At 66.9% G+C, this 461,373-nt stretch carries 372 protein-coding genes, 7 tRNA genes and 1 pseudogene (1 of these 380 only partly in view); 186 read left to right on the forward strand and 194 right to left on the reverse strand.

Translation table 11 applies throughout. From position 1 onward, the window contains the following. Window positions 1–71 precede the first annotated feature (71 nt). The 3 genes from ACWYRN_RS19050 to ACWYRN_RS19060 are packed head-to-tail and all read right to left on the reverse strand — an operon-like array spanning window position 72 to window position 2,004. The gene (locus ACWYRN_RS19050; RefSeq protein ID WP_488689185.1) at window positions 72–836 is read right to left on the reverse strand and encodes a UDP-2,3-diacylglucosamine diphosphatase; all 765 of its coding nucleotides are present in this window, start codon (window positions 834–836) and stop codon (window positions 72–74) included. A gap of 47 nt (window positions 837–883) precedes the next feature. Next, window positions 884–1,378, reverse strand: coding sequence for a peptidylprolyl isomerase (locus ACWYRN_RS19055; RefSeq protein ID WP_229435185.1), 495 nt, complete (start codon window positions 1,376–1,378; stop codon window positions 884–886). A 50-nt stretch (window positions 1,379–1,428) separates the two neighbouring features. Then, on the reverse strand, window positions 1,429–2,004 hold the full coding sequence (locus tag ACWYRN_RS19060; RefSeq protein WP_488692846.1) for a peptidylprolyl isomerase: 576 nt from the start codon (window positions 2,002–2,004) through the stop codon (window positions 1,429–1,431). A 294-nt stretch (window positions 2,005–2,298) separates the two neighbouring features. Between ACWYRN_RS19060 and cysS the strand changes: the two genes are divergently transcribed. From cysS to ACWYRN_RS19090, 6 genes are all read left to right on the forward strand, one after another. After that, on the forward strand, window positions 2,299–3,699 hold the full coding sequence (cysS, locus tag ACWYRN_RS19065; RefSeq protein ID WP_488689187.1) for a cysteine--tRNA ligase: 1,401 nt from the start codon (window positions 2,299–2,301) through the stop codon (window positions 3,697–3,699). After that, window positions 3,699–4,385, forward strand: coding sequence for a DNA-3-methyladenine glycosylase family protein (locus ACWYRN_RS19070; protein ID WP_488689189.1), 687 nt, complete (start codon window positions 3,699–3,701; stop codon window positions 4,383–4,385). The genes cysS and ACWYRN_RS19070 overlap by 1 nt, the downstream gene beginning before the upstream one ends. Window positions 4,386–4,460: 75 nt before the next feature. After that, complete coding sequence (locus ACWYRN_RS19075) at window positions 4,461–5,438, forward strand: acetyl-CoA carboxylase carboxyltransferase subunit alpha (RefSeq protein WP_229435192.1); 978 nt, start codon at window positions 4,461–4,463, stop codon at window positions 5,436–5,438. 25 nt (window positions 5,439–5,463) lie between these two features. Further along, window positions 5,464–6,879, forward strand: coding sequence for a tRNA lysidine(34) synthetase TilS (tilS, locus tag ACWYRN_RS19080; protein WP_488689190.1), 1,416 nt, complete (start codon window positions 5,464–5,466; stop codon window positions 6,877–6,879). A 128-nt stretch (window positions 6,880–7,007) separates the two neighbouring features. Next, a complete protein-coding gene (locus ACWYRN_RS19085; protein ID WP_488689191.1) occupies window positions 7,008–8,255 on the forward strand; it encodes an aspartate kinase in 1,248 nt (415 codons plus the stop codon). A 100-nt stretch (window positions 8,256–8,355) separates the two neighbouring features. Next, window positions 8,356–8,448 (forward strand) — tRNA-Ser (locus tag ACWYRN_RS19090). A 277-nt stretch (window positions 8,449–8,725) separates the two neighbouring features. Here the strand turns inward: ACWYRN_RS19090 and ACWYRN_RS19095 are convergent. After that, window positions 8,726–10,114: a tetratricopeptide repeat protein gene (locus ACWYRN_RS19095; protein ID WP_488689192.1), complete on the reverse strand. Its 1,389-nt coding sequence runs from the start codon at window positions 10,112–10,114 to the stop codon at window positions 8,726–8,728. A gap of 427 nt (window positions 10,115–10,541) precedes the next feature. On the opposite strand from ACWYRN_RS19095, the gene tssF reads away from it, so the two are divergent. Then, window positions 10,542–12,389 carry a type VI secretion system baseplate subunit TssF gene (gene tssF, locus ACWYRN_RS19100; protein WP_488689194.1) on the forward strand — a complete coding sequence of 616 codons (1,848 nt, stop codon included), beginning with the start codon at window positions 10,542–10,544 and terminating at the stop codon, window positions 12,387–12,389. Continuing rightward, complete coding sequence (tssG, locus tag ACWYRN_RS19105) at window positions 12,359–13,435, forward strand: type VI secretion system baseplate subunit TssG (RefSeq protein WP_488689195.1); 1,077 nt, start codon at window positions 12,359–12,361, stop codon at window positions 13,433–13,435. The genes tssF and tssG overlap by 31 nt, the downstream gene beginning before the upstream one ends. Before the next feature lie 38 nt (window positions 13,436–13,473). Here tssG and ACWYRN_RS19110 read toward each other — a convergent pair whose 3' ends face one another. Continuing rightward, window positions 13,474–14,982, reverse strand: a complete 1,509-nt coding sequence (locus ACWYRN_RS19110) for an aryl-sulfate sulfotransferase (protein ID WP_488689196.1) — start codon at window positions 14,980–14,982, stop codon at window positions 13,474–13,476. Window positions 14,983–15,164: 182 nt separating this feature from the next. Here ACWYRN_RS19110 and ACWYRN_RS19115 point away from each other — a divergent pair, with 182 nt between their 5' ends. After that, window positions 15,165–17,660 carry a heavy metal translocating P-type ATPase gene (locus tag ACWYRN_RS19115; protein ID WP_488689197.1) on the forward strand — a complete coding sequence of 832 codons (2,496 nt, stop codon included), beginning with the start codon at window positions 15,165–15,167 and terminating at the stop codon, window positions 17,658–17,660. Window positions 17,661–17,689: 29 nt separating this feature from the next. On the opposite strand, the gene ACWYRN_RS19120 is transcribed toward ACWYRN_RS19115, so the two are convergent. The 5 genes from ACWYRN_RS19120 to ACWYRN_RS19140 form a co-directional block, all read right to left on the reverse strand. Beyond that, entirely contained in the window at window positions 17,690–18,532 is an 843-nt protein-coding gene (locus ACWYRN_RS19120; RefSeq protein ID WP_488689198.1) for a hypothetical protein, read from the reverse strand. Between the two features lie 89 nt (window positions 18,533–18,621). Next, window positions 18,622–20,013 carry a multicopper oxidase family protein gene (locus ACWYRN_RS19125; RefSeq protein WP_488689199.1) on the reverse strand — a complete coding sequence of 464 codons (1,392 nt, stop codon included), beginning with the start codon at window positions 20,011–20,013 and terminating at the stop codon, window positions 18,622–18,624. Further along, on the reverse strand, window positions 20,010–21,398 hold the full coding sequence (locus tag ACWYRN_RS19130; protein WP_488689200.1) for a TolC family protein: 1,389 nt from the start codon (window positions 21,396–21,398) through the stop codon (window positions 20,010–20,012). The genes ACWYRN_RS19125 and ACWYRN_RS19130 overlap by 4 nt, the downstream gene beginning before the upstream one ends. After that, window positions 21,398–21,940: a hypothetical protein gene (locus ACWYRN_RS19135; protein ID WP_488689201.1), complete on the reverse strand. Its 543-nt coding sequence runs from the start codon at window positions 21,938–21,940 to the stop codon at window positions 21,398–21,400. Before ACWYRN_RS19135 ends, ACWYRN_RS19130 begins: the two co-directional genes overlap by 1 nt. Before the next feature lie 60 nt (window positions 21,941–22,000). Beyond that, window positions 22,001–22,426 carry a DUF2946 family protein gene (locus tag ACWYRN_RS19140; RefSeq protein ID WP_488689202.1) on the reverse strand — a complete coding sequence of 142 codons (426 nt, stop codon included), beginning with the start codon at window positions 22,424–22,426 and terminating at the stop codon, window positions 22,001–22,003. 154 nt (window positions 22,427–22,580) lie between these two features. Between ACWYRN_RS19140 and ACWYRN_RS19145 the strand changes: the two genes are divergently transcribed. Beyond that, entirely contained in the window at window positions 22,581–22,985 is a 405-nt protein-coding gene (locus tag ACWYRN_RS19145) for a hypothetical protein (protein WP_488689203.1), read from the forward strand. Here ACWYRN_RS19145 and ACWYRN_RS19150 read toward each other — a convergent pair. Further along, window positions 22,946–23,890: a cation diffusion facilitator family transporter gene (locus ACWYRN_RS19150; protein ID WP_488689204.1), complete on the reverse strand. Its 945-nt coding sequence runs from the start codon at window positions 23,888–23,890 to the stop codon at window positions 22,946–22,948. The genes ACWYRN_RS19145 and ACWYRN_RS19150 overlap by 40 nt on opposite strands. Window positions 23,891–23,986: 96 nt before the next feature. Here ACWYRN_RS19150 and ACWYRN_RS19155 point away from each other — a divergent pair, with 96 nt between their 5' ends. Then, the gene (locus ACWYRN_RS19155) at window positions 23,987–26,665 is read left to right on the forward strand and encodes a bifunctional acetate--CoA ligase family protein/GNAT family N-acetyltransferase (protein WP_488689205.1); all 2,679 of its coding nucleotides are present in this window, start codon (window positions 23,987–23,989) and stop codon (window positions 26,663–26,665) included. A gap of 73 nt (window positions 26,666–26,738) precedes the next feature. Here ACWYRN_RS19155 and rhlE1 read toward each other — a convergent pair whose 3' ends face one another. The 3 genes from rhlE1 to ACWYRN_RS19170 form a co-directional block, all read right to left on the reverse strand. Beyond that, on the reverse strand, window positions 26,739–27,995 hold the full coding sequence (gene rhlE1 / locus ACWYRN_RS19160) for an RNA helicase RhlE1 (RefSeq protein WP_488689206.1): 1,257 nt from the start codon (window positions 27,993–27,995) through the stop codon (window positions 26,739–26,741). Window positions 27,996–28,073: 78 nt separating this feature from the next. Continuing rightward, complete coding sequence (locus ACWYRN_RS19165) at window positions 28,074–28,211, reverse strand: hypothetical protein (RefSeq protein WP_488689207.1); 138 nt, start codon at window positions 28,209–28,211, stop codon at window positions 28,074–28,076. Between the two features lie 60 nt (window positions 28,212–28,271). Next, entirely contained in the window at window positions 28,272–28,943 is a 672-nt protein-coding gene (locus ACWYRN_RS19170; protein ID WP_488689208.1) for a hypothetical protein, read from the reverse strand. Between the two features lie 174 nt (window positions 28,944–29,117). Between ACWYRN_RS19170 and ACWYRN_RS19175 the strand changes: the two genes are divergently transcribed. Then, window positions 29,118–29,600, forward strand: coding sequence for a hypothetical protein (locus tag ACWYRN_RS19175; RefSeq protein ID WP_488689209.1), 483 nt, complete (start codon window positions 29,118–29,120; stop codon window positions 29,598–29,600). Between the two features lie 112 nt (window positions 29,601–29,712). After that, window positions 29,713–31,017, forward strand: coding sequence for an NAD(P)/FAD-dependent oxidoreductase (locus ACWYRN_RS19180; protein ID WP_488689210.1), 1,305 nt, complete (start codon window positions 29,713–29,715; stop codon window positions 31,015–31,017). Between the two features lie 68 nt (window positions 31,018–31,085). On the opposite strand, the gene ACWYRN_RS19185 is transcribed toward ACWYRN_RS19180, so the two are convergent. Continuing rightward, window positions 31,086–31,808 (reverse strand): sensor histidine kinase, encoded by a 723-nt coding sequence (locus tag ACWYRN_RS19185; protein WP_488689211.1) that lies wholly within the window; start codon window positions 31,806–31,808, stop codon window positions 31,086–31,088. Window positions 31,809–31,978: 170 nt separating this feature from the next. Between ACWYRN_RS19185 and ACWYRN_RS19190 the strand changes: the two genes are divergently transcribed. Continuing rightward, complete coding sequence (locus ACWYRN_RS19190; protein ID WP_488689212.1) at window positions 31,979–32,467, forward strand: hemerythrin domain-containing protein; 489 nt, start codon at window positions 31,979–31,981, stop codon at window positions 32,465–32,467. A 221-nt stretch (window positions 32,468–32,688) separates the two neighbouring features. Here ACWYRN_RS19190 and ACWYRN_RS19195 read toward each other — a convergent pair whose 3' ends face one another. Continuing rightward, the gene (locus tag ACWYRN_RS19195) at window positions 32,689–34,314 is read right to left on the reverse strand and encodes a response regulator (protein WP_488689214.1); all 1,626 of its coding nucleotides are present in this window, start codon (window positions 34,312–34,314) and stop codon (window positions 32,689–32,691) included. Window positions 34,315–34,612: 298 nt separating this feature from the next. Here ACWYRN_RS19195 and ACWYRN_RS19200 point away from each other — a divergent pair, with 298 nt between their 5' ends. Beyond that, window positions 34,613–35,056 carry a hypothetical protein gene (locus ACWYRN_RS19200; RefSeq protein WP_488689215.1) on the forward strand — a complete coding sequence of 148 codons (444 nt, stop codon included), beginning with the start codon at window positions 34,613–34,615 and terminating at the stop codon, window positions 35,054–35,056. A gap of 450 nt (window positions 35,057–35,506) precedes the next feature. On the opposite strand, the gene ACWYRN_RS19205 is transcribed toward ACWYRN_RS19200, so the two are convergent. The 3 genes from ACWYRN_RS19205 to ACWYRN_RS19215 form a co-directional block, all read right to left on the reverse strand. Next, window positions 35,507–36,499 (reverse strand): GGDEF domain-containing response regulator, encoded by a 993-nt coding sequence (locus ACWYRN_RS19205; protein WP_229435234.1) that lies wholly within the window; start codon window positions 36,497–36,499, stop codon window positions 35,507–35,509. Between the two features lie 130 nt (window positions 36,500–36,629). Next, entirely contained in the window at window positions 36,630–39,641 is a 3,012-nt protein-coding gene (locus ACWYRN_RS19210) for an ATP-binding protein (protein WP_488689216.1), read from the reverse strand. Window positions 39,642–39,810: 169 nt separating this feature from the next. Then, window positions 39,811–40,641: a response regulator gene (locus ACWYRN_RS19215; protein WP_488689217.1), complete on the reverse strand. Its 831-nt coding sequence runs from the start codon at window positions 40,639–40,641 to the stop codon at window positions 39,811–39,813. Window positions 40,642–41,057: 416 nt separating this feature from the next. Between ACWYRN_RS19215 and ACWYRN_RS19220 the strand changes: the two genes are divergently transcribed. From ACWYRN_RS19220 to ACWYRN_RS19230, 3 genes are read left to right on the forward strand one after another with little or no spacing between them, the layout of a single operon-like run. Next, on the forward strand, window positions 41,058–42,914 hold the full coding sequence (locus ACWYRN_RS19220) for a TOL_0244 family TonB-dependent receptor (protein ID WP_488689218.1): 1,857 nt from the start codon (window positions 41,058–41,060) through the stop codon (window positions 42,912–42,914). Window positions 42,915–42,966: 52 nt separating this feature from the next. Further along, complete coding sequence (locus tag ACWYRN_RS19225; RefSeq protein WP_488689219.1) at window positions 42,967–43,599, forward strand: TOL_0243 family YfiR-like periplasmic protein; 633 nt, start codon at window positions 42,967–42,969, stop codon at window positions 43,597–43,599. Further along, window positions 43,599–45,491 (forward strand): sensor histidine kinase, YfiR-like protein-associated, encoded by a 1,893-nt coding sequence (locus ACWYRN_RS19230; RefSeq protein ID WP_229435239.1) that lies wholly within the window; start codon window positions 43,599–43,601, stop codon window positions 45,489–45,491. Before ACWYRN_RS19225 ends, ACWYRN_RS19230 begins: the two co-directional genes overlap by 1 nt. 87 nt (window positions 45,492–45,578) lie before the next feature. Here ACWYRN_RS19230 and ACWYRN_RS19235 read toward each other — a convergent pair whose 3' ends face one another. The 4 genes from ACWYRN_RS19235 to ACWYRN_RS19250 all read right to left on the reverse strand — a co-directional run bounded on the left by ACWYRN_RS19235 (window position 45,579) and on the right by ACWYRN_RS19250 (window position 47,394). Further along, window positions 45,579–46,136 (reverse strand): FxDxF family PEP-CTERM protein, encoded by a 558-nt coding sequence (locus ACWYRN_RS19235; RefSeq protein ID WP_488689221.1) that lies wholly within the window; start codon window positions 46,134–46,136, stop codon window positions 45,579–45,581. Between the two features lie 419 nt (window positions 46,137–46,555). Further along, window positions 46,556–46,632: transfer RNA gene (locus ACWYRN_RS19240), tRNA-Arg, on the reverse strand. Between the two features lie 177 nt (window positions 46,633–46,809). Further along, a complete protein-coding gene (locus ACWYRN_RS19245; protein WP_488689223.1) occupies window positions 46,810–47,121 on the reverse strand; it encodes an antibiotic biosynthesis monooxygenase family protein in 312 nt (103 codons plus the stop codon). Between the two features lie 196 nt (window positions 47,122–47,317). Further along, a tRNA-Arg gene (locus ACWYRN_RS19250) sits at window positions 47,318–47,394 on the reverse strand. Window positions 47,395–47,656: 262 nt separating this feature from the next. On the opposite strand from ACWYRN_RS19250, the gene ACWYRN_RS19255 reads away from it, so the two are divergent. Continuing rightward, window positions 47,657–48,190, forward strand: coding sequence for a hypothetical protein (locus ACWYRN_RS19255; RefSeq protein ID WP_488689225.1), 534 nt, complete (start codon window positions 47,657–47,659; stop codon window positions 48,188–48,190). 64 nt (window positions 48,191–48,254) lie between these two features. Here the strand turns inward: ACWYRN_RS19255 and ACWYRN_RS19260 are convergent. Together ACWYRN_RS19260 and ACWYRN_RS19265 are read right to left on the reverse strand one after the other, a co-directional pair. Then, window positions 48,255–48,331: transfer RNA gene (locus ACWYRN_RS19260), tRNA-Arg, on the reverse strand. 161 nt (window positions 48,332–48,492) lie between these two features. Continuing rightward, window positions 48,493–48,569: transfer RNA gene (locus tag ACWYRN_RS19265), tRNA-Arg, on the reverse strand. A gap of 110 nt (window positions 48,570–48,679) precedes the next feature. Here ACWYRN_RS19265 and ACWYRN_RS19270 point away from each other — a divergent pair. Together ACWYRN_RS19270 and ACWYRN_RS19275 are read left to right on the forward strand one after the other, a co-directional pair. Next, window positions 48,680–52,651, forward strand: a complete 3,972-nt coding sequence (locus ACWYRN_RS19270; RefSeq protein WP_488689226.1) for a sensor histidine kinase — start codon at window positions 48,680–48,682, stop codon at window positions 52,649–52,651. Then, window positions 52,648–53,793, forward strand: a complete 1,146-nt coding sequence (locus ACWYRN_RS19275; RefSeq protein ID WP_488689227.1) for an alpha-hydroxy acid oxidase — start codon at window positions 52,648–52,650, stop codon at window positions 53,791–53,793. Before ACWYRN_RS19270 ends, ACWYRN_RS19275 begins: the two co-directional genes overlap by 4 nt. Before the next feature lie 47 nt (window positions 53,794–53,840). Here ACWYRN_RS19275 and ACWYRN_RS19280 read toward each other — a convergent pair whose 3' ends face one another. Beyond that, window positions 53,841–54,785: a D-2-hydroxyacid dehydrogenase gene (locus ACWYRN_RS19280; RefSeq protein ID WP_488689228.1), complete on the reverse strand. Its 945-nt coding sequence runs from the start codon at window positions 54,783–54,785 to the stop codon at window positions 53,841–53,843. A gap of 140 nt (window positions 54,786–54,925) precedes the next feature. Further along, window positions 54,926–55,261: a hypothetical protein gene (locus ACWYRN_RS19285; RefSeq protein WP_229435245.1), complete on the reverse strand. Its 336-nt coding sequence runs from the start codon at window positions 55,259–55,261 to the stop codon at window positions 54,926–54,928. Window positions 55,262–55,473: 212 nt separating this feature from the next. Between ACWYRN_RS19285 and ligD the strand changes: the two genes are divergently transcribed. Both ligD and ACWYRN_RS19295 read left to right on the forward strand, forming a co-directional pair. Beyond that, window positions 55,474–58,239 carry a DNA ligase D gene (gene ligD, locus ACWYRN_RS19290; RefSeq protein ID WP_488689229.1) on the forward strand — a complete coding sequence of 922 codons (2,766 nt, stop codon included), beginning with the start codon at window positions 55,474–55,476 and terminating at the stop codon, window positions 58,237–58,239. A gap of 108 nt (window positions 58,240–58,347) precedes the next feature. Next, on the forward strand, window positions 58,348–59,895 hold the full coding sequence (locus tag ACWYRN_RS19295; protein ID WP_488689230.1) for a catalase: 1,548 nt from the start codon (window positions 58,348–58,350) through the stop codon (window positions 59,893–59,895). A gap of 116 nt (window positions 59,896–60,011) precedes the next feature. Here ACWYRN_RS19295 and ACWYRN_RS19300 read toward each other — a convergent pair whose 3' ends face one another. Next, window positions 60,012–60,617, reverse strand: coding sequence for a DUF1294 domain-containing protein (locus tag ACWYRN_RS19300; RefSeq protein WP_488689231.1), 606 nt, complete (start codon window positions 60,615–60,617; stop codon window positions 60,012–60,014). A 260-nt stretch (window positions 60,618–60,877) separates the two neighbouring features. On the opposite strand from ACWYRN_RS19300, the gene ACWYRN_RS19305 reads away from it, so the two are divergent. Beyond that, window positions 60,878–61,300, forward strand: a complete 423-nt coding sequence (locus ACWYRN_RS19305) for a hypothetical protein (protein WP_488689233.1) — start codon at window positions 60,878–60,880, stop codon at window positions 61,298–61,300. Between the two features lie 55 nt (window positions 61,301–61,355). Here the strand turns inward: ACWYRN_RS19305 and ACWYRN_RS19310 are convergent, their stop codons facing one another. The 5 genes from ACWYRN_RS19310 to ACWYRN_RS19330 form a co-directional block, all read right to left on the reverse strand. Further along, entirely contained in the window at window positions 61,356–62,819 is a 1,464-nt protein-coding gene (locus ACWYRN_RS19310; protein ID WP_488689234.1) for a catalase, read from the reverse strand. A gap of 131 nt (window positions 62,820–62,950) precedes the next feature. After that, window positions 62,951–64,162 carry a tetratricopeptide repeat protein gene (locus ACWYRN_RS19315; protein ID WP_488689235.1) on the reverse strand — a complete coding sequence of 404 codons (1,212 nt, stop codon included), beginning with the start codon at window positions 64,160–64,162 and terminating at the stop codon, window positions 62,951–62,953. Window positions 64,163–64,405: 243 nt separating this feature from the next. Next, window positions 64,406–64,687, reverse strand: a complete 282-nt coding sequence (locus ACWYRN_RS19320; protein ID WP_488689236.1) for a hypothetical protein — start codon at window positions 64,685–64,687, stop codon at window positions 64,406–64,408. Between the two features lie 6 nt (window positions 64,688–64,693). Next, a complete protein-coding gene (gene ku, locus ACWYRN_RS19325; protein ID WP_488689237.1) occupies window positions 64,694–65,767 on the reverse strand; it encodes a non-homologous end joining protein Ku in 1,074 nt (357 codons plus the stop codon). Window positions 65,768–65,779: 12 nt separating this feature from the next. Next, complete coding sequence (locus ACWYRN_RS19330; protein ID WP_488689239.1) at window positions 65,780–66,745, reverse strand: SDR family oxidoreductase; 966 nt, start codon at window positions 66,743–66,745, stop codon at window positions 65,780–65,782. 175 nt (window positions 66,746–66,920) lie between these two features. Here ACWYRN_RS19330 and ACWYRN_RS19335 point away from each other — a divergent pair, with 175 nt between their 5' ends. The 4 genes from ACWYRN_RS19335 to ACWYRN_RS19350 all read left to right on the forward strand — a co-directional run bounded on the left by ACWYRN_RS19335 (window position 66,921) and on the right by ACWYRN_RS19350 (window position 72,945). Beyond that, window positions 66,921–68,399, forward strand: coding sequence for a diguanylate cyclase (locus ACWYRN_RS19335; RefSeq protein WP_488689240.1), 1,479 nt, complete (start codon window positions 66,921–66,923; stop codon window positions 68,397–68,399). A 233-nt stretch (window positions 68,400–68,632) separates the two neighbouring features. Next, entirely contained in the window at window positions 68,633–70,264 is a 1,632-nt protein-coding gene (locus tag ACWYRN_RS19340; RefSeq protein WP_488689241.1) for a SulP family inorganic anion transporter, read from the forward strand. A 268-nt stretch (window positions 70,265–70,532) separates the two neighbouring features. Next, window positions 70,533–72,287 (forward strand): DUF1302 domain-containing protein, encoded by a 1,755-nt coding sequence (locus ACWYRN_RS19345; RefSeq protein WP_488689242.1) that lies wholly within the window; start codon window positions 70,533–70,535, stop codon window positions 72,285–72,287. A 109-nt stretch (window positions 72,288–72,396) separates the two neighbouring features. Further along, on the forward strand, window positions 72,397–72,945 hold the full coding sequence (locus ACWYRN_RS19350; RefSeq protein ID WP_488689243.1) for a GNAT family N-acetyltransferase: 549 nt from the start codon (window positions 72,397–72,399) through the stop codon (window positions 72,943–72,945). A gap of 28 nt (window positions 72,946–72,973) precedes the next feature. Here ACWYRN_RS19350 and ACWYRN_RS19355 read toward each other — a convergent pair whose 3' ends face one another. Next, a complete protein-coding gene (locus ACWYRN_RS19355; RefSeq protein WP_488689244.1) occupies window positions 72,974–73,603 on the reverse strand; it encodes a 1-acyl-sn-glycerol-3-phosphate acyltransferase in 630 nt (209 codons plus the stop codon). A gap of 235 nt (window positions 73,604–73,838) precedes the next feature. On the opposite strand from ACWYRN_RS19355, the gene arsC reads away from it, so the two are divergent. Next, window positions 73,839–74,186, forward strand: a complete 348-nt coding sequence (gene arsC, locus ACWYRN_RS19360; RefSeq protein ID WP_488689246.1) for an arsenate reductase (glutaredoxin) — start codon at window positions 73,839–73,841, stop codon at window positions 74,184–74,186. Window positions 74,187–74,224: 38 nt separating this feature from the next. Here the strand turns inward: arsC and ACWYRN_RS19365 are convergent, their stop codons facing one another. From ACWYRN_RS19365 to ACWYRN_RS19380, 4 genes are all read right to left on the reverse strand, one after another. After that, window positions 74,225–74,866 carry a head GIN domain-containing protein gene (locus ACWYRN_RS19365; RefSeq protein WP_488689248.1) on the reverse strand — a complete coding sequence of 214 codons (642 nt, stop codon included), beginning with the start codon at window positions 74,864–74,866 and terminating at the stop codon, window positions 74,225–74,227. A gap of 119 nt (window positions 74,867–74,985) precedes the next feature. Then, the gene (locus ACWYRN_RS19370; RefSeq protein ID WP_488689250.1) at window positions 74,986–76,179 is read right to left on the reverse strand and encodes a DUF1565 domain-containing protein; all 1,194 of its coding nucleotides are present in this window, start codon (window positions 76,177–76,179) and stop codon (window positions 74,986–74,988) included. A gap of 122 nt (window positions 76,180–76,301) precedes the next feature. Next, window positions 76,302–76,748: an acyl-CoA thioesterase gene (locus ACWYRN_RS19375; protein ID WP_488689251.1), complete on the reverse strand. Its 447-nt coding sequence runs from the start codon at window positions 76,746–76,748 to the stop codon at window positions 76,302–76,304. A gap of 94 nt (window positions 76,749–76,842) precedes the next feature. Beyond that, the gene (locus tag ACWYRN_RS19380; RefSeq protein ID WP_488689252.1) at window positions 76,843–77,697 is read right to left on the reverse strand and encodes an endonuclease/exonuclease/phosphatase family protein; all 855 of its coding nucleotides are present in this window, start codon (window positions 77,695–77,697) and stop codon (window positions 76,843–76,845) included. A gap of 107 nt (window positions 77,698–77,804) precedes the next feature. Here ACWYRN_RS19380 and ACWYRN_RS19385 point away from each other — a divergent pair, with 107 nt between their 5' ends. Then, window positions 77,805–78,134, forward strand: coding sequence for a hypothetical protein (locus ACWYRN_RS19385; protein WP_488689254.1), 330 nt, complete (start codon window positions 77,805–77,807; stop codon window positions 78,132–78,134). Window positions 78,135–78,162: 28 nt separating this feature from the next. Here the strand turns inward: ACWYRN_RS19385 and ACWYRN_RS19390 are convergent, their stop codons facing one another. From ACWYRN_RS19390 to ACWYRN_RS19405, 4 genes are all read right to left on the reverse strand, one after another. After that, on the reverse strand, window positions 78,163–78,873 hold the full coding sequence (locus ACWYRN_RS19390) for a hypothetical protein (protein ID WP_488689255.1): 711 nt from the start codon (window positions 78,871–78,873) through the stop codon (window positions 78,163–78,165). Window positions 78,874–78,879: 6 nt separating this feature from the next. Next, window positions 78,880–79,545, reverse strand: coding sequence for a hypothetical protein (locus ACWYRN_RS19395; protein ID WP_488689256.1), 666 nt, complete (start codon window positions 79,543–79,545; stop codon window positions 78,880–78,882). A 6-nt stretch (window positions 79,546–79,551) separates the two neighbouring features. Next, entirely contained in the window at window positions 79,552–82,197 is a 2,646-nt protein-coding gene (pepN, locus tag ACWYRN_RS19400) for an aminopeptidase N (protein WP_488689258.1), read from the reverse strand. 229 nt (window positions 82,198–82,426) lie between these two features. Continuing rightward, complete coding sequence (locus tag ACWYRN_RS19405; RefSeq protein ID WP_488689260.1) at window positions 82,427–83,485, reverse strand: alkene reductase; 1,059 nt, start codon at window positions 83,483–83,485, stop codon at window positions 82,427–82,429. Window positions 83,486–83,614: 129 nt separating this feature from the next. On the opposite strand from ACWYRN_RS19405, the gene sugE reads away from it, so the two are divergent. Next, window positions 83,615–83,935, forward strand: coding sequence for a quaternary ammonium compound efflux SMR transporter SugE (sugE, locus tag ACWYRN_RS19410; RefSeq protein WP_290425226.1), 321 nt, complete (start codon window positions 83,615–83,617; stop codon window positions 83,933–83,935). A gap of 340 nt (window positions 83,936–84,275) precedes the next feature. Here the strand turns inward: sugE and ACWYRN_RS19415 are convergent, their stop codons facing one another. Together ACWYRN_RS19415 and ACWYRN_RS19420 are read right to left on the reverse strand one after the other, a co-directional pair. Beyond that, window positions 84,276–84,524, reverse strand: coding sequence for a DUF3297 family protein (locus ACWYRN_RS19415; RefSeq protein WP_229435270.1), 249 nt, complete (start codon window positions 84,522–84,524; stop codon window positions 84,276–84,278). 82 nt (window positions 84,525–84,606) lie between these two features. Then, complete coding sequence (locus tag ACWYRN_RS19420) at window positions 84,607–87,792, reverse strand: hybrid sensor histidine kinase/response regulator (RefSeq protein WP_488689262.1); 3,186 nt, start codon at window positions 87,790–87,792, stop codon at window positions 84,607–84,609. A gap of 210 nt (window positions 87,793–88,002) precedes the next feature. Here ACWYRN_RS19420 and ACWYRN_RS19425 point away from each other — a divergent pair, with 210 nt between their 5' ends. The 7 genes from ACWYRN_RS19425 to ACWYRN_RS19455 all read left to right on the forward strand — a co-directional run bounded on the left by ACWYRN_RS19425 (window position 88,003) and on the right by ACWYRN_RS19455 (window position 99,278). Beyond that, complete coding sequence (locus ACWYRN_RS19425) at window positions 88,003–88,758, forward strand: helix-turn-helix transcriptional regulator (protein ID WP_488689264.1); 756 nt, start codon at window positions 88,003–88,005, stop codon at window positions 88,756–88,758. Window positions 88,759–89,067: 309 nt separating this feature from the next. Continuing rightward, window positions 89,068–94,314, forward strand: a complete 5,247-nt coding sequence (locus tag ACWYRN_RS19430) for a phospholipase effector Tle1 domain-containing protein (RefSeq protein WP_488689266.1) — start codon at window positions 89,068–89,070, stop codon at window positions 94,312–94,314. Window positions 94,315–94,333: 19 nt separating this feature from the next. Further along, window positions 94,334–94,879: a hypothetical protein gene (locus tag ACWYRN_RS19435; RefSeq protein WP_488689268.1), complete on the forward strand. Its 546-nt coding sequence runs from the start codon at window positions 94,334–94,336 to the stop codon at window positions 94,877–94,879. 73 nt (window positions 94,880–94,952) lie between these two features. Next, window positions 94,953–95,498: a hypothetical protein gene (locus tag ACWYRN_RS19440; RefSeq protein ID WP_488689270.1), complete on the forward strand. Its 546-nt coding sequence runs from the start codon at window positions 94,953–94,955 to the stop codon at window positions 95,496–95,498. 276 nt (window positions 95,499–95,774) lie between these two features. Further along, on the forward strand, window positions 95,775–97,700 hold the full coding sequence (locus ACWYRN_RS19445; RefSeq protein WP_488689272.1) for a PAS domain-containing hybrid sensor histidine kinase/response regulator: 1,926 nt from the start codon (window positions 95,775–95,777) through the stop codon (window positions 97,698–97,700). A gap of 91 nt (window positions 97,701–97,791) precedes the next feature. After that, complete coding sequence (locus ACWYRN_RS19450) at window positions 97,792–98,745, forward strand: DMT family transporter (RefSeq protein WP_488689274.1); 954 nt, start codon at window positions 97,792–97,794, stop codon at window positions 98,743–98,745. Window positions 98,746–98,798: 53 nt separating this feature from the next. After that, a complete protein-coding gene (locus ACWYRN_RS19455) occupies window positions 98,799–99,278 on the forward strand; it encodes a VOC family protein (protein ID WP_488689276.1) in 480 nt (159 codons plus the stop codon). A 346-nt stretch (window positions 99,279–99,624) separates the two neighbouring features. On the opposite strand, the gene yghU is transcribed toward ACWYRN_RS19455, so the two are convergent. Then, window positions 99,625–100,476 carry a glutathione-dependent disulfide-bond oxidoreductase gene (gene yghU / locus ACWYRN_RS19460; protein WP_488689277.1) on the reverse strand — a complete coding sequence of 284 codons (852 nt, stop codon included), beginning with the start codon at window positions 100,474–100,476 and terminating at the stop codon, window positions 99,625–99,627. Window positions 100,477–100,581: 105 nt separating this feature from the next. Next, window positions 100,582–101,553 carry a succinylglutamate desuccinylase/aspartoacylase family protein gene (locus tag ACWYRN_RS19465; RefSeq protein ID WP_488689278.1) on the reverse strand — a complete coding sequence of 324 codons (972 nt, stop codon included), beginning with the start codon at window positions 101,551–101,553 and terminating at the stop codon, window positions 100,582–100,584. A 107-nt stretch (window positions 101,554–101,660) separates the two neighbouring features. Between ACWYRN_RS19465 and ACWYRN_RS19470 the strand changes: the two genes are divergently transcribed. Next, complete coding sequence (locus ACWYRN_RS19470) at window positions 101,661–102,815, forward strand: acyltransferase family protein (RefSeq protein WP_488689280.1); 1,155 nt, start codon at window positions 101,661–101,663, stop codon at window positions 102,813–102,815. Here the strand turns inward: ACWYRN_RS19470 and ACWYRN_RS19475 are convergent. From ACWYRN_RS19475 to ACWYRN_RS19485, 3 genes are all read right to left on the reverse strand, one after another. Continuing rightward, the gene (locus ACWYRN_RS19475; protein ID WP_488689282.1) at window positions 102,796–103,269 is read right to left on the reverse strand and encodes a hypothetical protein; all 474 of its coding nucleotides are present in this window, start codon (window positions 103,267–103,269) and stop codon (window positions 102,796–102,798) included. The genes ACWYRN_RS19470 and ACWYRN_RS19475 overlap by 20 nt on opposite strands. Before the next feature lie 190 nt (window positions 103,270–103,459). Further along, window positions 103,460–104,332: a pirin family protein gene (locus ACWYRN_RS19480; protein WP_488689284.1), complete on the reverse strand. Its 873-nt coding sequence runs from the start codon at window positions 104,330–104,332 to the stop codon at window positions 103,460–103,462. 40 nt (window positions 104,333–104,372) lie between these two features. Further along, complete coding sequence (locus tag ACWYRN_RS19485) at window positions 104,373–104,969, reverse strand: FMN-dependent NADH-azoreductase (RefSeq protein ID WP_488689286.1); 597 nt, start codon at window positions 104,967–104,969, stop codon at window positions 104,373–104,375. A 114-nt stretch (window positions 104,970–105,083) separates the two neighbouring features. On the opposite strand from ACWYRN_RS19485, the gene ACWYRN_RS19490 reads away from it, so the two are divergent. The 4 genes from ACWYRN_RS19490 to map all read left to right on the forward strand — a co-directional run bounded on the left by ACWYRN_RS19490 (window position 105,084) and on the right by map (window position 107,781). After that, window positions 105,084–105,989 (forward strand): LysR family transcriptional regulator, encoded by a 906-nt coding sequence (locus tag ACWYRN_RS19490; RefSeq protein ID WP_488689287.1) that lies wholly within the window; start codon window positions 105,084–105,086, stop codon window positions 105,987–105,989. 59 nt (window positions 105,990–106,048) lie between these two features. Continuing rightward, on the forward strand, window positions 106,049–106,738 hold the full coding sequence (locus ACWYRN_RS19495; protein WP_488689289.1) for a YjjG family noncanonical pyrimidine nucleotidase: 690 nt from the start codon (window positions 106,049–106,051) through the stop codon (window positions 106,736–106,738). A 66-nt stretch (window positions 106,739–106,804) separates the two neighbouring features. After that, the gene (locus ACWYRN_RS19500; protein WP_229435286.1) at window positions 106,805–107,017 is read left to right on the forward strand and encodes a ParD-like family protein; all 213 of its coding nucleotides are present in this window, start codon (window positions 106,805–106,807) and stop codon (window positions 107,015–107,017) included. Next, window positions 107,014–107,781, forward strand: coding sequence for a type I methionyl aminopeptidase (gene map / locus ACWYRN_RS19505; protein WP_488689290.1), 768 nt, complete (start codon window positions 107,014–107,016; stop codon window positions 107,779–107,781). Before ACWYRN_RS19500 ends, map begins: the two co-directional genes overlap by 4 nt. A 16-nt stretch (window positions 107,782–107,797) precedes the next feature. Here the strand turns inward: map and ACWYRN_RS19510 are convergent, their stop codons facing one another. Genes ACWYRN_RS19510 through ACWYRN_RS19520 form a run of 3 tightly spaced genes read right to left on the reverse strand, consistent with a single transcriptional unit; the run spans window position 107,798 to window position 110,386 of the window. Continuing rightward, entirely contained in the window at window positions 107,798–108,910 is a 1,113-nt protein-coding gene (locus tag ACWYRN_RS19510) for a flavin monoamine oxidase family protein (RefSeq protein WP_488689292.1), read from the reverse strand. Continuing rightward, a complete protein-coding gene (locus ACWYRN_RS19515; protein ID WP_488689294.1) occupies window positions 108,907–109,578 on the reverse strand; it encodes a cupin domain-containing protein in 672 nt (223 codons plus the stop codon). Before ACWYRN_RS19515 ends, ACWYRN_RS19510 begins: the two co-directional genes overlap by 4 nt. A 34-nt stretch (window positions 109,579–109,612) precedes the next feature. Beyond that, window positions 109,613–110,386, reverse strand: a complete 774-nt coding sequence (locus ACWYRN_RS19520) for an SDR family NAD(P)-dependent oxidoreductase (RefSeq protein ID WP_488689295.1) — start codon at window positions 110,384–110,386, stop codon at window positions 109,613–109,615. A gap of 126 nt (window positions 110,387–110,512) precedes the next feature. Between ACWYRN_RS19520 and gcvA the strand changes: the two genes are divergently transcribed. Beyond that, complete coding sequence (gene gcvA, locus ACWYRN_RS19525; protein WP_488689297.1) at window positions 110,513–111,442, forward strand: transcriptional regulator GcvA; 930 nt, start codon at window positions 110,513–110,515, stop codon at window positions 111,440–111,442. 30 nt (window positions 111,443–111,472) lie between these two features. Here gcvA and ACWYRN_RS19530 read toward each other — a convergent pair whose 3' ends face one another. Continuing rightward, window positions 111,473–112,453 carry a zinc ribbon domain-containing protein gene (locus tag ACWYRN_RS19530; RefSeq protein ID WP_488689299.1) on the reverse strand — a complete coding sequence of 327 codons (981 nt, stop codon included), beginning with the start codon at window positions 112,451–112,453 and terminating at the stop codon, window positions 111,473–111,475. A gap of 197 nt (window positions 112,454–112,650) precedes the next feature. On the opposite strand from ACWYRN_RS19530, the gene ACWYRN_RS19535 reads away from it, so the two are divergent. Continuing rightward, a complete protein-coding gene (locus ACWYRN_RS19535) occupies window positions 112,651–113,043 on the forward strand; it encodes a VOC family protein (RefSeq protein WP_488689300.1) in 393 nt (130 codons plus the stop codon). A gap of 12 nt (window positions 113,044–113,055) precedes the next feature. Continuing rightward, window positions 113,056–113,679, forward strand: a complete 624-nt coding sequence (locus ACWYRN_RS19540; protein ID WP_488689302.1) for an exopolysaccharide biosynthesis protein — start codon at window positions 113,056–113,058, stop codon at window positions 113,677–113,679. A 51-nt stretch (window positions 113,680–113,730) separates the two neighbouring features. On the opposite strand, the gene asd is transcribed toward ACWYRN_RS19540, so the two are convergent. After that, entirely contained in the window at window positions 113,731–114,582 is an 852-nt protein-coding gene (gene asd, locus ACWYRN_RS19545; protein ID WP_488689303.1) for an archaetidylserine decarboxylase, read from the reverse strand. 273 nt (window positions 114,583–114,855) lie between these two features. Here asd and ACWYRN_RS19550 point away from each other — a divergent pair, with 273 nt between their 5' ends. The 3 genes from ACWYRN_RS19550 to ACWYRN_RS19560 all read left to right on the forward strand — a co-directional run bounded on the left by ACWYRN_RS19550 (window position 114,856) and on the right by ACWYRN_RS19560 (window position 120,143). Continuing rightward, a complete protein-coding gene (locus ACWYRN_RS19550; protein WP_488689305.1) occupies window positions 114,856–117,030 on the forward strand; it encodes a TonB-dependent receptor plug domain-containing protein in 2,175 nt (724 codons plus the stop codon). A gap of 69 nt (window positions 117,031–117,099) precedes the next feature. Then, the gene (locus tag ACWYRN_RS19555; RefSeq protein ID WP_488689307.1) at window positions 117,100–118,659 is read left to right on the forward strand and encodes an AAA family ATPase; all 1,560 of its coding nucleotides are present in this window, start codon (window positions 117,100–117,102) and stop codon (window positions 118,657–118,659) included. Continuing rightward, window positions 118,650–120,143, forward strand: coding sequence for a VWA domain-containing protein (locus ACWYRN_RS19560; RefSeq protein ID WP_488689309.1), 1,494 nt, complete (start codon window positions 118,650–118,652; stop codon window positions 120,141–120,143). The genes ACWYRN_RS19555 and ACWYRN_RS19560 overlap by 10 nt, the downstream gene beginning before the upstream one ends. Before the next feature lie 21 nt (window positions 120,144–120,164). Here the strand turns inward: ACWYRN_RS19560 and ACWYRN_RS19565 are convergent, their stop codons facing one another. From ACWYRN_RS19565 to ACWYRN_RS19585, 5 genes are all read right to left on the reverse strand, one after another. Beyond that, on the reverse strand, window positions 120,165–121,022 hold the full coding sequence (locus ACWYRN_RS19565; protein WP_488689311.1) for an EamA family transporter: 858 nt from the start codon (window positions 121,020–121,022) through the stop codon (window positions 120,165–120,167). A 10-nt stretch (window positions 121,023–121,032) separates the two neighbouring features. After that, on the reverse strand, window positions 121,033–122,268 hold the full coding sequence (locus ACWYRN_RS19570; RefSeq protein ID WP_488689313.1) for a TCR/Tet family MFS transporter: 1,236 nt from the start codon (window positions 122,266–122,268) through the stop codon (window positions 121,033–121,035). Between the two features lie 73 nt (window positions 122,269–122,341). After that, the gene (locus tag ACWYRN_RS19575; RefSeq protein ID WP_488689315.1) at window positions 122,342–124,639 is read right to left on the reverse strand and encodes a DOMON domain-containing protein; all 2,298 of its coding nucleotides are present in this window, start codon (window positions 124,637–124,639) and stop codon (window positions 122,342–122,344) included. A gap of 60 nt (window positions 124,640–124,699) precedes the next feature. Next, window positions 124,700–125,392, reverse strand: a complete 693-nt coding sequence (locus ACWYRN_RS19580; protein WP_488689317.1) for an HD domain-containing protein — start codon at window positions 125,390–125,392, stop codon at window positions 124,700–124,702. Continuing rightward, a complete protein-coding gene (locus ACWYRN_RS19585; RefSeq protein ID WP_488689318.1) occupies window positions 125,389–126,105 on the reverse strand; it encodes a ribonuclease HI family protein in 717 nt (238 codons plus the stop codon). Before ACWYRN_RS19585 ends, ACWYRN_RS19580 begins: the two co-directional genes overlap by 4 nt. 165 nt (window positions 126,106–126,270) lie before the next feature. Here ACWYRN_RS19585 and ACWYRN_RS19590 point away from each other — a divergent pair, with 165 nt between their 5' ends. The 4 genes from ACWYRN_RS19590 to ACWYRN_RS19605 are packed head-to-tail and all read left to right on the forward strand — an operon-like array spanning window position 126,271 to window position 129,716. Then, window positions 126,271–126,453: a MerR family DNA-binding transcriptional regulator gene (locus tag ACWYRN_RS19590; protein ID WP_488692847.1), complete on the forward strand. Its 183-nt coding sequence runs from the start codon at window positions 126,271–126,273 to the stop codon at window positions 126,451–126,453. Beyond that, the gene (locus ACWYRN_RS19595; protein WP_488689320.1) at window positions 126,425–127,270 is read left to right on the forward strand and encodes an RNA-guided endonuclease InsQ/TnpB family protein; all 846 of its coding nucleotides are present in this window, start codon (window positions 126,425–126,427) and stop codon (window positions 127,268–127,270) included. Before ACWYRN_RS19590 ends, ACWYRN_RS19595 begins: the two co-directional genes overlap by 29 nt. After that, the gene (locus ACWYRN_RS19600) at window positions 127,230–127,775 is read left to right on the forward strand and encodes an RNA-guided endonuclease InsQ/TnpB family protein (RefSeq protein WP_488689321.1); all 546 of its coding nucleotides are present in this window, start codon (window positions 127,230–127,232) and stop codon (window positions 127,773–127,775) included. The genes ACWYRN_RS19595 and ACWYRN_RS19600 overlap by 41 nt, the downstream gene beginning before the upstream one ends. A gap of 9 nt (window positions 127,776–127,784) precedes the next feature. After that, window positions 127,785–129,716, forward strand: a complete 1,932-nt coding sequence (locus ACWYRN_RS19605; protein WP_488689322.1) for a S9 family peptidase — start codon at window positions 127,785–127,787, stop codon at window positions 129,714–129,716. 184 nt (window positions 129,717–129,900) lie between these two features. Here ACWYRN_RS19605 and ACWYRN_RS19610 read toward each other — a convergent pair whose 3' ends face one another. Both ACWYRN_RS19610 and ACWYRN_RS19615 read right to left on the reverse strand, forming a co-directional pair. After that, window positions 129,901–130,470, reverse strand: coding sequence for a YXWGXW repeat-containing protein (locus tag ACWYRN_RS19610; RefSeq protein WP_488689323.1), 570 nt, complete (start codon window positions 130,468–130,470; stop codon window positions 129,901–129,903). A gap of 218 nt (window positions 130,471–130,688) precedes the next feature. Further along, a complete protein-coding gene (locus ACWYRN_RS19615; protein WP_488689324.1) occupies window positions 130,689–130,928 on the reverse strand; it encodes a hypothetical protein in 240 nt (79 codons plus the stop codon). A 216-nt stretch (window positions 130,929–131,144) separates the two neighbouring features. Between ACWYRN_RS19615 and ACWYRN_RS19620 the strand changes: the two genes are divergently transcribed. The 7 genes from ACWYRN_RS19620 (at window position 131,145) to ACWYRN_RS19650 (ending at window position 143,037) form a co-directional block, all read left to right on the forward strand. Next, window positions 131,145–134,330, forward strand: coding sequence for a penicillin-binding transpeptidase domain-containing protein (locus ACWYRN_RS19620; RefSeq protein WP_488689325.1), 3,186 nt, complete (start codon window positions 131,145–131,147; stop codon window positions 134,328–134,330). 150 nt (window positions 134,331–134,480) lie between these two features. After that, window positions 134,481–135,713: a hypothetical protein gene (locus ACWYRN_RS19625; RefSeq protein WP_488689326.1), complete on the forward strand. Its 1,233-nt coding sequence runs from the start codon at window positions 134,481–134,483 to the stop codon at window positions 135,711–135,713. 4 nt (window positions 135,714–135,717) lie between these two features. After that, window positions 135,718–136,278 carry a hypothetical protein gene (locus ACWYRN_RS19630; RefSeq protein WP_488689327.1) on the forward strand — a complete coding sequence of 187 codons (561 nt, stop codon included), beginning with the start codon at window positions 135,718–135,720 and terminating at the stop codon, window positions 136,276–136,278. A 1-nt stretch (window position 136,279) separates the two neighbouring features. Continuing rightward, complete coding sequence (locus ACWYRN_RS19635; RefSeq protein ID WP_488689328.1) at window positions 136,280–137,401, forward strand: hypothetical protein; 1,122 nt, start codon at window positions 136,280–136,282, stop codon at window positions 137,399–137,401. Then, on the forward strand, window positions 137,398–138,417 hold the full coding sequence (locus ACWYRN_RS19640) for a hypothetical protein (protein ID WP_488689329.1): 1,020 nt from the start codon (window positions 137,398–137,400) through the stop codon (window positions 138,415–138,417). Before ACWYRN_RS19635 ends, ACWYRN_RS19640 begins: the two co-directional genes overlap by 4 nt. Before the next feature lie 93 nt (window positions 138,418–138,510). Beyond that, the gene (locus tag ACWYRN_RS19645; protein WP_488689330.1) at window positions 138,511–140,685 is read left to right on the forward strand and encodes a hypothetical protein; all 2,175 of its coding nucleotides are present in this window, start codon (window positions 138,511–138,513) and stop codon (window positions 140,683–140,685) included. Window positions 140,686–140,691: 6 nt separating this feature from the next. Beyond that, complete coding sequence (locus ACWYRN_RS19650) at window positions 140,692–143,037, forward strand: SUMF1/EgtB/PvdO family nonheme iron enzyme (RefSeq protein WP_488689331.1); 2,346 nt, start codon at window positions 140,692–140,694, stop codon at window positions 143,035–143,037. Window positions 143,038–143,472: 435 nt separating this feature from the next. Here the strand turns inward: ACWYRN_RS19650 and ACWYRN_RS19655 are convergent, their stop codons facing one another. Both ACWYRN_RS19655 and ACWYRN_RS19660 read right to left on the reverse strand, forming a co-directional pair. Then, window positions 143,473–144,969, reverse strand: a complete 1,497-nt coding sequence (locus ACWYRN_RS19655; RefSeq protein ID WP_488689333.1) for an FHA domain-containing protein — start codon at window positions 144,967–144,969, stop codon at window positions 143,473–143,475. 106 nt (window positions 144,970–145,075) lie between these two features. Continuing rightward, window positions 145,076–146,095, reverse strand: coding sequence for a PP2C family protein-serine/threonine phosphatase (locus tag ACWYRN_RS19660; protein ID WP_488689334.1), 1,020 nt, complete (start codon window positions 146,093–146,095; stop codon window positions 145,076–145,078). 41 nt (window positions 146,096–146,136) lie between these two features. On the opposite strand from ACWYRN_RS19660, the gene ACWYRN_RS19665 reads away from it, so the two are divergent. Further along, the gene (locus ACWYRN_RS19665) at window positions 146,137–146,595 is read left to right on the forward strand and encodes a GNAT family N-acetyltransferase (protein ID WP_488689335.1); all 459 of its coding nucleotides are present in this window, start codon (window positions 146,137–146,139) and stop codon (window positions 146,593–146,595) included. Window positions 146,596–146,617: 22 nt separating this feature from the next. Here ACWYRN_RS19665 and ACWYRN_RS19670 read toward each other — a convergent pair whose 3' ends face one another. The 5 genes from ACWYRN_RS19670 to ACWYRN_RS19690 all read right to left on the reverse strand — a co-directional run bounded on the left by ACWYRN_RS19670 (window position 146,618) and on the right by ACWYRN_RS19690 (window position 152,639). Beyond that, on the reverse strand, window positions 146,618–147,094 hold the full coding sequence (locus ACWYRN_RS19670) for an SH3 domain-containing protein (protein ID WP_488689336.1): 477 nt from the start codon (window positions 147,092–147,094) through the stop codon (window positions 146,618–146,620). A 3-nt stretch (window positions 147,095–147,097) separates the two neighbouring features. Further along, a complete protein-coding gene (locus ACWYRN_RS19675) occupies window positions 147,098–148,720 on the reverse strand; it encodes a hypothetical protein (RefSeq protein WP_488689337.1) in 1,623 nt (540 codons plus the stop codon). After that, window positions 148,681–151,077 (reverse strand): FtsW/RodA/SpoVE family cell cycle protein, encoded by a 2,397-nt coding sequence (locus ACWYRN_RS19680; RefSeq protein ID WP_488689338.1) that lies wholly within the window; start codon window positions 151,075–151,077, stop codon window positions 148,681–148,683. Before ACWYRN_RS19680 ends, ACWYRN_RS19675 begins: the two co-directional genes overlap by 40 nt. After that, window positions 151,074–152,048: a protein kinase domain-containing protein gene (locus tag ACWYRN_RS19685; RefSeq protein WP_488689339.1), complete on the reverse strand. Its 975-nt coding sequence runs from the start codon at window positions 152,046–152,048 to the stop codon at window positions 151,074–151,076. Before ACWYRN_RS19685 ends, ACWYRN_RS19680 begins: the two co-directional genes overlap by 4 nt. A gap of 123 nt (window positions 152,049–152,171) precedes the next feature. Beyond that, window positions 152,172–152,639 carry a glycine zipper domain-containing protein gene (locus ACWYRN_RS19690; RefSeq protein ID WP_488689341.1) on the reverse strand — a complete coding sequence of 156 codons (468 nt, stop codon included), beginning with the start codon at window positions 152,637–152,639 and terminating at the stop codon, window positions 152,172–152,174. Between the two features lie 217 nt (window positions 152,640–152,856). On the opposite strand from ACWYRN_RS19690, the gene ACWYRN_RS19695 reads away from it, so the two are divergent. From ACWYRN_RS19695 to ACWYRN_RS19705, 3 genes are all read left to right on the forward strand, one after another. After that, complete coding sequence (locus tag ACWYRN_RS19695; protein WP_488689343.1) at window positions 152,857–153,993, forward strand: metallophosphoesterase; 1,137 nt, start codon at window positions 152,857–152,859, stop codon at window positions 153,991–153,993. 97 nt (window positions 153,994–154,090) lie between these two features. After that, window positions 154,091–155,536: a M20/M25/M40 family metallo-hydrolase gene (locus ACWYRN_RS19700; protein WP_488689344.1), complete on the forward strand. Its 1,446-nt coding sequence runs from the start codon at window positions 154,091–154,093 to the stop codon at window positions 155,534–155,536. A 147-nt stretch (window positions 155,537–155,683) separates the two neighbouring features. Next, a complete protein-coding gene (locus ACWYRN_RS19705) occupies window positions 155,684–156,439 on the forward strand; it encodes a type 1 glutamine amidotransferase domain-containing protein (RefSeq protein ID WP_488689345.1) in 756 nt (251 codons plus the stop codon). A 266-nt stretch (window positions 156,440–156,705) separates the two neighbouring features. Here the strand turns inward: ACWYRN_RS19705 and ACWYRN_RS19710 are convergent, their stop codons facing one another. Further along, on the reverse strand, window positions 156,706–157,065 hold the full coding sequence (locus ACWYRN_RS19710) for an Lcl C-terminal domain-containing protein (protein ID WP_488689346.1): 360 nt from the start codon (window positions 157,063–157,065) through the stop codon (window positions 156,706–156,708). Between the two features lie 260 nt (window positions 157,066–157,325). Between ACWYRN_RS19710 and ACWYRN_RS19715 the strand changes: the two genes are divergently transcribed. From ACWYRN_RS19715 to ACWYRN_RS19730, 4 genes are all read left to right on the forward strand, one after another. After that, on the forward strand, window positions 157,326–158,537 hold the full coding sequence (locus tag ACWYRN_RS19715) for a right-handed parallel beta-helix repeat-containing protein (RefSeq protein WP_488689349.1): 1,212 nt from the start codon (window positions 157,326–157,328) through the stop codon (window positions 158,535–158,537). 329 nt (window positions 158,538–158,866) lie between these two features. Next, window positions 158,867–160,105, forward strand: a complete 1,239-nt coding sequence (locus ACWYRN_RS19720) for a right-handed parallel beta-helix repeat-containing protein (RefSeq protein WP_488689350.1) — start codon at window positions 158,867–158,869, stop codon at window positions 160,103–160,105. 280 nt (window positions 160,106–160,385) lie between these two features. Continuing rightward, window positions 160,386–161,597: a right-handed parallel beta-helix repeat-containing protein gene (locus tag ACWYRN_RS19725; RefSeq protein WP_488689351.1), complete on the forward strand. Its 1,212-nt coding sequence runs from the start codon at window positions 160,386–160,388 to the stop codon at window positions 161,595–161,597. A 508-nt stretch (window positions 161,598–162,105) separates the two neighbouring features. Beyond that, window positions 162,106–162,264, forward strand: a complete 159-nt coding sequence (locus ACWYRN_RS19730; RefSeq protein WP_488689352.1) for a hypothetical protein — start codon at window positions 162,106–162,108, stop codon at window positions 162,262–162,264. 12 nt (window positions 162,265–162,276) lie between these two features. On the opposite strand, the gene ACWYRN_RS19735 is transcribed toward ACWYRN_RS19730, so the two are convergent. Further along, window positions 162,277–162,966, reverse strand: a complete 690-nt coding sequence (locus ACWYRN_RS19735) for an SOS response-associated peptidase (protein WP_488689353.1) — start codon at window positions 162,964–162,966, stop codon at window positions 162,277–162,279. A 93-nt stretch (window positions 162,967–163,059) separates the two neighbouring features. On the opposite strand from ACWYRN_RS19735, the gene ACWYRN_RS19740 reads away from it, so the two are divergent. Next, window positions 163,060–163,464, forward strand: a complete 405-nt coding sequence (locus ACWYRN_RS19740) for a hypothetical protein (protein WP_488689354.1) — start codon at window positions 163,060–163,062, stop codon at window positions 163,462–163,464. Window positions 163,465–163,477: 13 nt separating this feature from the next. Beyond that, entirely contained in the window at window positions 163,478–163,678 is a 201-nt protein-coding gene (locus ACWYRN_RS19745; RefSeq protein WP_488689355.1) for a hypothetical protein, read from the forward strand. Window positions 163,679–163,691: 13 nt separating this feature from the next. Here ACWYRN_RS19745 and ACWYRN_RS19750 read toward each other — a convergent pair whose 3' ends face one another. Further along, a complete protein-coding gene (locus ACWYRN_RS19750) occupies window positions 163,692–164,621 on the reverse strand; it encodes a GNAT family N-acetyltransferase (protein ID WP_488689356.1) in 930 nt (309 codons plus the stop codon). A gap of 331 nt (window positions 164,622–164,952) precedes the next feature. Here ACWYRN_RS19750 and ACWYRN_RS19755 point away from each other — a divergent pair, with 331 nt between their 5' ends. Further along, on the forward strand, window positions 164,953–165,765 hold the full coding sequence (locus tag ACWYRN_RS19755; protein ID WP_488689357.1) for a TorF family putative porin: 813 nt from the start codon (window positions 164,953–164,955) through the stop codon (window positions 165,763–165,765). A gap of 200 nt (window positions 165,766–165,965) precedes the next feature. On the opposite strand, the gene ACWYRN_RS19760 is transcribed toward ACWYRN_RS19755, so the two are convergent. Further along, entirely contained in the window at window positions 165,966–166,517 is a 552-nt protein-coding gene (locus ACWYRN_RS19760; protein ID WP_488689358.1) for a hypothetical protein, read from the reverse strand. A 167-nt stretch (window positions 166,518–166,684) separates the two neighbouring features. On the opposite strand from ACWYRN_RS19760, the gene ACWYRN_RS19765 reads away from it, so the two are divergent. The 7 genes from ACWYRN_RS19765 (at window position 166,685) to ACWYRN_RS19795 (ending at window position 172,566) form a co-directional block, all read left to right on the forward strand. Next, window positions 166,685–166,769, forward strand: a tRNA-Leu gene (locus ACWYRN_RS19765). 111 nt (window positions 166,770–166,880) lie between these two features. Then, window positions 166,881–167,669: a hypothetical protein gene (locus tag ACWYRN_RS19770; protein WP_488689359.1), complete on the forward strand. Its 789-nt coding sequence runs from the start codon at window positions 166,881–166,883 to the stop codon at window positions 167,667–167,669. A gap of 61 nt (window positions 167,670–167,730) precedes the next feature. Next, window positions 167,731–169,983, forward strand: a complete 2,253-nt coding sequence (locus ACWYRN_RS19775) for a penicillin acylase family protein (protein ID WP_488689361.1) — start codon at window positions 167,731–167,733, stop codon at window positions 169,981–169,983. Window positions 169,984–169,992: 9 nt separating this feature from the next. Next, on the forward strand, window positions 169,993–170,550 hold the full coding sequence (locus ACWYRN_RS19780; RefSeq protein ID WP_488689362.1) for a sugar O-acetyltransferase: 558 nt from the start codon (window positions 169,993–169,995) through the stop codon (window positions 170,548–170,550). Window positions 170,551–170,704: 154 nt separating this feature from the next. Further along, a complete protein-coding gene (locus ACWYRN_RS19785) occupies window positions 170,705–171,328 on the forward strand; it encodes a PEP-CTERM sorting domain-containing protein (RefSeq protein ID WP_488689363.1) in 624 nt (207 codons plus the stop codon). 138 nt (window positions 171,329–171,466) lie between these two features. After that, window positions 171,467–171,988: a thymidine kinase gene (locus ACWYRN_RS19790; protein WP_488692848.1), complete on the forward strand. Its 522-nt coding sequence runs from the start codon at window positions 171,467–171,469 to the stop codon at window positions 171,986–171,988. A 17-nt stretch (window positions 171,989–172,005) separates the two neighbouring features. Continuing rightward, the gene (locus ACWYRN_RS19795; protein WP_488689364.1) at window positions 172,006–172,566 is read left to right on the forward strand and encodes a hypothetical protein; all 561 of its coding nucleotides are present in this window, start codon (window positions 172,006–172,008) and stop codon (window positions 172,564–172,566) included. Here ACWYRN_RS19795 and ACWYRN_RS19800 read toward each other — a convergent pair. Further along, complete coding sequence (locus ACWYRN_RS19800; RefSeq protein ID WP_488689365.1) at window positions 172,563–173,123, reverse strand: cysteine hydrolase family protein; 561 nt, start codon at window positions 173,121–173,123, stop codon at window positions 172,563–172,565. The two genes, ACWYRN_RS19795 and ACWYRN_RS19800, sit on opposite strands and share 4 nt — an antisense overlap. A 297-nt stretch (window positions 173,124–173,420) precedes the next feature. Here ACWYRN_RS19800 and ACWYRN_RS19805 point away from each other — a divergent pair, with 297 nt between their 5' ends. The 6 genes and pseudogenes from ACWYRN_RS19805 to ACWYRN_RS19830 all read left to right on the forward strand — a co-directional run bounded on the left by ACWYRN_RS19805 (window position 173,421) and on the right by ACWYRN_RS19830 (window position 179,884). Beyond that, window positions 173,421–175,658: a carboxy terminal-processing peptidase gene (locus ACWYRN_RS19805; RefSeq protein ID WP_488689367.1), complete on the forward strand. Its 2,238-nt coding sequence runs from the start codon at window positions 173,421–173,423 to the stop codon at window positions 175,656–175,658. A gap of 162 nt (window positions 175,659–175,820) precedes the next feature. Continuing rightward, window positions 175,821–176,198 (forward strand): annotated as a pseudogene (locus ACWYRN_RS19810) (transposase); the annotation flags it as partial. Window positions 176,199–176,544: 346 nt separating this feature from the next. Then, window positions 176,545–176,895 (forward strand): PEP-CTERM sorting domain-containing protein, encoded by a 351-nt coding sequence (locus ACWYRN_RS19815; protein ID WP_488689368.1) that lies wholly within the window; start codon window positions 176,545–176,547, stop codon window positions 176,893–176,895. Between the two features lie 140 nt (window positions 176,896–177,035). Further along, window positions 177,036–178,238 (forward strand): acyl-CoA dehydrogenase family protein, encoded by a 1,203-nt coding sequence (locus ACWYRN_RS19820; RefSeq protein ID WP_488689369.1) that lies wholly within the window; start codon window positions 177,036–177,038, stop codon window positions 178,236–178,238. Between the two features lie 12 nt (window positions 178,239–178,250). Then, window positions 178,251–179,420 carry an acyl-CoA dehydrogenase family protein gene (locus tag ACWYRN_RS19825; RefSeq protein WP_488689370.1) on the forward strand — a complete coding sequence of 390 codons (1,170 nt, stop codon included), beginning with the start codon at window positions 178,251–178,253 and terminating at the stop codon, window positions 179,418–179,420. Beyond that, window positions 179,417–179,884, forward strand: a complete 468-nt coding sequence (locus tag ACWYRN_RS19830) for a MaoC family dehydratase (protein ID WP_488689371.1) — start codon at window positions 179,417–179,419, stop codon at window positions 179,882–179,884. The genes ACWYRN_RS19825 and ACWYRN_RS19830 overlap by 4 nt, the downstream gene beginning before the upstream one ends. A 312-nt stretch (window positions 179,885–180,196) precedes the next feature. Here the strand turns inward: ACWYRN_RS19830 and ACWYRN_RS19835 are convergent, their stop codons facing one another. From ACWYRN_RS19835 to ACWYRN_RS19855, 5 genes are all read right to left on the reverse strand, one after another. Continuing rightward, complete coding sequence (locus ACWYRN_RS19835; protein WP_488689373.1) at window positions 180,197–181,120, reverse strand: diguanylate cyclase; 924 nt, start codon at window positions 181,118–181,120, stop codon at window positions 180,197–180,199. Then, window positions 181,117–185,670: a PAS domain-containing protein gene (locus ACWYRN_RS19840; protein ID WP_488689374.1), complete on the reverse strand. Its 4,554-nt coding sequence runs from the start codon at window positions 185,668–185,670 to the stop codon at window positions 181,117–181,119. Before ACWYRN_RS19840 ends, ACWYRN_RS19835 begins: the two co-directional genes overlap by 4 nt. 143 nt (window positions 185,671–185,813) lie before the next feature. Then, complete coding sequence (locus tag ACWYRN_RS19845; RefSeq protein ID WP_488689376.1) at window positions 185,814–187,031, reverse strand: acyl-CoA dehydrogenase family protein; 1,218 nt, start codon at window positions 187,029–187,031, stop codon at window positions 185,814–185,816. A gap of 9 nt (window positions 187,032–187,040) precedes the next feature. After that, window positions 187,041–188,099, reverse strand: coding sequence for a phosphotransferase (locus tag ACWYRN_RS19850; protein ID WP_488692850.1), 1,059 nt, complete (start codon window positions 188,097–188,099; stop codon window positions 187,041–187,043). 121 nt (window positions 188,100–188,220) lie between these two features. Continuing rightward, a complete protein-coding gene (locus ACWYRN_RS19855; protein ID WP_488689377.1) occupies window positions 188,221–188,925 on the reverse strand; it encodes a histidine phosphatase family protein in 705 nt (234 codons plus the stop codon). A 394-nt stretch (window positions 188,926–189,319) separates the two neighbouring features. Between ACWYRN_RS19855 and ACWYRN_RS19860 the strand changes: the two genes are divergently transcribed. The 16 genes from ACWYRN_RS19860 to ACWYRN_RS19935 all read left to right on the forward strand — a co-directional run bounded on the left by ACWYRN_RS19860 (window position 189,320) and on the right by ACWYRN_RS19935 (window position 205,930). Then, window positions 189,320–191,023 carry a GspE/PulE family protein gene (locus tag ACWYRN_RS19860; protein ID WP_488689378.1) on the forward strand — a complete coding sequence of 568 codons (1,704 nt, stop codon included), beginning with the start codon at window positions 189,320–189,322 and terminating at the stop codon, window positions 191,021–191,023. A 1-nt stretch (window position 191,024) separates the two neighbouring features. Next, window positions 191,025–192,266, forward strand: coding sequence for a type II secretion system F family protein (locus tag ACWYRN_RS19865; protein WP_488689379.1), 1,242 nt, complete (start codon window positions 191,025–191,027; stop codon window positions 192,264–192,266). After that, window positions 192,263–192,832 carry a type II secretion system protein gene (locus ACWYRN_RS19870; protein ID WP_488689381.1) on the forward strand — a complete coding sequence of 190 codons (570 nt, stop codon included), beginning with the start codon at window positions 192,263–192,265 and terminating at the stop codon, window positions 192,830–192,832. The genes ACWYRN_RS19865 and ACWYRN_RS19870 overlap by 4 nt, the downstream gene beginning before the upstream one ends. A gap of 52 nt (window positions 192,833–192,884) precedes the next feature. Beyond that, a complete protein-coding gene (locus ACWYRN_RS19875) occupies window positions 192,885–193,427 on the forward strand; it encodes a type IV pilin protein (protein ID WP_488689382.1) in 543 nt (180 codons plus the stop codon). Window positions 193,428–193,463: 36 nt separating this feature from the next. Continuing rightward, window positions 193,464–194,027 carry a pilus assembly FimT family protein gene (locus ACWYRN_RS19880; RefSeq protein ID WP_488689383.1) on the forward strand — a complete coding sequence of 188 codons (564 nt, stop codon included), beginning with the start codon at window positions 193,464–193,466 and terminating at the stop codon, window positions 194,025–194,027. Beyond that, window positions 194,017–194,619: a type IV pilus modification PilV family protein gene (locus ACWYRN_RS19885; RefSeq protein WP_488689384.1), complete on the forward strand. Its 603-nt coding sequence runs from the start codon at window positions 194,017–194,019 to the stop codon at window positions 194,617–194,619. Before ACWYRN_RS19880 ends, ACWYRN_RS19885 begins: the two co-directional genes overlap by 11 nt. Beyond that, window positions 194,619–195,491 carry a prepilin-type N-terminal cleavage/methylation domain-containing protein gene (locus ACWYRN_RS19890; RefSeq protein WP_488689385.1) on the forward strand — a complete coding sequence of 291 codons (873 nt, stop codon included), beginning with the start codon at window positions 194,619–194,621 and terminating at the stop codon, window positions 195,489–195,491. The genes ACWYRN_RS19885 and ACWYRN_RS19890 overlap by 1 nt, the downstream gene beginning before the upstream one ends. Beyond that, a complete protein-coding gene (locus ACWYRN_RS19895) occupies window positions 195,488–195,967 on the forward strand; it encodes an agglutinin biogenesis protein MshP (RefSeq protein ID WP_488689386.1) in 480 nt (159 codons plus the stop codon). The genes ACWYRN_RS19890 and ACWYRN_RS19895 overlap by 4 nt, the downstream gene beginning before the upstream one ends. Beyond that, window positions 195,964–199,110, forward strand: coding sequence for a hypothetical protein (locus ACWYRN_RS19900; protein WP_488689388.1), 3,147 nt, complete (start codon window positions 195,964–195,966; stop codon window positions 199,108–199,110). Before ACWYRN_RS19895 ends, ACWYRN_RS19900 begins: the two co-directional genes overlap by 4 nt. A gap of 309 nt (window positions 199,111–199,419) precedes the next feature. Then, window positions 199,420–200,361, forward strand: coding sequence for a type IV pilus biogenesis protein PilM (gene pilM, locus ACWYRN_RS19905; RefSeq protein WP_488689389.1), 942 nt, complete (start codon window positions 199,420–199,422; stop codon window positions 200,359–200,361). Beyond that, window positions 200,358–201,020 carry a PilN domain-containing protein gene (locus ACWYRN_RS19910; protein WP_488689390.1) on the forward strand — a complete coding sequence of 221 codons (663 nt, stop codon included), beginning with the start codon at window positions 200,358–200,360 and terminating at the stop codon, window positions 201,018–201,020. The genes pilM and ACWYRN_RS19910 overlap by 4 nt, the downstream gene beginning before the upstream one ends. Beyond that, window positions 201,017–201,727, forward strand: a complete 711-nt coding sequence (locus tag ACWYRN_RS19915; RefSeq protein WP_488689391.1) for a hypothetical protein — start codon at window positions 201,017–201,019, stop codon at window positions 201,725–201,727. Before ACWYRN_RS19910 ends, ACWYRN_RS19915 begins: the two co-directional genes overlap by 4 nt. Continuing rightward, on the forward strand, window positions 201,712–202,107 hold the full coding sequence (locus tag ACWYRN_RS19920) for a hypothetical protein (protein WP_488689392.1): 396 nt from the start codon (window positions 201,712–201,714) through the stop codon (window positions 202,105–202,107). The genes ACWYRN_RS19915 and ACWYRN_RS19920 overlap by 16 nt, the downstream gene beginning before the upstream one ends. Before the next feature lie 12 nt (window positions 202,108–202,119). Further along, window positions 202,120–203,916 carry a pilus (MSHA type) biogenesis protein MshL gene (gene mshL / locus ACWYRN_RS19925; protein WP_488689393.1) on the forward strand — a complete coding sequence of 599 codons (1,797 nt, stop codon included), beginning with the start codon at window positions 202,120–202,122 and terminating at the stop codon, window positions 203,914–203,916. Beyond that, window positions 203,916–204,806, forward strand: a complete 891-nt coding sequence (locus ACWYRN_RS19930; RefSeq protein WP_488689394.1) for an ExeA family protein — start codon at window positions 203,916–203,918, stop codon at window positions 204,804–204,806. Before mshL ends, ACWYRN_RS19930 begins: the two co-directional genes overlap by 1 nt. After that, complete coding sequence (locus ACWYRN_RS19935; RefSeq protein WP_488689395.1) at window positions 204,803–205,930, forward strand: tetratricopeptide repeat protein; 1,128 nt, start codon at window positions 204,803–204,805, stop codon at window positions 205,928–205,930. Before ACWYRN_RS19930 ends, ACWYRN_RS19935 begins: the two co-directional genes overlap by 4 nt. On the opposite strand, the gene ACWYRN_RS19940 is transcribed toward ACWYRN_RS19935, so the two are convergent. Next, window positions 205,927–206,808, reverse strand: coding sequence for a LysR substrate-binding domain-containing protein (locus tag ACWYRN_RS19940; RefSeq protein ID WP_488692851.1), 882 nt, complete (start codon window positions 206,806–206,808; stop codon window positions 205,927–205,929). The two genes, ACWYRN_RS19935 and ACWYRN_RS19940, sit on opposite strands and share 4 nt — an antisense overlap. 88 nt (window positions 206,809–206,896) lie before the next feature. Between ACWYRN_RS19940 and ACWYRN_RS19945 the strand changes: the two genes are divergently transcribed. Then, window positions 206,897–207,664 (forward strand): sulfite exporter TauE/SafE family protein, encoded by a 768-nt coding sequence (locus ACWYRN_RS19945; protein WP_488689396.1) that lies wholly within the window; start codon window positions 206,897–206,899, stop codon window positions 207,662–207,664. 116 nt (window positions 207,665–207,780) lie between these two features. Here ACWYRN_RS19945 and ACWYRN_RS19950 read toward each other — a convergent pair whose 3' ends face one another. The 4 genes from ACWYRN_RS19950 to ACWYRN_RS19965 form a co-directional block, all read right to left on the reverse strand. Further along, window positions 207,781–209,445: an OmpA family protein gene (locus ACWYRN_RS19950; RefSeq protein WP_488689397.1), complete on the reverse strand. Its 1,665-nt coding sequence runs from the start codon at window positions 209,443–209,445 to the stop codon at window positions 207,781–207,783. A 114-nt stretch (window positions 209,446–209,559) separates the two neighbouring features. Further along, a complete protein-coding gene (locus ACWYRN_RS19955; protein WP_488689398.1) occupies window positions 209,560–210,138 on the reverse strand; it encodes an alpha/beta hydrolase in 579 nt (192 codons plus the stop codon). A gap of 172 nt (window positions 210,139–210,310) precedes the next feature. Next, window positions 210,311–211,468, reverse strand: coding sequence for a pyridoxal phosphate-dependent aminotransferase (locus tag ACWYRN_RS19960; protein WP_488689399.1), 1,158 nt, complete (start codon window positions 211,466–211,468; stop codon window positions 210,311–210,313). A 39-nt stretch (window positions 211,469–211,507) separates the two neighbouring features. Next, entirely contained in the window at window positions 211,508–211,963 is a 456-nt protein-coding gene (locus ACWYRN_RS19965) for a putative toxin-antitoxin system toxin component, PIN family (RefSeq protein ID WP_488689400.1), read from the reverse strand. Window positions 211,964–212,007: 44 nt separating this feature from the next. Here ACWYRN_RS19965 and yaaA point away from each other — a divergent pair, with 44 nt between their 5' ends. Beyond that, window positions 212,008–212,778: a peroxide stress protein YaaA gene (yaaA, locus tag ACWYRN_RS19970; RefSeq protein WP_488689401.1), complete on the forward strand. Its 771-nt coding sequence runs from the start codon at window positions 212,008–212,010 to the stop codon at window positions 212,776–212,778. Window positions 212,779–212,905: 127 nt separating this feature from the next. On the opposite strand, the gene ACWYRN_RS19975 is transcribed toward yaaA, so the two are convergent. After that, complete coding sequence (locus ACWYRN_RS19975; protein ID WP_488689402.1) at window positions 212,906–213,748, reverse strand: outer membrane protein assembly factor BamD; 843 nt, start codon at window positions 213,746–213,748, stop codon at window positions 212,906–212,908. A gap of 64 nt (window positions 213,749–213,812) precedes the next feature. On the opposite strand from ACWYRN_RS19975, the gene ACWYRN_RS19980 reads away from it, so the two are divergent. After that, on the forward strand, window positions 213,813–214,847 hold the full coding sequence (locus ACWYRN_RS19980) for an RluA family pseudouridine synthase (protein WP_488689403.1): 1,035 nt from the start codon (window positions 213,813–213,815) through the stop codon (window positions 214,845–214,847). Beyond that, the gene (pgeF, locus tag ACWYRN_RS19985; protein WP_488689404.1) at window positions 214,847–215,623 is read left to right on the forward strand and encodes a peptidoglycan editing factor PgeF; all 777 of its coding nucleotides are present in this window, start codon (window positions 214,847–214,849) and stop codon (window positions 215,621–215,623) included. The genes ACWYRN_RS19980 and pgeF overlap by 1 nt, the downstream gene beginning before the upstream one ends. 26 nt (window positions 215,624–215,649) lie before the next feature. On the opposite strand, the gene ACWYRN_RS19990 is transcribed toward pgeF, so the two are convergent. Then, window positions 215,650–216,003 (reverse strand): hypothetical protein, encoded by a 354-nt coding sequence (locus tag ACWYRN_RS19990; protein ID WP_488689405.1) that lies wholly within the window; start codon window positions 216,001–216,003, stop codon window positions 215,650–215,652. A gap of 44 nt (window positions 216,004–216,047) precedes the next feature. Between ACWYRN_RS19990 and phaC the strand changes: the two genes are divergently transcribed. The 5 genes from phaC (at window position 216,048) to ACWYRN_RS20015 (ending at window position 226,719) form a co-directional block, all read left to right on the forward strand. Continuing rightward, window positions 216,048–217,814 carry a class I poly(R)-hydroxyalkanoic acid synthase gene (gene phaC / locus ACWYRN_RS19995; protein ID WP_488689406.1) on the forward strand — a complete coding sequence of 589 codons (1,767 nt, stop codon included), beginning with the start codon at window positions 216,048–216,050 and terminating at the stop codon, window positions 217,812–217,814. Between the two features lie 211 nt (window positions 217,815–218,025). Further along, window positions 218,026–218,586 (forward strand): polyhydroxyalkanoate synthesis repressor PhaR, encoded by a 561-nt coding sequence (phaR, locus tag ACWYRN_RS20000; protein ID WP_229435373.1) that lies wholly within the window; start codon window positions 218,026–218,028, stop codon window positions 218,584–218,586. A 48-nt stretch (window positions 218,587–218,634) separates the two neighbouring features. Then, the gene (locus tag ACWYRN_RS20005) at window positions 218,635–223,884 is read left to right on the forward strand and encodes a RecQ family ATP-dependent DNA helicase (protein ID WP_488689407.1); all 5,250 of its coding nucleotides are present in this window, start codon (window positions 218,635–218,637) and stop codon (window positions 223,882–223,884) included. A gap of 109 nt (window positions 223,885–223,993) precedes the next feature. After that, window positions 223,994–225,403, forward strand: a complete 1,410-nt coding sequence (gene rimO / locus ACWYRN_RS20010; RefSeq protein WP_488689408.1) for a 30S ribosomal protein S12 methylthiotransferase RimO — start codon at window positions 223,994–223,996, stop codon at window positions 225,401–225,403. A gap of 152 nt (window positions 225,404–225,555) precedes the next feature. Further along, on the forward strand, window positions 225,556–226,719 hold the full coding sequence (locus ACWYRN_RS20015; RefSeq protein WP_488689409.1) for a cystathionine beta-lyase: 1,164 nt from the start codon (window positions 225,556–225,558) through the stop codon (window positions 226,717–226,719). 161 nt (window positions 226,720–226,880) lie between these two features. Here ACWYRN_RS20015 and ACWYRN_RS20020 read toward each other — a convergent pair whose 3' ends face one another. From ACWYRN_RS20020 to trxC, 3 genes are all read right to left on the reverse strand, one after another. Further along, on the reverse strand, window positions 226,881–227,840 hold the full coding sequence (locus ACWYRN_RS20020; protein ID WP_488689411.1) for a chemotaxis protein: 960 nt from the start codon (window positions 227,838–227,840) through the stop codon (window positions 226,881–226,883). Between the two features lie 85 nt (window positions 227,841–227,925). Next, window positions 227,926–228,285: a DUF4870 family protein gene (locus tag ACWYRN_RS20025; protein WP_488689412.1), complete on the reverse strand. Its 360-nt coding sequence runs from the start codon at window positions 228,283–228,285 to the stop codon at window positions 227,926–227,928. Window positions 228,286–228,494: 209 nt separating this feature from the next. Continuing rightward, window positions 228,495–228,929: a thioredoxin TrxC gene (trxC, locus tag ACWYRN_RS20030; RefSeq protein WP_488689413.1), complete on the reverse strand. Its 435-nt coding sequence runs from the start codon at window positions 228,927–228,929 to the stop codon at window positions 228,495–228,497. Window positions 228,930–229,101: 172 nt separating this feature from the next. Here trxC and ACWYRN_RS20035 point away from each other — a divergent pair, with 172 nt between their 5' ends. The 3 genes from ACWYRN_RS20035 to ACWYRN_RS20045 are packed head-to-tail and all read left to right on the forward strand — an operon-like array spanning window position 229,102 to window position 231,200. After that, window positions 229,102–229,863, forward strand: coding sequence for a DUF72 domain-containing protein (locus ACWYRN_RS20035; protein ID WP_488689414.1), 762 nt, complete (start codon window positions 229,102–229,104; stop codon window positions 229,861–229,863). 18 nt (window positions 229,864–229,881) lie between these two features. Then, window positions 229,882–230,790 carry a Mut7-C RNAse domain-containing protein gene (locus tag ACWYRN_RS20040; protein WP_488689416.1) on the forward strand — a complete coding sequence of 303 codons (909 nt, stop codon included), beginning with the start codon at window positions 229,882–229,884 and terminating at the stop codon, window positions 230,788–230,790. Beyond that, window positions 230,787–231,200 carry a hypothetical protein gene (locus ACWYRN_RS20045; RefSeq protein ID WP_488689417.1) on the forward strand — a complete coding sequence of 138 codons (414 nt, stop codon included), beginning with the start codon at window positions 230,787–230,789 and terminating at the stop codon, window positions 231,198–231,200. The genes ACWYRN_RS20040 and ACWYRN_RS20045 overlap by 4 nt, the downstream gene beginning before the upstream one ends. A gap of 3 nt (window positions 231,201–231,203) precedes the next feature. Here ACWYRN_RS20045 and udk read toward each other — a convergent pair whose 3' ends face one another. The 12 genes from udk to ACWYRN_RS20105 all read right to left on the reverse strand — a co-directional run bounded on the left by udk (window position 231,204) and on the right by ACWYRN_RS20105 (window position 246,234). Then, complete coding sequence (udk, locus tag ACWYRN_RS20050) at window positions 231,204–231,845, reverse strand: uridine kinase (protein WP_488689419.1); 642 nt, start codon at window positions 231,843–231,845, stop codon at window positions 231,204–231,206. 86 nt (window positions 231,846–231,931) lie between these two features. Next, complete coding sequence (locus ACWYRN_RS20055; protein ID WP_488689420.1) at window positions 231,932–232,252, reverse strand: hypothetical protein; 321 nt, start codon at window positions 232,250–232,252, stop codon at window positions 231,932–231,934. A 28-nt stretch (window positions 232,253–232,280) separates the two neighbouring features. Continuing rightward, window positions 232,281–233,219 carry an EamA family transporter gene (locus ACWYRN_RS20060; protein ID WP_488689422.1) on the reverse strand — a complete coding sequence of 313 codons (939 nt, stop codon included), beginning with the start codon at window positions 233,217–233,219 and terminating at the stop codon, window positions 232,281–232,283. Window positions 233,220–233,297: 78 nt separating this feature from the next. Then, complete coding sequence (locus ACWYRN_RS20065; protein WP_488689423.1) at window positions 233,298–234,026, reverse strand: ABC transporter ATP-binding protein; 729 nt, start codon at window positions 234,024–234,026, stop codon at window positions 233,298–233,300. A gap of 12 nt (window positions 234,027–234,038) precedes the next feature. Continuing rightward, a complete protein-coding gene (locus ACWYRN_RS20070) occupies window positions 234,039–236,009 on the reverse strand; it encodes a branched-chain amino acid ABC transporter ATP-binding protein/permease (protein ID WP_488689424.1) in 1,971 nt (656 codons plus the stop codon). A 2-nt stretch (window positions 236,010–236,011) separates the two neighbouring features. After that, window positions 236,012–236,902: a branched-chain amino acid ABC transporter permease gene (locus tag ACWYRN_RS20075; RefSeq protein ID WP_229435387.1), complete on the reverse strand. Its 891-nt coding sequence runs from the start codon at window positions 236,900–236,902 to the stop codon at window positions 236,012–236,014. A 279-nt stretch (window positions 236,903–237,181) separates the two neighbouring features. Then, a complete protein-coding gene (locus tag ACWYRN_RS20080; protein ID WP_488689425.1) occupies window positions 237,182–238,339 on the reverse strand; it encodes an ABC transporter substrate-binding protein in 1,158 nt (385 codons plus the stop codon). A gap of 281 nt (window positions 238,340–238,620) precedes the next feature. After that, on the reverse strand, window positions 238,621–239,055 hold the full coding sequence (locus ACWYRN_RS20085; RefSeq protein ID WP_488689427.1) for a hypothetical protein: 435 nt from the start codon (window positions 239,053–239,055) through the stop codon (window positions 238,621–238,623). Between the two features lie 178 nt (window positions 239,056–239,233). Further along, window positions 239,234–240,544: an SGNH/GDSL hydrolase family protein gene (locus tag ACWYRN_RS20090; protein WP_488689428.1), complete on the reverse strand. Its 1,311-nt coding sequence runs from the start codon at window positions 240,542–240,544 to the stop codon at window positions 239,234–239,236. A 350-nt stretch (window positions 240,545–240,894) separates the two neighbouring features. Beyond that, window positions 240,895–241,737 carry a phosphoserine phosphatase SerB gene (gene serB / locus ACWYRN_RS20095; protein ID WP_488692852.1) on the reverse strand — a complete coding sequence of 281 codons (843 nt, stop codon included), beginning with the start codon at window positions 241,735–241,737 and terminating at the stop codon, window positions 240,895–240,897. A gap of 11 nt (window positions 241,738–241,748) precedes the next feature. Next, window positions 241,749–245,195, reverse strand: a complete 3,447-nt coding sequence (gene mfd / locus ACWYRN_RS20100; RefSeq protein WP_488689429.1) for a transcription-repair coupling factor — start codon at window positions 245,193–245,195, stop codon at window positions 241,749–241,751. Window positions 245,196–245,298: 103 nt separating this feature from the next. Beyond that, window positions 245,299–246,234: a DMT family transporter gene (locus ACWYRN_RS20105; protein ID WP_488689430.1), complete on the reverse strand. Its 936-nt coding sequence runs from the start codon at window positions 246,232–246,234 to the stop codon at window positions 245,299–245,301. Between the two features lie 232 nt (window positions 246,235–246,466). Here ACWYRN_RS20105 and ACWYRN_RS20110 point away from each other — a divergent pair, with 232 nt between their 5' ends. Continuing rightward, window positions 246,467–246,934 (forward strand): Lrp/AsnC family transcriptional regulator, encoded by a 468-nt coding sequence (locus ACWYRN_RS20110; protein ID WP_229435394.1) that lies wholly within the window; start codon window positions 246,467–246,469, stop codon window positions 246,932–246,934. Window positions 246,935–247,178: 244 nt separating this feature from the next. Here the strand turns inward: ACWYRN_RS20110 and ACWYRN_RS20115 are convergent, their stop codons facing one another. The 8 genes from ACWYRN_RS20115 to ACWYRN_RS20150 form a co-directional block, all read right to left on the reverse strand. Then, window positions 247,179–248,264 carry an endonuclease/exonuclease/phosphatase family protein gene (locus ACWYRN_RS20115; RefSeq protein WP_488689431.1) on the reverse strand — a complete coding sequence of 362 codons (1,086 nt, stop codon included), beginning with the start codon at window positions 248,262–248,264 and terminating at the stop codon, window positions 247,179–247,181. Window positions 248,265–248,354: 90 nt separating this feature from the next. After that, window positions 248,355–249,329 carry a 5'-nucleotidase gene (locus ACWYRN_RS20120; protein WP_488689432.1) on the reverse strand — a complete coding sequence of 325 codons (975 nt, stop codon included), beginning with the start codon at window positions 249,327–249,329 and terminating at the stop codon, window positions 248,355–248,357. Then, window positions 249,330–250,403 (reverse strand): HDOD domain-containing protein, encoded by a 1,074-nt coding sequence (locus ACWYRN_RS20125; protein ID WP_488689434.1) that lies wholly within the window; start codon window positions 250,401–250,403, stop codon window positions 249,330–249,332. Between the two features lie 141 nt (window positions 250,404–250,544). Then, on the reverse strand, window positions 250,545–250,808 hold the full coding sequence (locus tag ACWYRN_RS20130; RefSeq protein WP_488689435.1) for a hypothetical protein: 264 nt from the start codon (window positions 250,806–250,808) through the stop codon (window positions 250,545–250,547). 192 nt (window positions 250,809–251,000) lie between these two features. After that, complete coding sequence (locus ACWYRN_RS20135) at window positions 251,001–251,291, reverse strand: hypothetical protein (protein WP_488689437.1); 291 nt, start codon at window positions 251,289–251,291, stop codon at window positions 251,001–251,003. A 126-nt stretch (window positions 251,292–251,417) separates the two neighbouring features. After that, a complete protein-coding gene (locus ACWYRN_RS20140; protein WP_488689439.1) occupies window positions 251,418–253,250 on the reverse strand; it encodes a putative bifunctional diguanylate cyclase/phosphodiesterase in 1,833 nt (610 codons plus the stop codon). Beyond that, window positions 253,213–254,589, reverse strand: coding sequence for a sensor domain-containing diguanylate cyclase (locus ACWYRN_RS20145; RefSeq protein ID WP_488689441.1), 1,377 nt, complete (start codon window positions 254,587–254,589; stop codon window positions 253,213–253,215). The genes ACWYRN_RS20140 and ACWYRN_RS20145 overlap by 38 nt, the downstream gene beginning before the upstream one ends. Further along, window positions 254,589–254,975, reverse strand: coding sequence for a PAS domain-containing protein (locus ACWYRN_RS20150; protein WP_488689443.1), 387 nt, complete (start codon window positions 254,973–254,975; stop codon window positions 254,589–254,591). Before ACWYRN_RS20150 ends, ACWYRN_RS20145 begins: the two co-directional genes overlap by 1 nt. Window positions 254,976–255,161: 186 nt before the next feature. Here ACWYRN_RS20150 and ACWYRN_RS20155 point away from each other — a divergent pair, with 186 nt between their 5' ends. The 3 genes from ACWYRN_RS20155 (at window position 255,162) to ACWYRN_RS20165 (ending at window position 258,244) form a co-directional block, all read left to right on the forward strand. Next, the gene (locus ACWYRN_RS20155; protein ID WP_488689445.1) at window positions 255,162–256,394 is read left to right on the forward strand and encodes an AMP-binding protein; all 1,233 of its coding nucleotides are present in this window, start codon (window positions 255,162–255,164) and stop codon (window positions 256,392–256,394) included. Between the two features lie 100 nt (window positions 256,395–256,494). Beyond that, a complete protein-coding gene (locus ACWYRN_RS20160) occupies window positions 256,495–256,689 on the forward strand; it encodes a PEP-CTERM sorting domain-containing protein (protein WP_488689447.1) in 195 nt (64 codons plus the stop codon). A gap of 607 nt (window positions 256,690–257,296) precedes the next feature. Then, window positions 257,297–258,244: a hypothetical protein gene (locus ACWYRN_RS20165; protein ID WP_488689449.1), complete on the forward strand. Its 948-nt coding sequence runs from the start codon at window positions 257,297–257,299 to the stop codon at window positions 258,242–258,244. Between the two features lie 204 nt (window positions 258,245–258,448). Here ACWYRN_RS20165 and ACWYRN_RS20170 read toward each other — a convergent pair whose 3' ends face one another. After that, the gene (locus ACWYRN_RS20170) at window positions 258,449–259,048 is read right to left on the reverse strand and encodes a serine O-acetyltransferase (protein WP_488689450.1); all 600 of its coding nucleotides are present in this window, start codon (window positions 259,046–259,048) and stop codon (window positions 258,449–258,451) included. A 427-nt stretch (window positions 259,049–259,475) separates the two neighbouring features. Here ACWYRN_RS20170 and ACWYRN_RS20175 point away from each other — a divergent pair, with 427 nt between their 5' ends. Further along, window positions 259,476–260,771 carry a cellulase family glycosylhydrolase gene (locus ACWYRN_RS20175; protein ID WP_488689451.1) on the forward strand — a complete coding sequence of 432 codons (1,296 nt, stop codon included), beginning with the start codon at window positions 259,476–259,478 and terminating at the stop codon, window positions 260,769–260,771. A 263-nt stretch (window positions 260,772–261,034) separates the two neighbouring features. Here ACWYRN_RS20175 and ACWYRN_RS20180 read toward each other — a convergent pair whose 3' ends face one another. The 12 genes from ACWYRN_RS20180 to epsL all read right to left on the reverse strand — a co-directional run bounded on the left by ACWYRN_RS20180 (window position 261,035) and on the right by epsL (window position 275,282). Next, window positions 261,035–262,360 (reverse strand): acyltransferase family protein, encoded by a 1,326-nt coding sequence (locus tag ACWYRN_RS20180; RefSeq protein ID WP_488689452.1) that lies wholly within the window; start codon window positions 262,358–262,360, stop codon window positions 261,035–261,037. Between the two features lie 103 nt (window positions 262,361–262,463). Beyond that, window positions 262,464–264,536 (reverse strand): acyltransferase family protein, encoded by a 2,073-nt coding sequence (locus ACWYRN_RS20185; RefSeq protein WP_488689453.1) that lies wholly within the window; start codon window positions 264,534–264,536, stop codon window positions 262,464–262,466. 114 nt (window positions 264,537–264,650) lie between these two features. Then, window positions 264,651–265,949 carry an O-antigen ligase family protein gene (locus tag ACWYRN_RS20190; protein WP_488689454.1) on the reverse strand — a complete coding sequence of 433 codons (1,299 nt, stop codon included), beginning with the start codon at window positions 265,947–265,949 and terminating at the stop codon, window positions 264,651–264,653. Further along, on the reverse strand, window positions 265,946–266,905 hold the full coding sequence (locus ACWYRN_RS20195; protein ID WP_488689455.1) for a glycosyltransferase family 2 protein: 960 nt from the start codon (window positions 266,903–266,905) through the stop codon (window positions 265,946–265,948). Before ACWYRN_RS20195 ends, ACWYRN_RS20190 begins: the two co-directional genes overlap by 4 nt. 98 nt (window positions 266,906–267,003) lie before the next feature. After that, on the reverse strand, window positions 267,004–268,302 hold the full coding sequence (locus ACWYRN_RS20200; protein WP_488689456.1) for a hypothetical protein: 1,299 nt from the start codon (window positions 268,300–268,302) through the stop codon (window positions 267,004–267,006). Window positions 268,303–268,305: 3 nt separating this feature from the next. Continuing rightward, entirely contained in the window at window positions 268,306–269,010 is a 705-nt protein-coding gene (gene epsI / locus ACWYRN_RS20205) for an exosortase-associated protein EpsI, B-type (RefSeq protein WP_488689457.1), read from the reverse strand. Next, on the reverse strand, window positions 269,003–269,908 hold the full coding sequence (xrtB, locus tag ACWYRN_RS20210) for an exosortase B (RefSeq protein WP_488689458.1): 906 nt from the start codon (window positions 269,906–269,908) through the stop codon (window positions 269,003–269,005). Before xrtB ends, epsI begins: the two co-directional genes overlap by 8 nt. Then, on the reverse strand, window positions 269,908–270,780 hold the full coding sequence (locus ACWYRN_RS20215) for a CpsD/CapB family tyrosine-protein kinase (protein ID WP_488689459.1): 873 nt from the start codon (window positions 270,778–270,780) through the stop codon (window positions 269,908–269,910). The genes xrtB and ACWYRN_RS20215 overlap by 1 nt, the downstream gene beginning before the upstream one ends. Before the next feature lie 11 nt (window positions 270,781–270,791). Beyond that, complete coding sequence (gene epsF / locus ACWYRN_RS20220) at window positions 270,792–272,192, reverse strand: chain length determinant protein EpsF (protein ID WP_488689460.1); 1,401 nt, start codon at window positions 272,190–272,192, stop codon at window positions 270,792–270,794. Window positions 272,193–272,253: 61 nt separating this feature from the next. After that, window positions 272,254–273,033, reverse strand: a complete 780-nt coding sequence (gene epsE / locus ACWYRN_RS20225; RefSeq protein ID WP_488689461.1) for a polysaccharide export protein EpsE — start codon at window positions 273,031–273,033, stop codon at window positions 272,254–272,256. A gap of 30 nt (window positions 273,034–273,063) precedes the next feature. Further along, on the reverse strand, window positions 273,064–274,023 hold the full coding sequence (locus tag ACWYRN_RS20230) for an EpsD family peptidyl-prolyl cis-trans isomerase (RefSeq protein WP_488689462.1): 960 nt from the start codon (window positions 274,021–274,023) through the stop codon (window positions 273,064–273,066). 38 nt (window positions 274,024–274,061) lie between these two features. Beyond that, a complete protein-coding gene (gene epsL, locus ACWYRN_RS20235) occupies window positions 274,062–275,282 on the reverse strand; it encodes an XrtB/PEP-CTERM-associated polysaccharide biosynthesis outer membrane protein EpsL (protein WP_488689463.1) in 1,221 nt (406 codons plus the stop codon). Between epsL and ACWYRN_RS20240 the strand changes: the two genes are divergently transcribed. Further along, window positions 275,281–275,418 (forward strand): hypothetical protein, encoded by a 138-nt coding sequence (locus ACWYRN_RS20240; RefSeq protein ID WP_488689464.1) that lies wholly within the window; start codon window positions 275,281–275,283, stop codon window positions 275,416–275,418. The two genes, epsL and ACWYRN_RS20240, sit on opposite strands and share 2 nt — an antisense overlap. A 63-nt stretch (window positions 275,419–275,481) precedes the next feature. Here the strand turns inward: ACWYRN_RS20240 and ACWYRN_RS20245 are convergent, their stop codons facing one another. The 4 genes from ACWYRN_RS20245 to ACWYRN_RS20260 form a co-directional block, all read right to left on the reverse strand. After that, window positions 275,482–276,990 carry an undecaprenyl-phosphate glucose phosphotransferase gene (locus tag ACWYRN_RS20245; RefSeq protein ID WP_488689465.1) on the reverse strand — a complete coding sequence of 503 codons (1,509 nt, stop codon included), beginning with the start codon at window positions 276,988–276,990 and terminating at the stop codon, window positions 275,482–275,484. A gap of 187 nt (window positions 276,991–277,177) precedes the next feature. Continuing rightward, the gene (locus tag ACWYRN_RS20250) at window positions 277,178–277,723 is read right to left on the reverse strand and encodes an FxDxF family PEP-CTERM protein (RefSeq protein WP_488689466.1); all 546 of its coding nucleotides are present in this window, start codon (window positions 277,721–277,723) and stop codon (window positions 277,178–277,180) included. A 187-nt stretch (window positions 277,724–277,910) separates the two neighbouring features. Beyond that, window positions 277,911–279,047: a nucleotidyltransferase family protein gene (locus ACWYRN_RS20255; RefSeq protein ID WP_488689467.1), complete on the reverse strand. Its 1,137-nt coding sequence runs from the start codon at window positions 279,045–279,047 to the stop codon at window positions 277,911–277,913. Between the two features lie 36 nt (window positions 279,048–279,083). Beyond that, window positions 279,084–280,259 carry a glycosyltransferase family 4 protein gene (locus ACWYRN_RS20260; RefSeq protein WP_488689468.1) on the reverse strand — a complete coding sequence of 392 codons (1,176 nt, stop codon included), beginning with the start codon at window positions 280,257–280,259 and terminating at the stop codon, window positions 279,084–279,086. A gap of 482 nt (window positions 280,260–280,741) precedes the next feature. Between ACWYRN_RS20260 and ACWYRN_RS20265 the strand changes: the two genes are divergently transcribed. Continuing rightward, on the forward strand, window positions 280,742–281,953 hold the full coding sequence (locus tag ACWYRN_RS20265; RefSeq protein ID WP_488689469.1) for a glycosyltransferase family 4 protein: 1,212 nt from the start codon (window positions 280,742–280,744) through the stop codon (window positions 281,951–281,953). Between the two features lie 485 nt (window positions 281,954–282,438). Here the strand turns inward: ACWYRN_RS20265 and ACWYRN_RS20270 are convergent, their stop codons facing one another. Next, the gene (locus ACWYRN_RS20270; RefSeq protein WP_488689470.1) at window positions 282,439–284,859 is read right to left on the reverse strand and encodes a penicillin-binding protein 1A; all 2,421 of its coding nucleotides are present in this window, start codon (window positions 284,857–284,859) and stop codon (window positions 282,439–282,441) included. A gap of 160 nt (window positions 284,860–285,019) precedes the next feature. Between ACWYRN_RS20270 and ACWYRN_RS20275 the strand changes: the two genes are divergently transcribed. Then, window positions 285,020–287,281 carry an OPT family oligopeptide transporter gene (locus ACWYRN_RS20275; protein ID WP_488689471.1) on the forward strand — a complete coding sequence of 754 codons (2,262 nt, stop codon included), beginning with the start codon at window positions 285,020–285,022 and terminating at the stop codon, window positions 287,279–287,281. 160 nt (window positions 287,282–287,441) lie between these two features. Here the strand turns inward: ACWYRN_RS20275 and ACWYRN_RS20280 are convergent, their stop codons facing one another. Next, entirely contained in the window at window positions 287,442–288,365 is a 924-nt protein-coding gene (locus ACWYRN_RS20280) for an NAD-dependent epimerase/dehydratase family protein (protein ID WP_488689472.1), read from the reverse strand. 105 nt (window positions 288,366–288,470) lie between these two features. Between ACWYRN_RS20280 and ACWYRN_RS20285 the strand changes: the two genes are divergently transcribed. After that, a complete protein-coding gene (locus ACWYRN_RS20285; protein ID WP_488689473.1) occupies window positions 288,471–289,370 on the forward strand; it encodes a LysR substrate-binding domain-containing protein in 900 nt (299 codons plus the stop codon). A gap of 167 nt (window positions 289,371–289,537) precedes the next feature. Here the strand turns inward: ACWYRN_RS20285 and ACWYRN_RS20290 are convergent, their stop codons facing one another. Beyond that, a complete protein-coding gene (locus ACWYRN_RS20290) occupies window positions 289,538–291,043 on the reverse strand; it encodes a peptide MFS transporter (protein WP_488689474.1) in 1,506 nt (501 codons plus the stop codon). Between the two features lie 254 nt (window positions 291,044–291,297). On the opposite strand from ACWYRN_RS20290, the gene ppnN reads away from it, so the two are divergent. Then, the gene (ppnN, locus tag ACWYRN_RS20295; protein WP_488689475.1) at window positions 291,298–292,668 is read left to right on the forward strand and encodes a nucleotide 5'-monophosphate nucleosidase PpnN; all 1,371 of its coding nucleotides are present in this window, start codon (window positions 291,298–291,300) and stop codon (window positions 292,666–292,668) included. A 350-nt stretch (window positions 292,669–293,018) separates the two neighbouring features. On the opposite strand, the gene lysS is transcribed toward ppnN, so the two are convergent. The 3 genes from lysS to prfB form a co-directional block, all read right to left on the reverse strand. Then, window positions 293,019–294,563: a lysine--tRNA ligase gene (lysS, locus tag ACWYRN_RS20300; protein WP_488689477.1), complete on the reverse strand. Its 1,545-nt coding sequence runs from the start codon at window positions 294,561–294,563 to the stop codon at window positions 293,019–293,021. 37 nt (window positions 294,564–294,600) lie between these two features. Beyond that, complete coding sequence (locus ACWYRN_RS20305; RefSeq protein WP_488689478.1) at window positions 294,601–295,263, reverse strand: HAD family hydrolase; 663 nt, start codon at window positions 295,261–295,263, stop codon at window positions 294,601–294,603. Beyond that, window positions 295,260–296,370 (reverse strand): peptide chain release factor 2 gene (prfB, locus tag ACWYRN_RS20310; RefSeq protein ID WP_290425067.1). Its coding sequence is split into 2 segments (ribosomal slippage): window positions 295,260–296,288 and window positions 296,290–296,370, totalling 1,110 coding nucleotides; the frame shifts between segments, so codons are not numbered across the junction. The genes ACWYRN_RS20305 and prfB overlap by 4 nt, the downstream gene beginning before the upstream one ends. Before the next feature lie 153 nt (window positions 296,371–296,523). Here prfB and ACWYRN_RS20315 point away from each other — a divergent pair. Together ACWYRN_RS20315 and ACWYRN_RS20320 are read left to right on the forward strand one after the other, a co-directional pair. Further along, on the forward strand, window positions 296,524–298,536 hold the full coding sequence (locus ACWYRN_RS20315) for a bifunctional 2',3'-cyclic-nucleotide 2'-phosphodiesterase/3'-nucleotidase (protein ID WP_488689479.1): 2,013 nt from the start codon (window positions 296,524–296,526) through the stop codon (window positions 298,534–298,536). Window positions 298,537–298,565: 29 nt separating this feature from the next. Then, on the forward strand, window positions 298,566–299,000 hold the full coding sequence (locus ACWYRN_RS20320) for a tetratricopeptide repeat protein (RefSeq protein WP_488689481.1): 435 nt from the start codon (window positions 298,566–298,568) through the stop codon (window positions 298,998–299,000). A gap of 194 nt (window positions 299,001–299,194) precedes the next feature. Here ACWYRN_RS20320 and ACWYRN_RS20325 read toward each other — a convergent pair whose 3' ends face one another. Beyond that, window positions 299,195–299,944 carry a GAF domain-containing protein gene (locus tag ACWYRN_RS20325; RefSeq protein ID WP_488689482.1) on the reverse strand — a complete coding sequence of 250 codons (750 nt, stop codon included), beginning with the start codon at window positions 299,942–299,944 and terminating at the stop codon, window positions 299,195–299,197. A 195-nt stretch (window positions 299,945–300,139) separates the two neighbouring features. Here ACWYRN_RS20325 and ACWYRN_RS20330 point away from each other — a divergent pair, with 195 nt between their 5' ends. Further along, complete coding sequence (locus tag ACWYRN_RS20330) at window positions 300,140–301,753, forward strand: methyl-accepting chemotaxis protein (protein WP_488689483.1); 1,614 nt, start codon at window positions 300,140–300,142, stop codon at window positions 301,751–301,753. 53 nt (window positions 301,754–301,806) lie between these two features. Here ACWYRN_RS20330 and ACWYRN_RS20335 read toward each other — a convergent pair whose 3' ends face one another. From ACWYRN_RS20335 to ACWYRN_RS20350, 4 genes are all read right to left on the reverse strand, one after another. Beyond that, window positions 301,807–303,390 carry a methyl-accepting chemotaxis protein gene (locus tag ACWYRN_RS20335; RefSeq protein ID WP_488689484.1) on the reverse strand — a complete coding sequence of 528 codons (1,584 nt, stop codon included), beginning with the start codon at window positions 303,388–303,390 and terminating at the stop codon, window positions 301,807–301,809. A 225-nt stretch (window positions 303,391–303,615) separates the two neighbouring features. Continuing rightward, complete coding sequence (locus ACWYRN_RS20340) at window positions 303,616–303,936, reverse strand: DUF2288 domain-containing protein (protein ID WP_488689485.1); 321 nt, start codon at window positions 303,934–303,936, stop codon at window positions 303,616–303,618. A gap of 3 nt (window positions 303,937–303,939) precedes the next feature. After that, window positions 303,940–304,623 (reverse strand): RES family NAD+ phosphorylase, encoded by a 684-nt coding sequence (locus tag ACWYRN_RS20345; protein WP_374041309.1) that lies wholly within the window; start codon window positions 304,621–304,623, stop codon window positions 303,940–303,942. Window positions 304,624–304,625: 2 nt separating this feature from the next. Continuing rightward, window positions 304,626–305,063, reverse strand: a complete 438-nt coding sequence (locus tag ACWYRN_RS20350; protein WP_229435423.1) for an MbcA/ParS/Xre antitoxin family protein — start codon at window positions 305,061–305,063, stop codon at window positions 304,626–304,628. Window positions 305,064–305,185: 122 nt separating this feature from the next. On the opposite strand from ACWYRN_RS20350, the gene ACWYRN_RS20355 reads away from it, so the two are divergent. Continuing rightward, window positions 305,186–305,662, forward strand: a complete 477-nt coding sequence (locus tag ACWYRN_RS20355) for a YybH family protein (RefSeq protein WP_488689487.1) — start codon at window positions 305,186–305,188, stop codon at window positions 305,660–305,662. Between the two features lie 203 nt (window positions 305,663–305,865). Here ACWYRN_RS20355 and recJ read toward each other — a convergent pair whose 3' ends face one another. Both recJ and ACWYRN_RS20365 read right to left on the reverse strand, forming a co-directional pair. Next, complete coding sequence (gene recJ / locus ACWYRN_RS20360; RefSeq protein WP_488689489.1) at window positions 305,866–307,563, reverse strand: single-stranded-DNA-specific exonuclease RecJ; 1,698 nt, start codon at window positions 307,561–307,563, stop codon at window positions 305,866–305,868. Beyond that, window positions 307,560–308,591, reverse strand: a complete 1,032-nt coding sequence (locus ACWYRN_RS20365) for a hypothetical protein (RefSeq protein WP_488689491.1) — start codon at window positions 308,589–308,591, stop codon at window positions 307,560–307,562. The genes recJ and ACWYRN_RS20365 overlap by 4 nt, the downstream gene beginning before the upstream one ends. A 184-nt stretch (window positions 308,592–308,775) precedes the next feature. Between ACWYRN_RS20365 and ACWYRN_RS20370 the strand changes: the two genes are divergently transcribed. The 10 genes from ACWYRN_RS20370 (at window position 308,776) to ACWYRN_RS20415 (ending at window position 323,831) form a co-directional block, all read left to right on the forward strand. Then, window positions 308,776–310,047 carry a lipoprotein-releasing ABC transporter permease subunit gene (locus tag ACWYRN_RS20370; protein ID WP_488689493.1) on the forward strand — a complete coding sequence of 424 codons (1,272 nt, stop codon included), beginning with the start codon at window positions 308,776–308,778 and terminating at the stop codon, window positions 310,045–310,047. Window positions 310,048–310,068: 21 nt separating this feature from the next. Further along, entirely contained in the window at window positions 310,069–311,337 is a 1,269-nt protein-coding gene (locus ACWYRN_RS20375) for a lipoprotein-releasing ABC transporter permease subunit (protein WP_488689495.1), read from the forward strand. Between the two features lies 1 nt (window position 311,338). Then, the gene (gene lolD, locus ACWYRN_RS20380) at window positions 311,339–312,040 is read left to right on the forward strand and encodes a lipoprotein-releasing ABC transporter ATP-binding protein LolD (RefSeq protein WP_374041310.1); all 702 of its coding nucleotides are present in this window, start codon (window positions 311,339–311,341) and stop codon (window positions 312,038–312,040) included. 4 nt (window positions 312,041–312,044) lie between these two features. Next, window positions 312,045–312,848, forward strand: coding sequence for a TatD family hydrolase (locus ACWYRN_RS20385; RefSeq protein WP_488689498.1), 804 nt, complete (start codon window positions 312,045–312,047; stop codon window positions 312,846–312,848). Between the two features lie 20 nt (window positions 312,849–312,868). Then, window positions 312,869–313,825 carry an alpha/beta hydrolase gene (locus ACWYRN_RS20390; RefSeq protein WP_488689500.1) on the forward strand — a complete coding sequence of 319 codons (957 nt, stop codon included), beginning with the start codon at window positions 312,869–312,871 and terminating at the stop codon, window positions 313,823–313,825. 152 nt (window positions 313,826–313,977) lie between these two features. Continuing rightward, window positions 313,978–316,782, forward strand: coding sequence for a type VI secretion system Vgr family protein (locus ACWYRN_RS20395; protein WP_488689502.1), 2,805 nt, complete (start codon window positions 313,978–313,980; stop codon window positions 316,780–316,782). Window positions 316,783–316,914: 132 nt separating this feature from the next. Next, complete coding sequence (locus ACWYRN_RS20400; RefSeq protein WP_488689504.1) at window positions 316,915–318,537, forward strand: esterase/lipase family protein; 1,623 nt, start codon at window positions 316,915–316,917, stop codon at window positions 318,535–318,537. A gap of 110 nt (window positions 318,538–318,647) precedes the next feature. Beyond that, the gene (locus ACWYRN_RS20405; protein ID WP_488689506.1) at window positions 318,648–320,243 is read left to right on the forward strand and encodes a T6SS immunity protein Tli4 family protein; all 1,596 of its coding nucleotides are present in this window, start codon (window positions 318,648–318,650) and stop codon (window positions 320,241–320,243) included. Between the two features lie 44 nt (window positions 320,244–320,287). Further along, on the forward strand, window positions 320,288–321,451 hold the full coding sequence (locus tag ACWYRN_RS20410; protein ID WP_488689508.1) for a T6SS immunity protein Tli4 family protein: 1,164 nt from the start codon (window positions 320,288–320,290) through the stop codon (window positions 321,449–321,451). Window positions 321,452–321,473: 22 nt separating this feature from the next. Continuing rightward, entirely contained in the window at window positions 321,474–323,831 is a 2,358-nt protein-coding gene (locus ACWYRN_RS20415; protein ID WP_488689510.1) for a DNA internalization-related competence protein ComEC/Rec2, read from the forward strand. A 4-nt stretch (window positions 323,832–323,835) separates the two neighbouring features. Here the strand turns inward: ACWYRN_RS20415 and ACWYRN_RS20420 are convergent, their stop codons facing one another. Both ACWYRN_RS20420 and ACWYRN_RS20425 read right to left on the reverse strand, forming a co-directional pair. Beyond that, window positions 323,836–325,347 (reverse strand): sensor histidine kinase, encoded by a 1,512-nt coding sequence (locus tag ACWYRN_RS20420; RefSeq protein ID WP_488689512.1) that lies wholly within the window; start codon window positions 325,345–325,347, stop codon window positions 323,836–323,838. Window positions 325,348–325,360: 13 nt separating this feature from the next. Then, the gene (locus ACWYRN_RS20425; RefSeq protein ID WP_488689514.1) at window positions 325,361–326,050 is read right to left on the reverse strand and encodes a response regulator; all 690 of its coding nucleotides are present in this window, start codon (window positions 326,048–326,050) and stop codon (window positions 325,361–325,363) included. Window positions 326,051–326,216: 166 nt separating this feature from the next. Between ACWYRN_RS20425 and ACWYRN_RS20430 the strand changes: the two genes are divergently transcribed. The 4 genes from ACWYRN_RS20430 to dcd all read left to right on the forward strand — a co-directional run bounded on the left by ACWYRN_RS20430 (window position 326,217) and on the right by dcd (window position 329,141). Next, window positions 326,217–326,714: a Spy/CpxP family protein refolding chaperone gene (locus ACWYRN_RS20430; protein WP_488689516.1), complete on the forward strand. Its 498-nt coding sequence runs from the start codon at window positions 326,217–326,219 to the stop codon at window positions 326,712–326,714. Between the two features lie 10 nt (window positions 326,715–326,724). Further along, a complete protein-coding gene (locus tag ACWYRN_RS20435; RefSeq protein WP_488689518.1) occupies window positions 326,725–327,624 on the forward strand; it encodes a dioxygenase family protein in 900 nt (299 codons plus the stop codon). 68 nt (window positions 327,625–327,692) lie between these two features. Beyond that, window positions 327,693–328,538, forward strand: coding sequence for an alpha/beta fold hydrolase (locus tag ACWYRN_RS20440; RefSeq protein ID WP_488689520.1), 846 nt, complete (start codon window positions 327,693–327,695; stop codon window positions 328,536–328,538). Between the two features lie 36 nt (window positions 328,539–328,574). After that, window positions 328,575–329,141, forward strand: a complete 567-nt coding sequence (gene dcd, locus ACWYRN_RS20445) for a dCTP deaminase (RefSeq protein ID WP_488689521.1) — start codon at window positions 328,575–328,577, stop codon at window positions 329,139–329,141. A gap of 320 nt (window positions 329,142–329,461) precedes the next feature. Here the strand turns inward: dcd and ACWYRN_RS20450 are convergent, their stop codons facing one another. The 14 genes from ACWYRN_RS20450 to wrbA all read right to left on the reverse strand — a co-directional run bounded on the left by ACWYRN_RS20450 (window position 329,462) and on the right by wrbA (window position 346,553). After that, window positions 329,462–331,717, reverse strand: coding sequence for an Orn/Lys/Arg family decarboxylase (locus tag ACWYRN_RS20450; RefSeq protein WP_488689522.1), 2,256 nt, complete (start codon window positions 331,715–331,717; stop codon window positions 329,462–329,464). A gap of 212 nt (window positions 331,718–331,929) precedes the next feature. After that, window positions 331,930–332,562: a DUF4337 domain-containing protein gene (locus ACWYRN_RS20455; RefSeq protein WP_488689524.1), complete on the reverse strand. Its 633-nt coding sequence runs from the start codon at window positions 332,560–332,562 to the stop codon at window positions 331,930–331,932. 2 nt (window positions 332,563–332,564) lie between these two features. Next, on the reverse strand, window positions 332,565–333,056 hold the full coding sequence (locus ACWYRN_RS20460) for a dihydrofolate reductase (RefSeq protein WP_488689525.1): 492 nt from the start codon (window positions 333,054–333,056) through the stop codon (window positions 332,565–332,567). A gap of 124 nt (window positions 333,057–333,180) precedes the next feature. Next, window positions 333,181–333,828 carry an MOSC domain-containing protein gene (locus ACWYRN_RS20465; protein ID WP_488689526.1) on the reverse strand — a complete coding sequence of 216 codons (648 nt, stop codon included), beginning with the start codon at window positions 333,826–333,828 and terminating at the stop codon, window positions 333,181–333,183. Between the two features lie 40 nt (window positions 333,829–333,868). After that, window positions 333,869–334,663 (reverse strand): thymidylate synthase, encoded by a 795-nt coding sequence (thyA, locus tag ACWYRN_RS20470; RefSeq protein WP_488689527.1) that lies wholly within the window; start codon window positions 334,661–334,663, stop codon window positions 333,869–333,871. Between the two features lie 34 nt (window positions 334,664–334,697). Next, window positions 334,698–335,789 carry a threonine aldolase family protein gene (locus ACWYRN_RS20475; protein ID WP_488689529.1) on the reverse strand — a complete coding sequence of 364 codons (1,092 nt, stop codon included), beginning with the start codon at window positions 335,787–335,789 and terminating at the stop codon, window positions 334,698–334,700. A gap of 237 nt (window positions 335,790–336,026) precedes the next feature. Then, on the reverse strand, window positions 336,027–338,054 hold the full coding sequence (locus ACWYRN_RS20480; RefSeq protein WP_488689530.1) for a methyl-accepting chemotaxis protein: 2,028 nt from the start codon (window positions 338,052–338,054) through the stop codon (window positions 336,027–336,029). Window positions 338,055–338,172: 118 nt separating this feature from the next. Beyond that, window positions 338,173–340,053 (reverse strand): ABC transporter transmembrane domain-containing protein, encoded by a 1,881-nt coding sequence (locus ACWYRN_RS20485; RefSeq protein WP_488689531.1) that lies wholly within the window; start codon window positions 340,051–340,053, stop codon window positions 338,173–338,175. Window positions 340,054–340,056: 3 nt separating this feature from the next. After that, a complete protein-coding gene (locus ACWYRN_RS20490) occupies window positions 340,057–341,121 on the reverse strand; it encodes a lipocalin-like domain-containing protein (RefSeq protein WP_488689532.1) in 1,065 nt (354 codons plus the stop codon). Then, window positions 341,121–343,682 carry an FtsX-like permease family protein gene (locus ACWYRN_RS20495; RefSeq protein WP_488689533.1) on the reverse strand — a complete coding sequence of 854 codons (2,562 nt, stop codon included), beginning with the start codon at window positions 343,680–343,682 and terminating at the stop codon, window positions 341,121–341,123. The genes ACWYRN_RS20490 and ACWYRN_RS20495 overlap by 1 nt, the downstream gene beginning before the upstream one ends. Continuing rightward, on the reverse strand, window positions 343,670–344,101 hold the full coding sequence (locus ACWYRN_RS20500; protein ID WP_488689534.1) for a DUF4124 domain-containing protein: 432 nt from the start codon (window positions 344,099–344,101) through the stop codon (window positions 343,670–343,672). Before ACWYRN_RS20500 ends, ACWYRN_RS20495 begins: the two co-directional genes overlap by 13 nt. Window positions 344,102–344,117: 16 nt before the next feature. Next, window positions 344,118–345,527 (reverse strand): FAD-binding oxidoreductase, encoded by a 1,410-nt coding sequence (locus ACWYRN_RS20505; RefSeq protein ID WP_488689535.1) that lies wholly within the window; start codon window positions 345,525–345,527, stop codon window positions 344,118–344,120. Next, entirely contained in the window at window positions 345,520–345,918 is a 399-nt protein-coding gene (locus ACWYRN_RS20510; RefSeq protein ID WP_488689537.1) for a DUF2069 domain-containing protein, read from the reverse strand. Before ACWYRN_RS20510 ends, ACWYRN_RS20505 begins: the two co-directional genes overlap by 8 nt. Further along, the gene (gene wrbA, locus ACWYRN_RS20515) at window positions 345,918–346,553 is read right to left on the reverse strand and encodes an NAD(P)H:quinone oxidoreductase (protein ID WP_488689538.1); all 636 of its coding nucleotides are present in this window, start codon (window positions 346,551–346,553) and stop codon (window positions 345,918–345,920) included. Before wrbA ends, ACWYRN_RS20510 begins: the two co-directional genes overlap by 1 nt. A gap of 62 nt (window positions 346,554–346,615) precedes the next feature. Between wrbA and ACWYRN_RS20520 the strand changes: the two genes are divergently transcribed. After that, on the forward strand, window positions 346,616–347,986 hold the full coding sequence (locus ACWYRN_RS20520; RefSeq protein WP_488689539.1) for a YihY family inner membrane protein: 1,371 nt from the start codon (window positions 346,616–346,618) through the stop codon (window positions 347,984–347,986). A gap of 248 nt (window positions 347,987–348,234) precedes the next feature. Here the strand turns inward: ACWYRN_RS20520 and ACWYRN_RS20525 are convergent, their stop codons facing one another. The 3 genes from ACWYRN_RS20525 to ACWYRN_RS20535 are packed head-to-tail and all read right to left on the reverse strand — an operon-like array spanning window position 348,235 to window position 350,677. Continuing rightward, complete coding sequence (locus tag ACWYRN_RS20525; protein WP_488689540.1) at window positions 348,235–348,540, reverse strand: Mpo1-like protein; 306 nt, start codon at window positions 348,538–348,540, stop codon at window positions 348,235–348,237. Then, window positions 348,537–349,364 carry an alpha/beta fold hydrolase gene (locus ACWYRN_RS20530; RefSeq protein WP_488689541.1) on the reverse strand — a complete coding sequence of 276 codons (828 nt, stop codon included), beginning with the start codon at window positions 349,362–349,364 and terminating at the stop codon, window positions 348,537–348,539. The genes ACWYRN_RS20525 and ACWYRN_RS20530 overlap by 4 nt, the downstream gene beginning before the upstream one ends. A 2-nt stretch (window positions 349,365–349,366) precedes the next feature. Further along, window positions 349,367–350,677 (reverse strand): O-acetylhomoserine aminocarboxypropyltransferase, encoded by a 1,311-nt coding sequence (locus ACWYRN_RS20535; RefSeq protein ID WP_488689542.1) that lies wholly within the window; start codon window positions 350,675–350,677, stop codon window positions 349,367–349,369. Between the two features lie 198 nt (window positions 350,678–350,875). On the opposite strand from ACWYRN_RS20535, the gene ACWYRN_RS20540 reads away from it, so the two are divergent. Further along, window positions 350,876–351,328 carry a CBS domain-containing protein gene (locus ACWYRN_RS20540; RefSeq protein ID WP_229435461.1) on the forward strand — a complete coding sequence of 151 codons (453 nt, stop codon included), beginning with the start codon at window positions 350,876–350,878 and terminating at the stop codon, window positions 351,326–351,328. A 317-nt stretch (window positions 351,329–351,645) separates the two neighbouring features. On the opposite strand, the gene ACWYRN_RS20545 is transcribed toward ACWYRN_RS20540, so the two are convergent. Continuing rightward, window positions 351,646–353,913, reverse strand: coding sequence for an EAL domain-containing response regulator (locus ACWYRN_RS20545; protein WP_488689544.1), 2,268 nt, complete (start codon window positions 353,911–353,913; stop codon window positions 351,646–351,648). A gap of 218 nt (window positions 353,914–354,131) precedes the next feature. Between ACWYRN_RS20545 and aroC the strand changes: the two genes are divergently transcribed. Beyond that, window positions 354,132–355,223, forward strand: coding sequence for a chorismate synthase (gene aroC / locus ACWYRN_RS20550; protein ID WP_488689546.1), 1,092 nt, complete (start codon window positions 354,132–354,134; stop codon window positions 355,221–355,223). A 365-nt stretch (window positions 355,224–355,588) separates the two neighbouring features. Here the strand turns inward: aroC and ACWYRN_RS20555 are convergent, their stop codons facing one another. Both ACWYRN_RS20555 and ACWYRN_RS20560 read right to left on the reverse strand, forming a co-directional pair. Then, window positions 355,589–357,103, reverse strand: a complete 1,515-nt coding sequence (locus ACWYRN_RS20555; RefSeq protein WP_488689548.1) for an HDOD domain-containing protein — start codon at window positions 357,101–357,103, stop codon at window positions 355,589–355,591. Beyond that, the gene (locus ACWYRN_RS20560; protein ID WP_488689550.1) at window positions 357,100–358,872 is read right to left on the reverse strand and encodes a putative bifunctional diguanylate cyclase/phosphodiesterase; all 1,773 of its coding nucleotides are present in this window, start codon (window positions 358,870–358,872) and stop codon (window positions 357,100–357,102) included. Before ACWYRN_RS20560 ends, ACWYRN_RS20555 begins: the two co-directional genes overlap by 4 nt. 334 nt (window positions 358,873–359,206) lie before the next feature. On the opposite strand from ACWYRN_RS20560, the gene ACWYRN_RS20565 reads away from it, so the two are divergent. From ACWYRN_RS20565 to ACWYRN_RS20580, 4 genes are all read left to right on the forward strand, one after another. Then, on the forward strand, window positions 359,207–360,883 hold the full coding sequence (locus tag ACWYRN_RS20565; protein WP_488689552.1) for an isovaleryl-CoA dehydrogenase: 1,677 nt from the start codon (window positions 359,207–359,209) through the stop codon (window positions 360,881–360,883). A 126-nt stretch (window positions 360,884–361,009) separates the two neighbouring features. Next, complete coding sequence (gene upp / locus ACWYRN_RS20570; RefSeq protein WP_229435467.1) at window positions 361,010–361,660, forward strand: uracil phosphoribosyltransferase; 651 nt, start codon at window positions 361,010–361,012, stop codon at window positions 361,658–361,660. 8 nt (window positions 361,661–361,668) lie between these two features. Then, the gene (locus ACWYRN_RS20575) at window positions 361,669–362,049 is read left to right on the forward strand and encodes an Hpt domain-containing protein (RefSeq protein WP_488689555.1); all 381 of its coding nucleotides are present in this window, start codon (window positions 361,669–361,671) and stop codon (window positions 362,047–362,049) included. 290 nt (window positions 362,050–362,339) lie between these two features. After that, entirely contained in the window at window positions 362,340–362,543 is a 204-nt protein-coding gene (locus tag ACWYRN_RS20580) for a cold-shock protein (protein ID WP_036166698.1), read from the forward strand. A 110-nt stretch (window positions 362,544–362,653) separates the two neighbouring features. Here ACWYRN_RS20580 and ACWYRN_RS20585 read toward each other — a convergent pair whose 3' ends face one another. Continuing rightward, window positions 362,654–363,556, reverse strand: a complete 903-nt coding sequence (locus ACWYRN_RS20585; RefSeq protein WP_488689556.1) for a LysR family transcriptional regulator — start codon at window positions 363,554–363,556, stop codon at window positions 362,654–362,656. A gap of 171 nt (window positions 363,557–363,727) precedes the next feature. On the opposite strand from ACWYRN_RS20585, the gene aceB reads away from it, so the two are divergent. Beyond that, complete coding sequence (gene aceB / locus ACWYRN_RS20590; RefSeq protein ID WP_488689557.1) at window positions 363,728–365,317, forward strand: malate synthase A; 1,590 nt, start codon at window positions 363,728–363,730, stop codon at window positions 365,315–365,317. Between the two features lie 64 nt (window positions 365,318–365,381). On the opposite strand, the gene gloB is transcribed toward aceB, so the two are convergent. Further along, window positions 365,382–366,206 (reverse strand): hydroxyacylglutathione hydrolase, encoded by an 825-nt coding sequence (gene gloB / locus ACWYRN_RS20595; protein ID WP_488689558.1) that lies wholly within the window; start codon window positions 366,204–366,206, stop codon window positions 365,382–365,384. Between the two features lie 20 nt (window positions 366,207–366,226). Here gloB and ACWYRN_RS20600 point away from each other — a divergent pair, with 20 nt between their 5' ends. From ACWYRN_RS20600 to ACWYRN_RS20655, 12 genes are all read left to right on the forward strand, one after another. Beyond that, on the forward strand, window positions 366,227–367,000 hold the full coding sequence (locus ACWYRN_RS20600) for a class I SAM-dependent methyltransferase (protein WP_229435472.1): 774 nt from the start codon (window positions 366,227–366,229) through the stop codon (window positions 366,998–367,000). Between the two features lie 55 nt (window positions 367,001–367,055). Next, complete coding sequence (gene rnhA, locus ACWYRN_RS20605; RefSeq protein WP_229435473.1) at window positions 367,056–367,493, forward strand: ribonuclease HI; 438 nt, start codon at window positions 367,056–367,058, stop codon at window positions 367,491–367,493. A gap of 55 nt (window positions 367,494–367,548) precedes the next feature. Continuing rightward, window positions 367,549–368,256 carry a DNA polymerase III subunit epsilon gene (gene dnaQ / locus ACWYRN_RS20610; protein ID WP_488689559.1) on the forward strand — a complete coding sequence of 236 codons (708 nt, stop codon included), beginning with the start codon at window positions 367,549–367,551 and terminating at the stop codon, window positions 368,254–368,256. 39 nt (window positions 368,257–368,295) lie between these two features. Further along, window positions 368,296–368,370 (forward strand) — tRNA-Val (locus ACWYRN_RS20615). A 455-nt stretch (window positions 368,371–368,825) separates the two neighbouring features. Further along, window positions 368,826–370,745, forward strand: a complete 1,920-nt coding sequence (locus ACWYRN_RS20620; protein WP_488689560.1) for a PAS domain-containing sensor histidine kinase — start codon at window positions 368,826–368,828, stop codon at window positions 370,743–370,745. A gap of 199 nt (window positions 370,746–370,944) precedes the next feature. Next, entirely contained in the window at window positions 370,945–371,604 is a 660-nt protein-coding gene (locus ACWYRN_RS20625) for a thermostable hemolysin (RefSeq protein WP_488689561.1), read from the forward strand. After that, window positions 371,549–373,021, forward strand: a complete 1,473-nt coding sequence (locus ACWYRN_RS20630; RefSeq protein ID WP_488689563.1) for an AMP-binding protein — start codon at window positions 371,549–371,551, stop codon at window positions 373,019–373,021. The genes ACWYRN_RS20625 and ACWYRN_RS20630 overlap by 56 nt, the downstream gene beginning before the upstream one ends. After that, the gene (locus ACWYRN_RS20635; RefSeq protein ID WP_488689565.1) at window positions 373,018–373,692 is read left to right on the forward strand and encodes an iron-containing redox enzyme family protein; all 675 of its coding nucleotides are present in this window, start codon (window positions 373,018–373,020) and stop codon (window positions 373,690–373,692) included. The genes ACWYRN_RS20630 and ACWYRN_RS20635 overlap by 4 nt, the downstream gene beginning before the upstream one ends. 1 nt (window position 373,693) lies before the next feature. After that, window positions 373,694–374,494, forward strand: a complete 801-nt coding sequence (locus tag ACWYRN_RS20640; protein ID WP_488689566.1) for an SDR family oxidoreductase — start codon at window positions 373,694–373,696, stop codon at window positions 374,492–374,494. A gap of 36 nt (window positions 374,495–374,530) precedes the next feature. Continuing rightward, window positions 374,531–375,175: a tetratricopeptide repeat protein gene (locus ACWYRN_RS20645; RefSeq protein ID WP_488689567.1), complete on the forward strand. Its 645-nt coding sequence runs from the start codon at window positions 374,531–374,533 to the stop codon at window positions 375,173–375,175. Window positions 375,176–375,200: 25 nt separating this feature from the next. Continuing rightward, complete coding sequence (locus tag ACWYRN_RS20650; RefSeq protein ID WP_488689568.1) at window positions 375,201–375,866, forward strand: response regulator transcription factor; 666 nt, start codon at window positions 375,201–375,203, stop codon at window positions 375,864–375,866. Continuing rightward, window positions 375,863–377,302 (forward strand): sensor histidine kinase, encoded by a 1,440-nt coding sequence (locus ACWYRN_RS20655; protein ID WP_488689569.1) that lies wholly within the window; start codon window positions 375,863–375,865, stop codon window positions 377,300–377,302. The genes ACWYRN_RS20650 and ACWYRN_RS20655 overlap by 4 nt, the downstream gene beginning before the upstream one ends. Here the strand turns inward: ACWYRN_RS20655 and ACWYRN_RS20660 are convergent. The 5 genes from ACWYRN_RS20660 to ACWYRN_RS20680 form a co-directional block, all read right to left on the reverse strand. Beyond that, the gene (locus tag ACWYRN_RS20660) at window positions 377,286–377,717 is read right to left on the reverse strand and encodes a universal stress protein (RefSeq protein ID WP_488689570.1); all 432 of its coding nucleotides are present in this window, start codon (window positions 377,715–377,717) and stop codon (window positions 377,286–377,288) included. The genes ACWYRN_RS20655 and ACWYRN_RS20660 overlap by 17 nt on opposite strands. 94 nt (window positions 377,718–377,811) lie before the next feature. Continuing rightward, complete coding sequence (gene chrA / locus ACWYRN_RS20665; protein WP_488689571.1) at window positions 377,812–379,023, reverse strand: chromate efflux transporter; 1,212 nt, start codon at window positions 379,021–379,023, stop codon at window positions 377,812–377,814. Between the two features lie 63 nt (window positions 379,024–379,086). Continuing rightward, the gene (locus ACWYRN_RS20670) at window positions 379,087–379,389 is read right to left on the reverse strand and encodes a DUF1540 domain-containing protein (protein ID WP_488689572.1); all 303 of its coding nucleotides are present in this window, start codon (window positions 379,387–379,389) and stop codon (window positions 379,087–379,089) included. 100 nt (window positions 379,390–379,489) lie between these two features. Beyond that, the gene (ppsA, locus tag ACWYRN_RS20675) at window positions 379,490–381,922 is read right to left on the reverse strand and encodes a phosphoenolpyruvate synthase (protein ID WP_488689573.1); all 2,433 of its coding nucleotides are present in this window, start codon (window positions 381,920–381,922) and stop codon (window positions 379,490–379,492) included. Window positions 381,923–381,965: 43 nt separating this feature from the next. Next, window positions 381,966–383,600, reverse strand: a complete 1,635-nt coding sequence (locus ACWYRN_RS20680; protein WP_488689574.1) for a L,D-transpeptidase family protein — start codon at window positions 383,598–383,600, stop codon at window positions 381,966–381,968. Window positions 383,601–383,722: 122 nt separating this feature from the next. On the opposite strand from ACWYRN_RS20680, the gene ACWYRN_RS20685 reads away from it, so the two are divergent. Continuing rightward, entirely contained in the window at window positions 383,723–384,982 is a 1,260-nt protein-coding gene (locus tag ACWYRN_RS20685) for a family 1 glycosylhydrolase (RefSeq protein WP_488689575.1), read from the forward strand. Between the two features lie 14 nt (window positions 384,983–384,996). On the opposite strand, the gene ACWYRN_RS20690 is transcribed toward ACWYRN_RS20685, so the two are convergent. Beyond that, the gene (locus ACWYRN_RS20690) at window positions 384,997–386,136 is read right to left on the reverse strand and encodes a GGDEF domain-containing protein (RefSeq protein WP_488689576.1); all 1,140 of its coding nucleotides are present in this window, start codon (window positions 386,134–386,136) and stop codon (window positions 384,997–384,999) included. 195 nt (window positions 386,137–386,331) lie between these two features. Here ACWYRN_RS20690 and ACWYRN_RS20695 point away from each other — a divergent pair, with 195 nt between their 5' ends. The 3 genes from ACWYRN_RS20695 to ACWYRN_RS20705 are packed head-to-tail and all read left to right on the forward strand — an operon-like array spanning window position 386,332 to window position 391,408. Next, window positions 386,332–387,402 carry an HlyD family secretion protein gene (locus ACWYRN_RS20695; RefSeq protein WP_488689577.1) on the forward strand — a complete coding sequence of 357 codons (1,071 nt, stop codon included), beginning with the start codon at window positions 386,332–386,334 and terminating at the stop codon, window positions 387,400–387,402. Beyond that, on the forward strand, window positions 387,399–390,278 hold the full coding sequence (gene rbbA, locus ACWYRN_RS20700) for a ribosome-associated ATPase/putative transporter RbbA (protein ID WP_488689579.1): 2,880 nt from the start codon (window positions 387,399–387,401) through the stop codon (window positions 390,276–390,278). Before ACWYRN_RS20695 ends, rbbA begins: the two co-directional genes overlap by 4 nt. Window positions 390,279–390,280: 2 nt before the next feature. Then, a complete protein-coding gene (locus tag ACWYRN_RS20705) occupies window positions 390,281–391,408 on the forward strand; it encodes an ABC transporter permease (RefSeq protein WP_488689580.1) in 1,128 nt (375 codons plus the stop codon). 13 nt (window positions 391,409–391,421) lie between these two features. Here the strand turns inward: ACWYRN_RS20705 and ACWYRN_RS20710 are convergent, their stop codons facing one another. Next, a complete protein-coding gene (locus ACWYRN_RS20710) occupies window positions 391,422–391,814 on the reverse strand; it encodes a hypothetical protein (protein WP_488689582.1) in 393 nt (130 codons plus the stop codon). Between the two features lie 172 nt (window positions 391,815–391,986). Here ACWYRN_RS20710 and ACWYRN_RS20715 point away from each other — a divergent pair, with 172 nt between their 5' ends. From ACWYRN_RS20715 to ACWYRN_RS20725, 3 genes are all read left to right on the forward strand, one after another. After that, complete coding sequence (locus ACWYRN_RS20715; protein WP_488689583.1) at window positions 391,987–394,113, forward strand: putative bifunctional diguanylate cyclase/phosphodiesterase; 2,127 nt, start codon at window positions 391,987–391,989, stop codon at window positions 394,111–394,113. 169 nt (window positions 394,114–394,282) lie between these two features. Continuing rightward, entirely contained in the window at window positions 394,283–394,729 is a 447-nt protein-coding gene (locus ACWYRN_RS20720; protein WP_488689584.1) for an Hsp20/alpha crystallin family protein, read from the forward strand. A gap of 64 nt (window positions 394,730–394,793) precedes the next feature. Further along, on the forward strand, window positions 394,794–395,801 hold the full coding sequence (locus tag ACWYRN_RS20725; protein WP_488692853.1) for a zinc-binding alcohol dehydrogenase family protein: 1,008 nt from the start codon (window positions 394,794–394,796) through the stop codon (window positions 395,799–395,801). Here ACWYRN_RS20725 and mgtA read toward each other — a convergent pair. Then, window positions 395,786–398,506, reverse strand: a complete 2,721-nt coding sequence (mgtA, locus tag ACWYRN_RS20730) for a magnesium-translocating P-type ATPase (RefSeq protein ID WP_488689586.1) — start codon at window positions 398,504–398,506, stop codon at window positions 395,786–395,788. The two genes, ACWYRN_RS20725 and mgtA, sit on opposite strands and share 16 nt — an antisense overlap. Before the next feature lie 170 nt (window positions 398,507–398,676). On the opposite strand from mgtA, the gene ACWYRN_RS20735 reads away from it, so the two are divergent. Both ACWYRN_RS20735 and ACWYRN_RS20740 read left to right on the forward strand, forming a co-directional pair. Continuing rightward, a complete protein-coding gene (locus tag ACWYRN_RS20735) occupies window positions 398,677–401,373 on the forward strand; it encodes a bifunctional acetate--CoA ligase family protein/GNAT family N-acetyltransferase (RefSeq protein ID WP_488689587.1) in 2,697 nt (898 codons plus the stop codon). Continuing rightward, window positions 401,370–401,957, forward strand: a complete 588-nt coding sequence (locus ACWYRN_RS20740) for an NAD(P)H-dependent oxidoreductase (RefSeq protein WP_488689588.1) — start codon at window positions 401,370–401,372, stop codon at window positions 401,955–401,957. Before ACWYRN_RS20735 ends, ACWYRN_RS20740 begins: the two co-directional genes overlap by 4 nt. A 27-nt stretch (window positions 401,958–401,984) precedes the next feature. Here ACWYRN_RS20740 and ACWYRN_RS20745 read toward each other — a convergent pair whose 3' ends face one another. The 9 genes from ACWYRN_RS20745 to ACWYRN_RS20785 form a co-directional block, all read right to left on the reverse strand. Further along, window positions 401,985–403,877: a PHA/PHB synthase family protein gene (locus ACWYRN_RS20745; protein ID WP_488689590.1), complete on the reverse strand. Its 1,893-nt coding sequence runs from the start codon at window positions 403,875–403,877 to the stop codon at window positions 401,985–401,987. An 8-nt stretch (window positions 403,878–403,885) separates the two neighbouring features. Then, the gene (locus tag ACWYRN_RS20750; RefSeq protein ID WP_488689591.1) at window positions 403,886–404,710 is read right to left on the reverse strand and encodes a universal stress protein; all 825 of its coding nucleotides are present in this window, start codon (window positions 404,708–404,710) and stop codon (window positions 403,886–403,888) included. 53 nt (window positions 404,711–404,763) lie between these two features. Then, window positions 404,764–405,819, reverse strand: a complete 1,056-nt coding sequence (locus ACWYRN_RS20755) for an NAD(P)-dependent alcohol dehydrogenase (RefSeq protein WP_488689592.1) — start codon at window positions 405,817–405,819, stop codon at window positions 404,764–404,766. A gap of 52 nt (window positions 405,820–405,871) precedes the next feature. Next, the gene (locus ACWYRN_RS20760; protein WP_488689593.1) at window positions 405,872–406,717 is read right to left on the reverse strand and encodes a universal stress protein; all 846 of its coding nucleotides are present in this window, start codon (window positions 406,715–406,717) and stop codon (window positions 405,872–405,874) included. Window positions 406,718–406,724: 7 nt separating this feature from the next. Next, a complete protein-coding gene (locus tag ACWYRN_RS20765) occupies window positions 406,725–407,165 on the reverse strand; it encodes a universal stress protein (RefSeq protein WP_488689594.1) in 441 nt (146 codons plus the stop codon). 162 nt (window positions 407,166–407,327) lie between these two features. Next, window positions 407,328–408,149, reverse strand: coding sequence for a universal stress protein (locus tag ACWYRN_RS20770; protein ID WP_488689595.1), 822 nt, complete (start codon window positions 408,147–408,149; stop codon window positions 407,328–407,330). 20 nt (window positions 408,150–408,169) lie between these two features. Continuing rightward, window positions 408,170–410,767, reverse strand: coding sequence for a cation-translocating P-type ATPase (locus tag ACWYRN_RS20775; protein ID WP_488689596.1), 2,598 nt, complete (start codon window positions 410,765–410,767; stop codon window positions 408,170–408,172). Between the two features lie 74 nt (window positions 410,768–410,841). Further along, complete coding sequence (locus tag ACWYRN_RS20780) at window positions 410,842–411,342, reverse strand: universal stress protein (RefSeq protein ID WP_488689597.1); 501 nt, start codon at window positions 411,340–411,342, stop codon at window positions 410,842–410,844. Window positions 411,343–411,486: 144 nt separating this feature from the next. After that, window positions 411,487–412,476 (reverse strand): PEP-CTERM sorting domain-containing protein, encoded by a 990-nt coding sequence (locus tag ACWYRN_RS20785; protein ID WP_488689599.1) that lies wholly within the window; start codon window positions 412,474–412,476, stop codon window positions 411,487–411,489. A 266-nt stretch (window positions 412,477–412,742) separates the two neighbouring features. On the opposite strand from ACWYRN_RS20785, the gene ACWYRN_RS20790 reads away from it, so the two are divergent. After that, window positions 412,743–415,454: a bifunctional diguanylate cyclase/phosphodiesterase gene (locus ACWYRN_RS20790; protein WP_488689600.1), complete on the forward strand. Its 2,712-nt coding sequence runs from the start codon at window positions 412,743–412,745 to the stop codon at window positions 415,452–415,454. 3 nt (window positions 415,455–415,457) lie between these two features. On the opposite strand, the gene ACWYRN_RS20795 is transcribed toward ACWYRN_RS20790, so the two are convergent. Next, window positions 415,458–415,634 (reverse strand): hypothetical protein, encoded by a 177-nt coding sequence (locus ACWYRN_RS20795; RefSeq protein WP_488689602.1) that lies wholly within the window; start codon window positions 415,632–415,634, stop codon window positions 415,458–415,460. Window positions 415,635–415,978: 344 nt separating this feature from the next. On the opposite strand from ACWYRN_RS20795, the gene ACWYRN_RS20800 reads away from it, so the two are divergent. After that, window positions 415,979–418,198: an NADP-dependent malic enzyme gene (locus tag ACWYRN_RS20800; RefSeq protein ID WP_488689603.1), complete on the forward strand. Its 2,220-nt coding sequence runs from the start codon at window positions 415,979–415,981 to the stop codon at window positions 418,196–418,198. 129 nt (window positions 418,199–418,327) lie between these two features. On the opposite strand, the gene ACWYRN_RS20805 is transcribed toward ACWYRN_RS20800, so the two are convergent. After that, window positions 418,328–422,884 (reverse strand): AAA domain-containing protein, encoded by a 4,557-nt coding sequence (locus tag ACWYRN_RS20805; protein ID WP_488689604.1) that lies wholly within the window; start codon window positions 422,882–422,884, stop codon window positions 418,328–418,330. A 342-nt stretch (window positions 422,885–423,226) separates the two neighbouring features. Then, on the reverse strand, window positions 423,227–423,811 hold the full coding sequence (locus tag ACWYRN_RS20810) for a YceI family protein (protein ID WP_488689605.1): 585 nt from the start codon (window positions 423,809–423,811) through the stop codon (window positions 423,227–423,229). A gap of 434 nt (window positions 423,812–424,245) precedes the next feature. Here ACWYRN_RS20810 and ACWYRN_RS20815 point away from each other — a divergent pair, with 434 nt between their 5' ends. Further along, window positions 424,246–425,205 (forward strand): 2-hydroxyacid dehydrogenase, encoded by a 960-nt coding sequence (locus ACWYRN_RS20815; protein WP_488689606.1) that lies wholly within the window; start codon window positions 424,246–424,248, stop codon window positions 425,203–425,205. Here the strand turns inward: ACWYRN_RS20815 and ACWYRN_RS20820 are convergent. Both ACWYRN_RS20820 and ACWYRN_RS20825 read right to left on the reverse strand, forming a co-directional pair. Continuing rightward, on the reverse strand, window positions 425,202–426,020 hold the full coding sequence (locus ACWYRN_RS20820; RefSeq protein WP_488689607.1) for a universal stress protein: 819 nt from the start codon (window positions 426,018–426,020) through the stop codon (window positions 425,202–425,204). The genes ACWYRN_RS20815 and ACWYRN_RS20820 overlap by 4 nt on opposite strands. Before the next feature lie 33 nt (window positions 426,021–426,053). Continuing rightward, window positions 426,054–426,536 (reverse strand): hypothetical protein, encoded by a 483-nt coding sequence (locus ACWYRN_RS20825; RefSeq protein WP_488689608.1) that lies wholly within the window; start codon window positions 426,534–426,536, stop codon window positions 426,054–426,056. Window positions 426,537–426,908: 372 nt separating this feature from the next. Between ACWYRN_RS20825 and ggpS the strand changes: the two genes are divergently transcribed. From ggpS to ACWYRN_RS20840, 3 genes are all read left to right on the forward strand, one after another. Further along, window positions 426,909–429,242, forward strand: coding sequence for a glucosylglycerol-phosphate synthase (ggpS, locus tag ACWYRN_RS20830; RefSeq protein WP_488689609.1), 2,334 nt, complete (start codon window positions 426,909–426,911; stop codon window positions 429,240–429,242). A 12-nt stretch (window positions 429,243–429,254) separates the two neighbouring features. Next, window positions 429,255–430,346, forward strand: a complete 1,092-nt coding sequence (locus tag ACWYRN_RS20835; protein WP_488689610.1) for a mechanosensitive ion channel family protein — start codon at window positions 429,255–429,257, stop codon at window positions 430,344–430,346. Between the two features lie 82 nt (window positions 430,347–430,428). Beyond that, window positions 430,429–432,801: a DNA polymerase II gene (locus tag ACWYRN_RS20840; protein WP_488692855.1), complete on the forward strand. Its 2,373-nt coding sequence runs from the start codon at window positions 430,429–430,431 to the stop codon at window positions 432,799–432,801. Between the two features lie 152 nt (window positions 432,802–432,953). Here ACWYRN_RS20840 and ACWYRN_RS20845 read toward each other — a convergent pair whose 3' ends face one another. Further along, window positions 432,954–435,473, reverse strand: a complete 2,520-nt coding sequence (locus ACWYRN_RS20845; protein ID WP_488689612.1) for a hybrid sensor histidine kinase/response regulator — start codon at window positions 435,471–435,473, stop codon at window positions 432,954–432,956. A gap of 185 nt (window positions 435,474–435,658) precedes the next feature. Between ACWYRN_RS20845 and ACWYRN_RS20850 the strand changes: the two genes are divergently transcribed. Next, window positions 435,659–437,218, forward strand: a complete 1,560-nt coding sequence (locus tag ACWYRN_RS20850; protein ID WP_488689615.1) for a TerC family protein — start codon at window positions 435,659–435,661, stop codon at window positions 437,216–437,218. Window positions 437,219–437,245: 27 nt separating this feature from the next. Here the strand turns inward: ACWYRN_RS20850 and ACWYRN_RS20855 are convergent, their stop codons facing one another. Together ACWYRN_RS20855 and ACWYRN_RS20860 are read right to left on the reverse strand one after the other, a co-directional pair. Then, window positions 437,246–437,443, reverse strand: a complete 198-nt coding sequence (locus tag ACWYRN_RS20855) for a hypothetical protein (protein ID WP_488689617.1) — start codon at window positions 437,441–437,443, stop codon at window positions 437,246–437,248. A gap of 146 nt (window positions 437,444–437,589) precedes the next feature. Beyond that, window positions 437,590–437,868, reverse strand: a complete 279-nt coding sequence (locus ACWYRN_RS20860) for a hypothetical protein (protein WP_488689619.1) — start codon at window positions 437,866–437,868, stop codon at window positions 437,590–437,592. Between the two features lie 238 nt (window positions 437,869–438,106). Between ACWYRN_RS20860 and ACWYRN_RS20865 the strand changes: the two genes are divergently transcribed. After that, on the forward strand, window positions 438,107–439,327 hold the full coding sequence (locus tag ACWYRN_RS20865; RefSeq protein WP_488689621.1) for a zinc-dependent alcohol dehydrogenase: 1,221 nt from the start codon (window positions 438,107–438,109) through the stop codon (window positions 439,325–439,327). A gap of 39 nt (window positions 439,328–439,366) precedes the next feature. Here the strand turns inward: ACWYRN_RS20865 and ACWYRN_RS20870 are convergent, their stop codons facing one another. Then, entirely contained in the window at window positions 439,367–440,917 is a 1,551-nt protein-coding gene (locus tag ACWYRN_RS20870) for an FAD-dependent monooxygenase (RefSeq protein WP_488689623.1), read from the reverse strand. Between the two features lie 160 nt (window positions 440,918–441,077). Between ACWYRN_RS20870 and ACWYRN_RS20875 the strand changes: the two genes are divergently transcribed. The 3 genes from ACWYRN_RS20875 (at window position 441,078) to cphA (ACWYRN_RS20885) (ending at window position 446,585) form a co-directional block, all read left to right on the forward strand. After that, window positions 441,078–442,217, forward strand: a complete 1,140-nt coding sequence (locus tag ACWYRN_RS20875; RefSeq protein ID WP_488689625.1) for a 6-phosphofructokinase — start codon at window positions 441,078–441,080, stop codon at window positions 442,215–442,217. Window positions 442,218–442,369: 152 nt separating this feature from the next. Next, a complete protein-coding gene (locus ACWYRN_RS20880) occupies window positions 442,370–443,833 on the forward strand; it encodes an iron-containing redox enzyme family protein (protein WP_488689626.1) in 1,464 nt (487 codons plus the stop codon). A gap of 118 nt (window positions 443,834–443,951) precedes the next feature. Further along, window positions 443,952–446,585, forward strand: coding sequence for a cyanophycin synthetase (cphA, locus tag ACWYRN_RS20885; RefSeq protein ID WP_488689627.1), 2,634 nt, complete (start codon window positions 443,952–443,954; stop codon window positions 446,583–446,585). A 322-nt stretch (window positions 446,586–446,907) separates the two neighbouring features. Here the strand turns inward: cphA (ACWYRN_RS20885) and cphA (ACWYRN_RS20890) are convergent, their stop codons facing one another. From cphA (ACWYRN_RS20890) to ACWYRN_RS20905, 4 genes are all read right to left on the reverse strand, one after another. After that, a complete protein-coding gene (gene cphA / locus ACWYRN_RS20890; protein WP_488689628.1) occupies window positions 446,908–449,511 on the reverse strand; it encodes a cyanophycin synthetase in 2,604 nt (867 codons plus the stop codon). Then, window positions 449,508–450,389: a cyanophycinase gene (locus ACWYRN_RS20895; protein ID WP_488689629.1), complete on the reverse strand. Its 882-nt coding sequence runs from the start codon at window positions 450,387–450,389 to the stop codon at window positions 449,508–449,510. The genes cphA (ACWYRN_RS20890) and ACWYRN_RS20895 overlap by 4 nt, the downstream gene beginning before the upstream one ends. Beyond that, on the reverse strand, window positions 450,390–451,298 hold the full coding sequence (locus ACWYRN_RS20900) for an isoaspartyl peptidase/L-asparaginase (RefSeq protein ID WP_488689631.1): 909 nt from the start codon (window positions 451,296–451,298) through the stop codon (window positions 450,390–450,392). It lies immediately after the preceding gene. A gap of 160 nt (window positions 451,299–451,458) precedes the next feature. After that, a complete protein-coding gene (locus ACWYRN_RS20905; RefSeq protein WP_488689633.1) occupies window positions 451,459–451,914 on the reverse strand; it encodes a DUF2244 domain-containing protein in 456 nt (151 codons plus the stop codon). 191 nt (window positions 451,915–452,105) lie between these two features. Between ACWYRN_RS20905 and ACWYRN_RS20910 the strand changes: the two genes are divergently transcribed. From ACWYRN_RS20910 to ACWYRN_RS20925, 4 genes are all read left to right on the forward strand, one after another. Next, the gene (locus tag ACWYRN_RS20910) at window positions 452,106–453,374 is read left to right on the forward strand and encodes an Hsp70 family protein (protein ID WP_488689634.1); all 1,269 of its coding nucleotides are present in this window, start codon (window positions 452,106–452,108) and stop codon (window positions 453,372–453,374) included. Window positions 453,375–453,395: 21 nt separating this feature from the next. Then, window positions 453,396–454,043 (forward strand): 3'-5' exonuclease, encoded by a 648-nt coding sequence (locus tag ACWYRN_RS20915; protein WP_488689635.1) that lies wholly within the window; start codon window positions 453,396–453,398, stop codon window positions 454,041–454,043. 244 nt (window positions 454,044–454,287) lie between these two features. Beyond that, complete coding sequence (locus ACWYRN_RS20920; RefSeq protein WP_488689636.1) at window positions 454,288–455,676, forward strand: tetratricopeptide repeat protein; 1,389 nt, start codon at window positions 454,288–454,290, stop codon at window positions 455,674–455,676. Window positions 455,677–455,856: 180 nt separating this feature from the next. Further along, window positions 455,857–457,047: a hypothetical protein gene (locus ACWYRN_RS20925; RefSeq protein WP_488689637.1), complete on the forward strand. Its 1,191-nt coding sequence runs from the start codon at window positions 455,857–455,859 to the stop codon at window positions 457,045–457,047. 24 nt (window positions 457,048–457,071) lie between these two features. On the opposite strand, the gene budC is transcribed toward ACWYRN_RS20925, so the two are convergent. Beyond that, the gene (gene budC, locus ACWYRN_RS20930; RefSeq protein ID WP_488689638.1) at window positions 457,072–457,833 is read right to left on the reverse strand and encodes a meso-2,3-butanediol dehydrogenase; all 762 of its coding nucleotides are present in this window, start codon (window positions 457,831–457,833) and stop codon (window positions 457,072–457,074) included. A gap of 255 nt (window positions 457,834–458,088) precedes the next feature. On the opposite strand from budC, the gene ACWYRN_RS20935 reads away from it, so the two are divergent. Next, on the forward strand, window positions 458,089–460,218 hold the full coding sequence (locus ACWYRN_RS20935) for a prolyl oligopeptidase family serine peptidase (RefSeq protein ID WP_488689640.1): 2,130 nt from the start codon (window positions 458,089–458,091) through the stop codon (window positions 460,216–460,218). A 273-nt stretch (window positions 460,219–460,491) separates the two neighbouring features. Here the strand turns inward: ACWYRN_RS20935 and ACWYRN_RS20940 are convergent, their stop codons facing one another. Then, a complete protein-coding gene (locus ACWYRN_RS20940) occupies window positions 460,492–461,070 on the reverse strand; it encodes a helix-turn-helix domain-containing protein (RefSeq protein ID WP_488689642.1) in 579 nt (192 codons plus the stop codon). A 194-nt stretch (window positions 461,071–461,264) separates the two neighbouring features. On the opposite strand from ACWYRN_RS20940, the gene kbl reads away from it, so the two are divergent. After that, window positions 461,265–461,373 carry the 5' portion of a glycine C-acetyltransferase gene (gene kbl, locus ACWYRN_RS20945; RefSeq protein WP_488689644.1) on the forward strand. It continues 1,106 nt past the right edge of the window, so 109 of the gene's 1,215 nt are visible here — the first part of the coding sequence; its start codon is at window positions 461,265–461,267; the stop codon falls past the right edge of the window.

Consider the following 461,373-nt stretch of genomic DNA (forward strand, 5'->3'; position numbering starts at 1 on the left):
GGAACCAGCGCGCAATGATAGAGGATTTGTTTGTGAAAAAACTAACCAATTATTGCCGGCGGCAAATTAATTCAGGCTGGGAGTGGCTGGCCGTCGAGTCCGGTGCGCACGATCTTGCCGGTGTCGTCGACGGCGATCCAGCCGCCGCGCGGCGGCCCGGCGTCGAGCTCCCAATCCGGCAGCACGTAGCGCAGGCGTTCGCCGTGCCGGTGCAGGGCGGGACGGTGGGTATGGCCATGGATCAGCACCCTGGCGCCGGTGGCCTCGAATACGGCCTCGACGGCGCCAGGCGTGACGTCCATGATCTCGTAGGATTTCGTCGTGTGCGCTTCGCGGCTGCCTTCGCGCAGGCCGGCGATGATGGCCTTGCGTTGCGCGAGCGGCATGGCCAGGAACTGCGCCTGCCAGGCCGGCTGGCGCACCATCGCGCGAAATTCCATGTACTTGGTGTCGAGCGTGCATTCGGCGTCGCCGTGCACCAGGGCGATGCGCTGGCCGCCTATCTCGACCACATGCGGCTCCTGCAGCAGCGTCAGCCCTGCCGCATCGGCAAAGCCCTGTCCGACCAAAAAGTCGCGGTTGCCGGCCATCCAGAACAGCTCGACGCCGCCGTCAGCGAGCGTACGCAGGGCGGCAACGATGCGGGCGTGGAAGGGCGTATCGAGATCGTCGTCGCCGGCCCAGTATTCGAAGATGTCGCCGAGCAGGTAGAGCTGACGGGTATGGCGCGCGTGTTCTTCCAGGAAGCGGAAGAAGGCATCGAGGGTGCGCGGGTGGGATTCCTGCAGGTGCAGGTCGGAAATGAAAAGCGCGAGCGTGCGCGCGGGAGTGGACATGGTGGTGCTGGTGTTCTCGTTCCCGCGCGCCTTTCTACTGAAGCAGATTACTGGACGACTTCGATCTTCTCGATGATGACCGGCTCGGCAGGCACGTCGGAGTGCATGCCCGAACGCGAGGTGGCGACGGTGTTGATGGCGTCCACGACTTCGGTGCCCTGGGTGACCTTGCCGAACACGGCGTAGCCCCAGCCATCCTGGCCCGGGTAGTTCAGGAAGTCGTTGTTCTTGGTGTTGATGAAGAACTGGGCCGATGCCGAGTGCGGCGCCGAGGTGCGGGCCATGGCGATGGTGTACTTGTCGTTCTTCAGGCCGTTCTTGCCTTCGTTCTCGACGGTGGCGTCGGTGGCTTTTTGTTTCATGCCCGGCTCGAAACCGCCGCCCTGGATCATGAAGTCCTTGATCACGCGGTGGAAGATCGTGTTGGTGAAGTGACCCTGTTCGACGTATGCCAGGAAGTTGGCAACGGTCTTCGGCGCCTTTTCAGCGTCCAGCTCGACGGTGATGTTGCCCTTGTTGGTGGTCATGAGTACGGAGGTCATGTGAGTTCCTTTTTGTTGAAATTCGTGTACGAATGCGAAATGTGCAAGCGTTATTTTACAAGCTTATCGCCGGACAGGATGGTCGCGTTCTGAATCACGACCGGCGTGACCGGCACGTTCTGCATGCCGCGCACGTCGTCGACCATCACGTTCTTGATCTTGTCGACCGTTTCCTGGCCCTTCACCACGCGGCCGAAAACGGCATAGCCGTGGCCATCCATGCCCGGATAATCGAGGCCGGCATTGTCGTTGGTGTTGATGAAGAATTGCGAGGTGGCCGAGTTGGGGTCGCCGGTGCGCGCCATCGCCACCGTATAGGGTTTATTCGACAGCCCGTTCTGGGCTTCGCTCGGAATCGGTTTGCGCACGCCCGGCTTGTCGATCAGTTTCTCGGTGTAGCCGCCGGCCTGGATCATGAAGTCGCTGATCACGCGGTGGAACACCGTGCCTTTATAAAAGCCGGCCTTGACGTATTGCAGGAAATTCGCCGTGCTTTTCGGCGCCTTTTCCTGGTCCAGCTCGATGACGATCTCGCCCATCGTGGTCTTCAGGGAGACCTGCGGATTCTCGAAGGCGAGGGCGGCGCCGGAGACCAGCAGGGCGGCGCCGGCGGCGGCCAGGCGCATCATCAGGCGGCGGGTTGGGTATGCGGTGGTGTGCTTCAAGGGCTCTCCTCGGTGGACGTGGCGCAAAGCCGTGTCAAGTCTTTTACAGAAAAATAAACCTGAGCCGTAGGCGGCCAGTCGGGATTTTATCAATGCTATACTTTGCGCAGAACGTCCCATTCTATCAAGAAGAACAACAACGAGGGTCTCGACGATCTCGACGCAAAGCATCATCTCCCGGCGCGCGCCCGTTTTGGCGCCGTGCCCGGCATTCGCTTGCTCGGGCGTCCCGTCCCCTCAGTTTCATCATCACCAATGAGCCAATTAAAGATCTACAACACGCTGGCGCGCGAAAAGCAGGTATTTGTCCCGATGGAGGCCGGCAAGGTCGGCATGTACGTATGCGGCATGACCGTCTACGACTACTGCCACGTCGGCCACGCGCGCATGATGATGGCCTTCGACGTCATCTACCGCTGGCTCATGGCGTCGGGCTACGAAGTCAAGTACGTCCGCAACATCACCGACATCGAAGACAAGATCATCAAGCGTGCCGCCGAAAACGGTGAAACCATGTCCTCGCTGGTGAACCGCTTCACCAGATACATGGACGAAGACACCGAGGCGCTGGGCATCCTGCCGCCGAACTTCGTGCCGCGCGCCACCGAACACGTGCCGGGCATGCTGTCGATCATTGACATGCTCGAAGCGAAAGGCCTGGCCTACCGCAGCGACGACGGCGACGTGAATTTCGCCGTGCGCGATTTCGAAGGCTACGGCAAGCTGTCGGGCAAGTCGCTCGACGATCTGCGCGCCGGCGAGCGCGTCGACATCAACACCGGCAAGCGCGACCCGCTCGACTTCGTGCTCTGGAAAGCCGCCAAGGAATCCGAGCCCGACGAAGCGAAATGGGACTCGAAATGGGGCCGCGGCCGCCCGGGCTGGCACATCGAGTGCTCGGCCATGTCGTGCGCGCTGCTGGGCGAACACTTCGACATCCACGGCGGCGGCCAGGATTTGCAGTTCCCGCACCACGAGAACGAGATCGCCCAGAGCGAAGGCGCGTTTGGTGGCCCGATGGTGAACTACTGGATCCACAACGGTTTCGTGCGCGTCGATAACGAAAAGATGTCCAAGTCCTTGGGCAACTTCTTCACCATCCGCGACGTGCTCAAGAAGTACGACGCCGAAGTCGTGCGCTTCTTCATCCTGCGCTCGCACTACCGCAGCCCGCTGAATTACTCGGACGTGCACATCGACGATGCCAAGGCGGCCCTGACGCGCCTGTACACGGCGCTCGCCGACGTCGACCTGGGCAACGAAGCGCCTGAGGTCGACTGGAACGAGGAACACGCGGTGCGCTTCCGCGAAGCGATGGACGACGATTTCAACACGCCGCTGGCCGTGGCCGAGCTGTTCGACCTGGCGAGCGAAGTCAACCGCACCAAGTCAATCGACACCGCGCGCCGGCTGAAAGCCCTGGCCGGCGTGCTCGGCCTGCTCGAACGCGCGCCGCAGGACTTCCTGCAAGCCGGCGTGGGCGCAGGCGAGGGCGGCCTCGACGAAACGCAGATCGCCTCGCTGATCGAGCAACGCGCCGCCGCCAAGAAGGCACGCAATTTTGCGGAGGCCGACCGCATCCGCACCGAACTGACTGCCGCCGGGATCATCCTCGAAGACAAGCCGGACGGCACGACGAATTGGCGCCGCGCATAATGGCAGCCGAACAGGACAAGGCCGGCCCAGGGACGGCGGCGCCGGAACTCGACGTTCCCGCCTACTGGGCCGAGGCCAAGGCGGAGCTGATGCGGCGCGACCGCATCATGAAGCGCCTGATTCCGCAGATCGGCGACATGCACCTGAAGGGCCACCCGGACCCGTTCACGACGCTGGCCCGTTCCATCGTCGGCCAGCAGGTCACGCCGAAAGCCGCCGACGCCGCCTGGACCAAGCTCGGACTGGCCTGTCCGAAACTGACCCCGGCGCAAGTGATCAAGCTCGGCGGCGAGGGGTTGGCCGCCTGCGGCCTGTCGAAGCGCAAGACCGAATACATCCTCGACCTGGCCGACCACTTCAAGGCCAAGCGCGTGCACGCGAACCTGTGGTCGCAGATGGACGACGAGGCCGTGATTGCCGAGCTGGTCCGGATCCGCGGCATCAGCCGCTGGACAGCCGAGATGTTTTTGATATTTAATCTGCTGCGGCCGAACGTCCTGCCCCTGGACGACGCCGGCCTGATCCAGGGCATCAGCCAGAATTATTTTTCCGGCGAGCCGGTGTCGCGCAGCGATGCGCGCGAAGTCGCGGCGAACTGGGAACCCTGGCGCACCGTCGCCACCTGGTATTTGTGGCGCAGTCTCGACCCTGTAAATGGGTCTGATGGCGCGTCCGATACGGTCTAGGCTGCGGTAGAATAGCGCCGAATCAGGTCCGCCGGCCCCGCGCCGGTGCGGCCACAGAACAACCCCGGAGGTACAATGACTAAAACAACTTTCCTCAGCTTCGAGCAGCCGATTGCCGAGCTCGATTCGAAAATCGAAGAGCTCCGCTTCGTCCAGGACGATTCGGCTGTCGATATTTCGGAAGAAATCGACCGCCTGGCCAAGAAGAGCCAGCAGCTGACCAAGGATATCTACGCCAAGCTCACCCCATGGCAAGTGTCGCAGATCGCGCGCCACCCGCAGCGTCCCTACACCATGGACTACGTGAACGCGATCTTCACCGACTTCCACGAGCTGCACGGCGACCGTACCTTCGCCGACGACCAGTCGATCATCGGCGGCCTGGCCCGCTTCAATGGCCAGGCCTGCATGGTCATCGGCCACCAGAAGGGCCGCGATACCAAAGAGCGCGCGATGCGCAACTTCGGCATGCCGAAGCCCGAAGGCTACCGCAAGGCCATGCGTCTGATGAAGCTGGCGGAAAAGTTCAACCTGCCGATCTTCACCTTCGTCGATACGCCAGGCGCCTTCCCCGGCATCGACGCCGAAGAGCGCGGCCAGTCGGAAGCGATCGGCCATAACCTGTATGTCATGGCCGAGCTGAAAGTGCCGCTGATCGCCACCATCATCGGCGAAGGCGGCTCCGGCGGCGCGCTGGCGATCGCCGTCGGCGACGCGGTGCTGATGCTGCAATACGCGACCTACTCGGTGATCTCGCCGGAAGGCTGCGCCTCGATCCTGTGGAAGACCTCGGAGCGCGCCTCGGACGCGGCCGACGCCCTGGGCCTGACCGCGCACCGCCTGAAGGCGATGGGCGTGATCGACAAGATCATTACCGAACCGCTGGGCGGCGCCCACCGCGATCCGAAAGGCATGGCGCAGATGCTGAAACGCGCGCTGGCCGATACCCTGCGCCAGTTCCAGGGCATGAAGACCAAGGACCTGCTCGAAGCCCGTCACCAGAAGCTGATGGCCTACGGCAAGTTCAAGGAAACCCTGCCGACCGAAGAGTAAGTTCTTCCTTCATTCGAGATGTTCAGTGAGTAGTTCTTCAGCCGGGCAAGTCCCGGCCATTTTCGCGCGCGCCCTCGCGGCGCTGCGCGAGCAAGTCTCTTCTTCCTCCCTTGCCATTGCCTGTAGCGGCGGCCTCGATTCGATGGTCCTGCTGCACCTGGCGTCCAACTGGTGCCGCCAGCATGGCGTGTCCTTGTTTGCTTTCCACGTCCATCACGGCCTGAGTCCGAACGCCGATGCCTGGCTGGCGCACGTCGAGGCGGCAGCCGCCGCGCTCGGCGCCACTGTCGACCATCGCCGGGTAGCGGTGGAGCAGGGCGGTGCCGGCATCGAGGCGGCGGCGCGCAAACTCCGTTACCGCGCGCTCGGCGAGCTGTGCCGCGAACACGGCGCCGGCCTGCTGCTGACCGCCCACCACCTCGACGACCAGGCCGAGACCGTGCTGCTGCAATTGCTGCGCGGCTCGGGACCGGCCGGCTTGTCGGGCATGGATGCAGCCAACAGCGCCCCCGAACTGCTGGGCAACCCCAGCCTGGTGATGGCGCGCCCGCTGCTGCCGCTGGCGCGCGCCGAACTCGAAGCCTATGCCGACGAACACGGTCTGGCCTGGGTCGAGGACGAATCGAACCACGATCCGCGCTATGCCCGGAATGCCTTGCGCCACACGGTGATGCCGGCGCTGGCCCAGGCCTTTCCCGGCTTCCAGCAGCGCTTCGCGCGTAGCGCCGCGCATGCGCAATCGGCCCAGCGCCTGCTCGACGAGCTGGCGGCGCAGGACCTGGCGGCCAGCCTGGTCGACGGCGCCGTGGATGTCGCACGCGTGCGCGCCATGTCGCTCGACCGCGCCTACAACATGTTGCGCCACTGGTTCCGCCAGCAAGGCCTGGCGATGCCGTCTACGGCGTGGCTGGTGGAAATGGTGGCGCAGCTGGTCGAGGCCCGCCACGACGCCCAGTTGCTGGTGACGCACCCGGCCTGCCACATCCGGCGCCACCGCGACCGCCTGTACATCACGCCGAAGCTGGCCGATCTGGCCGGCATGCGCGACCCGGACGACGAAGGCGTGATCGAGAAGCTGGGCGAAGGTTTTAGCTGGAAGGGTGAAGCCGCGCTGGTCTTTCCGGCCTACGGCGGCGTGCTGCATTTCGAGGCGGCCGAGGTCGGCTTCGATGCAGCCTGGCTGCGCGGGCAGCCGCTGGTAATCGACTTCCGCAAGGGCGGCGAGCGCCTGAAGCTGGCGCCGAACCGTCCGACGCGCGGCCTGAAGGCGCACTACCAGGCGGCCGACGTGCCGGCCTGGGAGCGCGCGCGCCTGCCCATCGTCAGCAGCGGTGCGGATCTGCTGTACGCGGCCGGGCTGGGCATGGATTGCCACCACTTCAGTCAGGACGCCGGCGAGCGCATCGCCCTGCGTTGGGAGTCCCGGACGGAAAGGTTGTAAGACGTAAAACGTATTACTTTATTTTGATTCCGTATAGCTTTTCGGACTTCCCTCTCTTGTGATTTTGCGATGCAGCATGCTAGAGTGATTATCCCCTTTTATCATTTTCAAGCTGGGAAGCTCCTTTTATGGCTTTAATTGTCCACAAATACGGTGGTACGTCGATGGGTTCGACGGACCGTATCAAGAACGTTGCGGCCCGCGTCGCCAAGTGGCATGACGCGGGGCACCAGATCGTCGTGGTGCCGTCGGCAATGTCGGGCGAAACCAACCGCCTGATCGGCCTGGCCAAGGCCATCATGGACCAGCCGGACCCGCGCGAACTGGACATGATCGCCTCGACCGGCGAGCAGGTATCGGTCGGCCTGCTGGCGATGGCGCTGCTGGCCATCGGCAAGGATGCCGTCTCCTACACCGGCTGGCAGGTCGGCATCCGCACCGATTCCTCGTTCACCAAGGCGCGCATCCAGTCGATCGGCGACTCGCGCGTGCGCGGCGACCTCGAGGCAGGTAAGATCGTCATCATCACCGGCTTCCAGGGCGTGGACGAGCAGGGCAACATCTCGACCCTGGGCCGCGGCGGTTCCGACACCTCGGCCGTGGCGATTGCCGCCGCGCTGAAGGCCGACGAATGCCTGATCTACACCGACGTCGACGGCGTCTACACGACCGACCCGCGCGTGGTCGACGAGGCGCGGCGCCTGGAAAAGATCACGTTTGAAGAAATGCTGGAGCTGGCTTCGCTCGGATCGAAAGTGCTGCAGACGCGCTCGGTCGAGTTCGCCGGTAACTACCAGGTCCCGACGCGTGTGCTGTCGTCGCTGACCGACCCCCTGATGCCATTGGCCGAGGAAGCCAATTCGGGCACCCTGATTTCGTTTGAGGAAGAAACCAACATGGAACAAGCCGTCATCTCCGGTATCGCTTTTCACCGTGATGAAGCCAAGATCACCGTCCTCGGCGTGCCGGACAAGCCCGGCGTCGCCTTCCACATCCTGGGCCCGGTGTCGGACGCGAACATCGAAGTGGACATGATCATCCAGAACCAATCGGTGGACGGCAAGACCGACTTCACCTTCACCGTCTCGCGCGGCGACTACCAGCGCGCCCTGGCGGTCCTGGAAAGCCAGAAGGAGCAGCTCGGCTACACCCGCATCGTCGGCGACGCCAAGGTCTCGAAGGTCTCGGCGGTGGGCGTGGGCATGCGCAGCCACGTCGGCGTTGCATCGCAGATGTTCCGCACCCTGGCCGACGAGAACATCAACATCATGATGATCTCGACATCCGAGATCAAGATTTCGGTGCTGATCGACGAAAAATACATGGAGCTGGCCGTTCGTGCCCTGCATAAAGCTTTTGATCTGGAGAAAGCTTAACTTTTTTCATATTTTTGGCCGTGCTTCCTTGACCAAACGGGGCGTGGCCATTAATATGCCTGCACTCAGCGACAACGAGCAACATTGTTAAGAGCTGATTGGAGACGTGGCCGAGTGGCCGAAGGCACATCCCTGCTAAGGATGCATACGGCTTATACCCGTATCGTGGGTTCGAATCCCACCGTCTCCGCCAGAGTTTCAAAGAAAAAAGCCACCGCAAGGTGGCTTTTTTCTTTCCCGCAGCAGCGCAGACGAGCAAGGCGCCTGCGCGCCTTGCGGGTAGGATTCGAAGCCGCGCGCGTACTCGCGCGCGGGCGGCCTGCAACATGTAGGCGAATCCCACCGTCTCCGCCAAAGTTTCAAAGAAAAAAGCCACCGCAAGGTGGCTTTTTTCTTTTCCCGCTTCCTGTTCCTACTCCTATTCCTGTTCGTCTTTCTCTTCGATTCCTGCTTTCGCTTTCGGCCCCGTGTTATTCCTCATGACGGTGTCCGCATCCGCAACCGTGCGTGTGCTGATGAAGATGTGGTGCGAGTGTGACCGTACGGACCTTTTCGCCGGCAGGACCCAGGGCAAGGATGTAATGCTGTTGCGCTACCGCGAGTAGCGGCGTTGCCCCGCGCTTGAATATTGCGTGGATATTGCGCGCCGCCTCAGGGGCAAGACGCAGGCAGCCCGATTTTCCGGTTCGTCCCTGCGCGATGCCGGCCAACTCTTCCGTCTCGTCGTCCCCGGTGTCCGGACCGTTCAACGCATGAATCCGCCAAGCATGGGCACGGCCGCTCTCCAGTTCGGGCACGCAAATGGTCCGCGCCAGCGGCTCTTTCAAGGACGGCCCATCTTCGGCGTTGCGCGCAAACGTCTCCAGGTACTCCAGGCGCGCGGCGGCGTCAAAGGCGTCGCGCTGCTCGTCGGGATGGAGCCGCATCAGCGCGTCCAGTGCCTGCTTGACCCTGCTCCGGTCGGTCGTGTCGCGGGCCGCCGCTTCCCAATACGCGGTCAGCCAGGACGACGCGCGCGTACTGCCAGCGGCGACGGCCTTTTCGTACCATTCCCGGGCCTGCTCCTGGCTCGCCGGCACGCCTTCGCCGGCCGCGTACAGGGCGCCCAGCTGTTCGCTGGACTTCGCATACCCCCCGCCGGCGCCGCGCTCCAGCCATGCGAGCATGGCCGGGTTGTCGCCGACCATGGCTGCCAGGCGCGCCCGTGCGTGTGTGGCAGACAGGCTGCCTGCGCTTGCGCCGCGTTCCGAGAGGGCGATTGCATCGGCGCAGGCGTTTGGGGGCGGCAGTTCGAACTGTCCCGACGCGCCACGGCTGGGGCGCGCGGCATGTTCGCAGTTGGCTGCCAGGGCATCGAGCGCTTTGGCGAGCGCATCGTCGGCGCGGGTACGTTCCCATTCGGCCTGGTAAGCCTGGGCCGCATGCGTGCACGCGCCGGGGTTACGTTCCTCGGTGCATGACATCCAGCGTGCGATATCGAGATCGGTGCTGGCCAGGTCGGCGCCGCCCATCTTTATCGCGCGCTGGAACAGCGCTGCCGCCTGGCCGGGTTGTTCGGCCTCGTGCAGGACGAGGCGCCCAAGCTGATTCATGGCCCGCGCGTGGCCATTCCTTGCGGCCTTTTCGTACAGTTCGAGGGCGCGTCCTGCGTCCTCGTCCACGCCCTTGCCGCCATGGTAGGCCTGGGCCAGGTAGAACTGCGCTTCGGCGTCGCCGGTTGCAGCAAGGCGCTCGGCCATCGGTACAAATTCTTCGTAGCGTGCCTTCTCAAATAAATCCTTCAGCGCGGCGCCAGGCGGATCGGCGGCGACGGACGAGCTGGTCCAGGCCAACAGTACCAGAATACCCAGGTATTTCATTGCAAGACTCCTTGGTGAAGGGCGACGGCAGCGAAGCCGGCCCGATGATGAAGAGGTAGATGCGCTGACGAGCTGGACGAGGTCGGGGCGCGAACTGCGCCATCCCGAGAGGCATCCCGTATCGCAGTCCCGGCGCTTCCAGGTCGGGACATGTCGCCATCCGGGCCGCCACGCTGCACCTGCCCGGCTGCAGAAGAAGCCTACCCAGGCTGCGCATCGGCATGGTGTGCGGGCGTAAAGGTTGCACCAAGGAAACCATGTGCTTTGTGCCTGCTCAGCGTTTTCGGCAAGGATGGAAAAAAACGGCAGCGTTTGCGCCGGGCCGATGTGCGACACCTGCCGTCCGACACCTGAGCGCCGTCAATGCCGGCCCACCGCCCCGATGGGAGCATGCATCTTGGTCTTCAGCAATTTTTGCGGAGAGCACATGGATGAGCTTCTGCGGTATTTCGAGGAAGAGCTGGGCCTGTTCGGGGAATTCGCGCGCGAGTTTGCGCGGCGCTATCCGAATCCCGCCGGCGCCCTGCACCTGGCCGGCGACAGTATCGAAGACCCCGGTGTCGCGCGCCTGATCCAGTCGGTGGCGCTGCTCAGCGCGCGCATCCACAAGCGGCTCGACGACGACTACCCGAAGTTCACCGAGTCGCTGCTCGAAAGCCTGTATCCGCACTACCTGCGGCCCTTGCCCTCGTATTCGGTCGCCCGCCTGGCCCAGGACGGTGCCGGCGACAGCGGCGAGTTCGCCGAGCTGGCGCGCGGCACGGCCCTGCGCAGCGTGCCGGTCGAAGGCACGATCTGCCACTTCCGCACCGTCTACCCGGTCCTGGCCGGGCCGCTGCGGGTCCTGCGCGCTTCCTTTGCGGCGCCGTTCGCCGCCGCGCGGCCGCCGGGTGCGGTGCGCCTGCCGCGCGGGGTGGGCGCCTGCATCGCGATCGAGTTCGGCGTGCGCGGTTCGCTCGGTGCGCTGTGCGCGCGCGGGATCGGACGCGTGCGCCTGTTCGTCGACGCCGACGCCTCGCTGCGCGCAGCCCTGCTCGACGCCCTGTTCATCCACGCGGCAGGGGCCTGGATCCAGGCCGCGGACGGCGCCTGGCAGGCGCTCGGGCGGGTGCCGCTGCAGCTGGCCGGCCTGGCGCCGGAGGACGCCATCCTGCCCGACAGCGGCCGCTCGCATCCGGCCTTTCGCCTGCTCACCGAGTACTTCAGCTATCCGGAAAAATTCGCCTTCGTCGAGGTCGACCTCGCGGCCATGGCGCGCGTGCTGCCGGCCGGCTGCGTGCGCTTCACGCTGCACCTGCCGCTGCACGCGCCGGCCGCCGACACACCCGAGGCACGCCTGCTGGCGCCGCTGTCGCCCCAGCACCTGCTGCCCGGCTGCACGCCGGTGGTGAACCTGTTCCGCAAGGGCGGCGATCCGATCCAGCTGTCCCACACCCGGGCCGACTATCCGCTGGCAGCCGATTCGGCGCACGCGGCCTCCTACGAAATCCACAGCATCGACCGGGTGCGCCTGGTGCGCGAAGCGCGCGCGGGAAGTGGAGCCAGCAGCATCACCGAGTTCGCGCCGCTGTACGCCGTGGGCCACGATGCGCCGGGAAGCGGCGGCGCGCACTTCTGGGTCGCGCGGCGCGACGAGACGCTGGCCCAGGTCAGTCCCGGGCACGAGGTCCGGCTGGCGCTGGTCGACGCCGATTTCCGGCCCAGCGAGGCGGCCGGGGCGACGGTGTCGACCGAACTCACCTGCAGCAACCGCGACCTGCCGGCGCAGTTGGGGGCGGGCGGCCCGGGCGCCGTCCTGATCGCCGAGTCGGCGTCGAACAGCGCGCCCTGGCGCCTGCTGCGCACGCCAACGCCGAGCCGCCGCTTCGACGGCAAGGGCGCGCACTGGCGCCTGATCGCCCATCTCTCGCTGAACCATGCCGGATTGACCGAGGCCGGGCTGGGCGACCTGCAGAAGATGCTGACCCTGTACGACTTGCCGAAGTCGGCCGGCGCGCGGCGCCAGATCGGCGGCATCGTGAAGCTGGAACACGGCAGCATGCGCGCCTGGATCCGCACCCGGCCGGTATCGACCCTGATGCCCGGCATCGGCATCCGCATGACGCTTGACGAAGACGCCTTTGCCGGCGCCAGCCTGTACGTGTTCGCCCAGGTGATGGACCGCTACTTTGCCCTGAACAGCCAGATCAACTGCTTCACCCGGCTCGAGATCGTCTCTGCCCGCAGCGGCCAGGAAATCCTCGCATGCGCCCCACACAGCGCCGAAGCGACGTGAGCGTGGGCCGCCTGGGCGTGGTCGAACGCCTGCTGGCGGCGCCGCAGGCCTTCGAGTTCGCCCAGGCGGTGACGATCCTGCTGCGCTGGCTGGAAGAGCAGGGCGTGCCGCGCGAGCAGGCCTGGCGCGCGCACTTACGCTTCGCGAACAGCCTGCGCCTGGGTTTCCCGGCGGGCGAGATCGAGGACCTGCGCGCGCTCGACACGGACGCGCCGCAGGCGCCGCAGTTCCTGCTCACGCCAGGCTTCATGGGCCTGCTTGGCGTCCATGGCGCGCTGCCCCTGCACGACACCGAGCGCATCCAGCAATGGCAATCGGCGCACGGGGACGAGGCGCCGCGCGCCTTTCTCGACATCCTGTCCGGGCGCATGCTGGCCCTGTACTACGGGGCCTGGAGCAAGCACCGCGTCGAACACGACCTGGCATACGGGGCTGACCGCTTCATGCCGCGCCTGCTGGCCCTGGCCGGAGCCGCCGGCAGTGGCGCGGCAACCGAAGCGGCAACCCGCGTGCCGGCGGCGTCGCTGGCCTACTTCGCGGGTTTACTGCACCAGCGCCCGCGCTCGGCGGCCGTGCTGCGCAGCCTGCTGGCGGGCTACTTCGGCGTGCCGGTAACGCTGCAGGAAACGGTGGGGCACTGGAGCCGCCTCGCCGTACATGAACAGAGCGCGCTCGGCGCCGCCCGCCTCGGCGACAACACGGTGCTCGGTGCGCGCAGCTGGCGTCCCGACCTGCGGGTGCGCCTGCGCATCGGGCCACTCGACCGGTCGCGCTTCGGCCGTTTCCTGCCCAGCGGCGACATGGCGGCCGCCCTGCACCAGCTGCTGGCCCAGTTCGCGGTGCCAGGCATCGAGTTCGAAGTGCAACTCATCCTGCGTGCAGCCGATGTCGGGCCGAGCCGGCTTGCCGGTGCGCAGTCGCTGCCGCCGCGGCTGGGCCGCGACAGCTTCGTGGTGACGGCGGCGGTCAGCGCGGACCGGGCGGACATGCGCTACCTGGTCCGCCCGATGGCGCCGCTGCCACCTTCGCCCGTCCCGCGCCGCTAGCGCTGCCGGCTCCGTGGCTGCGGCCTTGCGCCCGCGCCTTATTTCAGCACAATGCCCGTGAACGCGATGGGCTGGGCAATGAACACCGTTGCACAGTTCAAGGTCGGGTACTCGTAGTCGAAGGCGATTTGGCCGCTGCCGCTGATTGCGCGCAGCTTGCTGCGCGTGCGGCCTGCCGTCGCCGCGTACCCGATCAGGTAGTTGCCGGGCGTGGTTTCATAGGTGCTGGAACAGATGTCCGAATAGATCGGCGGTTCGGGAGCGTAGGTCCAGACCTCGGCAGCGGTGCGCTTCTTCTCGTCGATCGCGTAGCGCGAGGGTGTGCTGAAGTCGCGCGTGACCCCGGGTGCGGTGCCCGCCGGCTGGTTCAGGCTGCCCAGGCCGTTATTGAAGAGCAGCAGTTCGCCGTTCGGGGTGACCGAGAGCGTATGCTGGCCGATCGGCGCCTTGCCCGAGGTGAGTTCGAGCGCCAGTGCGCGCAGTGACGGATAATCGACATACCAGTGCTTGGTGGTGTCGCCGAACAGCCACTTGATCTTGCCGGTCTGGTAGTCGAGCTTAACGACGAAGTTTTCGCGGCTGGAGATCAGCAGCGAATCGTCGGCCGGCACGTAGATGGCGGAATTCATGTGGAACCAGTCGGTACCGTCGCGCACGAAGTTCGACGGATCGTCGCCACCGGCTTGCATGGCGGCGCGGAAGATCGGCCCGAGGTCCCATTCTTTCAGGATGGCGCCGTCGGTGCCGATTTCGACCAGGATGGATTCGATCTTCGGCACCCCGCCATCGTTCGCATCGAGCTCGGCGAGCAAGCCCTTCTTGCCGGCCGACAGGTCGTGGTGGAAGTTGGTATAGCGCGTAGAGGCGAGCGGAACGTTGGTAAAGGCGCCGGTCAGGTCGAAGCGGCGCAGTTCCGGCGCGACGGCGTTGCCGACATAAAAGGCGTCGCCGCTGAACCAGGTCGAGGGCGAGGAGTAGGGTTCGGCGCCCAGCCAGCGGAAATTGCCGTCGGTGTCGAGCACGACCGGCGCGTGGTTGCTGCTCTTGATGAGCATGTAGTCGAACCCCGGCGCCGCCGTGGCGCTGCGCGCGGTCCTGACGTCGGGCGTGTTGTAGACTGCGGCCTGCCCTGTATAGGCCGGCGTGGACACGCTCACCTGCTCGTCGTCGGTCGACTTGTCCTCGAATGCCGCGCTGACCGTGACGCCGTTGGCATACCCTGCATACAGCCCGAACACCGGAATGACGAGGCGCCGGTCGGCCGCGCGCCAGGCGCCGGTGCGCTCGATCCAGGCGCGGGTGTAGGTAGCGCTCATCGGCTTCGAAAAGGTGCCGGGCCGGGCGGCGATGGTGTACGACACGCTCGACAGGTGGGTAAAGTCGTCGAGCGAGAGTGTCAGGTTGGCGACGAAGGGCGTGGGGCCCGGCGCCTGGCCGACCACCTGCACGCGCGCCTCTTCGGCCTGGGAGTCGTCGTCGGAATGGCTGCAGGCTGCCAGCAGCAGGCAGGGTGAAACGAGCAATACGGTACGCAATGCGGTCTTCATGCATCCTCCAGGAAGTGGGATACTGACGAGTTACAGCTTCGACGCCGCCTCTGCCGTAAAGTTCTGGCAGGACGGCGATGCCACCGACCGGCTCAATCGTCTTCGCCATGCTGCCCGGCAGCGGCGCTTGACCTTCCCACGATGGGAAGCAATATGCTGTGGGTATCGGAAGGAGATGAACCATGAACAACAGCCTCGAACAGCATGCCAAGCCCGGCGCGGCAAGCTTTGATATTTCCGGGATGACATGCGCATCCTGCGTGGCGCGTGTGGAGAAGGCGCTACGCGCGGTGCCCGGGGTCGAGGACGCGAGCGTCAACCTGGCCCTCGAGCGCGCCAGCGTGCGCGGCGCGGCGGACAGCGCCGCCATCGTCGACGCCGTGCGCAGGGCCGGCTACGAGGCCGCCGCGATCGAGGCCGCGCCGCTGCGCGCCTCCGCGCCGGCGCGCGCCCTGCCGGCCTGGTGGCCGGTGGCCGCCGCCGCGCTGCTGAGCGCGCCGCTGATGCTGCCGATGCTCGGCCAGCTGGCCGGCGCCGGCTGGACGCTGCCGGGCTGGCTGCAATGGCTGCTGGCCACCCCGGTGCAGTTCTGGCTCGGCGCGCGCTTCTACCGCGCCGGCTGGAAGGCGCTGCGCGCCGGCGCCGGCAACATGGACCTGCTGGTCGCGCTCGGCACCAGCGCGGCCTACGGCCTGTCGGTCTACCTGCTGCTGGCCGGCGGGCACGGCGCCGCCCACCTGTATTTCGAATCCTCGGCGGTCGTCATCACCCTGGTCCTGCTCGGCAAGTGGCTGGAAGCGCGCGCCCGGCGCCAGACCCTGGAAGCGATCGGCGCGCTGGAATCGCTGCGCGCCACCGAGGCCCTGGTGCGGCGCGGCGGCCAGGACCGCTTGATCGACGCCGGCGCGCTACGCATTGGCGACCTGCTGCTGGTGCGGCCGGGCGAGCGCGTCGCCGCCGACGGCGTGGTGGAAGAGGGCCGCAGCCACCTCGACGAATCGCTGCTCACCGGCGAGAGCCTGCCGCTGGCCAAGGGGCCGGGCGAGCGCGTCACCGGGGGCGCCGTGAACGGCGAAGGCCTGCTGCTGGTACGCGTGACGGCGGTCGGCGCGGCGACCCTGCTGTCGCAGATCATCCGCCAGGTGGAAGACGCGCAGGCGGTCAAGGCGCCGGTCCAGCGCCTGGTCGACCGTGTCAGCGCGGTGTTCGTGCCGGCCGTGCTGGTGATTTCCGCGATCACCTTTGTCGGCTGGTGGCTGGCCACCGGCGACTGGCAGGGCGCGCTGCTGAACGCGGTGGCGGTGCAGGTGATCGCCTGCCCCTGCGCGCTGGGCCTGGCGACGCCGACCGCGATCATGGTCGGCACCGGCGTGGCGGCGCGTCACGGCATCCTGATCCGCGACGCCGAGGCGCTGGAAACCGCGCATGCGGTCGATACCGTGGTGTTCGACAAGACCGGCACCCTGACCGAGGGCCGGCCGGTCGTTGCCGCGATCGAGAGCGGGCAGCCCGAACTGGCGCTGGCGCTGGCGGCCGCCGTGCAGCGGGCCAGCAGCCATCCGCTGGCGCACGCCGTGGGCGAGCTGGCCCGGCAGCGCGGCCTGGTCCTGCAGCCGGCCGGCGCGGCCCAGGCCCTGCCGGGGCGCGGCGTGCAGGCGGTCGTGGACGGCGCGCGCGTCTGGCTCGGCAACGCGCGCCTGGCCGCGGAACTCGGCGCCGCGCTTGGGCCGTGGCAGGAGGTGGCCGCGCGCCACGAAGCCGAAGGCCGGACCGTGTCCTGGCTGCTGCGCGAGCAGGGCGGCCAGCCTGAGGTGCTGGGCCTGCTCGCCTTTGGCGACCGCGTGCGCGCCACGGCGCCGGCCGCGGTGGCGCGCCTGCAGGCGATGGGTGTGCGCACCAGCATGCTGACCGGCGATAACCAGGGCGCGGCGCGCGCGGTGGCGGCGGCGGTCGGCATCGAGGATTTCGCCGCCGGGGTCCTGCCTGGCGAAAAGGCCGAGCACGTGCAGCGTGCGCTCGCGGCCGGGCGCAAGGTGGCGATGGTCGGTGACGGCATCAACGATGCGCCGGCCCTGGCCGCGGCGGGCGTCGGCATCGCCATGGCCGGCGGCACCGACGTCGCCATGCATACCGCCGGCATCACGCTGATGCGCGCCGATCCAACCCTGGTGGCGGACGCCATCGCGGTGTCGCAGCGCACCTACCGCAAGATCCGCCAGAACCTGGGCTGGGCCTTTGCCTACAATGTCGTCGGCATTCCGCTGGCCGCCTTTGGCCTGCTGAACCCGATGCTGGCCGGCGCCGCCATGGCGCTCAGCTCAGTGAGCGTGGTCAGCAACGCGCTGCTGCTGCGGCGCTGGCGGCCGGCCGCGCCGCATCGGGCGGCGCCCGCACCATCGGGCATGCATGCGGCAAGCATGCCATCATCAACGGGCGGGACCAGCCTGCCCCCATCGAAAGGAGAACACACCATGTACGAACTGACTGTCGAAGGCATGAGCTGCGGCCATTGCGTGGGCCGCGTGACGAAAACTGTGCAGGGCATCGACGCCGCCGCCAAAGTCGAGATCGACCTGCCGACGGGGAAGGTGAAGATCGACAGCAGCGCCGACCTGGACCGGATCGCGGCGGCGATCGACGACGCCGGCTATCCGGTGACGGCGCGCGCGGCGGCCTGACGCGCCAAGGGACGATTCCGGCGGCGATCTCAGGCCGCAATCTCGGGCAGCGACGTCAGTCCACGCCCGATCTTTTCGCAATCCTCGGCCGTCGGCTTGCGGTCCTGGCTGATGCCGAGGCTGCCGACGGTCCAGGCTTGCAGCCGTTGCTGCTCGTCGCGCACCACTGCGCTGGCGGCAGCGGCATCGCTGCGGCTGGAACGCGCCATCATCACCACGGCCGCCTGGTCGAGCGCCGGCTTGTGCGTCGCCTGCCAGGCGCCGTAGGCATCCTGCACGCCCGGTCCGGCGGCGGGGAAGGTACGTGCGCAGAACGTCACGATCCCGCCCAGCAGGTCCTTGCGCGCCATGAGCCGCGTCAGGCGTTCTTCTTCGGCGGAGAGCGGCGCAGCAGGGGTCGCCGGCGCTGTGGGCACGGCGGCCTGTAGGTCGCGGTAGAAATCCTTCGGGTCTTTCGGGTTGGCCTGGATCTGCGCCACCTTGGCGAGGAAATCGCTGCTGTCCTCGAGCCTGCCGCCGACGGTCCCGATCGCCGTGCCGCGCCGGAATACCATCTGCTCGGGCAGGCCGATCGGCTTGGGGAGCTTGCCGAAATCCGGGAACCTGTGCCACACCGGCCACTGCACGCGCACGTACCTGACCCTGGCATCGCGCGCCGGCGCGACGGCCTTGTCGAAGGCCCTGTCGGCGCCGATGCAGTAGCGGCACTTGGGGTCGGGCGAGGTGAACTGCACCACGACGGTGTCGTTCCTGGCCAGGAAGGCGGGCAGGTCCTGCATGCGCACTTCCTGCACGCGGGCAGCATGGGCGGGGAGGGCGGCAGCGCCGGCCAGGACAGCGGCAAGAATGCATCCGGTACGAGAGAGGGTCATGGAAAGAAAGGCTGGAAGTCGACAGTTAGATTGTCGATTATTCAAGCCTTTCCTTCAATGCGGCCTGCATGGGTGCGCCAAAAAACGCCTCAATGCCGGTGTTGCTGCGGCTTGCGCGCCGATGCCGCGCCTTCTGCTGGAGCGGGCGCCGTGCCCGGTGCCTGTGCGGCCGGCGGCAGGTCGCCATGCCACTCGCGCGCCACCGTGCCGGCCGGGTGCCGGTACCAGCCCGGGTCGCGGTAGTCGCCGCGCGCCAGCCCCTCGCGCACCTTCAGCACCGTGAACATCCCGCCCATTTCCAGGTTGCCAAAGGGGCCGCGCCCGGTCATCATCGGCAGGGTGTTTTCCGGCAGCGGCATTCGCATGTCGCCCATCGAGCCACCCTTGTCGCCCATCACCATGTAGCCGGGGATCAGGTCGTTGATCTTCTCGGCCACGCCGCGGTGGTCGACGCCGATCAGGTTCGGCACCTCGTGGCCCATCGCGTTCATGGTGTGGTGCGACTTGTGGCAGTGGAAGGCCCAGTCGCCGGGATTGTCGGCCACGAACTCGATGGCGCGCATCTGGCCCACGGCGACGTCGACGCTCACTTCCGGCCAGCGTGCTTCCGGCCGCACCCAGCCGCCGTCGGTGCCGGCCACCTCGAAGCGGTGCCCGTGCAGGTGGATCGGGTGGTTCGTCATGGTGAGGTTGCCGACGCGGATGCGTACCCGGTCGCCCAGGCGCGCCACCATCGGATCGACGCCGGGGAAGACGCGGCTGTTCATGGTCCACAAATTAAAGTCGAGCATGGTGTTGGTGCGCGGCGTGTAGCTGCCCGGCTCGATGTCGAAGGCGCCGAGCAGCATCACGTAGTCGCGCTCGACCGCATGCTGGCGCGGGTCCTTCGGATGGGTGACCCAGGAGCCCATCATCCCCATCGCCATCTGCTGCATCTCGTCGGCGTGCGGGTGGTACATGAAGGTGCCGGCATGGCGCGCCACGAATTCGTAGACGAAGGTCTTGCCCGGGGCGATGCCGGGCTGGGTCAGGCCGGTCACGCCATCCATCCCGCAAGGCAGGATCTGGCCGTGCCAGTGGATGCTGGTGTGCTCGGGCAGCTTGTTGGTGACGAAAATGCGCACCCGGTCGCCCTCGACCACCTCGATGGTCGGGCCCGGGCTCTGGCCGTTGTAGCCCCACAGGTTGGCCTGCATGCCGGGGGCGAGCTCGCGTACCACGGGCTCGGCCACCAGGTGGAATTCCTTGACGCCGTCCTTCATGCGCCAGGGCAGGGACCAGCCATTCAGGGTGACGACCGGGTGGTAGGGGCGGCCGTTGGGCGGGGCCAGCGGGGCGGCGGTGGCGCCCGGCGACGCCGCAGCGGCTTGGGTGTGCGCTGCGTACGGCGCTTCCGGCAGGCCGGCCGCGGCGGCGCGGCTGACCGCCGCGGCGCCGACCAGGGTGCCGGCGCCGCCGAGGAATGCTCTGCGGGTGGTCATGGTGCATGTTCCTTGTGTTCGTTGGTGGCGGCCTGCGGCGCGGGGCCGCCCAGGGCCAGCTGCAATGCCGCTTCCTGTATCCAGAATTCCTTCAGGGCCTCGATGGCGGCGTTCACGGCGCCGGCCTGTTCGCGCGCATCGAGCAGCAGCTCGAAGGTGCTGGCCAGCATGCCGTTGTAGCGCAACAGGACTTCGGCGGAGATCTTCTTGCGCAGCGGGAGGACTTCGTCGCGGTAGTGGCGCGCCAGGTCCCAGCCGCCGCGGTAGGCCAGGTAGCGTTCGCGCGCCTCGCTGCGCGCATTGACCGCGGTTTCGGCCACGCGCCGCAGCGACTGCATGTAGAGCGCCTCGGCGCGCGCGCTGCGGGCGCCGCCCCAGTCGAACAGCGGCAGTTCCAGCGACACTTCGTAGCCGCGCGCGCGCGGTTCGCCGGTCTCGCTCTTGCGCTCCAGGCCGAGCTCGAACACGTTGACGAAGCGCGTGGCGCGGGTCAGGCCGAGATTCGCCGCCGTGCTGGCCGCCTGCTGGCGCGCGGCCTGGACGTCGGCGCGGCGCTCCAGCGCAAGACGCTCGGTCGCGCCGGGCTCCAGTGGCGCGGCGGGCAGGTCGGGCAGGCGCTCCGGCAGCGTGAAGGCGGTTTGTTCGCCCCACAGGCCGAGCAGGCGCGCCAGGCGTTCGCGGCTGGCCACCAGCGCCTGCTCGGCACGCATGACGCCGGCGGCGGCTTCGGCATGGAACAGCTGTTCGCGCGCGCCGTCGAGGGCGCTGGCGTTGCCGGAGCGGGTCATGCGGCCGGTCAGCGCGGCGCTGGCTTCGGCGGCGGCGTTCACGCGCCGCGCGTAGTCCAGGCCCTGGCGCGCGGCCACCGCCTCGGCCCAGGCGCGCCGGGTCTCGAAGGCGTGGCGCTCGATGGCGGCGCCCACGTCCAGGATCGCCTGGTCGAAGCGCGCCTGTTCCAGCCGCCGCGACAGGGGCAGGGTCAGCGCCTGCACCAGGTTGACGGTGAGCGAGCGTTCGATCTCGACCGACCCGCCGCCGGCGCTGCGCTTGAAGCCGAAGCCCGGGTTCTGCAGGCGCGCGGCCTGGGCCAGGTCGGCCTGGGCGATGCCGGCGTCCCAGTAGCTGGCTTGCAGGCCCGGGTGGTTCAGCAGGGCGATGCGCACCGCGTCTTCACGGCCCAGCGGCTGCGCCAGCAGGGTGCGCACGGTGTCGGCGACCGCGCGTTCGTCGGCCTCGGTGCGCACCAGCTTCGCTTCGGCGCCGGTGCGCGCACGGGCCGCGTCGGCGACGGCGGCAAACCCGCCATCCGGCGCCACGCCGACGCAGCCCGCCAGCAGTGCGGCGGCGCCGGCCAGGGCGCCGCGTGTCACGAGGGCGGCTGGCATCAGTGCTGCCCCTGGTGCTGGTGCGCCGGCGCGGCTGGGCGGTGGCCGGCGTGCGGGTCGGCAGGTGCTGCAGCAGGCATGGCGTGACCGGCATGCGGATCGGCCGGGGCAGCAGGCATGGCGTGCCCGGCGTGCGGATCGGCCGGTGCTGGAGCCGGCATGGCGTGACCGGCGTGTGGATCGGCTGGTGAAGAAGCAGGCATGGCGTGCCCGGCATGCGGATCGGCCGGTGCCGCAGCAGGCATGGCGTGCCCGGCGTGCGGATCGGCGCCGTGCATCGCGTGGCCGTGGCCCGGCGTGGCCGCGACGATGCGGTTCTGTTCCTTCCAGGCCTGGTCGGGCGTGGCCGGTTCGGCCGGGCGCGGCTGGTAGGCGGCGCCGGTCTGGTAGCGCGTCGGCGGCACCGGCGCGTTCGGGTCGGCGGCGGGCACGCTGGCGGCGTGGGCGGCATGGAAGCTGGCGGCCAGCAGGCCGGCGCTCAGGAAAGCTGAAGACGCGCGGGATGGCGCAATGCGCGCAATGCGCAAGATGGCGGATGGCATGGAATCCTCTCTGGTTGCATACGACAGGGCCGCGCGGCAAGCGGCGCGGCAAGCGGCAAATCAGGCGAGGACGAAGCGGGGAGGTCGTTCGGGCAGGTCGAGGTCGACCGAGGGCAGGAGCCCGGCCGAGAACGGAGCCGCCAGGCGCGGCGGCGCATGCACCGGCAGGGCGAGGACGGGCGCCGGCACGATGGCCGCACCGATCGAGCAGGCCGAGCAGGCGCCGCACTTGGCGTTGCCGTGGTGCTGGGGCGAATGATGGCCGTCGTCCGCATCCGCGCCCGCAGCCGGCATGGCGTGGTGCTGGCCGCCATGCGTGCCGTGATGCGCATGCTCCGCGCCCATGTCCGCCGCGGCGGACGAAGCCGGCGCCGGATGCCCCATGTTGCCCACCCCGCAGCCGAGCATGGCCGCCGCGGCGACTCCCTGGAAGGGAACCGCCAGCAGGACCAGCCACAGGGTCAGGGTGCGCAAGAGGGTATTCACGCGGCCATTCTAGCACGCTGCCCCGGCGATATGGCGGCGGGGGGCCTGCAGCCATCCTCTCTGCCGGCTCCCGCAATTCTTGATTGCCAGCATAAATACCTGCTGATAAAATGTTGCTCGTTAGTCAATCAGTGTTGAACAGAGGACCACACAGATGGCCTGGATCGCCCAGCTCCTGGTTCCGCGCCGCCGCAAGAACCGGCGCGAACTCGCCGACCGCGCCGCCGAGGTGGTCAGGCAGGTCCTGTTCGACATCGGCGTCGAGCGTTTCCTGAGCGGGACCATGCTGGTCGACCGCCAGTACCGGGTGCGCTTCGTGAGCGGCAAGCTGCCCGGCGGCGGCGCCCTTGCCGCGGTGCCGGTGACGGCGCTGGCGCGCGCCCATGCGCTGCAGGCGAGCGTGCCGCAACTGCCGGCCCTGGCTGCCTTCCACCAGCACGACCTGGCCCTGCTGGTCGACGAACTGATGGCCGCGCTGCTGGCGCAATCGGCCCTGCTGCGGGCCTTGCCCGAACAGCGCTACCGGCTGGCCGAGCGCAGCGCCGCCGCCTCGAAATAAACGCGCCGGATCGCCGGATCGAATTCCCTCACCGCGGCTTCCAGGCGGGCGATCGCCAGGTCGACTTCATCGATGCGCATGCCGCGCCGGAAGCGCACGGCGGCGGTCAGCAGCACGTCGTCGGGACCGAGCTGCATGGTCATCAGCTGGCCCACGGTTTCCAGTGCGGGGTCGGCGCGGAAGATGTCCTTCAGCTGGCCGGTCTGTTCCACGCCCACGCTCTCTCCCACCAGCAGGCCGCCGGTCTCCCGCGCCAGGGTCCAGGCCGCGCCCACCAGCAGCAGCCCGATCGCGATCGAGGCGGCCGGGTCGATGTAGGGATTGTCCAGCAGGTGCCCGAGCCAGATGCCGCCGGCCGCGACCAGGATGCCGAGCAGGGCCGCGCTGTCCTCGATGAAGACGGTGAACACCGAGGCATCCTTGCTGGCCTTGACGGTCTGCCAGAGCGTGGCGCCGGGCAGGCGGTTGCTGTTCAGTGCGCGCCGCGAAACGTTCCAGCTGTATCCTTCGAACAGGAAGGCAACGCCCAGCACCACGTAGTTCCAGAACGGGTCTTCGAGCGGCGCCGGTTCCTGCAGGCTGTGGATGCCGTGGTAGATCGACAGCCCGCCGCCCAGCGTGAACACGGACAAGGCCACGATCAGGGCCCAGAAATACACGGCCTTGCCGTAGCCGAAGGGGTGGCGCGCGTCGGGCTTGCGGCCTGCGATTTTCTCGCCGACCAGCAGCAGGAGTTCGTTGCCGGTGTCGACCGCCGAGTGGATGCCTTCGGCCAGCATGGCGGCGCTGCCGGTGACGGCGGCCACCGAGAACTTGGCGGCGGCGATGCCGAGGTTGGCGACGATGGCGGCGTAGATGACCTTGCGGCTGTCGGTAACGGGTTTTGTGTTCTTGTTGTTGGACATAAAAGGGGAGATATTCTTAGTGAAGCCGAGCTTGAAGCCCAGTCTAGCCAATTCGCCGGTTTCGCCGGGCACGCTTGCCGTGCGGGCTGTCGCCGCATGAGCACCCGCAACCTGGCAAGCCTGTTCGCACCGCGCTCGGTGGCCCTGGTCGGCGCCTCGGAGCGGCCCGGCAGCCTGGGCGCAACCCTGCTGGCCAACCTGGCGGCGGGCGGTTTCAAGGGCCCGGTGTATCCGGTCAATCCGAAGTACACCGAGCTGCTCGGCCAGCCGGTCTACGCCAGCGTGGCCGAACTGCCGGCCGCGCCCGACCTGGCCATCATCTGCACCCCGGCCGCCACCATCCCGGCCATCATCCGCCAGCTCGGCGAAAAGGGCACGCGCGCCGCCATCGTGCTGAGCGCCGGCCTGGCCGGCGCGCGCGACGAGCGCGGGCGCCCCGTCAAGCAGGCCATGCTCGACGCCGCCCACCCCTACCTGCTGCGCATCCTCGGCGCCAACAGCGCCGGGCTACTGTCGCCGGCGCTGGGCCTGAATGCGAGCGTCGCGCACAGCGGCGCGCTGCCGGGGCGGATCGCCTTTGTCTCGCAGTCCGGCGCTTTAATGACGGGCGTGCTGGACCGGGCGCGCTCGCGCGGCATCGGTTTTTCGCACTTCATCGCGCTGGGCGACGCGAGCGACGTCGACCTCGGCGACGTGCTCGACTACCTGGCCAGCGACGGCGCCACCGGCTCGATCCTGCTGTACGTGGAAAACCTGCGCTATGCGCGCAAGTTCATGTCGGCGGCGCGCGCGGCGGCGCGCAGCAAGCCGACCCTGGTGCTGAAGGCTGGCCGGGTCGGCAACGGCGTGCGTGCGGCGGCCAGCGAGACCGGGCTGCTGGCGGCCCCGGACGACGTGTTCGACGCCGCCATCCGCCGTGCCGGCATGCTGCGCGTGGACACCACCGAAGAGCTGTTCGCGGCGGTCGAGACCCTGGCCCACGCCAGGCCGCTGTACGGCGAGCGCCTCCTGATCCTGTCGAACGGCGCCGGCCCCGGCGTGCTGGCGCTCGACGCCCTGCTATGCGGCGGCGGCACCGCGGCCGCTTTGTCGCCCGACTCGCTGGCGCGCCTGGCGGCGCTGCTGCCGGCCAGCCCGCCGCAGGCGAACCCGGTCAACCTGCTGGGCGACGCCGAACCCGAACGCTACCGCCAGGCGCTGGAGATCGCCTTGCAGGACAAGGGCGCGGACGCGGTGCTGGTCGTGCATTCGCCTACGGCCACGGTCGACCCGGCCGATATCGCGCGGGCGATCGCGCCGCTGGCGCGCGCCGCCTCGCGCAACGTGCTGGCCTGCTGGCTGGGCGGCGATTCGGTGGCCGCGGCGCGCGAGATCGCCTCCAGCGCCGGCATGCCGACCTTCGACACGCCCGAGGACGCGGTGGCCGGCTTCCTGCAGATCGTGCACTACCGCCAGAACCAGAACCTGCTGATGCAGGTGCCGCCCTCGATTTCCGGCACGCTGGCCTCGGGCCGCGCCACCGCGCGCGCCCTGGTGCGCGAGGCGCTGGCGGCCGGGCGTTACCTGCTGTCCGACCCCGAGACCAAGGCCATCCTGCGCGCCTACGGCATGGCCCTGGTCGAGACGCGCCAGGCGGCGGACGCCGAGGAAGCGGTGGCGGCGGCACGAAGCATCGGCTTTCCGGTAGCCGTGAAGATCCTCTCGCCCGACGTGATGCACAAGTCGGACGTCGGCGGCGTGGCGCTCGACCTCGATTCCGAGCAGGCGGTGCGGGCGGCGGCCGGGCGCGTGCGGCGCCAATTGGCCGAGCTACGCCCCGACGCCCGTTTCGAGGGCTATTCGGTACAGGCCATGGCGCGCCGGCCCGAGGGCCATGAGCTAATTTTAGGCGCGGCCACCGATCCGGTGTTCGGGCCGGTGATCCTGTTCGGCCAGGGCGGCATCGCGGTCGAGGTGACCGACGACCACGCGGTGGCGCTGCCGCCGCTGAACGCGGTGCTGGCGCGCGAACTGGTCGACCGCACCCGCGTGGCGCGCCTGCTGGCCGGCTACCGCAACCGCCCGGCGGCCGACATGAACGCCATCCTCGCCGCCGTGGTGCAGGTGGCGCGCCTGGTGGCGGATATCCCGGAGATCGTCGAACTCGACATCAACCCGCTGATTGCCGATGCCTCCGGCGCCGTGGTGCTCGACGCGCGCATGCGCCTGGCGCTGGCCGACCGCTCGGCCAGCACGCTCGACCGGCTGGCGATCCGGCCCTATCCGCGCGAGCTGGAGCAGACCATCCCCTGGCAGGGCGGCTCGCTGCTGCTGCGCCCCGTGCGTCCGGAAGACGGGCCGGCGCACCTGAGATTCTTCGACGCCCTCACGCCCGACGACATCCGCTACCGCATGTTCGTGCGCCTGCGCGAGCTGCAGCCCTCGCAGCTGGCGCGCTTCACGCAGATCGACTACGACCGCGAGATGGCGTTCATTGCCACCCGCCCGGGGGCGGACGGCCAGCCCGAGACGCTGGCGGTGGGGCGGGTGGTGGCCGATCCCGACAACACCTCGGCCGAATTCGCGGTAACGGTGCGCTCGGACCTGAAGGGCATGGGGCTGGGCCGCATCCTGATGGAAAAGCTGATCGCGTATTGCCGCGCGCGCGGCACGCGCGAGATCGTCGGCGAGGTGCTGCCGCAGAACAGCCGCATGATCGGCCTGGTGAAGAAACTCGGCTTCCAGGTCACGCCGGGCGAGGAAGGGGTGCGCAAGCTGCGGCTGGTGTTACAGTAAATTCAAGCGGTGAAATAAAATTTCGTCAAGCAATTGCCTGTGAAATTTTATTTCACGCGTAAAGCGGCGGCTTTCAGCGCCGGAAGCGCACGTCCTCGGTCACCACGCGCTGTTCGCCGCGTGCCTCCTTGGGCTTCTTCGGTTTCTTCGGCTTCTTGACGATCTGTCCGCCCGCATTCGTTTGCGGCACCCGGTGGTCCGGCTCGAAGCCGCTTTCCTCGACCCGCTTCAGGGTCTGTTTGGTGAGCATCTCGATGGCCGCCAGCTGCTGCACCTCGTCGGCGCAGACCAGCGACACCGCTTCGCCCGAGGCGCCGGCGCGGCCGGTGCGGCCGGTGCGGTGCACGTAGTCCTCGGCCACGATCGGCAGGTCGACGTTCACCACCACCGGCAGATCGTCGATGTCGAGGCCGCGCGCGGCAACGTCGGTGGCCACCAGCACTTTCACCTCACCGGCCTTGAAACGCTCGAGCGCGCGCAGGCGCGCCGGCTGCGGCTTGTCGCCGTGGATGGCATCGACGGCGATGCGTTTCGCTTCCAGCAGCGCAACGAGCTCGTCGACGCCCTTGCGTGTCTTGGCAAAGGCCAGCACCTGGCCCCAGCCGTGCTTCTTCAGCAAATGCAGGAACAGCTCCGGCTTGCGCTTTTTATCGACCGGCACCGCCCACTGCCGGATCGCCTTGACGGTGGTGTTGCGCGGCGCGGTTTCGATGCTGAGCGGATCGACCAGCAACTTGGCGGCCAGGGCGCGGATCGGGTCCGAGAAGGTGGCCGAGAACAGCAGGGTCTGGCGTTTTTTCGGCAAGGCCGCCAATACCTGGTCGAGCTCGCGCGAAAAGCCGAGGTCGAGCATGCGGTCGGCTTCGTCGAGCACCAGCATCTGTGTCGCGTTGAACTTCAGCGCGTTCTGGCGGTGCAAGTCGAGCAGGCGGCCCGGCGTGGCCACCAGCAGATCGACACCCTTGCGCAGGCGCATCATCTGCGGATTGATGCTGACGCCGCCGTAGGCGACCATGGTGCGCAGCGGCAGGCCGGCGCCATAGGTCTGGAAACTCGTGTGCACCTGCTCGGCCAGCTCGCGCGTGGGCACCAGCACCAGCGCGCGTGCCGTGTTGCTGGCCAGCGGCGTGCCTTCCATCACCAGGCGCTGCAGCAGGGGCAGGGCGAAGCCGGCGGTCTTGCCGGTGCCGGTCTGGGCGGCGGCCATGACGTCGCGCCCGGCCAGCACGGCGGGAATCGCCTGGGCCTGGACCGGCGTCGGGTTCTTGTATTCGAGCGTTTCGAGGGTGCGGGCGATCGGGTCGATCAGGCCGAGCGAGGCAAACGACATGGAAACCTTGGGCAAAAATGAACAGCCGACAGTTTACCGTGCCGCGCGCCGGCGGGCGCAAAAACCGTACACCGGTTCTCAGGTATCAAGGAAACGGTCGATGACGGCAGGCGCGCCTGGGGCGGTCGGCTTGACCGGCTCATGGCGGTCCTTGCAGGCGCTGGCGAGCAGGCAGGCAAGGGTGAGGGCGGACCAGCGCAGGACATGGTTTTTCATGGCGATCTCCTTGGTGCCGATGATACCGGAGTTCCTGCGCCGGCCGCGCGCACGCGTGCGTCAAAAGCGATACGACAGGCTGGCGCGCAGCACCGGATAGACCTTGTAGTCCGAGGCTTCGTCGGCCAGGCGCGCTTCTTCCACCGCCACGTCGCTCGCGAGCTGGTTGCACAGGGCCGACTGCACGGTACAGTTGACGCTGCGCAGGCTGACACGCGCCTTGCCCTGGTAAAAGGCGCCGAGGTCGCCGCCGAAACTCCAGCCGCGCTCGCTGCTGAGCGCATTGCCCCAGCCGATGCCGATGTAGGGCGCGGCCTTGCGGAAGTCGACCTTGCCGACCAGTACCCCGACGTCGGCCGCGTTGTACAGGCGCTCGTTGAGGCGGAAGGTGCCGTTCAGGTCGGGCGTGGCGAGGGCGTCGAAGCGGGTGTCGTTGTAGAACACGCCGCCGGTGATGCGGAAGCTGCTGCCGGCGCGCGGATACCAGTCGAGCAGGGCGTCGACGGTCTGCAGCTTGCCGTCGAGGTCGTACTCCAGGCGGCCGGAGCGCTTGGTGAAGTCGTGCTTGAAGTAATTGACGCCGAGACGGCCGTTGAGGCTGGGGCTGAAGCCGAACACGAGGTGGGCGCCGACGCCGGTGGTGCCGAGGTCGGCCGACACGCCGGTCTGGGCCGAGGCCGCCCCCGTGGCGAGCAGGCAGGCGAGAGCAAGGGAAAGACGCGGGTAAGACATGACTCCTCCATGCTGGATGCGTTGGGCCGATTGTAGCGAGCCTGGCGTCGCATCCTTACCACAGCGCGAATTTCGCGCAGCATTTGTAAATGTGTGTTGCAGCGTACGGGAACGTAACGTTTCAGCTGATAAAGTTCACATCAACGAAAACAACATGACAAGAGGACCTGTCCCATGACTTCTCCGTTCAAGCTCCTGCTCGCCGGCCTGGCCCTGGCCGCTTCCGCGCTCCCGGCCGTGGCCGCCACCAACGTCAGTATCAACATCGGCCAGCCCGGCTTCTATGGCCGCCTCGACATCGCCGACTACGGCCGTCCGCCGGTCATCTACGAACGCCCGGTGATCGTGCGCGAAGTGCGCCACGTGCGCGCCGCCCCGATCTACCTGCGCGTGCCGGCCGGCCACCGCAGCAACTGGAAACGCTACTGCGGCCGCTACGACGCCTGCGGCCGTCCGGTGATGTTCGTGCGCGACGACTGGTACACCAACACCTATGCGCCGCGCTGGCGCGAGCGTCACCATCGCCCGGCGCACCACCACGGCCGTCCGGACCACCACGACCGCCGCGACCATCACGATCGCCACGACCGCCGCGACCACCATGGCCGCGACCGCGACCACCACGACCGTGGCCACGGTCACGGCCACGGCCGATAAGCAGCGCCAGCCCCGCGCATCCCTTGCCGTTTTCGGGGTGCGCGCCACGCGATTTCCCCTGCCGGTGTAGACTTGCTCCTGTAACAAGGTACATACGAAATGGAGGTAAGTTTTGCAAAGTGAAATCGTGATCGTGGGTGGCGGGGCAGGCGGGCTGGAGCTCGCCTGCAAACTGGGGCGCAAGCTGGGGCCGGCAAAGGTGATGCTGGTCGATACCCGGCTGTACCATATCTGGAAACCCTCGCTGCACGAGGTGGCGGCCGGCACCCTGGACATCCACCAGGAAGGCCTGTCCTACCAGATGCTGGCCCACGACAACGGCTTCACTTTCGTCTACGGCCCGATGACCGCGCTTGACACGAACGCGCGCCGCATCACGGTCGGCGCAGTCAAGACGGCCGACGACGAAGACGTGCTGCACGAGCGCCGCATCGAGTACGGATCGCTGGTGATGTCGGTCGGCAGCACCTCGAACTACTTCGGCGTGCCGGGCGCGCGCAAACACACGATTTCCCTGAACGCCACCGAGGATGCCGAGCGCTTCCGCCTGCGCCTCTTGCGCCTGATGGCGGTGGCCGAACAGGCGCGCGAGGAGCGCCCGGACGCGGTGGCCGCGCTCGACGTGGTGATCATCGGCGGCGGCGCCACCGGTGTCGAGCTGGCGGCCGAGCTGCGCGAAGCCTCGGGCGTGTATGCCACCTATGGTTTCTCGCGCCTGCAGGTCAAGCGCGACGTGCGCATCACCCTGCTCGAAGGCGCGCCGCGCATCCTGGCGCCGCTGCCCGAGCGGGTCTCGGCCTCGGCCCTGAAACTGCTGGGCGAGCGTGGCATCCAGGTGGTGACCGATTGCCGCGTCACCCAGATCGACCCGGACAAGGTGCTCGACAACGCCGGCAACGTGTATCCGGCCAACCTGGTGGTGTGGGCAGCCGGTATTCGGGCGCCGGAATTCTTGTCCACGCTGGGCCTGCCCACCAACAAGGGCGGCCAGATCGAGGTCGACGCGCAGCTGCGGGTGAAGGGCGTACCCGGCGTGTACGCGCTGGGCGATTGCGCCGCCTGCATCGACGAATCCGGCAAGCCGGTGCCGCCGCGCGCCCAGGCCGCGCACCAGCAGGCCGATTACCTGCTGAAGCAGTTCCTGCGCATCGCCGCCGGCAAGGCCTTCGACGAAAAGCCCTACCGCTACCGCGACTACGGTTCCCTGGTATCGCTCGGCAAGACGACCAGCGTTGGCAACCTGATGGGTTCGCTGCGCGGGACCAGCTGGTTTGTCGAAGGGATGATCGCGCGCTTCATGTACACCAGCCTGCACCTGATGCACCACCAGGCCGTGCTCGGCTCGATGCGCACCGGCGTGCTGGCGATCGCGCGCTTCCTGATCCGCCGCACCACGCCGCTGGTGAAGCTGCATTGATACTGCATCGCAGGTAACAAAAAGGCCGGCAATGCCGGCCTTTTTTACGTCTGCTGCTTACCTACTATTTATGCGCCCGGCACCTGCCGCGGCAGCACCATGGTCAACGCCGTGCCGCCCTCGGGCCCCGGCCCCAGCGTCAGCGTCCCGCCCAGCGCCCGCGCACGCTCGCGCAGCAGGCGCAGGCCGTGGCAATTCAGCGATTCCGACGGCGCCGCCCCGTCCGGCAGGCCGACGCCGTCGTCGCGCACGGTCAGCATCAACTGCTCGCCGTCGTCGTCCAGGATCACCTCGACCTTGCCGGCCTGGGCGTGGTGCAGCACGTTGCGCAAGCCTTCCTCGGCGCAGCGCAGCAGGGCCACGCCCTGGGCGCGCGCATAGCCGTCGTCGTCGTCGGGCAGGCTGGCGCTGGTCTTGACGCCGTGTTCCTGGCCGAATTCGGTCACCAGTTCGGCCAGCGCGGCCTTGATGCCCAGGAACTCGAGCTTGTCGTTCCACAGGCCCAGCTGCACCTTGCGGTTGGTCTCGATGATGTTGTTGAGCAGGCTCTTCATCTGGCTGGCGCGGTCCTTGGCCTTGTCTTCGCTCAGGTTCTTTGCCAGCAGGCCCAGGTGCATGGTGAGGGCCGTCATCGACGAGCCGAGGCTGTCGTGCAGCTTGCGCGCCAGCAGGCGGCGCTCTTCGTCCCAGCAGCTCATCAGGTGACCAACCAGTTCGGTCAGTTCGGCAGTACGTTCGGCCACCTTGCGATCCAGTTCCGGGTCAGGGTGGTGCGGGTCCGGTGCAGTCATCGTCGGCTCGGTTAAATGTTTCCCAAATCATACAACAGAGTCGGCCGGGAAGCGCGCACTGACCTCACGTTGACGTCCAGCGTGCGCTTCCGAACAGTAGCCATGCGCATTTAGGCTCAGGCTGGAGGGGTAGTCAAAATTATTATATTCATAACCATCAAGGAGCTCACATGGCAACCAACAAGACCACCAGCGCGACCACCGGCATCGACGCCGTCGAGCTGCTGACCAGGCAACACCGCGAGGTCGAGGATCTGTTCGAGCAATTCGAGAAACTCGGCGACGACGCCAAGGACAAGAAGAAAAAGCTGGCCGAGGAAATCTGCAACGCCCTGACCATGCACACCATGATCGAGGAAGAGATCTTCTACCCGGCCACCCGCGCGGCGGGCGGCGAAGAGGAAGAAACCGAGGACATGGTCGACGAAGCCATCGTCGAGCACGCGTCGGCCAAGGACCTGATCGCCCAGATCCAGGAAATGAGCCCCGAGGACGATTTGTACGATGCCAAGGTCAAGGTGCTGTCGGAAATGATCGACCACCACGTCGAGGAAGAAGAGAAGGAAATGTTCCCGAAAACGCGCAAGCTGAAACTGGACCTGGGCGTGCTGGGGGAAGAGATGAAGAAGCGCCAGGAAGAGATCGAAGCGTCGATGTAAACAGCCATGCGGCCGGCATGGTGACGGCCGTATCGGAGCGACGTAGGGTGGGCCGGGCCGCGCTAGGCACCCCGTGCCCACGCGGAAGCTTGCATGGTGATTGCCGCGCCAAAAGCAGGCCGATAACGTATCTGGAGGGTCACATCCTGGCCGAAGCCGCGTCGCCGATGTTCAATCGATGACACCGCGTGGGCACAAGTGCCCACCCTACGCCCCCCGGTTCAGCCCGCCGCCGTGCGCAGCGGCGCCGGTTCTCCCAACGCCCCCAGCAACTGCGCAATATCCACCGGCTTCACCAGGTGCATGTCGAAGCCCGCCTCCAGCACGCGGCGCTGGTCTTCGGCCAATCCATACCCGGTCAGCGCGATCAGCCGCATCGCCTGCGTGCCGGGATTCGCGCGCAGCCTGCGCGCCACCTCGTAGCCGTCGATGCCCGGCAGCCCGATGTCGACCAGCGCCACGCTCGGCAGCCGCGACAGGGCCTGCTGCACGCCATCGAGCCCGTCGGCCGACTGCAGCACCGGGTAGCCGTACACGTCGAGCATGGTCGCCATCATCTCGCGCCCATCTTCGTTGTCTTCGATCAGCAGCACCGCCGGCTTGGCGCAGTTTGGTTCCGGCGCGGCGGCGACCGGTGCGCTGGCCTCGGCCGGCTCGGCGCGCGGCAGGCGGATGGTAAAGGCGCTGCCGGCGCCGCCGCCGGCGCTGGTGGCCGACACGCTGCCGCCGTGCAGCTCGACCAAACGCCGCACCAGCGACAGGCCGATGCCCAGCCCGCCCTGGGCGCGGTCGAGGCTGATGCTGCCCTGCACGAACACGTCGAATACGTGCGGCAGCAGATCGGGCGCGATGCCGACGCCGGTGTCGCTCACCGTCAGCAGCACGTCCTCGTCCTCGGCGCCGATGCGAATCGCAATGCTGCCGCCGGCCGGGGTGTATTTCAGGGCATTGTCGATCAGGTTGGTGGCGATCTGCTCGAGCCGGGTCGGGTCGCCGTCGACCCAGTTCGGCGCCAGGTCGACGTCGATGCGGTAGCCGGCCGTGCGGCCGGTGGCGCGGAAGGTGTCGAGGCAGGCGCCGACCAGGCTGGCCATGTCCACCGGGCGGCGCGCCAGCAGGATCTTGCCGGACATCGCGCGCGACAGGTCGAGCAGGTCGTCGACGATGCGCGACAGATGCTGGCTCTGGCGCCCGATGATCTGGCGCGCGCGGCTGGCCGTATCGAGGCCGGCGCCGGGCATGTCGATCAGGGCGGCGGCGCTGCTGATCGCCGACAGCGGGTTGCGCAGCTCGTGGCCGAGCATGGCCAGGAACTCGTCCTTCGCGTGGCTGGTGCGCTCGGCGGCCTGGCGCTCCTCGATCTCGCGCATCAGGCGCTCGTTGGTCGCGGTCAGTTCGAGGGTGCGCTGCGACAGGTCCTCGGTCTGGCGCCGCAGTTGCTCGTTCTTGTTGGCCAGGGCCACGAACACCGACACCTTGGCGTGCAGGATCTGCGGAATCACCGGCGTGAACAAGAAGTCGGCGGCGCCGCGCTGGTAGGCCTTCAGGCGGTCGATCTCGTCGGCCAGGAAGGCGGTCACGAAAATGATCGGGATGTCGGCCGAGCGCGCGCGCTGGTGGATCGCCTCGGCGGTCTCGAAGCCGTCCATGCCGGGCATGTTGACGTCGAGGATGATGACGGCGAAGTCGTGCAACAGCACCTGGCGCAGCGCATCCTGTCCGGAGCGCGCCGAGAGCACCGTGTAGCCGGTTTCGTCGGCCCATTGGTCGAGCAGGCTGGTCAGGGCCAGCAGGCTGGCCGCGTCGTCATTGACGACCAAGATCTTCGGTTTGGCGGTGGTGAGCACGTCGTTCCTGCTGCGTTTGTCGGGGCGAGGGGCCTGGCCTCTGCCGGTTAAAACAAGGATAGCAGAGTAGCTGCTTTCCAATGCGCTTTCCTATGGTAAAGACACGGCTGAGCGGCGTCGAATGATATCACGGCAATTTGCAATGTTAAGGGGCAATCGTGCGCCTACTTGCACAGGGCTTGCGCGCTTCGTGTACGGCACCGCACATACGGTTTTGCGAGGCCATGCGATAGTGGAAGCGTGTCCAGTTCAACCGTGTCAATGGAGGACAGGCGCGCTCACTTGAAAGGACAAAAACATGAATATCAATACCATCGTCAACGAACAGTTCCACGGCAAATCGTTCAAGGAACTGGTGGATTGCCCGCTGACCGCGCTGTGCGGCATCGGTCCGAATCAGGCCAAGGCCCTGGAAGACGCATTCGGCGTCACGACCATCGGCCAGCTGGCCGGCTTGAAGGTGGTCGCCCATGCCGTCGCCATCGAAATGATGGCCGGCGTGGAAACCCAGCCGCAGGGTGACGCGGCCAAGGAAACCCTGCTCGACGAGGCTGTCGAGATGACCTTCCCGGCCAGCGACCCGATCTCGGTCGACGCCGGCATCACCCGCATCGAAGTCGCCCCGGACAAGGTCGACGCCAGCCGCGACCACCAGGGCGCGGTTGCAATGGCGGCGCACAACGAGCAGGCCGTCGGGGAATCGTGCATCGGTACGAAGGACAAGGAGCCGGGCAGCGCCTGATCGTTCGGTAACACCGTTCCAGGCCACGGCGCCTTGGGGCCCGCATCGCGCGGACCCCAAGGCGCCGTTGTTGTTTGTTCGGTGGACCCGTTCCCGTCCACGCGTTCCACGTACGCGAAGGTGGCACGACAATTGTAGGGTGGACGGGTTTCCCGTCCACGCGTTCGACGCACGGTAACGTGGCACCACAATTGTAGGGTGGACGGGTTTCCCGTCCACGCGTTCCACGCACGGTAACGTGGCGCGACAGTCGTAGGGTGGACGGGTTTCCCGTCCACGCGTTCGACGCACGGTGACACGGCGCGACAGTCCGCAGGATGGTTGAACGCGTGGACGGCGCAGCCGTCCACCCTACCGCTTCGTGGTATCGCAGGGCAAATAAAAACGGCGCCGGGCTGGTGGGCCGGCGCCGTGGAAGGCGGGTGTCCGCTCGGGGCGGCTGGCGGGGCTTCAGCGGTGCTGAGCCAGCTCAGCCACCTGCTTTGGGGGCGATTTCGCGGCCACCTGGCGCGCTCCTCCGGCCGTCGAGCAGAAACGGTTCTTGCCGGCGCGCTTGGCTTCGTACAGCGCATAGTCGGCAATGCTGATCAGGGCGTCCACCGATTCGGCGTCGTCCGGGTAGATGCTGATGCCGATCGAGGTCGACAGGCGCAGCGTCAGGTCGTTGATGAAGTAGGGCTCGGACAGCGCCTCGACCAGCTTGGCCGCCGGCCCTTGCGCGTCGGCCAGGCTGTGGATGTCGCCCAGCACCACCATGAATTCGTCGCCGCCCAGGCGCGCCACCGTGTCTTCCTTGCGCGAGGTGGACAGCAGGCGCTGCGACACCATCTTCAGGATGTCGTCGCCGTAGGCATGGCCGTAGGTGTCGTTGATCGCCTTGAAGCCGTCCAGGTCCAGGTACATGATCGCCGCCTTGGCGTGGCTGCGGTTGGCATGCTGGAGCGCGGTTTCGATGCGGTCTTCGAGCAGGCGCCGGTTCGGCAGGCCGGTGAGGGCGTCGTGCAGGGCCAGTTCCTGCTGGGCCTTGGAATACTGGGCCAGCTCTTTATAGAGCAGGCGCACTTCGAGCATGTTGTGGATGCGCTTGTGCACTTCCAGCAAATCGAAGGGCTTGCTGATGAAGTCGCGGGCGCCCGCTTCCAGGGCCGCGATCTTGAAACTCGGCTGCGCCGTGAGGGCCAGTACCGGTAGGTAGCCGCCTTTTTCGATTTCCTTCAGGCTTTTCATGACCTGGAAACCGTTCAGGCCGGGCATCTGCAGGTCCAGCAGGATCAGGTCGTAGTTATGCTCGCGATGCAGCGGGCACACCTGTTCAGGCTCCATGGTCGAGCTGACATCGGTGTAGCCCTCTTCGGACAATATCTCTTCCATCAGCTCGATATTGTCGGGCGAATCGTCTACGACCAAAATCTTGGCGTTCAAAATGTCTTGTCTGCTCGGCATGCTTCTCTCGTCGAAATAGGTACTGGAAGGACACAAATTTCACTAAGGAATCCGACTTTCCCATCCAGGCTAGTCTAGCAAAAGCACCAAAATTTCTTGTAGGACAGCGCCGCGTGCGCGGGTAGGATCATCACAATTTTGATTTGCCCGGCGCCGGACGCACCAATGATGCCACGGCAGCGATCAGTTCGCTTGGTTCCACGGGTTTGGAAATGTGCGAATTGAACCCGGCTTCGAGCGCGCGCAGGCGGTCCTCGGAGCGGGCAAAGGCGGTCAGGGCCACCGCCGGCAGCAGGCCGCCGCGGTCGCGCCCCAGGCTGCGCACCCAGGACAGCAGCTCGAAGCCATCCACTTCGGGCATGCCGAGGTCGCTGATCAACAAATCGGGTAAGTCCGCGCGCAGGGCGTCGAAGGCTTCGCGCGCGCTGGCGGCGATGCGCACCCGGGCGTGGCAATCGGTGAGGATGCGCGCGATCAGTTCGCGCGCGTCGCGGTCGTCGTCGACCACCAGCACCGACACGCCGCCCAGGTCGCGCAGGGTGAGTTCCGGCGTGGCCGGACTCGGCGCGCCGACCAGGCCGGCGCGCGAACGCCGGGTGGGCGGTGCGGCCTTGGACAGCGGCAGCTCGATCGAGAAGCTCGATCCCAGGCCTTCGCCGGCGCTTTCGGCGCGCACCGTGCCGCCGTGCTGCTCGATCAGGTGCTTGACGATGGACAGGCCCAGGCCCAGCCCGCCGTGGCGGCGCGTCATCGAGGCGTCGGCCTGGCGGAAGCGCTCGAACACGTGCGTGATGAACTCCGGCTTGATGCCGGCGCCGGTGTCGCGCACCGTGATCACCACCGAATCGCCGCGCCGTGCCAGTTCCACCGTCACCTGGCCGTCGCGCGGGGTGAACTTGATGGCGTTCGACAGCAGGTTCCACACCACCTGCTGCAGGCGCGCCGGGTCGCCGGCGATGGTGCCGGGGTCGGCATCGTAGTGCTTTTCCAGGCGGATGTTCTTGGCGTCGGCCGCCGGGCGCACGGTTTCGATGGCGGCGTCGAGGAAGCCGGCCGGGGACAGGTTCTGGATGTCGAGCAGCACCTTGCCCGAGGTGATGCGGCTCATGTCGAGCAGGTCTTCGATCAGCTGGGCCTGCGCACGCGCGTTGCGTTCGATGGTCTGCAAACCGCGCTGGCGGTCGGCCTCGTCCTTGCCGCCGCGGCGCAGCACCTGGGCCCAGCCGAGGATGGCCGAGAGCGGGGTGCGCAGCTCGTGCGACAGGGTGGCCAGGAATTCGTCCTTCATCTGGCTCGACCGCTCGGCCTCGGCGCGCGCCTCGCGTTCGCTCTCCAGCAGCACCTTGCGTTCCTCGGCGGCCTGCTGGGCCGCTTCGTACAGGCGGGTATTGTCGAGCGCCACCGCGGCCTGGGCGGCAATGCCGCGCACGATGCGCTCGGTGCGTTCGGTGAACACGCCTGGTTCCGGGTGGCCGAAGAACATGGTGCCGATCGCTTCGCCGCTGGCGGCCGTGACCGGCACCGACAGGTAGCTTTTCACGACCGGCTGGCCGGACAGCATGCCGAACTGCGGCAGCGCCGGACCATCGCGCCCATCGCTGCCGATGTCGGTCGAGCGCACCAGGCCGGCGCCGCGGAAACCGGCGCCGAACAGGGCGGTCGCATGCGGCTCGCCGAAGCTCTGGAATTCGTTGGCGCTGCCGCCCGAGACGGTGTACAACGAGAACTTCGGTCCTTCGCCTTCCTTGCCATGGTAGAAGAAAGCGGCGAAGCGGGCGCCGGCGATGCCGCTGGCGGCGTCGGTGGCCACCTGCAGCAGCGAGCGCAAGTCGCGCGTCGAGGCCAGGGCGCTGCCGGTGCTGTTGAGCAGTTCCAGCACCTTCGATTCCTCGCGCAGGGCCTGCTCGGCGCGCTTGACCTGGTCGACGTCGGTATTCGTGCCGAACCAGCGCACCACCTTGCCGCGCCGGTCGCGCACCGCGTTCACGCGCGTCAGGAACCAGCGGTACTGGCCGTCGGCGCCGCGGATCGGGTATTCCATCTCGAAGGGTTCGCCGGTGCGCAGCGAGCTGGCCCAGTGTTCCTGCATGGCCGGCAGCACGTCCGGGTCGACCGTGCCTTGCCAGCCCCAGCCGGCCGCGCCCTCGGGCGTGGTGCCGGTGTACTCGTACCAGCGCTCGTTGAACCAGACGATGGCGCCGTCGGGCTCGGCCATCCATGCCAGTTGCGGAATGGTATTGGCCAGTGCGCGCAGCACTTCCTCGCTCTGGCGCAGGCTGTCCTCGGCAATCTTGCGCGACGACACGTCCTGGACCACGCCGGTCATGCCGATCACGCTGTCGCGCAGGGCCGGGTTGGCGTAGTCGGCGCGCCCGACCAGGGCGATCCAGCGCGACTGCCCGCCGTCGGGCAGCAGCCGGCATTCGATGTTCAGGTCGGTATGGGTGGCAAACGCGTGCAGGACCGCGCGGCGCACGCCCTCGCGGTCGGCCGCCTCCAGGCGCGCGCGCAGGTGCGGCCAGGCCAGCGGCACTTCCGCTTCCAGGCCAAGGATGGTGGCGGCGCGCTCGCCCAGCAGCACGCGGTCGCTGGCGGCGTCCCAGCGCCAGTCGCCCAGGCGCCCGGCGGCCAGGGCCACCTGCAGGCGGCTGTTGCCGTCGATCAGGGCCTGCTGGTCGATGCGGCGCTGGGTGATGTCCTGGAAGTACAGGGTCAGGCCGTCGGGCGAGGGATACATGCGCGCCTCGACCCAGATCGCCAGGCGCTGGTAGAAGAATTCGCGCGTGCCCATCTGGCGCGATTCCATGGCCTGGCGCAGGTTGCTGGCCAGGTTGGTGCCCTGCAGTTCGTCGAACTCGTCCCATAGGCTCTTGCCGAGCAGGCCCGCGCGGGTCTTGTTCAGCGGCGCCAGCATGTCGAGCGCACGGCCGTTGATGTAGGTGATGCGCCAGTCGAAGTCGACCGCGCAGAAGGCATCGGTCAGGCTCTCGAGCATGTTTTCCATGCGCTCGTTGGCCTGGCGCAGGGCTTCCTTGGCGGCCATCAGTTCGGCCTCGGCGCGCTGGCGCGCGGCCAGCGCATTGCCGGCATTGCGCAGGGCGGCCGAGCGCATCGTTTCGAGATCGTCGTGCTTATCGCTCACGCGCGGCTCCCCGTGCCGGAGGCGGGCGGCTGCATGGTCCTGCCAACGAACAGGCTGGAAATCGGGGTGGGCATCGGGATGGAGATCATGGTCAGCAGCGCGCGCAGCGAAACTCGGCCTGCAACCATTCTAGCCCAGCCGCTCGCGCGGGACGCACACGCTTGGGCACTCAGGCGCCCGCCCGCAACTGGTTGCCGACCTGGTTCAGCGCGTTCTGCAGCTGGTCGAGTTCGTACGGCTTTTGCAGCGACTGGTAAGGGAAGTCGAGATGCTTGAGCAGCATGTCGCCGTAGCCCGAGGCGAAGATCACCTTCAGGTGCGGATACAGGCGCATCGCTTCGCGCGCCAGGTCGACGCCGGACATGCCGGGCAGGCTGACGTCGGTAAACAGCACGTGGTAGCGCCCGGCCGCCAGGCGCGCCAGGGCATCGTCCGGATGGGCCACGCCGTCGGCTTCGTAGCCGAAGGCCTTGAGCATCTCGCAGACCAGGTATTGCGAATCGAGGTTGTCCTCGACCACCAGCACGTTCAAGGGGCCGGTCTCCTCGGCGGCAGTAGCCGATGCTTCGGCCGCGGTGGCGGGCGCCAGCATGCACAGCACGCCAGCCACCGCGCCGTCCTGCTGCAGCGGGGTGAAATGCAGGTCGTACTGGCCGGCGCTGGCGTTGCCGAAATTCACCGTCACGCCGGCGACCTGCACCGCTTCACCGCGCCAGGCGCGGGCCGCGCCTTCCTGTGCAGCCTGCAGCGGCGGCGGCATGATGGCGGGCACCGAGCCGCCGGGCACGCGGCCATAGCCGGGGCCGGCAAGTGCGCCATATGCCTCGTTGCACAGGAGGACCGATTGCGGCCCCCATTGCAGCAGCATCGGCAGCGGGGTGTTGAACATCAGCCCGGCGGCGACGCGCAGCGGCTGCGGCCAGGCGGACGGGTCGCCGACCGTGCTGGTGCTCCAATCGTAGGTGGAAACGGAGGGTGCGGACTTACCGGGAGCGGACATGGACGACGACCTGTTGTGTATTCGAAAACATGGCCGAATCCTACACTAAACGGCGCGTCTCTGTCGGCGCGCAAGTGTGTGCGGGGAAAGGCAGCGCGTGCGCGGATGCCAAAAAAAAGCCCGCTCGGTGAGGAGCGGGCTGAATCTATTTCCTTGCGGGGAATAGAGGAGACAGGTGCAATTATGCTGCTCCGCAACAAAAGTTTCCAATTTAGATTTGTAATGACAGATATAGTGTCCCTATATGGCTGTAACAGCCTGGTAACAGTTGAGCAGCTTGCAGTAGCTCTCCCTATGCGACCGGCATCCCCGCGCACGGCAGACGCACACGCTTGGTGCACGTCAGAAAATGTTTTACCATGGCAAATATGTTAAAACGATGTCTGCCGACTTGCGCCTTTGCGGGGCTACTCACGGTGTTCCCCGACGTTCAGGCCCAGGAGGGCGGGTCGCTGGCCGACTATTCGCTCGAACAATTGGCCGATGTGGTCGTGACCTCGGTAGCGCGCCAGGAAACGCGCCTGTCCGAAGCGCCGGCCTCGGTATTCGTGATCAGCGGCACCGATATCCGTCGCTCCGGCGCAACAAGCCTGCCGGAAGCGCTGCGCCTGGCGCCGAACCTGCAGGTGGCGCGCGCCGATGCCCACGACTACGCCATCAGCGCGCGCGGCTTCGGCTCGACGCTGGCCAACAAGCTGCTGGTGCTGATCGACGGCCGCAGCGTGTATTCGCCATTGTTCTCCGGGGTGTTCTGGGATACCCACGACGTGGTGATGAGCGACGTCGAGCGCATCGAGGTCATCAGCGGTCCTGGCGCCACCATCTGGGGCGCCAACGCCGTGAACGGTGTCATCAACATCATCACCAAATCGGCGCGCGACACCCAGGGCAAGCAGCTGGTGGTGCGCGGCGGCGCCGAGGGCGCCAGCGCGTCGCTGCGCCACGGCGGCGCAACCGCGAACGGCGGCCACTACCGCGCCTATGCCAAGCTGATCCGCCATGACGACATCGGCCGCGAGGACGGCAGCGTGAGCGGCACCGGCTGGCGCCGCCAGCAGGCGGGCTTTCGCGCCGACTGGGACGGCGAGGGCCGCAGCACCACCCTCAGCGGCGACGTGTACGAAGGCAAGCTCGACGAGCTCGGCGAACAGGACACCCGGCTCGCTGGCGCCAACCTGGTGGCGCGCTCGCTGCGCACCCTGGCCGACGGCTCGACCCTGCGCCTGCAGGCTTACCTCGACCACACGCGGCGCGAGCAGACCCTCGGCGCCCAGCGCCTGGAAACGCTCGACCTCGAAGCCCAGCACAACCTGCGCGCCGGCGAGCGCCACAGCCTGGCCTGGGGCGGCGGCTACCGCATCAGCCGCGACCGCATCCGCAGCAGCCCCTGGCTGAGCATGCTGGACGAAAACAAGACCCTGCGCTGGGCCAACCTGTTCGTGCAGGACGAGATCGCCCTGAGCGGCACCCTGCGCGCCACCGCCGGCATCAAGGCCGAGCACAATGTGTATACCGGCGTCGAGTGGCTGCCGAGCGCGCGCCTGGCCTGGAACGCGGGGCCGCACGCGCTGGCCTGGGCGGCGCTGTCGCGCACGGTGCGCGCGCCGTCGCGCATCGAGCGCGACCTGCGCCTGGCCGCCGGCATCGCGCCCGGCGGCGTGCCGCGCTACGTCGTCGAGGGCGGGCCGGGCTTCGAATCCGAGACCGCGCGCGTGATCGAGCTCGGCTACCGCGCCCAGCCGGTGCCGGCGGTCTCGTATTCGGCCACCCTGTTCCACAGCGAGTACGACCGCCTGCGCACGCTGGAACTGCGGCCGCGCATGCCGGCGCAGTTCGAGAACCAGGCCAGGGGACGCGTCAGCGGCCTGGAGACCTGGGCCAGCTGGCAGGTGCTGCGCGGCTGGCGCCTGTCGGGCGGCGCCGTGTTCCAGGACGTGCGCCTCCGCACCGACGAGGCCAGCCGCGATTTGTCGCGCCTGCTGGGCCTGGCTAGCAACGACCCGAAACACTACTGGAGCCTGCGTTCGGCGCACGAGCTGGGCGCCGATTTGCAACTCGATGTCGCGCTGCGGCACGTCGGCAGGCTGACGCGCCCCGCCGTACCGGGCTATCATGAGCTCGACGCGCGTATTGCCTGGCAGGCCAGGCCGAACCTCGAGTTCGCCCTGGTCGGGCGCAACCTGCTGCACGACCGGCATGCCGAATTCGGCGAGCCGGGCCTGCGCCAGACCTTCGAGCGCAACGTGGGCTTCAGCGCGATCCTGCAATTTTAAGCGGCCAATGATTCGACACCGATCCTTATTTTCTTCCACGCCGCCCGCCGGGATGCCCGGCGCCGCAGCGCGGCCGCTTGCCGTTCCGCTGGCGTGTCCGCCCGGGCGTTCGTGGTGGCGTCCGGCGGGCTGGGCCCTGGCCTGCGCCGCGGCGCTGTTCACGGCCGCGGCGGTCGATCCATCGCCGGTGCTGGCCCAGAACGGCATCGCCAGCCAGGCCCTCGAGCGCCGCGTCAAGGCGGCCTTTATCTACAAATTCCTGGGCTATGCCGAATTCCCGGCCGGCGCCTTTGCCGACCCCGGCGCACCGGTCACGATCGGCGTGGTCGGTTCCGACGAAATGGCCGCCGAGCTGGCGCGGGTGGTGGCCGGGCGCAACGTGGGCGGGCGCCCGGTCGTGGTGCGCCAGCTGCGCGAAGGCGAGGGCGGCAATGCCGTGCACCTGCTGTTCGTGGCCGGCAGCGACAGCGCGCGCGCCGGCCGCATCCTGAAAAGCGGCCCACCGGCGCTGCTGCCGGTCACCGAGTGCGAATCCGGCCTGCAGCAGGGCAGTGTCATCAATTTCCGGATCGTCGACGAGCGCGTGCGCTTCGACGTATCCCTCGATTCAGCAGAGAGAAATAACGTGAAACTCAGTTCGCGACTGCTCACCGTCGCCAACCGCGTCGTGAAGGGGAATTCCTGATGAACGCGCACGATACCGGTTCCGTCCGCAGCAAACTGATCAAGATGGCGGTGTTCACCACGCTGGCGGCCCTGCTGTCGGCCTCGATCGCCATGCTGGTGCTCGACTTGCGCACCTTCCAGCGCCTGTGGATCGACGACCTGACCACCCAGGCCGACATCATGGCCAGCGTCACCGCGCCGGCCCTGGCGTTTTCCGACGCCAAGACCGCCCAGCAGCAGCTGGCGGTGCTGCGCGCGCGCCCGCAGATCCTGTCCGGCGCCGTCTTCACCGCCTCGGGTTCGCGCTTCGCCAGTTACGTGAAAGCCGGCAGCGACCAGGTGCTGCCCACGCGTCCGCGCGCGGCCGGCTACCTGATCGAGCGCGGCGGACTCGAGGTCTGGCACAACATCGTCGAGAACGGCGAACTGGTCGGCACGGTCTACCTGCGCTCGCGCTACGGCCTGGTCGACCGCCTGCTGAACTACGGGGCGATTCTCGGCGGCGTGATGCTCGGCGCCCTCGTCATTGCCGGCCTGGTGGCCTCGCGCCTGCAGGCGGCCATTACCCGCCCGCTGGAAGCGGTGACGAACGTGGCGCGCCAGGTAATGCAGCAGCGCGACTTCACGCTGCGCGTGCCGGGCAATAACAGCGGCGAGATCGGGGTGCTGGTCGACGCCTTCAACGACATGCTGGCGGAAATCGGGCGCCGCGCCGACGCCCTGCAGGCCGCCAACCGCACCCTGGAACACGAGATGGACGTGCGCCAGAAGGCCGAAGACGCGCTGATCGTGGCCGACCGTCGCAAGGACGAATTCCTCGCGACCCTGGCGCACGAGCTGCGCAACCCGCTGGCGCCGATCCGCACCGGGCTGGATATCCTGCGCATCCGCAGCGGCGACGCCCAGGCCACCCAGCGCGCCACCGACATCATGGAACGTCAGCTGCGCCAGATGGTGCGCCTGGTCGACGACCTGCTCGACGTCTCGCGCATCAATACCGGCAAGTTCGCCATCAAGATGGGCCGGGTGGAACTGAAAGCAGTGGTCAACGACGCGCTCGAAGTGGTGCGTTCCTACATCGAGCTGCACGGCCACGAGCTGGTGCTGGACTTGCCGGACCGCCCGGTCTTCCTGCACGGCGACGCCACGCGCCTGGCGCAGATCCTGTCGAATTTGCTGAACAACGCCGCCAAGTACACCAACCGCGGCGGGCGCGTCACGCTGTCCGGCCATGTCGAGGACAAGACCCTGGTGCTGGAAGTAACGGACACCGGCATCGGCCTGGCGCCCGAGATGCTCGATTCGGTGTTCGAGATGTTCGTGCAGGTGGACTCGACCCTGGAGCGCACCAATGCCGGCCTGGGCGTGGGCCTGTCGCTGGCGCGCAAACTCGTCGAGCTGCACGGCGGCACGATCACCGCGCGCAGCGAGGGCCTGGGCCGCGGCTCCTGCTTCTCGGTGCGCCTGCCGATCGTGGTCGAGCCGGAACCGCTGAGCAAGCCGACGCCGGCCGCCTTCATCAGCACCGAGACCTACCGCATCCTGTTGGCCGACGACAACGTCGACTTCGTCAACAGCATCGGCGCGCTGCTCACCGCCATGGGGCACAGCGTGGTCATCACCCACAACGGGCCCGATGCGCTGGCGGCCGCCGCGCGCTTCTGCCCGGACTACGCCTTCCTCGACATCGGCCTGCCGCAGATGTCGGGCTACGACCTGGCGCGCGGCATCCGCAAGCTGTCGTGCGGCGCCATGACGGCCCTGATCGCGGTGACCGGCTGGGGCCAGGAAAAGGACCGCCAGCTAGCCTTCGAGGCCGGCTTCGACCACCATATGGTGAAGCCGGTACGCTTCGAGCAGATTGAGGAAATCCTGGGCAACCGCAGCATCATCAAGAAGCTCAGGACCTGAAGCGGGAGCCGGCTTGCTGGCGGATGAAAAAACGGAGACGCATGCGTCTCCGTTTTTTTCGCCTGGGCGGCGAACCCGGCCGTGGAATCAGCCGCGTTTGGCCTGGCGGCGCCGCGCCAGGAAGCCCAGGATACCCAGGCCGCCCAGCATCATGCCGTAGGTTTCGGGCTCCGGCACCGGCGCCAGCATGATCGCGCCGCCGAAGGAGGCGCCTTCGCCCGAGACGACGTTGCCGTCGACCCGCAGGTAGTAGTCGCCGACGGCCAGGCCGTCGCCGGCCACCGTCCACACGTCCACCGCGCCCGACTGCAGCGAGGTCCCGGTGCTGACCAGGGTGTCGTTTCCGTCGTAGATCCAGAGCCCGGTGATGTCCAGCCCGACGCCGGCCGAGCGGCTGACCGAGCCGACGATGGCGTCGACATTCACCCCCAGCGCCTCGTCGACCGTGAAAGTGAAGCGGTCGGCGAAGGTGGCGCCGCTGTTGCCCGCTTCCAGGCTGTCGCCGAAGAAGGCGGAGTCGTCCACCAGGTCGAGTGCCTGCGGCGAATTCCCGATGACCTGTGCCTGCGCCGCCGTCGAGCCCAGCGACGCGCCTGCCAGCACGACCGCAGCGAGTAAAGCGCTTCCTAAAGTGGGTTTTCTCATAGCATCCTCACGCGTAAGTCGGCCGCAGTTGCGGCCGGATTGTGGCAATCGGGGATGTTTATGCTAGCAAGCGGCGAAGCGCTACGGGAAACCGATGCTGAGGTGTGACGTTTCAGGGACAGCAGTGCTCAGCGGAACATGATTCCATGAGGCGAGGAATTACAGGGCCTGCTAGAGGGAGAGCGGATGATCTCGTTTTGTTGAGAAAAAGATCATGAGCATTGCTGGGATGACGTCAGTGCGATCCTACAAAAAGAGAAATGTCTCTCCTGTGCAGAGCTTAGGGCTATTTAAGCGAATCGCTTGACCGTACGATGAAAAGAAGCGGGGAGGGTAGTGCAATACCAACCTGGAGGCAAAACCGGAGGCGGAAAGAAAAATGGCTCAGAATTTCTTCTGAGCCATTTCCTTGAAAAAGTTGGTGCGGCTGGCAGGAATCGAACCCACGACCCCTTGGTTCGTAGCCAAGTACTCTATCCAGCTGAGCTACAGCCGCCCGAGGCACGCATTATAGCGGCACATCCGAAAAATGGGAAGGCTTGCATCCATCGCGATTTGGCGCCGGCATGTCGTCTTCGAATACGGCCACTTTCCCGATGCCTGGGCCATGTGCGTCCGCTATCGGCCCAGGCGGTCAGCTGCTCACCGTGATTGCGCGCGCCAGCCTGCTCGCTCAGTCGGGAGCCGACGATACCAGGCGGTCGGCAACGACGTCGCCTCGAACCGGGCCTTCTACCAGCTCGGCACATTCACGCATCCGATGCCGCAGTTCGGCCATGCGTGCAGTCGGCTCGGGCTGTGTTGCCGACGCACGTTCCGAGGGCCATTGGGCGTACGCAAAATAATGGCCATCGGCGCACCGATGCAAACGCGACCCCAGGCCGCCTCGCTCATCGCGTATCAGTTCGGTCAATTCCAGCCAGGCTTGCTCGAAGTCCGGCTCACGGCCAGGAGCGACTTTCCATCTGAAGTAAATTGCGTGCATACGATATGGTCGGGTTGGCCGATCCCGGCTTTGCAGCGGGATAGAATTGCCCAGTGTACGAGTTTGTTGCTATCGGTACAAACAAAGGTGCCGATGCGGCAGGAGAGGGGAATGGCCGATGCTTCCGATGGCGCCGGCATCGATACGGCGCCCAAAACGAAAAAGGCCAGATCTCGCGATCTGGCCTTGCAATTCGTGGTGCGGCTGGCAGGAATCGAACCCACGACCCCTTGGTTCGTAGCCAAGTACTCTATCCAGCTGAGCTACAGCCGCCCGAGCACGCATTATAGCGGGGCGGCTTCGAAAAGGGAAGCGAGCGGATGAAGCGCAGGCTCGTGGCCATTGGCGAGCAAATCGGCGTGCCCGCTGGCGATGCCCTGCGGGATCGTCAGCCTTGGGGCTTGGTTGGATTGAATCATGTCGCTTAGCGCATTTCTCCTCGGCCGGTAACTCGCAGTGTGCATAGGTATTCCAGATACCCTGAATTAACTGATGACCTTAAAATAATGACAATTTTATATATTGGAGCGCAGTAATGGCGAATCGCGTTTATCTGTTGGGCGTGGACCAGGACTTTTTCGCAAGCGATGAGCCTGGGCTGCATCAGTTGCTGGAGGCCGAATATTGCCTGCCCCTGTTGTGGCTGTCGTTGTACCGGAAGGGAGATATACGCCTGTACCAGCAGGTTCCGCTGTTGCTGGCCTCGCGCGAGCAGGCCCTGGCCAATTTCGATGCGCGCCGTGCCGCGCTGGCAGCGTTCCTGGGCGGGTCGTCCGCCACCTTGCTCGACCAGTTCCGCCAGTTTATCGAGCAGAACGCATTTGCCAACTACATGGTCAACACCTATGAGCTCGACATGATGGAAGACGACGGCGTCTTCCATGAGCAGCTGCAGGGCTACATGGATGAGCTTGAAGCCATTGCCGAAGGCAGCTTTGAATCGAGAGAATTGCCAGTGCTCGTGCAGGCGGACGACGGGCTTGCCGAGTATCCCTACGTTGGCAACGCCCTGCCATTGTGCGGGTTCAGCTACGACCTTCCTCTGCCATGGGAGGACAGGGCGGCTTGAGCCTCGCGCGCAAGGCGCCCGAAACGAAAAAAGGCCAGATCTTGCGATCTGGCCTTCATATTCGTGGTGCGGCTGGCAGGAATCGAACCCACGACCCCTTGGTTCGTAGCCAAGTACTCTATCCAGCTGAGCTACAGCCGCCCGAGGCACGCATTATAGCGACACTTATTGTTTTATGGAAGCATCAATTGCGAGGATAACCACGCAGGGCAGGGCTGCAGCATCTTCCCACCCGCCATGATGAAAAACCGGTTCGGAAAACGAAAAAGGCCAGATCTTGCGATCTGGCCTTCCGTATTTCTTGGTGCGGCTGGCAGGAATCGAACCCACGACCCCTTGGTTCGTAGCCAAGTACTCTATCCAGCTGAGCTACAGCCGCCCGATGCACGCATTATAGCAGTGTCATCCCCATCGGGGAAGTCTTAATTTATTACAACTCTTTGGCGGCATCTGGTAGATTGATCGCATCTGTTTCGGATACTGATACTTATGCTGGGGTTCACCACATGGCGTGGCGCCTTGCGCGCAGTCGCCTGCCTGCTGCTGGCGAGCATTTTCGCGAATGCCGCCCACGCCACCGCGCCGCGCAACCTGCGTTTCGAACGCCTGTCCATCGAGCATGGCCTGACCCAGGAATCCGTGCTCACCATCCTGCAGGACCGCCAGGGCTTCATGTGGTTCGGCACCCAGGCTGGCCTGAACCGCTACGACGGCTACCGCATCACCGCTTACCGCAACGACCCGCGCGACCAGGCGTCGCTGCCCGACGGCTACGTCAATGCCTCGCTCGAAGACGCCGAAGGGCGGCTCTGGTTCGGCACGAAGGGCGGGCTGGCGCGCCTCGATCCGGCCAGCGGCAAGTTCGTGCGCTATACCCTGCTCGACGCCGGCGCCGGCGAACGCGCCAACCGCAGCGTCAACGCGATCGCCGCCGACCGCCACGGCATGCTCTGGCTCGGCACCAGCGACGGCCTGAAGCGCTTCGATCCGCGCACGGGCAGCTTCACCACCATCCGCCAGCCCGGTAGCCGCCTCGGTACCACGGGCGACCACATCGTGAACGCGCTGGCCTTCGATGCCCAGGGCGCGCTCTGGGTCGGGACCCTGGAAGGCGTCGCGCGCCTGGCGCCGGGTGCGGACCGGCTGGTCTACTTCGCTCCCCTGAACGGCGACCCGCGCCGGGCACGCGTGATGGCGCTGGCCATGGGGCCGCGCGACACCCTGTGGGTCGGCACCGACGCCGGCATCGAGGAGTGGCGCCCCGGCGCCGGCGCGGGCGAGCCGCAGCGGCGCGCGGTCGGTCCGGACGAAGGCATGGGCGACCTGCGGGTGCTGACGCTGTACATCGATGCCGGCGGCACGCTCTGGGTCGGCACCGAGTTCGACGGCCTGAAGTGGCGCGAGCCGGCCAGCGGCCGCTTCGTGTCCTACCGCAACCGCGCGCTCGACCAGCACAGCCTGTCCGACAACCAGGTGGCGGCAGTGCGCATCGACCGCACCGGCACGCTCTGGGTCGGCACCCGCTTCGGCGGCGTCAGCCGCACCGACCTGGCCAGCGGCGGCTTCTCGCACTTCAGCTACGAACCCGAAAGCGGCTACCAGAACGGCTACAAGAAGGTGCGCGACATCGCCGTGCGCACCAACGGCGAGCTGTGGGTCGGCACCTCGGGCGGCGGCCTGCTGCTGTCCGACCCGGGCAGCGGCCGTACCCGCGCGCTGCGCCACGAAGCCGGCAATCCGCGTTCGCTGCCGAGCGACGCCGTGCACAGCCTGTCGATCGTCGATGGCCGCCTGTGGGCCGGAACGCCGGCCGGCCTGGCCTGGTGCCCGGAAGCCGGCGGCGACTTCCACCGGGTCGACCTGGGCCCGGACGGGAATGCCGCGCTGGTGCAGGCGGTGATGAAAACCCGCGACGGCGCCACCTGGGTGGTGTCGCGCGCCGGCCTGTATCTGCTCGGCCCCGACCTGGCAGTGCGCCGCTCGTGGCGCCACGATCCGGCCGACCCGGCCAGCCTGGGCGACAACCGCATCTTCGCCATGGCCGAGGACAAGGACGGCATCCTGTGGGTCGGCACCGACAATGGCCTCGACCGCTTCGACCGCGCCACGAACCGCTTCACCCATTACCGCCACGACGACGCCGACCCCGACAGCCTGCGCCACGACCGCATCCACGACGTGATGGTGAGTAGCAAAGGCGAGCTGTGGCTGGGCACGGCCGGCGGCCTGCACCGCATGGAGCGCGGCCCCGGCGGCAAGCCGCTGTTCCGCCACTTCACGATCACCGACAGCGGCCAGGCGGTGCCGATCGGCGCCGTGCTCGAAGACGGCGCCGGGCGCCTGTGGGCCAGCACCACGGTCGGCCTGTCGCGCGTCGATCCCGCCACCGGCGAGTACAAGCACTACACCGCCAAGGATGGCCTGATCGACGGCACGTATTTCGTCGGCTCGGCGGCGCGCGGGCCGGACGGGCAGCTGCATTTCGGCGGCGTTGCCGGCATGAATTCCTTCCAGCCCGATGCGATCCGCGACAACCCGTATCCGCCGGTGGTGCGCATCACCGGCTTCACGGTGTTCAACAAGCCGCGCGCGCTGCCCCAGGGAACGGTGACGCTGCCGTCGCGCGAGTCGGTGTTCGCGCTCGAATTCGCGGCCCTGCACTACGCGGCGCCGGGCAGCAACCGCTATGCCTACCGGCTGGAAGGCTTCGACGAGGCCTGGGTCGAGACCGATGCCGGTAAGCGCTTTGCCAGCTACACCAACCTGGACGCCGGCGACTATGTGTTCCGGGTGCGCGCCAGTAACAAGGACGGCGTCTGGAGCGAGGCGCCGGCGTCGCTGGCGATCACCATCACGCCGCCCTGGTGGAAGACCTGGTGGTTCCGCCTGCTGGCGGTGGCGCTGCTGGGCGCGGCGGGGCTGGCCGCCTACCGCTACCGCATCCGCGCGCTGGTCCAGCAAAAGGGCTGGCTCGAGCGCCAGGTGAATGCGCGCACCGCCGAGCTGCTGCTGCAAAAGGACGCGGCCGAGCGGCGCAAGCGCGAGGCCGAGCAGCAGAAGGACGCCGCCGACCAGGCGCGCCGCAACATCGCCCTGCTGTCCGACATCGGCCGGCGCCTCACCGCCAACCTCGACATCGAGGCCATCATGGACACCCTGCACGAGCACGTGCAGGTGCTGATGGATGCGCCGGTGTTCGCGGTGGTGGTGGCGCGCGGTGAGAACGCAGGCGAGGGCGCGCTCGACATTCCGTATGCGGTGGTCGATGGCCGCCGCTGCGGCCCTTCGCTGCGCGAGCGGCGCGACCCGGCTTCGCTGGCCGCCTGGAGCATCGAGCACGGGCGCGAAGTCTTCGTCAACGACCTGGAGCGGGAATCGGGGCGCTACCTGCCCGGCGCCACGCCACAGGCGGTGGCGGAGAGCGCCTTGCCTTGCGCGGACGGCGACCTGCCACCGCGCGCGCTGCCGCGCTCCCTCCTGCTCCTGCCGGTGGCGGTGGGCCAGCGCGTGCTCGGGGCGCTGTCGGTGCAGAGCTATGCGCGCGGCGCCTACCAGCGCGTGCACCTGGACATGCTGCGCACGCTCGCCGCCTACGTCGGCGTGGCACTGGACAATGCCCAGGCTTACCGCCAACTGAAGGATGCCCAGACCCTGCTGGCGGCCCAGGAAAAGCTGGCCTCGCTCGGCTCGCTGGTGGCCGGCGTGGCGCACGAACTGAATACGCCGATCGGCAACAGCCTGCTGATGGCCAGCACCCTGCACGACAAGACGGCCGCCATCCACGCTGCGCTCGACGGTTCTGCCCTGCGCCGCTCGGAGCTGTCGGCCTATATTGGCGCCACGCGCGAGGCTTCGGAGCTGATCATGCGCAGCCTGCACCAGGCGGCGGAACTGGTGAACAGCTTCCGCCAGGTGTCGGTCGACCAGGCCAGCGCCCAGCGGCGCCGTTTCGACCTGGCGCGCGCCTGCCAGGAAATCCTGGCCACCATGATGAACACGGTGCGCATGGCCGGCCACACCCTGGTCCTCGAGGTGCCGGACGGGATCGTGATGGACAGCTATCCGGGCCCCTTCGGCCAGGTGATCATCAACTTCGTCAACAACGCGCTGCTGCATGCTTTCGAGCGTCCCGGCGGGCAGATGCGCCTGTCGGCGCGCCAGCTCGACGCTGCCTGGGTCGAGCTGCGCTTCGCCGACGACGGCCGCGGCATCGCGCCCGCGCACCTGGCGCGCGTGTTCGACCCCTTCTTCACCACGCGCATGGGCCAGGGCGGCACCGGCCTGGGCCTGAATATCGCGCACACCATCGTGACTTCGCTGCTGGGCGGCGCGATCCGGGTCGAGAGCACGCCGGGCGAGGGCGCCGTCTTCATCCTCGCGCTGCCCCTGGCGCCGGCCGAGGCGCGCCCCCTGACACCACCTGCTTCCCATTCCACCGACGAGAGGAAACTGCACGCATGAGTATCATCACGACCATCGAAGACCTGCGCGTCCTGGCCAAGCGGCGCGTGCCGCGCATGTTCTACGACTACGCGGACGCCGGCTCCTGGACCGAGTCGACCTACCGCGCCAACGAGACGGACTTCGCCGCCATCAAGTTCCGCCAGCGAGTGGCCGTCAACCTGGTCGACCGCAGCCTGAAAAGCACGATGGTGGGCCAGGAAGTGGCGATGCCGGTGGCCCTGGCCCCGACCGGGCTGACCGGCATGCAGCATGCCGACGGCGAGATCCTGGCGGCGCGCGCGGCCGAGAAGATCGGCGTGCCCTTTACGCTCTCGACCATGAGCATCTGCTCGATCGAGGACGTGGCGGCGCGCACCACCAAACCGTTCTGGTTCCAGTTGTACGTGATGAAGGACCGCGATTTCATCAACCGCCTGATCGACCGCGCGAAAGCGGCCAAGTGCTCGGCGCTGGTGCTGACGCTGGACTTGCAGGTACTGGGCCAGCGTCACAAGGACATCCGCAACGGCATGACCGCGCCGCCCAAGCTCACGATTCCGAACATGATGAACCTGGCGACCAAGCCGCGCTGGTGCCTGAACATGCTGCGCACCCCGCGCCGCCACTTCGGCAACATCGTCGGCCATGCGAAGAGCGTGTCGGACATGAGTTCACTCTCGTCCTGGACCTCGCAGCAGTTCGATCCGGCGCTGAGCTGGCGCGACGTGGAATGGATCAAGAACCGCTGGGGCGGCAAGCTGATCATCAAGGGCATCATGGACAACGAGGATGCGCGCCTGTGCGTGGAGAGCGGGGCCGACGCCCTGATCGTCTCGAACCACGGCGGGCGCCAGCTCGACGGCGCGCAGTCGAGCATCGGGGCCTTGCCGGGCATCGTGGATGCGGTCGGCAAGCAGATCGAGGTGCACATGGACGGCGGCATCCGCTCGGGACAGGACGTGATCCGCGCGCTGGCGCTGGGGGCCAAGGGGGTGTATATCGGCCGGCCCTTCCTGTACGGGCTGGGGGCGATGGGGGAGGCGGGCGTGGCGCGCTGCCTGGAGATCATCCGCAACGAGCTGGATTTGACGATGGCGTTTTGCGGGCTGCGCGATGTGACGCACGTGGACAGGAATATCCTGTTGCCGGGGACGTATTGAAGCGTTTCGATGGGCCCACGCGGCCTCATCGGCTGATCATCGGCGAATCAAACCATATTCGTCGGCGTCCCCGCCTCCCACGCCTCGATATTCCCCACCAACATATCGGCCAGGGTCTGCATCGCCCCGCCACTCGCCCACGCCACGTGCGGTGTGAGGATAAAGTTGGGCAGCCGCAGCCCCAGCAGCGGATTATCCTGCCCCGGCGGCTCCTTGCTCAACACGTCGAAGCCGGCCCCGCCGATGGTGCGCCGCATCAGCGCCTCGGCCAACGCCGCCTCGTCCACCAGCCCGCCGCGCGCGGTATTGATCAGGAGTCCAGTCGGCTTCATCAGGCCCAGCTCGCGCGCCCCGATCATGTGGCGCGTCTGCTCGTTCAGCGGCAGGTGCAGGCTGATCACGTCGCAGGAGGCGAGCAACTCATCCAGCGGCATCTGCGTCACGTCCGCGTCCTCTACCGGCGAGCGCGAGGTGATGCAGACTTCCATCCCGAAGGCGCGCCCGATCTGCGCCACGCGCCGCCCCAGCGCGCCATAACCGACGATGCCGAGCCGGCTGCCGGACAAGTCGCCGATCGGATGGTCCAGCAGGCAGAAGCGGCTCGAATGCTCCCAGCGCCCGGCCTCGACGTCGGCGACATAGGCGCGCAGGTTGCGGCGCAGGGCCAGCATCAGGGTGAAGCAGTGCTCGGGCACCGACACCACCGAGTAATCGCGGATATTGCTTACCACAATGCCGCGCGCGCGGCAGGCGGCCAGGTCGACGTTGTCGGTGCCGGTGGCGGCCACCGCCACCATCTTCAGGTCCGGCAGCCGGGCGAGGGCGTCGGCGCGCAGCGGCACCTTGTTGGTAATAGCGATGCTGGCGCCGCGCAGGCGCTCGACCACCTGGTCGGGCGCGGTGGCCGGGTGATCCTGCCAGTCGTGGGGAAAGGCGGGCCGGCGTACCTGGGCGATCAGGCTGTCGCGGTCGAGGAAGACGATCTTGTGCATGGCGCTCTCGGTGGGGAGGGGTCAAGCAATTGTAGAGCATACGGCAGGCTATGCGGCATGCATGGAAAAGACAGGGACGAAAAAAAGACAGGGCGTACCCTGTCTTTTTTGGCGGTATATGGAGGGGGGCTCGAGCGGCCTTATTTGGTGGAGGCGGTGGTGCTGGCCTTGTGGTCGGCCGCATCGGCCTTGGCTTCGGCCTTGTCTTCCGCAGCGTCGGCCTTGGCCTCGGCTTTTTCCTTGGTGGCTTTTTTCTCGGCCTTGGCTTTCTTCTTGGCGGCGTCGGCCTTGGCTTCGGCGACATCCGACTTGGCCTCGGCCTTGGCCTTTTCTACCTTGGCATCGGCCTTCGCGACATCCTTGGCTTCCTTGGCCTCGGCCTTGGTGGCCGGGGTAGTTGCCTGGGTGGCGGTGCTCTGGGCGAAAGCCGAGGTAGCGAACAGGCCAGCGATCAGGGTAGCGACGATTTTGCTCATGGTGTGCTTTCCTTTAGTAGTGGAAAAGTGTGGTCGTTCCACCGGTGTTTTCCGGTGTTACTGAGCCCTTAACGCGGGCCGCTCCGGCAACGTTGACGCTTATTACATCCCGTTACAAACGGCCAGGCCACAGGTGCACGGTTAGCTGCCGTACAGTCGCGCCGGGCCGCCGCGCCTAGACTGGCTGCACCGCCGTATTGCAGGAGAGGGCCATGCCAGACTCGCTGAAAGCCTATAAATCCAAGCGCGATTTTTCCATCACCTCGGAGCCCGCCGAAGGCGGCCGGCCAGGGAAGGACGCGCTCACCTTCGTCATCCAGAAGCACTGGGCCAGCCGGCTGCACTACGATTTCCGGCTCGAGCTCGACGGGGTCATGAAAAGCTGGGCCGTGCCGAAAGGCCCGAGCTACGACACCCACGACAAGCGCATGGCCGTGCACGTCGAGGACCACCCGATTTCGTATTCCGACTTCGAAGGCACGATCCCCGAAAAGCAGTACGGCGCCGGCAAGGTCATCATCTGGGACAAGGGCACCTGGGAACCGGAAGGCGACCCGCATGCGGGCTACCGCAGCGGCAACATCAAGTTCCAGCTGCACGGGCACAAGATGCATGGCCGCTGGGTGCTGGTGCGCATGAAGGGGCGCGGCGACGAGAAGCAGGAACCCTGGCTCCTGATCAAGGAAAAGGACGATTACGCCTGCCCCGCCGAGGCGTTTTCCGTGATCGACGAGATGCCCGACAGCGTCAAGGACCTGCCGATGCCGGACAGTTCGGCCAGGGTGCCGGAGAAGGCCAGGGCGACGAAGAACGGCCGCGCCGTCAAGGCCAGGGCCGACGCCGCCGCCGAGGAAGCCGTGGAAGAAATCGACGCGGAGCCGGCTGCAAAAAGCAGCGGCAAGCGTGCCACGAAAGCGCCGGCAAAAGCCGCCACGAAAACGGCCACAAAAACGACGAAAAAGGGCGGCACCGTGTCCGAATCAGCGGGCGACGCCAGCCTGCCCGCAGGCGCCGTCGAAGCGAAGCTGCCGAAGGAATTCGCCCCTGAACTCGCCACCCTGGTCGACGGTGCGCCGCCCGACCCGGAAAACTGGGTATTCGAGGTCAAGTTCGACGGCTACCGCATGCTCACCCGCATCGAGAACGGCGAGGTGCGCCTCATCACCCGCAACAACAATGACTGGACCGACAAGCTGGCCCCGCTGCAAAAGGAAATCGCGCGCATGGGCCTGCCCGACGGCTGGTACGACGGCGAGATCGTCGTCCACGACGCCAACGGCCGCCCCAACTTCGGCATGCTGCAGCTTGCCTTCGACGGCAGCAACAAGGCCGACATCCTGTACTTCCTGTTCGACGCGCCCTACCTGGGCGGCTACGACCTGCGCGAAGTGGACCTGGTCGACCGCCGCGCCCTGCTCGAAGGCGCGCTGATCCAGGCGCAGGCCTCGGACAAGGTACGGTTTTCTAGCGAGTTCGGCAACGACCCGGAAGGCCTGGTGGTCGCGGCCTGCAAGATCGGCCTGGAAGGCGTGATCGGCAAGCGGCGCGATTCGAAGTACGTGTCGCGCCGCTCACCCGAGTGGATCAAGCTGAAATGCGGCCAGCGCCAGGAATTCGTGATCGGCGGCTACACCGATCCCAAGGGATCGCGCACCGGCGTCGGCTCGCTGCTGCTGGGCACCTACGACAAGGACGGCGTGCTGCGCTATGCCGGGAACGTCGGCAGCGGCTTCAATGCCGAGAGCCTGCGCGACGTCACCGCCAGGCTGAAGGCGCTCGATACCGACAAGAGCCCCTTCCCGCCGCGCTCGGTGGCGGGCCGCAAGCACCATTGGGTGAAGCCCGAGCTGATCGCCGAGGTCAGCTTCTCGGAGTGGACCAGTGCCGGCGCGGTGCGCCACCCGGTGTTCCAGGGCCTGCGCAGCGACAAGCCGGCCGAGGGTATCACGCGCGAGGTCGCCAGGCCGATCGACGAAGTGGCATCGAGCGTGGCGCCCGAGGCCGCGTCCGAGCCGGCAGGCAAACCGGCGCGCAAGCGCACGGGCAAGCGCGCATCCGCAGCGGACCAGGAACCGGTGGCCCCGGCCGGCAAGCTGCCGGCCACGCTGAAGGTGACCCACGGCGAGCGCGTGATGGATGCGAAGAGCGGCATCACCAAGCTGGAGCTGGTGCGCTACTACGCGCTGGTGGGCGAGCTGATGATGGAACACCTGAAGGACCGCCCGGTCTCGCTGGTGCGCGCGCCGGCCGGCGTAGGCGGCGAGCTGTTCTTCCAGAAGCATGCCGATACCCGGAAGATGCCCGGCGTCGAAAACATGAACCCGGCGCTCGACCCGGATCACCCGCCGATGCTGACCATTGCCAGCGTCGAGGGCCTTCTGTCGGCGGCTCAGTTCAACGTGGTCGAGATCCACACCCAGAACGCCACCGCCAGGGCCTACGACAAGCCCGACCGCATGGTGTTCGACCTCGACCCGGGGGAGGGTGTGGCGTGGCACACGATGCAGGAAGCGGCCCAGCTGATGCACGCCTTCCTGGATGAACTCGGCCTGCCGAACTTCCTGAAGACCAGCGGCGGCAAGGGCCTGCACGTGGTGGTGCCGATCAAGGGCGGCAAGGACTGGGACACGGTAAAGGGCTTTTCGCAAGCCATCGTCAAGCACCTGGCAATGACCTTGCCGGACCGCTTCGCCTTCAAGAGCGGCGCCAAGAACCGGGTCGGCAAGGTCTTTATCGATTACCTGCGCAACGGGCAGGGTGCGACCACGGTCTGCGCCTGGGCTGCGCGCACGCGTCCGGGGCTGGGCATCTCGGTACCGCTGGCCTGGGACGAGCTGGCCGGCCTGAAGTCCGGCGACCAGTGGACCGTGGCCAACGCGCACACGCGCCTGGACCGCGGCAACGAACCCTGGGCCGGTTACGCCAAGGCAGCGAAGACGTTAACGGCGGCCATGAAACAGATGGGCTATAAAGGATGAGCTGATACTCGGCTTTACCTATCGGAAGCATAGGGATAATCAATTTCTGCTATTCCAGCATTGTGGTTAGGATAACTATCCCAAACGTAATGTTGATAGGTAGTAGCTATGAAAATGACTTCCCCGTCCCTTGGCCGGATCGCGTTGTGCGCGCTGACGCTGGCATCCGGCGTCATCGCCCTCACGCAGGGCGCGCATGCCCAGACCCTGACCAAGGACAATGGCGCCCCGGTCGGCGACAACCAGAACAGCCAGACCGCCGGCCCGAATGGCCCGACCCTGCTGCAAGACGTGCACTTGGTGCAAAAGCTGCAGCGCTTCGACCGCGAGCGCATTCCGGAGCGCGTGGTGCACGCGACCGGTACCGGCGCCCATGGTGAGTTCATTACCACCGACGATCTGTCTGACCTGAGCAAGGCAAAGCTGTTCGCCAAGAACACCAAGACGCCGGTGTTCGTGCGCTTTTCGACCGTGATCCCGGGCCGTTCCGGCGCCGAGACCACGCGCGACCCGCGCGGCTTCGCCACCAAGTTCTATACGCAAGAGGGCAACTGGGACCTGGTCGGCAACAACCTGCCGATCTTCTTCATCCGCGACGCCATCAAGTTCCCCGACATGATCCACGCGCTGAAGCCGTCGCCGGTTTCGAACGTGCAGGAGCCGGAACGCGTGTTCGACTTCTTCTCGCACGTGCCGGAAGCGACCGCCATGCTGACCCGCGTGTATTCGAACTACGGCACGCCGGCGACCTACCGCGAAATGAACGGCAGCAGCGTGCACGCGCTCAAGCTGGTGAATGCGCGCGGCGACTACGTGTACGCCAAGTTCGCCTGGAAGTCGAAGCAGGGCGAGCGCAACCTGCGACCGCAAGAGATTCCCGTGGTGCAGGGCAAGAGCACCAGCCACGCCACGGTCGATCTGTATGGCGCCATCAACGCCGGCAAGTTCCCGTCGTGGGACCTGACCGTGCAGGTGCTCAAACCCGACGAGCTCGCCAAGTTCGACTTCGACCCGCTGGACGCCACCAAGATCTGGCCGGGCGTGCCCGAGCGCAAGGTCGGCACCATGGTGCTGAACCGCGTGCCGGACAATGTCTTCGAGTCGACCGAGCAGGTGGCCATGGCCCCGGGTAACCTGGTGCCGGGTATCGAGGCTTCGGAAGACCGCATGCTGCAGGGTCGCCTGTTCTCGTACATCGACACCCAGCACCACCGCCTGGGCGCCAACTTCCAGTCGCTGCCGATCAACAAGCCGCTGGTGGCCGTGAACAACAACCACATCGACGGCGCCGCCAGCACCAGCAACCGCAAGGGCATCGTCAACTACGAGCCGAGCCGCCTGGCGCCGCTGAAGGAAGACGCGAACGCCCGCAGCAGCGCGCTGCCCCTGAGCGGCAGCACCCAGCAGGCGCGCATCGCCAGGACGCTGAACTTCCGCCAGGCGGGTGAGTTCTACCGTTCGCTGAGCAGCCAGGACCGCGACGACCTGATCGCCAACCTGTCGGGCGACCTCAAGATGGTGAAGAACGCCGACAGCCTGAACACCATGCTGTCGCACTTCTGGAAGGCCGACGCCGACTATGGCAAGCGCCTGGTCAAGGCCGTCGGCGCCGATGCCGGCAAGATCGCCGCGCTGGCTGCGGCCCTGAAGGAATAAGCACGCCCGCCATGCGGGTGATGGAAAGCCGGGCATGCGTGCCCGGCTTTTTTCTTGGGCGCTGTCTACGCATGGCCCGAACGGTGTGGGCACATGCGGCCTGCATGCGGGGCTGCTCAGGCCATCCCGCCCGTGCTCATGAACCAGCCGAGCGCCAGGCAGTTGACGAAGACGGTAAACCACAGGCTGGGCTGGAAGCTTGGCTTCGACGATTTGTGCCGGAGCAGGTGCTGGGCCAGCAGGGCGCCGGGCCAGCCGCCGGCCAGGCCGAGCATATGCAGGTCGCGCTCGCTGGTTCGCCGTTGAGCCCTGCGCGCTGCGGTCTTGTCACGTGCGTAGGCGAGGAAAGTCAGCACGCTGATGCCCGCATAGGCGCCCAGTGCCCAGGCAGGCAAGCGGCCAACTGCCACGAACAGGGCAAGCGCGGCGAAAAAGCCGCAGGCCAGCAGCGCCCGGGCCGGTCTGCCCGCAGGGGCCTGGCGGCGCGCGGCCCCTGCGCGGTAGAACGCGACCTTGCCGGCGCGCGGTTGTCCGCGTTCGTTGGCCGTCAGCTCATAGGTCACGATCTCGTTGCCGGCCGGGCGGCCGCGCTGGCCGTCGAACGCGCTGATGTGGACAAAGACGGTCGGCCCGCCGCCGTTCGGCGTGATGAAGCCGAAGCCTTGTTCGTCTTTCCAGGTCGTGATTCGTCCGGCGTAACGGATCGGTTTGGCGGCGCGCATCGTGCAGGTCACTCGTCGGTAAAACGGCAAGTGTAGCTGCGGGTTTGCATTCAGGCAATGCGCTGAGGGTGCGGCGGGCATGGCAGCGCCTGCCGTCCTTATGCCGCATCGATCCGAACGCGCGCCGATCGAGATTGTTTGGTGATGCCGCGACCGGCCGCGCTTGCCATCGTGTATCGCGGTCCTAGACTGAATCGGCCGCGTGGCGTAGCCGCGCAATCCCGCGCGGGCAAGCACAGCCGGCTGGAGGGAGAATCATCATGCGAATTTCACTGTTCATGGCAAGTGCATCCCTGCTCGCGGCGGCGGCAGGCGCCCATGCGCAAACGCCCGGCGCTGCGCCAGGTCCAAGCGACGCGATCTCGTCGGTGCAGGTGAGGGCGCCGGTCTCGGCGCTGCGTATCCGCGACGACCAGGCCCGGCAGATCACCGGGGCCTACGGTTTGTCGAACGGCAGCTACCTGAAGGTGCATACCGAACCGCGCTACATTGTCGCCACCATCGACCACGATACGACGCTGCGGCTGTATGCCGTCAAGCCCTACCACTTCGTGTCGGCCGACAACAAGGTGACGATGGAATTCAACCGCGGTCCCGCCGGCGAAGACATGCTGATGAGCTATGTGCCGGAAACGGGCCTGGCCCGGATTACCTTGACGTCGGCGCCGCTGGCAGGGCGCTGAACGAAACGAAAAGAGGCGCCGCAAAGGGCGCCTCCATCCTGCCGGCCGCTGTCGATCAGTCGACGTTGCGGCCGCGCGCCTTCAGCGCCGCGCGCACGCCACGGCCGTAAGCCGGGTCGGCCTTGTCGAACAGGGCCAGCTGGCGCGCCAGGACTGCGTCGGTGACCTGGCTCAGCGGACCGGCCAGGTTGTCGAACAGGTTCTGCTGCTCCTCGGCGCTCATCAGGCGGAACAGGTTGCCGGGCTGGGTGTAGTCGTCTTCCTGGCCGCGGAAGTCGAAGCGGCCGGCGTTGCCTTGCAGCGGCAGCTCCTGCTCGCCATGGCCCATGCCGAGCGCACCTTTACCGACCGCGTTCACCGGATCGTAGATCGGGGCGGCGCCGACGTCGGCGATCGCCATCGCGCCGTCGCGCTGCTGGTTGTGGAAGGGGCAGCGCGGAGCGTTCACCGGCAGGTGCTGGTGGTTGGTGCCGACGCGGTAGAGCTGGGCGTCGTGGTAGGCGAACAGGCGGCCTTGCAGCATCTTGTCCGGCGAGTAGCCCATGCCCGGCGGCACGTTGGCCGGCGAGAAGGCGGCCTGCTCGACTTCCATGTGGTAGTTGCGCGGGTTGCGGTTCAGTTCCAGCACGCCGACCTGCAGCAGCGGGAAGTCGCCATGCGGCCACACCTTGGTCAGGTCGAACGGGTTCCAGCCGGTGCGCGCTTCCCAGTCGTCGAGCTGCTGCTGGGTTGCCAGCTGCACCTTCACGTCCCACTGCGGGTAGTCGCCGGCGGCGATCGCCTCGAACAGGTCGCGCCCGGCGTGGTCCGGGTCGGCGCCGCCAAGGCGCACGGCTTCGGCGTTGCTCAGGTTCTTGATGCCCTGGCGCGTCTTGAAGTGCCACTTCACATAGGTGCGTTCGCCGTTCTCGTTGATCAGGCTATAGGTGTGGCTGCCGAAACCGTCCATGTGGCGGTAGCCGTGCGGGGTGCCACGGCTGGAGAACAGGATCGTCACCTGGTGCAGGCTTTCCGGCGCCTGGCTCCAGAAGTCGAACATCATGTTGGCCGACTTCAAATTGCTGTCGGGCTGGCGCTTCTGGGTGTGGATGAAGTCCGGGAACTTGATCGGGTCTTTCAGGAAGAACACCGGCGTGTTGTTGCCCACCAGGTCCCAGTTGCCTTCCTCGGTGTAGAAGCGCAGGGCGAAGCCGCGCGGATCGCGCTCGGTGTCGGCGCTGCCTTTCTCGCCGCCGACGGTCGAGAAGCGCAGGAAGGTCTCGGTCTGCTTGCCGACTTCGGCGAACAGCTTGGCCTTGGTGAAGGCGGTGATGTCATGCGTGACCGTGAAGGTGCCGTAGGCGCCCGAACCCTTGGCGTGCACCACGCGCTCGGGAATGCGCTCGCGGTTGAAGTGCTGCAGCTTTTCGATCAGGTGGAAGTCCTGCAGCAGCAGCGGGCCGTTGCGGCCGGCGCTCAGCGAATTCTGGTTGTCGGCAACGGGAATACCGGAAGCGGTAGTGAGGCGTGGGCGGTTCATGCGATCTCCTGGTCAAAGTGCGTAATTTGATGAAGGAGATTCTAGTTGCTGCTGAGCGAAAGATAAATTTGATTGATTTGATGCAATCAATAGGTTTTAACTAATCATGGTGGTGTCTCGATAGCTTCGCTTCATGGCTGGACGCCGTAGCGGTCGATAAAGGCGCGCACACCGCCGGGGTTGGCGGCGATCCATTCTTCGAGCGCCGGGCGATACGATTGGCGGAACATCAGGATCAGGATCGCAGGCTTGAGCTGCCCATCCCTGGCCATGGCCTGGATCTGGCGCAGGGCCGGATCGCGCAAGGATATGTCTGCTGAATCGCCTGCTGAATTGGCTTGTGGCCTGGCCGCCGCCGCGCCGGACTCGTCGAACACGCGGATCGCCGTTTCCCACGCGCCCAGGGCCTGCTCGAAAGGCGGCGCCCGGTCCGCGCCGGTGCGCTTGCCCGCCTCGATCTCGGCCAGGCCCAGCATGAGCAAGAAGCCGAAATCGCCGCCGGCGTCCGGCGCGAGCAGCTTCTCGTCGACGGCCGCTTGCGTCTTGCCGTCGGCCCCGAGCGTGACCTTGACGGCACGTTGCAGCCGCAAGGGCCGCAGCGGGATGCCGGCGCCGCGGCGCATCAGCGCCAGCTTGGCCCAGCTGGTGCGCTGCCCGGGATCGGCGGCGATGGCCGCAATGATAGCGTCCTCGGCGGCGTTGGCCTTGCCCTGGGCGAGCAGGGCGTCGGACAGGTAGCGCCAGGCCTGGGCGTTGCGCGGCTCGATCTCGGCCGCGCGGCGGAACAGTGCTGCGGCCTCCGCCCATTCGCCCTGCAGGTAATGGCAATCGCCCGCGCCCAGCCAGGCATACGAAGCGCCGGGATCGAGCAGCATGGCTTCCTGGTATTTTTTCAGCGCGGCGGGCAGGCTGCGCTCGGCGAACAGGCGTTCGGCCTCGTGCAGCACCCTGACGGCGGCCGGATTCGGCTCGCGCAGCGGCGAGGGGCCGTCGTCGTCGAGCAGGCGCAAGGCTTCCAGCGCGATCGGGTCCTCGGGATCGCGCTGCAGCGCCTGCCGGGCCGCGGCGTTGGCGCGCCCGCGGCTGTTGCCGGGGTCGGGCGATGGCGCCAGCTTCGACACCCTTTGCAGCATCGCGGCCATGAAGGCCAGCGGCTGCGAGGCCGTGGGCGCCGCCTTGTGCGCAGCCTCGAAGGCGTCGAGGGCCTGCTCGTACTCGCCTTTCACCTCGTGCGCATGGGCCTGCTCGATGAACCCGATGCACTTGTCGCCGCACGCGGTGGCGGCGTGGACGGCCGGAAGCGCAACGGTCAGCAGCGCGGCGGCGAGCAGGCGAGGCAACATATATTGTCCGATAAGCAAAAAGCCCATCCTAGCAGAGCGGATGGGCTGGATTTCTATCGGATTGTCACCCGCGCTTGCGGGCTGCGCCGGGAGTCAATAGCGGCGCACGGGCGCGCTGCCCTGGCGGTTCATACGGGTCTGGATTTTTTTCCAGATAAAACCGGCAATCGCCATCATGATCATCTTGCGCATCGTATTTCTCCTTGAGTAAGCGGCCATCGCCGCGTGAAAAATGCCTCGGGTTCAGCCCGGCGATTTGCCGGCGCCGGCCTGCAGGCGGTTATCGGTCGTACCTTTGTCGTTTTTCCAGATACCGCGGATGTTCATGCCCATCAGCGCCACCTGCAGCGCGATCAGGGCCCAGGCGCCGTCGTGCACGCCCCAGACGATCCACAGGATATTGCTGAGGATGAACATCCAGAAGCCGAACACCCGCTTCCCGGCGCGTTGCGAGCCGATCAGGAAGGCGGCGTACAGGCTCACCGCCATCGCGGGCCACTGGAGGAAGTCGATGAATGCATCCATGTGTGCCTACGCCGCCTTCCTGCGGCGTGCCGGGGCGGCTGCCGTGCTGGTCTTCTTGGCGGCCACGGCTTTCTTCGCCGGGGCCTTTTTTGCGGCCGGCTTTGCAGCCGCGGCGCGCTTCGGCTTGTCGGCGCTGGCGGCCACGTGCTCGCGCGAACTGGCGGCCGTCTTGCGGCGCGGCGGCGGCGCGTCGTCCTCGTCGTCGTCTTCGGACGGCTTGCGCGCGCGCTTCGGCGGTGGCGGTTCGTCGTCGTCATCGTCGCCCAGGGCGGCCGCCTTGCCCGGTTTCTTGCCCAGGCTGGCCTGCAGCAGCGACACCAGGTCGATGACGTTGGTGGTCTTCGCCGGCTTCTCGTCCGGGTCGGGCATGGTGATGGTCTTGGTCTGCTTGGCCTTGATCTTCTTCTGCACCAGGGCCAGCACGTCCTCGCGGTAGGTGTCGTGGTACTGGTTCGGTTTCCAGTCCTCGCTCATGCCCTCGACCAGGGCCATCGCCATCTTGAGTTCCTTGGCGCTGATCGTGGCGGCTTTCGCCTTCGGCGACGGAATCTTCAGGTCGTCGGTCTCGCGGATCTCGTCCGGGTAGCGCAGGGTGTTCAGGACGATGGTGTCGCCGATGCACACCAGCGCCGCCAGATGCTGCTTGACGCGGATGACGACGTTCGCGATGCCGATCTTGCCGACTTCCTTCAGGGTTTCGCGCAGCAGCGCATACACCTTGTCGCCGCCCTTGCCGGGCGCCAGGTAATAGGGGTGGTCGTAGTAGAGCAGCGGCACGTCCTCGGCATCGACAAAGGCGAGGATGTCGATGGTCTGGGTCGCTTCGGGGTTCGCGCGGCGCAGGTCTTCGTCGGACAGCACCACGTATTCGCCGGATTCGTACTCGTAGCCCTTGACGATGTCGTCCCAGGAAACTTCCTTGCCGGTGTTCTTGTTGTAGCGCTTGAATCCGATCGGGGCGAAATCGCGGCGGTCGAGCATGGAAAGGTCGAGCGAATTGCTGCTCACCGCGGGATACATTTCGACCGGGATGTGGACCAGACCGAAGCTGATCGCACCCTTCCACATGCTGCGTGCCATGGCGGTCTCCTTTTACTCGCCAACGCTGCCGGTCACCGGCAGCACGATGCCCGTGATGTAGCTCGAGCACGCGTTCGAGGCCAGGAACACATAGGCCGGCGACAGTTCCTCGGGCTGGGCCGCGCGGCCGTAGGTGGTGCTCTCGCCGAAGTGGACGATCTTGTCCGGCGACTGGTCGGCCGGATTGAGCGGCGTCCATACCGGGCCCGGCGCCACGCAGTTCACGCGGATGCCTTTATCGAGCAGGTTCGCCGCCAGCGACATGGTAAAGGCATGGATCGCGCCCTTGGTCGAGGAATAGTCGAGCAGCAGCTTCGAGCCCTTCAGGCCGGTGACCGAGCCGGTATTCACGATGGCGGCGCCGCGCTTCATGTAGGGCAGGGCGGCTTTCGCCATGTGGAAGTAGCCGTAGATATTGGTGCGCATGGTTTCGTCGAAGCGCTCCTCGGTGATGTCGAGCAGGCTGCTGGCGTGTTCCTGGAAGGCGGCGTTGTTGACCAGGACATCCAGGCGGCCCCATTCGGCCACCACGGCGTCCACGGCCTGCTGGCAGAATTCCATGTCCTTGACGTCGCCGGCGATGGTGACGCAGCGGCGGCCTTCGGCCTCGATGCAGCGCTGGGTCTCGGCGGCGTCTTCGTGTTCGTTCAGGTAGAGCACGGCAACGTCGGCGCCTTCGCGCGCGAACAGTACGGCCACCGCGCGGCCGATGCCGGAGTCGCCGCCGGTGACGATCGCCACCTGGCCCTCGAGCTTGCCGCTGCCCTTGTAGTGTTCTGCCATGAAGCGCGGCTTGACGGCCATCTGTGCTTCCAGGCCGGGCTTGGCCAGGTGCTGCTCGGGCATCGGCGGCACCGGCTGTTCGGCGCCGATCTGGACCGGCTTGCCGCTTTCTTCTTCCTTCTGGCTGGCGTCGAGCTGGTCCTGGCGGTTCTGGATTGCTTTCTGGTGGTTTGCTACATCGTCCTGGTTGGCCATTGCGCTTCCTTTGAAAACGGGTTCTTGACCGGGCCAGTATCGGCCGCGGGCGGGCAGCGCGACGGTGCGGTTCCACACACAAGGGCGAACGTCCTGTTCGATGGTATGCGAATATGTCAAAATTCACGGCGTAGAGTTGCATGGCGTAACGAATATGCATGACAAGGAGAAAAACATGCCTCAGCAGGCCGAGCCGCAAGGCCAACGTACTGGGTTGTTCGTCAACCCGGCCGCACCGCGGCGCGCGCAGTTCCAGGCCGAGGCCGGCAGCCGCTTCGCCAGCCTGGCGCAGGCCGACGGCGCCGAGGCCGCGCTCGAATTGCTGGGGCGCGGGCCGGTCGACCTGCTGGTCATCGACCTCGAACGCTTCGATCCCGAACTCGACCTGGCCGGCCTGGCCCAGCTGGTCGCGTTCCGCGCCGGCGCCCCGATCCTGGTCCTGTGCCCGTTCTCGAACGCGCGCTGGCTGCCGGCGCTGATGGCGCACGGCCCGCTCGCCTACGCCATCACGCCGCTGGCGCAGGACGCCCTGGAGGCGGCGCTGGACGAGGCGCTGGCCGCCGGCCCCGGGCAGGCGCCGATGCCGCGCGAAACCGAACTCCTGGAACTGGCCGCGCTGCGCGCCCGCGTGCAGGCCGCCCTGGGCGAAGGCGAAGACCTGGCCGCGCTGTCCGAGCGTTTGTGCGAGGCGCTATGCAGCTGGCCGGGCGTGGTGCACGCGTCCCTGTTCTGCCTGCAGCCGGGCGGCGATTTGCAATTGCAGGCCCAGCACGGTGTGCACCGCGAACTGAATCGCGAACTGAATTTGGCGCGGGTGCTGGGCCGCGGCGAGCGCCTGCTGCAGTCGCCGTTGCGGCATGCCTTCCCGGGCCTGCTGGCGGCTGCCACGAACAGCCTGGCCCTGCTCGACGCGCCGGAAAAGTCGGGCGAGCCGGAACTGAGCGCGGCGCTGCGCGCGCATGGCGTGGAGATGGTGCTGGGCTTGCCGATCCCGGCCGGCGGGCCGGGCGGCGCGCGCGGGTCGCTGTGCCTGCTGTTCGACGCCAGCCGCCGCTTTAGCCCGGACGCGCTGGCGGCGCTCGAAGGCCTGGCGGCGCTGGCGGCGGTCGGCCTGCGCCTGGCCGACATGGGGCGCGAAAGCGAGGAACTGCTGGCGCGCCTGACCCATATCTCGACGATCGACGCCCTGACCGGCGTGGCCAACCGGCGCCACGGCGAAACCCTGCTGGAAGGCGAAATCAAGCGCGCCCGGCGCTACCGCCTGCCGCTGGCGCTGATCGCCTTCGACATCGACCGCTTCAAGGAAGTCAACGACCGCTACGGCCACCCGGTGGGCGACATCGCCCTGCGCACGGTAGCCGAAGCGGCGCAGAAGCTGGTGCGCTCGAGCGACATCGTGGTGCGCTCGGGCGGCGAGGATTTCCAGGTGATCGCGCCGCACACCAGCGCCATCGACGGCTTGAAGATGGCCGAGAAGCTGCGCGTGGCGATCGCCTCGACCCTGATCCCCGGCTGCGACCAGGTCACCGTCAGCCTCGGCGTGGCCCAGCTCGGCGACCAGGAAAGCGCGGACTCGCTGACCGTGCGCGTGAACGCCGCGCTGGCCAGGGCCAAGCGGGCAGGGCGCAATTGCGTCGAGCTGGCGATGCAATGACTGCGTGACCATCGCGGGCTGGTTTTCGTAGGGTGGGCACTTGTGCCCACGCGGTACCCCTGCGATATGTCGAAATGCGTCTTTCTCGGACGCGGGTGCATGGCGGGTGCGATGCGGTTCGCGTAGGTACGACCGCGTGGGCACAAGTGCCTAGCGCGGCCCGGCCCACCCTACGATCAGCGCCTCTACCCCGACCCACCCAACCACAACACGATTTTAAAAACGGAAACACAATGCTGCACTGGTTGAAGCACTACCAGCGCGCCATGCTGCCGGGCGACATCAGCGCCGGGATCGTGGTAGCGATGATGATGATCCCGCAGGGCATGGCCTATGCGCTGGTGGCCGGCCTGCCGCCGGTGGTTGGCATCTACGCCAGCATCGTGCCGCCGGCCCTGTACGCGCTGTTCGGCACCAGCAGCACGCAGTCGGTCGGGCCGATGGCGATCATCTCGCTGATGACGGCCTCGAGCCTGGCGCCGCTGGCCACGGCCGGCAGCGCCCTGTACGGGGTGCTGGCCGCCCAGCTGGCCTTGATGTCCGGCGCGGTGCTGCTGCTGTGCGGGCTGCTGCGCATCGGCTTCATCGCCAACTTCTTCTCGCGCCCGGTGATGAGCGGCTTCACCATCGGCTCCTCGGTGGTCATCGCGCTCGGCCAGCTGCCGGTCCTGCTCGGCGCCAGGCTGCCGGCCATCCACCTGCCCAGCGCGCTGCTCGGCGTCGGTTCCCTGGTCCTGCTGCTGCTTGCGCGCAGCCACCTGGCGCCGCTGCTGCGCCGGTGCGGGCTGGCGCCGGCCTGGGCCGACATCGGCGCCAAGCTCGCGCCGATGGTGGTGGTGCTCGGCGCCACGGCGCTGGTGCCGCTTCTCGATCTGCAGGCGCGCGGCGTGCACACCACCGGCACGGTGCCGGCCGGCCTGCCCCTGCTGACGTTCGGTGTCTCGCACGCGCACTGGCAGGCGCTGCTGCAGCCGGCTCTGCTGATCGGCTTCATGGTCTTCCTGATCAGCATGTCCGGGGCCCAGGCCCTGGCCCTGAAGCGTGCCGAAAAGCTGCATAGCGACCGCGAACTGATCGGCCTCGGCGCCGCCAACCTGGGCAGCGCGCTGACCGGCGGCTTTCCCGTCACCGGCAGCATCTCGCGCTCGGCGGTGAACTTCACGGCCGGCGCCAACACCCAGCTGGCCAGCCTGATCACGGCGGCGCTGCTGGCCCTGGCGCTGGTGGCGCCGACCGGCTGGCTGGCCCTGATGCCGCTGCCGACCCTGGCCGCGACCATCATCGTGGCCGTGCTCGGCATGCTCGATACCACCACGCTGCGCACCGCCTGGCGCTTCGACCGCGCCGACGCGGCGGCCCTGGTCGCCACCGCCGGCGGCGTGCTCGCGCTGGGCGTCGAGGCCGGCGTGGTGATCGGCGTGGCGCTCTCGATGGGCGCGCTGATCTGGCGCGCCAGCCGCCCGCACATCGCGGTGCTGGGACGGATTCCCGGCACCGAGCACTTCCGCAACATCGCCCGTTACGCCGCCGACACGGCGCCCGGCCTGCTGATGCTGCGCGTGGATGCCGGCCTGTTCTTCGGCAACGTCGAGGCGGTGAATGCGCGCATCGAGGACGAGCTGGCGGCGCGCCCGGCCACGCGCGACCTGGTACTGGTGCTGTCGGCGGTGAACGAGGTCGATACCTCGGCCCTGTTCGCGCTGACCGGGCTGAACGCGATGCTCAAGACGCGCGGGGTGGCACTGCACCTGGCCGAGGTCAAGGGGCCGGTAATGGACCGCCTGAAACACAGCGAATTCTTGCCTGCGTTAAATGGCCGCGTCTTCCTGAGCACGGCCATGGCCTGGGACGCACTGGCCTATTAGAAACCTATCATAATTGATATTGATATTGCTCAAACCTCATGGCAGCATTTACAGCAAACAAGAATGATGGAGGCTGCCATGACCTGTCTCTTCACCCCTGGCTGTGCGCGCGCGGCGGCGCGTTTCCGACAAGCCGGCGGGCATTCCACGGCGACGGCGCGCCAGCATGGTTGAGCCGGGCAACGCCATGGCAACGCAGACAACGACCCGGCACCCGTCCGGGCAGCCCCCCCGCCCCTTAGCGATCAGCCTGGACCGCTCCCGAACCTTGCCCGGCCTGGCAGTCCTTGGCCTGGCGCTGGGCAGCCCATGTGCGCAGGCCATCGACGCCAAGCTCAGTGGCCGTGTGATGCTGGGCGCGGTGGCCCGCAGCGAGGCGCGCGACCCGCAGCTCCTGACCGGTGTGAACGCCGCGGCGATCGGCCTGGCGGGCTTCGGCAGCGGCGGCAACGGCGACGACGGCAACATGAACTTCGGACGCGGCGACCTGGCCTCGCTGGCCTGGAAAGCCACCCTCGATCTCGACCTGCGCCAGGGCCCCTGGTCGGCGCTGGTGCGCGTCAAGGCCTGGCGCGACGAAGCGCTGGAACGGCGCAAGCGTCCCTGGGGCAATTCCATCAACGGCTATGCGCCGAATGCGCCGCTGGACGATGCCGGCGCCGCACGGCTGGCGCGCTTTTCGGGCGTGGCCCTGGGCGACGCCTGGCTCCAGTATGCGGGCCAGGCCGGCGCCATGCGCTACAGCGCGCGCCTCGGGCGCCAGTCCCTGAACTGGGGCGAACGCTCGATCACCCCGGGCGGGCTGGAAGCCCTGAACCCCAGGGATTTGCCGGCCACGCGCAGGGCCGGCGCGATTCCCCAGGAAATGCGGGCGCCGGCGCCGATGCTGCTCGGGCGCGTCGAGCTGACGCCGGCCCTCGGCCTCGAAGCCTATTACCAGACCCGGCACCAGCCGACGGCGCTCGATTTGTGCGGCAGCCTGTGGTCGGTGAGCGATTACCTGGCGCCCGGCTGCGACCTGGTGATGTCGGGGCAGCCCGCCGTGAGCGACCGCGCCCGCATCCCGCTCGGCGCCTACCAGAAACGCCTGCCCACGCCGGCGGTGAACGGCCCGGAATACGGCGTCGCGCTCAGCTGGAAATCGGCGGCGTTGGCCACCGACTTCGGCCTGTATCACGCCCGCTACAATGCGCGCAGCGCCTTGCCCAGCCTGCGCCGCAGCACCCGGCCCGCCGGACCGGCCCTGATCCCGGGCGACCCTGACGGGCGCAACATGGCCTATTTTTCCGAGTACCCGCAAGACCTGGCGATCACCGCGCTGACGTTCCTGCACAAGCGCGGCAAGGCCAGCCTGTACGGCGAAGCTTCGTACCGGCCGCGCCAGCCCTTCATGCTGGCCCCGGGCGACGTGCTGCCGCCTTTCCTGAACGCCACGGTGCCGGCCCTGCTGCGCGCCGATGCCGACGCCGTGCCGCCGGGCGGCGTGTACCACGGCTACGACCTGCATCCGATGTCGCAACTGCAGCTGGGCGTGCAGCGCGAATGGCAGGCCGGGCCGGTGGCGCTGGTGGCCACGGCCGAGGTGGTCGGCAAGCATGCCGCCGGCTTGCCGGACCCGGCCGTGCGCCGCTATGGCCGCGCCGACATCTTCGGAGTGGGGCCGGTGAACGGCGCCTGCAACGTTACCACCGGGAACGCGGCGCGCCAGTGCAGCCTGCGCGGCTATGCCAGTACGAACGCCTGGGGCTACCGCCTGCGCGTGGACGCGCGTATGCCGGCGGTGCTGCTCACCTTGCTGCCTGGCCTGGCCTGCAACGCCAGCCTGGTGCTGGCGCACGACGTCAAGGGCTGGTCGGGCGACTTCCTGCTGAACGAGGGCCGCAAGACCGCCACCGCGGCGCTGCGCTTCGAATACCGCCAGCGTTACCTGCTGGAACTTGCCTGGGCGCCGAGCTGGGGCGGTGACTACAACCCGGTGGCCGACCGCGATGTCGTTGCGCTCGCCGCCGGGGTCCGTTTTTAGTGCATGCGCCGGCCAATTGCACCAGCATGGGGCGCGCACCCCTGACCGGCGCCCTCGACAAGCAGGCACGAATCCTGCACGCTCTTCCATTCGACAGAGGAGGGTGGAAATGATGCAGATTCGAATGCTCGACGCCGCCGGCGCGGCAGCGCATGCGGCGCCATTGCGCGCGCTCTTGCTCGACGCTGTCGCGCACGGCGCATCGGTCGGTTTCATGGCCTCGATCGACGAGGCGGCGGCCGACGCCTACTGGGCCGGCGTGCGCGAGGCCGTGGCCGCGGGAACGCGGGTACTGCTGGTGGCCTGGCGCGACCATGTACTGGTCGGCACGGTCCAGCTCGACCTGTGCCAGAAGCCGAACGGCCTGAACCGGGCGGAGGTGCAGAAGCTGCTGGTGCATAGCGGCGCGCGCCGCGGCGGGGCGGCGACGGCCCTGATGGAGGCGGCCGAGGTGCAGGCGCTGGCGCTCAAGCGCGGCCTGCTGTTCCTCGATACCGAGGCGGGGTCGAACGCCGAGGCGCTGTACGCGCGGCTCGGCTACACGAAGATTGGCGAATTGCCGGAATACTGCGCCACGCCGGATGGCGCCTGGCGCGCCACGGCGATCTACTACAAGACGCTGTTCGTGCGCGAACGCAAGGGCGCGCTCGCCAATTGAGGGCCCAGGGCGGGGCCCAGGGCAGCGCTCAGGCGCTTTTCCTGCGGTCCGGGCCATTGTGCGGCGGCGCCAGCTTGATCGGCGCGGCCAGTTCCGGGTGCAGCGCCTGCTTGCCTTCGTACACGGCGGCAATGGCCGCCATGTCGGCATCCTGGTCGCCGCTCAGGCGCACGGTGTCGACCACGCTCAGGACCTTGGTGCGGTAGTCCATGTAGACCAGCAGCAGCGGCACGTTCGCGGCGGCGGCCAGGTGATAGAAGCCGCTCTTCCAGTGCGGGCGGTAGCCGCGCGTGCCTTCCGGCGTGATGGCGACCCAGCACCATGTCTCGCGCAGCATGCTCTGCGCCAGCGAGCGGGTGGCGCCCATCGGCGCGCGGCGGTCGACGGCAATGCCGCCCCAGTAGCGCATGAGTGGACCCATCAACCCCTTGAACAGGGAATCCTTGGCCAGCCAGCGGAAATCCAGGTCCAGCGCCCACTTGCCGAGCAGGCCGATGGGGAAGTCCCAGTTCGATGTGTGCGGGTAGACGACGACGATGCCGTGCGGGCCGGGCAGGGGCTTGTGGCGCAGCTTCCAGCCGAACATGTTCAGCATGCGCAGCGCAGTGCGTTGGCGCCAGGTTGGCAGGTCTGCGGGGCGCAGCAGGTGGTCGATCATGTTTTCTCCGTCGTGCCGTGCGCGAGCCGGCCGTTTTTTGATAGCTGTTCCCGCAAGAATTACTTCCCTCCCGGAAAACCGAGGGTGGATTCTATATGGCGAGAACAGGGGTGACAAGAAAAAAGGAATGTGCTGTTGCAAGGCGTACGCGGTATGATGCGGCCGCCCGTGGCGGCACTTCCGCTACCATTTCATGCGACTACTTCACGCTGCCGGACTGGCAAGCCTTCACGATATGGATATCACGATTTACCACAATCCGCGCTGCGGCACCTCGCGCAATACCCTGGCCGCCATCCGCGACGCCGGCCACGAACCGCGCATCGTCGAATACCTGGCCACGCCGCCCACGCGCACCGAACTGCAGGGCATGCTGGCGGCGGCCGGCCTGTCGCCGCGCCAGGCCCTGCGCAGCAAGGAAAGCCTGGCCGCCGAATTGCGACTGGATGCGCCGGGCGTGTCCGACGAGGCGCTGCTGGACGCCATGCTGGCGCACCCGGTCCTGATCGAACGCCCGTTCGTGGTCACGCCCAAGGGCGTACGGCTGTGCCGGCCCTTCGACAAGGTGCGGGAAATCCTGTAAGCGGGCGGGGCCCGCTGCCGGGTGTCGCTGGCGCTGGCTCAGTTGCCGGCGTCAACGCTGCCCAGCCCTGAAGCGGACTTGTTCACGACCGGCGGCTTGCCGTAATAGGTGAGGCTGCCGATGCCCTGGACTTTCGCGTCGAGCCGCTTGCGGGCATGGACGCGGACGTCGCCCACGCCGCGGAAGGTGACGTCGACGTTGTCGGCGAGCAGGGCCTTGGCATCGACCTCGCCCACGCCCTCGGCCTTCATGCTGAAGGTCTTGACCTCGCCGCTCGCGCGCAGGCTGCCGGCGCCACGGTAGTTGATGTCGAAGCGCTCGCCGCGCACGTCGTTCAGGCGGATTTCGCCGGCGCCCTCGGCGGCAAAGGCGCGCAGCGCCGGCATGCCGACGATCACGCGCTCGTCGCCGCGGCTGGTGGTCTTCATGCGGTCGTCGCGCATGCTCAGGCGCAGTTCGCCGCCCACGACTTCGCTGACCAGGTTGTTGAGGAATTTCTCGTCGCCGCGCACGGTGAGGGTCTGGGCCGCGTTGCGGTCGACGGTGACGTTGATCGCCCCTTTGACGTAGATCGAGGTAAAGGCCGGCGCGCTGCGCTGCTGGTCCCCGGCATGCGCAATGGAAGGGAATGCGAAGGAGGCGAGCGAGGAGAGGGTGGCGGCAAGGATGAGTCGGCGCATGGCGGTGTGTCCCGGTTTGTTTGAATGCAGCCATTCTAGATACGGCATTTTTCAAAAACCAAGTTTTTGAGACGGAATGCGCTATTTGCCGGACAAGCTGCCGGAAACCACCATGTTTGCTAGTGCTGGTAGGCCCCGATATCGAAGCCGGTCTCCTTGTTGCGCGGCTTGCCCTGGAAGTCCTGTTCCGGCTTGTCGCCGCCCACGCCCTTGCCGATGGCCGGCGAGCGGGGACTGAGGCGGAAGTCGGGCGTGCCGGTGCGGCTGTACTCGACAAAGGCCGGTTCGGCGGCAATCGTGCCGACGTGGCGCCGTCCCTCAGGCAATTTCCAATCGGCCACTGCGTTCTGGAACACCAGGTTGTTCACGTAGATATTGTTCTCACCCGTGTCGCCCTGTTCGATGACGCCGTGCCTGTTGTCGAACACGATGTTGTTGGCTACCTGGGTGAAGTCGTTCGGCCCCTTCGAGTGGTAGTAGTCGCCGCCGCCGACCACGATCCCGGTGCCCGAGGTGGAGATGGTGTTGCCGGTGACGTCGACCCGGTTGGCGTCGTGCCACAGGTGGATGCCGGCGCCGGCCACGCGGTAGATCAGGTTGTTGCGCACCCGGCCTTCGGTGCTGATGTAGATGCCGTGGTGGAAGCGGCAATCGAGCGGGCCGATGTCGTGCACGTTGTTGCCGATGACCTCGGATTTCGTGCCGCGGTAGTAGCTGTCGACGCCGATGCCGGCGCCGCCCGCGCTTTCGCAGGGCACGTCGAGGCCGACGTGGTGCACGTGGTTGTGGCGGATGCTGTTGTAGGAGCCGCCGTTATAGATGCCGCTCAGCCACTTGCTGCCGCTCTGGTACTGGGTGCCGTCGATCTCGAAGCCGACGATGTCGACGTGGCTGCCGCGGTTGTCCCAGGCGCTGGTGGTGCGCGAGTCGAGCGGCGGGACGATCTTCGCGCCCCAGCGCTCGCTCGACTGGAAGATGATGCGCGCCTCGGCGCTGCCGTTGACGTTGGTGCGGAAGCCCCCGGTGTACTGGCCCGGCCCGACATACACCGTGGTGCCGGGCGTGACCACCTGGGCCGCGCGCCCGATGGTGCGGAAGGGCTCGGCCTCGGTGCCGGGGTTCGCGTCCGAGCCGCCGGGGGCCACGTACAGGTTGGTGCGCACGACCTCGGGTATCACCAGCTGCTCGGATGCGCCTTCGCGCCAGCGGCAGCCATCGAGCACGAGCAGCAGCGCGCAGCAGAGCACCGCGACGAAGGGATTGGCGGGGCGGTTCGCGGGGCGGCGGGCGCCGAAGGAAAAAGGGGCAGACATGGCGTTCCTTGTCGAGGCAGACACCCGCAAAGTGTCGCCCGTCACTCCCGCCGCCCGGCGCGGATTGCTCAAGTTTGCCTTTGAGCGCGCGCAAGGTAGATGGCGCGCGCTCGTGCATTGCCTTAACTGCCGCCGCTGGCGCCGACCACCTGCGGCATGTAGGCCTCCAGGAAGGCCGGCGGCATGCGCCGCGGGCGGCCGCCGCTGATGTCGATGCACACCAGTTCCCAGCGTCCGCGCAGCACGGTGGCGCCGTCGCTGTTCCTGACCAGCTGGAAGCGGCGTTCCATCGACAGCTTGCCGTCACCGCCGACCAGCCAGGTGGCCAGGGTCAGCTCCTCGCCCAGCAGGGTCGGCAGGATGTACTCGTATTCGCCGCGCCGGATCGCCATCGCGCGGTCGAGGCGCCGGTAGTCGTCGAGCGAGAGGCCGAGCGACTCGGAGTGGACCCAGCCGACCTGTTCGCACCAGCGCACGTAGACGGCGTTGTTGGTGTGGTTCAGCCCGTCGATGTCCTCGACGCGCGGCACGAGGGGTAAGGTAAAGGGGTGCGGATAATCCCAGTTCAAGTGATGTCCTTGCAAAGCGCACGGCAAACGCCCGGGTCCGCCGCCAAAAGGAACATTCTAACCGCGGGCGCGGCTCGGTGCAGCCCAGCTCGGGTCAACCCAGCTCCAGCAGCAGCGCCTGGTGGTCCGACCCGGTTTCCGCCGCGTCCACGCGCATGCGCCCGACCCGCTCGGCCAGGGCGGCGCTGACGAAAGCGAAATCGAAGGCGAAGGGCGCGTTGGCGTCGGGATGGTCGTCGTGCAGGCCGACCGTGGGCGCGTGGCGCCGGCCCGGCTGCGACAGGCGCCAGGCGTCGCGCAGCGGCGGCGTGCCATCGGGGAAGGGCGCCAGCAGGCGCGCATACTCGGGCGAATCGGGCAGCATGTTGAAGCCGCCCAGCAACACCGCACTGGCGGCGCGTGGCAGGGCCTCGAAGGCGCCGTGCTCCGGCCCGCCCGGACGCAGCACGCGCGCCTGCAGCACGGCTTCGCGGTGCAGCTCGCGCAGCCGCTCGACCTGGGCCATGCGCTGGAGCAGCGAAAAATCCTCCAGGTGCACCGACAGCACGCGCAGCAGCCCGGCCGGCGTTTGCAGCGTGACTTCCAGCGCGCTGCGCGGCATGCTCATCACCTCGGGGTCGGCCGGCCAGGGCAGCGAGTGGCGCAAGACCTGCAGTATCCGGTAGCGGGAAAAAATCATGGTGCCGAGCCGGCGCCGGCTGCCGTCGGGCGCGAGCGTGTCGAGCGCGGTGCAGCAGGCCAGGTTGTAGCCCGGCAGGCGCAGGGCTAGGCCGGCGAACTGGTCGCCAAGCGGGGTGCCGTTGCGCGATTCATACCCGCAAGCTACTTCTTGCAGGCACAGCACGTCGAAATGGGAAAAGCGGGTGAGCGTGGACACGACGCGGTCCAGGTCGGCGCCGCCTTGCGGCGTGCGGGCCGCTTGGATGTTCCAGGTGATAAGCTTGGGCATGGCTGTCCTTTGCATCGAGAGCGCACAGCCTAAGCCGACTGCGTTGAAGCGGACTGATCCAGTTCAAGCGTGCGAACCGAACCCGGCAGACAGCTGCGGAGGCCAACATGTTCACGATCGTCTTGCTGCTCTACCTGCAGCAGCACCTGGAAGTGACGCTCGAAGGCAGCAGCCTGCGTGGCGTCTATGAAACGAAACAGGAATGCGAGCGGGCGGCCGTGCGCCTGCGCGGGCCGGTGCCCAGGCCGCCCGGGGTGACGGCGGCCTGGCACGATGCGCTCTGCCTGCCGATCAACCGCGGCGTGCGCGTCAACGAGATGGCGCCGCTGGACTTGCGCGAGCTGCTCGACCGGCAACCACCGCCCGGCTGCGGCGGCAGCGGCGACTGGCGCCGCGTGGCCGAGCTGTGCCGGCCGTCCAGCAATCCCGCACCTTGAGGACCACGGCGCGCGCCTGGATGCCGGCCTACATGCGCTCCCAGCTCACGCCCTTCGGGCAAGCCACGTCACCGGCCGCGCTGCCGCCGCCGGCGGCGCCGGGACCGAATACCACGGAGCCGGTCATGCGGCAGGTCTGCTTGCCATTCTGGGTCGTGCGGTAGATGACGACGCCGTCCGGCGACTCGTATTTTTCCATGCGCATGCTGAGCGAACGGTCGATGTGGGCGGCGGCCACCGTGCTGCGAAAGCGCGACCACGGGGTATCGGCCTCCAGGGGCACGCCGCTCTTGCCCTTGCGCGTCTCGCGGTCGAAGGCGGCGGCGCTGCGCTTGCCTGCGGCAAGCAGGTCTTCTCCGGCAAGCGTGACGGGGGCGTCGCCCGCAGGCTGTTCTGACGGCTGGGGCATGTCCGCGGTGTCGGGTTGCACGGCGGGCGCCGTATCGGCGGGAACGGGCGGCGCGCTTGCTGGCGGCGGCGCGGGAACGGTGTTGCGCGGCGCCGGCAAGGGTGTCGGCGGTGGAGCTGAGTTGGACGGCGCGGGCGGCGCAACCGAGGCAGGCGGCGCCGGCACCGGGCGCATGGGCAGCAGTTCGATCAGCCGCTCGGGCAGTGCCGGAAGCGGCACTGTTTGCGCCTGCCAGCGCCAGGCCAGCACCAGCAGCAGGTGAAAGCCGAGGGTGAGTGCGAGCGGCGTCCAGTTCGGCCGTGCGGCAGGGTGCCGGTCTCCGAATTGCATATGTCCTCAGAGCCGCGTCCAGCGGACGCCGGTCGGGCAGGGGATGTTGCCGGCCGTCTGGCCATCGGAGGGATTGATGCCGCCGACGCTGCCGCTGCGGTAGCAGCGCACCCGGCTGCCGACGGTCTTGCGGTAGACGATGACGCCGTCGGCAGACACGTGGCTGTCCAGGGTGCCGGCCATGCTGCCGGTCTTGCGCGCATCGGCAACCTGCGTGCCGAAGCGCTCCCACTTGCCCGCAGGTTCGGCCGTCATCGCGCTGTCGCCCGGAGGCAGTTCGCGGCTGATGCGCCCTGCCAGGGCGCGCGACCTGGCGAGCAGCTCTCCAACGGAAGCGATGGGAGCGGCAACCTCGGCCTGGACTGGCTCACGCTGTGGAGACTCGGCATCCGTCACCACGGCTGCAGGCGGTTCGGATGCAGGCAGGACGCGCGCCACTGGCCGTTGCGCGGGTTTGCGTACGGGTTCGCGTAGCGCGCGCGGTGCGGCAGGGATGGCCCCTGCCGGGGGCTTGACCATCACCAGCAGCGTGGCGCGTTCGGCGGAGGGTTGCGGCCCTGGCTGCACGCCGGGCCGCAGCAGCCAGGCCAGCACCAGCAGCAGGTGCAGGCCCAGCGTGAGGACGAGCGGCGTCCACGACACGCTGGAAGATGCCGGAACGCCGATCCGCATGGCGGCTTACTTCACCGTCATGGCTTGCTCCATGCGCACGCAGCGCCCGTCTTCCTGCAGCGTATCGAGCAGGGCGCGGCGGGTGCCGGCCGACAGCTCGGTGTACTTGCCTGCCGCCGCTTCCAGGCGCTCCACGCTGGCCGGGGTGCAGGTGGCCGGAATCAGGGAGCCTGCATACGAGCGCATGTAGACCGGGCCGGCCTCCTTGTCGATGGCCGGCAGTTTGGCCAGGCGCGCCGCGGCGGTCTGCTCTGACAGCGCGCCCTGCTCGGCCGGGTACAGGCTGCCCATCGCGGTGCGGATCTTCGAGAACGGCTGCTTCGTCTGCAGGTCTTCGACGGTGGCCAGCCACTGCGATTTGACCTGCGCGTCCGGACGCACGACGGTGGCGGCAATCGCCGCGGCCTGGCCGGTATCCGACTTGTCGCGCGCGGCTTCGCTTTCCACCAGCGCGCTAGCGCCGGCCACGTTGTAGCGGTTCAGGCGGCGGATGATGGACCAGCGCAGGTCCTGGCTCACGTTCAGGCCTTCGACCGTGGTGCTGCCGGCCAGGATGCCTTGCAGGCGTTCGAGTGCCGCCGGGCTGGAGGCCAGGTTCAGCCAGGTGCCGAACCAGGCGCGCTGGAAGTTCTCGTTGCCCTTGTTCGCCTGCACGCCGTTCCAGGCCATGTCTTCCAGCTGGACGCGGGTTTGCTTGGCCCAGGTCGAATCCAGGTTCATCGCGTCCAGGTACTGGCTAGACGCGGCCACCTTGCCGAGCACGTCGTTCAGCAGCGTGTAATCCTTTTCCAGCGGCGCATTCGTCAGCGCGGTCTGGATAAACTCGTTCAGCGGCAGCTGGCCGTCACGCACGCCATCCCACAGGCTTTGCCACAGCATCGAGCGCAGCAGGGCGTCGTCGACTTTCGACAGGTTGGCGCGCGCCGTCGCGAACGAGCGCTTGTCCAGCTGCACCTTGACGAAGCCCCAGTCCTGGTAGTTCGGGTAGACCAGGTCCGGGCAGGCCGTGCCGACCAGGCCAGGTACCTTGGTTGCGGCGCCGGAATAGGTGACCGCCACGTTCTGGGCCAGGGCCAGCTTGCCGCCCTCGACCTTGAAGGTGCCGATCTGCACGCGCTGTTCGCGCAGGGTCGGCAACGCCTTGCTTGGCGCGGTCTGCTTCAGCGTGAACGAGGAGATCTTGCCGGCCTTGCAGGAGAAGTCGGCGGTCACCGTGTTCACGCCCGCTTCGTACAGCCACTGGCGGGTCCAGCCGGAGAGGTCGCGGCCGGCCGCTTCGCCCAGGCTGCCGATGAAGTCTTCCAGCTTGGCGTTCTGGTAGCTGTACTTGGCCAGGTAGTTGTGCACGCCCTTGCGGAAGACTTCCGCACCCAGCAGGTGGCGCAGCTGGGCCAGGGTCGAGGCGCCCTTCGAATAGGTAATCGCGTCGATGTTGTCGAAGGCGTTCGCGGTCGAGGCCACCGGCACCTCGATCGGGTGGGTGGTGACCTTCTGGTCCTGGGCGTAGGCCGCCTGCTTGCCGCCCGAGTAGAAGGACTGCCAGGCGTCCTTGAACTCGGTCGCTTCGGCGGTGGCCAGGGTGCCCATGAAGGAAGCGAAGCTTTCGTTCAGCCACAGGCCGTTCCACCACTGCATGGTGACCAGGTCGCCGAACCACTGGTGCGCCATCTCGTGCATGATCACCGAGGCCAGCGACTGGCGCTGGGCGTCGGTCATCTTCGCCTTGTGCAGGAAGCGGCCTTCGGCAAAGGTGATGGCGCCGGCGTTTTCCATGGCGCCGTACAGGAAGTCCGGCACCAGCAACTGGTCGTATTTCTCGAACTGGTAAGGAATGCCGAAATACTGGTCGAAGAAGACCAGGCCATCTTTCGTGTAGCGGAACCAGTCTTCCGGCGTCACCTGGGCCGCCACCGACTGGCGCGCGAACAGGCGCATCGGGTACTTGCCGCTCTTGTCTTCCCATACTTTATAGGGGCCGGCGTGCAGCGAGAAGTTGTAAGGGCTGAGCTTTTTCGTGGTCGGGAAAGTCCAGCGGCGCAGGGCGCCCAGGTCTTCGATCTTCGTTTCGCGGGTGGTCGAGACCACGTGCCAGTCGGCCGGTGCGGTGGCCGTTACCTGGTAGGTCGCTTTCAGGTCGGGCTGGTCGAACACGGCGAACATCTGGTGCGCGGCGGCCGGCTCGAAATGGGAATAGGTGTAGACGCGGCCATCGACCGGGTCGACCATGCGGTGCAGGCCTTCGCCGTTGGTGCTGTGCAGGCGCTCGTAGGCGATGACGACGGTGTTGCGGCCCTTGGCCAGGTCGCTTGCTGCGATGGTGACGAACCAGTTGTTGTACTTCGCGTCCACCTGCTTGCCGTTGACCGTCACCGATTTGACGGTTGCCTTGTCGAGGTCGATGGTGAGGGGCGCCGTGTTATCGGCCAGGTCGAAGCTGGCGTTGGTGACGCCGCTGAAGGTTTCCTTGCCGGTCAGTGCGAATTCCAGGGCGTAGGCGACGTTCGACACGCGTGCCGAGCGGGCGGCGGCATCCTGTTGCGAGAGGAAGGCGTTTTCGGCGCGGACTGGGGTGGAAGGCGCTGCGTGGGCGGCGCTGAACACAAAAACGGATGCGACGGCAAGCGCCATGGCGCGTGGTGCGAAGATATTCAATGCGGTTCCTTGTGAACGTGCCACGAGCGGCACGGATGCGAATCGCGCAAGAATATCATGAGTGCAACCGTGGAGGGCAGGGGATGGCGAGAGCCAGGCCCTGGCCGGAGAGGGCGGCGGTCGCCGCCCGGTCTTCTCTCGATGCACCATGAACTTATATATGCATAACGCCCGTATTGACGGGCGTTATGCGTTTCAAACAAGGCAGCGCAGGGCCGCCTCGTGGGGCTTATGCCGACAGTGCCGGGTAGTCCGTATAACCCTCGCTGCCCTGGCCGTAGATGACTTCCGCGCGCAGCGGATTCAGCTCGGCGCCTTGCTGCAGGCGTTGCGGCAGGTCCGGGTTGGCGATGAACCAGAGGCCGAAGGCGATCGCGTCGGCCTTGCCTTCGGTGAGCAGCTTCTCGGCGGTCTCGACCGACATCTTTTCGTTGGCGATGAAGGGGCCGCCGAATTCCTGCTTCAGCAGCGGGCCGAGACTGTCTTCGCCCACGGCTTCGCGCGCGAAGATAAAGGCGATACCGCGCTTGCCCAGCTCACGTGCGACGTAGCCGAAGGTTTCGGCCGGGGTCGAATCGCCCATGTCGTGCGAATCGCGGCGCGGCGCCAGGTGCATGCCGACGCGGTCGGCGCCCCAGACGTCGATGCAGGCGTCGGTGACTTCCAGCAGCAGGCGCGCGCGGTTCTCGATCGAGCCGCCGTATTCATCGGTGCGCTGGTTCGTGCTGTCTTGCAGGAACTGGTCGAGCAGGTAGCCGTTGGCGCCGTGCACTTCCACGCCGTCGAAGCCGGCCAGTTTCGCGTTCTCGGCGCCCTTGCGGTAGGCGGCCACGACCTCGGCGATTTCCGCCGTTTCCAGCGCGCGCGGGGTGGTGTACTCGCGCTTTGGACGCACCAGGCTCACGGTGCCGGCCGGCTTGATGGCGCTCGGCGCGACCGGGGCGGCGCCGTCCAGGAAGACCGGGTCGGAAATACGGCCGACGTGCCACAGCTGCAGCACGATGCGCCCGCCGGCGGCGTGCACGGCGTCGGTGACTTTCTTCCAGCCTGCCACCTGCTCGTCGGACCAGATGCCCGGGGTATCGGCGTAGCCGACGCCCATCGGGGTCACCGAGGTCGCTTCGGACAGGATCAGGCCGGCGCTGGCGCGCTGGACGTAGTATTCGGCCATGAGGTCGTTCGGCACGCGGCCTTCGCCGATGGCGCGGGCGCGGGTCAGCGGCGCCATGATGATGCGGTTCGGCAGCTCCAGGGCGCCGATCTTGATCGGGTCAAACAGGGTGGTCATTCTTGCTCCTTCTGCGAAATAAGCTGGCGGTCATCTTAAGGGATGCGCGAAATTCCTGCCGAGACCGGTCCAATTTCACTTCCGCGGGTATACTTCGCCCGGTTTTCACGATGAATGGAAAGGTGGAGGATGAGCTGGTTTTACCTGGTGATTGCGGGCCTGCTGGAAGTGGCCTGGGCGGTGGGCTTGAAGTACACCGAAGGATTCACGCGGCCGGTGATCTCCGGCTTCACGCTGCTGGCGATGCTGGGCAGCGTCGGCATGCTGGGCCTGGCGCTGAAGGAGCTACCGCTGGGCACGGCGTATGCGGTGTGGACCGGGATCGGGACCATCGGCACGGCGGTGTTCGGGATGTGGATGCTGGGCGAGCCGGCCGGTGCGGTGCGGCTTGGATCGATCGGCCTGATCGCGTTGGGGATCATCGGCCTGAAGCTGGTGGCGCATGCTTGATCGGGAACGTGTCGGCGTTTCGTAGGGTGGGCACCTGTGCCCACGCGGTGAGGCGCTCGCGTGGATGCGGCTCCGTTCACACGGCGGCGGATACACGTCGAAACGGCACGAAGAGATCAGTCGAGACAGCGATGCTCTTCAAGCCGCGGGTTGGATGACGGCGCGGCACGTGGCCAATGGATGCGTGCGTACCGCGTGGGCACTTCGTCATTGATGCCCCCGGCATCAATGACCCCACCGTACGATCGACGGCGCGTCATCAATTTGCGATATACCGTCGCATGCGGACGAAAAAAAGGCGCCACATCGGGCGCCTCGGGTTATGTCACACGCAAATCGATCAGCGGTAAAACGCCTCGACCTTGCCCTTCAGCTTGATCAGCATCGGCTTGCCCTTGCGGTCGAGCGTCTTGCCGGCGGCGACCTTGATCCAGCCTTCGCTGAGGCAGTATTCTTCGACGTCGAAGCGGTCCTTGTCGTTGAAGCGGATGCCGATGTCGTTCTGGAACACGTCGCGGTTATGGAAAGGGCTGCTCGGGTCGATCGAGAGCCGGTCTGGGAGCGGGGGGAGGGTGGCGGTATCGTTCATGGGCCGAATTATCCACCAGAACCGCGCGCCTTACAACGGCGCGCACCGCTGACCGTACTTCGGTCCGCCATCAGCCCGCAGTTCAGCCGATCTTGCGCCGCGCCGCCGCCAGCCCCAGGATGCGCTCCAGGTCCCCCGCCGCGGCGGGCTTGGTCAGGTGGGCGTCGAAGCCCGAGGTTTTCGAGCGCTCCCGGTCCAGCTCGCCGCCCCAGCCGGTCAGGGCGGCCAGCATGATGTCTTCGTTGCCGGGCATCGCGCGGATCGCCCTGGCCACCTCATAGCCGTTCAGGCTGGGCATGCCGATGTCGAGGATGGCCAGGTCCGGGCGCAGCTTCTCGACCAGGCGCAGCGCCTGCAGGCCGTCGTGGACCGGCTCGGCCGTGTGCCCGGCCGCTTCCAGCAGCACGCTGAGGATGTTCGCCGCGTCGACATTATCGTCGGCCACCACGATGCGCAGGCCGCCCGCGGCTGGCGCGCGCTCTTCCTCCGGTACGTGCGCCGCTTCCGGACGCCCGCCGTCCGCCAGCGGCAGCCTGAGCGTGAAGGTGGTGCCTTGCCAGGGCCCCGGGCTGCTGACCTCGACACTGCCGCCATGCATGCCAGCCAGGCTGCGCACCAGCGACAGGCCGATGCCCAGGCCGCCCTGGGCGCGGCCCATGTTGCGCGACACCTGGCTGAACATCTCGAACACATGCGCCTGTTCCTCGAGCGGAATGCCCATGCCGCTGTCGCGCACCTCGATCACGGCCATGCGGTCCTCGGCCCTGGCGGCGATGCAGATCCGGCCGCCCTGGGGCGTGTACTTCACCGCGTTCGTCAGCAGGTTGCCGAGGATTTGCGCGAGGCGGGTCGGGTCGGCATGCAGGATCAGCCCTGGCGGCGGCAGCGTCATGTCGAGCCGGTGGCGTGCGGCCTGGGCGGCGGGCAGGGAGGTCTCGACGGCATTCCGGATGGCCTGCGCGAGGTCGATGTAGTCCTTCTGCAGCACGATCTTGCCGCTGTTGATGCGCGAAACGTCCATCAGATCGTCGATCAGGTGCACCATCTGCCTGAGCTGGCGGTCCATCATCTCGTGGATCTTGCCGCTCGCGGCGGCATCAAGTCCGGCCCGGCGCATCAGGTCCAGCCCGGTGCGCAGCGGGGCCAGCGGATTGCGCAATTCGTGCGCGAGCGTGGCCAGGAACTCGGTCTTGCGCCGGTTCGCTTCCGACAAGTCGGCGGCCAGCTGGCGCAGCTCTTCCTCGGCCTGGCGGCGCGCCGTGATGTCGGTGAACAGGATACCGATGCGCAGCTCGTCCGGCGCGCCGATCGGCATCGCATACACGTCCCACCAGTAGCCCATGGCGGCCGAATGCTCGACGAAGCGCGTCGCCTCGCGCTCCACGGCCACCCGGCCATAGCGTTCGATCCACTTCGGTTCGATGTCCGGCACCATTTCGCGGATGGTCTTGCCGGCCGCGTCGACCAGGCCGGACTGCTTTTCCATGGCGGCGTTGACTTCCTCGAAGCGGTAGTCGTAGGGCTTGCCCGCGGCGTCGACCAGCACCTGCACGATGCCGAAGGCCTCGTCGATAGAGCTGATCAGTTTGCTGTAGCGCTCCTGGGTCGTGCGCAGCTGGTCCTGGGCTTCCTTCTGCTGCGTGATGTCGATGGTGACCCCGGCCAGGATCGCCGGCGCGCCGTCGGCGTCGAAGTCGACCCGTCCGCGCGCGTTGATCCAGCGGTAGCCGTGCTCGGAATCGGTGACGCGGTAGGTGGCGCGGTAGGGCTGGCGGGTGGCGATCGACAGGTCGATCAGGCGCGTGACCTCGTCCAGGTCGTCGGGATGGATCGAGGCGATGTAGCGCTCCAGCGTGGCGTCCGCGGTTGCGCCTTCCGGCACGCCGAACAGCTTGGCCAGGTTGCGGTCGGCCATCAGGTGGTTGTTGCGGATGTCCCAGATCCAGCTGCCGACTTCGCCCGCCGACAGCGTGGCCTCGAGCCGGATGCGGGCGTCGCGCAGCGCCTCTTCGTTGCGCTTGCGCTCGGTGATGTCGGCGGCGGTGCCGATGATGCGCAGCCCGCCGGCGTCGTCGGTCTGCGGCATGCCGCTCAGTTCCAGCCAGTGCAGGCCGGTCTCCGGCCGGCGGTAGAAACGGCCGGTGAACTGGAAGCGGGCGCCATGGCGGATGGCCTCGCCGGTGGCCTGGTGGAAGGCGTCCACGTCGTCCGGATGGAGGCGGTTGGCAATCAGTTCCTCCGCGGTCAGGATGGCGGAGCCCGGCGCCATGCCGAAGATCTCGTACATGCGCTCGTTTTCCCAGGTGCCGGTGTCGTGGGTCACGTCCCAGGTCCAGATGCCGAGCCCGGCCGCCTCGGCCGCCAGGTGCAGCTGGGCCTGGGTCTTGCGCTCGCGGTCTTCCGATTCCTCGGCGGCAATGCGCTTGCCCTGCTCGCGCAGGGTTTCGTCGCGCGCAGCGCTGGCCGCGTGCACCGCGCTCACGTCGTTCATCGAGATCACGGCGCCGAGGATCTGGCCTTCGGCGTCGCGCATCGAGCGGCCGGTCACTTCCACGTCGTGGCGCCTGCCGCCGGCGGACAGCACCGTGACCCGGGCGCTGTCGACGCGTTCGCCGCGCAGGGCGCGGTACAGCGGCAGCTCGTCCTCGGCCAGCAGGGTCGCGCCGTCGGCGCGGTAGAGACGGTAGTGTTCGGCCCACTGTTCGGGCGGCAAAGGCTGTTCCTCGCGGCCATGGATGGCGCGCGCAGCGGCGTTGAAGAATGTCAGCTTGCCTTCGGGATCGCAAGCAACGATGCCGTTTTCCACGCTTTCCAGCACCGCGCCCAGGAACGAGCGCTCCTCGGCGCGCGCACGGTGCGGCGCCTCACCTTGTTCCGCCGAGGTATAGCCCTCGCGCATGATTTTGCAAAAGCCGAGCACGGTCTTGCCGTCCTCGTCCAGGATGCTGTTGACGGTGCCGTCGCAGAACACCGTGCTGCCATCCTTGCGCAGGTGCCAGCGCACGTCGGAGCAACGCCCCAGCCTGAGCGCGGTGCCGAGTTCGGTGCCTGGCGCGTCCGTTGCCCGGTCTTCGGGCGTGAAGATGATATGCGCCGGCTGGCCGATGGCTTCCTGCGCGCTCCAGCCCAGCAAGCGCTCGGCGCCGTGCGACCATTCCAGGATGATGCCTTCGCTGTCGAGCATGATCATGCCGAACTCGAGGGCATGGCGGGCAAGCAGGCGGTAGCGCTGGTCGGAGGAGAGCTGGTGCAGGGGGCGTGATGGCATGGCGGGGCGATGGCTGGGTCAGCCGTCAATAAAGGTCATCAATACGCTTTCTGCGGCACCGCAGCGCCATCCCCGTGCAAGAGATTTCCTACAAGAAGTGAAATCGCCGGCGCTTCCGTTTTACATGGTTGCGCTGCAGGCCGCTGCGCGACCGGCAATCGATTGTGCAGCATGCTAGACTGCCGCTTCGACCGACCTCCCGCAAGCGCCGTGCCGCTCCTCCAACCTTCTCCCGTCGACCTGGCGATCCGCAGCTATGGCGCCGCCCTCGACGCCGACCGCCATGACTTTGCCCAGCTGGTGCTGCCGCTGGCGGGCGAGGTGCAGCTCGACATCGATGGCCGGGCCGGACGGCTCGACCCGCTGCATGGCGCCTTCGTGGCGCCGCAGGCCTGGCATGCGCAGACCGGCGCGCCGGGCAACCGTTCCCTCATCGTGGACATCGGGCGCGGCGCCATGACCCACGGCGCCTTCGAGCGCCTGGCCGAGCGGCCGTTCACCGCGCTCGGGCCGGGTGCGCGCAAGCTGGTCGAGTACATGGGCATCATGCGCGCGGCGCAGCCGGTGAATCCAGCCCTGCTGCAGGGCTGGACCGGGCTGCTGCTCGACACCCTGGCCTTCGATGCGCCGCAGCCGCGCTCACGCCTGGCGCTGCTGCTGGCCCAGGTGCAGGCGCAACCGGGCTTACCCTGGAGCACCGAGTCGATGGCGGATGCGGCACGCATGAGCGTGAGCCGCCTGCACGCGCTGTTCCGCGCGGAACTCGACACCAGCCCGCACGCGTGGCTATTGCAGCAGCGCCTGGACTTCGCCTGCCGCCGCCTGGCCGATACCCGGCTCCCGATCGCCGCAGTGGCGCTGGAAGCGGGCTTTTCCGACCAGAGCGCCCTCAGCCGCGCCATGCGGCGCCACCGCGACACCACGCCCGCCCTTTGGCGGCGCAGCTGCGCAACGCAGCACGCTTGAGCACCTTGCTTGCCGGCAAAGGCAAGCCGAACACACATGGTACGGAAGCACAGCGCCGCGCAGGTGCCTGCAACGGTGTTCGCCCGTGGCGATATGGCTTAGACCGCGAACGAGCCCGGTAGTCCAGTGCCCATTCATGGCCGGCAATAACGGCGCCTGTGGGAATGTGTGATATTCGTGGCAACTTTTTTATGTATAGTCGCGTCGACATGCCGCGACGCAGCACCTGTCGTGTCATCCGGCCAGTCATAGACGCCCATTCCGTTCGATCGCCACGCCGTCCAGCGCGGCAGAAATAGTTGAGCCCAAATGAACCGTTCGCGCCACTTCCATCGCCGCGCCTTGCCGGCACCTGCAGGAACCGCATCCGCCAGCCTGCCGTCCGCGCCCCGCAGCTTCATCGGCGTCGCCTTGCTGGCGCTGCTCTTCGTCAGCAAGGGCGGCCTGGCCGAGACGCCCATCTGGCAGCCGCCATGCGCGCCGAACATGAGCTGCGCACCCGGCACGCCGCCGGCGACGCCCACGCCATTCCCCACGCCCACGCCAACCCCGACCCCGCCGCCGTCGTGCGCGCCGGGCGTGGGCGGTTCCCCCTGCAACGCCGCAGCGGGCAACCCGATCAATACGATGACGGGCAATAAATTCCAGCGCGAGGTCGACATGGCGCCCCTGCCGGGCGTGCTGGGCCTGGAAATCGTGCGCTACTACAACAGTGCGTTCAGCGGCATGGGCGGTTCGACCAACCTGGTCGGCCGCGGCTGGAAGCTGTCGTATGAAGTCGAGCTGCATGGGAGTGCGACGGCGATCCAGATCATCGAAGCCGACGGCACGCGCCGCATCTTCAGCCGCGACCCGCGCAATCCCAGCCTGTGCGCCAGCGCCGATCCGGCCCAGGGCACGGTCCGGGTGAGCCGCAGCGGCCGGGGCGACGAATTCTTATGGCAGCAGAACGACGGCACCCAGCTGAGCTTTAACAATGCAGGCAAGCTGATCCAGATACTGGCGCCAACCGGCGAGTTCGTCGCGCTGCAGCACGACCGCGCGGGGCTGCTGCTCAGTGCTACCGACCCGCAAGGGCGCCAGCTGCGCCTGAATTACCTCGACAGGCAGGCCGGCCGCGGCGGCGACGCTTTCCGTGGCGTTCAGTCGATCGACAGTCCCCTCGGCCGCTACAGCTACGGCCACGGGGCGCCGCTCCCGAAAGGCGCCAGCGTGGACAAGGCGCTGTTGCTGGCCAGCCTGGTGTCGGTGCGCTATCCCGACCAGCTGCAGGGACGCGATTACCACTACGAAAACGCGCAATTGCCGACCCTCCTCACCGGGATCAGCGTACGCGACGGCAAGGAGGTGAAACGCCTTTCCACCTACACCTACGGTGCGGACGGCCGGGCGATCGAAAGCAGCCTGGCCGGCAACAGCGGCCGCGTGCGCCTGGACTTCGGCGCGGCCGGCCAGACCGTGCTGACCAACAGCCTGGGGCAGAAGACGGTCTACCGCTACGGCGTGCTGGCCGGCGAGTACCGCCTGCTGGAAGTGCGCGGCGCCGGTTGCGCCCAGTGCAGCGAACCGAACATCCGCTATGGCTACGACGATCTCGGGCGCCTGGTCGAAGCCGTCAAGCTCGACGATGCCGGCCGCCCGGTGCAGGCATTGCGTACCGAACTCGACAGCCGCGGCCGTCCGGTGGCGGTGCGCCGGGTCCGCTACGCCGGCGGCAAGCCCGGCGCGCCGGAACCCGTGGTGCGTCACGAATACGCCCAGTTCGACGAGCCGACCCTGACTGCGCGCCCGAGTGTGGTCGCAGGCAAGGAAACGGTGACGCGCATCCGCTACAACGCGCACGGGCAGCCGCTGACGGTGACCGACAGCGGCTGGGCGCCGGCGACAAACCCTGGCGGCGCGCCGCAGCCGGTCGAGCGCAGCGTGCGCTACGTCTACCGCATCGTCAACGGCCGCAGCCTGTTGGCCGCCATCGATGGTCCTCTGCCCAACGGCAAGACCGGCACCCCGGCCGATTCCGACATCACGCAGTTCGAATGGGACGAGCGCGGCAACCGGATCGTGTCCGCCACCGCGCCGGGTAACGCGAGCGGCAAGTTCGGCTATGACGCGGCGGGGCGCATCGTCACCGTCGAGGCTGGCGGCAAGGCGACGGCGCTGGCCTACGACGGCCGCGGGCGCATGAGCGAAGTGCGCGTTGGCGGCGTCGCGCAGCGCACCCGCTACGACGCCCTGGATAATCCGGTCGAGGTCGGCACGAAAGGCCCGCGCGGCTACACGGCGCTGGCGCGCAACGGCTTCGACGACGCCGGGCGCCATGTGTGGAGCGTGTCGCACCTGGGCGTGGTGGAGCGGCGCCGCCTCGATGGCGAAGGGCATGTGCTCGAGCACAGCATGCGCAGCGGCCCGTTCGGCAATGTCCAGCGCTACGAGTACGACGGCTTCGGCCGCGTGATCGCCAGCGTCGACGGCGACGGCGCGGTACGCCGCATGCGCTACGACCTCCAGGGCCGGCCCGAGCTGCAGGTCGACGCGCTGGGCCGTACGACCCGCTACGACTACGATGGGCAGGGGCGGGTGAGCAGCATCACGCCGGCCAGCAACACGGCCTTTGCCCGCCTGCAGCCAACCGCCATCGGCTTCGAGTACGATGCCCAGGGCAACACCGCCGCGGTGCATGCTCCCACCGGCGGCGCCACGCGCACCGTGCACGACGACTTCGGCCGCGCCATTGCCGTGGCCAGCCCCGACAGCGGGTTGCGCGTGAACCGCTACGACGCGGCCGGGCGGCTGGTGGCCAGCCGCGATGCGCTGGGCAATACGGCCAGCTACGAATACGACGTGGCAGGGCGCATCCTGCGCCAGGTCGTCATGCATGCGGCGCCCGGGCAGGGGCAGGGCAGGCGCGTCACCACCGAATGGAAATACGAAGGGGGCAGGCTGGTCGCCCTCGAGCACCCCGACCAGCGCGAAAGCTACCGCTACGACGAAGCGGGCCGTATCGTGGCGCGCGCCGTCAGCCTGGTGCTGAACAGCGGGGGCCGCGCCGAGAGCACCGCCCGCTACCGCTATGACGACGAAGGGCGGCTGGCCAGCAGCACGCTGCCGGACGGCAGCCTGCTGGAGTACGAGCGCAATGCGCAAGGACTGATCGTCGGGATGAAGCGCCATCGCATCCAGATCCGCTGGCTGCGCTGGTTGCTGCCGTCGCAGACCGTGGTGCAGGACGTGACCGGCTCGGTGGCCGGGATCGCCGGCTACACCTACGGCAACGGCGTGCAGGCGCGCCTGGTGCGCGGACCGAACGGGATGCTGGCGCAAGTGCTGCATCGCCGGCCAGGGACTCGCGTGGCCGGCACGCAGCCGCCGCTGGCGGGGCTGTTCATGGACCGGCTGCTCGGCCTGCGCCCGGCGCATGCGGCGAGCGCCGACGCCCCGGCCCAGCCCGCAGCCACGCCAGGGAACCTGTCCGTGCTCGGCGCGCTCGGCGCACCCGCCGAGCCGGATGCACTGCTCGATTACCGCTACCTGTGGGACGTGCAGGGCAACCTGCTGCACCAGCGCGGGCGCGGCACGGCCAGCGATTACGCCTACGATGCGCAGGATCGGCTGATCGCCGCCGCCAGTGGCGCGCGCGGCGCGGCCACGCTCGACGGCGCGCGCGCACTGCACGCCGCGCGCTACTTCTACGATGGGGCCGGCAACCGCTTGCTGGCGCAGGAAGATGCGGCCGGCGCGGAAGGCGCCACGCTGCGCGTCAATTACAGCGGCGGCAATCGCGCGCAGCCGGCGCAAGGGGGTGCGGTCCGGTACGATGCCGCCGGCCAGCCGCTGGGTGCGGGTGGCCGGGAGTTCAGCCGGGAGTACGGCTGGGACGCGCACGGACGCCTGCTCTCTGTCAGGCAGGACGGCGCGCCCCTGGCCAGCTACCGCTACAACCACCGCGGCGAGCGGATCGCCAAGGCGGCCGGCAAGCTGCAGCGCCACTACCTGTACCGCGACCGCCGCATCGCCGCCGAACTCGATGCCGATGGCAAGCTGCTGCGCCAGTATTTGTACCTCGGGGACATGCCGGTCGAGGTCATCGACACCGCCGGCGGCACCGACCTGGCGGACGGGGAGCGCTCGGCTGTCGGGCAGGCCCTGGCCGATATCGGCACCGCGCTGGCGCACCTGTTTGGCCGCGCCGAGCGGCTCGGCTACCTGCATCACAACCATCTCGGCGCGCCGGAAGTGGTGAGCGATGCGGCGGGCAAGCCGGTGTGGCAGGCCAGCTATACGCCGTATGGCAAGCTGGTTCCGGCGGCAGGGCTGGCCGGCGGCTTCGAGATGAACCTGCGCCTGCCGGGGCAGTACGAGGATGGGGAAACGGGGCTGTATTACAACGACCACCGTTACTACGATCCGCGCCAGGGGCGGTACCTGTCGCCCGATCCGCTGGGGCTGCGCGCGGGGATCAATACCTATGCGTATGTGGCGGGGAACCCGCTCAAGTATGTCGATCCGAGCGGGCTGATTCTGTTTGCATTCGATGGGACCGGGAATAGCGACCCGGCCCCGAGTGGCGATTCGATCTCGAACGTGCGCAAGTTCTATCAAGCCTACGATGTCGTGAATAATGGACCAAGGTTCTACATCACCGGCATCGGGACGACCAATGAAGACATGCCTATCAAAGGAAATATGCTCAATGGTGACGGTTTCGATGAGCGGGTGGCGCTGGGCTTCAGTTTTCTCGATCGCTTCGTCGACAGTGACAGCGGCACCACGACGGTGGAAATCGACGTGGTCGGATTCAGCCGGGGCGCCGCGGAAGCCAGGGTATGGATGAATCTGTTGGTGGGGCGCCTGCAGGACGGAAAATACACTAGTGCGGGAGGCAAGTCGCGTTGCCTGAGTTTGCGTTTTGAAGGGCTATGGGACACCGTGCCGCACTTGGGCTATTTGAACGGTAGTGAATCCAATTATGATTTTTCCGTGCCGGGGCAGGTGAAATTCGCCGCGCATGCAGTGGCGCTGAACGAGCATCGAGGCGGATTGGCCAATTTCAATGGCCGCTCCATTTTGCAGACACCCGCTTCGCCGAATGGCGGTAACCGCATCGAAATGGGCTTTATTGGCAGCCATGCCGATGTTGGCGGTGGCTACGGCACGGGCGACCTTTCCGATGTCGCGCTCATGTGGATGATCAAGCAAGCAAAGGACCAGGGCATCAAGTTCCAGGACTCGGTCATCGTCGAGAGCGGTTGGACCACTGTGACGAACCCGATCCTGCACGATAAAAGCGGCAACAAGATTGACCCGGGCAACGCGCCGAACTACGGCGACCGCAATTTCGTCTATGGCGACGGCACCAAAGTCAAGCAAACCGAGGCAATCATTGGCAACAATACGGCATGGACGAAAGACTTTGTGAGCTACTATCAAATGTGGTGCGGGACCAGAAGTGCGCCCGTGGTTGGTCTGGTGGATATGCAAAAATACAGCGATTGGCTCCGGGGGCAAGGTGTGAATATCGACTATACCGTTCCATCCAACCCTCACCCTTGTAATTGAGCTTCCCATGAGACGAACCGTGATCAAGTCATTATTTGCAGGAGTCATCGGCATGCTTGGCGCCGGCTGTGTCGGGGCCGATGAAGGCCCCGGCATGATGCTGCATTTCGCCTCACTGAAGGAAGGGGTGGTCATTGCTTGCAAGGGCGGACGACTGGCTAGCGGAAAACGCTTCCCCGGCCCCGGTGCGCTTGGTCGAACCAGGGATTGGGTAACCGGCGGGGCGACCGAGGGCGCGGCACCAGACGGCCGGCAATTGCCTGAATGGGTGGAGTTCGAGTGGACCGAACACGTGGCCGACAAAGCGTACTCACTGGAAGAACTCAAGGCGCTTCCTCTTCATGTCGAACGGGTCGTCATCAGGGAGCGCGTGCCGCAAGATGTGATCGATGAAGTGATTCTCTCCAAGCGTGCAACTCCACCGGGGACATTACCGGACAAATCCCTCTGGTTGAATTTCGTCTGGACCGATAGCGGCATCAAGTTCCACTGGCGGCTCGAGTCAAGGAAGGCAGCACCGGAATACATGTTGCGATCCGGTGGCGATGTGATTGAAAGACCTTGACCTTCCCAAAGGAGATCAGTTTGCTGTTGCATCCCATCCTCGACCGCGTCATTGCGCCCCTATGAGACGTACCGTGATCAAGTCACTCCTTGCAGGGGTAATCGGCATGCTTGGCGCCGGTTATGTCGAGGCTGGCGAGGGCCCCGGGATGGTTTTGCATTTCGCCTCATTGAAGGAAGGGATTGTGGTTGTCTGCATGGGAGGGCGTTTGCCCAGCGGGAAACGCTTCCCCGGCCCTGGCGGACTCAGTCGAACCAAAGACTGGCTAACCGGCGGGAAAACTGAGGGGGCGGCACCGGACGGCCGACAATTGCCGGAATGGGTGGAGTTCGAGTGGACCGAATACGCCTCTGACAAGGATGATTCAGTAAAAGAACTTGGGCCGCTTCCTGTACACGTAGAGCAGGTCGTCATCAGAGAGCGCGTGCCGCAAGATGTGATCGAAGAAGTGATTCGCTCCAAGCTTGCCACCCCGCCGGGAAAATTGCCGGACAAATCCCTTTGGTTGGATTTCGTCTGGACTGACAGCGGAATCAAGTTTCATTGGCGGCTCGAGTCAATAAGGGCGGCACCGGAATACACTTTGCGGTCCGGTGGCGATGTCATCGAAGGATCTTGACCTTCAAAAGGCAGGCCAGGGTGCCCATGTTTGATTCGGTAAAGACGCAAAAACGCGGAGGCTGGCTCAAACTCCACACCCCCCAGCACGGTTGAACCGGCTCACTTGCCGAGGAGGCAAGAAAGCACTTACACTGCATGCGGGGCGCCAAGCGGCGCCCCGCGCGCGTTGTAGCGCATGTGCCGTGTGCGTGCGTTTGCCTTCGTTTTGCGCAAGTCTGCGCGCGGGCGCTTGTTGTGTTCACCTGGACCTTGCCCGGCCCGGCAAGGAATTGCGATGCATTCCTCATCCTTATTCGAGTCGGTTTTCAATCACGCGCCGATCGGCAACTACCTGCTGTCGCCCACGCCCGAGGCCATCGTCCTGGCCGTAAACGACGCCTTCCTGGCCGCGTCCGGCCGCACGCGCGAGGAAATGGTCGGCGTCAGCCTGTTCACCACCTTTCCCGCCGACCCCAACGATCCCACCGACGACAGCGAGACCGTATTGCGCGCCTCGCTCGCGCGTGCGGTCGCCAGCGGCAAACCCGACAGCCTGCCGACGGTGCGCTATCCGATCCCGGTCACGCAGGCCGATGGCAGCGTGTGCTTCGAGGAACGCTTCTGGAACGCGATCAGCACACCGCTGTTCGATGCCGACGGCCGCATCCTGTGCGTGTCCCACTCGACCAGCGACATCACCGAGCAGGTGCGGGCGGCGGCCGCGCTGCGCGAGAGCGAAAAGCGTTTCCGCGCCCTGACCGATGCCGCCGCCGACGTGGTCTATACCATGAGCCCGGACTGGAGCGAAATGCACCAGCTCGACGGCCGCGGCTTCCTGAAGGACACCACCGGCTCCGACGAATCCTGGCTCGACGACTACATCCCGTCCGAGGAGCGCGTGCGCGTGCGCCAGGCCATCGACACGGCGCGCCGCAACAAGGCGGTGTTCGAGCTCGAGCACAGGGTGCTGCGCGCCGACGGCAGCTGCGGCTGGACCCTGTCGCGCGCGGTGCCGATGCTCGACGCCGAGGGCGAGATCTACGAATGGATCGGCGCCGCCAACGACGTGACCGAGCGCCGCGAAGCCGAGGAAAAGCTGCGCCAGGCCGACCGCCACAAGGACGAATTCCTGGCCATGCTGGCGCACGAGTTGCGCAACCCGCTGGCGCCGCTGGGCGCGGCCGCCCAGTTGCTGCAGATGGGCCAACCCGACGAAGCGCGGGTGCGCCACACCAGCCAGATCATCGCCCGGCAAGTGCTGCACATGACGCACCTGATCGACGACCTGCTCGACGTCTCGCGCGTGACCAACGGCCTGGTGTCGCTGGACAAGGCGCCCGCCGAACTGAACCGCATCCTGGCCGAGGCGGTGGAGCAGGTGACGCCGTTGATGCGCGCACGCGAGCACGATTTTTCCTGCGCGTTCGCCCCAGGCACGGTGATGGTCGACGGCGACAGCAAGCGCCTGGTGCAGGTGGTGGCGAACATCCTGAACAACGCCGCCAAGTACACGCCGGAAGGCGGTAGCATTTCCCTGGCCGCCGAAGCCACCGCGGGCGACGTCTGCATCATCGTGACCGACAACGGCATCGGCATGGCGCCCCAGCTGGCGGCGCGCGCCTTCGACCTGTTTGCCCAGGCCGAGCGCAGCCCGGACCGTTCATCCGGCGGCCTTGGCCTGGGGCTGGCGCTGGTGCGCAGCCTGGTCGAGCTGCACGGCGGCAGCGTAGCATGCGACAGTGCCGGCGAAGGGCAGGGCAGCCGCTTCACCGTACGCCTGCCGCGCCTGCCTGCCGGGCAAGGCCCCGCGCAGCCCGAAGCCAGGGCGGGCACCGCGCACGATGTGGGCGGGGCGCTGCGCATCATGGTGGTGGACGACAACGTCGACGCCGCCTCGATGCTGGCCATGCTGCTCGAAATCGACGGCCACGAGGTGGCGGTGGAACACCATCCGCACCCGGCTTTGGAGCGGGCGCGCGCCGCGCCGCCCCAGGTCTGCCTGCTCGACATCGGGCTGCCCGACATGGACGGCAAGGAGCTGGCCCGGCGCCTGCGCGCCCAGCCGGAAACGGCAAACAGCCTGCTGGTGGCGATCACCGGCTATGGCCAGGACAGCGACCGCGCCTGTGCGCTGGACGCCGGCTTCGACCATTACCTGGTCAAACCCATCGATACGGCCAAGCTCGGCGATATCCTGGCCGAAGCCGGGGCCGCGGCGTAAGCCGGATTGAAGGATTTGCCAAGCTTGCAGTAGACGGCGCCAAGATTTTTCTCCTGCCGGCGTGCAGACTCTCCTTTCGAAGGAGAATCGCATGCACGCACAAACAACCTGGCGCGGTATCGGCGCCGGCATCGCCGCCGGCGCCTTGTGGGGGCTGGTGTTCCTGGCCCCTGAACTCACCCACGGCTTTACCTCGATGCAGCTGTCGGCCGGGCGCTACCTCGCCTACGGCCTGGTGGCGGCGCTGCTGATCGCACCCGGCTGGCGCCGCGTGAGCGCACGCCTGACGCGCAGGGAATGGTGGACCCTGGCCTGGCTCAGCCCTGCCGGCAACGTCGTCTACTACATCTTTCTTGCCAACGCAGTGCGCAGCGGCGGCGTGGCCATGGCTTCGCTGGTGATCGGCCTGTCGCCGCTGGCCGTGACGCTGTTCGGGCGGGACGAGCGGCAGGCGCTGCCACTGCGCCGTTTGCTGCCTTCGCTGCTGCTGGGCTTTGCCGGGCTGCTCTGCATCAGCTGGGAATCGCTGCGGCAGTCCGGGCCGGGCTCGCTGTTCGGGCTGCTGTGCGCGGTCGGGGCGCTGGCGTCGTGGACGATCTACGCGGTCGTGAACAGCCGGGTGCTGGCGCGGCTGACGGCGGTCACGGCGCACGAGTGGAGCTTGCTGACCGGGGTGATGACCGGCGCCCAGGCCCTGCTGCTGGCAGTACCGGCCTTCCTGTTGGCGTCGAACGTGCAGTCGGCGGCGGACTGGCTGCGCTTCACCGGCGTGGTGAGCGGGGTGGCCATCCTGTGCTCCATCATCGGCAATGGCTTGTGGAACGTCGCCAGCCGCGCGCTGCCCATGAGCCTGATGGGGCAGATGATCATCTTCGAGACCGTGTTCGCGGCCCTGTACGGCTGGCTGTGGGAAGCGCGCTGGCCGAGCGGGCTGGAGTGCGCGGCGATGCTGCTGCTGGTCGGCGGCGTGGTGTCCTGCGCCTCGGCGCACCGGACCGCGGCGCGAAAAGACCGGTCGCCGCAGGCCGGAAATGCGGTATGCTGATCGATGCACCAGCCTGTTGATCGACGCGTTTCCTCAACCTTGGGAGAAATAAAGTGACCAGCAAAAATACTGTATGCCTGTGGTACGACGGTACGGCCCTGGAGGCGGCGCAGTTCTATGCCGAGACCTTTCCCGATAGCGCAGTCGGCGACGTATTCCGTGCGCCGGCCGACTTCCCGGCGGGGAAAGCGGGCGACGTGCTGACGGTGTTGTTCACGGTGGCCGGCATCCCCTGCCTGGGCCTGAACGGCGGCCCGATGTTCAGGCACAGCGAAGCGTTTTCCTTCCAGATCGCCACCGACAGCCAGGAAGAGACCGACCGCCTGTGGAACGCGATTGTCGGCAATGGCGGGCAGGAAAGCGAGTGCGGCTGGTGCAAGGACAAATGGGGCCTGTCGTGGCAGATCACGCCGCGCGTGCTGACCGATGCCCTGGCCAACCCCGACCCGCAAGTGGGTCGGCGTGCCTTCGAAGCGATGATGACGATGCGCAAGATCGACGTCGCGAAGATCGAGGCGGCGGTGCGCGGCTGAGGAGAGGCGGCGTAGGGTGGTCGGCTACACCCGACGGCATGCCGGCCCGCAGCGTGTGCGCCGCCCACGCGTTCAGGCGGCAGGTGAGTCGCCAGGCAGGTTCGTCGGGCGGTCGGCAGCGTGTGCGCCGCCCACGCGTTCAGGTGGCAGGTGAGTCGCCAGGCAGGTTCATCGGGCGGTCGACAGCGTGTGCGCCGCCCACGCGTTCAGGCGGCAGGTGAGATGCCGCGCATGTTCATCAGCCGGTTGAACGCGTGGACGGCATCCATGCAGCGGGCCACGATACGGTCCGGGTGGAGCCGCCCACCCTACGCACGCTAGCCGGTGCCGCCACGCATACAAGCTGTCAATCCAGATCGGAGGCGTCGTGGCGCTCGGCCACTTGTTCTTCCGGCTTGCCGCGCACGCGGTTGACCTTGCGGCCGCGGATCACGGCCGGACGCGCCGCCACTTCCTTCGCCCAGCGGTTCAGGTGCTGGTACGCGTGCACCGCCAGGAACTCGGCGGCGTCGTAGATTTCGCCCTGCACCAGGCCACCGTACCAGGGCCAGATCGCCATGTCGGCAATCGTGTACTCGTCGCCGGCGATGAAGCGGTTGTTGGCGAGCTGGCGGTCGAGCACGTCGAGCTGGCGCTTGGCTTCCATGGCGTAGCGGTTGATCGCATACTCGATCTTTTCCGGCGCGTAGGCGTAGAAGTGGCCGAAGCCGCCGCCCAGCAGCGGGCCGGCGCCCATCTGCCAGAACAGCCAGTTCAGGGTTTCGGTGCGCTTGGCCGCATCCTTCGGCAGGAAGGCGCCGAATTTCTCGGCCAGGTAGAGCAGGATGGAACCGGACTCGAACACGCGCACCGGCGCATCGCCGCTGCGGTCCAGCAGGGCCGGGATCTTCGAGTTCGGGTTGACGTCAACAAAACCGCTGCCGAACTGGTCGCCCTCGTTGATCTTGATGAGCCAGGCGTCGTATTCGGCGCCGCCGTGGCCGGCGGCCAGCAGCTCTTCGAGCATGATGGTCACCTTCACGCCGTTCGGCGTGGCCAGCGAATACAGCTGCAGCGGATGCTTGCCGACCGGGAGTTCCTTCTCGTGGGTCGGCCCGGCGGTCGGGCGGTTGATGCTGGCGAAGGGACCGCCGTTGGCGGAGGGTACCCAGACCCTGGGCGGTTGGTATTCTGTTTGTTGATGCGACTGGTCAGTCATCCTGTTCTCCTCTGTATTGGGTGGACTTGCATGCCTGACCAGATTCTAGCCGCACTCGCCGGATGGCGCTGGCGGCGGACAACGTTGTACGGATCAGCGGCCGAGTCAGCGGCCGAATTCCGGGTTCGGGCGTGTCAGGTAGTACCACTCCGAGTTGGCGTTGGCCTTGGCGTCCGGGAACAGGATGCGGCCGCTGAACTCGGCCACCACCGGCGTGCCGTCGGCGCGCGTGCCGATCTGTTCGCCCTCGATCACCGGGTCGAAACTGGCCCAGGTGCGGGAAAACGCATCGGCGGCGTCCGTCTTGTCGTGCACCACGACCATCTGCAGCGCTTCCATTTCGTCGAACGGAACCGGTTCCGGCTCCGGCGCATCGACCAGTTTCAAGAAGGCGAGGGTGTTCATGATGGCGCGGTAGGCCACTTCCGGTGCGCGCGGGTCGAGGTGCTGGCCGCATTCCAGGGTCAGCGCGTAGCCGCCCGTGGTGCGCATGTATTCGGTGGTGCCGACGCCGTAGCGCAGCACGGTCTCGAGTTCAGCTGCATTCCCGCGCGAGCGGCGCTTGACGCCGCCGCCATAGGCCGCCATCCAGCCGGTCACAAAACGGCGCACGCCCAGGCGCCGCGCCAGCGCGCGCTCCTTCTCGGCGTGCTGGAAGGGTTCGAGGTCGCCGTCGTTGTTGACCGGGCCGACCATCACGAAGGGCTCGCCGTGGGCGGCGTTGAACGAGTGCAGGTCGAGCAGCACGTCGTGCTGGGCCAGGAGCGGGCACAGCCAATTAGCAATTTGGTCTTCGAAATCCTGCGGATCGTTTTTCGGGAACAGGTTGCGGTTCAGGTTACGGTCGCCGTTGCGCTCGTTCTTCTGGTAGGCGAGGGGATTCACGATCGGCACGAAAGTGACGCTGCCGGCGGCAATGCGCAGGGCGCCGCTGTTGAGCTCGGCCATCACGCGCTTGATCGCTTCGGTGCCGCAGATTTCGTTGCCGTGGGTGGCGCCCATGATGATGACGCGCGGGCCCTGGCCGAGGCCGGTATAGGTGACGGATTTGAACTGGAAATTGCGGGCGGAGCTCATGCGATGGTGATCCAAGGAAATATCGGTCCTGCCATTTTATCGGTAAATGCTGGCTGCCGTGGATGGCGCGTGGCATCATTGCCACCTTTGCAAGCTCGCGCTTTCCGATGACTTCTTCCCGCAGTGCCCGCCCCAGTAGCCGCATACATGGACTCGACACCCTGCGCGCGCTCGCCGTGACGCTGGTGGTGCTGCACCATTACACCCTGTTCGTGTCGAATGACGACCACACCTTCGGCTGGGTCGGGCGCATCGGCTGGACCGGGGTCGATTTGTTCTTTGCCCTGTCGGGCTACCTGATCGGTAACCAGATTTTCAAGGCCCTGCGCACCGAACATGGCCTGTCGCTGAAAAACTTCTATGCCCGGCGCCTGCTGCGCACGCTGCCGAATTTCTGGGTGGTGCTGGCGCTGTACTTCCTGTGGCCGGCCTGGCGCGAGCATGCCGAGCTGCTGCCGCTGTGGCGCTACCTCAGCTTTACCCAGAACATTGGCCTGCCGCCGGGCACCGGCTTTTCGCACAGCTGGTCGCTCGCCATCGAGGAACAGTTTTACTTGCTGCTGCCGGCGCTGGCCATGATGGCGGCAGCGCTGCGCTGGCGCATCGGCATGGCCTGGTTGGCGATCGGGCTGGTCGTCGTGGGCGGCATGCTGCTGCGCGCCGAGCTGTGGAGTACCCATGTCGATGGCAAGAAGTATGGGACTTACTTCTATTACAAGCTCATTTATTACTCAAGCTTATGCAGGCTCGACGAGCTGGTGGCCGGCGTGGCGCTGGCCCTGCTGAAGAACCGCCATGCGAGCGCCTGGGCCGCGCTCACGCGCCACGGCAACGCGGCGCTGGTGGCGGGCCTCGCCATCATCGGCGTGGCATTCTGGTGCTTCCTCGACGAGCGCTATGGCTTTGCGGTGACGGTGTTCGGGCTGCCGGCACTCGGCGTGGGTTTTGGCTTGCTGATCCTGTCGGCGCTGTCGCAAGGCTCGCTCCTGCGCGACCTGCGTGTTCCCGGCGCCGCCAGCCTGGCGCTGTGGTCCTACGCGATCTACCTGACCCACCGTGGCGTGAGCGCGCTCGGCGCCGCATGGCTGGCGCAGAAGGGCTATGGGCCGGAGACGGCGCCGGCGATCGTCGTGCTGCTGGCCCTGTCGGTACTGGGCGGCTGGCTGCTGTACGCGCTGGTGGAAACGCCCTTCATGCGCCTGCGCGAGCGCTACGTGCCGAGCAACCTGGCCAAGCCCTTGTTCAGTCCCGTGCTTCGATGACGTCGAAGGCGGCCGACATGGCGCCGAGGAAGGCGAGCGTCGCATGCACGCGTTCGCGCATGTCCTGCCCCTGCGTGGCCTCGATGGCGGCGCGCAGGCCGGGACGCGCTTCCAGCGTATGCGGGCTGCGGTAGGCCTCGACCAGCAGGGCGACCAGGTCGAGCGGGGCGTTGCAGCTGCGCCGCAGGCGGGTGTCGATCACGGCAAGCAGGGTGCGCTGCATGGCTGGCGTGGGGTTGACGATGTGGGCGAACACCGACGGCGTGTTCGCGATCGAATCGCACAGAGCGCGCTCGATGGCGTCGGGCTTCATGTCGGAGGCGATGTCGAAGTAAGCGCGGTCCCAGCGCGTGCGCGCGTAGGCGTGGCCGGCAGGGAAGCGGTCGATGGTCTCGAAGCCGAGCGCATGGCTGGCCTTCGACAGCAGATCGAGCACGATGGGCATCAGCGGCATGGCTGGAAGGAGTACGGTGTAGACATGCCGTGAGTGTAATCGAAAGCGCAGTGGGCGATCGAACGACCGCCCGCCCACGCATAAACCTTTATGCTGAACGTCTGGCCGCATCCAGGGCAAGGCGCATCGGCGAAGACAGTACGCTAGTACGGCGAGACGATGCAACGACGCCATGGGTGCGGCCAGGCGTTCAGGCTGCGAATTTCCCGGAGCGGAAGTCCTCGACCGCCTGCTGCAGCTCGGCCTGGGTATTCATCACGAAGGGGCCGTACTGCGCGATCGGTTCCTTCAATGGCCGGCCCGCGATTAGCAGCAGGCGCGTCGGCCTGGCCGCCTTGATCGCCACGCCATCGGCGCCTTCGGCGTTGTCGAAGATCGCCATGCGCGTCTGCGGCACGCCCTTGCCGCCAACGACCGCTTCACCACGGAACACGTAGATGAAGGCATTGTGGCCGGCTGGCAGGGCCTGTTCGAAGACCGCACCCTCGGGCAGCTCGATGTCCAGGTACAGCGGCTCCGTCCCTTCGCGCTGCACGGCGCCGGCCACGCCGTGGCTTGCGCCCGCGATCACCTGCACCGTCGCGCCGGAATCGAGCGTGAAGCGCGGCACCTGCTCGTTCGGGATGTCGCGGTACCACGGCGCCATCATCTTGTCCTTCGCCGGCAGGTTCAGCCACAGCTGGAAGCCTTCCATCAGGCCCTCGTTCTGCTCGGGCATCTCGGAGTGGATCACGCCACGTCCGGCCGTCATCCACTGGACGCCGCCGTCGGTGACCAGGCCTTCGTTGCCGGCGCTGTCGCGGTGGCGCATGCGCCCGGCCAGCATGTAGGTAACGGTCTCGAAGCCGCGGTGCGGGTGCTCCGGAAAGCCGGCGATGTAGTCGCCCGCCTTGTCGCTGCCAAAGGCGTCGAGCATCAGGAACGGATCGAGGCGGCGCTGCAGGGTGCTGGTGAGGACGCGGTTGATCTTCACGCCCGCACCGTCCATCACATACTGGCCGGCGACGACGCGCTCGACGCCGCGCGCCTTCCTCACGCCCTGGGTTTGAATCACCTTGGTCATCATCGTCTCCTTGTCAGCGCCGTTTCGGCGGCGCGCTTACTTAAGCCAGTGCTGCCGCAACGGTGGCGTCGGCTTCGGCCTGGCCCTTGGCGGCCGCTTCCGGACCCATCGATTGCGCCGCCGAGTACACGAAGGTCTGGTCGGTCATGCCCAGGAAGTTCAGTAGCATGCGCACGAACGGCACTTGCGGATCGGCGTCGGTTGGGTAGATGCCGCCGCGTGCGGTGGCAACAAAAACCTTCTTACCCTTCAGCAGGCCTTCCGGACCGCTCTCGGTGTAGCGGAAGGTGACGCCGGCGCGGGCGATCGCGTCGAACCAGCTTTTGAGCTGCACCGGAATGCCGAAGTTGTACATCGGCGCGCCGATCACCACCACGTCGGCCGCCTGCACCTGGGCGATCAGGGCGTCGTCCAGGGCCACGCGTGCCGACTGCTCGGCAGTGCGCGATTCAACCGGGGTGAACAGGGCGCCCAGGGCGGCTTCGTCGAGCTGCGGGTGCGGCTGGCGCGCCAGGTCGCGGGTGACGACGCTTGCGTTCGGGTCCGCTGCGACCAGTTTCGCCACGATGCTGTTGGCAACGCGGTTCGATTCGGATTGTTCGCCGCGCAGGCTGGAGGTGATTTGCAGGATGTTCATGGTGTCTTCCTTTGTTCTGGTGGTTGGATATTCGATGGGTCTACTTTAACCATTCCATAATCGATCCGGAAGCCTTTAGAATGGATAACATTATTCAGCCAGTGGAACAATTGCATGGAAGTCGAACCGAACGATCTGCTGCTCTTCGCCCGCATCGTCGAGGCGGGCAGCTTCAGCCAGGCCGCCACCCGCGTGAACCTGCCGAAGTCCACCGTCTCGCGCCGCATCTCCTTATTGGAAGCGCGCCTGGGCGAGCGCCTGCTGCAGCGGACCACGCGTAAACTCGTCGTCACCGAATTCGGCGCCAGCCTCCTCGAACATGCGCGCAAGGTGGCGGAAGAAGCCGAAGCGGCCGGCGCCCTGGCCCAGCACCGCCAGGCCGCGCCCAGTGGGCGCCTGCGCATTTCGCTGCCGGCCGACTTCGCCAACCTGGGCATGAGCGGCATGATCGGGCGCTTCCTGGAACGCTACCCGGCGGTGAACATCGAACTCGATCTGTCGCCGCGCCGGGTCGACCTGGTGGCGGAAAACTTCGACATCGCGATCCGCATGGGCGACCTGCCCGACGACGCCTCACTCAACGCGCGCCGCGTCACGCTGCAGCGCTTCGGCCTGTACGCATCGCCCTGCTACACGGCCGTGCGCGGCCTGCCCGAGCACCCCGACGATCTGCTCGGCCACGATTTATTGTGTCTGTTGAGCCGCAGCGGCGGCGCCCAGCGCTGGACACTCACGCGAGGCAAGGTCAAGTGGGAGCGCGAGCTGCCGGCGCGCCTGACGGCCAATTCGCCCGACCTGCTGGCGCGCATCGCCTGCAGCGGCGCCGGCATCGCGGCCAGCTCGGAACTGTTCGCCCAGCCGCTGGTGCGCAAGGGCGAACTGGTGCGCGTGCTGCCGGAGTGGGACTTGCCGGCCGCGACCGGCTGGGCCGTGTTCCCGGGGCGGCGCCTGATGCCGGCCAAGACCCGGGCCTTCCTCGACATGATGGAAGAGGTGTTCGGCGTTGCCACGGCCGGCTGACTTCGCCCCGGCAGCCGCATGCTAGGATGAAGGGCTCAGCCACCATCCTTCGAGCACCAGTGCGGCACCAACTCTTTCTCTTCGATCTCGACGATACCCTGCTCGACTTCCGGGCATCCGAACAACTCTCTTTCGTGCGCACGCTGTCCGCGCTCGGCTACGGCGGCGCCATCGAGCCCGTGTTCCAGGACTACCAGGCCATCAACGTGGCCCTGTGGCGCAGTTTCGAGCGCGGCCTGGTGGACAAGGATTTCCTGAAGGTCGAGCGCTTCCGCCAGACCTTCGCCATGCACGGCCTCGCACTCGACCCGAACGCGGCCAGCAAACTGTATCTCGACGCCTTGCCCGAGACCGTGGTGCTGGTCGAGGGCGCGCTGGAAGTCTGCGCAAGGCTCAGCGAGCATGGCGAGATCGGCATCGTCACGAATGGCGTCGAGCACATCCAGCAACGCCGTATCGCCAGCTCCGGCCTCGGCTCCTTCATCTCCTTCGTCGCGACCTCGGAAGCCTGCGGTCATGCCAAGCCCGACGTGCGGATCTTCGACTACGCGGCCGGCATGGCGCGCGCCTTTGTGCCGGAATCGACCATCATCGTCGGCGACCGGCTGGATGCCGACATCCTCGGCGCCAACCGCTTCGGCATCGACAGCTGCTGGTTCAATCCGGGCCGGGCGCCGAACGGGTCCGAGGCGCGCCCGACCTTCGAGGTCGCCCGCCTGCACGACCTGGTTCCTGCGCTCGCTCAGTAAAAGCCGGTTGCGCGGGCATCGCTACTCTGCATATAATCCGTATACGTTTCGTATATGGAGAATAGTATGGGTATCGTGAACATCGACGACGAGCTGCACGACCAGGTGCGCAAGGCAACTGTCGTGTCCTGCCGCTCGATCAATGCGCAGGCGGCGTTCTGGATCAAGGTCGGCATGCTGTGCGAGCTGAATCCTTCGCTCAGCTTCAACGAAATCGTCGCGCGCGAGCTGAAGGCAGCCGGCGTGAAGCCGCAGCCGGTGAAGGTGGCGGCGCTATGACCAAGCGGCCCGAGGAAATCGAATTGATGGCCGAATCGGGCCGCCTGCTCGCCAGCGTCTTCGCCCATCTCGACCGGCTGGACCTGATCGGCATGTCGACCATGGCGGTGAACGACCTGGTCGAGCGCCTGATCGTCGACGAACTGCAATCGCGCCCGGCCAGCAAGGGCCAGTACGGCTACGCCTATGCCCTGAATTCCTCGCGCAACCAGGTGGTCTGCCACGGCGTGCCGTCGCCGAACGAGCTGCTGCAAAGCGGCGACATCGTCAACTTCGACATCACGCTGGAGAAGAACGGCTACATCGCCGACTCCAGCAAGACCTACCTGGTGGGCGAGGTCGCGCCGCTGGCCAGGCGCCTGGTGCAGGTGACCTACGAGGCGATGTGGAAGGGCATCAAGGCGGTGCGCCCGGGGGCGCGCCTGGGCGACGTCGGCCACGCCATCGAACGCCATGCGCGCAAGAACGGCTACACGGTGGTGCGCGAATACTGCGGCCACGGCATCGGCCGCGAAATGCACGAGCCGCCCCAGGTGCTGCACTTCGGTAAACCGCAGACCGGGCTGGTGCTGCAGGAAGGGATGGTGTTCACCATCGAGCCGATGCTGAACCAGGGGCGGCGCTCGGTGCTCACCGAGGACGACGGCTGGACCGTGGTGACGCGCGACGGGCAACTGTCGGCGCAGTTCGAGCACACGGTGGCCGTCACGCGCCATGGCGTGCGGGTGCTGACCTTGCGCGCCGACGAGCGCGTGCCGCACTGAACGCGCAGGCGAGACCTCATGCGGCCCGTCGCGGCCCCCGCGCCAGCACGGCGGCCACGCCCGCCTCGGCGGCTTCGATAGCGCCCGCCAGGTAGCCGGGGAATTGCGGCGACCATTCGCTGCCGATGCCGGCCAGTCTGCCTGCCCACGGGCCCGCATCCGGCCCGGCGGCCGGCGCCTGTCCGTGCCCGTCGCCGGCATGGAGATCGTTTGCCGTGGCCGTGAACGGATCGGCCGCCCAGTCCTTGACGCATTCCGCGACCGGTTTTCCTGCTTCGTCGCCGAATAGGCGCACCAGCTGCGCGCGGCAATGCGTGCGCAGCGCGTCTTCGCCAAGCGTCGCGCGCAGCTGCGCGGGTATGCCGAGGAAGCCGAACAGCGCCGCGCCGGCGCCGGGCAGCGAGGCGTCGTGGATTTCCGCCATCGGTCCGCGCCCGCTGCGCGCTTCGCCGGACAAACCGTGTTCGCGCCAGAACGGCGCCGCGTACACGGCAACGTACTTCGCGTGCGGCGCCATCCAGGTAGCGGTTGCGCGCCACTGGCTGGCCAGGGCCGATGGCAGAGGAGGATCGAAGGCCAGCGTCTGCATCGCCAAACGCGGCGGCAAGGCCAGCAGCAGGTGATCCACCTGCCAGGAGAAGGAAGCACCCTGGGCATCCACCCCGTTCACTTCCATCTGTGCGCCATGCATGCGCACCTCGCGCACCACGTGGCCGGCCAGGATTTGTGGGTTGGCCAGGCGCTGGCGCAAGGCCCCGGTCAGCGCCGCCATCCCCCCAGTCAGCCGCATCGAGGGCGGCGCATTCGCGTAGCCGCGCATGCGCTGGATGGGCAATCCGCCGCGTTCGACCAGCATGTCGCCGCTTTCGTACTGGGCAAACGGCACCAGGCCGAGGTCGCGCACCAGGCGGTCGAGCTGCGGCTGGATAGCGGGCCAGAACCAGGTGGGACCGAGGTCGAAGCGGCCGTGCGTGTCCGCTTCGCCCGCAGCGACGGACAGGATGCGTCCGCCAAGGTCGCCGCGCGCTTCGAGCAGCACGTAGTCGTGCACGCCGTATTGCTCGAGCAGGCTGGCGGCGTACAGGCCGGCCAGGCCGCCGCCGACGATGGCAATCCGTGCACGCGTCATCGGTCGCTTCCATCCGGGTTGATCGGTGCGCCGAGCTTCAGGTAGATGCGCGCGCCGGCAACGCCTGCCCGGTAGTCCGGCCAGGACCCGGCCGGCAAGCGCAGCCAGGCGCCAGCCTCGTAGCGCTCGCCGTCGGCCAGCAGCTCGCCCGCGAGCACGAGGATCTCGGCGCCCGCCAGCGGCTCCTCGAACACGGCGGCGCCGGCGTCCAGGCGCAGCAGGCAGACCTGTTCGCACGCGCTCTCGAAGAGCAGGCAGACCGCGCGGTCGCTGTCGCGCCGCCAGGCGCCTGGTGCGCGCGTATCGACCCGCACCTGCCGGGTGTCGCCGGCGGCCATCTGGCGCAGCTTGACGAAGATGGTGGCGCCTCCCCGGCTCGATGGCGTGTGCGCCGAGCCGGGCGGATTGCGCAGGTAATAGCCGGCCGGGTAATCGGCGGCGTCGTCGGAAAAGACGCCGTCCAGGACCAGGATCTCCTCGCCGCCGGGATGGGCATGGCGCGGGAACTGTGAGTCCGGCGCGTAGCGCACGATGCTGGTGGCGCGCGCCTGTTCGGCGCCGATCCGGTCCAGCATGACGCGCTCGACGCCATGCTGGGGCGAGGCCACCCATTCGTAGTCGCCGGGCCGCACGACGGCGCGCCGGCCGAAGTCTGCATTCACGAGCATGATTGCTTCTCCTGTAGTGCGGGACGCGCGGACCTCAATTACGCCCGGCCATGACGCCGCCGTCCACGTCCCAGATGGCGCCGGTGACCCATCCGGCCTTGTCCGACAACAGGAAGGCGACGGCGTCGGCAACATCTTGCGGCGTGCCGACACGCCCGATCGGATGGAAGCCATTGAAGCCCTGCAGCGCATTATGCACGTCTTCCTTGGGGATGAAGCCTTCGTAGATCGGCGTGGCCACCACCGCCGGCGCGACGGCGTTCATGCGGATGCCGTGCGGCGCCAGCTCCATCGCCAGGTGCTGGGTCAGCGCATGCAGGCCGGCCTTGGCCATCGAGTAGGCCGAGGACGGGGTGGCGGCAATCGCCTGCTTCGCCCACATCGAGCCGATGTTGACGATGGCGCCAGATCGCCCGGCGGCGACCATGCCGGCGGCCACTTTCTGGGTGATGAAGAACACCGCCTTGTTCAGGGCCATGTAGCGGTCGTAGTCGGCCTCGGCATGCTCGAGGAAGGGCTTGGGGAAGAACACGCCCGCGGCATTCACCAGCAGGTCGATGTCGGCGTGGTGCGTCGCCAGGGTGTCGAGCAGAGCGGCCAGGCTTGACGCATCGCCCAGGTCGGCGTTGAGGGCGCTGACCTGGCCGAGCGCGGCCAGTTCCAGGCGTGCGGCTTCGGTCTTGTCGGGACGGCTGCCGACGATGACGGCGTGGCCGCCCTCGGCCAGGATGGTGCGTGCGGTTTGCAGGCCGATGCCGCTGGTGCCGCCGACGACCAGCAGTTTCTTGCCTTCGAATTGTTTGCCCATGGTGTACTCCTTGTTCGTGATGATGGCAGCGTCGGGTGACGCGCCGATGAGGAGGATTGTCGCTGCGGCGCCGCATGGCGACAAACGGGATAAACTATCTTTCATTGAAAGAAAAACTTTACCGCCATGACGTCTCTCGTCTACCTGAACGCCTTGCGTGCCTTTGAAGCGAGCGCCCGCCACAAAAGCTTTTCTGCGGCGGCCGAAGAGCTGAGCGTGACCCCGGCCGCGGTTGGCCAGTCGGTGCGCAGCCTGGAAGAATGGCTGGGGTCGCCCCTGTTCGAGCGCGGCCGCAGCGGACGCGCGCGCCTGGTGCCGACGGAGGCCGCCGAGCGGGCGCTGCCGGATATCCGTGCCGGCTTCGACCGCCTGCTGCTGGGCCTGGAGCGGCTGCGCGAAGGCGCGGCGAATGGCGTGCTGACGGTGACGGTGAGTCCCGCCTTTGCCGCCAAGTGGCTCCTGCCGCGCATCGAGCGCTTCCAGTCTGCCTGGCCCGATACCGACCTGCGCCTCGACACCAGCAACAAGCCGGTGGATTTCGTGGCGCAGCGGATCGATATCGGCGTGCGCTATGGCGCCGGGACTTGGCCCGGCCTGGCGGCGCACAAGCTGATGGAAGAAGAGCTGTATCCGGTCTGCTCGCCGGCCCTGCTGCGCGAGCCGGGCCGGCTGGCCGATCCCGCCGATTTGGCCGGCGAAACCCTGATCCATGATGTGTCGCTGGAAGGCAGCGCCGCATTCCCGTCGTGGCGACACTGGCTGCAACTGGCCGGCGTTGCCGACACCGGCGCCGCGCGCGGACTGCGGATCAACAATTCGGCGGCGGTGCTGCAGGCGGCGGTCGATGGCCAGGGTATCGCCCTGGCGCGCAGCGCGATGGCGCACGACGACCTGCGCGCCGGCCGCCTGGTGCGCCTGTTCCCGCACATCGCCTGTCCTTTTCCGCTCGCATACTACGTGGTGCACCGCCCGGAATGCGCCACGCTGCCCCGGCTCGAGGCCTTCCGCGCATGGTTGCTGGACGAAGCGGCGCGCGACGCCGGCAGCCCGCGCTGAACCGGCCAGGCCGGCATGTCTGTCGGACGCTTACCGCGCAGGATCGTTCAGCTTGTCCAGCGTGATCGTGCGCCCGTCCTCGATCACCTCGCCGTTGCGCAGCAGGATCTGCGACACGCCGCCCGTCTTCGGCAGTTCCAGCGCGATGGCGTCGCCGCGCTGGCGGTAGCGGCCCTGGGCCGCGCAGGTGCCGAACAAGGGCGTGTTGCTGACGCGGTCGGCATCGACGAGCAGGAAGAAGAACAGGGTGTCGCAGCTGTTGCCGCGCCCGCCGCTGCTGGCCATCAGGATGGCTTCGCGTCCATTCGACTGGTTGAAGCTGCGCACCGGGAATTGCCACTGCGCGTCTTCGCCCTCGAACAGCGGCGTGCCGCTGACGGTCATCCGGTAGCTGCCGTCGGCGCCTTTCGTGCGCTTGAGTATGCCGGCACTCGTGTTCAGCGAGGCGGACAGGGGGACGGCATCGCTGTTGAACCTGCCGCGCTCGAGCCGCGTGCCTGGCGTCGCCGGCAGGATGTCGTCGAAGTCGTTGTAGGCCGTGCCGTTGGCAACCGTGCTGCGCTCGTTGGCCATAGGGGCGGGAATCAGGATGGCGGACGCGAGCGCGAGAACGAACACGGCCAGCACGATGCCCACGCCCCAGCGCGACCAGTTTTTCTGGACCCGGTTGAAGTGATCGAGGTTTTGCCAGCCGCCGGCCCGCCATGCCATCTCGCGGCCCTTGAAGCCGAGCCAGATCGCCACGAGGAAGCCGACGTAGGGAATGATGGCCAGCAGGCCGATCCAGGTACGGTTGCCGACCGCCCAGATCCAGTTGAGCAGGAAGGCGCCCCAACTCCAGCCTTTCACGCCATCGGGCATCTCCTCGTCCATCTGGCCCGGGCGCCACATGGGCTTGCTGCCCCCCTTGTCGAGCGACAAAGCGGGCTGGGCTGCGGCGAGCGGCTTGCCGCACTGGCTGCAAAAGGCGCTGCCTGCGCCCGCCTGGGCGCCGCACGAAGTACAAAACATGTGAGTTCCTGATGAGGATGCTGGGCCGGGGCCGGAGCGTCCGATTGTAGGGGATGTTGGCGCGAGGAAAACTATCGAATCCTCACCACAGTCAGATTTTCCATGAGGGGGACGATACGGATTGCCGCGCCGCGCGGCACTTCATCTATACTGCCGCTCGAGGCCGCATCCACGCCGGCTAACCATGGAGATAAGCAATGCTGAATCACGTCATGATCGGTTCGAACGATATCGAACGCTCGAAACGCTTTTACGATGCGGTGCTGGGCACCCTCGGCGCCGGCGAGGCCGTGCGCAACGTCGCGCCATCGGGCCATACCCGTCTGTTCTATCGCCACGACGGCAACAGCTTCGGTGTCAGCGAGCCCATCAATGGCGAAGCCGCGACCTGCGCCAACGGTGCCACCATCGGCTTCAAGTGCCATTCGCCCGAGCAGGTGCAGCAGTTCCACGACACGGCCGTGGCCCAGGGCGGCGTCTCGATCGAAGACCCGCCAGGCCTGCGTGAGAGCAACATGGGCGCGCTCTACCTGGCCTATGTGCGCGACCCGGACGGCAACAAGCTGTGCGCCATCTACCGTCCTAAATAAGAGGGCTGGTTCATGCACGGCGAAGCCTTGTCCCTGCGCATCCGCGCACTGATCCGTTCGTTGCCGCGCACCGGCATCACGCTGAGCGAACTGGTGCACCGCGTCGGCAACGACGGCCTGCTGATCCTGGCCGCGCTGCTGACCCTGGTGTTCCTGATCCCGATCTCGATCCCCGGCGTGAGCACGGTGTTCGGCGCGGCCATCCTGCTGATCGGCCTGGCGCGCCTGCTGCGGCGCGAACTCTGGATTCCCGAGCGCATCGCGCACAAGACCATTGCCACCCGCAAGCTGCGTCCCATGCTGCGCAAGGCGCTGCCCCTGCTGCACCGGCTGGAACGCGTGAGCCGCCCGAACCGCATCGCCTGGCTGGTGGCCAACGGCCCGGCCGAGCGCATGAACAATGCGTCGCTGATCCTGGGCGCCGTGCTGTTGATGATGCCGTTCGGACTGATCCCGTTCAGCAATACCTTCCCGGCGGTGGCGCTGCTGTTCTTTGCCATCGGGCTGCTGCAACGCGATGGCGTGTGCGTGCTGCTGGGTTATGTCGCCAATGTGCTGACGATCGCGTATTTCGCGCTGCTGATCGGTGGCGGCGGGCTGGCGCTGCGCGAGATGGTGGGGCGGGTGATTGCCTGAGCTATTCGGGAAGGCTGGGATGGTGGGTTCTTGAACCCACCACATCGGCCATCAAGCCGGCCGATTGCCCATCAATTCCCCAAGCCGCACCGAACGCTCCGGCGCCCACTCGTTATTGAAGCCGATCGTGTTCTCCTTGAACAGCATCACCACCGTCGAGCCGAGCAGGAAGCGGCCCATCTCTTCTCCCTTTTTCAGCACCACCGGCGTGGTGTCGTAGGTCCAGTCGCAGATGCGCGCCATGCGCGGCGGGTTCACCACGCCGTGCCAGGACGTCGCCATGCTGCCGACGATGGTCGCGCCGACCAGCACCATCACGAAGGTGCCGAACTGCTCGGACTCGAACACGCACACCACGCGCTCGTTGCGCGCGAACAGGCCGGGCACGCCGCGCGCCGTGGTCGGGTTCACCGAGAACAGGGCGCCGGGCACGTAGATCATGCGCGTCAGGCGGCCGTCGCAGGGCATGTGGATGCGGTGGTAGTCCTTCGGGCTCAGGTAGAGATTGGCGAAGCTGCCGTGCCGGAAGTGCGCGGCCAGCTGGGCGTCGCCGCCCACCAGTTCGGTGGTGGTGAACTTGTGGCCCTTGGCCTGCAAAATGTGGTGGTCGTCGATGGCGCCGAACTGGCTGATCGCGCCGTCCACCGGGCACACGAAATCGGCCTGGGCCAGCGGCCGCACGCCGTCGGCCAGCGGGCGGGTGAAGAATTCATTGAAGCTGGCGTAGCTGGCGATGTCCGGATTGGCCGCTTCGGCCATGTTGACGCCGTACTTGCCGACGAACCAGCGGATCAGGCGGGTCGTCATTGCGCCTCCGCGGGCGCCGGCGACGCGCCCGGCAAACGAGGTCAGCGCCTGCTTGGGCAGGACATATTGTGGCAGTACTTTAAAGCGGTCGGACACGGTGGCAAGCCCCAGATTGTAAGGATGGCGAATTATAAATAAGGGCCGGGCCGGTGCCTATCCTTGTTTTCACGCCGGGCCCGCCTGTCCAGTGTAGCGCATAGTCCCGGGCGGCCGTGCATGCGACGATTCCGGTGCACATGCATATCAAAAAAATATTCTCAGGGGCAACACAAAGGATGTGATCTCGCAGACAATACCGGCTCCTTTCATTGTCTGTTCCCTATGCACGCCCGATTCTCTCCGATTCGCCTGACGCTGCTGGCCGCCGCGTTGGCAACCACCTTCCCGCTGTACGCACAAGACGTGCAGGAAACCAGGCAAGCCGCAGCCGACACTACGCTCAAGCAAGGCGAAGCCGCCCAGTCCGGGCAGACGATGCAGCGCGTCGAAGTGAAGGGCTCGGCCCAGGCCTACGATCCGCGCCGCGACGACACCGCCACCAAGATCGTGGTCAACCAGGAAGAGATCGTCAAATACGGCGACACCAGCGTCACCGACGTGCTCAAGCGCGTACCCGGCATCACCGTCAACAGCAGCAATGGCCGCGGCGGCGAAATCCGCATGCGCGGCATGGGCGCCGGCTACACGCAGATCCTGATCAACGGCGAGCGGGCGCCGGCCGGCTTCTCGATCGAGTCGCTGGCGCCGGATGTCATCGAACGCATCGAAGTGCTGCGCGCCGCCAGCGCCGAGTTCTCGACCCAGTCGGTGGCCGGCACCATCAACATCGTGCTGAAAAAGGCGATCCGCACCGGCCAGCGCGAAGTCAAGGTCGGCATGCGCCGCACCAGCAGCGGCATGCGCGGGCCGAACGTGAACCTGCAGCTGTCGGACAAGGTCGGCAAGATGTCGTACTCGATCTCGGGCAGCGGCGCGCACGAAAGCTTCGAGCGCACCGCCACCGTGTTCGAGGATGCCTACAGCGACGCCGGCGTCCAGACCCAGGCGCGCAGCACGGTCGGCGTGGAAGACGGCTCCTTCAGCTACTTCAACCTGGCGCCGCGCCTGAACTGGAATCTCGAGAACGGCGACACGCTCACCTCGCAGACCTTCCTGAATTCGGGCCGCTTCCGGACCCGTACGAACGAGACGGCCACGACCACGATCGGCGCCGCGGCGCCTTACCCGGACCTGGCCCTGGCCAACGACAACAAGAACAGCTTCTACCGCACCGAGCTGAACTGGGTGCACAAGATGGACGCCGGCGCCAAGCTCGACATGAAGCTGGGCGTGCAGGGCGGCGAGAACGACAGCACCTCGCGCCGCCTGACGCCCGCCGGCGCCGCGCGCGCGCTCGACAACCTGATCGTCTCGGAAGGCGAAGACCGCGGCGTGACCAGCACCGGCAAGTTTTCGAAGACCATCTTCGAAGGCCATGCGCTGGGCATGGGCTGGGACGGCGGCTACAACACGCGCGAAGACAGCCGCTTCGAGACCGAGGCCGGCCGCGCCGTGTTCCCGGGCCTGCCGGACGGCGAGCAGTTCGAGGCCCAGGTCTCGCGCCTGGCGCTGTATGCGCAGGACGAGTGGAGCGTCACGCCGCGCCTGTCGGTGTACCTCGGCGCGCGCTGGGAAGGCATCCGCACCCGCACCTCGGGCAACACCTTCGAGATCGGCCGTTCGCGTTCGAGCGTCTGGAGCCCGGTGCTGCAAACGCTGTGGAAGATCCCGGACACCAAGGGCGACCAGGTGCGCTTCGCCGTCACCCGCACCTACAAGGCGCCGAACGTCTCCAGCCTGATCCCGCGCCGCCAGACCTCGGTCGACAACCGCTCCACCGATCCCGACTACCAGGGCAACCCGGACCTGCAGCCGGAACTGGCGCTGGGCTTCGACGCCTCGTACGAGCACTATTGGGCCGAAGGTGCGCTGCTCTCGGCCAGCGCCTCGATCCGCCGCATCGACGGCTACACCCGCTCGGTCATCGATTTCGACGGCACGCGCTGGGTGGCGATGCCGATGAACGCCGGCCAGGCCGTGTCGAAGAACCTGGAACTCGAAGCCAAGTTCCCGCTGAAAGCGGTGATAGCCGGCGCCCCGGCGATCGACCTGCGCGCCAGCATCAGCCGCAACTGGTCGGAAGTCGACGGCGTGCCGGGTCCGGGCAACCGCCTCGATGGCCAGACCCCGCTGTCGGCCAACCTCGGCATCGACTACAAGGTCGGCAAGGTCAGCACCGGCGCCAGCTTCGCCTACAAGGAAGGCATGCGGGTGCGCGTGTCGGAACGCCAGACTTCGATCATGGACACGCGGCGCGACCTGGAAGCCTACGTGCTGTACAAATTCTCGCCCAAGCTGCAGCTGCGCGTGGCGGGGCAGAACCTGCTCGACGAGGACTTCAAGGCCAGCAGCAGCTACCTGGAAGACGGGCGCGGGCTGGTGCTGCGCCGCGCAAGCTTCCCGGTAGGCGTGACGCTGCGCGCGACGGTGGAAGCGAAGTTTTAAACACACGAGTCAGGCAGTCCGGCTGGTTATGACCGACGCCGCGCTGCCACTCAACAGCAAGAGCATGTGATGCAAAAGACTAAACGAACAGAATCAAACGTCCTCAAGACCAGGATCGAGCGACTGACCACTCTTCTTTGTAGCGGGATGGTAGAACGTGAGGAGACCGTCGCTGTCGCTCTCCTGGCTGCGTTATGCGGCCAGAATGTCTTTTTGTATGGCCCGCCGGGCACCGCAAAGAGCCTGATTTCAAGACGCATCGCCTGCGCCTTCCTGAAACCGGTTTACTTCGAATGTCTGATGAATCGGTTCAGCACGCCTGAAGAAGTCTTTGGGCCGGTTTCGATCAAGGCCTTGAAAGAGGACCGCTATATTCGCCAGACCGATGCTTACCTGCCAAAAGCCGATATCGCTTTTCTGGATGAAATCTGGAAGTCCAGCCCTGCCATTTTGAATACCTTGTTGACGCTCATAAATGAACGAATCTTCAAGAATGGCGGCGTCGTGGAGAAGGTGCCGCTGCGTGCATTGCTTGCTGCGTCCAATGAAACGCCGGATGCCAATCAGGGCCTGGAGGCGCTGTTCGATCGCTTCCTCGTTCGCCTGACGGTTGCGCCAGTCCACGAGATCCGGCATTTCGAGCAGATACTGAGCAGCAAACCCAGTTCACCGGAAGTCAATGTTCCGGAAGACCTGCGTGTCGGGCAAGAAGAGTGGGGTGCGTGGATCGAGCAGATTCACACGATTTCGCTTTCAGCCGAGACGCTGCTCATCATTCACATGATTCGCGAGCAGTTGGCGGAGCAGTATCAAACGCTTGGCGTATATGTTTCGGACAGGCGCTGGCAGCGGGCGGCCATGCTGATGAAGGCTGCGGCGTTCTTCAATGGTCGGGCTGCGACCAACCATAGCGATGCACTGCTGCTGCAGCATTGTCTGTGGACGCAGAAGGAAAACCATCAGGTGCTGGCGGACATGGTTGCAAACGCCGTTAAAGCAGCAGGGATCGACAGTGGAGTCAGCCTGGCGGATATCGACCGGACCAAGAACGCGCTTGAGCGAGAAATCAACGATGGGTTGTTCTATTCATCGAACGTGTACGAAACGGAGAAAAGCGGAAACGACGACGACGTGTTCAGGGTGAAGCTACCGCGTCAACGTAGCCGTTACCACTCCTATTACTCAGGGAGCGATCACGAAGAAATCGTATTTCTGCCGTATAAACACATGAAATCGTCCACGACTTTCCATCCTCTGGATCAGTCCGGAAACGAAATCGAAGAGCTGGAATGTGCATTCGACGGCCAGGGCAGCTGCAAGGTCACGGAGAATGGCCGTGAACGTACCACATTCGAGCCCAACATATTGTTCCATCGGGGAGATAAGAAAGCCAACGTGAGTCCCCGCCTCGTTGAGTCGCTGTCCTGCTCGGTTGCAAAGGTCAGGACAGAACTGCAGTCGATTCTTGCCAAAGTGACCGCGCAGTTTGTGGACATGGAAGCGCGCTTGTCTTCGCTCTTCGTTCCGCTTGAGAAAACCAATCTGGCCATTGCTGGCATGGAAGAGCAGGTCGCCAGCCTGAAGCTCCGTATCAAGGACTGCGAGCGCCTTGAAGCATTATGCAGCTAGATGCACTAGAGCTCGCAGCGCAGGAAATCGCAGCGGACATTCGCTCCTCTTTTCCAACGTTGACAGGCCACTCGGGCACGGTCCACAACTTCGTTACTGAGCAGATAGGTACCTGGCGTTCCCGGACTGCTTCGATCCTGAATGACGGATTTCCTCTTGCTTCCGAAGAGACGACCTTACGCATTTGGCAGGACAGGGCACAGGCTGGAAGCATCCCGCTTGCTAAGTTGGCCGATGCAGTTGGCGAGTACAGCGCCTTCTGTAAACTGATCGGGCATCCAGCCAATGAAGCATTCTGGAAGCGTCAGTTCGATCCGACGGTACCGCAGACAGCGATCGCCCAGAAATTCAAGGGCGACGTCGAGATCAGCACCCGGCTCTTGCTGACGGAGTGGCAAAAGCGGATGGACGAGGCGCGCGCCAGATGGGCATTCGATGAACTCGCTGCGCGTCGCGCAGCACTGGTGGCCGAACTGTACAAGATTCTGCGCCTGGTGCAAGAACTTCAGGAACGGCTTGCGTCACTGGGACTGGACGCCGGCATTCTTCTTGACCTGTCAAAGGGGACTTTGACGTCGCAAGATATTCAACAGTTCGAGCGCTGGGCTGCCTATCTTGCAGAGGATAAGGGTGTGCAGCGACTGTGCGAACTGCTCGGAAAAATTCGGCAAATCGAACTATCGGAACGAATCGAACGTGTCACATCTTCCGCACACGTCAACATGGCTTTGCCGGACATTCATTCTCGCGAAGAAATCGTCGGCATTCGTCTCGGTCGGGATATCGAGCATGTCCTGCCCTCCGAGCTTGCTCTTCTTGCCGATCCGGATACTTCGGTATTGTTCGACCTTAAATTTGTCGAGTCCGGCCTGATGTGCTTTGACATGCAGGGCATACTGCACATCGACACGCAGGCCGACGTCGAAGATGAGCAAAGCGTAAAGGATGCCGATGAGCTCGGGCCGATGGTGATTTGCATTGACACCAGTGGCTCGATGAGCGGCACGCCCGAGACGATCGCGAAGGCGATATCGCTGTTCCTTGCGACGAAAGCAAGGGAACAGAAACGCACCTGCTATCTGATTAACTTTTCCACTGATATAGACACACTCGATCTCAGCGGCGATACTGGCATGGAGGAGGTGCTCCGTTTCCTGAGGATGTCGTTCCATGGTGGCACGGATGTGGCACCGGCGCTGGAACATGCTCTGGACACGATGGAGCAGGATGCTTACCTGAATGCGGACCTGCTCGTCATTTCGGACTTCGTTATGTCGAGCCTACCTGACAGCTTGTTGGCACGCATCGACAAACGCCGCCTCGATGGAAACAGGTTTCATTCCTTGGTCGTTGGGGAGTGTTACCTGAACCACCGGCTGAGAACGCTGTTTGACAATGAGTGGATTTACGATCCGTGTAACGGCAGCATTTATGAACTGCTCGCTTTTGAACACAACGTGCGTATGTCTCCGCTTCGCCCCTAATTCAAGAGCCGAGCCAGCGGCTCAATGCAGCCGCATCGCCGCCGCGCCACAGGCAATCAACACCGCGCCGGCCAGCCGCAGCGGCGCCACGCGCTCGCGCAGGACCAGCAGCGCGATGGCGGCGGCAAACAGGATCGAGGTCTCGCGCAGCGCCGCCACTGCGGCCACGGGTGCCTGCGTCATCGCCCACAGCGCCACCCAGTAGGCGCCGACCGACAGCGCGCCGCCGCCGGGCAGGGCCGGATTGCTGCGCACAAACGGCAGCAGCTCGCGCCGGCGCCGCACGGCCAGCACCGCGACGCCGGGCGCGGTGGCGGCGAAGATCCACATCGTGTAGGCGGCGGGCGCGTGCGACAGGCGCACGCCGGCGCCGTCGACCAGGGTGTAGGCCGCGATGGTCGCGGCCGAGGCCAGCGCCAGCAACGTGGTACGGCGGCTGACAGCAGTGCTGGCCCGGGCGCGCCCGGTCATCGTCAGCACGCCGCCGCAGATCAGGCAGACCGACAGCCACTGCATCGCGCCCAGGCGCTCGCCCATGAGGGCCAGTCCGAACGAGGCCACGAGCAGCGGCGCGCAGCCGCGCATCAGCGGGTAGGCGAGGCTGACGTCGCCGTCGCGGTAGGTGGCCATCAGCAGTGCGTAATACACCACGTGGATCAGGGCCGAGGCGGCAATGTAGGGCCAGCTCGCCGGCGCCGGCTGCGAGAGCCAGGGCAGGGCCAGTGCGCATAGCAGGCCGGCGCTGACGGCCACCGCCACCGTCGAGAGAAAGGCGTCGCCCTTCGTTTTGAGCATGGCGTTCCAGCCGGCGTGCATCAGCGCCGCGGCCAGCACGGCCATCGCCACCGTGCCCGACATGCCAGCCGCGGGCACGCTCATGCGGCGCGCGTCATGCCGTCAGGTGCCGCCGGCGGAACCAGCGCAGGGCCACCAGTACCGCCAGCGCCTGCATCGCCGCCGACAGGAAGAAGCTCGAGCCGATGCGCCAGTCGTCGGGCGGCAGGTGGCTGACGGCGCCCAGGATCGAGGTGCCGATCAGCGGCGTCACCACCACCGCCAGGCTGCTGATCGACTGCAGGGAACCCATCAGCTCTCCCTGCTCGCCGGGGCCGGCCTCGCGCGAGACGATGCCCTGCAACGCCGGCCCGGCGGCAAAGGCCAGCAGGTTGCAGCAAATGAAGACGTACATCATCCAGCCCTGGGTCGCCAGGCCATACAGGACGAAGGTGATGGCGCCCGAGGCCAGGCCCATGAGCGACAGGCGTACTTCGCCCAGGCGCCGGATCAGGACCGATACCAGCCCGCCTTGGACCACGGCCGCGGCCAGGCCGACGCAGAACATGGCGATGCCGTTGTCGCGCGGGGTCCAGCCGAAGCGGAAGGTGGTGTACAGCACCCAGGTGGTCTGGGTCATGATCTGGCCGAAGGTGGTCAGCGCGAACACGACCACCAGGCCGCGGATGGCGCGCCGTGCCAGCAACTTGCGCAGCGCGTAGAACGGATTCACCTTCTGCCAGCTGAAGGGTTCGCGCGTCGTTGCGGGCAGCGATTCCGGCACGAAGAAGTAGCCATAGACCAGGTTCACGCCGGCCAGCACGGCCGCTGCGTAGAAGGGCAGGGCGAGGTCGTATTCGCCCAGCAGCCCACCCAGCATCGGGCCGCAGATGAAGCCCAGGCCAAAGGCGGCGCCGATCTTGCCGAAGCTTTTCGCGCGGTTCTCGGGCGTGGAGACGTCGGAGGCGTACGCCATCGCCACCGACATGCTGGCCGCCGACACGCCGCCGATGGCGCGCCCGATGAACAGCCAGGCCAGGCTCGGGGCCATGGCGGTGACGAGGAAGTTCAGGCACATGCCGCCCATCGAATACAGCAGCACCGGGCGCCGGCCGATGCGGTCGCTGATGGCGCCGAGCATGGGCATGAAGACGAACTGCAGCAGGCCGAAGACGGTGGCCAGGATGCCGTACCACAGGGCCTGCTCGTCGCGGCCCTGCACGAACTGGCCGACCAGCGGCGGCATCACCGGCACGATCAGGCCGATGCCGATGACGTCGATGAACACGCTGACCAGGACGAAGTTCAAATTGCCGGTCTGCGCCCGGTGCGTTGCAGCCTTCTGCAGCATGGGATGGTCCTGCCAAAAAAGAACGATCTTACACCGCTTATGCAGAGCCGGCAGTGGCCGGCAGACTGCGCCCTCAGACTTCCCACTGCAGCTTGAAGGTCAGCGCGGTGCTGCGCTCCTCCACCAGCGGCAGCTTGTCGCTGGCCACCCCGAGCGACAGCGTGCGTCCGTGCTGCCACTGGTAGCGGTACAGCAGCGAACGGTGCACCTGGCGCTCGTTCCATGCTTCGAGCTGGGTCACGCCGTCGTCGCGCCTTGCGGCCCAGGTGTTCTGGGCCAGCAGGCGCAGCGAGTCGCGCGGGCTGAAGTGCAGCATCGCGCGCCAGCGCCAGGCGGTGTCCGTAAACGCCGGCGTGCCGAGGGTGCCGCGCACCCAGGACCGGTTCAGGTGGTGGTCGAGTTCCAGCGACCAGCCGCGCCTGATCGGAAAGCGCAGGTCGACGTCCAGGATCGCCTGTCCGCCCGGACCCACGCGGTCGGCGTCGGCGTCGAGCTGGCGGCCCAGCGCCAGTTCGGCCGCGATGCGTGCGATCCAGGGCGCCGGCTTGGTCTCGATGCCGAGGTTGACCACGCGCGTGTCGTGCAGGCGTCCGCCGGGACGGGCGCGCTGGCGGTCGAAGCCGAGTTCGGCCCAGAGGCCGGTCTGCAGCGGCGCCGCCGTCCAGACGCCGGGCCGCAGCCTGCGCTCGACGGTCTCGCCACCGGCCTGGCCGGTCGGCTTGTCGGCCAGGGTGCGCATCTCGTGGAAGCCCAGGTAGGTTTCGAATTCGTAGAGTTCGAGCGCGCCCAGCGTCTGCGAGCCGAGGATGCGGTTCAGCGAGCCGCTGGCGCGCGCGATGCCGGCCTGCGGCACGAAGCCGTTGTCGTTGGCGAAGCCCGGCGCGATCGCTTCCAGCTCGACCTCGTGCCACCAGCGCTCGGTCTTGTGCAGGTACTTGTTCCACAAATAAGCGCCGGAGCGGCGCGCCACCTTGCCGACGATGGCATCCTCGCCGAAGCCGGCGCTCGTGCGCGAGACCATCGCCACGCCCGACAGCTGGTGCTGCACGCCGTCCTCGCCTGCGGCGCGCCACTGCGCATCCAGCCCGAGCACGTCGTTGCGGCCGAAGCGGTGGTAGTCGCGCTGCGAGGCAAAGGCGCCCAGCAGCAGGCCTTCGCCGTGCCAGCGTGCGCGCACCAGGCTGGCGACACTGCGCCCGGCCTGCACGGCTTCCAGCGTTTCGTAGGGGCGCCCGCGCAGGACCAGGCCGCCCGGCTCGTCGCGCAGGCTCATGGCGGTGGCGTCCATGTCCGACGCGCGCCAGGTGGCGCGCAGGCCGTACTCGGGGTCGTTCACGGTGCGCGAATAAAACGCCGGCAGGGGCAGGCTGAGCACGTCCGCGCTCTCCAGGAAGAAGCCGCGCTTTTCCGGCAGGCTGAGGGCGATATTGCCGGCGCCCTGGGACACCGGCTCGTCGATCTCGACCAGCGAGAAGTCCGGGTTCAGGGTGGCATTGAAGACCCAGTCGGCGCGCGGGCGGGCGTTGATCTCCAGGCCCAGCTGGGTGTCGCTGCCGCGCACGCGCTGGCCGGGCGCGGCGGCGCGCGCGCTGCGCACCGTCAGCTCCGGGCGCCACTCGACGAAGCCGCGGTCGCGCACCGAGGCCACGGTGGTGTCCATGCCCTCGATCTCCTGCAGGAAGCTGAGGCGGCTCAGGGCGTCGACCCGGTAGGGCGCCGTCGCCAGCAGCGTGCCGTCGGCATGCGGGATGCTGCGCTCGACCATCACGCGCCAGTTGCGCCCGCCCGCGTAGGGAAAGCGCAAATTCGACAGGGGCCAGCGTACTTCCATGCTGTAGCCGTCGGGCAGCAGCCGCACGGCGGCGTCGATCGGGAAGTCGGGGCCGAGGTCGGATTCGTCGTCGTCGGCGCGGTGCATGCCGTCGCTTACCACGCCAGCGATATTTACGCGCACGAACTGGGCGGCGCGGCCATGGCCGGCCGGGTCGATCCAGATGCCGATGAAATCCTGGCCCGCGTCGACCTTGTCGCGCCGCGCCAGGGCGCTGCGCAGGCGCTCGGGGGAGGGGTCCCAGGCGCGGATGGCGAATACCAGGGCGTCGTCATCGACCACCAGCTGCACGCTGGTGCGCATACCCTTGGCGCTGGACTCGCCGTCGCGCGGCAGGTGCTTGTGGAAGCCGTCGAACACGGGCGCGCGCCGCCAGGCGGGGTCGTCGAGCACGCCGTCGATGGCGGGAACATCGGCGCTGGCAATGCGCAGCGCGCGCAGGCCGCGCGGCTCGGTGTCGATTGCCAGGGCGGGGTCGGCGGCCAGGACGGCGGCGGCCAGCAGGCTGCGCACGCGGCCGGGGAACGAAGAAGTTTTCATTCAGGCAATTATAACAATGCCATCATGCCCCGAGCCGGAAAATGTGAGTGCCGGTTGGCTTCAGCCGGCGGCGTTCGCGGCTCCCAGCCACTCCGCCGCGAACTCCCTCCGAAACACCATCAGCTTGCCCAGCCGTTCGTTGGCCAGGTCGCGGCCGGCCGCGGTCTGCATCATATCGGGCAGCTTCGCCAGCTTCAGCACGATGTGGTCGAGCGCGTAGGCGCGGTCGTCGAGCGCGCGGTTTTCCGCCAGCGGGTCGGTCGGGTGGGCCAGGGCGCGGCGCATGCGGCCGGAAATGGAAAACATGCGCGCCAGGCCGACCGCGCCGAGCGCGTCGAGCCGGTCGGCGTCCTGCACGATCCGCGCTTCGATGGTGGTGGGGACGATCGCCGCCGAAAAGCTGTGCGCCTCGATCGCATGGGCGACGGCGTCGAGCCGCGCGGGCGGGAAGCCGGCCTCCCGCAGCAGCGTGCGCGCGAGCAGGGCCGAGCGGCGCGAGGCCTGGGCGCGTTCGGGATCGTCCTTTTCCAGGTTGACCAGGTCGTGCAGGTAGCTGGCCGCCATCACCACCAGCGGGTCGGCATCGAGGTGGTGGCCGAGCAGGGTCTCGGCGCTGCGCCAGACGCGTTCCAGGTGGCTGGCGTCGTGGGCGCCGTCATCCGTGGCAGTAGCAGCGGCAGCGCCGGCGGCCATGGCGGCCAGGCGCGGGCGCCAGGCCGCGAGTTCAGGCTGCGGCGCGGTATGGTCGTTCATTCGCTTCCTTCATGGATTGCTTCAATGTCGTCGGCTGGCGCCGCGGTGGCGCGCTGCGACAGGGCATCGGCTTCCCCGTTCTTGTGGCGCGGTATCCAGCGCAGCGTGGTCGCCGGCAGTTGCGCCAGCAGCGCGTGTACGCGTGCGCGCAAGGGGCGCAGCGCAGCCGCGCTGTCGGCAGGGGCGCCGTTCACGTCATCGATCACCACCTGGCTGTCGCCGTACACGGTGAGCGGCCTGGCGCCCTGCGCGACGGCGGTTTCCAGCAGCAGGATCAGGGCGCGGTATTCGGCTTCGCTGCTGTTGCCGTAGCCGGCCGCTTGCGACAGCTCGACCGCCTCGCCGCCCGGCCCGAGCAGGCGCGCGCCGATGCCGCAGCGGCCCGGGTTCGGCTTGGCGGACCCGTCGAACCAGCCGCGCCAGGCAGTCGGCATGCCTTCCTGGCGCAGGCGGCGCAGGGCGAGGGCGGTTTCCCGCGCCGCTTCCCTGGCGGCGTCGCGGGCGGCGCGGCGCGCCAGGGCGCGTGCTGCCTCGGCGGCGCGCAGGGTGGCGCGCGCGTCGAGCAGGTAGTCGAGGCCGGCGTCGCCCGCGCTCGCGGTGAGCGTGGTGCGCAGGGCGTCTTCGAAGGAGATGTTGGAGCGCAGGGCCAGTTTGCGGCTGGCGGCAAGTTCGGTCTTGCTGGCGGCGCCTTGCAGGCGGACGAGGTCGTTCATGGCGTGAGCATAACCGCTTTCGGCGGCGTTGACACGGCATGCAAAGCTTGCAACACTTGCCTGGCGTTATTTTGCTGCGTCATTCATATCGTCGTTCCAGAGGAGCTAGACTCTGCTCGAACTAAACAGGTGTGTTCGTGTCCAATTGTGATCATGGAAAACACAATGGCCATAGGTCAGGCAGTCAGGTTGCTCGGCATTGCAGTGAAGTCGCTGCAGCGCTGGGAGCGCGAAGGACGGCTCGTTCCCGCAGCGCGCACGGCCAGTAACTGGCGACGTAACACGGAAAACCATTTGCACTCGGTATTGGAGAGCGACCATGCTGCTGGCACACCGGATCAGGCTTGAGCCGTCACCTTACCAGCGCGACTATTTCACGCGCGCGGCCGGCACTGCCCGGCGGGTCTGGAACTGGGCACTGGCCGAATGGCAGCGCCAGGTGGCGCTTGGCCTGCGCCCGAACGCCATGGCGCTCAAGAAGCGTTTCAACAGCATCAAGTACTCTGACCCGGACTGGCTCGACGAACATGGCCAGCCCTGGCTGCGCACCATTCACCGCGACGCCCATGCGCAGCCCTTCGCCAATTTGGCCAAGGCGTGGACGCGCTACGTCGAACAGCGCCGCGCCAGACAACCTGCCCACCCGCCGCGCTTCAAGAAAAAGGGGCGCTGCCGGGACAGCTTCTACCTGGCCAACGATAAATTTAGAACGGAAGGCATGGCGGTCGTCCTGCCCAAGATCGGTCGTGTACTGCTGCGTGAGCCGCTGCGCTGGCCTGGGAAAATCATGGGAGCCAGCGTCTCGCGCCAGGCCGATCACTGGTATCTGTCGGTCCAGGTAGAGGTGCCCGAGCGACTAGCGATGCGGTCGCGAACAGGCGATGCGGTGATTGGTGTCGATCTGGGCGTGACGGCTGCGGCGACCCTGTCCAGCGGAGAAAAGATCGTTGCGCCCCGTCCGCTAAAAGCCGCGCTGCGGCGCCTTCGCATCCGCAGCCGGCGCCAGTCGCGCAAGCTGGAGGCGGTCAAGAAGGCGTCCGGCCTTACCGGACCGATCCCGAAAGGTTCCCGGCTGCCGGTATCGAAAAACCGCACAAAGGGGGCGCTGTCGCTGGCGCGCCTGCATGAGCGCATCGCCCGGGTCCGCGCCGATTTTTACCCATAAGCTGACTACCCGTCTCTGCCGCGAAAATCAAGCAGTGGCGATCGAGGACCTGAACGTGCGCGGCATGCTCGCCAACCACAAGCTGGCCCGGGCCATCGCTGACGTCGGCTTTTACGAAATCCGGCGCCAGCTGCAATACAAGTCGGCCCGTTACGGCACCAGGATCGTACTGGCCGACCGCTGGTACCCGTCGAGCAAGCTGTGTTCGGGGTGCGGGGTGCGCAATGCCGGGTTGAACCTGGGTGAACGGGTCTGGACCTGCGGCGCTTGCGGCATCCGCCACGACCGCGATGTCAACGCGGCCGTCAATTTGCAATGGCTCGCCACCGGCGCTCTTGCGGCGCGCACGGCGCTACCCGAGGCGAGCCAGGCGGTGACGCCGGGCACTGCCGCCGGAACGGTTCCGGCGGCAGGCGGGGAAGTAACGCCTGCCAGAGACGAACACGGTCAACAGGACGGTTCGGGGCAGGAAGAATACGCTGCGCACGTTTGCGCACGTTTTTGATAGCAGCCCATGCGTTTGTTCCACCAGGCCGTACGTGTATCCCTGCTCGCCGCCTGCGCCGCGGCCGCACTGTCCCCGGCCCAGGCAGCCGCTCCGGCGCCTGCCGCCAAGGCCGCGCAAAAGGCGCAGAAGCAGCCCAGGCGCTATACCATCGAGCAGTTCATGGCCACCACCTCGGTCAACGGCGCCTCGTTCAGCCGCGACGAGAAGCAGGTCCTGTTCAACAGCAACGCCTCGCGCATCTTCAACGCCTACGTGCTGCCGGTCGGCGGCGGCACCCCGCGCGCCTTGACCAGCTCGACCACGGACAGCACCTATGCTGTCGGCTTCTTCTACAACGACGACCGCATTTTGTTCACGCGCGACCAGGGCGGCAACGAGCAGAACCACCTGTACGTGCGCGAACTCGACGGCGCCGAGCGCGACCTGACGCCGGGCGCCAAACTGAAGGCCGCCTTTGCCGGCTGGCAGCCCGACGGCAAGGCCTTCTACGTCAGCACCAACGAGCGCGACCCGAAATACTTCGACCTCTACCGCTACGACGCGCAGACCTACGCACGCACCCTGGTCTACCAGAACGAGACCGGGCGCACCGTGTCCGCCATCAGCCGCGACGGCCGTTATCTGGCGCTCGACAAGCCGAACACCACCGCCGACAGCGACGTCTACTTGTACGACGTGCAGACCCGCGAAACGAAGCACATTTCGCAGCACCAGGGCACTGCCAGCTACAGCGCCGAAGACTTCGACCCCGACTCGAAGCGCCTGCTGTTCGCCACCAACGACGGCGGCGAATTCACGCGCATCCGCGCCTACGACCTGGCCACCGGCGCCGTCACGGACGTGGAACAGGCCGACTGGGACATCGCCGGCACCGGCTACTCGCGCAACGGCAGGCATCGCATCAGCTACGTCAACGAGGACGGCAGCATCCGCATGCGCGTCGTCGACAGCGCGACCGGCAAACCGGTGGCGCTGCCGAAGACCGGCGGCGGCGAAATGCGCGGCGCCGTGTTTTCGGACAGCGGCAACCTGGTGGCCTTCTACGTGAACGGCGACCGCTCGCCGAACAATCTGTACGTGCACGACTTCCGCAGCAACAAGACGACCCAGCTGACGCGCAGCCTGAGCCCGGAGATCGACCCGAACGACCTGGTCGAGGCCGAGGTGGTGCGCTTCACCTCGTTCGACGGTACGGTGATCCCGTCGATCTTCTACAAGCCGAAGGGCGCCTCGAACGCGAACAAGGTGCCGGCCGTGGTCTACGTGCACGGCGGCCCCGGCGGCCAGACCATGCGCGGCTATAACGCCCAGATCCAGTACCTGGTGAATCACGGCTATGCGGTCCTGGGCATCAACAACCGCGGCAGCTCGGGCTACGGCAAGACCTTCTTCACCGCCGACGACCGCAAGCACGGGCAGGAGCCGCTGTGGGACTGCGTCGAGGCCAAGACCTGGCTCGCCAGCCTGGGCTGGGTCGACCCGGGGCGCATTGGCATCATGGGCGGCAGCTACGGCGGCTACATGACGCTGGCGGCGCTGGCCTTCCGGCCGGAAGCCTTCAAGGTCGGCATCGACATCTTCGGCGTCAGCAACTGGATCCGCACGCTGGAGAGCATTCCGCCCTACTGGGAATCGCAGCGCAAGGCCCTGTACGACGAGATCGGCGACCCGGTGAAGGATAAGGCCTTCCTCACCGCCACCTCGCCCCTGTTCCACGCCGCGAACATCCGCAAGCCGCTGATGGTCATCCAGGGCGCCAACGACCCGCGCGTGATCAAGCCGGAAAGCGACGAGATCGTCGAGGCGGTGCGCAAGAACGGGGTCGAGGTCGAGTACGTGGTGTTTGCCGACGAGGGGCACGGGTTCTCGAAGAAGAAAAACCAGGCCGAGGCGAGTGCGAAGATATTGGCGTTTCTCGACAAGCACCTCAAGAAATAGGCCGCCCGGCTGATCGACCGATCTACCGCGTGGACACAGGTGTCCACCCTACAACAGCCTCGTAGGGTGGACACCTGTGTCCACGCGGTCTCATCGACTGATCATCGGCGAAATCCGCCAACGGCCACTCAATAAAAAAAGCGCCTCTCACGAGGCGCTTCTCATTCCGCTACCGGCTACCCGCTCAACGGCGATACGGATTATCCGGATTGCGGTCGCGGCGGTTCCCGACCCCATCGCCATCGCGGTCGCGGTCATGGCGGTTGCTGATTCCATCGTTGTCGCGGTCCCGGTCATACCGGTTCGGCACGCCGTCGCGGTCGTAGTCGCGGCGCCCTTCGTTGCGGCCGTAATTGCCGCCGCGGTGATCGCGGTCGTTCCAGCCGCGATCCGGTCCATGCCGGCGGTCCGGGCCGTAGTAGCGGTCGTTGTTCGCGTAATAGCGGTCACGCGGCGACCAGGCTCCCTGGCTCATGTACCAGCGCCCGCCGCGCTGGTGCCAGGCTGGCGGCGCATACACGTAGCCCGGACGCTCGACCACGTAGCTGCCCGGCACCCAGAAGTGGCGGTGGCCGCGCCACTCCCAGTAACCCGGCGCCCAGACGTAACCATGGCGTGCGGCCGGGATGCGTTCGTAGACAGGCGCCGGCGGCGCGGTGCCGATATAGACTTCGAGGCCCTGCGCCATCGAAGGCAGCGGTGCATACGCGGCGGCGCCAAGGGCGATCAGGGCAGCGAGAGTGAGGCGTTTCATGTTCGTTCTCCAAATCCAAAGCGGATGATTCACTATAGCGCTCGCCTGGACGGGAAGGACGATTTGATGCATGTGCTTACAAGTGATACAGAAAGCTGCGTCACTGTGACAAGCCGGGGAGAAACGAGGAGGGAGATGTAACGCAGAAGGGGAAAACCGCTGCCGGGCATGCCTGGGTCGTCAGCCACGACCCGGCACTGCCCGGCACGCGCGGGACATCAAATCACGCTCCCTGGTGCGCGGCGATCGGCTAGCAGCATCTGCTGTTTCTCGGCGGCGCTCGGGCGCTTGCCTTTCACGACCACGACAGCCATCTTGGTTTCGGTAGCGATGCTCGAATCCTGGATGACGGCCGGGCGTGCATGCGCCTGCGGCACGCTGTCGGCGAAGTAGCTGAACGAGCCGGCGGCGGCGAGGGCAACGACGAAAACGGCTTCCATGTGCTTGGCGATCTTCACGGTGTTCTCCTTGCGGGTGGGGTTTCGATGGATGCACTGTATCCGAGGGCCGTCTAGGGTGACAGCGGATTGCGACGAGCCGCACAAAAGGCGGGATGACCTGCACAGGAACGGCGCCGAACGTCCGTCTACGCGGCCGTATCTGCCTGTTTTCCCCTTCCCTCCGCTAGACCTGCGCGATAAGCGGCCACAGCGGAGCCGCGCGGAAGGAGAGCAATGGGGGGAATGATCGCCACGGTATTGGGCGGGCTGGCGTCGAACCGCCGGGCGCGCCGGCGCGCACGCAACCTGCGTGCCGGCGGACGCACGGCACCGGCGAGGGCCGTTGCGGCAGAGGCGAGTGGACAGGCGCGTCCGCAGCCTGGGCCCGGCCTCTGGATCGGCGTGGCCGCGCTGGCGCTGGCTATCGGCGGCGGCATCCTGATTGCCCATCACGCGCGCACCCTGGCCGTGGCCGCCGGCAGCAGCGCCGGCTCCGGCCTGGTGCGCGAGCTCGACGCCTTCCAGCCGGCACTCCCCGGCCTGGCCTTCAGCGTGCCGGCCCAGGCCGGCGTCAGCCTGAACCCGCAGGGCGGCGGGGCGCTGCTGGTGGTGGCCGGCATGCGCGCCGAGCGCCCGGTGGTGATCGATCTGTGCGAGCAGATGCTCGACCGCGCCAGCGGACGCATTTCGCCGGTACGGGTCGGCTATCCCTTCGCCGACGTGGCGCGCTGGGCCGCGCGCAACGAAACGGCGGCCAGTCCCATCACCCTGCGCAACGTGGTGCTGGCGAGCGGGACGATGCCGCAGCTCGACATCGCCGGCAACGCCACGGGCGGCGCGCCGCTGCGCGTGAGCTGGAACGGCGCCCCGGCGGCGCGCTGGATCGACGACCTGGGCGCCGGCGCCATCAATAAGAGCGGCGCGGCCCGGCTGGGCCGGCAGGGCTGGCTGGTCTGGGGCGATGCCGGCGCATTGCGCGTGATGCGGCGCGCCAGCGCGGCCTGTCCGGCCGCGGGCGAACTGGTGCTGCAGCGCTGGCTGCCTGCTAGCGGGCCGGTTCCGGCCGCGCTGGTGGCGGCCTTCCCGGCCCAGGGCGAGCTGCGCACCGCCATGCTGGCCCCGGGCGAGTACCGGGTGCCGGCCAAGGCCGCGCCGCGCCTGGAAGACGGCGCCCTGTTCGACAGCCTGCGCGAGCGCGGCTTGATCCGCCTGGCGCCGTCCGGTCTGATCGAGGTGGCCCCGCGCGATTTGGCGCGCTGGCGCGCCGCCGAGCCCGGCCAGCGCACGGGCGACCTACACAGCTGGGACAATGTTGCGCTTGACGCCGCCGGCCTGAAACTGCTGGAACGCCTGCATCACCGCGCCGACGGCGCCTATGTGCTGGAACAGGTGCGCGTCTTTAACAGCGAACGGCGCCTGCTGGCCTGGCGCCTGCGTCCGAATGCGCTGGGCGGCAGCTGGCAGGCCAGCGCCGGCGCGGTGGCGGTCGGCGCCAGCACGGCCATGCCGCTGGCGGCGGCGCGCCTGTTCGAACGCCTGCCGCAGGGCTGGGAAGCCTGGAGCCGCGTCGCCGACTGGCCGGCCGGCGCGCAGTCGGCGCGGCTGGCGCTGGTGCTGCCGCAGCCGGCCCGGGGCGGCGAACGCATCGAGCTGATGCTCGCCGGGCGCATGACCGGCATCGGCGGCGCCGAGCTGGTCGACACCCGCCCGGCCTGCGGCGGGCGCGCCTGCACCCGGCCCGACGACGTGCGCGAACTGGTGCTGGCCCTGCAGCCGGGCGCGCGGCGCGTGGTGCTGGAGGCGGCGCCGCTCGACATGGCCAACTTGGGCAGCGCCGGCGACGCCGCCTACCGCCACCTGGCGCTGGAGGGACGGGAGCTGCGCTGGCAGCCCTTGCCCGATGCGAGCCGGGTCGCGCCAGCGGCGCCGGTGCCGGTGCTGCTGGCCGACCGCAACGGCAGGCCGCTGTGGCAGGGCGGGCGTGCGCTGGAAGCCGCGCACGGCGCCGGCCTGGATACGCTGCTCGGTTTGCGCGACGGCCATGCGAACAGCATCGCCGGCATGCTGGGCCGCCTGCCGGCGCCGAACGGCCGCCCGCACGCGGCCAGGCTCACGCTCGACCTGGCCCTGCAAGGCGCGGCCCAGGGCGCGCTCGACTGCGTCGGCCTGCGCCGCGGCCAGTGGGACGGCGCGCGCTGCAGCGGCGGCGCGGCCCCGGCGCCGGGCCGCCAGGCGGGCCTGGTGCTGCTCGATACCGGCAGCGGCGACATCCTGGCCGCCGCCAGCGCCCAGGCCGGCTCCCCGGCGTCGGCGGCGCCGTGGAACGAGCTGCGCGACTTCGACCGCGTCGATCCGGCGCGCAGCCCGCTGCGCCAGGCGGCCCTGCAGCACGACGGCGGCGCCGAGCGCAGCCCCGGCTCGACGTATAAAATCGTCAGTGCGCTGGGCCTGGAACTGGCGGCGCAGGCCAACCCGCGCCTGGATGCCCTGCTCGACGGCATGCCGCTGGCCGCCATCAACGGCACGGCCGCGCGCGGCGGCTACGCCTTCCGCACCGACGCCGCCAGCTATCCGCTCGGCAGCGCCGCCCGCATCACCAACTTCCGCGACCAGCACCTCGACCGCCGCGCCCAGGACGGCAAGCTGGGCCTGGCCCAGGCGCTCACCTATAGCCTGAACACCTGGTTCGCCTGGACCGCGGAACTGGGCGACCGCAGCCTGCTCGGGAAACCAGAAGGCGGGGCGCCCAGCCTGCGCGCCCTGGACGGCGCGGCGCTCGACGCGGTGCGCCCGAGCGTGGCGATGGCGCGCCGCCTCGGCTTCGAGCGCCCGCTGCGCCTGGACGGCGGCCTGCTGCCGGGCGACTATGCCTGGCGCAACTGGGATGCGCTGCAGGCGAGCGTCGCCGCCAGCGACCCGGTCGGCTCGCGCCACGAGCTGCGCCAGATGGCGATCGGGCTGCGCATGCAGGCCACGCCGCTGCACATGGCGCTGGCGGCCGGCGCCGTCGGCGAAGGCCGCGCGATTGCGCCGCGCCTGCTGCTGGAGCTCGATGGCGCCCAGGCGCGCAGCGAATCCGGCGCCAGGCTCGGCGTGCGCCTGGACCGCATCCGCGCCGGCCTGCGCGGCGTGGTGGCCCACGGCACCGCGGCGGGCGCCTTCCGCGCGCCGGAATTCGACGGCCTGCGCGCCGGCCTGTACGGCAAGACCGGCACCGCGCCGGTCGGCGACGCCGGCCTGGCCACGGTCTGGTTCACCGGCTGGCTGGAGCCGGGCAGCCTGCCCGGGCAAGACCGGCGCCTGGCGTTTGCCGCCTTTGTCAGCCGTTCCGAAGCCACCGGCGGCGAGCACGCGGCGCCGGTCGTGGCGGCACTGCTGCGCTCGATGCTGGCGCAAAAGCCTGAACAGAAGGGTAACTAGGCTTCTCCAGCGCGCCTCGATTTCATGTTTGTATGGCATGATTTGCAAAGTTCGTTATCTGACGGACATATTGCAGATACAAGAGGAAGGTGTATGCGTTTGCCGGGAACCCGGTACCAGGAACCTGGATGGGAGCAGGTAAGGAAACTGTTGGGCGCCTGTTCGCTCGAGGTCTGTGCGCGCGTCGATCCGATCGAGCTGATCGTAGCCGCACCACCGGAGGATGGGTTGGCGCTGTACCTCGACCTGCTGGCCGAGTCGCTGCACGCGGCCGGCCGCACCGCGCGTGCGCAGGCGAATGGCAACAGCTACGGCGAGACGGTGGGCGAGCTGGCCCTGGGCCTGGCCTTCGAGCTGGGCGCACGCCAGGCCGACTGGGACGCGTTTTGCACGGCGCTCGCCGCCGAGCATGCGCGCGCGCCCGCCTTCTGGCGCCAGGCCGGCGGCGAGGCGCTGCTGCGCAAGAAGGTCAACGACATGTTCGCGCTCCTGCGCGACAAGGTCGATGCCGACAACTACCAGGTGGCCTGCGGCCGCCCCTGCAGCCCGAACCGCCTGTACGCCTACCGCATGCTCGACACGGCCTACGGCGAGATCGCGCGCCTGTTCGCCGGCTGGCGCGAGCACACGGCGCAAGTCGGCGCCATCCTCGGCCGCCCGGTCGATTTCTCGGTACCGATCGAGGTGCGCCAGCTGCAGTCGATCGCGGCCTGCCGCCCCGAGTGGATCATGCGCTGGAGCGAGAGCCTGGAGCGCTTCAGTGGCGCGCCCGGACCCCTGCACACGAAGTCGAAACGCTTCGACAGCCTGAAGAACAGCCCGGAGAAGATTGCCGAGATGCTGCGCGAGATCGCCGAATACGAGGCGATTTCCAGCAACCGCGACAGCGGCTGGCTGCACGACCAGGACACCGCCGGCGCCTGGATCGAGGATTACTGGCGCGTGCTGGACGAATCGGCGCATGGCGCCACGCCGGGGCCGGACCTGATACTGGAAGCGCGCGCGGAAGAGCTGGATGCGCCGGTGACGGAACCAACGCAGGCGGCGCCGGTGGCGGACGACGACCCGCTCGGCGCCACGCGCGCGCAGGCGGTTTCACTGCCCCCCGGCTTTCTGTCTGCGGCGCGCGCCGCGCAGGACCCGGGCAGCTGGGCCGGACGCATGCTGGAAGACGATACGCTGCCGGTGCGCCTGGCGGTGTACCTGAAGCTGCTGGGCGCCGAGGACGACAGTTATCCCGAGGCCTGGCGCGATCCGGCCAGCGGCGCGCTGCCGACCCTGCAGCAACTGGCCGCGCTGGACGCGGTGTCGCTGCCGACGCTGCGCAAGCGGCGCGACGCGGCCATCGCCAGGCTGGAAGCCGCACCACGAACGGGAGGATGAATTGATGACGACGAGCGAGATCGACCGCAAGCTGCAGGAACGCCTGCTCCTGGGCCGGCGCGTGGAGGGCGACCGCCTGGTGCTGGCCGACGCCGTGCTGCTGGCGGCGCTGGACGGCAGCCGCCCGCTGACCGGCGGCGAACGCGCGGCCCTGGAAGGCTCGCCGCTGACGGCGCGCCGCCTGCGCACGCTGGCGTTGGCGCGCAGGCGCACGCAGGCAGCAAACGACGGGCACTGGCAGGGCAGCCACGGCATGCTGCGCGCGGCCGACAGCGGCGCGGCCCTGCGCCAGCTGGCCACCGACGACGGCTATTGGCGCCTGCATTTCCTCGATGGCGGCGCGGCCTGCCGCGTGATCCTGCAGCTGGCGCCCGAGGCGCCATTCGCGGCGCGCCTGCTGCGCGAAGCGGCGCTGCTGCGCGTGCTCGACGGCGCCGGCGCCGAAGTCCTGCAGGGCCGCCTGGATGCCGACGGCGAATGCGAATGCGCCTGGCCCTTCGCCGAAGCGCCGGCCGCGCACTTCCAGCGCCACGGGGCCGCCTTCAGCGTGCTGCCGGCGCGGTGACATGATGTTCGATCTGTTCAAGCGCATGGCGCGCGCGCCGGCATTCGACGCGACGGGACTGGGCAGCACGTTGCTGGCGCGGCCGATCGCATCCGGCTGCACGCTGCCGGCCGGCGCCAGCGGCGTGGCAGTCGATCGCGGCGGCCGCACGCGCCGCATCAGCGCCGGCGGGCGCATGGGGCTGCTCGATGGCGAGAGCGGCTGGTGCTTCCATCCCGGACCCTACGGCTGCGACCTGGTGCCGTTTGCCGCCGCGCCCGAGATCGGCCTGCGCTTGCATTTCGCGGTCGACAGTCCCGACCCGCGCGTGAGCCAGCAGCGCTTCGATTTGTTCCTGGCCAGCGAAGGCGCGGGCGACGTATCCCTGGCCGGCTTCGCGGCTAGTGTCGAGGCGGCGCTGCAGCGCGAACTGGCCCAGGGCAACCTCGACCTGCCGCCCTGCACCACGCTCGACGAGTGGAATGCCTTCCGCGCCGGCTTCAACCAGCTGCTGTACACCCGCTTCGGCGTCACCGTGGACGACTGCGTGCCGGTCGACCTGCGGCCGGGGCGCGACTTTGCCGAGGTATTGCGTGCGCGCGCCGTGCATGATGCGGACGAGCCCCATATCGGTGTGGAAGCGGTGCCGGCTGCCGCTGCCGCCGTTGCCGCACCTGCCGCCGCCGCACCTGCCGCCGGCGCTGCCCTGGCCAATGTGCCGGACAGCACGCCTTTCGATCCGGCGCGCGAGGACGCGCGTGCGCTGCGCCGCCTCTTCCTCGAACTGCCTTGCCTGATGTGCCGCGTGCGCCAGGCGACGCTGCCCAGCGGCCAGGACCTGTTCCGCCAGCAGCAGGCACTATTGCAGCGGCTCGACCTGGTCTGCCTGGCGGCGAGCACCATGCCGGCACTGGCCCTGGCCGCGCCCGGCCAGCCGCTGGCGCCGGGCCAGCAGCTGCGCCGCGCGCGCCACAGCGTGGCGGCGGCAGCGGCGCTGGACGAAGCCTGGGCCTTGCTGGCGCGCTTCGAACTGGCCGAGGACCGCGGCCTGGAAGTCCTGTTCGACGAGGCCGACCGCATCGTCGCCAATCTCGAACAGGCGCTTGGTGCGCGCAAGCTGGCCACCGAAGGGGAGGACGCATGAGCGCACCCGTCAGCGAAGCCGTCAGCGAAGCCGTGTTCCGTAGCCTGCTGGCCGACGGTTCCGTCGTCACGGTCACGGCCACGCGCCGTCCGCGCGGCGGGCGCGCCGACATCAAGTGCAGCGCGCCCGGTGCGCCGGCGCTGGCCGCGCGCATGCAGGAAGTGGCGCGCCTGGCGCGCCATACCGAGGCCCGCTACGACAGCCGCGACCAGGTCGTGATCAGCATGGACCGGGCGCCGGGCGCGCAGGAACGCGACTGGGAGCTGGCCGTGGTGCTGGCCGACCGCACCGTGCGCGGCCTGTTGCCGCCGGCCGAAAAACCGCAGCTGGCGCTGGGCTGGTCGGACGGGTGGCAGCGCGGGCGCATTGACGGCCACGATGCCGCGCAGGCGCCGGCGGGCGCACTGCTGGGCGGCCCGCGTCACCTGCGCCACCTGGGCGCCCTGAGCGGCCAGCCCGACCTTTCGGCATCGGTGTCGAGCGCGCGCGCCTGGTTCCCGCTGCACAGCGGCGGCATCAACGACAGTTTGTGCTGGGTCGAAGTGAGCGTGTATCCGTTCGAGCCTGGCGAAGCGCCGGACGACGAGGCGGTCGCGGCGGCGGGCCTGGACAGCGCGCGCCAGCACGCCGTGCGCCAGACGCTGGCCGGCGCGCGCCACTTCGATGGCGAGGCCGCGCCGCGCTGGCGCACCACGGTGCGCTTCGGCCAGGACGGCCTGCACGGCAACTCCTATGAACTGGCGCTGGTGCTGGCCGACCGCCTGGCGCGCGGGCGCGAATTCCTGCCGCGCGGGCGCATCATCGCCACTGGCTGTTCTGGCGCCTGGCATGCCGGCCAGGTGGAGGGCGTGGAAGGGCTGGCGCCGAAGTGCGCGCTGATCGCGCGCGAAGCGGCGGCAGGCGACCGCGTGCTGCTGCCGCGCGCCTGGGAAGCCCACTTGCCGCCCGGCCTGCGCGACGGATTGCGGGTCAAAGGCGCGAGCCTGGCCTGTGTCGAGCGGATCGGATTGATTTGATGCGGCGCGCGTTCTGGCAGGGGCAGGCGCTTGCGCCGGGTCCCGGCTGCTAGAATCGCCGGGCCAGGGATAGAGAAACTAGGGAGTCGGATCATGTTCCAGATGTTCGGTTTTGGCGGCACGCGCTGCCCGCGCTGCGCACACAAGAATGCGGGCGGCGCAGGCTATTGCGCGGCCTGCGGCATCACGCTGGGCGCGCCGCGCAACGCGCCGGTGCTGGTCGAGAACCGCTGGGTGGCCGGCCCCGACGAGCTGGCGGTCTTCTTCGGCGTGCAGGCGCTGTCCGGCCTGTTCGTGAAGACCCTGCGCGTGCCGGCCACCGCGCGCGCCTATATCCTGCAGGACAGCCAGGCCACCGAGGTGCCGCAGGGCGAGTACGAGATCGAGGGTTTCTTCACGCGCCTGAACCACCTGCTGCGCGACAGCCATGCCGAAATCCTGATCACGCGCACCAACGCGCTGCCGGTCGAATTCGCGTTCGACGACCTGGAAACCGCCGAGCACCTGGTGGTGGCGGCGCGTTTCAGCGTCAACCTGCGCGTGGAAAACGTGCCGGCCTTTGCGCGCCACTTCATGACCATGCCGGGCGTGGTGGGCAGCGCGCAGCTGCGCGAACTGCTGGCGCCGGCGCTGCGCCAGCTGGCGGGCGAATTCGTGGCCAGCCAGTCGCTGCGCGAGATGGCGGAAAACCGCGACCTGCGCCCGCAGTTCGACGAACGCCTGCAGGGCGCGCTGCGCCTGCTGCTGGCTTCCTACGGGCTGGGCGTGGCCGGCGTCGAGACGCTGGCCCTGCGCCACGACAAGTTCGACGCCAACCGCGCGCGCATCGGCACGCTTTGGCTGGCGGCCGACGAGCGGCGCGTGCAGATGGAGCATGCGCGCCAGCTCGACGAGCTGTACGACGAGCAGGAATGGAAGCGCCTGCGCCACGAGGAACAAGCGGCCCGGGTGCGCCTGCGCCGCCTGGAACTGCGCCAGGACGAGACCCTGGAGCGCGCCGAACGCACGCTGGGCAACGCGGAGCGGGCGCAAGGGCTGCGTGCGCGCGAGATCGACCTGTATGCGCGCGTAAGCGAATCGAAGTCGCGGCGCGAGGCGATCGAACGCGGCGCCGGCGAAGTGCTGGCCGAGCTGGAACATGATGTGGCGAAGAAGCGCAGCGCGCGGCTTGGCGAAGAAGCCGAGTGGAAGCAGCTGCAGGCGCTGGCGCAGATTCGCATGCGCGGCGCGCTGGAAGTGGCGCAGCAGGAAGCGCAGCAAACGCGCCAGCTGGCGCAGCAGCGTTTTTCGCAGACCCTGCTGGTCCAGCAGATCCGCAACAAGGTCGAGCAGGCAAAGGAAATCGAGGACGCATCGCGCCAGCGCGAGGAACTGGCGCGCCTGCGCGCGGCCGAGCGACTGGCGGCCGAACGGGCCCGCGCCATCGACGAGGAAGAGCATGCGGCCCAGCTGGCGCTGGTGGTACTGGCGAACGCCGCGCGCCGCCGCGCCGCCGAGCGCGAGCAGGAATGGGAAGAGCTGGCCGGCGGCCAGCGCCTGCGCGAACTGCAGCGCGCCGAGAGCCTGGAAGCCGAGCGCATGCAGCAGAAGATCGACGCCTTGCGGCGCGAGGGCGGCCAGCAGGAATCAATCGCCCAGCACGAAAAGCTGCTGCGCACCATCGAAGCCGAGCACCGCCACGCCCAGCGCGCAAAGGAAGTCGAGCTGATGGCGGGCGAGCGCCAGGCCGCGCTGCGCCGCGCCGAGCAGGAAGCGGCCTGGCAGCAGGAACTGCGCCGCCTCGGCCACGAACGCGCCGAGCGCGCCGCCCAGCTGGAACACGCGCTGGAACTGGCGCGCATCGACATCGCGCGCAACGAATCGATCAGCCGCATGGACGATACCGCCAAGCTGGCCGTGGCCGCCGCGCCGAACGCCGCCGTGCTGGCCGACTACATGAAGACCCGCGTGCACGCGACCATGGATGCAGGCCAGCTGGCCGCGCTGGCCGGCGTGGTGGGAGCGGGGGGCGCGCTGGGCCCCGCAGATGCCGCGCGCCTGGCCCAGGACGCCGTGCGCCAGGAGCAGGCGCGGCGCGATGCCGAGGTCGACAAGGACCGCCGCCACCAGGTCGATTTGCTGACGCTGCAGAACGACGTCAACAAGGCGGCGCTGGAGGCGCAGGCCCGGGTCGCTGCGGCGGTCGCACCGCGGACCTGCGCCAACGGCCATCCGGCGGGCGGGAGCGACCGCTTCTGCGCCAGCTGCGGTACGCCGCTGCAGGACTGAACGGCAATGCAGACAGCCATCGACAAGATCCGCGAACTGCGCGCGCTGCACGACGACGGCCTGCTGAGCCGCCAGGAGTTCGACCAGCGCAAGAACGCGATCCTCGATGCGGCCCACGCGCTGCCGGAGCCGGCACAGCCCGACAAGACGCGCCAGGCCGCGCGCGGCACGGAACTGGGCCTGATGCAGGGCCAGCATGTGGGCCCGGCGAATCGCCGCTACCGGCTCGAGCGCCTGATCGCGCACGGCGGCATGGGGCAGGTGTGGCAGGCCACCGACCTCGCGACCCACGCCGAGCTGGGTCACAGCGCCCAGGTGGCGCTGAAGATCCTGTCGCCGGAACTGACCGAGAGCGCCAGCCACGCCAAGCTGCTGGTGCAGGAAGCCACGCGCGCGCGTCGCCTGGCGCACGAACACATCGTGCGCGTGTACGACTGGGCCCAGGACCCGGCCACGGCCAGCTACTTCGTGATCATGGAATGCCTGGAGGGCGAGGACCTGGAGGCCATGTTAACGAGCGAATCGGGCCCGCCGCTGCCGCTGGCGCGCGCGCTCGCTTTACTGCGGCCGGTGGCCGAGGCCCTCGACTATGCCTGGGACCGGCACGGCCTGGTCCACCGCGACATCAAGCCGGCGAATGTCTTCGTCACCGCCAGGGGCGAGGTCAAGCTGCTCGACTTCGGCATCGCCGCGCGCGCGCGCCAGGGCGCCATGTCGCCGCTGGAGGCGCCGGCCGTATCCGGCACGCCCGGCTACCGCGCCCCGGAAGCGGCCACGCCCGGCCTGACGCCGGCGCGCACGCTGGATGTGTATTCGGTGGCGGCGATGGTCTACCGCATGGTCGGCGGCGCGCTGCCGGCCGGCGCCCTCGACACGCTGGCCCGTCCCGAGGCGCTGGCCGAGGCGCAGTGGCAGGCGCTGCGGCTCGGCCTGGCGCCGGACCCGGCGGCGCGGCCGGAGAGCGTGTCGGCCCTGCTGGCGCGGTTGGATGGGGCGGCGCCGGAGCCGGAGGCGGCGCCCGAGCAGGACGCGGTGTCGGAGACGCCGCCGCTGGCCCAGCCGGCGGCAGTCGAGCCGGCAGTAGCAGGGCCGACGACGGTAGAACCGGTGGCAGGTGAATCGGCAGGGACGGCGCCCGTACCGGACGCCGCGCCTGCGCAGCCGAGGCCGCCCGCAGCGCGCGTGCCGAGCGAACGCGCGCGCGCCGAAGCCGCGGCGGCAGCGGCGGCCCAGGCGGAGGCCGAACGCCTGCGCCGCGAACAGCAGCGCCGCGAGCGCCAGGAAGCCGAGGAAGCACGGCGGGCGCGGCGCGAAGCCCTGCGCGAGCAGCTGCGCGCGCGCCAGGCCGAGGAGGTGGCCAAGGCGCGCCAGGCCCAGGAGGAGGCCCAGCGCAAGGTCATGCAGGCCAGGGCGGCGGCGGCTTACCTGGCCGAGCAGGAACGGGCGCGCGCCAAGGCGGCGCAAGCGCAGGAAGCGCCGGCGTCCGACACAGCCAAGCCGGGACAGGCCCCGGCGCTGCTGATGCGCGACCGCTTCCTTGACGGCAGCGCCCAGGGGCCGGAACTGGTGGTGCTGCGCGCCGGCCGCTTCCAGATGGGCTCACCCGAACACGAGCGCAAGATCGCGATGGCGGCCGGCGCCCAGAAGAACTGGCTGGCGCGCGAAACGCCCCAGCACTGGGTCGGCATCGCGCGCCCCTTTGCCATGGGGCGCTATCCGGTGACGGTGGGCGAATGGCGCGTCTTCGCCCGGGCCACCGGCTGGCAGCCGGACGGCGACGTCGACTGGGCGGCGCCGGGCTTCCCGCAAAGCGACATGCATCCGGTGGTTGGGGTGTCCTGGGTCGATGCGCAGCGCTACCTGGCCTGGCTGACGGAAGCCACCGGCCAGCGCTACCGCCTGCCGAGCGAAGCCGAGTGGGAATATGCCTGCCGCGCCGGCACCAAAACTGCTTTCAGCTTCGGCGACAGCATCGGCACCGATCTCGCCAACTACGACGGCAACTTCACCTGGAACGGCGGCGCGCGCGGCGAATACCGGCGCGGCACCACGCCGGTGACCCAATTCGCGCCGAATCCCTGGGGCCTGCACGACATGCACGGCAACGTCTGGGAATGGGTGCAGGACGTCATGCACGACAGCTACGAAGGCGCGCCGCTCGACGGCAGTGCCTGGGAAGAGGGCGGCGACCGTGCGCGGCGGGTGCTGCGCGGCGGCTCCTGGCTATACAACCCGCGCTACCTGCGCTCGGCGTTGCGCAACGGGTTCTCGGCGGTGATGTCGAACGATATCGTTGGGTTCCGGGTGGTGCGCGAACTGCCGGCGGCGGAAGGGGATGCCGGGGTTTCCTGATTACGATTGATCGAAGGCTAGCGTGCGCCGCGTGCCGGCGGCAGGCGTAGGCTGGAGACTCCCGGTAGTAGTGGATTCCTTGGGAGACGAATCATGAAAATCCCCGAAGAGCTGCGGATTCCTGCGATCGTGTTCGGGCTGCAGGCCGCATTGCTGGCTGGCTGCGCGCTAATCTTCCTGGTGTTGTTGCCGCAGGGGCATTAGAAGCGTTAGCAGCGACCGTACGGTGGGCACTTTGTGGTGCTGGCATTTAGCCAGCCCCACTGCCCACGCGGATGCGTGCGCGGTGTTGGCTGCGTTGGGGCCGTGCTGCCCGCTTCTTGCTGGCGTTCGCAAATGATCATTGCGAACGTTTGCGATGGGCGGATGTTTCGGCCGAAATGCCGATATCGCTGCTCCACCTTCCGCGTGGGCACGGAGTGCCCACCGTACGGTTTAAGCCAACGACTCGCGGGGCCCGCGGCCCTGTGCTCGCGTGGTCACGCTTGTTCGCATTTCCGGATACGCGCTCGCTGAAAAACCCGTTCCACGCGGCCACCCTGTGATCCGCTCGAACGCGGTAGCCGGCGTCAGTGGCGTCTCGTCGCCTCCGGTCCCGGCCGCCCAGAACCCGCCATCGCGGTGGAACAGGGGCGGCAAGCCAAGCGCGCCACCGCACGCGGTGCCCGGCTGCCTGTCCGGATCGACGATATACAAGGCCTCGTACGCCATGCCCGCATCCACGCGCTGCAGCACCAGCGCGTGCGGCAGCACGGCCGCCACTTCCAGCGTCACGATGCCGGGAATGCTGGCCGTCAGTTCGATGCGCATGCCCGGATGCAGCCTGACCGGCTTGTGCTTGCCCGGCCAGACGCCGTCGACCAGCAGCCCGTAGCGCGACACGTCCTCGATCTCGAAACCTTCGCGCCCGCGCCGGATCAAGGCATGCTGCGCCGACAGCCGGCGCGTCAGGCCTTCCAGCGTGGGGCCGTGTTCGAGATGGTGGGCCAGCAGGATGTCGGCCTCGCCATCGGCGCGCCCCAGCACGCATTCGTCGAGCGCGAACAGGCGCAGGCGGCGCGCACGCGGCAGGTCGCCGGCGGGCAGTTCGAGGCAGGCGCTGCTGGCCGGGCAAGGGTGAATGGCGGGCTGGGCCGGCACGTCGATTTCCAGCAATTCCTCGTCCCAGGCGATGCTGGTCACGCCGAGGTCGATCTTGCCGCCGTGGGCGTCCAGGGCATCCAGGTCCAGGTGGGCGATGCCGGCATTGCTGGCATTCACGTCGATGTCGACCCGCCCGCCGCCGGTGCGCGCCTGTACCCGCGCGATCGAGGCGTCGTCGGCATGCACGCGCACGTTCTTGTGGGTGGCGAGGAAGGTCTGGTGGATGTCGCGCAGGCTGGCGTCGGCGCGCGGGGCAAGGATCAGCAGCGTGGCGACCCAGGTGCGGGCCGGCTGGCTGCGGCTGTGCAGTTCGAGTTCGACCCGGTACTGGCCGTGCTCCAGCCCGCGCGAGGAAAACTCGAGGAAGACCGGCAGCCAGTCGCCGCGCAGGGTGCGCGTGAAGCCGTGGCGCTCGCCGCCTTCGAGGCGCAGGCGCGAGCTGGCCAGCAGCGTGACCTGCGGCGCGCAATCGGCCGGCATGCCGCGTAGTTCGAGCTTCAGCACCTGGCGCCCGCCGGCGGCGCGCGGGTCGAAACCGCTGACGTGCAGGTGCGGGCGCCGAGGGGAAGCGGAAATCGGGGCGGAAACAGGTGCCGGGATCGATGAGTGGTCCGCTGCCGCCACGGGGGGCGCATCGGCAAGGGTCTCGAAACCCTCGGCGCCAGCGGACGCAGGGGCCGAAGAAACCTCGGCAGGTGCCGGCTGCGGGTGACCGTGCGCGCAGGCGGCATCCCCTGGCATCACCCAGACGGTGCAATGCGGATGCGCGGGATTGCTGCAACGGTTCATGGAAATAGCCTGGCTAGCGACCGGGCCAGCTTACGCGTTTTGGCTCGGCAGTGGCGCGCGATTATGGGTTGAAAAATTGATTCTACGCACTATTTCCTATTTTAAATCAATTGTTTGCCGGCAGAGCCGTTTCGTCGCGCCGGAATGGGCGAAAGCGCAACACGATCGCCGTCAGGTTATCCGGCTGCAGGCCGACCGGCGGGCGTTCCTCCATCTCGGCGAACAGCGCCTCCAACCCGTCCGCCGCGCCGTGCCCGCACAGCAGGCGCGGCCAGCGTGCGATGAACTCGGCCGGGTCGGCGCAGGACCAGAAGCCGTCGGTAGCCAGCAGGTAGCTGCAATCCGGCCGCAGCGACACCGCGCGGCGGTCGGGCAGGGCGCGCAGCCAGGGCGGCAGGTTGCCGGCATCGAGGGCGAACAGGCCGTCTTCCAGGTGGCGCGGGTCGGCAAAGGTATTCCCGAGGATAAAGGCCTGGGCGATCTGCGGCCAGTGCTCGCCATGCACCTGGCGCCGCCAGTCGGCCTCGCCGAGCAGGCCGAGCATGGCATAGGCCGTGGCCGGCACGTGGTCGACCGTGAGCGGCGCCACGCCCGCGGGCTGGATTTCGACCAGGCGCGAGTCGCCCGCATGCCACAGCAGGGGCGCGCCGAGGGGCGGGATCTCCAGCAGGGTGAGCGTGGTGCCGGGGCGTGGCCCGTGTTCGCCGAGGGCGTCGAAACGCGCCTGCAGCGCGGCATGCAAAGCATCGAGGTGGGCCGACAGCACGCCGATGTCGCTGCAGGCCGGGATCGCCAGCAAGCCTTCGGCGGCGGCTTCGGCCGCTTCGCGCCCATGCCCGTGCCCGCCCATGCCGTCCAGCACCGCCAGGCGCACGTGGCCGGCGGGCCAGCCCGGCACGCGCTGGCGCAGCTCGGCGCCGCCGCGCAGCAGGGCGGCCGTGCCGTCGGCGCCGACCAGCACGCAGTTGTCCTGGTTTTCGGCGCGCGTGACCGGCCCGGCGCCGATGCTGCTGCGCGCGGCGACGTCGAGACGGGGACCGAACTGCAAACCTTCGAACATGCGCGCTGCCTCGGGCAAGTGGAAAAAATGGGGTGGCGCGAGCGGTGCGCCGTGCGTCGTGCTCATGGTAAGCTAGCTTGCATCTTTGGCAAAGTCCCGCACCACTCATGCTGATCCGGCCCCTCCTCGACTCCGACCTGCCCGCGGCGGCGCGCCTGCTGCGCGCGGCCGCGATCGAATTCATCGTCCACGAATCGACGCCGGAAGGCGCGGCGACCTTCCTGCGCGAGAACGACGAAGACGGACTGCGCAACTACGTGCGCAGCGGGCACGTGTACCACGTAGCCGAGGACCAGGGCACGCTGGCCGGCTTCATCGGCATCCGCGCCAACAACCACCTGTTCCACCTGTTCGTCGACAAGCGCTGGCACGGCCAGGGCCTGGCGCGGCGCCTGTGGCAGGTGGCGCGGCGCGCGGCGATCGAGCGCGGCGGCGATGGCGCCTTCCTGGTCAATTCCTCGAACCACGCGGTGCGCGTGTACGAGGCCTTCGGCTTCGTGCGCATGGCGCCGACCCAGTGCGTAAAGGGGCTGTACTTCAACCCGATGCGCTACACGCCGGCCTGAATCTGGCGTCACCGGCATGGCCTTAGCGTCGCTTCTCGTCGGCGCGGCGCAGCCACAGGCTGCTGGCCCAGCCTTCGCGCGCTTCGCCTTCGACCTCGGCGCGCACCTGCCACCAGTCGCCATCCTGCATGCCGGTCGCGGTGACGATGGCGCCGGCCGGCAGCACGGTCACGCGCTCGGCGCCGACGCCGACCGCCGCGCGCAGGTTCAGGGCGTCGGCCACGCGGTAGCTACGGCCGGGCAGGGGCGTTTCCTGGTGGTTGGCGAGGAGCGGGGCCGCCCCAGCCTGCGCTGGCTCGGTCTGCGCTGCCTCGGCCGGCGCCGGCGCCGCAAACCACCACAAGGCGCTGCCGATGGCGCCGGTGCCCGCCACCAGCACCGCCAGCGCACGCGCGTTGGCGCGCCGCCACCAGAGACGCGGCGTCAGCCAGGCGGCCGCCACCAGGGTCACGACCAGCGCCGCGCCGAAGCAGGCCAGCGCGGTGAGCGCGGCGGACACCGCTCAGCCCTCGACGCGCAGCACGTAATGGCCGGCGACGATGTGGTGGCCGGCGGGAACGAGGCACGGGGCATCGGGCCCATGCTCGATCAGGCCCACGAAGCCGAGTCGCTCATCAAGATGGTACAGGGCCTGGGTCGGCGACAGGCGGGCGACGCGGAAGCCGTCCGGGCCGGGCTCGATGCTGACGGCGTTGCGCGACAGGCCGAGGCGGTCGGCGCTGCCGGCGTCCATGCCGTCCGCGCCGCGCAGGCAGCCGGCGGCATCGAGTACGCGCAGGCCGGCCAGGGCCTGGGCGCCGCGGCCAAAGGCGATGCGCGCGCCATCCGGAACCGGCAGCGACGGCGCCTGCGGCAGGCAGACCAGGGCGCTGTAGCGGTCGGCCATCTCCGGCGCCGGCGCCAGCACCCGCAGGTCGACGCCATCGACCGGCGCGAAGCGGTTCGGCACCGCGATGCGCTGGCGTCCGGCGGCGCCGACCGCGTACACTTCGTCGGCCTCGTCCACGGCAAAGCCGATCAGGGCATCCTTGCCGGGCGCGCCCGCCACCAGGTTGCGGTCGAGGGCGAATTCGAGCAGGCCGGCGCCGGTCTCGCGGTAGCGGCTCAGGCGCGGCAGCGCCAGCGCGGCCAGGGCGATGCGCTGGCGCGCCACCGGCGCAAAGGTCGCTTCGTCCGCCGGCATGCGCGCGCTGGCGCGGTGCAGGGCGGGCGTGGCGGTCAGTTCGGCATCGTCGGGCGTGCGGGCGCGGGTCTTCCAGACGGCGGGCGCGCGGCTGGGTGCAGGCGGCGCGCTGGCCGGGCGTGCGGGGGCGGAAGTGCCATGCATCGTACCCGCTGCCGTGGCCGATGTCGTGCCCGCCGCCGTGCTTGAACCGGTGGCCAGGGCCGCGGCCGGATTGCTGCGAGCGATCTTCAGGAGCAGGCGTCCCGCATTGCCCGGCGTGTCGCCGTGGCGCGCGCGGATCGTGTAGTAGCCGGCGGCGGCGTCGAAGCTGCACTCGAAGGCCTCTTTCGGGCGCACGTGCACTTCCATCGGCGCATCCGGCCCATCGTTGATCAGGAGGATGGCACCGTCGAGGGCGAAGGGCCAGCCGGGCACGGCGCAGGTGGCGCTGGCGGCGTCGTGGCCGAGCACGGTCAGGCGCTGATGCGGGTAGATCGGGCAGACGGTCTGCCAGATGGCGCTGTCGCGCGAAACGCTCACCGTATATTGCACCTGCTCGCCCGGCGCCGGCAGGTAGACGGCGTGGCCGAACTTCACCTCCACCTGGCCCGCTTCGAGCTGCTCCGAGCCGACCACGTGGTAGCGCACTTCGTCGGCGCCGAGCAGGTCGCCGAAGTCCTTCTGGTGCAGCGACTGCAGGGTCTGCGCCAGGTCGCGCACGCGCGCGCCGCGGGTCAGGTGGCGGTCGTCGTCGACCTCGTCCTGGGGCAGCACCAGGGTGACGTGGGAAAAGCAGCGGGTGGCGGCGCGCCCGCGCTGCTCGCGCGGCGAGCGCTCCAATAAATCGCGCAGCAGCGGGCGGCGCGCGAACAGCGCCAGGCCCGGGGCCTGCCACAGCGCTTCGGCATTGAACACGTCGTTCACCTTGCCCAGGGATTCGTGTTGGACGTAGACCGGCATGACTGATTCTCCTCAAATGAATAAGCGCTCGTGGCACCGAAACCTAGCAGGGGGAAGATGAAAAACAGGAGATGCGAGCCGCCCGCCGACAGGAAGCTCATCGGCTGCCCCATGATCGGGAAGAAGGACAGGTTCGTGCCCCAGGACAGCAGGAAATGGCCGAACACGAAGGCCGCGCCGCCGCACAGCACGAAGCAACGGAAGCGCCCTTGCCAGGCATGGCGGAAGTCGCGCGCGCCCGAGCCTGCGATCCAGGCGCGCAGCGCCGCCTGAAGCAGCGCGCACAGGAACAGCGCCTGCAGCGCCCACAAGGCCAGCGCGGCGCCCAGGCCGTGGCGGTTCAGGAAGAACGACGGCGCGAAGTCGTCCTGCACCGCGGGAATGGCCAGCGCATCGGGGGCGCTGGCGCCTAGCGCGGCCAGGCCGAACACGCCGTCGGCCCCCATCCAGCCGCCTTCCAGGATGGCGCGGGCGCCGAGCAGCAGCTGCTGGCCGGTATGCGGATGCGCGGCCGGGTCGAGCCAGACCAGGAAGCGCTCGCCGTAGAAATTCCAGTGCGCGATCTGGCCCGGGTCGGCGGCGCGCAGCAGGCCGATGACGCCCACCACACCGACCGCCAGCAGGCACAGCGCCGCCGTCGCCAGCCGCTGGCGCGCCGCCAGCGACCAGGCCAGCAGCATCGCCGCGCCCCAGACCAGCAGCAGGATCAGCGGAGAATAATCGTCGACCTGGACCAGGGCCACGGCCAGCAGCACGATGAACAGCAGCGCCGGCGAGGCCAGGCGCAGCCAGCGCAGCAGGGTGCCCTTGCCCTGGCGCGCATGGCCGGCCTCGGCGCCCAGGCCAAGGGCGATGCAGTGCGCGGTCAGCACGGTCAGGGCGAGCTTGGCGAACTCCACCGGCTGCAGGTCGAACACGCCGGTCTCGCTGCCCCAGCCGACCTGCACCAGCAGGGCCAGCACGGCGCATCCGGCCAGCGCGAGCAGGGTCCATTCGACCTGGGCCTGCGAGGCCGGGCGCCGCGCCGTGCGCAGGCCCGCCAGGCCAGCAACGCGGGCGATGCCGACCAGCCCCAGGCCCAGCGTGGTGGCGGCGGCGGTTTTCTGGAAGTGGCGCATCCACGAGGTGTCGGCGGCGGCCGTGCCCAGTTCCAGCTGCAGCAGCAGGCCGCCGGCCAGCAGCAGCACGCCGCTGGCCAGCACGGCGTTCGGACGGCGCAGTGGCAGGCCGTACCAGAGCGCGGCCCATGCCAGCAGCAGGGTCGGCCCGATGCCGGGCGCTTGGCCGGCGCGCACGGCCAGCAGCACGGCGAGGCCGCCCAGCGCCAGCGCCACGCCGGCGCCGAAACGCAGCGCGACTGCCGGCTGCTTGCGCCAGGCCGAGCGCCAGCCCAACAGGCCGGCCAGCACGCCGCAGGCCAGGGCCATGGCGCCGGCCCAGGGAGCGCCGTCGGGCAGCTGCCAGGGATTACGTGCCTGCCACTGCCAGCTGACGCCATCGGGCAGCTCGGCGCGCGTGTCGGCGAAGAGGGCGACGCGGCTCACCGGCCGCAGCTGCAGGGTGTCGCCTTCGATGGCAGCCAGCAGGCGCGTGCGGCCGACGCCGAGGGCGCTCGCACCGGCCAGCGGCAGTTCGCGCAGGGCCAGGTCGGCGGGAATACCGTCGACCTCGGCCAGCAGCGGCACGCGGCCGGCGCCGCTGGCGGCATACAGGGTCGGTACGCCGTCGCTAAAGGCGATGCCGGCACTGCCGGCTGCGGCGTCCGCGTTGCCGATGGTGGTGGCGCAGGAGAGGTTGCCGCCGAAGCCCAGGGGACGCTCGAACCCAAGCGAGGCAGGCACGATCCGGTTCCAGAATCCGGCCAGCCGCTGGCCCGGCGAGGATTGCGGGCAGGCGCCCTGGACGCTGCCGTCGCGGCGCAGCAGGGCGCCGTCGTATTCCCAGGTATGGCTGCCGTCGCCGAAGCGCAGCAGGCCGGCGCTTGCGCTGTCGACGGTGTACTGCGCCGCGCCGAGCCGGAAGCGCTGGCCTGCCTGCAGCGCGAGCGACCCGCTGCGCGTGCGCTCGCCCGCCCCGGTTCCGTACTCAATACGCAGGCCTTGTACGCCGCTGGCGCTGGCAATCAACCAGCGGCCGGCGCTGTCGCGGCGCAGGCGCAGGTGGCGCGGGTCGGCCTGGGGCGCGGCAAGTTCGGTGCGTCCGAGTTCGATCGAATGGCCGGGCGCCAGCCTTATCGTTACCTGGCTCGGAAAAAAGGCGGGCGGCATGCGCAGCACGGCCAGCGCCTGCAGGGCGCACAGCAGGGCGAGCGCGGCGGCGGCCAGCATGCCCAGGCCGCCGCGTGCGAAGCGCCTCATGCCGCCCTCCGCACGGTGGCTTGCGGGCCGGCGGCAGCGGCGATCATGCGGCTGATCTCGAGCGCGTGGCGCGGGCGGTCCTGGCGGCGCACGGCGAGCAGGGCGCGCAGCAGGGCCAGGGCGGCGGCCGGGTCTGCATCGCCGTTGCCGGCGCGGGCGCATTGCAGGAAGTGCTCGGCCTCGTCCTCGGCCAGGGAGGGCGGCAGGGCGCCGTTCCAGGCCGCCAGCAGCTGGGCGGCGCCGTCGCGGCCATGGGCGCGCCAGGCGTCGGCGCAGGCGCCGCTGTAGCGCAGCGTGGCGCCGTCGGTGACGAGATAGAAGAAGATGGCGCCGAGGGCGAAGTAATCGGTGCGCGCATCGGTGAGATGGCCGGCGCCTTCGGGGAAGAACTGTTCCGGCGCCTGCCAGCTGGCGGTGCCGGTGTAGGTATGGGCGCCGGCGTCGAGCAGGCTGCGGTTGGTGCCGAAGTCGGCCAGTTTCAGGGTATGCGTGGACGCATCGAGCAGCAGGTTGCCGGGTTTCAGGTCGAGGTAGCGCCAGCCGTGCTGGTGGACTTTCGCCAGCGCGGCATTGACCTGGGCAAGCCAGGCCAGCGACTGCGCCAGGCCAATGCGCCGGGCGGCGGCGTTCTGCGCGGCCATGTGGGCGGCCAGGTCGCCGTCGAGCAGTTCGAGTGCCATGGCCGGCAGGCCGTCGTGCAGGCCATGGTCGAGCAGGCGCACGATGTGGCGCGCATCCCAGGGCGCGAGCCGGGACAGGAAGGCGATCTCGCGCGCGGCGCATTCGGCCCAGCGCGCCTGCACGGTGGGTTCGGCGCGCGTCATCTGTTCGCGGTTCACCAGCTTGATCGCGACCTCGCCGGCGGCCCCGCCATCGGCGCGCCAGACCACGCCATAGGCCGAGCCGGCCAGCTGTTCGCGCAGCCGGTAGTGGCCGGCTGCCAGTGTCACGATGTCGCCGCTGTGGACCATGCCTTCCTCCGTCAAGACGGCAGGTGCCGCCGCGAGGAACTAGCCGGGGGAAGGGGAAAGGCGAAAAAAAGCCGCGTCGTAACGCGGCTCCTTTTAATACTGCATGATACTGCGGCCCGGGGATCAGCGGCGGTAGCCGTCGCGGTAGCCGTCGCGCCCACCGCGGTCATGGCCACGGTCCCAGTCGCGGCGGTCGTGGTCGCGGCCACGGTCCCAGCCACGGTTGTCGTGACGGTGACGCGGTTCGACATACACGACTTCGGGCTGGCGATAGTAACGCGGGGCCTCGTAGTAGACCGGACGCGGCTGGGCATACACCGGCGCCGGCTGGTAGTAGCCGACCGAACCGTAGCCATGGCCGCCACGGTTGCCATAATAGCGGCGGTCGTCGTGGGTGTTGATCGAATTGCCGACTGCCGCGCCGAGCACGCCGCCGACCAGGGCGCCGCCGCTGCCTCCAGCGCTACCGCCAATTGCCGCACCGAGCACCGCGCCGACCGCCGTATTGACGCCGCGGTCGCCAGCGAATGCCGAGGGCGAGACGGCGACAGCGGCCAGGATCACCGCACCAAAGCATTTTTTGTTCAACATGGCATTTCCTTTTTACCGCAGCGCGGATCGGAGTGATCGCGGTTACGCCGGGTATGGACACACTATAGTCCCGGCCGCCGAAGGTCTCATCACCTAATACAGAATATTACAAGTGCAGAAAGCTCCGTAACATTCTTTTGACAAGCCTGGCCGGCCGGCCTTGCAGACGGCGCAGCCTGCCCCATCTAACACGCACGACCCATTCTTCCCCGCGTTTATGTCAGCCCGCCGCAACCTGTCCGTCGTCCTTTCCCTGCTCATCCTGCTGCACGTGTACATCGCTGCGCGCCTGATGCCCGACATGGGGCTCGGCTTTCTTGGCTTTGCAGTCGGCATCGTGCTGCTGGTGCTGTCGACGCTACTGGTGCCGGTCGGATTGCTGTCCTCGTCGTTGCGGCGGCGGCGCTGGTCGGATGGCCTGGCCTGGGTCGGCCTGCTGGCGATGGGCCTGTTCTCGTCGCTGATCGTCACGACCTTCCTGCGCGATATCGTGCTGCTCGCCTTGTTGGCGGCAGGGCAGGGGAATGCCGCCTTTACCCACTGGAGCGCGGTGGCGGTGCCGCTGCTGGCGCTGGGCGTGAGCTTCATCGGCTTCGTGAATGCGCGCCGCCTGGCAAGGGTGAAGCGGGTGGATGTGCCGATCGCCAACCTTCCCGAGGAACTGCACGGCTATTCGATCGCCCAGATTTCCGATATCCACGTCGGCCCTACCATCCGCCGGCCCTACCTGAACGCCATCGTCAACCGCGTGAATGCGCTGAAGGCCGATGCGATCGCCGTCACCGGCGACCTGGTCGACGGCAGCGTGCAGCGCCTGTCCCTGCATACCCAGCCGCTGGCACGCCTGTCGGCGCCGGATGGCGCCTTTTTCGTAACCGGCAACCACGAGTATTACTCGGGCGCCGAGGAGTGGATCGCCGAGGTGCGCCGGCTGGGGCTGACGGTGCTGCTGAACCAGCACGTGGTGCGCCAGCGCGGCGCGGCCAGGGTGTTGATCGCGGGCGTGCCGGATTTCACGGCGCATCACTTCGTGCCCAGCCACCGCAGCAACCCGCAGGCGGCCGCGGCCGGGGCGCCGGAAGAGGTGGACGTGAAGATCCTGCTCGCGCACCAGCCGCGCACGGCGCCAGCTGCCGCCGAGGCCGGGTTCGACCTGCAATTGTCCGGCCACACCCACGGCGGCCAGTTCTTCCCGTGGAATTTGTTCGTGCCGCTGCAGCAGCCTTTCGTGGCCGGCCTGCACCGGGTGCGCGATTTGTGGGTGTACACCAGCCGCGGCACTGGCTACTGGGGGCCGCCGAAGCGCTTCGGTGCGCCGTCGGAAATCACGCTGGTGCGGCTGGTGCCGGCCTAGCCCTCGCTGCCTCGTGCGCCGGGCGTAAAGACAGCGCAAAAGCGGCGGATGCGCTACCCTTCGATTCTTGTAAAAACTTAATCGAAGGAATTTCTGCATGAATCGCCGCACCCGCCTTCCCGCCCTCGGCCTGATGGCCGCCCTGTTCGCGAGTTCGTTTTCCGCGTCGTTCGCCCAGGCCGCCAGCCCGGGCAACGATCCGGCGGCCCTGGCGAAGATCCGCGACGCCGCCATGACCAGCGATTACGCCTGGGAACGCACGGCCGACATGACCGACCTGATCGGTCCGCGTTTGTCGGGCTCGGCCGGCGCGGCGGCGGCGGTGAACCAGGTGGCGGACGCGATGCGCAAGCTCGGCGCGAAGGTGACCCTGCAGCCGGTGAAGGTGCCGCACTGGGTGCGCGGGGCCGAGACGGGCGAACTGGTGGACTACAAGGGCAGGCCGGACGGCATCACCCAGCGCGTGGTCCTGACCGCGCTGGGCGGATCGGGCGCGACGCCGAACGAGGGCCTGGTGGCCCCGGTGATCGTGGTGAGCAGCTTCGACGAACTGAAGGCGCGCGCCGCCGAGGTCAAGGGCCGCATCGTGCTGTTCGATGTACCGTTCGACCAGCACATGGCCGACCGCGGCCTGGCCGGCCCGGCCTATGGCCAGGGCTCGAACTTCCGTACCAACGGCCCGCGCATGGCGGCCGAGATGGGCGCGGCGGCGGCGCTGGTGCGCTCGGTCGGCGGCGCCAACTACCGCCTGCCGCATACCGGCAACACGGCCCTGCAGGACGGCGCGCGCATCCCGGCGGCGGCGGTCAGCGTCGAAGACGCCATGCTGATGCGCCGCCTGGCCGAGCGCGGCCCGCTGCGCATGCGCCTGGTGCTGACGCCGAAGATCCTCCCCGACGCCGACAGCTTCAATGTGATCGCCGATTTCCCGGGCACCGACAAGCCCGACGAAATCGTGATCGTGTCGGGCCACCTCGATTCCTGGGACCTGGCCACCGGCGCCCACGACGACGCGGCCGGCGTGGCCAGCGCGATGGCGGTGTTCGAGGTCCTGAAAAAACTCGACTACCGTCCGCGCCGCACCATCCGCCTGATCGCCTGGATGAACGAAGAGAACGGCACCCGCGGCGCACGCACCTACCTGGAAGCGCAACAGGCGAACGCCGGCAGCCACGTCGGCGCCATCGAAAGCGACAATGGGGTGGGGCGCCCGTTCGGCATGCGCGCCAGCGTACCGGCCGCCTCCACCAGGCTGTTCGCGCCGCTGCAGGCGGCCCTGCTGCCGATCGGCGCCGCCGTGTTCCAGCGCCAGGATGCCCTGTCGACCGGCGATCTGTCGGGCCTGGAGCGTGCCGGCGTGCCGAGCTTCGCGCCACTGGTCGACACCTCGGCCTACTTCGACTACCACCACACGGCCGCCGATACCCTGGACAAGGTCGATCCCGACAACCTGCGCCGCAACGTGGCGGTGATGACGGCCACGGCCTGGTTCCTGGCCAACGTCGAGGAGCCGATCGGCCGCGCCAACGTGCCGGCGAAGTAAGCCTCGCGGCCAGCCTGCGGACGGGCAGCCCGGCGCCCGACGTCGCGTCCTCGCCCCGGCCTGCCAGGCGCCGGGCTAGTGGACCGTACGCTGCCCATTCAGCCATTCCGGTAGACTCCTCCGCACATTATCTCAACGGAGGACACCATGACTGGACGGAAGAAACTGGCAGGGCAGCGCATCGCCGTGCTCGCCGCGGACGGCTTCGAGAAAGTGGAACTCACGGCGCCGGTGGCGGCGCTGCGTGGCGCCGGCGCCGAGGTCGACATCATCTCGCTCAAATCCGGCAAGATCCGCGGCATGAACCTGCACATGCCGGCCGACCTGATCGCCGTCGACTGGACGATCGAGGACGTGAGCGCACGCGACTACGACGGCCTGCTCATCCCGGGCGGCTTCATGAACCCGGACGCGCTGCGCCAGTCGGCCGAGGCGCGCGACTTCGTGCGCGCCTTCGACCTGCTCGACAAGCCGATCGCCACGCTTTGCCACGGCCCCTGGGTGCTGGCTTCGGCTGGCCTGCTGTCGGGCCGCACCCTGACTTCGTGGCCGGGCGTGCGCGACGACATGGTGAACGCCGGGGCCACCTGGCTCGACCAGGAGGTGGTGCGCGACGGTAACCTCGTGACCAGCCGCGGCCCGCAGGACATCATGCCTTTCGTGCGCGAGATGATCCAGCTGTACGCAGGCGGTCCGGCCAGCAGCGCCGCACTGCGCCGCCGCCATTCCGATCCACAACGCGAGAGCCCGAACGCCGTCACCGGCGCGGCAGCACGCTGGATTCCGCGTTCGCCGCTCGGCGCCGTGCTCGGCCTTGCGCTGCTGGGCGCCGGCGTGATGGCGGTCCGCGCCAACAACGGCAACCGCATGTCGGCCAACGAAGCGCGGACGGCATCGGAGTAAGACGGGGCATCGCTGCGCGCATGCAGTGATGCGTGTGCGCAGTGTTCAGGAGTCAGGTGTCAGGAGTCAGGAGTCAGTGCGCAGCGCATTGCGCATTGCCACTGCTTCACTGCGCACTGCTTCACTGCTTTCGCTACTCGCTGCTCACTGTTCATTGCTCCATGCGTCCCAGCGGATCGCCGGTGCAGGACCGCAGTCCAGCTACGCGCCCACCGGAGGCAGGCACGCGCTCGCTGCTCGGGTACCAGCGTGCCTCCCTGTACCGCCTATTCGATCAGGATGCGCCTGACAGCGCGCGCATGTCCGCGGAAAGGCCGGCCGTAGACGGTTTGAATACCGCTGGCAAAGTTCTCGCCCCAGACCAGTTGTGAACGGGTCTCGTGGGCCTCGGACGACCAATACCACTCCCTCTCGAATTGCTCGCGCAGGTTGGCGAACAGCAGCGACAGCTCGCGCCGATTCGGCAGTTCGCCGCCCTGGCTGCCTGCCCAGTCGAGCGCGCCGGGCCAGCTGATGTCGCCCAGGTCGCCGGGCAGCAGAATCAGGTGGTGGTCGGCCTCGCCACCCTTGCCGAGGATGACCCCGGCGTAGTGCTCGCCTTCCTTCAAGGTTTCGCGTAGTTGCATATAAATGCCCATCGTATCCTCGTGCGTCAGTGTATGCGGTCCTGTAAGACACCGGCCTCTGCGCATTAGTTGCTGCTTAAGACACGACATGGATCAGAGCACTGTTCGATTTCAGAAGAATAAAGGCGCTTAATCCTTTGTTACTTGTAAAAAATTTTTTTGAGAAAAAGTTGAACTAAGGAAGTTTCCTCCCCTCAAAGGTTACGTATTCGCGTTTTACACGCTTCGATTTTTTACCTTTGACGTTAGGAACTTCTCGCATGAAAAAGCAAGCCACCATCGCCCTGAACGCTGTCGCTACCGCTGTCGTCCTGGCCTTTTCCGTTTCCGCCCACGCCGCCCCGACCAACTTTGCGCTCACCGGCTATGATGCTTCGTCGAACTTGACCGTGAACACCGGCAGCAACGCCACGACGCCGGCCACGACCTACAACTATTATGTGTCGCCAAACGGTTCCGACACCGCTGCCGGCACCAAGGCTGCACCGTTCAAGACCCTGGCCCGCGCTGCAAAGGCCGTGACCAAAGCCGGCACCACTGTGTTCGTTGCACCGGGCACCTATGATGGCGGTTTCAAGACCACCGCCAACGGCACCGCTGCGGCCCGCATCTACTGGGTATCGACCACCAAGTGGGGCGCCAAGATCGTACCGCCTGCGAACTCGACCAACAAGAACGCCTGGGACAACCGCGGCAACTACGTCAGCATCATCGGCTTCGAAGTCGACGGCTCGAAAGTGCGCAGCGGTACCAAGTGGACCCTGGGCATCTACACCGGCGGTTCCTACAACGTCATCGAAGGCAACCACGTCCACCACACCGCCACCACCATTCCCTGCAACAGCGCTGGCGGTTCGGCCATTGGCGTGGACAGCTACTACAAGGGCGTGATGACCGATGTGATCGGTAACGTCGTCCACGACATCGGCCCGGCAGGCTGCACCTATGTCCAGGGTATCTATGTCAGCACCTCGGGCACGATCAAGAACAACGTGGTCTACCGCGTCGGTTCGGCAGCGATCCACCTCTGGCACGATGCGACGAACGTGAAGATCATCAACAACACGGTGAGCTCGTCGGTGTTCGGCATCATCGTCGGTGGCGGCGACTTCTACTTCACCTCGGCCGGCGCCAACAACGTCGCTGTGTACAACAACATCGTGTACGACAACAAGTATGGCATCTCGGAGCAGGGCAAGACCGGCACCGGCAACTCGTACAAGAACAACCTGGTGTTCAAGAACACGACCTACGACTGGCAGCTGCGCAATGGCCTGAAGCACACCGGCACGATCTCGTCGGATCCGCTGCTGGCCGGCTACTCGCGCACTGCCGCCATGCCGAACTTCAAGCCGAGCGCGAGCTCGCCGCTAATCGGCCGCGGTATCGCCACCTACGCACTGCCGACCGACATCGACGGCAAGCCGCGTAACGCGTCGACCGGCTACGACATCGGCGCTTACCAGCACTAACAGCAACATCCGGCAGCAGTAAGCGAGCACAAGCAGTAGCGAGCAAGACCCACGACTGCGCCATCCAGGCGCTTGCGCCCAGTACGCTGCCAGCCGATTAGCCCCCAACCAACCCGCGTGACCGCAAGGCACGCGGGTTTTTTATTGCGCATTTGACCGGGGCATGGCTACGCGAGCACAGCTAAACAAAATCTCAACAATTGTTTCTACTGGCAAATCATATTTGCAGATTTGATAGCTAAGAGAAATTTTTCTTAGAAAACGTTGAACTTAGGCAGTTTCCTACGCTCAAACCTTTCGCATTTCGCATTTAACGTAAGGAACTATTGATGAAACACTCCGCTACCAAGCCCTCCAATATCCGTACCAATGCACTGACCTGCGGCGCTGCTGCCGTGCTGCTGGCGCTGGGCGTATCCACTGCCAGCGCCGCCACCGGCTTTGCCTTGTTGGGTTACGATGCCCAGGAAGGCCTGCGTGCCAAAACGGCCGTCACCAGCAGCCCAACGACGCCAGCGACCACCTATAACTATTACGTTTCGCCTAATGGCTCGGACACGGCGGCCGGCACCAAGGCCAAGCCCTTCAAGACCCTGGCGCGTGCCGCCAAGGCTGTCACCAAGCCGGGCACGACCGTGTTCGTGGCGCCGGGCACCTATGACGGCGGCTTCAAGACCACCGCCAGCGGTACCGCGGCTGCCCGCATCTACTGGGTCTCGACCACCAAGTGGGGCGCCAAGATCGTGCCGCCTGCCAAGTCGAGCAACAAGACTGCCTGGGATAACCGCGGTAACTATGTCAGCATCATCGGCTTCGAAGTCGACGGCTCGAAAGTGCGCAGCGGTACCAAGTGGACGCTCGGCATCTATACCGGCGGTTCCTATAACGTTATCGAAGGCAACCGCGTTCACCACACCGCCACCACCATTCCCTGCAACAGCGCGGGTGGTTCGGCGATTGGCGTGGACAGCTACTACAAGGGCGTGATGACCGACGTGGTCGGCAACGTCGTCCACGATATCGGCCCGGCCGGCTGCTCCTACGTGCAAGGTATCTATGTCAGCACCTCGGGCACGATCAAGAACAACGTGGTCTACCGCGTTGGTTCGGCGGCGATCCACCTGTGGCACGATGCGACGAATGTGAAGATCATCAACAACACCGTGTCGTCGTCGAACTTCGGCATCATCGTTGGCGGTGGCGACTTCTACTTCACCTCGGCTGGCGCGAACAATGTCGCGGTGTACAACAACATCGTGTATGACAACAAGTACGGCATTTCCGAGCAGGGCAAGACTGGCACCGGCAACTCGTACAAGAACAACCTGGTGTTCAAGAACACGACGTATAACTGGCAGCTGCGCAATGGCCTGAAGCACACTGGGACCATCACCTCGGACCCGCTGCTGGCCGGCTACTCGCGCACTGCCGCCATGCCGAACTTCAAGCCGAGCGCCAGCTCGCCGGTGATCGGCCGCGGTATCGCGACCTACGCACTGCCGACCGACATCGACGGCAAGCCGCGTAATGCCAGCACCGGCTACGACATCGGCGCTTACCAGCACTAAGGGCAGCGCCAGGCACTAAGCCGTCTTCTCGGGTTCCGACGTGAGCCAAGCCCGCGTTGCCACGGCACGCGGGCTTTTTTTTCGTCTAGGATCATGTGGATTTCACAATTGTTCCGTATCTCCTGTTCAGTTTCCTGATCTGAAGCTGCGATAAGTCTTTGATACTCCAAGAAAATTTATTTGAGAAAAAGTTGAACTAAGGAAGTTTCCTCCCCTCAAAGGTTACGTATTCGCGTTTTACACGCTTCGATTTTTACCTTTGACGTTAGGAACTTCTCGCATGAAAAAGCAAGCCACCATCGCCCTGAACGCTGTCGCTACCGCTGTCGTCCTGGCCTTCTCCGTTTCCGCCCACGCCGCCCCGACCAACTTTGCGCTCACCGGCTATGATGCTTCGTCGAACCTGACCGTGAACACCGGCAGCAACGCCACCACGCCGGCCACGACCTACAACTATTATGTGTCGCCAAACGGTTCCGACACCGCCGCCGGCACCAAGGCCGCACCGTTCAAGACCCTGGCCCGCGCTGCGAAGGCCGTGACCAAGGCCGGCACCACCGTGTTCGTTGCACCGGGCACCTATGATGGCGGCTTCAAGACCACCGCCAACGGCACCGCTGCTGCCCGCATCTACTGGGTCTCGACCACCAAGTGGGGCGCCAAGATCGTGCCGCCTGCGAACTCGACCAACAAGAACGCCTGGGACAACCGTGGCAACTACGTCAGCATCATCGGTTTCGAAGTCGACGGCTCGAAAGTGCGCAGCGGTACCAAGTGGACGCTCGGCATCTACACCGGCGGTTCCTACAACGTCATCGAAGGCAACCACGTCCACCACACCGCGACCACCATTCCCTGCAACAGCGCGGGCGGTTCGGCCATTGGCGTGGACAGCTACTACAAGGGCGTGATGACCGATGTGATCGGTAACGTCGTGCACGACATCGGCCCGGCAGGCTGCACCTATGTCCAGGGTATCTATGTCAGCACCTCGGGCACGATCAAGAACAACGTGGTCTACCGCGTCGGTTCGGCAGCGATCCACCTCTGGCACGATGCGACGAACGTGAAGATCATCAACAACACGGTGAGCTCGTCGGTGTTCGGCATCATCGTCGGTGGTGGTGACTTCTACTTCACCTCGGCCGGCGCCAACAATGTCGCTGTGTACAACAACATCGTCTACGACAACAAGTACGGCATCTCGGAGCAGGGCAAGACCGGTACCGGCAACTCGTACAAGAACAACCTGGTGTTCAAGAACACGACCTACGACTGGCAGCTGCGCAACGGCCTGAAGCACACCGGCACGATCTCGTCAGACCCGCTCTTGGCCGGCTACTCGCGCACCGCCGCCATGCCGAACTTCAAGCCAAGCGCGAGCTCGCCGGTGATCGGCCGCGGTATCGCCACCTACGCACTGCCGACCGACATCGACGGCAAGCCGCGTAACGCGTCGACCGGCTACGACATCGGCGCTTACCAGCACTAACAGCAACATCCAGCAGCACTCAGCAGCACCAGCCAAAACCTGACTGGCGTTCAGTAAAAAAAGGCCCCGGAAACGGGGCCTTTGACATTGCACAACATGTATTCAATTGCGTATTGATCTAACAAGCTGTTCGTGTAGAATCATTTCTTTCATGCGGTCGGCGCCTGCGTTGTGCAGCGCCGATGGCGGATCGAACACGGTAATTGGCATGTCAAGCATTCAGCAAGATCAGTCGTTCACTATCTCGTTCCCACACGGCGCGGCGCCTGTTCCTGCCGTTGCCGCTTTCCGCCTCGCGGCGACGCGTTGTCGACTTCCCTTCAGCGCCGCCTGCGCCCGTATTTCCGAGCATCTCGCCCGGCTTGCCTGAGCTCGGCAGACAGCATTGCTGTCAGGCCGAGCCTGCATCCACCCCCTGTAGCCGGCCACGCCGGCCGGCATGATCAATCTTCGGCAATGACCATCGGAGTCGCCAATGGATACCATAGAGATGAACACGGAACCTACCATGCAACAAGAAAAAGCCCCATCGGAACGCAGCGGATTACGTCCGCGCCGCCGCATCGCCAAGCAGATGGTCGAACGCGGCCAGCGCCTGCGCAGCCGCGCCGGCGTGATTATCGGCCTGTCGCTGGGATTGCTGGCCCTGGTCAGCGTGCTGGAGTAAATCGGCCGGCGCTCACTCCGGCAGGGGCAGCGCCATCTGCGGACTGTTGGCGCCGGCGCGGTTGACCTCCGGCGTCACCTTGAACCACTCGAAGGCATCGGGCGGCAGCGCGGCATGGCGCGCCAGCTCGATGGCCGCGTCCGGCGCCAGGCCAGGGTCCAGCCACAAGGCGGCATCGGCCGCCTCGAGCACCACCGGGCGGCGGTCGTGGATGTCGAGCATGCCTTCGGCGGCATCGTCGGTAACGATCACGAAGCCGGCCTCGGCGCGGTTTTCCGTGAAGCTGCCGAAGTTGGCGATGGCCAGCATGAACAGCGGCGCGCGGTCCTTGCGGTGGATGTGCCAGGGCTGCTTCTTCCCTTTTTCGCCGGTCCATTCGTACCAGCCTTCGGCTGGGACCACGGCGCGTCCGTTCTTCAGCAGCCGGCTCCAGTAGCGGTTGTTGAGTTTATCCAGGCGGGCGTTGATGGTGATCGGCACCTTGCCTTCGGCCCATTTGGCGCGATAACTCCAGAACACGTCGTCGACACGGCGCTCGCCGTCCTGCAGGTGCATGACGGGGCGGTAGCTGCCGGGCGAGACGTTGTAGGCCGGCGCCGATTCGCTGTCGTACACCGCGTCGGCCCAGCCGAAGACGCTCGCGTAGTAACGCGCCGTTTGGCTTTGGTCAAATCGTCCACACATGGTGCGATGGTAATGCATAAACGCGGCCGCACGATTGCACACTTGAGTCGACTGTCCGGGCAGCGATGAGGGGTGCTATGCTGCATCCCATTCGATTTGGAGGAAACAAACATGGCCGTAGCCTGGCTGAAGGTGTTGAAGGCGGTTCCGTGGAGCGAGGTCATCGCTGCCGCACCGCAAGTGGCGAACGGCGCCCGCAAGCTGTGGGACACGGTCGGACGCAAGGGTGCGCCGCAAGCCGGCATCGACGACGCGGCAATGGCGCCCATGCCCAGGGGCGAAGACGGCATGGCCGTGCTGGCCGCGCACATCGAGCAGCAGGACGTCACCATCGCCCAGATGCACGGGCAATTGCGCGAAGCCTCGAAGCTGATCGCCGAACTGGCCGACCAGAACGCCCAATTGATCGCCAGGATGGAAGCGGCGCGCGGCCGAATGCAGGTGGTGAGCCTGATCGCGGCAGGGGCGGGCGTGCTGGGGTTCGTGTCGCTGGCCCTGGTACTGGCACGGACCTGAGACGGCAAGGATCATGATGAAATTTGTCCTGCTACTGTTTTTCCTGTTCATTTTCGTGTCCATGCTGCTCAATTCCAGCCGCAAGCGCGGCATGCTGAACAAGGACGCCAACAAGGCCGTCGCCGGCCTCGCAAATGCGATGCGCTGGTTCCTGTTCGGCTTGCTGGCCCTGGGCGCGGCGGTGTGCGGCGTGCTGATCTACCAGGGCGCTTGATCCGGGCTGCCGTTCAGACCGTCAACGGGTCCGGGTGCGGCAAGGAAGCCGGCGCCGGACGCACGCTCGCATCCATGCTGTCGAGCAGCCGGTGCAGTTCGTCGGCCGTGTGCCGGCGCCCCTGCGGCGGCCCACGCCGGTAAAACACCTGGTCGCAGTCCTCGCCCGCGCCGCGCATGCCGAGCTCGGTGAATCCCATTTTTTCCAGGCCGCGCCGCGAGCGCAGGTTGTAGTCGAAGGCCTTGGCATAGCAGCCGCGCAGTCCGTAGGCGCGTTGGCCCAGGTCCAGCAATAGCCCACCGGCACAGGGGCCGAAGCCCTGTCCCTGGAAATCCTTGCCCAGCCAGTAATAGAAGAAGCCGAGGCCGCGGTGCAGCGTCAGGCTGACGCAGCCGATGAATCCCCATCCATCGTGCAGCACCGCGTACAGCAGGCGCCGGCCTTCGCGCCAGAGCCCGGCCAGCCAGCGGTGCCAGTCGAGCGCGTCGGCAAACACCGGCAGGCAGCACAGTTCGGCAATGGAAGGGTCGCCGTATTGCCAGGCGAAGTCGCGCGCGTGATGGTGGGCCAGTGGCTCGAGCGTGAGCGCGCCGCTGCGGGAGGGAGCAGGGAAGTGCCGGCGCCAGGCCAGCCAGGCGCGCAGTTCCGCAACGAGCTCGGCATGCCGAGGCTGCTCCCGCGCCAGCACCCGCGCCAGGGCCAGCGCTTCGCCGCCCTTGCCGAGTGCGCGGCAGGCGTCGACCAGGTGCAGCGTGTCGTCTGTGTCGAGGCCGTTGCTGGCGGCCAGGCGCGTGCCGGCGGCATGCACCAGCGGCCACGCGCCCCAGGCGGCGGCGTGACCGAACAGGCTGCGCAAGGCATCCTGCGGCAGGGCACTTCCCTGGTCACGCCAGATCCTGTGCAGCTCGGCCAGCCGGGCATGGCGGTCGACAGGATGCAGCATGCCGTCTCCGCGTCACGAGTGATGGAAAAATCCATCGTAGCGCCGTGGCACAGGCTTGCGGTGGCGCGCCGTTCCTGCTTGCCGCTTCCTTGCGCTGGCGCAGACCGTGCGATGCGGCGCCGAGACATTTCCAGCCACGATTGTCATCGCTGCATGCCAGTCTGGACACGGTGTTGCGCGGATCACGCAGTCGGCGAAAAAAGCGATGTTCATCCTGGCATTAAATCGCTGTGTGCGCGAAAAACCCCTCTAGAATCCCTTCATTCCATTGCCGCACGGCATTATCCAGAGCCTGCCGCGGCGCCAGCGTCCACCTTTTGCCCTCAACAGAATGACCTACTGCGCTTCGCGGCTGCTGCCGCTCGTCTGTCTTGTGCTGTTCTCGATGCAGGTTTCCGCCCACGCCTCGGCGCCAGGCCCGGCCGAGCCGGTCTTTGCCGCCGCGGACGAGGCCGCATTCACGGCGAATGCCGGCGTCGCCAGCCAGTACGTGTGGCGCGGCCTGCGCCAGACCGATGGCAAGCCCGCCGCCCAGGCCGGCATCGACGTCGTGCACCCGGGCGGCTGGTCGGCCGGCACCCGCGTGGTGAACGTGGGCGACCGCCTGATCGCCAGGGGCTCGGTCGAGTGGGACCTGTATGGCGGCTACAGCGGCAAGGTCGGTGCACTCGGCTATAGCCTGATGGGGCATTACGCCAGGTATCCGGGCGCCGGGCGCGGGCCGAACGGCGGGCGCTTCGACTACGGCGAGGTTTCGGCAGCCCTCAGCTACAAGGCGCTATACGCCAAGTACAACTACACCGTCACCCGCAATTTTTTCGGTATCGCGAATGCGCGCGGCACCGGCTACCTGGATGGCGGCGCGAATCTCGACCTGGGCGCGGCTACCACGCTGAACCTGCACGCCGGCGAGGGCCGGGTGGCCGGGGCCGGCAACGATTATTGGAACTGGCGCGACGTGAAAGTGGGCCTGACACATCGCCTGAACGGCGGCTGGAAGATGGCCGGCGCCTATACCCGCGCTTTTGGCGCGACTCATGCCTGCGATCCTGGGTCGAGCGGCGTCGTGAACCGGAGCGAGCGGATCGGCTATACCGATCCAGGGAAGAACACGTTGGTGGTGTCGCTGAGCAAGACCTTCTGACAGGGTACCGCCGGGCTTTAAGACATTTCTTGAAGTTTGTGCGAATTCGCCTACGTCAAGACAGGGAGAGTTTTCCCGGTGTGGCCCTTGTATGCCGTCCGCATGCCCTTATCATAAGAAATGTCTCCAACTCAGACCAACTGAGCGTTTGCCGCCGCCGCACCCGATGCGACGGCGGCATTTTTTTGTCCGCAATGCGCTTATTTCGCTGCCACTCCCTTGCCCGGGACGTACTTGAACCCGACCGCGACCACGTCGCCCAGTGCCACGTTCTTGTCCAGCGATAGGGCCACGTACCCGGCATCGTCGTCGCCGTAGGCGACGGGCACGCTCGAGCGGCCGATTTCCCGGCCCAGCGCATCGTAGGCGAACATGCGCAGGCTGCCTTCGGCCCGGGTGCTGGCGATCACATAGGCCAGCAGGCCGTGCGCCGCACCATCGCCGGCTTCGCTTCCATCCTGGACCCGGGAGACGGCCAGGCCGGCCTTTGCCAGCGATGGATCAATGTTCAGCTTGCGGCCCACCTTCAGGGCGCCGCGCTCGACGCCATTGACCACGGTGCCGACGCCGGTAGCGATCGACTCGGCCGCCTTGCCGCCCTTGTCGGTCAATGCGTTGCCGATGCCAGTCACCATGTCGATTTTCTCGCCCGCCATGTCCGCGCCTTTCTCCTCGGCGCTCTTCGGCGAGCATGCCCACAAGGCAGCCGCCACCAGGCAGGCCGCGCCACATCGAATCAGGGAAACGTCCATTATTCCACCTCGGGAGCTGAGCAAAACGCCAGCATCGCATGCATGCTTTGCGGCAATTTTGTTTGAGAATAAACCGCCGGCAAGGGGCGGGGCGCTGCCGCCGCAAGCTTGTCACTGGCTCAACCACTAACACTGAAGTTGCCGCACGGTGTACAATCCCCGCCGGCGCGGGCATGGCGGAACTGGTAGACGCATCAGACTTAAAATCTGCCGCCGTGAGGCGTGCCGGTTCGATTCCGGCTGCCCGCACCACCTTCTTCGCATCCCCTGCAAAATCGGCCAGCCATCTTTGGCTCAGCCATCGAATGGTCTAGAATGCTTCCCGGCGCCATGACGGCGCACCAAGAAGCCTAGGACCATACATTGAACATCACCATCAACGACGAGCTGCGTGCCTTCGTCGACCCGCTGACCGATATCGAATACGCCGCGCTGGAGCGCAGCCTGCTTGCCGAAGGCTGCCGCGACGCGCTGGTGCTATGGGGCGACGTCCTGATCGACGGCCATAACCGCTACGAAATCTGCCGCAAGCACAATATCGACTTCCGTACCGTCCAGAACAACAGCTTCGCCTCCATCGAGGACGTGATGCTGTGGATGATCGACAACCACCTGGCGCGCCGGAGCGTGTCGGACTTCCAGCGCGGCCTGCTGGCCCTGCGCAAGAAGGAAATCGTCAGCGCCCGCATGGCCCAGCGCATGGCCGAGGAGCCGCCCGAGCCCAGCCCCGACGACATGGATTCGCGCCCGCCGCCGCCCTGGAACACGCGCGAAGACGTGGCGAAAGCGGCGCGCGTGTCGAGCAACACCATCAGCCAGATCGAACGCATCCAGAAGGCGGCCGCGCCCCAGCTGGTGGAAGCCGTGCGCGCCGGCACCATCTCCATCAATGCCGCCGCGAACGTGGCGCAATTGCCGCCGGAAGCGCAGATCGCGGCCGTGGCCGGCGGACGCAAGGAATTGCAGCAGGCCGCGCGCCAGGTGCGCGAGCAGAAGCAGGCCACCAAGCCGAAGAAGACCGGCCCGGACGGCGAGCCGGTCGACGACAAGGCCGCCTTGAAAGCCGAGATCGCCGCGCTGAAGGACCGCATGGCGACCTTGCTGACCGAGAACGAGATCCTCAAGCAGAAGCTGGCCAACGCCGGGCTGTAGCGAACCAGGCTGCCCGTCAGCCGGCACACCGATAACAACAAGGAACAACAAGGAGACTCGCATGATCCCGTCGCGCCGCTTTGCCCCGACCTTTGCCCTCGCTGCCTGCATCGCCGCCTTTGCCGGCGCTGCGCCGGCCGTCCATGCGGCGCCCGCCGCGACAGTCAAGCAGAAGGCCGGCCACGCCGAGCTGGCGCGCTGGCAGGACACGGCGCAACGCGTGACGATCATGCGCGACAAGTGGGGCATTCCCCACGTGTTCGGCAAGAGCGACGCCGATGCGGTGTTCGGGATGATCTATGCCCAGGCCGAGGACGACTTCAACCGTGTCGAACTGAACTACATCAATTCGATGGGGCGGCTGGCCGAGGTCGAGGGTGAGAAGGAAATCTGGCGCGACCTGCGCATGAAGCTCTACATCCAGCCCGCCGACATGCAGGCCAAGTTCGCGGCCAGCCCGGCCTGGCTGCAGGGCTTGATGAGCGCCTGGGCCGATGGCCTGAATTTCTACCTGCACACGCATCCGGAAGTGAAGCCGAAGCTGATCACCCGCTTCGAGCCCTGGATGGCGCTCTCGTTCAGCGAGGGCAGCATCGGCGGCGACATCGAGTCGATCGAACTGAAGGACCTGGAAGCCTTCTATGGCAAGCCGCGGCCCGCCACGGCAGGCAAGGTGGCGAACCAGGTGGCGGACAACACCAACATCCTCGACGCCGAACCGCGCGGCTCGAACGGCTTTGCCATCGCGCCGAAACGCACGCAGGCCGGTCATCCGCTCCTGATGATCAACCCGCACACCTCGTTCTACTTCCGCCCGGAAGTGCACATGGTCAGCGAAGAAGGCCTGAACGCCTATGGCGCCGTGACCTGGGGCCAGTTTTTCATCTACCAGGGCTTCAACGAGCGCGCCGGCTGGATGCACACCTCGGGCGGCGGCGACGTCATCGACGAGTACCTGGAAACCGTGACAGAGCGCGGCGGCAAGTTCTACTACCGCTACGGGCAGGAAGAACGCGCCCTGCGCGCGGTGCCGATCACGCTGCCGTACAAGGCGGCGGACGGCAAGCTGGCCAGCCGCACGGTGACGGCCTACTTCAGCCACCACGGCCCGATCGTGCGCGCCGAGAACGGCAAATGGGTGGCCGTGAAAATGATGGACGAGCCAATCAAGGCGCTCACCCAATCCTATTCGCGCACCAAGGCCAGGAACTACGAGGCCTTTTACCAGGCCATGCAGCTGCGCACGAACTCCTCGAACAACACCGTGTACGCCGACGCCGACGGCAACATTGCCTACTTCCACGGCAACTTCATTCCGAAGCGCGATACCCGTTTCGACTGGAGCAAGCCGGTGGACGGCAGCAACCCCGCGACCGAATGGCAGGGCCTGCACGAGATCAAGGACACGATCACGCTGTTCAACCCGGCCAGCGGCTACATCAGCAATACCAATAACTGGCCGTTCAGCGCCTCGGGCGCCAACAGCCCGAAGCAGGCCGACTACCCGGCCTACATGTGGTCGCTGCCGGAAAACGCGCGCGGCATCCACGCCGAACGCGTGCTGCGCGATGCGAAGGACATGACGCTCGACAGCCTGATCGCCGCCTCCTACGACAGCTACCTGACGGCTTTCGAGCCGCTGGTGCCGCAGCTGCTGCGGGACTACGAAGCCTTGCCGGGGAATGACGCGCGCAAGGCTGCCCTGAAGGACCAGGTCGCCGCGCTGCGCGGCTGGGATCTGCGCTTCGCCGCCGACTCGGTGCCGACCTCGCTCGCCGTGTACTGGGGCCAGGAAATGGTGGCCGCGGCGGCGCCGAAGGCACGCGCCGCCGGCCTGCCGTCGGTCGACTACATCACCACCCGCCTGGACGCGCAGGAGCGGCTCGATGCCCTGGCCCGCGCCAGCAATAAACTGGCGCAGGACTTCGGCACCTGGCAGACGCCCTGGGGCGAGATCAACCGTTTCCAGCGCATCAGCGGCGACGTCGACCAGCAGTACGACGACAGCAAGCCGAGCTACCCGGTGGCGTTCACCTCGGCGCACTGGGGCTCGCTGGCCTCGTTCGGCATGGTGGCCAAGCAAAAAACCAAGCGCATCTACGGCGACCGCGGCAACAGTTTCGTCGTCGCCGTCGAGTTCGGTCCGCGCGTGCGCGCGAAGAGCATCCTGGCCGGCGGCCAGAGCGGCAACCCGGCCTCGAAGCACTTTGCCGACCAGGCGGAGATGTATGCGCGCGGCGAGTTCAAGGACGTGCTCTTCTACAAGGAAGACATCCGCAAAGCGCTGGAACGCCAGTACCATCCAGGCCAGTAAGGAGCAGCCATGACACGCAGCGACAAGGAAAAGATGCTGGCCGGCGAGCTGTACCACCCGAGCGCGCCCGAGCTGCAAGTGGAACTGGCCGCCTGCGCGGCCTGGCTGGCGCGCTACAACGCGGCCATGGGCGAGCAGGCCGACACCTGGCACGCGCTGCTGCGCGAACGCGCGGGATCGGTGGGCGAGGGCGCCATGCTGCGCCCGCCGTTCTACTGCGACTACGGCTTCAACCTCCACCTCGGCAAGCACGTCTTCCTGAACTACAACTGCGTGATCCTGGACACCGCGCGCGTGACAATCGGCGACGACACCCGCATCGGCCCGGCGGTGCAGATCTACACCGCCGACCACCCGCGCGACCCGGCGCTCCGGCGCAGCGGGCTGGAGTGCGGCAAGCCGGTGACGATCGGGGCCAACGTCTGGATCGGCGGCGGCGCCATCGTCCTGCCGGGCGTGACGATCGGCGACGATGCCATCGTCGGCGCGGGCAGCGTGGTCAGCCGCGACGTGCCGCCGGGCGCTACGGTGGTCGGCAACCCGGCACGCATTGTGTCGAAAAGCTGACGCGCTCATGCGCCGGATCGCTGTCCAGCCGCGCCACTTCTGAGGCAGCGCAAAGTGTCATTCATTCAACGTTAATTGGATTGCAACATCGGGCGGAACGCGGTGTACTCGACTTTGGCAGAAGCCGAATCCACCGAACCCAAGGAGTGCAATCATGCAAAGCAAGCCCTTCGCCCTGAAAAGCCTGGTCGCCGCCATGCTCTTGTGCGGCGCCGTCAGCGCCAGCGCCCAGATCACGGTCTATACCGACCGCAACGCCTTCCTCGCCGCCGTCGGCGGCTACGGGGTCGACACCTACGACGACCTCGACATCGACCTCTACGACAGCCCGTTCGCCCGCAGCGCCGGCGCCTACAGCTACACCGCCACCGCCCCGAGCGGCCTGTACGGCGCGGGCAGCGGCAGCGACGGCTGGCTGTCGACCAACGTCGACAGCGACGGCATCGTGTTCTCGGATTTCGCCCCCGGCGTGACCGGCTTCGGCGGCTATTTCTTCGGCTCCGACGTGCTCGGCAGCTTCCTGCCCGGCGGCACCCTGCAGTTCACCGCCACCGGCGGCGGCACCCTGAACTACACGCTGAGCAACGCCACCACCTCGAGCTTCCTCGGCTTCGTTTCCAGCTCGCCGCTGAGCTCGGTGACCATGACCAGCGGCGGCGACTACTGGGTGACCGCCAACGACCTCACCCTGGCCATGCCGGTGCCCGAGCCGGAAACCTACGCCATGATGCTGATGGGGTTGGGCCTGGTCGGCTGGATGCGCCGCCGCCGTGGCTAAGCAAGTTCCTGCATGCCGGCCCGTGGACAGGCAGCCGTCGCTCTGGCCCCGGCTGCCTGTCCACGCTATAATTCGCGCCATTTTAAATCCGGCAAGCAGGGCAGGGCAGTGGCAAAACTCTATTTCAGGTACTCGGCGATGAACGCCGGCAAATCGACTGCCTTGCTGCAGGTGGCGCACAACTACGAGGAGCAGGGCCAGCAGGTCAAGCTCTACACCGCCGCCATCGACGACCGCTACGGCGTCGGCCTGATCACCTCGCGCCTGGGCCCGCAGCGTCAGGTCGGCCTGTTCGATGCCGGCACCGATTTTCTCGCCGATGCGCCGCGCGTGGCCTGCGTGCTGGTCGACGAAGCCCAGTTCCTCACGACCGCCCAGGTGCAGCAGTTGCACCAGCTGGCCCAGGTGCGCGGCGTGCCCGTCATCTGCTACGGCCTGCGCAGCGATTTCCGCGGCGAACCCTTCCCCGGTTCGGCCTACCTGCTGGCCCTGGCCGACGACATCGAGGAAATCAAGAACATCTGCACCTGCGGCAAGAAGGCGACCATGAACATCCGCGTCGACGAAGAGGGACGCCGCATCCGTGAAGGCGAGCAGGTCAGTATCGGCGGCAACGAAAGCTACCGCCAGGCCTGCGGGCGCTGTTTCTACAGCAACTAAACCCGGCCGCTTTTCGCATGGACCTGCCCGCTGCCTGTGCGAGCATTGCGCCGCTCTTCCTGTGCGCCCATGCCGACATCCTGGTCTACCTGCTGCCCTCGCTGGCGCTGGCTTTCCTGTTCTGGATGCTCTCCAGCGCCCATCCGGGCTTCTTCGTCCTCACCGCGGCCGGCACCCTGTGCCACGAGCTGGCGCATTTCGGCGTCGGCCTGTTGACGAATGCCGAGCCGGTCGGGCTGAACCTGGTCCCGCGCCGCAAGGGGAAAGTCTGGGAGCTCGGTTCCGTCACCTTTGCCAACCTGCGCTGGTACAACGCCGCCCCGGCCGCGCTGGCGCCCTTGCTGGTGCTGCTGGTGCCGCTGCTGGTGGCGAGCTGGCGCACCCGGCCCGGCTGGCATTTCGAACCGCTCGACCTGCTGCTGGCCGTGTTCCTGGCGCCGCAATACCTGTCGTTCTGGCCTTCCCCGGTGGACTGGAAGCTGGCGGCGCGCTCCTGGCCCTGGCTGGTGCTGGGCGCGCTGGCGCTGGCCGCCTGGCTCTGGCGCGCGCAGCTGCCCGGACTTCTGCCGGCGCTCTAGTCGCGCATCAGCTCGTCCAGCACGGCGTCGGTCGCGGCGACCCGCGCATACTCGCCGTCCAGGTTCGCCAGCGCCATCAGGTGCACTTCCTCGGCGCTGCGCAAGTTGCCGCCATAGTCGCGCTGCTCGAAGGCAAAGCAGGCGTCGGCCACGACCGTGGCCAGGAAGCCCAGGTTGCCGGCGCTGCGTGCGCTGGCCTCGACCGAATTGTTGGTGCTGACGCCGGCAAGCACGAGCCGCCGAATGCCGCGCATGTGCAGCCAGCGTTCCAGGCCCGTGTTGACGAAGGCATCCGGCACATTCTTCTCGACCACCTGTTCGTGCGCCAGCGGCTGCAGGGCGGCCTGGAAAGCGGCGCCCGCTTGTCCCGGCGCGAACACCGAGTCGGGCGAGCGGCTGATGTGGCGCACCGCGACCACCGGCTGGCCGGCCCCGCGCCAGGCCTGCAGCAGGCGCGCGATATTCTCCTCGGCTGCCGGGTTGTTGCGCGGCGGCAGGGCAGGGCTGCGCATGCCTTCCTGCATGTCGATGATGATGAGGGCAATCGGTGCGTGCATGGATGGGTCGGCCTCTGACATGGTGCGTGCGGTTCCTCGATTACGATTCGGGTGCGTGAGATCCTGCGGCCCAGCCCGACATGGCAAGCGGCGGCGCGCAGCATTTACCCCTGTTTCAATTTGTAAAAATTTGATCATACCCGCTTAAGGCGACCTTAAGCTGGTCCGCTCATCCTCGACAAGCCAACTCTGCGCGCTTGCGCTATCCTGTAGAATGGTCCGCGCGGCCGGGATAAGCCTTGTACAGGTTTGCGGCGCGCTGGCAGACACCCAAGTACACGTTCGGAGAACGCATAAATGAAGAAGCAGATGTTGATGGTTGCGCTGGCCTTTGCCATGTCGACGCATGCGGTGACCGCACAGCCCGAGAAGGCCGTTGCCGTCCAGATGAAGCCGGTCGAGGCCCAGGCCCAGGCTGCCCTGTGGGCCTCGCGCGTCCTGGCGCGCTACCACTACAAGGCGATGCCGCTGGACGATGCGATGTCGGAGAAAATCTTCGACAACTACTTCGAAGCGCTCGACGGCGAAAAACTCTACTTCACCCAGGTCGACCTCGACCGCTATGCGCCGCTGCGCACCAGGCTCGACGATGCGATCAACAACGAAGACCTGAGCCAGCCCTTCGCCATCTACAACCTCTACCAGCAGCGTTTCGCCGACCGTATGGCCTATGCGCGCAGCCTGCTCAAGACAAAGTTCGACTTTACCGTCGACGAGACCCTGCAGCTCGACCGTGAAAAAGCCCCGTGGGCGAAAAACGAAGAGGAAGTGCGCGACCTGTGGCGCAAACGCGTCAAGAACGACTGGCTGCGCCTGAAGCTCGCCGGCAAGGACGAGAAGGGCATCCGCGAGACGCTCGACAAGCGCTATGCCAACTACGTGGCGCGCATGAAAAAGCTGAACAACGAAGACGTGTTCCAGATGTTCATGAACGCGTATGCCACCGCCATCGAGCCGCACACCAATTACCTTGGCCCGCGCTCGGCCGACAACTTCGACATTTCCATGCGCCTGTCGCTGGAAGGCATCGGCGCCGTGCTGCAGACGCGCGACGACTACACCATCATCCGCGAAATCGTGCCGGGCAGCCCGGCCGACAAATCCGGCAAGCTGAAGGTCGGCGACCGCGTGGTCGGCGTGGCCCAGGGCAACGGCGCCTTCACCGACGTGCTCGGCTGGCGCATCGACGATGTGGTGCAACTCATCCGCGGCGAGAAAGGCTCGACCGTGCGCCTCGACGTAATCCCGGCCGACGCCGGCGTCGATGCCAAGCACATCACCGTGGCCATGGTGCGCAAGAAGATCAGCATGGAAGAGCAGGCCGCCAAGAAGTCGATCATCGAGGTCAAGGAAAACGGCGTGAACCGCCGCATCGGCGTGATCTCGCTGCCGACCTTCTACCAGGACTTCGAGGCGCGCCGCAAGGGCGACAAGGACTTCAAGAGCGCTACCCGCGACGTCGAGCGCATCCTGGGCGAACTGAAGAAAGACCGCGTCGACAACGTCCTGATCGACCTGCGCAACAACGGCGGCGGCTCGCTGGTGGAAGCGGTGGAACTGACCGGCCTGTTCATCGACAAGGGTCCGGTGGTGCAGCAGCGCACGGCCGAAGGCCGCATCGAGGTCGAGGGCGACGTCAAGCCCGGCCTGGCCTGGGACGGCCCGATGGGCGTGCTGATCAACCGCGGCTCGGCCTCGGCCTCGGAAATCTTTGCCGCCGCCATCCAGGACTACGGCCGCGGCCTGGTGATCGGCGAACCGAGCTTCGGCAAGGGCACGGTCCAGACCCTGCTCGACCTCGACCGCTTCTCGCAGTCCGACAAGGTGCGCTACGGCGAACTGAAGATGACCATCGCCCAGTTCTTCCGCATCAACGGCGGCACCACCCAGCTGCGCGGCGTGACGCCGGACATCAAGCTGCCGGTGCTGTCGGATACCGAGCACTTCGGCGAATCCTCGTTCGGCAATGCGCTGCCTTGGGTGTCGATCAAGCCGGCAACCTATGTCCCGCTGGGTAACCTGAAGGAACTGGTCGACCCCTTGCAGAAACGCCACGAGGCACGTATCGCGAAAGACAAGGACTTCGCCGACCTGCGCGAGGACATGGCTGAAGTCATGAAGATCCGCAAGGAAAACGCGATCTCGCTGAACGAAGCCGTGCGCCGCAAGGAGCGCGACGCCCAGGACGCCCGTTCCAAGGCCCGCGAAGCGCGCCTGGCCGCGGGCAAGGATGCAACGACCGACGAGCCGGCGGCAGCGCCGGGCGGCAAGGAAGCGCGCAGCAAGGTGCCGACGCCAACGAAACCGGCCAAGACTGTGGTTGCCGCTCGCAACACGCCGCAGCAGGACGATGGCCTGCAGGGCGACGAGCGCGCACTGTCGGCCGAGCTGGCGGCGGAAAAGGCAGCCAAGGACGCGAAGGACGTGCTGCTCCAGGAAGCCGCCCACATCCTGGCCGACGAAGCCGGCATGCTCAAGACCGATACCCGTATGGCGTCGCGCGTCATGCCGTACATGGCGCCAGTCAAGCCGTAAGCGCAGGCGCCGCAGTCTGGCGCTCCCTGCAATATCGAAAGCCGCACCGGAGCGATCCGGGGCGGCTTTTTCGTTGGCGCTGTCACCGTTAGCTATGGATGAGGGTTGTACTGCTGAGCTAAACCGCGGTCCAAGCCGTATCGCCATCGATACGGGTCGACCATGAAAGCGCTTCGCTTTACCAAATGGTTCGCAGCCTTGCCCGCACTGAACCAGCCTCAGCGGTTGCAGGTTCTCGACGCGCTGCGGCCGGCGGCCGGGCTGCATCAGGTGCTCGCGCTGATTCAACAATGCAGGTCGGCCGGGCGCCGTTGTCCGCATTGCCAGTGCGAACGCTGGCACCGGCATGGCCACGCGAACGACCTGCAGCGCTACCGCTGCTGCCCGTGCCGGCGCACCTTCAACGATCTGACCGGCACGCCACTGGCGCGCCTGCGGTTGAAGGGAAAATGGCTCGATTATCTCGTTACGCTGCGTGCTTCGCGCCCGGTGTGCGCGGCGGCAGACGGCATCAAGGTGCACCGTAACACCGCTTTCCGCTAGCGCCATCGCTTCCTGGATGCTCGATGGCGGCAAGGTCACTTCTGCCGATCAATTGTTCCACCTTGCAATCGGACCCATCCACAGTAAACGGTGAGAGCGCCTTTCGCTGCTGCCAATGATAAAACCCGGAAATGCAGGTTGATAAAAAATCAATTTACGGGTACATTATCGTGAGCTAAAGCAACTTCCAAGAGGAAAGAAATTCCAAAAAGAAAAGAATATTAACCATTTTCATTTCCTTTTAGAATTAACTCAATTGAAACAAGCCCTTTTTATGCTTGTGATAGTATGATCTTGCTGTTGTAATATTTATCACAGTCACTCTCAATAAGAAGGAGCAATCATGCAAGTTCGTCACCTCGTCATTGCCGCCCTGCTCGTCACCGCCGGTGCAGCACAAGCACAAACCGCCCGTCATCCGGGCACCCTGACCGGCTGGGCTGTCACCGGCGGCGCCGTTGCCGCTTCGTCCAGCGCTGCCGCACCAAGCGTCACCGCACCAAGCGTTGCTGTCGAAGTACCGGTGCCAGCCGCCATCGCTCCAGTCGCAGCCGAGCCAGTCCAGCTGCCGGTTGCTGCCGATCCGGTCGTTACCGCACCGGCTGCCGCCGAAGTGCCGGAGCCATCGAGCATTGCTCTGCTGCTGGCAGGCGCAATGGGTGTTGGCGCACTGCGTCGCCGCCGCGCGAAGTAATCCCGTTCCACTGCAACAGCAAAAAGGGCGCTTCCCACCGGGAGCGCCCTTTTGTTATTTGAATCGCCAGCGTTTCAGGTACAATCCCCGGTGAACGGTCGTGCTTTTTTGCGTCCGCGCGACAATAACAAGGAGACAGAATGGACCTGAATTACTCTGACGAAGAGCTGGCCTTCCGCAGCGAAGTACGGGCTTTCCTGGCCGCGAACCTGCCGCCGGACCTGCAGCACAAGGTGCGCAGCCACCTGCGCCTGAGCAAGGAAGACAGCGTACGCTGGCACAAGATCCTGGCCGCGCAAGGCTGGGTGGCGCCGGGCTGGCCAATCGAGTTCGGCGGCCCCGGCTGGACCCCGACCCAGCGCCACATCTTCGAGGAAGAATGCGCGCGCGCCGGCACGCCGCAAATCATGCCCTTCGGCGTGAACATGGTGGCGCCGGTGATCATGGCCTTCGGCAGCCCGGAACAGAAGGCCTATTACCTGCCGCGCATCCTGTCCTGCGAAGACTGGTGGTGCCAGGGCTATTCCGAGCCGGGCGCCGGCTCCGACCTGGCCTCGCTCAAGACCACGGCCGTGCGCGGCATCGACGCCGAGGGCGAACACTACATCGTGAATGGCCAGAAGACCTGGACCACGCTGGCCCAGCACGCCGACATGATCTTTTGCCTGGTGCGCACCGACACCGGCGTGCGCAAGCAGGAAGGCATTTCCTTCCTGCTGATCGACATGCACAGCCCCGGCATCACCGTGCGCCCGATCATCATGCTCGACGAAGACCACGAAGTGAACGAAGTCTTCTTCGACAACGTGCGCGTGCCGGCCGCCAACCTGGTGGGCCAGGAAAACCGCGGCTGGACCTATGCCAAGTACCTGCTCGGCCACGAGCGCACCGGGATTGCCGCCGTCGGCCGCTCCAAGCGCGAGCTCGCCTTCCTGAAGGGCCTGGCCAAACGCGAAACCAAGAACGGCAAGCCGCTGATCGAGGACCCGCTGTTTGCCGCCAAAGTCGCCAGCCTGGAAATCGAACTGATGGCGCTGGAGATGACCGTGCTGCGCGTGCTGGCGAAAGCCGACAAGGCGCCAGGACCGGAAGCCTCGGTACTGAAGGTGCGCGGCACCGACATCCAGCAGATGCTGACCGAACTGATGGTCGAAGCCGTGGGCCCGATGGCCTTGCCCTTCGACCCGGCCTACCTCGAAGGCGCGAACGAACACAGCGTGTTCGACGACGACGACGCGGCGCCGCTGGCCTCGTACTACTTCAACTACCGCAAGACCTCGATCTACGGCGGTTCGAACGAAATCCAACGCAACATCATCACCCAGATGATCCTGGGCCTGTAAGGAGAGAAGAACATGGACTTCAATTTCAATCCCGAGCAGACCCAGTTCGCCGACGCCCTGAAGCGCTGGATCGCACGCGACTACGACTTCGAGGCGCGCCGCGCCATTGTCCATTCCGAGACCGGCGTGTCGGATGCCGCCTGGGCCACCCTGGCCGAACTCGGCATGACGGCGCTGCCGGTGCCGGAAGCGCAGGGCGGCTTTGCCGGCAGCGCCGTCGACATGTTCGTGGTGATGCAAGAGCTGGGCCGCGGCCTGGTGGTCGAACCGTATTTCGCCACCGTGCTTGGCGCCGAGTTCCTGCGCCTGGGCGGCCGGCATGCCGCACTGCTGGAACAGGTGGCGAGCGGCGAGCTGAAACTGGCCTGCGCGCTGGGCGAGCGCCAGTCGCGCCACGACATGCGCGATATTGCAACGCGGGCCATGCCCGATGGCGCCGGCTACGTCCTGAACGGCGAAAAGAAGGTCGTGCTGCACGGCGCGCAAGCGGGCATGCTGGTGGTCTCGGCGCGCATGACAGGTGAACAGTACGGAGAACAGCGAGCCGAGGAAGGCATCAGTCTGTTCGTGGTGCCGGTGGATGCCGCCGGCCTGCGCATCGCCGACTACCGCACCCTGGACGGCTTGCGCGCCGCCGATGTCGTGTTCGACAAGGTGCGCGTGGATGCCGGCGCCGTCATCGGCACGCCGGGTGCGGGCTGGCCCATCCTCGACGCCGCCCTCGACTACGGCGCCGGCCTGCTGTGTGCGGAAGCCGTGGGCGCCATGGAAGCCATTTTCGAGGCCACGCTCGACTACCTGAAGACGCGCCAGCAGTTCGGCGCCCCGATCGGCAAGTTCCAGGCGCTGCAGCACCGCATGGCCGACATGTATATCCACCTGGAGCAGGCGCGCTCGATGGCGCTGCTGGCCGCGGTCAGGCTGGGGTCCAGCGATGCCGCAGAGCGGCGCCGCGCCGTCTCGGCCGCCAAGTACCGCATCAACCTGGCCGCGCGCTTCATCGGCCAGCAGGCGGTGCAGCTGCATGGCGGCATGGGCGTGACCGACGAACTGCCGGCCGCGCATTACTTCAAGCGCCTGGCCAGCATCGAGCTGACGCTCGGCGACGCCGACCACCACCTGGCGCGCTTCATCGCCCAGCCGGGCTTCAGCGACGACACGACCGAAGGAGCGGCAGCATGAGGACCGACCTGACAGGCGACTGGTATTTCGAGGACTTCACCCCGGGCCAGGAAATCGCGCTCGGCTCGCGCACCGTGAGCGAGGAAGAGATCATCGAGTTCGCGCGGCAGTTCGATCCGCAGCCCTTCCACGTCGACCGCGAAGCGGCCGGCGCCTCGATCTACGGCGGCGTGATCGCCAGCGGCTGGCACACCTGCGCCATGATGATGCGCATGGTGGTCGACGGCATGCCCTTCGCCTCGACCAGCATGGGTTCGCCCGGCCTGGACGGCGTACGCTGGCTGCTGCCGGTGCGCGCCGGCGACACCCTTTCGCTGCACCACGTGACGAAGGCGGTCAAGGCATCGGGCTCGAAGCCCGACCGCGGCGTGGTATGGACCAGCTGGGTGGCCACCAACCAGCATGGCGAGACCGTGTGCACGATCGAGGGGATGGCGATGTTCAAGCGGCGGCCGGCGGGCTGACGGACCGCGGCCCGGGAATGCCGCTCGCTCGATCGGAGTCAGGCGCTGAGAAAGCGGTGTCGGACGCTTGAGCGCAGAGGCGAACGCCGCGTGTTGGCTACGGCACGGTCAACGGAAGTAAATATGTCCGTAACCGCGTGGGCACGGGGTGCCCACCCTACGGACCCGGCCGCAGGCCCAGTGCGTGTTTCGGCCTGCGGCTGCCAGCGTAGGTGGGCACGCCGTGCCCACGCGGAACGTGCGTGTCCGGTGGACGGCGGCTTGGAAATGTCCCTCGCTGGCCCGATCGAAGCCAGGAACGAGAAAAGCGATTCAGGACGCAGCCGCCACCCGATAACGATTGCGCCCCGCCGCCTTGGCCTCGTACAGCGCCGCATCGGCCGCGCGGATCAGCGCCGCGCTGGTCTGCCCCACGACCGGCACCACGGCCGCGATCCCCATGCTCACGGTCAGCACCGGGCAGGTCGGCGAGGCGGCGTGCGGGATCGCCATGCCGGCCAGCTCGGCCAGCAGGCGCTGGGCCACGCGCTCGGCGCCGGCGGCGTCGAGCTGGGGCAGCAGGATCGCGAATTCCTCGCCGCCGTAGCGCGCCACCAGGTCCTGGGCGCGGCCCGCGGTGCGCGCCATGGCGCGCGCCACCTGTTCCAGGCAGGCGTCGCCGGCCTGGTGGCCGTAGCGGTCGTTGTACATCTTGAAGTGGTCGATGTCGGCCAGGATCAGCGCCATCGGCAGCTGGGCGCGGTTGCAGCGGCGCCATTCGGACTCGATGCGCTGCGAAAACGCGCGCCGGTTCGCCACCCCGGTCAGGCTGTCGGTCAGGGTCAGGGCGCGCAGGGCGTCGGCCTGGCGCTTCACCGTCAGTTGCGTGCGCACGCGGGCGCGCACCACCGCCGCGTTCACCGGTTTGCTGATGAAGTCGGCCGCGCCGGCCTCCAGGGCGCCGGTTTCGTCTTCCGGGCTGGAGAGGGCGGTCACGAAGATCACCGGGATGTCGCGCGTGGACATCTCCGCGCGCAGCGCGGCCAGCACGCGGTGGCCGTCCATGTCGGGCATGACGGCGTCGAGCAGGATCAGGTCCGGGCGCTGGGCGCGCGCCAGCTCGAGGGCCTTCGCGCCGTCCAGCGCAAACAGGACCTCGTGCTCGTCCTGCAGTGCGGCGTGCAGGATCTGGATGTTTTCCATGGCGTCGTCGACAACCAGGATGCGCCCGTTCAGGGCCAGATCGGTCCAGCTCATGCGTCTCCTTTCCGCTCCAGTATAGCCTGCACCAGGCGCGCGGCCCGTTCGAAACGCAGCAGCCCGATTGCCTCGTCCAGCGCCGCCAGCTCGCCGGGCTCCAGCCGGTCCGCCAGGCCCGCGCGCAGCGCCGCAAAGGCGGCCATTGCCTTCATGTTGTTTTGCCGGAGCAGCTGGAGCAGGTCCGCCAGCGCCGCGTCCAGTGCCCCTTCGGGCAGCGCGGGAAGGGCGTCTGGCTTGGCTCCCTGGCCGGCGTCATCGAGACCGTTCGCAGTGGTCAGCACGGTGTCCAGCGCGGCGTCGAGGGCAGCCAGGTGCGCGGCCGGGTCGGCGCCGTCGCGCAAGGCCTGTTCCAGCAAGCGGGCCTGGCCGGCCAGGGCGTTGGCGCCGAGGTTGGCGGCCACGCCGCGCAGGCGGTGCGCCAGCTGGCTGGCTTCGCCCTGCCTGCCGGCTTCCAGCGCGGCGCCGATCGCATCGACGGCGCCGTTTTGGGTCTGGCCGAAGCGCCGCAATACCGAGGCAAAGGCGGCAAAGCTGCCGCCGAAGCGCGGCAGGACCGCGCGCAGGTCGATGCCCGCCAGTTCCGCCGCCGGAAGGGCGGCAGGAGCAGGAAGGGCAGGAGGAGCTGCTTCGCCGGCGCCTGGCGCCGCGCCGTCCGCGGCGCGGCCCGTCACGCGCAGCAGCGTGGCCACCAGCTCGTCGACGTCGATCGGCTTCGGCAGGTGGGCGTCCATGCCCGCTTCGAGCGCGCGCTGGCGGTCTTCCTCCATGGCGTTGGCGGTCATGGCGACGATCGGCAGGCCGGTGAGCCCCAGGGCGCGGATCGCGGCGCTGGCCTCGAAGCCGTTCATGACCGGCATCTGCAAATCCATCAGCACGGCGTCGTAGCGCGCGCCGGCGGCCAGCCTGTCGACGGCGATGCGGCCGTTGGCGGCGGCATCGGCCATCGCGCCGGCATGCGCCAGCACGTGGTGCGCCACTTCCTGGTTGACCGGGTTGTCCTCGACCACCAGCACGCGCAGGCCGGCCAGGCGCGCCGCCAGCGGCGCCGGCGCAGGTGTGGAGGCAGATGCGGGCACAGTTGCGGGCACCGATGCAGGCACCGATGCGGCCACAGTTGCGGGCGCGATCTCCGTGCCATCGCCGCTGCGCAGCACGGCCAGCACCTCGCGCAGGGCGGTGCGCGTAAACGGCTTGGCCAGCACCGGGTGCCCCAGGTCCTCCTTGCCCGGGTCGCCCGAGAGCAGGGCCGCCGGCGGCAGCGTGCAGCCGCTTGCGGCCGCCTCGGCGCGCGCATGGGCGAGCAGGGTGGCGCCGTCGAGCTCAGGCAGGGCGGCGTCGATAAAGGCGAGGTCGACGCGCGGCGCCGCGCGCAGCAGGGCCAGGGCTTCGATGCCGCCGGCGGCGCGCACCACGTCCCAGCCGAAGCCGGCCAGCTGGGCCGCCAGGGCGGCGCCGGCCGTGTCGTTGCCGTCGGCGACCAGTACGCGTAAGGCGCCGCCGCAGGGCGCGGCCATCGGCTCGGCGATGCCGGCATCGAGCTCGAAGCTGAACAGGGCGCCGGCCCCGGGGCTGCTTGCCAGCGCCAGTTCGCCGCCCATCAGGGCGACCAGGCGGCGCGCGATCGACAGCCCGAGGCCGGCGCCGCCGTACTTGCGGCTGGTCGAACCGTCGCCCTGGGTGAAGGGTTCGAAGATTTCGCGCTGCACGCCCTGTTCGATGCCGATGCCGGTGTCGCGCACGGAAAAGCACAGGCGCAGCCGGCTGTCCTGGCGGTGCACGATCTCGACCGCGAGCACGACCTCGCCGCGCTCGGTGAATTTCACGGCATTCCCGACCAGGTTCAGCAGGATCTGTTCGAGGCGGATCGGGTCGCCCAGCAGCTGCTCGGGCATGCCGGGCGCCACCGCGAACACCGGCTCGACACCCTTGCGCCAGGCCTGGGGCGCGGCCAGCAGGGCGAGGTTCTGCAGCGTGTCGTCGAGGCGGAAGGGCAGGCGTTCGAGCGGCAGTGCGCCGGACTCGATGCGGGCATAGTCGAGCAGGTCGCTGAGCAGGGCCAGCAGCGACTTCGAGGCGGCCGTGATGTGGGCCACGTGGCCGCGCTCGCGCGCGCCCAGCGGCGCTTCCTCGAGCACGCGCGCCAGGCCCATGATGGCGTTCAGCGGCGTGCGGATCTCGTGGCTCATGTTGCCGAGGAATTCGGTCTTGGCGCGGCTGGCGCCCTCGGCCTGGCGCAGGGCCAGCACCAGGCGGCTCTCGGTGTGCTTCAGGTCGGTCACGTTCATGTGCAGCTTGTAGACGCCACGCACGCGGCCATCGGCGTCGAAGTCGGGCAGGTAGCTGCACCAGACGTGGATCGGCTCGCGCTGCGGCTGGCCGGCCGGCGTCGGCAGTTCGCACTCGAAGCGCTGCGGCTGCCCGGCCAGCACGCCGTCGAGGTAGGGGGCGAAGCAGGCCATGTGCTCGGGCGCGATGAGGTCGGCGGCGTGGCGGCCGAGGGCCTCTTCTTCCGTGCATCCCAGCCAGTCCAGGCAGGGCCGGTTGGCAAAGCGCAGGCGCGCGTCGGCGTCCCAGTAGCTGACCAGGGCCGGCAAGTTGTCGGTGACGGTGCGGATGAACTGCTCGCGCTCGCGCAGCTGGGCGCTCGTTGCGCGCAGGGCGGCGTCGGCGGCCACGCGGGCGCTGATGTCGCGGATCGTCACCTGCATGATGCCGTGCCCGCCGACGTCGAGGGCGGTGAGCTTGACGTCGGCGTGGAAGTTGCTGCCGTCGCGGCGCCGGTGCACCCATTCGAACTGGGCCCCGCCCTGGTCGAGCGCCTGGCGCATCAGTTCCAGGGCCATGTCCTCGGAGCGGCGCCCGTTCGGCTGGAATTCGGGCGAAGCGCCGGCTGGCGACAGGTCCATGAATTCCTCGACCGTCGCGTAGCCGAACAGGCTGGCGGCAGCCGCATTCGCGCTGATGAAGTTGGCGTTGTAGGCGAGCAGGGCCTGGGCGTCGCCCGCCGCCTCGAACAGCACCCGGAACATTTCTTCGTTGTCGCGGTTGCGCCGTTCCAGCAGCTTGCGCTCGGTGATGTCGATCACGACCGCGTTGATGCCGAGCAGTTCGTGCGCCGCGCCGAAGACCGGGTAATAGCTGGTCAGCCAGGAGCGCGTCACGCCGGGCTGGGCCGGCACTTCGCCGCTGGTCTCGATGTCGCGCAGCGGGCGCAGGGTTTCGCGCACGCGGCGGTAGGCTTCCTCGAATTCGAGCCCGGTCTCGCCCAGCAGCTCGGGCAGGGTGTGGCCGATATGGTCGGCCGCCGGCACCGCGTTGATCGAGGCCAGGTGCTCGTTGATCATCACGAAGCGCAGGTCACGGTCGAGGAAGCACAGGCCCACCGGCGCGGTGGCGTACACGGTTTCCACCCGCGCCTTCAGGCGCTGCAGCTCGACGGTGCGGTCGGCAACCGCCTGTTCCAGGTCGCTGCGGTGGCGCAGCAGTTCGCCCTCGACCTGGCGCAGCGCGTCGCTCACCACCGCCGTCTCGCGGATCGTCGGCGCGGCCAGGCGCAGCGGCTCGCCGCGACCCAGGGCCGCCGCCGGCCCGCCCAGCCCGCGCACCGAGCGCGCGATCGAGCCGCCGATGGCCCAGGCCAGCAGCACGCCCAGGAACAGCAGCGCCAGCGAGATGGTGACCGTGGCCGGCAGGGTGCCGCCGAGCATCTCGCGTGCGGCATTGTCGGGATAGCTGACCGCCACCGTCCAGCCATGCTGGTCGGATTTCGAATACACCGAGTACCAGTCGGGCTCGCCCCCGCGCCCGGTCAGCTTCACCGCGCCCTCGGGGCCGTGACCGAGTTCCGCCGCCAGCGCTGGGTTCATGCGCCCGCCCAGGTAGCGCGCATGGTCGATGTTGCGCGCCACCACCAGGCCCTGCGTGTCGAAGACTTCGGCAACCCAGCCTTGCGGCAACTGCTGGGCGGCCAGCAGATCGGCGATGCGGCGCGGGCGGATCTGGGCCGACAGCACATACTCCACCTTGCCGGCGCGCCAGACCGGCACCTCGGTCGAGACTACCGGCGGCAGGCCGGCGCCAGGGCTGTACAGGCTGGAGGTAACGGCGTCGCCGCGGTCGAGCACCTTGCGAATCGCGGCCAGGTTGGCTTGCGGCGGGCGCGCGCCGTAAGGTGTGCGGGTGCTCAGCAGCGCCTGGCCGTCGGCGCCGGCCAGGACAAAGGCGATCACCGGAAATTCCGGGCGCAGCAGTTGGCGCGCATGCGCGTGGAAGGCGCCCAGGGTCGCGGGCGCCAGGGTCGGCCAGGCCGCCGCCACGCGCGCCGCCGAGCCGGCGCTGTCGAGCTCGCGGTCGAGGGCCGCCGTCAGGACCCGCGCCACGGTGGCGGCATCGCGCGCGACGTGCACGCGCTCGCGCTGGCCGGCATCGTGCACGAACGCGATGCAGCCCAGCACGAGCGGCAGGACACAGGCGAGGACGAGGGCAATCAGCTTCGAGCGGATCGAAGGCAGGGCGTGCCGGGAAAAGGGAAACAAGCGCGGGAACAAGCGGCCATCCGGGTTGAGGCGGCACGGTGTGCCGCGTTCTCGCATGGTAGCCGAGCCTTTACTGTCGCAGCAATAAAGTTGCCTCTCGGAAAATTCAATTGTGACGTGAGTGTCGCCATCAGGCAACATTCCTTGTCACAAATTTATGCGTACCGGGCCAGCTCCAGCTTGGCGATCGCATTCCGGTGCACCTCGTCCGGGCCGTCGGCCAGGCGCAGGGTACGGTTGCCGGCCCATTGGTAGGCGAGCGGGAAATCGTCGGACACGCCGCCGGCGCCATGGGCCTGGATCGCCCAGTCCAGCACCTGCTGGGCCACGTTTGGACCGAGCACCTTGATCATGGCGATCTCGGCCTGGGCCCCCTTGTTGCCGACCTTGTCCATCATCCAGGCTGCCTTCAGGGTCAGCAGGCGCGCGGTGTCGATGCGGATGCGCGACTCGGCGATGCGCTCGCGCCATACACCCTGTTCCGAAATCTTGCGCCCGAAAGCGACGCGGCTGTCGAGGCGTTTGACCATCAGTTCCAGCGCGCGCTCGGCCACGCCGATCGAGCGCATGCAGTGGTGGATGCGGCCCGGCCCCAGGCGGCCCTGGGCGATCTCGAAGCCGCGGCCTTCGCCGAGCAGCATGTTCGATGCCGGGACGCGCACGTTCTCGAAGGTGATCTCGCAGTGGCCGTGCGGCGCGTCGTCGTAGCCGAACACGGGCAGCGGGCGCCGGATGGTCACGCCCGGGGTGTCGGCCGGGACCAGGATCATCGACTGCTGCTGGTGGCGCGCCGCGTTCGGGTCGTTCTTTCCCATCACGATGAAGATCTGGCAGCGCGGGTCGCCGGCGCCGGAAATCCACCATTTGTGGCCGTTGATGACATATTCCTCGCCATCACGCTCGATGCGGGTGGCGATGTTGGTCGCGTCCGAGGAAGCGACGTCCGGCTCGGTCATGGCAAAGGCCGAGCGCATCTCGCCGCGCAGCAGCGGTTCCAGCCAGCGCGCCTTGTGTTCCTCGGTGCCGTAGCGTTCCAGGGTTTCCATGTTGCCGGTGTCGGGCGCCGAGCAGTTGAACACTTCCGGCGCCCAGGACACGCGGCCCATGATCTCGCACAGCGGGGCGTAGTCGAGGTTCGACAGGCCTTCCGGCGCGCGCGGCGACTTCGGCAGGAACAGATTCCACAGGCCCTGTTCGCGCGCCAGCGGTTTCAGGCGTTCGATGAGTTCGGTCGGTACCCAGCGGTTGCCGGCGGCGCCGTTGCGGTCGACTTCTTCCTTGAAGGCTTTTTCGTTCGGGTAGATGTGCTCGTCCATGAAGGCGAGCAGGCGGGTCTGCAGTTCCTTGCAGCGGTCGGAATAATCGAAATCCATGGGGCTCTCTCAGTGGTTGGACGACGGGCGGGTCGCGAATTGCCAGGCCATCTCGGCCATGGGACGGGCGGCTTTGCCGTTCTGCAGCGCCTGCGCGCTCGATGCCGTGCCGTCGACGTAGCGCTTCATGATCCCCTGCATGATGCCGGCCAGGCGGAACATGTTGTAGGCGAGATAGAAATTGAAATCCTCGGGACGGATGGTCTTGCCGGTGCGTTCGCAATAGCGGCGCACGTATTCCTCCATGCTCGGGATGCCCAGTTCGGCCAGGTCGAGGCCGGCGATGCCGCGGAACTTGCCTGGCTGGATGTGCCAGGACATGCAGTGGTAGGAAAAATCTGCGAGAGGGTGGCCCAGGGTCGAGAGTTCCCAGTCGAGCACGGCCAGGATGCGCGGCTCGGTCGGGTGGAAGATGATGTTGTCCAGGCGGAAGTCGCCATGGACGATGGCCGTGTCTTCGCCGGGCGGGATGTTCTGCGGCAGCCATTCGATCAGGCGGTCCATGGCCTCGATCGTCTCGGTGCTGGATGCCTGGTACTGCTTGGTCCAGCGCTCGATCTGGCGCGCAAAGTAATTGCCGGGCTTGCCATAATCGGCCAGGCCGATGGCGGCGTAGTCGATCGTGTGCAACTGGGCGATCACGCGGTTCATTTCGTCGTAGATGGCGCCACGTTCTTCCTTCGACATGCCGGGCAGCGACTGCTCCCACAGCACCCGGCCTTCGACGCACTCCATCAGGAAGAAGGCGCGCCCGATCACGGATTCGTCGGCGCAGAGCACGATCTGGCGCGGCACCGGGAAGCCGGCCCCGTGCAGGGCCTGCATCACGCGGAATTCGCGGTCGATGGCGTGGGCGGAAGGCAGCAGCTTGGCGGCCGGGCCGGGCTTGGTGCGCAGCACATATTGTTGGCCACCGGCGCGTAGTTTGAAAGTCGGGTTCGATTGCCCGCCCTTGAACTGCTCGACCTCGAGCGGGCCGTCCGGGAAGCCCGGGGCGTTTGCGCGCAGCCAGGCGGCCAGCGCGTCGACGTCGAATTTCTGGCCCTCGGACACCGGCTTGGTGCCCATCATTTCTTCGTACACTGGCGTCTCCTCCTGTGTTGTTGTCGGGTGATTCTAGCCGATGAAATGCACGATCGTGCTATTTGTTTCATTATTTTTTCACCTGTTTTGCCAGGCGAACCAAACCTTATCGGGCGCGCCCGTATTGCAGGAACAGCTGTTCCATCGTGGTCAGGCGTGATCCGAGTTGGAGCGGGGCGGGCGGTACGTGGTTCACGAAGCGCACCACCCAGTCGGCGCGCTCCTGGCCTACATCAAGCGCGTTGATGCAGCCGGCCGTTTGCGCCAGGCCGCCCAGGAACAGGCGCTGGCCGGTGAGGGCGAGCGAGAGGATGGCGCAGTTGACGCCGCCGTGCAGGACCAGCAGCACGGTGTCCCAGTCCGGATCGTCGCGCAGCTTCTGGATGGCGGGGTGGACGCGGTCCATCATCTCGCCGACCGACTCGCCGCCGAGGAAGCGTTGTTCGGGATTCACCAGGCCTTCGAAGACGCCGGTAAAGGCGCGCTTGAGTTCCGCGGACGGGATGGTGGAAAGGCGGCCGCCCTTGATTTCGTGGAGTTCGGGCCAGACCTCAGGCGCGATGTCTTGCCCGGTGACGGCCAGCACGCGCTGCGCCGTTTCCACCGTGCGCGGCAGGCCTGATACGATCACGCGGTCGAAGCGGACGCCGGCGGCGGCAAAGGCGGCGCCGGCGGCATCGGCCTGGGACCGGCCTTCGTCGTTGAGGGGAACCTGCTCGGGCAGGACCGGTTTGCCGGCGGCGTCGAAGTAGGTGACGCTGCCGTGGCGCATCAGGAAAATGCGGCGGCGCGCATTGGTAGTTTCGGACATGCAGGCTCCTGAAAAGATACGTGGCGGTTGCGACTGTACGGTGGGCACCCCGTGCCCACGCGGTTACGTGTTCGTGCTTGCACCGTTTGCCGCGATGACTCGCTCGTGAACGTCAAGCCCGGACACGGCATCGTCCGTTGCATAGGTATCGAGCGACACCTCACCGCAGCGGACTGGCGGAACCGTGCGTAACCGCGTGGGCACGGGGTGCCCACCGTACGGGACAAGCATCAGGCGAGATCATCCGGCCCGGCATCATCATCTCTTGCTTATCTTACACGCATCAAGCCGCCGAGCGAGGCATCCCGGCCACAGATATAAGTACCATCGGTAAATGTCGCCCGGTTCTGCCTTAGAATGACTCCCGATTTCCAGATCAATCGCAAGGGGTAACATGGCAAGGCCGGAAAAGATTCGACTCGGTGAAGTGCTGATCCAGCAGAAGCTGTTGTCGGAAGAGCAGTTGAACCAGGCGCTGGCCGACCAGAAGCGCACCGGACGCAAGCTGGGCCGGGTGTTCGTCGAGAACGGGTTCGTGACCGAGGAACAGATTTCCGGCGCCCTGGCGCGCCAGCTCGACATCCCCTACATCAACCTGAAGTTCTACAACATCAGCGACCAGCTGGTGCGCCTGCTGCCGGAAACGGCCGCGCGCCGCTTCCGTGCGCTGGTGCTGGAGGACCGCCTGGATACGGTGCTGGTCGGCGTGTCCGATCCCACCGACCTGTTCGCCTACGACGAGATCGCGCGCCTGCTGAAGAAGGGCGTGGAGCTGGCCGTGGTCAACGAGACCGAGGTCCTGCACACGATCGACCGCATCTACCGCCGCACCGGCGAGATCAGCGACTTCGCGCGCGAGGTCGAGGCCGACGTGGCCGAGACCTTCGTCGACTTCGGCGCCATGACCGCGAATACCGGGCTGGAAGAAGCGCCGGTGGTCAAGCTCCTGCAATCGGTGTTCGACGACGCCGCCCAGGTGCGCGCCTCGGACATCCACATCGAACCGCAGGAAGGGCGCCTGCAGATCCGCTTCCGCATCGACGGCGTGCTGCACCTGCAGACCGAGGCCGACATCAGGATCGCCACCCCGCTGGCGCTGCGCCTGAAACTGATGGCCGACCTGGATATCTCGGAAAAACGCCTGCCGCAGGATGGCCGCTTTGCCATGAAGGTGAAGAACCAGCGCATCGACGTGCGTATCTCGACCATGCCGACCCAGTACGGCGAATCGGTGGTCATGCGTTTGCTGAACCAGGCCGGCAATACCCTGCGCCTGGAATCGATCGGCATGCCGAGGAAGCTGCTGGAGCGCTTCCGCGCCGTGGTCCAGCGCCCGAACGGCCTGGTGCTGGTGACCGGGCCCACGGGCAGCGGCAAGACCACGACGCTCTACAGCGCGCTGGCCGAACTGAACTCGGTGGAAAAGAAGCTGATCACCGTCGAAGACCCGGTCGAATACCGGCTGCAGGGCATCAACCAGGTGCAGGTGAACGAGAAGATCGAGCTGAGTTTCGCGCGCGTGCTGCGCTCGGCCCTGCGCCAGGACCCGGACATCGTGCTGGTCGGCGAGATGCGCGACCAGGAAACCGCCCAGATCGGCCTGCGCGCCGCGATGACGGGCCACCTGGTGCTCTCCACCCTGCACACCAACGATGCCGCCAGCACGCCGCTGCGCCTGATGGACATGGGCGTGCCGCGCTACATGGTGGGCGGCTCGCTGCAGGCCGTGCTGGCCCAGCGCCTGGTGCGCGTGATCTGCGAAAGCTGCAGCACGCCCTATGCGCCGACCCCGGCCGAGCGCACCTGGCTGCGCCCGGAACTGGGCGACTTCGCCGAGCAGGCCCAGTTCTTCCATGGCAAGGGCTGCCCGCACTGCAACGGCACCGGCTACCGTGGACGCACCGGCGTCTACGAGCTGCTGGAGATGACGCGCGCCGTGACCGATGCCGCGAACCACCCCGACCCGGCCCACTTCCTGAAGGTGGCGCATGCCGAGATGGCCGGCGAAACCCTGCGCCGCCACGGCGTGCAGCTGGCGGTGCAGGGCCGCACCACGGTGGCCGAGGCGATGCGCATCAGTAACCAGCTGGAGGATTGAGTTGCCCTTCTATGCCTACAAGGGCCGCAACACGCGCGGCGAACTGATGCAGGGCGTGCTGGAAGCGGCCGACAGCGGGGCGGTCGCCGACCAGCTGTTCGGCACCGGCGTCACGCCGGTCGAGATCGTGCCGACCACGCGCAAGGCCACCAGTAACAGCGGTGCGCCCGATAGCTGGTGGGGCCGCCTGCGCGAGAAGCCGGTGCGCTCGATGGACGTGCAGCTGTTCAGCCGCCAGATGCACACGCTGCTGAAGTCCGGCGTGCCGATCATGCGCGGCCTGGGCGGCCTGCAGGAGTCCGCCACCAGCCCCGCCTTCGGTCGCGTGATCAAGGACCTGCGCGAGTCGCTCGACTCGGGGCGCGAGCTGTCCGCCGCCATGCGGCGCCACCCGGAAGCGTTTTCCACCTTCTACCTGTCGATGGTGCGCGTGGGCGAGATGACCGGGCGCCTGGAAGAAGTCTTCCTGCGCCTGTTCGACCACCTCGAATTCGACCGCGACATGAAGGACCGCGTGAAGACGGCGCTGCGCTATCCGAGCTTCGTGGTGATCGCCATGGTGATCGCGATGATCATCGTGAACCTGTTCGTGATCCCGGCCTTTGCCAGGGTGTTCGAGAGCCTGCACACCGAGCTGCCGCTGATGACGCGCATCCTGATGGCGACCTCGCGCTTCACGCTCGACTACTGGCCGCTGCTGCTGGCGCTCGCCATCGGCGGCTTCTTCGGTTTCCGCGCCTGGGCCGGCTCGGTCAAAGGGCGCTACGACTGGGACCGCTACAAGCTGCGCCTGCCGATTGCCGGCAAGATCATCCATAAATCGACGATGTCGCGTTTTGCGCGCAGCTTTTCGCTGTCGATGCGCTCGGGCGTGCCGGTGGTGCAGGCCCTGACCGTGGTGGCCCAGACCGCCGACAACGCGTATCTTGCCGCGCGCATCGAGCAGATGCGCGACGGCGTCGAGCGCGGCGAAAGCATCCTGCGCACCTCGACCGCCGCCAACGTGTTCACGCCCATCGTGCTGCAGATGATCGCGGTCGGCGAGGAAACCGGCTCGCTCGACGATTTGATGGACGAGATCGCGCTGATGTACGAGCGCGAGGTCGACTACGAACTAAAGACACTGTCGGCCCAGATCGAGCCGATCCTGATCACCTTCCTCGGCGTGATGGTCCTGGTCATGGCGCTCGGGATCTTCCTGCCGATCTGGGACCTGGGGCAAGCCGCCCTGCACCGGCAATGAGCGCGGGTCGGCACGCCGGCATGGCGCAGGCGCGGCGCAGGGGCGCGCCATGCACAGTGGGCGGCTTCGCGCTGCTGGAACTGGCCGTTGCGGCTGTCGTATTCAGCCTGGTGGCCGGCGTGTTGCTGAATCGCCTCGTTCCCTACATCGGCGAATCGGAACACGTTGCGGCGAAACAACTCATCAGTTCGCTGCGAACGGCCCTGGCCGTGCGCTCGGCAAGGGCAGTGGCGCAGGGCGGGCGGGGTGGTTTGTTGAGCGTCGCACAAGAAAACCCCATGGATTGGTTGGTAGAACGACCAAAAAACTACCTTGGTGAATATTATTCTCCCAACGAATCGGCACTTCGGAAGGGAAATTGGTACTTCGATAAGGCGAATTCGACCCTGGTTTATCTATCGGCATCATCGGAAAGTTTTTCTGCTGAAACACCGAAATTTCTCAGGTTCAAGGTAGAATTGTTTCGCGTGCCCAATCCGGTTAAATCAGAAATACGGAGCGAGGTCACCGAAGGCCTGGACCGGGTCAACATCGACAGCCAGCCGGCCGCTGCAGCAATGAAATAAGCAGCTTTATACCAGCGGTTCCCCCGCACTTTTTTAACTCGGAGAAAACGTAATGAACAAGAGCATCAAATCGGCCCAAGGCGGCTTCACCCTGATCGAACTGATCGTCGTGATCGTCATCCTCGGCATCCTGGCTGCCACCGCACTGCCGCGCTTCACCAACCTGAGCGGCGACGCCCGCGTGGCCAGCCTGAACGCGGCGCGCGGCGCGCTGAGCGCAACTGCCGCCATGACCCATGGCCGTCATCTGGTGAATCCGATCGAAATTCAGAACGTCGAAGGCGCCAACGTTACCATGAGCATGGCCACGGGTTACCCGACGGTCCTTGCCGCCACCGCTGCTGGCAGCACCGTCGATGCATCGGTCGCGGGCCTGATGCAGGCCGCCGGCCTGGCGCAAGACTACGTGGCTTACACCGCAGGTGGCGCGAACCGCCCTGCGTTCACTACCGGTACGATCAACATCGTCCCGCGTAACATCGACGGCACCGCAACCGCGGCAACCTGCTTCCTGACCTACACCCCGGCCACCGCGGCCAACCCCGTGCCGCGCATCGAACTGGGCGCCAACGTCAACGCTGCAAGCTGCCAGTAATTCCGTAGGGCGGCCGTGGCTGGCGTGCATGTCAACTTGAACCGTGCAGCCAGCCACGGCTGCAACCCCCATCGCCGGCTCGGCGGCCACCATGGCTTCACCATGGTGGAACTCATCATCGTGATCGTCCTCGTCGGCATCCTGTCGGCGCTGGCGATCACGCGCTTTTTCGACCGCACGGTGTACGACACCGAAACCGCCACCGAGCAGCTGCGCAACATCCTGCGCTACGGCCAGAAGACCGCCATCGCCCAGCACCGCAACGTGTTCGTGGTCCTCGGCCCGAACAGCGCGGGCCTGTGCTTCGCCAACGAGAATCCCTGCAGCGTGCCGAACCAGGTCCTGGCCCCGTCCGGCCAGAACAGCGACTCGGCCGCCACGCGCGCCGCCTGCAATTCGCGTACCTGGATGTGCGAAGGACGGCCCGCCAGCATCACGGCCGGAGCCAACCCCGCCATCACTTTCTTCGGCTTCAATTCGCTCGGCCAGCCCTTCAACAACCCGAACGCCGCGGCCTTTGGCGGCCTGACCTTCACCCTGTCCGGCGGCGGCAACACCCGTACCGTCAGCGTCGCCCCGGAGACCGGCTATGTCTTCTGAGGCCCGCTTTCATTGCCGCCAGCGCGGCGTGACCCTGGTCGAGCTGATCATGTTCATCGTGATCGTCTCGGTGGCGCTGGCCAGCATCATCGCCGTCATGCGCATCACCACCGCCAACAGCGCCGACCCGCTGCGCCGCAAGCAGGCGCTGATGATCGCCGAGGGCCTGTTGGAAGAAGTGCGCTCGGCCGGCTTCACGCTGTGCGACCCGAGCTCGGCCGACTTCGATACCCAGACCGATCCGACCCAATGCGCGGTGCGCGAGAACTGGGGGCAGGTGGCGCCGGAACCCGTGAATCCGCGCCCCTTCGACAACGTCAACGACTACGTGACCGAGCCGAACGTGGCGGTCAACGCCTTCAACAACGCGGCCGGCGTCCTGACCGACGTGTCGGGCCAGCCGATCGGCGTGGACGGCTACACGGCCACGCTCACGGTCTCGCCGGCCCAGCTGGGCGGCTACGGCGTCGCCAGCGGCTCCGCCGCCAACACGCCGGTGCTGCGCATCCGCGTCACGGTCGCCTTTGGCGGCGACGCGCCAGTGGTGCTGGACGCCTACCGCATGCGCTACGCGCGCCCGGGGTTCCAGTGATGCGCGGCGCGCACGCGCTTGCCGCCCAGCGCGGCTTCACCCTGGTCGAGGCGGTCATCGTGATCGTCATCATCGGCATCCTGGGGGCGATCGTCGCGGTCTTCATCCGCGCCCCGATCCAGGGTTACGTCGACGCCGTGGCACGCGCCGAGGCCACCGACGAGGCCGACCTGGCGCTGCGCCGCATGGCGCGCGACATCCGCCTGGCGCTGCCCAACAGCGTGCGGGTGAACGCGGCCGGCAGCGCCATCGAATTCCTGCTTACCCGCACCGGCGGACGCTACCTGGCGGCCGAGGACGAGGCCCAGGGCGGCACGCCGCTGTCGTTTACCGACACCGGCGCGGCCGGCCGCAGCTTTACCGTCGTCGGGCGCCTGGCGGCGAACATCGAGCGCGGCAACCTGATCGCCGTGTTCAACCTCGGCCTGCCCGGCGCCGACGCCTACGAAAACCCGAGCCCGACCATGTCGGTGGTGGCAAACGGCGCCGCCGCCGGCGCCGAGAATGCCCTGGTCACGCTGGAGCGAAACCGCTTTGCCGACCAGCCGGTGCCGATGCCCTCGCCGGATGCGCGCTTCCAGGTGGTGGAGGGGCCGGTGTCGTATGTGTGCGAGGCGGCGCCGGGCGGCGGCTTCATGCTGCGCCGCTATGCCGGGTATGCGATCAATGCCGCCATGACGGTGCCGCCCGCCGGCGTCCAGCCCGCGATGCTGGCCGCGCGCGTGGCCACCTGCGCCAATCTGTTCCGCAACGAGACCGCCGCCTCCAGCCGTGCCGGACTGGTGGTGATGTCGCTGTCGCTGCGCACCCGTAACATCGCCGACCCCGCCGTGCGCCTCGTGCACCAGGTTCGCGTGGACAATACGCCATGATGCAGCAAACGACGCCAGTTCCTTCGCGCCGCCGCGCTGCCGGCGCCGGTCTCGTGACCGCGATCTTCCTGCTGGTGGTGCTGGCCGGCCTGGCCACGGCCATGGTCTCGATCTTCGGCGCCCAGCGCCAGTCCGGCGCGCTCGACGAGCAGGGCGCGCGCGCCTACCAGGCCGCCCGCGCCGGCGTGGAGTGGGCCGTGTTCCGCCGCTCCACCGAAGGCGCCGCCTATTGCCCGCCCGGCAGCGCAGCGGCCAGCCGCACCGATTCGTTCGCGCTGCCGGCCGGCTCGACCATGGCCGGCTTCGTGGTGACCGTGGTCTGCACCATGACGCCGGGGCCGGTCTCGGACAATCCGAACATCGACCTGAGCCGCTGGACCATCCGCGCCACCGCCTGCACCACGGGCGGCAATGCCTGCCCGGCCCCGACCAACAGCCGCGACTACGTCGAGCGCGTGATCGAGGTGCAACTGTGAGGGCGGTGCGGGTTGGCCTGCTGTCCAGGGCGGGCATGGTGCTGGGGATGCTGCTGGCCATGCTGCTGGCCCTGCCGGCCCCCGCGCGCGCCGATACGGCGATGGCGCTGACCCAGACCTTCAATGGCGCCATCAATTTCACCGGCACCCAGGCCACGATCCGTTCCAACAGCAACAGCAGGGATGCCTGCTCGGTGTATGGCTCGACCACCAACCGCAGCGCCATGCTGACCATGCCGTCCGGCGCCACGGTGCTGTCGGCCCAGCTCTACTGGGCCGGTTCCGGCAACAGCGCCGACAACAGTGTCGTCCTGGAGGGCAAGACGGTCACCGCGACGCGCAAGTATTCGTCGACCACGGTCGGCAACGGCCTGAATTTCTTCGGCGGTGCCGCCGACGTCACCGACATCGTCAAGGCCAAGGGCAGCGGCAGCTATACCTTCTCCGGCCTGACGGTATCGACCGGCAGCCCCTGGTGCGCGTCGCAGGCCGTGCTGGGCGGCTTTTCGCTGCTGGTGGTGTACGGGCATCCGAACGAGGAAGAGCGCATCCTGAACCTGTACGAAGGCTTCCGCTACCTGCAGAACAGCGAGTACACGGTCACCGCGACCAACTTCCGCTGGCCCACGCCGTGGCTGCCGACGCGCGAGAAGGCGCGCATCGGCTACATCAGCTGGGAGGGCGACGCCAGCCTGCTGTCCGACGGCGAAGCCCTGATCTTCGAAGGCAGGGAGCTGAGCGACGACATGAACCCGGCCGGCAACCAGTTCAACTCGAAGAGCAGCGTCAACCGCGACCCTTACTCCTACGGCATCGACTTCGACGTCTACGATACCGAGGTGGTGCAGTGGATCTTCTACGCGCCGACCGTGACCACCACCTACCGCGCCGGCCAGGACCTGGTGCTGCTGAACGCCGAGATCCTGGTGGTGCCGACGCTGCCAGTGTCCGATTTGTCGATCGCGATGACGCGCGCCGCCGGTGCGCTGCAGGTCGGCGGCAAGGCCACCTATACGCTGCAGGTGACCAACAACGGCCCCTACACCGAGGCCGGGCCGGTAACGGTGGTCGACACCCTGCCGGCCGGCATGAGCTATGTATCCGCCAGCGGCACCAACTGGACCTGCTCCAGCAGCGGCCAGGTCGTGACCTGCACCTACAGGGCCTCGATGGCGCCGAACACGAATGCGTCGCCGCTGGTCCTGACGGCGAGCGTGACCCAGGCGGGCAGCCTGACCAACACCGCCCAGGTGAGCGGCACCACGGACAACAACGCCAGCAACAACACGGCCAGCGATACCGCGACCGCCACCGCGCCGGTGGTGTCGGCTTCGGGCTACCGCTTTACCTCAAAGGCGTGCGACGCGAACGCGCTCATCGATACCCCGGCCTGCCCCTTGTACGATGCGACGATGACGGGCGGCGCCAGCGCCGCCATCTACGTGACGGCGGTGAGCGGCAACCGGGCGATCGCCCTCAGCAGCACCCAGGAAACGACGGTGCCGATGCAGTTCAGCCTGAGCTGCCTGGACCCGGCGAGCGGCACGGTGGGCGCCAGCTATGCCGGTGCCACGCTGCCCGTGTGTACGCCAAACGGGGCGGTGCCGCCCGTCACGGCGGCTTCTTCCTGGTCGAGTTCGGTCAACATGAAGTTCGCGTCAGGCAAGGCCTCCGCTGCCATCAACACGGCCGGCGCCGCCATCCCGCCGCAGGCCGTGTTCGGCTATGCCGACGTCGGCAGCGTGCATCTGAACCTGCTGGCCGCGGGCAAGACGGCGGCCACGGAGCCGTTCGTGGCACGGCCCCTGCGCGTGGAGACGCGTAACATCACCAACGCTGCCGGCGGCGCCAATCCGAAGGTGAACAATCCCGACGGGACGGGTTTTGCCAGGGCGGGTGAAGACTTCAATGTCGAGGTCGTGGCCCTGCTCGCCGACGGCAAGACCGTGGCGCCGGGCTTTGGCAAGGAAAAGACAGTGCCGCAGCTGAACTTCGCCCACACCACGGCGGCCGTTGCCTCGGCGCCCATGGCCGATGCCGGCAAACTCGCCTGGTCGAACCAGTCAAGAAACGGCAACGTGTTCTCCGCCCAGGTGAACTACAGCGAAGTGGGCGCCATCAACCTGGAGCCGGGGCTCGCCGACTACCTGGGCAGCGGCGCGGTCGGCGGCACACCGGTCGTGGTCGGCCGCTTCTATCCGGCTTACTACACCACCACCGTGACGACGCCGCTGGCCTGCCAGGCGGCGATGAACTGCGAGGCGGCGCCGAGCCCGGTGAATGGGGCCGCCTACTCGGGGCAAAACTTCGATGTCGAGGTCAAGGCCTTCAACGCCATCGGCGAGGGCCAGCCGCTGAAGAACTTCACTGGCGCCTGGCGCAAGCCCGTCACGCTGAGCGCGGCGGCGGCAAAGGGCGGCGCGCCAGCCGTCGGCGGCACCCTCGCGGCGATTGCCACCAGCCCCAACCCGGGCGACGCCACGCTGCTGGCGTCGCCGAACTACACGCTGGCCATGCCCTTCGATGCCGACAAGCCGGCGAACACGGCCTGGACGGCGCCGACGGCGGTCTACCTGCGCGCCGAATCGCAAGAGCAGGTAGCCGGCTACGCCACGGCGCAAACGGTGTCGTCGAAGCGCCCGGCGACGATCCCGTCCGAGGAAGATGGCCTAATGATCATCAACGGGCGCCTGAATGTGGGCAGCGCCCAGGGCGCGAATACCCAGCGCACGCCGCTCAGCCTGCAGGCCCAGTACTGGACCGGCAGCGCCTGGGTCAACCACAGCTGGGCCGACGAGGCGGTGCCGCCGCTGGTGAGCATCGCACCGGGCGACGCCGTGTATACCTCGTGCCGGCGCAACCTGAACCGCACCACGGTCGAACCGGCCCGGGATGCCCAGAACGTCGACAACTGCCGTACCGGCAGCACCGGCATCGTGAAGGCCGGCTCGTCCCAGGCCATCAACCTCGGCAACCGCGGCGCCGGCACCTTCTGGCTGGCCGCGCCCGGCGCGGCCAACGTGGGCAGCGTGCTGGTGCAGATGAAGACGCCGTCCTGGCTGCCGAGCACGCGCGGGCGCGTGAGCTTTGCCGCCACCCGGACCTCGACGATCTACCTGCGCGAGCTGTATGGCGTGCAGTAAGAACCTATCCCAGTAGGGATGAGTCGCTTTCGGCGCGCCTGGCAAGCGGGGGCGGCGTTGCTCGTCGTTGCATGGCTAGCCATGCGGCCTCCTCGCGCCTTGCCCGCGCTCGCCATGCATCGCCGCCAGCTTCCTCCTCCCTACTGGGATAGGTTCTAAGCGGGGCGACAGGCAAGCGCCGGCGTGGCGCAGCGAGGCAGGTGGCAATGAATTGTGTCGCTTTGTTTTCGTACTTGAATATAATCAAGGCTTTATTGGCGACACTGTCGGCAGCGCCTGAAGCCCGTGTCAACATCGAACCGGACCCGCATGCGTTTTTTTAGAAGAGCAAAGAAAAGAGAAGGGTGGCTGGCGATCAGCCTGCAGCGCGACGGCATCGCCGCCGTCAGCATGCAGACCGCGCCGGACATCCGTCCGCAGGTGCGCCAGGCGGTGTTTTACCAGGGCAAGGTAACGCCGGAACTGCTGGAAAAGCTGGGCCGCGACCTGCATGCCAACGCCTACCAGTGCAGCACCGTGCTTGCGGCCGGCGAATACCAGATGCTGGCGGTCGACGCGCCGAACGTGGCGGCCGACGAACTGAAGACGGCGGTGCGCTGGCGCCTGAAGGACATGCTCGACTTCCACATCGACGACGCCACCATCGACGTGCTCGACCTGCCGGTCGACGCCGGCGCCGCTACCCGCGCCCAGCACTCGATGTTCGCGGTCGCCGCGCGCAACAGCATCATCGAAGGGCGCCAGAAACTGTTCAGCGGCGCGAAGATCGACATGGCCGTGATCGACATTCCTGAAATGGCGCAGCGGAACATCGCGAAGCTGGTCGAGCCGGCGGGCCGCGGCGTCGCCATGCTCTCGTTCGGCGAAGACGGCGGGCTGCTGACCGTGTCGTACAAGGGCGAGCTGTACCTGACGCGCCGCATCGACATCGCGCTCGAACAACTGCTCGACGCCGACCACGAGCGCAAGCACGCCGGCTTCGACCGCATCACGCTGGAACTGCAACGCTCGCTCGACAACTTCGAGCGCCAGTATTCCTTCATCAGCGTGGCCAGGCTGGTGCTGGCCCCGTCCACCATCGCCGGCCTCGAAGAATACCTGTCGAGCAACCTCTACATGCCGGTCGATACCCTCGACCTGGCCGCGCTCTTCGATTTCGCGCGCGCGCCGGAACTGGCCGACAAGGCCCTGCAGCAGCGCTTCCTGGTACCGCTCGGCGCGGCCCTGCGCCATGAGGAGACGGTGCTGTGAGCCAGCAGATCAACCTGTTCAATCCGATCTTCCTGCAGCAGAAGAAGATCTTCTCGACCCGCACCATGGCCCAGTCCCTGGGCGTGCTGGTGCTGGGGGTGGTGGCGATGGGGCTGTACGGGAGTGCCCGCGTGTCGGCGCTGCAGAAGCAGGCCGACGCCGGCGCCGCCCAGCTGCAGGCGCGCCAGGCGCGGCTGCTGGCCGTGAACGCGGAATTCCCGCCGCGCCAGAAAGACCCCAGCCTAGTCGCGGCGGTGCAGGACGCCGAGCGCCAGCTCGCCACCCTGCGCGAAGTGTCCGGCGTGCTGCAGGGCGGGGAGCTCGGCAACACGCGCGGCTATGCGGAATACTTCCGCGCGCTGGCGCGCCAGCATGTGGACGGCCTGTGGCTGACCGGGCTGACGATCACCGGCGCCGGCACCGACATCGGCGTGCGCGGCCGCGCCCTCGATCCGGAAAGCGTGCCGGGCTTCCTGACCCGCCTGACCCGCGAGCCGGTCATGCAGGGCAAGGGCTTCGGCAGCCTGCAGATTTCGGAAGGGGCGCGCGAGCCGCAGGCCGGCGCGCCGGCGCAGGCGGCGCCTGCTGCCGCATCCGCCGGCCCGGCGCCCTATGTCGAATTCAGCCTGCAATCGAATTCCGAGGCGCCGCGCACATGAAACAACAATGGACCAGGCTGGCCACGCGCGTCGATGCCCTCAGCCTGCGCGAGCGCATCATGGTGTTCGCGGCCTGCGCCGCCGCCATCGTCTTCCTGATGCACTTCTTCGCGCTCGGCCCGCAGCTGCGCAAGCAGGACGCGCTGAACGCCCAGATCACCCAGCAGCAGAACAACATCGAGGGCATCGACAACGAGATCCGCGCGCGCGTGGAAGCGGCCCGGAACGATCCGGACGCGGCGGTGCGCACCCGCCTGGCCGCGGTGCGCCGGGAAACCGAGGAACTGGGCGGGCAGCTGCGCGCGATGCAGAACGGCCTGGTGGCGCCCGAGCGCATGGCGCCGCTGCTCGACAGCATCCTGCGCGCGAACGGCCGCCTGACCCTGGTGTCGGTGCGCACGCTGCCGGTGGAATCGGTGCTCGAAGCGGGCCGCCGCGCGGCAGCCTCGGCGCCCGACGCAGTTCCGGCAGCGGCGCCGGCTGCCCAGGCCCAGCCCGGCAGCGCCGGCCTGCTTTACCGCCACGGCGTGGAAATCACCGTGCGCGGCAACTACCTCGACATGATCGCCTACATGAACGCGCTGGAAGGCTTGCCGACCCAGCTGTTCTGGGGCCGCGCGCAACTCGAGGCGGAAACCTGGCCGGCCTCGCGCCTGACGCTGACCCTGTACACCCTGAGCCTGGACCGCAAATGGATGAAGCTATGAAGCGCGGCTGCCTTGTCGTGTTCGCGCTGGCGCTGGCGGGGGCCTCCTGCCTGCCGGCCGCCGCGCAGGCGCTGCGCGACCCGACCCGGCCACCGGCCCAGCTGATCCCGGGCGGGGCCGGCGCCCGTGCAGCCGCCCCGGCATCGAGCGGGCCGCGGCTGCAATCGGTCCTGATCGCGCGCCAGCCCGGCGGGCGCCACGTGGCCGTGATCGATGGCGAGACGGTGCGCCTCGGCGACAGCTACAAGGGCGCGCGCGTGGCGCGCATGACCCCGAACGAAGTCGAGCTGGTACGCGGGAGCGAACGTCGCGTGCTGAAACTGAATGCGCCTGGAAACGCGCTGCCGGCCGGCGGCATCGAACGCGCCCGCAAGGACTGAACCAAGATGACGATGAACAAACGCACCCTCCATTCCACCTTGCTCGTCGGCGCCGCCTTCCTGGCCGGCTGCCAGGCCACGCCGCCGCACGCCACCTACGACAGCATCAAGCGCGAGGTGGCCAGGGCCAGCGCCGCCGGCGCGCCGGCGCCCGGCACGCCGGCGGCCGGCGATGCCGTCGCCGATGCGCTGCTGCCGCCGGCCGCGACCCTGGCGCGCGAACTGCCGAAGGCGCGCCCGACGCTGGAGGAACGCTTCAACGTCGCCTTCAACAACGTGCCGGCGCAGCAGTTCTTCCGCTCGATCGTGGCCGGCACCCGCTACAACATGGTGGTGCATCCCGAGGTCGACGGCAATATCTCCGCCAACCTGAAGGACGTGACCCTGGCCGAGACCCTGGATGCGATCCGCGACATGTACGGCTACGACTACAGGATCGACGGCACCCGCGTGACGATCCGCCCGCTCACCATGCAGACCCGCATGTTCCGCGTGAACTACCTGGTCGGCAACCGCAGCGGCAGCTCGAACCTGCGCGTGACCTCGACCTCGGTGTCCGATGCCGGCAACAACAACAACGGCAGCAACCAGGGCTCCGGCAACAACAACCAGAACAACCAGAACAACCGCAACAATAACAACAACCCGAACGACCCGAACAGCCAGAACGGCAACGGGGTCCAGAGCAGCGACGTCAACACGGTCTCGAACAACGACTTCTGGCGCGACCTGGCGCTGTCGCTGGAAGCCATCGTCGGCGGCAAGCAGGACGGGCGCAGCCTGGTGGTCAGCCCGCAATCGGGCGTGATCGTGATCCGCGCCATGCCGGAAGAACTGCGCAACGTCGACGCCTACCTGAAGGCGACCCAGCTGTCGGTCGACCGCCAGGTGATTTTGGAAGCGAAGATCCTGGAAGTGGAACTGAACGACCAGTTCCAGAGCGGCATCAACTGGGCCTCGTTCGCCTCGATCAAGAGCTCGCACCCGAACCGCGTCTCCGGCGGCCTGATCTCGCCGGGCACCGGCCTGGCGCCGCTGCCCTACACCGGCGGCCAGCCGCCGGTGATCGCCAACGGCACCGGGCTGTCGGCCAGCACCGGCTTTTCGCTGTCGAACGCGGCGAATGCCGCCGGCTCGCTGTTCGGCCTGGCGGTGCAGACGAATAACTTCGCGGCGCTGATTTCCTTCCTCGAGCAGCAGGGCACGGTGCACGTGCTGTCCAGCCCGCGCATCGCGGCGGTGAACAACCAGAAGGCCGTGCTGAAGATCGGCACCGACGAGTTCTACGTGACCGGCGTGCAGACCAACATCACCAGCAACGCCACCGGCGACACCGTGACCCCGAGCGTTACCCTGCAGCCCTTCTTCTCGGGCGTGGTGCTCGACGTGACGCCGCAGATCGACGACGCCGGCAACATCCTGCTGCACGTGCACCCGTCGGTGAGCCAGGTCAGCACCGTGACCAAGGGCGTGAACCTGGGATCGGCCGGCAACCTGAGCCTGCCGCTGGCGGCATCGAGCACCTCGGAACTGGACAGTATTGTCCGCGGCCAGGACGGCCAGGTGGTGGCCATCGGTGGCCTGATGCGCCAGGCTTCGACCGACGACACCAGCCAGCTGCCGGGCGCCGGCCGCGTGCCGGTGCTGGGCGCGCTGTTCCGCAACAAGAACAAGGTCAACCAGAAGCGCGAGCTGGTGGTGCTGATCAAGCCGACCATCGTCGACAGCGCCAACAGCTGGAACCAGGACCTGCTGGACGCCACGCGCCGCATCGAGCAGCTCGATCCGCGCCAGCTGGAGCGCCGCTGATGTACGAAGCGCATTTCGGCCTGCGCGAGCTGCCGTTCGGGATCACGCCGGACACGAGTTTCTTTTTCGGCAGCCCGCGCTCGCAGGAAGCGCTGAACACCCTGCTGGTCGCCGCGCGGGGCGGCGAAGGCTTCATCAAGATCACGGGCGAGGTCGGTACGGGTAAAACCCTGTTGTGCCGCAAGTTCATGGCAACCCTGGGCGAGGATTTCATCACCGCCTACATCCCGAACCCCTACCTGGAACCGCGCAGCCTGATGCTGGCCCTGGCCGACGAGCTGGAACTGTCGTTTGGACCCGAGGTGGACCAGCACCAGCTGCTGAAAACCATCACGCACCACCTGCTGCGCCTGGCGGGCCAGGACAAGCGCGTGCTGCTGTGCATCGACGAAGCCCAGGCGCTGCCGCTCGAGACCATGGAAGCGCTGCGCCTGCTCACGAACCTGGAAACCGAAAAGCGCAAGCTGCTGCAGATCGTGCTGTTCGGCCAGCCGGAACTGAACCGCAAGCTGGAGAGCGAGTCGATCCGCCAGCTGGCCCAGCGCATCACCTTTCACTACCACCTCGGCCCGCTCGGGCGCGACGACCTCGATTACTATGTGGCGCACCGCCTGCGCGTGGCCGGTTTCGGCGGCGCGCGCCTGTTTTCCGCGTCCGCCATCTCCCGTTTGTACCGCGCCAGCGGCGGCATCCCGCGCCTGGTGAACATCCTCGCGCACAAGGCGCTGATGCTGTGCTACGGCCAGGGACGCCAGCAGGTGACGGCCGCGCACGTGGCCGCCGCTGCCGCGGACACCCTGGCGGCGCGAAGCCGTAGCTGGCCCTGGCTGGCCGGCGTGGGCGCATTGGCCGCGATGGCCGCAGGACTTGCCTGGACCCTTGTACGATGAGCCTGATAAATAAAATGCTGCAGGACCTCGACGCGCGCGGCAGTGCGCGCAGCGCGGACATCGCGTCCGATGTGAAGCCGGTGGCGCCGGAAGCGGCGCTGCGCTCGAAGCGGCGGATTGCCGCTATCACCGCCGGCCTGATCGCCGTGGCGCTGGGCGTGACCGGCTGGATGCTGTTGCCGCTGAAGGGCAAGAGCTTCGATGCCAAGCCGGTGGCGGCCGTGGCGCCGCAGCCCGCGGCACCGGCGTCGGCCCCAGCACCGGCACCGGCACCGGCCGACCCTGCGCCGGTTGCCGTGGCCGAGGTGGCACCCGCGCCCGACACGGCCCCACCCGCCGCCGGCCCTGGGCCGGCGCCGCGCGCAGCCGAACCCGAAGCGGCGCCGCAGCGCAAGCGTGCCGAGGCCGCCGCGCCCGCGACAGCGCAGCGCGCGCCAGCCAGCGCGCGCGGCGACGCGGCCTCGGTCGCGGCCCTGAAGCGCAGGGAAAGCGCCACCGCTTCCGACGCCGAAGCCCCGGCGGCGCCCGCGAACGGCGTCCAGGGCCGCAGCGAAACGACCGTCCAGCGCGCCGACAATACCTACCGCCGCGCCCTGGCCAGCCTGCAGGAAGGCCGCGTCAACGAAGCCATCGCCGGCCTGCAGCAGACCCTGGGCATCAACCCGCGCCACGACGCGGCGCGCCAGACCCTGGTCGGCCTGCTGGTCGAGAACAAGCGCAGCGACGAAGCGGTGCTGGAGCTGCAGGGCGCGCTGGCGCTGGACGCGCGCCAGCCCGCCATGGCGATGCTGCTGGCGCGCCTGCAGATCGAACGCGGCGGCAGCGGCATCGAGACCCTGCTGCGCACGCTGCCCTACGCGAACGGTAATGGCGAATACCACGCCTTCCTGGCCGGCGCCCTGCAGCGCCAGAACCGCCACCGCGAGGCGATCGACGAGTACACCGCCGCGCTGCGCGGCGCGCCGGACAACGGCGTGTGGTGGATGGGCCTGGGCCTGTCGCTGCAGGCTGAGAAGCGCAACGCCGAGGCGGCCGACGCCTGGCGCCGCGCCCAGGCATCGGGAACGCTGTCGGGCGAGCTGCAGGGCTTTGTCGAGCGCAAGCTGCAGCAGGTGGCGCGCTAGCCGGCGTCTTTCATCAGCTGGCGCGCCAGCAGGCCGGCATGCGGCGGCAAGGCCGCGAAGTCGCGCGCGCACAAATACAGCCCGCGCGCGGCCCAGGCTTCGGCCAGCGGCAAAATCGCCAGGTCGCGCCGGATGCCGGCGGCCAGCGCCGCCGACATGATCGATACGCCGATGCCCGCTTCGACATACATGGCCACGTGCTCGCTCGTGCGCAAGCGGATGCGGTAGTCGAGCTGGCGTCCCAGGCGCGCGGCGCGTTCGGCCAGGTGGGTTTCGAGCGCGGTGTCGGCCATGCCCACGATCGGCTCGGACAGGATGTCGGCAAAGGCCACGCCTGCCTGCCGCGCCAGCCGGTGTCCATGGCCTGCCACCACCACCAACTGGTCGCTGGCAATGGGCTGGGTCTGCAGGGCGGTCAGTTCCGTGATGTCGGCCACGACGCCGATGTCGGCGCGCTTGTCGGCCAGGGCCTGGACGATCTCCACGCTGGGCCGCTCGTCGAGGTCGATCGCCAGGTCGGGATGCGCGGCCAGGAAACGGCAGAGCCGCGGCGGCAGGAAGCCGGCCATGGCGGCCGTGTTCGACAGCAGCCGGATGCGGCCCTTCAATCCCGTGGCATAGGTGCGCATCTCGCCGCGCATCTGCTCGACCCCCTCCAGGATGGAGCGTGCGTGCCGCACCAGCGCCTCGCCCGCAGGCGTGGGGCGCACGCCGCGCCGGTTGCGCTCCAGCAGGGGCGCGCCGAGCGCTTCTTCCATGCCTGCGATGCGCGCGCTGACCGAGGCCAGCGCCAGGTGCATCGCGCGGGCGCCGTGGGTCAGGCTGCCGCATTCCACCACGCTCAGGAAGAGCCGCAAATCCACCAGGTCGAACCGCATGTCGATGCTCCTGCCTTCGTCAAAACCGAAGTCTAGCACCGGAATTGCCAGATTGCCTACGGTGCTGGCCACGACTAGGATGGTTGCCATGCACACGATCTTCCTCACCTTTTCCGCGGGCATCCTGGCCGGCGCCATGAATGCGCTGGCCGGCGGCGGTTCCTTCGTCAGCCTGCCGGCCCTGATGATGGCGGGCGTGCCTCCGGTACAGGCGAATACTTCGAGTACGGTGGCCCTGTTCCCGGGCGGGCTGGCGAGCGCCTGGGCCTATCGCGACGGGCTGGGTCCGATCGGCGGCGTGCCGCTGCGCGCGCTGCTGGGGACGACGCTGGCCGGCGGCCTGCTCGGGGCGCTGTTGCTGCTGCATACCCCGGCGACCGCATTCCGTTTCGTGCTGCCCTGGCTGCTGCTGGTGGCGTTGCTGGCCCTGGCCTGCGGCCGGCGCATCGGCGACGCCCTGCGCGCGCGCTGGCGCATCCGCGCGCCTGCCGTGCTGGCTATCCAGTTCGGGCTGGGCGTGTATGGCGGTTATTTCGGCGGTGCGGTCGGCATCATGATGCTCGCGGTCTGGGGCCTGCTCGACCGGCGCGACTTCAAGGGGCTAAACGCGCCGCGCACGCTGCTGGTGAGCGCGGCGAACACCGTGGCCGTGCTGGCCTTCGTGCTGGCCGATGCCGTGCACTGGCCGGCCACCCTGGGCATGCTGGCCGGCGCGCTGGCCGGCGGCTATGGCGGCGCCTGGCTGGGCCGCCGCGCGCCTGCCGACGTGGTGCGCGCCGTCACCTTGCTGGCCACCTCCTGCATCACGGCGGCCTTTTTCGCCAAGACCTACGCACCCGCGCTGCTGGAGCGCTAACCGAAGGGAGACACCATGCTGGACGCATTCATGGCAACGATCGGCACGCTGGGCATCATCGCCAGCATCCTGGCCAAGCTGGGCAAGCTCGGTAAGCCGGCCAGGCCGGATGGGGGCTAGAGCTTGATCAGCTCGACGCGGCGGTTCTTCGCGCGGCCGGCGTCGTCCCTGTTGTCCGCCAGCGGCTGCCCGGCCCCGTGGCCGGCCGTGCGCAGGCGCCTGGCGTCGATGCCGTCCTGCACCAGGGCCTGCAGCACCGTGTCGGCGCGCGCTTTCGAGAGCGCCAGGTTGTGCGCGCCATCGCCGCTGTTGTCGGTGTGGCCCTCGATGGCCAGCTTCAGTGCCGGATCGGCTTTCAGCAGCCTGGTGATCTCGTCGACGGCTGGCTTGCCGTCGGCGCGCAGGCTGGCCTTGTCGGTATCGAAGTTGATGTACAGGGCGACCCGGCCCCTGGCGTCGAGTTCCTTGCGCATGGCGTCGGCCGTGACCAGGGCCACGCTTTGTTGCATCGCCTTTTCGCGCACCGCCAGCAGGCGGGTTTCGCTGTCGTTGAACATCAGCACCAGCCAGACGTTCGCCTCGGGCGTGCGTACCAGGTAGCTGTCGTAGGACATGGTCCGGTCCGGATAGCGCATCTTGTCCTTGCGGAGCGTGTATTCCGTGATCTCCTTGCCGCTCTTGTCCTTGCGGGTGTTGGCAGCGAGCAGGGCCTGGTCCTCCGGACCGACGGCGTTCACCTTCACGCCGCCCAGGGCCTTGACCGCCGCTTCGTAGTTGCGGCGCACCGCCCACGCCGACAGGTTGGCGTTCTTGATCGGGAAGGTGCGCGTCTCGACCTCGCCTTCGACGCTGCGCAACTGATTGCCGACGATGATGCTCACGGCATCGAAGTTGGCATGCCGCGTGAACTGCGAGCCCTCGTGCAGGCCCGGCGGATAGGCCAGGTAAGGGAAAGGCGGCAGCGCCGCCGTGGACACAGGTAGGCTGGCAATGTCCACCGGTTGCGCCGCCGTTGCCGGGCTGCCGCTTGCTGCGACCGGCGTGTCCCGGCTGCCTTCGAGGCCGACGGTCTGGGCGAAAGGTTTTTCCTCGACGGTCAGCAGGCCGGTCTCGCTGTCGTTGGTCGTGACCACGATCCAGTGGCGCGCATTGCCTTTGCGGGCGAGGTAGACATCGTAGGACATGCCCAGGTCCGGGATCATCAGCATCGATTTCCGCAGGAAGTAGTCGTCGCCGCCGGCGGCGGCCACGATGGCGGGATTGTCGGGCTGTACGGTGTTCACCTTGATCGCGCCGATTGCCGCCAGCGCGTTCTCGTAATTGCGGCGTACCTCGAGTTCCGACATCTCGGCGTCGCGGTGGGCGAACTGGCGCGTCATGACGCGTCCTTCCAGCGCATGCAGATGGTCGCCGAGGATCACGTAGACGCGGTCCATCGGGGTCTCGCGCGTCCAGCGCCCGCCCGAATGCACCTTGGGCGGATAGTCGACGTAGGGGAAGGGCGGAACCGCTCCGGCCGCTTCGGCCACGGTGGAGAAGTCGAAGGGAATCGCCGGTATCGCGCCGGGCGCGCCTTTTGCTGCCGCGGTGTCGGCGTTGGCGGCAGCCGCGGTTGCCGCCGAACGGGCGGTGGGTTCGACGCCAGGCGCCTTGGCGCCGTCGGCCGGGGCAGGCATGCCGGGCGGGATCGGCGGGGCGGGATCGGCGTTTTTCTTGCATGCCGCAAGGGGCAGGCTCATGGCGAGAGCAAGGGACAGCAGGCGCAGTGGTGTCGTGTTCATGGAAGGAATTTTAAGCGCTCCCAGCCGTTAGCACACCAGTATGCTTGCATTTTATTCATCATGCATGGAGTGGCCGGGGCGACAGGGTGTCGCCCGGCGTGCGCGCCGGGCCGGTCAGTCCAGCCTGGTGTCGCGAGCGCAAGCGTAGGTCGGAAGTGGCGCAGGAGCCAGGAAGACGCCGATGGCCGACAGGATCATGGCCTTCAGCTGCGCACTCCCGCCATCGTGCATATCGTTGTGGCGCGCGCCTTCGATGCGGACCACGCAGATGCCGTAGCGCTTGCGCTCTTCCTCGTCCGGCAGGACGCCGGGGTCGGCTACCGTGTCGCTGGCCCGGATGGTCAGGACGGGGATATCGGCTGAGCGCGGCAAAGCGACGCGCCGGCTGTCGAGGCTGATCAGGCCGGATACGCGGCCCGGGTAATCGGCAGCGAACCGGGCTGCGCTGTCACCGCCCAGCGAATGCCCGACCAGAAGGAGGCGCCGCCAGTCGAACGCCCGGTACAGCGGCGCGTTCGCGTCGGCCGCGGCGGCAATCGATTGCGAGGCCGTCCGCGCCATAGCCTGCACCTGCTCCGACATCCGGCCGCTCCGGTCCAGTTGCACGCCCCCCGCACTGTCGCGCAGGACAAGGACCAGGTAGCGGGCCTCGTTCAAGTACCTGACGACAAAGCCGTAGTCGGAACCTGCCATCCCATATCCCGGACCCAGGACCGCCACCGGGCATGGCCTGGCCATGCTGCAGGCGTGCTCCCGTGCAGGAGGATAGATGTCCACCGGAACGGTAGCCATGGCAAGCGGCATGGCAAGCAGCAGGGGGATCAAGGCAGCGCGGCGCATATCACCCTGTTGTCGTGATCGGGCTTCACAGCCGCGCCAGGCGCGCCAGCGCCAATTGCAGGGTATCGTCCTGCTTGGCAAAGCAGAAGCGCACGATGCCCGATTTCCGGGCCTGGCTGTAGAAGGCCGAGACCGGGATCGCCGCGACCTTGCACTCGCTCGTGAGCCACTGCGCGAATTCGGCTTCCGGCATGCTTGAAACGGCACTGTAGTCGACGCACTGGAAATAGGTGCCGTCGGCCGGCAGTAGGCGCAAGCGGGTGTCGGCCAGGCCGGCGCGGAACAGATCGCGCTTGCGCTGGTAAAAAACCGGCAGTTCCAGGTAGGGCGCCGGATCGGCCATGTAGCGCGCCAGCCCATGCTGCATCGGCGTGTTCACCGTGAACACGTTGTACTGGTGCAGCTTGCGAAATTGCGCGCTGAGCGGCGCCGGCGCGGCGACATAGCCCACCTTCCAGCCGGTCACGTGATACGTCTTGCCGAAGCTCGACACCACGAAGGCGCGCTCGGCCAGCACCGGATGGCTGGCCACCGAGGCGTGGCGTTCGCCGTCGTAGACCATGTGCTCGTAGACCTCGTCCGACAGGATCAGGATATCGGTGCCGGCCACGATCTGCGCCAGGCGTTCGAGGTCGGCGCCGCGCAGGATCGAACCGGTCGGGTTGTGCGGCGAATTGATCACGATCAGGCGGGTGCGCGGCGTGACGGCGGCGGCCAGCATGTCCCAGGGCAGGCTGTAGCCATCCGGGCCGATTTCCATGCAGACCGGCACCGCCACGCCGCCGGCCAGGGCGATCGCCGGCGCATAGCTGTCGTAGGCCGGTTCGATGACGATGGCTTCGTCGCCGGGATGCACGCAGCACAGGATGGCGGTGGTGAGCGCCTGGGTGGCGCCGGCGGTGACCGTGATCTCGGTGTTGGCGTCGTAGGCGCGGCCGTACAGGCGCCCGATCTTGGCGGCGATCGCCTCGCGCAGGGCGGGCACGCCCGGCATCGGCGGGTATTGGTTATGGCCGGCGCGCATCGCCTCGTTGACGTAGTCGAGCAGCAGCGAGTCGCAGCCGAAGTCGGGGAAGCCCTGGCCCAGGTTCACGGCGCCATGCTCGAGGGCGAGGGCCGACATGGTGGAGAAGATGGTGGCGCCGACGGCGGGCAGGCGCGACTGCAGTACGGGAGTGCTCATGGTCTTCCGGGACGGTTGCGGGTTAGGCTACGAATTCGCCTATTCTAGCTGGCTTGCGGCCTGCGCCTTGACCCAGGCTTCAGGCAGCATGATGCGGAACATGCCGGCCTGCTGGGTCTTGCGGCCGAGCTTCAGCAAGGCCTTGTCTTTCGTGACCAGGATGGCGGCCTGCGCGTCGCGCGCCAGTTCCAGGAATTTCTGGTCGTCGCGGTCGCTGCAGACCGGCAGGCGGACCGGCTTGCTGTCCGGCGCCACCACGGCAATCAGGGCGTCGAAGCGGGCGGCGGCCTGTTCGCGGCTGGCTTCGTCGAGCGGCAGGTGGGGATAGTGCAGCACGACCCGGTATTCGTCGCGGCAGTCGGCGCGCGTGACGGCCCGGACCTCGCCACGTTCGAGCGCCTGCAGCAGGCTGTCCCAGCGTTTGTCGTGAAAGACGAACAGATCCAGGCAGACATTGGTATCGAGGACGATGGTTGGTGCGGAAGCGGGTATCATATAGGAAATATTAATTGCTTTTGCGTTTGCGCTGTTAGGTTTCTATGCTGCTTGTCATTTCGCCCGCCAAATCCCTCGACCTCGATACCCCGACTCCCACCCGGGAGCACACGCTCCCCGATTTCATCGACCGCGCCAGCCAGTTGATCGGCGTGCTGCGCGATCTGTCGCCCGGCCAGGTGGGCGACCTGATGCACATTTCCGACGCCCTGGCGGCGCTGAACGTGGCGCGCTACGCCAGCTGGACGGCGGACCACGCCGACGGCCACCAGGCCGTGATGGCCTTCGACGGCGACGTCTACGGCGGACTCGATGCGCGCAGCCTGCCGCCCGAGGCGATCGACTTCGCCCAGCGCCACCTGCGCATCCTGTCGGGCCTGTACGGCCTGCTGCGTCCGCTCGACCTGATCCATCCCTACCGGCTGGAAATGGGTACGAAGCTGGCGAATCCGGGCGGCAAGGATTTGTACACCTTCTGGGGCGAGACCATCACGCGCGCCCTGAATGCCGAGCTGGAGAAGACAGGATCGGCGGCGCTGGTCAACCTGGCCTCGGAAGAGTACTTCAAGTCGGTCAAGCCCAAGCTGCTCACCGCCCCGGTCGTCACGCCGGTGTTCGAGGACTGGAAGAACGGGAAGTACAAGATCATTTCCTTCTACGCCAAGCGGGCGCGCGGGATGATGGCGCGCTATGCGATCGAGAACGGGGTCACTGATCCGGAGGCATTGAAGGAGTTCGATGTGGATGGGTATGCGTTCGTGCCGGAGGAATCGAAGGAGCGGACCTGGGTATTCCGGCGCAAGATCGACGCTTGATTGTGGCCCGCGGCGGCAATCGATTGTCGGCCCGCGGCTTCAACCGTAGGGTGGGCACGGAGTGCCCACCCTACGGACTGTGGCCGTATCCCGCGCCAACGATGTTCACATCACCGCAATGCGGTGATTATTTTGCCACCACATCCTTCGGCGCCGGCTTCGGACCCGACTTCGACCAGAACTTCCACCACGGCGCATCGCCGCTGGCGTTCGGGTTGATGAAGTGGCTGTCCGGGTAGTTGCGCAGTAATACGCGCTGGGTGTCGTCGCGCAGGTCGAACATGCCGAGCTTGTCGTAGGAGCGCACCATGATGAACAGCGCTTCCTCGCGCGACGGCGATTCGCTGTAGTCGCTCACCGCGTTCTGCGCGCGGTTCAGGGCCGCCATGTAGGCGCCGCGGCGGAAGTAGTAGTTCGCCACGTGCACTTCGTACTGGGCCATCGCGTTGATCAGGTAGTTCATGCGCGCAACCGCGTCCGGCACGTACTTGCTGTTCGGGTAGCGGTCGACCAGGGCCTTGAACGCGGCGAACGCTTCGCGCGTGGCACGCGGGTCGCGCTCCGACGGGTCCTGCGAGTAGATGATGCTCAGGAAGCCGATCTGGTCATTAAAATTGATCAGGCCGCGCAGGTAGTACATGTAGTCGACTTGCGGGTGGTTCGGGTGCAGCTTGATGAAACGCTCGACCGCGGCCAGCGCCTCGGCCTGGTCCTTCGCCTTGTAGTGGGCGTAGGCAATTTCCATCTGTGCCTGGGTGGCATAGGTGCCGAACGGATAGTTCGATTCCAGGCGCTGGAACAGGGCAATCGCGGCTTCGTACTGGCCGGCGCTCATCTCTTCGCGTGCCTCAGCGTATAATTTCTCCGCTGACCACTTCTGGGTCTCGTCGGTTTTCGACGGCAACATGCCGCAACCGGACAGGGCCAGCAAGGCACTCGTAGCAACCACCACCAACAATTTTTTTTGCATAGCTTTTTGCAGAAAAGTTTTACCTAGATTCAACGAACGGCTGATTATAGCCGATGGGACTGACGTGATATTAACTCCTGCGCCGAATTCGGCGGAATTGCCCCTGGACCCCGAGTTCGACGACGACATCGTTGCCGAGTTCCCTCCTGCGACCGGCATCGACCTCTCTCCAATCACCCTGCACCTCGGCGCTGACGCCTGCGGCCAGCGCCTCGACAAGGTCGTGGCAAGCCTGGTGCCGCAGTTCTCGCGCAGCCGCCTGCAGCTGTGGTTCGAGGGCGGCCACGTGCTGGTCGACGGCAAGCCGGCACGCGGCAAGAACACCGCCTATGGCGACGAAACCGTGGTCGTCGAGCCGCAGCCGGCGCCCGAGGACACCGCCTTTGCGCCCGAAGAAATCGCCCTGAACATCGTTTATGAAGACGAGCACATCATGGTGATCAACAAGCCGGCCGGCCTGGTCGTGCACCCGGGCGCCGGCAACTGGTCGGGCACGCTCTTGAATGGCCTGCTGCACCATGCGCCGCAATTGGCCTCGGTGCCGCGCGCCGGCATCGTGCACCGCCTCGACAAGGATACCAGCGGCCTGATGGTCGTCGGCAAGACCCTGGCCGCCCAGACCGACCTGGTGCGCCAGCTGCAGGCGCGCACCGTGAAGCGCGAATACTTTGCGCTGGTGTGGGGCACGCCGAACCTGTCGGGCACCATCGACGCGCCGATGGGCCGTCACCCGAAGGACCGCGTCAAGATGGCGGTCTCGACCGGCATGGGCGCGAAACCGGCGATCACCCACTACGAGCGCGTGGCCGAAGGCATGCTCGACCGCCGTCCGGTCAGCCTGGTGCGCTGCTCGCTGGAAACCGGCCGCACCCACCAGATCCGCGTGCACATGCTGTCGATCGGCTTCGGCCTGGTCGGCGACTCGGTGTATGGCAAGACCCACCTGAGTCCGGTGTTCCACCGCCAGGCCCTGCAGGCGCGCCGCCTCGGCCTGGTGCACCCGGCCACCGGCGAGCACTGCGAATGGATCGTGCCGCTGGCCGCCGACTTTGCCGAACTGATCGCCCAGGCCGGCATCGAAGAACCGGAAGCCGTGTAATGGACGCGGCCAGCCTGATCGTCCCGGAATGGCCGGATGCGCCGGCGAACATCGGCGCACTGGCCACCACGCGCGCCGGCGGCGTGTCGCAGGGCCCGTACGACGATGGCCTCGGCGGCGGCGGGCTGAACCTCGGCCTGCACGTGAACGACGACCCGCAGGCCGTGGCCGGGAACCGCGCGCGCCTGCAGGCCCTGCTGCCGGGGCGGCCGGCCTGGATTTCGCAGGTGCACGGCAACGGTGTGGTCGATGCGGCGACGGTCGGCCCGGACCAGCCGGTGCGCGTCGGCGACGCCAGCATCACCCATCAGCCGGGCGTGGTGTGCGCCATCCTCACCGCCGACTGCCTGCCGGTGCTGTTTGCCGACCGCGGCGGCAAGGTGGTGGGTGCAGCGCATGCCGGCTGGCGCGGCCTGGCCGGCGGGGTGCTGGGAGAAACCCTGAAGGCGATGCGCGCGGCCGGGGCAGGGGAGATCACCGCCTGGATGGGCCCGGCGATCGGCCCGCTGGCCTTCGAGGTGGGGCAGGACGTGTTCGACAGTTTTGCCGCGGCCTTGCCGGGCGTGGACATCGGCTTTGCCTTCCGTCGCCAGCCTGAACTCGGCGGCAAGTACCTGGCCGATATCTTCGCGCTGGCGCGGCTGATGCTGGAACGCGATGGGGTAAGCAGCATTGCCGGTGGCATCCATTGCACCGCCACCGAGCGCGACCGTTTTTATTCGTACCGCCGCGATGGCGTGACGGGGCGCCAGGCGAGTTTGATCTGGCTCAAGTGAGGCTGGCCGGCGTCATCAATACTCTGTCAGTCGCCGCCTCCACCGCCACCATCGCCGCCGCCGCAGTCACCGCCGCTGCCGCTGTCCGTACTGCCGCAGTCGCTGCTGTCGCTGCTGTCGGGCGAGGGCAGGAAGAAGCCTGGGCTCGTCAACGGCATGCTAGCGTCGGCGCCGTCAGGCCTGGATTCTGGCCTTGCTGTCGGGTAAGCCGATGCGCCGGCGCGACGCTGACGGCGCTTTCCCGCCCCGGCGATATAAAAAAGTATAGACAAGGGCAACACGCAATAGCCGAAAAAAGTCATAATTCCGGCGATCACCGAGGTTTCGGTTGCCGCCATCAGGATGACGACATAGGCCCAGCCGACTGCAACGATCCACATGCTTTTCTCCAGTTGACCACCGATTCTAAACAACGGACGCCGACATGAACATGCCCGACCCCCACGCTTTTGCCGCTTCCTGGATGAACCAGCTGACCGATCCGTCGGCCTGGCAAGGATGGCTCAAGATGCCGGCCGTGAATGGCGCCCCTGCCAATCCGCTGAACGGCGCCGCGCTCGGCGCCAACCCGCTGGCCGGTATCCTGAAGGACTTTCAGGTTAGCATTGCGCCGGCCCGCCTGGAAACCTTGCGTCAGGACTATTTGCAGAAAGCCGGCAAACTCTGGCAAGACATGATGCTCGGCAAAACCCCCGAGCTGCACGACCGCCGCTTCTCCGCTTCCGAATGGACGGCGAACCCCTTCTCGGCCTTCTCGGCCGCCTCCTACCTGCTGAACGCCGAATTCATGCTGGCGCTGGCCGATGCCGTCGAGGCGCCCCCGCGCGAACACCAGAAGATCCGCTTCGCGGTACAGCAAATGGTCGACGCCATGTCTCCGGCGAACTTCCTCGCAACCAATCCGGAAGCGCAGAAGAAGATGCTCGACACCAAGGGCGAAAGCCTGAACCAGGGCTTGCAGAACATGCTGGCCGACATGCAGAAGGGCCGCATCTCGCAGTCCGACGAGTCGGCCTTCGAGGTCGGCGTGAATGTCGCCACCACGCCGGGCCAGGTGGTCTACGAGAACGAACTGTTCCAGCTGATCCAGTACAGCCCGGCCACGCCGACGGTGCGCGAAGTGCCGCTGTTGATGATCCCGCCCTGTATCAACAAGTTCTACATCCTCGACCTGCAGCCGGAAAATTCGGTCGTGCGCTACGTCGTGGAGCAGGGCAATACCGTGTTCATGGTGTCCTGGCGTAATCCGGACAAATCGATGGGGTCGCTGGGCTGGGACGACTACGTCGAGCGTGGTGCCATCGAGGCCATCGGCGTGGTGCGCGAGATCACCGGCCAGCCGAAGACCCACGTGTTCGGCTTCTGCGTCGGCGGCACCATCGCCGCCAGCGCGCTGGCGGTGCTGGCGGCGCGCGGCCAGCAGCCGGCCGCCAGCCTCAGCCTGCTCACCACCTTGCTCGATTTCGACGACACCGGCGTGCTCGAAGTCTTCGTCGACGAAACCCAGGTGGCGCTGCGCGAGCAGAACCTGGCCAAGGGCGGCATCATGCCGGGCCGCGACCTGGCGACCACCTTCTCGGCCCTGCGCCCGAACGACCTGGTCTGGAACTACGTGCAGCAGAACTACCTGAAGGGCAAGACCCCGCCGGCTTTCGACTTGCTGTACTGGAACGCCGACAGCACCAACCTGCCGGGGCCGATGTTCTGCTGGTACCTGCGCAACACTTACCTGGAAAACAAGCTCAAGCGACCGGGGGAGCTGACCGTCTGCGGCGAGCAGGTCGACCTGGGCCGCATCGACGCCCCGGTCTTCATCTACGGCTCGAAGGAAGACCACATCGTGCCCTGGACCGCCGCGTTTGCGTCGATGAATTTGCTGAACCCGAAAAAGGCCAAGGCGAACCGCTTCGTGCTGGGGGCGTCGGGCCACATCGCCGGCGTGATCAACCCGGCCTCGAAGGGCAAGCGCAGTTACTGGGTGAACGAAAAGAACGGCAAGACCCGTCCGCGCACGCCGCAGGACTGGTTTGCCGGGGCGGTAGAGCACAAGGGCAGCTGGTGGCCGGAATGGGCCCGCTTCCTGCAGGAGAATGGTGGGGCGGAAGTGCCGGCGCCAGCCCAGGCCGGCAACGAGCAATACCTGCCGTCCGAGCCGGCGCCGGGGCGTTACGTCAAGGTTCGCGCCGACTAAGCGTGTACGGATGAGTACGCAGATGAGCGTGTGGGTATTGCTTAGAAATAAATTGGGTGGTAAAACCATTAATTGCTGCACCTGCACCAGCAATGTCGCATTGCTGGTCCTGTAGAGCAATACGGAGACAGCAGGAACCGGTGCATACCGGCTGTATGGTCATCATTCAAAAGCGCGGCCGACGAAGCCTGCGCAACACATGGAACTTGAGATGAGTAGTGCAAAAAACAGTACTGAACGCCTGATCAAGAAATACCCGAACCGTCGTTTGTACGACACCCAGACCAGCTCCTACATCACCCTCACGGATGTGAAGCAGCTGGTGCTGGATGCCGACGAGTTCACCGTGGTCGACGCCAAGTCGAACGAGGACCTCACGCGCAGCATCCTGCTGCAAATCATCCTCGAAGAGGAAGCGAACGGCGTGCCGATGTTCTCGAGCTCGGTGCTGGCCCAGATCATCCGTTACTACGGCCACGCGATGCAGGGCATGATGGGCTCTTACCTGGAAAAGAATGTCCAGGCGTTCACCGACATCCAGAACAAGTTCACCAGCAACGCCGCCGGCGCGCTGGAAGGCAAGCCCTTCAGCCCGGAGATGTGGACCCAGTTCATGAATGTCCAGGGCCCGATGATGCAGGGCATGATGAACAACTACATCGACCAGAGCAAGAATCTGTTCGTGCAGATGCAGGAGCAGATGCAGAACCAGAGCAAGGCCCTGTTCAGCGCCTTCCCGTTCCCGCCGGTGCCGCCGACGGACAAGAAATAAGTCTCGTTTCCCGCCAGGCCCGGGCAGGCGCGCTTCTCCTGGCGCCTGATGCATCCTTCCGGGGCCGGCCGCTTCATGAAGACCATGCTGTCGATTGACACGAATACGGTGCAGCACGCTTCACCGGGTACGCCGCCGGATATGCAGGCACGGCCCGCGGAAGCGGCGGCGTTTGCGCCGCGCTGCATTTCCATCGACCTCGAAGTCGGTGTCACGGACAACACGATCCATGCCTTTGCCGGCGTGCTCGGCGACACCGGCAATGCCTGTGTGTTCCGTCGCGGCGACCTGGCCCAGGCTCTGGCAATGCTCGACGAATTCGCCGGCGCGGCGGCATTCGTCCTTGGCCACAACTTCATCGCCTTCGACCGGGCGCACCTGGCGGCAGCCAGTCCCGACCTGAAGCTGTTGCAGCTGCCGGTGGTGGACACGCTCTGCCTGAATCCGCTGGCCTTTCCGCGCAACCCCTACCACCGCCTGGTCAAGCATTACCAGGACGGGCAACTCCAGCGCGGCCAGCTGAACGACCCGGAACTCGACGCCCGGCTGACCTTGCATGTCTTGCGCGACCAGCTGGCGGCGCTGCAGGACACGGCGCGCAGCGACCCCGATCTCCTGGCTGCCTGGCACTGGCTGACCACGACCGATACCACGGTATCCGGCCTGAACGCCTTTTTCACGACGATCCGGCGCCTGCCGCGTCCCTCCGACGACACAGGGCGCGCCGCGATTGCACGTTATCTCGATGGCCTGGGCTGCGCCACGCAGGCAGGTCGCTGCGTCGAGGAGGCGCACGAGCTAGGCTGGCCGCTTGCCTATGCGCTCGCCTGGCTGTCTGTGTCGAGCAGCAACTCGGTGATGCCGCCCTGGGTGCGGCACCAGTACCCGCAAGCCGGCGACATCGTGCGCAGGCTGCGCGACACGCCGTGTGGCGATCCCGCCTGTGGCTGGTGCGCCGAGCGCCACGATGCCCGCAAGGAATTGCAGCGCTGGTTCGGATTCGACGCTTTCAGGCCGGAGCCGGCGGGCGACGACGGCAAACCCCTGCAGCAAACCATTGTTGAGGCCGCTATGGCGGGGCGGCATGTGCTGGGCATTTTGCCAACCGGCACCGGCAAGTCGCTGTGCTACCAGATTCCCGCCCTGTCGCGCTATGACAAGACCGGCGCATTGACGGTCGTGATCTCGCCGCTGGTGGCGCTGATGGCCGACCAGGTCGCCGGTCTCGAAGCGCGCGGGATCGCCAGCAGCGCGGCCATCAATGGACTGCTGTCCTTGCCGGAACGCGCCGATATCCTGGACCGCGTGCGCCTGGGCGACGTCGCGATCCTGATCGTGGCGCCCGAACAGTTGCGCAGCAAGGCGGTTCGCAAGGTCTTGTCGCAGCGCGAGATCGGGATGTGGGTGCTGGACGAAGCGCACTGCATCTCGAAGTGGGGCCACGATTTCCGTCCCGACTACCGCTATGTCGGCCGCTTCATCCGCGAATCGGCGCAGGGCGCCGCGCCGCCGACCATCCTGTGCCTGACCGCGACCGCGAAACCCGAGGTGGTGCAGGACATGGTCGGCCATTTCCGCGACAAGGTCGGCGTCGACTTGCAGGTCCTGAACGGCGGCGCGCGCCGCGATAACCTCGCATTCGATTTCTTGCCGACGACGCCGGCGGCGAAGTTCGCCAGCGTGCACGGCTTGCTGGAGCAGGAACTGCCGGCCGGCGCGCCCGGCGGCGCCATCGTCTATTGCGCCTCGCGCAAGCACACCGAGGAGATCGCGCGCTATCTGCAAGAGAAGGGCGTGGCCGCCGCCTATTTCCACGCCGGACTTGCCGCCGAGACCAAGAAAACCACGCAGCAGCGTTTCATCGGCGGCGAGCTGCAGGTGATCGCCGCCACCAACGCCTTTGGCATGGGCATCGACAAGCCCGACGTGCGCCTGGTCATCCATGCCGACATGCCCGGGTCGCTCGAGAACTACCTGCAGGAAGCCGGCCGCGCCGGACGCGACCGTGCCCATGCGCGCTGTGTCCTGCTGTATTCGCCGCTCGATGTCGAGCGCCAGTTCGGCATGTCGGCCAGGTCGCGGCTCACGCAGCGCGAGATCGGCTCGGTCCTGCGCGCCTTGCGTGCGCTCGAGCGCAAGAAAAAGGGCGACGGGGAGGTCATCGCCACGCCGGGCGAGATCCTGGCCGAGGACAGCGAAGGCGTGTTCGAACGCGACAAGACCACCGACGACACCCGCGTGCGCACTGCGGTGTCGTGGCTAGAAGAAGCGGGCCTGCTATTGCGCGAGGAAAACCACGTCCAGGTGTTTCCCTCGTCGCTCAAGGTGCAGTCGATCGAGGAGGCGCGCCGCAAGCTCGAGGGCTTGTCCCTGTTCGACAGCTACCGTAATGCACTGCTGGCGCTGGTGCAGGCAATGCTCGGCGCCGACGCCGACGAGGGCATCTCGACCGACGAGCTGATGGGCCTGTCCGGCCTGAATGCGCAGAAGCTGCGCGCCGCCCTGTACGACCTCGAGCGTCTTGGCATCGCCAGCAACGACACCTTGCTGACGGCCTATGTGCACGCGGGCGTGGCCAACGCGTCGCTCAAGCGCCTCGACGATGCCGTGGCGCTCGAAACCGCGCTGATCGAGGCCTTGCGCAGCGCCGCGCCGGACCTGGAGCGCGGCGCCGCTTCGGTGCTGCACTTGCGCCAGGCAACCCAGGCCCTCAAGGATGCGGGAAACGCCGGCGCCTTACCCGAGAAAATCGTGCGCCTGCTCAATGGCCTGGCCGCCGACGGCCGTACCGAGGATGGCGGCATCGGCAGCCTGCGCCTGCGCCGGCTGGACGCCGAGCACATGCAGGTGACGCTGCAGCGCGAATGGGGCAAGCTGGTACGCACCGCCGAACTGCGGCGGCAAGCGGCCAGCCTGGTGCTGCGCCACTTGCTGTCGACCTTGCCGGCGGGCGCGCGCGGCACCGACCTGCTGGCCGAAACCAGCCTTGGCCGGCTGCATGCCGCCTTGAAGGAAGATGTCGTCCTGCTGGCGGAGATCAAGGATTCCGGAAAACTGCTCGACCGGGCCTTGTTGTGGCTGCACGAGCAGGAAGTGATCCGCTTGAACAAGGGGCTGGCCGTGTTCCGGCCGGCAATGACGATCCGCCTCGCGGCCGAGCGCCGCAATTTCGTGAAGGCCGATTTTGCGCCCCTGAAGATGCATTACGACGAGCAGGTCGTGCAGATCCACGTGATGGCCGAGTTCGTGCGGCGCGGCCTGCAGGCCGTTGCGCAGGCCCTGCAGCTGATCGTCGATTATTTCAGGCTGGACCGGGATGCCTTTTTGCGCCTCTGGCTGCCGGCGACGCAAAAGGAACTCGAGCGGCAGACCACGCCGGCGTCCTGGACCGCCATCGTAGAGAGCCTGAACAATCCGCACCAGCAAAAGATCGTTGCCGACGACCGCGAGCAGACCAATGTGCTGGCGCTGGCCGGCCCCGGCTCAGGCAAGACGCGGGTGCTGGTGCACCGCATCGCTTACCTGGTGCGGGTCCGGCGCGAAAACCCGCATGGCATCCTGGCACTGGCCTACAACCGGCATGCCGCGATCGAGATCCGGCGCCGGCTGAGCGAGCTGATCGGCGACGACGCGCGCGGCGTGATGGTCATGACCTGTCATGCATTCGCCATGCGCCTGACCGGCACGAGTTTTCGCAAGCACGCCGCGCAGAACGAGGATGCCTTCGACGAGGTGATGCGTGCCGCGGTGGCCCTGCTGCAGGGCGATGGCGCTGCGCCCGACGAAGCCGATGCCCAGCGCGACCGCCTGCTCGCCGGCTTTCGCTGGGTGCTGGTCGACGAATACCAGGACATCGGCCCGGGGCAGTACGCGCTCATTTCCGCCATCGCCGGCCGTACCCGTTCCGACGAGGATGGACGCCTGAGCCTGTTCGCGGTGGGCGACGACGACCAGAACATCTACGCCTTCGGCGGCGCCAGCGTCGATTTCATCCGGCGTTTCGAGGCCGACTACGATGCCAGGCCAGCCTTCCTGGTCGAGAACTACCGTTCCACCCACCATATCGTCGATGCCGCTAACCGCATCATCGAGCCGGCCGCCGGCCGCATGAAGACCGGGCACCCGATCGGCGTCGACCGCGCCCGCCTGCGCGCCGCGCCGGGCGGCAGCTGGCAGGAAATCGATCCGCTGGCGCAGGGGCGGGTGCAGGTACTGCGCACCGGCAGCGGGGCAGGGCGCCAGGCGCTGGGGATCATGGGCGAACTGCGGCGCCTGGCCAGTCTCTCGTCCACCTGGAGCTGGAACCGCGTGGCGGTGATCGCGCGCGACTGGAAAACGCTGGAACCCGTGCGCAGCTACTGCGAAATGAACGGCATTCCGGTGCAGATGGCCGACCAGGAGATGCTGCACTGCTGGCACCTGCGCGAAACGCGCCAGCTCGTCGCCAGCCTGCGCGCGCGGCCGGACGGCCTGCTGCGCGCCGCGGACATCCAGGACGCCATCCTGGCGCAGGGTAGCGGGCCATGGTGGGAGGTGCTGCGCGACGCCGCCGGACAGTACGCACTCGATACCGGCGGGGCCGAGCTGCCGGGCGAGCACTTCGTCGAATGGCTGGCCGAGTGGGGCCGGGAATTGCGCCGCCGCCAGGGCGGCCTGCTGCTGCTCACGGCGCACCGCGCCAAGGGGCTGGAGTTCGACCATGTTGCCGTGCTTGATGGCGGCTGGGGCCGTTCCAGCCCGAACGAGGACCCGGACGCGTCGCGCCGCCTGTTCTATGTTGCCATGACACGGGCACGCCACACCCTCATGCTGGCCGACACGGACAGCGGCCACCCTTACCTCACGCGCCTGGCCGATGCTCCCTGCGCGCTGCTGCGCACGCTGCCCACGCAAGCCTCGCCCTTGCCGCGGGAGCGGCGCTACCTGCGGCCGACGCTGTCCGACATCGATCTCGGCCATGCCGGGCGTTACGGGAAGGCCGATCCGGTCCATGCGGCCATTGCGGCGCTCGGGGCCGGTTCCCCGTTGCTGCTGGCGCAAGGTTTGCGCGGATGGGAGCTGCACAACGCGACCGGCCAGGTCGTGGGCCGCCTGGCCAGGTCGTTCCAGCCGCCTCCCGGCATGCATTGCATACAGGCCTACGTGCACGCCGTCGTCACGCGCCGGCGCAAGGACACGGACCCGGACTACCTCGACCGGGTCCGTTGCGACGACTGGGAAGTGATCGTGCCGGAGCTGGTGTTCGAACCGGCGGCACGCCACGAAACGCCGATGCGCGACCGCGCACAGGCCGGTTGAAGGACTCGCCCTGTTGCGCCGGCGGTAACAGGGCCTACCCGAGGGCTGCCAAGCTTGCCCCGCTTCGGGTACAATCTCCGATTGCCCCGAATATTTGCCGTCCTTCTCCATGACCGAACTCCGTCGTAATCCTCTCCCCACCAGTATCGATGCCGTCACCGGCGCCGCCGTTGCCCCGAAGGTCGGCTTCGTTTCGCTCGGCTGCCCGAAGGCGCTGGTCGACTCCGAGCAGATCCTGACCCAGCTGCGTGCCGAGGGCTACCAGACCGCCAAGTCCTACGACGGCGCCGACCTGGTGATCGTCAACACCTGCGGCTTCATCGACGCCGCGGTGCAGGAGTCGCTCGACGCCATCGGCGAAGCCCTGGCCGAGAACGGTAAAGTGATCGTCACCGGCTGCCTGGGCGCGAAGAAGGATGCGGCGGGCCAGGACATCATCACCAAGGTGCACCCGAAGGTGCTGGCCGTGACCGGTCCGCATGCCGTGGCCGAGGTCATGAGCTCGGTCCACACCCACCTGCCGAAGCCGCACGATCCCTTCATCGACCTGGTGCCGGACCACGGCGTCAAGCTGACCCCGAAGCACTACGCCTACCTGAAGATTTCCGAAGGCTGCAACCACCGCTGCAGCTTCTGCATCATCCCGTCGATGCGCGGCGACCTGGTCTCGCGCCCGATCCATGAAGTCCTCACCGAAGCGGAAAACCTGTTCAAGGCCGGCGTGAAGGAACTGCTGGTCATTTCGCAGGACACCTCGGCCTATGGCGTGGATGTGAAGTTCCGCACCGGCTTCTGGAACGGCCGCCCGGTGAAAACCCACATGACGCAGCTGGTCGAGGCCCTGGGCCAGCTGGCGCGCCAGTACGACGCCTGGGTGCGCCTGCACTACGTCTACCCGTATCCGCACGTCGACCAGGCGATCCCGCTGATGGGCGACGGCCACGTGCTGCCTTACCTCGACATCCCGATGCAGCACGCACATCCGGACGTCCTGAAGCGCATGAAGCGTCCGGCCAGCGGCGAAAAGAACCTGGACCGCATCCTGGCCTGGCGCAAGATGAATCCGGACCTGACGATCCGCTCGACTTTCATCGCCGGCTTCCCGGGCGAAACCGAAGCCGAGTTCGAATACCTGCTGGACTTCCTGCGTGAAGCGCAGATCGACCGCCTGGGCTGCTTCGCCTACTCGCCGGTGGAAGGCGCGACCGCCAACCTGCTGGATAACCCGGTGCCGGAGGAAGTGCGCGAAGAACGCCGCGCCCGCGTCATGCTGCTGCAGGAAGAAATCTCCGCCAAGCGCCTGCAGGCGAAAGTCGGCAAGACCATGCGTGTGATCATCGACGAAGTCAACCCGCGCGAAGCCATCGGCAGGTCGAGCGCCGACGCCCCGGAAATCGACGGCGTCGTCCACATCAAGCGTTCGCTGGTGCCGGGCAAGGCCAAGCTCGCCGTCGGCCAGTTCGCCGACGTGGTCATCACCAAGGCCGACGCCCACGACCTGTGGGCCAGCGTCGCGTAAGATAGGGTGTTGACGTTGTAGGGTGGGCCGGGCCGCGCAGGCACTCGTGCCCACGCGGTATAGCACCGTAGAAATGCCGGCCGCTTGCAGAACCAGCAGCGCCGGCATTGTCATTTCTGGCTAACTCGAACTCATCGTATGAAAGGGCCCCCATGACCAAGAAGTCCCTCCAGACCACCCTGATCCACACCGATTACACCGCGCCGACCGGCTTCGACGCCTACCCACCCGGCATCCACCGCGCCTCCACCGTCCTGTTCGAGAACGTCGCGGCCCTCCGTTCCGGCGACTGGAAGAACAAGACCGCCTACACCTACGGCCTGCACGGCACGCCCACCACCTTTACCCTGGAAGCACGCCTGGCCGAAATCGAAGGCGGCGCCCACTGCCTGCTCGCCCCCTCCGGCTTGTCCGCGATCTCGATGGTCGACTTCGCCTTCCTGAAAAGCGGCGACGACGTCCTCCTGCCCGACAACGTCTACAACCCGAACCGCGAACTGGGCCGCTGGCTGCAGCAGGACTTCGGCATCACCGCGCGCTACTACGACCCCATGATCGGCGCCGGCATCCGTGCGCTGATCCAGCCGAACACGAAGCTGGTCTGGGCCGAAGCCCCCGGCTCGGTCTCGATGGAAGTGCCCGACCTGCGCGCCATCTGCGCCGCCGCCCACGAACAGGGCGTGCTGGTGGCGCTCGACAACACCTGGTCCGCCGGCCTGGCCCTGCGCGGCTTCGACCTTGGCGTCGACATCGTCATGCATGCGCTGACCAAGTACCAGTCAGGCGGCTCGGACCTGCTGATGGGCGCCGTCATCACGCGCGACCGCGCCGTGCACGACAGGCTGGCCACCGCGCACATGCGCCTCGGCCTGGGTGTCAGCCCGGACGACGCCTACCTGGTCATGCGCGGCCTGCCGACCATGAAGCTGCGCTTCGAGGCCCATGACCGGGCAGCGCGCAAGGTGGCGGCCTGGCTCAAGGAGCGGCCCGAGATCGTGCGCGTGCTGCACCCGGCCTTCGAAGAGTGCCCGGGGCACGAAAACTGGCAGCGCGATTTCACGGGCGCGGGCGGGCTGTTCTCGGTGATCTTCGACGAGCGGTATACCGAGGAGCAGACGGACCGCTTCGTCGATTCGCTGGAGTTGTTCGGGCTGGGTTACAGCTGGGGCGGGGCGAACAGCCTGGTGGTGCCGTACAGGATGGCGGCGATCCGGCGCGACTGGCAGGAGAAGGGGACGCTGGTGCGCTTCAATATCGGGCTGGAAGAGCCGGATGACTTGATTGCGGATATCGAGCGGGCTTTGTCGACGCTGTGATGCTGGCCCCAACTCTGTTCTGATGGGGCAACCGCGTGGGCACGAGTGCCCACCCTACAAGAGGCCGATTTTCGTAGGGTGGGCTCTTGAGCCCACGCGGTACGGCGCCCGAACAATCGAAACGCCACCGGGACGCCCGCAAACTTACCGACCAACAAAAATTACTGCTTCAACACCCGCCGCAAGGTCGCCGACAAATCCTCTGCCGAGAACTTGGCCACATACGCATCCGCGCCCACGTTCTTGACGTGTTCCTCGTTCGTGGTCCCCGACAGCGACGAGTGGATCACCACCGGGATATTCCCGAAGCGCGCATTCTTCTTCACATTCCGGGTGAGCGTGAAGCCGTCCATCTCCGGCATCTCGAGGTCGGTCAGCACCAGGGCCACCTTGTCGTTGATGCTCTTGCCCTCGGCTTCGGCCTGGGCCGCGATGCTGTTGAGCTGGTCCCAGCATTCCTTGCCGCTCTTGGTCATCACATAGGGCAGGCCCATCGCGTCCAGGCCCTGTTCGATGAGGGCGCGCGCCACCACCGAATCGTCGGCCGCCAGCACGATCGAGCCGGGCTTGATCTGGATGCGCGCGCCAACCGTCTGCTGGCTGATTTCCGGGCCGGCATCCGGGTTCATGTTGCGCAGGATAGTTTCCACGTCGAGCACCTGGGCCAGGCGGCCCGGTTCGCCGTTTTCGCCATCGAGGCGGGCGATGCTGGTGACCATGCCGCTGCCGGCGCTCTTTTCGGCCGACATCACCTGGCTCCAGTCGAGGCGCACGATTTCCTCGACGCTCTCGACGGCAAAGGCCTGGGTGGTACGCGCGAACTCGGTCACCAGCATGATGTTCAGGCCGGTCTTGGGCTTGACGCCGGCAATCGCCGGCAAGTCTAGCACCTGGATAATCTGGCCGCGCAGGTTGACCACGCCCAGCACGTGCGGCGGCGAACCGGCCACCGCGGTGATCGCCGGCATGGCGACGATTTCGCGGATCTTGAAGACGTTGATACCGAATAGTTCGCTGCGCTCGCCGTGCTCGTCGCCGCCGAGGCGGAACAGCAGCAGTTCGAATTTGTTGGTGCCCGTGAGGTTGCTGCGTTCGTCGACTTCCTGCTGTACCGATTTCATGTTTCGCCCTGGAGAGTATTGATGCCTGTTGATGCCACTGGGCAATCATTCTAGCTGCGAATGTCCGAAAAGCGTAAAGACGTCGTCAAAGAGGCATGGATTTGTTGCTGTTCAGATCCAAAAAACCACGAATCAGGCGATATGCCTTCCACACCCAGGCCACGCCCCACACCAGGAAGGCCAGCGGAATGCCGACCACGGTGGCGAACAGGATGCCGCCGACGACCATCCACAGCACGTAATACCAGAAGGAACGGATCATCCAGCTATGGTGGCTGTAGACCATGCCCACGGTGTCCGGGCGTTTGACGTAATTGACGATCACCGGCACGATCGACAGCATGCCGAGCGAGAAAAAGAAGGTGGCGGCATGCACCAGGTAGAGGATGCGCGCGAGCTGCCTGGCGTCTTCGGTATCGCCGTCGAGTACGAGTTGTTGCGACATGCTGTTCTCCTTCGGGTCGGTCCCGTTTGCCCGGATTGTAGCAGCCACCCGTGGCTGTTTTGCCAGCTGTTCCAAGCGTGCGCGGCGTCCCTGTGAGGATGTGAAAAAAACGGCAGGGTAAGGGATACGGCCTACCGGCGCCGAGTCGAAGACAGTACGAGCGTACGGCGAGACGAGGCAACGCAGCCTTGGCGATTTTTTCACATCCTCTACAGGTGCGATTGGACCCAGGCCGCGATGCGCCCGGCATCCATGGCCCCGGCCTGGCGCGCGATCTCGCGCCCGCCCTTGAACAGCGCCAGCGTCGGAATGCTGCGGATCGCGAAGCGCGCCGACACATCCTGGGCGCGCTCGGTGTCCACCTTCAGCAGGCGCACCTGCGGTTCGAGGCGCTGCGCCGCCTGCGCGTAGTGGGGCGCCATCATCTTGCACGGCCCGCACCAGTCGGCCCAGAAATCGACCAGCACCGGGATGTCGTTGCGGCCGATGTGGCGCGCGAACTGTTCGGACGTGACGTCCAGCGGTTTGCCGGCGAACAGGGCTTGCGCGCACTTGCCGCACACGGGCTGGTCAAGCAGGCGTGCCGGGGCCAGGCGGTTGACGGCCTCGCATTGCGGGCAGACGATGTGGATGGGGTCGCTCACGGATTCTCCTCGAATGGCTGTTGCCGTGATTGTAATCCCGCCGCTGCAATCCTGGCGCTGCATTCCTCCCCCTGCAATCTCGCCTGCGTCCGCATCCAAGCATGCGCCGTAGAAGGGGCGCGGCGCGTAGAATTGAACTTATCAATATTGCAAAACAGCGAGCCCCGATTCGATGACTGCGCCTGACCATGCCTGCACCCACCTGATCGGCTGCGCCGGCTGGAGCATCCACAAGGATGCCGCCCCCGCGTTCCCGGCCGAGGGCAGCCACCTCGAGCGCTACGCCGCCGTGTTTCCCATGGTGGAGATCAATTCCTCGTTCTACCGGCCGCACCAGCCCAAGACCTATGCGCGCTGGGCCGAGTGCGTGCCCGAGGACTTCCGCTTCGCGGTCAAGGTGCCGCGCGCGATCACCCACGACGCCGCGTTGCAGGACGTCGATGCACTGCTCGACAGCTTTGCCGGCGAAGTGAAGGAGCTCGGCCCCAAGCTGGGCGCGCTGCTGGTGCAGCTGCCGCCCAAGTTCGGTTTCCACGACCTCACCGTGCGCGACTTCTTCCTGCGCCTGCGCGATCGCTTCGGCTGCATGTTGGCCTGCGAAGGCCGGCATCCGAGCTGGTTCGGCGACACCGCCACCGACCTGCTGCGCGAACTCGGCGTCACGCGCGTGATCGCCGACCCGGCGGCCGGCCAGCCAGGACCGCACGTGCCGACCACCCGGGACGTCTACATGCGCCTGCACGGCACGCCGCGCATCTATTACTCGGCCTACACGCCCGCCTTCCTGGCGGCGCTGGTGCGCGAGCTGGCCGACTATGCCGCGGCCGGGCGCCGGGCCTGGTGCGTGTTCGACAACACGGCCGCCTTCGAGGCGGTGCCGAATGCGCTCGACGTGCTCCGTGCCTGCCGTGACGGAACGCCGCTGGCGCCCTGATACTGCGATACTGCGGCCATGGTCACGGCGACGTTTCGCTTCTACGACGAACTGAACGGCTTCCTGCCGCGCGCGCGGCGCGGGCGGGAATTCGCCACGCCTTGCGCGCGCGCCGCCACCGTCAAGCACATGATCGAGGCGCTCGGCGTGCCGCATACCGAGGCCGCGCTGGTCCTGGTGAACGGCGAATCGAGCGGCTTCGGGCGGCTGCTGGAGGAGGGCGACCGGGTCGCGGTGTACCCGCGCTTCGGGATGCTGGACGTGAGGTCGCTGTCGCGCCTGCCGCAGCCGCTGCACATGGCGCAGGAGTCGCAGGGGTCGCAGCAGCCGCAGCAGCCGCACGATTCCCGGATCGCGCCGCGCTTCGTGGCCGACGCCCACCTTGGCGGCCTGGCGCGCCTGTTGCGCATGGCGGGTTTCGACACCCTGTACGACAACGGTTACCGCGACGACGAGATCGTCGCCATTGCAGCCCGGGATGACCGCATCGTGCTCACGCGCGACCGCGAGCTGCTCAAGCGGCGCGCCGTGTCGCGGGGTTGCTACCTGCACGCGATCAAGCCGGAAATCCAGTTCCGCGAACTCTTCGAGCGCCTCGGCCTGGCGCCGGGCGCCCAGCCGTTCTCGCTTTGCCTGCACTGCAACCTGGCCCTGCGCGCGGTCGACAAGGCGCTGGTGCTGGACGCGCTGCCGCCCTCGGTGCGCGAGTTGCACGAGGAATTCACGACCTGCGAGGCGTGCCGGCGCGTGTACTGGAAGGGATCGCACCACAAGCGCATGCGCGCGCTGCTCGACACGGTGACCGGAGGCGCCATGCCGGCCGCGCACGATGACGCTGCCGCGCCCCGCAGCCAGGAGCCGGACTGCGCGCCCGGCGGACCGGAGACGGACGCCACGCATCGCGCCGGGGGAGGGCCGCAAGCATGAACGGGCCCGCCGTCCAGCTGCCGTTCCCGGTGCGGGTGGAGTGTCCGCCCGGCGCCTGCGTGTGCGAGCGCGAGCGGCTGCTGGCCGATCCCGCGGGCGACCACCGGCCGCTGGCCATCGACCGCAAGCAGGAGCAGAACCTGGTGGCGCGCATCGAGCGCGTGCGCGATTACCAGGACCTGCAGCACGTGCAGGCCCTGATCCGCCAGAACGTCGGCGCCGAGCTGCGCATCGAGCCGGGGCCGAACGAAGTGCGCACCGTGCGCGGCATCATCGTCGTGCTCGAGGAAAAGCCAGGCCTGTGCAAGAAGGTGCGGCAGTCGGTGCCGGCCGCGGTGCGGCGGCTATTGCAGGAGCGGCCCGAGATCGCCTACGCCATCCTCGACGCGCACGACCTGTTCGGGCAATGAGCCTTAAAGGCGCTTGAGCCCGCCGATCACGCTCGCGACCTTGGTGGTGATGACGTCGACCGCCGGGCCATTGGCGCCGTGCGGCAGGATCACGTCGGCGTGGCGCTTGGTCGGCTCGATGAACTGCTTGTGCATCGGGCGCACCGTTTCCAGGTACTGGTCGACGATGCTTTCCACCGTGCGACCACGCTCGTTGATATCCCTTTGCATGCGGCGGATGAAGCGGACGTCGGGCGCGGTGTCGACGAAGATCTTCAGCGACATCATCTTGCGCAGGTCGGCATCGTACAGGGCGAACAGGCCTTCGATCAGGATGATCGGCGCCGGCTTGACGGGGATGGTCTTGTTCGAGCGGTTGTCGATCGTGAAGTCGTATTCCGGCATCTCGATCGCTTCGCCGTTGCGCAGGGCGCGCACGTGCTGCACCAGCAGCGGCCAGTCGAAGGCCTGCGGGTGGTCGTAGTTCTGCTTGCGGCGTACTTCAGGGGTGAGGTCGGACTGGTCGCGGTAGTAATCGTCCTGCATCACGACCGAGACGACGTCGGTGCCGAACGAGGCGAGGACTTGCTGGGACACCGTTGACTTGCCACTGCCGCTACCGCCGGCGACACCAATGACAAACGGAGGGGTAAAGATTGCATTCATCCCGACATGATACCGGAGCGGAAGCCGGACCGACAGGGCTGATTGCGGCGCGTGGCGCGTGCGCCATGCCGCGCCGCCGGGCTCCCTTACATCTTGACAAGGTATTTCAGGACGAAACCGACGACCAGCGCGCCGGCCATCAGCAGCGACAAACCGCCGTGCAGCGCATCGCTGCCGATCGACACGTCGCGCGACATTTCTTCCTTGCTGATCTTGCCGGCGCGCGACAGCACGACCGGACGCAGCAGGCCCTGGATGCCGAGCACGATCAGGCCGAAGCCGACCAGCGATTCGCCCACCAGGCCGCGCTGCAGGCCGAGAAAGAGCCCGCTGACACCGAGGATCATGCCGAACAGGAACCAGAAAGCGCGCGAGCCGGAGTAGAGCTTGAGTTTGGAAAAGTCCATGGATTTGCCGGGAACGTTAAACCCGACATTATAGCGGTGCGCCGGGACTGCGCAGGCGCATTCGCCAGCGCGGGCCGAACACCACCAGCGCCAGCGACAGCACGATCAGCACGATGCCCGCCCATTGCCAGGGCGTGATGCGGTCGCCCAATGCGAGCATGCCGGCCGCGATGCCCACCGGCGGCACGGCCAGGCTGAAGGGCGCCACGCGGTTCGCCGGATGGCGTTTCAGCAGGCCGGTCCACATCGCATAGCCGAGGATGGTGGCGAACCAGCCGAGGTAGGCCAGCGAGGCCCAGCCTGTCATCGACAGGCCGCGCCAGTCCCAGCGCGTGCCGGGCGGATCGAAGGCGAGCGACAGCAAGACAAACGGCGGCACCGCCACCAGGCTGCTCCAGACCATGAAGGAGAGGACGTCGAAGTCCGGCGCGATGTCGCGGATGCGCCGCACCACGATGTTCGAGGCGCCCCACATCGCGCCCGAGGCGACAGTCAGCACCAGGCCGATGACCGTCACCTCCGAGCCGCGCCCGAAGAAATCGGCGCAGAAGCAGGCCAGGCCCAGGGCCGCGATCGCCATTGCCGCCTGTAGCGGCCGGCCGACGCGCTCGCCCAGCAGCAGGAAGCCGAGCAGGGCGGTGAAGAAGACCTGCATCTGCAGCATTACTGGCGCCAGCGCCGCCGACATGCCGGCGCGCAGCGCCAGGAACAGCAAACCGAACTGGCCGACGCCCTGGAACAGCCCGTACAGCAGCACCCAGCGCACCGGCAGGCGTGGCGGACGCACGAACAGGGCCAGCGGCAGGAAGGCGAACAGGTAGCGCCCGGCGCCGAGCTGGAAGGGCGTCAGTTCGCGCAGGCCGAGCTTCATGGCCACGAAGTTGGTGCCCCAGACCAGCACCACGCACAGGGCGGCGAGGTAGTCGCGCCCCGCCAGGCCGCCGGTGTCGTTCGCCGCCGCGCCCATCACGCCGCTCCTGTCACGTGCAGGCCCCGCATATGCAAGCTCCTCAGGTGCAGGTCCATCGCGCCGGCGCCCGCGCCATCAGTGCGCGTGGCCGCCCCCGAGGTAGGCCGCCACCACCTTCGGATCGTGCTTCAGGCTCTCCGCCGGGCCATGCACCGAGATGCGGCCGTTCTCCAGCACGTAGCCATAGTCGGCCACGTTCAGGGCGGCGGCGGCGAACTGCTCGACCAGCAGCATGGTCACGCCCTCGGCCTTCAGGCGCGTGATGATGCGAAACACCTCTTCGACCAGGATCGGCGCCAGGCCCATCGAGGGTTCGTCGAGCAGCACCACGTCCGGGTTCAGCATCACGGCGCGCGCCATGGCCAGCATCTGCTGCTCGCCGCCGGAGAGCGTGCCGGCCAACTGCTCGCGTCGTTCCTTCAGGCGCGGGAAGAGTTCCATCGCCCGCTCCAGGTCGTGCTGCACGTCGCCCTTTGGGCGCGCGCGGGTAAAGCGCGGAAAGGCGCCCAGCAGCAGATTGTCGGTCACGCTCATGGTGGCGAACACGCGCCGCCCTTCCGGCGAATGCGCCAGGCCGCTGCGCGCGATGCGGTGCGAGTCCAGGCCGGTGATGTCCTTGCCGTCCAGCGTGACCTTGCCGCCGCGCGGCTTGATCATGCCCGAGATGGCGCGCATGGTGGTGGTCTTGCCGGCGCCGTTGGAGCCGATCAGGGTCACCAGGCTGCCCTTCGGCACCTCGAGCGAGATGCCGTGCAGGACCTGCACCTTGCCGTAGGCCGCTTCCAGATTCTGTATGCTCAGCATGGGTTGCTCCTTTCAGGTGCGCGCCGCGGCGGTGGCCGACGGGGCAGCGGGGGCAGACGGGGCCGGCTCGCTGGCGCCGCCCAGGTAGGCCTCGATGACTTTCGGGTCGGCCTGGACGCTGGCCGGGTTGCCCTCGGCGATCTTCTGGCCGAAGTCGAGCACGGTCACGGTGTCCGAGATCGACATCACCACGTCCATGTGGTGCTCGATCAGGATGATGGTGATGCCGTGGTCGCGGATCTTGCGGATGATGGCCATCAGCTCGCGGATGTCGGGAGCAGTAAGCCCGGCGGCCGGTTCGTCGAGCAGCAGCAGGCGCGGGTTCAGCCCGAGCGCGCGGCCGATCTCCAGCAGGCGCTGCTTGCCGTAGGGGAGGTTGCGCGCCTCCTCGTCGGCCAGGTCGGACAGTCCGACGAATTCCAGGATGGCCGCGGCGCGCTTCCTTGCCGCCGCTTCCTCGCGGCGCAGGCGCGGGGTTTTCACCATGGCGTCGAACACGTTCGAGCGGAAGCTGTGGTGCAGGCCGACCAGCACGTTCTCGGTGGCGGTCATTTCGCCGAACAGCTGCACGTTCTGGAAGGTGCGCGCCACGCCGCCGAGCGCAATCTGCGACGGCGAACGGCCGGTGATGGTGTCGCCGGCGAACACCACCCTGCCGGCGGTGGGTTTGTAGATGCCGGTGAGGACGTTCATCATCGTGCTCTTGCCCGAGCCGTTCGGGCCGATCAGGCCGTGCACGGCGCCACGCTGCACGTTCAAATCGACCTGGTTCAGCGCCTTCAGGCCGCCGAACTGCATCAGGATCTGCTCGGCACGCAGCAAATCGCCGCTGCCGCTGCCCATCGCAACACCCTCGAACGGGTCGGTCTGGCGGTCGGCGTCGACGGCCCGGGTGTGCGCCACGCGCCGCCCCAGCAGCTGGCGGAAGAAGCCGACGATGCCGTCCTGCAGGTAGTAGACGACGAACAGGGTCATCAGGCCGAAGATGGTCAGGCGCCAGTCGACCATGTTCTCGATGCGGTAGGCCCAGACGGCAAGGCCGATGGTCGCCACCAGGGGCACCAGTACCTTGCGCGCCGTGGTGCGCCCGCGCGCCAGGGCCACGGCCGATCCAAGCACGCCCAGCACGGCGGCGGCCAGCGCGATCTGGCGGAACAGCACGATATCGGCCAGCAGGCTGGGCAGCATGACGACGATGATGGCGCCGATGATGGAGCCGGTGCGGGTCTTGCGCCCGCCCATGATCACGGCCAGCAGGAACAGGATGGTCAGCTCGAAGTTGTAGGTGTTCGGCGAGACGTACTGCTCGGAATAGGCATACAGGCTGCCCGCCAGGCCCGCCAGGCCGGCGCTGATGACGAAGGCATACACCTTGTAGCGGTAGACCGATACGCCCATGCAGTCCGAGGCGATCGGGCTGTCGCGCAGGGCTTCGAAGGCGCGCCCGAAGTGGGATTTCAGCAGGAAGTGCACCACGGTCAGCGCCGCGACCATGAAGACCGCCACCATGTAGAAGTATTCGGTCTCGTGCAGCTCGCGCCCGAACAAACTCGGCTTGGTCAGCGTGATGCCCATCGGCCCTTGTGTGATGAAGGACATCTCGTTGATCAGGATCTGGATGATGGTGCCAAAGGCCAGCGTCACCATCGCAAGGTAGGGCCCGGTGACGCGCAGCGCCGGCAGTGCCAGGATGGCGCCGAACAGGGCGGTCACGACGATACTGGCGGGCACCGCCAGGAACCACGGTGTGCCGAAGTGCATGATCAGCACCGCCGTCACGTAGGAGCCGATGCCGAACAGGCCGGCGTGGCCGAGCGACACCTGCCCGGTGTAGCCGACCACGATGTCCAGGCCGAACAGCAGGATGGCATAGATCAGGATGGTCTCGACCAGGTGCACGTAATACGGGTTCGTGACGAACAGCGGGAACACTGCCAGCGCAACGATCCCGATGGCGGAAAACAGTAGGGTGTTTTTCGTCATGGTCAGACCTTCTTGATGGCGGCTTTGCCGAACAGCCCGGACGGCTTGATGGCCAGCACCAGCAGCAGGAGCAGCAGGGCCGGTACGTCCTTGTAGCCGGTCGAGATGTAGTAGCCGGCCGTGGTTTCCGAGATGCCCATGATCAGCCCGCCGACGATCGCGCCCACGCCCGAGGTCAGCCCGCCGATGATCGCCACCGCGAATGCCTTCAGGCCGAGCGAGGCGCCCATGGTGGCGCCGGTGAGGGTGACGGGCGCTACCAGCACGCCGGCAAAGGCGGCGGTAGCCGAGGACAGCGCGTACGAGAAGGTGATCACGCGGCCGGTATTAATACCCATCAGGCCGGCGGCGTCGCGGTCGTTCGACGTTGCGACCACGGCCTTGCCGTAGATCGACTTGCGGTTGAAGAGTTCGACCGCCAGCATGATCAGCAGGGCGCCGACGATCACCGCCACCTGCATCGGCTGCACGTTGGCGCCCATTACCTGGAAGGGCGTGGAGTCGAGCGGCGAAGGGAAGGGCATGTCTTCCTTGCCCCAGATGTTTTCGGCGATGTTCTTGAAGATGATGGCCAGCGCGATGGTCGACATGATCCAGCCGAACTCGGATTTCAGCTTGATCGCCGGCCGCACGCCGATCCACTCGACAAAGGCGCCCTGGAATGCACCGAACAGGATGACGACCGGGATCATGATCCAGTAGCTCATGTAGGGGCCGCCGTGCACGCCGCCGGCCAGGCTCAGGCCGACCAGGGCGCCGAGCATCAGGGCTTCGCCCTGGCCGAAGTTCAGCGTGCCGGACGTAGCAAAGGTTAATTGGTAGCCGAATGCGATGACGGCATAGATCATGCCGAGCGCGATTCCGCTGAAGACCAGCTGCAAAAGAATTTCCATGATGTTCACCCTAAGAGGTCGTGAAAAAACCGCCATGGCTGCGTTGCCTCGTCTCGCCGTACGCTCGTACTGTCTTCGACTCGGCGCCTTGCCCTGACGATTTTTTCACAACCTCTGGTGGCAACGCGTGCGCTGCCTTTCGACGATTAGCGACTACAAGTGACGAGAGGCGACAGTGCGCCTATAGCCGGCTCCTTTTCGGGAGCCGGCCATGTCACGACAAGATGCAGCTTGTATACGGCTTGGGTAAAGCTGATGCGACGCTTACTCTGCCAGCACTTATTTAGCCAACACGACGCGGCCGCCACGCACTTCGCCGAAGCGGGTGTTCTCGAAGTTGATGGCTTCGTGGTCGTCCTTGCTGTATGGCTTGTTGTAGGTGGTAACCACGCCTTCGACCTTTTCGTTCAGGTTTTCCAGCGCGGCTTTCACTTTCGGGCCTTCGGTGCTGCCGGCCTGCTTCATGGCGGCGGCCAGCAGGTAGATCGAGTCGTAGCCCTGGGCTGCCGACACGGCCGACGGCATGCGTCCGTTCGGCGGGTTGTAGGCCTTGGTGTAGGCGTCGATGAAGGCCTTGCGGCGCGGGTTGTCGGCTTCCTGGATGAAGGTCTGCGGCATGCGCGTGCCTTCGGCGTTCTTGCCGGCATTGTCGATGAAGTTGGCCATGGCCAGGGTCCAGCTGCCGATCATCGGCACTTTCCAGTTCAGCTTTTCCATGCCGTTGGCGATCTGGGCCAGCTCGGGGCCGATGCCGTAGGTGAGCACGACGTCGGCGCCGGCCTGCTTGGCCTTCAGCAGCTGCGGCGTCATGTCGACGTCCTTCAGGTTGTATTTCTCGACCGTGACGGCCTTGATGCCTTTCTTTTCCAGCGCCTTTTCCAGGTCTTCGCGGCCAAGCTGGCCGTAGCTGGTGGAGTCGGCCAGGATGGCGACCTTCTTGAAGCCGCGGCGCGCGACGGCTTCTTCGACGATCATCGCCGACTGGATGGTGTCGTTGGCGGAGTTACGGAAGACGTAGTTTTCTGGTGCGGTGGCGAACTGCTTGGTGATGACGGAGCCGGTGGCGACATTGTTCATCACCGGGATCTTGGCGTTCTGGTAGAAGCGCTGCGAGGCCAGGGCGACGGTGGTGTTGATGTAGCCGACGGTGGCGGACACGCGTTCCTTGTTGATCAGTTCCTGGGCAATCTGTACGCCGCGTTCGGGTTTCGCCTCGTCGTCGCGCTCGACCATCTGCAGCTGGCGCCCCAGCACGCCACCCTTGGCATTGATTTCCTGTACCGCCAGCTTGACGCCGTCGCGCATCGACACGCCCATCGGGGCCGAGCCGCCGGTGAACGGGCCGGTGACGCCGATCTTGATCGGATCGGCGGCCAGCGCCGACATCGAGATCCCCAGTGCTACACCTGCAACCAATGCTTTCATCTTGAAATTCATTGCTGTCTCCGTAGTGTTTATTAGGTGTTTCGGTACGCTGGAACCTGGACGGAAAGGCACCGCCACAGCGCCATCGACGAATCATTGTAGGATAGCAATTGGCCAACAGCAATCGATTGCTGTGACGCGTCGCACCATGCAAACGGAATAGTCGGACGTAAGAAAGCGGTAAGAGAAGCGGTGTATTCTGCTGCGCGAAAAAAAGGGGCCGCACGTACTGTGCGGCCCCTTTTTTGGTGCATCGGTACGGCGCGCGCCAGCAAGGCAGGGCGCCGCACCGATCAGCGACGGTGGAAACGCGGGCGTGGCGCGTAGTGGCGATGGCCGCCACCCCAGCTGCGCCCGAAGCTGAAGCCCAGTCCGATCGACACCGGCGGATACCAGTACGGGTCCTGGACGATGACCGGGGCGCCATACACGGGCGCTCCGTAGACCGGCGCGCCGTACACCGGCTGCGGCGCATACACGGGTTGCGACGAATAGACGACGTTGTCCGGCGCCGGATTGACGACGACCGGCGAGCTGGTGACCACGCCGGCGTCGCCCGAGCGCGCGCCCGTGCCCAGCGGTACCGGCGTCACCGACACCGTTTGCCAGCCGTTGGCGTCCGGCGCCTGCGCATAGCCGCGCGTGCCGTAGTTGGCCGGACCCGGATACTGGGTGGCGCAGCCGGTGAGTGCCGCGAGGGCGGCAGAAATGACGATGAGTTTTTTCATGGCGGTCCTCCTGATGACGCCATGATAGTTTGTCGGCGTACATTTTGGCGCGGAATTACAGCTTGTTACAGGTGGTAGGACATAGGAAACCTTTGCGCCGTGCTGCTGGCGCCGGGCCTTCGATGCGCGGCAGGTGCTGGCTCAGGTATTGGCTGTGATGCGGGCTCCCGTGCGCTCGTCAATACCGGTTCAGGAAATCCAGCGGCGGCGTGGTCGCCGCCACGAAGGGCGCCAGCGGGAAGGCATTCGCCATCGCCTGGTAACCGGCATCGTTCGGGTGCAGGTGGTCGCCGCTGTCGTACAAGGGCTGGATGCGCGCCGGATCGTTCGGGTCGCGCAGGGCCGCCTCGATGTCGGCCACGGCATCGAATTCGCCACTGAAGCGGATCCAGCTGTTCGCCGCACGCCGCACCGCTTCGCGCGCCGCCGTGTAGTAGACGAAGCCTTCCATCGGCGGCAAGGTGGCGCCGATCACGGTGATGCCGTGTGCGTGGGCGCGCGCGATCACCTGGCGGTAGCCGGCAATCAGGTCGGCCACGGGAATCGGATTCGAGCCGGAGCTGTAGCTGATGTCGTTGATGCCGATCAGGACGGCCAGGTAGCGCACGCCGGCGGTGGCCAGCACGTCGCGGTCGAAACGTTCGAGTACGTCGCGGCCGGCGATCAGCGCGGTGGCGTAATCGTTGAGCAGCAGGTTGGCACTGATGCCGCGGTTGACCACGCCGATGCGCCCACCGGCGCCGAGCGAGGCTTGCAGCCGGCGTACGAGGTAGTCGGGCCAGCGCCGGTTGACGTTGCCGGTGCTGCGCGCGCCGTCGGTGAGGGAGTCGCCGATGGCAACCAGCGTGGAGGCGGCGCCGTCGACGTCGACTTCGGTGAGGAAAGGCCAGGACGTGATCGAGCGTGATACCGGCATCGACACCGACGAGGTGTAGTCGCCGGCCGGCGACAGGTAGCTGCTGGTGAGCGCCATGTCGTGGATGGTGGTGGCCTGGACGGTGCCCGGCAAGTACAGGCTGATGGCCAGGTCGGCCTGGGCCGGCACCGCCAGCTCCACCGGGTCGGACAGGGCCGGCGCGCCGGCCGGGATGGTGATTGCCGACTGGCCGCCGAAGCTGAGGGTGCGCAGGGTCGCCTGCAGAATGGCCGAACTCGAGGAACGCACGCCGATACTGGCGGCGCCGATGCGTAGCGGGGTGCTGCCCATTTCGTTCGAGAAGCGCACGCGCACGCGGTTGCCGCCGATGCTGGTGTGGACGACCAGGCGCAGCGTCTGGCTGGTGAAGCTTTGCGTGCTGGCGCTGGGCGGTGGGCCGGCCGGGGCCGCGCCCCAGGTGGCGCTCCAGCGCTCGCCGGCGCCGGACTGGGCGCGTGCCGGCAAGGCCGGGACGGCGAGACTGGCAGCCAGCAATGGACCGGCACGCAGGAAATTTCGGCGTGCCGGGCGGGCGGCGGGCCTGCTGGGTGGGACAGGCAAATGCTCGTGCATACCTACGCTCCATGGAGAAAGGCGGCCCCGGAATCGCGACACGCGGGCGGTGGCCTATGTGTCCAATCTATGCTTCCGGTCGGGGCGACTCAATAGAAACTCAGCAGGGAGTTTGCGCTGGCGCAGAAATGGATGAGATAGCGCTTGCGGTATGGCAATTCATTGCAGGGTGCAAAGAATTTTCGGGTGCTCAGGCGTGATCAGACGCGTGGGAACGGGGCGCCCACCCTACGCATGCTTGAGCCGGCGGCTTGGGATACAGTGATCGTTATCGGCTTCGTTGGCGTGCCGGATGATCTCGCTGCTAACGATCGACGCGTGGACGGGGGACCCGCCCACCCTACGGGCGATCAGGCCAGTACCGTGAGGACGCCGTCGAGCCCGCTGAAGTTGAGTGCCACGTCCGCCTGCGCGCGCACCACCGGCTTGGCGCGGAAGGCCACCGACAGGCCGGCGATGCCCATCATGCGCAGGTCGTTGGCGCCGTCGCCCATGACGATGGCTTGCCGTGGTTCGATGCCGAGTTCCGCGCACACGCGCTCCACGGTGCGCCGTTTTTCCTCGGCGTCGACGATGCCGCCGACCACGCGCCCGGTCAGGCGGCCATCCTCGATTTCCAGCACATTCGCATGCGCGTAGTCGAGGCCCAGGCGCTGCTGCAAACGCTCGGTGAAGAAGGTGAAGCCGCCGGATACCAGCAGGGTCTTCAGGCCGGCCGCCTGCACCGCCGCCAGCATCGCCTCGCCGCCCGGCGAGATGCGCAGGCGCTCCTCGTAGACGCGCGCCAGTGCCGACGCTTCCAGCCCCTCCAGCAAGGCCACGCGCCGCGTCAGGCTGGCCGCGAAATCGAGCTCGCCGCGCATGGCCGCTTCGGTGATCTCGGACACCTGGGCTTTCAGGCCCTGCATGTCCGCGATCTCGTCGATGCACTCGATGGTGATCAGGGTCGAATCCATGTCCATTGCCACCAGCCTGAAGTCGGCCAGCGTGCGGCCGGTTGCGATGAAGGTGGCGTCCACGCCGGCCGCATAGGCCGCTGCGGCCACCCGGTCGCGCACTTCAGGCGATGCATCCACGTCTTCGAAGCGCAGCGCGTGCTCCGAGATCGCCACCGACCGTGCCGGACGCGCCAGGGCGGCAACGTCCGTCAACAAGGCCTGCGCTGCGCCAGGCCCTTGCATTACCAGATTCATCGTCATGTTTCTTATGCCAGCAGTTGTTTGATGGTTTGCTTTACCTGCGTCACGCGCGTCGCCAGGTCCGGCATGGCGGCGGTGATGCGCAGCTTGTCCTGGCCAGCCAGCTTGATGTGGCGGTTCTTCTGGATCAGCGTGATGATCTTGATCGGGTCGATCGGCGGCTTTTCCATGAACTGCAGGCTGGCCGCTTCGCTGTGGGCGTCGATCTTCACGATGCCGACTGTCTTCGCGGCGATGCGCAGGCGGTGGGTTTCGATCAGCGCCTTCACCTGCTCCGGCAGTTTGCCGAAGCGGTCGATCAATTCTTCCTGCATGTCGTCGATCTTGCCCTGGCTTTCGCAATTGGCCAGGCGTTTATAAATCGACAGGCGCTCGTGCACGTCGCCGCAGAAGTCGGCCGGCAGCAGGGCCGGGCAGTGCAGGTTGATTTCGGTGGTGCTCGACAGCGGCGCCGCCAGGTCCGGCTCCTTGCCGGCCTTCAGCGAGCGCACCGCTTCGTTCAGCATGTCCGAGTACAGCTGGAAACCGATCTCCAGCATCTCGCCCGACTGGTTCTCGCCCAGCACTTCGCCGGCGCCGCGGATCTCCAGGTCGTGCATGGCGAGATAGAAGCCGCTGCCCAGTTCTTCCATCTGCTGGATCGCGTCGAGGCGGCGCTGCGCCTGCTTGGTCAGGTTCTGCACGTCGTTCACCAGCAAATACGCATAGGCCTGGTGGTGCGAACGGCCGACGCGCCCGCGCAGCTGGTGCAGCTGGGCCAGGCCGAACTTGTCGGCGCGGTGCATGATGATGGTGTTCGCGGTCGGCACGTCGATGCCGGTCTCGATGATGGTCGTGCACAGCAGGATGTTGAAGCGCTGGGCCACGAAGTCGCGCATCACCTTTTCCAGGTCGCGCTCGTGCATCTGGCCGTGGGCGATGCCGATGCGCGCCTCGGGCAAGAGTTCGCGCAGCATCGCATGGCGGTTCTCGATGGTCTCGACTTCGTTGTGCAGGAAGTAGATCTGGCCGCCGCGTTTCAGCTCGCGCAGGCAGGCCTCGCGGATGACGGAACCGTCTTCGCTGCGAACGAAGGTCTTGATCGCCAGGCGCTTTTGCGGCGCGGTGGCGATGATGGAAAAGTCGCGCAGGCCTTCCAGCGCCATGCCCAGGGTACGCGGGATCGGCGTGGCGGTGAGCGTCAACACGTCGACCTCGGCGCGCAGGGCTTTCAGCGCTTCCTTCTGGCGCACGCCGAAACGGTGTTCCTCGTCGATGATCACCAGGCCCAGGCGCGTGAACTTCACGTCGGGCGACAGCAGCTTATGGGTGCCGATCACGATGTCGAGCGTGCCGTCGGCCATGCCCTTGATGGCGTTGTTGATTTCCTTGCCGGTCCTGAAGCGCGACAGCTCGGCGATTTTCACGGGCCAGTCGGCGAAGCGGTCGGCAAAGGTCTGCGCGTGCTGCTCGGCCAGCAGCGTGGTCGGGGCCAGGATGGCTACCTGCTTGCCGCCCATGACGGCGATGAAGGCCGCGCGCAAGGCAACCTCGGTCTTGCCGAAGCCGACGTCGCCGCACACCAAGCGGTCCATCGGCCGGCCCGAGGTCATGTCCTTGATCACGTTGTGGATGGCTTCGGCCTGGTCCGGCGTTTCGTCGAAGCCGAAGCTCTGCGCGAAGTTCTCGTAGTCGATGCTCGAATACTCGAAGGAATGGCCCTGGCGTGCGGCGCGGCGCGCATACAGGTTCAGCAGCTCGGCGGCGGTGTCGCGCACCTGCTCGGCGGCTTTTCTCTTCGCCTTGTCCCACTGGCCGGAGCCGAGGGTGTGCAGCGGTGCGTCTTCGGGCGAGGTGCCGGAATAGCGCGAGATCACGTGCAGCTGCGACACCGGCACGTAGAGCTTGGTGTCCTTGGCGTATTCGAGGTGCAGGAACTCGGTTTCGCCTTCGCCCAGGTCCATCGAGATCAGGCCCATGTAGCGGCCGATGCCATGGTTGATGTGGACCACCGGATCGTTGATCTTCAGCTCGGACAGGTCGCGCACCATGGATTCGACCTGGCTGGTCGCTTCCTGCTTCTTCTTGCCGGCGCGCCGGCCCGAACCCGCATACAGCTCGGTCTCGGTGATGAATGCGATGCAGCCGCTGGCCTCCTCGAACAGCTCGAAGCCGGCCTGCAGCGGCGCCACGCCCAGGGCGAGCTTGGCATCTGAGGCACGGAAGCCTTCGAAGCCCTCGACCAGCGCCAGGTCCAGCTTGTATTCGTTGAAGTACTGCTGCAGGGTTTCGCGGCGGCCGTTCGATTCGGCGCAGATCATCACGCGGCAGTTCGTACGCGCCAGGTAGGAGCGCAAATTCGCCAGCGGGTCTTCCAGGCGGCGGTTCACCGCGATGTCGGGCACCGGCGCCGACAGCTCGGACGCTGGCGCCTGTGGATCACGCGGGATGTTCCAGCGCCCGTGCGGCTTGGCGCAGGTGAAGAACTGCTCGGCGCCGAGGAAGAGCTCGGCCGGTTCCAGGATCGGGCGTTCGCGGTCGCTCTTCAGGAAGCGGTAGCGCGATTCGGTGTCGGTCCAGAAGCGCTGGATAGCCGCCTCGATGTCGCCCACCATGGCCAGCGGGCCGTCCTTCGGCAGGTAGTCGAACAGGGTTGCCGTCTCTTCGAAGAACAGCGGCAGGTAGTATTCGATGCCGGCCGAGGCGATGCCGCTGCCGATATCCTTGTAGATGGGCGAGCGCGACGGGTCGCCCTCGAAACGCTCGCGCCAGCGGCCGCGGAAGGCGGTGCGCGCGGCCTCGTCCATCGGGAATTCGCGGCCCGGCAGCAGACGCACTTCCTTCACCGGATACAGCGAGCGCTGGGTGTCGGCGTCGAAGGTGCGGATGGTTTCGATCTCGTCGCCGAACAGGTCCAGGCGGTAGGGCAGGGCGGAACCCATCGGGAACAAATCGATCAGGCCGCCGCGCACCGAGTACTCGCCGGGCGACATCACCTGCGACACGTGGGTGTAGCCGGCCAGGGTCAGCTGGGACTTGAGCTTGGCTTCGTCCAGGTTCTCGCCCTGGCGGAAGAAGAAGGTGTAGGCAGCCAAAAAGGAGGGCGGCGCCAGGCGCACCAGGGCGGTCGTGGCCGGCACCACCAGCACGTTGCAGTGGCCGTTTCCGATCTCGTGCAGGGTCGCCAGGCGTTCCGACACCAAATCCTGGTGCGGCGAAAAGGCGTCGTAGGGCAGCGTCTCCCAGTCCGGCAGCAGGTGGCAGGACAGCTTGCCGTCGGCGAACCAGGCGATCTCGTCGAGCAGGCGCTGGCCGTCGCTGGCATTCGCCACGATGACGGTGAGCATCTGCTTTTGCGCCTTGTACGCGAGGCCGGCAAGCGCCAGGGCGTAGGCGTCGGAGGAACCGGCGAGGGCCGGCAGGACGAAACGGTTACCCGCTTTGGGGAGATGTTTGTTGAGATCGAAAGGCATGCAGGCGGTGCTTCTCGCAGGAGAAAAATCGGGGCCGATGGGCTGCTCATTATAGACGAACGACCATCGTTTTGCCCCGCACGCCCGCGCGGCAGGGCGGGGTTTACCTGCGCCGCATGTTCGAGACCACCAGCCCCGCCAGGATCAGGCCGAAGCCGGCCGCGTGGTAGGACTGCGGCGCTTCGCCCAGCAGCGGCCAGGCGGCCAGGGTGGCGAATAGCGGAATCAGGTAGAGCGCCATGCTGGCGCGCGCCGGACCGGCCAGGCCGACCAGGCGATCGAAGCAGAAATAGGCGCCCAGGCTCGGCACCACGGCGAGGAAGGCCAGCGCAATGTACAGGCGGGCGTCGCCGAAGTTCGGCACCGTGCCGGTGTAAGCTTCCAGCGCCGCGAACGGCGCCAGCACCAGCGCGCCGCCGCCGATCAGGCTGGCCAGCTTGACGGTGGCCGGCATCGGCGGCAATGGCAGGCGGCGCCCGAACACGGTGTACAGGGCCCAGCCGCTGGCGGCGGCGATCACCCACAGGTCGCCCTGGCCGAAGCTGAGCGAACCGAGCGCTTCGAGATGGCCCTTGGACAGCACCAGCAGCGCGCCGGCGATGGCCAGCAGCATGCCGGCGGCCTGGCGCTTGGACAGCGGCGCCTTCCAGACCAGGGTTTCGATCAGGGTCACCACGGCCGGGCAGGCCGCGAAGATGATGGCGATATTCGCCGCGCTGGTATGGCGTGCGCCGATGTATTGCGGGGCGACGGCCATGCCCATGCCCAGGCCGGACAGCAGCAGCAGGCGCGGCCAGTTGGCCAGCAGCGTGCCGCGCAGCGCCCACAGGCGCGGGCCGACGGTCGGCAGCAGGATCGCAAACGCCAGCGCCCAGCGCCCGAAGGCGAGAAAGACCGGCGGGATCGCGGCGCTCTCGGCCCAGCGCGCCACCACCAGGTTGGCGGCGAACAGGGCAGGCGCGATGAACATAAGCGGCAGTTCGCCAGCGAAAGGATCGTTGCGGTAGCCTAGGGCGCTGCGGGAAACTGCTTCTGTCACGAAAACTCCGGAATTCGATTGCTGCGCTGCCGTAAACGCACTTGTATCGACAAGCGCCACGGCAGCAAATTGGGGTGTTTGTCTGGGAGATGTCGATTTTACTGCGCCGCACAAAAAATATTCTTTCGTATCCGGCGGAGATTGGCGGAGGCTCGTGAAGGTTCTTCTTTGTTTGGGCTAGAATGTAGAAGAATTATCTTCTGTCTTAATTTTTTGAAAAGGAGGCCCGGCGATGAAGGATGGCGTGCTCGACGAGATCGACCGCAAGATACTGCGCACCCTCGCGCGCGACGGGCGCATCAGCAACCAGAAGCTGGCCGAGACCGTCAATCTGTCGCCCACGCCATGCTGGCACCGGGTCAAGGCGCTGGAGGAATCGGGGCACGTGCAGGGCTATGTAGCGGTGCTCGACCAGCGCGCGCTGGGCGTGCCGGACACGGTGATCATCGAGGTCACGGTGGACCGGCACGACGACGAGATCTTCCAGGCGTTCTCGGATGCGCTGGCGGATTTGCCGGAGGTGATGGAGGCGTATTTGCTGTCGGGCGAATACGATTACCTGATCAAGGTGGCGGTGTCGGGTACCGAGGGCTACGAGCGCTTCCTGCGCCAGAAGCTGTACAAGCTGCCGGGAGTAAAACACACGCGCTCGACATTTACCCTGCGCTGCCTGAAGCGGGCGGCGTCGGTGGCACCGTGATGTTGTTGACGTTGTTTCTGGCGTTGTAGGGTGGGCACTTGTGCCCACGCGGTACGAGGCGTGCCAGTCGAAATGTTACCCAGAGCCGGTCCACGTGCGTTTCGGGCGCCCGCGGACAGATAAGCCATGATCATTCGCCGTACCGCGTGGGCACAAGTGCCCACCCTACAAATGCGACGGCATCACCGCGGAAAGCGCATTGCCCGGCCCGCGCAGCACGGCCCGACATGACGCCTGGTCACTATCACGCCTGCGGCTCGTGCACATCCGACACCCGCACCGGCTCGGCGGCGATCTTCTCGTCGGCCAGCGCTTCGTCTTCGGCATCGGCTTCCAGCCCTTCCTGCGCCGCGCCATGGCGGCGGTCGTAGGCCAGCTCGACCAGCATCGGGAAGTGGTCCGACCCGAACGCCGGCAGGCGCTGGATGTGGGCCAGCGTGAAGTGCTTGCTGTGGAACAGGTGGTCGAGCGGCCAGCGGAACAGGGGAATCCCGGCATGGAAGGTGTTGAACATGCCGTGCCCGATGCGCGGGTCGAGCAGGCCGCTGATCTTGCGGAACAGGCGCGTGGTGGTCGACCAGGCGACGTCGTTCAGGTCGCCGGCGACTACCACCGGCGTATCGAGGTCGGCCACGCTGCGCGCCACCACCAGCAGCTCGGCGTCGCGCTCGGTCGATTCGTCGTGCTCGGTCGGGCTGGGCGGGGCCGGGTGCAGGAAGTGCATGCGCACCTTGCGCCCCGACTCGAGCACGATCATGGCATGCATCGAGGGGATGTCGTCCTCGACCAGGAACTGGATCGCCGTGTCTTCCAGGGGCAGTTTCGAGTACACATGCATGCCGTACAAATTGTCGAGCGGGCACTTCAGGGCGTAGCGGTATTCGCCCTCGAGCGTGTCGAGATGGCGCTGCCACCAGGCGTCGGACTCCAGGGTGACGAAGATGTCGGGCCGGTGCTCGCGGATCAGGGCCAGCAGGCCTTCGGCATTGTGGTTCGGGGCCAGCACGTTGGCGGTCAGGATGCGCAGGCGCTCCTCGCGGTCGCTGGAAACCGCCGCCTTGACTTCGTTCGGGTAGATCCGGGTATAGGGAATGATCCACCAGGCCTGGTAGACCAGGCAGGCGGCGGTGACGGCGAGCAGGATCGCGGTTGCGTAGTCGCCCAGGTCGAGCAGCGACAGCTGGGCGATGAGCACGGCCAGCGCCACGGCGGCGATCTGCAGGCGCGGGAAGTCGAGGTCGCGCACCAGCCAGGTCGTGCGCTGCGAGAGCGGGACCAGGGTGGCGAGCGCGATCAGGACGACCAGGGCGGCAAGGATGGGAAAGGCCATGGCAGAGCGGTATTCTTGTTATTCGATGCCGCCAGTATGCCCGTGTCCGTCTTCTTGATTTGTTCGGAAACGAACATAGCCATTCGCCAATCAGGCGGCGGCTTCGCCTTCCCCTTCGCCGGGCGCCTGGACCGGGCGCCGGTTCGCGATCCCGAAGGGCACGTGCACCATCGGGATGGTGCCGCCCGGCGCGGCGCGCAGGTGCGACATCTGGTCGTCGAAGAAGATGTGCGGCTTGAACACGCCCAGCACGCGCGACTTGTCCATCCCGCCCAGGAAAAAGGTCTCGTCGGGCGAGACGCCCCAGCTTTTCAGTGTGGTAACGACGCGCTCGTGCGAGGGCGCATTGCGCGCCGTGATGATGGCGATGCGCACGATGCGCCGGTAAGCCGGATCGGCGCGCGCGGCGTCGTCCTCGAGGCGCTGCAGCACCGCCAGCTGGCGAAACAGCGCCGCCAGCGGCCCCACGCTGTGAGGGCGCGCCACGTGCAGGGTTTCGTGGGCGTGGAATTCGTCGAGGTCGTTGTTGCGCTTGAAGACGGTCTCGGATTCGTCGTCGGCCAGCACGCCGTCGAAGTCGAAGGCCACGCGGAGTTCCAGGTCGCCGTCCTCGTCGGCGATCTTCGAGGGCAGCACCAGCCCGGCCGGGTAGTCGACGGCGATCGCATTCTTGACGTCGTCCTCGTTCGCGCTCAGGAACAGCGAGGCGTTAAAGGCCGGCAGGTAGGGGTAGGGCGGCTTGCCGTTCATGAAGGCGGCGCGCGAGATGTCCAGGCCATGGTGGGCGATCGAGCGCATCACGCGCAGGCCCGTCTCCGGCGAATTGCGCGAAAACAGCACCACCTCGACCGGGGCCTGCTGCGGGAAGCAGCGGTTGATGTTCAGGAAGCGCCGGATGAAGGGAAAGGCCACGCCCTTGCCGAGGATGGTGTCGAGATGCCGCTCCTGGTAGTCGCGGTAGGCATCGGCGCCATGCTCCAGGTAGACCTGGTGTGACTCGGACAAATCGAACAGCGCGCTGGACGCCACGCCTATGACGAGTTTCTGTTCTATCGGGAAGGGCATTCAATCCTCGGTTCCTGGTTGATCGGCCAGCTGATCATAACAGGGCCGCAGGCGGGTGCCGAGGATGGCGCCGACCAGCGGATGCCCGGTCTGGACGGCGCCGGCGTCGACGAGCAGGCGCAGCTTGGCGAGGCGGTCGCCCTGGGCCAGCACCTGGCCCAGGGCCGAGGAGTCCAGCCGGCTGCCTTCGAGGATGGCGCCGGCCACGGTTTCCGGGAAATCCCAATGCAGCGCGATGCCGTAGGCCATGCGCCGCGCCAGCGCGAACAGCACCCCGACCACGCTGTTCGAGGCCGGCAACGCCTTGCCGTCGCAGACCTGGTCGATCAGGCGGAAGACCACCACCAGCCCGACGTTCTGCACCAGGCCGGCGAGATAGGCTTCGAAGGGGTCGGCGCCGGTGGTCGGCGCCAGCGTGCTGGCCGCCAGCGCGCATTTCTCGGACTGGCGCCAGATCTGCGGCGCCACCTGGCTGGCGAAGCGCCCGGTCTGCGTGCTGATGATCGGGCGGAAGGCCACGCGCGCCAGCAGCATGCGCAGGCCGTTACGGCCGAGCAGGATCAGCGCGCCCTGGATGGTGCGCACCGGCGCCGGCGGCCGGTACCAGGAGCTGTTCGCTTCGCGGATCACTTCGCCCACCAGCACCACGTCCTGCGCCACCATGCGCGCGATGTCGGCGCCCGAGACGCTGTCGTCGCGCAGGCTGCGCAGCAGTTCCGGGATCACCGAGGGCACGCGCGGCACCAGCTCGGCCGCATTGGCCGGCCGCTGCGCCAGGCGCGACAGCTCGGCCAGCACCAGGGTCTCGGTGGCCACATCGGCCGGCGCTGCGGCCGGGACGGCGCCCGCCAGCCAGCGGTAGAAGGCCAGGTCGAGCGCGGGGCCGGGATCGGGGGGCGGCGCGGCTGCGGCGGCTGCGGACGGTGCGGGCGGCGTGGTCGGTGCAGGCGACGTGGACGATGCAGGCGGAGTAGCTGCGGGAGCGGGGACGCCGGAAGCGGCGCCAGGCTGTGCGGGGAGGCTGCCCGGCGATCGCGGCGCGGCGCCAAACAGGCGCGCGATCCAGTTCTTCATGATGGGAGGTGGCGGCCGGGGAAGGCCGGATTCTACCAAGCCAGGGCGAAACGCGTTGCCGGGCCTGCGCCAAGGGGAACAAGCGCGGTGCGCTACTGCGCCGCGGCGCGCTCCCGGCGCGCCGCGATTGCTGCGCAGGGCTCAGCGGCCGGTGCCCGACGTCGTGCCGGTGCTCGAGGTCGTGCCGGTGGCCGAGCTGCTGCCGCCGCTGATGCCGATGTTGCCGTTCGGCTTGGGGGCCGGGTTCTCCGGCGACTCGGTCATGGGCACGGTGCTGCCCGTCCCGCTGCTCATGCTGCCGGACGTGCTCGAGCCAGTCGAATCGGTGGTGCCGGTGGAGCTGCAGGCGGCCAGGCCCAGGCTCATCAGGCCGGCCAGGACGATGCTGGTAGAAGTGCGCTTCATGGGTGTTCTCCGTGAGTGATTGAGAAGACAATCGAGGAATCCATCATGCAAGCGCTCTCGTCGGTTTGCTATAGGAGCGCAACGAGAGTCCTTGTAGGATGTGCCGGACGTTAGCTGTCGGGCCGCCGGGGCGTGGCAAACGGCGTGCCCGGCCCGCAGGCGATACCGCGGGAAGGCGGCGGCCGGGCGCGCTTAGCGGGTACCGGTGCCGGTGGTGCTGCTGGTGCCGGTGCTGGCCGGGGTAGCGGTGCTGGTCGGCGTGGCCGAGGTGCCGGTCGAGGTATCGGTGCCGTTCATGCCACTGCCCGAAGTGGTGCCCGACATGCCGGCGCCGGTGTTGCTGGACCCGCTGCTGGAGCCGCTGCTCATGGAGCCCGACGAGCTGGTGCCCGTCGACGAATCGGTGGTGCCGGTGGAGCTGCAGGCGGCCAGGCCAAGGCTCATCAGGCCAGCCAGCATGACACTGGTGTAAGTGCGCTTCATGGTTATCCTCCGTTTTTGATTGAGGTTTTCATGATGAGAGTGGCCTCTACAATTGGCTATAGGAACAAGGCGAGACCCGGTGTAGGAGATACCGGACACATTGCCGGGCTGCCCCGCTGCAGCGCCTCAGGCCGCGTGCCGTTGCTTCAGCCAGTCCACCAGCGCCGGCGCCGGCAGCGGGCGGCTGTAGAAGTAGCCTTGCCCCTTGGCGCAGTGCTGGGCGCGCACCGCCTGGGCCTGGGCTTCGGTCTCGATGCCTTCGGCCACGGTGTTCATGCCCAGGCTGCTGGCGACCTTGACGGTGGCTTCGATCAGCACCTGGTGGTGGTGGCTGGTGTCGGCCTTGCAGACGAAGGAACGGTCGATCTTGACGGTGTCGACCGGCAGCAGGTGCAGGCTCGACAGCGAGGAATAGCCGGTGCCGAAGTCGTCCAGCGCGAGCTTGATGCCGAGCGCCTTCAGTTCGTGCAGGCGCAACTGGGTCTGCTCGTCCTGGGCGGCCAGGCTTTCCGTCACTTCCAGTTGCAGGCTGGCCGCCGGCATGCCGGTCTGGGCCAGGATTGCCGCCACTTTCGCCGTCCAGTCGGGCTGGGCCAGCTGGGCGCGCGACAGGTTCACCGCCACCAGGCGCGGCGCGGCCGCGCCCAGCTCGCGCTGCCAGCGCATGAAGTCGGTACAGGCGCGCAGCAGCACGAAGTCGCCGATCTGGTCGATCAGGCCGCATTCCTCGGCCACGCCGATGAAGTCGAAGGGCGGCACCAGGCCGCGCACCGGATGCTGCCAGCGCACCAGCGCCTCGACCCCGGCCGCGTGGTCGGTGCTGCCGTCCGGGTTCAGCCCGACCACCGGCTGGTACACGACGAACAGCTGTTCCTCGGCCAACGCGGTGCGCAGCTGGGCCTCGATGTCGGCTCGGCGCGCGGCACGTTCGCGCATGCTGGCCTCGAACACCACGTGGCGTGCGCCGCCGGCGCGCTTGGCCTCGACCATGGCAATGCTGGCGTCGCGCATCACGGCGTCGGCATCGGCGGCGGTGTCGTCCGACCCGCCGTCCATGCCCTCGCCCCAGAACACGCCGATGCTGGCGCGGCAGGCCACCTCGCGCCCGGCCACCCGGTGCGGGCCGTCCAGGGCGTCGAGCAGGCGCATTGCCGCACGCTCGGCCTCGTCGCGCTGGCGCAGGCCGTCGAGCAGGACCACGAATTCGTCGCCGCCCACGCGCGCCACCAGGTGGCCGCTGCCGGCGGCGGCATCGATGCGGCGCGCGCCCGGCGGCATGCCCCAGCCGCGTTCGGCCATCGCCGCCAGCAATTCGTCGGCCAGGGTCACCAGCAACTGGTCGCCGAGGGCCTGGCCGAGGGTGTCGTTGATCTGGCGGAAGCGGTCGAAGTTCAGGAACAGCAGGGCGAACTGGCCGCTGCCTGCATGGTTGCCAGTCGCGGGGCGCTCCAGCATCGCCTGCAGCTGCTCGCGCACGGCGGCGCGGTTCGGCAGGCGCGTCAGGGCGTCGGTGCGGGCGGCGCTGCGCAGGCGCCGGCGCAGGGTTTCCTGCTCGCGCTGCATCTCCAGCGTGGCATCGGTGATCACCGCCATCAGGCGCTGGGCGTCGAGCTTCAGGAGGCTGATCGACAACACCTGGGGCGCGCCCGGCGCCGTAAACGCCTGTCCGAGCGGCAGGCGCAGCGCTTCGCAGACCACGCCCGAAGGCTCGGCAAAGCCTTCGGCCAGCCGCTTCACCTGGGGCGCCACGTTGTCGAGCACCGCGAACAGGTTATCGAGGCCGGCGTCGGTGGCGAGCGGCATCAGGAGGCTCGACGCCATCGGATTGAGCATCTCGACCGCACCGGCGAGGTCGGTCTGCACCAGCCCGATGGGCGCGCGGTAGAGGAACTGGACGAGCGCCTCGTAGGCGTCGATGTTTTCAACCTGCATTGCGGCTTCGCTTTGGAATGTCTTCATTGTCGCTCAATCCGGAACTCCAGGAGGCCACGCAGTTGCGCCCGCGGCCCTTGGCGAGGTACAGCGCCTGGTCGGCGCGCTTGATCAAATCGTCGATGCCGGCGGCGGCATCGCGCTCGCCCCCGGCGGAGGGCGCCAGCACCGCCACGCCGGCGCTGACAGTGTAGGCGATTTCGCCGGCATCGCTCGCCACCAGGCGCGTCGCCACCAGTGCGCGCAGGCGCTCGGCGCCGGCCAGCGCTTCTTCCTCGCCGGTGGAGGGCAGCAGCACGGCGAATTCCTCGCCGCCCAGGCGCGCCACGGTGTCGACGATGCGGAAGCTGTCGCGCAGGGCGTCGGCCAAATCGACCAGCACGCGGTCGCCGGCCGGGTGGCCGTAGCGGTCGTTCACGTTCTTGAACATGTCGGCGTCGAACAGGACCAGGGCCAGCGGGCGCGGCGTGTGCGCGGCGCGCTCCAGCTCCAGCTCGGCGGCCTCGAAAAAGGCGCGCCGGTTCGCCAGGCCGGTGAGATGGTCGCAGAAGGCGGCCTGGCGCCGCTTCTCGCTGGCGGCGCGCTTGTCGCTGATGTCGCGCAGGATCAGCGCATAGGCGGGCGCCTGCGGATCGTCGATGCCAAAGGCTTCGCGGTCGGGCAGGGGCGCGATCAGGGCGCTGGCCCAGAACTGGCTGGCGTCGGCGCGCAGGCGCAGGCCTTCGTCCAGGCTCCAGCCGTTGCGGTCGGCCTCGCGCAGGCGGTCGAGCAGGTGTTCGGGCGTCATCGCGCCGGGCGGATAGAACACGGAATACGGCGAGCCGATCACGTGCTCACCGAAGCCGGTGACGCGCGCGATGCTCTCGTTCCAGTCGACGATGCGCCCAAGGCGGTCGATCGAGACCAGGGCATAGTCGCTGATGCGGGTCAGGATCGCGTTCAGCCAGGCGTCGCTCTGGCGCAGCTGGCGTTCGCGGCGCACCTCCGCGGTGACGTCCTGGATCACCGTCATGATGCGTGCCTCGTCGAGCTTCAGCAGGGTGAGCGACAGGATCTGCGGCGCGCGCTTGCCGTTCTCGGCGCCGCGCAGATGGATGTGCAGGCCCTCGAAGACCATGCCCTGCGCGCGCGGATACTGGGCGCACTGCAGGCGCAGACCGGGCGCCACGCCTTCCAGCGCGGCGAACAGGTTGGTCAGGCAGCCGTCGGGCGAGAGCGGCATCAGCAACTGCGCCGAGATCGGGTTGATCATCGCGATCTCGCCGTCGAGGCTCGCTTGCACCAGTCCGACCGGCGCCAGATACAGGAACTGGATCAGGGCCTCGTGCTCGGCGCGCAGCTGCTCGGCGCTGTCGTCCGGCAGCATCACCGGCGCTGTACCAGCACGTAGCGGTGGGCGCCGCCGGCGCTCGCCAGCAGGCGCAACTTGACCTTGATCGGGCGCATGCGCAGGGTCAGCACGTAGTCGATGGTGTCGTCCAGCTCACTGTTCTGTTCCGCCGCGTCCTCGAAACGCTGGGCCACCATGAAGTTGTTCATGCAGGGCGCGACGTTGGTAAACAGCGGCTCGCCGATCACCCGCTGCGGCGACAGGCCGGCCGCCTGCGACTCGACTGCGTTATAGCGCTGGACGACGGTGTCGGCGTCGAAGCCGATCACGCCGAACGCCAGGGCGTCGAGCTGTTTCGGGCTGCTCGCGTCGAGCAGGCCGGCCAGGCCGGGCGCGTCGAAGGATGGGATGGCATTGGTCATGGTGGGCAGGCTCCGGATGGGATCGACAAGGAGGATTGTCATTATTGACGTTGGGAAATGGATGTTGGCAGCGTTCGGCAACTGTGTCAATTGTGTGCGCCGCTGTCTTTACAATTGTCGGCATCGATTGACACATGTTGTAGCTGGCTGGCACCATCCCCAACTTTAGTTGCCGAGATGGAAACAATGGAGCAGTGTGCACCGCGCCGGGACTGGTGGCAAGAGGAATCGGCGCTGCACCGCGTCGTGGGCGACCTGGTGGCGGCCGAGCTGGCGCTGGCGCGGCCGGGGCGGACGTTGCCGGCTTTGCCCTGGCCGGAGGAAACCGACCTGGCGGCCGCCCTCGGCGCCGATTCGCTCGACCTGATGGGGGCGGCCACCGCGCTGGCCGATTTGCTCGGCTTCTCCCGTGCCGGCATGGAGGACGCGCTGCTGGCCCAGACCCGTCTCGTGGAATGGGTCGCCGCGGCCCGCGCCAGCCTTGCGCGCGACGATATCGTTGTTACCTTCCGCACCTCGGGCAGTTCCGGTATGCCCAAGCGTTGCGCGCATCTGCTGGCCAGCCTGTGGCGCGAAGTCGACGAGCTGGCTTGCCTGCTACCGCACCGGCGCCGCATTCTGACAGCCGTGGCGGCCCATCATATCTATGGCTTCCTGTTCACGGTGTTGCTGCCGCAAGCCGCGCGGTTTGCGGATGCGCCGCTACCCGTCGTCGACCTGCGAGGCGCCTCGCCGGCGACGCTGGTCGCCCGACTAGCGCCGGGCGACCTGGTGGTGGCCCATCCCGACTTCTGGAGCGCCGTTGCAGCGCTGGCACCGGACTTTCCCGAGGACGTCGTCGGAGTCAGCTCGGGCGCGCCCTGTCCCGACGACACAGCACGCAGCCTCGCAGCAGGCGGACTGCGCCTGCTGCAGGTGTACGGCAGTTCGGAGACCGCCGGGGTCGGTGCGCGAGAGCAGGCCGGTGCACCGTACCTGCTCCTGCCCTACTGGCGCCGCGGCGCGCAGGAGGGCACGATCGAACGCGAGGTCGGCGGAGAGTGGCGGCACTATCCCTTGCAGGACCGGCTGGACTGGATCGATGGCGAACGCTTCGTGCCCCGGGGGCGCGTCGACCAGGGCGTACAGGTGGGCGGCAACAATGTGTTCCCCGCCTATGTGGCCGAGGTACTGGCGATGCATCCGGCTGTGCGCGAATGCGTGGTGCGCTTGATGCGGCCCGACGAGGGCAAACGCCTGAAGGCCTTCGTGGTCGCAGCTGGGAGTGCCGAAGCGGGGGTATTGCGCGAAGAATTGGATGCCTGGATGGCCGCACGCGTCTCGCCGCCCGAGCGTCCGGCAGCGTACTCGTTTGGCCCGTCGTTGCCGCGTCAGCCGGGCGGCAAGCTGGCGGACCGGGTGATTGAAGCCTGGAGCTGAATCTGCCCGGTGCGTCCCTGACAACACGGCATCCCAAGCGTTTGAATAGAACATCTCAGGCTTGACTTCGGTCGGGAGCTTGCCATGCGCGGCAATTTACATGAGGACCCAGGCGCACCGTCCCAACGGCGGCGGCCAAGTGTCCGATTTGTCGGACATGACCTTGTTCGCACGCGATGTGGCGCAGGTAACCAGTCCGGTGCCGGAGCCGGAGCCGGAGCCGGAGACTTATGCGATGTTGTTTGCGGCACTGGGCTTGATTTTTGCAGTTAAGCACTCGAAGCGCCAGCGATGAAGGCGAGACCATAACTGTTAGTCCCGGCCTATCACCTAGCGCCTAGGTCGACGATATCGCCTGATCGTAATCCGTTATTTATGGAAAACGAACATAAGCGTAAACATTACGTACTAGAACATGCGAAGTTTATTAATACTTGTATCGGATCTGGCCAGTAGCGGAGATTGGGAGACGGTGCCCTAGTGTACTACGCCGATGCGTTTATACTAGTGTCGAAAAACAGTCACCTTCTTTCTGTTATCAATGTGCGAAGACAGAAAGTCATTTATTGAAAGGCCGTTAACCCAAATTCGGCAAAAACGTCTCGTTTTGACGTCAATATTGATTAATAACGTTGCCCTACGGAATGGGACAGAGGTAGTATTTCCGCCTGGAATCTCCTCTAAACATTTTTTTATCTGGGTGACAAGTGTCTACTATTTTCTGCATACTCACGTCTCGCGCCTTGGCGGCTGTGACTGCCATCCTACTGACGTCAGTCTCTGCCGCGGCCGTGGCTGGCAGCGCAATTGCTCCTGCTTCAACTGCCATAATTACGGCAGCATCGTGCTCTTACCCCGCCGTACAGGCAGCAAGCGCTGCTGCCGCTACAGGCCAAACAATCTTGATCCCAAAGGGAATCTGCGACTGGGGTGCTAATCAGCTAACATTGCCCGGCGGTGTGAGCATTAAGGGTGCGGGCCGCGACCTGACTATCTTGAAGCGCACCGCAGCTGTACCGGTAAATACATATCTTGTCAGATTTGACTGCTGGAATGGCAAACGAGCAACGTTCTCTGATATGACCTTAGAGGGCGCGATGATTTCTACTAGCCAAGACCGTGGGCTGGGTCTTATTAACGGCTGTATGGACTTTAAAGTCTTCAACTCGAAGTTTACCAAGTTCGCTTTTGCTGGCGTTGAAGTGCGCGGTGGAGCTAAGCAACGCGGTGTAATTTTCAAGAACCAGTTTATTGATAACTACAATCCCGGTATCGGTACCCTCGGTTATGGGGTGGTTGTATTCGGCGACGGGACCTGGCCTGCGCTGGAACTGGGTTCAGCTAACGCCGTATTCGTCGAAAGTAATTATATGATCGGTAACCGCCATCATATCGCATCCAACAACGGATCACGTTACGTGTTTCGCTACAATGCAGCGGTCGCAACGGACGCTACGATAAACTATTCACAAGCCGATGCTCACGGGCTGTCGTCATCACCGTTAGGAAGTCGAAGCTGGGAGATCTACGGTAACTCTTTTTCAGCGCGCTTGTCTGGCACTGCCAAAGCGTACGCAGGTATCGGAATTCGCGGCGGAGACGGCACTATTTTTAATAATTCATTCTCATCTAACATCAAAAATCCGATATTGCTTCAGCTCGAATTTGGCGCGATCTGCGGAGCCTCTTACATCCAGAATCAAATCCGGGAAGCCCATGTTTGGTCGAACGTGGGCGGTGCAATTACAGCATTATGCCCAATATCAATTGCGTTGAACCGTGAATATTTTACATATGCACGGCCCAACTATAAAATATACCCATATCCTCACCCATTGCGCGAAATGTAAGCGAGAGTTTGTTTTCTGTGATGATTCTTTATGCAGAATTCTGCATAAAGAATCATCCGGAAAGCGCTGCATAAATGCACAGTCGCGACCGCTAGTAACGTTCTATTGATACTATATAGCCATGACATAAAAGTTTCAACGGGCAATAGTGCAAGGTCAACTCGCTGCCATAAAAAATGAGACCGGTCAAACTACATATGCTATTCAGTCGCGCGTCGAGACATTCGTATCCCATCCCTTTGTAATGTAACTATCCGAGGTCTTATTAGAGATAATGCGAGCAGGAATTCCGCCAACCGTGCAATTTCCTTCTGGAAATGATCTATTTACCACTGCATTCGCTGCGATGACGGTATTCGGTCCTATAACTATATTCCCAAAGAGTTTCGCCCCAGGCCCAATATAGCAGTTGTCGCCTATTTTTGGTACCAACTGAACAGGTCCGGCTTGGGTTCCAATATTGACTCCTACATGCACCCGACAATTTACGCCGATCTGCGCGTTGTTGTTAACGATGATGTCGCCCCGATGTGGTAGTCCAAGTCCGGGTCCAAATACGTTTGCTGGGATTGAAAACCCCACATGTGTTCCTATTTGCACTAAGCGTAAGCGCAAATAAACCTGAAGTAATCGGCTACCTCGGCAATTCGTAACGTACTCTAATAAACGCAAAGTTCTTATATATTTCCATCTTGCATCAAAAAGACGTCGCGTCCAGTCGTCTTGCACTCCCATTGATTTTGCGTCTGCGCGCAGAAATGCCTTGTAATCTTGATATGATTTGATCTTCATGTAATCAGACATGACTAAATTTAAATGTGAGCTTTGCGATCGTGCTAAGTCCCTAGTTGCTGCAGTTCTGTAGATGAAGTGCTGCCAGGATGCGCGCCTATCAGCTTAGTAAAGTGTAATCGATAAATCGGCTCCATCGCAAAAAAAAGTGAAAAAAATACAGTTTTGAAAGAGATTAGTGAGCAACCGTCGGCTACTTGAGCAATGCACAGCCCAAAAACAACGGAACGCGCCGCAACTAAACTATGCGGGAAGAACGGCGTTACGGTGAGTCGCGAGACACGGGTCGCAGGAAGCTACAGCTAGTACCGATAAAATTCGCCGTGATAGAATGGCCGATCATGCTTCGGCTTCAAGTTGTAGATCAGCTACGCAAAAGTCCGAGTTCTCTTAGAAACAGACTCGCTACATCAACGCTGTATTACTTCTCTGCGTTTATATGAATTATATTAAGCTTTCGGTGTTTTGGTCGTTTATTGCTATTCTTGGGATCTGTCGCAGTGATAATGCGTTTGGTCGCGAGGCGGTCGCGTCTCCCGTTTTCATTGGCCAGCATTTACAATATGCTCGGTCAATTGATTCATTGCAGAACAACCTCTTCGACGGTCTTAGAATATGGGCAGCAGAAGGTACGACCTGGCGGGAATTGGAGCCACAGAAAGACAAGTTTGATTTCTCCCGTTTAGATGCGCATGTCAATGGCGCTATTGCGCGAAAATTAAATGTGATGTACACCTTCGGTCAAACGCCTCGGTGGGCATCAGCGAGACCAGACGAAAAGGGGAACTTAGGTTACGGTGCAGCAGCGGAACCAGAAAAAATAGACGATTGGGCACAATATGTTCGCGTGATCGCTACAAGGTACCGCGGGCGTATCTCTGCGTACGAAATAATGAATGAACCGCGTATTCCTGAGGCGCTCAAAATGTGGACTCCGGGTTTTTATTCTGGAAGTGCTGAAAAACTCGCGGAAATGACAAAAGTCGCTGCAACTGAGGTGCGCAAAGTCGATCCTAGTGCAAAAATTGTATGTCCTTCCATGGCAGGCTTTGATGGTTTAAAACGGCTCGACTATTTTCTACGTACTGGGGCCGGAAAATATTGTGACGTAATCGGATTTCACTACTATCTCCCAACGCATTCAATCGACGAACTCCAAAAAATGATAACAGAGACACAGAAAATCGCGCAGAGGCATGGTCTTTCTAAATTACCCATTTGGAATACGGAAACTGGTGTTTTAATTGCTGAGGCGGGCTTCAGTCTTAGTCCTAGACATAAGAGCGGTGCATTCAGTGTGATGTTTGCATCTGACGAGGCGGCAAATCTTGCCGCGAAAATATTAATCACCTCGCACGTGCTGGGCATTGAACGCACTTATTGGTTTGCACATGATACATCATGGATGGGTTCTACGATTGCAGATAAGCGCAAAAATCAGTTGAACGGATTTGGAGAATCAATTGCGATATTGAAGCGATGGCTAAGCGGAAAATATCTTCAACGTTGCTCTATGTCAAAAGTGGATGCATATTGCGAGGTGGTGCAAAATGGCAGAATAATTGGCGCTGTTTCTTGGGGTAAAAGAATTGCCTCCTCCAAATGGCTGGCTCAGGGATTCATTCAGGCTGAGTACTTAGACGGACGCAAAACATCATTGACAAGTTCTGACAATTCGATTGTGTCAGATGGCGTAAACGATGTGATATATCTTGTTGCATCCAGCGTGAAGTAACATTCGGTGGTTCTTAAGCCTAAGAAAACAGTTAAGCTTTCAGCGAGCAACGACTTAATCAAAATGTCTTATAACGGTTGGGTGAGGCGACATAGTGCAGATCCAATTAATCGATGAACAGACTCGGTGGCTTTGTTTCTTTATCCAAGATTAGTCAGAACGCCGTCTAAAAATGGATGACCCGACGAGCTCTCCAATAGTCCCTAACATGCCCTTCCGACCACGGTTCGACTAATGAATATTCAAGTGCCGATATTCGGTGTTTAATAAGTGTGTGGCTTGACTTTTGCCGAGTGAACGGGGGTATCGCCGTCGACTGCATTTTTCCCATTTAAGGCTCCACCAACCTTCGACTGGTGTCCTTTTTCAATATTTAACAATCGGGCGCGCAACACCGACTGAATAGGTGTCACAAAACGGTCCTGCGCCAAGAAGCAAGCCCAAAGGAGCAGGGCTAAGTACAGTGGATATACCGAGATTGAGGGTTCGAGATATCGTCCGGTTGCAACTATTGCCCCCAAATCTATATTGCCTTGAATATAAAATCCCCTCACAAACTTCTCTGATTTTTGAAAAATCTCGAATAGGCAGCCATGTAACAAAAAAAGTGGGAGCGATAACGAGCCCAGTCGTCCGGCCCAGAATTTAATCGTGAGATTATTACAGGCGCGAGCGCGTGCTGCTAACCAAACAACTGCCAAACTCGCCGGATAATAAAATCCGTTCTTAATGAAATGCATGTGTATTTCGTAATATTGCAGAACAATTCCAACTGCAACGGTAAAGAAAATTATCGCATAGCACCACAAGTTCTGCCTTCTCTCATTTCCAGGTGAAGTCCGTGCGCAGAGAACGCACAATATCATCCCACCCAAAAAGAGTGGAAGCCTTAAAACTGGATTATGGTGAAGGATTCCTTCCGACAGCAATCCATTAAGCTGGAAGACATCTGCAGTTACTCCCGGCACAGCAAAGATAAGCCCTAGCACAATAATAAACGCTCGCGGGAACCTCATTTTGTAGACCCGCGGTGCGAAAAATGGGAACAAAAGATAATAAAACGCCAGTGCAGAGAGCGACCAGGAGGGAAAATTGAACGACAGGTAAGCAGGATTCCAGGCGTGTAGTAGCAGAACGTTAGTGAACACTGTCATCATGAATTCAGTCGTGCCCAATAGTCGAACAGCTGTCCCGGACGGTTCCGTAGGCACGCTAATTCCTCCACGCGTGTATATAGTCACGGCAACAGGAATCAGCGTAATTAAAAAAGCGAGAAAGTGCAGAGGATACAGTGTTGAGAATCGAGCAACGAAAAAACTTTTGCCGTCAAGTTGCGATCCTGCCCGCCGCACAACATACGCATGGGTAAGCAGGAACCCTGAGAGCACGAAGAATCCGCTCGTAGCGAGGTTTCCCAATCCCAACGCGGCATCCAGCCAAGAGCCAGCTAGCAATTTGTAATTTCCGCTGAACGTATGGAACAACACTAAATATATCGCCAACAAGAATCGGAGCCAGTCCAAGGCCCAAAAATCTTTTCTATCATTTGTGCTTTCACCATAAATACCGCGCGGACCGGTGATCAACATGACAAGCTCCGTATAACTGAATCGAATATTAACGCTGCAGACTATAAAGCGATCGCTAGGTCATTTCGTGAACCGCTCTAGACTTATTGAAGATTTAACATTTTTAATAGGAGGCTACAGGTTTCTCAATTTCTTTGCTGATCGTATTATCACTTCTGAAACTATCTTTTCGCACAGGCGCAATGAAGATTGGAGTGAAGAGATCTTTTATAAATAGTGCGCCTGCTTTGCTTAAATGATTGTCGTCGGCGTAAAGAACGTGGCCATTGGCGACGATTTTGCATCGTTGATTAGAGCATAGTTTTGAGCCGACATCGATTACATGGATTCGTCGATCGGTTGCCAAGGCATCCAACGTATTCCGGATAAACGCTTGGCGCGTCTCGAAGTCGGCAGTTCTAATACCAGCGGGGCATTCTCTTCCGAGATAAGTGCATAGTCCAAGTGCCCGGGGAGGGTCGATTCGTTGCTCGGGAATATAGGAAACAATAAAGATCCGTTTTTCTGCGAGTAGGTCAACAGTTCTACGCACGGAACGTTCGAATACTCTTCTATTTTCGCCATAGCTAGTGCTTTTCGAATTTATGTCTTTGACAAACCAACCGTCATCTACGGTTTCACCGAAACGTGTGCCGAGTGCGGCGGACGTCCACCGCCCGATAAGAACGACGTTAGTTATAGAGCGCTTATTTTTCAACAACGTTATAGCTGCATCCACAAAGTCTTTACACGACGAGTCGCCTCGCTTATTCATGTCGTCCAACCCAGCTAATGGGTAGCATCCAGAGCTTGTCAACACAATCCCCCGCCGGCCAGCTTCGGTAGCCGCCTCACTTATTCCGGGAAGAAGGGCATCGCCAAAGCTATCTCCAAGGATGGCAAATGAAGGAGAATCTTCACCAGCGCCAACGAGGCAGACATGTCCCTTGACGATTTCGGCAACTGATCGCCCGTCACATTCCGCCCGTCGAGGGTTCACGTCCCTAGCTCCAGCAGCAAATTGTTGAACTGACGCGGGAAGCCTGGCCGGAACTCCGTTGCCGATATATATTGCGAAGTTGCTTGCGATTAGGAGAGCAACGCTAACTGCGGATAATCTCATCAACTGAGCGGTGTTTGCAAACCACTTTCTATCTCTGATAGGAGCTTCAATGAACCGCATCGAGACATAGGAAGCGAAAAACGAAGCGGCGATAACCAAGATTTTCTCCGTTTCAGTAAATTCACGCATTAAATAATACTTGCCGAACACGATGATCGGCCAATGCCATAAATAGAGTGAATACGATAGTTTACCTACCCAGACGACAGGCTTGCATGTCAGAACGGTGCCCGTAATCGTGCCAGAAGAATAGGCAACTACTAGAGCTGCACCTAAGGCTGGGAGTCCGGCCGCAAAGCCTGGGAAGGGAGTTTTGTTGTCGAAAGCGAATATTGAAACAGCAATCAGTATGATTCCAAAACTGGACATGAGATTTCGAACAGAACTGCGTTCGATGTCGCGGAAGCCGATAGATAATGCTATAAACGAACCTAAGAGAAGTTCCCATGCTCTTGAAACTGGCCAGTAAAATGCAGCACTCGGATTTGACTTCGTAACGATAACCGAAGTGATGAAGGATAGCGCGGCAAGTGTAAACAGGATTTGTCGCCAGCGCTTCACGTGTCGCAGCAACAAGAGAAGCAAACCTGGAAATACGATGTAGAACTGTTCTTCGACCGAGAGCGACCATGTGTGCAGCAAGGGCTTCAGTTCCGAGCTGGAATCAAAATAGCCGCCCTCCCACCAGAAGAGAAGATTTGACGAAAATAGACCGCTTGCCATTACGCTACGTGCGTATCGTCGAAAGTCCTGCGGCATCAGGAGAAGGCTTGCAATAACTGTGCAGACAATGAATACGAGTATTAATGCAGGGAAGATTCGCCGAACTCGGCGCTCATAAAACTTGTAGATAGAGAAGGCGCCGCTGGTAATCTCCTTAAATAAAATCGCAGATATCAGGTAGCCAGAAATCACAAAGAATATATCCACTCCTACAAAGCCACCTTGGAAGCCGGTAATCCCGGCGTGGAAGAGAAGTACTGGAATAATCGCAAGTGCCCGCAAGCCGTCGATTTCAGGGCGGTATGTGAATTTGTGTTCTGGCGAAGCAGGTCGCGCTATCTGTTTAGTCATTGTTGGCTTTGCATCTATAACATTGAATCGCTGGTGCTACAGTAATGCCAACTCGGCATGAAGCTCAGAAACATTTTGTTGCTCGAGTAGAAGCATCTTGGCTTGAAGATTGTGTTATTTCGCAGTGCCGTATATTCGGTGAGCGGAAGTGAGCGCAGCGGTCCGGATAACGCTCGCAATAAAGACAATATTCATGAATTGTGTCGTTCGAAGGAGCGTACTCTCGCCCAGGTTTAGAAAAAGGCAAAGGAGGGTAATCGAAAAATGAAGTTTTGCTTCGATATGATTCATGGCTGCGAGTTGATAATTTCGATAGAAAGCGATTATCAAAGTTGCGCTTAACAAAATAAGGCCTATGATGCCTAGATCGTTGTAAATATCAAGATAACCGTTATGAGCCTGTCCCGGATATATATTGTTGCCGATGAGAGCATAGCCGGAGATGCTCTGGCGACCTGCCCAGAATCCTCCATACCCTCCACCTATGAGAGGGTCATGGTATCTGGACTCGCCAAGTACGATATTCCAGATAGATGTACGACCGGTAAAGTTATCGGATTTACCCATCTTCGCGAGCAAGTCTGTATAGACTTCGGAGAATGCAGGGAGGGCCTGAAGCTGAAAGGCGGCAAATAAAGTGGCACCCGTGACAAGCAAAGCCGTAGTGACGATGACGGCCCAGCGCTGCGACCTACGCATGAGCGAAACCGTCGCGATTACTCCGACAATGGTTACTGCAAAGATAATTCCGAGGAGGGCAGCGGTGCTTCGCGTTTGGAAAAGCAATGCAACTGCGGCGATCAATAGCAAGGCATGTGCAAGTTTTTTTAGTTTTGCTGAATAAACGCCGTACAAGATCAGGAGAACCGAGAAGGCCATCATTTGACCAGTCTCGTTTTTCGTCCCAGACACTCCTCGCCACCCAATTGCAGTAAACGTGTAGTTTGGTGCGATAGCGGTTAAGATCAAGGATATGGTTACCAAAAAAACCATCGGAGGAGCGAAAAACTTTGAAAAGCTTTCTTGATGTTTATCCGCAGGCATTGAGCCTACGGTCGCACCGCAGGCCGTAACGAGGAATAATAATAGGATGCTTCGTTTGAGTGTTACCTCTGGTGTTATCGACCATGTCGTCGACGCAGCAGCATGTATAAGAAGAAGCCAAATCGGCCATCCTCCAAAGCTGAATTGCGGTGCGCGGACGGACAACTGAGAAGTAATGATGTATATCAGCGAACTTGCTCCGATCGAACCCCAGAGGAGTTGGCGGCCAAGACTGTTATCCGAGCCGACGGCGCCTCCAAACGATATTAAACTATCGCAAACAGCAATTTGAAAAGCGACTCCTAGGAAGACGCGAATCCAGTTGTGTCCAGGAGAAGTATTCCCGATAGATATGGTTGACGATTTCACGAAGCCGCCCCGCCCTTTGTTTTAGCGACTGGTGTCCTATATTCCGTATACGGACCTTTACCGATTCCATAGAAAATGCCTGCGCCGAGCGCAGTGAGGAACAGCGCGTGAACCGATCGTTTAGAAGAAAACGGGCCCAGACAAACACTTAGGACTATGCCGGACCCAATAAAGACAACTGCTTTTGACGCTGTCCGTGCAACGGCTCCCCATTGCCTAAACCGACGTTTGTTAAAAGCATCAACTGAACCAATGCGAAAGCCACGTTTTAGTATCCATGCGATCTTAGTACGGGCCAAAGGCGTCATTTCGCGAACGCAGGCGTCGTCGCACCACACCATTTTGTACCCGGAACGCGCCAGCCTGCCGAAAAACTCGGAGTCTTCTCCGCCCGAGAGGCCAAGTGCTGGATCGAATCGGAAGGCGTCCTTAGCAAACCGATCCATTCTTATTAGTACATTACTTGTTCTGGTTTGATTTATCGGAACAATGAAACCGGTCGCAAATCGAGGACGCTGAAATAGAGTGCCTTTCGAGGCCCATTCTGGCGCATTTTGATCGAATTCAGATATTACTGGCCCAAATACCACGTCTGCCTCATATGATGTCGCCGTCTGCATGAGGTTCGATAACCAGCTTTCGTCGGGCACCTCATCATCATCAATTAGCGCAATCCAAGGAGCGGTGGCGTGTGATAGCGCCATATTCCGTGTTAGAGAAATATTCTGAATAGGCTGCGATAAGTATTTTACTTTCAGCGGAGTGGATAAGCTGAACTCCGTCGTTATAGCCTGCGCACTAAGTTTGGCATCGTTATCGACGACGATAATTTCGACAGCGTTCATCCTCTTCGCTGCTCGCTCGATACCGTGAAGCGCTTTTCGTAGCAGTTCTGGCCGGCGATAGGTGCAAATAAGTACATTTAAAGCTGGGGCTGATAGGTTGTTCATAATCATGTAGGCGGTTGCCCTTATCTATCGTCGATCCTTGAAATTAAGCGCCGCAGACTTCGGGACGCATAAGCGCTAGCAGTGGTGAAGCTTCTTTCCAAAATCTATTTCGTTCCAGCCGAGGCAATGGGGACATTCTTCAATTGTTGCGCAGTAAATATTCCAAGATGAGAATTTCTACTTAAAAGAAATATCATTAAAATCTCTGATGCGATAAGCGACGTGAGAGAAACTGAGAGCGGGACTCTATTTAAACTTAAGAGGAATAATGCGTAGAAAAGCACACAGACGATCAAGTTCGCAAGGAATACCTTTTTGAAACCGCTTGTCTTGGATATATGGACCGTGGAGATTCCGCTGCGCAGCCAAAACACGGCAAAGTACAGGGCCCAAACTGCAACGTAGCCGGTTACTCCCTCTGCCTGCATTGCACGTGGTAATAGGTGAGGGTACCAAGTCACCATCGCGTACCCACATGCGGCCGCAAGCATGATAAAGGCGGCGCCGGCTGCGCTCTGACGTATGACCAGCCGACGTAATTCGACCATTTTGCCCGCGTGGGCCATGGAAACAGAAACGGGTCGGAGCTGCATCAGCCAGCCCTGGATTACCAGGCCAATTGGCGCGAACAGCAGGCGCGCGGCGCCTAACGTGGCCACGGTCTGTTCGTCTTGGGTGCGCTCGAGAATGAACCAGTACCCATTGCTGAAGAGCCACGTTACGATCACTCCGGGCACTGACCAGCGAGCGACTTGTCCGACATCGTTCCAAAAGCGAGGGGCAAAGGCGGTCAGGGCAGTCTCCGCGGCAACGGTCCGTGTGATTGGCCACTGTGGGCGGGAAAGCGTGCTGACCAATGCTGGTAGCGCAAAAGCAAGTACCGCGACTATGAAGGTTAATTCGTGCAGCAGGATTGCGGAACCTGCCATTAACATGGCCATCGCGAAGTACAGGAAGTCGAACCTGACTAGGACTGCTAGGTCAGAGCGAAGCATGCAGGCGTTACGAGCTAGCTCTCGCTTCAGTAACATAATTGTGGCTACGAATATGGTTACCGTCAGACCTAGAGAACCCGGATCCAGTCGTGGCGAGCGCGTAAAAAAATAAGCGATGAACGGGAGGCCAGTCAAAGCGATCAGGACGGTCATCTTATACGCGGCGCGCTCCGTGCGCGCGACCTCGAGTGCCGGCATGCGTGGTATCAGTACCCCAACAGGAGAAATAAACAACGCGTTCTGCAAGCCGCTGAGCAGCTGAACGACGTTGAGGAAAAGTAGGAACGCGACGTAGTGACGGGCTTCCGAGTAGTACAGCAGCGCCAGAGATAACAATAGGTTGCATGCCGAGACCAAACCTTGGCTTGTAACCGAGTATGCTACGCGGGGAATACGAACGATCGCCAATTGTTATCCCTGTTTCGTCATGTTGCCAGTGATGGGCCTGCCTACCGCAAACGCGCGTCCGTCTGCATTCAACACGGACAATAAGTCGTGTACGAATCGGCGCTGCAGCGCGAAGCCTTCCTGCTCAGGTCCAATGCTCGACACCCGGAACAGCAGGCCATCCGGAATGAGTCCGGACATGCCGTACTTCATCTGGGTCAGCTTGCGCTGGAAGCCGGTCTCGTCCACCGCATCGCCGACCCGGATCCAGTACGTCACCGGCTCATAGCGGCGCGGTTGGCGCGCTACCAACTGCGACACCGGGACTTGGCCGAAGCCGGTGTCGAGCGTCGCCTTGCGGTGGCTGAGAATCTCGAACCCCTGGGCCGGATAGCAGACCTCCGGCTTGTGAACACCCAGCGCATCGCTCTGCTCCCTCCCGTAGGCAATGACGAGCATTACTCGCTGGCCGGCGCGATCGACATAGGTGCGACTGATGGTCTGCGAATAGATCTGGTCGAGTTGAGCCTGGACCGTTGGATCGACCTGGACCGGCGTGACGGTATCGTCGACGCGCCACTCGCCGAAGGCGGTGGGAATCAGGCGGCCGACGTCGATGGCAGGACGTGTGTCGGCGATCCTGCTGGTGGGCGTCGCCATCCAGGCACCGGCGGACGCCGTCGCCATGAGAAACGCCATGCGACCGGCCGTGATCAGTCGCTCAGGCATGGCGCACCTCCGACGGAGCGCTGCGCATGCGTTTGACGAGCAACTGCAAGGCCCCGTCGACGCCGAGAATGAGCAGGAGCGCGCTCAGGAAAAGCACGAGACCGGCAAACTGGTGCAGGAAACCCTGGCCCGCCGCGTCGCCGAAGTGGTAAGTGACCAGGCAGAGTACCAGGACCCGCACCACGTTCGCGCCGAACGAAATCGGGACGATCAGCAAGGCCAGCAGGGCGTTGCGCAGCGCTGCGGCATGCCGTGTGATGTTCAGGTAAAACAGTCCCATCGCTTCGAGGGTCAACACGGTCTGCAGCCCGGCGCAGGCATCGGCGACGAGCAACTGGTAAGCGCCTACCTGCAGGATCACGCCCTGGCGCCCGACGGGATAGCCCAGCAAGGAGAGGATGTGTTCCGTGACCAAGGACACAGCCGACTTCATCGGCATGGTCAGCAGGGTAATGACCGACTCCGGCAGGGGAATTATGAACAGCATGAAGAAGAGTGGAAACCATTGCGTCCGTAATGCCTTTATGCCGTGCATGAGCAGCAGGACGGCTGCCAGCGCGAGGACGAAGGAGCCGATTTCGAAAATCAGGATCTGTTGGGAGCGCCCGACTACATACATCAACAGGGCCGGTAGCAGCACGCTCCAGCCGGACGCCGTGGGCCGATCCTGGCGGTCGACGTCTTCCACTTCGTGCCACTTGCGGTACATCAGCCAGAGCGACAGGAACAGGATGACAGGGCCATGTATCTGGGCCGACTTGTTCCAGACTTCCGTTGCAAGCCGGTGCAGAGTCGGAACGTAGAGGAGGCCAAGGCCCGCCCAGATCAGCAGCCATTCGGGCCGTGCCAGCTGGCGCAGCCGGCCAGGTATGTCGCCAGGGAGCAGGGCGGCACGCATCAGAAATCCAGCAAGAGGGCGCCGACGATCTCGACGCCACTGCGCAGCAGTTGTGCCCGGATCTCGCGCACGGCAGCCTGTTTCGTCGTGCTCTTGCTCAGCACGAGCAGCACGCCGCCGGCGCGTGACGCGATCGCATAGGCATCCGCGCTGGTGCTCAGGGGCGGCGCGTCGTAAATCACGACATCGAAGACCCGGGCGAATTCCTCGCTCAACGCGGCGAAGCGGGGCCGGCCCAGCAGTTCGTGCGGATTGGGTGGCTGCGGGCCCGCGCACAGGAGCGAGAGCTGGTCGAAGGGTGCCACCTGGAGCACGCCCGCGTTCTGCACGCGGCCGGCCAGCATGTCGGACAGCCCGGCCCGGGGACCAGTGCCGAACAGGTCGTGCTGGCGCGGCTTGCGCAGGTTGGCGTCGACCAGGAGCGTACGTTTTCCCTGCTGCGCGAACAGCACGGCCAGGTTGGCGCTGGCAACCGCGGCCGAGGCACGCTCGTCCGCCGCGATGACGGCCAGTGACTTGTGCGTGGAGAACCAGCGTACCGTGAGCTGCCCGCGCAAGGCACGCAGCATTTCCGCTTCCTTGCCGAAGGGCTCCATGGCAGCCACGAGCGCCGGGTCGAGGCCCGGCTGGTGCGGCTGCACATACTGGTAGTCGAACTGGCTGGCCAGCACCAGCTGGATGTCGGCCTCGGTGACCAGGCCTAGCTCCTGCGCGGCCTGGCCGAAGCGCAGACCCTTCTGGGCCTGCAGAGCCAGCACCCGGGTTGCGTCCTCGGGCGTGATCTTGCCCATGTCAAGCAGCATGCGGCCGATCGTCGACTCCTTGCCGGCCGCATCGTCGGTCTTGGGCTGCGCGATTTTTTCGATCAACATATCGTTTCCTCTCAGGCGGCGGCGCGGCGGCCGGAAAACAGGCGCGGCAGCGCGAAGAAGCCGCGCTTGCCGTTCGGACGGCTCCAGTCGGCAAGAACAGGGATTTGCAGGTCGAGCACATCGTCGGCCGAATGGACGCGGCGGTCGATCATTTCCAGCAACAAGGCCAGGCCCATGCCGAAGCCGGTGCCGAACAGGATGGCCACGAAGACGTTGAGCAGCATGCGCGGGGACGACGGCCTGGTCGGCGCCAGTGCCGGGCTGAGCACGGCGACATCGGTCTGGTTCGCGTTGCCTTCGATACTGGTCTGCGAAAAACGGGCGCTGGCCGCGTCATAGGTGCGCTGGGCGCTGTCGACGTCGCGGGCGAGGATGGCAAGCTTGTCGCGGGCGCTGTTGAGTTCCAGTATCCTGGCCTTCTGGGCGGCCACGGCCGCTTCCAGCTGGGCCTGGCGCTGGCGGACGTTGCGGGCCACACCACCCAGCGAGCCGTACGTGATATTCATCTGGGCGGCCAGTTCGGCGCGCTGCTTCTCGACGTCGGCCTTGGCGCCCTGGTATTGCGGGTGGTTGGCGCCGAGGCGCTGGGCGAGGTCGGACAGGCGCGCTTCCGCCTGCGTCAGCGATGCTTTCAGGTTCTGGACCAGCGGGTTTGCCACGACATCCGGGCTTTCGCCCGCCACACCGCGTGCGGTGTTCTGGCGCGAGGCGGCATCGGCCGCCTGCGACTGGACGAGGACGAGCTGCGACGACAATTCGTTCAGGCGGGCGGTCTCGACATCGAGGCGCTGGTCTACGCTGACCAGGCCGTTATCCTGCTGGTAGGTCGACAGCCTGGTTTGCGCCTGCTCGAGCTTGTCGCGCAATTCGCGCAGCTGCTCGTTGAAATAGGCGGAAGCCTGCTTCAGGGGCTGTACTTTCAGCTGGATCGAGGTCTTCTGGTACTCGGCCGCGAAAGCGTTCGCCACGGCGGCGGCGAAGGCTGGATCGGTGCCGGTGAAGGTAATCGTGATGACGCTGCTTTCGCGTGCGGGAACGACGTTCACGTTGCGCAGAAGGAGCTCCGCGAGCCAGTCGCGGATATCGCCGCGGCCTTCGGTGGCCTGCTGAAAATCGCGCTGTACCGTGGGGAGTTCAGCCAGGCGCAGCGCGTCAACGACGCCAAGCGCGACCGTCTTGCTCTGGATGATGTCGCCCTGCGTCGCCATGTAGCCGCTGATCATCCCCGAAGGCATCATGGCGCCCGAGACTGGGTCCGCTCCCTTGTAGTTGACCACCAGGGTGGTCGAGGCCTGGTATTTCTTCGGCATCAGCAGATTGATGACGATGCTGGCGGCCACGATGAGCAGCAGCGCGGCGATGATGACGCGGTAGCGCGCCCGTAAAATGAGCAGAACTTGCTGGAACTTCATGGCATCCTCGAAGCGGTGGTGGTATGGCGGTTACCCGCAGCCGGGCGGGCCTGGCGATGGCTCAAAACAGGCTCTCCTTGACGTAGATGACGTCGTCGGGCAGCAGGATGTCGTCCTGGCGCACCGAGACTTCGTGCAGGACGCCACGCTCGTCGCGACGCTTCACCGTCATGCGCCGCTCCGTGCCGCGCTGGTTCAGGCCGCCGCCGGTAGACAGGGCCTGGACGACCGTCATGTTGCGCTCCAGGCGATACACGCCCGGCCGCTGGACCTCGCCGTAGATATAGAATTTCGGCGCGCGCTCGATGTAGACCACGTCTCCGCCGCCGAGCTGGACGTTTTGCGAGAGGTCGGCGCTGCGCATCATGTCCGGCACGTTGACTACCTCCTTCGCAGGCGAACCGTCGCGCTTGCGCACAATGACGGCCACGTCGCCGCCTTCGGGATTGATGCCGCCGGCAAGTGCGAGCACGTCCAGCAACGAGCGCCGTCCCTCCATCGGATAGCGGCCGGGGCGCATGACGTTGCCCAGCACCGACACCTGCTGGCTTTGCATCGACACGACCAGCAGGTTGACCTGCGGCCGCTTGAGGTAGCCGCCGGCGGCGAGCATGCTTGCGATTTTGCGCTCGACGGCCGGTGGCTCCAGGCCTTCGACCTGGACATCACCGATGAGCGGATAGGCCAGCTTGCCGTCCTCGGCGATACGGGTTTCGAGGGTCAGGTCGGGGCTGCCGTACACGGACACCTTGACGACGTCGCCAGCGCCGAGGGGGGCAGCCGCCGCAAGCGAGCTTGCGAAAGCGCCAGCGGCCAGGAGAGGAATGTATTTGTTCATCATGAGTGCGTTCTTGTGAGTCAAGTGGTCTGGTCAGCGCAAGCCGGAAGCGCCGGCCTCGATTGCTGCCAGGTCCGGTGCCCCGCCAGCGGCCGCAGCCTGCTTGCCGGTGCTCGCCGGCGCCGGCGCCGGCTGTCCGGTATAACTGACACTGGCGGTGCGGCGCAGGCGCGCCACTTCCTCCTGGATCGTGGCCATGCCCTTGCGCTTGCCGAGGAACTGCTGCACCTGCCGCCTTGCTTCCTCGCCTGCTACAGGATCGTCGCGGACGAAGCTGAGCGAGGCGAGCAGAGTCTGCTCGGTGTCGCGCATGACGAACACGGGCCGCCTGGTCACCTGGTCGAGGTTGGCGAGCAGTTGCGGCGGAAGTTCGGCGCTCGACCGGTATGCTTGTCCTTTGGAGAAGCCGACCTTATTGGCGCTCAAATTCGCAGCAAGTTCATCGAGAGAGCTGGCGCGGTCCACCATGGCGGCAACCTCGGCGTTCATTCCGGCTGCGGGCACGGCCAGGTAGCGCAAGTCGTAAACCTTGCGTCCGGCGAACAGTTGCGGGTGCTTGTGAAGATAATCGTCGACTTCCGATGCGGCCGGAGTGGCCTGCGCAAGACGGGTCTGCAGATAGGCCTGGGCCAGGATCTGCGAGCGGCTGCGTTCGATGGCCAGCATGATTGCCGGATCGCGGTCGAGTTTGGCCTGGACGGCCTGGGCTGCGAGCAGCTCGCGGTCGATAACGGTCTCGAGCGCGCGTTTCTGCGCATCCGCGGGAAGGACGCCGCTCTGTGTCGGCAGCGCATTGAGCTCGGCATTCACCTGATGCACCGTGATGTCGGTGCCGTTCACGGTGGCCAGGGTTTGCCCGGGCCGCGCTTCCTTGCCTTCGTCGCAGGCGGCGAGCAGCAGGCAAGCGGCTGCCGCCAGCAGCGAAAGCCATGGGCCGTGGCGTTTGCGGGGCGCGTGGCGGAGGGGCTGGGCGGGGATCGGAGCGTATGTCATGATAAGTCGTCGCCAATGAGTGGGGGCTGCCTGTTGTCCTAGAAACGATAGCGCGCCAGCGCAGTTGCGGCGCGCCGTCCGTACTCGCCAAAGCCGTTGCTGGTAAGCTTGCTCGACCTGACGAGCCCGAGCTGCATGTCGACGTGCGTGCTTGCCGCGTAGCTCAGCGATAGCTGAGCCGTCTTCAGCGTGTCCCGATAGTCGGGCAGGGCCGCGAGCCGCAGTGGCCGCGTGAAATCGCGCCGTTCGCGGCTCCAGGAACCCTCGATGCTCGTCTTGTCCGTCACTGCCCAGCGGCCGGCGAGGTTCGCGCCGCGGTTGGTCGAATACGACGTGGATGCATCGTCGAAAACGCCAGTTTCGCGCCAGATGCTGGCCGACAGGATTGTTTTGCCGGAGACCGTCATCTTTGTTGTCACGCGTCCGTTGTAGCCATCGAAATCGCGTTCCGATTCGCCCGGGTGTACGCGCTTGACCCTGCCTCCGACGAAGTCGACATTGGTCTTTCCCGATAGCTGCCAGTTCGCCTTGAGCTCGAGCTGATCCTGGCGAAAGCCAGACGCTTGACCGTCGACCAGGTTCGGAAAACGGCCGTCGCTGCGGCGCCATTGCAAGCTGATCAGGTTGCCGCTACGTGCAAGGTAATCGATGCCGATCTCGCTCCCGTTCTCCTTGCGGTTGAAGCGCCGTTGCAAGGGGAGCTCGTAGTCGACCCCGTAGCGCGAGGCGCCGACCCGCAGCCGCCAATCGGAAGCCAGACGCCAGCGCGCATTGGCGGTCGTCCTTTCGACGGTATAGGTATTGCGCTGCGGGCTGTGGAAGTTCGTGAACGGCGCCAGCGTGTACGTCCTGCTGTAACCGGCCTTGCCGTCCCAGTCGTTCCCGAGCGCCCACAGCCAGTCCGCGCTGGCGCCATAGCCTTGGTAGTCGAGTTGCGACAGGCGATCGAAACGTGTCCGGTTCGCGTCCAGCTTGGCGGCCAGGCGCTGCCGCCCCAGCGTCTTGTCGACGACGACGCCGGCGACCAGGGAGCGCGCGGTGTCGGACAGCGTCGAGCTGCCGGTCAGCGCAAGCGCTTCGGCAGGCCCGCTCAAGCCCAGCACGTTGGAATCCCAGCTGGCCGATAGGCCCGCGTAGGGACGGAGCACCCGCTGCTCGCTCTGCGCATGCGCACTCGGAGCGATGAAGGCCGGGACGATCAGCAGCACCGGAACCAGGTTCGGAAATGTCCGGCTGCGCCGGATCGGGGAGTTCGTCATGAAAGCGCTCGGCACATCAAAAACATTCCTGTCGCGCTTTTGGCTCTACATCCGGGGTGAGCGTGTGAAACCATTTATTGTTGCGTCTTTCTACGTTCAAAAACAGCGCCATCGAAATAAATATCCTCGTGATTAAGGATGGGCCTGCCTGGCCAGCCGGCCGTTTGCGAGCCGGGTGGAGAGCGCACCGGCTTTAGGGTTAATAGGCATTCGGATCGAACCATACGGCGATCGCCGTCAGCAGGATAATCTTCAGGTCGAAACCGAGCGACCAGTGCTCGATATAGTGCAGGTCGTACTCGACCCGGCGGTGCATCTTCTCGACGGTATCGGTTTCGCCGCGCAGGCCGCTGACCTGCGCCCAGCCGGTGATGCCGGGCTTGACGTTGTGCCGGGCGAAGTACTCGGAGATGATTGCGCCGTATTCGATGTTGTGCTGTACCGCGTGAGGGCGCGGGCCGACGATCGACATGTGGCCAAACAGGACATTGAACAGCTGCGGCAGTTCGTCCAGGCTCGAGCGGCGCAGGAATCTGCCCACCTTGGTAACGCGCACGTCATTGCGGGTCGCTTGCACGACCTGCGTGCTCGACGAGTCGGCAACCGTCATCGAACGGAACTTGTAGACCTCGAATACCTCGTTGTTGTAGCCGTGGCGCCGCTGCTTGAAGATGACAGGGCCCTTGCTGTCGAGCTTGATTGCAAGCGCGATCAGGAGGAGCAGGGGGCTGATCGCGAGGAGCACCGCGGCTGAGATGACGAGGTCTTCCGTACGCTTGAGGGCACCGACCTGGTCGTCGACACGTCCGTTGGCGATGGTCAGTACCGGCACGCTGCCGATGCGTTCCATGTTGATGGCCGGGAAGCGCCAGACCACGTCGCTGGGGACCAGGTCGATCCGGACCGGGACCGTGCGCAGTTTCTTGAGCAGGGTGTAAATCCGCTCCGAGGCCACCCAGTTGAGGGTAACGACGACCCGGTCCACGCGGTTGTGCCGGATGTATTGGAGCAGCGCATCGGTCGAGCCCAGCATCCGGGGACGCAGTGAACTCGGCAGGTCGCGCTGCATGCGGTCGTCGAATACACCCAGGACCATGACCCTGGTATCGCTGCCGGTGGAAAACGCATCGATGACTCTTTCTGCGCGCGCGGTAGCGCCGACGATGACGACCGTTTCGGTGAGGCGGTCGGCCCGGCTGGCGCGCTGCACGGATTGGACGGCGACAACGCGGTTGAGCACCAGCAATGCGGCAGACATCAGCACGCTCGAGGTCAGCCAGACACGCGAGTACTCGTGGAGGGTGCCCGACAGGTAGCCGCACACGAGCATGAGAGAGAGCGCGCCGGCACTTCCGACGCCCAGGGACTTGAGCATGGCGAAAAGCGAGCCCAGCTTACGCGTCTGATAGGCCTGCGCGGCGTGCAGCGACACCAGCGTCACCAGCGTGCTCAGGTAAATGAAGAGATGGTCGGCCGGGTGCATGCTGCGCTCGAAGCCGAAACGCAGCAGGTAGCCGCCGAAACCTGCCGCCAGCAGTACGGCGATGTCCGCCAGCCTGAGCATGTTCATCAGGACCGGCAGGCGATATTTGTGCAACTGGTCAGCGGATGCCCGCCGTTCGCGGACGTCCGCGTTGTTGGCCACGGATGGGGACTGCAGGAGTTCATCCTCGTCCAGGTTAACGGCCTGCTCGTAAGAGTTGTTCATTGTGCGCTAACGTTGAGATTCGTGCAGTTGGGCTCTACCCGTGATGGCGCAAACCGAGATGGCATCCCGCGGACACGGCGCATGGAAGTGCGGCATGGCACAAGGACATATCCCGGTCTGCGCCGCCCTGGTCGCCCCGGCCGTCACACTGGACGAGGGACGACGAGAGCGCCGCTTACAGCATTGATCAGGCGGCGCTAGCAGTCGGTGCCTGGCGGGGCCGGCGCCTGCGCGCCATCACGCCTGCGACGGCCAGGCCGACGCCGAGCATGCTCCATGCCTCCGGTTCCGGCACCGGCGAAACGTTTGCATTGCCGCCGTAGGAACCGCCGGACGTACCGAGGATCGTGCCTGCAACGCGCAGGTTATAGCTGCCGCTCGAAATGCTCAGGCCCTCGAGGGTCCAGACGTCCAATGTTCCGTTCGAAACGCGGACGCCCTGCAAGAGACGCGTGCTTCCGGAGTAGAGGTCGAACGAGGTGATGTCCAGATCGTAGGTTTTCCGCGTTGCGAAAGAAGTCAGCGAGGACCCGAGATCGGAATTCGATGGAATGGAAAAACTATAAATGTCCAGGAAGGACATATCCTTATAGCCAGTACCCTCGAATTTGTTGCCGAACGTATTTGTGTCCGACAAATCTAGGGTGAAATTGTTAGTGGGCAGGGTAGCTGCGCTGGCCCAAGCCGCAGCCGTACACAAAATAGCGCCTGCAAGAATGCGTGCATATTGCATTGCGGACTCCTAGTTTTTGGAAAAATGCGCCGGTATCGGCGCCCGTTTAAAGTTGCAGCCACAACATAAAAATGACGTTTTTACAACTTTAACTCTTATTGGATTATTGTTATTGGCTGGATCGTCCAGCCTTTATTTGCGGCTTCTTCATCCGCTTCCGTTCTTGCATGTCTGGCGCCCTGCCGTGTCATGCTGCTTCAAGAATGCCCGGTACGCCCACATTGGCGAGGGATCGCGCGTCTTCCCACATTGCACGCCCGCCATTCCGCTTCCGGCTTACTCCGTCGCGGCCGACTGCATGTTCGCGACACACGATCGAATCGGACAGCTCCACATCAGGCGCGATCCGGGTGTAGTTGAAGACCACCGTACGCACAACGCGTGCCCCAGCGCCAATGTGGCAACCCGGGCCGATCCAGCACGGCCCGATGATGTACGCGCCCGCGTCGATACGGGTTCCGGCACCGATATAAACCGGCCCCTCGATGATGGTCTCCGTCCAGTCGATATGCGTGTTCAGGCCGGCATGCACGCCCGGCGCCAGCTGGCGTCCAGGGAGTGGCAGGTTCTCGACTTCACCGGCGATTAGCGCTTGCATGGCCGACCAGTAATCGGCAGCGGTCCCGATATCGATCCAGCTGAACTGGCGGCATTGTGCGTACAAGGGCAGGCCGCGTTGCACCATGAGCGGCAGCAGCTGGGAGCCGATGTCGAACTCCGCACTGGCGGGGATCAGGTCCATCACCGCCGGCTCGAAAATATAGATCCCGGTCGATGCCTGGTGCGAGTGCGTCAATTCGCGTGGCGGACTTTCCTGGAAGGCGGTGACACGGCCGCTGTCGTCGGTCGTGACGACGCCATAACGGGAGACCTTGTCAGACGCGACTTCCTTGGTAATGACGGTTGCAAGTGCGCTGCGGGCGCGGTGCTCCGCAACCGCCGCGGTGATGTCGAGGTCGATCAGCGCATCGCCGCACAGCACAACCGTGGTGCCGGCGAAAAAACCGCTGAAATCGTGAATCTTGCGCATGCCTCCGGCCGAACCCATGGGTTCGGGTACGGTTTCGCCGGAGCTTGTCGCATAGCCTTCAAATGAATAGCCGATCTCGAGTCCGTAGTGCTGGCCATTTCCGAAATATGCTTCCATTTTTTCATGCAGGTGCGCCACGTTCACCATAATCTGGGTCACGCCATGGCGGGCCAGATGCTCGACCAGGTAGGCCATCACAGGCTTTCCCAGCAAGGGAATCATTGGCTTGGGCAAGACGTCGGTCAGGGGCTCTACGCGCATTCCCCTCCCAGCGGCCAGGATCATTGCTTTCATATCGTTCGTTCTGATGTAGCCAGTGCCAGGCCGGGGTTAATCGGATGCCCGGGCGGCGGGCCCAGGAGGGGTGTCGCGCTGCGTTTGCAGCGAAGGATTCACCATTCGTTCGTAGACTTTCAAGGTTTCGCGCGCGATTTCGCTCCAGCGATAGGTAGTGGCGACGTGCTGCCGGATCGCTTTGGCTGCCGAGACGTCGTGTGCTGTGGCGCTTTTCTCGCTTAAGCGCGCTGCCAGCTGCTCGACATTGCCCACGGGATAAAAGGTGATTCCAGGGCTGCGCACTTCCAGGTTCGCGGGGATGTCGCTCGCGATGACCTGTAAGCCGTAACTGAGCGCCTCGAGCAGGGCAATCGGCAAACCCTCGTGCGACGAAGGCAGCACGAACAGGCCGGCATGGGCATACAGTTCGCGCAACGCCTGGCCGGACTGAAAGCCCGTGCAAACGACGTTGGCCGTGTTTGCGGCGGCCTCGAGTACGGTCCTGGTGTAGTTGTCCGGATGATCCGATGCGCCGACAATGGCCAGCTTCCAACCGGCAAGCGTCGCCCTGTCGAAAGCCTGAATCAGGTCGAGATGGCGCTTTTCCGGCACGAGGCGGCTTACCAGCAGGACGTACTTGCCGGGGGTGAGCCCGAATGCGTTCAGTCCGGAGCTGGTCGAGGTGGCCGGGGGGAGAGACACGCCGTTCGGAATCAGATAGCTGGCGCGCCGGTACTTGTCATGCACCAGCGAGCGGATCACGTTCGAAATGACGATGCGCTGGTTTGCGAAGGACATGCCGAGCCGCTCTCCGAGACGCAGCATCGTCCTGGCCGCGTAGCCCCATTTTTGACGCTCGTAATCCGGGCCGTGGTGAGTGACGACGACGCGCAGGCCGAGAAGGCGTGCAACGGGCGTCATCAAGGCCGGGCCGATAGCGTGGATGTGCAGGATGTCCGGACGCTTCACAGCCGCATAAACCACGCCGAAGAAGGAATGGACGATCGCTTCCAGGCTTTTCTTTTTGGGCGCCCACAGTCGTGTGAATCGCATCCCCTTCCAGGTATCCGGGTTTTCGGGCGGCTGGTAATTCGCACGCACGAGCACTTCGACATGGCAGCCCGTCTTCGAAAGTTCCGTGTACAGGTGTTCGGCATGGGTCTCGACGCCGCCCTGTACGCCAGGAAAGCCGCGCAGTCCGAGAACCATTACCGAGATGTCGTTTCGCATACAGTGCTCGCTACAGAGGTGGTGTATAGATTGCAACGAAAAACATTGTTTCGACAACATTGATGACTCTTAGATAACTGATTCTAGATTAAATTTGTGCGCTGTCAATATGCTTTGGGTATCAATCTGAAAATACAACAAGTAATAAAAATTTATTACAACGGTCGCTTCGTGTAGGATAATTCTGATAAGTATTCGTCGCATGCTCCGATACCAGGTCTGGCTTGGCAAAATTTTGATTGGTAAAAATCATGTAGGCTCAAATTTTTGGCCTATGTATTGTATTTTGTACAATTACGTTATCTTTGATGTCTTACGGGCATCTTTTTTGTGCTTGTAACCAAGTGGTCTGCTTCAAGGACATGCTGGGATAATTGCCTTATGTCAACATCAGGACAAGCCGGTCGTTGAAGTATTGCGTCCGACGTGCTCTAGCTGAGCTCAACGACTATTTCGCCTCACGGTTCGCTGATTGATTTGCCATGCATAGTTCTGTCGATGCCCCTACCGTTGTTCTCTTCCAATACCGGATGTTTCATTACCGGAGAGAGTTTGTTGATCGTCTGCGGGACAAGCTGCTGGCGGCGGGCGTGAAGCTCGAGCTGGTGTACGGTCAGGCGTTTGGTGATGAGCGCCTCAAGAAGGATGAGGCTGACGTAAGTTGGGGCCATAAGGTGCGCAACTTCTATTTCCCCATCAAGGAAAAGAAGGACCTATGCTGGCAGCCACTGCCCGCTGCAGTGAAGCACCCGGACCTGGTGATCGTCATGCAGGAAAATCGGCTGCTTTCGAATTACCACTGGATTCTGCAGAGTAAGCTCGGGCGCACACGTGTGGCGTTCTGGGGGCACGGAAGAGATTTCCAGAGCCGTGCCAAGGGCGGCTGGCGCGAGCGCTGGAAAGCAGCGATGATTGGGGCGGTCGACTGGTGGTTCGCATACACCGCAATGACGGTTGGTGTGCTTGCAGAGGCCGGTTTTCCCACCGATCGCACCACGCTGCTCAACAATTCCATCGACACCGAGGGTTTCCGGCATGACGCCAAAAGCGTTCCTGCGGCACGTCTTGACGAGTTGCGGCTGGCGCTGGATATAGATCCCGGGGCGCCTGTCGGATTATTTTGCGGCTCGCTTTATCCTGACAAAAAGCCGGAATTCATGATTGCGGTAGCAGATCTTATCCATCGGCGTTGTCCGCAATTTCGTTTCATCGTAATCGGAGATGGCCAGAGTGCTTCGATCATGCGTGATGCTGCCGCTACCCGTCCCTGGATGCATTGTGTCGGGGCGAAACACGGCGTCGACAAGGCCGCCTTATTCAAGCTGGCGTCGTTCGTTATCAATCCCGGCTCGGTGGGATTACACGTGCTTGACGCATTCGCGCTATCGCTGCCGATGCTGACGACAAAAACAGCCTTGCACGGCCCCGAAATTGCGTATCTTGAGCACGGCAAGACCGGCTTCATCGTCGAGGAGAATGTGCAGGTCTTCGCCGACCATGCGCTGGAACTGATCCAGAACCCGGCCAGCGCGGCGCTTATTCGAGCAAACTGCCACGAAGCCAGTCTCGAATACACAGTCGAGAAGATGGCGGCGCGCTTTGCCGATGGCATTGTTCGATGCTTGCGCGAGGTTCCGAAAAGTCGAAACGCCGGCCTTCAGTTCTGGTGCGCGGATACAGACTCGGCCGTCTGAACTTCCTGCTGCGGTGCTCTGGCGGCGTGCATCCAGTGCCGTTAGAGCGTGACGACTCTACCGACGAGCAGCCTGGCTGGAAACAGACACAGCGCTAAGTCTGTTTCCGCACCTGCCGGCAGCCACGCATCGTGCTCCTGGACGAGGCGACATGCGCCTTTAAAGCCGGCCACGAAGCCTCGCTGTACGCGCGCCTGAGCGCCAGCGGGCGACCCGGATCAGCATCGCGCACTGGGCGGCGCTACTGAAGCATTACACGCACGTATTGCATTCGAAGGGGGAGGGAAACGTGGGAGGTGCTGGAGGGCGCAGGATTACCGGCTCATGGGCCGGCCGGTGAGGCGCAGCATCGAGTTACGCGCCGCTGCGAGCCGGTTCGTTGCGGCGATGGCAGCCTAAACCCCGCCGCATGGTAATCATTGTTCACGCGTGGGCTCCGAGCCCACGCGGTAGACCGGTGGAGTTGGCGCGGCGTTGAACCGGACCTACTGCCCCGGCACGAAGACGGGTGGCGGCGGTGGCGCCGTCGGTATGCCATCCGCACGCGGATGCGTTTCGCCTTCCTCGTCGTCGGTGAGATAAGGCGGCTCCGGCGTCGCCGCTGGCGTCAGCTCGACATCAATTCCGCGGTATTGCGGCATCTCGGCAAACTCCGCATAGACCCAGTCGTCGTTCTCGCGCACCACGCCTTCCGGCTGCTCGCGTGCCAGCTCCGGCTTCCTCGCCAGCGCCACCTGCATGTAGTCGAGCCAGATCGGCAGGGCCAGCGTGGCGCCGAACTCGCGTCCGCCCAGCGAGCGCGGTTCGTCGTAGCCCATCCAGGCCACCGCGACGATGTTGCCACCGTAGCCGGCGAACCAGCCGTCGATGGCGTCGCTGGTGGTGCCGGTCTTGCCGGCGATGTCCGCTCGCCCGAGGCGTTTGGTGGCGGCGGCGCCGGTGCCGTAGCGGGTGACGTCGCGCAGCATGCTGTCGGTGATCCAGGCGTTGCGGACGTCGAGCACGCGTGCGGCTTCCTGGCGCGGGGCGGCCGGTTTGGTTTCCTGGATCACCGTGCCGTCGCCGTCGACGATCTTCGCGATCAAATACGGTTTGACCGCGAAGCCGCCGTTCGCGAACACGGCGTAGGCGCCGGCCATCTGCAGCGGCGTCACGGCGCCGGTGCCGAGCGCCAGCGTCAGGTTCTTCGGATGGCGCGCCAGGTCGAAGCCGAAGCGGCCGAGGAAGTCGTGGGTGTAGGGCACTTCGAGCGCGCGCAACAGGCGCACGGTCGGCACGTTCTTCGAGTGCGCCAGCGAGTAGCGCATCGTGATCGGGCCGTCGAACACGTTGTCGTCGTTCTGCGGCGACCAGGTGGCGCCGGCATTCTCGCCCGGCATGTCGAGCGCTTCGTCGAGGATCAGGGTACCCGGCGAATAACCCTTCTGCACCGCGGCCGAATACACGAAAGGCTTGATCGCGGAACCCGGCTGGCGCCAGGCCTGGGTCACGTGGTTGAACTTCTGCAGGTTGTAGTCGAAGCCGCCGACCAGGGCCTGGTAGGCGCCGCTGTCGGCGTCGATGGCGACGAACGCCGCCGCCACCTGCGGCACCTGGCTGATGGCCCAGTCCTTTCCATTCTTACTGTCCTTGCCCATGCGGCTGATGCGGACCACGGCGCCCGGCGCCAGGCGCACGGCCTCCCTGGCCTTGTCGGACAGCGCATTCGCGGCGAACTTCAGGCCGGCGCCGGTGATGTCGACCGTGTCGCCGTCGATCGTCTCCACCTTCACGCGCTTGCTGGAGGCCTCCAGCACCACGGCCGGTTCCAGCCCATCGCTTGACGGGCGCTTCTGCAGCGCATCGACGATCGCGTCTTCGCGTTCCTCGGCATCCGCCGGCAGGTCGATGCGCGCTTCCGGACCGCGGTAGCCGTGGCGCGCATCGTAGGCCAGCACGTTGCGGCGCACCGATTCGTAGGCCGACTTCTGGTCGGCTTCGCGGATGGTGGTGGTGACGCGGATGCCGCGCGTATAGGCTTCTTCCTTGAACTGGGCATACACGGCCTGGCGCGCCAGTTCGGCGACGTACTCGGCATGGGCGCCGAATTCCTGCGGACGCGAATGCACGCGCATCGGTTCCTTCAGGGCCTTTGCATATTGGGCGTCGTCGATCTGCTGCAAATCGTGCAGGCGGCGCAGCACCTGTTCCTGGCGCTGTTTGGCGCGCTTCGGATTCACGGCGGGATTGTTGCGGGCCGGGTTTTGCGGCAGGCCGGCCAGCATCGCGGTTTCGGCGACGCTCAGTTTATCGAGGTCCTTGCCGAAGTAGGCGCGCGCGGCGCTGGCAAAGCCGTAGGAACGCTGGCCCAGGTAGATCTGGTTCATGTACAGCTCGAGGATCTGGTCCTTGGTCAGCGCATCCTCGATCTTGTAGGCGAGGGCGATCTCGTTGATCTTCCGGGACAGCTTCTTTTCTTTCGAGAGGAAGAAGTTGCGCGCCACCTGCATGGTGATGGTGGAGGCGCCGCCGGAACCGAAGCCGCTGCGCAGGTTCGAGCCGACTGCGCGCGCCGCGCCCATCCAGTCGATACCGCCGTGCTCGTAGAAGCGCGCGTCCTCGATGGCGAGTACCGCGTTCTTCATCATCGGCGGAATGTTCGCGATCGGCACGAAGTCGCGGTGTTCTTCGCCGAACTCGCCGATCAGGACATTGTCGGCGGTGTAGATGCGCAGCGGGATCTTCGGCTTGTAGTCAAGGACGGCGTCGATAGGCGGCACCTTCGGCAAGATCGCGGTGAATACATACAGCAGCACGCCGACGATGAAGACGACGATGGCGGCCAGGACGAAGAAGATGAAGCCGCGTTCGCGGCTCCTCGGCTTGAAGGAACTGCGAGGCCGCAGGGGCCGGTGGGATGTGGTCAAAACGGTTCTCGCTTGCTGTGACTTTTGCTATTGAGCGCAAGGTGGATGCGGTCTCGGTCGGCGCATTATAATCCGCTTTCTTTCGCCTCAAGCATGTGCGATAGTCTCGCCTCCAGGCCTGCGCCAGACTGGCCGGAACATCCAGAACACAAGGAACACGATGCCCTACGATCCCGCTCCTCCCGCCGTGAAGCCCTATATCCCGGCCACGGCGCAACTGCCTGAAATGACCATCCGCGCCCTCGTCATGGGCGTGGTACTGGGCATGGTCTTCGGCGCCTCCTCGCTGTACCTGGTATTAAAGGTAGGCTTGACCGTCAGCGCTTCGATCCCGGTGGCGGTGATCGCCATCACCCTGTTCGGCATGTTCAAGAAGATGGGCGGGCGCGAGTCGACCATCCTCGAGAACAGCATCACGCAAACCGCCGGTTCGGCCGGCGAATCGCTGGCCTTCGGCCTCGGCGTGACCATGCCGGCGATTATGATCCTCGGCTTCGACCTCGAGATCTCGCGCGTGATGCTGGTCGGGATTTTGGGTGGCCTGCTCGGCATCCTGATGATGATCCCGATGCGCCGCACCATGATCGTCGACGCCCACCGCGAACTGAAGTACCCGGAAGGCACGGCCTGCGCCGAAGTGCTGAAGGCCGCCGCCACCGACACCTCGCGCGAAGCGGCCGGCGAAGTGCGCGTCGAAGGTTCCGACGCCGCACGTGACGCCAAGCGCCGCGCCGCCATCATCTTCGGCGGCTTCGGCCTGGGCCTTCTGTACAAGGTGGCGAACGTGTCGCTGAAGGGCTGGAAGGACGTCGCCAACTTCGAGTTCGGCGCGCCGCTGAAGGCCGGTTCGGCCGGCGCCGAGCTGTCGCCGGAACTGGTGGGCGTGGGCTACATCATCGGCCCGCGCATCGCGTTCACGATGGCGGCCGGCGGCGTGCTGTCTTACCTGATGCTGATCCCGATGATCAAGTTCTTCGGTGAGCTGCTGACGGTGCCGTTGTCGCCGGCGACCATGCTCATCAAGGACATGTCGCCCGACGATATCCGCGACGCCTACGTGCTCTACATCGGCGCCGGCGCCGTGGCGGCCGGCGGCCTGATTTCGCTGGTGCGCTCGCTGCCGTCGATCTGGAATGGCCTGAAGGGCGGCCTCGCCGGCATGGGCAAGGGCAAAGCCAGCACGCCGGACGCCGGCCTGCGCACCGACCAGGACATTCCGTTCAAATGGGTGGCGATCGGCTGCCTGGCGATCATCGCCATCATCACCTTTGCCACGCCGCTGCACATGAATCTGCTCGGTGCGCTGCTGATCCTGGTGTTCGGCTTCCTGTTCGCCACCGTGTCCTCGCGCCTGACCGGCGAAGTCGGTTCCTCGTCGAACCCGATTTCCGGCATGGCCGTGGCCACGCTGCTGTTCACCTGCCTGATCTTCCTGCTGATGGGCTGGACCGGCGGGCGTTATTACGTAACCGCGCTGTCGGTCGGCGCCATCGTCTGCATCGCCGCCAGCAACGCCGGCACCACCTCGCAGGACTTGAAGACCGGCTTCCTGGTCGGCTCGACGCCGCGCCTGCAGCAGTATGCGATCCTGTGCGGCGCCTTTGCCTCGGCGCTGATCCTGGGGCCGATCCTGCTGAAGCTGAACGATGCCGGCACCGTGTACGTGCCGGCGGCCCAGGTGGCGCCCGGTGTGACGGTCGATGCGTCCAAGCTGACCGAGACCGCGCAGCTGCAAGGCCCGCAGGCAGAAAGCGACAGCAAGACCTATAAAGTCTGGCGCAAGACGGATACCGTCGGCGGCCCGGAAGGCAAGTACCTGGTGGCCGACGACGGCAAGCTGGCGTATCTGGTCGACCCGGGCATCAATGGCCACTACCACCAGCGTCCGGACGGCACCGAAGTGAAGAAGTACGATGCGCCGAAGGCGGTGCTGATGTCCTACATCATCAAGGGCATCCTCGACCAGCAGCTGCCGTGGACGCTGGTGCTGTTCGGCGTGATGATCTCGGTGGTGCTGGAACTGGCCGGCATCCAGGCGCTGGCCTTCTCGGTGGGCGTGTATTTGCCGCTGGTGTCGACGCTGCCGATCGCCGTCGGTGGCGCGGTGCGATGGGTGGCGGACCGCCGCAACAACAAGCTGCCGCAGTACGCCAAGCTCAATGACGAGGAACGCCAGGCCGCGGGCGACCGCAGTTCGGGTACCTTGCTGGCCTCGGGCTACATCGCCGGCGGCGCGCTGGCCGGTATCGTGATTGCGATCACGGCGGGCGTGATGACCAACTTCGACAGCATGATGGCGAAGTGGGCGGAAGGCTCGAATCCGTTCTTTGCGGGCGTGAATGCGGACTTGCTGTCGCTGATACCGTATGCGGCGATCGTGCTGCTGCTGTACTGGGTGGCGCGCGAGAAGGCGCAAAGGTAAACGGAACGGGCGCCAATGGCGCCCGTTTTTCATTGGTGGTCGATGCGCCGCGTGGTCATTGAAGGTGAGACCGCGTGGGCACGAGTGCCCACCCTACGTATCGCCGTTGTAGGGTGGGCACTTGTGCCCACGCGGTCTCATCGCATGCGTTTACGCGCCTTCAAACAAACGCCAGATCGTGCGCGCGAATCACATCATCCAGCCACGCATCCGTATGGCTGAACCGGTACCCCAGCTCCAGCGCACGCGACGTATCCAGCACCATCGGCGTGCTGAAGTCAAAAGGCGACAACACGCCCGGCGCCGTCGCCTCGTCCACGCGCGTAAACCGTGCCGATGCATCCAGCGCCTTTGCCACCCGCCCGAACAACCCATGCGCCGACAGCGGCCCGCCCGACGCCGCATTCACCGGCCCGGTAAAGCTCTGTCCACCCACCCAGTCCAGGAAGGCCGCCGCCTCCTGCGTGCCCAGGAACGACACCGCCGCTCCCGCGTTCGCATACGGCAGCGCCGCACCGGCGCGCAGCAGGTCGACGTAATACGCCAGCCTCCCCGTGAATTCCTCGGGCCCGCCGAGCACGTGGGCCAGGCGCGCCGTTACCAGCGGCAGCGAGCCGTCGCGGTAGAGGTAAGCCTCGGCCTGCACCTTGCCGGCCACGTAGCTTTCCACGGCCCGCCTCGGATCGTGCCAGGGATAGCCGGTGTCGATGGCCTGGGCCAGCACGGGCAGCTCGTGCTCGGCGAGCTGCGACCCGCGCGGCTGGATGCCGCGGTACACGTCGATCGTCGAGGTCATCACATAACGCCCGACCTTGCCCGCAAGGCTGCGCACGGCGATCGCCGCGTCCAGCGGGCTGTAGCACATCTGGTCGAAGACAATGTCGTAGCGCTTGCCCGCAAAGGCGCTGCGCATCGCGGCTTCGCTGCGGCGGTCGACGCGGATGCGCTCGATGCGGTTCCCGAAGGGGTCCGGCGCATAGCCGCGGGTGGCGACCGTCACGCGGTGGCCGGCGCGCAGCAGGCGCTGCACCAGCAGCTTACCGAAATAGCGGGTCCCGCCGATCACCAATACTTCCTTCTGCATGGCTTCTCCTTGACGAATCGGATATATTTTGTGCTCATCAGCAAAAACCGGCAAACAAGAAAAATCGGGCACTATGAACAAGAAAAATTTAATCTGGGCGGCGTCATGAAGCCGCTGCGCAGCCTGTCGGGACTCATCGATTTCGAGTGCGCGGCGCGCTGGGGCAGCTTCAAGCTGGCCGCGCGCGAGCTGCACAAGACGCCTGCCGCGGTCAGTTTGCAGGTCAAGCAGCTGGAGGAAACGGTCGGCTTTCCGCTGTTCGTGCGCCACCCGCGCCATATCTCGCTCACTGCCAAGGGCGAGGAGCTGGCGATTGCCATCGGCCGCATGCTGGGCGACCTGCGCGCCAAGGTCGGCGCCCTGCAGCGCGGCGACGAGGAATCGGTGCTGCGCATCTCGACCACGCATTCGTTTGCCATCAAGTGGCTGGTGCCGCGCATGCACCGCTTCACCAAGCTGTATCCCGAACTCGACATGCGCATCGACTCCAACGATGCGCCGGTGGACCTGGAAGCCGACACCACCGACGTCGCCATCCGCTACGGGCAGGTGCGCGACGGCGACCCGGCGCTGCTGTTCCGCGAGCGCCTGGTGCCGGTCTACAGCCCGGAATTGCTGAAGGAGGGCGAGCCCGAGCTAACCCTGGCCGACCTGGCGCGCCAGCCGCTCCTGTGCGAAAAGTCGCCCGAGTCCTGGCTGCAGCTGCTGAATGAAAATCGCGCCCTGAAAGGCAAGTACGATTTCTCGCGCGGCTACAGCCACTGGGGCGTGCTGGTGCAGGCGGCGGTGGCCGGGCAGGGCGTGGCCCTGGTGCCCTACGGGATCGCCTGCCAGGACATCGCCTCCGGCGCGCTGCGCCAGATCCCATGCCGCAGCGCGCCTTTCGACATGGGCTACCGCTTCCTGGCGAATCCGCACAAGGAAAGCATGCGTAAGGTGCAGCGCTTCCGCGACTGGATGGTGGGCGAGATGGAGGCGATGCGGCGCGAATTCGATGGCTTGTAGGGTGGACGGGTTCCCCGTCCACGCGTCGATAGCTTGCAGCAAGATCATCCGGTATGCCATCGGAACCGATAACGATTGACGCGTGGACGGCAGAGCCGTCCACCCTACGCAAGCAAAAAAAACGGCAGCCCGCAGGCTGCCGTTTTTCGTTGAAGCTCGAAGAGCGCTTACTTCACGCCGTGCATCAGCTTCTGGATCAGCGGTGCGATCAGGAACAGCAGCACGCCGCCGCCCACCAGCGACCAGAAGCCGAAGGTGTAGCCGTCGAGTGCCGAGGCGATCGACATGCCCGATTCACCCGAGACGTGCGAGGCGAAGATGCCCGACAGGTTGTTGCCGATACCGGTCGACAGGAACCAGCCGCCCATGCCCAGGCCGACCAGGCGCACCGGGGCCAGCTTGGTGACCATCGACAGGCCGATCGGCGACAGGCACAGCTCACCGATCGACTGGATCACGTAGACCATGAACAGGGTCCAGAACGGAATCTTGTTGTCGGCGTCGACCAGCACGGACAGCGCGTACATCAGCAGGCCGAAGGCGAGGCCGTTGAAGATCAGGCCGAGGCCGAACTTGCGTGGGATCGACGGGTTGGCGTTGCGCTTGCCGAGCATGACCCAGATGGCGGCGATGATCGGTGCGCAGGCGATGATGGCGACCGAGTTCACGCTCTGGAACCAGGCAACAGGGAAGATCCAGCCGTTCAGGTCGCGGTCGACGATTTTATCGGCCAGGAAGGTGAACGAGCTGCCCGCCTGTTCGAAGAACATCCAGAACAGGATGTTGAAGGCGAAGATGATCATCATGGCGATGGTCTTGTCGCGCGCGACCTTGCCGTTGCGGATACCTTCGACCATCAGCATCAGCGCCAGGACGATGAACAGCACGGTCAGGATCACCTGCAGGGTGCCGGCGCCGAGTTTCAGCAGGAAGTACACGCCCGGGATGACGATGATGCTGCCGACGACGACCGCGATCGAACGGCCGAAGCCCTGCGCGTTGGCGTCGGGGGCGCCGATGCCGGCCAGGGTCTTGCGGCCGATGTAGAACCACACGAGGCTGATCAGCATGCCGATGCCGGAGACGAAGAACACGACCTTGTAGGCCGGGGTGTCCGGGTTGCCGAACTGCTGGGCCAGTGCCTGGGTCAGGATCGGTGCGATGAAGGCGCCGGTGTTGATACCCATGTAGAAGATGGTGAAGCCCGAATCGCGGCGGGTGTCGTCCAACGCATAGAGTTTACCGACCATGGTCGAGATGTTCGGCTTGAACATGCCGTTGCCGACGATGATGGTGGCGAGACCGAGCTTGAACACGTCTTCGTTCGGTACCGTGATCATGAACAGGCCGGCCGCCATGAAGACGGCGCCGATCAGGATCGAACGCTGGTAGCCGATGACGCGGTCGGCGATCAGGCCGCCGAAGACGGCGCCGGCATACACCAGCGCGAGGTAGGAACCGTAGGTCAGATTGGCGCTCGCCTGGCCGACGGCGCTGCCCTCATAGAATTGGGCGACGATGTAGAGCACCAGGGCCCAACGGATGCCGTAGAAAGCGAAGCGTTCCCAGAATTCGGTCATGAACAGCATCCACAGCGGTGCTGGGTGGCCCATGATTTGTTTGAACTCTGGAATCGCGACCTTGTCGGCGGGTGTAGCAGCTGCACCGCTCATGCGGTTCCTCCCGAAATAGTTTTTAAAAAGCTCTCGTGTCGGAAGGCCTTGACGATCCAGCCTTCCAATCCGCTCGCATTTTAGTGGAAATTGCAGAGCACAAGAAAATTATTTGCCATTGTGGTAAACACGCGCGTGCATGGTGCAGCGCCGCACAAACAGGGCGCACGAGGACAGGCATCCTGTACGCCTTTGTCGTATATTGGTGAAACAGCATTCGCTGTCATAAGAGTCCAGGAAAAAGGAAGACCAGCATGAACTATGAAGTCGTCGATACCCTGATTTCTCCGGAAGGCCGGCTGGAAGTGTTGTCCAAGGCCGAAGTGGCCAAGCTGCTCGACACCAGCCAGGGTGGCCTGTATTCCGTGTTCCGCAAATGCGCGCTCGCGGTCCTGAACTGCGGCAGTTCCATCGACGATGGCAAGGAACTGCTGGAGCGCTACAGCAGCTTCGATATCAGCATCATCCAGCGCGAGCGCGGCATCAAGCTCGATATCCGCGGCGCGCCGGCCATCGCTTTTGTTGACGGCAAGATGATCAAGGGGATTCACGAACACCTGTTTGCCGTGCTGCGCGATATCGTGTTCGTGAATTTCGAAGTCACCGACAACCCGCGTTTCAATTTGTCGAAACCGGAAGGCATCACCGATGCCGTGTTCCACATCCTGCGCAACGCCAACGTGCTGCAGCCGCAGCGCAATCCTAATTTGGTGGTGTGCTGGGGCGGGCACTCGATCAACCGCGTCGAATACAACTATTCGAAAGAAGTGGGGTATGCGCTCGGTTTGCGCGAACTCGATATCTGCACCGGCTGCGGCCCGGGCGCCATGAAAGGCCCGATGAAGGGCGCGAATATCGGCCACGCCAAGCAGCGCTTGCAGAACGGGCGCTATCTCGGCATTTCGGAGCCGGGCATCATTGCGGCGGAATCGCCGAATCCGATCGTGAACGATTTGATCATCATGCCGGATATCGAGAAGCGCCTGGAAGCGTTTGTCCGCGTGGGTCACGGGATTTGCGTGTTCCCGGGCGGCGCCGGCACGGCCGAAGAGATTCTCTATATCCTCGGCATCCTGCTGCATCCGGATAACGCCGAGATGCCGTTCCCGCTCATTTTCACCGGCCCGGCCACGGCGCGCGAATACTTCGAGCAGATCGACGGTTTCATCGCGCAGACCCTGGGCGACAAGGCACGCGCGCGCTACAAGATCATCATCGACGATCCGGATGCTGTCGCACGCGAGATGGCGGCGGGGATCAAGCAAGTGCGTGAATTCCGCAAGGCGCGCAGCGATGCCTACTATTTCAATTGGCTGCTGAAGATCGACCAGGAATTCCAGCGTCCGTTCAAGCCGACCCACGAGAACATGCGCAACCTGTCGCTGCACAAGAACCAGGAAACGCACTTGCTGGCGGCGAACCTGCGCCGCGCGTTCTCGGGCGTGGTGGCGGGGAATGTGAAGGAAGAGGGGATTCGCGAGATCGAAAAGCACGGCAAGTACGAGATCCATGGCGACCCGGAAATCATGGGGCCGATGGATGCGCTGCTGGCGTCGTTCGTGGAGCAGAGCCGGATGAAATTGCCGGGCAAGGCGTATGTGCCTTGCTACACCATCGTCCAGTAAGCCAAGGGGGAGGTGGACGGCGGGGCCGTTCATGTCGCCGTGCTGTAGTCCGAGGCCGTGGCATCCGTAGGGTGGGCACCCCGTGCCCACGCGGAACGATATGCCGTGTTGCCGCCGTTTGATGCGCGATTATCACCAGGTGGCAGCGCATCCAAAAGCGGCATGTTGGCACCATCGTAGTCGCAAGCGTTCCGGAGCGAATCCTCGCGGCAGCGGAATCCGGACGCGCACGTAACTGCGTGGGCACGGAGTGCCCACCGTACGGTTGCGGCTAACAATGTGGTTGAAGCCAACAATGAAAAGGGGGCGCCGCCAGGCGCCCCCAATCACTTCATCGAGTTAACAGACGATCAGTCTTCCTTGCGCAAATGCGGGAACAACAGCACGTCGCGGATGTTCGGCGAATCCGTCAGGATCATGATCAAGCGGTCGATGCCGATGCCGCAGCCGCCGGCCGGCGGCATGCCGTATTCCAGCGCGCGGATGTAGTCGGCGTCGTAGTACATCGCCTCGTCGTCGCCGGCTTCCTTGGCTTCCACCTGCGACAGGAAGCGTGCGGCCTGGTCTTCCGGATCGTTCAGCTCGGAGAAGCCGTTAGCGATTTCGCGCCCCACCATGAACAGCTCGAAACGCTCGGTGATGCCGGCACGGGTGTCCGATGCACGGGCCAGCGGCGACACTTCGACCGGGTAGTCGATGATGTACGTCGGCTCCCACAGCTGCGCTTCGGCGGTTTCTTCGAACAGCGCCAATTGCAGCGCGCCCAGGCCGGCGGTGGCGAAGGGCTTGACGCCGAACTTCTTCAGTTCCTGCTTGATGAATTCCGCGTCTTCCAGCTGCTCGGCGGTGTACTCCGGCGCATACTTGTTGATGGCCTGGACGATGGTCAGGCGCTGGAAGGGCTTCGACAAATCCAGCTCGCGGCCGCCGTAGGACAGCACGGCCGTGCCTTGCGCGTCGATCGCGGCCTGGCGGATCACGGCTTCGGTGAAGTCCATCAGCCAGGTGTAGTCGGTGTAGGCCGCGTAGAACTCCATCATCGTGAACTCGGGGTTGTGACGGATCGACACGCCCTCGTTACGGAAGTTGCGGTTCACTTCGAACACGCGGTCGAAACCGCCAACCACCAGGCGCTTCAGGTACAGCTCGGGCGCGATACGCAGGAACATCTGCATGTCGAGCGCGTTGTGGTGGGTGATGAAAGGCTTGGCCGCGGCGCCGCCCGGGATCGGGTGCAGCATCGGGGTTTCGACTTCCATGAAGCCGTTCTTTTCCATGAAGCGGCGCATCGACGACAGCGCGGCGGTACGCGCCTTGAAGGTGCGGCGCGTCTCTTCGTTCATGATCAAATCGACGTAGCGCTGGCGGTACTTGGTTTCCTGGTCGGCCAGGCCGTGGAACTTATCAGGCAGCGGGCGCAGGGACTTGGTCACCAGACGCAGGTTCGTGACCTTGATGGTCAGCTCGTCGACCTTGGTCTTGAACAGGGTACCTTCGACGCCCAGGATATCGCCCAGGTCGTAGGTGCGGAAGGCTTCCATCGCGGCTTCGCCGGTGGCGTCCAGGGTCACGTAGATCTGGATGCGGCCGTCGGCGCGCGCGCCGGATGCGTCCTGCAAGGTGGCGAAGGCGGCCTTCTTGCCGGCTTCGCGCTTGAGCATCATGCGGCCGGCCAGCACTACGGGAATCGCTTTTTCTTCCAGCTCTTCGCGGCTCAAGCTGCCGTACTGCTCGTGCAGGTCGGCGGCTTTATGTTGCGGCTTGAAGTCGTTCGGGAAGGCGACGCCTTTTTCGCGGATCGCGGACAGCTTCACGCGGCGCTCGGCCATGATCTTGTTTTCGTCGGCCGCCGGCGTTGCCTGCGTCGTCGCGTTTTCTTGGTTTTCGGTGGTCATGATTTGGTACTCGTTTTTTCGTACTCGTGTGGTTGGATCAGGCGAACAGCTCGTCGAGCGACAACTGCGAGAAGTCGGAGACGATCGTGATCACGTTGTCGAATTCGGCAAAGGCTTCGGCAGGCAAGGTCGTGGTCAGCACCACCGCGCGCATGCCGGCGCGGCGCGCCGCTTCCACGCCCAGCGGCGCGTCTTCGAAGACGATGCAATCGGCGGGTTCGGCGCCGCAGCGCTTCGCCGCTTCGAGGAACACGTCGGGATGCGGCTTGCCGCGCGCAACGTCGGTGGCGCCGACGATGGCGTCAAAATGGCGGCGCAGGTCCAGGCCGTCGAGCGTGAACTCCACGTTGGCCGGCGGCGCGGCGGTGCCGACCGCCAGCGCGATGCCTTGCGACTTGGCGTCGGCGATCAGGTCTTCGAAACCTTCGACCGCCTTGCGGTGCGGCGCGTACAGCTCGCGGTAGACCGCTTCCTTCTCGTGGTTGAGCAGCATCACCTCGTCGTCGAGCAGATCGGCGCCGAAGTGCGAACGGATGATCTCGCCGCCCTGGCGGCCGGCCGTCGCACGGAAGAAGGCGTCCGGGTCGATGGCATGGCCGCGCCGTTCGAAGAAGGTGATCCACGACTTCGTATGGAAAGCCATGTTGTCGACGATGGTGCCGTCCATGTCGAAGATCAGTGCGCGCTTGGCTTGGCTCATGCGCCCACGCCCTGCTTCAGCGAAGCGGAGATGAAGTCGTCCAGGTCGCCGTCCAGCACGTTCTTGGTATTGCCGGTCTCGAAACCGGTACGCAAGTCCTTGATGCGCGACTGGTCGAGCACGTAGGAACGGATCTGGTGGCCCCAGCCGACGTCGGTCTTCGAGTCTTCCAGCTTCTGCTGCTCGCTCATGCGGTTGCGCAGTTCCAGTTCGTACAGCTTGGCGCGCAGCATGTCCCAGGCCTCGGCCTTGTTGCGGTGCTGCGAGCGGTCGTTCTGGCACTGCACGACGATGCCCGACGGGCCGTGGGTCAGGCGCACCGCGGAGTCGGTCTTGTTGATGTGCTGGCCGCCCGCGCCGGATGCGCGGTAGGTATCGATGCGCACGTCGGCCGGGTTGATCTCGATTTCGATCGAGTCGTCGACTTCCGGGTACACGAACAGCGAGGTGAACGAGGTGTGGCGGCCGTTGGCCGAGTCGAACGGCGACTTGCGCACCAGGCGGTGCACGCCGGTCTCGGTGCGCAGGTGGCCGTAGGCATACTCGCCGTCGACCTTGATGGTGGCGGTCTTGATGCCCGCGACCTCGCCCTCGGACTGTTCCAGGATCTCGGCCTTGAAGCCCTTGCGTTCGCAGTAGCGCAGGTACTGGCGCAGCAGCATCGAAGCCCAGTCCTGGGCTTCGGTACCGCCGGCGCCGGCCTGGATGTCGATGAAGCAGTTCGCATGGTCCATCGGGTTGCTGAACATGCGGCGAAATTCCATCGACTCGATGATCTTCTGGATCGCTTCCGCGTCGCCGCCGATGGCCTCGAGCGTATCGTGGTCGCCTTCTTCGCGCGCCATCTCGAACAGGTCGCCGGCGTCGGCCAGGTCGGCCTTTGCTTTTTCAAGCGTCAGGACGACGGCTTCCAGCGCCTTTTTCTCTTTACCGAGATCCTGGGCCCGTTTCTGGTCGTTCCAGACGGTGGGATCTTCGAGTTCCTGGTTGACCTGTTCTAGTTTCTCTGACTTCCGATCGAAGTCAAAGATACCTCCGAAGTTCGGCTTCACGGCTGGTCAGGTCGTTCAGCAGGGCGGAGATGGCGTTGATGCGTTCAGCTTCCATGATCTTGGCGTGTAATTTGAGTTGAATCGAACCTTCGATTATACCCCAGGCCACGCGCATGGCGGCCCGCCACTACCCGCGTTTTCGGCGCTTTCCTTGGCATGGATTGCGCCGCTGCCGTATCATCGCCCGGTTCCCAACCCGAAGATGCTCATGCGTTATCCAATTTCTTATCAATTCGCCATCGCGCTGCTGCCGGCGCTGGCGGCCGCTCCGGCTCTCGCCGCCAAGGATGCACCGAAGGGCGCCTCCACCGTCCTCGCCGTGCTCGAAACCACCGACCTGCACGCCACCGTGGTCGGCTACGACTACTTCAAGCTGGCCGAGGAACCGTCGATCGGCCTGGACCGCACCGCGACCCTGATCGCACAGGCGCGCGGCGAGTACGCGAATACCGTCCTGTTTGATAACGGCGACACCATCCAGGGCACGGCGCTGGCCGACTACCAGGCGCTCGTCAATCCGGTGCGTTGCGACCAGACGCTGGGCATCTACAAGGTCATGAACGCGCTGAAGTACGACGGCGCCTCGATCGGCAACCACGAATTCAATTACGGCCTGGGCTTCCTCGGCCAGGTGACCGGCCAGCGCTTCAAGGTGCCGGGGATCGATCAACCGAAGAAGTGCGCCGGCCCGGCCTTCCCGCAAGTGCTGGCGAATGTCTACAGCGTCAGCACCAAGAAACCGCTGTTCGAGCCTTACCGCATCGTCGAAAAGGAAGTCAGCGCCCAGGATGCCAAGGGGCGCGCGATCAAGGCCAAAGTGAAAGTCGGGATCATCGGTTTCACGCCGCCGGCCATCATGTCCTGGGACAAGCGCTGGCTCGACGGCAAGGTGTTTGTCACCGGCGTGCGTGAGGCGGCCGAGAAGTACATCCCCGAGATGCGCCGCAAGGGCGCCGAGGTCGTGGTGGTGATTTCGCACGGCGGCCTCGATGGCAGCCCCTACACGCCGGACATGGAAAACGCCGGCTACTACCTGGCGCAAGTGCCGGGCGTGGACGTGATGCTGCTCGGGCACTCGCACCAGCTGTTCCCGAATGCGGCCAGCACCGCGCCGCAGTTCAACCTGCCGAACGTCGACAAGGTGAAGGGCTTCGTGCACGGCGTGCCGACCGTGATGGCCAACCTGTGGGGCAAGCACCTGGGCGTGGTGGCGCTGACCCTGCGCGCCGACGGCAAGCGTTGGACGATCGACAAGAGCAAAACCACGGTCGAGGCGCGCGCGGCCCAGAACGCCGATAAAACCTTCGTCGCGCCAAGTGCCGAGGTGCAGGCGCTGATCCGCGAAGAGCACGAAGCGACCATCAAGTACGTGAAGACGCCGGTTGGCAGCAGCGACTTCCGCCTGACGACCTACTTTGTCGATGTGGGCGACCCGTCGGCGATCCAGGTGGTGAATCAGGCGCAGACCGCCTACGTGAAGAAGTACGTGGCCGCCAACCTGCCGCAGTACGCGAAGCTGCCGGTGCTGTCGATGTCGGCCGCCTTCAAGAACGGCTTTGCTGGCGCCTTCGATTACACCGACGTCGCGGCCGGCCAGCTGGCGATGAACAATGCGGCCGACTTGTACCTGTACCCGAACGCGCTGCATGCGGTGAAGATCGACGGCCATGGCCTGAAGGCCTGGCTGGAAATGGCGGCGCGCCGTTTCAACACCATCGATCCGGCGAAAACCGAGCCGCAGGAGCTGGTGAACCCGAACTTCCCGAGCTATAACTTCGATACCGTGACCTCCGACGAGATCAGCTACGAGATCGACGTCACCCAGCCGCCGGGCCAGCGCGTGAAGAAGCTGATGCTGCGCGGCGCGCCGCTCGACCTGGCGCAGGAGTTCATCGTTGCGACCAATAACTACCGTGCCTCGGGCGGCGGCAACTTCCCCGGGCTCGATGGCAGCAAGACCATCTTTGCCTCGCCGGATACCAGCCGCGACGTGTTGATCAGCTATGTGCGCGACACGAAGCACCTGACGCGCAAGGCCAACGGTGCGGCGCGCAGCTGGCGTTTTGCGCCCGTGAAGACGGCGGGGCCGGTCGTGTTCCACACGGCGCCGGGCATGCTCGGCATTGCGCAGGAGGCGGGCCTGGACAACGTGAGCCTGCTGCAGGCCGACGATGGGCTGGGCAAGGGCTTTGCGCTGTACGCGGTGGACTTGGCGAAATGAGGGCCAAATGAGGGCCAGATGAGGGTCAAATGAGGGGCAAAATGACGATGCGGGCGTTGCTGCTGGCTTGCGTGTCGGCCTGCGCACTGGCAGCGCATGCCGGGGCGGCGCCTGCCCAGGCGCCGCCTCTCGCCGCCCGGCTCGACGCCAGGTCGGCCTGGCAGCTGGCGCTGAAGGTGAGGAATGGCGATGGCGTGCCGGCCGATCCGGCGCGTGCGCGGAGGCTGCTCACCCAGGCGGCGCAGGGCGGCGTGGCGCCGGCGATGTTCGTGCTGTCGAACATGCTGGCGGCGGGCGAGGGTGGTCCGGCCGATGCGAAGGAGGCGCGGCGCTGGCTGGAGCTGGCGGGTGAGCTGGAATATCCCGAAGCCCTGCAGCAACTGGCGATGACTGAACCCGACCCACGCAAGGCGGAACTGCTGATGCGCCAGGCGGCGCATGCGATGATGCATCGGCCGAGGTAGGGTGGTCGGCTATACCCATGTCGGGTGATCGGTCGAAACGAATGCGCCGCCCACGCGTTCAAGCAGCCGGTGCAAAGCCGGAGCGTGGTTTCATGCGTGGTTTGGACGCGTGGACGGCGCACACTGCAGTGTGAATGCAGTGCTCAAGGTGGAGCCGCCCACCCTACCGCAAGCAGCGCCGCAAGCAGTGCTGCTTACTTCCCTTCGCGCCCGATCTCCGCGGCGGCAATCGCCGCCAGGTCGAGCAGCGCCTGCAGTTCGTTCGCGCGCAGCTTGCGCGGTTCGCGGTCGATCACGCACAGCGTGCCCATCGCATGGCCGTCCGCATCGCGCAGGGGAACGCCGGCATAGAAGCGGATGTGCGGATCGGCCAGCACCAGCGGGTTGCCGCTGAAGCGCTCGTCCGAGGTCGCGTCTTCCACCACGAAGGGCTTGTCCTGCAGGATGGCGTGCGAACAGAAGGCCCATTCGCGCGGGGTCTGCTGCGGCGCCAGGCCGACGCGCGCCTTGAACCACTGGCGCTTGGTCGTCAGCAGCGAAATCAGGGCGATCGGCGAATCGGTGGCCATCGAGGCCAGGCGCACGATGCGGTCGAAGCGGTCTTCTTCCGGGCTGTCGACCAGGCCGGAAGCGGCCAGCGCGGCCAGGCGCGCATTTTCGTCGTCCCCGACCGGGAACGGCGCGCCGGGTTCGGCAATGTATTCGGGATCGTTGGGGGTGGGCGGCACGCGGCGCCCGGCGGCGCCCGCTTCGTGGCCGCCGACCTTGTTCATCAAGGCCCGGATCAGGCTCTCGCGCGTACGGCGGTGGCCACCCGGGGTTTTCCATGATTCGATTGCGCCACTTTCCATCCAGAGCTGGACGGTACTGGTGGCGACGCCCAACATGCGCGCGGCTGCGCTCGTCGTGAGGATAGGATCCTCTTCCGTATAGTTGCTGGTCATCAATATTCCTACTTTTATTGAAGTATAGCCGATTTGATGAAACTACTTAAGCGCTATGTTCAAGTAACGAATGGGCGTGATTAAAGCAACAAATATAGCAATTTAGATTGCCAAAAAACAATTGATAGTAGACAATTCGACGCAAATCCGTCATTCCGGCGTCCGTACGCCTTTCTCTCTCTGCCAGGAGCACACATGAACTTTTCCCAAGCCAGGCTCACGGTCCGGCTGTATACCGCGTTCGCCGCGGCCTTGTTCGTCACGCTGGTCCTGGCCGCCTTTGCGATTGCGCGCGTGAACAGCATCGAGGCCGCCCTGGTCGAGGTGGAGTCCTTCCACAACGCCCAGCTGGAACCGCTGTACGCCGCCCGCGAGGCGCTTGGGCAAACCGGCATGGCCGCGCGCAATGCCTTCATCTTCCACGACGCGGCGCAGGCCACCCGCGAACTCGACATCCTCGACACGCAAAAGGCGGCCTACCTGGCGGCGCTGGCCAGGCTCGACCCTGTCCTGGGCGGCAATGCCCAGTACGGGAAGGTAAAGGAGGGCATGCTGGCGATGGCGCGCGAACTCGAACGTCCCCGCAATTACCGCGCCAGCGGCGACATGGAAGGCTACGGCAGCTTCCTGGTGCAGGAGTGCAGCCCGCTGCGGCGCCAGATCGTGGTCGACATCGGGGTGCTGGTGCAGGAGCTGCAGGCGCAGACCAACCGGGCCGGCGCCGCCGCAGTGGCCGAAGCCAGCGGCGCGCGCTACTGGATCAGCGGCCTGGCGATCCTGTGCGCGCTGCTGTGCGCCGTGATCGGCCTTGCCATCTCGCGCAACCTGCTCGGCCAGCTGGGTGGCGAGCCGGCGTATGCGACCGATGTCGCGCGCGCCATCGCCCAGGGCCAGTTGCACCAGCATGTGGACACCCGCCGCGCGCCCCCGGGCAGCCTGCTGTCGGCCATGAGCGCCATGCGCGACAGCCTGAGCGGCATCGTGTCCAGGGTGCGCGGCGGTACCGATGCGATCGCCTCGGCCTCGGCCGAAATCGCCACCGGCAACCTGGATTTGTCGGCCCGCACCGAATCGCAGGCCGCGGCGCTGGCGCAGATCGCCGGCTCGATGAAGCAGCTGATCGGCTCGGTGCGCCAGAATGCCGACTACGCGGCCCAGGCCAGCACGCTGGCCGGCGAAGCCGCGCAGGTGTCGGTGGAAGGCGGCGCCACCGTGGACGGCGTGGTCTCGACCATGAACCTGATCCAGGAATCGTCGCGCAAGATCGAGGAGATCATCAGCGTCATCGACAGCATCGCCTTCCAGACGAATATCCTGGCCCTGAATGCGGCGGTGGAGGCGGCGCGCGCCGGCGAGCAGGGCCGCGGCTTTGCCGTGGTGGCGAGCGAAGTGCGGAACCTGGCGCACCGCTCGGCAGCGGCGGCCAAGGAAATCAAGGTGCTGATCGAGGATTCGGTGAGCAAGGTCGGCGCCGGCACGGCGCTGGTGGCCCAGGCCGGCGACACCATGCGCAAGGTGGTGAGCGGCGTGCAGCGCGTGAGCGAGATCATGGGCCAGATCTCGGGCGCGACGCGCTTGCAGGGCGAGGACATCGAGCACGTCGACGCCGCCATCGTGCGCCTCGACGAGATGACGCTGCAGAATGCGGCCCTGGTCGAGGAAGCCTCGGCCGCGGCGCAATCGCTGCGCATGCAGGCCGACGAGCTGGCGGCGGTGGTCAACACCTTCCAGCTCGAGGGCGCCGGGGCCGTGGCCGAGGCGCAGCCGGCGCGCCGCATGCGCGGGGCGGTGCCGGCACTGGCCCGCTGAGGCGGGGAGCGGCTCGCTGCACGAGCCGCTCGGTGGTTCGAAGGCCTACGACATCAAGCGCGCGCCAGCGCCAGCGCCGGCCGCGCACGCGGCGCTTCGGCATCCAGCCGGAAGGTACTCACCAGCTGCGCCAGTTCGTCCGCCTGGTTCTGCATCGACTCCGCGGCCGCCGCCGCTTCCTCCACCAGTGCCGCGTTCTGCTGCGTCACCCGGTCCATTTCCGCAATCGCCACGTTCACCTGCTCGATGCCGTCGCTCTGCTCTTCGCTGGCGGCGGCGATGTCGGCCATGATGGTCGTCACCTGCCCGATGCTGCGCACGATCTCGTCCATGGTGGCGCCGGCGCGGCCGACCTGGCTGGTTCCCGCCTCTACCTTGCCGACCGAGTCGTCGATCAAGGCCTTGATCTCGCGCGCGGCCGTGGCCGAACGCTGCGCCAGGTTGCGCACCTCGCCGGCGACAACCGCGAAACCGCGTCCCTGCTCGCCGGCGCGCGCCGCTTCCACTGCCGCGTTCAGCGCCAGGATGTTGGTCTGGAAGGCGATGCCGTCGATGACGCCGATGATCTCGACGATCTTGCGCGAGGAGTCGTTGATCGATCCCATGGTGTCGACCACCTGCGCCACGACCGCGCCGCCATCGTTGGCAATCGACGCGGCGGTGCGCGCCAGGCGGTTGGCTGCGCGGGCGTTGTCGGCGTTCTGCTTCACGGTGGAGGTGAGTTCTTCCATCGACGACGCGGTTTCCTCGAGCGAGCCGGCCTGCTGCTCGGTGCGGCTCGACAGGTCCTGGTTGCCGGCCGCGATTTCGGTCGAGGCGGTGGCGATGGCGCCGGTGCTGCCGCGCACGCGGCCGACGATCTCGCCCAGCGCCGTGTTCATGGCGCCGAGTGCGCGCATCAGCTGGCCGGTTTCGTCGCGGCTGTCGACCGCGATGCGGCTGGTCAGGTCGCCGGCGGCGACCTTTTCGGCCACCGCCACGGCGGCGCGGATCGGCACCGTGATCGAGCGCGTGATCAGCACCGCGCAAGCGATGCCGAGCGCCAGTGCAGCCAGGCCGAGGGTGATCAGGATGATGCGCGTGTTTGCATAGGCGTCGAGGATGGTGGTGGCGACGCCGTCGGCGGCCGCGATCTGCAGGCTGGCCAGCTTGTTCATCGCACCCAGGAAAGCAGCGCTGCGCGGCACCATCTGTTCGGCATGGATCTTCGCGGCCAGGGCATCGTCGCCATCGAGCTTGGCCTTGAACAGGGCGCTGCGCGCGGCCAGGTAGCCGCTGCGCACTTCCTTCACGCGCGCCAGTTGCGCCTTGACTTCTTCGTTGCGCAGCGAGGCTTCGATTTCCGCCTGCAGCTTGTTCGAGTGCGCCGACACGGCCTTCATGCGCTCGGCAATGGCGTTCACCATGGCCGGGTCGTTGGTGGCGAAGGCGGTCTCGATCATGGCGCTGTTTACTTCGATCAGCTTGCCCCATTCGGCGACGTTGCGCTGGTTCTTGATACTGGTATGGACCAGGCGGTTGGTCATGTCGCCGGCATACTGCATGCGGGTGAGGGCGGTAACGGCAAGGACGAGCAGCAGGGCGAGCACGATCGCAAAGCCGATGCCGAGGCGGGCGCCGATCTTAAGGTTCTTCACGGTGGTTCCTGATTCAGACTGTAAATAGCGCCATGGGGAATGGCGGGTTGCGGGGCTTGCGACGGCCCAAGGCGGCTGGGTGCCGCAGTGGCCGGCTGCATCGATACGCCGATGCGGCCGAGTATAGCAGCCGTGTCAGGAAGATTGAGATGGGATTGATGCTTCGCGGCAAATCTGCAACATCAAAATTTTTCGATGTTGCGATTGCCGCAAGCGGGGAAAGGCTTAGTTGATTTGCTTCTTGTCGGGCTGCACCAGGATGAAGGGATGGACGACCGAGGCCCACAGCCCGACCTCGCCGGCGGCCCAGCTCTGGGCCTGCACATCGGACACCTTGGCAATCTTGCCTTCGCTCATCCAGCGCGTGATGCTTTCTTTGTCGTCGTGCGAGATGCGCACGGCGACGTCGATCAGGTCGAGCGTTTCGCTGACGTAGATCACGTTGCCTTGGGCGAAGTGGCGCTCCAGCTCGTCCCAGCCGACGCGGGCGGTTTCGCGGTTGATCTTGTCGTGCAGTTCGGTGTCTTTTTCAGGATTCGTGTTCATTCTCTAGATAATCTCAATGCGCGGTTGCGGCGTACCCGCCCATGTTAACCGATAGGCCGGCCCCTTGCGCACATTGCCGACCAGCGCAGGGCGGAAGCAGGCCAGGTTGACGCCTTCCGGACGCCGCACGCTCGGGTAGATCACGCCCATCGATCCCAGTTCGAGCAGCTCGGCCGCCAGGGACTGGGAGGCGATGTAGCTTTGCGGGTCGAGGCAGTCGGCGAAATTGGCAATGCCGCGGATATCGTGGAAGCTGGCATTGAAGTCGGCCAGCATCGCCTGGTAGGTCACGCTGTCGTCGAAGCGGTTGATTTCCTGGTACTCGACCGTCTTGTGGAACCCGACCTCGGCCAGCGCCGTCTCGGCCTCGAAGGCGCAATACCAGGCGCCGCGCGTGCCATCGTTGAAGCGGCTGCCTTCCGGGCGCGCGTAGGTGTAGGCCGCGTTGATGATGCGGAAATTCGGTACGCCGAAGACCAGTTCGTCGACGCCGATGCCGGGCAACAGGCCGGCCTCGCCGCGCAGGCGTTCGTTGGTGGCGTTCTCGAGGTCGAACAGGTCGCGCAGGGTCTTGTCGCCATCGGCCAGCGGGGCCAGCACCGAATCCTCGAGGTCGGCAAAGCGCGAGGGGATCAGGCGGCAGGTGTCGAACTGGCGCAGCGCCGTCAGTTTCGGGACGACCGCCAAGATCAGAGTCCTCCGCGGCGCGCGTCGAGCAGCTGGCGCACGGTTTGCATGGCCAGCATGCCGCCGCCCAGCATCAGGGCCAGCGGCGTGCGGCCGCCGAAGATGATGTTGGTGTTCGGCAGGTGCACCCATTCGTCGGCGAGTTTGTCGCCGTACAGGATGTGCAGGGCCTTGTAGATACCTAATAGATAAGAGATGCGTGTGATGCGGTCGGCATCGAGCACGCGCTCGGGATTCTTCTTCCAGTCGTAGAAGCTGGACGCGGACAGGCCGCCGAGCAGCTCGCGCGCATCTTCGTCGCGCAGCTGCCAGGCGGCGGCCAGTTTGAAAAAGCCCTTCAGGGCCGATGCCGACAGGCGTTCGCGCTCGGCGCGCGAACTGAGGTCGACCAGTACGGTTGGCTCGAAGCGGCTCTTCGGGTAAGCATAGGCGAGGTTCATGGTTTCCTCCGGTTTTGGAGTATTTATACTCCTATTTCGGAGGCATTGCAACTGCTGGTTGTCAAGCCGGATAGACCGTGACAGAATTGCCGGCGACTTGTCAAAAGGAAAAGGATATTTCCATGCATTGGCGATCGAAGGGGATGGTGAAGTGGCTACCATGCGCGCTGGCAGGCGTGCTGGCGGCGGTCGTGCTGGCGGCCTGCATGGCGCGTGGCGCGCGCGACACGCAGGCAGAACTGCAGCAGCAAGTGATGGAGACGGAACGCGCGTTTGCCGCGACCATGAAGGCGCGCGACTTCGAGGCATTCGGCGGCTTCCTGTCGAAGGAAGCGGTGTTCATGGGGCCGGGCGGAGCCAGGCGCGGGCGCGATGCGGTGGCGCAGGCCTGGCGCGGGTATTTCGACGGGCCGGCTGCACCGTTCGCCTGGGCGCCGGCTGAAGTCCAGGTGCTCGATTCCGGCACGCTGGCCTACAGCAGCGGGCCGGTGCTGGATGCCTCGGGCAAGCAGATCGGGCGTTTCAATTCGGTGTGGCGGCTGGAAGGGCCGGGGACGTGGAAGGTCGTGTTCGATCGTGGATGCGATTGCGGGCGGTGAGGTAAACTGGATGTTGCTGTTGTAGGGTGGGCCGGGCCACGAAAGGCTCTTGAGCCCACGCGGTACGGCGGTTGATATGTCGTACCGCTTGGTCGATCACCATATGCTTGCCCATCGGTCTCCCGGCATCTGACCAGAACGCAGCGGTACGACCGCGTGGGCACAGGTGCCTTTCGTGGCCCGGCCCGCCCTACAAAAGCCCATCACGCCGGCTCGGCGTGCTCCACCAGCAGCTGCACCTTGGTCACGCCGTTGTACTCGTTGGCATCGAGCCGGAACGCCACGCGCGCACGCTCGCCCAATCCATCCGTGTGGCCGAACCAGATCGCGTCGTAGCGCCGCCCATTCTTCTCCAGCAACAGCTTGAGGTGCTTGTCCTTCAAGATCCGCTGGCTCATCACGCGGAATTCGTCGCAGAACACCGGCGGCGCAAAGCCTTGTCCCCACACCTGGCCATCGCACAGCTCGATGAACTGGGTCGAGTAGAACTCGTCTTCCAGCGGCCCGTCGGTCTCGACCACGCGCTCCAGCTGCGCCTCGCTGAGCCAGGCGCGCCCGACCGCCTCGAAGGCCTCGCAGAAGGTGGCGAAATGCTCGGCCTTGATGGTCAGCCCGGCCGCCATCGCGTGGCCGCCGAACTTGTCGATCAGGCCAGGCACGCGCTTCGATACCAGGTCGAGCGCATCGCGCATGTGAAAGCCCGGGATCGAGCGGCCCGAGCCCTTGATCAGGCCCACGCCGCCGGGCGCGAAGGTAATCGTCGGCCGGTAGAACTTTTCCTTCAGGCGCGAGGCGACGATCCCGATCACGCCCTGGTGCCAGCCTTCGTCGAACACGGCGATCGTGCTGCTGGCGGCCGGCTGGAAGTCGTCCAGGTGCAGCAGGGCGGTGTCCTGCATATCCGCCTCGATCTCGCGCCGCTTCAGGTTGATTTCGTTGAGCTGCTGGGCAATCGCCCAGGCGCGGCCTTCGTCGTCGGTGGTCAGGCACTCGATGCCGAGCGCCATGTCTTCCAGGCGGCCGGCGGCATTCAGGCGCGGGCCGACGGCAAAGCCGAGGTCGAAGGGCGAGGCATTCCGCGCTTCGCGGCCCGCCACGCGGAACAGCGCCGCCACGCCGGCATGCATGCGCCCGGAGCGCATGCGCTTGATGCCTTGCGCGACCAGGATGCGGTTGTTGGCATCGAGCTTCACGACATCGGCCACGGTGCCCAGGGCCACCAGGTCGAGCAAATTGTCGAGCTTGGGCTGGGTTTGCGCATCGAACACGCCGCGGCGGCGCAGTTCGGCACGCAGGGCCAGCAGCACGTAGAAGACCACGCCGACGCCGGCCAGGTTCTTGCTGGGGAAGCCGCACTCGGGCTGGTTCGGGTTGACGATCACCCGCGCCGGCGGCAGGGCGTCGCCCGGCAGGTGGTGATCGGTGACCACGACCTCGATCCCGCGCCGGTTCGCTTCCAGCACACCCTCGACGCTGGCGATGCCATTGTCGACCGTGATGATGACGTCCGGGTTCTTTTCGCGCACCGCCAGTTCGACGATCTCGGGCGTGAGGCCATAGCCGTGCACCACGCGGTCGGGCACGATGTAGTCGACCCGGGCGCCCATCGCGCGCAGGCCGCGCAGGGCCACGGCGCAGGCGGTGGCGCCGTCGCAGTCGTAGTCGGCGACGATGGTCATGTTCTTGTTCGCCGCAATCGCGTCGGCCAGGAACACGGCGGCGTTGTCGATGTGCTTCAGGCCGCCGGGCGGGGCCAGCGCGGCCAGTTCGCTGGCCAGTTCGCGCACATCCAGCAGGCCGCGCGCCGCGTAGACGCGCGCCAGCACAGGGTGCACGCCGCCCTGGCGCAGCAGTTCGGAGGTGCGGAAAGGACAGGGACGGACGGAGATACGGGTTTTCACAGCAGGGATTCCAGGGTATTGCGGCGCCAGAACTTGCGTTGCGCCATGGCGTTGGTGGTGGCTTCGAGCAGGGCGTCGCGGTGGCTCAGCACCAGCTTCACTTCGCGGATGCGCCCGTTCTTCAGGCTCTCCAGGATGGGGGCGAACAGCTGGGCTTCAAGCTGGGTCATGACGCCGACCCAGCCGCCCCAGTCGGCCGCGGCCGCGTACGGGGCGGCGCTGCCGCAGACCAGCAGGGTGTCGCCGTCGATAGCGGGCGCAAACCGGGACAGGTCCGACGCGGCGGTGCCGGCCAACCGGGCCAGCCAGGCCGCGGTATCGAAGGCGGCCAGCCTGGCGCCGCTTGCCGGCGTGCCGGCGGCGCCCGTTGCGCCCGCCGCGCCCCAGGGCCAGAAGGCGTTCACGGCCGGCAGGCGGCGCGCCTCGCGCGCGGCGTTCACCGGATGCGTGTGCCACAGGATCTGGATCTCGTTCTGCAGGCGGCGGAAGGCAGCGGCGCGTTCGCCCAGCGGCATCCAGTCGGTCAGGTCCATGCCGAGCGCGGCGTCGGGCGTGGCGGTGTCGAGGCCGGCCCAGTCGTCGGCGCGCAGGAACCAGGTCTGGGCGTCGCCGTAGAGCAGGGCGTGGCCGGCTTCTTCCACGTAGGGCCGGGCCGCATCGAACAGGGCACGGCTGTCAAGTTCGTCCAAGCCCAGCTGGCGCGGGTCGCCCATCATCAGGTGGGTGCGTGCGATTTCGATATGCACCGGGTTGACGATGAACCAGGTGCCGCTATCGGGCGCCAGGCCATAGCCGCGCATGGCGGCGCCGGCAAAGGCGGGCTGGCCGGCTTGCTCCAGGCCGAGTGTGCGCGCGAGCCAGGTTTCATGGGGCAGGGCGCGCACGGACTCGTCGGCCGGCACGCGCCGCTGCGTACTTGTGCGCGACAGCAGGCTGGCCAGCGCGGGAGCCTGCAGGGCGCGCACCAGGTCGGGAGCGAATTCAGGGACGGGAAGGGCGGAGGGCAGGACAAGGGTGATCTGGGACATGCCGTGATTGTAGGCGAAAACGGCTGCCTCCACGCGGCGCGGCGCCGGCCGCCAGCCGCCCACGCGGCAGGGGCGTGACGCAGTTACCACAGCGTTACCACAGCGTTACCACAGGCGTGCGCCCTGTCATGGATGAGCTTTGCGTGGCATACTGCGAGATCAGTTGTCAAACTCTACAAATTTCATGAGCATCATCCAGAAACTGCCGTACGAATGGGCAGTCGGTCTGCGCTATACGCGCGCCGGCAAGCGCAGCGGGCGGAATCGCTTCATCTCCTTCATCTCGATGATCTCGGTGGCCGGCATCGCGCTCGGCGTGGCCGCCCTGATCGTGGTGCTGTCGGTAATGAACGGCTTCCAGAAGGAAGTGACCGACCGCATGTTGTCGGTGCTGGCCCACGTCGAGATCTTCGACGTGCGCGGCGCCATGCCCGACTGGCGCGCGGTCGGGCGCGAGGCGACGCGTAACCCGCAGGTGGCGGCCGCGGCGCCATTCGTCGAAATCCAGGGCATGCTGCTGCGCGACGGCGTGATGAAGCCGGTGCTGGTGCGCGGCGTGCTCCCAGGCGAGGAAGCCAAGGTATCGGACGTGGCGCGCGAGATGAAGCAGGGCAGCCTCGACACGCTCACGCCCGGCTCGATGAACATCGTCATCGGCCGCGCCCTGGCCGATGCCCTGCACGCGGGCGTGGGCGAGCGCGTCACCATGCTGCTCGGGACGTCGGGCGCTACGGAGTCGGGCGCCCCGGCCGCGCCGCGCACCCAGACCTTCATCGTCTCCGGCATTTTTGAAGCCGGCCACTACGAATTCGATTCCATGCTCGGCTTCGCCCATCTCGACGATGCGGCAGGGGCCGTCGGCCTGGCCGGCCCGGTCGGCCTGCGCCTGCGCCTGCACGACCTGCACCAGGCGCCGCGCGTGGCGGCCGAACTGCGCCGGAGCATGGACCAGGACTACGTCATGCGCGACTGGTCGCAGGTGAACACCATCTGGTTCGCCGCCGTCGGCTCGCAAAAGCGCATGATGTTCATCATCCTGACCCTGATCATCGCCGTGGCCGCCTTCAACCTGGTGTCGACCCTGGTCATGACGGTCAAGGACAAGCAGGCCGACATCGCCATCCTGCGCACCCTGGGCGCCTCGCCGCGCTCGATCATGAAGATCTTCATCGTGCAGGGCACGCTGGTGGGCGTGCTGGGCGGCCTGCTCGGCGTGACGCTGGGCGTGGCGGTGGCGCTGAACGTCGACGTGATCGTGCCGGCCATCGAGCGCGTGCTCGGCATCCAGTTCATCTCGAAGGAGATCTACCTGATCAGCGAGATTCCGTCCGACCTGCAATGGTCCGACGTCGGCAGCATCGGTGGCATGGCCGTGCTGCTCGCCTTTTTCGCGACCCTGTACCCGAGCTGGGCGGCGGCGCGCGTGAAGCCGGCCGAAGCCCTGCGCTACGAATGATCCTGTTACCTTGAACTATTCATGAGTCTTTTACATAAACTGCCGTTCGAATGGCTGGTCGGCCTGCGCTACACGCGCGCCGGCAAGGGCACGGCCCAGAGCGGCTTCCTGTCCTTTATTTCGCTGATCTCGGTAGCCGGCATCGCCCTGGGCGTGGCGGCCCTGATCATCGTGTTGTCGGTGATGAACGGCTTCCAGAAGCAGGTAACCGACCGCATGCTGTCGGTGCTGGCCCACATCGAGGTTTTCGATCCGCGTGGCGACATGCCGCAGTGGCGCGAGGCGGCCGCGCAAGCCCTGAAGAACCCGGCCGTACGCGCCGCCGCGCCCTTCGTCGAATCACAGGGCCTGCTGCAGCAGCGCGAGGGCGCGATGCGTCCGGCGACGATCCGCGGCGTGCTGCCGGAAGCGGAACGCACCATCTCGGATGTGGCCAACACGGTGGTGCAGGGCAGCTTCGAGTCGCTGAAACCCGGCAGCTTCAACATCGTGCTCGGCTACGCGCTGGCGTCGTCGCTGAACCTGCAGGTCGGCGACAAGGTGACCATGCTGCTGGCGCAGGCCCAGACCACGCCGGCCGGCATGCTGCCGCGCATGCGCAGCTTTACCGTGTCGGGCCTATTCCGTTCCGGGCACGCCGAGTTCGACGCCGGTATGGCTTTCGTCAGCCTGGGCGACGCCGAGAAAATGGAGCGCCTGTCGGCGCCGGCCGGCCTGCGCCTGCGCATCGCCGACATGCATCAGGCGCCGCAGGTGGCGGCCGAGCTGGAAAAGTCGATGCCGGGCAATCTCGAAATGCGCGACTGGTCGAAGCTGAACGCGGTGTGGTTCGGCGCCGTACAGACCGAAAAGAAGATGATGTTCATCATCCTCACCCTGATCATCACGGTGGCCGCCTTCAACCTGGTCTCGACCCTGGTGATGACGGTGACCGACAAGCAGGCCGACATCGCCATCCTGCGCACGCTGGGCGCCTCGCCCGCCTCCATCATGAAGATCTTCATGATCCAGGGCGCGCTGGTCGGCATCCTCGGCGCCGTGGTCGGCGTGGTCGGCGGCGTGCTCGTCGCGTTGAACATCGACGTCATCGTTCCATTCATTGAACATTTGTTGGGAGTGCAGTTCTTGTCGAAGGATATCTACCAAAACAGCACCGTGCCGTCGGACCTGCGCTGGCCGGACGTATTCAAAATTGGCGGCGTCGCCGTGCTGCTGGCCTTTGCGGCCACGGTCTACCCGAGCCGCTCGGCCTCGCGTGTAAAGCCTGCGGAGGCGCTGCGTTATGAGTGACATGAGGAATAACACCGCCAATACGCCGGTGCTGGCATGCCGCGGCCTCGGCAAGACCTTCAAGCAGGGCGACTACCAGGTGCAGGTGCTCGACAAGATCGACTTCGCTATTCAACGCGGCGAGCGCGTGGCCATCGTCGGAGCATCGGGTTCGGGCAAGTCGACCCTGCTGCACCTGCTCGGCGGCCTCGATACGCCGAGCACCGGCTCGGTGACCCTGCTGGGCGAGGACTTCGCCACCCTGTCCGAAACCCGGCGCGGCGAACTGCGCAACTCCTCGCTCGGTTTCGTCTACCAGTTCCACCACCTACTGCCGGAATTCTCGGCGCTCGACAACGTCGTCATGCCGCTGATGATCCGCCGTGAAAAGCGTGCGACGGCCGAGCAAAAAGCCCAGGCCATCCTGGAGCGCGTGGGCCTTGGCAAGCGCGTGATCCATCGCCCGGGCGAACTGTCGGGCGGCGAACGCCAGCGCGTCGCCCTGGCGCGCGCCCTGGTCACGGAGCCGGCCTGCGTGCTGGCCGACGAGCCGACCGGTAACCTCGATCACGCGACGGCGATGGCGATTTTCGATCTGATGCTGGAACTCTCGCGCACCCTCGGCACCTCGTTCGTGATCGTCACCCACGACATGGAACTGGCGCGCCGCTGCGACCGCGCGCTGCGCATGACCGAGCACGGGCTGCAGCCGCTGGAGGGGTAGGGCAATGTGGATCGACACCCACTGCCACCTGGATGCCCACGAGTTCGGCGCAGGATCGCTGGACGTCGCGCGGCGCGCAGGCGAGGCCGGGGTGTCGATGATCGTGATCCCGGCGGTCGAGCGCGGCAACTTCGAGGTGGTCGCGCAGCTCGCGGCGCACGCGCCGAACGCCAGCTATGCGCTGGGCATCCATCCGATCTATGTGCCGCAGGCTGTCGATGAAGACCTGGTGGCGCTGCGCGCCGCTGTCGAGCGCGCGATGGACGACCCGCGTTTCGTCGCCATCGGCGAGATCGGCCTCGACTTCTTCATTCCCATGCTGTGCGAGCCGGCCATGCGCGAAAAGCAGGAGCGGTTCTTGCGCGAGCAGCTGCGCATCGCGCGCGATTTCGATTTGCCGGTGTTGACCCATGTGCGCCGCTCCCAGGACCAGGTGCTGAAACACCTGCGCCAGGTGCGGCCGGCGGGCGGCATCGCGCATGCCTTCAACGGCTCCTTCCAGCAGGCCGAAACCTACATCAAGCTGGGCTTTCACCTGGGTTTCGGCGGCGCCATGACGTTTACGCGTGCGCTGCAGATCCGGCGCCTGGCGAGCGAGCTGCCGCTGGAGGCGCTGGTGCTGGAAACCGATGCCCCAGACATCTCGCCGAGCTGGATCCACCCCGGACGAAATAGTCCGGAACAGCTGCCGGCCATCGGCGCGGCGCTGGCGCAGCTGCGCGGCATGGACGAAGCCGCGCTGCGCGCATGCACCTGGAATAATTCACTGGCGGCGATACCGCGTTTGCGGGTGCTGCTGGCTTCTTGACCTTGATACGGGGAGGCGGAATGAGCGAGCGGCTGCTGTGGGTTGGAGTCTTACTGGTGCTGTCCCTGTTCCTGTCCCTGCCCGCATCCGCCCGGGGCGGCGATGTGGAGATCGTCCTCGACACCCCGACCGGCAAGCTGGCCGGCAGCCTGCGCCTGCCCGCGGCAAGGGGGCCGGTGCCGGTCGCCCTGATCATCGCCGGCTCCGGCCCCACCGACCGCGACGGCAATTCCGCCATGCTCCCGGGCCGCAACGACAGCCTGCGCATGCTGGCCGAGGCCCTGGCAGCGCAGGGCGTCGCCTCGGTCCGCTACGACAAGCGCGGCATCGGCGCCAGCGCCGCGGCCATGCAGAGCGAATCGGCACTGCGCTTCGAGACCTATATCGACGATGCCGCGGCCTGGATCGCACGCCTGAAGGCGGACCCGCGCTTTGCCAGGGTGGCCGTGATCGGGCACAGCGAAGGGTCGCTGATCGGCATGGTCGCCGCGAAGCAGGCCGGGGCCGCTGCCTTCGTCTCGATCGCGGGGCCAGGCGCGCCGCTGCAGGCGGTGCTGCGGCGCCAGCTGGCGGCCCAGTTGCCGCCCGCGCTGATCGAGGAGAACGAGCGCATCCTCGGCAAGCTCGAACAGGGCGAACTGGCCGGCGAGGTGCCGCCAATGCTGGCCGCGCTGTATCGCCCGAGTGTGCAGCCCTATCTGGTGTCGCAGTTCCGCTACCTGCCGGCCGAGCGCATCGCCGCGCTGACGGTGCCGGTGCTGATCGTCCAGGGCACGACCGACATCCAGGTGAGCCTGGACGACGCGCGGGCGCTGAAGGCCGCGCATCCGCAGGCACGGCTCGAGATCGTGGAAGGCATGAACCACGTGCTGAAACCCGTGCCGCCCGGTCCCGCGCAACTGCCATCCTACGGCGACCCGGCGCTGCCGCTGGCACCCGCACTGGTGGCCGCCGTCACCGGCTTCCTCGCCCGCTGACGCTAGCGGCACTGTCCATCCATACAGGCCGCGTGGCACGACAACGACAACCCGGTTTAGTTGCACCGTTTTGTAAGCGCATACAATGAGACGACTCAACGGGCCCAACAGGCCCTCGTGGGACGATCCTGTTTTCGAAACGGGAGACGGAATTGGACAGTGCCAGCGAGTTCCTGCGGGTATTGCAGCACGAGCGATCGCTCAGCACCGCGCACCGTGCACTGCGCCTGCGCCTGGCGCATGCCGAGGCACTCCTTGACGACGTCCTGCTGCCGCAACGGATCGAAGGCAGCGAAGCCATTTGCGGCGGCCTCGCATACCGCGTCTCCTGCGTCGCCAGCGACGCCACCCTGCCGCTGAAGGAACTGATCGCGCTGCCGGCCGAAATCCAGGTCGTCACCGACCGCGGCCAACTGCGCAGCATCTGCGGCATCGTCACCGAGGCCAGGTCCGGCGACGCCGACGGCGCCCTGGCCACCTACCAGCTGGTGCTGCGCGACGCCCTGTCGGTGATGGAAAAGCGCGTCAACAGCCGCATTTTCCGCTACCAGAACGAACTCGAGATCGTGCAGGTGCTGTTCGACGAATGGCGCCATGCGAACGCGGTGCTGGCCGGTGCCTTCGAATACGAGCTCGACCCGCTGTTCGACATGCGCCTGTACCCGCCGCGCGAGCAGACCATGCAGTACAACGAATCCGACGCCGCCTTTGTGCGCCGCCTGCTGCGCCGGCGCGGCATCTCCTGGACCGTGCGCCCCGGGCGCAGCCGCGGCACCTCGGTCGACCCGCTGCACGACCGCATCCCCGCCCATACGCTGGTGCTGTTTGCCGACGCCAACCACCTGCCCGAGAATGCCGCCGGCAGCGTGCGCTACCACCGCGACGACGCCACCGGGGAGCGCGACACCATCACCCATTGGGGCGCGGCGCGCACGCTTCAACCGGGCAGCGCCACCCGCCACAGCTGGGACTACAAGAACCCCGGCGCGGCGCAGTTCATGTCGACCACGGCGCGCGCCAGCCACGACCAGGGCGGGCACGGCAACGGCCTTGCCGCCAGTCTCGACGACTACCTGATCGACACCCCGCACGCCGGCAACGACGTCGAGGACAGCTGGCGCCTGGGCCAGCTGCGCATGCAGCGCCACGAATTCGAGGCCAAGTGTTTTCACGGCGAAGGCAGCGTGCGCGACTTCTGCGCCGGGCAATACTTCACCTTGCAGGACCACCCGGAAATCGACACCCATCCGCTGGCCGAGCGGCAGTTCGTCATCACCGAAGTGCAGCTCAGCGCGCGCAACAACCTGCCGGGCGAGCTGTCGGCGCTGGCAGAGCGGCTGCTGGCGCAGAACGGTTGGCACGCCATGGCGGGTTCTGCGGCAAGCTCCGCGCAGGCTTCGGCAACCGAGCGCGCGGTGCGGGTGCGCTTCACGGCGGTACGGCGCAGCGTGCCCATCGTGCCGGCCTACGATCCGCGCGTCGACTTGCCGCACCCGCAGCTGCAAAGCGCGATCGTGGTCGGGCCCCAGAACGAGGAAGTGCATTGCGACCGCCTGGGCCGGGTGAAGATCCGCTTTCCCGGCATGCGCCCCACGGACCACGAGCATGCGCACGGCGCCGGCGCCTCCGGTAGCGCGGCCGATTCGGCCTGGGTCCGCGTGGCCTCGAACTGGGCCGGCAACGGACCGGGCAGCCAGCAGCAGTTCGGCGCCCTGACCCTGCCGCGCGTGGGCACCGAGGTGCTGGTGGCCTTTCTCGGCGGCGACCCGGACCGGCCGGTGATCCTGTCGCAGGTGTTCAACCAGAACGGCGAGCCGCCGGCGCTCAGCGCCAATGGCGGCTTGCCGGGTAACCGTTATCTGTCCGGGTTGAAGAGCCGCGAGATCGGCGGGCAGCGCGGTAACCAGCTGCGGTTCGACGATACGCGCGGGGAGATCAGCGCGCAGCTGGCGAGCGAGCATGGCGCGTCGCAGCTGAACCTGGGTTGGTTGACGCATCCGAAGGAGAACGGCATGGCGGAGCCGCGCGGGGAGGGGGCGGAGTTGCGCAGTGACCGTTCGACTGCGATCAGGGGGCATGAAGGCATCCTGATTACCGCCGAAGCAGTGCCGAAAGCAGAAGGTTCGCAGCTTTCAAGGCCGGGCTTGATTGGTCTTGCTGGACTAATGGAAAGCATCGTGGACGAGTTGGCAAAGCTTGCAGTCCAGCATGCCGGTGACGAACCTGAAGGAGCCCGTCTAGCTGAGCTAGCGGAAAAGCTCAGGCGTTGGGATGAAGGGTCGAATGTCGCATCCGGTACAAATGGCGGCACGCCGATCATTGCAGTTTCCGCACCAGCAGGTTTAATGCTGGCGAGTCAAGACAAGGCTGTACTGACTGGAGAAACAGAAGTCGATATTGTCAGTGGCGGCGATGTAGCTGCCTCCGCAGGCCAGAGTATTTTCCTGCGCGCGGCACGAGGTATCAGCGCGTTTGCACATGCGTTTGGCATCAAGGTCGTGGCGGGGCGAGGAAACGTGAATGTGGAGGCCCATCAGGGCGATGTCGAAGTCAAGTCATCCCGGCGCATCAATCTTATCTCTGCGGAGGCCATCCATATCGAGGCTCCAGCCATCCGGATCGTTTCGCAGGGTGCACGGACTGACTGGGCGAACGGAACCATCGTCCAGCAAAGCACTGGTGAACAGTTGGTCAAGGCGAGCAGCGTCGTCAGTTCCGGGCCGGGTGGCGGCACTCCGGCAACGCCCGACTTTGCAAAATCGGCGATGCGTACTGACGAGCGCCTTGTGTTGCGCAATCTACAGACGCGCGAGCCCATCCCTGGCCAGGGATACATTGCACATTTGAGTGATGGAAGGACCATACGTGGTGTCAGCGATGAACATGGTCGGACTTCCCTGGTCTCGAGCGATGCGCTCGGCCCGATTCGTTTTGAATTTCTTCCCCCGTCCGTTTAAGCCTGACCGTAAGGTGACATCATGGCGGAAACGACGAGACCACTGCCACCTCTGATCCCGCTCTCGCATGGAGGATGGGAGGCGAGATCAGTCCTTTCCTCAGCCGAGTACACGATCCGTGGATTAGGTTTGATGCCCGCAAATACCGTCGTCCCGGTTATTGTTGTGCCAGGAATTATGGGAACTAACCTGCGGGCGAAGCGCAATCCCCGCTTGGGGTGGCGTCAGGATGAACTAAATGAACTTGCCGCGCCTGGTGAAGCCGTATGGCGACCGCCAAACGGGAAGGGCAATGGTTGGAGGGAGTCGTCGCGATGGGACCAGCGTACACCCGCGGACAGGCAGCGGTTCTTTAATGCTGCCTCGCTGGAAGTCGATGATGGCGGCCCCATCAATTTTCCTGATGTACAGGATGAGTATTTGTTGAATGAGGCCGACGTGCGAGAACGTGGTTGGGGAGAGGTACACGCCGATTCCTATGGGACCCTGCTCTATACCTTGCAGACTCAGCTGAACCAAACCTTCGAGTTCGACGACAAAACAAAAAAGCGCGCCGTTCATACACACTGGAAGGCTGTGATGGCGTGCGAGCCGCGGCAGTGGGGAGTACGGGACTTTGCACCGCTAACTGAAGCCCAGCTCGAAAAACATGCGAAGCATTACTATCCCGTCTACTGCGTCGGGTATAACTGGCTCGACGACTGTGACGCCTCTTCATTACGGCTCGAGCGGCGCATCAAGGAAATCTTGGGTTCTTGGGTAAAAGCCAAGCGCAAGTGTAATCAGGTTATCCTCGTTACGCACTCCATGGGCGGGCTAGTGGCAAGGGCTTGCGCGAGACGTATTCCTGGCATGATTGCTGGAATTATTCATGGCGTAATGCCGGCTTTAGGAGCGCCTGCTGCCTACCGCCGCCTCGCGTGTGGAACAGAGTCTTCCAGTCCAAGCAATAACCCAAAAGAAGAACTAACCGCGGTCAGGACAGCAAAATTAATCGGCAATACCGCAGAACGTACGACACCCGTTCTGGCGACTTCACCAGGGGCGATCGAACTCCTTCCGAACCATTTGTATCCAGGCCCATGGCTGCACGTCCGTGTACTGAAAGTGACTGGAAACGCGGGAAGCCTGTCGGAAAAGAATGCTTTAACCGGGATCATTGAGACGCCTTCTGACCACTTGCATTTGCCCGGGGGGAAGGTTTCTAATCCCTACGACCTATACCGCGACATGACCGCGTGGTATCGCCTGATTAATCCTGACCTCGCTGATCCAGCCCGTAAATACCGTAAGCAAGACGGCGGCGTAGAGGGCGTAATCACATCAGCCATCGATGCTGCCGAAAAATTTCATCGCGATCTGGGGGATTATTACCATCCAAATACCTATGCATTTTATGGTGACGATCCGCGTAGGTTGTCATACTCGCAGGTGCGCTGGGTCGCGCGGCAATGGGGCAGTACGTCGACGGTACTCACCACGTCGAACGTGGCAAATGCGCGTTTCCTTAGCCACTCCTCCGATTCGCACCGACGTGTTCTGATCGAAGGAAAATCCGAGCTTTCTTTTGCGCCAGATGTTCAGGACGCACGTGGCGATGGAACGGTCCCCAATCTATCTGGAGCGGGGCCGCGAGGCAAAGTCAAACAGGTATTTCCAACACTTGGATTCGATCACCAGGAGTCATATAACAACAGCGACATGCTCATGCTGACGCTTCGCTTGGTAGTGAAGATTGTCCAGGAGATGTCGTGATGTTATGGATCCGAAGCAGGCTGGCAAAACTGCTAGCCGGGATCGCTGTCGCGGGATTGGCAGGCACATGGGCTGTCGGAGCGGTTCGGGACAAAAGCGAGGTGGCGCGCATGACCGAGAAAATGAAAACTGTCTGCGTCGGGAGGTTCTTGGTCGACATGCCGGAAGAGGCGCATGTCGAGCTGATTCGGCCAAGAATCGATGGTTTCGAAATCAATTCGTTCGAAGAGTCACCTGATGCGTTCCAGGCACGGCTAAAAGCACGGGAGGAACAACTTCGATTGATACCGGACCGGCTAGGCGGAGATAAGAATCTGGAAGTAGCAAAGGAGATCAAGACCCAGGCAGGAGTTGCCGGCAAGATGTTTGTGCATGGACGGACTGTAAGAGAAGGGACACGAGCAAGAGGGCTGGAACTCGAGCATTATCGCTATGAAGGTGTGGATCTAGAGGGCCTGGTCCATGCAGACGGCTTCAGTTTCGATATTGTCGGCTCCAATCATAGCGTAAAAGGAATGGACGACTTGCCTAAACTGGTCTCTCAATTGATTCCAAACGCAGAGAACCGTATTCCTTCTATTCCGGGATTCTGCATAGCGCGAGCCACCATTCGCGACCCTTTGGCGGCAACGCAGGGTGAAGAAGTGGTCATGGTGGCGCGTCTGCCCAGTCATCCGGACATCGAGTTCATGATGATCGTGGCAGCAGGCATGAGGCCGGTCGATCAAGGTTTACTGGAGCGAAATGCGGAGTCACGAGCGCGCATGTCGACTAGCGAGAGAACCCATGTTTCCACGATTCGGGGGACACCGCGTACGATTGGAGGGCTGGACGGAGACGAGGTGGCAGAACGTTTTACTGAGGATAATTCAGCCACCGTTTACAGTTTCTGGTGGGAGGTGAACGGCACCGAGGAGAATGTCCTTATCCCACATATCTCCTTTACGATGGATACCGGAAAGGGAGAACATGGGCCTGTTCCTTCGTCCTTATCGGAAGGAGTGGCTCTCGGTCTTTGGGAAAGAATATCGTCCAGCCTGCGCTTGCGACCAACAGAATCACCAAGAGCGGTTGCAATGGAACCGATGCCGATACCGATCGGTACCGATGCCCTGGCTGGAGAAATATGTCCGCAAAGCGGCTGGTGGCGATGCGGCGATGGGGACAACGGTACTGGCGTGATGGGCGGTCAGCGGCAATATATCAAGCAAGGTGACCGTATGCCTCAGGCGCTCTTGCTGCCTTCGCCAAGTCTCTGGGAGCGGGTGCGAGGCTTGCAGCCGAGCTTTGAGGCGAAGGATCGGACCTCGTGGACACTTGTCGACAAACGCACGCGTAAGAGGGTGCCTCCGTCACTGCGACTGGCCGATGCGATGCCTGCCGCACCCGTCGCGTTGGAAGCTAAATGGGGTGACGCATTAGCAGACACGATAACCTTACCAGCTGGAAGTTTCGCTACAACGGGGAGTCCATGCCCGGCAAGTGGTTGGTGGCGCTGTGAGGAACCGAATGCGCTCGACGGCACGCGCTGGTTCGCTCAAGGAGGCTTACTTCCGCCAGCAACATTTGCGCTTCCTCCTGGTGTTTTCGGCAAGACCCAGGCAATCCAACGACGCAGTGTCTGGCAATTGATGCGGCACGCGAGCGCGCCAGAGGCAGAACCCGTGGCGCGTCGCGATGGTCCGGATCCGCGCGCGGCTGTTTGATCCTGGACCTATTTAATTCAGTGCGCCAATCGCTGGGAGAATTCGTGACCCGCTTCGCTCGAAACAGGCTGGCGATCGTGCTGGCCGGATCACTCTTTGCCGGTTTGTCGGTGGCCTTCATCATTGGCAAGGCAAGGGCCAAAATCGAAACAGCACATCAGGCCAAACACGCGGTAGCGCGCATGACCGCTAACTTGAAAACGGTATGTATGGGCAGGTTCCTTGTCGATCTACCAAAGGAGGCGCGTGTCGAACTGGACCGCGCCAGTGTCGATGGCTTTCAAGTTGCGGCTTTTCCCGAAAATGGTCAGGATTTCGAAATACGCCTCTCAAAGCGCGAGGCACAAATCAAGGCGACGACTGACCGGCTCGGCGGAAACAAAAATCTCGAATTGCTACAGGATGTCGCAACTAATCAGTTCAAAGGAAAGTTATTTGTACATGGTCGGACGGTGACCGAAGGCACTGCGTCGAACGGTCTGGAAATCGAGCGTTATCGATATGAGGGAATAGCCTTTGATGCGATGGTGCACAAAAAAGGCATCAGCGTAAATTTGACTGCGAACGATTACAACGTCAACGGATTCAATAATTTTGCCAAGCTTGTCGGCCAAATCGAACCCAGACCTGAAAACAAGGCGCCGACAAGTGGCGGATTCTGTGTCGATCACGCCTTTCTTCGTGATCCGCTTGACGCCAAACAGCATGAATCGATCATGATGTTCGCTCACCTGCCAAGTCATCCCGACGTTCATTTCACACTGATACTCGCAGCGGGCGTCAAGCCTAGTAAGGCAGGTCTCTTGCAAAGAGATGCCACGGCCGAAGCCCAGCTTTCGATGGTCCAAAGAATGCGCCTGACGAAGCTGCGCGCTGGCGCCAGGACCATTGGTAGTCTGTCTGGCGACGAAATAATCCGACGTGTGAGTGAGGAAAATGGGGCGAACGTCCACAATTTCTGGTGGGAGGTCAAAGGTAGCGAATCCGACGTTCTCGTCCCGCATCTCGTGTTCAAAATGAATACCGGAAATGGCGTCAATGGCCCAGTCCCTTCCTCGCTATCCGACGGCGCAGCCCTGGCCCTATGGGACACCATATCGTCCAGCATCCGCTTGCACCATGCCCATACACCGAAGCCGCCCGTTGCCAGCACTCGTACCACCACGGCAAGCGCCTACGTCTCGGCGCCACGGCAGGCCGCTCACTGAGTTGCCCGGCCGGTAAGCCGCCATGCGCTGCGCCATCCTCGGCTTCGTCGCAGGCGCCGCCTTCTTGCAAACGCGCGCCGCGCTGCCCGATCCCTGGCACCTGCTGGCCTGTGCGCTCGCTGCGTTCGTGCTGCTGCTGGCCCTGCGCGGACCACTGCGCGCCGCCTGCGCCGGCGGCCTGCTCGGCTTCGGCTGGGCCGCTTTCCTCGCACACGCTGCCTTGTCGCACGAGCTGCCCAAGGCCGACGAAGGCCGCGACATTCAGCTCATCGGCACCGTCGCCAACCTGCCGCACGACTTCGGCGAGGGCGTGCGCTTCCACCTCGATGTCGAGACCGTACTGACCGCTGCCGCACAAGTCCCGCCGAAGCTGGCCTTGTCGTGGTATGGCGCACCGTCAGGCGCCAGCACCATCCGCCCCGGCGCGCGCTGGCGCCTGACGGTGCGCCTACAGCGCCCGCACGGCAACGCCAATCCTTACGGCTTCGACTACGAAGCCTGGCTGCTGGGGCAGGGCGTGCGCGCCACCGGCTACGTGCGGCCGAATGGCGACAACCGCCGCCTCGACGCCTTTGTTCCCACGCCATCGAACCTGGTCGAGCGCAGCCGCGATGCCCTGCGCGCACGCATCATGGCAGCCCTGGCCGGCAAGCGGTACGCGCCGGTGATCGTGGCGCTGGTGATCGGCGACCAGCGCGGCATTGAGCAGGCCGACTGGGACATCTTCAACCGCACCGGCGTCAGTCACCTGGTCGCCATCTCGGGCTTGCACATCACGATGATCGCAGGGCTGGCCGCGTGTGCAGCCGCCAGCCTGTGGCGCCGCTCGTTCTTCACGCGCGCGCAGCTGCCGCTGCTGCTGCCCACGCAAAAGGTGGCGGCCCTGGCCGGGGCCACGGCCGCGCTGCTGGACGTGCTGCTGGCCGGCTTCGGCGTGCCGGCCCAGCGCACCTTGTACATGCTGTCGGTGGTGGCGCTGGCCCTGTGGTGCGGGCGCCTGGCCAGCGTCTCGCACGTGCTCTGCCTGGCGCTGGGACTGGTGGTGCTGCTCGACCCGTGGTGCCTGCTGTGGCCGGGCTTCTGGCTCTCGTTCGGCGCGGTGGGCGTGATCCTGTTCGCCGGCGTCGGGCGGATCGCGCGCCAGGAGCAGGGCTGGCGCGGCGCGCTGCGCCTGGCCGCGCGCACCCAGTACGCGGTGACGCTCGGCCTGGTGCCGGTCACGCTGCTGCTGTTCGCCCAGGTGTCGTTGATCGGGCCGCTGGCGAATGCGGTCGCGATTCCGCTGGTGAGCTTCGTGGTGACGCCGCTGGCGCTGGCGGGCAGCCTGCTGCCGGCGCCCTTGTCGGCGCCGGTGCTGCTGCTGGCCCATCTCGCCGTCGAGGCCCTGGCCGCCGTGCTGGGCTGGCTGGCGGCGCTGCCGCATGCCGTATGGAGCGCACCCAGCCCGCCGCCCTGGCTGTTCCTGCTGGCGCTGGCCGGCACCGCCTGGATGCTGGCGCCGCGCGGCTGGCCGCACAGGTGGGTCGGCGCCGTCTCCTGGCTGCCGCTGTTCGCGCTGCTGTCAGCGCACCCGCCGCCCGGCCAGTTCCGCGTTACCGCCTTCGACGTCGGCCAGGGCATGGCGCTGCTGGTCGAGACCGAAGGGCACCGCCTGCTGTACGACACCGGCCCGCAATACGCCGCCACCCAGAACGGCGCCACGCGCGTGCTGCTGCCGTACTTGCGGGCGCGCGGCATCCACCGGCTCGACGGCATGATCGTCAGCCACAGCGATGTCGATCACGCGAGCGGCGCGCTGACGCTACTCGAAGCGCTGCGGGTGGACTGGATGGCGAGTTCGCTCTCCCCAGGCCATCCGGCGGTGCGCAAGGTGCAATCAGGGCACCGGCGCTGCGTGGCCGGCCAGCGCTGGGAATGGGACGGCGTCGCCTTCGAGATGCTGCAGCCGGACGAGGCCAGCTACGCCGATCCGGGCCTGAAGGCGAACGCGCGCAGCTGCACGCTGCGCATTTCGGCGCACGGGCGCGCCATCCTGCTGGCCGCCGACATCGAGGCGGCGCAGGAGGCGCAGCTGCTGGCATCGGCGCCCGACCGGTTGCGCGCCGACGTGCTGCTGGCGCCGCACCACGGCAGCGGCACCTCGTCGACGCCGGCTTTCCTGGCCGCGGTGCAGCCGTCGATCGGCGTGTTCCAGGTAGGTCATCGTAACCGTTACAAGCACCCGAAAAAACAGGTCTTCGAGCGCTACGGCGAATTGGGCATCCGCCGCCTGCGCACCGATCGATCCGGCGCGCTGGTGTTCGACTTCGGCGAGGGGGCCGACGGTATCGCGGTCAGCGCCTACCGGCGCGAGCAGGCCCGCTACTGGCACGGGCGTTGACGTGCTAAGCCGCCAGCGGCAGCGCGATCGCCACCTGCAGCCCGCCGCCTTCGCGGTTGCGCGCGACGATGCTGCCGCCGTGGGCATGCACCACGCGCTGCGCGATCGCCAGCCCGAGGCCATGGCCGTCGATGTTGTTCTTGCCCGGGTTCGAGCGGAAGAAGGGTTCGAACACGGTCGGCAGGTCGGCGTCACGGATGCCCGGTCCGCGGTCCAGCACCTCCACGTGGACCAGCGGCCCGCGGGCGACCAGGCGGATGTCGACCCGGCCGCCCGCGCCGCCATGCTTGACGGCGTTGCGCACCACGTTCTCGACCGCACGCCACAGCAGGTCGGGCGCGCCGCGCACAATCGCCTGGGGTTCGCCCTCGATCTCGACCTCGATGGCGGGGCCATCGTCGCCGGCCTCGAAGCGCGCATCGAGGGCGATGCCGTCGACCAGCTCCTGCATATCAACGGGCTCGTTCTTCGGCAGGTCGGGATTGGCCTCCAGGCGCGACAGCGTCAGCAGCTCGCCGACCAGCTTGTCCATGCGCACGCTCTCGCGTTCGATGCGCTCGAGCGAGGTGGCGATCTTGTCGGGCTGCTGGTGCGCCAGGCCGATCGCCGCCTGCAGGCGCGCCAGCGGCGAGCGCAGTTCGTGCGAGACGTCGTGCAGCAGGCGGCGCTGGCCATCCATCAGGGCGCGCAGCTGGCCGCTCATGCGGTCGAAGTCGCGTCCGAGGTCGTTCAGTTCGTCGCCGCCGAGCCTGTCGCCGTCGGTGAAGCGCGGCGACAAGTCGCCAGCCGATGCAGCCTCGAAGGCGCTGCGCAGCGCGCGGATCGGACGCGAGAAGTACCAGGCGAGGAGGGCGGCGAAGAACAGGCTGACGATGATCGCGGCCAGCATCGGAATCGGCCTGCTCATCGGCGAGAACGGGCCGAAGGGGCCGCGTGGACCGTCGCCGCGGCCGAAGCCGGCGCGGTCGTCGGGGCCACCCGGGCCAGGCATGCCGCCCGCACGCGGTTCGCCTGGGCCGGGCGCGTTCATGCCAGCCGGCGGCCCTTCGGTGCCGGGGCCGGCAACTTGCGCCGCGGTGAGCGTATCGCCGGCGGCATTGCGGTACATGCGCGGCACGAATAGCAGCAACTGCTGGCCATCGGGCGCCTTCAGCTGGCGCACCGGTCGGTAAGGACGGTCGGCGGCCAGTTCGCGGCGCGCCTGTTCGCGCATGCTCGGCGTGACTTCGCGCCCCAGCAGTTCGCGACCGTTGCTGAACACGGCATACACGGAATGCCGGCCCTTCTGCGATACGATTTCGCGCAGCGCCGGAACGCCGCCGTATTTCAGCGCAATGGCGGCGGAATCGAGCATGAAGCCGGCCGGTGGCCCGGTTTCGATCAGGGTGATGGTATTCGACAGGCGTGCCTGCTCGCGCAGCCAGAACACGCTGCCGATGCCGACGGCCGCCGCGACCTGGGCCAGCAGGATCGACAGGAAGAACTTCCAGAACAAACGGCCAGTGCGTGGTCCCATGCGTCGGCCGGCTTCAGTCGCGGATCAGCTGATAGCCCAGACGGTAGACCGTCTGCAGCGGCGAGCGGCCGTCGTCGAGCGTGCCGAGCTTGTGGCGCAGGCTGCTCAGGTGGACGTCGATGTTGCGGTCGAAGCGCGCCAGCGGCCGGCCCAGGCCCTGCTCGGAAAGTTCGTTCTTGCTCACCGGCCGGCCGGCATGGCGCGCCAGTACTTCGAGCAGGTTGAATTCGGTGCTGGTCAGTTCCAGCGCCTTGCCGTCCCAGGTGGCGCGGCGCTGCGCGGGCATCATGAGTAGCTTGCCGACCGCGAGCACGATGCCGGCGCCGCTGCCCGGCTGGGTGTCCTGGGTGCGGCGCAGGATGGCGCGCACGCGGGCCGTCAGTTCGCGCGGGGTGCAGGGCTTGGTGACGTAGTCGTCGGCGCCGAGTTCCAGGCCGAGGATGCGGTCGGCGTCGTCGCCGCGGCCGGTCAGCATCAGCACCGGGATGCGGCTTTGCGCGCGGATGCGGCGCAGGGTGTCGATGCCGTTCAGGGCAGGCATCATGACGTCGAGGATGGCGATCGCATAGCGCCCGCTCAGGGCTTCGCGCGCGCCGGTCTCGCCGTCGTGGGCGCAGGCGACCGCGAAGCCCTCCTGCTCGAGGTATTCGGTAAACATGCCGACCAGCTCGGCGTCGTCGTCGATCAACAGTACATGGTTCATCCCGGGGATGATAGCAAAGGGTGCGCGCGTCCAGCTTTTCGGCGGTCCCTCTTTTACCCAGCTTTACATCACCCTGCCGCCCTTACGCGGTTTTACGCCGGCTTTACAGCGCTTTACAGGACCGCGCACCAGAATGGGCGCCATTCGACACGCAATGGAGCACCACATGAGCATTCTCCGTACCGCGGCCGCCGCATTCGCCGCCACCGCCTTCGCCTCGGCCGCGCTGGCCGCACCCGCAGCGGACGCGCCGCCGCCCGGCGCGCCGGCAGCCGCCGACTTCGGCCCCGGCCCGGACTTCGACCGCGGCCCCGGCCCCGGTCCACGCGGCCCGGGTCCGCGGATGGGTGGTCCCGGCCTGCCTTTCCTGCATGGGATAGCCCTGAGCGAAGCCCAGGAAGACCGCCTGTTCGCGATCATGCATGCCCAGGCGCCGCAACTGCGCGAACAGGAAAAGGCCGAGCGCAAGGCGCTCGAAGCCCTGGACGCGATGCGCGAATCGGGCCGCGTCGACGACGCCAAGGCAGCGGCGCAGGCCAAGGCCCTCGGCCAGGCCATCGCCGCCCAGGAACTGCTGCGCGTGCGTACCGCCGCCCAGGTGATGGCGCTGCTCACGCAGCAGCAGAAGGAAGCAATGGAACGCCGGCGCGCACCACGTGACTGAGGAGACGAACATGAGCGAACACGATCATCACGGCGGCCTGGCCGCCGACATCGACCGGCTGCTGGGTGCGGCCACGAACCGGCGCCAGACCCTGCGCTGGCTGCTGGCCGGCGCTGCTTCGGTGCCGCTGGCCAGCTGCGGCGGTGGCGGCGAAAGCGGTACAAGCGCCACCGGCAGCCTGGTATCGAGCGGCAGCACCGGCAGCGGCAGCACCGGTACCGGCGGCACGGGCACCGGCAGCGGCACCACGACCGGAAGCACGGGGTGCGCGGTGATTCCCGAGGAAACCGGCGGCCCGTATCCGGCCGACGGCACCAACAGCAGCAACGGCAAGGTCGCCAATGCCCTGGTCTTGTCGGGCATCGTGCGCAGCGACATCCGCTCCAGCATCGCCGGCGCGACCGGGGTGGCCCAAGGCGTGCCGCTGACGATCCGCCTGAAGATCGTCAACGCGGCCAGCAGCTGCGCCACGGTCGCCGGCGCCACCGTCTATCTCTGGCACTGCGACCGCAACGGCAATTACTCGATGTACTCGGGCAGCATCAGCGGCGAGAACTACCTGCGCGGGGTGCAGGCCGCCGACGCCGATGGCTACGTGACATTCCTCACCATCTTCCCCGGATGCTACGACGGACGCATGCCGCACGTGCACTTCGAGGTCTATCCAAGCCTGGCCAAATCGACCACGGCGTCGAACCGCATCAAGACCTCGCAGTTCACCTTCCCGCTGGCCACGCTGAACGAGGTGTACACGGCCACCGGCTACGCCAGCAGCGTGCAGAACCTGTCGCGCATCAGCTATGCCACCGACAACGTGTTCAGCGACGGCACCGCGCTGCAGATGGCCTCGATGAGCGGCGATATCGTCAACGGCTATGTGGCGGAACTGACTGTAGGGGTTTCCCTCTAAACCGGGAACGCACGGGACCTTGTCACATTACAATCGAAACCTCATCCGTTTCCTGCGTCCCGTGCTCCATGACCAAACCCTTGCTGCATTTTTGCCACGGGAATAGCTTCCCGTCCGGTACCTATCGTCAATTGCTCGAAGGCTTGAGCGCGCATTACGACGTGCACAGCACCGACATGGTCGGGCACGATCCGCGCTACCCGGTGGGCGAAGGCTGGAGCGGGCTGGTGGACGAGCTGATCGCCGAGCTGGAAGGGTATGGCCGGCCGGTGATCCTGGTTGGCCATTCGCTCGGCGGCATGCTCAGTACCATGGCGGCGGCGCGCCGTCCGGAACTGGCGCAATGCGTGGTCATGCTCGATTCGCCGGTGGTGGCGGGCTGGCGCGCCTTCCTCTGGCGCATCGTGAAAGCCCTGGGCAAGGGAACCAAGTTTTCGCCGGCACGCTTTTCCGAGCGCCGCCGCAATGTCTGGCCCGATCGGCATGCGGCCTACCAGCACTTCATCTCGAAGGACATCTTCGCCGCCTGGGCCCCGGGCGTGCTCGACGATTACCTCGACGTCGGCCTGAAGCCGCATCCCCAGGGTGTGCAGCTGCGCTTCGACCGTGCCATCGAAACCGACATCTACAACTCGCTGCCGCATCACATGGGCGAGGTGATCCGCCACGACTTTCCGGTGCCGGTCGGTTTCATCGGCGCCGACCGTTCCCAGGAATTGCGACAGGCCGGGCTGGCGTCGACGCGCAAGCTGGTCGGCGCCAACTTCGTGATGACCGAGGGCAGCCACCTGTATCCGATGGAGCATCCAGCGCGTGCGGCACAACTCACCCACGACATGATCGTGCGCCTGCTGGCTGGGCGGGCTGGTCAGAATGATACGGCGAAGGACGACCGGCGCGGTCTTTTCGCGTAAAATCGCGGGATTTTCCGCATCCCCTGAAAGAGCAGCATGGCAATTAAAAGCGATAAATGGATCCGCCGTATGGCGCAGGAAACCGGCATGATCGAACCTTTCGAGCCGGGCCAGGTCCGCGAGGCCGACGGCCGCCGCATCATTTCCTACGGCACCTCGTCGTACGGCTACGATATCCGCTGCGCCGACGAGTTCAAGATCTTCACCAACATCAACAGCACGATCGTCGATCCGAAGAACTTCGACGAGAAGTCGTTTGTCGACATCAAGAGCGATGTCTGCATCATCCCGCCGAATTCATTCGCGCTGGCACGCACCATGGAATACTTCCGTATTCCGCGCAATGTGCTGACCGTTTGCCTGGGCAAGTCGACCTATGCGCGCTGCGGCATCATCGTCAACGTCACGCCCTTCGAGCCGGAGTGGGAAGGCTATGTGACGCTGGAATTCTCGAACACGACGCCGCTGCCGGCCAAGATCTACGCGGGCGAGGGATGTGCGCAGGTGTTGTTCTTCGAGTCGGATGAAGTCTGCGAGACGTCGTACAAGGACCGTGGCGGCAAGTACCAGGGGCAGCATGGCGTGACCTTGCCGAAGACCTGATAGAGTTTTTGAAAGCAGGCACCTGAATCCGTATCATATCGCGACGCTGGTGCTTGCCCGGGTAGGGTGGGCCGGGCCGCGCTAGGCACTTGTGCCCACGCGGTTTCACCTTTTGCGCACAGGCGCACGTAACGGAGTCACCGTGTAAGCATCTGAGATGTTTTCAGATGGCGCTGTACGCGGCAGTCCTATACCGCGTGGGCACAAGTGCCCACCCTACGAAAACATCGCGGTGCATGCCGTAGCGATTTCAGCGACAAAAAAAGAGGAGCCAGCGGCTCCTCTTTTCACATCAGGCTGCGACTTCAGTCAGTCCTGTCTCAGTCCTGTTTGACGCAATCGACGAAGTACCCCAGCTTGCCATCGATCTCACGCTTGACCAGGCCGTGCACGTCGGTCTCGAAGCCCGGGAAGCGTTCGTTGAAGTCGCGTGCGAAGCGCAGGTAATCGACGATGGTCTTGTTGAAGCGCTCGCCCGGAATCAGGAGCGGAATGCCCGGCGGATAAGGCGTCAGCAGGATGGCAGTCGTGCGGCCTTCCAGGTCCTCGATGGCCACGCGCTCGATGTCGCGGCGCGCCATCTTGGCGAAAGCGTCCGACGGCTTCATCGCCGGCACCATGTCCGACAAATACATCTCGGTGGTCAGGCGCGCCACGTCGTACTGCTTGTAGAAGGTGTGGATCTGCGTGCACAGGTCGCGCAGGCCGCGGTCTTCGTAGCGCGGATTCGCCGAGGCGAACTGCGGCATCACCTGCCACATCGGCTTGTTGCGGTCGTAGTCGTCCTTGAACTGCTGCAGCGCCGTCACCAGGGTGTTCCAGCGGCCCTTGGTAATGCCGATCGTGAACATGATGAAGAACGAGTACAAACCGCACTTCTCGATGATGACGCCGTGCTCGGCCAGGTACTTGGTGACGATCGAGGCCGGGATGCCGGTCTCGCCGAACTTGCCGTCCAGGGACAGGCCAGGCGTGACGATGGTCGACTTGATCGGGTCGAGCATGTTGAAGCCTTCGGCCAGGTTGCCGAAGCCGTGCCAGTCGTCCTCGGCGCGGATCATCCAGTCCTTCTGCTCGCCGATGCCTTCCTCGCCTTCGACGTCCGGACCCCAGACCTTGAACCACCAGTCTTCGCCGTACTCGGCGTCGACCTTCTTCATGGCGCGGCGGAAGTCCAGCGCTTCCAGGATCGATTCTTCCACGAGGGCGGTGCCGCCCGGCGCTTCCATCATGGCCGCTGCGACGTCGCAGGACGCGATGATCGAGTACTGCGGCGAAGTCGAGGTGTGCATCAGGAAGGCTTCGTTGAAGGCGTCCTGGTCCAGCTTGACCGATTCCGATTCGCGCACCAGCACCTGCGAAGCCTGCGACAGGCCTGCGAGCAGCTTGTGCGTCGACTGGGTCGAGAAGATCATCGACTGCTTGGCGCGCGGACGGTCGCGGCCGATCGCGTGCATGTTCTTGTAGAAGTCGTGGAAGGTCGCGTGCGGCAGCCAGGCTTCGTCGAAGTGCAGGGTGTCGATGCGGCCATCGAGCATCTCGCGCAGCACTTCCACGTTGTACACCACGCCGTCGTAGGTCGACTGGGTGATGGTCAGGATGCGCGGCTTCTTGTCCTTGGCTTCGCGTGCGAACGGGTTCGCCTCGATCTTGCGGGCGATCGATTCGGGCGTGAATTCTTCGAGCGGGATCGGGCCGATGATGCCGAGGTTGTTCCGGGTCGGCATCAGGAACACGGGGATCGCGCCGCACATGATGATCGAGTGCAGGATCGATTTGTGGCAGTTACGGTCGACCACGACGATGTCGCCGGGGGCGACGGTCGAGTGCCAGACCATCTTGTTCGAGGTCGAGGTGCCGTTGGTGACGAAGTAGCAGTGGTCGGCGCTGTAGATGCGCGCGGCGTTGCGCTCGGACTTGGCGACCGGGCCGGTGTGGTCCAGTAGCTGGCCGAGTTCCTCGACCGCGTTGCAGACGTCGGCGCGCAGCATGTTCTCGCCGAAGAACTGGTGGAACATCTGGCCGACCGGGCTCTTCAAAAAGGCGACGCCGCCCGAGTGGCCAGGGCAGTGCCACGAGTAGGAACCGTCGTAGGCGTAGTTCACCAGCGCGCGGAAGAACGGCGGCGCCAGCGAGTCCAGGTAGGCCTTGGCTTCGCGGATGATGTGGCGCGCCACGAATTCCGGCGTGTCCTCGAACATGTGGATGAAGCCGTGCAGCTCCTTCAGGATGTCGTTCGGGATGTGGCGCGAGGTGCGGGTCTCGCCGTAGATGTAGATCGGGATGTTCGAGTTCTTGTGACGGATCTCCTGCACGAAGGCGCGCAGGCGGGTCAGGGCGAAGTCGGTTTCCTCGAACGAGCCGCCGCCGAATTCCTCGTCGTCGATCGACAGCACGAAGGCCGAGGCGCGCGACTGCTGCTGGGCGAACTGCGACAGGTCGCCGTAGCTGGTCAGGCCCAGGACCTCCATGCCTTCTTTTTCCATCGCTGCGGCGAGCGCGCGAATGCCGAGACCGGACGTGTTCTCGGAACGGAAATCCTCGTCGATGATGACGATGGGGAAGCGAAATTTCATTGACAGCTCCAATGCGAAGCGCCGTGGGGGCAGCCGCGTCGGGTTGACGCGGCCCGCTCACACGGCACCGAAAAATAAGAAGCGGATTTTCGCAGAAAACCCGCTGTCCGGTGAACTTTTTCTGTTAGGGTAACCACATGCGCCTTGGGGCGGCGCACTGTAGCAGTCAGCAGCGCGGTTCAGCCGCAGTACAGCTGTAGTTCAGCTGTAGTTCAGCCGCGTGCGCGCCGTCCCAGGCTCTTCAACAATTCCACGCCGAGGATGGCACCGAGCGCCGCGACGAAGGGCGCCGCCACCAGCGGCGTCGGCTCCACGTGCAGCCAGGCGAAGGCGCCGATCACCAGGCCGAAGGCGGCCACGGTGACGGTCGCGCCGAGCAGCCAGGTGCGGCGCGCCAGCAGCGCCACGGCGGCCAGCGAAATCGCGATCTGCTGCGCGACCGAGGCCAGCGACCACTGGCGGTGGCGGTGCAGCGCCTCTTCCGACTGCGCGCTGAACGTCGCCGACGACGCTTCCCAGCGTTCGGCCTCAAGCCGGATCTCGTCCTTCTCCTGCTGGTAGCGCAGCACCTCGGTACGGTAGTGCACGTGGTCGACGCCGGGCAGGTTGGTGGCCAGCTCCGCCAGGTTCTGCTTGTTCGACTTGGCCTGGTAGTGGTTCCAGGCATTGGCCGCGCTGGTCTTGTCGATGGCCGCGCTGTTCTTCAGCAGCGCCGCTTCGTTGTAGCTGCTGTTGCCGATGAAGCCGAACAGGGTGCCGATGGTGGCCAGGATCGCGATCAGCACCGCCACCTTGCCGGCAAAGCCGTCGCCGCCGCGCGAAGCGGGGGCCGGAAGCGTCGACATGCTCATGCTGCCGGCTTCCGCTCGTAGGTGACGAAGGCGTAGCCGTAGCCGTTCTTGTCCGAGTGGTGGGTTTCACGCGCGGTCTCTTCCCATACGGCCGGGTCGATGGCTGGGAAGAAGGTGTCGCAGGCGAAGGTGTGGGCGATCTCGGTGACGATCATGCGGTCGGCCACATCCAGGGCCGCGCTGAAGATCTGGGCGCCGCCGATGATGCTGGCCTCGTCGCCCTCGACCATCGCAATGGCCGCGTCGAGTGAGGTGACGGCATCGACGCCCTCATGCTGCCAGTCGGCGTTGCGGGTGACGACGATGTTCTGCCGGCCCGGGAGCGGGCGGCCGATCGAGTCGAAGGTCTTGCGGCCCATGATGATCGGGCGGCCGAGCGTGACGCGCTTGAAGTGGGCCAGGTCTTCCGGCAGGTGCCAGGGCAGCTGGTTGTTGACGCCGATGCCGCGCCCGGCGTCGATGGCGACGACCATGGTGAGGCGGGTCATTGGGATACCGCCTGCGGCATTGCGGAAGAAGAGGGAAGGGCGTGCATGGTGTGATTCCTTGTTGCAATGCAATGAAGTCGGCAGATGGTGTCGTGACTTGCGGTGTCTGTCAAGATGCTGGCTCTCAAGACTGGCCGAACAGCCCCGAACCGTTCCAGCGCGGTGCCTTGCTGCCACTTCCGGCTGCGACCGCCCGGTTCGCATAGTGCGGCCCCATCTTGGCCAAGAAACGCGGAAAAGCGCGGCAATAGCTGGACTGGATGCCGGCCAGGCGAGCCAGCTGGCCATATTCGACGACGCTGCCGGGCGGCGCGGCATCCAGTACCGCCGTCACCCGTGCGCGCCAGTCGTCGAGCCAGGGCGGCATGCGCTCGTCCAGCTGCACGATGGTATCGCCTGCAACGACGGTACCGCCGTCGACGACGCGCGCCAGCATGCCGCGTCGGTTGCCGAGCGCCCGCGCCAGGCCAGGGCGCTGCAGGTCCAGCTGGCCGCAGGCTTCACACGCGAACATCAGGCGGATGCGCGCCTCTGCGCCAATCTGGAGAATGGTGCCGGAAGCGAGACTGGCCGTATCAACATCGACCAGCAAGTTCTCGCGCAGCGTGTGCGCGGAAAGACCGAGCGATTCGTACACCGAGGAACTGGCCAGCAGAAGCTGGCGCGGCGAGATCGGGTCGGCGTGGACATCGCCCTCGAAGCCTTGACCTGCCAGCGCCACGGCGCGCTCGACGCGAACCGGCAACGCGCGGCGGTCTGCACGCAGCGACAAGGAACGAACCTGGCCGATGACCATCGCGGGCCAGCGAACGTCAGACCGCGACCGGCGCCTTGATGCCCGGATGCGACTGGTAATCGACGACCTCGAAGTCCTTGAAGCGGTAGTCGAACAGCGAGTCGGGCTTGCGCTTGATGACCAGCTTCGGCAACGGGAAGGGCTCGCGCGAGAGCTGCAAGTCCGCCTGCTCGAGGTGGTTCGAATACAGGTGGCAGTCCCCGCCGGTCCAGATGAAATCGCCCACTTCCAGGCCGGCCTGCTGGGCCATCATGTGGGTCAGCAGCGCGTACGAGGCGATGTTGAAGGGCACGCCGAGGAAGATGTCGGCGCTGCGCTGGTACAGCTGGCACGACAGCTTGCCGTCGGCCACGTAGAACTGGAAGAAGGCATGGCAGGGCGGCAGCTTCATCTGCGGGATGTCGGCCACGTTCCAGCTTGATACGATCATCCGGCGCGAGTCCGGCGTGGTCCTGATCTGTTCCAGCACCTGCGCGATCTGGTCGATGTGCTCGCCGTTCGGCGCCGGCCAGTTGCGCCACTGGTAGCCGTAGATCGGGCCGAGGTCGCCATTCGCGTCGGCCCATTCGTCCCAGATCGAGACGCCGTTTTCCTTCAGGTAGGCGATGTTGGTCGAGCCCTGCAGGAACCAGATCAGTTCATGGATGATGGACTTCAGGTGCACCTTCTTGGTGGTCACCAGCGGGAAACCTTGTTGCAGGTCGAAGCGCATCTGGTGCCCGAACACGGACACGGTGCCGGTGCCGGTGCGGTCCGTTTTATGGGCGCCATGCTCTTTCACATGGCGCATGAAGTCGAGGTATTGGCGCATCGCAGTCTTTCGTGGGAAAACCCGCCATTGTAACTTATGCAGGCGTGCGGAGTTCGGCTGCCAGCAGGGCCAGCGCCTCGACCACCTTCTCGTCCGGCGCGTGCAGCAGATTGTCGCCGACGTACAGCTCGAAGTAACTGGTATCCGGCAGCACGCCGTGGTTGATGCGGTTGAACAGCCAGACGCCATGGCGCTCGGCCAGGCGCTCGCGGATCGCCAGCGCGCGTTCGCGGCTCACGGGCAGGTGCAGGTGCAGCATGTTGGCCGCGGGGCGTGCGGGATTCACGTGGATCTCCGGATGCGCGCGCAGGGCCTCGAACAGGAACTCGGTGCGTTTGAAGTAAGCCGGCATCGCGGCCAGGCGTGCATCGAACTGCATGGCGGCGGCCACGATATACGGCGAGCGGTGGATGACGTTGCCGCCCTGGCGCCGGAACCATTCGGCAGCGCGCGCCACGAAGTCGGCGCTGCCGGCCAGCATGGCGCCACCCAGACCGCCGATGCCCTTGTACAGCGACACGTACACCGAATCGAAGCCGGCCGCGATCTCGGCGACCGGTTTGCCGTAGCCGACTGCCGTTTCCCACAAACGCGCGCCATCCATGTGCAGGTGGGCGCCGCGCGCCTTGCAGTGGGCCTTAATGGCTTCGAGTTCCTCCCAGGAAGGCGCCTGGCCGCCGATCTCGCGCATCGGCAGCTCCAGGCCCACGGCGCCGAGGCGGTCGGGGATGGCGCCCAGGTCGGCGGCGGTGAAGGGGCGGTGGCGGTCGCCTACCTGCAGGGCGTCGAAGTGATCGAGCAGCTGGTAGTTGGAGCGCTCGTGCACGAAGATGTGCGAGGTCGGGTGCAGGGCGACCGGAGCCCGGTTGCGGTCGGTGCTGGCCAGGCGCAGGGCGGTGACCTGGGTCATGGTGCCGCTGATGCAGAACACGGCGGCTGGAAAGCCGAGCAGAGCGGCGATTTTCTTTTCGAACGATTCGATCAGGTCGCCGCTGCCGTAGACGTCGTGTTCGATGTCGTTGGCTTCGCACCAGGCGGCCATGTTGGCGTACAGTTCGGCGGGGCGGCGGGCGCGGTGGCCGGGGAAGATGGTGTGGCAGCGGCGGATCAGGTCGGCGTCGGTCAAGATGGGCTCCGTTCGGGTGGAGCGCAAGTTTACACTGTTGGGCGGGGCGGGCCGCGCAAATCACTTGTGCCCACCGGCGTCACCAGCCGAGTAGTACGTACGGTGGACACCTGTGTCCACGCGGTCTCACCATGCGAGGCCACGGAACACGAATTATGGCGACTGCCGGAACTGACCGATGACGCAGCGGTGCCATACCGCGTGGGCTCGAGAGCCCACCCTACGAACCCCGTAAAATCAACCCAGGGTCAGCTCTGGGCGCTTTGCCGGCGCCGGCAGCGCCGCGTTGGCCGCCGCCGCATCCAGCCGGAACGCACGCACCGCGCGCGCCAGTTGCGCCGCCTGGTCCTGCATCGCCTGCGTCGCCGCGCTGGCTTCCTCGACCAGCGCCGCGTTGCGCTGGGTCGATTCGTCCATCTCGCCGATCGCCAGGTTCACCTGCTCGAGGCCGCTGCTTTGCTCCGCGCTGGCGGCGCTGATGTCGGCCATGATGTCGGTCACGCGGCCGACGCTGGCCAGCACCTCGTTCATGGTGGCGCCGGCTTCGCTCACCAGCCGGCTACCGGCTTCCACATCGCTGTTCGAGGCGGCGATCAGGGCCTTGATCTCCCTGGCTGCGGCGGCGCTGCGCTGGGCCAGGTTGCGCACTTCGTTGGCCACGACCGCGAAGCCGCGTCCCTGCTCGCCGGCGCGCGCCGCTTCCACGGCCGCGTTCAGCGCCAGGATATTCGTCTGGAAGGCGATGCCGTCGATGACGCCGGTGATGTCGCCGATCTTGCGCGAGGACTGGTTGATCGATTCCATGGTGTCGATCACCTGGGCCACCATGCTGCCGCCCTTTTGCGCGACGCTGGAGGCGCTCACGGCCAGCGCGTTGGCCTGGCGCGCGTGGTCGGCGTTCTGGCGCACGGTCTCGGTCAGCTCTCCCATCGACGACGCCGTGGTCGCCAGGCTGGCCGCCTGTTCCTCGGTGCGCGAGCACAAATCGAGGTTGCCGGTCGAGATTTCCTGCGAGGCGTTGGCGATCTGCTCGGCGCCGTCGCGCACGTTGCCGACCACCGAGGACAGATTGCGGCTGATGCCGTTCATGGCGTCGGTCAGGCGGCCGATCTCGTCCTGGCCACGGCTGGCGATCTGCACCGTCAGGTCGCCTTCGGCGATGCGCACGGCAGCGTCGCGCACCTCGGCCAGCGGGCGCGTCACGGCGCGGCGCACAAAAGCGTACAGCACGGCGGCAAAGGCGGCCAGCGCCACCAGGCCGAAGCTGATGTAGCGGTTGCGCAGCGTGGTGGCCTCGGCCGTGATCTCGTCGGCATAGGTGCCGCCGGCGATCACCCAGTTCCAGTCCTTGAACCAGGTATAGACGACGAACTTCTCGCGCGCCGCTTTGTCGCCCGGGTTTTGCCAGTCGTAGCTGATCTTGCCGGATTTGGTCTGCAAGATCTCCTTGACGTACTCGCGGCCGTCGGCGCTCTTGTTGGCAAGGATGTTCCGGCCTTCCTGCGTCGGGTGCACGACCAGCTCGCCAAAGGCCTTGCCGGGCGCCGCGTTCAGCACGTAGAAGTAGCCGGTTTCGCCGACCTGGGCGGCGCGGATGCGCCCCTTCAGGGCCGCCAGGTGGGCGCTGATGTCCACGCCCACGTACAGCGCGCCGACCACCTTGCCGCCGGCGTCGCGCACCGGTTCGTACTGGGTGATGAACTGCTTGCCGAACAGGGTCGCCAGGCCGACGTAGACCTTGCCCTCGCGCAGGGCGGCATAGGCGGGCGCAGCGTGGTCGAGCGCGGTGCCGACGGCGCGCTCGCCGTTTTCCTTCTTCACCGAGGTGCTGATGCGCACGAAGTCGTCGCCGCTGGCGGCGAAGATGGTGGCGTTGCCGCCGGTTTCGCTGGAGAAGCGGTCGGCGGCGCTGAAGTCGAGGTTCAGGACCCTGCCGTCGATCTTCAAGCTGGGCACGGCCTTGCCGCCGATGTCGACTGTCTCGCCGGCGTCGAGCGCGAAGCTGCCCTTGAACCCGGCGGCGAAGATCTTGCCGAAGCTGACCGCCTCGTTCGAGACCGTCTTGTTGAACAGCTCGACGGTGGCCACCAGGCCGTTCAGTTCGGTCGAGACATTGTGGTCGGCGCGTTCCTCGAGCAGGCTCGAGGTGGTGGCGCTGATGGTGAGCACCAGGGCGCCGATGATGACGCCGACCAGGGCGAAACTGAAGGCGCTGATCTTGGAGCCGACGCTCCAGTTGGCAATACGGAATGGTCGCTTAGACATGGTAAGAGAAATAAAGGAAGTACCGGTTTCTCTCCCGATCATAAGCGCAGGTTATTCCTCATCGCAACGAAAGTTGATCCATATCATTGCAAATGCTGTTGCGCAACAACGCTTTGTATCATCCTTGTATATGTATGTGATGAAATTGTAAAGCAGCCAAGTTGGCGTAGATGCCACCCTGGGCCACCAGCGAAGCATGCGTCCCGGTCTCGACCACTTGCCCGTCTTCCATCACCACAATGCGGTCGGCGCGCTGCACGGTGGCCAGGCGGTGCGCGATGATGATGGTAGTGCGTCCGACCATGGCCGCTTCCAGCGCGCCCTGCACCAGGCGCTCGGATTCGGCGTCGAGGGCGCTGGTGGCTTCGTCGAGCAGCAGCAGCGGCGGGTTCTTCAGTAGGGCGCGCGCGATGGCGATGCGCTGGCGCTGGCCGCCGGACAGGCGCACGCCGCGCTCGCCGAGGAAGGAGCGGTAGCCCTGGGGCAGGCGCTCGATGAATTCGTGGGCCGCGGCCAGCTTCGCTACCGCAATCACTTCCTCGTCGCTGGCGTCCGGGCGGCCGTAGCGGATGTTTTCCATCGCGTCGGCCGAGAAGATGACCGTGTCTTGCGGCACGATGCCGATCGCGTCGCGCAGGGTGTGCAGATCGAGGTCGCGAATATCGACGCCGTCGAGCCGGATCGCGCCGGCCTGCGGGTCGTAGTAGCGCAGCAGCAGCTGGAACAGGGTGGTCTTGCCGGCGCCCGAAGGGCCGACCACGGCCACGGTCTCGCCGGGCCGGATGTCGAGCGAGACGTGCGACAGCGCGGCGCTGTCCTGGCGCGACGGGTAGGCGAAGGTCACGTCCTGCAGGGCTAGCGCAGCCCCGCCGGTGGTGCGCCGCGGCAGCGGCTGCGGGTGGGCCGGGTTGCGGATGTCCGAGCGGGCGGCCAGCAGTTCGAGCAGGCGCTCGGTGGCGCCGGCGGCGCGCTGGGCCTCGCCCATCACCTCGGACAGCGCGCCGATCGAGCCGGCGACGATCGAGGCGTACAGGATGAACTGCCCGAGTTCGCCGCCGGTCATGCTGCCGCGCAGGACCGCATGCGCGCCCAGCCACAGCACAAAGACGATGGTGCCGAACACCAGCACGATGGCGAGCATGGTCAACAGCGAACGCGCGCGGATGCGCTGCATGGCGGCCGCGAATGCGCCTTCCACCGAGGCGCCGAAGCGGCGCGCTTCGATCTTCTCGTGGGTATAGGCCTGCACGGTCGGCATGGCGTTCAGGATTTCGCCGGCCAGGGCCGAGGCATCGGCGATGCGGTCCTGTGAATCGCGCGAGAGCTTACGCACGCGGCGTCCGAACAGCACGATCGGCACGATCACGGCGATTAGGAGGCCGAAGATGATGGCGGTGAGCTTGGCGTCGGTCACGAACAGCATCACCAGGCCGCCGATGAACAGCAGCACATTGCGCAGGGCGACCGATATGCTGGTGCCGACCACGGCCTGGATCAGGGTGGTGTCGGTGGTCAGGCGCGACAGCACTTCGCCGGTTTGCGTGGTCTCGAAGAATTCCGGACTCTGGTTCACCACGTGGCTGTAGACGGCGCTGCGGATGTCGGCCGTCACGCGTTCGCCCAGCCACGACACCATGTAGAAGCGCGCCGCGGTGGCGATCCCGAGCACGGTGGCCACACCGAACAGGGCGAGGAAGGTGGCGTCGACGTTCTTGATGCTGTGCGCGCCGGCCGCCGCGCCGAAGCCGAGGTCGATCATCTGCTTGAAGGCGGCCGGGATCGCGAGCGTGGCGCCGGCCGCGAACAGCAGGGCGATGCCGGCCAGGATGAACTGGCGGCGGTAGGGGCGCAGGAAGGGGAACAGGCCCTTGAAGGCGGCGAGGCTGCCCTTCGCGGGGGCGGAGGATGCGGTACGGGTGTTGCCGGGGGATTGCTTGGTCACGGGTTTGTTCACGGGTTCGGTCAAGGTGTTGCCTGTTGTTGTTCTGTCTCGTGTCATCTTCTAAAGCTTCATATCACGCAGGTAGCCGGTCATCTCCAGGTAGCCGCGGCCGGCGGGCACGCCGTCGCGCGCCACCGTGACCGCGCCTTCCCAGTACACGGCGCCGGTCGAGCGGCGCGAGTCGAGTTCCTGGTCCTGCTGCAGGGGCGTGACCTGCCAGCGCGTGGCGCCGATGGCTATCGTGGTGGCAACCGGGTATTCGGCATGCGTGCGCGGCGACTTCCAGCGCACCTGCGGCGTAAAGCGCACCTGGTCGGGTGTGTAGCGGGTGACCTTGCCGGCGCGGTCGCGCAGGGTGGCGTGCGCCCATAGTTTACCACCTCCCTTGGCCCTGATCTGGAAAGCCATCAGCGCCGAGCCGTCGTCGAGGTTAGCGGCCATCCAGTCCCAGCCGCTGGCCTCGGGCTGCAGGGCTTCGCTCGACCATTCATGGTCAAACCAGGCGCTGCCCGTCACCGCGCCCGCCGCACCGGGCCGCCCGGCCGTGCCGCTCACGCGCAGCTGCGGGTGGCTGTAGTAGTAACTCGCGTGCTGCGCGGCCGCGCCCTTGCGCGAATAGCCGCCTTCGCCCTGCACCAGCACCGGCTGGGTCGGGGTCAAGACCAGGTCCATGCTCATCTCGCCGGACTTCACCGTGACGCGGTAGCTGCCGTCCGGCGCGCGCCGCATGCGCCAGTCGTCGAGCTTGACATCAAGATCGCCGGTCTTGGCCCAGGCCAGGCCGAAGCCTTCGCGCGCGCTGCGCTGGTCGTGCAGCAGGCGCCCGACCGCCGGATCCGACAGCGCGGCATGGCCGATCACCAGCTGGTGCGGCGCAAAGGCGCTCGGGTTGGCGGTGTCGTGCGCGGTGCGGCTGCGAAAGAAGGTGACCTGGAAGCCGAGCGGCTTGCCGTCCGCCTGTTGCAGCCAGCCGGTGACGTACCACCATTCAGTGCGAAAGTCCGGGTGCGCGCCGTAATCGAGCGGGAAGCTCAAGGCCCGGCCCGGTGTGACCGGCGCAAACACCGGCGGCGCGGCGAACGCCAGCTGGCTCACCCACAGCAGGATCAAGAAAACCACACGCATCACCAATCCTCCCTCACCGCCCGCACCGGCCCGCCGGACAAGGCATAGCGCCCCGACACCAGAGCCGTGGCCACCGAGGCGCCGACCAGCACGGCGGCGACGGTAGCCAGCAAGCCCCAGGGCAGGTGCAGCTGCATGGTCCAGTGGAAGGATTGCGGGTTCACGACAAACACCAGAATCAGGCTGATCACCAGGCCCAGGGCAAAGCCGCAGGCCACGCCCAGGCCGGTCAGCAGCCCGCCCTCGCAGGCCAGGATGCCGAGCACCTGGCCGCGCGTCACGCCCACGTGGCGCAGCATGCCGAACTCGCGCGCCCGCGCCAGGGTCTGGGCCGAGAAGGTGGCGGCCACGCCGGACAGCCCGATTACGATGGCGATCGCCTCCAGCAGGTAGGTGACGGCAAAGCTGCGATCAAAAATCTGCAGACTGGCGGCGCGGATGTCACCGGGCCGGGCCAGCTGCAGCGCGGGGCCGAAGGGCAGGGCGCGCAGGGCTTTTTCGATGCGGTCGGTGGCGGCTTCGCCGCCGGCGTAGATGGCGGCGTCGGTCACCGCAGTTTCTCCGGTCAGCGCGCGGTAGTCCGGCAAGCGGATCACGACCGAACCGGACTGGTTGGCGTAATCGCGCCAGACGCCGGCGACAAAGAAGGGCGCCGGCTTGCCGCCCAGCGGCAGGGTGATCGCCTGGCCGACGCGTGCGCCGTACAAGTCGAGCATGGCTTCGGAGACCCAGGCCGGCCGCGCACCCTGCGGCAGCGGGCTGGAGGCGCCGACCAGGAACAGCAGGCGGCCCGGGTCCGCCGCATCGATGTCGCGCGCGATCAGGACCACGTCGGGCCGGTCTGGCGCCAGCGAAACCGGGCGCGTGCGCAGGAACTGCACCTGGCCGGCGCCGGCCGTGGCCTTGATCGCCGCCTGTTCGTCCGGCCCCAGCGCCCCGCTGCTGCCGCCGGCGGCGGTGCGCACGTACAGGTCGGCTGGCAGGATGTGGCGCATCCAGTCGTCCACCGACACGCGGAAGCTGGCAACCATGATCCCCATCGCCACCATCAGGCTGAAGCTGGCCAGCACGCCGCCCAGCGCAATCGAGGCCTGGCCCGGCGCATTCGCCAGGCGCGACAGCGTCAGCGCCAGCACCGGCGGCGGCGCCGGGCGGGTCAAGAGCGGCCGGTTCAGCAGGCGGAACACGCTGGCGGCCAGGCGCGGCATCAGGCCGATGCCGCCGATCAGCAGCAAGGCAATGGCGAGGTAACCGAACAGCGGCAGCTCGAACACCGGCGGCGCCAGCGCGAACAGCGCCGCCAGCGCCAGGCAGACGAGGGAAGGCCAGACCCGCGCCAGGCGCGCCAGCGCCGCTTCGTCGTTGCCGGATTTCAGGGCCACGGCCGGCCGCGCGCGCGCCGCGTCCCAGGCCGGCGCCAGGCAGCCGAGCAGGGCCACGCCCAGGCCCAGGGCAAAGAAGACAAAGGCCGCCAGCGGCGTGAACACCACCTGCGGCTTGATGCCCGGGAAGTAGCCGGCGCCCAGGTCGCCACCAAAAAAGCGCAGCGCCAGCGCCGCCAGCACGTAGCCGGCCGCCACGCCGAGCAGGGCGCCGATCACGCCCAGGCTGGCGCCTTCGAGCAGCACCTGGCGCAGCAGCTGGCCGCGCTCCACACCCAGCACGCGCAGCAGCGCGAACTGGCTGCGCCGCCGCATCACCGACAGGGCCTGGGTCGAGAACACCAAAAAGGCGCCGGTGAACAGCGCCACCAGGGCCAGCACCGTCAGGTTCACGCGGTAGGCGCGGCTCAGATTGTTGTTGCGGCTTTCCTGGTCGCTGTCGTTCGGCTGCCCGATGCGAAAGCGCCCCGGAAAATCGCGTTCGAGCTCGCGCGTGAGGCGCGCCTCGAATTCGGCACGGTTCACGCCGTCGCGCAGTTTCAGGTCCACGCGCGAGAGCTTGCCGAGCTGGTTGAAGCGCCACTGGGCGGCGCCGATGTCCATTACGCCGATGCGCTGGCCCGGGCGGGCGGCCTGCACCGGGCCGGCCACGCGCAGGCTGAAGTCGGCGGTGCCGGCGCGCAGCGTGAGCGTCGCGCCGTCGCGCAGGTCCAGCCAGCTTTGCGCGGCGGGCGACAAGAACACGGTGTCGTCGGCCAGCACATCGGCCCCGCGCCCCTCGCCCGGCACGCCGAGCAGGTCGGGCGCGATGTAGCCGGCGCGCAGCGGGTCGATGCCGACGATGCGCAATGCGCCTTTCGCACTCGGCACGGCGGCCTGGACCTCGAGCACCGGCGAGGCCAGCGCCACGCCTTCGTATTCTGCCAGGCGCGGATAGATTGTTTCGTCGAACAGGGCCTCGCGGCCCAGCACCTGGATGTCGGCCTGGCCGGACAGGCTCTTGATCGCGGCCGAGAATTCGTTAAAGGCGGCGGCGTTGATCAGGTGGATGGCAAAGCCCATGGCCACGCCGACCGCAATCGCCGCGATCGCCAGCACGGCGCGCACCGGATGCGCGCGCCATTCGCCCAGCAGCAGCCAGCGCGACAGGAGAGGAGAGAGATTGTTCAGGCCGGACATTCCACCGCCAGCGCCTCCGCCTGCCGTTTTGCCTTCAGGCGCGCACCGGCCACGGCTTCGCCGCGGGCGCGGCCCAGGTCTTCGTCGAGCCACTTCTGCTTCAGGCGCAGGCGCTCGCATTTCTGGCGCTGCATGGCAAAGGCTTTGGCGGCGCGCTGGCGCTCGCGTTCTGCGCGCAGTTCGCCGGCGGCGCGTTCCTTTTCCAGCGCCAGCAGGCGCAGGCGGTCGCCCGCCAGTTTCTCGCTTGCCGCCTTGTCGGGCGGCGGGGCGGCGCGCACGGCAAGTTCGGTGCCGGCGCCGTCGGCGCAGGGCTGGTCGCCGTAGGCCACCTTGCCGGCGACCGTACACTTGTATATGCTGCCCCCCAGCGCGCCTTGCGCCGCTAGGCAGGCAATGATTGCCACCAAAAAATTTTTCATCGATGCGTTCCCCGGTTCACAGAATTTTGCCGGGGTTCATAATGCCGAGCGGGTCGAGCGCCGCCTTGATGGCACGCATCATGTCCAGTTCGACCGCATCCTTGTAGCGCACCAGTTCCTCGCGCTTCAGGGCGCCGATGCCGTGTTCGGCCGAGATCGAACCGTCAAAGGCGGCCACGCTGTCGTGCACGATGCGGTTGATGGCCTCCTGGTTGGCGAGGAAGGCCTCGTGCGCCACGCCTTCCATCGGCGCCACGTTGTAGTGCAGGTTGCCGTCGCCGAGGTGGCCGAAGCAGACCACCTGGCAGCCGGGGAAGCTGGCCGCCAGCTGGCGGTCGGTGCTGGCGATGAATTCGGCGATGCGCGAGATCGGCAGCGAGACGTCGTGCTTGATGTTCTTGCCGGCCGCGGCCTGCGCTAGCGGGATGTGCTCGCGCAGCTGCCACAAACTGCCCGACTGGGCGCCGGACATGGCCACCACCGCGTCGTCGGCCAGGCCCTGCTCAAGCGCGGCTTCGATGCCCGCTTCCAGCAGCCCGACCGCGTGCGCCTCGGACTCGCTGCTCGACACTTCCAGCAAGGCATATTGCGCATGGTTGTGCGCGAACGGGCGCGGCAGATGCGGGAAATGGGTGCCGACCAGACGCAGGCAAAAGTCCGACATCAACTCGTAGGCGGTGAGGCTGGCGCCGCACACGTCCTGCATCAGCGACAGCAGGGCCAGGGCGCGCTCGGGCGTGGCCATGGCGACCAGCGCCGTGGTCGACGCCCTCGGCTGCGGATACAGTTTCAGCACGGCGGCGGTGACGATGCCGAGCGTGCCCTCGGCGCCGACAAAAAGGTCGCGCAGGGCGTAGCCGGTGTTGTCCTTGCGCAGGCCGCGCAGGCCGTCCCAGATCCGGCCCTGGGGCGTGACCACTTCCAGGCCCAGGCACAGGTCGCGCGTGTTGCCGTAACGCAGGACGGCGGTGCCGCCGGCGTTCGTCGACAAATTGCCGCCGATGGTGCAGCTGCCCTCGGCCGCCAGCGAGAGCGGGAACAGCAGGCCGGCTTCCTGGGCCGCGTCCTGGATCTGCTGCAGGATGCAGCCGGCCTGCACGGTGATGGTGCGGTTGACGGTGTCGACGCCGAGGATGCGGTCCAGGCGGCGCAGCGAGATCACCACGGCTTCGCCGCTGGCGTCGGGCACGCTGCCCAGCACCAGGCCGGTGCGTCCGCCCTGCGGCACGATGGGCACGCGGTGTTCGGCGCAGGCTTGCACCAGTTGCGCCACCTCGTCGCGGCTGCCGGGCAGCAGCACGGCGCGGGCGCGGCCGGTGAAGCGGCCGCGCCAGTCGGTGAGGAAGGGCGCCATCTCGGGCGCCCCGGTCAGCACCCGCGACGCGCCGCAGACTGCGCGGCAGCGCGCGAGGAAGGCATCAGTCATGCGGTACTTTCACCTTGTCGAGCAGCTCCTTGGCCATGCGCTGCGCCGCCTTCTTGTACGGATGCAGGTAGAGCAGGGCGCAGGCGAAATACACGCAGACGAGGACGATCTCGCCCATGGCCATCAGGCGCGAGGCTTCCAGCTCGTCGCTCCAGGCGCGCACCGCGCCCTCGGCGAAGTAGACCAGGATCACCATCGACGACCATTGCAGGGTGTAGAGGTCGCGCTTGATGACGCCGCGCAGCGGCACCAGCAGGGGCAGCGCCTTCAGCGCCAGCAATGAGCCTCCGGGATGCAGCGGGGCGACCCAGATTTCCCAGGCTACCAGCCAGCCGATCAGCCAGATCAGGCTGGCAATGGCGCCGGCGTGAAAGATCTTTGGGGTTTCCATCAGCGTGGTCCGTGCAGTGGTGTGTGCAATGGCGATTGCAGGCGGGCGGCGGCTTCAGCCAGGCGGCGGCCCTGCGCGATGGCAAGGCGCTTCTCGTCTTCCGTGATGGGCTTGTCGCCGTCGATTCCGGCCCAGTGGGTGGCGCCGTAGGGGCTGCCGCCGCTGGCCGTGTTCATCAGTTCCGGGTGGGCGTAGGGCAGGCCCATCACCAGCATGCCGTGGTGCAGCAGCGGGATCATCATCGACAGCAGCGTCGCTTCCTGGCCGCCGTGCAGGCTGCCGGTGGAGGTGAACACGGCGGCCGGCTTGCCGGACAAGGTGCCGGCCAGCCATTCGCTTGCCGTGCCGTCGAGGAAGTATTTCATGGCCGCCGCCATGTTCCCGAAGCGGGTCGGCGAACCCAGGGCCAGCCCGGCGCACTCGTGCAGGTCCTGCAGTTCGACATAGGGCGCGCCGCCGGCCGGGATGTCGGGCGCGACCGCCTCGGCCACCGTCGACACCGCGGGCACGGTGCGCAGGCGCGCCTCGGCGCCGGGAACGGACTCGATTCCCTGTGCGATGAGCTCGGCGAGTTTACGGGTGGCGCCATGGCGCGAGTAGTACAAAACGAGAATAGTCAGGGACGGTGGGTTCATCGTTGGTATTATAGGATGCTTTGCTCAAGTGCTAATCTTTCAGAGCGAATCAAAACGACAATATGCTTTCCAAAACGGTTCACTCGATCTCGCGTTCCACCAGCGACATGTTCAACGTCGGCGCCGAGCGCGTGCGCGCCCTCACGCTGCTGGAGGTGCGCGACCTGCTGCGCTTTGCGCGGCGCCGCCTGCGCGAGGAAAAACTGCCCCAGGTGGCAGGCAGCCTCACCTTTACGACCACGCTTGCGCTGGTGCCGCTGCTGACGATCGTCCTGGCGATTTTTACCACGTTTCCGATTTTCGGTCAGCTCCGCACGGCCATCGAAACCTACTTCGCCCAGGCCCTGATGCCGAAGGCGATATCCAACACGATCATCTCGAACCTGACCCAGTTCGCCAGCAAGGCCAAGGGTTTGTCGGCGGTCGGGGCGGTGGCCCTGTTGATCACCTCGACGGCCATGATCGGCATGATCGAGCGCGTCTTCAACCAGATCTGGCGCGTGCGCCAGCCGCGCCCGCTGCTGCAGCGCGTGCTGATCTATTGGGCCCTGATCACGCTCGGGCCGCTGCTGTTCGGCCTGTCGATCACCGTGACCTCGCAGCTGTTCACCGCCACCGACGGCATCACGCGCTCGGTGCCGCTGGTCGGCAGCCTGTTTGCCAGCCTGTTCTCGACCCTGGCCTCGCTGGCCCTGACCAGCGGCGCCTATACCCTGCTGTACGTGGCCGTGCCGAACCGCTACGTCAACTGGCGCGACGCCCTGTGGGGCGCGCTGGCGGCGGCGCTCGCCTTCGAGCTGGCCAAGCGCCTGTTCGCCCTGTTCATCCGCCAGTTCCCGGCCTACGCCATCATCTACGGCGCGCTGGCGGCGCTGCCGCTGTTCCTGGTCTGGATTTATTTGTCCTGGCTGATCACCCTGGTCGGCGCCGTGGTCGCCGCCGCCCTGCCGGTGGTCAGGCACGAGCGCTGGTGGCACGTGCCGGCGCCCGGCGGCGCCTTTGTCGATGCGATGGCGGTGCTCAAGGTGCTGCATGGCGGTGCGCATGCTACTGGCTCGGCGCTGTTATCGAGCGCCGCGATCCGGGCCCACACGCGCATCGGCTACGACGAGCTGGGGCTGCTGCTGGAGCAGATGGTGACGGCCGGCTGGGTCGGGCGGGTGCAGTCCGAGGTGCCGGCGCACACGCAGTGGGGCCGCACCGTGCGCGCCGGGCAGGACGACTGGGTCCTGCTGGCCGATCCGGGCAAGCTGAAGGTGGCCGATGTGTACCGGCTGTTCGTGTTCGGCGGGGCCGGGGCGGGCTTGACGGCGGCGGTGCCGGCGGCAGATTCGCCGCTGGCGCTGGATACGGCCGGGCTGGCGCGCAGTGTCGAGGCTGCGGTGGAGGCGGGGCTGGACCAGAGCGTGGATGAGTATTTCGGGACCAGGTGAGGCGTTCAGCTCGAGATGGTGACCGTACGGTGGGCCGGGCCGCGCAAGGCACGCCGTGCCCACGCGGAACGTGGCCAGGTGATAACGTAATTCCCTCCGTGATCGTTGATCATTGTTGGCGTCGCCAAATGATCATTTGGATGCGTTTCGAGTATCCGCTACCGCGTCATCAAAGGGCGCCATCACCACGCCAGCTTCCGCGTGGGCACGGGGTGCCCACCGTACGGTCGCTGTCCCGGATTTCCGAGCTACCAGCTCAACTTCCCCGTCAACATCTGCCAGTACATCACCCAGTCCGCCTTGAACGACAGCCAGGGCTGGTCGAAGGTGGCGGGCCGGTTCTTCTCGTAATAGAAATGCCCGACCCAGGCGCCGCCGTAGCCGAGCACCAGGGCCGCCACGATCCACAAGCCGCTGCCGCTCAGCAGCGCCGCCAGCAGCGCCAGGAGCGCGGCCGAGGTGCCGATGAAGTGGGCACGGCGGCAGCGGCGGTCGGCGTGCTGGGTCAGGTAATAGGGATAGAACTCGCTGAAGCTGCTGTAACGGACGGTCATGGCGTGCTCTCCTCGTGGTCGAGTGTGGCGGCAAACGCGATCAGGGCGTCGAGCACCGCGTCCGGCTGCTCGGCCATCAGGGAATGCCCGGCGTCCACCGTCACCACCTTGCCATGCGCAATGGCGCCAGTCAGCAGCTCCGTCGAACGCGGCGGCGTCATCATGTCCCTGGCACCGAAGATGAACACGGCCGGGCAGCGCACCGCACCGGCCGCCGCTTCGCCGTTCGCATACGCATTGCAGGCGGCGAAATCGGTGTGGAACAGGGCGTCCGGGTTGATGGCCGACATGCGCTGCATCAGCCGGCGTGCGCCGCCCATCACCGAAAAGCCGGGTCCGGGGCTGGACGGCTTTTGCGCGATGCCCGAATGCGACCAGATGTTGACCATGTCGATGGCGGCGTCCTCGTCGTCGCGCGAGGTGGCGAGCAGACTGTCCGACACCTTCATCGGCCAGGTCGTACCGAGCATGGCCAGGCCGCGCACGCGGCCTGGTGCGCGCGCGCCCGCTTCCAGCGCCACCAGCGAACCCATGCTGTGCCCGGCGAGCAGGGCGCGGCGCACGCCGGCCGCGTCCAGCAGGGCCAGCAGCCAGTCGGCCATCGCCTCGACGCTGGCCAGTGCCGGCCCGCTGCTGCGGCCGTGGCCGGGCAAGTCGACCGCCAGCACGCCGTAGCCGTGGTGCGCGAACCAGCGCGATTGCAGGCCCCAGACCGAGTGGTCGTTCTGGGCGCCGTGGATGAAGACGATGGTCGGCAGGGCGCAATCGAAGGCCTTGCCGCCGGTGTAGGCGTAGGCGGAATGTCCGTTGAGGTCGAGTTGCATGCTCACGCCCCTTTCTGCGCCAGTTTCAGGCCGCGCGCCAGGTCCTCGATCAAGTCGTCCGGGTCTTCCAGTCCGACCGACAGGCGCATCGTGCCTTCCTTCACGCCCGACGCCGCCAACTGCTCGGTGGGCACGCGGAAGTGGGTGGTCGAGGCAGGATGGATGACCAGCGACTTGGCGTCGCCCACGTTGGCCAGGTGCGAGAACACCTTCAGGCCGTCGACGAAGCGGCGGCCGGCGGCGCGGTCGCCCTTCAGGGTGAAGGTGAAGACGGCGCCGGCGCCTTTCGGCAGCAGGGTCTTGGCGAGCTCGTGATCAGGGTGGGTGTCGAGCTCAGGGTAGGACACCGACTCGACCATCGGATGCGCCAGCAGGAAGGCGATCACGCGGCGCGTGTTGGCGACGTGGCGTTCCATGCGCAGGCCTAGGGTCTCGATACCCTGCAGGATGGCAAACGCATTGTGCGGACTCATGACGGCGCCGAAGTCGCGCAGGCCTTCGCGCCGCGCGCGCAGGGCAAAGGCGCCGACGGTCGACTCTTCCGCGAACACCATGCCGTGGAAGCCCTCGTAAGGCTCGCACAGTTCGGCGTAGCGGCCCGTGCGTGCATGCGCCGCCTGCCAGTCGAAGGTGCCGCCGTCGACCAGCAGGCCGCCGATGGCGGTGCCGTGGCCGCACAGGAACTTGGTGGCCGAGTGGAACAGCAAATCGGCGCCGAGGTCGAAGGGACGCAGCAGATACGGCGTGGTGAAGGTGCTGTCGACCATCAGCGGCAGGTCGCAGTCGTGGGCCAGTTCGGCGATGCGCGGGATGTCGAGCACGTCCAGGCCCGGATTGCCCAGGGTTTCGCCGAACAGGACGCGGGTTTCGGGGCGGATCGCGGCGCGCCAGGCGTCGAGGTCGCGCGGGTCGACGAAGGTGGTCTCGATGCCGAAGCGCTTCAGGGTATAGGCCAGCAGGTTGTGCGAGCCGCCGTACAGGGCGCGCGAGGCCACGATGTGCGAGCCGGCGCCGGCAATCGTCGACAGGCCCAGGTGCATGGCGGCCTGGCCGCTGGCGGTGGCGATGCCGGCCACGCCGCCCTCGAGCGCGGCGATGCGTTCTTCCAGCACGGCGTTGGTCGGGTTCGAGATGCGCGAATACACATGGCCGCTGCGTTCCATGTTGAACAGCGAGGCGGCGTGATCGGAATCGCGGAAGGCAAACGAGGAGGTGAAGTGGATCGGGGTGGCGCGTGCGCCGGTGGCCGGGTCGGGCGCGGCGCCGGCGTGCAGCGACAGGGTGTCGAAACCGGGGTATCGTGGACCGCTCATGGTTGTCTCTTGTCTCTTTAATGAAATAATTATGCGCAGAATCCTAGCATCGAATCGGCAAGCTGTGCCCATCGGCGGGACCGGCGCGGGCGTCTTCCTCGGAAAACTGGATTTTCTGCTAGGCTTGCGCTACATTCAACTCAGTCTTTTATCAAAGTATTTACAGTGAATAATTTATCTGACGCGGGGGTGGCTAGCATGAAAGTCTCCGAGATTTTGCAGGTCAAGGGCAACATCCTGTACACGGTGACGCCGGATATGCCGCTGGCCGAAGCGGTGAACACGATGTCGGAAAAGGACATCGGCTCGCTGGTGGTGATGGAATACGGCGACCTGGTCGGCATGCTGACCTTCCGCGAAGTCATCAAGGTGCTGCACGAAAACGGCGGTTCGGTCGGCAACGGCACCGTGCGCCGCTACATGGACGACAGCCCGATCACCGTGACCCCGGACACCGAGGTCAACGAAGTGCGGCGCATGATGCTCGAGAAGCACGCGCGCTATTTGCCGGTGATGAATGCCAAGACGCTGCTGGGCGTGATCTCGTTCTACGACGTGGCGCGCGCGGTGCTGGAAGCGCAGAGCTTCGAGAATCGCATGCTGAAGGCGTATATCCGGGATTGGCCGGCGGAGCAGGCGGCGGAGGACTGATATCGGACGGCCTGCGGTTCCGGGTCCGTGCAATGGCCTGGAACCGTGACTGTAGGGTGGGCCGGGCCGCGCTAGGCACTCCGTGCCCACGCGGTACGTGTGTGTCCTTGCACCCGCTGCGGTGATGTTTCGCCCGCAAACTCCAAGCGCAGCCCGTGACGCGATCGTGCGTGTCCATTGGATGCTCTGCGGGCGATGCCTCGCTGGTACTGACTACGGATGCGTGCGTACCGCGTGGGCACGGAGTGCCCACCCTACAGTTGACGCTCCGGTCCGATCTTCACCTTGAGTGGGGCCGCGCCTTTAAAGGACAGGCTTCAAGCCGCGTCGTTCAGCACCTGCGCGCCCAGCCATTCGCGCAGCGCCCCCGGCGACAAGGGCCGCGAGAACAGGAAGCCCTGCGCCAGCGGGCAGCCGAGCGTGGACAGGATCTGCGCCTGGCGTTCGTCCTCGACCCCTTCGGCGATCACCGACAGGCCCAGGTTGCGCCCGAGCTGGATCACCATTTCGGCGATGCTGCTGCCGCGCGCCGAGCCGGTGATTTCGGAGACGAAGGCGCGGTCGATCTTCAGGCGGTCGACCTGCAGGCGCTGCAGGTGCGAGAGCGAGGAAAAGCCGGTGCCGAAGTCGTCGATGGCGATCGACACCCCGGTGCGCTTGACCTCGCCCAGGATCTCGGCCAGGTGGCGCGGGTCTTCCATCGCCATCGACTCGGTGATTTCCAGTTCCACGTAGGCGGGCGGGGCGCCGGTGTCGGCCAGGGCGCGCTGCAGCATCGTCACGAACTGCGGATGGCGGAACTGCGCCTGCGAGACGTTCACCGACATCGTGAAGGCCAGGTGGCCGGCCGCGCGCAGGCGCACCAGTTCGGCGCAGGCTTCGCGCAGCACCCAGGCGCCGATCTCGACGATCAGGCCCGAGGTTTCGGCGATCGGGATGAAGCGGTCCGGCGGCACCAGGCGGCCATCGCCGGTGCGCCAGCGCAGCAGGGCTTCGGCGCCGAAGGGGCGGCGGCTGGCCAGGTCGATCTGGGGCTGGTAGTCGAGGAACAGTTCGCCGCGGCCGAAGCCGGAGCGCAATGCGTGCATCAGGTCGACCCGTTCGCGGATCTCGACGCCCATGCTGCGCGAAAAATAGAAGTGGCCGCCGCGCTGGCGGGTCTTGGCGCGCTTCAGGGCGATGTCGGCGTCCTTCAGGGCGTCGGCGCCGCTGCCGTCGTGCTCGCGCAGGCGCACCAGGCCCATGGTGGCCGAGGCGCGCACGTCCTGGCCGTCGATGGCGAAGGGCGAGGCGAACAGGGCGTGCAGGGCCTGCGGGGTGCAGGCTGCGTCGGCGCCCAGCACCGCAAAGGTGTCGCCGCCGATGCGCGCCAGCGTCAGGCCGGACAGGCTGGCCTGCAGTCGCGTCGCCACCGCCACCAGCAGCATGTCGCCGAACTGGTGGCCGAGGGCGTCGTTGCTTTCGGCGAAGTGGTCGAGGTCGACCAGGGCCAGCGTGACGTCGGCCGACTCTGCAGCTCCCTCTGCGGCGCTTCTGGCAGCGGCCAGGCGGCCGTCGAGCTGCTCGATCAGGCTGGCGCGGTTCGGCAGGCCGGTGAGGGAATCGTAGAAGGCGGCGTCGTTCAGGCGCCCGACCAGTTCCAGGTTGTCGACGCCGACCGCCACCACGCTACTGAAGACGTCGAGCAGGCGCCGGCGGCCTTCGGTGAGCGCTTCGGACAAATACAGGCCGGCGGCGAAGTCGCGTCCGGACTTGCCGGCGAAGTAGAGCGCCAGGCGCTCGGGGGTGTGCTGGCTGGCGCGCTCGCGCAGGGCGCGTGCCACCAGGGCATGCAGTTCGGGATCACGGTGACGCTCCATGGCGCCGCCTTCGAATGCGAGGCAGCTGCCGGCCGCGCCCAGCACCTGCAGGCCGCCGCTGTCGCTCACGCACAGCACGCCGCCGGGTTCCTGCAGCAGCACGGCGGCTGCATGGCTCAGCACGGCGCGTGCGATGTCGCGCGGCACGTGCAGGTTCATCAGCTCGGCGCCGGCGCGCGCGATGCGCTCCAGCGCCACGCGTCCCAGGGTGAGCGTATGTAACTGTTGGTAGCAGCGCACCGCGGCCGCCACCGCCGTGTACAGCTTGGTACGCGTGAGTTCCGACTTGGTGCGGTAGTCGTTGATGTCGAGGTCGTGGATGGCGTCCATCTCGGGCGCGTAGCCCGGCTGGCCGGTGCGCAGGATGATGCGCACTTCCTGCAGGCCGAGGGTCTCGCGGATGTGGCGCACCAGGTGCAGGCCGGCGTCGGGCTGCTCCATCACCACGTCGAGCAGGACCACGGCGATGCCGGGCACGCGCGCCAGCAGCTCGCGCGCCTCGCGCGCCGAATAGGCGTGCAGGAATTCCAGCGGCCGGCCCTGGACCTCGAGGTTGGCCAGGGCAAAGGTGGTGGTCGAGTGCACGTCGGCGTCGTCGTCCACCACCAGGATGCGCCACGTGGCGCGGGCGTCTTGCGGGGCAGGTGGCGCGGGCGGCGCCTCGTCAAGGAAAACCAGGTCGTCGTGCGCGTCGGAGCCGGTTCCGGGCGTAATCGATGCGGGCATTATTGTTGCGTCTCCAGGATTAAGCTCGGCATTTCATCGCGACCAAGTATAGCGGCAAAAGTCGGGAACCGGCGCTTCCCGGTTGTGCGGATACAAAAATAAATTCTGTAGGGCAACACTTTATGGGTGCGAATCGCACTTGACGGCGCGGCCGGAAGCCGCTCCATCCCTCTCCGGTGCTGGTAGAATGGTCTTTTTTGTCACTCGTCCCGCATACCATGTCCGGCAATACCTTCGGCAAGCTGTTTTCCGTCACCACCTTCGGCGAGTCGCACGGTCCTGCGATCGGCTGCGTCATCGACGGCTGTCCGCCTGGCCTGGCGCTGTCGGAAGCCGACATCCAGCCCGAGCTCGACCGCCGCAAGCCCGGCACCTCGCGCCACGTGACCCAGCGCCAGGAAGGCGACCGGGTGCAGATCCTGTCCGGCGTCTACCAGGGCTTCACTACCGGCACCCCGATCGCGCTCCTTATCCCGAACGAGGACCAGCGCAGCAAGGACTATGGCAACATCGCGGAGAGTTTCCGTCCCGGCCACGCCGACTACACCTACTGGCACAAGTACGGCGTGCGCGATCCGCGCGGTGGCGGCCGTTCCTCGGCGCGCCTGACGGCACCGGTGGTCGGCGCCGGCGCCATCGCCAAGAAATGGCTGCGCGAGCGCCATGGCGTGGAATTCATGGGCTGCATGCGCGCCCTGGGCGACATCGAGGTGCCGTTCGAGGGCTGGGAACACGTGGCCAACAATCCCTTCTTCGCCGCCACCGGCGACGCCGCCCTGATCGCGCGCATGGAAGCGGCGATGGATGAATTGCGCCGCGCCGGCGATTCGATCGGCGCCCGCATCGACGTGGTGGCGCGCGGGGTGCCGGTCGGCTGGGGCCAGCCGATCTACGACAAGCTCGACGCCGACATCGCCTACGCGATGATGGGGATTAATGCGGTGAAGGGCGTGGAGATCGGCGCCGGCTTCGCCTCGGTGGCGCAGAAGGGCTCCGAGCACGGCGACGAACTGACACCTGGCGGTTTCGTGGGCAACCACGCCGGCGGGGTGCTGGGCGGGATCTCGACCGGCCAGGACATCACGGTGTCGCTGGCGATCAAGCCGACGTCCTCGATCCGCATCCCGCGCCGCTCGATCGACAAGGCCGGCGAGCCGGCCACCGTGGAAACCTTCGGCCGCCACGATCCCTGCGTGGGCATCCGCGCCACGCCGATCGCCGAAGCGATGCTGGCACTGGTATTGATCGACCATGCGCTGATGGGGCGCGCCCAGTGCGGCGACGTGCGCGTGGAAACGCCGCGGATTTAGGCTAGGGTGGTCGGCTATGCCCGACCGTGGGCGTGGTGAAGGCGTCTGCGCCGCCCACGCGTCGAGCGCACGTTCAGGCGCTCGGGCGAGCGGAGGTGAACGCGTGGACGGGGGACCCGCCTTTCGTGGCCCGGTCCACCCTACGGAGGATTACGCGTTGCCGCTGACGGCGGCCACTTTGCGGCGACATGCGCGTGGAGACGCCGCGGATTGAGGGTAGGGTGGTCGGCTATACCCGACCGTGGGCGTGGTGAAGGCGTCTGCGCCGCCCACGCGTCGAGCGCACGTTCAGGCACTCGGGCGAGCGGAGGTGAACGCGTGGACGGGGGACCCGCCTTTCGTGGCCCGGTCCACCCTACGGAGGATTACGCGTTGCCGCTGACGGCGGCCACTTCCGGATATGCGCGCCGCTCGACGGTGCGCACCACCAGCGCGCGCAAATCGTTCAGCAGCGCGAATTCGCCCTGGCTCAGGTGCACCGACGGGAAGGTGTCGTCCCAGTCGCCGTACACGAAGCCGACCGGCTGCCCCTGCATGCACAGCGGGATCACGACGAAGCAGCGCGCCTGCGCCAGCGTGCCGCGCCACCAGCCGGGCAATTTGGCGGCGAACTTCGGGTCGCGCGCATTCTCGATGAAGATCACGCGGTCGCTGGCCATCGCCGCGTGGAAGACGTTGGCTTCGTAGGCGTCGTCGAAGGCCAGGTACGGCAGCAGGGCCCGGGCGCCTTCGCCGAGACCCATCTTCGCCAGGTACTTGCCTTCGCGCCGGTTGCGCAAGAAAGCGAACGCGCGCGTGAACGACAACCCCTTGAACATGGTTTCCAGCGCCATCGCCGTCATCTGGCCGGCGCTGACGTTCGGGCCGGCGTCGCGCATGTCGGCCACGCCGCTCATCAGGATGCGGTTGCCGGCTTCGCGCTTGCGCTGTACGGCGTCGACTTTGGCGCGCTTCTCGGCGGCGTTGGCCAGCGGCGCGATCGACAGATCGTTCGCTGCTTCCAGCCTGGCCTTGTCGACGGCGCCGAGGATCTGCTCGGCGTCCACGCCCAGCAGCGGCGCAAAGGCGCCGGCCAGTTCGCGCACCTGCTCGGCGCCGGCAGCGTCGTCGTTCCACAGCGAGTTGGCGCAGCGGGTCGACATGGTGCCCAGCGCCGCCAGCCAGTCCTCGTGGCCGAAGGCGTCAGCGCGTTCGCCCGGCTCGACGCTGCGCATGCCGGCCACCAGGTTGCGCGGCAGGCCCCAGTGCTCGGCGGTGGCGCGGCCGATCTGCTCCAGGCTCAGGCCGAGGAGAGCCGGCGCCGCGCCGTCTTCGGCGCCTGGGCCGGCAGCTGCCTGCAGCTGGGTCCAGCGCTCGGGCATGTAGAAGGTCACCATCATCCGCCCCAGCGAATGCAGGATCGAGCAGACCACGGCTTCTTCCGGGTCGCGGGTGGCGGCGCGCGCGGCCACCTGCTGGGCCACCATCCCGGCCAGCACCGCCTTTTCCATCTCGACGTGGGCGACCGCCGAATCCGGCGTGCTTTTCGCCAGTTCCTCGATCAGCTTCAGGCCCAGCGCCAGGTGGCCGATGGCTTCCGTGCCCAGCACCAGCACCGCCTTCGACACCGTGTTCACGCGCTGGCCGAAGGCCGAGTACATGCCGCTGTTGGCCAGGCGCAGCACCTTCTGGGTCAGGACCGGGTCCGACAGCACCGTCTGCGTCATCGAAAACTCGCGCTCGTCCTCCCCGCGCATCGAGGCCAGGATGGCGTTGATGGCGCGCGTGAAGCCGGGCATGTCGCCCCGGCGGCGGATGCGTTCCCAGAGCAGGGCCAGGGTGGCCTGCCCGCGGGCGTCGACCCCGGCCGGGCGCGCCTGCGTCGTCGACTGCAGCGTCATTGGCCACCTCCCCACGGTTTGGACGGCGCCGGCGCCGTCAGCTGGTTATCCTGCAGTGCGGCGATCGCCACGTGGGCCGGCATCGGCTTGCCGGTCAGGTAGCCCTGGATGTAGCGGCAGTCGCGTGCTTCGAGCCAGGCCAGCTGCTCCTCGGTCTCGACGCCTTCGGCCACCACCGACAGATCGAGGTGGCGCGCCATGTCGAGCACGGCGCTGCAGATCGCCGCTTCCTTCTGCGCGCCCGGCAGATCCTTTACAAAAGCGCGATCCACCTTCAGCACCGAGATCGGGAAGCGCTTCAGGTAAGCCAGCGAGGAGTAACCGGTGCCGAAGTCGTCGATGGCGATGCGCGCGCGGCGTTCGGCCATGCGCGTCAGGATGGTCTCGGCGTGCAGCGGGTCGACCATCAGCGTGCCTTCGGTGATCTCGAGCACCAGCTTGTCGCCGGGCGTGCCGGAAAACGCCAGCGCTTCGTCGAGCACGTCGAGGAACTTGTCGTTCCTGAACTGGCGCGGGCTGATGTTCACCGAGATGTACAGGTCGCGCCCGGCCGCTTCCTCGAAGTGGCGGATCTGGGCGCAGGCCGCCTTCAGGGCCCAGGCGCCAAGCAAGGTAATCAAGCCGTTCGTTTCGGCGATCGGGATGAAGCGCGCCGGCGGCACCATGCCCAGGGTCGGATGCTTCCAGCGCATCAGGGTCTCGAAACCCTCGATGCAGCGGGTGCGGGCGTCGACGATGGGCTGGTAGTAGAGCAGGAACTCGCCTTCGCGCACGGCGTTGAACATCGCCGCTTCCAGCGAGATGTCGTGCTGCGGCGGACCCTGTTCGCGCGCGCTGTAGACCACGGCGCGGCCCTTGCCGCTTTCCTTGGCGCGCGAGAGGGCGGCGTCGGCCAGGGCCAGCAGGCCGTTGTCGTCCTCGGCGTGCTGCGGATACAGCGCCACGCCGATCGAGGCGCCGAGATAGATGGTGTGGCCGTCGGCCTCGAATGGCGACTGCAGGGTGGCCAGCAGGCGTCCGGTGACCAGCTTGATCTGGGCCGCGCTGGCGGTGCCGGGCAGGACCGCGACGAATTCGTCGCCGCCGATGCGCGCCAGGGTGTCGCTGTCGCGCAGGGCCTTGCGCAGGCGCAGCCCGGCCTGGCGCAGGACCGCGTCGCCGACCGGATGGCCGACGCCGTCGTTGACCTTCTTGAAGCCGTCCAGGCCGACGATCGCCACCGCGAAGCCCTGGCCCGAGCGGCGCGCATTCGCCACCACCATGCGGATGCGGTCGGCCAGCAGCAGGCGGTTCGGCAGTTCGGTGAGGGCGTCGTGGGTCGCCATGTGGCGCAGCCGCTCCTCGGTGGCGTACTGCGCGCTCATGTCGCGCCCGACCACCAGCAGGGCTTCGCCGCCGTCTTCGTCCTCGCCTTCGCCTTCGCAGGCGGCAATGCGCAGCTCGAACCAGCTCTCGCGTCCGGCGCCGGGTTCGCCGCAGCGCAGGCGCACGCGCACCAGCACCGGCTCGGCCGCCGCCTGCACGTCGACAAAGGCGGTGCGCAGGGCGGCATGGTCGAATTCCGACACGATGCCGGTCAGGAGCTGGCCTTCGAGGGGGATGCCGAGGCCGATGAGGCGCTGGGCGCGGCGGCTGGCGAGCAGGATCCGGCTCGAAGGCGCGACCCGGAACACGACGTCGCCCGCCGCCTCCATCAGGCTGTCGAAGCCGCTGCGCGCCTGGATCGGGCGCGGCGGATCGAACGGCACGGCGGAGGAACTGGAGCGCATTGTTGAATTTCTGCCTTATTTTCGGCTTACATGAGCAGCGCCGGCGACAGGCGCAAGCGTGCAAGTTTATCAAACCACGGGAGACTTTATCACCGAACCATTCCAACAGGCATCAAAATTCACCATTGCCCCGCGATGTTTGCGCTTGTCTTGCGCTGCAGCAGGGGCGCCTTGCCGGATTGTGCGCTTTGCGCTAGCCTCTTGCCGGATCGTTAACCATACCCGCAACCGCGGGGAGTGCACGGATCACCGGCGCAGGTGAAGCATTGCCATCGAAAATGATGCTTCACTGCAACATTTTACACCAGCTTTTTGCGCGACGCAGGGGAATGGCATGAATTCATTCGATACGCATGAGGTGTTCAACCAGGCACCGCCGTTTGGCGACGTGAATCTGCTGCGCTGCGACCCGGCGCTGCGCGAGGCGGTGGCGCGCGAAGGCGCCGGCTGGGCCGCGGACGAGCTCGATGCGCTCGGCGCGCGCCTGGGCCGCGCCGAAGTCCTCGACCTGGCGCGGGTGGCGAATGCCAACGGCCCGCGCCTGGTGAACTTCGACCGCAGCGGGCGCCGCATCGACGAAGTCGAATTCCACCCGGCCTGGCACGAACTGATGGCGCTGCTGATCGGCGCCGGCGCCCACAGCGCGCCCTGGGCCGATCCTCGCCCGGGCGCGCAGGTGGCGCGCGCAGCGGCCTACCTGCTGTTCGGCCAGGTCGAGAACGGCGCCCAGTGTCCGGTGACGATGACCTACGCCTCGGTGCCGGCGCTGCGCCGCGCCCCGCGCATTGCGGCCAAATGGCTGCCGAAGATCCTCTCGCGCGACTACGATCCGCGCTCGCTGCCGGTGGAGCAGAAGCGCGGCGCCCTGGTCGGCATGGGCATGACCGAGAAGCAGGGCGGCACCGATGTGCGCGCCAACACCACGCGCGCCGCCGAGATGGCGCCGCTTGAAGCGCGCGCACGCTTCGGCGATGAAGGCGAGGGCGCCTGGCGCATCGTCGGCCACAAATGGTTCTTTTCGGCGCCGCAGTGCGACGCTCACCTGGTGCTGGCCCAGACCGACGAAGCGGGCAGTGCCGGCCTGTCGTGCTTCTTCGTGCCGCGCTGGCTGCCCGACGGCAGCCGCAACGCGATCCGCGTGCAGCGCCTGAAGGACAAGCTCGGCAACCGCTCGAACGCGTCCTCGGAAGTCGAGTTCTGCGACGCCGTCGGCTGGCTGGTCGGCGCCATCGGGCGCGGCATCCCGACCATCCTCGAGATGGGCAGCCACACGCGCCTGGACTGCGTGGTCGGCACGGCGGGCATCATGCGCGCCGCGCTCTGCCACGCCCTGCACCATGCGCGCGGACGCGCCGCCTTCGGCAAGCCGCTCGCCAGCCAGCCGCTGATGCAGAACGTGCTGGCCGACCTCGCCATCGAATCCGAGGCGGCCACCGCCTTTGCCCTGCGCCTGGCGCGCTGCTTCGACCACCCGGACGACCCGCTGGAAAGCGCCTTGGGGCGCCTGCTGACGCCGGCCGGCAAGTACTGGATCTGCAAGCGCGGCCCGATGCTGGGCGCGGAAGCGATGGAAGTCATGGGCGGCAACGGCTACGTGGAAGACGGTCCGCTGGCGCGCCTGTACCGCGAATTCCCGGTCAATTCGATCTGGGAAGGCTCGGGCAACGTGATGTGCCTGGACGTGCTGCGCGCGCTTGGCAAGAACCCGCAGGAGTCGCGCGCCGCGCTCGAGGCCGAGCTGGCGCCGGCGGCGGCGCTCGACACGCGCTTTGCCGCCTACGTGGCGTGCCTGGGCGAGGACCTGGGCAGGGCCGGCGAGGCCGGCGCGCGCCGCATCGCCGAGCGCCTGGTGATCGCGGTGCAGGGCGCGCTGCTGCTGCGCCACGCGCCGCCCTTCGTGGCCGAGGCCTTCCTTGCCTCGCGCATCGCGCAGGACGCCGGCGGCGCCTTCGGGCGCCTGCTGGAAGGGCTCGATGTCGAGGCCATCCTGGCGCGCGCACTCGTCCACTAGATACAAATTTCTACATTCAGTCGGGACAAACTCGCGCCGCACTGGGATAATGGCGGGTTTATACGCTCCTGTGGCCGCCGTGCCCGCATTCCGGCGGCCCCGTCACCGAACAAAGATATGTCGATAATGAAACAAGACCCGCGCTTCCCCAGTCTCTACATCCTGAATCACCCGCTGATCCAGCACAAGCTGTCGCACATGCGCGAGCACGACACCTCGACCCGCACCTTCCGCGAGCTGCTCAAGGAAATCACCCTGCTGATGGGCTACGAGATCACGCGCGACCTGCCACTGACCACGCGTCCGGTGCAGACCCCGCTGGTGACGATCGACGCGCCCGTGATCGCCGGCAAGAAGCTGGCGATCGTGCCGATCCTGCGTGCCGGCATCGGCATGAGCGACGGCCTGCTGGAACTGGTGCCGTCGGCGCGCGTGGGCCACATCGGCGTGTTCCGCGACCCGGAAACCCACGAGCCGGTCGAATACCTGGTGCGCCTGCCCGACGTCACCGACCGCACCTTCATCCTGTGCGACCCGATGGTGGCAACCGGCAACTCGGCGGTGCACGCGATCGACGTCCTCAAGAAGCGCGGCGTGGCCGACGAGCAGATCCTGTTCCTGGCCCTGGTGGCGGCGCCGGAAGGCGTGCAGGTGGTGCAGGACGCACACCCGAACGTGAAGGTCTACGTGGCCTCGCTCGACTCGCACCTGGACGCGCACGCCTACATCGTGCCGGGCCTGGGCGACGCCGGCGACCGCATCTTCGGCACCAAGTAAGCAGGCGCATGGCCGGCCCGGTCGATGCCGCCTTCTTCGCGCGCCTGACGGCGGCAAACGAGCGCTTCCGCGCCGGGCTGCCGGCCACGCTGGCCCAGCTGGCCGCGGCGCGCGGCGCACTGCTGCCCGAGGCGACGGCCCCGGCGCTGGTGGCGGAGCTGCAGTCGCTGCTGCACACGCTAGCGGGCGCTGCCGTGACATTCGGTTTCCGCGAACTCGGCCACGGCGCACGCGCCCTCGAGCAGCGCCTGCGCGTGCTGCGCGCCTTCGACGCCGTGGGCGCCAGCGACTGGAACGCCTGGCTGGGGGAGCTGGACGGCTTCCTTGCGGCAGGCCTGGGGGCGCCGCCGTCGCGTTACCATGGGGCCGGATTTTCTCCCTTGGCGTAATTCAAAAGTCCAACGTCGAGTCGTTTGATCCACCGCAAACTTGCCACCCTTCGTTGTCCTATATTCTCCTTACTGCCGAATCGAATACCGCTGACCTTGAAAGTTGGTTCCAGGCACTGTTACGCGTTTTCTTTTTTATTTTGCGAAAAATGCGTCAACGGTGTTTTATTCGGTATAATACGGGATCGTTGGGTTCGAGGTAGTAGTGCAGTCTGTCTGTCATTTCTTTCTTGCTTCTTCAAACGATCATAAACGGGCGCAAGCCCACTTAACTGAAATAGGAAATTGTAATGGCAACTGGCATCGTTAAATGGTTCAATGACTCGAAGGGCTTCGGCTTCATCACCCCTGATGAAGGCGGCGAAGATCTGTTCGCGCACTTCTCGGCTATCCAGAGCCAAGGCTTCAAGTCCCTGCAAGAGAACCAGCGCGTCTCGTTCGACGTGACCTCGGGTCCTAAGGGCAAACAAGCATCGAACATCCAGCCGCTGTAATTTCAGCCGCTGTATCACGATGAAAAAATCCTCGGCATGCCGGGGATTTTTTTCGTCCATTGAATTCTTCGCTGCGTGGTTGTTCCGTTAATTCCGATAATTTTATACGGTCAGCGCCGCCAATAATCCGGCTGGGCATAAGTCCGGCGCAGGAAATCGACGAAAACGCGCACGCGTAGCGGTAAATGACGGCGCTGGGCAAATACCGCGTAGATGTCGTTTCCCGGCGCCGCGAATTCATCGAGCACCGTCACCAGCTGGCCGGCTTCGATCTGCGCCGCCACTTCCCACATCGAACGCCAGGCCAGGCCCCGCCCGCCGAGCGCCCACTCGTGCAGCACGGCGCCGTCGTTGCACACCATGTTGCCGGCCACTTTCAAGGTCACCGTCTTGCCGCCTTCACGGAAGGTCCAGCCGCGCTGGCTGCCTTCGCTGCTGATCGCCAGGCAATTGTGGCGCGCCAGGTCGGCTAGCGAGCCTGGCCTGCCGTGCCGCTTCAGGTAGCCGGGCGCCGCTACCACCACGCGCTGGTTGTCGGCCAGCTTCACGCCGACCAGGCTGGAGTCGCCCAGGCTGGCGATGCGGATTGCCACGTCGACCCCTTCGCCGACGACGTCGACCACGCGGTCGTTCAGGTTCAGGTTGACGGTAAGTTCCTGGTGCTCGGCCAGGAAGGAGGGCAGCAGCGGCGCCACGTGCTGGCGCCCGAAACCGGCCGGGGCCGAAACCAGCAGGTGGCCCTTGGCATGGGCGCTGCGCGCCGACACCGCGCTCTCCGCTTCTTCCAGCTCGGCCAGGATGCGCTGGCAATCTTCCAGGAAGGCGGCGCCCTCGTCGGTGAGTGCCAGGCGGCGCGTGGTGCGCTGCAGGAGTTTCACGCCCAGGCGCGCTTCGAGTGCGTCCAGGCGACGCCCGATCATGGCCGGCGCAATGCCCTCGGCCCGCGCCGCCGCCGACAAGCTGCCGCGTGCCACTACTTCGACGAAGGTGTTGATTTCCCTGAATTTGCCCATGCGCTCTGCTCTCATCTATGACAAAAACGCACAGATGATATGAATAAATGTATCGTTTGATGACTTCGAGTTGAATATACTTGATGCTATGACAAACGCCAAGCCGGCCTGGATCGCGCTATCCTGCCAGCCTGGCTGCACCAGCATTCAATCACATCGAGGAGTACGAGCATGACGATCGCAACCCCATCCGGCATGGAGATCCGCGCCGAGGTCCAGCCTGGCTACGAACAGATCCTGACCCCGGAAGCGCTGGCACTGGTGGCAGACCTGACGCGCCGGTTCGAGCCGCGCCGCCAGGAATTGCTGGCCGCCCGCGTCGAGCGCGCCAAGCGCCTGGATGCCGGCGAGCGCCCCGACTTCCTGCCCGAGACCGCGCACATCCGCGCGGGCGACTGGAAGATCGATCCGATCCCGCAGGCGCTCCAGTGCCGCCGCGTGGAAATCACCGGCCCGGTCGAGCGCAAGATGGTCATCAACGCCCTGAACTCGGGCGCCGACAGCTACATGACCGACTTCGAGGACTCGAACGCGCCGAACTGGGACAACCAGATCACCGGCCAGATCAACATGCGTGACGCCGTGCGCCGTACCATCTCGCTGGAACAGAACGGCAAGTCGTACAAGCTCAACGACAAGGTGGCGACCCTGGTCGTGCGTCCGCGCGGCTGGCACCTCGACGAAAAGCACGTGCTGGTCGACGGCAAGCGCATCTCGGGCGGCATCTTCGACTTCGCCCTGTTCATGTTCCACAATGCCAAGGAACAATTGGCACGCGGCGCCGGTCCTTACTTCTACCTGCCGAAGATGGAATCGCATCTGGAAGCACGCCTGTGGAACGACATCTTCATCGCCACCCAGGAAGCACTGGGCCTGCCGCGCGGTACGATCCGCGCGACCGTGCTGATCGAAACCATCCTGGCCGCCTTCGAGATGGACGAAATCCTGTACGAGCTGCGCGAGCACAGCGCCGGCCTGAACGCGGGCCGCTGGGATTACATCTTCTCGTGCATCAAGAAATTCAAGCTGGACAAGGACTTCTGCCTGGCCGACCGCCCGAAGGTGACGATGACGTCGCCCTTCATGCGTGCCTACGCGCTGCTGCTGCTGCAGACCTGCCACAAGCGCGGCGCGCCGGCGATCGGCGGGATGTCGGCCCTGATCCCGATCAAGAACGACCCGGCGAAGAACGAGACTGCGATGGCCGGCGTGCGCAACGACAAGGCGCGCGATGCCACCGATGGCTATGACGGCGGCTGGGTCGCCCACCCAGGGCTGGTCGAGCTGGCCATGACGGAGTTCACCAAGGTGCTGGGCGACAAGCCGAACCAGATCGAGAAGCTGCGTCCGGACGTCGAGGTCACGGCCGCGCAATTGCTCGACTTCAAGCCGGAAACGCCGATCACGGAAGAGGGCCTGCGCTACAACATCAACGTTGGCATCCATTACCTGGGCGCCTGGCTGGCGGGGAACGGCTGCGTGCCGATCCATAACCTGATGGAAGACGCGGCCACCGCCGAGATCAGCCGTTCCCAGGTGTGGCAGTGGATTCGTTCGCCGAAAGGCGTGCTTGAAGACGGCCGCAAGGTCACCGCCGAGATGGTGCGCGCCATGATTCCGGAGGAATTGGCCAAGGCCAAGCAAGCGGCGCCGAACGGCGACAACCCGAGCTATGCGCGGGCGGCGGTAATCTTCGAGGAAATGTCCACTTCGGAACAGTTCGCGGAATTCCTGACGCTGCCGCTGTACGAAGAAATCTGATCTTTCCTTGACGCCTGAAAAAGCCGCCCGGCGTGCGCGCGCCGGGCGGCTTGTCGCATCCATCTCAGAACACGTTCTTCCACTCGCGCAGGGCGGCAAAGGCCTGCAAGGGCGCGGCGCCCGCGGCCAGCTTGCCGGCTTTCACCAGTTCACCCACGATCTCCGCTTCGCGGTAGCGCAGGAAGGGATTCGTGCGGCGCTCCAGGCCGATGCTGGTCGGCACCGTCGGTACGTCGAGCGCGCGCTTGGCGCTTTCGTCCTTCACGCGCAGCGCCAGGGCTTCGTTGCCGGGCTCGACCGCCTGGGCGAAGCGCAGGTTCGACAGCGTGTACTCGTGCGCGCAATACACTTCGGTATCCTCGGGCATGGCGGCGAGTTTTTCCAGCGAGGCAGCCATCTGCGCGGGCGTACCCTCGAACAAGCGCCCGCAGCCGCCCGCGAACAGGGTGTCGCCGCAGAACAGCCAGTGCAGGCCAGGCGTGCGCCGCACATAGGCGATATGGCCCAGTGTATGGCCGGGCACGTCGAGCACCTCGAGCTCCAGGCCAAGTTCCGGCACCGTAACGCGGTCGCCTTCGGCCAGCGGATGCGTGACTTCGGCGATGCCGTCATCGCGCGGCCCGTACACCGGCACCCGGGCGTGCTGCAGCAGCGCCGGCACGCCGCCGATATGGTCAGCATGGTGATGGGTGAGTAGAATGGCGGTGAGGGTCAGGCCATGTTCGGCCAGGGCCGCCAGGATGGGCGCGGCGTCGCCCGGGTCGACCACGGCCGCATGCCTGCCGTCGTGGATCAGCCAAAGATAATTATCCTTGAACGCGGGCACGGTCAGGACACTCAAATCATTGCGCGGCGCGCTGGGTTGCGTGTTTGCTGGGGTATCGGTCATGGTTTCAATTGAGGGTAGGCATGGATAGCGCTGCTTCCGAAAAATCCATTATAGCGCTCGACGAATGGCTGCTTTCTCCGGCCGGCGCCTACGTGCGCGCCTTCGAGCAAGCCTGCCTCGACGAGCTCACCGCCGACATCTTCGGCTACAACGCGGTGCAGATCGGCGTACCGCAGATCGACGCCCTGGCGGCCAACCGCATGCCCAACAAATGGCAGGCCGCCACCCGCACCTCCACCGCCGACGAACTCGCGTTCGCGGCCAGCGGCAAGCAGATCGCCGTGGCCCTCGATTTCGCCGAGCTGCCCTTCGCCTCGCAAAGCCTGGACCTGGTGGTGCTGCCGCATGTGCTCGAGTTCGCGGCCGAGCCGCACCAGGTGCTGCGCGAGGTCGAGCGCGTGCTGATCCCGGAAGGGCAGGTGATCATTTGCGGCTTCAATCCGGCCAGCATGTGGGGCATGCGCCAGGGCCTGCAGCGCTTGGGCAGCCATGGCTATCTGCCGGCGGCGGGGGAATTCATTTCTATGCCGCGCATGAAAGACTGGTTAAAATTATTGAATCTCAGCGTAGGCGGCAGCCACTTCGGCTGTTATGCGCCACCGTTCCGTTCCGCCAAATGGCTCGACCGGTTCGCCATGATGGAAGGCGCGGGCGGGCGCTGGTGGCCGTATCTCGGCGCCGTGTACATCGTGCATGCGATCAAGCGCGTGAAAGGCATGCACCTGATCGGGCCGGCGTGGAACAAGAAGTCGAGCCGGGCGCCGCAGGCGGTGCCGGCAACGAATCGGAAATAAGCAGGAAATAAGCAGGAAACAAGCAGGAAATAAACAGGAAATAAAGAAAGCAAGCATGACGAAAGTGGAAATTTTTACCGATGGCGCCTGCAAGGGCAATCCCGGCACCGGTGGCTGGGGCGCGCTCCTGACCGCCGACGGCCACGAAAAGGAAATCTTCGGCGGCGAGCCGAACACGACCAACAACCGCATGGAGCTGAAGGCGGTCATCGAGGCGCTGAGCACGCTGAACCGTCCCTGCGACGTGGTGCTGCACACCGACAGCCAGTACGTACAGAAGGGCATCTCGGAATGGATCCACGGCTGGAAGGCGCGTGGCTGGAAGACCGCGGCCAAGGAACCGGTGAAGAACGACGACTTGTGGAAGGCGCTCGACCTGGCCCAGCAGCAGCACACCGTCGAATGGCGCTGGGTGCGCGGCCACAACGGCCATCCGGGCAACGAGCGCGCCGACGTGCTGGCGAACCGCGGCGCGGCAACGGTCAAGCGTTGAGCGGGGCCGGCTTGCGCTATACTCCCGGCCTGCCTTAACTCATCATTTTTGCACCATGCGCCAGATCGTTCTCGATACCGAAACCACAGGACTGAACCCCCGCACTGGCGACCGCGTCATTGAAATCGGTTGCGTCGAGCTGGTCAACCGCACCCTGACCGGCAATAACTACCACCGCTACATCAATCCCGAACGCGAGTCCGACGAGGCCGCGCTCGCCGTGCACGGCCTGACGACGGAATTCCTGAGCGACAAGCCGAAGTTCCACGAAATTGCCGAGGAACTGCGCGCCTATATCGAAGGCGCTGAAGTCATCATCCACAACGCGCCCTTCGACCTGGGCTTTCTGAACCACGAATTCCAGCGGCTCGGACTCAAGCCCTTCGTCGACTACTGCGGGCCGGTGATCGATACCCTGGTCTTCGCCAAGGAAATGCATCCGGGCAAGCGCAACTCGCTGGACGCGCTGTGCGACCGCTACGGCGTCTCGAATGCCCACCGCAAGCTGCACGGCGCACTGCTCGACTCGGAACTGCTGGCCGACGTCTACCTGTCGATGACGCGCGGCCAGAATTCGCTGTCGATGGACGTCGAGGTCGAGGAAACCGGCGGCGGCATGCTGCTCGACGCGGTGCCGCTGGGCGAGATCATCGTCGTGCAAGCGTCGGCGGAAGAACTCGCCAACCATGAAGAACTGCTGGCCGGATTGGACAAAGGCGTCAAAGGCGAATGTATGTGGAGAAAATATTCGCCGCTAGTTTGACGTTGGAGAAAGTTTTTGGCATAATACTCCTCGTTGTCAGGGAGGTTAGCTCAGGGGTAGAGCACTGCATTCACACTGCAGGGGTCGCAAGTTCGAAACTTGCACTTCCCACCAGAATTCATAGAAGACGCGAAGGCCTGTAACGCTGTGTTACAGGCCTTTTTGCTTTCGAGGGGCGGGGACACCGCCGCACACTCCTCCATCTGTCCGCAGTGAAAACCACAGGGGCCCGGTGACGACGCAGGCTGCTTGTCTGCTGCTTGTCTGCTGCCTGGCGGCTTTCGACGGATTCCAAACGCCTGCTCTCTTGATAGCCGCCTGGCTGCACATATCCACAGCAGCTATCCACCTCGACCGACGAAAACACCTGGCTGAAAAAGAATCATCCTGCCGGGTAATGGTTCTCCGCTAAACGCCGTTTGCTTATCGGAGAGGTGCTCACCTGGCCGGCGACAGTACGCAAGCGTATTCTCGGGACATCGACAGCGTATTGACCCAGCTATTTGCTGTATTTACAATCGCGGGAAGCCAGTTCGTGTCAGTGCGGTTCGTTAACTCTGCGTCCAATCATGTTCGTTCTCACCGTATGCTTGCCCAACCTTCATCAGCAACTGACCGAACTGAAAAACCAGGCGTCCTGGCAGTCGCTGGATGTGCAAGATGCCTCCTCTTTTCCTGAAGCAGCCGCCGCCTGCCAGCTTCACAAGCCCGCTGCCTGCTTCGTACACGCTTGCAGCCGCACTCAACAAGGCACCGATGCGGAGAAGTTCATTCGCAACGTGCGTGCGGGCTGGGATGCGGCTGCCATCTACGTCGTGCTCGACGCCGATGAGCCTGACGACGAGGCATTCGAGCAGCGGCTCATGGATGCGGGTGCGACCGATTGCATCCGCTCGCACCGGCTTGTCCATGCAATGCAGGAACATTGCCTGCGGCGCGCCGTGCGTGACCGGGCGCGCATGAACGCCCAGCACGAGCGCAACCGCTTCTTTGAACTGATGGAGGAAGACATCGGGTTCGGGCTCTGGCAATGGAACCCGCGCAACGATTCCTACCGGTGGTCCGACCGGGAATACCGACTGTTCGAACTGGACGGTGATGCGTCCGAGGACATCAGCTACTTCCGCTGGCGCGACGCGATTCATCCGGACGACCAGGAAAGGGTGGAAGCGGAAATCAGCCGGGCGATCGTCGGTGTCAGTCCCTATCGCAGCGTTTTCCGCATGCGTCGCCCCGGGCCAGACGGGCGTCCGCGCTGGTTGGCCGGTGTCGGACGCCTCAGGCGGGATCAATGCGGCGCACCCGCCTTCCTGTATGGCGTGAACTGGGACGTGTCGGCCTGCCGCAACGCAGAGGGCGAGGCCATGCGGCGGCTCGGTTGCAGCGACTGCCTGTCGCATGTGAAGGCGAATACCTTCCAGCAGTACTTCAACCTCGCTGTCGACTGTCTCTTTCATGTCAAGGAAGACACTGACGGCAGCCTGCGCTATACCGCAATCAATCCTGCCGGCTGCGCCCATGCAGGCAAGCCGCCTGGCGAGATTATCGGAAAGACCCCTGTCGAGGTCGTCGGGATCGAGGCGGGGACCGTGATCGAAGCCGGACTGCGGCAGGCGCTGCGGTCGGGCACGCCGTTTCGATACAAGCCCTCGTTCGAGATGGCCGGCTCCAATCTAATATTCGACGCCACCTATATTCCGATCGCGGATGAAACCGGGCGCTATGCAGGCGTACTGGGTTGCGCACGCGACGTCACGGATCATGCGCGCCTGCAGGCCACGCTCTTGCAGGCACAAAAAATGGAGGTGCTGGGTCAATTTTCCAGCGGGGTCGCACACGACTTCAATAATGTGTTGCAAAACCTTAGCAACCTGGTCGAACTGTTGCAGTATGCGCGTGATCCGGACCAGGTTGCCTCGCTGCTCAAGCGGGGGCGGGCCATCGTCACCTGCGGCAAAGCACTGACATCCCGGCTGCTGGTTTTCGCGCGCAAGGGAGCACCCGCGGCCGAGGTCCTCGATCCCAACACTGCGATCATGAGCGTACGTGAGATCCTGCAGTTGTCGGCCGGTAGCAATGTGCGGATCGAAACCGGGCTGCAGCCAGGCATTTGGCCTGTGTTCGCGGATCCGGTCCAGTTCGACCTCATGCTGATCAACCTTGCCGTGAACGCGCGCGACGCCATGGACCGTACCGGCCTGCTGACGATCACGACCAGTAATCTCACCCTGCGCGGCGATCCCGACGGCGTCCTGGGCGATGGCGACTATGTATGCATCGCGATCTCCGATACCGGGGCCGGGATGCCGGCGCATGTCCTGGCGCAGGCCACGCAAGCGTTTTTCACGACGAAGCCGGCAGGGCAGGGGACGGGCCTGGGGCTGAGCATGGTGTCCAGGTACCTGCGCGACATGTCCGGCGACTGCAAGATACGCTCGCAGCCCGGCCAGGGCACGTGCGTGTCAATGTACCTGCCGCGTGCCGGTTGAGCCGGCCAGGGCGGCGCTGGCGCCCTCATCCTGAGCGGCGCCGGGAAGCCGCCTGGCGCCGTGACCGCGGCCAGTGCGGCCGGAGGTAGGCGTGCCCGCGCGCCTGGCGGCACGAAGCCCGCACGCATCATCCGGTTAATCTGCATTTAATCTTCGCCCCCTAGTCTGGAGGTGTTGATTCATTGAAATGCAGACCCGTATGCGCGACCTGACCACTTTTCCCGAAACGCCGCTGCGCCACCCTGGGCGTGCACGGCTGACAGGCCAGCCGCGCCCGGCCCTGGAGCGCTTCGAGCGCGGCGACGCCGGCCGCGGCGAACTCGAAGCCTTCATCGCCGCCACCTTCCTTGCCAACTACGGCGCCCGGCTGACCCACTTCAGCGACACGCTGGTGGGTTTTCGCGGCCCCGATGGCGCCTGGGCGGCGGCGCTCGGCTTTTCGCTTGCCGGCGCCGGCCCCCTGTTCCTCGAACATTACCTCGACGCCCCGGTCGAGATGGAGATCGGCCTGCGCCTGGGCCGGGCGGTCGAGCGGCGCGACATCGTCGAGGTCGGCAACCTGGCGGCAACCCACGCCGGCGCGGCGCGCAGCCTGATCGTCGGCACCACGTCCCTGCTGCACGGCATGGACCTGCGCTACGTGACCTTCACCGCCACCACCAGCCTGCTCAATTCCTTCGGCCGCCTGCAACTGCGGCCGCAAGCCCTGGCTCCGGCCGACCCGGCGCGCCTGCCGCAAGCGGGCGCCGGCTGGGGCAGCTATTACGACACCCACCCTCAGGTCATGTTTGGTGACATCCACTATGGTTATTCAGAACTTGCTCGATTCGCTACCCGACAACACCGTCCTGCTGAGTGACGGCCACAGCGGGCTCGACCGCGCCGCGCTGCTGGCGCGCATCGACGCGCTCTGCGCCGCCCTCGGCGCCAGGGCCCGTCCGGCCGCGCCGGTCGCCATCCTGGCCGACAATTCGCCGGAATGGCTGGTGGCCGACCTCGCCACCCAGAAGCTCGGGCTCACGCTGGTGCCGCTGCCGCTGTTCTTCACGCCGCAGCAATGGGCGCACGTGCTGGAGCAGAGCGGCGCGGCGGCGCTGTTCTGCGCCGACCCGGCCCAGGCCGCGGCGCTCGGCTTCGAGCGGGTGGTCGACGCCGGCGGCCCGCTGGCGCTGTGCGAAACCGGGCGCGACGTGGCGCCGGCGCCGCTGGGCGGCGTGCAAAAGCTCACGTTTACGTCGGGTACGACCTCCGCGCCAAAAGGCGTGTGCCTGAGCGCCGCCCAGCAATGGGAAGTGGCGCGCGCCCTGCAGCGCGGCGTCGGCCCGCTGGGCATGGAGCGCCACCTGTGCCTGCTGCCGTTCGCGGTGCTGCTCGAGAACATCGCCGGGCCGTACACCGCGCTGCTCAGCGGCGCCACGGTGATCTGCCCGCCGCTGCTCGATACCGGCATGCGCGGCGCCAGCGGCTTCGACGCCGGCACCTGCCTGGCGGCGATCGAACGCTACGCGCCGCACAGCATCACCCTGGTGCCGCAGATGCTGCAGGCGCTGGTGGCGGCGGCCCGGCCGGACGATGCGCGCATGCGCAGCCTGCGCTTCGTCGCCGTCGGCGGCGGCAAGATGCCGCCGCAACTGCTGGCGGCGGCGCGTGCGCGCGGCTTTCCCGTGTTCGAAGGCTACGGCCTGTCCGAATGCGCCTCGGTGGTGGCCCTGAATTTGCCCGGCGCCGCCCGCGACGGCAGCGTCGGCCGGCCGCTGGCGCACCGGCGCGTGCGGATCGCGCCCGACGGCGAGATCCTGGTCGCCGGCTGCGCCGCGCGCTACCTGGGCCAGGACATGCGCGAGGAACCCTGGCTCGCCACGGGCGACCTCGGCCACATCGACGGCGACGGCTACCTGTACGTCGACGGCCGCAAGAAAGACATCCTGATCACGGGCTATGGCCGCAACGTCTCGCCCGAGTGGCCGGAGGCGGTGCTGGCCGGCACCGGCGCCTTTGCCCAGGCGATGGTGGTGGGCGACGCCCAGCCCTACCTGGGCGCCTTGCTGGTGCCGGCGAGTGCGCGCCTGGGCGCGGCCGAGCTGCAGGCGGCCGTCGACCGCGCCAACGCAGCCTTGCCGGACTATGCGCGCATCCGCGCCTGGCTGGCGGTGCCGCCTTTCCTGCCGGCGGACGGCCTGGCCACGCCGAACGGCCGCCTGCGCCGCGCGGCGATCCGCGCCGCCCACGCCGACGGCATCGCATCCCTTTTCGTTCAACCGGAGTCCACGACGTGAATTTCTTCGACCAGTTACAAGGCGCCACCGAGCCCGAGCGCCAGGCGCTGTTTGCCATCCCGATCATCCAGGACGCCCTGCAGGGTCAGGTGGTCGCCAGCCAGTACATCGCCTTTCTCGGCCAGGCCTACCACCACGTGAAGCACACGGTGCCGCTGCTGATGGCCTGCGGCAGCCGCCTCGGCGAACGCCACGAATGGCTGCGCGAGGCGATCGCCGAATACATCGAGGAAGAGGTCGGGCACCAGGAATGGATCCTGTCCGACATCCGCGCCTGCGGCGGCGACGCCGAGGCCGCGCGCCGCGCGCCGCCGCACGCGAGCACCGAGCTGATGGTGGCGTATGCCTACCACCAGGTCGACCGCGGCAATCCGGTCGGCTTCTTCGGCATGGTGCACGTGCTGGAAGGCACCAGCACCGCGCTCGCCACCCACGCCGCCGACACCATCCGCTCGGCCCTGTCGCTGCCGCCCGAAGCCTTCAGCTACCTCAGCTCGCACGGCAGCCTCGACCTCGAGCACGTCGCCTTCTTCGAGAAGCTGATGAACCGGCTCGACGACGAGGCCGACCGCCAGGCCGTGGTGCACATGGCGCGCATGATGTACGGCCTGTACGGCAACGTGTTCCGCAGCCTGCCGCATGGCGCGCAACTGTTCGGGAAGGAAGCCTGAGATGGCGCGGCAAGAAACGGGCAAGCGCTACCGCGCCGTGCTGACCGGCGCCAGCGGCGGCATCGGCGCGGCCATCGCCGAACGCCTGGCCGGCGCCTGCACCCTGCTGGTCCTGGTCGGGCGCAACCGGCCGGCGCTGGAAGAGCTGGCCACGCGCCTGCACGGCTGCAACGTGCAGATCGTCTGCGGCGACCTGTGCGAAGCGCATAGCCTGGGCGCGATCGCCGCCGCGGTGCGCGCCAGCGGCGGCATCGACCTGCTGATCAACAATGCCGGCGTCAGCAGCTTCCATGCCTTCGAGAGCCAGGCGCCGGAGGCGATCCGGGCCCAGGTCGAGACCAACCTGCTGGCGCCGATGCTGCTCACGCGCACGCTGCTGCCGCTGCTGGCCGAGGCGCCGTCGGCCCAGGTGGTGAACATCGGCTCGGTGTTCGGCGCGCTCGGCTTCCCCGGCTTTGCCGCCTACGGCGCCGCCAAGGCCGGCCTGGCCGGCTTTTCGCAGGCCCTGCGCCGCGAATACGCCGACAGCACGATCGCCGTCCGCCATTTCTCGCCGCGCGCCACGCGCACCGCCATCAACAGCGAGGCGGTGAACGGCATGAACCGCGCACTGCGCACGAGCGAAGACACGCCGCAAGCGGTGGCCGAGGCCTTCATGCGCTTCCTGGCCGGCAGCGCGGCCAGCCATACGCTGGGCGGCAAGGAGCGCTTCTTCGTGCTCGTCAACAAGCTCGTGCCCGGCATTCCCGAGAACGCGATCCGTAAGCAGCTGGGACAGATCCGCAAGTACCTGCCGCGCTGATTCCGACCACCCTATACAGAAAAGCAAGGAGCCAACATGAACATTCTTATCCGCACGCTGGCCGCACTGGCCGCCGCCTTCGCCCTGGGCACGGCCCATGCCGGCCCGGCCGAGGACGTCGCCCGCATGCAGCACGGCTGGGAGCAGATCAAGTACGGCACGCCCGCGGCCCAGCAGGAAGCGCAGTTCGAGCGCCTGCTGGCCGAGAGCAGCCAGCTGGCCGCGCGCAATCCGGGCAATGCCGAGGTGCTGACCTGGTATGCGATCGTCGAATCGACCTATGCCGGGGCCAAGGGCGGGCTGGGCGCGCTCAAGCACGTGAAGAACGCCAAGAAGTCGCTGGAACGGGCGCTGGCGATCGATCCGGCTACCCTGTCCGGCTCGGCCTACACCAGCCTCGGCTCGCTGTACTACCAGGTGCCGGGCTGGCCGATCGGTTTCGGCGATAATGCGAAAGCCGAGGAATTCCTGAAGAAGGGCCTGGCGGCGAACCCGGACGGCATCGACCCGAATTATTTCTATGGCGACTACCTGTACCGCAAGGGCGACAGCGCCGGCGCCGAGCGCTACCTGCGCAAGGCCCTGCAGGCGCCGGCGCGTGCGGGACGCAAGCTGGCCGACGACGGGCGGCGCGGCGAGATCGAGGCGCTGCTGGCGAAAATCTCGGGAGGAAAGAAGTGACGGGGAAAACGGAAGGAATGCGTTCTTGAGGCTGCTCCTGATCGAAGACGACGAACTGCTCTCCAGCGGCCTGCTGGTGGCCCTGCGCCGCGCGCACTACAGCGTCGAGCACGTGCGCGACGGCGTCTCGGCGCTGGCCGCGCTGCGCGACAATGCCTTCGACCTGGCCGTGCTCGACCTCGGGCTGCCCGGCCTGGACGGCACCCGGGTGCTGGAGCAGGTGCGCGCCGGCGGCAACGGCCTGCCGATCCTGATCCTGTCGGCGCGCGACGCCATGCGCGACCGCGTGCAGGGCCTGGACCTGGGCGCCGACGACTACCTGGTCAAGCCCTTCGAGCTCGACGAACTGCTGGCGCGCCTGCGCGTGCTGGCCCGGCGCTCGGGCGGGCGCCCGGTCAACCGGCTCGAACGCGGCAGGCTGGCGCTCGACCTGGAAAGCCTGCAGGCGGCCTGGGAAGGCGAGCCGGTCGATCTGCAGCGGCTCGAGTTCATGCTGATCAAGCAGCTGGCCGAGCAGCCGCTGCGCGTGTTCAGCCGCGCCCAGCTCGAGGAAACCCTGTACGGCTGGGGCGAGGGCGCGGAAAGCAACACCATCGACGTCCACGTCCACCACCTGCGCAAGAAACTCGGGGCGGCGGCGATCAAGACCATCCGCGGGGTCGGCTACCGCCTCGGCGACGTCGGCGAATGAGCGCGCCTACCCGCACCTACTCGAGCCGGCGCCGGCTGGTGGCGGCCACCTTCGCCTGCATCGTGCTGATCTTCGGCGGCATCGGGCTGACGGCCAACCTGGTGGCGCGCCACGAATCCGAGGAACTGTTCAGCGCGCGCCTGGCCACCTCGGCGCGCGTACTCGAGGCCCTGGCCGGGCGCCAGCTAGCCACCGCCACGCTGGCGCACCCGCTGGTGATCGCGCTGCCGCCCGAGCTCGAAACTTCGACCAGCAGCGTGCCCGAGCGTTCCGGCCACCGCTACGAGACCAAGATCGCCTTCCAGGTCTGGCGCGACGACGGGGTCCTGCTGGCCAGGTCGGCCTCCGCGCCGGACGCGCCGCTGGCCAGGCTGGCGCCCGGCTTCAGCACCCAGCACCTGGGCGGCACCACCTGGGAAGTGTTCGCGCTGCGCTCGGGCCGGATCTGGGTGCTTACGGCGGAGAAGGAAGAAGTGCGCGGCGAGCTGGCCGAGTACATCGGCATGTCGATCACCGCGCCGCTGGCGGCCGGCGGCCTGCTGATGCTGCTGGCGGTGAACCTGGTGCTGCTGCGCGGCATGCGCCCGCTGCGCGACCTGGCCGCGCGCATCGCCGCGCGCAGTCCGGATTCGCTCGACCCGGTGGTGTTGCCGGCCACCCCGATCGAGCTGGCGCCGATCGTCACCGAACTGAACCAGCTGCTTGGCCGCATCCAGGCCGCCTTCGAGCGCGAGCAGCGCTTCATCGACGCCGCCGCCCACGAGATCCGCACCCCGATCGCCGCCGTCCAGCTGCACATCGAGAACGCGATGCGCTCGCCCGGCGACCGCGAGCGGGGCGAGGCGCTGGCCCAGGCGATGGCCGGCGCGCGCCGCACCAGCAAGCTGGCCGAGCAGTTGCTAACGCTGAGCCGGATCAGCGCGCGCAGCGATGACTACACCGCCCGGCGCGTGTCGCTGCTGGCGGTCTGCCACGACGTCATCGGCATGCTCGACCCTCTGCTCGAACGGCGCGGGCAAAGCATCGGCCTGGATGCGCCGTGCGACGCCGAGGTCTGGGGCGAACCCTCGCAGCTGCGGCGCCTGCTGCAGAACCTGGTCGAGAACGCCTCGGTGCACGGCGCGCCGCAGGGCGAGATCGGGGTGTCGCTGGCGCTGCGCGGCGAGCGCGCGATCCTGACGGTGGCCAACGACGGCGTGCCGATCCCGGACGAGGAAATGGGCAAGCTGTTTACGCCCTACTACCGGGTGCAGGGCGCGGCGCCCGGCGGCCATGGCCTGGGGCTGGCCATCGTCAAGGAAATCGCCGGCCAGCACGCGGCCTCGGTCGGCCTGCGCCGCAAGGACGACGGCCAGGGCACGGTGGCCGAGGTCTCGCTGCGGCTGGCCGGCGCACTGGCGCCGCCGCGCCCGGCCGCGCCTACTTCACCAGCGTGACCGGCACCTCGGCCAGGTGCACCACGCGCGTGGCGACCGAGCCGATCACCAAACTGGCCAGCGCGCCGTGGCCGCGCGTGCCCATCACGATGGCGCCGCAGCCGGATTCGCGCGCCTGGGCCGCGATCTCGGCGGCCGGATCGCCGAAGCGGCAGTGCAGGGTATAGCGCAGGCCGGCGCCGGCCAGGATGGCGGCGGCCGGCTCCAGCGCCTGCGCCGCCTGCGGCGGAAAGCGCTCGTCGAGGCTGTGGGCGGAGAAAGCCTCCGCCAGCGTGACCGCGGTCATCGGTGCGATGACATGCAGCAGCTCGATCTCGGCGCTGGCGGCGGCTCCGGCCGCCGCTTCGGTGGCGACATGGCGCACGGCGCGCAGCGCGCTGGGCGATCCGTCGCAAGGAACAAGTATGCGTTTCATATGGCGCTCCCGGTTGCAGGACAAGGCGTGAGGTGACGCATCCGTCTCCAGTGTAGACCGCTTTCGTCCGTGGGCCTAGTGCGCGCCCGGCAACTCAGAGGGCGAGGGCGGGCAGCCAGCCGGCCAGGATGCCGGCCGCGGCGCCGGCAGCGATCACCAGCCAGGGCGGCAGTTTCCAATACATCAGTCCGGACAGCGCGGCCAGGGCCAGCACGGCGTCGGCCGGCGCGGCGACGGCGCCGCTCCCGAGCAGGTGGCAGAGCGCGGCCAGCAGCAGCCCGACCACGGCGGCATTGATGCCGGCCAGCGCGGCCGCCATGCCGGGCGCGGCGCGCCAGCGCGCCCAGAACGGCAGCGCCCCGGCCACCAGCAGGAAGGCGGGGACGAAGATGGCCAGCAGGCACAGCAGGCCGCCGGCCCAGCCCGAGGGCGCGCCATGCATCGCAGCGCCGAGGAAGGCGGCGAACGTGAACAGCGGGCCGGGCACGGCCTGCGCCGCCGCATAGCCGGCCAGGAAATCCGCGCTGCTCACCCAGCCGCGCGCCACGACCTCGGCCTGCAGCAGCGGCAGCACGACGTGGCCGCCGCCGAAGACCAGGGCGCCGGCGCGGTAAAAGGCGTCCACGCTGGCCAGGGCCTGGCCCGGCAGCCAGCGCGCCGCCAGCGGCAGGCCGGCCAGCAGCAACAGGAACAGCGCCAGCCAGCACAGGCCGGCGCGGCGTCCGACCGGGACCGCCAGCGCATCGTGCACGGCACGCGGCGCCGGCCGGAACAACAGGCGCCCGGCCAGCCCGGCGGCGGCGATCACGCCGGCCTGGCCCCAGGCCGAAGGCAGGAACAGGGTGAAGGCGGCGGCCGCCAGCATGATGGCGATGCGCGGCGCATCGGTGCACAGCGTGCTCGCCATGCCCCACACGGCCTGGGCGACGACGGCCACCGCCACCGCCTGCAGGCCGTGCACCAGCCCCGCCGGGACGACGCGGGCGCCCTGCGCCATGCCGAGGGCGAACAGGATCAGGGCCAGCGCCGAGGGCAGGGTGAAGCCGGCCCAGGCGGCGAGGGCGCCGGGGTAGCCGGCGCGCGCCAGGCCCAGCGCCATGCCGACCTGGCTGCTGGCCGGTCCCGGCAGGAACTGGCACAGCGCGACCAGGTCGGCATAGCTGTGCTCGTCGAGCCAGCGGCGCCGGGCGACGAATTCGGCACGGAAGAAACCGAGGTGGGCCGCCGGCCCGCCGAACGCGCTCAGGCCGAGGCGCAGGAAGACGAGGAAGATGGACCACGGTGAGCGGGAGTCGGTATCGGCCATGCGCTTGCTGGAAATTGTTCCAAGGCAAGCATGATAGCGGAAAGCGCCTCCCGGCGAAGCGGCTCAGCAAGGCGTGAAGCGCAGGCAGGACACGGCGTGGCCGGGCAGGTGGCCGACCTCGATCTGCTCGGCCGTGCATTCGTAGTCGTCGTTGTGGCGGCAGGACGGAAGCTTGCAGGCGCCGACGCCGGCTTGGCGCTCGCGGTTGCGCGCATGCGGCTCGGCGGCGAGGAAGGTGTCGCAGCCCGGGTGGACGCCGTCGCCCACCGTGATGGCGCGCGCATGGCAGGTGTTGCCGGTATTGTAGGCGCACTCGGCGGCCGAGCAGACGGCGACCGTCGGCATGTCGATGTTTAGCTGGGTCACGATTCCTCTCCCGGTCGGCGGCGAATGGTTGCAGTTCCTGATGCCGTTAGACCGCCTGCGCGGCGCCGGTGCGGCCTGCCGCCAGGATGTTTGACGCCGATCACGCATCGGGCGCGCGCGGCGCGATGCCGAGCCCGCGTTCGACCTCGGCCAGGGCGCGCACCGTGGCCACGACCGAATCCGGATTCAGGCTGATCGCATCGATCCCCTGTTCCACCAGGAAGCGCGCCACTTCCGGGTAGTCCGAGGGCGCCTGGCCGCAGATGCCGACATGGCGGCCGTTGCGCCTGGCCCCGGCGACGGCCTGGCGCAGCATCTCCAGCACGCCCGGGTCGCGCTCGTCGAAATCGAAGGCGACGGTTTCCGAGTCGCGGTCCACGCCCAGCACCAGCTGGGTCAAATCGTTCGAGCCGATCGAAAAGCCGTCGAACAGGGCGGCAAAGGCGTCGATCTGGATCACGTTGTTCGGGATCTCGCACATCATGTGGATTTCGAGCCCGTCCTGGCCGCGCGCCAGGCCGTGCGCCGCCAGCGCGTCGAGCACGGCGCGCGCTTCGGGCACGCGGCGGCAGAAGGGTATCATCAGGCGCAGGTTGTCCAGGCCCATGTCGCGCCGCACCCGGCGCATGGCGGCGCATTCGAGCGCGAAGCCGTCGGCATAGGCCGGGTGGGCGTAGCGCGCGGCGCCGCGAAAGCCGAGCATCGGGTTGGCCTCGGCCGGCTCGAATCCGGCGCCGCCGAGCAGGCTGGCGTATTCGTTGGTCTTGAAGTCGGACAGGCGCACGATCACCGGTTTCGGCCAGAAGGCGGCGGCGATCGTGCCCACGCCCTCGGACAGTTCGCGCACGAACCAGTCGGCCGGCGAGGGCGAGGCCGCGCTCAGGCGTGCGATCTCGGCGCGCACGGCCGGGTCGGCCACGCGCTCGGGATGGGCCAGCGCCATCGGATGGACGCGGATGTGCTCGGCGATGATGAATTCCATGCGCGCCAGGCCGACGCCGTCGCTCGGCAGGAAGCTGGTGCGCAGGGCCGCGTCCGGGTTGCCGATGTTGACCATGATGCGGGTGCGCGGCAGCGCCAGCGCCGCCAGGTCGGTGCCGGCGGTGGTGTACGGGATGCGGCCGCCGTACACGCGGCCGGTCTCGCCCTCGGCGCAGGACAGGGTCACCTCGTCGCCGCTGCGGATGGCGGCGGTGGCGTCGCCGCAGCCGACCACCGCCGGCACGCCGATCTCGCGCGCCACGATCGCGGCGTGGCAGGTGCGTCCGCCGCGGTCGGTGACAACGCCGGCGGCGCGCTGCATGACCGTGCCCCAGTCCGGCATGGTGGCGGCCGCCACCAGGATCTCGCCCGCTTCGAAGGCGGCCAGCTCGGCGGAGGTGGCGACCACGCGCGCCTTGCCCGAGGCGATCTTGCCGCCGACGGCGCGCCCGCTGGCCAGCAGCGGCCCGTCGCCCGCCAGCCGGTATTCGTCGAGCCGGGTGGCGCTGCGGCGCGAAGCGACGGTCTCGGGGCGCGCCTGCACCAGGTAGAGCTTGCCGTCGATGCCGTCGCGCGCCCATTCGATGTCCATCGGCACCGGGTGCCCGGCGCGCGCGCTGTAGTGCTCCTCGATGCGCAGCGCCGCCGCCGCCAGTTCCAGCACGGCGTCGTCGTCGAGGCAGAAGCGCGCGCGCTCGGCGGGCGCGGTCGGCTCGTTGCGCGTGGCCGCGGCGGCGCCCGGCGCCGCGTAGACCATCCGGATTTCCTTGCCGCCCAGGCGCCGGCGCAGCAGGGTGCGCCGGCCCGCGCGCAGGGCCGGCTTGAAGACCCCGTATTCGTCGGGGTCGACCGTGCCCTGCACCACGTTCTCGCCCAGGCCCCAGGCGCCGGTCACCAGCACCAGGTCGCGAAAGCCGGTCTCGGTGTCGAGCGTGAAGACGACCCCGGAACTGGCGAGGTCGGCGCGCACCATCTTCATGACCCCGACCGACAGCCAGACCTTGAAGTGGTCGAAGCCGTTGGCGCTGCGGTAGACGATGGCGCGGTCGGTGAACAGGCTGGCGAAGCAGCGCCGGATGGCCGCCAGCAGGGCGGGACCGGCGCCGACGTTAAGGTAGCTCTCGTGCTGGCCGGCGAAGCTGGCGCCGGGCAGGTCCTCGGCGGTGGCAGAGCTGCGCACGGCCACGGTCAGGCCGGGTCCGTATTCGGCGCGCAGGACTTCCCAGGCCCGCAGGATGGCGGCCTCGAGCCCGGGAGGCAGCGGCGCCGCCACGACGATGGCGCGGGCGCGCGCGGCGCGCCGCGCCAGGTCGTCGACGTCGCCCGGGTCGAGGCCGTCGAGCGCGGCGTGCAGGGCGTCCCAGGCGCCGGCGCGGTCGAGCGTGGCGCGGTAGGCGGCGGCGGTGACGGCGAAGCCGTCCGGCACGCGCACGCCGGCGGCGCCGAGTTCGCGCACCATCTCGCCGAGCGAGGCGTTCTTGCCGCCCACCAGGGCCAGGTCGTCGAGGCCGACCTCGGCGAAGGGCAGGACCAGATCGGATGGCTGCTTCATTCAATTCTCCTGTGCAGGCATGGCGCGCATCGCGGGCGCGTGGTCATGGGGCGGCCAGCGCCCGTTCCAGGGCGGGGTCGAGGCCGTAGATGTCGTCGGCGAACAGCACCCGGCCGGCGCGGTCGGCGACGGCGGTGGCATAGAACAGCACCACCGGAACCGGCGCCGGCAGGTTCAGGGTGCGCGTGCGGCCGCTGCGGATCGCCGCCTCCAGCGCGGCGCCGTTCCAGCGCGCCGGGTCGGCGAGCACGAACTGCGCCAGCGCCAGCGGCGCCTCGACCCGGATGCAGCCGTGGCTGAGGTCGCGGCGGCTGCGCGCGAACAGTTCCTGGGCCGAGGTCGCGTGCAGGTAGATGTCCATCGGGTTCGGCATGGCGAACTTCAGCGCCCCGAGCACGTTGCGCGGACCGGGCCGCTGGCGGATGCGGGCCGTGCCGGCGCGCACGGCCGCCAGCGCGGCGGGGCCGGCCGCGGGCAGCACCCGTCCGGACGCGTCGACGATCTCCATGTCGTTGCCGCGCAGGTAGCCGGGCTGGCGCGCCAGGCGCGGCAGGATTTCCTTCACCGCGATGCTGTGCGGGACGTTCCAGTAGGGATTCAGTTCCAGGTAGCGCAGCGTGCCGACGAACAGCGGGGTCGGGGCGGCGGCGGCCTTGCCGACGATGATGCGCATTTCCAGCGGCGCGGCGGCGGCGTCGCGGCTGTCGAAGGCCCACAGGCGGTAGGCCGGCAGGTTGACCGCCACCATCGGTCCCGGCGCCAGCGCCGGCAGCCAGCGCAGGCGTTCCAGCGTCAGCCCGAGCTGGACCGCGCGGCGCGCCGGCGGCACCGCCAGCGCCGCCAGGGTGAGCGGACCGGGCACGCCGTCGGGCACCAGGCCGTGGCGCGCCTGGAAACGGGCCAGCGCCTGCGCCGGCACGACGCCATCCTGCGCCTGGTCCTGCTCTCCATCCTGCTCCCCGTACTGCGCCTCGCCGCCGGGCTCGTCGCCGGGGGCGAGGTCGCCCAGCAGGCGCAGGCGCTCGCGCAGCAGGGCCGCGCCCGGATAGGCGGCGCCGGGCGTCGTGCCGGCCGGTCCTGGCGGCGGCAGCGGCGGCCAGTCCGGGTGCGCCTGGGCCAGCGCGCGGTAGCGGGCCAGGCCGGCGCGCACCCGCGCGTACAGCGGGATCGCCGGCGCCGCTTCCTCGACCGCTTGCGCCAGCCGCCCGCCGCGCAAGGCGGCGCCCAGGACCGCGGCCGCGTCCCAGGGCGGCGCCGGCGTGCCGGCGCGGTAGGCCAGCGGCGCGCGGCCGCCGTGCAGGTCGGCCAGGTAGCGCAGCATGGCGCCGTCGAGGGCGCGCGCGAGGGCGGCGTCGGCGTCCGGGCCGCGCGGCGCCGCCAGCGCCTGCGCCAGCTCGGCGGCGCGGTAGTGCGCGGGGTCGAGGCCGTGTTCGGCGGCCGCCTCGAGCAGCGCCACGGCCTGGCGCGCCTGGGCGGCGTCGCCCGCCAGCCAGAGCGAGGCCGGGGCGGGGGCGGCGGATGCCGTGGCGGCGGAGGCGGCGGGCGGCGCCGGCTGGATCGGGCCGGCGCGCGGCGGCTGCGCCGGCAGCAGCAGGCAGAGGCAGAGCAGGGCGGTCGAGCGGGCAGCGGACATGGCGGGGCGGCGGGTGGTGATCTGCACACGATAAAAAGGAAGCACGGTCGCGGTCATTGATCCAAGTCAAACGAAACAATGACCGGGCGGCGGAAAGAAGCGGCGTCCGCCGCGTCGGCATTGACGCACCTCAAGCCGCCGGCAAGCGCGGCGGCCATGCTGGCGGCATGGACACGTCCCGGCCCACCCGTCCCTGCCTGCCGCTCACGGCGGCCACGCTGACCCGTTCGTTCTCGTTCTGCACCGGCATCGAAAACAGCGCGCCGCTGGTGCGCGGGCCCGACGGCAAGCCCTGCCGCATCGACCAGATGCAGGCCTCGGGCCACGACCGGCTCTGGCGCGAGGATTTCCGCCTGGTGCACGAACTCGGCATCCGCTGCCTGCGCTATGGCCCGGCCTATTACCGCACCCACCTTGGCCCCGGCCGCTACGACTGGGCGTTCGCCGACGCCGCCTTCGCCGAGCTGCGCCGGCTCGGCATCGTGCCGATCGCCGACCTCTGCCACTTCGGCCTGCCCGACTGGCTCGGCAACTTCCAGAATCCCGACTTCCCGGCCTGTTTCGCCGAGTATGCGCGCGCCTTTGCGCGGCGCTATCCATGGATCTGGCTGTACACGCCGGTCAACGAAATGCTGGTGACGGCCGAGTACTCGGCGCTGCGCGGCTTCTGGAACGAGGGGCTGGCCGACGACGCCGCCTTCGTGCGCGCCCTCGGGCACGTGGTGGACGCCAACCGGCGCGCCGCCGAGGCCATCGCCGAAGAATGCGACGCCTGGTTCGTGCAGAGCGAAACCACGCGCTACCACCATCCGCACGACCCGCAGGCCGCGCCCTGGTCGGCCTGGCTGAACGAGCGCCGCTTCCTCTCGCTCGACCTGAACTACGGCCGCATGCCCGGTCCCGAGGTCAGGGCCTACCTGCTGGCCAACGGCATGCCGCGCGCGCGCCTGGCCGCCTTCATGCGCGGCGCCCCGCGCCGGCGCTGCGTGATGGGGACCGACTACTACGAGGGCAGCGAGCAGGTGGTGTTCGCCGACCGCGTCACCCGCGCCTCGAACGTGCTCGGCTACTACGGCCTGACGCGCCAGTACCACGCGCGCTACCGGCTGCCCGTGATGCACACCGAGACCAACCAGCTGCAGGGCCTGAACGCGGCGTTCTGGCTCGAGCGCCAGTGGGCCAACGTGCTGCGCCTGCGCCAGGAGGGCATTCCGGTGATCGGCTTCACCTGGTACAGCCTGACCGACCAGGTCGACTGGGACATCGACCTGCGCGAGGCGCGCGGCCATGTCAATGCCAACGGGCTGTTCGACATGGCGCGCCGCATCCGCCGCGCCGGCGTCGCGTACCGGCGCATCATCCGCGACTGGAGCGGGGTGCTGGCCGCCAGCGGCGCCGACTGCGGCGCGCCCGAACTCGGCGTTTGATCGCGGCCCGCGCGTCAGGCCGGGGCGGCGGCGCCCGCGGCCGGCGGCGCCAGCACGCTGCGGTTGCGCCCGTCGCGCTTGGCCCGGTACAGGGCGCCGTCGGCCGCGCGCAGCAGGGCCGCCCAGTCCGCGTATTCCGGCCCCAGCTCGGCCACGCCGGCGCTGACCGTGAAGCGCAGCGGCCCGGCCTCGGTCGGCAGGCACAGCGCCGCGATCGCCTCGCGGATGCGCTCGGCGCAGGCCAGGGCCTCGGCCGCGCCGGTGTCGGGCATCACGCAGACGAATTCCTCGCCGCCCAGGCGGCCGATGTAGTCGCTGGCGCGCAGCTGCTCCTTGCAGGCGGCCACCATGGCGCACAGGGCGCGGTCGCCGGCCGCGTGGCCGAAACGGTCGTTGACGCGCTTGAAGTAATCGATGTCGAGCATGGCCAGCGCCAGCGGCCGCCGGTGGCGCCGGGCCAGGGCCAGGTCGTGGCCCGCCAGCTCGGTGGCGTAGGCGCGCGTCAGGGCGCCGCTCAGGCTGTCGCGGCGCACCGCGTCCAGCAGCGCCTGTTCGGCCAGAAAGGCGCGCCGGCGCAGGTGCAGCCTGGCCAGCGCCACGCCCAGCGCCAGCGCCCAGGTGAGCCCGTACAGCAGCAGGGTGTTCGCCAGCACCGGCGGCGCCAGCCGGCGCGCGGCAAGCAGGGCCAGCAGCAGCGCCGGCGCCAGGCCGGCCAGCAGGAAGCGGCGCGGCCGCGGTTCGACCAGGGCCAGCAGGAACAGGGCGCCGGTCAGGCCGGGCAGCGCCAGGACCAGGCCCTGCGGCAACAGCGCGGCGCACAGCACCATCGCGCCGGCATGGGTGGCGTACAGCCAGGCGCAGCGCCAGCCCGGGCGCGGCAGCAGGGGGCCGGCGCCGTAGGCCAGGGCGCCGGCCAGCACCAGCGCGACCCGGATGCGCAGGGTCAGGCCCGCGCGCGCGGGATCGAGCCAGGCGTCCCAGGCGCCGAAGGCGAGGATGAAGACGCCGAAGACCGGGCCGAGCACCGGCAGCAGGCGCGCCAGGTCGGCGTCCACGGCCGCGTCGAAGGCCGGCTGCATGCCCTTGCCGAGCGGCCGGAACAGGCTGCGCAGGGCCTGCGCGGCCTGGGCCGCGGCCGCCTTGCTTGCTTTCATGTCGTCCTTCCGCGAACGCACTTGGACCGTTCGCAGTTCGCAAGGATCGCCGCGCGCGCCGCTCTATTCTTTGATCCAGATCAAACGCAGCCCCGTCGCCTGCCAGCGTGCAGTAGGGGCCAACTTGATGTGCGTCAGGCAACCGTGCCGCACCGCGCGGCGGCGGCGCGGTCGAACCACGATACTGGACCGCCCATGAACCGCCACCTGTCACGCGTCGGCATCGCCGCGCTTGTCGTCCTCGCCCTGCTCGGCGCCGCCTACGGCTACCGCAGCATGCGCGCGGCGGCGCCCGACCCCAACCTGATCGGCGGCAACGGGCGCATCGAGGCCACCGAGATCGACATCGCCACCCAGCAGGCCGGGCGCATCGCCGAGATCCTGGTCGACGAGGGTGACCTGGTGCGCGCCGGCCAGGTGCTCGCGCGCATGGACCTGCCGGCGCTGGAAGCGGCGCGTACCGAAGCGGCGGCCCGGGTCCAGGCGGCGCGCGACGCCGTGGCCGACGCCGCGGCCGCGCTGGCGGTGCGGCGCAGCGACGCGCTGGCGGCGGCCGCCGTCGTCGCCCAGCGCCGCAGCGAACTCGACGCGGCGCAGCGGCGCCTGGCGCGCTCGGTCACGCTGGCCGCGGCCGGCGCCGCCGCCGCCCAGGAGCTCGACGACGACCGCGCCCGGGTCGGCGCCAACGCGGCGGCGCTGGCGGCGGCGCAGGCCGGCGAAGCGGCCGCCCGCGCGGCGGCCCAGGCGGCGCAGGCCCAGCTGGTGGGGGCGCGCTCGGCGGTCGCGGTCGCGCAGGCGGGCGCGGCCCGCATCGACGCCGAGCTGCGCGAGGGCGTGCTGGTCGCGCCGCGCGCGGCGCGCGTCCAGTACCGCGTGGCCGAGCCCGGCGAGGTGCTGGCGGCGGGCGGCAAGGTGCTGAACCTGATCGACCTGAGCGACGTCTACATGCGCTTCTTCGTGCCCGAGGCCGCCGCCGGCCGGCTGGCGCTGGGCGCCGAGGTGCGCCTGCGGCTCGACGCCGCCCCCGGCTTCGTGGTGCCGGCTTCGATCGCCTATGTGGCGAGCGAAGCCCAGTTCACGCCCAAGTCGGTCGAGACCGCCAGCGAGCGCGAAAAGCTGGTGTTCCAGGTCAAGGCCCAGGTCGACCGCCGCCTGCTGGCGCGCTATCCGCGCTACATCAAGGCCGGGGTGCCGGGCGTGGCCTGGGTCCGGCTCGACCCGCGCCGGCCCTGGCCGCCCGAGCTGGCGCTGCGGGAGGCGCGATGACGGGCTCGGCGAAGGATGCGGCGAAGGACGCCACGCATGATGCCGCACATGAGGCTGCACATGAGGCCGCGCATGACGCCGCACATGAGGCCGCGCGGGGCGCCCCGGCCGAGGCGGTGCGGGTCGCCGGCCTCGGCCTGCGCTACGGCCGCGTGCGCGCGCTCGACGGCGTCGACCTGGCGCTGCCGGCCGGCAGCCTCACCGGCCTGATCGGTCCGGACGGCGCCGGCAAGTCGAGCCTGCTGGCGGTGCTGGCCGGGGCGCGCCGCATCCAGCAGGGCGCGGTGCGGGTGCTGGGCGGCGACATGCGCAGCGCGGCCTGGCGCGCCCAGGCCTGCCCGCGCATCGCCTACATGCCGCAGGGGCTGGGACGCAACCTGTACCCGACCCTCGGCGTCGCCGAAAACCTGGCGTATTTCGCGCGCCTGTTCGGCCAGGACGCGGCGGCGGCGCGCAGCCGCATCGCCCTGCTGGCGCGCGCCACCGGGCTGCACGAGTTTCTCGGGCGGCCGGCGGGGCAATTGTCGGGCGGCATGAAGCAGAAGCTGGGCTTATGCTGCGCCCTCATTCATGAGCCCGACTTATTAATCCTCGACGAACCGACCACCGGCGTCGATCCGCTGGCGCGGGTCCAGTTCTGGGAACTGATCGCCGCGATCCGGGCCGCGCGGCCGGCGCTGACCGTGCTGGCCGCGACCGCCTACATGGACGAGGCGCGCCGCTTCGAGCGCCTGGCCGCCTTCGACGGCGGGCGCCTGCTGGCCACGGGCACGCCCGCCGAACTGCTGGCAGCGAGCGGCGCGGCCAGCCTGGAGCAGGCCTTCGTGGCGCTGCTGCCCGCCGCGCGGCGCACGCCCGCGCCGTCTCTTGGCCCAGGTGGCGGGGCCGATTCCGCAGCCGAACCGGTTTCCGGCCGCGCGCCCCCCGCGCCGGCGGACGGCGAGCCGGCGATCGAGGCGCGCAAGCTGTCGCGCCGCTTCGGCGACTTCACGGCGGTGCGCGAGGTCAGCTTCCGCATCGCACGCGGCGAAATCTTCGGCTTCATCGGCTCGAACGGCTGCGGCAAGACCACCACCATGAAGATGCTGACCGGGCTGCTGGCGCCGAGCGGCGGCGAGGCGCGCCTGTTCGGGCGGCCGCTGGCGCACGCCGACCCGCAGGCGCGGCGCCGGGTCGGCTACATGTCGCAGGGCTTTTCGCTGTATGGCGAATTGACGGTGCGCCAGAACCTGCGGCTGCACGCGCGCCTGTTCGACCTGCCCGAAGCGGTGGCGGCGGCGCGCTGCGCGGCGCTGGCGCGCCGTTTCGGCCTGGAGCCGGTGCTCGACGCCTTGCCCGGGCGGCTGCCGCCCGGCGTGCGCCAGCGCCTGTCGCTGGCGGTGGCCCTGGTGCATGGCCCCGAACTCCTGATCCTCGACGAGCCGACATCGGGCGTGGACCCGGTGGCGCGCGACGATTTCTGGGACCAGATGCTGGCGCTGGCGCGGCGCGACGGCGTGACCATCTTCATCTCGACCCATTTCATGCGCGAGGCCGAGCGCTGCGACCGGGTCGCGCTGATGCATGCCGGCCGGGTGCTGGCCAGCGGCGCGCCGCGCGCCCTGTGCGCCCAACGCGGTGTGGCCACGCTCGAGGAAGCCTTCATCGGCTGGCTGCGCGAGGAGGGGGCGGCGGGCGCGGCCGGGGAGGAAGCGGAGACGGGGGCCGCGCCGCGCTGGCCGCCGGCGCCCGCCAGCGCGCGCCGCAGCGGTCCGGTCCGCGCCTGGCTGGCGCGCAGCGCCGCCTGCTGCCGGCGCGAAACCCTGGAGCTGCTGCGCGACCCGGTGCGCGCGGCGCTGGCCACGCTCGGCTCGCTGCTGCTGATGGTGGTGATCGGCTACGGCATCGGCATGGATGTCGAGGACCTGCGCTACGCCGTGCTCGACCGCGACGCCACCGTGCTCAGCCGCGACTACGCGGCCGGGCTGGCCGGTTCGTCCTACTTTGCCGAGCGTCCGCCCTTGTCCGGTTACGCCGAGCTCGACCGGCGCATGCGCTCGGGCGAACTGGCGCTGGCGATCGAGATCCCGCCCGGCTTCGCGCGCACGCTGGCGCACGGCCGCCCGGCGGCGGTGGGCGCCTGGATCGACGGCGTCAATCCGGTGCGCGCCGAAACGATCGCCAGCTATGTCGAAGGCCTGCACCAGGACTGGCTCGAACGGCGCGCCGGGCCGGGGCCGGTCGCCGCCGGCCCGGTGCGCGTCGAGACCCGCTTCCGCTACAACCCCGACGTGCGCAGCCTGCCGGCGATGGTGCCGGCGATCATCGCCATCCTGCTGCTGAACCTGCCGGCGATGCAGGCGGCGCTGGCGGTGGTGCGCGAAAAGGAGCTGGGTTCGATCGTGAACCTGTACGTGACGCCGCTGCGGCGCAGCGAGTTCTTGCTGGGCAAGCAAGCGCCCTACGTGCTGCTTGCGCTGGGCAATGCCGTGCTGATGACCCTGGTGGCGGTGGGACCGCTCGGGGTGCCGCTGAAGGGCAGCGTCGCCGCCTTTTTCACGGCCACGCTGCTGTATTGCATCTGCTCGACCGGCATGGGCCTGCTGGCCTCGAGCTTCACGCGCAGCCAGATCGGGGCGCTGTTCTTCACCATGATCGGCACCATGCTGCCGGCCATCCAGTTCGCCGGCCTGATCCATCCGGTGACGGCCCTGCAGGGCGCCGGGCGGGTGGTGGGCGAAGCCTACCCGGCCTCGCACATGCTGACCATCGCGCGCGGCGTGTTCGGCAAGGCGCTCGGTTTCGCCGAGCTGGCGCCCGACTTCCTGGCGCTGGCGGCGGCGGCGCCGGTGATCCTGGGCCTGGCCATCGCGGCGCTGCCGCGCCAGGAACGCTAGGCATGGCCGCGCCCGCGTTGCGCAAGGTCTGGCGCCTCGGCGTCAAGGAGTTGTGGAGCCTGGCGCGCGACCCGGTGATGCTGGTCCTGATCGTGTACAGCTTCACGGCCGGGGTCTGGGTCGCCGCCACCGCCCAGCCCGACACCCTGAGCCGCGCCGCCCTGGCGATCGTCGACGAGGACCGCTCGCCGCTGTCGCTGCGCATTCGCGCCGCCTTTGCGCCGCCGCAGTTCCTGGCGCCCGAGGAAATCGCCTTGTTTGAGGCCGACGAACGGCTCGACCGCGGCCGCGCCACCTTCGTGCTGGTGATCCCGGCCGGCTTCCAGCGCCGCGTGCTGGCCGGGCGCGACGCCGCCCTGCAGCTGAACGTCGACGCCACCCGCATGAGCCAGGCGTTTACCGGCAGCGGCTACATCCGCGCGATCGCGCTCGGCGAGGTCGCCGCCTTCCTGGCCCGGGTGCGCGCCCCGGCGCAGCCGCAGGCGACGCTGGCGCTCAGGGCGCGCTTCAACCCGGCGCTGGCGCCGTCCTGGTTCGGCGGCCTGATGGAGATCGTCAACAACATCACCATGCTGTCGGTGATCGTCACCGGCGCGGCCCTGATCCGCGAGCGCGAGCACGGTACCGTCGAGCACCTGCTGGCGATGCCGGTGAGCGTGCTCGAGATCATGCTGGCCAAGTTGTGGGCGATGGCGGCGGTGGTGCTGCTGGCGGCGGCGCTCGCCCTGCTGGTCGTGCTGCGCGGCCTGCTCGGCGTCGCCGTCGGGGGCGCGCCGGCGCTGTTCCTGGCCGGCGCCCTGGCCCACCTGTTCGCCACCTGCTCGCTGGGCATCCTGCTGGCGACCCTGGTGCGCAGCATGGCGCAGTTCGGGATGCTGGTGATCCTGGTGCTGCTGCCGCTGGAAATGCTGTCCGGCGCCAATACCCCGCGCGAAAGCATTCCCTACCTGCTGCGCCAGCTGATGCTGCTGGCGCCGACCACGCATTTCGTGGAACTGAGCCAGGCGACCCTGTTCCGCGGCGCCGGCCTGGACGCCGTCTGGCGCCCGCTGCTGGCCTTGCTGGCCTGCGGCGCCGCGCTGTTCGGGCTGGCGCTGGCGCGTTTTGGCAAGGCGATGCGCGCCGGCTGAGCACGGTCCCCGCTCAGCGCCCCAGCCATACGGGCGGCCGCGCCGCGCCGCGCGCCGGCAGGAAGGCCGCCGGCGGCGCCAGGATCGCGTCGAGGGCGGCGATGACCTGGCGCCCGCGTTCCAGGTCGCCGCCCTCGACGCGCGCCGCGCTGCGATGCAGGGCGCACAGGATGACGGCGTGGTCGGCGCGGCGCGGGTGCAGGCAGGCCTCGCCCAGCAATTCGAGCAGGGCTTCCTCGTGGCGGAAGGCGGCTTCGACGGCCGCCACCACGCCGGGAAAGGCTTGCGCGAAGGCGGCGTCGGGCAGGGCCAGCAGGGCGGACACGCGCGCGCGCAGCAGGCGCCGCCCGTGGCGCAGCACTGCGCAGGCCGCGTGGGCCGGCATCCGGATGGGGCGGTATTTCATGGTCTGCCTCGAAACAAAAAATGAGAAAGAAGAGGGCGAGTCTCCGGTGCTTGTGCGTCTGCTCCTTTGATGCACATCAAAATCCAATATCTTCATCTGCCCGGCCCGCAGGGGCGCGCCGCGTTTGGCCGGCCATGCTAGACTGTGCCGGTCGCATCCTGGGTAGCGCATCATGGTTTCCAGTACCGCCGAGGACCTCCAGCGCCGGCTCGACGAGCTGCTCGATCATTTGCCGGCGGGCGTCGTCGTGCACGGCGCCGACGGCCGCATCCTCCACGCCAATCCCCTGGCCTGCGAACTGCTCGGCCAGAGCTGCGAAGCGCTCGCCGGCGTCGAGTCCAGCAGTGTCGCCTGGCGCTTCGTGCGCACCGACGGCAGCCCGATGCCCGCCGCACAGTTTCCGGTGAACGTGGTGCTGCGCACGCGCCGCAAGATCGCGCACCTGGTCGTCGGCGTGCCCGGCGCCGGCCGCAAGCCGCTGCGCTGGCTGATCTGCAACGCCTATCCCGAGAACGACGCCGACGGCCGCCTGCGCCAGGTGGTGGTCTGCTTCACCGACTGCACCTCGCTGAAACGTGCCAAGCAGCGCCTGCAGAAGTCCGAGCAGCGCCTGCGCCTGGTGCTGCGCGGCTCGACCGACGCGCCCTGGGACTGCGACCTGGTCAGCGGCGAGGTGTACTACTCCGAGCGCTGGTGGCACATGCTGGGCTACGCGCCCGGTGCGCTGGCGCCGCACGCCGGTCTCTGGCTGGAACTGACCCACCCCGAGGACCGGCCCGGCGTCGAGGCCTACATGGGGGCGCTGCTGGCCGGCCGGCGCGAATGCTATTCGGTGGAATTCCGGCTGCGTCACCGCGACGGCCATTTCGTGCCGGTACTGTCGCGCGGCTTCGTGCTGCGCGACGCCCACGGCACCCCCTTGCGCGTGTCGGGCACCAACACCGACCTTACCGAGCGCAAGCGCGCCGAGCGCCGCATCCACGAGCTGGCCTATTTCGACCAGCTGACCGGCCTGCCGAACCGGCGCCTGCTGGTCGAGGAGCTCGGCAAGGTGCTGGCGCGCAGCGCGCGCAGCCGGGGCCTGGGGGCGGTGGTCTTCCTCGATCTCGACAACTTCAAGCTGATCAACGACACCATGGGCCACGCCGTCGGCGACGCCCTGCTGCGCCAGGTGGCCGAGCGCCTGCGCCTGGCGCTGCGCCACAGCGACCACCTGGCGCGCCTCGGCGGCGACGAGTTCGTGCTGGTGCTGGAAGACCTGGGCGGCACGGCCGAGGAGGCCGCCGGCGAGGCGACCCACGTGGTCGACAAGCTGCGCGCGTCCCTGGAGCGGCCCTACCTGCTCGGCGAGCGCCTGTTCGCCAGCACGCCGAGCATGGGCGTGGCGCTGTTCGACGGCGCCTCGGGCGACATCGATTCCCTGTTGAAGCAGGCCGACATGGCGATGTACCGGGCCAAGGCCGAGGGCCGCAATACGGTGCGCTTCTTCGACCCCGGCATGCAGGCCGCGGCCGAGCGCCAGGCCGGCATGGAGCGGGCCCTGCGCGATGGTCTGGCGGCGCACCAGTTCGTGCTCTACTGCCAGCCGCAGTTCGACTGCCAGGGCGGGCTGCTCGGGGCCGAGGTGCTGCTGCGCTGGCGCCGCGCCGACGGCGTCCTGCTCGGCCCGGACCAGTTCATCGGCCTGGCCGAGGCCTCGGGCCTGATCGTGCCGCTCGGCCTGCACGTGCTCGAGGAAAGCTGCCGCGCGCTGGCGCGCTGGCGCGGCGAACCCGTGCTCGGCAAGCTCAAGCTGGCGGTAAACGTCAGCGTCCAGCAGCTGCGCAGCGCCGATTTCCCGGAGCAGGTGGCGCGCATCCTGCTGCAGAGCGGCGCGCCGCCTTCCCGGCTGTGCCTGGAACTGACCGAAAGCGTGTTCGCCGAGAACGTCGCCGAGACCATCGAGCGCATGCATGCGCTGTGCGCGCTGGGCGTGCACTTTTCGCTCGACGACTTCGGCACCGGCTACTCCTCGCTGGCCTACCTGCGCCGCTTTCCGCTGGCCGCGCTGAAGATCGACCGCTCCTTCGTGCACGACGTCCACCTCGACCCGGACGCGGCCCCGATCGTCGAGGCGATCATCGCGCTGGCGCGCACGCTCAGGCTCGACATCGTCGCCGAGGGCGTCGAGCACGAGGAACAGCGCAGCTTCCTGGTCGACGGCGGCTGCGGCGCGCTGCAGGGCTACCTGCTGGGGCGGCCGGTGCCGATCGCCGACTTCGAGCGCCTCTACAGCGGCGCCGGCATCGGGCACGCATGACGGTAATGGCGGTTAAATCAAGCGGCACGGTTTGACGCGGATCAGACACCGGCTCGACACGCGTCCTAGGATGCTCGCATCTGCGGCGATCGGCGATCGAGGCGCGGCGTGCGCGCGCCGGCGCCGCAGGCCCGTTCATTTTCCGACCAACACTTTCGAGGAGCACATCATGGCAAGCAACCTGACGCGCTACGACCCGATCCGCGACATCATGCGCCTGGACCCCTTCCGCAGCATCGAGGACTTCATGCGCGACTTCCCCGTCTCCACGGCCCTGCGCGGCCTCGACGGCGAGCGCCAGATCCGCGTCGACGTCAGCGAAACCGACCAGGCCTACGAGGTCAAGGCCGACATGCCGGGCCTGAAGAAGGAGGACATCCAGGTCGCGGTCGACGGCAACCGCATCTCCATCAGCGCCACCGTGCAGGAGGAAAAGCAGCAGACCAGCGGCGGCATGGTCTACAGCGAGCGCTACAGCGGCTCGCAATACCGCAGCTTCAGCCTGCCGCAGGAAGTCGACGACACCAAGACCGAAGCGAAGTACCAGGACGGCGTGCTGCACCTGACCCTGCCCAAGAAACCGGGCACGGCGCACAAGCAGATCACGGTGCAGTAGGCCGGGGCAGGGCAGGCGGGTGGGCATGGCCGCGGTGCAGGCGGATACGATGTCGCCTTCGACCATGCGGGCGATGCTGCTCGACGCCCCGGGCCGGCCCCTGCGCGCCGCGACCCTGCCCGTTCCGGTCCCGGCCGGGCACGAGATCCTGCTGCGCGTGCGCGCCTGCGGCGTCTGCCGCACCGACCTGCACATCGCCGACGGCGAGCTCGCGCCGCACCTGCTGCCGCTGGTGCCCGGCCATGAAATCGTCGGCGCCGTGGTTGCGGCCGGTGCGCTGGCCACGCGCTTCCGGCCCGGCGCGCGCGTCGGCGTGCCCTGGCTCGGAGGCACCTGCGGCGCCTGCGGCCCGTGCCTGGGCGGGCGCGAAAACCTGTGCGAGCGTCCGGTCTTCACCGGCTACGACCGCCATGGCGGCTTTGCCGAATACACCCTCGCCGACGAGCGATACTGCTTCGCGCTGCCCGCCGCCTGCGGCGACGCCCAGGCCGCGCCGCTGCTGTGCGCCGGCCTGATCGGCTACCGGGCGTACGCGATGACCGGCGCCGCGCACCGGCTCGGGCTATACGGCTTCGGCGCCGCCGCCCACCTGCTGGCCCAGCTGGCCCTGCGCCAGGGACGCGAGCTCTACGCGTTCACCCGCCCCGGCGACCGCCGTTCGCAGGACTTCGCGCGCGCCCTCGGCGCCAGCTGGGCCGGGGCGGCGGGCGACATGCCGCCCGCCGCGCTCGACGCCGCCATCCTGTTCGCCCCGGCCGGCGAGCTGGTGCCGCAGGCGCTGGCGGCGTGCGCGCCCGGCGCCGTGGTGGTCTGCGCCGGCATCCACATGAGCGACATCCCGGCGTTCCCGTATGCGCTGCTGTGGGGCGAGCGCTGCCTGCGCTCGGTGGCGAACCTGACGCGCGCCGACGGCGCGGCCTACCTGGCCCTGGTCGACGGGGGCGAAGTCGCCGCCACGGTCCGCCCCTATGCGCTGGAAGACGCGAACGCGGCGCTGGCCGACCTGCGCGCCGGGCGCATCGACGGCGCCGCCGTCCTGCTGCCGGAGGCGTCGCTTCAACCGTTGCCGTAGCGGCGCAGCAGCCGGCGTTTCACCAGAAGGGTCAGGCCGGCGTAGGCCGCCAGGATCGCGCACAAGCCGCCCCAGTAGGCCGGCGGCAGCGGCACGAAGCCGAACAGCGGCGCCAGCGGCGAGAACGGCAGCCACAGGCCGATGCCCCCCACCAGCAGGCTGGCCGCCAGCAGCAGCGGCGCCGGGCGTGTCGCGCCTGTTCCGTCCGGTCCCGGCAGGCCGGTGCGGATCACGTACACGATCAGGGTCTGCGACAGCAGCGATTCGACGAACCAGCCGGTCTGGAACAGCGCCACATTGCTTGACGCCCCCAGGCCGAACCAGAGCAGGGCGAAGGTGGCGTAGTCGAACAGCGAGCTGACCGGGCCGAAGCAGATCACGTAGCGGCGCAGGCTGGCCAGTTCCCAGCGGCGCGGCCGTGCCAGCCAGCCGGGATCGACGCGGTCGGCCGTGAGCGCGGTCTGGGAACAGTCGTACAGCAGGGTATTGAGCAGCACCTGCAGCGGCGCCATCGGCAGGAAGGGCAGCAGCAGGCTGGCGCCCACCACGCTGAGCATGTTGCCGACGTTCGAGCTGGCGCTCATGCGGATGTATTTCACGATGTTGCCGAACACGGTACGCCCGGCCAGCACGCCGGCGTCGACCGCGGCCAGGCTTTTCTCGAGCAGGACCAGGTCGGCCGATTCGCGCGCGATGTCGGCGCCGCTGTCGACCGCGATGCCGACGTCGGCGCAGCGCAGCGCCGGGCCGTCGTTGATGCCGTCGCCGAGGAAGCCGACCACGCTGCCGCGGCCCTGCAGCGCGCGGATCACGCGCGTCTTCTGCCCCGGGTTGAGCTTGGCGAACACCGTGGTGCGCGCCGCCGCCTCGGCCAGGGCGGCGTCGTCCATGCCGTCGAGCGCGGCGCCGTCGAGCGGGGCGCCGGCACTGATGCCGACCATCCCGCACACGTGCACGCAGACCGCGGCGTTGTCGCCGCTGAGCACCTTGACGGCTACGCCGCGTTGCGCCAGCGCCGCGATGGCCGGGCCGGCCGACTCGCGCGGCGGGTCGAAGAAGGCGGTATAGCCGAGCAGGACCAGGCCGCGTTCCAGGGCCGGGTCGTTGAAGCCGGTTTCGTCCGGCGCCAGCGCGCGCCAGGCCACCGCGATCACGCGCAGGCCGTCGCCGTTCAGGCGCGCGGCGACGTCGCCGAGGGCGGCCGCGCGCGCGGCGCCGTGGGCGCTGCCGAAGGCGACCTGTTGCCCGTCGAGCTCGGCGCTGGCGCAGACCGCGGTGATTTCCTCGACCGCGCCCTTGCACACCAGCATGCGCCGGCCGTCCGGGTCTTCCAGCACCACCGACATGCGGCGCCGCTCGAAGTCGAAGGGGATCTCGCCGATCTTGCGCCAGGGCGCGGCGCCGTGCGGGCGCGGGGCGTCGCCGGCATGGCGCAGCACGGCGCTGTCGAGCAGGTTGCGCAGCCCGGTCTGGTGGTGGCTGTTCAGCCAGGCATAGTCGAGCACGCGTTCCGAGGGCTTGCCGGCGATGTCGACGTGCTGCTGCAGCACCACCCGGTCCTGGGTCAGGGTGCCGGTCTTGTCGGCGCACAGGATGTCGATCGCGCCCAGGGTCTGGACCGCGGCCAGGCGCTTGACGATGACCCCGCGCGCCGACAGCGCCAGGGCGCCGCGCGCCAGGTTGGCGGTGACCATCATCGGCAGCATTTCCGGGGCCAGGCCGACCGCGACCGCGCTGGCGAACAGCAGCGCCTCGTGCAGGTCGCCCTTGTTGGCCCAGTTCAGGACCAGCACCAGCGGCGCCATCACCAGCATGGTGCGCAGCAGCAGCGCCACCACGCGGTCGACGCCGCGGTCGAAGTCGCTGCGTTCGCGCGCGGCGGCCAGGTCGCGCGCCAATTGGCCGAAGCCGGTGGCGGCGCCGGTGGCGAACACCAGCGCGCGGGCGCTGCCGCTGGTGACGTGGGTGCCCATGAAGCCGAGGTTGGCCAGTTCTGTGCCGGCGGCGGGCAGCGGCGCGGCCAGGGGGCGCGCATCCTTCTCGACCGGCAACGCCTCGCCGGTCAGCGCCGACTGGTCGACGAACAGGTCGACGGTGTCGAGGAAGCGGACGTCGGCCGGCACCAGGTCGCCGGCGCCGAGCAGGACGATGTCGCCGGGCACCAGCTGTTCCAGTGGGCAATCCTGCGGCGCACCGGGCGTATCGGGCGTACCGGACGCACCGGGCGCTTCGGGCGCAGCGGCGGCGCCGGCGTGGCCGGGTGTGCCCGCGGCCGGCCGCAGCACGCGCGCATCGGTGTGCACCAGCGCGCGCAGGCGCGCCACCGCCGCCTGCGAGCGGTACTCCTGGGCAAAGCCGAGCAGGCAGGACAGCACCACGATGGCGCCGATCATGGCCGCGCTGATGCCTTGCCTGGTGGCGAGATCGACGCCCGCCAGGGCCAGCAGCAGCAGCGGCAAGGGGCGCACGAAAGCGGCCAGCAGCGCCGCCAGCGGTCCCGGGCCGGCCTGGCCGGGCAGGGCGTTCGGGCCATGGCGCGCCAGGCGCGCGGCGGCGGCGTCCGGCGCCAGGCCGGCCGGGCCGCTGTTCAGCGCACGCAGGGCGCCGGCCTTGTCGAGCAAGGACAGCGCCGCCGGATCGATGGCCCCTTGCGGACCGGGCGCGACCGGCGCCGCGCCCCCGTTCTCCATGTTGTCGCGCCGCATGCGGATTCCTCCGACGTGGACGCGCGGACACCCCGGCGCCCCGATGGGTCGCAAAAAGGCAGTCTGCTGGCGCGCCTCTGGCGCGGCTTTGATGCACATCAAGCGTGCGACTGTCGCAAAAAAGGGCCTGGCCGTAAGCTTGGGCATGGCAGCCAACTTAGGAGACGCAGATGAGTATCCGCAACCTCGGCAACTTCTTCGCCCCCGATTCCGTCGCCCTGGTCGGCGCCTCGGCGCGGCCCGGCAGCGTCGGCGCCACCGTGCTTGCCAGCCTGCTCGGCGGAGGCTTCGCCGGGCCGGTGTGGCCGGTGAATCCGAAATACCGGCAGCTGCAGGGCCTGGAAGTGTTCGACGACGTCGCGCGCCTGCCGCGCGCGCCCGGGCTGGCGGTGGTCTGCACGCCGGCTGCGACGCTGCCGCGCATCGTCGGCCAGCTCGGCGCGCTCGGCTGCCGCGCGGTGGTCGTGCTCAGCGCCGGGCTGGAGGCGCCCGGACCCGACGGCGCCAGCCTGCGCCAAGCAGTGCTGGACGCGGCCCGCCCCTGGCTGCTGCGCATCCTGGGGCCGAACTGCGTCGGCCTGCTGGTGCCGGGCATCGGCCTGAACGCCAGTTTTGCGCCCTGCGCGGCGCTGCCCGGACGCCTCGCCTTTGTCGGCCAGTCGGGCGCGATGGTGACCGCGGTGCTCGACTGGGCGCGCGAGCGCGGCATCGGCTTTTCCTCGTTCATTTCGCTCGGCGACGCCCTCGACGTCGACCTCGGCGACCTGCTCGACTGGCTCGGCAGCGACCCGCACACCGACGCCATCCTGGTCTACGCCGAGAGCATCCGCCAGGCGCGCAAGTTCATGTCGGCCGCGCGCGGCGCGGCGCGTGCGCGCCCGACCGTGATCGTGAAGGCCGGGCGCACGCCGGAAGCGGCGCGCGCCGCCTTCAGCCACACCGGCGCGCTGGCCGGGGCCGACCTGGTGGTCGACGCCGCGCTGCGCCGCGCCGGCATGCTGCGCGTGCATACCACGGCCGAGCTGTTCGACGCGGTGGCGATGCTGGCGCACCGCCTGCGCCCGGGCGCCGGGCGCCTGGCAATCCTGACTAACGGCGGCGGGCCGGGCGTGATGGCGGCCGACGCCCTGGCCGAGGCACACGGCGCGCTGGCCCGGCTGGACGCGCCCACGCTGGCGCGCCTGGACGCCTTTTTGCCGCCGAACTGGCCGCGCGCGAATCCGGTCGACATCGTCGGCGACGCCGCGCCCGAGCGCTACCGCCAGGCGCTGGCGGCCCTGCTCGACGCGCCCGGGGTCGACGCCGTGCTGCTGCTCTACGCGCCGACCGCGATCGCGCCGGCGGCCGAGGTGGCGCGCGCGCTGCTGCCGCTGCTGCGCGCCACGGCGCGGCCGGTGCTGTGCTGCTGGATGGGCGGCGCCAGCGTGCTCGAGGCGCGCCGCCTGTGCCTGGATGCCGGCCTGCCGGTGTTCGACACGCCGGAAGAAGCGGTGCGCGCCCTGATGCAGCTGGTCGACTACGGGCGCAACCAGGCGCTGCTGATGCAGGCGCCCGCCGCCGCCCGGCTGGCCCCGCCCGACCGCAAGCGCGCGCGCGGGCTGGTCGCGCAGCAGCTGGCGAACGGCGCCAACGCGCTCGGCGAGGCCGATGCGAAAACCCTGCTGGCCTGCTACGGCATCCCCACGGTGGCGACCGAGACCGTGCGCGATGCGGCCGGGGCGCAGGCCGCGGCGGCGCGCATCGGCTATCCGGTGGCGCTGAAGATCGTCTCGCCCGACATCGTCCACAAGTCGGATGTGGGCGGGGTGGCGCTCGACCTGGCCGACGGCGCGGCGCTGGCGGCGGCGCTGGCGCGCATGCGCGAGCGGGTGGCGGCCCTGCGTCCGGGGGCCAGGCTCGAAGGCTACACGGTGCAGGCGATGGCGCGCCGCCCGCACGCGCTCGAGCTGATCGCCGGCCTGAGCGTGGACCCGGTGTTCGGGCCGGTGGTGCTGTTCGGGCAGGGCGGGGTGGCGGTGGAAGCCAGCGCCGACAGCGCCGTCAGCCTGCCGCCCCTGGACCGGGTGCTGGCGCGCGACATGATCGGCCGCACGCGCGTGGCGCGCCTGCTGGCCGGCTTCCGCGACACCCCGCCGGCCGACCTCGACGCCGTGGCCGATGTGCTGGTGCGGCTCGGCCAGATGGCCGCCGACCTGCCCGAGCTGTGCGAGCTCGACATCAATCCCCTGCTGGCCGACGCCGGCGGCGTGCTGGCGCTCGACGCCCGGGTGCGCCTGGCGCCGGCGGCCGGGCCCGACCCGCTGGCGCGCATGGCGATCCTGCCGTATCCCGAGGCGCTGGTGCGCCAGGTCGAGACCCGTATCGGCCTGCTGACGCTGCGCCCGATCCGGCCCGAGGACGCGGCCGCGCACCAGGCCTTCTTCCGCGCCCTGAGCGCGCGCGACGTCCACTTGCGGATGTTCGGCAGCGTGCGCGAACTGTCGGACGCGCAGCTGGCGCGCTTCACCCAGATCGACTACGCGCGCGAGATGGCCCTGGTCCTGACCCGTCCCGCGCAGGACGGCGAGGAAACCCTGGGCGTGGTGCGGGTGGTGGCCGACCCCGACAACATCGCCGGCGAATTCGCGATCGTGGTGCGCTCGGACCTGCAGGGCCAGGGCCTGGGTAGCCTGCTGATGGCGGCCCTGGTCGACTACGGCCGAGCGTGCGGCTTGCGCGAGATCGTCGGCACGGCGCTGGCCGAGAACACCGGCATGCGCGCGCTGGCGCGGCGCCAGGGCTTCGAGGTCACGCGCGAGGACGACGAGCTGGTGACGCTGCGCCTGGCGCTGCGGCCGCCGCGCGAAGGGCTGGAGGAGGCGCCATGAGCGCGCGCATCCTGATCCTGCAGGGCCATCCCGACTGCACGGTGCGCCACCTGTGCCATGTGCTGGCGCGCGCCTACGCCGACGGCGCGCGTGGGGCCGGCCATGCGGTCGCCACGGTGGAGCCGGCCGCGCTCGACTTCCCGCTGCTGCGCAGCGCCGAGGCCTGGCAGCACGGCCCGGTGCCGCCCGCCCTGGCGCCGGCCCAGCAGGCGATCCGCGAGGCCAGCCACCTGGTGCTGGTCTACCCGCTGTGGCTGGGCGAGATGCCGGCGCTGACCAAGGCTTTCCTGGAGCAGGTGGCCAGGCCAGGCTTCGCCATCGCGCGCGATGCCCGTAATCCGCTGAAGGCCGGGCTGCTCGGCGGGCGCAGCGCGCGCGTGATCGTCACGATGGGCATGCCGACCCCGTTTTACCGCTGGTTCTACCGGGCGCACAGCCTGAAGGCGCTCAAGCGCAACATCCTCGAATTCGCCGGCATCCGGCCGGTGCGCACGACGCTGGTGGGCGGCGCGGCCGACCTGGCGCCCGAGGTGGTCGAACGCTGGTGCAGGCATCTGCGCGAACTCGGCGCGCATGCGCGCTGACGCGGGCCGGCCCGGGGCGCCGCGCATTCAGGGCTGCAGCACGTAGCGGCCCGGCGCCGGCCCAAGTTCCGGCCGGGGTGCCTGCGGCATTGGCGGCGCCGTGATCCAGGCCCCGGCATGGCGCGCCAGCCAGGCTTCCCAGGTCGGCCACCAGCTGCCTTCGACCACCGGCGTGTCGTGCTCCCAGCGCTCGGGGTCGATCCAGGGCGCGTCGTAGGCGCGGGTGGCGAACTGGTGGCTGTGGCCGGGCGTGCCGGGCGGCGCCACCACGCCGGCATTGTGGCCGCCCGAAGTGAGCAGGAAACTCACCTCGGTGTCGGTCAGCCTGGCAATCTTGTACACCGAGCGCCAGGGCGCGACGTGGTCGGTGCGGGTGCCGACCGCGAACACCGGCGCCGCGATGTCGGTCAGCGCCACCGGCCTGCCGTCCACGGGGTAGCGCGCGTTGGCCAGGTCGTTGTTCAGGAACAGGCGCCGCAGGTATTCGGAATGCATGCGGTAGGGCATGCGGGTGGCGTCGGCGTTCCAGGACATCAGGTCGGTCGCGCGCTCGGGCAGGTCGAGCAGGTAGTGGCGCAGGCGCCGCGACCAGACCAGGTCGTTGGTGCGCAGCAGCTGGAAGGCCCCGGCCATCTGGCGCGTATCGAGGTAGCCCTGGCTCCACATCGCTGCTTCCAGGAAAGCGACTTCGCTGTCGTCGATGAACAGCGACAGTTCGCCCGGTTCGGTGAAATCGACCTGGGCCGCGAGCAGGGTCAGGCTGGCCAGGCGCGCATCGTGGTCGCGCGCCATGGCCGCCGCCGCGATCGCCAGCAGGGTGCCGCCGAGGCAGTAGCCGCAGGCATTCACGCGCGCGCTGCCGGTGTCCTGGACGATGGCGTCGAGGGCGGCCATGATGCCCAGGCGCCGGTAGTCGTCGAGGCCGAGGTCGCGGTCGGCGGCGTCCGGGTTCTTCCAGGAGATGACATACACGGTATGCCCGTGTTCGACCAGGTAGCGCACCAGCGAGTTCTGGGGCGACAGGTCGAGGATGTAGTACTTCATGATCCAGGCCGGGACGATCAGGATGGGCAGCGCATGCACCCGCGGCGTTTGCGGGTCGTAGCGCAGCAGCTCGGCCAGGCGGTTGCGCAGCACCACCCGGCCCGGCGTGCATGCCACCTCGCGCCCCGGCAGCAGCGCCGGCGGCGCGGCGCCGGCCGCCGCGCGCCAGACGTCGACGGCCGCACGCATGGCGCCGCGCGCCAGGTTCATGCCGCCGCGCTCCCAGGTCGCCTGCAGCACGACCGGGTTGGTGGCGACGAAATTCGATGGCGCCACGCAGTCGAGCAGCTGGCGCGCGACGAAGGTGGCGACGTCGGCGTGGTGGCGCGACACGCCGCGCACGCCGTTGGTGGCCCGGTGCCACCATTGCTGCTGCAGCAGGAAGCCCTGGCTCAGCGCATTCCACGGCCAGCGCGCCCAGGCCGGGTCGGCGAAGCGCTTGTCCTGGGCCAGCGGCCGCACCGGGCCGGCGGGCCGTGCCGCACCGGCTGCATCGGCGGAATGCGAAACGCCCCGACTGGCTGGACCGGCCGCAGCGGCCGCCGTCGGCGGAGCTGGTTGACCGGCGGGCCCCGCGACATTGGCGATGGCCGCGCCGGCGCTGTAGCGCAGCCAGTCGCCGAACGCCGCGGCGCCGTGCACGGCCAGCTCGGCCGCCTTGTCGGGCGAGAGCAGCAGGTGGCCCGCCCAGTCCAGCCAGGCCAGCGCCAGCGCGGCCGGCGAGACGTAGCCGGTAAAGCGCCCGAGCCAGGCGTTCAGCGCGAGGTCGGCGGCCGCGTGCTCGACCCCGGCCTCGGGGTAGCGGTGGTGCGTGCCCTGCCAGGCGCTGGCGTCGCGCTCGCGCACGCCGGCAGGGGGGAAGGCGGGCTGGTTCATGCTCCGCTTCAGTGCGCGAACAGCACCGGCAGTGCGGCGCGCTCGAGCAGGACGCGGGTGGCGCCGCCGAGCACGATCTCGCGGTAGCGGCTGTGGCCGTAGGCGCCGGACACCAGCAGCCCGGCGTTCGCGGCCGCGGCGATGCCGAGCAGGGCGTCGCCGGGCGCGGCGCCGCTGCGTTCGACCACCACCTCGACCGGCACCCCGTGGCGCGCCAGGTAGAGCGCCATGTCGGCGCCCGGCTCGTCGCCGTGCAGGCCGCCTTCGCGCTCGGGATTGACCAGCGCCAGCCGCACCGTGCGCGCACGCGCCAGCAGCGGCAGCGCCGCGCAGATGGCGCGCAGGGCCGGCACGCTGCCGTCCCAGCCGGCCACGATGCTGTCGGCGATCGGCGCGCCGCCGTACACCGGCGGCACCACCAGCACCGGACGCGGGCCGTGCAGCGCCAGCCACTGGGGCAAGCCGCGCACGGTGACGCCGTCGGCGCGGTCCTGGCCCAGCACCACCAGGTCGGCGTAGCGCGACTGCAGCAGCAGGGCATCGCGGTTCTGGTCCTCGACCAGGCGCTCTTCGACCGATTCCACGCCGAGCTGGCGCGCGCGGCCGGCGAAGCGCTGGAGGCTCTCGCGCCCGAGCGTGCGCAAGGTGTCGAACTCGTCGATGGGGGTCACCGCCATCGAGCCGGCCAGCATGGCGTAGGCCGGCCACGACATGCCGGTGGCGGCGGCGCCGACCAGGTGCGCGCCGTGCGCGTTGGCGAGCCAGGCCGCGGCCTGCAGGCGGGCGTCGAGCAGCGGACTTTCGTCCACATGGACGAGGATGGTTTTGTACATGGCAACTCCTTTCAATGGGGCGAGCCGGTGACCGGCGAGGTTCAGGGCAGGATTCAGGGCACGATCGCCACTTTCAGCACGCCGTCGCGGCCATTGGCGAACAGCTCGTAGGCGTCTTCGATCTGCTCGAGGCGGAAACGGTGCGTGACCAGGGGCTGCAGGTCGAGGCGGCCGGAGGCGACGATGTTCATCAGGCGCCGCATGCGTTCCTTGCCGCCCGGGCAGAGCGTGGTGACGATGCGGTGATCGCCGAGCCCGGCGGCAAGGGCGTCGGCCGGCATGGTCAGCTTGCCGGAGTAGACGCCCAGGCTCGACAGGGTGCCGCCCGGGCGCAGGCTGCGCAGGCAGCTCTCGAAGGTCTGCTGGGTGCCGAGCGCCTCGATGGCGACATCGGCCCCCTGGCCGCCGGTCAGGCGCATGATTTCTTCGACCGGGTCGCTGGCGCTGTAGTCGACCACGTGGTCGGCGCCGAGGCGGCGCGCCATCGCCAGCCGCTCCGGGACGCGGTCGACGGCGATGATGCGCGCCGCCCCGCGCAAACGCGCGCCGGCGGTGGCGCACAGGCCGATCGGTCCCTGGGCGAACACGGCGACGGTGTCGCCGATGCGGATGCCGCCGTTCTCGGCGCCGCCGAAACCGGTGCTCAGGATGTCCGGGCACATCAGCACCTGCTCGTCGCTCAGTGCGTCGGGGATCGGCGCCAGGTTGGCCATGGCGAACGGCACCCGCACGTACTCGGCCTGGCAGCCGTCGATGGTGTTGCCGAAGCGCCAGCCGCCGATGGCGTGCCCGCCGCACTGGGACTGGTGCCCGTCGAGGCAGGACCAGCACTGGCCGCAGGGACTGATGGCGCCGGCGACGACGCGCTGGCCGATCGTGTAGCCGGTGACGCCGGGTCCGAGTTCGGCGATCGTGCCGACGGGCTCGTGTCCGACCGTCAGGCCGTCGGCGACCGGGTACTCGCCCTTCAGGATGTGGACGTCGGTGCCGCAGATGGTGGTCATGGTGATCTTCACGATGGCCTCGCCGGGACCGGCGCGCGGGATGTCCTTGCGCGCCAGGACGATGCGTCCGGGGCCGGTGAAGACGGCTGCGTTCATCTTGCTCATGTGGTCCTCCCTCGCTCTTGTGCAGTGGTTGTGTCGGTGCCGGCCGGCCCGGCTAGCGCGCCAGCAGCACCGGCAACGCCGCGTCCTGCAGCACGGTCCGGCTGGCCCCGCCGAGCAGCAGTTCCTGGAAACGCGAATGGCCGTAGCAGCCCATCACCACCAGGTCGCAGCCGAGCTCGGCCGCCAGCGCCAGGATGGCGTGGCCGGTATCGTGCTGCGGATCGCGCAGCGTCACGTCGGCGCGCACCGCATGACGGCGCAGGAAGGCCGTCGCATCGGCGAGTTCCTGCGCGCCGGCAAAGGCGGCGGGAAAGACCGGCGCGAACACGGCCAGGGTGGTATGCGGCGCGCGCTGCATCAGCGGCACCGCGGCCGCCATCGCGACCGAGGCTTCGCGGCTGCCGTTCCAGCACAGCAGGACGCGGCGCGGCCAGCCAGGCGCGGCGGACGCGGTGCGCGGCAGCACCAGCACGGGGCGCCCGGCCTGCGCGATCACGTAGTCGGGCATGCGTTCGGCAGGGGGCAGGTAGCCCAGGCTTTCGTCGGGATCGTCCTGGCTGACCACGACCAGGTCGGCAAAGCGGGCCAGCAGCGCCAGCGCGTCCGGCACGGCGTCGCAGACCAGGCGCGCCTCGTGCGACACGCCGTGGCGGCGGGCGATTGCCTCGAACCGGCGCAGCGCTTCATTGGCATTGCGCGCGACGGGGTCGAGGTAGCTGGCGAGCAGGGTGCCCAGCTGGACGTCGTACCCGTCGGGAAACACTGCGCGCGGAATGCCGGTCATGGCGGCGCCGACCAGGTGCGCTGCCTGCCCGGCGCAGATGGCGGCTGCGGCCTCGATGCGCTGCGGCGCGTGGCGCGACAGGTCGGCGTGGACGAGGACGGTCTTGTAGCGCATGGAAGGCTCAGCCGGAGAAAGTGTCGGGCCGTGGGATGACCAGCACGGGAATCACGCTGTGTGCCAGCACTCGCTGGGTCTGGCTGCCAAGCAATACGGACTGGACCGGGCCGCGACCGTGGGAAGCCATGACGATCAGGTCGCATCCCAGGTCGCGCGCCGCCGTGACGATGGCTTCGTGCGGCGCATCGGCGCGGCGGGTGTCGGTGCTCGCGGCAACCCGCGCCTGCCTGGCGCGGCGCTCCACGTAGCCGAGGAATTCGCGCGAGCGCTCGGCGTTGTCGGGCGCCATCAGCACGCCAAGGACTTCGCTGAACAGCGGGCGCACGGGGATGACGTGCAGCCCGAACAGCTGGGCGCCGGTATGGTGGGCCAGGCCGACTGCGGCGTCGACAGCCGCCATCGAGGCGGCGCTGCCGTCGGTCGGAACGAGTATCCTCCTGAACATGCACGTCTCCCGTCGCTGTTGGTAAGGCAGGTTGGCTTGCGGCCGATGCAGGTGCTTGCAGTCTCGCGTTCGAGCGCCTCGATCGCCATGATGCACATCAAATTTTTTGGATTGTTCCGGGGAAGCTTGTGCAGCGACATAGACTGAAGTAAATTCCCTGTGCTAATGCGCCATCAACACCGGCACCGTCATCGACTGGAACATGGTGCGCGTCGCGCCGCCGAGCAGCAGTTCGCTTAACCGGGCGCGGCCGTATCCGCCCATCACGAGCAGGTCCGATCCGTGGTCGGCAAGTAGCGACAGCAGGCGCTCGCCGATATCCTGGTGGGCGGACTCGGCGATGGCGGCGATATCGACGCCATGGCGCGCCAGGTAAGGGGCGAGCGCCGGATCGCAGCCCGGCGCGCCCGGCGGGACGAAGCAGGCGACCGTCACGCTGGCGGCCCTGCGCAGTATCGGCAGCGCGGCATCCAGGGCGCGCACCGCTTCGGGGCTGCCGTTCCAGGCCAGCAGCACTCGCCTTCCCGTCGCGGCTTCGTGCTGGATATACGGGACGACCAGCAGCGGCCGCGGGCAGGCAAGCAGCACGTGCGGCGCCGGATCGCCGCCGGGCGGCTGGGGCAGGGCGGGGTCGGCCTGGCCCACCACCAGCAGGTCGGCATAGCGTCCGGACAGCGCGATACCCGCACTCGTCTCGTCGTCGACCAGGCGCGTCTCGTGCGAGGGCACGCCGGCCCGGGCGGCCTGGCGGGCGAAGCGGGCCAGTTCGCGTTCGGCCCTGCGGACCAGTTCGTTCATCTGCGGCGCCAGCACCGTGCGCAGCAGGTCGGCACTTGCTTCCTGGTAAAACAGGCGCGAAACGCCGGTGACGGCGACGCCGACCAGGTGCGCGCCGTGTTCGCATGCCAGCTGCGCCGCCAGCGCGATACGCGCATGGGCGCCCGGCGAAGCGTCGATGTGGACCAGGATGGTGCGATAGGACATGGGAGTCTCCGGAAGATGGGTCAACGCCGGGCCGTGCCTGCGCCGCCGGGCGGCGCCCGGCCCGCGGCGCCGCGGCCCGGGCGCCGTCCCGCAAGCTTGACCAGGTCAAACGGGAGCATCGCCGCCAGTCCCAGGCCGACGGCCGCGGCAGCCGGCAGCGGGGCGAGCGGCGCGAACCCGAACAGCGCGGCGGGCGGCGCGGCGAACAGCACGAGCGCCAAAGCGCACAGGGCGGCGGCCGCCACCAGCCAGGCAACCCGGTTGGGCTGGCGCAGGCTCTCGGGCAGCGTCAGGGTCAGCGAGCGGTTGGTGAAGATCAGGCCGACGTTTGCCGCCACCAGCACGGCGAAAGCGAAGGCGCGTGCCTGCGGAGGCGGCAGGGCCGACAGCGCCCAGGCGTACGCGCCGGCGACCACCGCCAGCACGAGCAGGCCCTGTGCCAGGGCCAGCAAGAGCGCGCGCCGGTCGACCAGGGGCGCGTCGCGCGGGCGGGGCGCGCGGCGCATCAGGTCGGGCTCCTCCGCTTCGTTCTCGAAAGCCAGGGCGCAGGTGGGGTCGATCACCAGTTCCAGGAACACGATGTGCATCGGATGCAGCAGGATCGGCCAGCCCAGCAACAGCGGCAACAGGGCCATGCCGGCCGTCGGCACGTGTACGGCCACGATGTAGACCATGGCCTTGCGCATGTTCGCGTAGATATGGCGGCCGAGCCGGACAGCCCTCACGATCGATGCGAAATGGTCGTCGGTGAGCACCAGGTCGGCCGCCTCGCGCGCCACATCGGTGCCGCGCATGCCCATCGCGATGCCGACATGCGCCGCCTGCAGCGCGGGGGCGTCGTTGACGCCGTCGCCGGTCATGCTGACGATTTCCCCGGCCTCCTGCAGGGCGCGCACGATACGCAGTTTCTGCTCGGGTGCGACGCGCGCGCAGATGTCGGCGTGCGCCAGCGCCCGCGCCAGGGCCGCGTCCGGCATGGCGGCGATCTGCGCACCGGTCACGGCCGCATGCGCGCCGAGGCCGGCCTGGCGCCCGATCTGCAGCGCGGTCGCCGGAAAATCGCCGGTGATCATCATGACGCGAATGCCGGCCGCACGGCATTCGGCGACCGCCTGCGCGACCCCGGCGCGCAGCGGGTCGGCGAACCCGACCAGGCCCAGCGGCGCGAACGCGAATGCGCGAACGGTGTCCGGCCAGGCCGGCGCGTCGTGCACCGCCTGCGCCACCGCCAGCACGCGCAGGCCGCGCCCCGCCATTGCCTCGGCCGCCGCGAGCAACGGCGCCGCCGCCGCGGGCGCAAGGCGGCACAGGTCGGCAATGGCTTCGGGCGCGCCCTTGGCGGCGACCAGGGCGGGCGCGCCGCCGCCCCGATGCCAGCCGTGCACGACGGCGCGCATCCCCGCCTGCATCCCGTATTCGCGTGCGAGGGTCCAGCCGCCGCCCCGCGAGGCATCCGGGAATTCGGCGCCGAGCCGGTGCAGGGCCTGGTCCATCGGCTCGAAGCCGTCGATGCGGCTGGCCAGCATGCCTACCGCGAGCACGTCGGCGGGCGCGCCGGAAAGCGGCTGGCCGGCGCCGGGCCGCCAGTCGCAGCCGTCCGCATACAGGGCGGCGACACGCATCCGGTTCTCGGTCAGGGTGCCGGTCTTGTCGACGCACAGCACGGTGCTCGCACCCAGGGTCTCGATGGCGGAAAGCTGGCGCGTCAAGACCCGGGCGCGCGCCAGCCGCCAGGCGCCGAGCGCCGGAAACACCGCCAGCACCACGGCGAATTCCTCCGGCAGCATGGCTAGGGCCAGGGCCAGGCCGGCGAGCAGGGCCTGCAACAGCTCGCCGCCGCGCGCCAGGTGATACAGCACGAGCAGCAGGCTGAGGGCCGCGCCGCCCACGCCGAACAGGGCGATCACCCTCGCCATTTGCCGCTGCAGCGGCGAGCGTCCGGCCTCGAGACCGGCAAGAGAGCGGCCGATGGCGCCGATCGCGCTGGCCGCGCCGGTGGCGCCGACGAGCAGGACGCCATGCCCGCGCACCACGAGCGTCCCGCCGAACAGGGCCGCCGGGCTGCGGTCGGGTTCCCCGGCGCGGGCCGCCGGCGCCGGCCGGGTGGACCCGGCATCGCCCTCGTGCAGCGGGCGCTTCGCCACCGGTTCGGATTCGCCGGTCAGCAGCGACTCGTCGGCCTGCAGATCCTGCGCTTGCACGAGTTCGCCGTCGGCCGGAACCCGGTCGCCTTCCGCGACGACGCACAGGTCGCCGACGACGACTTCGCGGCTGTCGATCCGGCGCCGAGCGCCGTCGCGAATGACGGTGGCGGGCGGACTGCTGAGTTCGCGCAGGGCGTCGAGCGCCCGTCCGGCCCGGGTTTCCTCGAACAGGGTCATGCCGAGCGTGGCGAGCACCAGGGCGAACATCAGGATGCCTTCGTGCAGCTCGCCGAGTACCAGGTAGAGCAATCCGGCCGCGAACAGCAGCGCGAACATCGGCTCGCGCGCCGCCTGGCCGAGGTAGCCCAGCAAACCACGGCGCCGCGCCGACGGGATGACATTCGGGCCATCGTGCAAGAGGCGGCGGGCCGCTTCGTCGCTGCCGAGGCCGTTCGTCGTGTCCACCTTGCGCATCGATCATCCTTTGCCACGCATGGCGCTGCCGGCTTGCCCGGGCATCCGGCAGGCAGCGGGGCGGGCTGCCGGCATCATGTTCCGGCCTGCCGTTCGCCGCCGCCGGCATGCGGCGCATGCCGTGCATCCGGGCTCGCGGGACGATACACCAGCACCGGCACCGGGGCATAGGCGAGCACCCGCTGGGTGACGCTGCCGGCGATCAGGCGGCTCAGCCCGCGGCGCCCATGGGAAGCCATGAAGATCAGGTCGCACTGGTGCTGCCTGGCGGCGTGCAGGATGTTGTCGGCTGGCGCGTAGCCGTAGGCGGTGAGCGCCGTGCAGCGAACGCCCGCGGCGGAGGCTGCGGCCGCCACCCGCGCCGCATGGGCCTGCGCCTGTTCGAGCAGGACGTCGACCTGCAGTCCGGCGCCGCCGGCAAGCGCGCCTTCGGCCGTGAGCAGGACAGGTTCGGGTTCGGCGACCGCGAGGGCGAAGATCTCGCCGCCGCACGTCCTTGCAAAGGCGACGGCCGCATGCTCGGCCGCCAGCGAGAGGTCGGAACCGTCGGTGGGAACCAGAATCCGTTCAAACATGGCACGCTCCTCGTGGGCTGGATCTTGCGCGGATGGACGCGAGGCCAGCATGGGCGTAGCAACGCCACGAGTCTTTGATGCAGGTCAAAATGACTGGGATCGCCCGTTGTCGTCGGCCGTTTCCAAGTCACTGCCCGGCTGTTATTAACGGCGCCTGCGGCGCGCCGCTGCCAGCGCGAGCAGGCCGCCGGCGAGCATTGCCAGGCTGCCGGGTTCGGGTACGGCGGGCACGAGGTCCAGCCGTACGGACTGGCAGGCGCTCGTGGAGCCGAAGCAGGCGGTCGCCAGGATCTGGCCAGCGTCGTTGATGTCCTCGGCCCTTGTAATGGTCCAGCCCGGTTCAGGCAGGATCAGGTCGTTCAGGTTGGCCAGGACGCCGCCGCTGTATACGAACGCGCGGTACTGCAGGTCGTCGAGCGAGGGCTGGATCCCGACGATGTCGCCGGCGCCGTTAATGGCGAGCGCATCGCCGCCCGGGCCGCCGAGACTGCGCATGACGCCGCCTTCGTACACGTAAGGCTGCCCGAGTCCGGCATCGGGGAACCATGCCGAACCGACGATGGCGCCGGCATCGTTGATGTCGTTGGCGCTGTAGGCGGTCGCTTCGCCCGTCCGAAGCTGGCGCAGGTCGCCGTTGCGGTAGATAAAGGGAAGGCGCTGGCCATAGGGGCTGTCCGGCGGCGGCGCGAGTGCTGCATTGCCGACCACGGTCCCCTTGTCGTTCAGGCCGAGGGCGTCGCCCTGGTCGCCGCCAAAGGTGCCCAGCCCGATCATGGTGCTGCCGTCGTAGAAGAAGGGGCGTGACGTGTCACCAGGGAAATTGCCTGCCGTTCCGGCGACCTGGCCCTTGTCGTTGATGGCGTGGGGTGTGGCGTAGTTCAGGCCCGGCACCAGCCCGATATCCCGGAAACGGCCGTCGGAATAGATGAAGGCCGACGCGCCTGGATACATGTAATGTCCGGCGACGTCGCCCCGGTTGTTGATGGCGTAGGCCTCGACGCCGGGCACCAGCTGGCTGAGGTTGACGATCCCGCTGTCGCTCCAGATCCAGGCTTCGTTCTGGAGCGTGCGGCCGACGATCTGGCCGGCGTTGTTCATGTCGAATCCGACGAAACCGGTGGGCAGGAAGGTCACCCCGTAAGTCGGCTGCGCGGATGCGGCCGCGGGTCCGAGCAGGGCAAGCAGCAGAAGAAGGGCGCGAAAGGGTTTGCGACGTGTCATGGCCGTCTCCGATGAGTGAAGTCTGCTGTGAGCATGCGCTGTGCATCCTCGTAAAGCTTGCGCCGGATCAGACGTGTTCATCGCGGCGGGGCTGCCGCGCGAAGGCCGGCGCCGCGTGGCCGGGGCGTGGCTACGGTGTTGTACAATCAAAACGCATTCAACGCTCAACCAGGGTTCCCATGACACTTCCGGATGGTCCAGTGCCGGTCGAACAACGGCGCGATTCCGTGGCCCGCATGGTGGTGGTCACTGTTGGCCTGATTGTCGTGCTGGGCGTGCTGACGGCATCGATGCTGCTGCTCAGCTATCACGACGCCATGCGCGCCCAGCAGGCGTCGCTGCGCAATATCGCCATCGCATTCGCGGCGCAGACCATGGGCGTGGTCAGGGCGGTCGACGGCACCACGGTACGGGCGGCAAGCATCGTCCGCTTCCGCGGCGCCGCCGGCCTCGGCGAAGTGCTGCTCGATGAAAGCTCCGGCGGCGCCCTCGACAATATCCGCCGGCTCGCGGTCGTCGATACCGCCGGCCGCGTGATCGCCAGCATCGTGCCCGGCGCAGCCGATGCGGCAGCGCTCGCGCCGCTGGAGGCCCCATCCGCCGGCGCCGACGACGGCGCAGCGCTGCGCATTACGGTGACGAATATCGACCCGGCGAGCGGCCGGGCACTCATCAATTTCATGCGGCCGCTGCGTACGCGCACCGGGGCGCCGGCCGGCGCGGTCGTGGCACAGGTGGATTCGGCCAGCTTCCAGAGCCTGTACAGCCTGGTGGAACTGGGAACAGGCGGCTCGGTAACGCTGTTTCACCGGGACGGCACGATGCTGGTGCGCGGTCCGGCCTTTGCCGGCGGGATCGGGCGCTCCTTTCTCGACACGCCACTCTTTCGCGAGCAGTTGCCGCGCGCGTCGCGCGGCGGCTTCGCGACCCGCAGCCCGCTCGATGCTGCCAAGCGCCTGTATGGGTACGATGCCGTCAGTAAGTATCCCTTGGTAATCATCGCCGGCACGAACCGCAGTGCGGCGCTGGCGTCGTGGTACGGCCGGCTGTGGACCGCGGTGGCGTTTTACCTGCTGCTTTCCGGCGTACTGGCCTTCCTGGCGTGGCGGGTCGCGCGCGATACGCGGCGCCAGGCGCGCCTGATCGACCTGCTGTCGGCCAGCGAAGCCAGGCTCGGAAACAGCTTCGCTTATCTGGCCTCGATCATCGACGCCGTCGGCGCGCCGATCTGGGTGCTCGACGCGCGCCTGCGCATCGTCATGGCCAACCGCGCGTTCGGGCAACTGGTCGGACGCGCGAGCGGCGAACTGGCCGGCCTTGAAGAAGCGGCCGTGTTCGCGTCGCGCGATGGCGAACGCGCGCGGCGCTATCGCACGGTGCTCGAAGGCGGCGCCAGCGCCGAGTCGGTGGAGCCGGTTTCCGGCCGGGACGGCGAACAGCGCACGGTGATCCAGCTGACCACCCGGCTGGTTGCGGAAACCGGCGATATCCAGCTGGTCAGCGTGTTGACCGACATTACCGAGCGCGAACGCGCGGAGGCCCGGCTTGCCTACCTGGCCGACCATGACGCGGCCACCGGATTGCCGAACCAGGTGCGGTTCGGTCAACTGCTGGAAGCACGCCTGGGCCAGGCCGCGCGCAGCGGGCGCGAGCTCGCAGTGCTGGTCCTGGTGCTGGAGCGCCTGCACGAAATCGCCGACCTGCTCGGCCACGACGCCGGCGAGCGCGCACTCGGGCAGATCGGTGGCCTGATGCGCGAGGCGGCCGGCGTGGATGCCGTGGTCGCACGGGTCCGCGGCGCCGAGTTCGCATTGCTGATCGATGCGGACGAGGGGAGGCAGGCGGTCGAGCGCTTCGCCGTGGGCCTGCACGAACGCTGTTCGGCGCCGCTGCTGCTGGACGGCCGCGAGTTCTTCCTTGGACCGGTGCTCGGCGCCGCGTTGTTTCCCCAGGATGCCTGCGGTACCGACGAACTCTACCGTTGCGCACAGGATGCCGCCGCCGGCCGCGGGGTCGAGCTGGACCGGGCGATCCACTTCTTCTCGGGGCGCATGCACGGCGACCTCGATCAGCGCCTGACGGTGGAAACACACCTGCGCCGTGCGCTCGAGCGCGGCGAGATGCGGCTGGTGTTCCAGCCCAAGGTTAGCGTGGCCGGCTCGCATGTAGTGGGCTTCGAAGCCCTGCTGCGCTGGACCAACCCGGTATTGGGAGACGTGTCGCCGGTTCAGTTCATCGCAATCGCGGAACGCACCGGGCTGATCCTGCCGATCGGCGCCTGGGTACTCGAACAAGCCTGCCGCCTGATGGGGGAGTGGTCGCGCGCGCTGGCCTGCCCGGTCAGGATCGCCGTCAACCTGTCGCCGCGCCAGTTTTACCAGAAGTCCCTGTTGCCGACCATCCGCCGTTGCCTGGACGAGCATGGCGTGCCGCCCGGCTCCCTGGAGCTCGAGATCACCGAAACCGCGCTGATGAGCCGTGAGGAGGAAGTCGACCGTTTGATGCACGATATCCGCGCGCTCGGTGTCGAACTTTCGATCGACGACTTCGGCACCGGGTACTCGAGCCTGGCGTACCTGAAACGCTTCCCGGTAGCGCGGCTGAAGGTCGACCGCGCATTCGTGCGCGACCTGGGCCGCGACGAAGACAGCGCCGCAATCGCGCGTTCGATTGTCAACCTTGCACGCGGGCTGAAGCTCAAGGTGGTGGCCGAAGGCGTCGAGACACAGGGGCAACTGGCTGTATTGCGCGAAATGGACTGCGACGAATACCAGGGTTTCCTGTTCAGCCGCCCGGTGGAAGCGGCCGCCGTGCCCGCGCTGCTGCGGGGGCACATGCCGGATGCGACCGCTGCTGCGCGTTCGGACACGGCCGGCGCGGCGCGTTCCTGACCGTCAGGAGCGCGCCGCGCACTGCTTCTTGACTGCAAGCGGCAGCGGGTCGAGGCGCGCCACGGCGCAGTCCTCGTCCAGGCAGGCCCGGGCGAGGATCCGGCGTCGGTCGTTGATGTCGAAGGCGGACACCAGCACCCAGCCCGCCGGCATATTCGTCAGCTGCTGCAGGCCGCGCATCCCGGCCAGATCGTTCCGGGCTTGGCACGATGCCGATCGAGATCCGCAGCCTTGGGCGCTGCGATATCCCGCTGATCGCGGTCGAGGTGTCCTGTTCCGGGCACCGCTGGCGGCCGCGCAGCACGCCCGCATCGATGGAACGTTTCTCTGCGGCTAGCATCGCTGACGCGGGGAAGCAAGGCGCGCCCTCCGGGCGGCCGGATTCGTCCGCTTCCATGCCGGATATCGCCCCATGAGGTAACATCCTGCCTGACCGTCCGACCGGCGCATGTGTCCGCCGGTGCTGGCGTGGCGCCCAGCAGGTAGATTCGAAATCGGAATGCCACATCATTTTAGGAAGAACCATGAGCAGTAACAGTAATTTCAGCGACTCCGACGATTCCCAATTGCGCGCCGACGCGCTCGAATACCACCGTTCGCCGGTGCGGGGCAAGATCGAGGTGGTCGCCACCAAACCCCTGTCCAACCAGCGCGATTTGTCCCTGGCGTATTCGCCGGGCGTGGCTTACGCCTGCGAGGAAATCGCCGCCGACCCGGCCATGGCCGCCGAATACACCTCGCGCGGCAACCTGGTGGCCGTGATCAGCAACGGCACCGCCGTGCTCGGCCTGGGCAACATCGGCCCGCTGGCCTCCAAGCCGGTGATGGAAGGCAAGGGCTGCCTGTTCAAGAAATTCGCCGGCGTCGACGTGTTCGACCTGGAACTGGCGGAAAACGACCCGGATAAACTGGTCGACGCCATCGCCATGCTCGAGCCGACCGTGGGCGGCATCAACCTCGAGGACATCAAGGCGCCCGAGTGCTTCTACATCGAGAAGAAGCTGCGCGAGCGCATGAACATCCCGGTCTTCCACGACGACCAGCACGGCACCGCGATCATCTCCAGCGCGGCGCTGCTGAACGCACTGAAAGTGGTCGGCAAGGATATCGGCGCCATCAAGCTGGCCGCATCCGGCGCCGGCGCCGCGGCGATCGCCTGCCTCGACATGATGGTCAGCCTCGGCGTAAGACAGGAAAACATTTACGTCACCGACTCGAAGGGCGTGATCTGGCAGGGCCGCGAGGCCAGCATGGAAGCCAACAAGGCGCGCTACGCGCAGGCGACCGAGGCCCGCACCCTGGCCGACATCGTCGACGGCGCCGACGTCTTCCTCGGCTGCTCGACCGCCGGCGTGCTCACCGCCGAGATGGTCAAGAGCATGGCCGCGCAGCCGGTGATCCTGGCCCTGGCCAACCCGGAACCGGAAATCCGTCCGGAAGTGGCGAAGGCCGCGCGTCCGGACTGCATCGTCGCCACCGGCCGTTCGGACTACCCGAACCAGGTCAACAACGTGCTGTGCTTCCCCTACATCTTCCGCGGCGCCCTGGACTGCGGCGCAACGCGCATCACCGACGAGATGAAGCTGGCCTGCGTCGGCGCCATTGCGCGCCTGGCCGAGGCCGAGGCGAACGACACCGTGGCCGAAGCCTATGCCGGCCAGGACCTCAGTTTCGGTCCCGACTACATCATTCCGAAACCTTTCGATCCGCGCCTGATGGCCGCCATCGCCCCGGCGGTTGCGCAGGCCGCGGCCGACTCCGGCGTGGCCGCGCGCCCGATCGACGACATGGATGCCTACCGCGCGCGCCTGGGCGAGATGATCTACCACACCGGTTTCTTCATGAAGCCGGTGTTCGCCAAGGCCAAGGCTGCCGTGCGCCGCGTCGCGTATGCCGAAGGCAGCGACGGCCGCGTGCTGCGCGCGGTCCAGACCGTGGTCGACGAAGGCATGGGCAAGCCGGTGCTGATCGGCGCCGCGGCCGAGGTCGAGGCGGCGATCAGGGCGGCCGGCCTGCGCCTGCAGCGCGACGTCGACTACGAGCTGGCCGAGCTGGATGCGAGTGGAGATGCCACTCTGCAGGGTACGCGCCTGCTGAAGTCGGGCGCGGTCGATGCGCTGATCTGCGGCATGCAGGGCAGCTACGACAGCCACCTGGCCCACGTGCGCAGCGAGATCGGCACCGCACCCGGCGCCGGCGCGCTGGCGGCGATGAACGCCCTGGTGCTCGACAAGATGACCCTGTTCATCACCGACACCTACGTCAACGACGACCCGACGGCACAGGAACTGGCCGACATCACGCGCTTGGCCGCGACCGAGCTGCGCCACTTCGGCCTGGAGCCGAAGGCGGCCCTGCTGTCGCACTCGATCTTCGGCTCGTCCGAGAGGCCGTCGGCGCGCAAGATGCGCGAAGCACGCGCACTGCTGGCGCAATCGGCGCCGGAACTGGCCCTGATCGGCGAAGTACACGGCGACGCCGCGCTGTCGGAGGAGATCCGGCGCCTGTACCAGCCTGCCGGGGATGCGGACGGCGGCTTCGCCGGCAGCGCCAACCTGCTGGTGATGCCGTCGCTGGATGCGGCCAACATCCTGTTCAACGTGCTGAAGGTCGCGGCCGGCAAGGGCGTGACCGTCGGCCCGATCCTGCTGGGCGCGGCCAAGGCCGTGCACATCCTCAGCCCGAGCGCGACCGTGCGCCGTATCGTCAACATGACGGCGCTGGCGGTGGCCGGCGTGCGCTGACGGTGGATAAGCAGACGCAGGCCGGCTCGTTCCGGCCTGCGTCTGCAATAAAAAAAGCCGGGGCGCAGCGCCACCGGCTTTTTTTTTCGCAGCGTCCCGTCTGGCGCCGCTGTCCCGGGCGTCAGGGCATCAGGAGGCCGCCTCGACCTGCTGCGGCTGCCGCCCCGCTTCGCGCACAGCCGCGTCGGTAGAAGCCGCTGCGGGCAGCCGTTTCCACTCGCGGTACTCGACCAGCGACGGAACCCGCCCGATCGCTCCCAGCGGCGCGATCCCCATCTTCTCCAGCAGCGCCAGCAGCTCCGCCAGCACGGCCTCGCGCCGCAGCGACCAGGTCGAGGCGAAGCAGCGCCAGAAGGTCCAGCCGGCGCGCTCCAGCACGCGCTGGCGCGCCATGTCGGCCTGCCAGCGGTCCGGGCCATGGAACTCGTCGCCATCGAGTTCGATCGCCAGGCGCCGGTCGTCGGCGCCTTCGACCACCATGTCGATCCGGTAGCCGGCCGCCGGCACCTGCGGCACGACACGGTAGCCGCGCGCGAACAGTTCGCCGTACACGTCGCGCTCGAAGCCGGACTCGCACAGGGCCGCCAGGCTGGCGCTTTCCTCGTTGCCGTCCAGCGGCCGGGCGAAGTGCTCGAGCAGGGTGCGGCGCAGGTCCAGCTGCGACAGTTCCTCGAGCCGCACCGAGCGCACCAGGACCATGCGGTCGCGCGCGCGCGAAGCGGCCACGTTGAAGCGCTGGTCGTACATCGCGCCGGACAGCGCATGGTGGTTGTCGCGGTCGGCCACCATGCTCAGGAAGATGATGTCGCGTTCGCTGCCCTGGAAGATGCGGGCGTCGCCGCAGGCGAACTGGCGCCGCGCCAGCTCCACCGCGTCGCAGCGCGCACGCACCTGCCGGTCGATCAGCTGCGCCTGTTCCGGCCCGAGCAGCGATACCACGCCGAGCGTGCGCCCGGCCATCTTCGGGTCGCGCAGGATGGCCTCGATCTCGGCCACGATGCAGTCGGCCTCGGACGGGTTGTGGCCCTTGGCCGAGCGGTAGCCGCCGGGAACGTAGATGTCGACCAGGGGCGGGTCGAGCCGTTCCGAGGCGCGCGGCACCCGCACCGGTTGGATGAAGTCCTTGTAGAACACGCGGTTGCTGTAGGCGATGATCGGCTGCACGCAGCGGAAGTGCTCGCGCAGCATGACCTTCGAGGCCGCGAACACCGTCGAGGCGATGTCGTACAGCGACATGTCGGCCGTCAGCACGGCCTCGAACGGCTGGCCGGCCAGGAAGCGCCGGCGCAGGTCGCCGATCTTCGCGCTCGACACGAATGCGGCTTCGGGCGACACCTGCTTGTCGTCGCCGACCACCAGGATCTGCTTGCCGCGCAGGATCGCCGGCAGCGCCCACAAATCGGACTGGCTGGCCTCGTCGACGATCACGAGATCAAAAGCGCCGAGCGCCGCCGGCAGCGTTTCCGACACCCGCGCGTGGCTCATGATCCAGCACGGCACCGCGGCCTGGGCGTCGACCATGGCCTGCTGCGCATCGCGCCGGTAGCGCGCGGCGTTCACACCGGTGCCCTTGCCGAACTTGCGGATCGCGGTGCGGTAGGTTTCGAGTGCGCTCAGCACGTTCGGCCCGGCGTTCTGGCGCGTGGCCAGCCAGGCCGACTTCGACACCAGTTCCTGGTACAGGCGCGCCAGCGCCGTTTCCAGTTCGCGCCGGCGCGCCGCCAGGGCGCGCATCTCGTCACGCGCGTCGATGCTGTCGAGGTGGCTGCGCAGGCGCGCCCAGGTCCAGGCTTCAAGCCAGCGCGCCGGGAATACCGGGTCGTCGCCGGCATCGTCCTGGGGCACGCTCGCCACCCGCGCCGCCAGGCGCGTGGCGCCGCGGGCGGCAATCGCCGCCGCGAACGCCAGCATTTCCTTGAAGTCGTCCGCCAGCGCCTCGATCCGCGCCAGTTCGGCCAGCAGCGCGGCGTAGCTGCCCTGCAGCGCGCCGGCCGGCAGCTCGGGGTTGCCGAGATCGTGTTCGAGCAGCGCGCGCAGGCGTAGCGCCACCGGCCCGGTGGCGTCCGCCAGGCCATGCCGCAGCTGGGCCGCGCCCGCCGTGGCATGCGCCAGTTCGGCGCGCGCCAGGTGGCGGCGCAGCTGCTCGCGCACCTGCGCCAGTGCGTCGGCTCTCCCAAGCAGCGCCTCCGCCGGGAGCCGCTCGAATACCTGCTGCGCCAGCGGCGGCAGCTGGATGTCGAAGGTGCTGGCCAGCGTGTGGGCCGCGCGCGCGGTGCCGGCAATGGCCTCGATATGGCGCAGTTGGCCGATATCGGCCTGCAGCAGCGGCAGCGACAGGGGGTCGGCAAAGGCGTTCCAGCGCACGGTGAACGACAGCAGGCGCCCGTGCAGGGCGGCGAAGCGCGCCACATGGGCCCAGTCGGCGCTGCCGGCCGGGGCCAGGCCGGCGACGCGGATCGCGGCGATGTGCGGCTTGATGTCGCCCACGCCGAAGGCCAGCAGGCCGAAGGGCTTGCCGGTTTCGGCGGCGCGCGCGATCGCTTCCTGCGCCTTCGGCAGTTCGAGCGCTTCGCGCGGTGCGCTCACCGGCTTTTGCATGAATTCGGCGCGCGCCTGGAGCAGGGCGTCGAGTTCCGGGAACAGGGCTTCGAGCGCGCCGCGTTCGGTGGCGTACTGCGGGCGGCGCAGCTTCTCGCGCAGCGCATGGGCCCATTCATGGCCGGACTCGTCGAGCTGGCGCAGCAGGGCCAGGGCGGCGTCGAGCGCGGCGAGCATCCCTTGCGCCGCGCCCAGCACCTCGGGCGTGGGCGCACGCAGCGGCGCCAGCGCGCCGCTTGCCTCGTCGCGCTCGATGCCGCGCAGCGTCTGCAGCAGCGTGTGCAGCTGGCCGATGGCGCTCGGCGCCGGCAGGCTGTGGGCAGCGGGAAGGCGCGCCCGGCAGTAGACCAGGTCGGCGCCAAGGCGGCGCCGCAGCGCGCGCAGGCGCATGCCGGCTGCGTCGTCGAAGGGCGGCGCGTGATCGGGCGCCAGCGTCAATGCGTCGTCGAACCAGCCGAACTGCGCCTGGCCGTCGACCACCAGTGCGGCCATCTTCTGGGCGCGCATCGGCACGCCGTCGACGTCGATTTCCGCCAGCTGGCTGTGGGCGATCGCGTCGATGCGGGCGTCGATCTGCGCCATCTCGGCATGGGCGCGGTCGAGCGCGGTGCGGCAGGAGGCGATCTGCTCGGCTTCCAGCCCGCTGTCGAGGTGGGTGAGCGTGTGGATGATCGCCTCGATCGACGCCTGGAACTGGCGCATGCCTTCCTTGTCGCCGGAGAGCAGGGCCACCGTCAGCGGCCGCACCGGTTCCGGTATCTTGTCCTGCAAGACCTTCAGGGCCGGCTCGCCCTTCGAGGTGACGAGGATGCGCTTGCCCAGCGCCAGGTAGTGGCTGATGATGTTGGCGATGGTGTGCGTCTTGCCGGTGCCGGGCGGGCCCTGCACGGTCACGCCGGACGAACGTTCCAGTTGCTGGATGATCGTTTCCTGCTCGCGGTTGTAGGGCAGCGGAAAATACAGTTCGCGCGGCTCGCCGCGGACGGTCGGACGTCCCGACAGGCCGCGGAAGGCGATCGGCGGGTGCGCGATGACGGCGCTGTCGGGCCGGGTGACGATGCTGGCCGCCCCGGCGGGCAAATCGCCGTCGCCATCGTCGATGCGCTCCTTCAGGCGCGCGATGTCCTCGGTCAGGAAGTGGGTGGCGCGCGGGCGGGCGAAGATCACCCAGCTGCCGGTGACCACCAGGTCCGGCCCCGGCGCCGGCGCGCCGTGGGCGGCGCCTTCGTAGCGGGCGTGCGCCGAGACCGTGCCGGCCACGCTTTTCAAAACGGGCTCGAACGATGCCGGCTCAAAAGGCGACAGGCCGCCGCCTTCGGCCAGCAGCAGCGCACGCGCGGCGCGCTCGATGTCGCCGATGCCGGGAACGTCGCAGGCGGCAAGGGCGTCGAGTTCGAGGCGCGCGGGAACGGGCCGCGGCCCGAGCGTGATCGCATGCGAGTCGCTGTCGATCTCGATGTCGAGCGCCTGGGTCAGCAGCGGATAGTGAAAGTCGACGCCGGCGCCGTCGGCGCGCGGGATCTGCCACGACGACACGCCCACGCCCCACACCAGTTCCAGCGGGCGCACCGCTTCCTGCGCTTCCAGGCGCGTCTTCAGCGCAAACAGGTCGGCGTACAGCGCGATGACCTGGCGCCGCGGTTGTTCGCGCGCCGCCCAGTTGTGCCAGTGCGGCAGGTAGGCCCGCAGCAGGTGGCCGACGCGGGCGCGGCGCTCGAGGTCGCGCTGCTCGGCTTCGTCCTCGGCCACGACCTGCGCATCCTCGGCGCGCGCCGCCGCCAGGACAGGTTCCTTCAAGGCCGGGAGCGGGCCGGCCGGATCGTCGCCGATGTCGAGGAAGGCGGCCAGGTCGGGCTCGGACAGGATTGGTGCGCGCGTCGTTTCCAGCCGGTGCACGCGCAGCCAGGCATCGTCGCCTTCGCCGGCGCCGTCGACATTCAGGTCGACCCAGGGCAGGGTGGCCAGGTCGGACCAGATTTTCTTGAATTCCGTGACCCGGGACAGCGTGAATGCGGCGGGGTCGATGTCTTTGGCTTGCTCGACCAGGTAGTCGAGCAGCCCGCTCATGAGCTGGGCAGGGGTGTGCATGTGGTGTTGCGGCTGGGCGATAGGAGGGCGCGGGCGAAGCGGCGTAACGTGAGCGGCCGGTTGCGGCGTACATTGCCGCTCAGTTGCCGCTGAGTTGACGCAATTTTACCCTGCCGCGCTGCGAACGCGGTGTTCGCATCGAATCGCCCAGCCAGGCGGGTTGCAGCCGCCTTAGAGCCTGTCCCAGTCGGTACGGGGAAGCGGATGGCGATGCATGGCAAGCGCGGGCAAGGCGCGAGAAGGCCGCATGGCGAGCCACGGGTTTGCCAACTGCGCGACGAGCAACCCCGCCCCTGCTTGTCAGGCGCGCCAGCAGCGACCCGGGCCGGCTGGGATAGGCTCTTACTGCTTGAGTGCTTCGACCTGGATTGCCAGCTTCACGGTCGGGTTGAAGCCCATCTGCACCGCGTAGTCGATGCCGAAGTCGGCGCGGTTGAAGGTGGCCGAGGCGTCGGCGCCGCAGGCTTCGCGCTTGAACATCGGGTGCTGGATGCACTTGAACTGGTTGATGGTCAGCTTCACCGGCTTGGTCACGCCGTGCAGGGTCAGTTCACCGTTCACTTCGGCCGGCACGTCGCCCTTGAAGGTGATCGACTTCGACTTGTAGGTCGCGGTCGGGAACTTGGCGACGTCGAACATGTCCGGACCCTTGGCGTGCTCGTTCATCTTTTCGTGGCCGAAGTCCAGGGTGCTGGCATCGATGACGATGTCGACGCTGCCGGTCTTGGCGGCGCGGTCGAGCGTGATGCTGCCGCTCGTCTTGGTGAACTTGCCGCGCCAGACCGACAGGCCGCCCATGTGGTCGGCTTCGAAGCTCGGGAAGGTGTGGTTCGGCTCGATCGTGTAGGTGTCGGCGGCAAAGGCGGTGCCGGTGGCGGCGAGGGCGGCAAAGGCGGCAAAGGTGGCAGCTGAGTGCTTGAGGTTCATGCGTCTGGCTTTCGGTGGTGTGGATGACCGTGACACTTTAACTGTTCCGCCAGGCATGAATAAGCCCCTGATACGGATAACACTGTTCCATTTTATGATGCAATGCGCAGGGTTCTTGCCTCATGCGCCACGGTCGCCCCATTACCCTTCGTCCCCCCGGTCCGCGACAAGGGGTGCGTCAATCAAGGCCGTGATCCTCTCGCACGACCATTACCACCACCTCGACTGGGGCGTCGATGCCAGCAAGGTGCGCGAGCACGACTGGTGGCAGGAGACGGAACTCGATGGCGTGCGCTTCGTGGCCACGCCGGCCCAGCCGACGTCGCCCGATGGAAGCCGGCGCCTACGACAGGCAGTCGGGCGTGCCTGGTGGCGCGAGCTTCACCAAGCGGCTCCCGTATACTCGGCGCATGAACATCGACGAGGAGGGGCGCATGCGTCCGGAAATACTGGTACTGGGGTCGGGCTGGATGCCTGAGGTGAGCGCGGAGCTCGAACGCCGTTTCGTGTGCCACCACCTGGCGCAGGTGGCGCCGCAAGAGCGGCAGGCCTACATCGCACGGGTCGCTCCCGGCGTGCGCGGCGTGTTCACCAGCGGCACTGTCGGCATCGACGCGCAGCTCGCCGCGCAATTGCCGCAACTGGAAATCGTCGCCGTGCACGGCGTCGGCGTCGATGCGGTCGACTTTGCGGCGTTGACCCCGCGCGGCATCCCGGTCACGAACACGCCCGACGTGCTCACCGACGACGTCGCCGACCTGGCGGTGGCCCTGCTGCTGGCCGCGGCGCGACGTGTGCCCATGCTCGACCGCTACGTGCGCGACGGCGGCTGGGAAGCGAAGCGGCCCCTGGCGCCCAGCCGCGCCCTGCGTGGCAAGGTGGCCGGCATCCTCGGCCTGGGGCGCATCGGCCAGGCGGTGGCCACGCGCCTGGAAGGCTTCGGCATGCAGATCCGCTACCACCAGCGCAGCACGGCGCCCGTCGCGTATCCGCGTAGCGCTTCGCTTCTGGACCTGGCGCGCGACAGCGATTACCTGATCGTCTGCGCGCCGGGCGGTCCGGGCACGCAGCACCTGGTTAACGCCGAGGTTATCGACGCGCTCGGGGCTGAAGGCACGCTGGTGAACATCGCGCGCGGCTCGCTGGTCGACGAAGCGGCGCTGGTGGCGGCCTTGCAGGCGGGCCGCCTGGGCGCGGCCGCGCTCGACGTGTTCGAGGATGAACCGCGCGTGCCGGCGGCGCTCCAGGAGATGGACCAGGTCGTGCTCACGCCGCACGTGGGCAGCTTCACGCTGGAAGCGCGCACCGCGATGGGCATGCTGGCGATCGACAACCTGCTGGCCCACTTCGCCGGCGCGCCACTGCGCACGCCGGTCGAGCGTACTAAAACCTAGTGTGCCAATAGCACCGGCAAGGGCGCGCGCTCGAGCAGGGTGCGCGTGACGCCGCCGAGCAGCAGTTCGCGGTAGCGGCTGTGGCCAAAGGCGCCGCTCACCAGCAGGCTGCAGCGCTCGGCGATATCGAGCAGCGCCTGGCCCGGCGCCGCCGCCGTGCGTTCTACCACCACCTCCACCTTGACCCCATGGCGCGCGAGCCAGGCCGCCATGTCGGCGCCCGGTTCCTCGCCGTGCAGGCCGGCTTCGCGTTCCGGATTGACCAGCGCCAGGCGCACCGTGTCGGCTTGTACCAGCAGCGGCAGCGCGGCGCCGAGCGCGCGTAGTGCCGGCACGCTGCCGTCCCAACCGGCGACGACCGTGCCGGTGAGCGGCTGGCCGGCATAGGCGGGCGGCACCACCAGCACCGGACGTGCGCTGTGCAGCGCCAGGTACTGGGGCAGGGCGCCCACGGCGCCGCCGTCCGGCCGGTCCTGGCCGGTCACGACCAGGTCGGCGTAGCGCGCCTGCAGCAGCAGGGCTGCGCGGCTTTCGTCCTCGACCAGGCGTTCCTCTAACGAGGCCACCCCGAGCCGGCGCGCGCGTTCGCCGAACCGGCGCAGGCTGGCGCGCGCACGCTCGCGCATGGCGTCGAACTCGTCGGCCGGGGCCACCGCCATCGAGCCGGTGAGCAGGGCGTAGGCCGGCCAGCTGAGGCCCGTGCTGGCGCTGCCGACCAGGTGGGCGCCATGCGCATTCGCGAGCCAGGCCGCGGCCTGCAGGCGCGCGTCCAGCTGCGGGTCGTCGTCGACGTGCACGAGGATAGTCTTGAACATGGGCTTCCCCTGTGGCGGATGCTGGGCGGCGCGCTAGCGGCCGGAAGCCTTGCCGCTGCTGCGCACCACGATCTGTACCGCGGTGATGCGGTCGTGGCGCGCGAAACGCGCGGCCGAACCGCCCGGCCTGCGCAGGCGCGCGCCGGCGCCGACCAGCGCCAGGTCGGCGGTGAAGCGGTGCAGCGACAGGATCGCATCGAGCGCGCCCAGCGCCTCGCGCCCGAGCGCGGTGTCGCCGGCCTCGATGCGCGGCGTCACGCGGTGCAGGGCGCACAGGGCCAGGGCATTGTCGGCCAGGTGGGCCTGCAAATTGCCGTGGCCGCTGCATTCCATCAGCGTTTCCTCATGGCGGAACACGGCTTCGACCTCGGCCACCAGGAGCGGCCAGCCGGCGATGAAGGCATCGTCGGGTGCGGCCGCCAGCTGGCCGATGCGGGCGCACAGCAACTTGCGCGCGTGCCGCATCGCACTCCCGATCACATGTACCCGGTTATCGGAGCCGTTGCTACGCATCATGAATGTTCCCGTATTGAGCCAGCGCCTGAAACGGTCAGTTTCGGCGCGTCAGACGGCGCGGGTTTGATTCAAATCAAAGTGTAGAAGCTCCATCGGGAACGCATGTCGACGCCTGTTTACGCGCCGCTCCAAGAGTTCGCCGGGGAATCTGTATTTGTACAAATGAATCTTGCGGGTTAAAATACCTTTCTGTCAACGCGGGCACCGTGTCCGTGTTTCATCGCAACGGTAGCAGCCGTTTGCACCACTCCCTGGCAATCGCCGGCGTCCCGCACGCCGCATCCGATTGTGTTCGCCTTGTGCAACCGGTTCCGCACACCCACCAGGTCGGCGCAGCAGCGCCGAGCGCATCGCTCTGAAAGGACGAAGACGATGACTGTCGTAGCACCCCGCTGGCCCACGCGCCTGCAACCGAATAACTTTGTGCTGGCCACCGATCTCGACGGCACCCTGCTGGCCGGCAGCCCTGACGCCCGGCGCCGCGTGCGCGAGCTGTTCGCGGCAAAGGAGGCCGGCGCGCGGCTGGTGTTCGTCACCGGCCGCGGCCTGGAGTCGATCCTGCCGCTGCTGTCCGACCCCACCATCCCGGTGCCCGACTACATCATCGCCGACGTCGGCGCCACGGTCGTGCATGGCGATCTGCGCCCGGTAGGCAACCTGCAGGACGAGATCGCCGCGCGCTGGCCCGGTTCGCAGGCCGTGCTTAAGGCCCTGGCCGGTTTTCCCGGCCTGCGCCGCCAGAGCGTGCCGCAGGAGCGGCGCTGCTCGTTCCTGGCGGGCGAAGCCGAGGTCACCCCGGCCCTGCGCGCCGCCGTCGACGCCCTCGGCTGCGACCTGCTGCTCTCGGCCGGCTGCTACCTCGACGTGCTGCCGCGCGGCGTCGGCAAGGGTCCGGCCATCCTGCGCTTGGCGCAGGCCGTGGGCCTGGACCCGGCCACGATCGTCGTCGCCGGCGATACCCTGAACGACCTGTCGATGTTCGAGACCGGCCTGCACGGCGTGGTGGTCGGACGCGCCGAACCGGCGCTGGTGGAAGCGGTGCGCAAGCGCCCGCTGGTCCACATCGCGGCCGGCGAAGGCTGCGACGGCATCCTCGAGGGCCTGGCGCACCACGGCGCCCTGCAGGCCGCGGGCGAAGCGCCTGGCGCCGCGCCTGCAGCTGCGCCTGCAGCCGATAAGCCGCGTGGACGCGCCGGCCTGGTGATGGTCTATCACCGGCTGCCCTACGACGAAGTGCTGGAGGACGGGGTGCTGCACCAGCGCCGCCCGCGCAGCCCGAACGGCATCATCCCGACCCTGCTGCGCTTCTTTGCCGGCGAGCGCGAAGGTTCCTGGGTGGCCTGGTCGCAGCAGCCCAGCCGCGCGCCCGACGGTTTCCAGACCCATGCCGCGGTCGATCCGCAGCGCTACCCGCGCCTGCAGGCCGCGCGCATCGCGCTCACGCCTGAAGACATCGACATCTTCTACAAGAAGTTTTCGAAGGAAGCCTTCTGGCCGATCATCTTCGGCTTTCCTGACAAGGCCGAATTCAACCAGGCCCACTGGGAGCGCTACCTTGAAGTGAACCGCCTGTTCGCCGAGCAGGCCGCGCGCGAGGCCGGGCAGGGCGCCACCGTCTGGGTGCACGACTACAACTTGTGGATGGTGCCGGCCTTCTTGCGCCCGCTGCGTCCGGACCTGCGCATCGCCTTCTTCCACCACACGGCCTTTCCGTCGAGCGACGTGTTCAATATCCTGCCGTGGCGGCGCGACATCATCGGCAGCCTGCTGCAATGCGACTACGTCGGCTTCCATATCCCGCGCTACGTCGAGAATTTCGTCGACGCGGTGCGCTCGTTCGCGCCGGTCGACGTCTGCGGCGCCATGCCCTGCGCGCCGCGCTTCCTGACCTATGGCTGCGCGCTCGGGGTCGACACCGTGACAACCGCCATCGAGGCCGGCGGACGCCGCGTCGGCCTGGGCGCCCATCCGGTCGGCACCGATGCCGCCATGATCCAGGACCTGGTCGCCACGCCGGCCGTGCAGGCAGGGTGCGCGGCGATCCGCGCTTACCTGGGCGACGTCACCGGCATCGTCTCGATCGAGCGCCTCGACTACGTCAAGGGCACGCTGGAAAAGCTGCAAGCCTTCGAGCGCCTGCTGGAGCGGCATCCCGAGCACCGGGGCAAGGTGACCCTGCTGAACATCATCACCCCGGCCGCGCCGGGCATGGAGATCTACGAAAGCCTGCGCGTGGAAGTCGACCGCACCGTGGGCCGCATCAACGGCCGCTTCTCGACACTGGACTGGGTGCCGGTACGCTACTTCTACCGCTCGTTGCCGTTCGAGGAAGTGATCGCCCATTACGCCGCCTGCGACGTCGCCTGGATCACGCCGCTGCGCGACGGCCTGAACCTGGTGGCCAAGGAATTCGTCGCGGCCAAGCGCGCCGCTGGCAGAAATGGCGGCAGCGCTGGCGTGCTGGTCCTGTCGGAATTCGCCGGCGCCGCGGTCGAGCTGCACGGCGCCCTGTTGACCAACCCCTACGATGCGAACGCGATGACGGCCACGCTGCACCAGGCCCTCAGCATGGGGGAGGACGAGCGCGCCTACCGCACCGCGCGCATGGGCATGATCGTGGCCGAGCACGATGTGGCGCGCTGGGGCGACGACTTCCTGGCGGCGCTCGAGGCCAGTGGCGCTTCCCCGGCCGCGGATGCGGCGTGAGGAAGGACTGACATGCACTTTCTCCTGACCAACAACGACCTGCAATCCTGGCTGCTGGCGGTGGCGATCCTGGTGGCCGTGATCGTGCTGCTGTACGGCGCCAAGGCGCTGCTGCTGCGGCGCCTGACGCACATTGCGCCGCACACCGACACCTACCTCGACGACCTGGCCATCAAGATCCTGGCCAGCACCCAGCCGCTGTTCATCTTCCTGATGGGCGTGTACTGCGGCGCCCAGGTCCTGAGCCTGCCGCCGCGTACCGACACCATCCTGCACCACCTGTCGGTGACCGTGTTCCTGCTGCAGGCGGCGCGCTGGGGCGACGTCGGCATCAAGGGCTGGTTCCACCATTACCGGCTGCGCCGCAGCGCCGAGGACGCGGCCAGCACCACCTCGACCGCAGCGCTCGGCTTCGTCGCGCGCACGGTGCTGTGGGTGGTCATCCTCCTGATGATCCTCGATAACTTCGGCGTCAACATCACGACCCTGGTGGCCAGCCTCGGCATCGGCGGCATCGCGGTGGCGCTGGCGATGCAGAACATTCTCGGCGATCTGTTCTCCTCGCTGTCCATCGTATTGGACAAGCCCTTCGTGGTGGGCGACTTCATCATCGTCGACGACGTGCTCGGCACCGTGGAATACGTGGGCCTGAAGACGACCCGGCTGCGCAGCCTGGGCGGCGAGCAGATCGTGTTCTCGAACAGCGACCTGCTCAAGAGCCGCATCCGCAACTACAAGCACATGCAGACGCGGCGCATCGTGTTCACCATCCGCACGCCCTACCAGATCACGAAGGCGCAGCTGCTGGCGGTGCCCGCGCTACTGCGCGAAGCGGTCGAAGGGCAGGAGATGGCGACCTTCGACCGCGCCCACTTCAAGGGCTACGGCACCTCGTCGCTGGAATTCGAGACCGTGTACTACGTGAAGAGCGGCGACTATGGCGTCTACATGGATGTGCAGCAGGCGATCAACGTCTTCCTGTTCGAGCGCTTTGCGGAGCAGGATATCCCGTTCGCTTACCCGACCCAGCTGCTGAAGCTGGACCAGCCGGACGAGTGGATGACGGTTGCGCGTCGCGAGGAGCGCCGGGCCGCCAACGGCTAGGCTTCCCGCCCCGGGCACGCAGTATAATGTGGCCCGCTTGCCGGAATGGCAAGCGGGAACATGGATACCGGAGATCGAAGAGATGGAGGGGCAGGGGTTTCTGCTGACGCGGCACTGGCAGGACACGGATGCCGGCGTCGAGGTCGACTTCTGGCTGGCCACCGATGCCGGCCCGCGCCGCGTGCGCGTGGCGCTGCAGCCGGCCATCGCCTTCATCCCGCAGGAGCAGCGCGAGGCCGCCGAATTCGTGCTGCGCGGCGAGCGCCGGGAGCACGGATGGGAGCTGCGCGCACTGCAGCTGGCCGACTTCAAGCACCGTCCGGTGCTGGGCCTGTACTGCCGCCACTACCGCCAGCTGCTGCGCCTGGAAAAGCGGCTGCGCATGCAGGGCGTGGCCGTGTACGAGGCCGACATCCGCCCGCCCGAGCGCTACCTGATGGAGCGTTTTATCACGGCGCCGGTGACTTTCAACGGCAATGCGCCGGACGCCGATCCGCGCCTCATCGACGGCCAGGTGAAACCCGCGCCAGGCTACCGCCCCAGGCTGCGCCTGGTCTCGCTCGACATCGAGACCACCTCGACCGGCGAACTGCGCTCGATCGCGCTCGAGGGCTGCGGCCAGCGCCAGGTCTACATGCTCGGCCCACCGAACGGCGACCCCGCCGGCCTCGACTTCGACCTCGACTACTGCGCCAGCCGCGCCGAACTGCTCGACCGCCTGGAAGCCTGGTTCCGCGAACACGACCCCGACGCCATCATCGGCTGGAACCTGATCCAGTTCGACATGCGCGTGCTGCAGGAACACGCCGAGCGCTACAACCGCCCGCTGCGCCTGGGGCGCGACGGCAGCGCCATCGAGTGGCGCGAGCACAAGGGCGACGGCGAGCATTACTTCATCTGCATCGCCGGGCGCCTGGTCATCGACGGCATCGAGGCCCTGCGCTCGGCGACCTGGAGTTTTCCTTCGTTTAGCCTGGAGTCGGTGTCCCAGATTCTGCTGGGCGAGGGCAAGGCGATCGACAACCCCTACGACCGCATGGCCGAGATCGACCGCATGTTCGCCGAGGACAAGCCGGCCCTGGCGCGCTACAACCTGCAGGATTGCGTGCTGGTGACGCGCATTGTCGAAAAGACCGCGCTGCTCGACTTCCTGCTGGAGCGCGCCAGCGTCACCGGCCTGGCCGTGGACCGCAGCGGCGGTTCCGTCGCCGCCTTCGAGCACCTGTACATCCCGCTGATGCACCGCCAGGGTTTCGTGGCGCCGAACGTGGGCGACGTGGCCGGGGGCGACAGCCCGGGCGGCTTCGTCATGGATTCGCGCTCGGGGCTGTACGACTCGGTGCTGGTGCTCGACTACAAAAGCCTGTACCCGTCGATCATCCGCACCTTCCTGATCGACCCGGTGGGCCTGGTCGAGGGCCTGCGCGAAGACGAAGCCGGCACGGTGCCGGGCTTTCGCGGCGCGCGCTTTTCGCGCACCCGGCACTGCCTGCCCGGCATCGTGCGCGGCGTGTGGGAAGGGCGCGAAGCGGCCAAGCGCGAGCAGAATGCGCCGCTGTCGCAGGCGCTGAAGATCATCATGAACGCCTTCTACGGCGTGCTCGGCGCCTACGGCTGCCGCTTCTTCGATCCGCGCCTGGCCTCGTCGATCACGCTGCGCGGCCACGCCATCATGCACCGCACGCGCGAACTGATCGAGGACGCGGGCTATCAGGTGATCTATGGCGACACCGACTCCACCTTTGTGTGGCTTGGCGCCGCCCACGACGACGCGCAGGCCGAACGCATCGGCCGCGCCCTGGTGGCGCAGGTGAACGCCTACTGGCAGACCCACCTGAAGCTGGAACTGGGCCTGGACAGCGTGCTCGAACTCGAATACGAGGCCCATTACCGGCGCTTCCTGATGCCGACCGTGCGCGGCTCGGACGAGGGCAGCAAGAAGCGCTACGCCGGCTTGACAGGCACGCCCGGCGGCGGCGAGGAGATGGTCTACAAGGGCCTGGAAACCGTGCGCACCGACTGGACGCCGCTCGCGCGCAGCTTCCAGCAGGCGCTCTACCTGCGCATCTTCAAGGGCCAGCCCTACGAGGACTATGTGCGCGAGACCGTGGCGCGCCTGCTGGCCGGCGAATGCGACGACGAGCTGGTCTACCGCAAGCGCCTGCGGCGCCGGCTCGACGAGTACGAAAAGAATGTGCCGCCGCACGTGCGCGCGGCGCGCATCGCCGACGAACACTATCTACGGCAAGGCAAGCCGGCGCTGTACCGCAAGGGCGGCGGCTGGATCCGCTATGTGATGACCGTGTCCGGCCCCGAGCCGCTCGAAGCGCTGCGCTCGACGATCGACTACGAACACTACCTGACGAGGCAACTGGAGCCGATCGCCGATGCGATCCTGCCCTTCCTGGGTGACAGCTTCGCGCGCCTGACCAGCAGGCAGGGCGCCTTGTTCTGACACATTGCCGATTCATCGCGGTACGCAGGACGAGTTCCCACCCTGCGCGGCATCCGCAACCACCAGCCACGTAGGGTGGGCACTTGTGCCCACGCGGACCGGTACTGACACTTATCGCTGGCGTGCCTGGAATCGGCGGCGGTGGCGTTCCGTTATTGCGCCTGTTGGGGCGGCGTGGGCACAAGTGCCTTGCGCGGCCCGGCCCACCCTACGAGGATTCTTTCTAACTGTTCCAGGTTCGCCGGCTTGACCAGGTGATGGTCGAAGCCCGCGCCTTTCGACAGGGTGAAGTCGTGCGCCTGGCCATAGCCGGTGAGGGCGATCAGCAGCGCGTCGCGGCTGCCCGGCAGCTGGCGCAGGGCGCGCGCCAGCTGGTAGCCGTCGATGCGCGGCAGGCCGATGTCGAGGATGTAGACGTCCGCGTCTGCGGCATCCGCGTCTGCGGCGTCCGCGTCTGCAGCATCCGCGTCTGCGGCGTCCGCGTTCGCGGCGTCGGCGGCCGGTCCAGTGGCGGCCAGCAGCGCCTCGGCATCGTCGAACAGCGCCACCGTATGGCCCTGGGCTTCGAGCGCGGCGGCGAGCGAGGCGCCGGCGTCGCGGTTGTCGTCGACCACGGTGATGCGCAGCGCCCTGCGCACGGTGCCGGCCGGCGCGGCCTCCGAGGCTGCCGGCACCTCGACGGCAGGCGCCGCGATGACCGGCAGCGTGATCGTGAACACGCTGCCCTGGCCTTGCCCCTCGCTGTCGGCGGTGACGCCGCCGCCGTGCAGCTGGGCGATGCTTTTCACCAGCGTCAGGCCCAGCCCGAGGCCGCCCTGGGCCCGGTCCGGCGTGCGTTCGCCCTGGGTGAACAGGTCGAACACGTGCGGCAGCAGGCCGGGCGGGATGCCGCTGCCGTTGTCGGCCACCGACATCGCCGCCTGCCCATCCTGCACCTGCAGGGCCACGCGCAGGCTGCCATGCTGCTGGGTGTACTTGGCGGCGTTGTTCAGCAGGTTCGACAGCGCCTGCACCAGGCGCGTGCGGTCGCCGGACACGAACACCGGGCCAGGCGGCACATCCACCGCCAGCCCATGGTGACGCGCGTCGATCAGCGGGCGCACCTGCTCGACGGCGCTGTCGAGCACCGCGCGCAGCTCGACCGGCTCGCGTTCCATCTGCACCAGCCCGCGCGTCACGCGCGACACGTCCAGCAGGTCGTCCACCAGCTCCGTCATGTGGCGCACCTGGCGCTCGATGATCTCGCCGGCGCGCAGCGCATAGGCGCTATCGCCCTGGCGCAGGCGCAGCACCTGGGCCGCGGTGCTGATCGGCGCCAGCGGATTGCGCAGCTCGTGGGCCAGCATGGCGAGGAAGTCGTCCTTGCGCTGGTTCGCCAGGCGCAGCGCGTTCTCTGCCATCTTCTGGTCGTGGATGTCGGTGCAGGTGCCCATCCAGCGCACGATCTGGCCGCCGTCGTCGCGCACCGGCAGCGCCCGCCCCAGCACCCAGCGGTAGTTGCCGCTGCGGTCGCGCAGGCGGTACTGGATCTCGTAGGTGTCGCCGCTGTCCAGGCTGTGGCGCCAGGCGGTCCAGGCGCGGTCGCGGTCCTCGGGGTGGAACACGTCGGCCCAGTGGGTGCCGTCGGTACTGCCCGGGACCATGCCGGTGAACTCGTACCAGGGGTCGTTGTAATAGTCGTGGAAGCCGTCGGGCAGGGTCGACCACACCATCTGCGGCATGGCGTTGGCGATGGTGCGGAACATGGCTTCGCTGGCGGCCAGCGCGATCTCGGTGCGCAGGCGCTGGCTGGCCGTGTGGGTGCGTTCGGCCACTTCGCGCATCAGGGCCAGGTCCTGCGGCGACCAGTCGCGCGGCCCGGCCGCGTTCACGAAGACCAGGGCCACCAGCTGGTCGTCCTCGACCACCGGCAGGTCGACAAAGGCCGAGGCGCTCAGGGCCGTCAGCGACTCCGCCGCGTCCATGGTGCGCGGGTCGGCAAAGGCGTCGCGCACCACCACCGGCCGGTTGGCGCGCAACTCGTCGATGAAGTTGCCGAACTGGCGCAGGTCGATGGCGCCGGCCACGCTTTCCACGCCCTCGGCGCACCAGTCGCGGTCGATATGCACGGTGTCGCCGGCGGCGCCGATCAGGCCGAAGCCGGCGCGGCTGGCGCCCAGGGTCTCGCCCAGGATGCGCGCGGCGCACCAGGTGATGTCCTCGGGCGTGCGCAGCTCGCGCAGTTCGTCGGTCAGGCGCGCCAGCGCATCGCGCCGCAGCTCGCCGAGCACGCGCTCGGTGACGTCCGAGCCGAGCACCAGCACGCCGCTCACCTGGCCCGAACGCCCGCGCACGGGCTGGAACACGAAGTCGACGTAGCGCTCGACGGTCGGACCCCCGGGCTGGGCCTGCACCGCGTAGCGGGCGCCGTTGGCGGCGTAGGGCATGCCGTCGCGGTAGACCTGGTCGAGCAGGTGGACATAGCCCTGGGTGGCGGCGTCGCCCAGGGCCTCGGCGATGCGGCGGCCGACGATCTCGCGCCCGCCCACCAGGTGCCGGTAGCCGGGGTTCACGAATTCCACCACGTGGCCGGGCCCGTGCAGCAGGGCCATGCACATCGGTGCTTCCTGAAACAGCTCGGCGAACCGGCGCCTGCTCTGGTAGTCCTGGTCGTCGTTGTCGGCCTGGGTCATGCGTTCATGCGATGTGAATGGTGAAAGTGGGGGCGAGGATGCCTGGCGGGTGGCGCGTTGCGGCCCGGCTGCGGACGTGCGCGTCGTCTCAGGCGTAATGATACCGCCTGCGCGGCGGTCGCGTGCGACCCCTCGGCGGCAAGGCCGTTAGAATCGGGCATCCAACCACAAGCGGGGCAGGCACCATGGAATGGCTATCCGATCCGAACATCTGGGTGGGTTTCCTGACCCTCGTCGTGCTCGAGATCGTCCTCGGCATCGATAATCTGATCTTCATCGCCATCCTGGCCGAAAAGCTGCCGCCGCACCAGCGCGACAAGGCGCGCCTGCTGGGCCTGACCCTGGCCATGCTGATGCGCCTCGGCCTGCTCACCATGATTTCCTGGATCGTGTCGCTGACCGAGCCCCTGTTCACGGTCGGCAGCATGGCATTCTCCGGGCGCGACCTGATCCTGCTGCTGGGCGGGCTGTTCCTGCTGTTCAAGGCCACGGTGGAACTGCACGAGCGGGTCGAAGGCAAGACCCAGCTGCACACCGGGCCGACCGAATTCGCCGCCTTCGGCGTGGTGGTGGCGCAGATCATCGCGCTCGACGCCGTGTTCTCGCTCGATTCGGTGATCACGGCGGTCGGCATGGTCGACGAGCTAGGCGTCATGATGGCGGCGGTGGTGGTGTCGATGGGCGTGATGCTATTCGCCTCGAAGCCGCTGACGCGCTTCGTGAACGCCCACCCGACCGTGGTGGTGCTGTGCCTGAGCTTCCTCTTGATGATCGGCCTGTCGCTGATCGCCGAGGGCTTTGGCTTCCATATTCCGAAGAGCTACCTGTACGCGGCGATCGGCTTCTCGGTACTCATCGAGGCCCTGAACCAGCTGGCGCGGCGCAATTTCGCGAAGCACCAGGCCCACTTGCCGCTGCGCGAGCGCACCGCCGAAGCCGTGCTGCGCCTGCTCGGGGCGACGCCGGGTGCAGCGGCGCAAGGCACGGCGGCCGCGCCGGGCGGGCCGCAGGAAGACGCGTTCGAGCCGGAAGAGCGCCACATGGTCAGCGGCGTCCTGAGCCTGTCGCAGCGCTCGATCCGCTCGATCATGACCAACCGCGCCGAGATTTCCTGGATCGACCTCGAAGCCGACGCCGACACCATCCGCACCCAGCTGCTCGACACGCCGCACGGCTTCTTCCCCGTGTGCCGGGGCGAACTCGACGACATCGTCGGCGTCGCGCGCGCCAAGGACCTGATGGCCGACCTGACGCGCGCCGGCCAGATCGACCCGGCCCACGTGCGCCCGCCCATCATCGTGCCCGACGCCAGCGGCGTGCTGCAGGTGATGGATACGCTGAAGCGCTCGCATGGCCAGGTGGTGCTGATCGCCGACGAGTACGGCACCATCCAGGGCCTGGTGACGCCGATCGACATCCTGGAAGCGATCGCCGGCGAATTCCCCGACGAGGACGAATTGCCGGTGGTGCGCGAGGAAGGCCAGGACCGCTGGCGCGTGGACGGCAGCGCCGATCTGCACTACCTGGAGCAGGTGCTCGGCACCGACGTCCTGGTCAGCGAGAACGACGACTACACCTCGCTGGCCGGCTTCATGCTGGAACGCTTCGGCACGCTGCCCGAAGTCGGGCAGGCGGTCGAACTCGACAACCTGCGCTTCGAGGTGGCCGAGGTGCTCGACCGGCGCATCGCCACGGTGCTGGTCACGCGCAGCCGGCCGGCCGCGCCCCAGGCGCGCGCTTCCTGATTCACACTTCCTGATTCACTTCCTGATTCACACTTCGCCGATCCCGCATTCCTCGCCGGCCTCGCCGGCAGGCGTGCCAAGGCGCGGCAAGGACACCAGGGCCGGGCCTTCCAGCACCTTGTCTTCGGCGCTGAAGCGGCTGCCGTGGCATCCGCAGTCCCAGCGCTCGGCGACCAGCTGCGCGTGCGCGGCATCGGCGGCGATCGCCTGCAGGTTGACGTCCACGGTCGGACACAGATTGCCTGTGGAGTTGCCGGTGGCGCCGGCGCCGAGGATGGCCACGTCGGCCTTCAGGTCGGTCTGCAGCGTGGCCAGGCAGGCCGACCTGGCGGCCGTGCCCTGCCGGAGCGAAGGGGTATCCGCGCCGCGCCTCAGACGGGAATTGTCGAGGTGCCGCCGGCCACCGAACCGTAGTTCTGCAGGTCCTTGAACGGCAGGCGGCGCTCGTTCAGGGCGGCGAGGATGGCGGCCAGTTGCTCTTCGTCCGGGGAGATGTAGACGATCACCTGATCGACTTCGTTTTCCCAGTAGGGCGTGTAGGGCACGCCGGTTTCCGGCATGACCTTGGCGACGAAGCTACCGTCCTGGAGTTCGGCGAAGACGGTGACGAGGAAGGCGGAGGTGGTGCTGTTGTTGACGGTGAGATCCATGGTGCTCCAATGATGATTGACGAAGGAGGACGAACCGGGAAACGTGCTGCTGCGCCGGCCCGCTTTTGTGCACCATCTTCCGCGCAAACGCGGCCGGGCGGCGCAGCTTTGCCACTCGTCAATTTGCCGGATGAAGTCCGCATGAGGTCGGCAGTGACCAGCGGTAACGTGCGCACCGCACACCGGCCGCAATGCTAAGTTCGTCGGCAATCATTCGCCTCTTAAGGAAAGGAACACCATGAAAGCAGTCGTCTTCCACGACGTCGGCGACATCCGCCTCGACGACGTACCCGAACCCGTCATCCAGGAGCCCGGCGACGCCATCGTGCGCATCACCGTCAGTGCGATCTGCGGCACCGACCTGCACTTCGTGCGCGGCACCTTCAGCAACATGGAAAAGGGGACCATCCTCGGCCACGAGGCGGTGGGCGTGGTGGAAGCGATCGGCAGCGAAGTGCGCAACCTCTCGGTCGGCGACCGCGTCGTGATCCCGTCGACCATCGCCTGCGGCTATTGCTCCTACTGCCGCTCGGGCTACTACAGCCAGTGCGACAACGCCAACCCGAACGGCCCGGCCGCCGGCACCGCCTTCTACGGCGGGCCCAAGGCGACCGGCCCCTTCGACGGGCTGCAGGCCGAAAAGGCACGCGTGCCGTTTGCCGCCATCAACCTGATCAAGCTGCCCGATACGGTGAGCGACGACCAGGCCATCCTGCTGTCCGACATCTTCCCGACCGCCTATTTCGGCGCCGACCTGGCCAATATCCAGCCCGGCCACACCGTGGTGGTGTTCGGCTGCGGCCCGGTGGGCCAGTTCGCCATCGCCTCGGCCAAGCTGCTGGGCGCCGGCCGCGTGCTGGCGGTCGACAACCTGCCCGACCGGCTGGACATGGCGCGGCGCCAGGGCGCCGAAGTCATCAACTTCGACGAGGAAGACCCGGTGCAGGTGATCCAGCAACTGACCGGCGGCGTCGGCGCCGACTGCGCCATCGACGCCGTGGGCGTGGATGCCGAATGCCCGCACCACGGCCCGGCGGCGAAGCAGGCGGCGGAGAACGCCGACGACTTCGCGCAGGAAGTCGAGGCGGTGGCCCCGGTGCAGCACCCGGACGGCGAGAACTGGCGCCCCGGCCAGGCGCCGTCACAGGCCCAGCGCTGGGCGGTCGAGGCCCTGGCCAAGGCCGGCACCCTGTCCATCATCGGCGTCTACCCGCCCGACGACACCACCTTCCCGATCGGGAACGCGATGAACAAGAACCTGACGATCCGGATGGGCAACTGCAACCACCGCAAGTACATTCCCCACCTGATCGAGCTGGTGCGCACCGGCGCCGTCGACCCGACGGTCATCATCACCCAGCGCGAAGGCATGGAATCGGTGATCGACGCCTACAAGGCCTTCGACCTGCGCCGCCCCGGCTGGCTGAAGGTGGCACTGGTCGCATCGCGCGAAGGCTGACGCCGTCTTGCTGCCAGGCGGCGTTTGCGCGCCGCCCGGCTAGCGGTGCAGCGTCAGCGCATTCGCGCGCAGGTACTCGTCGAGCGCGCCGATGGACGGCGTGCCGGCCGCCAGCCCGACATAGGTGTCGGGCCGCAGCAGGTAGATGGCGTCGTGCGCCAGGCCGGCGTGCGCGCAGGCGTCGTTCCACGCGAACTGGCGCAGCGTTACCCGCTGCCGGTCGCACCACTGCATCAGCTCGGGCTGCGCCTGCCCGTACACGTGGGCCTGCCAGGCGGGCCTGGGCAGCGGCGCATAGTTATCTACCGCATTGCCGGGCCCTGCATCCCCATCCGCAAACCGCACCCAGGGCAGGCGGTCGCCGCCATGGGTCCTGCCGGCCGTGCCCGCATTCAGCGGCGCGTGGCGGTAGTGGATGACGGTCTGCGAAATCGTGCGGAAGAAATACTCGCGCGTGAAGGGCAGCCGGGCAAGGAGCGGCAGCAGGCGCGGCGCCACGCCGGTGCGCACGATCTCGGCCACCGGGCCGTCGGCGGTGATGAAGCTGAACACGCGGTCGGTGGTGTCGACCAGGCGCCGCGCGAAGGGCAGGCGCTCGGCCTCGTAGCTGTCGAGCAGGGCGTCGGGTGCGCGGCCCTGGACCACGGCGGCCAGTTTCCAGGCCAAATTGATGGCGTCGCCGATGCCGGTATTCATGCCCTGGCCGCCGGCCGGGCTGTGGATGTGGCCGGCGTCGCCGACCAGGAAGGCGCGCCCGCGCCGGAAGCGCTCGGCCACGCGGTGGTGCACGCGGTAGGTCGAGAACCAGTTCAGCTTGTGCACGCTGATCATCAGATTGTCGATGGCGCGCCCGCTGACGTCGGCAAACGTCAGGTTTTCCGCATGCTCGGCGCGCTCGTCGCGCACGGTGCCGACCAGGCGTCCGGCGCCGCGCGGCGCCGTGGCGAAGACGGCCAGGATGTCGGACTCGTCGAGGTCGATGTTCAGCTCGCCGTTCAGGGCCGGGCTCTCGCCCTCGATGTCGGCCACGTAGAACACCTGGCGGTAGGTGCCGCCGGGGAAGCCGGCGCCGATGATCTCGCGCACCTTCGAGCGCGCGCCGTCGCAGCCGACGATGTAGCGCGCCTCGCACTGCTCCTCGTTGCCGGCGGCGTTGCGCAGCTGGGCCACGACCGCATCGCCGTCCTCGCGGAAGCCTTCCAGCCTGCACTGGCGCTCGACCTGCACGCCAGCGTCCTGCAGGCGCGCGCACAGCATGCGCTCGTGGCAATCCTGCGGGTAGATCTGCAGGAAAGGGTAGGGCGTGACGCCGGCGCCGATGGCGCCCAGCTCGATGCGCGCCTTGTGCTCGCCCTCGGCCCAGACATTGAAGGCCTCGACCGCATAGCCCTGGTCGAGCACGGGCAGGGCGAGGTCGAGCTGGCGGTAGAGTTCGAGCGTGCGCGCCTGCACCGCCAGCGCGCGCGAGGTGGTGCCGGGGCCGGCGGCTGCATCGACGATGCGCACGTCGACGCCCATGCGGTTCAGCCACAGCGCCAGCACCAGGCCGCTGGGGCCGGCGCCGACGATCAACACCTGGGATTGGGTCATCGCACACCTCCATCGGGAACGCCAGATGAGGGACGGCGGTCTGCCGGCTCTTCATCAGCTTAGACACTCACGCACTGCACCTGAGTTCCCGCGAGCGTGCACCGTGCCTTGACGAGGCCATGCTACCCTCGGCCCGGGACCAGGGCAATGGAGGCGAGCCGTGACGACAGATCTACCGACAAGCGAGCATCGTGCTGGCGCCATCGCCCGCATCGGCGTGCTCACCGGCGGCGGCGACGCGCCTGGCCTGAACGCCGTGATCCGTTCGGTGGTGCTGGCCGCGCTCGGGCGCGGCTGGGAATGCCACGGCATCCGCGACGGCTTCAATGGTTTGCTGGCGCCCGACACCTGCGCCGGCGCGCCGGTGCAGCGCCTTACCGCCGAGGATGTACACGCCATCGGCCACCTTGGCGGCACCATCCTCGGCAGCACGAATCGCGGCAGTCCCCTGCGCTACCCGACCCGCCAGCCCGACGGCAGCCTGGCCGAACAGGACCGCACCGAAGAGGTGGTGCGCCTGTGCCGCGAGCGCGGGCTGGACGCGCTGGTCGTGATCGGCGGCGACGGCTCGATGGGCATCGCCGACGCCCTGCATCGGCGCGGCCTGCGCGTGGTCGGCGTGCCGAAAACGATCGACAACGACCTGGCCCACACCTTTTCCACCTTCGGTTTCGACACCGCCGTCGGCTTCGCCACCGACTGCATCGACCGCCTGCACACCACCGCCCACAGCCAGCACCGGGTGATGGTGGTCGAGGTGATGGGGCGCTATGCCGGCTGGATCGCCCTGCATGCGGGCATCGCCGGCGGCGCCCACGCGATCCTGATCCCGGAAATCCCCTACGACATCGGCAGCGTCGCCGCCGCCATCGCCCGGCGCGAGCGGACCGGTCACCATCATGCGGTGGTCGTGGTGGCCGAGGGCGCCCGGCCGCTGCTGGGGCAGCGCAGCGTGCAGGCGGCGGCCGAAGCCGGGCGGGCGGAGCGCCTCGGCGGCATCGGCGCCCAGGTCGAGGCCGAACTGGCTGCGTTGACCGGCAAGGAGTGCCGCAGCGTCGTGCTCGGCCACCTGCTGCGCGGCGGCAGTCCCTCGGCTTTTGACCGCGTCTGCGCGTCGCGTTTCGGGGCCGCGGCCGTGCGCGCGCTGGCCGACGGGCAGGCCGGCGTCATGGTCGCGCTCGGCTGGAAAGCCATCGACCTAGTACCCCTGGCCCAAGTTGCCGGACGCACCAAGACCGTGCAGGTGGACGGCGACACGGTGGCCACTGCCCGCGAATTGGGCATTTCGCTCGGCGATTGACCTGAAATCAAGCATAAAAATGCTTTGCGTTAATATTTTTATATTTTTGTAATCCCTGTCTTACACCTTGGGGGCACGCGTGCCGATTCACCTCGAATAGCCCAGTCGGGATAATTCTGGTAATCAATCAACAAGAACCGGACCTGCATTCCATGACGCCTTCGTACGTTACCGATGTTCCTGAAGTCGCCCGCGCCAGCGCTGCCGCCCACCAGGTGGCAACGCCAGCCAAGGACCTGTATTTCGCGCTCCAGGCCGACCCGCTGGGCAATGCCCGCGCCGCCGAAGCCTTCCTGCGCGAACAGATCGCCGCCGTCCAGGCCATCCCCGCCGACCTGCCGCCCACGCTGGCGCAACTGCCGGCCTGGATCCAGGCCCGCACCGACGCCGTCGGCCTCGAATACCGCGAGTACCTGAACGCACGCAAGGCCGGCGCCCCGCGCCGCTACTTCGGCAACCGCGCCCATGCCCTGAACTTCCTGAAGGCCGCCGCGCCGACCAAGCTGGTCGACGGCACCTGGCTGTACGGCATGCTGCGCCACTGGGACAACCCGGACTTCCACCCGCTGATCAAGACCTACCTCGAAGAGCTGGGCGAAGGCGTGCCGGACAAGAACCACGTGACCATCTACCGCAAGCTGCTGGCCACCCACGGCTGCGAAGGCTGGGAGCAGTTGAGCGATAACCATTTTCTGCAAGGCGCAATCCAGCTGGCCCTGGGCCACAGCGGCGACCGCTTCCTGCCGGAGATCATCGGCTACAACCTCGGCTACGAGCAGTTGCCGCTGCACCTGCTGATCACCTCCTACGAGCTGAATGAATTCGGCATCGACCCGTATTACTTCACGCTGCACGTCACGGTCGACAACGCCGCCACTGGGCACGCCCAGAAAGCCGTGCAGGCCCTGGTCGATTTGATGCCGCGCGTGGGCGACCGCGCCGAATTCTACCGCCGCGTGCTCGACGGCTACCGCCTGAACGAACTCGGCGCCAGCACGAATTCCGTGATCGCCGACTTCGACATCCAGGACGAGCTGGTCGACATCCTGGTGCAGAAGGCCGTGGTCGGCAAGAACATGCACTCGGACTACTGCCGCGTGGCCGGCCGCTCGGTGAACGACTGGCTGGCCGTGCCGGCGCAGGTGCCGGCTTTTCTCTCGGCCCTGGAAAGCGCCGGCTGGATCAAGCGCGGCGAAGACGTGGAGAACAGCCGCTTCTGGCGCCTGATCCACGGCGAGCGCGCCGAGATGTTCGGCGTGTTCAGCGCCTACGAGCAGCAAGTGCTGAAGGACTGGATCCTCACCGCACCCGACGGAAAAGAAGGCGGCAAGGAGCCGCGCATGCTGACCCACCGCGCCCGCCAGCGCACCATGGACAACCTCGGCCAGCACCAGGACCGCAGCAGCAGCTTCCCCGAGCGCGGCCTGATCCGCCGCCGCGCCGGCCGCGACCTCGAAACCGACAACGAACTGGCCCTGCTCGAACAGCAGGTGGCCGACGCCGCCGGCAAACAGGAAGCGATGCAGCTGCTGGGCGAGCTGATGTCGCCGGCCCACCACCACAGCGCGGCCGGCCTGATGGCCACGCGCATGTACACCAAGCTGCTCGATATCTGAGGCTTGCACATGTTTGCGACAGCCGGTGCGCCCGCTGGGAGTGCACCGGCTGTCTCCGTATCAGCGCAGCACCCGTAACACCAAAATCAATTAGACAGAGAACGATAGGGACATCCTCGTGCACATCCTCGAACAACGATTCCTCCGTGGCCCCAACCTCCACGCCGATACCCCCTGCCTGCTGAGCGTCATCGACCTGGAAGACCTGTACGGCGTCTCCTCGAAAGACATCCCCGGCTTCAACGACGCGCTGCTAACCATGCTGCCTTCGCTGCACGGCCAGCTGCTGCCGACCGGCCAGCCCGGCGGCTTCGCCCAGCGCCTGCGCGCCGGCACCTACCTGGCGCGCGTGGTCGAGCAGGTCACGCTTACCCTGCAATCGATGGCCGGCCCGACTGTCGGTTACGGCCGCACGCGGCCCAGCGCCGGCCGTCCCGGCCAGTTCCGCATCGTCGTCCAGTACGCCATCGAGAAGCTGGCCGAGCCATCCTTCCAGCTGGCGGTCGACTTGGTCACGGCGCTGGCGCTTGGCGAGGAATTTGATATCGACAGCCGCCTGAAGGAGTTGCGCTCGCTCGGCTCGCGCTATGCCATCGGCACCAGCACCGCGGCCGTGCTGGCCGCCGCCCACGAGCGCGGCATCCCGACGTCGCGCATCACCGACGATGCGAACCTGTTCCAGCTCGGCTGGGGCTCGAAACAGAAGCGCCTGCAAGCCACCACCACCGGCGACACCAGCTACGTCGCCGTGAAGATCGCCAGCGACAAGCAGTTGACCAAGGCCCTGCTGATGGAAGCCGGCGTGCCGGTGCCCGAAGGCGCCACCGTCACCACGGTGGAAGAAGCCCAGCGCGTCGCGCGCCGCGTCGGTAAACCGGTCGCCATCAAGCCGCTCGACGGCAATCAGGGCAAGGGCGTGACCACCAACTGCGCCACGCCAGAAGAAGTGGCCAAGGCCTTTGAATTCGCGCGCCAGTACGGCCGCAAGATCATCGTCGAACGCTCCGTCGAAGGCCGCGACTACCGCGTGCTGGTGGCCGGCGGACGGATTGCCGCCGCCTCGTTCCGCCGCCCGGCCCACGTGATCGGCGACGGCGTCAGCACCATCACGGAACTGGTCGAGATCGAGAACCAGAATCCGGCGCGCGGCAGCGGCCACAGCAACGTGCTGACCCGCCTCGCGCTCGACGCCCACGCCGAGGACATGCTGCGCCGCCAGGGCTATACGCCGGACGCCGTGCCGGCCCAGGGCGTGTGCGTGGAACTGCGCAGCAACGCCAATTTGTCCACCGGCGGCACCGCCGAAGACGTCACCGACCTGCTGCCCGAAACCACGCGCGCCCTGTGCGTGCGCGCCGCCAGCAAGATCGGCCTCGACGTGGCGGGCATCGACATCGTCTGCCAGGACATCTCGCAACCATTGGACGAGCAGGGCGGCGCCGTCATCGAAGTCAATGCCGCGCCGGGCATCCGCATGCACCAGCACCCGAGCAAGGGCGAGCCGCGCGACGCCGGCGAAGCCATCGTCGACGGCCTGATGGGGCCATCGAACGGGCGCATTCCGGTAGTGGCCGTGACCGGCACCAACGGCAAGACCACCACCACCCTGATGATCGCCCACGCCGCGCGCGTGGCGGGCCTGGGCACGGGCGTGACCACCACCGAGGGCGTGTTCGTCAACGGCAAGCGCCTGGTGAAGGGCGACTGCACCGGCTACTGGTCGGCGCGCACCGTGCTCTCGGCGCCGGACGTCGACTTCGCCGTGCTGGAAACGGCGCGCGGCGGCATCCTGAAGCGCGGCCTGGCGTTCGACCAGTGCGACGTCGGCGTGGTGCTGAACGTCTCGCCGGACCACCTGGGCCTGGACGGCGTCGAGACCATCGAGGACCTGGCGCAGGTGAAAGCGGTGGTCGCTTCGTCGGCCGCACGCGCGGTGGTGCTCAATGCCGAGGACGCGCTGTGCGTGTCGATGGTGCGCCGCGCGAAGCCGGGCGCCGAAGTCGTGTTCTTCTCGATGGAGCCGGAAAATCCGATCCTGCTCAAGCACATCGAGGATGGCGGGCGCGCCACCTATTTCCAGGACAACGCCATCGTGGTTGCCGACGGTAGCCGCCAGCAGGAACTGATGCGCGTCGAAGCCATGCCCGCCAGCTACGGCGGCCGCGCACGCTACAACATCGCCAACGCCCTGGCGGCGGCGGCGGCGCTGATGGCCTCGGGCTTCTCGAACACGCAGATCGCGGCCGGCCTGTCGACCTTTGTCTCGGACAGCAAGACCAACCCGCTGCGCACCAACGTGTTCGACGTGCGCGGCGTGACCGTGATCGTCGACTACGCGCACAACGCGGCGGCCTACGCGGCCCTGGCCGAAATGGCGCGTGCGCTGCTGCCGGGGCAACTGGTCGGCATCGTCACCGCACCGGGCGACCGCCGCGACAGCGATCTGATCCAGATTGGCGAGGTGTGCGGCGAGCGTTTCGACGAGCTGGTGGTGTACGAGTCGCAAAGCCGCGGGCGTCCGGTGGGCGGGGCGGTGGACTTGATCATCCAGGGCGCCGAGAACGTGGTCGGGCCGTCGGATACGCTGCACCGCGAGATCGAGGTGGACAAGGCGATCCGCCATGGCCTGAGCCTGTGCACGGCGGGCGACGTGCTGGTGTTTGCGTGCGGGTCGTCGCTGCAGGTGTTCATCGATGCGTTGCGCGTGGATGATCCGGAGAGTGCGGACCGGATCGCGGCACAGGCAATTTAAACACTTCGGTTTCGTATCGAAAAGGCTCCGGAAACGGAGCCTTTTTCATCGCTGGCCCTGACAAATTGTAGGGTGGGCACTCGTGCCCACGCGGTCGTACCGATGATCGACCCAACGATATGCAAGCGGACGAGATCGCCGAGCACATGGGTCAAGCCCCGGTGTGGGGCGCTGATGATCCACCGGTGAGACCGCGTGGGCACAAGTGCCCACCCTACGTACACCCCGGATGACCACGACACACCCGCACGGCCGCGCCACATCCGCGACCCCAAAAAAAAGCGGCCCCGCAGGGCCGCCGTCACTCTCTCATGTCGAGATATTACACCGCTTCCGCCTCGATCCGGCGCGCGGTTTCCGGCCTGGTCGGACGCAGCGCCTCGGTCAGTTCCGAGATCGACGAGCCGCAGCCGAACACCAGCACATCCCCAGGCTGGCACAGGGCCAGGCCGGCGCGGATCGCCTTGTGCACGTCCAGCTCGCACTGCAGGTGGTCGCCGGCGATGCGTCCCAGGCGCGCGCCCTGCACCAGCAGCTCGGCCACGCTGCCCGCCGCACGGCCACGGTTCTCGGTTTCGTACACCACCAGCTCGTCGAAGCCGGCGGCGCAGGTGCGGCCGATGTCGACCAGGTCGGCATCGCGCCGGTCCCCGGGCGCCGCCACCACACCCACCACGCGCCCCGGCGTCATCGCACGCGCGGTCTCGGCCAGGGCCGCATAGGCCGCGCAGTTGTGCGCGTAATCGACGATCACGGTCACGCCGTCGACGTCGAACAGGTTCGAGCGCAGCGGGTTGTGCTTGCTGTCGGAGACGAAGCTGCGCATGCCGGCCACGATCTCGGCGTTGCCGAAGCCGGAAGCGGCCAGCGCCGCGGTCGCCGCCAGGGCGTTCGCGATGTTGTAGCGCGCGCAGCCGTTGAGCGACACCGGCATCTGGCGCACGTCGACCAGGGCCTCGTGGCGGGCGCCGGTGGCCAGCACCACGGTATTGTCCTGCAGATAGACCCCGCGTCCGCCCGATTCCAGGTGGCGCAGCAGCACCGGGTTGTCGGCATCGAGTGCGAAATACAGCACCTCGACGTCGGCCTGCAGGTCCTTGGCCATCGCCACGCAATAGTCGTCCTCGGCATTCAGCACCACGGCGCGCGAGGCGCGCTGGGCCACCACGGCTTTCACTTTGGCCAGTTCCTCGACGGTGTCGACACCGTCCAGGCCCAGGTGGTCGCTGGAGACGTTCAGCACCACCGACACATCGCACTTGTCGTAGGCCAGGCCGCGCTTCAGGATGCCGCCGCGCGCCGTTTCCAGCACCGCGAAGTCGACTTCCGGCGAGGTGAGCAGGGCACGCGCCGAGCGGTAGCCGGTGCAGTCTCCCTCCATGATGCGCTGGCCGTCGATGTACACGCCTTCGGTGGTGGTGACGCCGGTGCGCTGGCCGGTCAGGCGCGCGGTGTGGGCGATCAGGAGCGAGGTCGTGGTCTTGCCGTTGGTGCCGGTCACGGCAACTAGCGGGATGCGGCCGTCGTCCTGCCCGAACAGGGCCTCGACGATGGCGGCGCCGGCATCGCGCGGGTTGCCGCGGCTCGGGTACTGGTGCATGCGGATGCCAGGCGCGGCGTTCACTTCGATGATGCCGCCCTTTTGCTCGCGCAGCGGCTGCGCGATGTCCTGGCAGATCACGTCGATGCCGGCCACGTCCAGGCCGATGGTGCGCGCGGCGCGGATGCAGATGTCGCGGGTTTCCTCGGGAAGAGAATCGGTCACGTCTTCGGCGGTGCCGCCCGTGGACAGATTGGCGTTGCCGCGCAGGTCGACCGAGACGCCGGCCGGCAGTACCGAGTCGAACCCGTAGCCTTGCTTGGCCAGGATCGCGGACGCCAGCGCGTCCATCGGGATCTTGGTCAGGATGTTGGTATGGCCTTCGCCGCGGGCCGGGTTCAGGTTTTCAAGCTCGACCAGTTCGCGCACGGTCGACTTGCCGTCGCCGGTGACGCAGGGCGGGCGGCGCCACGAGGCGGCGGCGATCTTGTTCCCGGTGACCAGCACGCGGTAGTCGCGGCCTTCCAGGAATTCCTCGACGATCACGTGGCGGCTGTACTTGCGCGCATGTTCGAACGCGCGCTCCACTTCTTCCGGCGTGGCGCAGACCGTGGTCACGCCCTTGCCCTGGTTGGCGTCGAGCGGCTTGATGGTGGCAGGGCCATCCAGGCGGCGCGCTACGCGCTGGGCCTCGGCGAGCGAGGTGACGGTGGCGCCGGCCGGGACCGGGCAGCCGGCCTGCTCTAACAGGGTCTTGGTCAGCTGCTTGTCGCTAGCGATGCCGACCGCGATGGAATTGGTGGCGCCGGTGATCGTCGCCTGCAGGCGCTTCTGGCGGCTGCCCCAGCCCAGCTGGAACAGATTCGCTTCGTCGGTGATGCGCAGGCTCGGGATGCCGCGCCGCTCGGCGGCCGAGACCATGGCGCCGGTGCTGGTGCCGATGGCATAGTCTTCGGCGACCTCGTGCAGCTCGGCCACGGCGGCCGCGAGGTCGAATTCCTTCCCGGCCTGCAGAGCCTCGATCAGGTCCAGCGCCACGTTCAGCGCGGCGCCGGCCACCTGCTCGGTGCGGTAGCCGCAGACGGCGCGGCGCGCGCCTTCGTTGCGCGCGACTTCCAGCGTCTGGCTGAAATCGGCCGGCGCGCCGGCCAGGCGCTGCAGTTCCATGACGACCGGCTCGACGGCGTCGGCGGCGCAGGTCAGCAGCGCCAGGCGCGCCGAGGCTTCGGGACTCAGGTCCGGCAGCAGGGCGACCAGGCGTGCAGGGAGGGCTGCAACTGCGCCGGGTGCGGCCTCGGCGCCGGCGGCGTCGATCACCGCCATCAGGCAGGGAGCTGCGCTGTACAGATTGGGGCCGCGCAGGAAGCGTTTTTCGATGATTCTCATGAGATCGTGGTCCGTTTCGTTACATTTTCAAGAAATTCTCGCAGCGAGCGTGGCATGGGCTTCGCTTCCTCGCCTTCCTGGGGCAGGTGGTAGCTGCTGCCGGCGGGCAGCAGGTGCAGGCGCACGTCGATCAGTTCCGGCGTATCGCGCTCGCGGATGTCGGCCATGTTGGTGAGCATGGTGCGGCCGTCGACCACGGTGACCGAGCCTTCGCCCAGCACTTCGATGCCGCGCCCGCGCTCGACCACCAGCGCGGTGTCCTCGTCGATGCCGATGCCCATCAAATACGGGTTCTGGGCCACCGCCGACAGCAGGCGCGCCAGGCGCTGGCGCTCCGAGAAGTGCTGGTCGATCACCACCTTGTGCAGGAAGCCCAGGCCGGCGCCCATGTGGACCGCGCCCTTCTCGGGCAGCAGGTCGGTCTTGCCCTGGGTGAGCATGTGGCCCGACATCGCCGAGGCGCCGGCGCTGGTGCCGCCGATGCAGGCGCCGCGCACTTTCAGGGCGGTGTGCATCTCGGCGTCGAGCGCGGTGCCGCCGATGATCGCCATCAGGCGCTTCTGGTCGCCGCCGGTCATGAAGATGCCGTCGGCCTCGGCCACCATGCGCACCTTCTCTTCGTCGTTGGCGTCCTGGCGCGATTCGAGCGACAGGTGCGAACGCTGGCGCACGCCGAGGTCGCCGAAGGCCTGGTCGTAGATGTCCCACATGTCGTCGGCGATCTTGCTGGCCGCGGTGATGACGACGATGCGGGCGTTCTCGCCGCCCGCCAGTTCGACGAAGCGGGTCAGGATTTCCTTGCGGTGTTCGCGGTCTTCATGGCCGCCGATGATGACGAGGTGGCCGTGCTTTGCTGTCTGGTGGGGTTCGGTTTTCATTTAGTCTTCGATTTTTGCGGTTGGCATGGTCTTGTTGCTGCACGAGCCGGCTTCGGTTTTCGTCACGGCGATCAGGCCGATGTCGACCTCCTTGTCGAAGAGGTCGATGCCGCGCTGCAGCGCCTGCTGCAGCGGCATACCGGCTTCGATCCAGCCGTAGACGGTGCGGGCCAGCATGTGGCGCACGATGTGCTCGCCGATGCCGGTGGCGGCGATCGCGCCGTGCGTGCCGGCATAGAAACCGGCGCCGACGATGGCGGTGTCGCCCACGCGGCCCAGCAGCGAGGGCGCCGAGCCGCCGGTGGAGCCGGCCACGGCGAAGTGGCCGTCCGGCGTGCGCACCACGGCGCCGACGGTGTCGCAGGCTTTCGAAGGCGGCAGCTGCAGCGGTGTCTTGTAGTTCCAGAAGCGGTCGAACAGGCGGTTGCCGACGCCGGGCATGACCGGCACCGAGCCGGCCAGCTGGCACAGCAGCTTGCGGTGCTTTTCGCGCTGTTCCTCGGAGATCGGCTTGGCCTGGGGCAGGCCGATGGCGCGCGCAAAGCGCTCGGCGCCTTCGCCGGCCAGCAGCACGTGCGGGGTGTCGGAGATGGCGCGCGCCAGCAGCACCGGGTTGCGCACGTCGCGCACGGCGGCGACCGCGCCCAGGCGCCCGCGCGTATCCATGATCGAGGCGTCCATTTCAACCGTCGAGCCATCCAGGCACAGCACCGAGCCGGTGCCCGCATTGAAGCGCTCGTCTTCTTCGAAGACCACGACGGCGGCAATCGCCGCGTCGAGCGCGTCCCCGCCGGCGAGGAAGCGCGCATGGCCATCCTTGGCCGCGCGTTCGGCGCCGTCGGTCAGGTCCAGCGATTCGCCGGCGCCGCCATGGGTCACGATGGCAAAGCCTGGCTGTTTGTTCTGCATTTCCTGTCTTCCTCTCTGTTTTCTTGCGTTGCCTTTGCGCTTGTGACGCGTGGCATATCTAAGACAGGATTATGCAAAACGGGATAGAAAACACCTATCGGTTGCCCAGCCGTGACAATGTAAGATGAAACTTACAAGGAAGACAACTTGTTGATGAAAATCACAACAGAGCGCTACGGATCGCCTGTTTCAGCTCGCGCGCAACCTGCGTGCGCACCGCTTCGGATACATAGGCGCCAAGCTGCACGCGGCGGCCGTGCGACTCAAGCTCGATCAGCTTGCGTTCGCGCGGGGCGGGCGGCAGGATGCGGGTCCAGTAGGGATCGAGGCGGATTTCCTCGCGCCGGCCGGCGTCCCAGCGTTCGATCAGCAGACAGCCCTCGTCCAGCACAATGGTCTCGACGTCGAGCGCGTGGCGCGCGTAATACAGCAGCGCCATGCCGACCGCCGTCATCTCGACCAGGGCAAAGGCCAGCACCATCCAGATCCCTTGCACCAGGAACACCAGGGCGATGCCGAACGAGGCCGCACAGAGCAGGGCGTAGACAGCCGCCGACTGGCTCGGCGTCAGCGAGCAATTGCGTTTCAGGGTCCAGCGCCGGGCAAGCAAGCTCATCGCGTCTCCCGCTTTCCTTGTGGGTGCCGCAATTATAGGCAGACAGGGGCCGGCGGCGGCGCGGGCCTGCACCGGGACGGCGACGGGGCCGCGGCACCCCAAAACGTGTTGCACCCGCAACGCCGCGCGGCCCCGGTTCCCGGCAGCGCCTGCTTCTGGTAAAATCCCGCCCCTTCAAAAGAAAGGCAGACATGAGCAACGCATGCGGCGTCGACTTCGGCACCTCGAATTCCACGGTAGGCTGGATCGCCCCCACAACCGGACAGGCAGCTGCCCAGCGCACGCTGCTCGCCCTCGAAGACGGCAAGCCGACCCTGCCGTCGGTGGTGTTCTTCAATGCCGACGACGAAGAGGTGCGCTATGGCCGCGCCGCCCTGGCCGACTACCTGCAAGGCTATGAAGGCCGCCTGATGCGCTCACTGAAAAGCCTGCTCGGCACCAGCCTGATGGATGGCCAGACCGAAGTGGCCGGCCGCGCGCTGCCGTTCCGCCTGCTGCTGGCCCAGTTCATCGGCGAGGTCAAGCGCCGTGCCGAGCGCCAGGCGGATCGTCCCTTCGAGCGCGCCGTATTCGGCCGCCCGGTGTTCTTCATCGACGACAACCGCGCTGCCGACCAGTTGGCCGAGGACACCCTGGCCGAGGTGGCGAAGAGCGTGGGCTTCCGCGAGATCGCCTTCCAGTACGAGCCGATCGCCGCCGCCTTCGACTACGAGTCGCAGATCGACCGCGAGGAACTAGTGCTGATCGCCGACATCGGCGGCGGTACCTCCGACTTTTCGCTGGTGCGGCTGGGACCGGAACGCGCGAAGCAAACCGAGCGGCGCCAGGACATCCTGGCCACCGGCGGCGTGCACATCGGCGGCACCGATTTCGATAAATACCTGAGCCTGGCCAGCGTGATGCCGCTGCTCGGCTACGGCAGCCTGCTGCGCTCGGGCGCCGACATCCCGTCGAGCTATTACTTCAACCTGGCGACCTGGCACACCATCAACCAGGCTTATACGCGCAAGAGCGTGGCCCAGCTCGAAGACCTGGTGCGCGACGCCCAGGAGCCGGCCAAGCTGAAGCGCCTGCAGCACCTGATCGACGAGCGCGCCGGCCACTGGCTGGCGATGCAGGTCGAGGCGGCCAAGATCGGTTTGTCGGATCAAACGTCGGTGTCGCTGGCGCTCGACCGCCTGGCGCCGCCGGAAACCCTGCTGGTCGAGCGCGTGCAATTCGAAAACGCGATCGGCGGCCTGTTGGATGCCATCGACGGCACCGTGCTGCGCCTGCTGGCCGATGCCGGCCTCAAGCCGGACGCGGTCGACACCGTGTTCTTCACCGGCGGTTCGAGCGGCGTCGGCCTGTTGCGCGAACGCGTCGGCGCCCTGGTGCCGGGCGCGCGCAAGGTCGAGGGAGACCTGTTCGGCAGCATCGGCGCCGGCCTGGCCCTCGACGCGCTGCGCAAATTCGGCTAAGGTTTCGGTATGCACCCGCTTATGTACCACTTTGAACGCCCCATCGTGATGCTCGACTTCGAGACCACGGGCCTGTCGCCCGCCATGGGCGACCGCATCACCGAAGTCGCGGCCCTGCGCATCGAAGGCGGGCAGGTTACCGAACGCTACGTCTCGCTGGTCAACTGCGGCGTGCGCATCCCGGCCTTCATCACCGGCCTCACCGGCATCACCCAGGAGATGGTCGATACGGCGCCGCCGGCGTCGCGCGTGGTGCCGGAACTGCTCGACTTCATCGGCGGCGACACCCTGTCTGCCCACAACGCCAGCTTCGACGAGAAGTTCCTGCTGGCCGAGGCCGAACGCCTGCAGCGCAGCTGCGGCCACGCCGGCCTGGTGTGCTCGCTCAAGCTCTCGCGCCGCGTGTTTCCGGGCATGGCCAGCTACAAGCTGGGCCAGCTCTCGCGCCAGCTCGGCATCGCCTTCCGCGGCTCCGCCCACCGGGCCGAGGCCGACGCCGAGGTCGCCGCCGACGTGCTGATCCATATCGGCCGCCATATCGCCTCGTCCTACGGACTGGAAGCGGTGGCGCCCGAGCTGCTGGTGTCGCTGAACCGGCTTGCCGCGGCCAAGGTGCCGGGCTGGCTCGACAAGTACGCCGCCGACAGGCGCGCCTTGCGCGTCGCCTGAGTCCCACGCCTGAGTCCTAAGTCTTAGCCTCACGCCTGACGAGCCCGCCGCGCAGCTGCCCGGCGGGCTTTTTTGTTTGTGCGCACGCGGGCACGATTGCGCGCAGTCAAACTCCCGCTTTTCTTCGTCGTTAAAATTTTGCCAATACTTATCAGGTTGCCATGCGTCGGCGCGCACCTCGGTGCCCAGCCCTGCCGCGCATGAGGCAAACCACGCGTACACACGTCCAACTTCGGGAACCGGCATGAACCGCCAGAAGCTCCACCGCGAGAGCCATCAGACCTACGTGTGGTTCCGCGACGCCGCCGAGCGCGGCAATCCGTATGCCCAGTTCAATCTCGGCATCCTGTACAAGAAGGGCGAGGGCGTGGAGCGCGACGATGCCGCCGCCTTCCGCTGGCTGCGCCTGGCCGCGCTGCAGGGGCTGGCCTTTGCCCAGAACCACCTCGGCGCCATGTATTACCACGGCCGCGGCGTCGAAGCCTGCGACGCCGAGAGCGCGCGCTGGTTCCGCCTCGCCGCCGACCAGGGCGACGCCTCGGCCCAGCAGAACCTCGGCCACATGTACCGCAAGGGGCGCGGCGTGGCGCAGGACCACGAGCGCGCGCTGTCCTGGTACTACCGCGCGGCCGAGCAGGGCGTGGCCAGCGCCCAGAACCTGCTCGGCGAATGCTACCTGCACGGCCTGGGCGCCGCCATCAACTATCCGCTGGCCATGGCCTGGTTCCGCAAGGCGGCGCTGCAGGGCGACGCCCCGGCCCAGCTGAACCTGGGCCAGATGTACCGCCGCGGGCAAGGCGTGGATGCCAGCGACTCGCAGGCCCTGTACTGGTTCCGCCAGGCCGCCGCCGCCGGCGAGCGCGGCGCCCAGCGCCAGCTCGGCCTGGCCTATGCCGACGGCCTGGGCGTCAAGGCCGATTCGCGGCGCGCCCTGGCCTGGCTGCAGCGCGCCGCCAACCATGGCGACCGCGAAGCCCAGTTCATCCTCGGCACCCTGTATGCCGAAGGGCGGCACGCCGAACGCGACGAGCCGCACGCCATCGAGTGGTACACGCGCGCCGCCAGCCAGGGCCACGTCGGCGCCCAGTACAACCTGGCCAACATGTACGCGCACGGCCGCGGCGCCCCCGCCGACCCGCAGCGCGCCTTCGATTGGTACCGGCGCGCCGCCGAGCAGGGCGCGCCGAACGCCCAGTTCAACCTCGGCGTCATCTACGCCAACGGCCAGGGCGTGGAACGCGACGACGCGCGCGCCGCCCGCTGGTACGGCCTGGCCGCCGGCCAGGGCGACGCCAGCGCCCAGAACAACCTGGGCGTGATGTATGCCAGCGGCCAGGGCGTGCCCCAGGACGACCGGCGCGCCGTCTACTGGTACACGCAAGCCGCGGAACAGGGCCATGCGCTGGCCCAGTACAACCTCGGCGGCATGTACAACAGCGGCCGCGGCGTGGCGCGCGATCCGGTGCGGGCCTATATGTGGATGCTGCTGGCGGCCGATGGCGGCGATGCCACGGCCAACGTCAACAAGACCATCGTGGCGCGGCGGTTGAATCCGTTGGAGATCGGGCGGGCGATCGACTTGTCGCACAAGTGGCAGCTGAGCCATCGGGAGACGAGGCGACAGGGGGGCTAGCGTCGGGCCTCGTGGGTTTGCAGGGTATCGGCATGGCCTGCGCGACGCCTGTGCCTGCGTCCCGGCCTGCGCTGACATATGCGTGGCCTCGATCGGCGACAGGTGTACAAGGCGTGAGAATCGGTGATCTTTTTCGTCTGGCCGATCTGTTAAGCTGGCGCACGTATCCGCATCGGCAGGATGCCGCCTGATGCGTCGAGCGCTGGCACCGTGCCGCTATCCCACCACGACGAGGCGGCAACCCGCTCCGGCATCCAGGTCCATCATCTGCGCATGTTCCATTTGCTTTTTCTTGCTTTGCCTTACACCGCACTGTTCGCGCTGGCGCTGGTGATGCCGGGGCGGCGTTCGCTGGCCGCCTGCTCTGTCTTGCTCGGCTTGCCTCTGGCCTGGCTGGTGCTGGAGGGGTTTCGATCGATGGGCCGGGCACCTGGGGGCGCGATCCTGGGTGTGGCGGTCATGACGGGAATCATCTGTATTGCCGCGGCGGGATTCGTTTCCGGCGCCGTCTCGCGCTGGGCCATGCTGGCGCTCCCGCGCGTCGCGCAGACGCGTGTCCGCTCGGCGCTGCTGGTACTCGCCGGCTCCCTCGCGATTCCCTCGGTGCTGGCAGGATCGATGTGGTGGTCGCAACAGCGCACTCGTGTTCCCGATGGCGCCTGCCTTGCCGCACATCACCAGGTCGAACTCGCGGGCGCCGCATTCCGCCTGCCTTCGGCGCCGATCTTCACCGTGTGGACGAAAGCGGACAAGCCTTACGCCTTGTCAAGGCATGAGGACATGCGCGCATTTTGCAGCCTCAGTGGCGACGCGGACAAACCAATCGGCATTGTAAGACTGTCCATCGACATAGATAGGCTCCTCTACAAAGGACCGCCCGTGCGCGACAAGTTCTGTGCGTTGAGTAAAGAGGACTGGGCGCAGCAGCTTTGTCACGCCGGTGAACGAACGGCGTTGTCGCGTCAGGGTGTGCCCGATGAGATATCGATCTACTCCCCGACGCGGGACGATCTCCGACGGATGGGCGTCAGCGATCGGGGCGCCTATCGCGCGTTCGTCAAGGAAAACGAAGCCGCAATAGCGTCGGGCCGGCCATTGCAGGTGACGCAGACCGCCGACTTCAGCCACTACGCGAACGGCTACTGGATCGCGCGCGACCGCAACTGGAAAAACGATGCGGGCGAGCCTTTTTCCCTCTACTGCTACGAGACCAAACCATCGAACATGCTGCTGTGCAGCACGACTTACCGCCTGAGTCTGGGGCCGCATGCCAGCTATAGTTTCCGTGCCCATCCTGACGAGCTCGCATCTGTGGCCAAGACGGTCGACGCGAATGTTCACCGTTTCATGCGCAGTTTCCAGTCCAAGTGATAAGCAGGATAGTGAAGCGGATTGTCACTTCGGCGGCTGCCCGTTCGACGCCATCAAGCCCGCATCCACCGGCAGGTTCACACCGGTAATCAGGCGCGCATCCTCGCTCGCCAGGAAAGCCATCGCCGCGGCCACGCCTTCCGGGTCCTCGGGTGCGCCGAGCGGCATGCGCTCCCTGAACTTGGCGACCAGTTCCGGGTTGCTCACCATGTCCTCGGTCATGCCGGTTTTCGTGAAGCTCGGATTGACTGCGTTCACGCGCACGCCATCCTTGCCCGCGTCCATTGCCATCGCGCGCACCATGTTGCTGACCGCGCCTTTCGAGGTGTTGTAGGCAAACATGTTCCAGTCACCGCCCAGGCCCGACACCGACGAGGTCATGACGATAGACCCTTTTGTTTTCACGAGTTCGGGCATGGCCGCCTTGGCCATGTGGAAGTAGCCGGCGACGTTCACGGCCATGACGCGTTCGAAGTCTTCTTCGCTGGTTTTCGTGATGTCGCCTTCGACCGCCATGCCGGCATTGTTGACCAGGATATGCAGCCCGCCGAAGCGCTCCACGGCTGCCTTCACTGCGGTCGCCGCGGTTTGCTTGTCAGCCGTATCGCCGACCTGCACCAGGACACGGTCCTGCGGCAGCCCGGCAGCGGCCTCCTTGAGTTCGGCTTCGTCGATGTCGAGCATCACGACACGGGCGCCTTCATCCAGGAAGCGGCGGGCGGCGGCCAGCCCGATGCCGGAAGCGGCACCCGTGACCAGCACGGTCTTGTCATTAAAACGATTCATGTTCGCTCCTTCGAAATTGGCAAATTCGCTACATTGCGAGTGAAACGAACATAGCACAGCGGTGGAAAGCGGGCTTTTCGGTTGTTGGTCCTGCGTGACCGGAAGAATGTCCACACACCCCGTATTGACGGGCTCGCTTCAGTCGTGCAACGGATCGGCTGGCCTGCCGTAAAGTCGCGCACTGCCGGGTTCTAGGCTATGATGCCCGGCGGCACATCCGCCTTTCCCGAACCACGTTCCGAGAAGAAAATGCACATGAGACAAGCAACGCTCGCCCTGGCCCTGATGATGGCTTTCGGCGCCCATGCCGCCGCCCCTGCGTCCTGCCCAGCCGGCCAGGCGCCGACCTACCCGGTCACGAAGAAAGTCGACCAGAGCGACAACTACCACGGCACCACGATTGCCGACCCTTACCGCTGGCTGGAAGACGCCAACAGCGCCGAGACCAAGGAATGGGTCGACGCCCAGGTTGCGGTGACCCAGGCTTACCTGGCCCAGATCCCGCAGCGCAAGGCAATCCAGGAACGCCTGACGAAGTTGTGGAACTACGAGCGCTACTCGGTGCCGTCGAAAGAGGGCGGCCGCTATTTCTACAGCCGCAACGACGGCCTGCAGAACCAGTCGGTGCTGTACACGATGAAGAATTTGTCGGACGAGCCGCGCATGCTGCTCGACCCGAACACCCTGGCAGCGGACGGCACGGTCGCCCTGGCCGGCGTCGAAGTCAGCCCGGACGGTAAACTCATGGCCTACGGCACCGCTGCCTCGGGTTCCGACTGGAACGAGTGGAAGGTGCGCGACATCGACAGCGGCAAGGACCTGGAAGACCACCTGAAGTGGGTCAAGTTCTCGCAAACCGCCTGGACGAAAGACGGCAAGGGCTTCTTCTACAGCCGCTACGACGAGCCGACCGAAGCCACGAAGCTGGCCGCCGTCAACTACCACCAGAAACTGTACTTCCACAAGATCGGCACGCCGCAAAGCGCCGACACCCTGGTCTACGACCGTCCGGACGAAAAGGAATGGGGCTTCCGCGCCAAGACCACCGACGACGGCAAGTACCTGCTGATCACGGCCACCAAGGGCACCGCGCATAAATACCGCATCTTCATCAAGGACCTGTCGAAGGCCGACTCGAAGGTCGTGCCGCTGATCGACAACTTCGATGCCGCCTACGACTTCATCGACAACGTCGGCGACGTGTTCTACTTCAGCACCGACCGCAAGGCGCCGCGCCAGCGCATCGTCGCCATCGACGTGCGCAAGCCTGCCGAGGCCAACTGGAAGGAAATCGTCGCCGAATCCGGCGACACCCTGAACGCCGCCCATGTCGTCGGCGACCGCCTGATCGTCGAGTACCTGAAGGATGCGCGCAGCGTCGTGCGCGTGAGCGATTTGAACGGCAAGTTCATCCGCGAGATCGCGCTGCCGGGCATCGGTTCGGTGTCGGGCTTCACGGGCAAGCGCGGCGACAAGGAAACCTTCTTCTCGTTCACCGGCTTCACCACCCCGACCACCATCTACCGTATGGATGTGGCCAGCGGCAAGACCGAGGTGTTCCGCCAGCCGAAGGTCGACTTCGACCCGAACGCCTATGAAACGCGCCAGCAGTTCTTCACCAGCCGCGACGGCACCAAGGTGCCGATGTTCATCGTCTCGAAGAAGGGCCTGAAGCTGGACGGCAGCAACCCGACCTATTTGTACGGCTACGGCGGCTTCAATATCTCGATGCTGCCTGCCTTCTCGCCTGCCAACCTGGCGTGGATGGAAATGGGCGGCGTCTACGTGGTCGCCAACCTGCGCGGCGGTGGAGAATACGGCGAGTCCTGGCACCAGGCCGGCACCAAGCTGCAGAAGCAGAACGTGTTCGACGACTTCATCGGCGCGGCGCAGTGGCTGGTCGACAACAAGGTGACCTCTCCGTCGAAACTGGCGATCGGCGGCGGCAGCAATGGCGGCCTGCTGGTCGGTGCGGCCATGACCCAGCGTCCGGATTTGTTCGGCGCGGCGATCCCGATGGTGGGCGTGCTGGACATGCTGCGCTTCCACAAGTTCACCATCGGCTGGGCCTGGACCTCGGACTACGGCTCGTCGGAGAATCCGGACGAGTTCAAGGCATTGGTGAAGTATTCGCCGCTGCATAACCTGAAACCGGGCACGCAGTATCCGGCGACGATGATCACCACCGCCGACCACGACGACCGCGTGGTGCCGGCGCACAGCTTCAAGTTTGCCGCCGCCGCCCAGGCTGCGCAGGCGGGCTGCAATCCGATGATCATCCGCATCGATACCAAGGCAGGGCATGGCGCGGGTAAGCCGACCGCCAAGCAGATCGAGGAAGTGGCGGACCGTTGGGGCTTCCTGACCAAGGCGTTGAAGATGTAATGGCGTGTGCACCGGGCGGCTTGCCGCGCGATGCATGAAATGACCGCGCCAGGCGAATCGCGATGATTCGGCTGGCCCGGTCTGTTTTTGTGACGCGGCTGTTCGAACGTTCTACCGCGTGGGCTCAAGAGCCCACCCTACAGGTTCGACAGCCGGGTTTTTGTAGGGTGGGCTCTCGAGCCCACGCTGTACGCCAGCCGATCATCCACATTTTTATACAACATATGTTTTCATAAGAAAACAAATGTCCAAAGATGGGCGGACGCAATCCGCCTACCTGTGCACCACCACCAGCAAGGCCTTCGCCTCCGTCTTCCCCACATTCCTCAGCACATGATCCTGGTCCGCCGGATAGCGCGCCGTCCCGCCGGCCTTGACCTTGCGCTTCGATGCCCCGACTTCGATCTCCAGCGTGCCGTTAATCACGGTCATGTGCTCCTTGGTACCCGGGTCATGCGCCTGCGACGCCAGTTCGCCGCCCGGCGCCAGCGTCAGCTCGTACCATTCGTACTGCCCGGCCAGTTCCATCGGCCCCAGGATGCGCAGCGTGTAGCCGGCATGCGTGCCGGGCAGGGTAGGGGTCTCGTGCGCATCGAGCACGCGGATCGACTCCACGTTCGGGGTTTCCGATGCCAGCAATTCGCCGATCTGCACGCCGAGCGCATTCGCCAGACGCCAGGTGATGGCGATGGTAGGATTCGCTTTTTCGCGCTCGATCTGGGACAGCATCGACTTCGACACCCCCGCGATGCGCGACAGGTCCTCCAGCGTCAGGCCGCGCGCCAGGCGCAGGCGCTGCAGGGTGGCGCCGACTTCCGGCGGGGCGTTATTCGTCGTGACGGGGGTTTTCATCGTTTTCAGGTGCCAGTAAATGGAAAGCCGCCGGACCTTGCCAAGTTCAACAGGTCGGCGTAATATTCATTATATTGAATTTCAGTTCGAGATAGCGAAAAAGCAGCGCAACACTGAACTGGTACAACAAGCGGTCAACGGTACAGCATAGTCCAACGGCCGGTCAAGCCGGCAACCACAGACAGGGAAATCACATGAGCGAACAAGCGAAGAACGCCTTTTATACTGGTCTGCAGAACAATCTGTCGACCCTGCGCGACCAGGGCCTGTTCAAGCCCGAGCGCGTGCTGGCCTCGCGCCAGG

The sequence above is a fragment of the Massilia sp. BAP21 genome (genome assembly GCF_057801335.1).

Bases quoted from the DNA above. Each gene is read 5' to 3' on its own strand.
- ACWYRN_RS19050 (WP_488689185.1), bottom strand. From the start codon at position 836: ATGTCCACTCCCGCGCGCACGCTCGCGCTTTTCATTTCCGACCTGCAC.
- ACWYRN_RS19055 (WP_229435185.1), bottom strand. From the start codon at position 1,378: ATGACCTCCGTACTCATGACCACCAACAAGGGCAACATCACCGTCGAG.
- ACWYRN_RS19060 (WP_488692846.1), bottom strand. From the start codon at position 2,004: ATGCGCCTGGCCGCCGCCGGCGCCGCCCTGCTGGTCTCCGGCGCCGCC.
- cysS (WP_488689187.1), top strand. From the start codon at position 2,299: ATGAGCCAATTAAAGATCTACAACACGCTGGCGCGCGAAAAGCAGGTA.
- ACWYRN_RS19070 (WP_488689189.1), top strand. From the start codon at position 3,699: ATGGCAGCCGAACAGGACAAGGCCGGCCCAGGGACGGCGGCGCCGGAA.
- ACWYRN_RS19075 (WP_229435192.1), top strand. From the start codon at position 4,461: ATGACTAAAACAACTTTCCTCAGCTTCGAGCAGCCGATTGCCGAGCTC.
- ACWYRN_RS19085 (WP_488689191.1), top strand. From the start codon at position 7,008: ATGGCTTTAATTGTCCACAAATACGGTGGTACGTCGATGGGTTCGACG.
- ACWYRN_RS19095 (WP_488689192.1), bottom strand. From the start codon at position 10,114: ATGAAATACCTGGGTATTCTGGTACTGTTGGCCTGGACCAGCTCGTCC.
- tssF (WP_488689194.1), top strand. From the start codon at position 10,542: ATGGATGAGCTTCTGCGGTATTTCGAGGAAGAGCTGGGCCTGTTCGGG.
- tssG (WP_488689195.1), top strand. From the start codon at position 12,359: ATGCGCCCCACACAGCGCCGAAGCGACGTGAGCGTGGGCCGCCTGGGC.
- ACWYRN_RS19110 (WP_488689196.1), bottom strand. From the start codon at position 14,982: ATGAAGACCGCATTGCGTACCGTATTGCTCGTTTCACCCTGCCTGCTG.
- ACWYRN_RS19115 (WP_488689197.1), top strand. From the start codon at position 15,165: ATGAACAACAGCCTCGAACAGCATGCCAAGCCCGGCGCGGCAAGCTTT.
- ACWYRN_RS19120 (WP_488689198.1), bottom strand. From the start codon at position 18,532: ATGACCCTCTCTCGTACCGGATGCATTCTTGCCGCTGTCCTGGCCGGC.
- ACWYRN_RS19125 (WP_488689199.1), bottom strand. From the start codon at position 20,013: ATGACCACCCGCAGAGCATTCCTCGGCGGCGCCGGCACCCTGGTCGGC.
- ACWYRN_RS19130 (WP_488689200.1), bottom strand. From the start codon at position 21,398: ATGCCAGCCGCCCTCGTGACACGCGGCGCCCTGGCCGGCGCCGCCGCA.
- ACWYRN_RS19135 (WP_488689201.1), bottom strand. From the start codon at position 21,940: ATGCCATCCGCCATCTTGCGCATTGCGCGCATTGCGCCATCCCGCGCG.
- ACWYRN_RS19145 (WP_488689203.1), top strand. From the start codon at position 22,581: ATGGCCTGGATCGCCCAGCTCCTGGTTCCGCGCCGCCGCAAGAACCGG.
- ACWYRN_RS19150 (WP_488689204.1), bottom strand. From the start codon at position 23,890: ATGTCCAACAACAAGAACACAAAACCCGTTACCGACAGCCGCAAGGTC.
- ACWYRN_RS19155 (WP_488689205.1), top strand. From the start codon at position 23,987: ATGAGCACCCGCAACCTGGCAAGCCTGTTCGCACCGCGCTCGGTGGCC.
- rhlE1 (WP_488689206.1), bottom strand. From the start codon at position 27,995: ATGTCGTTTGCCTCGCTCGGCCTGATCGACCCGATCGCCCGCACCCTC.
- ACWYRN_RS19165 (WP_488689207.1), bottom strand. From the start codon at position 28,211: ATGAAAAACCATGTCCTGCGCTGGTCCGCCCTCACCCTTGCCTGCCTG.
- ACWYRN_RS19170 (WP_488689208.1), bottom strand. From the start codon at position 28,943: ATGTCTTACCCGCGTCTTTCCCTTGCTCTCGCCTGCCTGCTCGCCACG.
- ACWYRN_RS19175 (WP_488689209.1), top strand. From the start codon at position 29,118: ATGACTTCTCCGTTCAAGCTCCTGCTCGCCGGCCTGGCCCTGGCCGCT.
- ACWYRN_RS19185 (WP_488689211.1), bottom strand. From the start codon at position 31,808: ATGACTGCACCGGACCCGCACCACCCTGACCCGGAACTGGATCGCAAG.
- ACWYRN_RS19190 (WP_488689212.1), top strand. From the start codon at position 31,979: ATGGCAACCAACAAGACCACCAGCGCGACCACCGGCATCGACGCCGTC.
- ACWYRN_RS19200 (WP_488689215.1), top strand. From the start codon at position 34,613: ATGAATATCAATACCATCGTCAACGAACAGTTCCACGGCAAATCGTTC.
- ACWYRN_RS19205 (WP_229435234.1), bottom strand. From the start codon at position 36,499: ATGCCGAGCAGACAAGACATTTTGAACGCCAAGATTTTGGTCGTAGAC.
- ACWYRN_RS19215 (WP_488689217.1), bottom strand. From the start codon at position 40,641: ATGTCCGCTCCCGGTAAGTCCGCACCCTCCGTTTCCACCTACGATTGG.
- ACWYRN_RS19225 (WP_488689219.1), top strand. From the start codon at position 42,967: ATGCCCGGCGCCGCAGCGCGGCCGCTTGCCGTTCCGCTGGCGTGTCCG.
- ACWYRN_RS19230 (WP_229435239.1), top strand. From the start codon at position 43,599: ATGAACGCGCACGATACCGGTTCCGTCCGCAGCAAACTGATCAAGATG.
- ACWYRN_RS19235 (WP_488689221.1), bottom strand. From the start codon at position 46,136: ATGAGAAAACCCACTTTAGGAAGCGCTTTACTCGCTGCGGTCGTGCTG.
- ACWYRN_RS19245 (WP_488689223.1), bottom strand. From the start codon at position 47,121: ATGCACGCAATTTACTTCAGATGGAAAGTCGCTCCTGGCCGTGAGCCG.
- ACWYRN_RS19255 (WP_488689225.1), top strand. From the start codon at position 47,657: ATGGCGAATCGCGTTTATCTGTTGGGCGTGGACCAGGACTTTTTCGCA.
- ACWYRN_RS19270 (WP_488689226.1), top strand. From the start codon at position 48,680: ATGCTGGGGTTCACCACATGGCGTGGCGCCTTGCGCGCAGTCGCCTGC.
- ACWYRN_RS19275 (WP_488689227.1), top strand. From the start codon at position 52,648: ATGAGTATCATCACGACCATCGAAGACCTGCGCGTCCTGGCCAAGCGG.
- ACWYRN_RS19280 (WP_488689228.1), bottom strand. From the start codon at position 54,785: ATGCACAAGATCGTCTTCCTCGACCGCGACAGCCTGATCGCCCAGGTA.
- ACWYRN_RS19285 (WP_229435245.1), bottom strand. From the start codon at position 55,261: ATGAGCAAAATCGTCGCTACCCTGATCGCTGGCCTGTTCGCTACCTCG.
- ligD (WP_488689229.1), top strand. From the start codon at position 55,474: ATGCCAGACTCGCTGAAAGCCTATAAATCCAAGCGCGATTTTTCCATC.
- ACWYRN_RS19295 (WP_488689230.1), top strand. From the start codon at position 58,348: ATGAAAATGACTTCCCCGTCCCTTGGCCGGATCGCGTTGTGCGCGCTG.
- ACWYRN_RS19300 (WP_488689231.1), bottom strand. From the start codon at position 60,617: ATGCGCGCCGCCAAACCGATCCGTTACGCCGGACGAATCACGACCTGG.
- ACWYRN_RS19305 (WP_488689233.1), top strand. From the start codon at position 60,878: ATGCGAATTTCACTGTTCATGGCAAGTGCATCCCTGCTCGCGGCGGCG.
- ACWYRN_RS19310 (WP_488689234.1), bottom strand. From the start codon at position 62,819: ATGAACCGCCCACGCCTCACTACCGCTTCCGGTATTCCCGTTGCCGAC.
- ACWYRN_RS19315 (WP_488689235.1), bottom strand. From the start codon at position 64,162: ATGTTGCCTCGCCTGCTCGCCGCCGCGCTGCTGACCGTTGCGCTTCCG.
- ACWYRN_RS19320 (WP_488689236.1), bottom strand. From the start codon at position 64,687: ATGGATGCATTCATCGACTTCCTCCAGTGGCCCGCGATGGCGGTGAGC.
- ku (WP_488689237.1), bottom strand. From the start codon at position 65,767: ATGGCACGCAGCATGTGGAAGGGTGCGATCAGCTTCGGTCTGGTCCAC.
- ACWYRN_RS19330 (WP_488689239.1), bottom strand. From the start codon at position 66,745: ATGGCCAACCAGGACGATGTAGCAAACCACCAGAAAGCAATCCAGAAC.
- ACWYRN_RS19335 (WP_488689240.1), top strand. From the start codon at position 66,921: ATGCCTCAGCAGGCCGAGCCGCAAGGCCAACGTACTGGGTTGTTCGTC.
- ACWYRN_RS19340 (WP_488689241.1), top strand. From the start codon at position 68,633: ATGCTGCACTGGTTGAAGCACTACCAGCGCGCCATGCTGCCGGGCGAC.
- ACWYRN_RS19350 (WP_488689243.1), top strand. From the start codon at position 72,397: ATGATGCAGATTCGAATGCTCGACGCCGCCGGCGCGGCAGCGCATGCG.
- ACWYRN_RS19355 (WP_488689244.1), bottom strand. From the start codon at position 73,603: ATGATCGACCACCTGCTGCGCCCCGCAGACCTGCCAACCTGGCGCCAA.
- arsC (WP_488689246.1), top strand. From the start codon at position 73,839: ATGGATATCACGATTTACCACAATCCGCGCTGCGGCACCTCGCGCAAT.
- ACWYRN_RS19365 (WP_488689248.1), bottom strand. From the start codon at position 74,866: ATGCGCCGACTCATCCTTGCCGCCACCCTCTCCTCGCTCGCCTCCTTC.
- ACWYRN_RS19370 (WP_488689250.1), bottom strand. From the start codon at position 76,179: ATGTCTGCCCCTTTTTCCTTCGGCGCCCGCCGCCCCGCGAACCGCCCC.
- ACWYRN_RS19380 (WP_488689252.1), bottom strand. From the start codon at position 77,697: ATGCCCAAGCTTATCACCTGGAACATCCAAGCGGCCCGCACGCCGCAA.
- ACWYRN_RS19385 (WP_488689254.1), top strand. From the start codon at position 77,805: ATGTTCACGATCGTCTTGCTGCTCTACCTGCAGCAGCACCTGGAAGTG.
- ACWYRN_RS19390 (WP_488689255.1), bottom strand. From the start codon at position 78,873: ATGCAATTCGGAGACCGGCACCCTGCCGCACGGCCGAACTGGACGCCG.
- ACWYRN_RS19395 (WP_488689256.1), bottom strand. From the start codon at position 79,545: ATGCGGATCGGCGTTCCGGCATCTTCCAGCGTGTCGTGGACGCCGCTC.
- ACWYRN_RS19405 (WP_488689260.1), bottom strand. From the start codon at position 83,485: ATGACCACCCTGTTTGACCCGATCAAGATCGGCGCCCTGGAGCTGCCG.
- sugE (WP_290425226.1), top strand. From the start codon at position 83,615: ATGAGCTGGTTTTACCTGGTGATTGCGGGCCTGCTGGAAGTGGCCTGG.
- ACWYRN_RS19415 (WP_229435270.1), bottom strand. From the start codon at position 84,524: ATGAACGATACCGCCACCCTCCCCCCGCTCCCAGACCGGCTCTCGATC.
- ACWYRN_RS19420 (WP_488689262.1), bottom strand. From the start codon at position 87,792: ATGCCATCACGCCCCCTGCACCAGCTCTCCTCCGACCAGCGCTACCGC.
- ACWYRN_RS19430 (WP_488689266.1), top strand. From the start codon at position 89,068: ATGAACCGTTCGCGCCACTTCCATCGCCGCGCCTTGCCGGCACCTGCA.
- ACWYRN_RS19445 (WP_488689272.1), top strand. From the start codon at position 95,775: ATGCATTCCTCATCCTTATTCGAGTCGGTTTTCAATCACGCGCCGATC.
- ACWYRN_RS19450 (WP_488689274.1), top strand. From the start codon at position 97,792: ATGCACGCACAAACAACCTGGCGCGGTATCGGCGCCGGCATCGCCGCC.
- yghU (WP_488689277.1), bottom strand. From the start codon at position 100,476: ATGACTGACCAGTCGCATCAACAAACAGAATACCAACCGCCCAGGGTC.
- ACWYRN_RS19465 (WP_488689278.1), bottom strand. From the start codon at position 101,553: ATGAGCTCCGCCCGCAATTTCCAGTTCAAATCCGTCACCTATACCGGC.
- ACWYRN_RS19470 (WP_488689280.1), top strand. From the start codon at position 101,661: ATGACTTCTTCCCGCAGTGCCCGCCCCAGTAGCCGCATACATGGACTC.
- ACWYRN_RS19475 (WP_488689282.1), bottom strand. From the start codon at position 103,269: ATGCCGCTGATGCCCATCGTGCTCGATCTGCTGTCGAAGGCCAGCCAT.
- ACWYRN_RS19480 (WP_488689284.1), bottom strand. From the start codon at position 104,332: ATGACCAAGGTGATTCAAACCCAGGGCGTGAGGAAGGCGCGCGGCGTC.
- ACWYRN_RS19485 (WP_488689286.1), bottom strand. From the start codon at position 104,969: ATGAACATCCTGCAAATCACCTCCAGCCTGCGCGGCGAACAATCCGAA.
- ACWYRN_RS19490 (WP_488689287.1), top strand. From the start codon at position 105,084: ATGGAAGTCGAACCGAACGATCTGCTGCTCTTCGCCCGCATCGTCGAG.
- ACWYRN_RS19500 (WP_229435286.1), top strand. From the start codon at position 106,805: ATGGGTATCGTGAACATCGACGACGAGCTGCACGACCAGGTGCGCAAG.
- map (WP_488689290.1), top strand. From the start codon at position 107,014: ATGACCAAGCGGCCCGAGGAAATCGAATTGATGGCCGAATCGGGCCGC.
- ACWYRN_RS19510 (WP_488689292.1), bottom strand. From the start codon at position 108,910: ATGACGCGTGCACGGATTGCCATCGTCGGCGGCGGCCTGGCCGGCCTG.
- ACWYRN_RS19515 (WP_488689294.1), bottom strand. From the start codon at position 109,578: ATGCTCGTGAATGCAGACTTCGGCCGGCGCGCCGTCGTGCGGCCCGGC.
- ACWYRN_RS19520 (WP_488689295.1), bottom strand. From the start codon at position 110,386: ATGGGCAAACAATTCGAAGGCAAGAAACTGCTGGTCGTCGGCGGCACC.
- gcvA (WP_488689297.1), top strand. From the start codon at position 110,513: ATGACGTCTCTCGTCTACCTGAACGCCTTGCGTGCCTTTGAAGCGAGC.
- ACWYRN_RS19530 (WP_488689299.1), bottom strand. From the start codon at position 112,453: ATGTTTTGTACTTCGTGCGGCGCCCAGGCGGGCGCAGGCAGCGCCTTT.
- ACWYRN_RS19535 (WP_488689300.1), top strand. From the start codon at position 112,651: ATGCTGAATCACGTCATGATCGGTTCGAACGATATCGAACGCTCGAAA.
- ACWYRN_RS19540 (WP_488689302.1), top strand. From the start codon at position 113,056: ATGCACGGCGAAGCCTTGTCCCTGCGCATCCGCGCACTGATCCGTTCG.
- ACWYRN_RS19555 (WP_488689307.1), top strand. From the start codon at position 117,100: ATGCAAAAGACTAAACGAACAGAATCAAACGTCCTCAAGACCAGGATC.
- ACWYRN_RS19560 (WP_488689309.1), top strand. From the start codon at position 118,650: ATGCAGCTAGATGCACTAGAGCTCGCAGCGCAGGAAATCGCAGCGGAC.
- ACWYRN_RS19565 (WP_488689311.1), bottom strand. From the start codon at position 121,022: ATGAGCGTGCCCGCGGCTGGCATGTCGGGCACGGTGGCGATGGCCGTG.
- ACWYRN_RS19570 (WP_488689313.1), bottom strand. From the start codon at position 122,268: ATGCTGCAGAAGGCTGCAACGCACCGGGCGCAGACCGGCAATTTGAAC.
- ACWYRN_RS19575 (WP_488689315.1), bottom strand. From the start codon at position 124,639: ATGAAAACTTCTTCGTTCCCCGGCCGCGTGCGCAGCCTGCTGGCCGCC.
- ACWYRN_RS19580 (WP_488689317.1), bottom strand. From the start codon at position 125,392: ATGAACGACCATACCGCGCCGCAGCCTGAACTCGCGGCCTGGCGCCCG.
- ACWYRN_RS19585 (WP_488689318.1), bottom strand. From the start codon at position 126,105: ATGAACGACCTCGTCCGCCTGCAAGGCGCCGCCAGCAAGACCGAACTT.
- ACWYRN_RS19590 (WP_488692847.1), top strand. From the start codon at position 126,271: ATGGCCATAGGTCAGGCAGTCAGGTTGCTCGGCATTGCAGTGAAGTCG.
- ACWYRN_RS19595 (WP_488689320.1), top strand. From the start codon at position 126,425: ATGCTGCTGGCACACCGGATCAGGCTTGAGCCGTCACCTTACCAGCGC.
- ACWYRN_RS19600 (WP_488689321.1), top strand. From the start codon at position 127,230: ATGAGCGCATCGCCCGGGTCCGCGCCGATTTTTACCCATAAGCTGACT.
- ACWYRN_RS19605 (WP_488689322.1), top strand. From the start codon at position 127,785: ATGCGTTTGTTCCACCAGGCCGTACGTGTATCCCTGCTCGCCGCCTGC.
- ACWYRN_RS19610 (WP_488689323.1), bottom strand. From the start codon at position 130,470: ATGAAACGCCTCACTCTCGCTGCCCTGATCGCCCTTGGCGCCGCCGCG.
- ACWYRN_RS19620 (WP_488689325.1), top strand. From the start codon at position 131,145: ATGGGGGGAATGATCGCCACGGTATTGGGCGGGCTGGCGTCGAACCGC.
- ACWYRN_RS19630 (WP_488689327.1), top strand. From the start codon at position 135,718: ATGACGACGAGCGAGATCGACCGCAAGCTGCAGGAACGCCTGCTCCTG.
- ACWYRN_RS19635 (WP_488689328.1), top strand. From the start codon at position 136,280: ATGATGTTCGATCTGTTCAAGCGCATGGCGCGCGCGCCGGCATTCGAC.
- ACWYRN_RS19640 (WP_488689329.1), top strand. From the start codon at position 137,398: ATGAGCGCACCCGTCAGCGAAGCCGTCAGCGAAGCCGTGTTCCGTAGC.
- ACWYRN_RS19645 (WP_488689330.1), top strand. From the start codon at position 138,511: ATGTTCCAGATGTTCGGTTTTGGCGGCACGCGCTGCCCGCGCTGCGCA.
- ACWYRN_RS19650 (WP_488689331.1), top strand. From the start codon at position 140,692: ATGCAGACAGCCATCGACAAGATCCGCGAACTGCGCGCGCTGCACGAC.
- ACWYRN_RS19655 (WP_488689333.1), bottom strand. From the start codon at position 144,969: ATGAACCGTTGCAGCAATCCCGCGCATCCGCATTGCACCGTCTGGGTG.
- ACWYRN_RS19660 (WP_488689334.1), bottom strand. From the start codon at position 146,095: ATGAGCACGACGCACGGCGCACCGCTCGCGCCACCCCATTTTTTCCAC.
- ACWYRN_RS19665 (WP_488689335.1), top strand. From the start codon at position 146,137: ATGCTGATCCGGCCCCTCCTCGACTCCGACCTGCCCGCGGCGGCGCGC.
- ACWYRN_RS19675 (WP_488689337.1), bottom strand. From the start codon at position 148,720: ATGCCGGTCTACGTCCAACACGAATCCCTGGGCAAGGTGAACGACGTG.
- ACWYRN_RS19680 (WP_488689338.1), bottom strand. From the start codon at position 151,077: ATGAGGCGCTTCGCACGCGGCGGCCTGGGCATGCTGGCCGCCGCCGCG.
- ACWYRN_RS19685 (WP_488689339.1), bottom strand. From the start codon at position 152,048: ATGGTCCACAGCGGCGACATCGTGACACTGGCAGCCGGCCACTACCGG.
- ACWYRN_RS19690 (WP_488689341.1), bottom strand. From the start codon at position 152,639: ATGTTGAACAAAAAATGCTTTGGTGCGGTGATCCTGGCCGCTGTCGCC.
- ACWYRN_RS19695 (WP_488689343.1), top strand. From the start codon at position 152,857: ATGTCAGCCCGCCGCAACCTGTCCGTCGTCCTTTCCCTGCTCATCCTG.
- ACWYRN_RS19700 (WP_488689344.1), top strand. From the start codon at position 154,091: ATGAATCGCCGCACCCGCCTTCCCGCCCTCGGCCTGATGGCCGCCCTG.
- ACWYRN_RS19705 (WP_488689345.1), top strand. From the start codon at position 155,684: ATGACTGGACGGAAGAAACTGGCAGGGCAGCGCATCGCCGTGCTCGCC.
- ACWYRN_RS19710 (WP_488689346.1), bottom strand. From the start codon at position 157,065: ATGCAACTACGCGAAACCTTGAAGGAAGGCGAGCACTACGCCGGGGTC.
- ACWYRN_RS19715 (WP_488689349.1), top strand. From the start codon at position 157,326: ATGAAAAAGCAAGCCACCATCGCCCTGAACGCTGTCGCTACCGCTGTC.
- ACWYRN_RS19720 (WP_488689350.1), top strand. From the start codon at position 158,867: ATGAAACACTCCGCTACCAAGCCCTCCAATATCCGTACCAATGCACTG.
- ACWYRN_RS19725 (WP_488689351.1), top strand. From the start codon at position 160,386: ATGAAAAAGCAAGCCACCATCGCCCTGAACGCTGTCGCTACCGCTGTC.
- ACWYRN_RS19730 (WP_488689352.1), top strand. From the start codon at position 162,106: ATGCAACAAGAAAAAGCCCCATCGGAACGCAGCGGATTACGTCCGCGC.
- ACWYRN_RS19735 (WP_488689353.1), bottom strand. From the start codon at position 162,966: ATGCATTACCATCGCACCATGTGTGGACGATTTGACCAAAGCCAAACG.
- ACWYRN_RS19740 (WP_488689354.1), top strand. From the start codon at position 163,060: ATGGCCGTAGCCTGGCTGAAGGTGTTGAAGGCGGTTCCGTGGAGCGAG.
- ACWYRN_RS19745 (WP_488689355.1), top strand. From the start codon at position 163,478: ATGATGAAATTTGTCCTGCTACTGTTTTTCCTGTTCATTTTCGTGTCC.
- ACWYRN_RS19750 (WP_488689356.1), bottom strand. From the start codon at position 164,621: ATGCTGCATCCTGTCGACCGCCATGCCCGGCTGGCCGAGCTGCACAGG.
- ACWYRN_RS19755 (WP_488689357.1), top strand. From the start codon at position 164,953: ATGACCTACTGCGCTTCGCGGCTGCTGCCGCTCGTCTGTCTTGTGCTG.
- ACWYRN_RS19760 (WP_488689358.1), bottom strand. From the start codon at position 166,517: ATGGACGTTTCCCTGATTCGATGTGGCGCGGCCTGCCTGGTGGCGGCT.
- ACWYRN_RS19775 (WP_488689361.1), top strand. From the start codon at position 167,731: ATGATCCCGTCGCGCCGCTTTGCCCCGACCTTTGCCCTCGCTGCCTGC.
- ACWYRN_RS19780 (WP_488689362.1), top strand. From the start codon at position 169,993: ATGACACGCAGCGACAAGGAAAAGATGCTGGCCGGCGAGCTGTACCAC.
- ACWYRN_RS19785 (WP_488689363.1), top strand. From the start codon at position 170,705: ATGCAAAGCAAGCCCTTCGCCCTGAAAAGCCTGGTCGCCGCCATGCTC.
- ACWYRN_RS19790 (WP_488692848.1), top strand. From the start codon at position 171,467: ATGAACGCCGGCAAATCGACTGCCTTGCTGCAGGTGGCGCACAACTAC.
- ACWYRN_RS19795 (WP_488689364.1), top strand. From the start codon at position 172,006: ATGGACCTGCCCGCTGCCTGTGCGAGCATTGCGCCGCTCTTCCTGTGC.
- ACWYRN_RS19800 (WP_488689365.1), bottom strand. From the start codon at position 173,123: ATGCACGCACCGATTGCCCTCATCATCATCGACATGCAGGAAGGCATG.
- ACWYRN_RS19805 (WP_488689367.1), top strand. From the start codon at position 173,421: ATGAAGAAGCAGATGTTGATGGTTGCGCTGGCCTTTGCCATGTCGACG.
- ACWYRN_RS19815 (WP_488689368.1), top strand. From the start codon at position 176,545: ATGCAAGTTCGTCACCTCGTCATTGCCGCCCTGCTCGTCACCGCCGGT.
- ACWYRN_RS19820 (WP_488689369.1), top strand. From the start codon at position 177,036: ATGGACCTGAATTACTCTGACGAAGAGCTGGCCTTCCGCAGCGAAGTA.
- ACWYRN_RS19825 (WP_488689370.1), top strand. From the start codon at position 178,251: ATGGACTTCAATTTCAATCCCGAGCAGACCCAGTTCGCCGACGCCCTG.
- ACWYRN_RS19830 (WP_488689371.1), top strand. From the start codon at position 179,417: ATGAGGACCGACCTGACAGGCGACTGGTATTTCGAGGACTTCACCCCG.
- ACWYRN_RS19835 (WP_488689373.1), bottom strand. From the start codon at position 181,120: ATGAGCTGGACCGATCTGGCCCTGAACGGGCGCATCCTGGTTGTCGAC.
- ACWYRN_RS19845 (WP_488689376.1), bottom strand. From the start codon at position 187,031: ATGGATTTCGATTATTCCGACCGCTGCAAGGAACTGCAGACCCGCCTG.
- ACWYRN_RS19850 (WP_488692850.1), bottom strand. From the start codon at position 188,099: ATGGGCACCAAGCCGGTGTCCGAGGGCCAGAAATTCGACGTCGACGCG.
- ACWYRN_RS19855 (WP_488689377.1), bottom strand. From the start codon at position 188,925: ATGTCCGAAACTACCAATGCGCGCCGCCGCATTTTCCTGATGCGCCAC.
- ACWYRN_RS19860 (WP_488689378.1), top strand. From the start codon at position 189,320: ATGGCAAGGCCGGAAAAGATTCGACTCGGTGAAGTGCTGATCCAGCAG.
- ACWYRN_RS19870 (WP_488689381.1), top strand. From the start codon at position 192,263: ATGAGCGCGGGTCGGCACGCCGGCATGGCGCAGGCGCGGCGCAGGGGC.
- ACWYRN_RS19875 (WP_488689382.1), top strand. From the start codon at position 192,885: ATGAACAAGAGCATCAAATCGGCCCAAGGCGGCTTCACCCTGATCGAA.
- ACWYRN_RS19885 (WP_488689384.1), top strand. From the start codon at position 194,017: ATGTCTTCTGAGGCCCGCTTTCATTGCCGCCAGCGCGGCGTGACCCTG.
- ACWYRN_RS19890 (WP_488689385.1), top strand. From the start codon at position 194,619: ATGCGCGGCGCGCACGCGCTTGCCGCCCAGCGCGGCTTCACCCTGGTC.
- ACWYRN_RS19895 (WP_488689386.1), top strand. From the start codon at position 195,488: ATGATGCAGCAAACGACGCCAGTTCCTTCGCGCCGCCGCGCTGCCGGC.
- pilM (WP_488689389.1), top strand. From the start codon at position 199,420: ATGCGTTTTTTTAGAAGAGCAAAGAAAAGAGAAGGGTGGCTGGCGATC.
- ACWYRN_RS19915 (WP_488689391.1), top strand. From the start codon at position 201,017: ATGAAACAACAATGGACCAGGCTGGCCACGCGCGTCGATGCCCTCAGC.
- ACWYRN_RS19920 (WP_488689392.1), top strand. From the start codon at position 201,712: ATGGATGAAGCTATGAAGCGCGGCTGCCTTGTCGTGTTCGCGCTGGCG.
- mshL (WP_488689393.1), top strand. From the start codon at position 202,120: ATGAACAAACGCACCCTCCATTCCACCTTGCTCGTCGGCGCCGCCTTC.
- ACWYRN_RS19930 (WP_488689394.1), top strand. From the start codon at position 203,916: ATGTACGAAGCGCATTTCGGCCTGCGCGAGCTGCCGTTCGGGATCACG.
- ACWYRN_RS19935 (WP_488689395.1), top strand. From the start codon at position 204,803: ATGAGCCTGATAAATAAAATGCTGCAGGACCTCGACGCGCGCGGCAGT.
- ACWYRN_RS19940 (WP_488692851.1), bottom strand. From the start codon at position 206,808: ATGCGGTTCGACCTGGTGGATTTGCGGCTCTTCCTGAGCGTGGTGGAA.
- ACWYRN_RS19945 (WP_488689396.1), top strand. From the start codon at position 206,897: ATGCACACGATCTTCCTCACCTTTTCCGCGGGCATCCTGGCCGGCGCC.
- ACWYRN_RS19950 (WP_488689397.1), bottom strand. From the start codon at position 209,445: ATGAACACGACACCACTGCGCCTGCTGTCCCTTGCTCTCGCCATGAGC.
- ACWYRN_RS19955 (WP_488689398.1), bottom strand. From the start codon at position 210,138: ATGGCAGGTTCCGACTACGGCTTTGTCGTCAGGTACTTGAACGAGGCC.
- ACWYRN_RS19960 (WP_488689399.1), bottom strand. From the start codon at position 211,468: ATGAGCACTCCCGTACTGCAGTCGCGCCTGCCCGCCGTCGGCGCCACC.
- ACWYRN_RS19965 (WP_488689400.1), bottom strand. From the start codon at position 211,963: ATGATACCCGCTTCCGCACCAACCATCGTCCTCGATACCAATGTCTGC.
- yaaA (WP_488689401.1), top strand. From the start codon at position 212,008: ATGCTGCTTGTCATTTCGCCCGCCAAATCCCTCGACCTCGATACCCCG.
- ACWYRN_RS19975 (WP_488689402.1), bottom strand. From the start codon at position 213,748: ATGCAAAAAAAATTGTTGGTGGTGGTTGCTACGAGTGCCTTGCTGGCC.
- pgeF (WP_488689404.1), top strand. From the start codon at position 214,847: ATGGACGCGGCCAGCCTGATCGTCCCGGAATGGCCGGATGCGCCGGCG.
- ACWYRN_RS19990 (WP_488689405.1), bottom strand. From the start codon at position 216,003: ATGTGGATCGTTGCAGTCGGCTGGGCCTATGTCGTCATCCTGATGGCG.
- phaC (WP_488689406.1), top strand. From the start codon at position 216,048: ATGAACATGCCCGACCCCCACGCTTTTGCCGCTTCCTGGATGAACCAG.
- phaR (WP_229435373.1), top strand. From the start codon at position 218,026: ATGAGTAGTGCAAAAAACAGTACTGAACGCCTGATCAAGAAATACCCG.
- ACWYRN_RS20005 (WP_488689407.1), top strand. From the start codon at position 218,635: ATGCATCCTTCCGGGGCCGGCCGCTTCATGAAGACCATGCTGTCGATT.
- rimO (WP_488689408.1), top strand. From the start codon at position 223,994: ATGACCGAACTCCGTCGTAATCCTCTCCCCACCAGTATCGATGCCGTC.
- ACWYRN_RS20015 (WP_488689409.1), top strand. From the start codon at position 225,556: ATGACCAAGAAGTCCCTCCAGACCACCCTGATCCACACCGATTACACC.
- ACWYRN_RS20020 (WP_488689411.1), bottom strand. From the start codon at position 227,840: ATGAAATCGGTACAGCAGGAAGTCGACGAACGCAGCAACCTCACGGGC.
- ACWYRN_RS20025 (WP_488689412.1), bottom strand. From the start codon at position 228,285: ATGTCGCAACAACTCGTACTCGACGGCGATACCGAAGACGCCAGGCAG.
- ACWYRN_RS20035 (WP_488689414.1), top strand. From the start codon at position 229,102: ATGACTGCGCCTGACCATGCCTGCACCCACCTGATCGGCTGCGCCGGC.
- ACWYRN_RS20040 (WP_488689416.1), top strand. From the start codon at position 229,882: ATGGTCACGGCGACGTTTCGCTTCTACGACGAACTGAACGGCTTCCTG.
- ACWYRN_RS20045 (WP_488689417.1), top strand. From the start codon at position 230,787: ATGAACGGGCCCGCCGTCCAGCTGCCGTTCCCGGTGCGGGTGGAGTGT.
- udk (WP_488689419.1), bottom strand. From the start codon at position 231,845: ATGAATGCAATCTTTACCCCTCCGTTTGTCATTGGTGTCGCCGGCGGT.
- ACWYRN_RS20055 (WP_488689420.1), bottom strand. From the start codon at position 232,252: ATGGACTTTTCCAAACTCAAGCTCTACTCCGGCTCGCGCGCTTTCTGG.
- ACWYRN_RS20060 (WP_488689422.1), bottom strand. From the start codon at position 233,219: ATGGGCGCGGCGGCGAACGACACCGGCGGCCTGGCGGGGCGCGACTAC.
- ACWYRN_RS20065 (WP_488689423.1), bottom strand. From the start codon at position 234,026: ATGCTGAGCATACAGAATCTGGAAGCGGCCTACGGCAAGGTGCAGGTC.
- ACWYRN_RS20070 (WP_488689424.1), bottom strand. From the start codon at position 236,009: ATGACGAAAAACACCCTACTGTTTTCCGCCATCGGGATCGTTGCGCTG.
- ACWYRN_RS20075 (WP_229435387.1), bottom strand. From the start codon at position 236,902: ATGGAAATTCTTTTGCAGCTGGTCTTCAGCGGAATCGCGCTCGGCATG.
- ACWYRN_RS20080 (WP_488689425.1), bottom strand. From the start codon at position 238,339: ATGAATTTCAAGATGAAAGCATTGGTTGCAGGTGTAGCACTGGGGATC.
- ACWYRN_RS20085 (WP_488689427.1), bottom strand. From the start codon at position 239,055: ATGAAAAAACTCATCGTCATTTCTGCCGCCCTCGCGGCACTCACCGGC.
- ACWYRN_RS20090 (WP_488689428.1), bottom strand. From the start codon at position 240,544: ATGCACGAGCATTTGCCTGTCCCACCCAGCAGGCCCGCCGCCCGCCCG.
- serB (WP_488692852.1), bottom strand. From the start codon at position 241,737: ATGAATCTGGTAATGCAAGGGCCTGGCGCAGCGCAGGCCTTGTTGACG.
- mfd (WP_488689429.1), bottom strand. From the start codon at position 245,195: ATGCCTTTCGATCTCAACAAACATCTCCCCAAAGCGGGTAACCGTTTC.
- ACWYRN_RS20110 (WP_229435394.1), top strand. From the start codon at position 246,467: ATGAAGGATGGCGTGCTCGACGAGATCGACCGCAAGATACTGCGCACC.
- ACWYRN_RS20115 (WP_488689431.1), bottom strand. From the start codon at position 248,264: ATGGCCTTTCCCATCCTTGCCGCCCTGGTCGTCCTGATCGCGCTCGCC.
- ACWYRN_RS20120 (WP_488689432.1), bottom strand. From the start codon at position 249,329: ATGCCCTTCCCGATAGAACAGAAACTCGTCATAGGCGTGGCGTCCAGC.
- ACWYRN_RS20125 (WP_488689434.1), bottom strand. From the start codon at position 250,403: ATGAAGAACTGGATCGCGCGCCTGTTTGGCGCCGCGCCGCGATCGCCG.
- ACWYRN_RS20130 (WP_488689435.1), bottom strand. From the start codon at position 250,808: ATGAAGCGCACTTCTACCAGCATCGTCCTGGCCGGCCTGATGAGCCTG.
- ACWYRN_RS20135 (WP_488689437.1), bottom strand. From the start codon at position 251,291: ATGAAGCGCACTTACACCAGTGTCATGCTGGCTGGCCTGATGAGCCTT.
- ACWYRN_RS20140 (WP_488689439.1), bottom strand. From the start codon at position 253,250: ATGAAGACATTCCAAAGCGAAGCCGCAATGCAGGTTGAAAACATCGAC.
- ACWYRN_RS20145 (WP_488689441.1), bottom strand. From the start codon at position 254,589: ATGCTGCCGGACGACAGCGCCGAGCAGCTGCGCGCCGAGCACGAGGCC.
- ACWYRN_RS20150 (WP_488689443.1), bottom strand. From the start codon at position 254,975: ATGACCAATGCCATCCCATCCTTCGACGCGCCCGGCCTGGCCGGCCTG.
- ACWYRN_RS20155 (WP_488689445.1), top strand. From the start codon at position 255,162: ATGGAGCAGTGTGCACCGCGCCGGGACTGGTGGCAAGAGGAATCGGCG.
- ACWYRN_RS20160 (WP_488689447.1), top strand. From the start codon at position 256,495: ATGAGGACCCAGGCGCACCGTCCCAACGGCGGCGGCCAAGTGTCCGAT.
- ACWYRN_RS20170 (WP_488689450.1), bottom strand. From the start codon at position 259,048: ATGTCTGATTACATGAAGATCAAATCATATCAAGATTACAAGGCATTT.
- ACWYRN_RS20175 (WP_488689451.1), top strand. From the start codon at position 259,476: ATGAATTATATTAAGCTTTCGGTGTTTTGGTCGTTTATTGCTATTCTT.
- ACWYRN_RS20180 (WP_488689452.1), bottom strand. From the start codon at position 262,360: ATGTTGATCACCGGTCCGCGCGGTATTTATGGTGAAAGCACAAATGAT.
- ACWYRN_RS20185 (WP_488689453.1), bottom strand. From the start codon at position 264,536: ATGACTAAACAGATAGCGCGACCTGCTTCGCCAGAACACAAATTCACA.
- ACWYRN_RS20195 (WP_488689455.1), bottom strand. From the start codon at position 266,905: ATGATTATGAACAACCTATCAGCCCCAGCTTTAAATGTACTTATTTGC.
- epsI (WP_488689457.1), bottom strand. From the start codon at position 269,010: ATGCCTGAGCGACTGATCACGGCCGGTCGCATGGCGTTTCTCATGGCG.
- xrtB (WP_488689458.1), bottom strand. From the start codon at position 269,908: ATGCGTGCCGCCCTGCTCCCTGGCGACATACCTGGCCGGCTGCGCCAG.
- ACWYRN_RS20215 (WP_488689459.1), bottom strand. From the start codon at position 270,780: ATGTTGATCGAAAAAATCGCGCAGCCCAAGACCGACGATGCGGCCGGC.
- epsF (WP_488689460.1), bottom strand. From the start codon at position 272,192: ATGAAGTTCCAGCAAGTTCTGCTCATTTTACGGGCGCGCTACCGCGTC.
- epsE (WP_488689461.1), bottom strand. From the start codon at position 273,033: ATGATGAACAAATACATTCCTCTCCTGGCCGCTGGCGCTTTCGCAAGC.
- ACWYRN_RS20230 (WP_488689462.1), bottom strand. From the start codon at position 274,023: ATGACATACGCTCCGATCCCCGCCCAGCCCCTCCGCCACGCGCCCCGC.
- ACWYRN_RS20240 (WP_488689464.1), top strand. From the start codon at position 275,281: ATGAAAGCGCTCGGCACATCAAAAACATTCCTGTCGCGCTTTTGGCTC.
- epsL (WP_488689463.1), bottom strand. From the start codon at position 275,282: ATGACGAACTCCCCGATCCGGCGCAGCCGGACATTTCCGAACCTGGTT.
- ACWYRN_RS20245 (WP_488689465.1), bottom strand. From the start codon at position 276,990: ATGAACAACTCTTACGAGCAGGCCGTTAACCTGGACGAGGATGAACTC.
- ACWYRN_RS20250 (WP_488689466.1), bottom strand. From the start codon at position 277,723: ATGCAATATGCACGCATTCTTGCAGGCGCTATTTTGTGTACGGCTGCG.
- ACWYRN_RS20255 (WP_488689467.1), bottom strand. From the start codon at position 279,047: ATGAAAGCAATGATCCTGGCCGCTGGGAGGGGAATGCGCGTAGAGCCC.
- ACWYRN_RS20260 (WP_488689468.1), bottom strand. From the start codon at position 280,259: ATGCGAAACGACATCTCGGTAATGGTTCTCGGACTGCGCGGCTTTCCT.
- ACWYRN_RS20265 (WP_488689469.1), top strand. From the start codon at position 280,742: ATGCATAGTTCTGTCGATGCCCCTACCGTTGTTCTCTTCCAATACCGG.
- ACWYRN_RS20275 (WP_488689471.1), top strand. From the start codon at position 285,020: ATGCCCTACGATCCCGCTCCTCCCGCCGTGAAGCCCTATATCCCGGCC.
- ACWYRN_RS20280 (WP_488689472.1), bottom strand. From the start codon at position 288,365: ATGCAGAAGGAAGTATTGGTGATCGGCGGGACCCGCTATTTCGGTAAG.
- ACWYRN_RS20285 (WP_488689473.1), top strand. From the start codon at position 288,471: ATGAAGCCGCTGCGCAGCCTGTCGGGACTCATCGATTTCGAGTGCGCG.
- ACWYRN_RS20290 (WP_488689474.1), bottom strand. From the start codon at position 291,043: ATGAGCGGTGCAGCTGCTACACCCGCCGACAAGGTCGCGATTCCAGAG.
- ppnN (WP_488689475.1), top strand. From the start codon at position 291,298: ATGAACTATGAAGTCGTCGATACCCTGATTTCTCCGGAAGGCCGGCTG.
- lysS (WP_488689477.1), bottom strand. From the start codon at position 294,563: ATGACCACCGAAAACCAAGAAAACGCGACGACGCAGGCAACGCCGGCG.
- ACWYRN_RS20305 (WP_488689478.1), bottom strand. From the start codon at position 295,263: ATGAGCCAAGCCAAGCGCGCACTGATCTTCGACATGGACGGCACCATC.
- ACWYRN_RS20315 (WP_488689479.1), top strand. From the start codon at position 296,524: ATGCGTTATCCAATTTCTTATCAATTCGCCATCGCGCTGCTGCCGGCG.
- ACWYRN_RS20320 (WP_488689481.1), top strand. From the start codon at position 298,566: ATGAGGGGCAAAATGACGATGCGGGCGTTGCTGCTGGCTTGCGTGTCG.
- ACWYRN_RS20325 (WP_488689482.1), bottom strand. From the start codon at position 299,944: ATGACCAGCAACTATACGGAAGAGGATCCTATCCTCACGACGAGCGCA.
- ACWYRN_RS20330 (WP_488689483.1), top strand. From the start codon at position 300,140: ATGAACTTTTCCCAAGCCAGGCTCACGGTCCGGCTGTATACCGCGTTC.
- ACWYRN_RS20340 (WP_488689485.1), bottom strand. From the start codon at position 303,936: ATGAACACGAATCCTGAAAAAGACACCGAACTGCACGACAAGATCAAC.
- ACWYRN_RS20350 (WP_229435423.1), bottom strand. From the start codon at position 305,063: ATGAACCTCGCCTATGCTTACCCGAAGAGCCGCTTCGAGCCAACCGTA.
- ACWYRN_RS20355 (WP_488689487.1), top strand. From the start codon at position 305,186: ATGCATTGGCGATCGAAGGGGATGGTGAAGTGGCTACCATGCGCGCTG.
- ACWYRN_RS20365 (WP_488689491.1), bottom strand. From the start codon at position 308,591: ATGTCCCAGATCACCCTTGTCCTGCCCTCCGCCCTTCCCGTCCCTGAA.
- ACWYRN_RS20370 (WP_488689493.1), top strand. From the start codon at position 308,776: ATGAGCATCATCCAGAAACTGCCGTACGAATGGGCAGTCGGTCTGCGC.
- ACWYRN_RS20375 (WP_488689495.1), top strand. From the start codon at position 310,069: ATGAGTCTTTTACATAAACTGCCGTTCGAATGGCTGGTCGGCCTGCGC.
- lolD (WP_374041310.1), top strand. From the start codon at position 311,339: ATGAGGAATAACACCGCCAATACGCCGGTGCTGGCATGCCGCGGCCTC.
- ACWYRN_RS20385 (WP_488689498.1), top strand. From the start codon at position 312,045: ATGTGGATCGACACCCACTGCCACCTGGATGCCCACGAGTTCGGCGCA.
- ACWYRN_RS20390 (WP_488689500.1), top strand. From the start codon at position 312,869: ATGAGCGAGCGGCTGCTGTGGGTTGGAGTCTTACTGGTGCTGTCCCTG.
- ACWYRN_RS20400 (WP_488689504.1), top strand. From the start codon at position 316,915: ATGCCCGCAAATACCGTCGTCCCGGTTATTGTTGTGCCAGGAATTATG.
- ACWYRN_RS20405 (WP_488689506.1), top strand. From the start codon at position 318,648: ATGACCGAGAAAATGAAAACTGTCTGCGTCGGGAGGTTCTTGGTCGAC.
- ACWYRN_RS20415 (WP_488689510.1), top strand. From the start codon at position 321,474: ATGCGCTGCGCCATCCTCGGCTTCGTCGCAGGCGCCGCCTTCTTGCAA.
- ACWYRN_RS20420 (WP_488689512.1), bottom strand. From the start codon at position 325,347: ATGGGACCACGCACTGGCCGTTTGTTCTGGAAGTTCTTCCTGTCGATC.
- ACWYRN_RS20425 (WP_488689514.1), bottom strand. From the start codon at position 326,050: ATGAACCATGTACTGTTGATCGACGACGACGCCGAGCTGGTCGGCATG.
- ACWYRN_RS20430 (WP_488689516.1), top strand. From the start codon at position 326,217: ATGAGCATTCTCCGTACCGCGGCCGCCGCATTCGCCGCCACCGCCTTC.
- ACWYRN_RS20435 (WP_488689518.1), top strand. From the start codon at position 326,725: ATGAGCGAACACGATCATCACGGCGGCCTGGCCGCCGACATCGACCGG.
- ACWYRN_RS20440 (WP_488689520.1), top strand. From the start codon at position 327,693: ATGACCAAACCCTTGCTGCATTTTTGCCACGGGAATAGCTTCCCGTCC.
- dcd (WP_488689521.1), top strand. From the start codon at position 328,575: ATGGCAATTAAAAGCGATAAATGGATCCGCCGTATGGCGCAGGAAACC.
- ACWYRN_RS20450 (WP_488689522.1), bottom strand. From the start codon at position 331,717: ATGAAATTTCGCTTCCCCATCGTCATCATCGACGAGGATTTCCGTTCC.
- ACWYRN_RS20455 (WP_488689524.1), bottom strand. From the start codon at position 332,562: ATGTCGACGCTTCCGGCCCCCGCTTCGCGCGGCGGCGACGGCTTTGCC.
- ACWYRN_RS20460 (WP_488689525.1), bottom strand. From the start codon at position 333,056: ATGACCCGCCTCACCATGGTCGTCGCCATCGACGCCGGGCGCGGCATC.
- thyA (WP_488689527.1), bottom strand. From the start codon at position 334,663: ATGCGCCAATACCTCGACTTCATGCGCCATGTGAAAGAGCATGGCGCC.
- ACWYRN_RS20480 (WP_488689530.1), bottom strand. From the start codon at position 338,054: ATGTCTAAGCGACCATTCCGTATTGCCAACTGGAGCGTCGGCTCCAAG.
- ACWYRN_RS20485 (WP_488689531.1), bottom strand. From the start codon at position 340,053: ATGACACGAGACAGAACAACAACAGGCAACACCTTGACCGAACCCGTG.
- ACWYRN_RS20490 (WP_488689532.1), bottom strand. From the start codon at position 341,121: ATGCGTGTGGTTTTCTTGATCCTGCTGTGGGTGAGCCAGCTGGCGTTC.
- ACWYRN_RS20495 (WP_488689533.1), bottom strand. From the start codon at position 343,682: ATGTCCGGCCTGAACAATCTCTCTCCTCTCCTGTCGCGCTGGCTGCTG.
- ACWYRN_RS20500 (WP_488689534.1), bottom strand. From the start codon at position 344,101: ATGAAAAATTTTTTGGTGGCAATCATTGCCTGCCTAGCGGCGCAAGGC.
- ACWYRN_RS20505 (WP_488689535.1), bottom strand. From the start codon at position 345,527: ATGACTGATGCCTTCCTCGCGCGCTGCCGCGCAGTCTGCGGCGCGTCG.
- ACWYRN_RS20510 (WP_488689537.1), bottom strand. From the start codon at position 345,918: ATGGAAACCCCAAAGATCTTTCACGCCGGCGCCATTGCCAGCCTGATC.
- wrbA (WP_488689538.1), bottom strand. From the start codon at position 346,553: ATGAACCCACCGTCCCTGACTATTCTCGTTTTGTACTACTCGCGCCAT.
- ACWYRN_RS20520 (WP_488689539.1), top strand. From the start codon at position 346,616: ATGCTTTCCAAAACGGTTCACTCGATCTCGCGTTCCACCAGCGACATG.
- ACWYRN_RS20525 (WP_488689540.1), bottom strand. From the start codon at position 348,540: ATGACCGTCCGTTACAGCAGCTTCAGCGAGTTCTATCCCTATTACCTG.
- ACWYRN_RS20530 (WP_488689541.1), bottom strand. From the start codon at position 349,364: ATGCAACTCGACCTCAACGGACATTCCGCCTACGCCTACACCGGCGGC.
- ACWYRN_RS20535 (WP_488689542.1), bottom strand. From the start codon at position 350,677: ATGAGCGGTCCACGATACCCCGGTTTCGACACCCTGTCGCTGCACGCC.
- ACWYRN_RS20540 (WP_229435461.1), top strand. From the start codon at position 350,876: ATGAAAGTCTCCGAGATTTTGCAGGTCAAGGGCAACATCCTGTACACG.
- ACWYRN_RS20545 (WP_488689544.1), bottom strand. From the start codon at position 353,913: ATGCCCGCATCGATTACGCCCGGAACCGGCTCCGACGCGCACGACGAC.
- aroC (WP_488689546.1), top strand. From the start codon at position 354,132: ATGTCCGGCAATACCTTCGGCAAGCTGTTTTCCGTCACCACCTTCGGC.
- ACWYRN_RS20555 (WP_488689548.1), bottom strand. From the start codon at position 357,103: ATGACGCTGCAGTCGACGACGCAGGCGCGCCCGGCCGGGGTCGACGCC.
- ACWYRN_RS20560 (WP_488689550.1), bottom strand. From the start codon at position 358,872: ATGCGCTCCAGTTCCTCCGCCGTGCCGTTCGATCCGCCGCGCCCGATC.
- ACWYRN_RS20565 (WP_488689552.1), top strand. From the start codon at position 359,207: ATGAATTCATTCGATACGCATGAGGTGTTCAACCAGGCACCGCCGTTT.
- upp (WP_229435467.1), top strand. From the start codon at position 361,010: ATGAAACAAGACCCGCGCTTCCCCAGTCTCTACATCCTGAATCACCCG.
- ACWYRN_RS20575 (WP_488689555.1), top strand. From the start codon at position 361,669: ATGGCCGGCCCGGTCGATGCCGCCTTCTTCGCGCGCCTGACGGCGGCA.
- ACWYRN_RS20580 (WP_036166698.1), top strand. From the start codon at position 362,340: ATGGCAACTGGCATCGTTAAATGGTTCAATGACTCGAAGGGCTTCGGC.
- ACWYRN_RS20585 (WP_488689556.1), bottom strand. From the start codon at position 363,556: ATGGGCAAATTCAGGGAAATCAACACCTTCGTCGAAGTAGTGGCACGC.
- aceB (WP_488689557.1), top strand. From the start codon at position 363,728: ATGACGATCGCAACCCCATCCGGCATGGAGATCCGCGCCGAGGTCCAG.
- gloB (WP_488689558.1), bottom strand. From the start codon at position 366,206: ATGACCGATACCCCAGCAAACACGCAACCCAGCGCGCCGCGCAATGAT.
- ACWYRN_RS20600 (WP_229435472.1), top strand. From the start codon at position 366,227: ATGGATAGCGCTGCTTCCGAAAAATCCATTATAGCGCTCGACGAATGG.
- rnhA (WP_229435473.1), top strand. From the start codon at position 367,056: ATGACGAAAGTGGAAATTTTTACCGATGGCGCCTGCAAGGGCAATCCC.
- dnaQ (WP_488689559.1), top strand. From the start codon at position 367,549: ATGCGCCAGATCGTTCTCGATACCGAAACCACAGGACTGAACCCCCGC.
- ACWYRN_RS20620 (WP_488689560.1), top strand. From the start codon at position 368,826: ATGTTCGTTCTCACCGTATGCTTGCCCAACCTTCATCAGCAACTGACC.
- ACWYRN_RS20625 (WP_488689561.1), top strand. From the start codon at position 370,945: ATGCGCGACCTGACCACTTTTCCCGAAACGCCGCTGCGCCACCCTGGG.
- ACWYRN_RS20630 (WP_488689563.1), top strand. From the start codon at position 371,549: ATGGTTATTCAGAACTTGCTCGATTCGCTACCCGACAACACCGTCCTG.
- ACWYRN_RS20640 (WP_488689566.1), top strand. From the start codon at position 373,694: ATGGCGCGGCAAGAAACGGGCAAGCGCTACCGCGCCGTGCTGACCGGC.
- ACWYRN_RS20645 (WP_488689567.1), top strand. From the start codon at position 374,531: ATGAACATTCTTATCCGCACGCTGGCCGCACTGGCCGCCGCCTTCGCC.
- ACWYRN_RS20655 (WP_488689569.1), top strand. From the start codon at position 375,863: ATGAGCGCGCCTACCCGCACCTACTCGAGCCGGCGCCGGCTGGTGGCG.
- ACWYRN_RS20660 (WP_488689570.1), bottom strand. From the start codon at position 377,717: ATGAAACGCATACTTGTTCCTTGCGACGGATCGCCCAGCGCGCTGCGC.
- chrA (WP_488689571.1), bottom strand. From the start codon at position 379,023: ATGGCCGATACCGACTCCCGCTCACCGTGGTCCATCTTCCTCGTCTTC.
- ppsA (WP_488689573.1), bottom strand. From the start codon at position 381,922: ATGAAGCAGCCATCCGATCTGGTCCTGCCCTTCGCCGAGGTCGGCCTC.
- ACWYRN_RS20685 (WP_488689575.1), top strand. From the start codon at position 383,723: ATGGACACGTCCCGGCCCACCCGTCCCTGCCTGCCGCTCACGGCGGCC.
- ACWYRN_RS20690 (WP_488689576.1), bottom strand. From the start codon at position 386,136: ATGAAAGCAAGCAAGGCGGCCGCGGCCCAGGCCGCGCAGGCCCTGCGC.
- ACWYRN_RS20695 (WP_488689577.1), top strand. From the start codon at position 386,332: ATGAACCGCCACCTGTCACGCGTCGGCATCGCCGCGCTTGTCGTCCTC.
- rbbA (WP_488689579.1), top strand. From the start codon at position 387,399: ATGACGGGCTCGGCGAAGGATGCGGCGAAGGACGCCACGCATGATGCC.
- ACWYRN_RS20705 (WP_488689580.1), top strand. From the start codon at position 390,281: ATGGCCGCGCCCGCGTTGCGCAAGGTCTGGCGCCTCGGCGTCAAGGAG.
- ACWYRN_RS20710 (WP_488689582.1), bottom strand. From the start codon at position 391,814: ATGAAATACCGCCCCATCCGGATGCCGGCCCACGCGGCCTGCGCAGTG.
- ACWYRN_RS20715 (WP_488689583.1), top strand. From the start codon at position 391,987: ATGGTTTCCAGTACCGCCGAGGACCTCCAGCGCCGGCTCGACGAGCTG.
- ACWYRN_RS20720 (WP_488689584.1), top strand. From the start codon at position 394,283: ATGGCAAGCAACCTGACGCGCTACGACCCGATCCGCGACATCATGCGC.
- ACWYRN_RS20725 (WP_488692853.1), top strand. From the start codon at position 394,794: ATGCGGGCGATGCTGCTCGACGCCCCGGGCCGGCCCCTGCGCGCCGCG.
- mgtA (WP_488689586.1), bottom strand. From the start codon at position 398,506: ATGCGGCGCGACAACATGGAGAACGGGGGCGCGGCGCCGGTCGCGCCC.
- ACWYRN_RS20735 (WP_488689587.1), top strand. From the start codon at position 398,677: ATGAGTATCCGCAACCTCGGCAACTTCTTCGCCCCCGATTCCGTCGCC.
- ACWYRN_RS20740 (WP_488689588.1), top strand. From the start codon at position 401,370: ATGAGCGCGCGCATCCTGATCCTGCAGGGCCATCCCGACTGCACGGTG.
- ACWYRN_RS20745 (WP_488689590.1), bottom strand. From the start codon at position 403,877: ATGAACCAGCCCGCCTTCCCCCCTGCCGGCGTGCGCGAGCGCGACGCC.
- ACWYRN_RS20750 (WP_488689591.1), bottom strand. From the start codon at position 404,710: ATGTACAAAACCATCCTCGTCCATGTGGACGAAAGTCCGCTGCTCGAC.
- ACWYRN_RS20755 (WP_488689592.1), bottom strand. From the start codon at position 405,819: ATGAGCAAGATGAACGCAGCCGTCTTCACCGGCCCCGGACGCATCGTC.
- ACWYRN_RS20760 (WP_488689593.1), bottom strand. From the start codon at position 406,717: ATGCGCTACAAGACCGTCCTCGTCCACGCCGACCTGTCGCGCCACGCG.
- ACWYRN_RS20765 (WP_488689594.1), bottom strand. From the start codon at position 407,165: ATGTTCAGGAGGATACTCGTTCCGACCGACGGCAGCGCCGCCTCGATG.
- ACWYRN_RS20770 (WP_488689595.1), bottom strand. From the start codon at position 408,149: ATGTCCTATCGCACCATCCTGGTCCACATCGACGCTTCGCCGGGCGCC.
- ACWYRN_RS20775 (WP_488689596.1), bottom strand. From the start codon at position 410,767: ATGCGCAAGGTGGACACGACGAACGGCCTCGGCAGCGACGAAGCGGCC.
- ACWYRN_RS20780 (WP_488689597.1), bottom strand. From the start codon at position 411,342: ATGTTTGAACGGATTCTGGTTCCCACCGACGGTTCCGACCTCTCGCTG.
- ACWYRN_RS20790 (WP_488689600.1), top strand. From the start codon at position 412,743: ATGACACTTCCGGATGGTCCAGTGCCGGTCGAACAACGGCGCGATTCC.
- ACWYRN_RS20795 (WP_488689602.1), bottom strand. From the start codon at position 415,634: ATGCGCGGCCTGCAGCAGCTGACGAATATGCCGGCGGGCTGGGTGCTG.
- ACWYRN_RS20800 (WP_488689603.1), top strand. From the start codon at position 415,979: ATGAGCAGTAACAGTAATTTCAGCGACTCCGACGATTCCCAATTGCGC.
- ACWYRN_RS20805 (WP_488689604.1), bottom strand. From the start codon at position 422,884: ATGCACACCCCTGCCCAGCTCATGAGCGGGCTGCTCGACTACCTGGTC.
- ACWYRN_RS20810 (WP_488689605.1), bottom strand. From the start codon at position 423,811: ATGAACCTCAAGCACTCAGCTGCCACCTTTGCCGCCTTTGCCGCCCTC.
- ACWYRN_RS20815 (WP_488689606.1), top strand. From the start codon at position 424,246: ATGCGTCCGGAAATACTGGTACTGGGGTCGGGCTGGATGCCTGAGGTG.
- ACWYRN_RS20820 (WP_488689607.1), bottom strand. From the start codon at position 426,020: ATGTTCAAGACTATCCTCGTGCACGTCGACGACGACCCGCAGCTGGAC.
- ACWYRN_RS20825 (WP_488689608.1), bottom strand. From the start codon at position 426,536: ATGATGCGTAGCAACGGCTCCGATAACCGGGTACATGTGATCGGGAGT.
- ggpS (WP_488689609.1), top strand. From the start codon at position 426,909: ATGACTGTCGTAGCACCCCGCTGGCCCACGCGCCTGCAACCGAATAAC.
- ACWYRN_RS20835 (WP_488689610.1), top strand. From the start codon at position 429,255: ATGCACTTTCTCCTGACCAACAACGACCTGCAATCCTGGCTGCTGGCG.
- ACWYRN_RS20840 (WP_488692855.1), top strand. From the start codon at position 430,429: ATGGAGGGGCAGGGGTTTCTGCTGACGCGGCACTGGCAGGACACGGAT.
- ACWYRN_RS20845 (WP_488689612.1), bottom strand. From the start codon at position 435,473: ATGACCCAGGCCGACAACGACGACCAGGACTACCAGAGCAGGCGCCGG.
- ACWYRN_RS20850 (WP_488689615.1), top strand. From the start codon at position 435,659: ATGGAATGGCTATCCGATCCGAACATCTGGGTGGGTTTCCTGACCCTC.
- ACWYRN_RS20860 (WP_488689619.1), bottom strand. From the start codon at position 437,868: ATGGATCTCACCGTCAACAACAGCACCACCTCCGCCTTCCTCGTCACC.
- ACWYRN_RS20865 (WP_488689621.1), top strand. From the start codon at position 438,107: ATGAAAGCAGTCGTCTTCCACGACGTCGGCGACATCCGCCTCGACGAC.
- ACWYRN_RS20870 (WP_488689623.1), bottom strand. From the start codon at position 440,917: ATGACCCAATCCCAGGTGTTGATCGTCGGCGCCGGCCCCAGCGGCCTG.
- ACWYRN_RS20880 (WP_488689626.1), top strand. From the start codon at position 442,370: ATGACGCCTTCGTACGTTACCGATGTTCCTGAAGTCGCCCGCGCCAGC.
- cphA (WP_488689628.1), bottom strand. From the start codon at position 449,511: ATGAGAATCATCGAAAAACGCTTCCTGCGCGGCCCCAATCTGTACAGC.
- ACWYRN_RS20895 (WP_488689629.1), bottom strand. From the start codon at position 450,389: ATGAAAACCGAACCCCACCAGACAGCAAAGCACGGCCACCTCGTCATC.
- ACWYRN_RS20900 (WP_488689631.1), bottom strand. From the start codon at position 451,298: ATGCAGAACAAACAGCCAGGCTTTGCCATCGTGACCCATGGCGGCGCC.
- ACWYRN_RS20905 (WP_488689633.1), bottom strand. From the start codon at position 451,914: ATGAGCTTGCTTGCCCGGCGCTGGACCCTGAAACGCAATTGCTCGCTG.
- ACWYRN_RS20910 (WP_488689634.1), top strand. From the start codon at position 452,106: ATGAGCAACGCATGCGGCGTCGACTTCGGCACCTCGAATTCCACGGTA.
- ACWYRN_RS20915 (WP_488689635.1), top strand. From the start codon at position 453,396: ATGTACCACTTTGAACGCCCCATCGTGATGCTCGACTTCGAGACCACG.
- ACWYRN_RS20920 (WP_488689636.1), top strand. From the start codon at position 454,288: ATGAACCGCCAGAAGCTCCACCGCGAGAGCCATCAGACCTACGTGTGG.
- ACWYRN_RS20925 (WP_488689637.1), top strand. From the start codon at position 455,857: ATGCCGCCTGATGCGTCGAGCGCTGGCACCGTGCCGCTATCCCACCAC.
- budC (WP_488689638.1), bottom strand. From the start codon at position 457,833: ATGAATCGTTTTAATGACAAGACCGTGCTGGTCACGGGTGCCGCTTCC.
- ACWYRN_RS20935 (WP_488689640.1), top strand. From the start codon at position 458,089: ATGAGACAAGCAACGCTCGCCCTGGCCCTGATGATGGCTTTCGGCGCC.
- ACWYRN_RS20940 (WP_488689642.1), bottom strand. From the start codon at position 461,070: ATGAAAACCCCCGTCACGACGAATAACGCCCCGCCGGAAGTCGGCGCC.